At 58.5% G+C, this 382,490-nt stretch carries 377 protein-coding genes, 2 tRNA genes and 1 pseudogene; 185 read left to right on the top strand and 195 right to left on the bottom strand.

Annotated features, from left to right (window positions below; translation table 11 throughout):
• Positions 1-197: 197 nt before the first annotated feature.
• Positions 198-926, bottom strand: coding sequence for a hypothetical protein (locus LC334_RS06970; protein ID WP_085799556.1), 729 nt, complete (start codon positions 924-926; stop codon positions 198-200).
• Between the two features lie 113 nt (positions 927-1,039).
• On the opposite strand from LC334_RS06970, the gene LC334_RS06965 reads away from it, so the two are divergent.
• The 6 genes from LC334_RS06965 to LC334_RS06940 all read left to right on the top strand — a co-directional run bounded on the left by LC334_RS06965 (position 1,040) and on the right by LC334_RS06940 (position 6,439).
• The gene (locus LC334_RS06965; protein ID WP_223412903.1) at positions 1,040-2,392 is read left to right on the top strand and encodes a cytochrome P450; all 1,353 of its coding nucleotides are present in this window, start codon (positions 1,040-1,042) and stop codon (positions 2,390-2,392) included.
• 75 nt (positions 2,393-2,467) lie between these two features.
• Positions 2,468-2,809, top strand: a complete 342-nt coding sequence (locus tag LC334_RS06960; protein ID WP_085799512.1) for a tautomerase family protein — start codon at positions 2,468-2,470, stop codon at positions 2,807-2,809.
• 18 nt (positions 2,810-2,827) lie between these two features.
• Positions 2,828-3,142 carry a DUF1244 domain-containing protein gene (locus LC334_RS06955; RefSeq protein ID WP_085799511.1) on the top strand — a complete coding sequence of 105 codons (315 nt, stop codon included), beginning with the start codon at positions 2,828-2,830 and terminating at the stop codon, positions 3,140-3,142.
• A 243-nt stretch (positions 3,143-3,385) separates the two neighbouring features.
• Positions 3,386-4,858, top strand: coding sequence for a Na+/H+ antiporter NhaC (nhaC, locus tag LC334_RS06950; RefSeq protein WP_085799510.1), 1,473 nt, complete (start codon positions 3,386-3,388; stop codon positions 4,856-4,858).
• 79 nt (positions 4,859-4,937) lie between these two features.
• Positions 4,938-5,969 carry a GlxA family transcriptional regulator gene (locus LC334_RS06945; protein WP_085799509.1) on the top strand — a complete coding sequence of 344 codons (1,032 nt, stop codon included), beginning with the start codon at positions 4,938-4,940 and terminating at the stop codon, positions 5,967-5,969.
• Positions 5,970-5,977: 8 nt separating this feature from the next.
• Entirely contained in the window at positions 5,978-6,439 is a 462-nt protein-coding gene (locus LC334_RS06940) for a YHS domain-containing (seleno)protein (protein ID WP_085799508.1), read from the top strand.
• Between the two features lie 3 nt (positions 6,440-6,442).
• Here LC334_RS06940 and LC334_RS06935 read toward each other — a convergent pair whose 3' ends face one another.
• From LC334_RS06935 to LC334_RS06915, 5 genes and pseudogenes are all read right to left on the bottom strand, one after another.
• Positions 6,443-7,303 (bottom strand): D-amino-acid transaminase, encoded by an 861-nt coding sequence (locus LC334_RS06935; protein ID WP_085799507.1) that lies wholly within the window; start codon positions 7,301-7,303, stop codon positions 6,443-6,445.
• A gap of 45 nt (positions 7,304-7,348) precedes the next feature.
• On the bottom strand, positions 7,349-7,981 hold the full coding sequence (locus LC334_RS06930) for a cysteine hydrolase (RefSeq protein ID WP_085799506.1): 633 nt from the start codon (positions 7,979-7,981) through the stop codon (positions 7,349-7,351).
• A gap of 28 nt (positions 7,982-8,009) precedes the next feature.
• The gene (dgcA, locus tag LC334_RS06925; protein WP_085799505.1) at positions 8,010-8,975 is read right to left on the bottom strand and encodes an N-acetyl-D-Glu racemase DgcA; all 966 of its coding nucleotides are present in this window, start codon (positions 8,973-8,975) and stop codon (positions 8,010-8,012) included.
• A 69-nt stretch (positions 8,976-9,044) separates the two neighbouring features.
• A pseudogene (gene dgcN / locus LC334_RS06920) lies at positions 9,045-10,046 on the bottom strand (N-acetyltransferase DgcN).
• 128 nt (positions 10,047-10,174) lie between these two features.
• Positions 10,175-11,416 (bottom strand): MFS transporter, encoded by a 1,242-nt coding sequence (locus LC334_RS06915; RefSeq protein ID WP_085799503.1) that lies wholly within the window; start codon positions 11,414-11,416, stop codon positions 10,175-10,177.
• 179 nt (positions 11,417-11,595) lie between these two features.
• Between LC334_RS06915 and LC334_RS06910 the strand changes: the two genes are divergently transcribed.
• On the top strand, positions 11,596-12,552 hold the full coding sequence (locus tag LC334_RS06910) for an L-malyl-CoA/beta-methylmalyl-CoA lyase (RefSeq protein WP_085799555.1): 957 nt from the start codon (positions 11,596-11,598) through the stop codon (positions 12,550-12,552).
• 99 nt (positions 12,553-12,651) lie between these two features.
• Here the strand turns inward: LC334_RS06910 and LC334_RS06905 are convergent, their stop codons facing one another.
• The 5 genes from LC334_RS06905 to LC334_RS06885 all read right to left on the bottom strand — a co-directional run bounded on the left by LC334_RS06905 (position 12,652) and on the right by LC334_RS06885 (position 15,281).
• Positions 12,652-13,212 carry a F0F1 ATP synthase subunit B gene (locus LC334_RS06905; protein WP_085799502.1) on the bottom strand — a complete coding sequence of 187 codons (561 nt, stop codon included), beginning with the start codon at positions 13,210-13,212 and terminating at the stop codon, positions 12,652-12,654.
• Positions 13,213-13,216: 4 nt separating this feature from the next.
• Positions 13,217-13,762, bottom strand: coding sequence for a F0F1 ATP synthase subunit B' (locus LC334_RS06900; protein WP_085799501.1), 546 nt, complete (start codon positions 13,760-13,762; stop codon positions 13,217-13,219).
• A gap of 90 nt (positions 13,763-13,852) precedes the next feature.
• Complete coding sequence (locus LC334_RS06895) at positions 13,853-14,089, bottom strand: F0F1 ATP synthase subunit C (RefSeq protein WP_085799500.1); 237 nt, start codon at positions 14,087-14,089, stop codon at positions 13,853-13,855.
• A gap of 84 nt (positions 14,090-14,173) precedes the next feature.
• Positions 14,174-14,947, bottom strand: coding sequence for a F0F1 ATP synthase subunit A (locus tag LC334_RS06890; protein ID WP_085799499.1), 774 nt, complete (start codon positions 14,945-14,947; stop codon positions 14,174-14,176).
• The gene (locus tag LC334_RS06885; protein WP_085799498.1) at positions 14,937-15,281 is read right to left on the bottom strand and encodes an AtpZ/AtpI family protein; all 345 of its coding nucleotides are present in this window, start codon (positions 15,279-15,281) and stop codon (positions 14,937-14,939) included. Before LC334_RS06885 ends, LC334_RS06890 begins: the two co-directional genes overlap by 11 nt.
• Positions 15,282-15,331: 50 nt before the next feature.
• Between LC334_RS06885 and LC334_RS06880 the strand changes: the two genes are divergently transcribed.
• On the top strand, positions 15,332-15,481 hold the full coding sequence (locus tag LC334_RS06880) for a hypothetical protein (RefSeq protein WP_176237642.1): 150 nt from the start codon (positions 15,332-15,334) through the stop codon (positions 15,479-15,481).
• A 114-nt stretch (positions 15,482-15,595) separates the two neighbouring features.
• Positions 15,596-16,489 (top strand): DMT family transporter, encoded by an 894-nt coding sequence (locus LC334_RS06875; protein ID WP_085799497.1) that lies wholly within the window; start codon positions 15,596-15,598, stop codon positions 16,487-16,489.
• Between the two features lie 49 nt (positions 16,490-16,538).
• Here LC334_RS06875 and LC334_RS06870 read toward each other — a convergent pair whose 3' ends face one another.
• A complete protein-coding gene (locus LC334_RS06870) occupies positions 16,539-16,955 on the bottom strand; it encodes a universal stress protein (RefSeq protein ID WP_085799496.1) in 417 nt (138 codons plus the stop codon).
• A gap of 252 nt (positions 16,956-17,207) precedes the next feature.
• On the opposite strand from LC334_RS06870, the gene LC334_RS06865 reads away from it, so the two are divergent.
• Entirely contained in the window at positions 17,208-17,549 is a 342-nt protein-coding gene (locus LC334_RS06865; protein ID WP_085799495.1) for an ArsR/SmtB family transcription factor, read from the top strand.
• Between the two features lie 397 nt (positions 17,550-17,946).
• On the opposite strand, the gene LC334_RS06860 is transcribed toward LC334_RS06865, so the two are convergent.
• Both LC334_RS06860 and LC334_RS06855 read right to left on the bottom strand, forming a co-directional pair.
• Positions 17,947-18,849, bottom strand: coding sequence for a DMT family transporter (locus LC334_RS06860; protein ID WP_085799494.1), 903 nt, complete (start codon positions 18,847-18,849; stop codon positions 17,947-17,949).
• The gene (locus LC334_RS06855; protein WP_085799493.1) at positions 18,846-19,727 is read right to left on the bottom strand and encodes a LysR family transcriptional regulator; all 882 of its coding nucleotides are present in this window, start codon (positions 19,725-19,727) and stop codon (positions 18,846-18,848) included. The genes LC334_RS06860 and LC334_RS06855 overlap by 4 nt, the downstream gene beginning before the upstream one ends.
• A gap of 98 nt (positions 19,728-19,825) precedes the next feature.
• Here LC334_RS06855 and LC334_RS06850 point away from each other — a divergent pair, with 98 nt between their 5' ends.
• The 12 genes from LC334_RS06850 to trmD all read left to right on the top strand — a co-directional run bounded on the left by LC334_RS06850 (position 19,826) and on the right by trmD (position 26,989).
• Positions 19,826-20,362: a hypothetical protein gene (locus LC334_RS06850; protein WP_085799492.1), complete on the top strand. Its 537-nt coding sequence runs from the start codon at positions 19,826-19,828 to the stop codon at positions 20,360-20,362.
• A 282-nt stretch (positions 20,363-20,644) separates the two neighbouring features.
• Positions 20,645-22,138, top strand: coding sequence for a signal recognition particle protein (ffh, locus tag LC334_RS06845; protein ID WP_085799491.1), 1,494 nt, complete (start codon positions 20,645-20,647; stop codon positions 22,136-22,138).
• 3 nt (positions 22,139-22,141) lie between these two features.
• Positions 22,142-22,669, top strand: coding sequence for a GNAT family N-acetyltransferase (locus LC334_RS06840; protein ID WP_085799490.1), 528 nt, complete (start codon positions 22,142-22,144; stop codon positions 22,667-22,669).
• Entirely contained in the window at positions 22,666-23,196 is a 531-nt protein-coding gene (locus tag LC334_RS06835) for a GNAT family N-acetyltransferase (RefSeq protein ID WP_085799489.1), read from the top strand. Before LC334_RS06840 ends, LC334_RS06835 begins: the two co-directional genes overlap by 4 nt.
• A complete protein-coding gene (locus tag LC334_RS06830) occupies positions 23,193-23,714 on the top strand; it encodes a GNAT family N-acetyltransferase (RefSeq protein WP_085799488.1) in 522 nt (173 codons plus the stop codon). The genes LC334_RS06835 and LC334_RS06830 overlap by 4 nt, the downstream gene beginning before the upstream one ends.
• A gap of 93 nt (positions 23,715-23,807) precedes the next feature.
• Positions 23,808-24,104 carry a chorismate mutase gene (locus LC334_RS06825; protein ID WP_085799487.1) on the top strand — a complete coding sequence of 99 codons (297 nt, stop codon included), beginning with the start codon at positions 23,808-23,810 and terminating at the stop codon, positions 24,102-24,104.
• 45 nt (positions 24,105-24,149) lie between these two features.
• On the top strand, positions 24,150-24,575 hold the full coding sequence (gene rpsP / locus LC334_RS06820) for a 30S ribosomal protein S16 (RefSeq protein ID WP_085799486.1): 426 nt from the start codon (positions 24,150-24,152) through the stop codon (positions 24,573-24,575).
• A 17-nt stretch (positions 24,576-24,592) separates the two neighbouring features.
• A complete protein-coding gene (gene bluB, locus LC334_RS06815) occupies positions 24,593-25,222 on the top strand; it encodes a 5,6-dimethylbenzimidazole synthase (protein WP_085799485.1) in 630 nt (209 codons plus the stop codon).
• 3 nt (positions 25,223-25,225) lie between these two features.
• Positions 25,226-25,369, top strand: a complete 144-nt coding sequence (locus LC334_RS06810) for a hypothetical protein (RefSeq protein WP_176237641.1) — start codon at positions 25,226-25,228, stop codon at positions 25,367-25,369.
• Complete coding sequence (gene rimM / locus LC334_RS06805) at positions 25,366-25,881, top strand: ribosome maturation factor RimM (protein ID WP_085799484.1); 516 nt, start codon at positions 25,366-25,368, stop codon at positions 25,879-25,881. The genes LC334_RS06810 and rimM overlap by 4 nt, the downstream gene beginning before the upstream one ends.
• Positions 25,882-25,970: 89 nt before the next feature.
• On the top strand, positions 25,971-26,129 hold the full coding sequence (locus LC334_RS06800) for a DUF1328 family protein (protein ID WP_085799483.1): 159 nt from the start codon (positions 25,971-25,973) through the stop codon (positions 26,127-26,129).
• 53 nt (positions 26,130-26,182) lie between these two features.
• Complete coding sequence (gene trmD, locus LC334_RS06795) at positions 26,183-26,989, top strand: tRNA (guanosine(37)-N1)-methyltransferase TrmD (protein WP_085799482.1); 807 nt, start codon at positions 26,183-26,185, stop codon at positions 26,987-26,989.
• Positions 26,990-27,036: 47 nt separating this feature from the next.
• On the opposite strand, the gene LC334_RS06790 is transcribed toward trmD, so the two are convergent.
• Complete coding sequence (locus tag LC334_RS06790) at positions 27,037-29,436, bottom strand: GcvT family protein (RefSeq protein WP_085799481.1); 2,400 nt, start codon at positions 29,434-29,436, stop codon at positions 27,037-27,039.
• Complete coding sequence (locus tag LC334_RS06785) at positions 29,433-31,820, bottom strand: GcvT family protein (RefSeq protein ID WP_085799480.1); 2,388 nt, start codon at positions 31,818-31,820, stop codon at positions 29,433-29,435. The genes LC334_RS06790 and LC334_RS06785 overlap by 4 nt, the downstream gene beginning before the upstream one ends.
• A gap of 122 nt (positions 31,821-31,942) precedes the next feature.
• Between LC334_RS06785 and LC334_RS06780 the strand changes: the two genes are divergently transcribed.
• The 3 genes from LC334_RS06780 (at position 31,943) to LC334_RS06770 (ending at position 35,869) form a co-directional block, all read left to right on the top strand.
• A complete protein-coding gene (locus LC334_RS06780; protein ID WP_139836324.1) occupies positions 31,943-32,908 on the top strand; it encodes a LysR family transcriptional regulator in 966 nt (321 codons plus the stop codon).
• A 124-nt stretch (positions 32,909-33,032) separates the two neighbouring features.
• The gene (locus LC334_RS06775) at positions 33,033-34,553 is read left to right on the top strand and encodes a trimethylamine methyltransferase family protein (protein WP_085799478.1); all 1,521 of its coding nucleotides are present in this window, start codon (positions 33,033-33,035) and stop codon (positions 34,551-34,553) included.
• Positions 34,550-35,869: an aspartate aminotransferase family protein gene (locus tag LC334_RS06770; protein WP_085799477.1), complete on the top strand. Its 1,320-nt coding sequence runs from the start codon at positions 34,550-34,552 to the stop codon at positions 35,867-35,869. Before LC334_RS06775 ends, LC334_RS06770 begins: the two co-directional genes overlap by 4 nt.
• Here LC334_RS06770 and LC334_RS06765 read toward each other — a convergent pair.
• From LC334_RS06765 to LC334_RS06755, 3 genes are all read right to left on the bottom strand, one after another.
• Positions 35,850-36,500 (bottom strand): VPLPA-CTERM sorting domain-containing protein, encoded by a 651-nt coding sequence (locus LC334_RS06765; RefSeq protein ID WP_139836323.1) that lies wholly within the window; start codon positions 36,498-36,500, stop codon positions 35,850-35,852. The genes LC334_RS06770 and LC334_RS06765 overlap by 20 nt on opposite strands.
• 446 nt (positions 36,501-36,946) lie before the next feature.
• A tRNA-Ala gene (locus LC334_RS06760) sits at positions 36,947-37,022 on the bottom strand.
• Positions 37,023-37,107: 85 nt separating this feature from the next.
• On the bottom strand, positions 37,108-37,434 hold the full coding sequence (locus tag LC334_RS06755; RefSeq protein ID WP_085799475.1) for a TIGR02300 family protein: 327 nt from the start codon (positions 37,432-37,434) through the stop codon (positions 37,108-37,110).
• A 113-nt stretch (positions 37,435-37,547) separates the two neighbouring features.
• Here LC334_RS06755 and LC334_RS06750 point away from each other — a divergent pair, with 113 nt between their 5' ends.
• Both LC334_RS06750 and LC334_RS06745 read left to right on the top strand, forming a co-directional pair.
• A complete protein-coding gene (locus LC334_RS06750) occupies positions 37,548-38,240 on the top strand; it encodes a M48 family metallopeptidase (RefSeq protein ID WP_085799474.1) in 693 nt (230 codons plus the stop codon).
• A gap of 31 nt (positions 38,241-38,271) precedes the next feature.
• A complete protein-coding gene (locus tag LC334_RS06745) occupies positions 38,272-38,919 on the top strand; it encodes a GntR family transcriptional regulator (protein ID WP_085799473.1) in 648 nt (215 codons plus the stop codon).
• 4 nt (positions 38,920-38,923) lie between these two features.
• Here LC334_RS06745 and LC334_RS06740 read toward each other — a convergent pair whose 3' ends face one another.
• The 3 genes from LC334_RS06740 to LC334_RS06730 are packed head-to-tail and all read right to left on the bottom strand — an operon-like array spanning position 38,924 to position 41,177.
• Entirely contained in the window at positions 38,924-39,886 is a 963-nt protein-coding gene (locus LC334_RS06740) for an acetyl-CoA carboxylase carboxyltransferase subunit alpha (RefSeq protein ID WP_085799554.1), read from the bottom strand.
• A gap of 55 nt (positions 39,887-39,941) precedes the next feature.
• Complete coding sequence (locus tag LC334_RS06735) at positions 39,942-40,559, bottom strand: hypothetical protein (protein ID WP_306372155.1); 618 nt, start codon at positions 40,557-40,559, stop codon at positions 39,942-39,944.
• Between the two features lie 15 nt (positions 40,560-40,574).
• On the bottom strand, positions 40,575-41,177 hold the full coding sequence (locus LC334_RS06730; protein ID WP_085799471.1) for a LysE family translocator: 603 nt from the start codon (positions 41,175-41,177) through the stop codon (positions 40,575-40,577).
• Positions 41,178-41,259: 82 nt separating this feature from the next.
• Between LC334_RS06730 and LC334_RS06725 the strand changes: the two genes are divergently transcribed.
• The 3 genes from LC334_RS06725 to LC334_RS06715 all read left to right on the top strand — a co-directional run bounded on the left by LC334_RS06725 (position 41,260) and on the right by LC334_RS06715 (position 42,565).
• On the top strand, positions 41,260-41,703 hold the full coding sequence (locus tag LC334_RS06725; protein ID WP_085799553.1) for an Lrp/AsnC family transcriptional regulator: 444 nt from the start codon (positions 41,260-41,262) through the stop codon (positions 41,701-41,703).
• Positions 41,704-41,788: 85 nt separating this feature from the next.
• On the top strand, positions 41,789-42,265 hold the full coding sequence (gene smpB / locus LC334_RS06720) for an SsrA-binding protein SmpB (protein ID WP_085799470.1): 477 nt from the start codon (positions 41,789-41,791) through the stop codon (positions 42,263-42,265).
• Positions 42,266-42,292: 27 nt separating this feature from the next.
• Positions 42,293-42,565 carry a hypothetical protein gene (locus LC334_RS06715; protein ID WP_085799469.1) on the top strand — a complete coding sequence of 91 codons (273 nt, stop codon included), beginning with the start codon at positions 42,293-42,295 and terminating at the stop codon, positions 42,563-42,565.
• Positions 42,566-42,582: 17 nt separating this feature from the next.
• Here LC334_RS06715 and LC334_RS06710 read toward each other — a convergent pair whose 3' ends face one another.
• The 5 genes from LC334_RS06710 to ilvD all read right to left on the bottom strand — a co-directional run bounded on the left by LC334_RS06710 (position 42,583) and on the right by ilvD (position 47,112).
• Positions 42,583-43,149: a DUF1643 domain-containing protein gene (locus LC334_RS06710; protein ID WP_085799468.1), complete on the bottom strand. Its 567-nt coding sequence runs from the start codon at positions 43,147-43,149 to the stop codon at positions 42,583-42,585.
• Positions 43,146-44,051, bottom strand: a complete 906-nt coding sequence (gene truB / locus LC334_RS06705; protein WP_085799467.1) for a tRNA pseudouridine(55) synthase TruB — start codon at positions 44,049-44,051, stop codon at positions 43,146-43,148. Before truB ends, LC334_RS06710 begins: the two co-directional genes overlap by 4 nt.
• An 87-nt stretch (positions 44,052-44,138) precedes the next feature.
• Positions 44,139-44,876: a phosphodiester glycosidase family protein gene (locus LC334_RS06700; protein ID WP_085799466.1), complete on the bottom strand. Its 738-nt coding sequence runs from the start codon at positions 44,874-44,876 to the stop codon at positions 44,139-44,141.
• Complete coding sequence (gene rbfA, locus LC334_RS06695) at positions 44,876-45,271, bottom strand: 30S ribosome-binding factor RbfA (RefSeq protein WP_085799465.1); 396 nt, start codon at positions 45,269-45,271, stop codon at positions 44,876-44,878. Before rbfA ends, LC334_RS06700 begins: the two co-directional genes overlap by 1 nt.
• A 113-nt stretch (positions 45,272-45,384) precedes the next feature.
• Positions 45,385-47,112 carry a dihydroxy-acid dehydratase gene (gene ilvD, locus LC334_RS06690; RefSeq protein ID WP_085799464.1) on the bottom strand — a complete coding sequence of 576 codons (1,728 nt, stop codon included), beginning with the start codon at positions 47,110-47,112 and terminating at the stop codon, positions 45,385-45,387.
• A gap of 127 nt (positions 47,113-47,239) precedes the next feature.
• Here ilvD and LC334_RS06685 point away from each other — a divergent pair, with 127 nt between their 5' ends.
• The 3 genes from LC334_RS06685 to LC334_RS06675 all read left to right on the top strand — a co-directional run bounded on the left by LC334_RS06685 (position 47,240) and on the right by LC334_RS06675 (position 50,411).
• Entirely contained in the window at positions 47,240-48,127 is an 888-nt protein-coding gene (locus tag LC334_RS06685; RefSeq protein WP_085799463.1) for a CPBP family intramembrane glutamic endopeptidase, read from the top strand.
• A gap of 62 nt (positions 48,128-48,189) precedes the next feature.
• Positions 48,190-49,140 carry an acetyl-CoA carboxylase, carboxyltransferase subunit beta gene (gene accD, locus LC334_RS06680; protein ID WP_085799462.1) on the top strand — a complete coding sequence of 317 codons (951 nt, stop codon included), beginning with the start codon at positions 48,190-48,192 and terminating at the stop codon, positions 49,138-49,140.
• Complete coding sequence (locus LC334_RS06675; RefSeq protein ID WP_085799461.1) at positions 49,137-50,411, top strand: bifunctional folylpolyglutamate synthase/dihydrofolate synthase; 1,275 nt, start codon at positions 49,137-49,139, stop codon at positions 50,409-50,411. The genes accD and LC334_RS06675 overlap by 4 nt, the downstream gene beginning before the upstream one ends.
• 229 nt (positions 50,412-50,640) lie before the next feature.
• On the opposite strand, the gene LC334_RS06670 is transcribed toward LC334_RS06675, so the two are convergent.
• Genes LC334_RS06670 through nth form a run of 3 tightly spaced genes read right to left on the bottom strand, consistent with a single transcriptional unit; the run spans position 50,641 to position 52,762 of the window.
• Positions 50,641-51,105, bottom strand: a complete 465-nt coding sequence (locus LC334_RS06670; protein ID WP_085799460.1) for a GNAT family N-acetyltransferase — start codon at positions 51,103-51,105, stop codon at positions 50,641-50,643.
• Positions 51,106-51,134: 29 nt separating this feature from the next.
• Positions 51,135-52,121: an adenosine kinase gene (locus LC334_RS06665; RefSeq protein ID WP_085799459.1), complete on the bottom strand. Its 987-nt coding sequence runs from the start codon at positions 52,119-52,121 to the stop codon at positions 51,135-51,137.
• A complete protein-coding gene (gene nth, locus LC334_RS06660) occupies positions 52,118-52,762 on the bottom strand; it encodes an endonuclease III (protein WP_085799458.1) in 645 nt (214 codons plus the stop codon). Before nth ends, LC334_RS06665 begins: the two co-directional genes overlap by 4 nt.
• 99 nt (positions 52,763-52,861) lie before the next feature.
• Between nth and LC334_RS06655 the strand changes: the two genes are divergently transcribed.
• From LC334_RS06655 to LC334_RS06645, 3 genes are all read left to right on the top strand, one after another.
• Positions 52,862-53,698 (top strand): methylated-DNA--[protein]-cysteine S-methyltransferase, encoded by an 837-nt coding sequence (locus LC334_RS06655; protein WP_085799552.1) that lies wholly within the window; start codon positions 52,862-52,864, stop codon positions 53,696-53,698.
• Between the two features lie 281 nt (positions 53,699-53,979).
• Positions 53,980-54,267, top strand: coding sequence for a hypothetical protein (locus LC334_RS06650; protein WP_085799457.1), 288 nt, complete (start codon positions 53,980-53,982; stop codon positions 54,265-54,267).
• Positions 54,268-54,381: 114 nt separating this feature from the next.
• Entirely contained in the window at positions 54,382-55,056 is a 675-nt protein-coding gene (locus LC334_RS06645; protein WP_085799551.1) for an OmpA family protein, read from the top strand.
• Positions 55,057-55,251: 195 nt separating this feature from the next.
• Here the strand turns inward: LC334_RS06645 and LC334_RS06640 are convergent, their stop codons facing one another.
• Positions 55,252-55,548, bottom strand: a complete 297-nt coding sequence (locus tag LC334_RS06640; RefSeq protein ID WP_085799456.1) for an antibiotic biosynthesis monooxygenase family protein — start codon at positions 55,546-55,548, stop codon at positions 55,252-55,254.
• 146 nt (positions 55,549-55,694) lie between these two features.
• Between LC334_RS06640 and LC334_RS06635 the strand changes: the two genes are divergently transcribed.
• The 9 genes from LC334_RS06635 to LC334_RS06595 all read left to right on the top strand — a co-directional run bounded on the left by LC334_RS06635 (position 55,695) and on the right by LC334_RS06595 (position 67,404).
• Positions 55,695-56,342 carry a lysophospholipid acyltransferase family protein gene (locus LC334_RS06635; RefSeq protein WP_085799455.1) on the top strand — a complete coding sequence of 216 codons (648 nt, stop codon included), beginning with the start codon at positions 55,695-55,697 and terminating at the stop codon, positions 56,340-56,342.
• Positions 56,332-57,273, top strand: a complete 942-nt coding sequence (locus LC334_RS06630) for a phosphatidate cytidylyltransferase (protein ID WP_085799454.1) — start codon at positions 56,332-56,334, stop codon at positions 57,271-57,273. The genes LC334_RS06635 and LC334_RS06630 overlap by 11 nt, the downstream gene beginning before the upstream one ends.
• Before the next feature lie 245 nt (positions 57,274-57,518).
• Positions 57,519-58,202 carry an ArsR/SmtB family transcription factor gene (locus tag LC334_RS06625; RefSeq protein ID WP_085799453.1) on the top strand — a complete coding sequence of 228 codons (684 nt, stop codon included), beginning with the start codon at positions 57,519-57,521 and terminating at the stop codon, positions 58,200-58,202.
• A 78-nt stretch (positions 58,203-58,280) separates the two neighbouring features.
• Positions 58,281-59,741, top strand: coding sequence for a MocR-like pyridoxine biosynthesis transcription factor PdxR (gene pdxR, locus LC334_RS06620; protein WP_085799452.1), 1,461 nt, complete (start codon positions 58,281-58,283; stop codon positions 59,739-59,741).
• 251 nt (positions 59,742-59,992) lie between these two features.
• A complete protein-coding gene (gene xsc, locus LC334_RS06615; RefSeq protein ID WP_085799451.1) occupies positions 59,993-61,765 on the top strand; it encodes a sulfoacetaldehyde acetyltransferase in 1,773 nt (590 codons plus the stop codon).
• A 22-nt stretch (positions 61,766-61,787) separates the two neighbouring features.
• Positions 61,788-62,798, top strand: a complete 1,011-nt coding sequence (pta, locus tag LC334_RS06610) for a phosphate acetyltransferase (RefSeq protein ID WP_085799450.1) — start codon at positions 61,788-61,790, stop codon at positions 62,796-62,798.
• Positions 62,799-62,928: 130 nt separating this feature from the next.
• On the top strand, positions 62,929-65,760 hold the full coding sequence (locus LC334_RS06605; RefSeq protein ID WP_085799449.1) for a molybdopterin oxidoreductase family protein: 2,832 nt from the start codon (positions 62,929-62,931) through the stop codon (positions 65,758-65,760).
• A complete protein-coding gene (locus LC334_RS06600) occupies positions 65,757-66,530 on the top strand; it encodes a 4Fe-4S dicluster domain-containing protein (protein WP_085799448.1) in 774 nt (257 codons plus the stop codon). The genes LC334_RS06605 and LC334_RS06600 overlap by 4 nt, the downstream gene beginning before the upstream one ends.
• Before the next feature lies 1 nt (position 66,531).
• Complete coding sequence (locus tag LC334_RS06595; protein ID WP_085799447.1) at positions 66,532-67,404, top strand: dimethyl sulfoxide reductase anchor subunit family protein; 873 nt, start codon at positions 66,532-66,534, stop codon at positions 67,402-67,404.
• Positions 67,405-67,528: 124 nt separating this feature from the next.
• Here the strand turns inward: LC334_RS06595 and LC334_RS06590 are convergent, their stop codons facing one another.
• Together LC334_RS06590 and LC334_RS06585 are read right to left on the bottom strand one after the other, a co-directional pair.
• Positions 67,529-68,107, bottom strand: a complete 579-nt coding sequence (locus LC334_RS06590; RefSeq protein ID WP_085799446.1) for a hypothetical protein — start codon at positions 68,105-68,107, stop codon at positions 67,529-67,531.
• A 228-nt stretch (positions 68,108-68,335) separates the two neighbouring features.
• Complete coding sequence (locus tag LC334_RS06585) at positions 68,336-68,911, bottom strand: DUF1523 family protein (protein WP_085799445.1); 576 nt, start codon at positions 68,909-68,911, stop codon at positions 68,336-68,338.
• Positions 68,912-69,035: 124 nt separating this feature from the next.
• On the opposite strand from LC334_RS06585, the gene LC334_RS06580 reads away from it, so the two are divergent.
• The gene (locus LC334_RS06580) at positions 69,036-69,848 is read left to right on the top strand and encodes a cyclase family protein (protein ID WP_085799444.1); all 813 of its coding nucleotides are present in this window, start codon (positions 69,036-69,038) and stop codon (positions 69,846-69,848) included.
• A 130-nt stretch (positions 69,849-69,978) separates the two neighbouring features.
• Positions 69,979-70,977, top strand: coding sequence for a hypothetical protein (locus LC334_RS06575; protein ID WP_085799443.1), 999 nt, complete (start codon positions 69,979-69,981; stop codon positions 70,975-70,977).
• Between the two features lie 103 nt (positions 70,978-71,080).
• Here LC334_RS06575 and LC334_RS06570 read toward each other — a convergent pair whose 3' ends face one another.
• The 13 genes from LC334_RS06570 to LC334_RS06510 all read right to left on the bottom strand — a co-directional run bounded on the left by LC334_RS06570 (position 71,081) and on the right by LC334_RS06510 (position 86,114).
• Positions 71,081-71,800: a copper-binding protein gene (locus LC334_RS06570; RefSeq protein WP_085799442.1), complete on the bottom strand. Its 720-nt coding sequence runs from the start codon at positions 71,798-71,800 to the stop codon at positions 71,081-71,083.
• A 37-nt stretch (positions 71,801-71,837) separates the two neighbouring features.
• A complete protein-coding gene (locus LC334_RS06565; protein ID WP_139836322.1) occupies positions 71,838-73,178 on the bottom strand; it encodes a multicopper oxidase family protein in 1,341 nt (446 codons plus the stop codon).
• Positions 73,179-73,192: 14 nt separating this feature from the next.
• On the bottom strand, positions 73,193-74,545 hold the full coding sequence (locus LC334_RS06560) for a TolC family protein (RefSeq protein ID WP_223412902.1): 1,353 nt from the start codon (positions 74,543-74,545) through the stop codon (positions 73,193-73,195).
• A gap of 113 nt (positions 74,546-74,658) precedes the next feature.
• The gene (locus tag LC334_RS06555) at positions 74,659-74,886 is read right to left on the bottom strand and encodes a hypothetical protein (protein WP_085799440.1); all 228 of its coding nucleotides are present in this window, start codon (positions 74,884-74,886) and stop codon (positions 74,659-74,661) included.
• Positions 74,887-74,971: 85 nt separating this feature from the next.
• Positions 74,972-75,376: a hypothetical protein gene (locus LC334_RS06550; protein WP_223412901.1), complete on the bottom strand. Its 405-nt coding sequence runs from the start codon at positions 75,374-75,376 to the stop codon at positions 74,972-74,974.
• A 139-nt stretch (positions 75,377-75,515) separates the two neighbouring features.
• Positions 75,516-76,568: a sn-glycerol-3-phosphate ABC transporter ATP-binding protein UgpC gene (gene ugpC, locus LC334_RS06545; RefSeq protein ID WP_085799438.1), complete on the bottom strand. Its 1,053-nt coding sequence runs from the start codon at positions 76,566-76,568 to the stop codon at positions 75,516-75,518.
• A 2-nt stretch (positions 76,569-76,570) separates the two neighbouring features.
• The gene (gene ugpE, locus LC334_RS06540; RefSeq protein WP_085799549.1) at positions 76,571-77,407 is read right to left on the bottom strand and encodes a sn-glycerol-3-phosphate ABC transporter permease UgpE; all 837 of its coding nucleotides are present in this window, start codon (positions 77,405-77,407) and stop codon (positions 76,571-76,573) included.
• A gap of 20 nt (positions 77,408-77,427) precedes the next feature.
• Positions 77,428-78,309 carry a sn-glycerol-3-phosphate ABC transporter permease UgpA gene (ugpA, locus tag LC334_RS06535; RefSeq protein ID WP_085799437.1) on the bottom strand — a complete coding sequence of 294 codons (882 nt, stop codon included), beginning with the start codon at positions 78,307-78,309 and terminating at the stop codon, positions 77,428-77,430.
• A gap of 54 nt (positions 78,310-78,363) precedes the next feature.
• On the bottom strand, positions 78,364-79,677 hold the full coding sequence (ugpB, locus tag LC334_RS06530; RefSeq protein ID WP_085799436.1) for a sn-glycerol-3-phosphate ABC transporter substrate-binding protein UgpB: 1,314 nt from the start codon (positions 79,675-79,677) through the stop codon (positions 78,364-78,366).
• Positions 79,678-80,134: 457 nt separating this feature from the next.
• Positions 80,135-82,243, bottom strand: coding sequence for a putative bifunctional diguanylate cyclase/phosphodiesterase (locus LC334_RS06525; RefSeq protein WP_085799435.1), 2,109 nt, complete (start codon positions 82,241-82,243; stop codon positions 80,135-80,137).
• A 5-nt stretch (positions 82,244-82,248) separates the two neighbouring features.
• Positions 82,249-83,241 carry a cytochrome-c peroxidase gene (locus tag LC334_RS06520; protein WP_085799434.1) on the bottom strand — a complete coding sequence of 331 codons (993 nt, stop codon included), beginning with the start codon at positions 83,239-83,241 and terminating at the stop codon, positions 82,249-82,251.
• A 225-nt stretch (positions 83,242-83,466) separates the two neighbouring features.
• Positions 83,467-85,053 carry an ABC transporter transmembrane domain-containing protein gene (locus LC334_RS06515; protein ID WP_085799433.1) on the bottom strand — a complete coding sequence of 529 codons (1,587 nt, stop codon included), beginning with the start codon at positions 85,051-85,053 and terminating at the stop codon, positions 83,467-83,469.
• Positions 85,053-86,114 carry a P-loop NTPase family protein gene (locus tag LC334_RS06510; RefSeq protein ID WP_085799432.1) on the bottom strand — a complete coding sequence of 354 codons (1,062 nt, stop codon included), beginning with the start codon at positions 86,112-86,114 and terminating at the stop codon, positions 85,053-85,055. Before LC334_RS06510 ends, LC334_RS06515 begins: the two co-directional genes overlap by 1 nt.
• A gap of 319 nt (positions 86,115-86,433) precedes the next feature.
• Between LC334_RS06510 and LC334_RS06505 the strand changes: the two genes are divergently transcribed.
• Together LC334_RS06505 and LC334_RS06500 are read left to right on the top strand one after the other, a co-directional pair.
• Positions 86,434-87,981: a sensor histidine kinase gene (locus LC334_RS06505; protein WP_085799431.1), complete on the top strand. Its 1,548-nt coding sequence runs from the start codon at positions 86,434-86,436 to the stop codon at positions 87,979-87,981.
• Between the two features lie 9 nt (positions 87,982-87,990).
• Complete coding sequence (locus LC334_RS06500) at positions 87,991-88,662, top strand: response regulator transcription factor (RefSeq protein WP_085799430.1); 672 nt, start codon at positions 87,991-87,993, stop codon at positions 88,660-88,662.
• A 148-nt stretch (positions 88,663-88,810) separates the two neighbouring features.
• Here LC334_RS06500 and qhpR read toward each other — a convergent pair whose 3' ends face one another.
• Positions 88,811-89,719: an AraC-like transcriptional regulator QhpR gene (qhpR, locus tag LC334_RS23340; RefSeq protein WP_442475977.1), complete on the bottom strand. Its 909-nt coding sequence runs from the start codon at positions 89,717-89,719 to the stop codon at positions 88,811-88,813.
• Positions 89,720-90,054: 335 nt separating this feature from the next.
• On the opposite strand from qhpR, the gene LC334_RS06485 reads away from it, so the two are divergent.
• The 16 genes from LC334_RS06485 to LC334_RS06410 all read left to right on the top strand — a co-directional run bounded on the left by LC334_RS06485 (position 90,055) and on the right by LC334_RS06410 (position 104,453).
• A complete protein-coding gene (locus tag LC334_RS06485) occupies positions 90,055-91,188 on the top strand; it encodes an ABC transporter substrate-binding protein (RefSeq protein ID WP_085799428.1) in 1,134 nt (377 codons plus the stop codon).
• Between the two features lie 68 nt (positions 91,189-91,256).
• Positions 91,257-92,342 carry an ABC transporter ATP-binding protein gene (locus LC334_RS06480; RefSeq protein WP_085799427.1) on the top strand — a complete coding sequence of 362 codons (1,086 nt, stop codon included), beginning with the start codon at positions 91,257-91,259 and terminating at the stop codon, positions 92,340-92,342.
• Positions 92,342-93,196, top strand: coding sequence for an ABC transporter permease (locus LC334_RS06475; protein ID WP_085799426.1), 855 nt, complete (start codon positions 92,342-92,344; stop codon positions 93,194-93,196). Before LC334_RS06480 ends, LC334_RS06475 begins: the two co-directional genes overlap by 1 nt.
• Entirely contained in the window at positions 93,196-94,011 is an 816-nt protein-coding gene (locus tag LC334_RS06470; protein WP_085799425.1) for an ABC transporter permease, read from the top strand. Before LC334_RS06475 ends, LC334_RS06470 begins: the two co-directional genes overlap by 1 nt.
• Positions 94,012-94,028: 17 nt before the next feature.
• Positions 94,029-94,799, top strand: a complete 771-nt coding sequence (gene fabG / locus LC334_RS06465; protein ID WP_085799424.1) for a 3-oxoacyl-ACP reductase FabG — start codon at positions 94,029-94,031, stop codon at positions 94,797-94,799.
• Between the two features lie 20 nt (positions 94,800-94,819).
• Positions 94,820-95,824 carry a phosphotransferase enzyme family protein gene (locus LC334_RS06460; RefSeq protein ID WP_217809107.1) on the top strand — a complete coding sequence of 335 codons (1,005 nt, stop codon included), beginning with the start codon at positions 94,820-94,822 and terminating at the stop codon, positions 95,822-95,824.
• Positions 95,825-95,913: 89 nt separating this feature from the next.
• Positions 95,914-97,185, top strand: coding sequence for a class-III pyridoxal-phosphate-dependent aminotransferase (locus LC334_RS06455; protein ID WP_085799423.1), 1,272 nt, complete (start codon positions 95,914-95,916; stop codon positions 97,183-97,185).
• The gene (locus tag LC334_RS06450) at positions 97,185-98,762 is read left to right on the top strand and encodes an aldehyde dehydrogenase family protein (RefSeq protein ID WP_085799422.1); all 1,578 of its coding nucleotides are present in this window, start codon (positions 97,185-97,187) and stop codon (positions 98,760-98,762) included. The genes LC334_RS06455 and LC334_RS06450 overlap by 1 nt, the downstream gene beginning before the upstream one ends.
• Before the next feature lie 2 nt (positions 98,763-98,764).
• The gene (locus LC334_RS06445) at positions 98,765-99,376 is read left to right on the top strand and encodes a BMC domain-containing protein (RefSeq protein ID WP_085799421.1); all 612 of its coding nucleotides are present in this window, start codon (positions 98,765-98,767) and stop codon (positions 99,374-99,376) included.
• Complete coding sequence (locus LC334_RS06440; protein WP_139836320.1) at positions 99,376-99,816, top strand: hypothetical protein; 441 nt, start codon at positions 99,376-99,378, stop codon at positions 99,814-99,816. The genes LC334_RS06445 and LC334_RS06440 overlap by 1 nt, the downstream gene beginning before the upstream one ends.
• Complete coding sequence (locus tag LC334_RS06435; RefSeq protein WP_085799419.1) at positions 99,813-100,049, top strand: EutN/CcmL family microcompartment protein; 237 nt, start codon at positions 99,813-99,815, stop codon at positions 100,047-100,049. Before LC334_RS06440 ends, LC334_RS06435 begins: the two co-directional genes overlap by 4 nt.
• 48 nt (positions 100,050-100,097) lie before the next feature.
• The gene (locus LC334_RS06430; protein ID WP_085799418.1) at positions 100,098-100,382 is read left to right on the top strand and encodes a BMC domain-containing protein; all 285 of its coding nucleotides are present in this window, start codon (positions 100,098-100,100) and stop codon (positions 100,380-100,382) included.
• A gap of 24 nt (positions 100,383-100,406) precedes the next feature.
• Entirely contained in the window at positions 100,407-101,036 is a 630-nt protein-coding gene (locus LC334_RS06425) for a microcompartment protein (protein ID WP_085799417.1), read from the top strand.
• A complete protein-coding gene (locus tag LC334_RS06420; RefSeq protein ID WP_085799416.1) occupies positions 101,033-101,704 on the top strand; it encodes a cysteine hydrolase family protein in 672 nt (223 codons plus the stop codon). The genes LC334_RS06425 and LC334_RS06420 overlap by 4 nt, the downstream gene beginning before the upstream one ends.
• A 47-nt stretch (positions 101,705-101,751) precedes the next feature.
• Positions 101,752-104,040 carry a propanediol/glycerol family dehydratase large subunit gene (locus LC334_RS06415; RefSeq protein WP_085799415.1) on the top strand — a complete coding sequence of 763 codons (2,289 nt, stop codon included), beginning with the start codon at positions 101,752-101,754 and terminating at the stop codon, positions 104,038-104,040.
• Positions 104,037-104,453, top strand: coding sequence for a diol dehydratase small subunit (locus tag LC334_RS06410; protein ID WP_085799414.1), 417 nt, complete (start codon positions 104,037-104,039; stop codon positions 104,451-104,453). Before LC334_RS06415 ends, LC334_RS06410 begins: the two co-directional genes overlap by 4 nt.
• 116 nt (positions 104,454-104,569) lie before the next feature.
• Here LC334_RS06410 and LC334_RS06405 read toward each other — a convergent pair whose 3' ends face one another.
• A complete protein-coding gene (locus LC334_RS06405) occupies positions 104,570-105,688 on the bottom strand; it encodes a TIGR03032 family protein (RefSeq protein ID WP_085799413.1) in 1,119 nt (372 codons plus the stop codon).
• Positions 105,689-105,784: 96 nt separating this feature from the next.
• Here LC334_RS06405 and LC334_RS06400 point away from each other — a divergent pair, with 96 nt between their 5' ends.
• Positions 105,785-106,291 carry a toxin-activating lysine-acyltransferase gene (locus LC334_RS06400; RefSeq protein WP_085799412.1) on the top strand — a complete coding sequence of 169 codons (507 nt, stop codon included), beginning with the start codon at positions 105,785-105,787 and terminating at the stop codon, positions 106,289-106,291.
• 283 nt (positions 106,292-106,574) lie between these two features.
• The gene (locus tag LC334_RS06395; protein WP_223412900.1) at positions 106,575-107,537 is read left to right on the top strand and encodes a Hint domain-containing protein; all 963 of its coding nucleotides are present in this window, start codon (positions 106,575-106,577) and stop codon (positions 107,535-107,537) included.
• Between the two features lie 120 nt (positions 107,538-107,657).
• On the opposite strand, the gene LC334_RS06390 is transcribed toward LC334_RS06395, so the two are convergent.
• From LC334_RS06390 to LC334_RS06380, 3 genes are all read right to left on the bottom strand, one after another.
• Positions 107,658-108,065 (bottom strand): (R)-mandelonitrile lyase, encoded by a 408-nt coding sequence (locus LC334_RS06390; protein WP_085799410.1) that lies wholly within the window; start codon positions 108,063-108,065, stop codon positions 107,658-107,660.
• Between the two features lie 114 nt (positions 108,066-108,179).
• Positions 108,180-110,003: an ABC transporter ATP-binding protein gene (locus tag LC334_RS06385; protein WP_085799409.1), complete on the bottom strand. Its 1,824-nt coding sequence runs from the start codon at positions 110,001-110,003 to the stop codon at positions 108,180-108,182.
• Positions 110,004-110,396: 393 nt separating this feature from the next.
• Positions 110,397-111,185, bottom strand: a complete 789-nt coding sequence (locus tag LC334_RS06380) for an alpha/beta hydrolase (protein WP_085799408.1) — start codon at positions 111,183-111,185, stop codon at positions 110,397-110,399.
• A gap of 81 nt (positions 111,186-111,266) precedes the next feature.
• Here LC334_RS06380 and LC334_RS06375 point away from each other — a divergent pair, with 81 nt between their 5' ends.
• The 6 genes from LC334_RS06375 to LC334_RS06350 all read left to right on the top strand — a co-directional run bounded on the left by LC334_RS06375 (position 111,267) and on the right by LC334_RS06350 (position 118,579).
• A complete protein-coding gene (locus LC334_RS06375) occupies positions 111,267-112,739 on the top strand; it encodes an NAD-dependent succinate-semialdehyde dehydrogenase (RefSeq protein WP_085799547.1) in 1,473 nt (490 codons plus the stop codon).
• A gap of 352 nt (positions 112,740-113,091) precedes the next feature.
• A complete protein-coding gene (locus tag LC334_RS06370) occupies positions 113,092-113,751 on the top strand; it encodes an ABC transporter ATP-binding protein (protein ID WP_085799407.1) in 660 nt (219 codons plus the stop codon).
• Complete coding sequence (locus tag LC334_RS06365) at positions 113,729-115,336, top strand: capsule biosynthesis protein (RefSeq protein WP_085799406.1); 1,608 nt, start codon at positions 113,729-113,731, stop codon at positions 115,334-115,336. The genes LC334_RS06370 and LC334_RS06365 overlap by 23 nt, the downstream gene beginning before the upstream one ends.
• Before the next feature lie 47 nt (positions 115,337-115,383).
• Positions 115,384-116,217, top strand: a complete 834-nt coding sequence (gene kdsA / locus LC334_RS06360; RefSeq protein ID WP_085799405.1) for a 3-deoxy-8-phosphooctulonate synthase — start codon at positions 115,384-115,386, stop codon at positions 116,215-116,217.
• Positions 116,218-116,291: 74 nt separating this feature from the next.
• Positions 116,292-117,731 (top strand): phosphomannomutase/phosphoglucomutase, encoded by a 1,440-nt coding sequence (locus LC334_RS06355; RefSeq protein WP_263286374.1) that lies wholly within the window; start codon positions 116,292-116,294, stop codon positions 117,729-117,731.
• A gap of 254 nt (positions 117,732-117,985) precedes the next feature.
• Positions 117,986-118,579 (top strand): YceI family protein, encoded by a 594-nt coding sequence (locus LC334_RS06350; RefSeq protein ID WP_085799403.1) that lies wholly within the window; start codon positions 117,986-117,988, stop codon positions 118,577-118,579.
• Between the two features lie 22 nt (positions 118,580-118,601).
• On the opposite strand, the gene LC334_RS06345 is transcribed toward LC334_RS06350, so the two are convergent.
• The 7 genes from LC334_RS06345 to LC334_RS06315 form a co-directional block, all read right to left on the bottom strand.
• Positions 118,602-119,873 (bottom strand): MFS transporter, encoded by a 1,272-nt coding sequence (locus tag LC334_RS06345; protein WP_317850391.1) that lies wholly within the window; start codon positions 119,871-119,873, stop codon positions 118,602-118,604.
• 29 nt (positions 119,874-119,902) lie between these two features.
• Positions 119,903-121,915: a M3 family metallopeptidase gene (locus tag LC334_RS06340; RefSeq protein WP_085799402.1), complete on the bottom strand. Its 2,013-nt coding sequence runs from the start codon at positions 121,913-121,915 to the stop codon at positions 119,903-119,905.
• A complete protein-coding gene (locus tag LC334_RS06335; RefSeq protein ID WP_085799401.1) occupies positions 121,893-122,960 on the bottom strand; it encodes a HesA/MoeB/ThiF family protein in 1,068 nt (355 codons plus the stop codon). The genes LC334_RS06340 and LC334_RS06335 overlap by 23 nt, the downstream gene beginning before the upstream one ends.
• Positions 122,960-123,436 (bottom strand): dUTP diphosphatase, encoded by a 477-nt coding sequence (dut, locus tag LC334_RS06330; RefSeq protein WP_397545098.1) that lies wholly within the window; start codon positions 123,434-123,436, stop codon positions 122,960-122,962. The genes LC334_RS06335 and dut overlap by 1 nt, the downstream gene beginning before the upstream one ends.
• Before the next feature lie 24 nt (positions 123,437-123,460).
• Positions 123,461-124,654 (bottom strand): bifunctional phosphopantothenoylcysteine decarboxylase/phosphopantothenate--cysteine ligase CoaBC, encoded by a 1,194-nt coding sequence (gene coaBC, locus LC334_RS06325; RefSeq protein WP_085799400.1) that lies wholly within the window; start codon positions 124,652-124,654, stop codon positions 123,461-123,463.
• 83 nt (positions 124,655-124,737) lie between these two features.
• Positions 124,738-125,511, bottom strand: coding sequence for a ChaN family lipoprotein (locus LC334_RS06320; protein WP_085799399.1), 774 nt, complete (start codon positions 125,509-125,511; stop codon positions 124,738-124,740).
• Complete coding sequence (locus tag LC334_RS06315; RefSeq protein WP_085799398.1) at positions 125,508-126,386, bottom strand: RNA polymerase factor sigma-32; 879 nt, start codon at positions 126,384-126,386, stop codon at positions 125,508-125,510. Before LC334_RS06315 ends, LC334_RS06320 begins: the two co-directional genes overlap by 4 nt.
• A 106-nt stretch (positions 126,387-126,492) precedes the next feature.
• Here LC334_RS06315 and cobU point away from each other — a divergent pair, with 106 nt between their 5' ends.
• The 4 genes from cobU to LC334_RS06295 all read left to right on the top strand — a co-directional run bounded on the left by cobU (position 126,493) and on the right by LC334_RS06295 (position 130,239).
• Complete coding sequence (cobU, locus tag LC334_RS06310; RefSeq protein ID WP_085799397.1) at positions 126,493-127,014, top strand: bifunctional adenosylcobinamide kinase/adenosylcobinamide-phosphate guanylyltransferase; 522 nt, start codon at positions 126,493-126,495, stop codon at positions 127,012-127,014.
• Positions 127,011-127,583, top strand: coding sequence for a histidine phosphatase family protein (locus LC334_RS06305; RefSeq protein WP_085799396.1), 573 nt, complete (start codon positions 127,011-127,013; stop codon positions 127,581-127,583). The genes cobU and LC334_RS06305 overlap by 4 nt, the downstream gene beginning before the upstream one ends.
• 58 nt (positions 127,584-127,641) lie before the next feature.
• Complete coding sequence (locus tag LC334_RS06300; RefSeq protein WP_085799395.1) at positions 127,642-128,508, top strand: glutathione S-transferase; 867 nt, start codon at positions 127,642-127,644, stop codon at positions 128,506-128,508.
• A gap of 216 nt (positions 128,509-128,724) precedes the next feature.
• Complete coding sequence (locus tag LC334_RS06295) at positions 128,725-130,239, top strand: YifB family Mg chelatase-like AAA ATPase (RefSeq protein WP_085799394.1); 1,515 nt, start codon at positions 128,725-128,727, stop codon at positions 130,237-130,239.
• Here the strand turns inward: LC334_RS06295 and LC334_RS06290 are convergent.
• The 4 genes from LC334_RS06290 to rsmI form a co-directional block, all read right to left on the bottom strand.
• Positions 130,205-131,014 (bottom strand): alpha/beta hydrolase, encoded by an 810-nt coding sequence (locus tag LC334_RS06290; protein WP_223412899.1) that lies wholly within the window; start codon positions 131,012-131,014, stop codon positions 130,205-130,207. The genes LC334_RS06295 and LC334_RS06290 overlap by 35 nt on opposite strands.
• Positions 131,015-131,109: 95 nt before the next feature.
• Positions 131,110-132,045 (bottom strand): glutathione synthase, encoded by a 936-nt coding sequence (gene gshB / locus LC334_RS06285; protein WP_085799392.1) that lies wholly within the window; start codon positions 132,043-132,045, stop codon positions 131,110-131,112.
• Between the two features lie 56 nt (positions 132,046-132,101).
• Positions 132,102-132,512, bottom strand: coding sequence for a YraN family protein (locus tag LC334_RS06280; protein WP_085799391.1), 411 nt, complete (start codon positions 132,510-132,512; stop codon positions 132,102-132,104).
• On the bottom strand, positions 132,509-133,372 hold the full coding sequence (gene rsmI / locus LC334_RS06275) for a 16S rRNA (cytidine(1402)-2'-O)-methyltransferase (protein ID WP_085799390.1): 864 nt from the start codon (positions 133,370-133,372) through the stop codon (positions 132,509-132,511). The genes LC334_RS06280 and rsmI overlap by 4 nt, the downstream gene beginning before the upstream one ends.
• A gap of 87 nt (positions 133,373-133,459) precedes the next feature.
• On the opposite strand from rsmI, the gene LC334_RS06270 reads away from it, so the two are divergent.
• From LC334_RS06270 to speB, 3 genes are all read left to right on the top strand, one after another.
• Positions 133,460-134,635 carry a penicillin-binding protein activator gene (locus tag LC334_RS06270; RefSeq protein ID WP_085799389.1) on the top strand — a complete coding sequence of 392 codons (1,176 nt, stop codon included), beginning with the start codon at positions 133,460-133,462 and terminating at the stop codon, positions 134,633-134,635.
• 19 nt (positions 134,636-134,654) lie between these two features.
• Positions 134,655-137,423 (top strand): [protein-PII] uridylyltransferase, encoded by a 2,769-nt coding sequence (locus tag LC334_RS06265; protein ID WP_085799388.1) that lies wholly within the window; start codon positions 134,655-134,657, stop codon positions 137,421-137,423.
• A gap of 193 nt (positions 137,424-137,616) precedes the next feature.
• Entirely contained in the window at positions 137,617-138,582 is a 966-nt protein-coding gene (speB, locus tag LC334_RS06260) for an agmatinase (RefSeq protein ID WP_085799387.1), read from the top strand.
• A 98-nt stretch (positions 138,583-138,680) separates the two neighbouring features.
• On the opposite strand, the gene rplT is transcribed toward speB, so the two are convergent.
• The 3 genes from rplT to LC334_RS06245 all read right to left on the bottom strand — a co-directional run bounded on the left by rplT (position 138,681) and on the right by LC334_RS06245 (position 140,322).
• The gene (gene rplT / locus LC334_RS06255) at positions 138,681-139,046 is read right to left on the bottom strand and encodes a 50S ribosomal protein L20 (protein WP_085799386.1); all 366 of its coding nucleotides are present in this window, start codon (positions 139,044-139,046) and stop codon (positions 138,681-138,683) included.
• A gap of 14 nt (positions 139,047-139,060) precedes the next feature.
• On the bottom strand, positions 139,061-139,261 hold the full coding sequence (gene rpmI / locus LC334_RS06250; RefSeq protein ID WP_085799545.1) for a 50S ribosomal protein L35: 201 nt from the start codon (positions 139,259-139,261) through the stop codon (positions 139,061-139,063).
• A 128-nt stretch (positions 139,262-139,389) separates the two neighbouring features.
• Complete coding sequence (locus LC334_RS06245) at positions 139,390-140,322, bottom strand: LysR family transcriptional regulator (protein ID WP_085799385.1); 933 nt, start codon at positions 140,320-140,322, stop codon at positions 139,390-139,392.
• 100 nt (positions 140,323-140,422) lie between these two features.
• Between LC334_RS06245 and LC334_RS06240 the strand changes: the two genes are divergently transcribed.
• On the top strand, positions 140,423-140,842 hold the full coding sequence (locus tag LC334_RS06240) for a hypothetical protein (RefSeq protein WP_085799384.1): 420 nt from the start codon (positions 140,423-140,425) through the stop codon (positions 140,840-140,842).
• 150 nt (positions 140,843-140,992) lie between these two features.
• Here the strand turns inward: LC334_RS06240 and LC334_RS06235 are convergent, their stop codons facing one another.
• Positions 140,993-141,217, bottom strand: a complete 225-nt coding sequence (locus LC334_RS06235) for a hypothetical protein (protein ID WP_085799383.1) — start codon at positions 141,215-141,217, stop codon at positions 140,993-140,995.
• Between the two features lie 40 nt (positions 141,218-141,257).
• Positions 141,258-142,709 carry a pyruvate kinase gene (gene pyk, locus LC334_RS06230; protein WP_085799382.1) on the bottom strand — a complete coding sequence of 484 codons (1,452 nt, stop codon included), beginning with the start codon at positions 142,707-142,709 and terminating at the stop codon, positions 141,258-141,260.
• A 191-nt stretch (positions 142,710-142,900) separates the two neighbouring features.
• On the opposite strand from pyk, the gene LC334_RS06225 reads away from it, so the two are divergent.
• A complete protein-coding gene (locus LC334_RS06225; protein ID WP_085799544.1) occupies positions 142,901-143,641 on the top strand; it encodes an N-formylglutamate amidohydrolase in 741 nt (246 codons plus the stop codon).
• 23 nt (positions 143,642-143,664) lie between these two features.
• Here LC334_RS06225 and LC334_RS06220 read toward each other — a convergent pair whose 3' ends face one another.
• Positions 143,665-144,702 (bottom strand): LacI family DNA-binding transcriptional regulator, encoded by a 1,038-nt coding sequence (locus LC334_RS06220; protein WP_085799381.1) that lies wholly within the window; start codon positions 144,700-144,702, stop codon positions 143,665-143,667.
• Between the two features lie 256 nt (positions 144,703-144,958).
• Between LC334_RS06220 and hisD the strand changes: the two genes are divergently transcribed.
• Genes hisD through LC334_RS06190 form a run of 6 tightly spaced genes read left to right on the top strand, consistent with a single transcriptional unit; the run spans position 144,959 to position 150,181 of the window.
• Positions 144,959-146,266, top strand: a complete 1,308-nt coding sequence (hisD, locus tag LC334_RS06215; RefSeq protein WP_085799380.1) for a histidinol dehydrogenase — start codon at positions 144,959-144,961, stop codon at positions 146,264-146,266.
• Positions 146,259-147,017 (top strand): SDR family NAD(P)-dependent oxidoreductase, encoded by a 759-nt coding sequence (locus LC334_RS06210; RefSeq protein WP_085799379.1) that lies wholly within the window; start codon positions 146,259-146,261, stop codon positions 147,015-147,017. Before hisD ends, LC334_RS06210 begins: the two co-directional genes overlap by 8 nt.
• Complete coding sequence (locus tag LC334_RS06205) at positions 147,014-147,994, top strand: alcohol dehydrogenase catalytic domain-containing protein (RefSeq protein ID WP_085799378.1); 981 nt, start codon at positions 147,014-147,016, stop codon at positions 147,992-147,994. The genes LC334_RS06210 and LC334_RS06205 overlap by 4 nt, the downstream gene beginning before the upstream one ends.
• 23 nt (positions 147,995-148,017) lie before the next feature.
• Complete coding sequence (locus LC334_RS06200) at positions 148,018-148,524, top strand: decarboxylase (protein ID WP_085799377.1); 507 nt, start codon at positions 148,018-148,020, stop codon at positions 148,522-148,524.
• Entirely contained in the window at positions 148,521-149,075 is a 555-nt protein-coding gene (gene comE, locus LC334_RS06195; RefSeq protein ID WP_085799376.1) for a sulfopyruvate decarboxylase subunit beta, read from the top strand. The genes LC334_RS06200 and comE overlap by 4 nt, the downstream gene beginning before the upstream one ends.
• On the top strand, positions 149,075-150,181 hold the full coding sequence (locus tag LC334_RS06190) for an alpha-hydroxy acid oxidase (RefSeq protein ID WP_085799375.1): 1,107 nt from the start codon (positions 149,075-149,077) through the stop codon (positions 150,179-150,181). Before comE ends, LC334_RS06190 begins: the two co-directional genes overlap by 1 nt.
• Before the next feature lie 216 nt (positions 150,182-150,397).
• Here LC334_RS06190 and LC334_RS06185 read toward each other — a convergent pair whose 3' ends face one another.
• The gene (locus LC334_RS06185) at positions 150,398-150,535 is read right to left on the bottom strand and encodes a hypothetical protein (protein WP_176237639.1); all 138 of its coding nucleotides are present in this window, start codon (positions 150,533-150,535) and stop codon (positions 150,398-150,400) included.
• Between the two features lie 14 nt (positions 150,536-150,549).
• Between LC334_RS06185 and LC334_RS06180 the strand changes: the two genes are divergently transcribed.
• Positions 150,550-152,766: a calcium-binding protein gene (locus LC334_RS06180; RefSeq protein ID WP_085799374.1), complete on the top strand. Its 2,217-nt coding sequence runs from the start codon at positions 150,550-150,552 to the stop codon at positions 152,764-152,766.
• 48 nt (positions 152,767-152,814) lie between these two features.
• Here LC334_RS06180 and LC334_RS06175 read toward each other — a convergent pair whose 3' ends face one another.
• The gene (locus LC334_RS06175) at positions 152,815-153,888 is read right to left on the bottom strand and encodes a DUF2793 domain-containing protein (RefSeq protein ID WP_085799543.1); all 1,074 of its coding nucleotides are present in this window, start codon (positions 153,886-153,888) and stop codon (positions 152,815-152,817) included.
• A 239-nt stretch (positions 153,889-154,127) separates the two neighbouring features.
• On the opposite strand from LC334_RS06175, the gene rfbC reads away from it, so the two are divergent.
• The 10 genes from rfbC to LC334_RS06125 all read left to right on the top strand — a co-directional run bounded on the left by rfbC (position 154,128) and on the right by LC334_RS06125 (position 164,014).
• Positions 154,128-154,700 carry a dTDP-4-dehydrorhamnose 3,5-epimerase gene (gene rfbC / locus LC334_RS06170; RefSeq protein ID WP_085799542.1) on the top strand — a complete coding sequence of 191 codons (573 nt, stop codon included), beginning with the start codon at positions 154,128-154,130 and terminating at the stop codon, positions 154,698-154,700.
• Positions 154,697-155,737 (top strand): dTDP-glucose 4,6-dehydratase, encoded by a 1,041-nt coding sequence (rfbB, locus tag LC334_RS06165; protein ID WP_085799373.1) that lies wholly within the window; start codon positions 154,697-154,699, stop codon positions 155,735-155,737. The genes rfbC and rfbB overlap by 4 nt, the downstream gene beginning before the upstream one ends.
• Before the next feature lie 25 nt (positions 155,738-155,762).
• On the top strand, positions 155,763-156,620 hold the full coding sequence (gene rfbD / locus LC334_RS06160) for a dTDP-4-dehydrorhamnose reductase (RefSeq protein WP_085799372.1): 858 nt from the start codon (positions 155,763-155,765) through the stop codon (positions 156,618-156,620).
• Positions 156,617-157,483, top strand: coding sequence for a glucose-1-phosphate thymidylyltransferase RfbA (rfbA, locus tag LC334_RS06155; protein WP_085799371.1), 867 nt, complete (start codon positions 156,617-156,619; stop codon positions 157,481-157,483). The genes rfbD and rfbA overlap by 4 nt, the downstream gene beginning before the upstream one ends.
• 97 nt (positions 157,484-157,580) lie before the next feature.
• Positions 157,581-158,480: a fatty acid desaturase gene (locus LC334_RS06150; RefSeq protein ID WP_085799370.1), complete on the top strand. Its 900-nt coding sequence runs from the start codon at positions 157,581-157,583 to the stop codon at positions 158,478-158,480.
• 70 nt (positions 158,481-158,550) lie between these two features.
• On the top strand, positions 158,551-159,357 hold the full coding sequence (locus LC334_RS06145) for a methyltransferase domain-containing protein (RefSeq protein WP_085799369.1): 807 nt from the start codon (positions 158,551-158,553) through the stop codon (positions 159,355-159,357).
• A 61-nt stretch (positions 159,358-159,418) separates the two neighbouring features.
• Positions 159,419-160,492 (top strand): phenylalanine--tRNA ligase subunit alpha, encoded by a 1,074-nt coding sequence (gene pheS / locus LC334_RS06140; protein WP_085799368.1) that lies wholly within the window; start codon positions 159,419-159,421, stop codon positions 160,490-160,492.
• Positions 160,426-160,863 (top strand): SMI1/KNR4 family protein, encoded by a 438-nt coding sequence (locus tag LC334_RS06135; protein WP_370737938.1) that lies wholly within the window; start codon positions 160,426-160,428, stop codon positions 160,861-160,863. The genes pheS and LC334_RS06135 overlap by 67 nt, the downstream gene beginning before the upstream one ends.
• A gap of 297 nt (positions 160,864-161,160) precedes the next feature.
• A complete protein-coding gene (pheT, locus tag LC334_RS06130; RefSeq protein ID WP_085799366.1) occupies positions 161,161-163,560 on the top strand; it encodes a phenylalanine--tRNA ligase subunit beta in 2,400 nt (799 codons plus the stop codon).
• A gap of 4 nt (positions 163,561-163,564) precedes the next feature.
• Positions 163,565-164,014: a GNAT family N-acetyltransferase gene (locus LC334_RS06125; RefSeq protein WP_085799365.1), complete on the top strand. Its 450-nt coding sequence runs from the start codon at positions 163,565-163,567 to the stop codon at positions 164,012-164,014.
• Between the two features lie 33 nt (positions 164,015-164,047).
• On the opposite strand, the gene LC334_RS06120 is transcribed toward LC334_RS06125, so the two are convergent.
• Complete coding sequence (locus LC334_RS06120; RefSeq protein WP_139836319.1) at positions 164,048-164,968, bottom strand: hypothetical protein; 921 nt, start codon at positions 164,966-164,968, stop codon at positions 164,048-164,050.
• A gap of 166 nt (positions 164,969-165,134) precedes the next feature.
• Between LC334_RS06120 and LC334_RS06115 the strand changes: the two genes are divergently transcribed.
• The 3 genes from LC334_RS06115 to LC334_RS06105 all read left to right on the top strand — a co-directional run bounded on the left by LC334_RS06115 (position 165,135) and on the right by LC334_RS06105 (position 167,088).
• The gene (locus LC334_RS06115) at positions 165,135-165,584 is read left to right on the top strand and encodes a YtoQ family protein (RefSeq protein WP_085799363.1); all 450 of its coding nucleotides are present in this window, start codon (positions 165,135-165,137) and stop codon (positions 165,582-165,584) included.
• Between the two features lie 159 nt (positions 165,585-165,743).
• On the top strand, positions 165,744-166,169 hold the full coding sequence (mscL, locus tag LC334_RS06110) for a large conductance mechanosensitive channel protein MscL (protein WP_085799541.1): 426 nt from the start codon (positions 165,744-165,746) through the stop codon (positions 166,167-166,169).
• Between the two features lie 112 nt (positions 166,170-166,281).
• Positions 166,282-167,088 (top strand): mechanosensitive ion channel family protein, encoded by an 807-nt coding sequence (locus LC334_RS06105; RefSeq protein ID WP_085799362.1) that lies wholly within the window; start codon positions 166,282-166,284, stop codon positions 167,086-167,088.
• A gap of 16 nt (positions 167,089-167,104) precedes the next feature.
• On the opposite strand, the gene LC334_RS06100 is transcribed toward LC334_RS06105, so the two are convergent.
• The 8 genes from LC334_RS06100 to LC334_RS06065 form a co-directional block, all read right to left on the bottom strand.
• Positions 167,105-167,584, bottom strand: a complete 480-nt coding sequence (locus LC334_RS06100) for a transglycosylase SLT domain-containing protein (protein ID WP_085799361.1) — start codon at positions 167,582-167,584, stop codon at positions 167,105-167,107.
• A 95-nt stretch (positions 167,585-167,679) separates the two neighbouring features.
• Complete coding sequence (locus LC334_RS06095; protein ID WP_085799360.1) at positions 167,680-168,111, bottom strand: cupin domain-containing protein; 432 nt, start codon at positions 168,109-168,111, stop codon at positions 167,680-167,682.
• 51 nt (positions 168,112-168,162) lie between these two features.
• Positions 168,163-169,647 (bottom strand): mannose-1-phosphate guanylyltransferase/mannose-6-phosphate isomerase, encoded by a 1,485-nt coding sequence (locus tag LC334_RS06090; RefSeq protein WP_085799540.1) that lies wholly within the window; start codon positions 169,645-169,647, stop codon positions 168,163-168,165.
• 88 nt (positions 169,648-169,735) lie between these two features.
• Positions 169,736-171,013 carry an amidohydrolase family protein gene (locus tag LC334_RS06085; RefSeq protein WP_085799359.1) on the bottom strand — a complete coding sequence of 426 codons (1,278 nt, stop codon included), beginning with the start codon at positions 171,011-171,013 and terminating at the stop codon, positions 169,736-169,738.
• On the bottom strand, positions 171,013-171,957 hold the full coding sequence (locus LC334_RS06080) for an ABC transporter permease (protein WP_085799358.1): 945 nt from the start codon (positions 171,955-171,957) through the stop codon (positions 171,013-171,015). The genes LC334_RS06085 and LC334_RS06080 overlap by 1 nt, the downstream gene beginning before the upstream one ends.
• A gap of 4 nt (positions 171,958-171,961) precedes the next feature.
• A complete protein-coding gene (locus LC334_RS06075) occupies positions 171,962-173,011 on the bottom strand; it encodes an ABC transporter permease (RefSeq protein ID WP_085799357.1) in 1,050 nt (349 codons plus the stop codon).
• Positions 173,001-174,560 (bottom strand): ABC transporter ATP-binding protein, encoded by a 1,560-nt coding sequence (locus LC334_RS06070; protein WP_085799356.1) that lies wholly within the window; start codon positions 174,558-174,560, stop codon positions 173,001-173,003. The genes LC334_RS06075 and LC334_RS06070 overlap by 11 nt, the downstream gene beginning before the upstream one ends.
• Entirely contained in the window at positions 174,561-175,586 is a 1,026-nt protein-coding gene (locus LC334_RS06065; RefSeq protein WP_085799355.1) for a BMP family protein, read from the bottom strand. It abuts the gene before it with no gap.
• Positions 175,587-175,884: 298 nt separating this feature from the next.
• Between LC334_RS06065 and LC334_RS06060 the strand changes: the two genes are divergently transcribed.
• From LC334_RS06060 to LC334_RS06045, 4 genes are all read left to right on the top strand, one after another.
• Positions 175,885-176,196, top strand: a complete 312-nt coding sequence (locus tag LC334_RS06060; protein WP_223412898.1) for a DUF5665 domain-containing protein — start codon at positions 175,885-175,887, stop codon at positions 176,194-176,196.
• 165 nt (positions 176,197-176,361) lie between these two features.
• Positions 176,362-176,631, top strand: coding sequence for a 30S ribosomal protein S15 (rpsO, locus tag LC334_RS06055; protein ID WP_085799354.1), 270 nt, complete (start codon positions 176,362-176,364; stop codon positions 176,629-176,631).
• Between the two features lie 118 nt (positions 176,632-176,749).
• Complete coding sequence (locus tag LC334_RS06050) at positions 176,750-177,544, top strand: MBL fold metallo-hydrolase (protein WP_085799353.1); 795 nt, start codon at positions 176,750-176,752, stop codon at positions 177,542-177,544.
• Positions 177,531-178,265, top strand: a complete 735-nt coding sequence (locus LC334_RS06045) for an SDR family NAD(P)-dependent oxidoreductase (protein WP_223412897.1) — start codon at positions 177,531-177,533, stop codon at positions 178,263-178,265. Before LC334_RS06050 ends, LC334_RS06045 begins: the two co-directional genes overlap by 14 nt.
• Before the next feature lie 48 nt (positions 178,266-178,313).
• Here LC334_RS06045 and LC334_RS06040 read toward each other — a convergent pair whose 3' ends face one another.
• Positions 178,314-179,504 carry an aminomethyltransferase family protein gene (locus tag LC334_RS06040; RefSeq protein WP_085799352.1) on the bottom strand — a complete coding sequence of 397 codons (1,191 nt, stop codon included), beginning with the start codon at positions 179,502-179,504 and terminating at the stop codon, positions 178,314-178,316.
• Positions 179,501-180,655 carry an aromatic ring-hydroxylating oxygenase subunit alpha gene (locus LC334_RS06035; protein WP_085799538.1) on the bottom strand — a complete coding sequence of 385 codons (1,155 nt, stop codon included), beginning with the start codon at positions 180,653-180,655 and terminating at the stop codon, positions 179,501-179,503. The genes LC334_RS06040 and LC334_RS06035 overlap by 4 nt, the downstream gene beginning before the upstream one ends.
• A gap of 94 nt (positions 180,656-180,749) precedes the next feature.
• Between LC334_RS06035 and LC334_RS06030 the strand changes: the two genes are divergently transcribed.
• Positions 180,750-181,628 carry a LysR substrate-binding domain-containing protein gene (locus LC334_RS06030; RefSeq protein WP_085799351.1) on the top strand — a complete coding sequence of 293 codons (879 nt, stop codon included), beginning with the start codon at positions 180,750-180,752 and terminating at the stop codon, positions 181,626-181,628.
• Positions 181,629-181,650: 22 nt separating this feature from the next.
• Here the strand turns inward: LC334_RS06030 and LC334_RS06025 are convergent, their stop codons facing one another.
• The 4 genes from LC334_RS06025 to LC334_RS06010 are packed head-to-tail and all read right to left on the bottom strand — an operon-like array spanning position 181,651 to position 184,504.
• A complete protein-coding gene (locus tag LC334_RS06025; protein ID WP_085799350.1) occupies positions 181,651-182,289 on the bottom strand; it encodes a glutathione S-transferase family protein in 639 nt (212 codons plus the stop codon).
• Between the two features lie 35 nt (positions 182,290-182,324).
• Positions 182,325-182,789 carry a CoA-binding protein gene (locus LC334_RS06020; RefSeq protein WP_085799349.1) on the bottom strand — a complete coding sequence of 155 codons (465 nt, stop codon included), beginning with the start codon at positions 182,787-182,789 and terminating at the stop codon, positions 182,325-182,327.
• A 3-nt stretch (positions 182,790-182,792) separates the two neighbouring features.
• A complete protein-coding gene (locus tag LC334_RS06015) occupies positions 182,793-183,158 on the bottom strand; it encodes a 2Fe-2S iron-sulfur cluster-binding protein (protein WP_085799348.1) in 366 nt (121 codons plus the stop codon).
• The gene (locus LC334_RS06010; protein WP_085799347.1) at positions 183,155-184,504 is read right to left on the bottom strand and encodes a selenium-binding family protein; all 1,350 of its coding nucleotides are present in this window, start codon (positions 184,502-184,504) and stop codon (positions 183,155-183,157) included. The genes LC334_RS06015 and LC334_RS06010 overlap by 4 nt, the downstream gene beginning before the upstream one ends.
• A 107-nt stretch (positions 184,505-184,611) precedes the next feature.
• On the opposite strand from LC334_RS06010, the gene LC334_RS06005 reads away from it, so the two are divergent.
• Positions 184,612-185,352: an IclR family transcriptional regulator gene (locus tag LC334_RS06005; protein WP_263286365.1), complete on the top strand. Its 741-nt coding sequence runs from the start codon at positions 184,612-184,614 to the stop codon at positions 185,350-185,352.
• Here the strand turns inward: LC334_RS06005 and LC334_RS06000 are convergent.
• The 7 genes from LC334_RS06000 to LC334_RS05970 all read right to left on the bottom strand — a co-directional run bounded on the left by LC334_RS06000 (position 185,349) and on the right by LC334_RS05970 (position 195,198).
• Entirely contained in the window at positions 185,349-186,206 is an 858-nt protein-coding gene (locus LC334_RS06000; protein WP_085799345.1) for an HpcH/HpaI aldolase/citrate lyase family protein, read from the bottom strand. The genes LC334_RS06005 and LC334_RS06000 overlap by 4 nt on opposite strands.
• 19 nt (positions 186,207-186,225) lie before the next feature.
• Positions 186,226-187,410 (bottom strand): iron-containing alcohol dehydrogenase, encoded by a 1,185-nt coding sequence (locus LC334_RS05995; RefSeq protein WP_085799344.1) that lies wholly within the window; start codon positions 187,408-187,410, stop codon positions 186,226-186,228.
• A gap of 11 nt (positions 187,411-187,421) precedes the next feature.
• Positions 187,422-188,603 carry an aminomethyltransferase family protein gene (locus tag LC334_RS05990; protein ID WP_085799343.1) on the bottom strand — a complete coding sequence of 394 codons (1,182 nt, stop codon included), beginning with the start codon at positions 188,601-188,603 and terminating at the stop codon, positions 187,422-187,424.
• Positions 188,600-190,927, bottom strand: coding sequence for a molybdopterin guanine dinucleotide-containing S/N-oxide reductase (locus LC334_RS05985; protein ID WP_085799342.1), 2,328 nt, complete (start codon positions 190,925-190,927; stop codon positions 188,600-188,602). The genes LC334_RS05990 and LC334_RS05985 overlap by 4 nt, the downstream gene beginning before the upstream one ends.
• A complete protein-coding gene (locus LC334_RS05980; RefSeq protein ID WP_085799341.1) occupies positions 190,924-192,999 on the bottom strand; it encodes an ABC transporter permease in 2,076 nt (691 codons plus the stop codon). The genes LC334_RS05985 and LC334_RS05980 overlap by 4 nt, the downstream gene beginning before the upstream one ends.
• Before the next feature lie 3 nt (positions 193,000-193,002).
• Entirely contained in the window at positions 193,003-194,085 is a 1,083-nt protein-coding gene (locus tag LC334_RS05975; RefSeq protein WP_085799340.1) for a quaternary amine ABC transporter ATP-binding protein, read from the bottom strand.
• A gap of 162 nt (positions 194,086-194,247) precedes the next feature.
• Entirely contained in the window at positions 194,248-195,198 is a 951-nt protein-coding gene (locus LC334_RS05970; RefSeq protein WP_085799339.1) for an ABC transporter substrate-binding protein, read from the bottom strand.
• Between the two features lie 181 nt (positions 195,199-195,379).
• Between LC334_RS05970 and betI the strand changes: the two genes are divergently transcribed.
• A complete protein-coding gene (betI, locus tag LC334_RS05965) occupies positions 195,380-196,063 on the top strand; it encodes a transcriptional regulator BetI (protein ID WP_085799338.1) in 684 nt (227 codons plus the stop codon).
• Between the two features lies 1 nt (position 196,064).
• Here betI and LC334_RS05960 read toward each other — a convergent pair whose 3' ends face one another.
• A complete protein-coding gene (locus tag LC334_RS05960; protein ID WP_223412896.1) occupies positions 196,065-197,015 on the bottom strand; it encodes a DMT family transporter in 951 nt (316 codons plus the stop codon).
• A gap of 132 nt (positions 197,016-197,147) precedes the next feature.
• Between LC334_RS05960 and LC334_RS05955 the strand changes: the two genes are divergently transcribed.
• The 3 genes from LC334_RS05955 to LC334_RS05945 are packed head-to-tail and all read left to right on the top strand — an operon-like array spanning position 197,148 to position 200,388.
• On the top strand, positions 197,148-198,803 hold the full coding sequence (locus tag LC334_RS05955; RefSeq protein WP_085799337.1) for a choline dehydrogenase: 1,656 nt from the start codon (positions 197,148-197,150) through the stop codon (positions 198,801-198,803).
• Between the two features lie 30 nt (positions 198,804-198,833).
• A complete protein-coding gene (locus tag LC334_RS05950; protein ID WP_139836318.1) occupies positions 198,834-199,223 on the top strand; it encodes a VOC family protein in 390 nt (129 codons plus the stop codon).
• On the top strand, positions 199,180-200,388 hold the full coding sequence (locus LC334_RS05945) for an aminomethyltransferase family protein (protein ID WP_085799335.1): 1,209 nt from the start codon (positions 199,180-199,182) through the stop codon (positions 200,386-200,388). Before LC334_RS05950 ends, LC334_RS05945 begins: the two co-directional genes overlap by 44 nt.
• A 28-nt stretch (positions 200,389-200,416) precedes the next feature.
• Here the strand turns inward: LC334_RS05945 and LC334_RS05940 are convergent, their stop codons facing one another.
• Positions 200,417-201,409 (bottom strand): asparaginase, encoded by a 993-nt coding sequence (locus LC334_RS05940; protein WP_223412895.1) that lies wholly within the window; start codon positions 201,407-201,409, stop codon positions 200,417-200,419.
• Positions 201,410-201,727: 318 nt separating this feature from the next.
• Here LC334_RS05940 and pnp point away from each other — a divergent pair, with 318 nt between their 5' ends.
• A complete protein-coding gene (gene pnp, locus LC334_RS05935) occupies positions 201,728-203,869 on the top strand; it encodes a polyribonucleotide nucleotidyltransferase (protein WP_085799334.1) in 2,142 nt (713 codons plus the stop codon).
• A 284-nt stretch (positions 203,870-204,153) separates the two neighbouring features.
• Here pnp and LC334_RS05930 read toward each other — a convergent pair whose 3' ends face one another.
• A complete protein-coding gene (locus LC334_RS05930) occupies positions 204,154-204,612 on the bottom strand; it encodes an Lrp/AsnC family transcriptional regulator (protein ID WP_085799535.1) in 459 nt (152 codons plus the stop codon).
• Positions 204,613-204,753: 141 nt separating this feature from the next.
• On the opposite strand from LC334_RS05930, the gene ald reads away from it, so the two are divergent.
• Positions 204,754-205,872 carry an alanine dehydrogenase gene (ald, locus tag LC334_RS05925; RefSeq protein WP_085799534.1) on the top strand — a complete coding sequence of 373 codons (1,119 nt, stop codon included), beginning with the start codon at positions 204,754-204,756 and terminating at the stop codon, positions 205,870-205,872.
• Between the two features lie 4 nt (positions 205,873-205,876).
• Here ald and LC334_RS05920 read toward each other — a convergent pair whose 3' ends face one another.
• Both LC334_RS05920 and LC334_RS05915 read right to left on the bottom strand, forming a co-directional pair.
• Entirely contained in the window at positions 205,877-207,418 is a 1,542-nt protein-coding gene (locus tag LC334_RS05920; RefSeq protein ID WP_085799333.1) for a trimethylamine methyltransferase family protein, read from the bottom strand.
• Positions 207,415-208,065 (bottom strand): TetR/AcrR family transcriptional regulator, encoded by a 651-nt coding sequence (locus LC334_RS05915; protein WP_085799332.1) that lies wholly within the window; start codon positions 208,063-208,065, stop codon positions 207,415-207,417. The genes LC334_RS05920 and LC334_RS05915 overlap by 4 nt, the downstream gene beginning before the upstream one ends.
• 78 nt (positions 208,066-208,143) lie before the next feature.
• Here LC334_RS05915 and LC334_RS05910 point away from each other — a divergent pair, with 78 nt between their 5' ends.
• On the top strand, positions 208,144-208,497 hold the full coding sequence (locus LC334_RS05910) for an ethanolamine utilization protein EutQ (RefSeq protein ID WP_085799331.1): 354 nt from the start codon (positions 208,144-208,146) through the stop codon (positions 208,495-208,497).
• A gap of 3 nt (positions 208,498-208,500) precedes the next feature.
• A complete protein-coding gene (locus LC334_RS05905; RefSeq protein WP_085799330.1) occupies positions 208,501-209,817 on the top strand; it encodes an NAD(P)/FAD-dependent oxidoreductase in 1,317 nt (438 codons plus the stop codon).
• 61 nt (positions 209,818-209,878) lie between these two features.
• Here LC334_RS05905 and LC334_RS05900 read toward each other — a convergent pair whose 3' ends face one another.
• A complete protein-coding gene (locus LC334_RS05900; protein WP_176237637.1) occupies positions 209,879-211,063 on the bottom strand; it encodes a HupE/UreJ family protein in 1,185 nt (394 codons plus the stop codon).
• Between LC334_RS05900 and LC334_RS05895 the strand changes: the two genes are divergently transcribed.
• A complete protein-coding gene (locus LC334_RS05895; protein ID WP_085799533.1) occupies positions 211,062-211,868 on the top strand; it encodes a DUF4198 domain-containing protein in 807 nt (268 codons plus the stop codon). The two genes, LC334_RS05900 and LC334_RS05895, sit on opposite strands and share 2 nt — an antisense overlap.
• A 165-nt stretch (positions 211,869-212,033) precedes the next feature.
• Here LC334_RS05895 and LC334_RS05890 read toward each other — a convergent pair whose 3' ends face one another.
• The 5 genes from LC334_RS05890 to LC334_RS05870 form a co-directional block, all read right to left on the bottom strand.
• Positions 212,034-212,651: a TetR/AcrR family transcriptional regulator gene (locus LC334_RS05890; RefSeq protein ID WP_085799328.1), complete on the bottom strand. Its 618-nt coding sequence runs from the start codon at positions 212,649-212,651 to the stop codon at positions 212,034-212,036.
• A gap of 109 nt (positions 212,652-212,760) precedes the next feature.
• Entirely contained in the window at positions 212,761-212,919 is a 159-nt protein-coding gene (locus LC334_RS05885) for a hypothetical protein (RefSeq protein WP_176237636.1), read from the bottom strand.
• Between the two features lie 292 nt (positions 212,920-213,211).
• Complete coding sequence (locus LC334_RS05880; protein ID WP_085799327.1) at positions 213,212-214,612, bottom strand: TRAP transporter large permease; 1,401 nt, start codon at positions 214,610-214,612, stop codon at positions 213,212-213,214.
• Entirely contained in the window at positions 214,612-215,241 is a 630-nt protein-coding gene (locus tag LC334_RS05875) for a TRAP transporter small permease subunit (protein ID WP_085799326.1), read from the bottom strand. Before LC334_RS05875 ends, LC334_RS05880 begins: the two co-directional genes overlap by 1 nt.
• Positions 215,242-215,295: 54 nt before the next feature.
• Positions 215,296-216,312, bottom strand: a complete 1,017-nt coding sequence (locus LC334_RS05870; RefSeq protein WP_085799532.1) for a C4-dicarboxylate TRAP transporter substrate-binding protein — start codon at positions 216,310-216,312, stop codon at positions 215,296-215,298.
• Positions 216,313-216,455: 143 nt separating this feature from the next.
• Between LC334_RS05870 and mbfA the strand changes: the two genes are divergently transcribed.
• Entirely contained in the window at positions 216,456-217,433 is a 978-nt protein-coding gene (mbfA, locus tag LC334_RS05865) for an iron exporter MbfA (protein WP_085799531.1), read from the top strand.
• 14 nt (positions 217,434-217,447) lie between these two features.
• Here mbfA and LC334_RS05860 read toward each other — a convergent pair whose 3' ends face one another.
• The 8 genes from LC334_RS05860 to trpS all read right to left on the bottom strand — a co-directional run bounded on the left by LC334_RS05860 (position 217,448) and on the right by trpS (position 225,673).
• Positions 217,448-218,386 (bottom strand): ATP-grasp domain-containing protein, encoded by a 939-nt coding sequence (locus tag LC334_RS05860; RefSeq protein ID WP_085799325.1) that lies wholly within the window; start codon positions 218,384-218,386, stop codon positions 217,448-217,450.
• A gap of 66 nt (positions 218,387-218,452) precedes the next feature.
• The gene (locus tag LC334_RS05855) at positions 218,453-219,988 is read right to left on the bottom strand and encodes a zinc metalloprotease (protein WP_217809106.1); all 1,536 of its coding nucleotides are present in this window, start codon (positions 219,986-219,988) and stop codon (positions 218,453-218,455) included.
• A gap of 188 nt (positions 219,989-220,176) precedes the next feature.
• Positions 220,177-220,485 carry a hypothetical protein gene (locus LC334_RS05850; RefSeq protein ID WP_085799324.1) on the bottom strand — a complete coding sequence of 103 codons (309 nt, stop codon included), beginning with the start codon at positions 220,483-220,485 and terminating at the stop codon, positions 220,177-220,179.
• Positions 220,486-220,519: 34 nt separating this feature from the next.
• The gene (locus LC334_RS23180) at positions 220,520-222,007 is read right to left on the bottom strand and encodes a M28 family metallopeptidase (RefSeq protein WP_139836316.1); all 1,488 of its coding nucleotides are present in this window, start codon (positions 222,005-222,007) and stop codon (positions 220,520-220,522) included.
• A gap of 169 nt (positions 222,008-222,176) precedes the next feature.
• Positions 222,177-223,040 (bottom strand): branched-chain amino acid aminotransferase, encoded by an 864-nt coding sequence (locus tag LC334_RS05840; RefSeq protein WP_085799322.1) that lies wholly within the window; start codon positions 223,038-223,040, stop codon positions 222,177-222,179.
• A 53-nt stretch (positions 223,041-223,093) separates the two neighbouring features.
• The gene (locus LC334_RS05835; RefSeq protein WP_085799321.1) at positions 223,094-223,582 is read right to left on the bottom strand and encodes a VOC family protein; all 489 of its coding nucleotides are present in this window, start codon (positions 223,580-223,582) and stop codon (positions 223,094-223,096) included.
• A 97-nt stretch (positions 223,583-223,679) separates the two neighbouring features.
• Complete coding sequence (locus LC334_RS05830) at positions 223,680-224,585, bottom strand: dimethylarginine dimethylaminohydrolase family protein (protein WP_085799320.1); 906 nt, start codon at positions 224,583-224,585, stop codon at positions 223,680-223,682.
• 68 nt (positions 224,586-224,653) lie between these two features.
• Entirely contained in the window at positions 224,654-225,673 is a 1,020-nt protein-coding gene (gene trpS / locus LC334_RS05825; RefSeq protein ID WP_085799319.1) for a tryptophan--tRNA ligase, read from the bottom strand.
• A gap of 73 nt (positions 225,674-225,746) precedes the next feature.
• Between trpS and LC334_RS05820 the strand changes: the two genes are divergently transcribed.
• Positions 225,747-226,436: a rhomboid family intramembrane serine protease gene (locus tag LC334_RS05820; protein ID WP_085799318.1), complete on the top strand. Its 690-nt coding sequence runs from the start codon at positions 225,747-225,749 to the stop codon at positions 226,434-226,436.
• Positions 226,437-226,485: 49 nt separating this feature from the next.
• Here LC334_RS05820 and LC334_RS05815 read toward each other — a convergent pair whose 3' ends face one another.
• Positions 226,486-226,953, bottom strand: coding sequence for an Lrp/AsnC family transcriptional regulator (locus LC334_RS05815; protein ID WP_085799317.1), 468 nt, complete (start codon positions 226,951-226,953; stop codon positions 226,486-226,488).
• Between the two features lie 147 nt (positions 226,954-227,100).
• Between LC334_RS05815 and LC334_RS05810 the strand changes: the two genes are divergently transcribed.
• Positions 227,101-227,532, top strand: coding sequence for a universal stress protein (locus tag LC334_RS05810; RefSeq protein WP_085799529.1), 432 nt, complete (start codon positions 227,101-227,103; stop codon positions 227,530-227,532).
• 25 nt (positions 227,533-227,557) lie between these two features.
• Complete coding sequence (locus LC334_RS05805; RefSeq protein ID WP_085799316.1) at positions 227,558-229,102, top strand: alanine/glycine:cation symporter family protein; 1,545 nt, start codon at positions 227,558-227,560, stop codon at positions 229,100-229,102.
• Between the two features lie 76 nt (positions 229,103-229,178).
• On the opposite strand, the gene hppD is transcribed toward LC334_RS05805, so the two are convergent.
• Positions 229,179-230,273, bottom strand: a complete 1,095-nt coding sequence (hppD, locus tag LC334_RS05800) for a 4-hydroxyphenylpyruvate dioxygenase (protein WP_085799315.1) — start codon at positions 230,271-230,273, stop codon at positions 229,179-229,181.
• 139 nt (positions 230,274-230,412) lie between these two features.
• Here hppD and LC334_RS05795 point away from each other — a divergent pair, with 139 nt between their 5' ends.
• Complete coding sequence (locus LC334_RS05795; RefSeq protein ID WP_085799314.1) at positions 230,413-230,880, top strand: Lrp/AsnC family transcriptional regulator; 468 nt, start codon at positions 230,413-230,415, stop codon at positions 230,878-230,880.
• Between the two features lie 65 nt (positions 230,881-230,945).
• Here LC334_RS05795 and LC334_RS05790 read toward each other — a convergent pair whose 3' ends face one another.
• The 7 genes from LC334_RS05790 to LC334_RS05760 form a co-directional block, all read right to left on the bottom strand.
• On the bottom strand, positions 230,946-232,091 hold the full coding sequence (locus tag LC334_RS05790; RefSeq protein WP_085799313.1) for an iron-containing alcohol dehydrogenase: 1,146 nt from the start codon (positions 232,089-232,091) through the stop codon (positions 230,946-230,948).
• Complete coding sequence (locus LC334_RS05785) at positions 232,088-233,467, bottom strand: aldehyde dehydrogenase family protein (protein ID WP_085799528.1); 1,380 nt, start codon at positions 233,465-233,467, stop codon at positions 232,088-232,090. Before LC334_RS05785 ends, LC334_RS05790 begins: the two co-directional genes overlap by 4 nt.
• A 51-nt stretch (positions 233,468-233,518) precedes the next feature.
• Positions 233,519-234,874 carry a glutamine synthetase family protein gene (locus LC334_RS05780; RefSeq protein WP_085799527.1) on the bottom strand — a complete coding sequence of 452 codons (1,356 nt, stop codon included), beginning with the start codon at positions 234,872-234,874 and terminating at the stop codon, positions 233,519-233,521.
• Between the two features lie 80 nt (positions 234,875-234,954).
• On the bottom strand, positions 234,955-235,992 hold the full coding sequence (locus LC334_RS05775) for a TRAP transporter substrate-binding protein (RefSeq protein WP_085799312.1): 1,038 nt from the start codon (positions 235,990-235,992) through the stop codon (positions 234,955-234,957).
• Between the two features lie 64 nt (positions 235,993-236,056).
• A complete protein-coding gene (locus LC334_RS05770) occupies positions 236,057-237,382 on the bottom strand; it encodes a TRAP transporter large permease (RefSeq protein WP_085799311.1) in 1,326 nt (441 codons plus the stop codon).
• Positions 237,382-237,978 carry a TRAP transporter small permease subunit gene (locus LC334_RS05765; RefSeq protein ID WP_370737936.1) on the bottom strand — a complete coding sequence of 199 codons (597 nt, stop codon included), beginning with the start codon at positions 237,976-237,978 and terminating at the stop codon, positions 237,382-237,384. The genes LC334_RS05770 and LC334_RS05765 overlap by 1 nt, the downstream gene beginning before the upstream one ends.
• Positions 237,971-238,756, bottom strand: a complete 786-nt coding sequence (locus tag LC334_RS05760) for an N-formylglutamate amidohydrolase (protein ID WP_085799309.1) — start codon at positions 238,754-238,756, stop codon at positions 237,971-237,973. Before LC334_RS05760 ends, LC334_RS05765 begins: the two co-directional genes overlap by 8 nt.
• 141 nt (positions 238,757-238,897) lie before the next feature.
• Between LC334_RS05760 and LC334_RS05755 the strand changes: the two genes are divergently transcribed.
• Positions 238,898-239,770 carry a MurR/RpiR family transcriptional regulator gene (locus LC334_RS05755; protein ID WP_085799526.1) on the top strand — a complete coding sequence of 291 codons (873 nt, stop codon included), beginning with the start codon at positions 238,898-238,900 and terminating at the stop codon, positions 239,768-239,770.
• Between the two features lie 111 nt (positions 239,771-239,881).
• Here the strand turns inward: LC334_RS05755 and LC334_RS05750 are convergent, their stop codons facing one another.
• Entirely contained in the window at positions 239,882-240,868 is a 987-nt protein-coding gene (locus tag LC334_RS05750) for a zinc-ribbon domain-containing protein (protein ID WP_085799525.1), read from the bottom strand.
• Positions 240,869-241,030: 162 nt separating this feature from the next.
• Here LC334_RS05750 and LC334_RS05745 point away from each other — a divergent pair, with 162 nt between their 5' ends.
• The 6 genes from LC334_RS05745 to LC334_RS05720 all read left to right on the top strand — a co-directional run bounded on the left by LC334_RS05745 (position 241,031) and on the right by LC334_RS05720 (position 245,899).
• Positions 241,031-241,708: a cell division ATP-binding protein FtsE gene (locus tag LC334_RS05745; RefSeq protein ID WP_085799524.1), complete on the top strand. Its 678-nt coding sequence runs from the start codon at positions 241,031-241,033 to the stop codon at positions 241,706-241,708.
• Entirely contained in the window at positions 241,705-242,610 is a 906-nt protein-coding gene (locus LC334_RS05740) for a cell division protein FtsX (protein ID WP_085799308.1), read from the top strand. Before LC334_RS05745 ends, LC334_RS05740 begins: the two co-directional genes overlap by 4 nt.
• A complete protein-coding gene (locus LC334_RS05735) occupies positions 242,607-243,347 on the top strand; it encodes a lysophospholipid acyltransferase family protein (protein ID WP_085799307.1) in 741 nt (246 codons plus the stop codon). The genes LC334_RS05740 and LC334_RS05735 overlap by 4 nt, the downstream gene beginning before the upstream one ends.
• Positions 243,334-243,936: a pyridoxamine 5'-phosphate oxidase family protein gene (locus LC334_RS05730; protein WP_085799306.1), complete on the top strand. Its 603-nt coding sequence runs from the start codon at positions 243,334-243,336 to the stop codon at positions 243,934-243,936. Before LC334_RS05735 ends, LC334_RS05730 begins: the two co-directional genes overlap by 14 nt.
• 96 nt (positions 243,937-244,032) lie before the next feature.
• Complete coding sequence (locus LC334_RS05725; protein ID WP_085799305.1) at positions 244,033-244,674, top strand: N-acetylmuramoyl-L-alanine amidase; 642 nt, start codon at positions 244,033-244,035, stop codon at positions 244,672-244,674.
• Positions 244,675-244,861: 187 nt separating this feature from the next.
• On the top strand, positions 244,862-245,899 hold the full coding sequence (locus tag LC334_RS05720) for a sterol desaturase family protein (protein WP_085799304.1): 1,038 nt from the start codon (positions 244,862-244,864) through the stop codon (positions 245,897-245,899).
• Between the two features lie 33 nt (positions 245,900-245,932).
• Here LC334_RS05720 and lpdA read toward each other — a convergent pair whose 3' ends face one another.
• From lpdA to mdh, 10 genes are all read right to left on the bottom strand, one after another.
• The gene (lpdA, locus tag LC334_RS05715) at positions 245,933-247,327 is read right to left on the bottom strand and encodes a dihydrolipoyl dehydrogenase (protein WP_085799303.1); all 1,395 of its coding nucleotides are present in this window, start codon (positions 247,325-247,327) and stop codon (positions 245,933-245,935) included.
• Positions 247,328-247,452: 125 nt separating this feature from the next.
• Positions 247,453-247,842, bottom strand: coding sequence for an MAPEG family protein (locus tag LC334_RS05710; protein ID WP_085799302.1), 390 nt, complete (start codon positions 247,840-247,842; stop codon positions 247,453-247,455).
• Positions 247,839-248,363 (bottom strand): hypothetical protein, encoded by a 525-nt coding sequence (locus LC334_RS05705; RefSeq protein ID WP_223412893.1) that lies wholly within the window; start codon positions 248,361-248,363, stop codon positions 247,839-247,841. The genes LC334_RS05710 and LC334_RS05705 overlap by 4 nt, the downstream gene beginning before the upstream one ends.
• Before the next feature lie 83 nt (positions 248,364-248,446).
• A complete protein-coding gene (odhB, locus tag LC334_RS05700; protein ID WP_085799300.1) occupies positions 248,447-249,961 on the bottom strand; it encodes a 2-oxoglutarate dehydrogenase complex dihydrolipoyllysine-residue succinyltransferase in 1,515 nt (504 codons plus the stop codon).
• Positions 249,962-249,964: 3 nt separating this feature from the next.
• Positions 249,965-252,925 carry a 2-oxoglutarate dehydrogenase E1 component gene (locus tag LC334_RS05695; RefSeq protein ID WP_085799299.1) on the bottom strand — a complete coding sequence of 987 codons (2,961 nt, stop codon included), beginning with the start codon at positions 252,923-252,925 and terminating at the stop codon, positions 249,965-249,967.
• A gap of 114 nt (positions 252,926-253,039) precedes the next feature.
• The gene (sucD, locus tag LC334_RS05690) at positions 253,040-253,921 is read right to left on the bottom strand and encodes a succinate--CoA ligase subunit alpha (RefSeq protein WP_085799298.1); all 882 of its coding nucleotides are present in this window, start codon (positions 253,919-253,921) and stop codon (positions 253,040-253,042) included.
• A gap of 4 nt (positions 253,922-253,925) precedes the next feature.
• Positions 253,926-255,119 (bottom strand): ADP-forming succinate--CoA ligase subunit beta, encoded by a 1,194-nt coding sequence (gene sucC / locus LC334_RS05685; RefSeq protein WP_085799297.1) that lies wholly within the window; start codon positions 255,117-255,119, stop codon positions 253,926-253,928.
• A 194-nt stretch (positions 255,120-255,313) separates the two neighbouring features.
• A complete protein-coding gene (locus tag LC334_RS05680; protein WP_176237635.1) occupies positions 255,314-255,649 on the bottom strand; it encodes a thiamine-binding protein in 336 nt (111 codons plus the stop codon).
• A complete protein-coding gene (locus LC334_RS05675) occupies positions 255,639-255,956 on the bottom strand; it encodes a hypothetical protein (RefSeq protein ID WP_139836314.1) in 318 nt (105 codons plus the stop codon). The genes LC334_RS05680 and LC334_RS05675 overlap by 11 nt, the downstream gene beginning before the upstream one ends.
• Before the next feature lie 83 nt (positions 255,957-256,039).
• Positions 256,040-257,002: a malate dehydrogenase gene (gene mdh, locus LC334_RS05670; RefSeq protein WP_085799294.1), complete on the bottom strand. Its 963-nt coding sequence runs from the start codon at positions 257,000-257,002 to the stop codon at positions 256,040-256,042.
• Positions 257,003-257,162: 160 nt separating this feature from the next.
• On the opposite strand from mdh, the gene LC334_RS05665 reads away from it, so the two are divergent.
• Positions 257,163-257,918 carry a sulfite exporter TauE/SafE family protein gene (locus LC334_RS05665; RefSeq protein WP_085799293.1) on the top strand — a complete coding sequence of 252 codons (756 nt, stop codon included), beginning with the start codon at positions 257,163-257,165 and terminating at the stop codon, positions 257,916-257,918.
• Positions 257,919-257,956: 38 nt separating this feature from the next.
• On the opposite strand, the gene LC334_RS05660 is transcribed toward LC334_RS05665, so the two are convergent.
• Entirely contained in the window at positions 257,957-258,265 is a 309-nt protein-coding gene (locus tag LC334_RS05660) for a hypothetical protein (protein ID WP_085799292.1), read from the bottom strand.
• 207 nt (positions 258,266-258,472) lie between these two features.
• On the opposite strand from LC334_RS05660, the gene LC334_RS05655 reads away from it, so the two are divergent.
• Genes LC334_RS05655 through LC334_RS05640 form a run of 4 tightly spaced genes read left to right on the top strand, consistent with a single transcriptional unit; the run spans position 258,473 to position 261,130 of the window.
• Positions 258,473-259,333 (top strand): HpcH/HpaI aldolase/citrate lyase family protein, encoded by an 861-nt coding sequence (locus tag LC334_RS05655; protein ID WP_085799291.1) that lies wholly within the window; start codon positions 258,473-258,475, stop codon positions 259,331-259,333.
• Positions 259,334-259,338: 5 nt separating this feature from the next.
• Complete coding sequence (locus LC334_RS05650; RefSeq protein WP_085799290.1) at positions 259,339-259,896, top strand: NnrU family protein; 558 nt, start codon at positions 259,339-259,341, stop codon at positions 259,894-259,896.
• Positions 259,893-260,096 carry a DUF1737 domain-containing protein gene (locus LC334_RS05645; RefSeq protein ID WP_085799289.1) on the top strand — a complete coding sequence of 68 codons (204 nt, stop codon included), beginning with the start codon at positions 259,893-259,895 and terminating at the stop codon, positions 260,094-260,096. The genes LC334_RS05650 and LC334_RS05645 overlap by 4 nt, the downstream gene beginning before the upstream one ends.
• A gap of 2 nt (positions 260,097-260,098) precedes the next feature.
• The gene (locus LC334_RS05640) at positions 260,099-261,130 is read left to right on the top strand and encodes a MaoC family dehydratase (RefSeq protein ID WP_085799288.1); all 1,032 of its coding nucleotides are present in this window, start codon (positions 260,099-260,101) and stop codon (positions 261,128-261,130) included.
• Between the two features lie 114 nt (positions 261,131-261,244).
• Here the strand turns inward: LC334_RS05640 and LC334_RS05635 are convergent, their stop codons facing one another.
• The gene (locus LC334_RS05635) at positions 261,245-262,132 is read right to left on the bottom strand and encodes a LysR family transcriptional regulator (protein ID WP_085799287.1); all 888 of its coding nucleotides are present in this window, start codon (positions 262,130-262,132) and stop codon (positions 261,245-261,247) included.
• Between the two features lie 83 nt (positions 262,133-262,215).
• Here LC334_RS05635 and LC334_RS05630 point away from each other — a divergent pair, with 83 nt between their 5' ends.
• Positions 262,216-263,010: a phytanoyl-CoA dioxygenase family protein gene (locus LC334_RS05630; protein WP_085799286.1), complete on the top strand. Its 795-nt coding sequence runs from the start codon at positions 262,216-262,218 to the stop codon at positions 263,008-263,010.
• A 32-nt stretch (positions 263,011-263,042) separates the two neighbouring features.
• Here LC334_RS05630 and LC334_RS05625 read toward each other — a convergent pair whose 3' ends face one another.
• The 6 genes from LC334_RS05625 to sdhC form a co-directional block, all read right to left on the bottom strand.
• Positions 263,043-263,822 carry a succinate dehydrogenase iron-sulfur subunit gene (locus LC334_RS05625; RefSeq protein ID WP_085799285.1) on the bottom strand — a complete coding sequence of 260 codons (780 nt, stop codon included), beginning with the start codon at positions 263,820-263,822 and terminating at the stop codon, positions 263,043-263,045.
• A gap of 13 nt (positions 263,823-263,835) precedes the next feature.
• On the bottom strand, positions 263,836-264,141 hold the full coding sequence (locus LC334_RS05620; RefSeq protein WP_085799523.1) for a succinate dehydrogenase: 306 nt from the start codon (positions 264,139-264,141) through the stop codon (positions 263,836-263,838).
• Positions 264,142-264,207: 66 nt separating this feature from the next.
• Positions 264,208-264,540 carry a PQQ-binding-like beta-propeller repeat protein gene (locus tag LC334_RS05615; protein WP_085799284.1) on the bottom strand — a complete coding sequence of 111 codons (333 nt, stop codon included), beginning with the start codon at positions 264,538-264,540 and terminating at the stop codon, positions 264,208-264,210.
• Complete coding sequence (sdhA, locus tag LC334_RS05610) at positions 264,540-266,342, bottom strand: succinate dehydrogenase flavoprotein subunit (protein WP_085799283.1); 1,803 nt, start codon at positions 266,340-266,342, stop codon at positions 264,540-264,542. The genes LC334_RS05615 and sdhA overlap by 1 nt, the downstream gene beginning before the upstream one ends.
• A 15-nt stretch (positions 266,343-266,357) precedes the next feature.
• Positions 266,358-266,729 carry a succinate dehydrogenase, hydrophobic membrane anchor protein gene (gene sdhD, locus LC334_RS05605; protein WP_085799282.1) on the bottom strand — a complete coding sequence of 124 codons (372 nt, stop codon included), beginning with the start codon at positions 266,727-266,729 and terminating at the stop codon, positions 266,358-266,360.
• Positions 266,730-266,741: 12 nt separating this feature from the next.
• On the bottom strand, positions 266,742-267,125 hold the full coding sequence (gene sdhC, locus LC334_RS05600) for a succinate dehydrogenase, cytochrome b556 subunit (RefSeq protein ID WP_085799522.1): 384 nt from the start codon (positions 267,123-267,125) through the stop codon (positions 266,742-266,744).
• Positions 267,126-267,486: 361 nt separating this feature from the next.
• On the opposite strand from sdhC, the gene LC334_RS05595 reads away from it, so the two are divergent.
• Positions 267,487-268,668 (top strand): sialidase family protein, encoded by a 1,182-nt coding sequence (locus tag LC334_RS05595; RefSeq protein WP_085799281.1) that lies wholly within the window; start codon positions 267,487-267,489, stop codon positions 268,666-268,668.
• Between the two features lie 24 nt (positions 268,669-268,692).
• On the opposite strand, the gene LC334_RS05590 is transcribed toward LC334_RS05595, so the two are convergent.
• From LC334_RS05590 to LC334_RS05580, 3 genes are all read right to left on the bottom strand, one after another.
• Positions 268,693-269,079 (bottom strand): hypothetical protein, encoded by a 387-nt coding sequence (locus tag LC334_RS05590; protein ID WP_085799280.1) that lies wholly within the window; start codon positions 269,077-269,079, stop codon positions 268,693-268,695.
• 10 nt (positions 269,080-269,089) lie between these two features.
• Complete coding sequence (locus LC334_RS05585; protein WP_085799279.1) at positions 269,090-269,968, bottom strand: DMT family transporter; 879 nt, start codon at positions 269,966-269,968, stop codon at positions 269,090-269,092.
• A gap of 243 nt (positions 269,969-270,211) precedes the next feature.
• Entirely contained in the window at positions 270,212-270,682 is a 471-nt protein-coding gene (locus LC334_RS05580) for a MarR family winged helix-turn-helix transcriptional regulator (RefSeq protein WP_085799521.1), read from the bottom strand.
• Positions 270,683-270,908: 226 nt separating this feature from the next.
• Between LC334_RS05580 and hmgA the strand changes: the two genes are divergently transcribed.
• The 6 genes from hmgA (at position 270,909) to LC334_RS05550 (ending at position 277,881) form a co-directional block, all read left to right on the top strand.
• Entirely contained in the window at positions 270,909-272,261 is a 1,353-nt protein-coding gene (gene hmgA / locus LC334_RS05575; protein WP_085799278.1) for a homogentisate 1,2-dioxygenase, read from the top strand.
• 36 nt (positions 272,262-272,297) lie between these two features.
• The gene (gene maiA, locus LC334_RS05570) at positions 272,298-272,936 is read left to right on the top strand and encodes a maleylacetoacetate isomerase (RefSeq protein ID WP_085799277.1); all 639 of its coding nucleotides are present in this window, start codon (positions 272,298-272,300) and stop codon (positions 272,934-272,936) included.
• A gap of 33 nt (positions 272,937-272,969) precedes the next feature.
• Complete coding sequence (fahA, locus tag LC334_RS05565; protein ID WP_085799276.1) at positions 272,970-274,214, top strand: fumarylacetoacetase; 1,245 nt, start codon at positions 272,970-272,972, stop codon at positions 274,212-274,214.
• 100 nt (positions 274,215-274,314) lie between these two features.
• Positions 274,315-274,551, top strand: coding sequence for a hypothetical protein (locus LC334_RS05560; protein WP_139836313.1), 237 nt, complete (start codon positions 274,315-274,317; stop codon positions 274,549-274,551).
• A gap of 192 nt (positions 274,552-274,743) precedes the next feature.
• Entirely contained in the window at positions 274,744-276,171 is a 1,428-nt protein-coding gene (gene creD / locus LC334_RS05555) for a cell envelope integrity protein CreD (RefSeq protein ID WP_085799274.1), read from the top strand.
• A gap of 69 nt (positions 276,172-276,240) precedes the next feature.
• Entirely contained in the window at positions 276,241-277,881 is a 1,641-nt protein-coding gene (locus tag LC334_RS05550) for an FAD-binding dehydrogenase (protein WP_085799273.1), read from the top strand.
• 54 nt (positions 277,882-277,935) lie between these two features.
• Here LC334_RS05550 and LC334_RS05545 read toward each other — a convergent pair whose 3' ends face one another.
• Together LC334_RS05545 and LC334_RS05540 are read right to left on the bottom strand one after the other, a co-directional pair.
• A complete protein-coding gene (locus LC334_RS05545; RefSeq protein ID WP_085799272.1) occupies positions 277,936-278,565 on the bottom strand; it encodes a carboxymuconolactone decarboxylase family protein in 630 nt (209 codons plus the stop codon).
• A gap of 9 nt (positions 278,566-278,574) precedes the next feature.
• Positions 278,575-279,651 carry a hypothetical protein gene (locus LC334_RS05540; RefSeq protein ID WP_085799271.1) on the bottom strand — a complete coding sequence of 359 codons (1,077 nt, stop codon included), beginning with the start codon at positions 279,649-279,651 and terminating at the stop codon, positions 278,575-278,577.
• A 133-nt stretch (positions 279,652-279,784) separates the two neighbouring features.
• On the opposite strand from LC334_RS05540, the gene LC334_RS05535 reads away from it, so the two are divergent.
• The 6 genes from LC334_RS05535 to LC334_RS05510 all read left to right on the top strand — a co-directional run bounded on the left by LC334_RS05535 (position 279,785) and on the right by LC334_RS05510 (position 286,826).
• Positions 279,785-281,050 carry an FAD-dependent oxidoreductase gene (locus LC334_RS05535; RefSeq protein WP_085799270.1) on the top strand — a complete coding sequence of 422 codons (1,266 nt, stop codon included), beginning with the start codon at positions 279,785-279,787 and terminating at the stop codon, positions 281,048-281,050.
• Positions 281,051-281,063: 13 nt separating this feature from the next.
• Positions 281,064-281,336 (top strand): sarcosine oxidase subunit delta, encoded by a 273-nt coding sequence (locus LC334_RS05530; protein ID WP_085799269.1) that lies wholly within the window; start codon positions 281,064-281,066, stop codon positions 281,334-281,336.
• On the top strand, positions 281,333-284,212 hold the full coding sequence (locus LC334_RS05525) for a 2Fe-2S iron-sulfur cluster-binding protein (protein WP_085799268.1): 2,880 nt from the start codon (positions 281,333-281,335) through the stop codon (positions 284,210-284,212). Before LC334_RS05530 ends, LC334_RS05525 begins: the two co-directional genes overlap by 4 nt.
• A complete protein-coding gene (locus LC334_RS05520; RefSeq protein WP_085799267.1) occupies positions 284,205-284,756 on the top strand; it encodes a hypothetical protein in 552 nt (183 codons plus the stop codon). The genes LC334_RS05525 and LC334_RS05520 overlap by 8 nt, the downstream gene beginning before the upstream one ends.
• Position 284,757: 1 nt before the next feature.
• A complete protein-coding gene (locus LC334_RS05515) occupies positions 284,758-285,801 on the top strand; it encodes an aromatic ring-hydroxylating dioxygenase subunit alpha (RefSeq protein WP_085799266.1) in 1,044 nt (347 codons plus the stop codon).
• A gap of 62 nt (positions 285,802-285,863) precedes the next feature.
• Positions 285,864-286,826 carry an agmatinase gene (locus LC334_RS05510; RefSeq protein WP_085799265.1) on the top strand — a complete coding sequence of 321 codons (963 nt, stop codon included), beginning with the start codon at positions 285,864-285,866 and terminating at the stop codon, positions 286,824-286,826.
• 100 nt (positions 286,827-286,926) lie between these two features.
• Here the strand turns inward: LC334_RS05510 and LC334_RS05505 are convergent, their stop codons facing one another.
• The 10 genes from LC334_RS05505 to LC334_RS05460 form a co-directional block, all read right to left on the bottom strand.
• Positions 286,927-288,096: an aromatic ring-hydroxylating oxygenase subunit alpha gene (locus LC334_RS05505; protein WP_085799264.1), complete on the bottom strand. Its 1,170-nt coding sequence runs from the start codon at positions 288,094-288,096 to the stop codon at positions 286,927-286,929.
• 67 nt (positions 288,097-288,163) lie between these two features.
• Positions 288,164-289,180: a succinylglutamate desuccinylase/aspartoacylase family protein gene (locus LC334_RS05500; protein WP_085799263.1), complete on the bottom strand. Its 1,017-nt coding sequence runs from the start codon at positions 289,178-289,180 to the stop codon at positions 288,164-288,166.
• Positions 289,174-290,661, bottom strand: coding sequence for an aromatic amino acid lyase (locus tag LC334_RS05495; RefSeq protein ID WP_085799262.1), 1,488 nt, complete (start codon positions 290,659-290,661; stop codon positions 289,174-289,176). The genes LC334_RS05500 and LC334_RS05495 overlap by 7 nt, the downstream gene beginning before the upstream one ends.
• A complete protein-coding gene (locus LC334_RS05490; RefSeq protein WP_085799261.1) occupies positions 290,661-292,169 on the bottom strand; it encodes a trimethylamine methyltransferase family protein in 1,509 nt (502 codons plus the stop codon). Before LC334_RS05490 ends, LC334_RS05495 begins: the two co-directional genes overlap by 1 nt.
• A 110-nt stretch (positions 292,170-292,279) precedes the next feature.
• Positions 292,280-293,029, bottom strand: a complete 750-nt coding sequence (locus LC334_RS05485; RefSeq protein ID WP_176237633.1) for an aspartate/glutamate racemase family protein — start codon at positions 293,027-293,029, stop codon at positions 292,280-292,282.
• A gap of 16 nt (positions 293,030-293,045) precedes the next feature.
• Complete coding sequence (locus tag LC334_RS05480) at positions 293,046-295,454, bottom strand: FAD-dependent oxidoreductase (RefSeq protein ID WP_085799259.1); 2,409 nt, start codon at positions 295,452-295,454, stop codon at positions 293,046-293,048.
• Between the two features lie 49 nt (positions 295,455-295,503).
• On the bottom strand, positions 295,504-297,156 hold the full coding sequence (locus LC334_RS05475; protein WP_176237632.1) for an ABC transporter ATP-binding protein: 1,653 nt from the start codon (positions 297,154-297,156) through the stop codon (positions 295,504-295,506).
• A gap of 1 nt (position 297,157) precedes the next feature.
• Positions 297,158-298,021 (bottom strand): ABC transporter permease, encoded by an 864-nt coding sequence (locus LC334_RS05470; protein ID WP_085799257.1) that lies wholly within the window; start codon positions 298,019-298,021, stop codon positions 297,158-297,160.
• Complete coding sequence (locus tag LC334_RS05465) at positions 298,018-298,971, bottom strand: ABC transporter permease (RefSeq protein WP_085799256.1); 954 nt, start codon at positions 298,969-298,971, stop codon at positions 298,018-298,020. The genes LC334_RS05470 and LC334_RS05465 overlap by 4 nt, the downstream gene beginning before the upstream one ends.
• Before the next feature lie 115 nt (positions 298,972-299,086).
• A complete protein-coding gene (locus LC334_RS05460; RefSeq protein ID WP_176237631.1) occupies positions 299,087-299,749 on the bottom strand; it encodes a GntR family transcriptional regulator in 663 nt (220 codons plus the stop codon).
• Between the two features lie 220 nt (positions 299,750-299,969).
• Here LC334_RS05460 and LC334_RS05455 point away from each other — a divergent pair, with 220 nt between their 5' ends.
• The 3 genes from LC334_RS05455 (at position 299,970) to LC334_RS05445 (ending at position 303,708) form a co-directional block, all read left to right on the top strand.
• The gene (locus LC334_RS05455; protein ID WP_085799254.1) at positions 299,970-301,568 is read left to right on the top strand and encodes an ABC transporter substrate-binding protein; all 1,599 of its coding nucleotides are present in this window, start codon (positions 299,970-299,972) and stop codon (positions 301,566-301,568) included.
• Between the two features lie 69 nt (positions 301,569-301,637).
• Positions 301,638-303,050, top strand: coding sequence for a trimethylamine methyltransferase family protein (locus tag LC334_RS05450; protein WP_085799253.1), 1,413 nt, complete (start codon positions 301,638-301,640; stop codon positions 303,048-303,050).
• Between the two features lies 1 nt (position 303,051).
• Positions 303,052-303,708, top strand: coding sequence for a glutathione S-transferase family protein (locus LC334_RS05445; RefSeq protein ID WP_176237630.1), 657 nt, complete (start codon positions 303,052-303,054; stop codon positions 303,706-303,708).
• A gap of 114 nt (positions 303,709-303,822) precedes the next feature.
• On the opposite strand, the gene LC334_RS05440 is transcribed toward LC334_RS05445, so the two are convergent.
• Positions 303,823-305,103 (bottom strand): acetylornithine deacetylase/succinyl-diaminopimelate desuccinylase family protein, encoded by a 1,281-nt coding sequence (locus tag LC334_RS05440; protein ID WP_085799251.1) that lies wholly within the window; start codon positions 305,101-305,103, stop codon positions 303,823-303,825.
• 120 nt (positions 305,104-305,223) lie between these two features.
• Complete coding sequence (gene rpe, locus LC334_RS05435) at positions 305,224-305,910, bottom strand: ribulose-phosphate 3-epimerase (RefSeq protein WP_085799250.1); 687 nt, start codon at positions 305,908-305,910, stop codon at positions 305,224-305,226.
• A 123-nt stretch (positions 305,911-306,033) separates the two neighbouring features.
• On the opposite strand from rpe, the gene LC334_RS05430 reads away from it, so the two are divergent.
• The 4 genes from LC334_RS05430 to cueR all read left to right on the top strand — a co-directional run bounded on the left by LC334_RS05430 (position 306,034) and on the right by cueR (position 310,392).
• Complete coding sequence (locus LC334_RS05430; RefSeq protein ID WP_085799249.1) at positions 306,034-307,056, top strand: phosphotransferase family protein; 1,023 nt, start codon at positions 306,034-306,036, stop codon at positions 307,054-307,056.
• Complete coding sequence (locus tag LC334_RS05425; protein WP_085799248.1) at positions 307,053-307,469, top strand: PaaI family thioesterase; 417 nt, start codon at positions 307,053-307,055, stop codon at positions 307,467-307,469. The genes LC334_RS05430 and LC334_RS05425 overlap by 4 nt, the downstream gene beginning before the upstream one ends.
• A 71-nt stretch (positions 307,470-307,540) precedes the next feature.
• Entirely contained in the window at positions 307,541-309,994 is a 2,454-nt protein-coding gene (locus tag LC334_RS05420) for a heavy metal translocating P-type ATPase (protein ID WP_085799247.1), read from the top strand.
• Between the two features lie 11 nt (positions 309,995-310,005).
• Positions 310,006-310,392, top strand: a complete 387-nt coding sequence (gene cueR / locus LC334_RS05415; RefSeq protein WP_085799520.1) for a Cu(I)-responsive transcriptional regulator — start codon at positions 310,006-310,008, stop codon at positions 310,390-310,392.
• 3 nt (positions 310,393-310,395) lie between these two features.
• Here the strand turns inward: cueR and LC334_RS05410 are convergent, their stop codons facing one another.
• The gene (locus LC334_RS05410; protein ID WP_085799246.1) at positions 310,396-310,905 is read right to left on the bottom strand and encodes a DUF4334 domain-containing protein; all 510 of its coding nucleotides are present in this window, start codon (positions 310,903-310,905) and stop codon (positions 310,396-310,398) included.
• Positions 310,906-311,182: 277 nt separating this feature from the next.
• On the opposite strand from LC334_RS05410, the gene LC334_RS05405 reads away from it, so the two are divergent.
• Both LC334_RS05405 and LC334_RS05400 read left to right on the top strand, forming a co-directional pair.
• Entirely contained in the window at positions 311,183-312,808 is a 1,626-nt protein-coding gene (locus LC334_RS05405) for a GMC family oxidoreductase (RefSeq protein WP_085799245.1), read from the top strand.
• 14 nt (positions 312,809-312,822) lie between these two features.
• The gene (locus tag LC334_RS05400) at positions 312,823-313,923 is read left to right on the top strand and encodes a mandelate racemase/muconate lactonizing enzyme family protein (RefSeq protein WP_085799519.1); all 1,101 of its coding nucleotides are present in this window, start codon (positions 312,823-312,825) and stop codon (positions 313,921-313,923) included.
• A gap of 41 nt (positions 313,924-313,964) precedes the next feature.
• On the opposite strand, the gene LC334_RS05395 is transcribed toward LC334_RS05400, so the two are convergent.
• From LC334_RS05395 to LC334_RS05385, 3 genes are all read right to left on the bottom strand, one after another.
• Positions 313,965-315,035: an agmatine deiminase family protein gene (locus tag LC334_RS05395; RefSeq protein ID WP_085799244.1), complete on the bottom strand. Its 1,071-nt coding sequence runs from the start codon at positions 315,033-315,035 to the stop codon at positions 313,965-313,967.
• Positions 315,036-315,194: 159 nt separating this feature from the next.
• Positions 315,195-316,538 carry a lytic murein transglycosylase gene (locus tag LC334_RS05390; RefSeq protein WP_085799518.1) on the bottom strand — a complete coding sequence of 448 codons (1,344 nt, stop codon included), beginning with the start codon at positions 316,536-316,538 and terminating at the stop codon, positions 315,195-315,197.
• Between the two features lie 107 nt (positions 316,539-316,645).
• The gene (locus tag LC334_RS05385; protein WP_085799243.1) at positions 316,646-317,326 is read right to left on the bottom strand and encodes a helix-turn-helix transcriptional regulator; all 681 of its coding nucleotides are present in this window, start codon (positions 317,324-317,326) and stop codon (positions 316,646-316,648) included.
• 84 nt (positions 317,327-317,410) lie between these two features.
• Here LC334_RS05385 and LC334_RS05380 point away from each other — a divergent pair, with 84 nt between their 5' ends.
• Positions 317,411-317,818, top strand: a complete 408-nt coding sequence (locus tag LC334_RS05380) for a DUF1801 domain-containing protein (RefSeq protein ID WP_085799242.1) — start codon at positions 317,411-317,413, stop codon at positions 317,816-317,818.
• On the opposite strand, the gene rnr is transcribed toward LC334_RS05380, so the two are convergent.
• The 3 genes from rnr to dapE form a co-directional block, all read right to left on the bottom strand.
• Positions 317,802-320,054 (bottom strand): ribonuclease R, encoded by a 2,253-nt coding sequence (rnr, locus tag LC334_RS05375; protein ID WP_085799241.1) that lies wholly within the window; start codon positions 320,052-320,054, stop codon positions 317,802-317,804. The two genes, LC334_RS05380 and rnr, sit on opposite strands and share 17 nt — an antisense overlap.
• A gap of 144 nt (positions 320,055-320,198) precedes the next feature.
• Entirely contained in the window at positions 320,199-320,765 is a 567-nt protein-coding gene (locus LC334_RS05370) for a TIGR04282 family arsenosugar biosynthesis glycosyltransferase (RefSeq protein WP_085799240.1), read from the bottom strand.
• A 4-nt stretch (positions 320,766-320,769) separates the two neighbouring features.
• Positions 320,770-321,921 carry a succinyl-diaminopimelate desuccinylase gene (dapE, locus tag LC334_RS05365; protein ID WP_085799239.1) on the bottom strand — a complete coding sequence of 384 codons (1,152 nt, stop codon included), beginning with the start codon at positions 321,919-321,921 and terminating at the stop codon, positions 320,770-320,772.
• Positions 321,922-322,222: 301 nt separating this feature from the next.
• Here dapE and LC334_RS05360 point away from each other — a divergent pair, with 301 nt between their 5' ends.
• Positions 322,223-323,800, top strand: coding sequence for a Hint domain-containing protein (locus LC334_RS05360; RefSeq protein WP_085799238.1), 1,578 nt, complete (start codon positions 322,223-322,225; stop codon positions 323,798-323,800).
• Between the two features lies 1 nt (position 323,801).
• Positions 323,802-324,893, top strand: a complete 1,092-nt coding sequence (locus LC334_RS05355; protein ID WP_085799237.1) for a Hint domain-containing protein — start codon at positions 323,802-323,804, stop codon at positions 324,891-324,893.
• A gap of 325 nt (positions 324,894-325,218) precedes the next feature.
• On the opposite strand, the gene LC334_RS05350 is transcribed toward LC334_RS05355, so the two are convergent.
• Positions 325,219-325,545, bottom strand: a complete 327-nt coding sequence (locus tag LC334_RS05350) for a hypothetical protein (protein ID WP_085799236.1) — start codon at positions 325,543-325,545, stop codon at positions 325,219-325,221.
• A 1,496-nt stretch (positions 325,546-327,041) separates the two neighbouring features.
• On the opposite strand from LC334_RS05350, the gene LC334_RS05345 reads away from it, so the two are divergent.
• Positions 327,042-327,659, top strand: a complete 618-nt coding sequence (locus tag LC334_RS05345; protein ID WP_085799235.1) for a hypothetical protein — start codon at positions 327,042-327,044, stop codon at positions 327,657-327,659.
• Positions 327,660-327,779: 120 nt separating this feature from the next.
• Here LC334_RS05345 and LC334_RS05340 read toward each other — a convergent pair whose 3' ends face one another.
• The 3 genes from LC334_RS05340 to LC334_RS05330 all read right to left on the bottom strand — a co-directional run bounded on the left by LC334_RS05340 (position 327,780) and on the right by LC334_RS05330 (position 330,005).
• Entirely contained in the window at positions 327,780-328,112 is a 333-nt protein-coding gene (locus LC334_RS05340) for a hypothetical protein (RefSeq protein WP_085799234.1), read from the bottom strand.
• Positions 328,105-328,932 (bottom strand): 2,3,4,5-tetrahydropyridine-2,6-dicarboxylate N-succinyltransferase, encoded by an 828-nt coding sequence (gene dapD, locus LC334_RS05335; protein ID WP_085799233.1) that lies wholly within the window; start codon positions 328,930-328,932, stop codon positions 328,105-328,107. The genes LC334_RS05340 and dapD overlap by 8 nt, the downstream gene beginning before the upstream one ends.
• Before the next feature lie 152 nt (positions 328,933-329,084).
• A complete protein-coding gene (locus LC334_RS05330) occupies positions 329,085-330,005 on the bottom strand; it encodes a threonine/serine dehydratase (RefSeq protein ID WP_085799232.1) in 921 nt (306 codons plus the stop codon).
• Positions 330,006-330,084: 79 nt separating this feature from the next.
• On the opposite strand from LC334_RS05330, the gene LC334_RS05325 reads away from it, so the two are divergent.
• Positions 330,085-330,906, top strand: coding sequence for an LOG family protein (locus LC334_RS05325; RefSeq protein WP_085799517.1), 822 nt, complete (start codon positions 330,085-330,087; stop codon positions 330,904-330,906).
• Here the strand turns inward: LC334_RS05325 and LC334_RS05320 are convergent.
• The 5 genes from LC334_RS05320 to petA all read right to left on the bottom strand — a co-directional run bounded on the left by LC334_RS05320 (position 330,903) and on the right by petA (position 335,075).
• Positions 330,903-331,280 (bottom strand): hypothetical protein, encoded by a 378-nt coding sequence (locus tag LC334_RS05320; RefSeq protein WP_085799231.1) that lies wholly within the window; start codon positions 331,278-331,280, stop codon positions 330,903-330,905. The genes LC334_RS05325 and LC334_RS05320 overlap by 4 nt on opposite strands.
• A 9-nt stretch (positions 331,281-331,289) precedes the next feature.
• Entirely contained in the window at positions 331,290-332,063 is a 774-nt protein-coding gene (locus LC334_RS05315; RefSeq protein ID WP_085799230.1) for a DUF6478 family protein, read from the bottom strand.
• 302 nt (positions 332,064-332,365) lie between these two features.
• On the bottom strand, positions 332,366-333,163 hold the full coding sequence (locus LC334_RS05310; protein WP_085799229.1) for a cytochrome c1: 798 nt from the start codon (positions 333,161-333,163) through the stop codon (positions 332,366-332,368).
• A 16-nt stretch (positions 333,164-333,179) separates the two neighbouring features.
• Positions 333,180-334,502, bottom strand: a complete 1,323-nt coding sequence (petB, locus tag LC334_RS05305; protein ID WP_085799228.1) for a cytochrome b — start codon at positions 334,500-334,502, stop codon at positions 333,180-333,182.
• A gap of 12 nt (positions 334,503-334,514) precedes the next feature.
• The gene (gene petA, locus LC334_RS05300) at positions 334,515-335,075 is read right to left on the bottom strand and encodes a ubiquinol-cytochrome c reductase iron-sulfur subunit (RefSeq protein WP_085799227.1); all 561 of its coding nucleotides are present in this window, start codon (positions 335,073-335,075) and stop codon (positions 334,515-334,517) included.
• A 222-nt stretch (positions 335,076-335,297) separates the two neighbouring features.
• Between petA and LC334_RS05295 the strand changes: the two genes are divergently transcribed.
• Positions 335,298-335,984, top strand: a complete 687-nt coding sequence (locus LC334_RS05295; RefSeq protein ID WP_085799226.1) for an outer membrane protein — start codon at positions 335,298-335,300, stop codon at positions 335,982-335,984.
• Between the two features lie 215 nt (positions 335,985-336,199).
• Here the strand turns inward: LC334_RS05295 and LC334_RS05290 are convergent, their stop codons facing one another.
• The 5 genes from LC334_RS05290 to dapF form a co-directional block, all read right to left on the bottom strand.
• A complete protein-coding gene (locus tag LC334_RS05290) occupies positions 336,200-336,802 on the bottom strand; it encodes a glutathione S-transferase (RefSeq protein WP_085799225.1) in 603 nt (200 codons plus the stop codon).
• Positions 336,803-336,866: 64 nt separating this feature from the next.
• On the bottom strand, positions 336,867-337,493 hold the full coding sequence (locus LC334_RS05285) for an FMN-binding negative transcriptional regulator (RefSeq protein WP_085799224.1): 627 nt from the start codon (positions 337,491-337,493) through the stop codon (positions 336,867-336,869).
• Between the two features lie 48 nt (positions 337,494-337,541).
• Positions 337,542-338,195 (bottom strand): glutathione S-transferase, encoded by a 654-nt coding sequence (locus LC334_RS05280; protein WP_085799223.1) that lies wholly within the window; start codon positions 338,193-338,195, stop codon positions 337,542-337,544.
• Positions 338,196-338,198: 3 nt separating this feature from the next.
• Positions 338,199-339,455: a tRNA (N(6)-L-threonylcarbamoyladenosine(37)-C(2))-methylthiotransferase MtaB gene (mtaB, locus tag LC334_RS05275; RefSeq protein ID WP_085799222.1), complete on the bottom strand. Its 1,257-nt coding sequence runs from the start codon at positions 339,453-339,455 to the stop codon at positions 338,199-338,201.
• Positions 339,452-340,285, bottom strand: coding sequence for a diaminopimelate epimerase (gene dapF / locus LC334_RS05270; protein WP_085799221.1), 834 nt, complete (start codon positions 340,283-340,285; stop codon positions 339,452-339,454). Before dapF ends, mtaB begins: the two co-directional genes overlap by 4 nt.
• 108 nt (positions 340,286-340,393) lie before the next feature.
• On the opposite strand from dapF, the gene LC334_RS05265 reads away from it, so the two are divergent.
• The 3 genes from LC334_RS05265 (at position 340,394) to LC334_RS05255 (ending at position 342,898) form a co-directional block, all read left to right on the top strand.
• Positions 340,394-340,469 (top strand) — tRNA-Lys (locus LC334_RS05265).
• A gap of 720 nt (positions 340,470-341,189) precedes the next feature.
• A complete protein-coding gene (locus tag LC334_RS05260) occupies positions 341,190-341,432 on the top strand; it encodes a hypothetical protein (protein WP_139836309.1) in 243 nt (80 codons plus the stop codon).
• Positions 341,429-342,898 carry a flavin-containing monooxygenase gene (locus LC334_RS05255; protein ID WP_085799219.1) on the top strand — a complete coding sequence of 490 codons (1,470 nt, stop codon included), beginning with the start codon at positions 341,429-341,431 and terminating at the stop codon, positions 342,896-342,898. Before LC334_RS05260 ends, LC334_RS05255 begins: the two co-directional genes overlap by 4 nt.
• A gap of 117 nt (positions 342,899-343,015) precedes the next feature.
• Here the strand turns inward: LC334_RS05255 and LC334_RS05250 are convergent, their stop codons facing one another.
• Complete coding sequence (locus LC334_RS05250) at positions 343,016-343,837, bottom strand: class I SAM-dependent methyltransferase (RefSeq protein WP_085799218.1); 822 nt, start codon at positions 343,835-343,837, stop codon at positions 343,016-343,018.
• Positions 343,838-343,960: 123 nt separating this feature from the next.
• On the opposite strand from LC334_RS05250, the gene LC334_RS05245 reads away from it, so the two are divergent.
• Positions 343,961-345,007 carry an alpha/beta hydrolase family esterase gene (locus tag LC334_RS05245; protein WP_223412892.1) on the top strand — a complete coding sequence of 349 codons (1,047 nt, stop codon included), beginning with the start codon at positions 343,961-343,963 and terminating at the stop codon, positions 345,005-345,007.
• Between the two features lie 103 nt (positions 345,008-345,110).
• Here LC334_RS05245 and LC334_RS05240 read toward each other — a convergent pair whose 3' ends face one another.
• Positions 345,111-345,527, bottom strand: a complete 417-nt coding sequence (locus LC334_RS05240) for a hypothetical protein (RefSeq protein ID WP_139836308.1) — start codon at positions 345,525-345,527, stop codon at positions 345,111-345,113.
• Positions 345,528-345,697: 170 nt separating this feature from the next.
• Between LC334_RS05240 and LC334_RS05235 the strand changes: the two genes are divergently transcribed.
• Together LC334_RS05235 and LC334_RS05230 are read left to right on the top strand one after the other, a co-directional pair.
• Positions 345,698-347,329 (top strand): winged helix-turn-helix domain-containing tetratricopeptide repeat protein, encoded by a 1,632-nt coding sequence (locus LC334_RS05235; RefSeq protein WP_085799215.1) that lies wholly within the window; start codon positions 345,698-345,700, stop codon positions 347,327-347,329.
• Between the two features lie 488 nt (positions 347,330-347,817).
• Positions 347,818-348,690: a hypothetical protein gene (locus LC334_RS05230; RefSeq protein ID WP_085799214.1), complete on the top strand. Its 873-nt coding sequence runs from the start codon at positions 347,818-347,820 to the stop codon at positions 348,688-348,690.
• A gap of 130 nt (positions 348,691-348,820) precedes the next feature.
• On the opposite strand, the gene fnrL is transcribed toward LC334_RS05230, so the two are convergent.
• From fnrL to LC334_RS05195, 7 genes are all read right to left on the bottom strand, one after another.
• Positions 348,821-349,567: a transcriptional regulator FnrL gene (fnrL, locus tag LC334_RS05225; protein ID WP_223412904.1), complete on the bottom strand. Its 747-nt coding sequence runs from the start codon at positions 349,565-349,567 to the stop codon at positions 348,821-348,823.
• 765 nt (positions 349,568-350,332) lie between these two features.
• Positions 350,333-351,337 carry a phosphotransferase enzyme family protein gene (locus tag LC334_RS05220; protein WP_176237629.1) on the bottom strand — a complete coding sequence of 335 codons (1,005 nt, stop codon included), beginning with the start codon at positions 351,335-351,337 and terminating at the stop codon, positions 350,333-350,335.
• 41 nt (positions 351,338-351,378) lie between these two features.
• A complete protein-coding gene (locus LC334_RS05215) occupies positions 351,379-352,095 on the bottom strand; it encodes an ABC transporter ATP-binding protein (RefSeq protein ID WP_217809108.1) in 717 nt (238 codons plus the stop codon).
• Positions 352,079-352,867, bottom strand: coding sequence for an ABC transporter ATP-binding protein (locus LC334_RS05210; RefSeq protein ID WP_085799212.1), 789 nt, complete (start codon positions 352,865-352,867; stop codon positions 352,079-352,081). The genes LC334_RS05215 and LC334_RS05210 overlap by 17 nt, the downstream gene beginning before the upstream one ends.
• Entirely contained in the window at positions 352,864-353,826 is a 963-nt protein-coding gene (locus tag LC334_RS05205) for a branched-chain amino acid ABC transporter permease (RefSeq protein WP_085799211.1), read from the bottom strand. Before LC334_RS05205 ends, LC334_RS05210 begins: the two co-directional genes overlap by 4 nt.
• A 15-nt stretch (positions 353,827-353,841) precedes the next feature.
• Positions 353,842-354,825 carry a branched-chain amino acid ABC transporter permease gene (locus tag LC334_RS05200; protein ID WP_085799210.1) on the bottom strand — a complete coding sequence of 328 codons (984 nt, stop codon included), beginning with the start codon at positions 354,823-354,825 and terminating at the stop codon, positions 353,842-353,844.
• Positions 354,826-354,855: 30 nt separating this feature from the next.
• Positions 354,856-356,154 (bottom strand): ABC transporter substrate-binding protein, encoded by a 1,299-nt coding sequence (locus LC334_RS05195; protein WP_176237628.1) that lies wholly within the window; start codon positions 356,152-356,154, stop codon positions 354,856-354,858.
• Between the two features lie 262 nt (positions 356,155-356,416).
• On the opposite strand from LC334_RS05195, the gene LC334_RS05190 reads away from it, so the two are divergent.
• The 3 genes from LC334_RS05190 (at position 356,417) to fabG (LC334_RS05180) (ending at position 360,714) form a co-directional block, all read left to right on the top strand.
• On the top strand, positions 356,417-357,220 hold the full coding sequence (locus LC334_RS05190) for a DeoR/GlpR family DNA-binding transcription regulator (protein WP_085799208.1): 804 nt from the start codon (positions 356,417-356,419) through the stop codon (positions 357,218-357,220).
• A 226-nt stretch (positions 357,221-357,446) separates the two neighbouring features.
• Positions 357,447-359,891 carry a GcvT family protein gene (locus LC334_RS05185; protein ID WP_085799207.1) on the top strand — a complete coding sequence of 815 codons (2,445 nt, stop codon included), beginning with the start codon at positions 357,447-357,449 and terminating at the stop codon, positions 359,889-359,891.
• A gap of 43 nt (positions 359,892-359,934) precedes the next feature.
• The gene (fabG, locus tag LC334_RS05180; RefSeq protein ID WP_085799206.1) at positions 359,935-360,714 is read left to right on the top strand and encodes a 3-oxoacyl-ACP reductase FabG; all 780 of its coding nucleotides are present in this window, start codon (positions 359,935-359,937) and stop codon (positions 360,712-360,714) included.
• Between the two features lie 877 nt (positions 360,715-361,591).
• On the opposite strand, the gene LC334_RS05175 is transcribed toward fabG (LC334_RS05180), so the two are convergent.
• The 3 genes from LC334_RS05175 to LC334_RS05165 form a co-directional block, all read right to left on the bottom strand.
• Positions 361,592-363,004 carry an amidase gene (locus LC334_RS05175; RefSeq protein WP_085799204.1) on the bottom strand — a complete coding sequence of 471 codons (1,413 nt, stop codon included), beginning with the start codon at positions 363,002-363,004 and terminating at the stop codon, positions 361,592-361,594.
• Positions 363,005-363,088: 84 nt separating this feature from the next.
• Positions 363,089-363,907: a pyridoxal-phosphate dependent enzyme gene (locus LC334_RS05170; RefSeq protein WP_223412891.1), complete on the bottom strand. Its 819-nt coding sequence runs from the start codon at positions 363,905-363,907 to the stop codon at positions 363,089-363,091.
• 18 nt (positions 363,908-363,925) lie between these two features.
• The gene (locus LC334_RS05165) at positions 363,926-364,843 is read right to left on the bottom strand and encodes a LysR family transcriptional regulator (RefSeq protein WP_176237627.1); all 918 of its coding nucleotides are present in this window, start codon (positions 364,841-364,843) and stop codon (positions 363,926-363,928) included.
• Between the two features lie 125 nt (positions 364,844-364,968).
• Between LC334_RS05165 and LC334_RS05160 the strand changes: the two genes are divergently transcribed.
• From LC334_RS05160 to LC334_RS05145, 4 genes are all read left to right on the top strand, one after another.
• A complete protein-coding gene (locus tag LC334_RS05160; RefSeq protein WP_085799201.1) occupies positions 364,969-365,364 on the top strand; it encodes a MoaF-related domain-containing protein in 396 nt (131 codons plus the stop codon).
• Positions 365,365-365,428: 64 nt separating this feature from the next.
• On the top strand, positions 365,429-366,325 hold the full coding sequence (locus tag LC334_RS05155) for a VOC family protein (RefSeq protein ID WP_085799200.1): 897 nt from the start codon (positions 365,429-365,431) through the stop codon (positions 366,323-366,325).
• A 62-nt stretch (positions 366,326-366,387) separates the two neighbouring features.
• Positions 366,388-366,798, top strand: coding sequence for a DoxX family protein (locus LC334_RS05150; protein WP_085799199.1), 411 nt, complete (start codon positions 366,388-366,390; stop codon positions 366,796-366,798).
• Positions 366,799-366,869: 71 nt separating this feature from the next.
• Positions 366,870-368,270 carry an MATE family efflux transporter gene (locus tag LC334_RS05145; protein WP_085799514.1) on the top strand — a complete coding sequence of 467 codons (1,401 nt, stop codon included), beginning with the start codon at positions 366,870-366,872 and terminating at the stop codon, positions 368,268-368,270.
• Positions 368,271-368,283: 13 nt separating this feature from the next.
• Here LC334_RS05145 and LC334_RS05140 read toward each other — a convergent pair whose 3' ends face one another.
• On the bottom strand, positions 368,284-369,153 hold the full coding sequence (locus LC334_RS05140) for a LysR family transcriptional regulator (protein ID WP_223412890.1): 870 nt from the start codon (positions 369,151-369,153) through the stop codon (positions 368,284-368,286).
• 99 nt (positions 369,154-369,252) lie between these two features.
• Between LC334_RS05140 and LC334_RS05135 the strand changes: the two genes are divergently transcribed.
• The 3 genes from LC334_RS05135 (at position 369,253) to LC334_RS05125 (ending at position 371,517) form a co-directional block, all read left to right on the top strand.
• Positions 369,253-369,735 carry a luciferase domain-containing protein gene (locus LC334_RS05135; protein WP_085799197.1) on the top strand — a complete coding sequence of 161 codons (483 nt, stop codon included), beginning with the start codon at positions 369,253-369,255 and terminating at the stop codon, positions 369,733-369,735.
• A gap of 28 nt (positions 369,736-369,763) precedes the next feature.
• Positions 369,764-370,843 carry an ABC transporter substrate-binding protein gene (locus LC334_RS05130; protein WP_085799196.1) on the top strand — a complete coding sequence of 360 codons (1,080 nt, stop codon included), beginning with the start codon at positions 369,764-369,766 and terminating at the stop codon, positions 370,841-370,843.
• A 71-nt stretch (positions 370,844-370,914) separates the two neighbouring features.
• Positions 370,915-371,517, top strand: coding sequence for a short chain dehydrogenase (locus tag LC334_RS05125; protein ID WP_085799195.1), 603 nt, complete (start codon positions 370,915-370,917; stop codon positions 371,515-371,517).
• A 53-nt stretch (positions 371,518-371,570) separates the two neighbouring features.
• Here LC334_RS05125 and LC334_RS05120 read toward each other — a convergent pair whose 3' ends face one another.
• Positions 371,571-372,041: a hypothetical protein gene (locus tag LC334_RS05120; protein ID WP_085799194.1), complete on the bottom strand. Its 471-nt coding sequence runs from the start codon at positions 372,039-372,041 to the stop codon at positions 371,571-371,573.
• 707 nt (positions 372,042-372,748) lie between these two features.
• Between LC334_RS05120 and LC334_RS05115 the strand changes: the two genes are divergently transcribed.
• From LC334_RS05115 to LC334_RS05100, 4 genes are all read left to right on the top strand, one after another.
• Positions 372,749-373,231: a PepSY domain-containing protein gene (locus tag LC334_RS05115; RefSeq protein ID WP_085799193.1), complete on the top strand. Its 483-nt coding sequence runs from the start codon at positions 372,749-372,751 to the stop codon at positions 373,229-373,231.
• A 144-nt stretch (positions 373,232-373,375) separates the two neighbouring features.
• Positions 373,376-373,741, top strand: a complete 366-nt coding sequence (locus LC334_RS05110; RefSeq protein WP_085799192.1) for a glycine zipper family protein — start codon at positions 373,376-373,378, stop codon at positions 373,739-373,741.
• A 107-nt stretch (positions 373,742-373,848) separates the two neighbouring features.
• Entirely contained in the window at positions 373,849-374,526 is a 678-nt protein-coding gene (locus tag LC334_RS05105) for a response regulator transcription factor (protein WP_085799191.1), read from the top strand.
• A gap of 13 nt (positions 374,527-374,539) precedes the next feature.
• A complete protein-coding gene (locus LC334_RS05100; RefSeq protein WP_085799190.1) occupies positions 374,540-375,973 on the top strand; it encodes a sensor histidine kinase in 1,434 nt (477 codons plus the stop codon).
• Between the two features lie 235 nt (positions 375,974-376,208).
• Here the strand turns inward: LC334_RS05100 and LC334_RS05095 are convergent, their stop codons facing one another.
• The 4 genes from LC334_RS05095 to LC334_RS05080 all read right to left on the bottom strand — a co-directional run bounded on the left by LC334_RS05095 (position 376,209) and on the right by LC334_RS05080 (position 380,672).
• The gene (locus tag LC334_RS05095) at positions 376,209-377,459 is read right to left on the bottom strand and encodes an NAD(P)/FAD-dependent oxidoreductase (RefSeq protein ID WP_085799189.1); all 1,251 of its coding nucleotides are present in this window, start codon (positions 377,457-377,459) and stop codon (positions 376,209-376,211) included.
• Positions 377,460-377,609: 150 nt separating this feature from the next.
• Complete coding sequence (locus tag LC334_RS05090; protein ID WP_085799188.1) at positions 377,610-378,554, bottom strand: Bug family tripartite tricarboxylate transporter substrate binding protein; 945 nt, start codon at positions 378,552-378,554, stop codon at positions 377,610-377,612.
• A 114-nt stretch (positions 378,555-378,668) separates the two neighbouring features.
• Positions 378,669-380,192 (bottom strand): tripartite tricarboxylate transporter permease, encoded by a 1,524-nt coding sequence (locus LC334_RS05085; RefSeq protein WP_085799187.1) that lies wholly within the window; start codon positions 380,190-380,192, stop codon positions 378,669-378,671.
• A 15-nt stretch (positions 380,193-380,207) separates the two neighbouring features.
• On the bottom strand, positions 380,208-380,672 hold the full coding sequence (locus tag LC334_RS05080) for a tripartite tricarboxylate transporter TctB family protein (protein ID WP_085799186.1): 465 nt from the start codon (positions 380,670-380,672) through the stop codon (positions 380,208-380,210).
• 17 nt (positions 380,673-380,689) lie between these two features.
• Here LC334_RS05080 and LC334_RS05075 point away from each other — a divergent pair, with 17 nt between their 5' ends.
• The gene (locus LC334_RS05075) at positions 380,690-380,827 is read left to right on the top strand and encodes a hypothetical protein (protein WP_223412889.1); all 138 of its coding nucleotides are present in this window, start codon (positions 380,690-380,692) and stop codon (positions 380,825-380,827) included.
• Positions 380,828-380,941: 114 nt separating this feature from the next.
• Positions 380,942-381,892: a LysR family transcriptional regulator gene (locus LC334_RS05070; RefSeq protein WP_085799185.1), complete on the top strand. Its 951-nt coding sequence runs from the start codon at positions 380,942-380,944 to the stop codon at positions 381,890-381,892.
• The last annotated feature ends 598 nt before the right edge of the window (positions 381,893-382,490 follow it).

Raw genomic sequence — 382,490 nt, 5'->3', positions numbered from 1 at the left:
GTCTTACCGTGGTCAACGTGACCAATCGTACCGATGTTAACATGCGGTTTAGAACGATCAAACTTTTCCTTTGCCATATCTCAGGGCGCCTTGTCTGTTGGGGGGCCCTTCGGGCCCGATTGTCATCTTCGCGCGCCGTTTATTGTCTCGCGCACGGAAAATCAAGCGTTACATGCCAAAACCATGGTTCCCGCCGGCTATTCTAACGCGGCCGCGTCCGGCTCTTCAATCGCGGCTGCGGTATCGGCTGGCGCATCGCCGGCCTCGGCAGCCGCGCTCTCATCATTGTCCAACAGGTCGTCACTTTCCGGCGCCGCGGCACCTTCTGCTTGATCGCCGTCAATCCGGCTGCCCAGAATAGTTAGTTTTTCTTTCGCGGGACGGCCATCTGACTCAAACCAGCCAAATTCGTTGTTCTGCTTGACCAGCCAGCTTTCGATCTGCTTTGCAGCGTTGCGCGTCAGGTTGTGCATCTGCTTTTTCTTGGACTGGGTCAGACCCGAACCCAGGATCGTAGGACCTGAAAGGCTTTCGACCACGGTGATCAATTCAGGTTTTTCATTGAGCTTGCTCTGGGTTGAATCATCCCACGCAGTGACGTTCAGGATCAGCGCGGATTTCGGAGAGGCCACGATCGGAACACCTGGGATCGCCAGGACATATCCTTCGACGCTGATACCAAGGTGATAGAGGTTCTCTCCATCGTAGCGCCCGAACCGCTCATCGACAGCTGCCTTCATCTCGTCGATCCACTCTTCTTTGGTAGCTTCCCGGGACGCTGGACCTTTTGTCAGATTAGGCGCTACGACCACGTTGTGGCCCAGATCAAAATTACCCAGATAGGCAGGCGCTTCTTCCAGGTCATCTGGGTTGGTGCAGGCGCTCACTATCAGCGCAGCCAAAATCATCATCCAATAGCGAAACATCAGCATCCCCCGGTTTTTTTACATATCGGATAGCGCAGCACGCCTGTCAGCGCAATGATTTGCCCGTTTGCCCTGCCCCACCTATATCTGGCATAGCAATGGAAGGCACGCCGATGACAGCCGCGCATATCCCCGTTCACGTTCCCCTGGTGACCAAGCCTATGGGCATCTGGCAAAGCCTGCAGGCCGCCCGCCGCAACCTGCTGAGCATCATCCCGGCCATCGCCACCAAGCAGCCCATGGTTTCTGGCCGGACGGGCAAACGCTGGCATATGGTCATGGATCCCGGCGCGATCCGGCAGATGCTTCTGGAAAACCTGGATAACTACCCGAAATCCGTTGTGACCAAGAATCTGCTGCGCCCGGCCATCGGTGATAGCCTCTTTATCGCTGAGGGCGCGCATTGGCGATGGCAAAGACGCACCGCCGCGCCGGTGTTCTCGCATCGCAACGTGCAGAACCTTGCCCCGATCATGGCTGAGGCTGCCGAGCGGAGTTGCGACAGGATCGCGGCTGCTGGTCCGCGTGCCGTCGACATGGCCGAAGATATGGTACGCACCACCTTCGACGTGATCAGCGAGGTCACCTTCTCGGGCGATGGCACATTCGACGGGCAGGCGGTGCACCGGTCCATCGACGCCTATATCGCCGAGGCGGGCAAGATCTCGCTTTTTGACATTCTGGGTTTTCCCGACTGGGTGCCACGCCCGGGGCGGATGATGACCGGCAAGGCCACGGCGCAGATGAAACAGGTAGCTGACGAGGCGGTGGAGGCGCGCCGCGAGCGCGGTGCCAAAGGCGTGCCCGACCTGCTTGATCTGCTGCTGGCCGGGGAAGACCCTGAAACCAAGCGCCAGATGAACACGGCGGAATTGCGCGACAATCTGCTGACCTTCATCGTCGCCGGTCACGAGACAACCGCCCTGACCCTGGCCTGGTCGCTTTACCTGTGTGCCTTCGATCAGCAGGTTCAGGACCGCGCCCGCGTCGAGGCACAATCGGTTCTGAAGGACCGCAGCGCGACCGGCGAGGATGTCGCCAACCTGCCGTTCATCCGGATGATCGCAGATGAAGCATTACGGCTTTACCCACCTGCCGCGATGATCTCGCGCACGGCACAGGCCGACGATACGCTCTGCGGGCGCGACGTGCGGGCGGGCGATACGGTGATCATTCCGATCTATGCGCTGCATCGCAACGAGCTTTTGTGGGAGGATGCCAACGCCTTCCGGCCCGAACGCTTTGCCGACCGCAAATCCATCGAACGCTATGCCTATCTGCCCTTCGGCGACGGGCCGCGCATCTGCATCGGCGCAAGTTTCGCCCTTCAGGAAGCGGTTATCATTCTGGCGACCCTACTGTCGCGTTTCCGCTTCACCCCGGTCGAGGGGCGTGATCCCGATCCGGTGATGATCCTGACATTACGCCCCGAAGGTGGAGTCTGGCTGCAGGCAGACCCGGTCTGAGTGCTACATACGTCAATATCAGGTTGCACCGCATCCGTATTCGCGCCTTTATCCTCAAAACCATAGAGGTGCCTCGTGCCGCATATCGTTATCGAACATTCCAAAGGGCTGGAAAACAGCCACGACCTTCAGGCATTGTGCGATCGGTTGTGGGATGTCTTTGCAGCCCATGCGTCGATCAAGGGGCCGGAGACCGTGCGGGTGCGGACCATCGCCACCACCGCGTCACGCATCGGGGTAGAGCCGCAGACATTTGCCCATGCGACGCTTCTGCTTTTGCCGGGGCGCGATGAGGCCACGCGCGGGGATCTGGCAAAGATCACGCTGGCAGCGCTGGAAGAGGCGTTGCCGGATGTCGGTAGTCTGACCGTGCGCCTGTCGGACTTGAACCCGCCCTACCTCAAGCGCATGTTGTAGGTCAAAAGGAGAAACCCGATGGATGACCAGACCCGGATCGAACTCGAAGCCGCCGCTTTCCGGATGTTGCGCGAACATCTGATGGAAAAGCGCACCGATGTACAGAATATCGACATGATGAACCTGGCCGGGTTTTGCCGCAACTGCCTGAGCCGCTGGTATCAGGAGGCCGCCAACGCGCGCGGCATCGAGATGGACAAGACCGAGGCGCGCGAGATTTTCTACGGCATGACGATGGACGAGTGGAAAGCCAAGTATCAGACTGATGCCGACCCCGATAAACAGGCCGCTTTTGAAAAAAGTTTTGCGGAAAACGTCGGCCCGAAATCCTGACCGGGGGCACGATCACCGCGCCTGCCCGACCCACTTCGACTAGATGTCCAACCGGACCGATACACCGCCGGCAGCCGGTTAGTGCGTTATAGCGCTAAGATGACGCTGATCTACCGCGATCCAGGCAGGAATGTCGCGAATCTGGTGGATTGAGGCGCGCTGACGGCGCGCAGGGCGCCGTAAAAGCTGCGAAAAACGTCGTCGTTGCAACAACCCTAAAATGAAACAAACGAGGAGACGGCTATGACCGTTGACAATGGAGCTATATCCAAACCGGGGTTGGGGCTGGCGCTTGTGCCCATCGTTCTGACCCTGCTGGTGTTGGGCATTCAGCTATTCTACTTTGGTGATTTCACACCACATATTCCGCTGGTCTTCGGGATCGCCATCACCGGCATTGTGGGCCTCATATTGGGCCACAAATGGCCCAATATCGAAGAAGGCGTGTTTCACGTTATAAATATTTCGCTGCCATCGGTATCTATCCTGATCACGGTTGGCATGATCATCGGTGTCTGGATCGCCAGTGGAACGGTACCGACACTGATCTATTACGGCCTTAAAGTGCTCTCGCCCGAAATCTTTCTTGCCGCTGGCATGATCTTGTGTTCGATCGTCTCGGTCTCATTGGGAACAAGCTGGGGCACCACGGGTACGGTCGGCCTGGCGCTCATGGGCATCGGCGCGGGCTTTGGTATTCCGATGTACTGGACGGCGGGTGCTGTCGTGTCGGGTGCGTTTTTCGGCGACAAGATCTCGCCCCTATCAGACACGACCAATCTGGCACCAGCGGTGACCGGCACCAACCTTTTTGACCACATCCGCAACATGCTACCCACGACCGTACCGGCGATGCTGATCGCTTTGGGAATCTATTTCGTCGTAGGTTTCACCCTGATTGATACGTCGCAAACCTCGTTTGAGCGTATCGAAGTGATCACCACGGCGCTGAACGAGGCGTTCTGGATCTCACCAATCATGCTATTACCTGCGGCACTGGTCATCGTGTTGGCGATCATGAAACAGCCGCCGATCCCATCCCTGTTTGCAGGTGCCGTCGTCGGCGGCCTGATGGCGATCTTCTGCCAGGGCGCGGGCCTGCATGAAACCTTCACTTTTGCCAATAGTGGCTACTCTATCGACACCGGAGTTGCCGAAATCGACCCGCTGCTGAACCGCGGCGGCATTCAGTCGATGATGTGGACCATCTCACTGGTGTTGCTGGCGCTTGGTTTTGGTGGCGCCCTTGAGCGGGTTGGTTGTCTGGAAGCGATCATCGCGGTGATCATCAGCAAAGTAAAAACCTTCGCCGGTATCCAGACCTCAGCCATCCTGACGTCGGTTGCGACTAACACGGTTGCGGGTGACCCGTATCTGTCGATCGCGCTGCCGGGCAGGATGTATGTGCCGGTCTATCGCGGGATGGGCTATTCGCCACTGAACCTCAGCCGTGCCATCGAGGAAGGCGGAACACTGGTATCGCCGCTTATTCCCTGGAACGCTGGTGGTGCCTTCGTGATCACCGCACTTGGACTGGGCATTGCCGATGGTAATTTCGAGAACCTGCTCTACATCCCGCTGGCCTTTGCTTGCTGGTTATCGCCGGTGATCGGCATTTTCTACGCCATGACCGGCCTTTTCTCGCCCAAGGCGAGCGAAGATGAAATCCGGTCGTGGACGGACAGCGATGAGCCTGTTGCCAAACTGGTAAGCTGATCGCGTGGGCGCCAGGGTACCTCTCAGCCCTGGCGCTTGCTAACTTCATTATCTTCTCCAAAACCGCTAGGATCATCAGATGACCGAACGTAGTTTTGTTCCAAAAGGTGCGGCCAATTTCCGGGTGGATTATGACGGCCCGCCCAGGGATTTCTATTTCCTGCTGTTACCGAAACTGACGATGCTGGCCTTCAGTTCTGCGGTCGAGCCGCTACGCGTGGCCAACCAGGTCACCAACCGCGAACTCTATCGCTGGTTCGTGATGACCGAAGATGGCAATCCCGTGCGCTGCTCAAACGGCATCATGATCACGCCGGATACTGCACTCAAGAACCTGCCGAAATCGGCGACGGCCTTCGTCTGCTCGGGCATCGAACCGGTGGATAGTACCAGCCCGCGGATCACCGCATGGCTGAGCCGTCAGCGCGCCTTCGGCTGTCAGGCGGGCGGCATCTGCACAGGAGCATTCGCGCTGGCGCAGGCCGGATTGCTGGAAGACCGGGTATTCACCTTGCATTGGGAAAACCGGCCCGCTTTCGTCGAAAGCTTCATCGGGCTGGAGCCCACCGGCAATCTCTATGAGGACGACGGCGGCCTGATGACCTGTGGCGGCGGCAGCGCCGCGACGGACATGATGCTGGCGATGATCGAAAAGGACCATGGCAAGGATCTGGCGGTCGTGGTGGCCGATATGTGTATTCACTTCCGCTCGGACAGCCGCAAGTCCCTGCAAAAATCAGCCTATTCCGTCGCCCTCAGCAGCCGTAACCAGCATCTGATCACCGCGATGCAATTCATCAACGAAAACCTCGAAAACCCGGTCGAAATAGACGATGTCGCGGCTCAGGCCGATATCTCGCGGCGTCAACTGGAACGATTGTTCAAGAAATACGTGGGCGTAAGCCCGGCGCAGTTCTACATTGATCAACGGATTTCGCGGGCACATGCGCTGCTGAACGAAACCGCACTGTCGGTCAACGAGATCGCGGTGGCGACCGGTTTCAGCAGCAGTTCGCAATTGTCGTTGCGGTTCCGAAAGCGTTTTGGCAAGTCGCCGGGGGCGTTCCGCAAAAGCTGGGCTGAACAGACAGACCAGACCGAAGGGGGCTGACTAGCGCAATGATGATGCTTCGTCTGATCGCAATCATCCCGGCGCTGATCCTTGCGCTGGCATCCATTGCCCGGGCAGAACCGGCGCCCGATATCAACCTTGGCTATTTCAATAAGCTGGCAATGAATGGCTATGACGTCATGACCTATTGGAATGACGGCGATCCCAAAAAAGGTGATCCGGACATTCAGGCCGCGTACAAAGGCGCAACTTGGGTTTTCATCTCGGATGAGAACCGCGCAGCCTTTATGGCCGATCCTGCGCATTTCGCGCCGCAATATGGCGGCTATTGCGCCTACGCCGCTAGTCAGAATGCGGTCGCCGATGTTGACCCGTTCGCTTGGCGCATCTGGAACGACAAGCTATACCTCAACTACAGCCCAAAGGTCCGACGAGAATGGGCCAGTGACATTGATGACAACATCAGCAAGGCAGAGGGGTTTTGGCCCGCCTTGCTGGAAAACCAGTAAGGCTCAAATCGCAGTTTTCAGGCTTTCGTCCAGGTAGATTTCGCGCAGGCGTTTGGCGATCGGGCCGGGGGTGCCGTCGCCCATTTGCACGCCATCGATTTCCACTACCGGCATGACAAAGGCGCTGGCCGAGGTGGTAAATGCCTCATCCGCCTCTTTCGCCTCGTCGATGGTAAAGCTGCGCTCTTCCACAACCATCTGGGCCTCTTTGGCAAAGCGCAGCACGGCGGCCCGGGTAATACCGTGCAGGATGTCATTGGAAAGCTGGCGGGTGATGATCTTGCCGCCCTTGACGATATAGGCGTTGTTGGAGGTGCCCTCGGTCACCTTGCCATCCTCGACCATCCAGGCATCATCGCAGCCCGCCGCCTTGGCCATCATCTTGCCCATTGACGGGTAAAGCAGCTGCACCGTCTTGATGTCGCGGCGGCCCCAGCGGATATCCTCGATCGAGATGATCTTGTTGCCCTTCTTCGACGCCTCGGAATGGGCGAGGCCGGGCTTGTTCTGGGTAAAGAGAACGACGGTCGGCTTGGTATCGGCTGACGGAAAGGCGAAATCGCGGTCGCCATCGCTGCCCCGGGTCACCTGCAGATAGATCAGCCCCTCGTCGATCCCGTTGACGCGCACCAGCTCGCGGTGGATATCCAGCAGGTTGTCGAAATCAGCAGGCTTTTGCATGTCGAGCTCGTTCAGCGAGCGCTCCAGCCGTTTCAGGTGGCCGGCGAAATCAATCAGCTTGCCGCCCAGCACGCTGGTCACCTCGTAGACGCCATCGGCCATCAGGAAACCCCGATCGAAGATCGAAACGGTCGCCTCGGTCTCAGGCAGGTATTCTCCATTCACGTAAACGGTGCGGGTCATCGGTGTCGTCCTCTTGTTCAGCCCCGGCGGCCGGGGCGGGTCAAATCAGTTTTGCGCGGCATAGGCCGTCATGGCATCCAGGGTCTCGTCCAATCCACGCAGGGCGCCGGTCTGGAGATATTCCATCGCTTTCAATGCCGCTTTATGCGCGCCCGTCGAGGAGCCTGCAACGCAGTCTTCGATCACGCGGCAGAAATAATCGTGCTGGTGGCCATCAACGAAGGTGTAGTGCACGCAAACATCCGTCAGACCGCCGCAGAGCAGGAGCGTTTTGGCTTTGAGGCCTTTCAGCAGGATTTCCAGATCGGTGCCGAAGAAGGCCGAGTAGCGGCGTTTGGGGATGATGTAATCAGTCTTGAGGATGCCCATTTCCTCGACCGCCAGCGCAGTGTTCGGATGATCTTCGAGACAGTGGATATCCTCGGCGCCGTCCAGTTCACGACCGAAATCAATCAGATCTGGGCGGTGAACCTCCTGGATAAAAATGACGGGGATATCGCAGGCGCGGGCGCGGTCGATGGCATCGCGCGCCCGCAGCATCCGGTCGCGGTAGCCGGGCATGTTGTCGATGGCGCGCTCGGCGCTGTCGTCCCGGAATGTGCTGGCCTGGATGTCGATCACCACCAGCACGGGGCGGCCTTCGATCAGCGCTCGCGGTTGGTTCGTCCTGTTTGCCATCTCAAGCCTCAAGCCTTGGGTAAGAGCGTCAGCCCCAGAGTGCCGCCGTGGGCGGGTGCACGCCAGCCTTGTCGAACACAAGCGGGGTGTCGCGGTCTTCGGCCAGAAGCAGCGGGCCGTCAAGGTCGGTGACCATCGCGCCCTGGGCCACCAGCGTGGCGGGTGCCATGGCCAAGGACGAGCCGACCATGCAGCCGACCATCACCTTGTACCCATCGGCCAGTGCCGCGTCGCGCAGTTCCAGCGCCTCGGTCAGGCCGCCGGTCTTGTCGAGCTTGATGTTCACCACATCGTATTTGCCCTTGAGTTTGGGCAGGCTGGTCCGGTCATGGCAACTTTCGTCGGCACAGACCGGCACCGGGCGGTCCATACCAATGAGCGCGTCGTCATCCGCTGCCGGAAGGGGTTGTTCCACCAGATCGACACCAAGCCGCACCAGGTGCGGCGCCAGATCGGCGTAGACCTGCGCCGACCATCCTTCGTTGGCATCGACGATGATCCGGGCCTCCGGCGCCCCGGCGCGCACGGCTTCAAGCCGGGGCATGTCATCGGGCGTGCCCAGCTTGATCTTCAAAAGCGGACGAAACGCGTGTTTGGCCGCCTGTTCCTGCATTTTGGCAGGGGTCTCCAGCGACAACGTATAGGCGGTGATCTCGGGCGTTGGCGCTGGCAGGTCCGCCAGTTTCCACACCCGCTTGCCCGCACGTTTCGCCTCAAGATCCCATAGCGCGCAATCAACCGCGTTCCGCGCGGCCCCCGCTGGCAGCAGATCATAGAGCGCTGCGCGGGTAATGCCCTCCGGCAGGCCTTCGATCTGGGCGGTCACGCTGTCCAGTGTCTCATCATAGCGCGCGTAGGGCACGCATTCGCCCCAGCCCTCGTGATCGCCGTCGTTCAGGCGCACGGTCAGCACGTTGGCTTCGGTCCGCGAACCGCGCGAAATGGTGAAGACCTGCGCCAGCTTGAACGTGTCGCGCGTTACCGAGATATGCACCGGTCTGCCCCTTCTCGTCTTTCTAAAATAGTCAAGCGCGGTGACCGGTCCGGGCCACCGCGGTGCAGGTTACAGCGCCGCGAGCGCATCCACCAGCTTGCCCGATCCGAAACGGTAGGGGTCGGCGGCGGGCAGGCCCATGCGCCCCTCGACCTCGGCCAGATAGGCGCGGGCGTCGCCTTCGGACAGGTGCTGGGTGTTGACCGAGATCCCGACAACCTGACAGGTCGGGTTGGCGATCTGTGCAAGCGGCAGCGCAGTGTCGCGCAGCTTTTCCAGCGATTGCAGCTTGTAGCCCGGCAAGCCGCGCATGTGCTCGCGGGTGGGCTCATGGCAGAGGATCAACGCGTCCGGCTGACCGCCGTGAATTAGCGCCATGGTCACCCCGGAATACGAGACGTGAAAGAGGCTGCCTTGCCCCTCGATCATGTCCCAATGATCGGCGTCATTGTCAGGCGTCAGGTACTCGACCGAGCCGGCCATGAAATCGGCGATCACCGCATCCAGCGGCACGCCGTGGCCGGTGATCAGGATGCCGGTCTGGCCGGTGGCACGGAACGTGGCCTTCATGCCGCGGGCATGCATGTCACGCTCCATCGCCATCGCCGTATACATCTTGCCGACGGAACAATCGGTGCCCACTGCAAGGCAGCGTTTGCCGGTGCGTTTGACGCCATTAGCGATCGGGTAGCCGACGGTGGGCACGCGAACGTCGTGCAGGGTGCCGCCATGGGTCTGGGCGGCGGCGACCAGATCGCCCTAGTCGCGCAGCAGATTATGCAGGCCCGAGGCCAGATCATAACCCATTTCCAGCGCCTTGATCAGAACTTCTTTCCACGCAGCTGAAATCACCCCGCCACGGTTGGCGACGCCGATCACCAGTGTCTTGGCGCCGGCTTCCTTGGCCTCGGCCAAGCTTAACTCGGTCAGGCCCAAATCGGCGCCGCAACCGGGCAGGCGGATCTGGCCGATGGCATTTTCCGGGCGCCAGTCGCGGATGCCAATGGCCACCTTCGCGGCAAGCATGTCGGGCGCATCGCCCAGAAACAGAAGATACGGTGTCTCGATCATGGTAAGTCCCCCGGCGGAATCAATTTCGGCGTAGTTTCCGACAATTCCCGTGCGAGTTTCTGTTGAAATCACTCATTGATCAAGTTTTGACGGGAGTTAATTCGGCAAAATATACATTTCGCGCATGATTATTCCCTTTCAGCCTCATCTGACGCGGCAATCACCTCTGCCTGCAAAAGACCTGGCTGCGCGGCGCCCAGAATGCCGGTTGCCAGAACCTCGCCGGTCTCCTCTGGTGCTTCGCGGCTGACCCGGCGGGCAACAGCTATCACGATAACACCAACACTGATGACCGCGACCAGCAATTGGAGCCCCCGGCCATCACCCATTGCGGTGACGTTTGGGCCCAGTAACATCCCGAAGACCTGTCCGAACTGCAGCAGGAAAACCATTGTTCCGCTGGCGGCAATGACCTGGCTGGGTTTCAGTTGATCATTGGCGTGGGCGGCGAGGATCGAATAGACCGGCAATGTCATCGCCGCAATCACCGCAAAACCGATGATGATCCGCGACGGGGATGTATCGACTGCCATCCAGACGGCAGCCAGTATCGCCACAAAACAAAGTCCGATCACCACGTAGCGCCGGTCGATATTGTCCGAAATCCAACCGACCGGATATTGCACAACCCCGGCGGCGATCATCGCGACAACCAGCGCGCCTGACGCCTGTGCCTCGGTAAAGCCTTTCTGTAGCCCATAGAGCGGTAGCGCAATGAACCAGGCCGAGACCGCGATACTCATCAGGACAATCCCCATGACCGCCATCGGGGAGACACGATAGAGCTTGGTCACACTCATCCTGTCGGGGGCAGAAAAGTCAGGCGCACGAATGCCCGAAAGCAACAATGGAACGATCGCCAGAGAGATCAGGATCGAAACGATCCCGAACATCAGGTTGCCGCTAGGATCGGGAAAACCGACCATCGCCGTGCCCGCGGCTGGCCCGAGGGTCTGAATGATGAAATAGACCGATAACACCTGCGCTCGGATACGATTTTCTGATTTGGCGTTAAGCCAGCTTTCCGTAACCACATAGAGCCCGGGAAAACAGATACCGGCCATAAACCGCATGGCGCTCCAACTGATCGGATCACTGGTCAGCAAGTGAATGATTGCCGCAATGGAAACCAGCGAGGCCAGCGCCGAAAACACCCGGATATGACCGACCTTTTCGATCAGGTGCGGCACGGTAATCGTGCCGATCAGGGCGCCAAGCGGATAACAGGCCTGCATGATCGAAATGGTCAGCGGCGTGAACCCAAGCCCCGCGCCTCGGATCGACAGCAGCGTGACCAATAGCCCGTTGGCGATCATCAGCATCAGCATGCCCAGGAAAAGGGCCCAGTTTTCCATGATTGCGCGCTGCATGTGCTCTCCTGTCTTTAACGAAGCGTTACAGGTGCCGCATGAGCCATCGCCCTTGTTTGCGACAGAGGAGTCGCATCCAGGCGATGATGTCGCAGGAAATCGCCTTGCAGGCAGCCGCGCAATTTAATACCGGTTGCACGAAATCAAACGCAATTTGGTTACCGAAGGGACCGACCTCCATGAGCTTTCGCCTGCAACCTCCCGCCCCTGCCCGCCCGAACCGGTGTCAACTGTTCGGCCCAGGCTCGAACGCGAAACTGTTTGAGAAAATGGCGGGCTCAGCGGCGGATGTGATCAATATCGACCTGGAAGATTCGGTCGCCCCCACCGACAAGGATCTGGCACGGGCGCAGACGATCGAGGCAATCAACTCGGTCGATTGGGGCAACAAGTACCTCAGCGTACGGATCAACGGGCTGGATACCGGCTGGTGGTACAAGGATGTTGTCGATCTGCTGGAACAAGCAGGTGACCGGCTGGATCAGATCATGATCCCGAAAGCAGGATGCGCAGCCGATATCTATGCGGTTGATGCGCTTGTTACATCGTTGGAAACCGCGAAGGGTCGTCAAAAGAAGATCAGCTTTGAAGCGATCATCGAAACCTCGGCAGGCATCTGCCATGTCGAAGAGATCGCCGCCGCCAGTCCGCGCATGCAGGCGCTGAGCCTTGGCGCTGCGGATTTCGCCGCATCGATGGGCATGGCCACAACCGGTATCGGGGGCACACAGGCGAACTATTACATGCTACATGAGGGCAACAGCTATTGGCCCGATCCGTGGCACTGGGCAACGGCCAAGATCGTGGCAGCCTGCCGGACACACGGACTGTTGCCGGTCGACGGGCCGTTTGGTGATTTCGGCGATGATGACGGCTTCCGCGCACAGGCGCGCCGGGTCGCGACGCTGGGCATGGTCGGTAAATGGGCAATCCACCCCAAGCAGATCGCCCTCGCCAACGAGGTTTTCACCCCCTCCGACGAAGCTGTCCAGGAAGCGCGCGAAATCCTTGAGGCGATGGAAAACGCCAAGGCCAATGGCGAAGGCGCGACCGTCTACAAGGGTCGCCTCGTGGATATCGCCTCGATCAAGCAGGCAGAAGTGATCGTGAAACAAGCCGAGATGATCGCAGGCTGACCGGCAACGACCGATCACAACTAGTTGGCACTAAAACGAAATAACCCCGGGCATCTCAGCCCGGGGTTATTTCGTAGGATGTGAACCCCACGCGTGTGGTCAGTGCAGCTTGGCGTCCACGTCTTCGATGGCACTTTCGATCAGCTTGTTGGCATCGGCGGCAGTCATCTGCTTGGCGATGACATCCTTTGCGGCACCAATCGCGATCATGACCGCGCGATCCTTCACCTCTTTCATGGCGGAGGCCTGAGCCGAGGCGATCTGTTCGTCAGCGGCAGCCAGACGGCGCGCGATCGAGGTCTTCAGATCTTCCTTGGCCTGCTCCGCCGCAACCTTCGCCTCTTCGCGGGCGTGAGCAACAATACGGTCGGCCTGATCCTGCACCTCTTTGTGCTTACGCTCATATCCAGCAAGCAGTGTCTGGGCCTCTTCACGCAGGGCACGGGCCTCATCCAGTTCGGATTTGATACCCTCGGCGCGCTTGTCCAGCATACCACCCAGAAGCGACGGCACTTTAAGATAGACCAGTACGGCGACAAACAGCAGAAAGGACACCAGCACCACGAAATTGGTGTTGCTCAGTGACAGGAACGGACCCGAAGCCGCCAGCGCCGGGCTGGCAGTGGTCAGAGCAATAAGAGTTGCAATAGTTGTGCGCATATCCCTACCCCTTCATCCGTGCAGTGACCGCTGCGGTCACGCTTTTCGCGTCAGCTTTACCACCCATCATGGAAACGACTTCCTTGGCGGTGTCCTTGGCGACAACCTTGACGCTATCCAGCGCGGAGGCGCGGATCTCGGCAATGGCTTTTTCGCTTTCGGCGGATTTCGCAGCAATCTCGGCATCGGCCTTGGCGATCGCCTCGTCCAGCTCGCCCTGAATGTCGGCCTTGGCCTGGGCGACAATATTCTGTGCCTCGGCACGGGCATCGGCCAACGCCTTGTTATAGGCTTCTTCGGCCTCGACGGCCTTGGCCTTCAGGTCTTCGGCAGCCGCAAGATCGTTTGTAATCGACCCCTGACGCTCTGCCAGGATCGACGCAATGCGCGGCAGGGCAATGCGCGACAGGACAAAGAAGATCACGACCAGCGTGACCAGAAGCCAGAAGATCTGGTTGCCAAACCACTCGCCGCATAGCTGCGGCATGCCAATGGCGCCGCCGAACGAGTCGACGCATGCGCTGGCTGTATCGTGCGTTTCAGTTGCCATGTCGTCGTCCTTTCTTAGGGAAACTTACCGTTTACACCGGGGGACGGGTCAACCCCGCCGCCCCGGCCGTAAGGATCAGGTTCCGTAAGCTTAGACGGCGAACATCAGCAGAAGTGCAACGAGGAACGAGAAGATCCCCAGCGCTTCCGAGAACGCGATACCGATGAACATGGTTGCAGTCTGGCCACCGGCTGCCGAAGGGTTGCGCAGGGCGCCCGACAGGAAGTTACCAACAACGTGGCCCACACCAACAGCAGCACCGCCCATACCTGTACAGGCCAGACCAGCACCGATGTATGCACCCATTTGTACGACGTCACCTTCCATTTGATTTCTCCTTACGATGGAATTGAGTTGTTCTTGTTGTTCGGGTGGCGCGCAATCTTGCGCACCAGTCGTTTCATTTCGTCCCTAGTGGTGGGGATGCAGGGCATCCTTCAGATACACGCAGGTCAGGATCGTGAAGACATAGGCCTGAATGAAGGCCACCAGCACTTCGAGAGCATAGATCGCGGTGATTGCGATGATGCTGAGCGGCGTGACCAGAATGCCGATCCAGCCAATCAGGATCATCGGCGCGAAGGCCGCGAAAACCTTGATCACCGCGTGGCCGGCCATCATGTTACCAGCCAGACGGATGGAGTGGCTGACCGGACGCACGAAATAAGAGATCACCTCGATCAGTGCCAGGATGGGCCGCAAGGGGAGCGGCGCAGCGCTGATCCAGAAAAGGCTCAGGAACCCCATACCGTTCTTGACGAAACCCAGGATGGTCACGGCAAGGAATACCGCCATCGCCATAACCGCTGTCACGGCGATGTGGCTGGTGGTGGTGAAGGCGCCAGGCAAAAGGCCCAGGAAATTCGAGAAGACGATGAAGATAAACAGCGTCATGATATAGGGGAAATAGGGCAACGCTTCTTTGCTCGCGACGTCCTCAACCATCTTGCGGATGAAGCCATAGCACAGCTCGGCGATCGACTGGATGCGGCTTGGAACAACCGAGCGGCCCGAGGTCCCCAGCACCAGAAGTGCCACGATGCACAGAACGGTAATCGCCATCCAAAGCGTCACATTGGTAACGGTGAAAAGACCGACCGCGCCGTCACCAAACAGCGGCTTGACGATGAACTGATCCATCGGGTGGAAAACCAGCTCTGTGCCTTTTTCCGATTCAGTCGCCATCTTTTTCCCTCTCGTCAGCACCCTCGTCGGGTGTCGTCACTGTCTTCTGCTGGATTTCCTGTGCGCTGCGCATCATCGTCTTGATGCCCGCAGCGAGACCCAGCAATGTAAAAATCACGAGGAAGATCGGGAGCGTCCCGAACAGGCTGTCCAGCCCGTACCCCATGCCGAAGCCGATCAACAGACCGACCACAAGTTCGATCACCATGCGCCAGGCCAGATGGGCCTGGGAATAGTGCGTTTCCTGATGGGGCTTCGGCGCATCCTTCGCCTTCAGCGCGTCGATCCTGGCCTCAAGCTGCGCCAAACGCTCGCTTTGGTCCGGCTCTGTCACGCGGATTTACCCCCTGGAAACGGTTGCCCTTTGCTATGCGGGAGGATGCAATGAGTCAAGCAGGCGTGAGAAACGCGATTTATGCATTTAAATTACTGATAATAAACAATAATATTGGAACGTGCGCTTGCATGAAAATGGCCTCTGAGCGCGCCAGCGGTCGTTTTGGCCGCAAATACGATATTCAACCATTTGGTTGATCTTTCTTATCGCGAGACAGGGCGTTGCTGTCCGGTTCGTGCCCCCGATAATATTTTGTGGACAGGTGGCAGCCAATGCCGATAAGCCGATCCGATCAACGAACGGGCCAGAACATGACAAGGACACACGCGACGGCAATCATTCTGCTAGGGGCCACGTTCATGAGTTTCGTGGGCCTGTTAATGCGACTTATCGACGGTGCCGATGGCTTTCAGATCCTTGCCTATCGGTCGATCTCGCTCGCGGGGATGGTGGCGCTGGTAGCCTGTTTGCGCCGCAAGGTCTCTCCTCTGAAGTTTCTGACCAGTCTTGATCGCAACGATCTATTTATGGGGATGGCCCTGTCAGTCGCCTTCACGGCCTATGTGTTTGCGATGCTGAACACCTCGGTGGCCTCGGCGCTCTTCATTCTGTCGATCTCGCCGCTCTGCGCCGCGATCCTTGCCTGGGTCTGGATTAATGAGCGGCCAAGCAAGGTAACTTTGGCGGCCATGGCGCTGGCCGTACTGGGCGTCGGCGTCATGGTGCAGGGCGGCATCGATTTGGGGCGTACCACCGGCAACCTCTTCGCCTTCATCTCTGCGTTGAGCTTTGCCCTGATGCTGACACTGGCGCGACGCTCGCGCAAACCCGACGTGCTGGGCGGTACATTTCTGGGTGGTGCCTTTTGTCTGGTCATCGGCTTATGTTGCTCGCTGATCATCGGTGTGGGGCTTCAGGTCTCGGCCTACGACTTCTGGCTTTGTCTGTTCATGGGCGGCTTTACCATCGGGATCGGCATTGCCTTTGTCACCTGGGGCACGCCCTATGTGCCCGCAGCCGAGGTCAGCCTGCTGGTCTTGCTCGAAAGCGTGCTGGGGCCCGTCTGGGTCTGGCTTGTCGTGCACGAGGCAATGACCCCGCCCGAGATGATCGGTGGTGCAATCGTCCTTGTTTCGGTTGCCACACAGGCTGTGGTCGGACCGCATACCGGTCGGCCTATTGCGCCTCGAGTGAATCCTGGCTAGCCGGAAACACTCCACTGACGGGATTGGTTCCGTCTGACATTAAAAGGCTCTAATCACGTACCACAAAGACCGACACCTGCGCATGTGACGCAACCCGCCCTCCGTGGGAATTGACCAGATATTCTACCCAGCCCGGGTGATGTGATGCCATTACCACAAGATCTGCACCGGTATCGCCAATGGCCTTGATCAGCACTCTGTCCACCTCGACGGACGGATCAGGTACATCGTAAAAGCGGCTATCAACCTCAACACGTTCCGCCACCCCAACTTGAGCGGCATAGGCCGACAGAAGTCGCTCCATCTCGTCTACCGAATGCGACACCATCCCGTTGATGCCGCCGGCAACGCTGACAAGCGTCATCCGGGCGTCATGGCGGCGTGCAAGGTCGCCCGCAACCTTGATGGATTTCGCGCATTTTTCGCGGTCGGCCATATTATAAGGCACCATAATATGTGTGAACATGTCGTCGCCTCCTCAAATACAGATGTGGCGACAAAGGTAAGTTGAACGGTCGGATCCAACTTTGTTCTGTATCAAGAAGGGTCTGGTTTTCCCACTTATGTGACATTGTGTCGGACAAGGCTGGCACTGACGCATTGTGACAGAACAAGCGACGGATCAGACCGGCAACGGGCGCCCGAAGACCCAATCGGTGAAGTCGCCGGTCATTTCAGGAATTGACCTGAGCTTTACATTACACGTACCACGGGGGTCATGCCCAGTCCGCTCGACACCGTTTTCGCCGCCCTGGCCGATCCCACCCGCCGCGCGATCCTGTCGATGCTGCTGGAAGATGACATGGCTGTGACCGATGTCGCCGAACCGTTCGAGATGTCGCTCGCGGCAATCTCCAAACATCTCAACATCCTGAGCCGCGCCGGCCTGATAAGTCAGGAACGGCGCGGGCGGGTAAAATGGTGCAAGCTTGAACCCGACGCGATGAAGGATGCCAGCGTCTGGATGCAGGGCTTTGGTCAGTTTGAGCCGGTCAATCTGGAGGCGTTCGAGCGGTTTTTGGTGGTCGAACATCTTTCGGACAGCTCAGACGACACCTAGAAACAACAACCCCAGGGCCACAACAAGAACAGCGCTTTCGATACTGAGCATCCGATTCCCCCCTTGGAACAGCGCCTTGCTTCTACAGGCTGGGGGCGCGCATCCATAGCGGGAATAATTCTTGATATTTCCCCCAAGGCGCGCAAAGTCGAATGCAAACACGTCAAAGCCCGGCCGCTGCCGGGCTCTCATCTGATAAAGACTTCGCTCAGGATGATAGATCAGGCCAGTCCCGATCTGCTCCCGAAGGCTGCAAGGTGTCGTTCGTTACAGGACGAACTGAACGATCGCCAAAACGATTACGACCAGACCGACGAGGTAGATAATATTGCGCATAACATGTCCCACTTCTTGAGTTATTGTACGACTCAACGTCCTGAAACGTCATGAGGTTCCATTATTTTTTCACGGGGCGGGTAACATCATCATCTCGCAAAAGCAGCCAAAGCGCCAACATAGTCAGCGCAATACCGCCGAATATCAACAGCCCTGGCGCGCCGTGGCCCAACATGAATTGCCACAGGATCACCCAGCTTGGGGTCAGATAAGTATAGGCCATTACCTTGGCGCTCGGCAGTCTGAGCGACGCATATTGCAGCAAAACGAACGTCGCCGCCGTGGCAAAAACCGCGGTATAAACGATCGTGATCCAGACAATGCCAGGCAGCGCCACCCAGTCCGTGACCATGATATCGCGCCACCCCGCCAGCGTGATCAGCGCCGCCGCACCCACCATCGCCCCCAGCGAAAATACCACCGGCGGCTCACCCCGGTTCAGCTTGCGCACCAGCGGTGTGTAGAACGCGTGCGCCACGCATCCCACGAAATAGATCATCTCGCCCCGACCGACCTCGAAGCTCAGAAAGGCCTGCCAATCGGCACGAAAGATGACCCAGAGCGCGCCCGCACCACCTACGGCCAGCGCAAGTGCCATGCGCCGAGTGGTGATCTGACGCAATAGCCAGTAGCCAAACAGGCCCGACATGATCGGCGTAAGCGTGAACACCGCCGAGGCGGAAACCGGCGGCGCGGTTTTCAACCCCTCGAACATCAGCACGAAATAGATCCCCATCGACGCGCCCATCAGCAAATAGCGCCAAGGCGCGGCAAGCGCTGCGCGCGAGATGCCCGTCGTGCCCAGGGCCACCGCCCCGACCAGTACCGAGGCCAGGATGAAGCGCACCGCGTTCAGCGCCGTCGGCGCGATATGCGGCGCGGCCATCGACCCAAGCGCGAACGATCCGGCGATCAGTCCGGAAAAGCACAGCATCGCCAGGTGGCCGCGCGACCCCTCGGTCATGCGCTTTCCCAGCCTTTCGCACGCTCTTTGAGAAAAGACAGAAACGCCTGAACTTTGGTGGTCCGATGCAGATCCATATGGGTCACCAGCCAGAGCGGCGACAACCAGATATCCAACGGCGGATGAATTTCAACCAGCCCCCCCAATTCGGCTGCATGCAGCTGGGCCATGAAACCAATGCCGATGCCCTCTTGCACTGCCCGGCGCAGGGCATGCACGTCACCGCTGCGAAAGACAATACGATCTGCCGGTACATTCTCGCGCAGCCATTTGTTGAACGGCGCCCGTGATTTCTGATCATCCGAGCCGACAAAGCAGTGATTGGCATAATCCGCCGGCCCCGTTGGTGCACCGCGCCGCGAAATATAGTTTTCGCTGGCATAGAGCGCGATCTTTTGCTGGATGAAGGTCTGCACGACGTTATCTGGCTGATCCGGCACTGACCCGGCGCGCACTGCGACATGCGCCTCGCCATATTCCAACCGAAACAGACGGTCCCCTGTCAGATAACGGACAATCAGGTCAGGATATTCACGTTGAAATTCCGCGATCACCGGCACCAGCAGATAGCTCAGCCCACCCAACGAGGTGATCACCAATTCGCCCGATACCGCGTCCCCCTGCCCCTTGATCCGCCCGGCAAGCTGGCTGAACTGGTCATCCGTCGCCTGCGCCACGCGCAGCAGGTCCTCACCCGCCTCGGTTGGTGTATAGCCGCGTGCATGGCGCTGAAACAGGCGCACGCCCAATCGCTCTTCAAGCGCATCAATATGCCGTATGACCGTGGCATGGTGCACGCCCAGCATCTCGGCCGCCCCGCTGACGGTTCCGATCCTTGCAACATTATAGGCAGTTCTGATCTCGTCCCAGTTATCCATGTCTCATCTGTGCAACAGTTAACAATCGCCGCGAATATTTGCCTGTTCGTTCGCAAACGCAAGGTGAATTCCGCAAGCGCCGCGCATAACCTGCGGCCATGAAGATCAAACACAATACGCCCGAATTGCTGATCGTCGGTGAAACGCCCTGGTTCCTTGCCATCATGCTGCTGTTTTTCACGCTCACCTTCGTTGCGATCGGATTGTTGACGCTCACCCAGCACTGGGCCGGTTTGATCTTTGTGTTCGTTGGCGGCGGGATGGGCGTCGGCGCAATGGGCGTGTTCGTGGAGCGCCTGCAACTCATTCTCGATGCCCGGGCACAGACCCTGACCCTGCGCAGCAGAACGATGTTCCGCTACACTGAAAGGGTATTCCCGCTTGCAGACGTGATCCGCGCGGAAACCGAAACTGGCCGCAGCAACAGCCGCAATGGCGTCAACTCCGGTCAAACCCTGTCGCGCCCGGTCTTTGTCATCCGCAACAAATCGGGCACCGACGGCACAGTGACCAAGCCTGTGACAGCGGTCTTGTCGAGCGGCACGGGCGCAGCCACCGTTACCGGCGCAGTCAATGAATGGCTGAAGGCTTTACGCGACACCAACGATCTAGCAAGCGCAACCGACTTGACCTAATTGGGGCCATGCTTCGCTGTTCTTGCCAAACAGCTTTCATTTTTTCCAAGGCGCTTATGGCGCTGCACCAAAGGCCGCAAAGCCGAGCCTCTGCTTGACTTACGCATATGACAGGCCTAAACGGCGGACAACATTCCGGGAGTCTGTCAAAGCTTCCGGTCCCATGGGGGTTTCCCCGGGATCGACCTCCGTCAGCGCGTTGCGCCCACGGGGGCGTTAGTGATTTGAACCGTTGCGCCTAATCTGCGCGGCATTGGCGTAACCGGCAAAGGAGGCCGAGGCATGTTTGAAAATCTATCAGAACGCCTGTCCGGCGTCTTCGACCGGCTAACCAAACAGGGCGCGCTAAGCGAGGATGATGTCAAGACCGCGCTTCGCGAGGTTCGCGTGGCGCTGCTGGAAGCTGACGTTTCGCTGCCCGTCGCCCGGGATTTCGTCAAGAAGGTGCAGGAACAGGCCACCGGTCAGGCGGTGACCAAGTCGATCACGCCGGGCCAGCAGGTCGTCAAGATCGTACATGACGCGCTGGTCGATACGCTGACTGGCGAGGGCGAGCCGGGTGCGCTCAAGATCGACAACCCGCCTGCCCCCATTCTGATGGTCGGCCTGCAGGGCTCTGGTAAGACCACTACAACCGCCAAGCTGGCCAAGCGGCTCACGGAAAAAGACGGCAAGCGGGTGCTGATGGCGTCATTGGACGTCAACCGCCCGGCGGCAATGGAACAGTTGGAAATTCTTGGCCGCCAGATCGGCGTCGATACGCTACCCATCGTCAAGGGCGAAGATCCGGTTGCGATTGCCAAACGCGCCAAGACCCAGGCCAGCCTCGGCGGCTACGATGTCTACATGCTCGACACTGCGGGCCGTCTGCATATCGACGCGGAACTCATTCAACAGGCCGCACAGGTCCGCGACGTCGCCAACCCACGCGAGACCCTGCTGGTGGTCGATGGCCTGACCGGTCAGGACGCGGTCAATGTCGCGACCGAGTTTGATGACAAGATCGGCGTCTCGGGCGTGGTGCTGACCCGGATGGATGGCGACGGGCGCGGTGGTGCAGCGCTTTCAATGCGCGCGGTCACCGGCAAACCGATCAAATATGTCGGCCTCGGCGAGAAGATGGACGCGATCGAGACCTTCGAGCCCGACCGCATCGCGGGCCGCATCCTGGGCATGGGCGATATCGTCAGCCTGGTCGAAAAGGCGCAAGAAACCATCGAGGCCGAACAGGCCGAGAAGATGATGAAGCGCTTCCAGAAGGGCCGCTTCAACCTGAACGACATGAAGATGCAGTTGGAACAGATGCTTAAGATGGGCGGCATGGAAGGCGTGATGGGCATGATGCCCGGCATGGGCAAAATGGCCAAGCAGGTGCAGGATTCCGGGTTTGACGACAAGATCCTGAAACAGCAGATCGCGCTCATTCAGTCGATGACCAAAATGGAACGCGCCAATCCGCAGATCCTACAGGCCAGCCGCAAGAAACGCATTGCCAAAGGCGCCGGGATGGAAGTGTCTGAGCTGAATAAACTTCTGAAAATGCAACGCCAGATGGGCGACATGATGAAGAAGATGGGCAAAGGCGGCATGCTGAAACAGGCGATGAAAGGCATGTTCGGCAAGGGCGACCCCAACCCCGAGGACATGGCCGCCGGCATGGACCCCAAGGCGCTGGAACAAGCGGCGAAACAGATGGGCAAAGGCGGCGGCCTGCCCGGGCTGGGCGGTGGAATGGGCCTGCCCCCTGGTCTCAGCGGCTTTGGTAAAAAGAAATAACGCATGACGCTGACGCTAGATATCCCCCGGTTTGAAACCGAACGTTTGATCCTGCGCGCGCCCAGCGCCGCGGACACAGCACCTATGTTGGGGTTTCTTGCCTCCGACCGTGCCGAATTTTATGGCGGTCCGATGAATGCCAATGACGGCTGGCACAAGTTTTCCGCATATGTCGGGCAATGGGTGCTACGCGGCTACGGCATGTTCAGCATTGCCCTGAAAGAGACTGACCATTGCATCGGCATAGCCGGACCGTTCCACCCGGACCATTTTCACGAGCCGGAAATGTCCTGGCTACTGACAAGCGCCGAGTGCGAGGGCAAGGGATATGCCGCCGAGGCCTGCCTTGCGGTTCTGGATCACCTGTTCACTACCCATGGGTGGAGCAGCGTCGTCAGCTATATCGACCGTGCCAATACCGCATCCCGCAAGCTGGCCGAACGGCTGGGCGCCCGCCATGAGGCCGGGGCGGAGGACGTTGTTCCCAACTGCGACAGCTATCGCCATTTTCCTGCGGGGGGCGGCGCGTGACATTAACGCTTAACATCCCCCGGCTTGAAACCGACCGGCTGATCCTGCGCGGCCCCGAGGCGCGGGATTTCGAACCGATTGCTGCCTTCTACGCCGATGAAAGCCGCTCCTGGGGGTTTGGCGGACCGCTTGCGCGCGACGACGCCTGGCGCTGGCTGGCCACATCCATCGGTCACTGGGCGCTGCACGGCTATGGCTTTTTTACCATGGAACTGAAGGATACCGGCACCGCCTGCGGCATAACCGGGCTCTGGAATCCCGAAGGCTGGCCTGAGCCGGAGCTGGGCTGGATCCTGTTCGAAGGGTTCGAGGGTAAGGGCCTGGCCCGCGAAGGCGCTGAATGCGCGCGGCACTGGGCTTACAGCGATCTGGGCATGACCACGCTCACCTCAAACATCAAGCCCGGCAATGACCGCTCGATCGCGCTCGCGACCCGCATGGGCGCGCAATACGAACGTACCTATGACAACGTGCATCTGGGCGAAGACCTGCTCTATCGCCACCCGTCCCCCGAGGCGCTGAGATGAGCATTCCCCCCCACGCCCCCACAATCGACACAAGCGATCTGATCCTGCGCGGCTACCGCGAAGACGATTTCGAGGCCATGGCCTCGTTCGGCGCCTCAGAACGCGCCCGCTTCGTCGGTGGGCCACAAGACCAATGGAGCAGTTGGCGCGCCTTCCTGGCTGGGATCGGGCACTGGACTCTGCGCGGCTATGGCATGTGGATGGTCGAGCATCGTGAAACCGGCCAGGTCGCGGGCCGGGTCGGGATGATCTTTAATGACGGCTGGCACGAGCCCGAGCTCGGCTGGCACATCTATGATGGATTTGAAGGCAAGGGATATGCCTATCAGGCTTGCCTAGCGGCACGTTCCTATTCGGCCAGGCATTTCGGACTTGATGCGGTGATTTCCTATATTTCCCCGGAAAACATCCGTTCTGTCGCGCTGGCGGATCGGCTTGACGCAAGGTTCGAGTGTGAAGGCGAATTGTTGGGCAAACCCTGCCACATCTACCGCCACCCGCGCGAGGTAAACCCGTGATGATACGCAGCGAACTCATCCTCAACACAATGCACATCAGACGTGAAAACGGTAAGTACCCCACGCCGGATTCGTCTGCTCCGGAGGACCAATATGTCTGACCCAAGCACTCTGGCCGCAGAGCTTCTGAAAGAGCATCGCGACAGCATTGACCGTCTAGACGCGGTGCTGGTCTATACGCTGGCGGAACGGTTCAAACACACCAAGGCCGTCGGGCAACTCAAGGCCCAGCACACGCTACCCCCCTCAGACCCGCTGCGCGAAAGCCAGCAGATCGAGAGGCTTCAACGCATGGCGATTGAAGCCGATCTTGACCCGGAATTTGCCACGAAGTTCCTGAACTTCATCATTGGCGAAGTGATCCAACACCACAAGAAACACCAGGAATGACGGGCTGATTGCCCCTCAAATAGCTAGGAAATAGGAGAAAACATCATGGCTATGAAAATTCGTCTCGCCCGTGGCGGCTCGAAAAAACGTCCCTTCTACCGCATCGTTGCGACCGACTCGCGGATGCCCCGCGATGGTCGCTTCATCGAAAAGCTGGGCACATATAACCCGCTTTTGCCCAAGGACAGCGAAGAGCGCGTGAAAATGAACATCGAACGCGTTCAGTACTGGCTGGGTGAGGGCGCGCAGCCAACCGACCGGATCAGCCGCATGCTGGAAGCCGCCGGCGTTCTGGCGAAGAAAGAGCGCAATAACCCCAAGAAGGGTGAACCCGGCGCCAAGGCCAAGGAACGCGTAGAAGAAAAAGCCGCCAAAGCAGCAGCCGCTGCTGAAGCTGCCGCCGCCCCGGCCGAGGAAGAGGCCCCCGCCGAGGAAGCGCCTGCCGAAGAAGCGGCGGCGGCGGAAGAGTAAGACAGGCACAGACTGGAATGTCGCAGTTTTCCAAGGACTTCCAGAACGACCTGCAAAATCTGATGCGGTGGCGGCGTGATGTGCGCCGCTTCCGCAAGGATGTTGTGGACGAGGCTCTGCTGGTGCAGTGCCTCGACACATTCCTTTTGGCCCCGTCTGTGGGCCTTAGTGAACCCTGGCGCATCGTCCGGGTCGAAAGCGACAGCGTCCGCAGCGCTGCGCTTGAGAATTTCAAGACCGCTAATGCCGGCGCGCTGGCGGGCTATCACGGCGACAAGGCAAAGCTTTATAGCGGCCTGAAACTTACGGGGATGCAGGAAGCGCCAGTGCAACTGGCTATCTATTGCGCCGAAGATACCGATAAGGGCGCGGGCTTGGGGGCGGCGACCATGCCCGAGACCCGTCGCTATTCCGTTGTCGGCGCGATCACCCATTTCTGGCTTGCCGCCCGGGCACGGGGCCTTGGCGTGGGCTGGGTCTCGATTTTGGATCCCGATCAGTTGTCGCGCACTCTGAACACGCCGGAAAGCTGGCGGCTGGTCGCCTATCTCTGCGTGGGCTGGCCAGAAGAAGACAGCCGCACCCCCGAACTCGAAACTGCCGGGTGGGAAAGCCGTCGCGGCGCTCTGCCGGTGGAGGTCCGATAAAAGATGTTCCGCCCGATCCGCACCCTGATCATAATGGCAATGGTCTTTATCGCCGGCGTTTTCTATGAACGCCACCAACATGGCGAACGCTGCGTTGCCGCAGGCGGTGAGATGAAATCGGGGCTGTGCACGGGGGCCGCCGGATGACGACCGGGAAACGCATATGTGTGGGCGCGATCGCCGGGGCCTTCGGAGTTCGCGGCGAGGTACGGCTGAAAAGCTTCACCACCACGCCCGAGGATATTGAAAGTTACGGCCCGCTTTATTCCGAAGACGGCAAGCGAAGTTTCAGTATCAGCCTGATCGGCCAAGCCAAGAACGGCTTCACCGCCCGGTTGACCGGGGTTGATACCAAGGAACAGGCCGACGCCCTGCGCGGGATGCGTCTGTTTGTGGATCGCGACGTGCTGCCCGGCCTGCCGGATGACGAGTTCTACCACGCCGATCTGATCGGCCTCGAGGTCTACGACACCGGCGGAGCCCTTCTGGGCCGGGTCGAGAATGTGCTCAATCACGGCGCCTCGGACCTTCTAGAAATTACGCCAGCAGCTCCGGGCGACACAGTGTTGCTGCCTTTCACCGTTGCCGTCGTTCCCACCGTCGATTTGAGCGCAGGACGGCTGATCGCCGATCCGCCCGACGGGCTTTTTTCGGACTGATCACGCCCAGCTCCGGAACCAAACCCCCATCTCATCGTTTAATCCAGTAAGCGCTGCTCGCAAGGCGTGACCGTGACAAAGGACAAACCATGTTAGGCTGGATTCTCACCCTTCTCGCCATCGCCGCCATCGCCGCCATTTTGGGATTTGGCCAGCTCTCCGGTATCGCCCTCTCGGGTGCGAAAATTCTGATCGTCATTGCACTGGTTATCTTCCTGCTCATGGCGCTCGGGATCTTTGCACTCTAACCCAGAGGCACTTTTGAGTTTGCATGGCGGCGGCTTTCACTTAAGACCGCGCCATGTCCGATACCAATAAATCAGCCCCGCGCTCCTATGGGCGCAAGTCAATCTCAGCAGCCGTGCAGCCGCGAGAATTGATCACCAATACGCCACACCTGAAAGATGCCTGGGCGGTGCGGATTATCACGCTTTTTCCACAAGCCTTTCCCGGTGTTCTGGGCGAAAGCCTGACCGGCAAGGCGCTGAATGATGGCCTTTGGACATTGCACACAACCGATCTGCGCGCCTTTGGCGAGGGCAAGCACCGCAATGTCGATGACACGCCCGCAGGGGGCGGTGCGGGCATGGTCTTGCGTGCGGATGTGGTGGGCCGGGCGCTTGATCAGGCGCAGTCCGATGCGGCCGAAGGCACCCCCGTGATCTATCTCAGCCCGCGTGGGCGACCTTTTACGCAGGCCTTAGCACGGAACTGGGCCGCGCGGCCCGGTGTTACGCTGCTTTGCGGTCGGTTCGAGGGGGTCGATCAGCGCGTTCTCGATCACTACGACATAGAAGAAGTCAGCCTGGGTGATTTTGTCATGACCGGTGGTGAGATCGCTGCGCAGGCGATGATTGACGCAACCGTGCGCCTGCTGCCCGGGGTGTTGGGCAATGCCGACAGCGCGCAGGACGAGAGCCATTCCAACGGGCTGTTGGAGCATCCGCAATATACCCGCCCTGCGGACTGGATGGGGCGCACCATCCCCGAGGTGCTGACCTCGGGCGATCACGGTAAGGTCGCGCGCTGGCGGCAGGAGATGTCGGAAGAGTTGACCAAAGAGCGCCGACCGGACCTCTGGGCCAGATACGTGAACAAGAACGACTGACCAAGACGCTCGCGGGCCGATTTCTGGGGTTATCGTTGCTCAGCGGTCTATTGTTTCATCCGTTCATTCCCCGGATCAAACGGCGGCTTGTCCAGAATACGCGCCTGCAATCTCTCGCCCATCAAATCGATGCTCAGCCCCTCCCGGGCGAGCCTGTTGCGCAGATAGGCCAAAGCAAGGGTTTTGCCGGTGCGATGACCATGCGCCGCAGATGTCACGATCCCGACACAGGCATCGCCCTGATACACGCCGTGCGCGTAGTAGGGATCGACCTCTGCGGCATCAACCTCAAGCAAGACCATTTCCCATCGGTCATCCGCCTTCATCCGGCGGGCCAGCTCTGCCTTGCCGATAAAATCATGATCCATCTTGATCAGAGGTCCGGCACCGGTCTCGGCGGGGGTACGTTCGGTGGTGAAATCCGCGCCCCAGGCACGATAACCTTTTTCAAGGCGCATGGCGTTCATCGCATAGGCGCCGAAATATCCAAGGCCATGCGTCTTTCCGGCCCTTTCAAGCGCAAGGAAAAGCGCGCGCATCTGGTCCGGGGCGACATGCAGTTCCCAGCCGAGCTCTCCGATATAAGAAACCCGTAGCGCCCGCACCGGGATATCTGCCACGCTGATGTCTGACACCGATAACCATGTGCCCAAATCATCGCTGGTCAGGCTTTCAAGTAGCGCCCGTGAATTCGGACCCATCACCGCCAACACACCGATGTCGTCGGTCACACGGGTGATCGTGACGTCGAACCCGCCTGCACGGGCGCGCAAGAGATCCTCGTCACGTTCTTCTGCGGCAGCGGCAGAGGTCAGATAGAAATAATCCTCCGCCAGCGTCGTGACGGTGAATTCCGATTCGACGCCCCCTGCGGTGCTGAGCGCATGGGTCAGACCGATGCGCCCGGTCCGGGGCGCGCGATTGGTTCCGATGCTATCGACAAAGGCGCGGGCATCTGTCCCGGTCACGTCGAATTTGGAAAAGACCGACATATCCGCCAGCCCTACCGCCGTGGTGACGGTGTTGCATTCCCGGGCGACCGGTTCGAACCAGTTCGAGCGCCGAAAGCTCGGGATCGCGACGTCTCCGGGCTTATGAGAAAACCAATTCGGCCGCTCCCAGCCATAGGCGGCGCCCATAACGGCGCCGCGCTCGACCATCAGGTCGTGGATTGGCGAAAGGCGCTTGCCCCGCGCGGCGGGTCGTTCCTCGTGCGGGTAGTGCACGCCGAATTGCAGGCCAAAACATTCGATTGCCTTTTCAACGCGGTAATCCCGGTCGGCCCAGTTGCCGAACCGCCGGCTGTCAATTGCCAATGCGTCCATCGGCGGGGCGCCGTGAGTCATCCAATGGGCAAGGAACCAGCCTGAGCCGCCGCCTTCCATCACGCCCATGCTGGAGCCGGTCAAAAGCCAGGCATTGGGCAGCCCATGCGCCGGGCCAATCAGCGGGTTGGCATCGGGGGTAAAGGTGATGGGCCCGTTGACCACGGATTTGATACCGCCGGTTTCCAGTGCCGGTATCCGCGCCATCGCCATCATGATGATGTCCTCGACGCGGTCCAGCTCGGGCGGCATCAGGTCAGCGCCGAAATCAGGCGGGCAACCATCGACGGACCAAGCCTTCGCGTGTTTTTCGTATGGACCAAGGATCAGACCGTCCCGCTCCTGGCGGACGTACCAGCTTTCTTCCGGGTCGCGGATCATTGGCAGTTCCGGCAGGCCCTGTGTGATCCGATCCGCCACCGCGCCTATCGTATCGGTCACCAGATACTGATGCAGCACCGGCACTGACGGGATATTCAACCCCATCATATGACCAACTTCCCACCCCCATGTCCCGGCGGCATTGACAATATGTCGGGCGCGGATGATTGCCTTTTCGGTTTGCACCACCCAGGTGCCATCTTCGCGGCGCACCCCGTGCACGGGATTGTAACGCATGACCGTCGCGCCGTTCTGCCGGGCGACCTTGGCCATCGCATTGGTGGCGAGCGTCGGGTCAACATGTCCGTCATCCGGTTCAAAAATACCGCCCAGCAGGCCTTCGATTTGCGCCAGAGGGTGCAGGCGCTCGACATCACCCGGTGTCAGCATCTGCAAATCATACCCCGTAAACCGGCTAAGCCCGGCCACATGGGCAAATTCATCCATCCGGTCCGGGTTCGAAGTGATCCGCATCGCGCCCGAACGATGAAAGCCGCAATTGTCGCCGGTCTCGGCAGGCAGGATGTCACGATAGAGCCGCACCGACGTGGCGCGAAGCTCCTGAATGGTCGGATTATGCGCGAAATGGGTGCACAAGCCCGCCGCATGCCAGGTCGACCCGTGGGTCAAGTCATTCTTTTCGGTCAGAACCACATCGGACCATCCGGCCTTGGCCAGATGATACATCAGCGACACGCCCATCACGCCGCCGCCGATGATCAAAACATTTGCATCAGTCATGCCTTCATCCGCTTACCACTTGGGTCGAAAGGTGGGCGCACCAGCACCTGCGCCGGATAGAGCGCCCCCGCGATGTCGATTTCAAAGCTGCGCGCCGCTGTTTGGGTGATTTTTTCGCCCGGGCGAATGTCGATCAGACCAAAGGCAAGCGTCAGGCCGGTCCGCATCCCTTTTGCGCCGGATGTGGTCAAACCTACCACCTTGCCATCCTCCACAATCGGTTCGTCGTGCAACACAAGCGGGTTGTTCTTGAGCTCAAACAGACACAACCGCCGGGCAATGCCATCCTTACGCGCTTTTTCCAGACGCGCTTTGCCGAGAAAGTCCTTGCGCCAGTCTATGGTAAACCCCAGCCCTGCCTCCAGCGGTGTAATGTCGGATCCAAGATCGTGCCCCCAATGTTTGAAGCCCTTCTCGATCCGACATCCATCTACGGCAAAATGGCCCAAAGGCCGGGCACCCGCGGCATAAAGCGCATCGAAGACCGGGGCGGCATGTTCTTGCATGAGGTTCAGTTCCCAGCCCAGCTCGCCAACGAAACTGACCCGCGTGGCACGTGCCTTATGCTCCGCTATCAGCACATTGCGCGCAGTGGCAAAGTCGAAATTCACCCAATCTGCGTCACTTAGCCTTTGCAACAGAGCGCGCGATCCGGCGCCCATCACTCCGATTACAGCTTCGGCTTCGGTGACATCCCTGACTTCGACATCGCGGCCTTCGGCATGGCGGCGCAACCAGGCCATATCCTTTTGCCGGGTCGCCGCGCCTGATGTCATGCGGAAATGCCCGGCGCCCAGCCGGGTGATGGTGGTATCGGCCTCGATCCCGCCTGCGCTATTCAGAAGCGGTGTATAAACCGCCCGCCCGATGTCGACATCGACGTTACCGGTTGCCAGATATTGCATCAGCTTCAGAGCATCGGGTCCCAAGATGTCGAACTTGCCAAACGGTGTCAGATCAATCAGGGCGGTGCCGGTTTCCATTTGCGCGGCCTCGCGGCAGGCAATCGGATACCACGGCTGATCGCCCACGGAATAGGGCAGATTGCGTTCGCGCTGGTCGGCGGCGTACCACAAGGCACGTTCCCATCCTGCGGTCAGTCCGAACTCAGCACCAACCGCCTGCCACCGGTCATGCAGCATGGATGTGCGCAGCCCCCTACCCGCCCGTGGTTGCTTGAACGGCCAATGCAGGGCAAAGGCGTCAGATACGGCCTCTTGCATGCGAGCCTCGATATGGCCCGCCGCCGCCGTCAGCGGATCGACCCGGGCCACATCCACCTCCCACATGTCCATCGGTGGTTCGTTGCGCTCCATCCAGTCTGCCAACACCCGCCCGACCCCGGCGGAGGACATTATCCCGATCGAATTCATACCCGCCGCAACGTAAAGCCCGCCCAGTTCTGGCATACGCCCGATATAGGGCCGGGTGTCGTTGGTGAAACTTTCGGGGCCATTCATGAAATGTTGAATGCCGGTGTCGGCCAGCGCCGGGATCAGGCTCAGTGCACCTTCCATGAACGGCATGAACTGATCCCAATCCTCGGGCAGTTCCAGAAACGGTCGGTCCCCTTCAGGGCCAAGCGCGTTCCAGACCTTGGCACCGGGTTCGAACCCGCCGATAACCAGTTTTCCGGCGTCGCCCTTGACGTAAAACCCGCGGTCCAGATCACGCAATACCGGATAGGGGTTGGGCAGGTCAGGCATGGGTTCGGTCACGACATACATGTGTTCGACCGCCTGCAGGGGCAGCGCGGCACCGATCGCATCAGTCAGCGATTTCGACCAGGCCCCGGCACAGAGCGCCACCTGATCGGCGAAAAGCTCGGTACCGTCGGCAAGCGCCACACCGATCACGCGACGATCATCCACAAGCAGGCGGGACACCGGCGCATCTTCGCGGATATTCACTCCGTTAGTACGCGCCGCCCTGGCATAGGCCATGCACAGATCAACCGGATTGACATTGGCATCCTCGGCCACGGCCAACGCCCCCACCAGACCATCGGTGTTCAATCCGGGCAGGTTTATGTCTGCGGGGCGAATGACGTCCGGGGTCAGCCCGAATTGCCGCCCAAGTGCTGCGATGCGATGCAATTCATCCATCCGTTCCGGGGCGCGCGCCAGCCAGTATCCGCCGGTCTTCCGGTACCCAGTAGAAAGGCCCGTCTCTTCCTCCAACTTCGGAAACAGCTCGCCTGCATACATCGCCAAGCGAGTCATGTTGGGCGTCGCCCGAAGCGGGCCGACGATGCCGGCGGCATGCCAGCTGGTGCCGGATGTCAGTTGGTTACGTTCCAGAACAGTGATCTTGGCCCGTCCGGCCAGATGGTAGGCAAGACTCAGGCCGATAGCGCCACCGCCAATGATGATGACATCGTTCATAAACGTCCCAATGCTGCCAGGTGTCCCGGTAGGGCAACTGTTGACGTGACGATTGACTTTTGCAGGGCGCATCGCAAGAAATCATTCTCAAAATTAGAAAATCTAATGCACGGGATCAGAAAGTGAAAAGAAAGCAGACTGAGTCCGAAATTAACCTGTTTCGGGCGATCGAAGTCTTCATGACTGTGGGCGAAATGCACAATGTGACCGAGGCATCCGCAGCTCTCGGGATGACCCAATCCGCCGTTTCGCAGCAGATCAAGAAACTGGAATGGTCACTTGGCGCACCGCTGTTCGACAGGTCGACGCGGCCGATTGTGTTGACCCATGCGGGTCAGATCCTGCAGCGACGCGGTTACCGCATCCTGAATGAGATCGAAGATCTGCGCTCGGAATTGCGTCACATCCAGTCCACCTCGATGCCAATTTTGCGGATTGCGATGCTGGCGTCGATTGCCACTACGTTGACAACCGGCGTTTACGATATGGTCAGGAACGAGTTGGCAATTCCTGAACTTAACCTGTCCGCAGGTTTGGCGGGAGATCACGAGCTAGCGCTGAAATCCCGACAGGTCGATCTGGCGGTTACAGCAGATCCACAGTTCGATCTATCTGAATTTACATGTATTTCTGTTCTGGATGAGCCATTCTACCTTGTGGTTCCGGAAAGCTATGACGGTCGGGTTGATGATATTGATACGGTTGCAAGCCAGTTATCTCTGGTCCGGTTCAGCCCGGATGCTCTGGCGGGCCGGCGGACGGATCAGCATTTGCTCCGCTGCCGGGTGAACCTGCCTCGCACGATGGAAGCCGACAGGGCGTCGATGATTGTCGCATCGGTAACGACAGGAAAATGTTTTGCTATTCTGACGCCCAGCCTGCTAATAGATGCGATTGCGGAAGGGATGCGATTGCGGATCGAACCCCTGCCGATGCCCGGTTTCAGACGCTCGATCTCGGTCGTCGCGCGCGATACCGAACTTGGCGATATCCCGATCCGCGTGGCACAAACCTGTACACGATTGTTGCGCGAGAATTTCGACCTGAGATTCCCGTCATTGCAACACGAAGTCATATATCATTGCTAATCCTCGGAATTAGTAATTTTAATGATATTGATTAACCCTGTGCAAAACGCCTTTTCCTCGTCATTTATTGACTAAATTGAAGCTCTGGCGCGGTCTGAACGCCAGTTACCAGGGAATACAAAGGATGGGCCGACGCGCCGGACGCAAGGATCGCATGGCTGCCCGATCAGCCAGACAAAGCGTTTGCAGCCCCTACACGGCGCGGAAAATCGGCATGGTCAGCCTGATCGACGACGAGGCCATCGCCATCATTGAGCGCAACGCCGACCGGATACTGGATGAGATCGGGATGGAATTTCGGGGTGACCTGGAAACGCTGGACCTGTTCAAGATCCACGGCGCCCGCGTGGACGGTGAACGGGTGCGGTTTGATCCCGGCTGGTGCCGGGACAAGATCAAAACCGCGCCAAGCGTGTTTACCCAACACGCCCGCAATCCCGAACGCTCGATCCAGATCGGTGGCAATGCTCAGGTCTATGCCCCCAGTTTCGGCCCGCCATTCGTGCACGATATGGACGGCGGTCGCCGCTATGCGACGCTCGACGATTTCAGGAACATCACCAAGCTGCATCATCAACTGGGGCCGGTGAACCATTCTGGTGGCGTTGTGGTCGAGCCGGTCGATGTGCCGGTTCCCCTGCGCCACCTTCACATGGCGCACGCTCATCTGACGATGAATGACAAACCCTTCATGGGTGCGGTCACCGCCCCGGAGCGCGCCCGCGACACAATCGAAATGTGCCGACTCGTCATGGGCGCGGATTTCGTGGACCGGAATTGCGTGCTCTATTCCGTCGTCAACACCAACGCCCCGCTTGTTATGGATGAAACCATGCTGTGGGCGCTGAAGGAATACGCCAGGGCCGGGCAATGCACGGTTGTCTCACCTTTCGTGCTTGGCGGGGCGATGTCGCCGGTCTCGGTCGCGGCGACGCTGGCACAGGTGCTGGCCGAGGTCATGGCGAGCGTCGCGCTGATCCAGATAATCCGCCCAGGGGCACCGGCGGCTTTTGGCACGTTTTTCTCACCCATTTCACTCAAGACTGGTGCGCCGACATTTGGCACTCCGGAAGGCACACAGTTTCAGATGTGCGCCAAGACACTGGCCGACCGGCTGGGCCTGCCGTTCCATTCGGTGGGCGGGTTGACGGCATCCAAAGTGCCGGACGCTCAAGCTGGATACGAATCCCAGGCTCAATTGATGGGCGCGGCACTGGCGGGCGTAAATTTCATCATCCACGCCACCGGCTGCCTTGAGGGGCTTCTGACGACCGGCTACGAGAAGATCGTGATGGACGCTGATCGCTGTTCCGCCATGCAGCAGTTCGTCAAGGGCGTGGATTTTTCCGAGGCGGCACAGGCGATGGATGCGTTTTTCGAGGTGGAACCCGGCGGTCATTTCCTCGGCGCCACCCATACGCAAGAGAATTTCGAAAGCGCCTTCTGGATGGGCGAGATGTCTGACAATGGCACCTATGAACAATGGCACGCCGAAGGTGGTTTGTGGCAGCAGGAGCGTGCCTCGGCGCGGGTGAAGCAGTTGCTCGACGATTATCAACCGCCGGAAATAGATACCGGCATCCGCGAGGCGCTGGACGATTTCGTCGCCCGCCGCAGCCGGGAAATCGAGGGAGAAAACAGATGACATTACACACCGACTGGACGCTCAACGAAACCGCAGAGCGGCGTGACACCTACTATGCCGCGTCACAGCGCAAGTTTGTTCCGTTCAAAGACCCCATGGTCTTCAAAAAGGGTCAAATGCAGTATCTATGGGATGTCGAGGGGCGCAAATATACCGATCTTCTGGGGATGAATGTCTGTATTTCTGTCGGCCACAGCCACCCCAAAGTCGTCGCGGCCGCGATGGAGCAGGCCCAGGAACTGACCCATTGCACAACCATGTTCTATCATCCCGTTCCCGCCCATTTTGCGCAGGAGCTGGCCGCTACGATGCCCAATCCCGATGGTGACATCGAATGGGTGGTACATTTCACCAATTCGGGTGCCGAGGCAATCGATCTCGCCATGACCATGGCGCGCACCTATACCGGCAATCTGGATCTGTTGGCGTTGCGTACTGCCTACCACGGTCCCACGGCGGCAGCGCAATCGATCACCGGGATCAGCGGCTGGCGTCACCCTGGCATGCCCGGCAATGTCGCCTTTGTGGCAGAGCCCAATCAGTACCGGGGCATCTTTGGTGAACATGCCGGAGCTGCGCCTTATTTGGACGAGATCGAGCGTACCATTGATACTGCCACCTCAGGTAGGGTGGCCGGTATGTTTATCGAAAGCGTTCAGGGGTATGGCGGGATCGTGGAGATGCCCAAGGGCTACATGTCCGGCGCAGCCGAACGTGTGCGGGCCAAAGGTGGCCTCTTGATCGCCGATGAGGTGCAGGCCGGTTTTGGCCGGACCGGTGATCATATGTGGGGCTTTGAACGCGACGGCGTGATTCCCGACATCGTTGTTATGGCCAAGGGCATCGGTAACGGCTTCCCACTGGGCGCAGTGGTGACACGTAAACACATCGCCGCCCCCATGGCCGAAAAATTCATGTTCCACACTTACGGCGCCAACCCGACCTCTTGCGCGGCGGGGCGCGCAGTGCTGCAGGTGATCAAGGAAGATAATCTACAAGACAATGCCCGGCAGGTAGGCGCCGCCTTGCTCAAGCGCCTGCATGTGCTCAAAGAACGTCATGCTGCGATCGGTGACGTGCGCGGTCGCGGACTGATGCTGGCGATCGAAATGGTCAAGGACCGCAAGACCAAAGAACCCGATCCCGACACAACGGCAGCAGTATTCGAAGCCTGCCGCGAAAGCGGCCTGATCTTATCAAAGTCAGGCGCCTACCAGTCGTGTCTGCGCATGGTCCCGCCGATGTGTCTGTCACTTGACGACGTCGAACAGGTCTATGAGGGGCTTGATCAGGCCTTCAACAGCCTGTCGGCCTGAGGCGACGACGGACCGCTTTCAGCGACACCAGTAGCCCCAACCCTGCGAGCAAGGACCAGATAGCTGCGGGCAGAGGCACCGCCGCCACACTTGTAACGACGATATTATCAACATCTAAATGATAATCGATGAAGGGATCAAACGACGCTGGTATTGCCAACGTGTCGATAACCAGGCGATCAAGCGCGGCGAAGGCAGACCCGAACGTAAGCGTGCCCGGAAGCCCCGAGCCGCCCGACAACGCCGCCACGGCCACATTATTTCGGAAGCCCGTGAAAGACACGAAATGTACCCAAGACGGCAGAAGCGCCGTATCTTGATAAAGGGACAGGTCAAGCGAGTTCACAGAGAAAAGACCACCGCCAACCCGGCTCAACTGGACTCCCGAAGAAAATGGCCCGCAACAGATATCGAGGTGCAATCCGCCACTGCCGAAGCTACCGAAAGTGGCGAATGAACTGGTCGGAGTGATCTGATATCCGGATTCGATATGTATTTGCGGCGTTGGCGCAAATACCGAGTGCGGCATTGTGTCGAACGTAATGGTCGTGGCCGACGCACCTGTTGAGACTATCCCCGCCAAGAAAATGCCTGCGAGAGTTTTTTTCATATAATCTGCTAAACGTTTCATCAAAACCTCCGCAAAAATAAATTAACGGTTTGATACTATCGAAGCGGTAGTTTTCTTGTCCAGAACTCGGTCAAGCTTGAGCAATGTTGCGCTCAGCCGGGGCGTTTGGTATGCGGTGATCCGCTCGTAAGCCTCTGGTATTCAGCAAATTACGCGCCACAATACCTCAATTCGACGACCTGAAACGATCCCAATCGATAGCACGAGGGGCGTTGAATACCAGCACCCATGATAGCTGCCGTGCTACCGTCGGGACACGTGCGCCCAAGGACACCTTGACATCTGTAGCCTTAGAGGCGGGATGGAGTTGCTTTAGGATGGGCCAGCGGAAGTACCAAATGCCGTGTCTGGACAGGCTCAGATATGCAGGGTTTTGCAAGCAAAATGTCTCACTTGTTTGTCGCACTGGGCGCAAACAATCACTAAGGTATTGATTTCATGAGATTTGGTGGAGCCTAGGGGGATCGAACCCCTGACCTCTTGCATGCCATGCAAGCGCTCTCCCAGCTGAGCTAAGGCCCCGTACCATATGACCCATCGGGTCAGTTCGCCGCTAATTAGGCAAAGCGGCAGGCGGGATCAAGTGGAAAATCCCGCCCTACTCTTATCAACTGTCGTCGTCATCCGCGGCGACGTCGGCAATCTCGTCCAGCGAGACATCATCGTCGTCATCGTCTTCCAGCACGTCATCACCCAGATCGACATCGACATCGTCGTCATCGTCCAGCACGTCGTCGGTCGTATCAACGTCGGCTTCTTTCATCTTCTTGGTTTCGGCATCTTCGGCGTCAGCCGTGATCGAGCGGCTTTTGCCGGTCTCAAGCTCGAACACTTCGCCGGTATACGGGTTGATGATCGGATTCGCGTTCAGGTCGTAAAACCGCTTACCGGTTGTGGGGCACAGGCGCTTTACGCCCCATTCTTCTTTGGGCATGGGTAATCCCTTTCAAATCTCTGGTCTTGTCGACGGTCCGCGCCACCTGCCATAACGGCGGGCAGGTGTCAAAGGCTTTGAAGCCTTGCGCATTACGTAGTTCAGGAGCTTCTATGGGCCAACATCTTCTGCCCGGCAACCCCCCGGTCGAATTGACCCTGCGCCGGTCCCCTCGGGCGCGGCGGATTTCCCTGCGGGTTTCGGGGCTTGATGGGCAGGTAACGTTGACCTTGCCGCGCGGTGTGAGTGAAGGCGAAGCGTTGGATTTCGCCCATAGTAAGGGCGATTGGCTGCGGTCTCAGCTGCAGGATCGACCAGGCGCGGTAACGGTTTCCTGGGGGGCGGAGATACCGGTCGAGGGCCAGGTTTTGCGAATCGACATGGGCACAGGCCGACGCGTGCTGCCCGAGGGCGACGCTCTGCTGGTGCCGGGGCCCGAAGAAACCGTGGCACCCCGGTTACAGGCCTTTCTCAAGACCCTGGCACGCGATCGGCTGGCCGGAGCGTCGGATCGCTATGCCGCTGCGATCAGCAAAAGCTATAGCCGCATTACCCTGCGCGATACGCGCTCACGCTGGGGGTCATGCACCTCGGCGGGCGGGCTGATGTACTCCTGGCGTCTGATCATGGCACCGCCAGAGGTATTGGACTATGTCGCCGCCCATGAGGTCGCACATCTGCAGGAAATGAACCACTCGACCGCGTTCTGGACCCTGGTGGAACAGCTTTTACCCGACTACCGCGAGCCGCGTCTCTGGTTGCGACGCAACGGCGCCGATCTGCACCGCTATCGATTCGGCGATTGACCCTGCGTTCTTTTGTGATCACAAACAACACATGTTGCTTAACCCGCGCCCTGATCCCTCTCCGTCGGCCCATGACCGCGTGTACCGGGGCCTCAGGACACGGATCATGCATGGGGAGATTGCACCTGGCCAACCCCTGACCTTGCGCGGTGTCGGTGCGGAATTCGATGTCTCTATGACCCCTGCCCGCGAAGCGGTGCGGCGATTGACGGCTGAGGGCGCGCTAACGCTTTCAAGCTCGGGCCGTGTCTCAACCCCCGAGCTTAGCAACGACCGGATCGAGGAACTCGCTGCCCTGCGCGCCTTGATCGAGGTGGAACTGGCAAGCCGGGCCCTGCCACGGGCGCATATCGCCCTGATCGACCGGTTGCAGAGCATCAACGCGCATATTGCCGAGGATATCCAGCGCCATGATGCGGTTGGCTATATCCGCCGCAATCTCGAATTCCACCGCACGCTCTATCTGCGGGCGCAGGCGCCGGCGATGCTGGCCATGGCGGAAACCGTCTGGCTGCAACTGGGGCCGACCATGCGCGCGCTTTACGGCAAGCTGACGCAAAAGGATCCACCGCATTACCATCGCCTGATCATCAGCGCCCTAAAGGCCGGGGACGAGCCGGGGTTACGCCTGGCGGTCCGCTCTGACGTAACACAGGGTCTGAAAATGCTGGTGGGCTAGCGCCTCAGGCAGCGAGCCCCTTGTCGCCCATTGACAGGAATTTCCGCCGCCGGTCCTTGACCAACTCCTCCCGAGATTTCGCCTGAAGCTCGCTCAGCATGGCGCTAATCGCCTTTCCCACGGCCTGAATCGCCGCTTTCGGATCGCGATGTGCGCCGCCCGTCGGTTCGTTGATGATCCGATCAGCCACTCCCAGCTTGGTCAGGTCCTGAGCCGTCAGGCGCAGCGCTTCGGCGGCCTCTCGCATCTTTTCGGCGTCTTTCCACAGGATGCTTGCGCACCCCTCCGGCGAGATAACCGAATATATCGAATGTTCCAGCATCGCCACGCGGTTGGCACTGGCAAAGGCCACCGCCCCGCCCGACCCGCCTTCGCCGATCACGACCGACACAAGCGGCACACCGATCTGCAGGCATTTTTCGGTCGCGCGAGCAATCGCCTCGGACTGACCGCGCTCTTCGGCGCCCTTGCCGGGATAGGCGCCGGGTGTATCCACCAGCGTCACCACCGGCAGGTTGAACTTGTCCGCCAGCTCCATCAGGCGAATGGCCTTGCGGTATCCTTCTGGTCGGGCCATGCCAAAATTCCGCTCAATCCTGCTTTTGGTGTCGGCGCCCTTTTCATGGCCGATCACCACCACAGGCGTGTCATCCAGCCGCGCCAGGCCGCCCATGACGGCCAGATCATCGGCAAAGTTCCGGTCGCCCGAGAGGGGCGTGTATTCCTTGAACAATTGCTCGATATAGTCCCGGCAATGCGGTCGCTCGGGGTGGCGCGCAACCTGGCATTTCCGCCACGGCGTCAGATCCTTGTACAGATCGCGCAGGATGTCAGCAGCTTTTTTGTCAAGCGCCGACGCCTCGGATTCAACATCCATTTCCTCATTCGCACGCGCCAATGCACGCAGCTCTTCTGCCTTGCCTTCGATTTCGGCCAGCGGCTTTTCGAAGTCGAGGTAATTGGTCATCGCCGTCTCCACCTTGTCCGCAGCGATATATGGCCGCACAAGCCGGGATTTGCAATCATAACAGCGCCAACCCTGCGCGCAAAGCCAGCTCTGGTGAGGCAAGAACCGGACAAGGCTCGTCCGCCAACAACGGCGCCGCGCCCGCCATTGATGCCTGCGCCAGTACCGCACAACCCGGATCGGCAATGTCCCGCAACGCCTCTTGTACCGCTTTTGCGATCCCGGATGCGAATTGCCCGGTCTTAGCAGCCTCGAAAAGCGGCCAAAGCTCCGTCATGGGAAGCGGGTGCACCAATGAAGTATTGCCTGCGGCATCCAGCGCTGATTGCAGCAAGGTGAGGCTCGGACCCCGCGTGCTTTCAAGACAATAGGCCATCAGCACCGACCCTGTGGTTTGCGCGGCCACCTGCATCATCGGTTCGTCGATCCGGATTGCGCCGGCCGATTCGGCCACAGGGCCAATCGTCGTGCAGGTACAGATTGCCGGCTCGCCTGCTTCCGTTACGGCCTTCGAAATCTCGATCGCCAGATCAGGGCTGATTCCGTTCTGCGCGCTGGCCAGCCAGCCGGGCTGAACATGGTGGATCAGCCTGACATCTGGCGCAATCCGATCGCGCAGCGCATCAAACGTCGCACAATGGACCTGGGCCGTATGAAACAAGTTCAGATGCATCATCACGCTCCGGCGTCATCCTTGCGCTGGCCATAACACGGGGATCAGCGTGGCCACCAGCAATAGAGCCATCAACGCATTGAACACCCGCAACCGCGACGGATTTTTCAACAGGCGCCGCATCTGCTGACCCAGAACCGTCCAGCCCGTTGTGCTGAGGAACGAGACGCAAACATAGACCCCCGCGACCCACATGACAGCGGGCAGATCGCGGCTGCTGGCATAGAGCGTTATGGCCGAAAGTGCCATGCTCCAGGCCTTGGGGTTGACCCACTGGAACGCGGCGGATTGCAGGAATGTCAGAGGCTTACCAGTGACCTCGGCATTCGTAGGTGGGGCCGCATTGGCGATCTTCCACGCCAGATAGAGCAGGTATGCCACGCTGAAAATCTTGAGGAACGTATAGCTGAGCGGCCAGCGGTCGAACACCTGCATCACGCCGATCCCCACGAGGAAGATCATCGTCGGAAAGCCGATGCCGATGCCCAGCATATGCGGCAGGGTGCGGCGGAACCCAAAATTGGCGCCCGAGGCCATCAGCATCAGGTTGTTCGGGCCCGGCGTAATCACGGTCACGAGCGCAAAGGTGAAAAGGGCGGTGAGCAGTTCGTAAGTCATGCTGGCAACCTTATGCGGGCATAAGTGCATTTGAATTGCAAAATTTTGTGCTCAAGGGAAAAATATGCAACTAAATGCGATCATGGATCATATTGACGAAAATATATTGCGCGAACTGATACGCGACGGGCGGATCAGCAATCTTGATCTGGCGGAAAAGGTGGGACTGTCTGCTTCGGCCTGCCTGCGCCGGGTGGCGGCGCTGGAAAAGAAGGGGGTTATTCAAGGGTATCGCGCGGTGCTGAACCGTCCTGCCATGGGTGTGGGCTTCGTGGCGTTCGCCGCTGTTGGGCTCAATTCGCACACAAAGGCCAGCCAGGAAGCGTTCGAGCGGGCGATGGCTATCGCACCCGAGGTGGTGGAATGCCACAACATTACCGGCGCGGTCGAATATCTGCTGCGCATCGAGGTGGCCGACCTGCCCGCCTACAAATCCTTCCACACCGATGTGGTCGGCACGCTGCCGCAGGTCGCCTCGATCACCTCCTACGTGGTCATGGGCTCTCCGAAAGACTTGAGGGCCTGAAATGCCGGGCTTGGAACCAGCCCCATATCCGACTATGTAGGCGGGCCGCTGGACACGCATCCGGCAGCCCGATAGGACGACGATCATGGCCAAACCGAAGGACAACCCGAACTACAAGGTGATCGCCGAAAACCGGCGGGCGCGGTATGACTACGCGATCGAAGATGACATCGAATGCGGTATCATCCTTGAAGGATCCGAGGTGAAATCGCTGCGGTCGGGCGGCACCAACATCGCCGAAAGCTACGCCACGGTAGACGACGGTGAGCTGTGGCTGGTGAACAGCTACATCGCCCCCTACGATCAGGCCAAGACCTTCACCCATGAAGAAAAACGCCGCCGCAAATTGCTGGTATCGAAAAAGGAAATGTCGCGCCTGTGGAATGATACTCAGCGCAAGGGCATGACGCTGGTGCCATTGGTGCTCTATTTCAACCATCGCGGTCTGGCGAAGCTGAAGATCGGAATCGCCAAGGGCAAAAAGAACTACGACAAACGCGCGACGGATGCTAAGCGCGACTGGAGCCGCCAGAAGCAACGGCTGCTGCGCCACGGCGAATGATATGCGAGGGGAATTAAAGGGGCGTCAATGGAACTTCTGATCAGCCTGATCGCGGGTGCCGTGGGTGCGAATGTCGCCGCAAGCTTGCTGAAAAATACCAGCCTGGGCTTTATTCTGAATTCGATCACCGGAATTGTCGGCGGGGCGCTTGGCGGCAAATTGCTCGGCATGTTGGGGATGGCGGGGGCCAATGCAGCGACGGATTTCGCTGCCATCATCGGTCAGCTTGCCGCGGGCGGGATCGGCGGCGGGTTGCTGCTAACCGCCATAGGTTTGCTCAAACGCCTCATGATCAGGTAGATCCTCGGGTTGATCGGTCAGGCGATCGGCGGTATCGGAAAATCCCGAAGTTTCGTATCCTTGCGCAGATAAAGCGGGTGTTTGGCGGATCCATCCTGATTGACGCCCAGACAGGTCAGCGGCTTGTCCGATCCCTGCATCGCCGACAGTACATTTCTCACAACCGGATTGAACCGCTTGTGCAGCTTGCCATAGGCCATGACCAGCGTTTCGGCCTCTTCCGCCATTGCCAGCAATGCCACAAGGTTATCCGCGCTGCAGGCCATTTTGGGATCCGTCGGAATATCCTTGGGCGATGTCGCCCGCCAATCCAGCATGTTACCCTTGAGATATCGCGTATAGCCCCAGTCACGGGCAAACATCAGTTCGCGATGGCAGGTCGGGTCGGAAATGTCCGCCGCCGCAACCGACGGGTTCATGCCAATAAAGAGAATAGCGCGCGGCATGGCACCCTCGGGTGTCCAGTCACGGGTCAGGGCCTGCCGATAGCGGCCACATGGCGAAAATATAGCCCCACCAATCACTCCGTCGGGCAGCTTGAGCTTCACCTTCCCACCGGGATCATGCTCCCCTGCGCCGCTCATATGTTGAACACCCGGCTGGGGTGCAATTCCCCGGCCTTGTAACGGCCCACGGCCACAGCGCGACCTTCGATCGCGGCCCAGCATTCATCACCGTATTCCACATCGCTGGCGATCACCATGCCGGGGTTGCCGTTGCGCAACCTTGCCGCCACCTCGGGCGTGCAGGGCAGCATCTGCAAATCGGCCAGACCTTCCTCCAGCGGTCTCAGATACGCGTCCAACTCGGGGGTCTGTGCCAGCCGGTCAATCTCGTCGATGCTGATCCCGTCCTCGGCTTCGAAAGGCCCCGACCAAAGTCGCCGGAGCCAAGCCACATGGCCATAGCACCCTAACACCTCGCCCAGATCACGGGCGATGGCGCGCACATAGCCGCCCTTACCGCAGGTCATCTCAAGCGTCACGTGATCGGCATCCACACGGTCGGTCAGCAGAAGCTCCTCAACCCAGAGGGGTCGCGCAGCAATCTCGACCTCCTCGCCGTCACGCGCCAGTTTATAGGCGCGCTGCCCGTCGATCTTGACGGCAGAGAATTTCGGCGGAACCTGCATGATCTCACCGACAAACGCCCCCAACGCCGCCTTGATTGCCTCATCAGTCGGCCGCACATCGCTGGTTGCAATCACCTCACCTTCGGCATCGTCGGTATTGGTGGCCTGCCCCAACCGCACACAGAAGGAATAAGCCTTCAACGCATCGGTGATATAGGGCACGGTCTTGGTCGCCTCACCCAGCGCCACCGCCAAAACTCCAGTTGCTTCCGGGTCCAATGTACCTGCATGTCCGGCCTTTTTGGCCTGCAACGCCCAACGCACCTTGTTCACCACCGCGGTCGAGGTCATGCCCGCGGGCTTGTCGACCACCAGCCAGCCCGAAATGTCCCGGCCTTTGCGTTTGCGTGCCATGCGCCACCCTTTTCCCAGATAGAGCGGGGGCGGTACCCCATGCGGTTCAGCCTGTCAATTCAGGCATTGGTTTCCCGCGCCGTCCGATCAGTCGGCGGGGGCGACCACACCGACCATCGGCCCCATCGGAAGACCGGCATCGAACCGGTCGATACCCGGCGCATAAAGGCGCGAGATATTGCCGTCGAAGTAAAGCGCCTGCGGAAGTTCCAATGCATCGCGAAAGAGACTTCCGAACTGATGGAACGTCACCGGCGCGTCAGAGATAACGAAGACCGCCGTATCGCCATCGGCGCTCGTGCCGACACCGTTGCGGATGTAGCGGCTATCGCTATCCGGCAGGAAACGGGGATGCAACTCGCCGCCGATCACCAGCATCGGGCCGGACTGGCTGGCATAGGCGCAGTCGGGGCTTTCGCTGACAAAGCGGTTGGTTTCGAACACATCGGCGCGCGCCTCGCGAATGCAGAACACGCCGTTAGGCAACAGGCCGAAATTCCCCGGCCCGGCGCTTGTAATCACCGGGGCAAGCGCCTTACCGCCTTCGGCATAGTGCCCCACGGGACGGCGATCAGTATGATACATGCCCGCGTTCATCGAAAAGACCAGCTTGCGCCCATCGCCGCTGATCAACTTCTCGACACTGGTAAAGTTGCCAAGCGGCTTGCCTGTATCGGGATCGTTCAGAAAAAGCCGGAGGTCTTCTGCCGCCGCATCGACCTCGCAGACGGTATAGGCTTCGCCCTCATAGCTCAGGCTGCGGCATTCTACTGCCCAACCGGGCACGGCCCAGCTCAGCAGAAGAAGCAACCCGAGCCGGTGCATCACTCCTCCAGATCCCGGCGCACCTCTTCCTGTGAAAAGAGCCGCCGGGTTTCATCCATCTGGTCGAAGGTGTGATCCAGCCGGAACCGAAGATCGGGGGCGAACTTCAGCTCCAGCTTCTTGCCGATGATACGCCGTAGCTCGTGTTTATTGCGTGCGAGAAGGCCGACCACCTCGTCCTTCCCCTTACCGCCCAGCGGCAACACATAGGCCGTCGCAACCTTGAGGTCGGGCGATGTGCGCACCTCGCCCACGGTCACCGACAACCGGTTCAGATCAGGGTCGTGGATATCGCCACGCATCAACACCTCGGACAGTGTCCGGCGGATCAACTCACCCACCCGCAACTGCCGCTGCGACGGACCTGGGCCATCATGGAACTTGTTTTTTGCCATGGTGCTGCATCTAGGCCTTTGTGGCGGCTTTGCCAAGCGACGATCGGTCGAATGCCGCTGATTCAACGGTTTTGCCGCGCAATGCCTCAGGCATCACGCGGGCCGATGGTACTTCATAGGTCGGCGTAGACGTGACGCTCTTCCCCGCCCCCCGGATGGGTCACAGCGCCTTTATAGGTCTCGCCGACAAGCTGGGCATATTTCCACAGCGCGCCCGAAGCATAAATGGTCTGGCGCGGCCCCGCCCATGCGTCTTTGCGTTGGGCCAGTTCATCATCGCTCAGATCGACGCTGATGTCGCCGGTAAGGGCGTTGATGGTGATCATGTCGCCGTTTTGCAAAAGCGCGATCGGGCCGCCATGTGCGGATTCGGGGCCGACATGGCCGACACAGAAACCGCGCGTCGCCCCCGAGAAGCGGCCATCGGTGATCAGCGCCACCTTCTTGCCCATGCCCTGGCCGCTCAGCGCCGCCGTGGTCGCCAGCATCTCGCGCATGCCCGGACCACCGGCAGGTCCTTCGTTGCGGATGACGATCACTTCGCCCTCTTTGTAAGAGCGTTGCTGCACCGCCTCAAAGGCGTCTTCCTCGCATTCGAACACCCGCGCGGGGCCGGTGAAGACCTGCTGTTCCTCGCTCATACCCGCGACCTTCACGATTGCGCCAGCCGGGGCCAGATTACCCTTGAGGCCCACAACACCACCGGTTTTCGACAGTGGCTTGTCTACCGGGTAGATCACCCGGCCATCGGCCTCGCGCGTGATCTTGTCCAGTGCTTCGCCCATGGTGATGCCGTCAGCGGTCACGCAATCCTCGTGGATCAGGCCCGCCTTGCGCAACTCCTTCATCACCACCGGTACGCCGCCCACCTCGTAAAGATCCTTGGCCACGAACTGCCCACCGGGTTTGAGGTCGACGAAATAGGGCGTGTCCTTGAAAATCTCGCATACATCATCGAGGTAGAACTCGATCCCCGCCTCATGGGCAATCGCGGGCAGGTGCAGCCCGGCATTGGTCGACCCGCCGGTGCAGGCCACCACGCGGGCGGCGTTTTCGAGGCTCTTCCGCGTCACCACGTCCCGCGCGCGGATGCCTTTCTCAAGCAGGTTCATCACCGCCGAACCCGAGGCTTCGGCATATTGGTCGCGGCTTTCATAGGGCGCGGGGGCGCCCGAGGAATTCATCAGCGCAAGGCCGATCGCCTCGGACACACAAGCCATGGTGTTAGCGGTGAACTGGCCACCACAGGCCCCGGCGGAGGGGCAGGCGACTTTTTCGAGCTTCTCCAGCTCGCATTCGCTGAGGTTCCCGGCCTGGTTCTGGCCCACGGCTTCGAACACGTCCTGAACGGTTACATCGCGGCCATCCAGACGGCCCGGCAGGATCGACCCGCCATAGAGGAACACGGAGGGCACGTTGAGGCGCACCATCGCCATCATCATCCCCGGCAATGACTTGTCGCATCCCGCCAGACCGACCAGCGCGTCATAGCAATGGCCTCGCATCGTAAGCTCCACCGTATCGGCAATCGCCTCACGGCTTGCGAGCGAACTGCGCATCCCCTCATGCCCCATCGCGATTCCGTCGGTCACGGTGATGGTCGTGAACTCGCGCGGCGTGCCGCTTGCATGTTTCACGCCCATCTTGACCGATTGTGCCTGGCGATTGAGGGCGATGTTGCACGGCGCTGCCTCGTTCCAGCAGGTGGCGACGCCGACCAGAGGCTGGTGGATTTCTTCCTCGCTCATGCCCATGGCGTAGTAGTAGGAGCGGTGCGGCGCGCGCGCAGGTCCTTCGGTTACATGGCGGCTGGGCAGCTTGGCTTTGTCGAACTTGGTCATGGCGGGCCTCGTGAAAAATGATCAGCAACGGTCTAGGACAAGGGGAACCATTGGGCAAGCTGGTTCCGCTGAGCCGTGTGGGCTTAGCTGATTGCCGAGCCTCCCATGTGCACCTAGGGTGCCGCCCATGCGTTATGACCCGTATCAGCCTCTGATCGCCGCCGCCCGACCAACGGCCAGTCTCCGCATGCTTATCGCTGGCGTGATCCTGACAGTACTGATCAGCTGGGCGCTCAATTACCTGTTGTGGAGCATTGCTTTCGCTCTGTTACCAGCCAATCTGGGCAATGCCCTGGCAGCGGCGGTAGACGCGACGCAAACGCCGGGTGGCGTCATCCTCAACCTGTTCTTTTTTGCCCTACTAAGCGCGGCGCTGGCGATCACCCTGCGCATCCTGCATCAGCGCAATCTGATGTCACTCATGGGCTCGTTTGAGCAGACCGTGCATCAGTTTCGGCGCACCGGCCTGGCACTGATCGTGCTTTTCATCGCACTTACATTTATGCCCATGCCCACCGACACAACACCCGCTCCCCACCTTCCCTTGGGGATCTGGCTGGGCTTTCTGCCGCTCACCCTGCTGGGGCTCCTGATCCAGACGTCAGCCGAAGAGCTTGTATTTCGCGGGTATATTCAAAGCCTGCTGGCGGCACGCTTCCCACATCCGCTGATTTGGATCGGTGTGCCGTCGCTCCTCTTTGGCCTCTTGCACCATGATCCGGACCTGCCTGCACTGAATGCTGCCGTGGTGGTCCTATGGGCCACATTGTTCGGCATCGCAGCAGCCGACCTTACGGCACGTTCGGGCACGCTGGGACCGGCCATCGCGCTGCACATGGTCAACAATTTCAGCGCCATCGCCGTTGCAGCGCCCGAAGGTGCTTTTGATGGTCTCGCGCTTTATACATTCCCTTTTTCGTTAAGCTCGACTGACGCGCTGATTGTTTGGGCGCCCGTCGATCTGATGGTGCTTTTTTGCAGTTGGCTTGCCGTCCGTCTGGCCCTTCGTCGCTGATTGCAATTCCCCTCGTAGCCCCTTATTTCTGATCTGCAACGTAACAACCGGACCATCGCCTTATGAACTGGATCACCAACTACGTGCGCCCGCGGATCAATTCGATCTTTTCGCGCCGCGAGATGCCCGAAAACCTCTGGTCCAAATGCGACGAGTGCGGCACGATGCTGTTTCATCGCGAACTCAGCGAAAACCTGTTTGTCTGTTCGGGATGCGGCCACCACATGGCAATCAGTCCGCGCGACCGGTTCAAGGCGCTGTTCGACGGCGGCATCTTCACTGAGGTCAAGGTAAAGGCGCCCAAACCCGATCCGCTGCATTTCCGCGATCAGAAGAAATATCCCGACCGGATGAAAGCAGCGCAAAAATCCTCGGGCGAGGCCGAAGCGATGCTGGTCGCCACTGGTGAAATGGGCCGCACGCCCATCGTCGCAGCGGCGCAGGATTTCAGCTTCATGGCCGGATCCATGGGCATGTATGTGGGCAACGCGATCATCGCCGCCGCAGAAGAGGCCGTGCGCCTGAAACGCCCGCTGATCCTGTTTTCTGCGGCGGGCGGCGCGCGCATGCAGGAAGGCATCCTGAGCCTGATGCAGATGCCGCGCACCACCGTGGCCGTGCAGATGCTGAAAGAGGCCGGGCTGCCCTATATCGTCGTGCTGACCCATCCGACCACCGGTGGGGTCACGGCCAGCTATGCGATGCTGGGGGATGTTCATATTGCAGAACCGAACGCCCTGATTTGCTTTGCCGGGCCACGTGTCATCGAACAGACCATCCGCGAGAAACTGCCCGATGGCTTCCAGCGCGCCGAATATCTGCTGGATCACGGTATGCTGGACAGGGTCACGCCGCGCCCTCAGATGCGTGACGAGTTGATCACCATCACCCGGATGTTGCTTGGCCTGCCCCCGGCGGTCAAAGCTGACCTGCCCGCACCCGAGACCCCAGACGCCGTGAAAAACGCGGAAACGCCCGAGGCCAAAGCGGCCGAAAAGCCCAAGAAAAAATGATCGCGCCCACATCTGACATCATCCTTGACCGGATGATGGCGCTGCACCCCAAGATCATCGACCTGACGCTGGATCGGGTTTGGCGGCTGCTGGCGGCGCTGGACAACCCGCAGGACAGGCTGCCGCCGGTCATCCATCTGGCGGGCACAAACGGCAAGGGCTCGACCCAGGCGATGATCCGCGCCGGGCTGGAGGCGGCTGGCAAATGCGTGCACGCCTATACCTCGCCGCATCTGGCGCGCTTTCACGAACGCATCCGGCTGGCCGGGACGCTGATTTCCGAGCCTGACCTGACCGCGGTGCTGGATGAATGCTACGCCGCCAATGGCGACGCGGTGATCACCTATTTCGAGATCACCACCTGCGCCGCGATCCTCGCCATGAGCCGCATCCCGGCGGATTATACACTGCTTGAGGTCGGGCTGGGTGGCAGGCTGGACGCGACAAACGTGGTCAAGAACCCCGAATTGACCGTGATCACGCCCGTTTCCATCGACCACGAGCAGTATCTAGGCAACACGCTGGCAAAGATCGCCGGCGAAAAGGCCGGTATCCTGAAACGCCGTGTCCCCTGTGTCGTCGGCCCGCAACCCGAAGAGGCGATGGAGGTCATCGAGGCGACAGCGGATCGGCTTGGCGCGCCCTTGATCGCGCAAGGCCAGCATTGGCATGTTTTTCCCGAACGCGGACGGATGGTATTTCAGGACGAAACTGGATTGCTTGACCTGCCATTGCCCAATCTGCCCGGCGCGCATCAGCTCGACAATGCCGGAGCAGCACTTGCGGTCTTGCGCCATCTGAACATGGGCGAACGCGCCTGCGAAGCCGCCGTGACCAGCGCGCGTTGGCCTGCACGGATGCAGCGGCTGGAAACCGGCCCTCTAGTCGAGGCCGCACCACAGGCCGAACTTTGGCTCGATGGCGGTCACAACGCCGCTGCCGGTCAGGCGCTTGGGCTGCACCTGTCCACGCTGTCCGCACGTCCTACCCATCTGGTCTGCGGAATGCTCAACACCAAGGATATCTCCGGATATCTGACACCACTGGCGCGCCGCGCCGACAGTCTCACCGCAATCTCTATCCCGGGTGAGGCAAATACCCTTCCAGCCGAGGAGACCTCCAAGGCCGCGCAGGCAGTCGGAATGCGGGCCGGCACCGCTGATTCGGCGCTGGAAGCGGTTCAAGGGATCATTGCGCAGGTACCCCATGCCCGCATCCTGATCTGCGGCTCGCTATATCTGGCTGGTCATATTCTGCGCGAGCACGGCTGAACGCCAGATTCGGTTCCGAAATCCCAATAAAATCACGTTTCGAATCACTTTAGGTTGACCGCTGTGATTCGCGTCGCCTATACCTGTTGCAATCAGATAAAACGCACTGGCATTTCAGAACCAAGACGACTCACTGAAGACACCAGGCAGGACGGATTGAGGGGCCGGATCAACGGCCCCCTTTCTATTCTAATACCCGACTAATCCCCGCGGCGTTCCCAATCATGCGTTATTCGGTTTCCAGACGATACTTGAGAAACCCGGCACCTTCGTACTCCGAAACTCCGACAAATTCTGCGCCGAGCCTTTCCAACGCACCGAGTTTTCGGCGCGACGGCGGCAGCAGGAAAGTCACAAAGGGAATGCGTTTGTCGGCGATAGCGAAGTCAAGTGCCTTCCTCAAGATGCGCGGCCCAAGCCCGAATGAGCCAGGCTTCAGAACCAAGCCATAGTCCCACTCACCACCCTCTTTCTGGAAACCGTCCCAGCCGACATATCTGCCGTCGCTTAAGATTGCCCAATGACCCAACCCATCGACGCGCCAGCGTTCTTCCTTACCGGCCACGAACTGGGCGACAGCAGCCCTGTCCCATTCGAAGGTCAAAAGCGGCATATGCTTGGCAACGCGGGGGTTGGACATATGCGCGATGATCTCGTCCGGTGCAATTTCGGGCAGCCGGGTAAAACTGATCATGGGTTCCGAACGGGTACCCTGCGGGGGGATCAAAGCAGTCCTTCGGCGCGGAACATCTCTTTTACATCGCGTTCGGGGCGGGCGCCATAATGGCTGATCACCTCCGCCGCCGCAATACAGCCCATCCGGCCCGAGACATTGAGCGTCTGACCTGTAGCAAAGCCATAAAGGAACCCGGCGGCGAACTGATCGCCTGCGCCGGTTGCGTCGACCGGCACAATCTCTTGCACGGGAACCGACACGCTTTCACTACCCTGAACCGCCACCACGTCATGGCCAGACCGGGTACAGACGATCAATCCGCTTTCCGCCGCGGCCTGTTCCAAAGCGGCACCCAGATCCTCGGTCTGATAGAGCGATTTCCATTCGTGCTCATTGCCCAGCACATAGTCCAGCTCGCGCACCAGTTGCCGGAAACCGTCACGATGCCGGTCGACACAGAACGGGTCGCTGAGCGAGATGCCCGCCTTGCCACCCGCTGCCCGGCAAGCCCGCGCGGCCTCGGTGAAGGCAGCTTTGCCCTTGGGCTTGTCGTAAAGATAGCCTTCGAGGAACAAGAGCGCAGCCCCTCCGGCGACCTCGTCATCGACGTCGCTGGCGTCCAGTTCGGTCGAAATGCCCAGATAAGTGTTCATCGACCGCTCGCCATCTGGCGAGACAAAGATCATCGAGCGTGACGTGGGCAATTCGCCCCCTGGCACCGGTGCGTTGACGAAGTCCGTGCCCGCATCAGCCATGCCCTTGGCGTAGTAACGGCCCAGCTCGTCATCGCAGACCCGGCCGATAAAGGCGGTGCTCAGGCCCATCGCCCCCAGACCCGCAATGGTGTTTGCCACCGATCCGCCTGGCATCTGGGCTCGGTTTTCCATCGCGTCATAAAGATGCTCGGCGCGGTCCCCCTCGATCAGCTGCATGATGCCCTTTTCGATGCCATAGGTCGACAGGAAGCCATCATCGCTCTGGCTGATCACATCCACGACAGCATTACCGATACCTACGGCCTGGTACTTTTTCATAAGTTCTTATCCTCGAATTCACAAAGGTCACGGATGATACAGGTCCCGCACATGGGTTTGCGCGCCTTGCAATGATAGCGGCCGTGCAGGATCAGCCAGTGATGGGCATGGTGCTGGAAATCGGCGGGAATCTGGTCTTCGATGGCGCGTTCTACCGCAACCACATCCTTGCCTGGGCAGATGCCGGTACGGTTGCCGACACGGAAGATATGCGTATCGACCGCCTGAGTGGGCATGCCCCACCACATGTTCAGCACTACATTGGCAGTCTTGCGTCCGACACCGGGCAGCGACTGCAGCGCCGCGCGGGAATTGGGCACCTCGCCGCCATAATCATCGACCAGAATACGACTGAGCTTGATGACGTTCTTGGCTTTTTGACGAAACAAACCGATGGTCTTGATGTGCTCGGTCAAGCCCTCTTCGCCCAGTTCCAGCATCTTTTGCGGGGTATCAGCGATCTTGAACAGCGCGCGGGTGGCCTTGTTGACGCCCGCATCGGTGGCCTGCGCACTCAGCGCCACGGCCACGACAAGCGTGTAAACATTCACATGCTCCAACTCGCCCTTGGGTTCGGGGTCGGCGTCATGAAAGCGTGTAAAGATCTCGCGGATGGTATGATAGTCTAACTGCTTTGCCATCCGCTCCCTATGCCGACAAATCGGTCAATGCGCAATATTCGGGTCGCAGAGCGCGCGGGGTTGGCTTATTTTAGGATCAAGCAAGATGGACAAGAGAAAATGAATATTCAAGCCAGCGAACCCTATCACTACCATGTCATGCGCCGCGCGATCGAGCTGATCGATGCGGGCGGCACAGACCTGACGCTTGAACAGCTGGCGACCCGGATGGATATGAGCCCGGCGCATTTCCAGCGGCTCTTTTCCGCCTGGGTGGGCGTGTCGCCAAAACGCTATCAGCAATATCTGACGCTGGGCCATGCCAAGGCGCTGCTGGCCGATCAGTTCACCACTCTGGCGGCGGCGGACGAGGCCGGGCTATCGGGCACCGGGCGGCTGCATGATCTGTTTTTGCGGTGGGAAGCGATGAGCCCCGGCGAGTTCGCCCGGCGCGGCGCAGGTCTGAAGATCAGCTATGGCTGGTTTGACAGCCCCTTTGGCGACGTGTTGGCAATGGGCACCACCAAGGGCCTCTGCGGGCTGGGATTCACCGGCGAATGCGGACGTGATGCCGCGATGGAGGATCTGCGTTCGCGCTGGCCCGAGGCAAAATATGTCGAAAACCCCGAGGCAATCCGATCCTGGGTCGAGGCGAGCTTTTCCGGTGCCGGAGAGACCGCGCTGCACATGATCGGCGCGCCCTTTCAGATCAAGGTGTGGGAGGCGTTGCTGAACGTACCATCAGGCCATGTCACTACCTATTCCGAGATCGCACAGGCTATTGGCCACCCCCGCGCCGTACGCGCCGTGGGAACCGCCGTAGGACGTAACCCGGTTAGCTTCCTGATCCCCTGTCACCGCGCCCTGCGCAAATCCGGCGGATTGGGCGGCTATCACTGGGGCCTCCCGGTCAAACGCGCCATCCTGGCCTGGGAAAGTGCCCGCGCCGAAGCCTAGGATAGCCTCGTTCCAGACGAAAGCATCCCCGATACCTTTGGCATGATCGGTCGTTCACGCCAAAAAACCTAAGCCACGCATCGCAGGCTCCTACAGGTGGGGCCATTCACTGGGTTCGGAACAATGGCGCCCTGTGGGCTCGACTCCACGTTTGGTTCCTTTCCAGAACAACTGACCAAGGCCAGATCGTGAATATCCAAATCCAAGCTGCCCCAAACGCGCATTCCCGTTATTGGCGCAGGCCATGAACCGTGGTATTTTTCGGACAACCGGGGAAGGCCATGTCACAACATCGCAGCAACTGGATCAGGGCTCAGGATATGGTGCGCTTACGCGCCTGGCGCTATGGCTATGAGGCCTTCCGACTGGGCCTGCCGCTAGAGTATTCCGGTCGTCGCAGCAAAGCACTGGCGTATGAGTATGGACGCCTTACAGCGGCATTTCTCAAAAGCCAGGGGCGACCGCTTCTCCGAATCTCAACCACACGTCCGATCAGCGAGGTTTATGTCAAAGACCTGGCCAAGGCGTTGACCCAATGCGTGCGTGCACAGCGCAGCGTTCCGGAGTAAAAAATGCGAGATAAGCCATAATATTCCCCGTCGAATTCGCTTGGGCGGGCGATTGTTATTGCATAACATCACCACAGACCCGACCTAACGGGCATGAATAACGAGGCGAGAACCATGAAATACACAAAAAAACCACTCATGCTGTTAGCCGGCGCGTCCCTGTTGACGGCCACGGCCTGTACCGATCCCGGCTATGTCGGCAATGGTGGCAGCACACAGAACCCGAATAGAAACACGCAACAAGGCGCGCTGATCGGCGGCCTACTGGGTGCGGGCGTGGGCGCAATCGCCAGTGACAAAAAGGGCAAGGGTGCGATTATCGGTGGCCTCGCCGGTGCGGGCGTGGGCGCCGCGATTGGCTATTCTCTGGACAAGCAAGAGGCTGAATTGCGCCAGCAGCTGGAAAACGAGGATATCCGTATCACCAATACCGGCGACCGTCTGATCGTAACCATGCCGCAGGACCTCTTGTTTGACACAGACAGTGCGAGGCTCAATCGCGGCCTGCGCAGCGACCTGCGAAAAGTGGCCAGCAGCCTGCAGCAATATCCGCAATCAACAGTTCAGGTAATCGGTCATACCGACAATACCGGGACGGCGGCCTACAATCAGGATCTGTCAGTGCGCCGCGCCAATGCCGTGGCCGATGTGCTGACGAATAACGGCGTGCCCTTCAACCGCATCAACGCCTTTGGCCGGGGTGAAGATCAGCCCATCGCGTCGAACCTGACCGAGGAGGGCAAGGCGCAGAACCGCAGGGTTGAGATCGTGATATTGCCGACCGCCTGATCCTGGTCAGAACTTTTCGAAAACCCCGATCAGGCACAGAGCCCGGTCGGGGTTTTCGATTCCAGACAGACATCAGATTGCACGCATGTGACATTTCACCAGCCAGACGGCGATAAAAAATCGGGACCGGTTTTCAGCCAGGGCGTCACGCAAAAGCATCCGGCACCCGGACTTGTCCGCCGTGACCCCAAAGGATCAGGCATCGACCAGATCATAATGTTTGACGCTGCGCGCCCTCACGAGGATCGCCTCTTCCGGCAAGATATGCGGGTTGGCATAGTCCTCTCCGGCGAACGCCTTGAGCGCTGCAAGACTTTCCCAGACCATGACCATGCAGAAATCTGCAGGGGATTCTGATCGCGCCGTGCCGAAAGTTACGTCGTGCAACCCCTCGGTACGCTGCATCAATGGAATAGCGGTGTTGTGAAAAAAATTACTGAACTCACGTTCCTTACCCGGATGAGTGGTCACCTGAAATACGCGTATTATCATAATGTCCTCCTGTAATATGTCGCGACTATACCCCATTTTGCAAATACTCTCTCGACAGGCGCGCAGATAATCCGACTTGATTTCGCAATACCCGGCGGGTCAGACTGGGCTAAAAAGATATATTCGGGGACATACAGGGCATTTTTATGCGCCTATTGGCTTATCTGGTTGCGTATCTCATCATCGGGTTCGCGCGGTTCATCACCGCGGTGCGTGGCAACTGGCGGGACGAACCGCCGCGCGATGAGCAAACGATCTATTTCGCCAATCACACCAGCAACGGCGATTTCATCCTGATCTGGGCAGTGTTACCGCCGCGCCTGCGCTGGAAAACCCGGCCCGTCGCCGCTGCCGACTATTGGCTGACATCACCGGCCCGCTCCTATATCGGCCGGCAGGTGATCAACGCCGTGCTGATCGACCGTCGCCCCGAAGCGCGCGACCGCGACCCGGTGGATCAGATGGTCGAAGCGCTGGATGGCGGATCAAGCCTGATTATCTTTCCCGAGGGTCGCCGGAACGACACCGGTGAGACACTCCTGCCCTTCAAGACCGGCATCTACCACGTCGCGAAAAAGCGACCCGGCATACGGTTCGTTCCGGTATGGATCGACAACCTCAACCGCGCCCTGCCCCGCGGAGAAATCATCCCGATCCCTTATATCTGCACCTGTACTTTCGGGGCCGCGATACGGTTGACCGACGGCGAGAGCAAAGAGCAGTTCCTGACCCGCGCACAGGAGGCGGTGCTGGCACTGGCCCCGAACATTGGGGAGGCGGCAGATGAACCATGACAGCCTGATGGCGCTAATGATGGGTGTCGTTGTTGTACTGATCCTGGCCTCGACCATTGGCGGCATCCTGTCGGCGCAGTTGAAAGACGGCCCCAGCCGATCTGTTGTGGAAAACCTGAATGCGCGGATCTGGGCCTGGTGGGTGATGGTTATTTTGCTCGGGCTGGCGTTTCTCTGGGGGCGCACCGGCGTGACGCTTTTGTTTGCGGTCTGCTCGTTCAATGCACTCAGGGAATTCATCACCCTCACCAACGCGCGCCGAGCTGATCACTGGATGCTGGCAGCGGTGTTCTTTGTCGTCCTGCCGCTGCAATATTACCTCGTCTTTACCGACTGGTATGGGTTCTACACCGTGCTGGTGCCGGTCTATGTCTTCCTGCTGATGCCAGTGATTTCGGCCCTCCGGGGCGAGAGCAAAGACTTTCTCATCCGCGTAGCTGAGGTGCAATGGGCCGCCATGGTTACGATCTACTTCGTCAGCCACGTACCGGCGCTGCTAAGCCTGAACATTCCCGGGTTCGAAGGTCAGAACATCCAACTTGTCGCGTTCCTGATCATCGTCGTGCAGGCCAGCGACGTGCTGCAATATATCTGGAGCAAGCTTCTGGGAAAGCACAAGATGGCACCGCGACTGTCACCAGCGAAAACCATCGAGGGGTTTGTCGGCGGTGTGGCCAGCGCCACCGTTCTGGGGGCATGCCTGTGGTGGGTGACGCCCTTCACCTTCTTTCAGGCCGGGGTGATGTCGCTGGTGATCGCTCTGATGGGGTTCTTCGGCGGGCTGGTGCTGTCAGCGATCAAGCGCGACCGCGGGGTCAAGGACTGGGGCGACGTGATCACGGGACATGGCGGATTTATCGACCGGTTGGATTCGATCATTTTCGCCGCCCCGATTTTCTTCCACCTGACACGCTACTGGTGGCATGTTTGATCGACGAATGGCACAGAGCTTCACAATTGTTATCGCGGTCGGTTTCGTCGTGACAGGCGGCTGCGCTTAACCGCCAAGACCATCAAATGTCTGCCGTCACAACCAGCGCCGGGTCGGCAGATCAAGCTTTGGATCTCTGTTGTCGGCGCATATGCGACCGTGCGGCGGCGCAACCACAGCATGATCAGGCGATCGAAGCGGTAATCACGCTTTATTTTACCGAATACTTCGGCTAATATCGAACTATGAAAGAAGCGCCTGACATCTCGCGCATCGCCGCGCTGATCGGGGACCCAGCCCGTGCCAATATTCTTAACGCGCTGATGAGCGGCAAGGCACTGACCGCGACCGAGTTGGCCGGAGAGGCCGGGGTGACCCTGCAAACCACCTCTTCTCATCTGGCCAAGCTTGACGTCGGCGGGTTGATCCGGCCGCGCAAAGAAGGGCGACACAAATATTTTACCCTCGCGTCGGAAGAGGTCGCTCTGGTGCTCGAAGCGCTGACCGGCCTGGCCGCCGGGTCAGGGCATTTGCGCCACCGTCCCGGGCCGCGCGACCCGGAACTGCGCCACGCGCGGATCTGCTATAATCATCTGGCCGGGAACATGGGCATCCGCGCCTATGACAGCATGAGTGCACGGGGTTTTTTTGGGCATTCCAGCAGCGGCATGACATTGACCAGCAGTGGCCGCGCCTTCGTCACCGCGCTTGGCGTCGACCTTGATGCGCTGCCGCCCTCACGGGCACCGATGTGCCGCGACTGCCTTGACTGGTCGGAGCGGCGCCCGCATCTGGCGGGCCGGTTGGGCCGTGCCCTGCTGAGCCATATGCAGGAAGTTGGCTGGGCCACGCGACACGACGGCACGCGGATCATCCACTTCTCCCCTCGGGGAATGACGTCATTCAATGCGGCTTTTCCAATCGGATGATACAGTGGTCATAGTGATTCCGAAATCAATTTGTCAGGCCAGATTGCACCCTCGATAAGTCCAGTCTACACTTGAGCCATGGTGATATCGGTCGACACATTTTTCCTAGATGCCGAGGCGCAGGGCACCTTGCAGGCCCGCATTCAGCAAATGATCACCCAAGGCATTCTATCAGGACGCTTCCGCAAGGGTGAAAAACTGCCGTCTTCGCGGAAGCTGGCCGAACATCTGGGTGTCAGCCGCATTACCGTGACAATCGCCTATACCGAACTTCTGGCCAATGACTATCTGACTGCGCGCGACCGCTCTGGCTATTACGTGTCTGAAAACGCACCGGAGCCGCCGGAGTTTACCGCCCTGCACCCGTCGCAGGACAAGGTCGACTGGTCCCGCGCCCTGGGCCGTCGCTTTACCGGCGGGGCGACGCCGATCAAGCCGCAAGACTGGTCACGCTACCGCTATCCGTTCATCTACGGGCAGGCCGATCCGGCGCTGTTTGATCATGCCAATTGGCGTCAATGCGCCCTTCAGGCTCTGGGCCAGAAGGATTTTCTGGCGATGACAACCGATTACTATGATCAGGACGATCCGGAACTGATCGAATTCGTCGCCCGTCACACCCTGCCCCGCCGCGGCATTCTGGCCGAACCCTCTGAAATCCTGATTACTATGGGTGCGCAGAATGCGCTGTGGCTGACTGCCCAGGTATTGCTGTCTCAGCGCCGCACCGCAGTGATCGAAAACCCCTGCTACCACGCCCAACGCGACATCCTGACCCAATCGCGCTGCCATCTCGAGCCAGTGGGGGTCGATCGTGACGGCCTGCCGCCCGACGCCTTGCCTAAACATGCCGATGTGATCTTTACCACGCCCAGCCATCAATGCCCGACCAACGCGACCATGCCGCTCTCTCGCCGCAAAGAGTTGCTGAGAAAGGCGGCGGAAATGGAAGCCCTGATTGTCGAAGATGACTACGAGTTCGAGATGTCTTTTCTCAGATCGCCTCTGCCCGCGCTTAAGTCACTCGATACCGACGGCCGCGTGATTTATGTCGGCAGCTTTTCCAAATCGATTTTCCCCGGCCTCCGGCTTGGCTATCTTGTCGGCTCCAAAGCCTTCATTCGCGAGGCGCGCGCCCTGCGCGCCAGTGTGTTGCGGCACCCGCCGGGACATATTCAGCGCACGGCCGCCTACTTCCTGTCACTCGGGCATTATGACAGCTTGATCCGCAAGATGGGCCAGGCCTATGCCAAACGCCGCACCGTGATGGAAAGGGCCTGCGCAGAGCACGGGTTGGGCATTGTCGGTCAGGGTGTCTTTGGCGGATCATCTATCTGGATGCGTGCGCCTGACCATGTAGACACTACGGCGCTGGATGCGCGCCTGCGTGCCAACAAAGTACTGATCGAGCCCGGTATTCCGTTTTTTCACGGCGACTCGCCCCCGCGCAATTTCTACCGGCTTGCCTATTCCTCGATCTCTGCCGCGCGCATACCCGACGGTATTGGCATTCTGGCACGGGAATTGAAAAACGGCTGACCTTCGGCAGGCAATCCACCGGAACTCCTTAGAATTGCTTATTAATAATAAAAATAAGGCATTTCTCAAAAGTACCAAAAATCGAATTTTTTCTTATATTTTATATTTTCGAGATTTTTTGTCTCAATATATAATTTTTCTGGTAATAATAGAGTCACATAACTGGACCTAACACAGTATCGGCCGCGCGGTTAGTTTCGCGCCAGATTTTCCTGCAACCAGATAATTGCGCAATAAGCGAGGACCGCCCCATGAAAATGACAACCGAAGAAGCCTTCGTCAAAACCCTGCAAATGCACGGTATTGAACATGCTTTCGGCATCATTGGCTCGGCAATGATGCCGATTTCTGACATCTTCGGCGAAGCCGGAATCAACTTCTGGGACTGCGCCCACGAAGGATCCGGCGGCATGATGGCCGATGGCTACACCCGGGCAACCGGTAAGATGTCGATGATGATTGCCCAGAACGGCCCCGGCATCGCGAACTTCGTGACAGCCGTGAAGACTGCCTACTGGAACCACACACCCGTTCTGCTGGTCACCCCGCAGGCCGCCAACAAGACCATCGGTCAGGGCGGCTTCCAGGAGATCGAACAGATGAACATGTTCGCTGACTGTGTTGCTTACCAGGAAGAGGTCCGCGACCCATCGCGCATGGCCGAAGTTCTGAACCGCGTAATCATCAATGCGAAACGTGCCTCAGCGCCTGCGCAGATCAACATCCCGCGCGACTACTGGACCCAGGTGATCGACATCGACCTGCCCGAGATCGTTGAATTCGAACGCCCCAGCGGCGGCGAAGACGCACTGGCCCGCGCAGCGGAACTGCTGTCGAACGCCAAATTCCCGGTCATCCTGAACGGTGCCGGTGTGGTTCTGGGCAACGCCATCGGAGACTCGATGGCTCTGGCCGAGCGTCTGGACGCTCCGGTCTGCGTTGGCTACCAGCACAACGACGCCTTCCCCGGCTCGCACCCGCTCTTTGCCGGTCCTCTGGGCTATAACGGATCGAAAGCCGGGATGGAGCTGATCTCCAAGGCCGACGTCGTTCTGGCACTGGGTACCCGTCTGAACCCGTTTTCGACCCTGCCCGGCTACGGCATCGACTACTGGCCGACCGACGCCAAGATCATCCAGGTTGACATCAACCCCGATCGCATCGGCCTGACCAAGAAAGTCACCGTCGGCATCGTCGGCGACGCCAAGAAAGTTGCCAACTCGATCCTCGCCAAACTATCGGACACCGCCGGTGACGATGGCCGCGACGACCGCAAGGCGCTGATCGCCAAGACCAAATCGGCTTGGGCACAGGAGCTGACCTCGCTCGACCACGAGCAGGACGATCCCGGCACAACCTGGAACGAACGTGCCCGCGCCGCCAAGCCGGACTGGCTGAGCCCGCGCAAAGCATGGCGTGCCATCCAGGCCGCACTGCCGAAAGAGGCGATCATCAGCTCGGACATCGGCAACAACTGCGCCATCGGTAACGCCTATCCGTCGTTTGAAGCTGGCCGCAAATACCTGGCACCGGGCCTCTTTGGTCCCTGCGGCTACGGTCTGCCCGCCGTTGTCGGCGCCAAGATCGGCTGCCCCGATACGCCGGTTGTCGGTTTCTCGGGTGACGGTGCCTTCGGCATCGCGGTCACCGAGCTGACAGCAATCGGCCGCGGCGAATGGCCTGCGGTTACGCAGATCGTGTTCCGCAACTACCAGTGGGGTGCTGAAAAGCGGAACTCGACCCTTTGGTATGCTGACAACTTCGTCGGCACCGAGCTGGACGAGCAGGTCTCTTATGCCGGCATTGCACAGGCGTGCGGCCTGCAAGGCGTGGTTGCCCGCACCTCAGAGGAGCTGACCGCAGCCCTGGATCAGGCGATCAAAGATCAGAAAGCGGGTAAAACCACGCTGATCGAAGCCATGATCAACCAGGAACTGGGCGATCCGTTCCGTCGCGACGCGATGAAAGCGCCGGTCAAAGTGGCCGGTATCGACAAAGCGGACATGCGTCCTCAGCAGGTCTGAGGCAGGGATAAGGCCGGAACACATGACACAGACACCAATTGATCTGCTGCTCTCCGAGCTTCCGGCCACCCGTACGACCGTTGCCCTAAGCGAAGGCAGTGACCCCCGCGTTGTCGCGGGGGCGCTTGCCGCCCACCAAGCCGGGATTGCCGATGTGATCCTGGTGGGCGGCACCGATGCTGTCCGGGCCGAGCTTGCCAGTCAGGGCGCAAGCGACGGCAATGGGGTTGCCATTCACGATCCCGCTACGTCCGACCTGACCCAAGATTTCGCCGCCGCCTTCTTTGACCTTCGCAAACACAAGGGAGTTGACGAAGAGGCCGCGTGCAAAGCTGTTGAAATCCCGCTGATTTATGCCGCCATGCTGGTGCGTCTGGGCCACGCGGCTGGCACTGTCGGTGGCGCCGTTGCAACCACGTCGGATGTTGTGCGCACCGCTATTCAGGTGATCGGCAAGGCCCCGGATGCGGCGATGGTATCGAGCTTTTTCCTGATGATACCGCCCACAAACGCCACCGAACATGGTCGCGCCATGCTTTATTCAGATTGCGGGCTTGTGATTGACCCTAACAGTGATGAGTTGGCTGCAATCGCGTCGGCCTCGGCCAATTCCTGCAAGGCGCTGATGCGGCAAGAACCTAAGATCGCCATGCTGTCCTTCTCGACCAAAGGCAGTGCCCGCCATGTGAAAGTGACCAAGGTCACCGATGCACTGGCAAAGTTGCGCACCGATCGCCCGGACCTGTCCGCCGATGGGGAATTGCAATTCGACGCCGCCTTTGTCCCCTCGGTCGGGCAGAGCAAGGCACCGGGTTCCGAGGTGGCAGGCCACGCCAATGTCATGATCTTCCCAGATCTCGATGCTGGCAATATCGGCTATAAGATCACTCAGCGTCTGGGTGGTTATTCGGCTATCGGCCCAATCCTTCAGGGGCTGGCCAAACCTGCCAATGATCTGTCGCGCGGCTGTGTCGCCGATGATGTTACACAAATGATCGCGGTCACGATTTTGCAAGCGCTGGCAAACCCATGAATACGGGAAAGCCTCCGGGTTAATTTGATTTTCCCGGAACAAAAGTTGCGAAATTCGAAAGTTAATAGAAAACGGTCGCACCGACAAAACTTCTGCCCTAGGTTGGCGCCGCGAGAACAGGGACCATGCCATGACACATCACCAGCCCAAGATTGACACCTCTCCCAAGGTTTCGGACGAGGTGCGCAAGACGACCTGCTACATGTGCGCCTGTCGGTGCGGCATCAATGTGCATATGAAGGATGGAAAGGTCGCCTATATCGAGGGCAACCGGGACCACCCTGTCAACAAGGGCGTACTCTGTGCCAAGGGCAGCGCTGGCATCATGCAGGTCAACGCGCCCTCTCGCCTGCGCGCCCCGTTGAAACGTGTGGGTCCACGCGGCTCGGGCGAGTTCGAGGAGATCAGCTGGGACGAAGCCCTGCAGATCGCCGCCGACTGGCTCGAACCCATTCGCGAGGAAAACCCCGAGAAGCTGGCGTTCTTCACTGGCCGCGACCAAAGCCAGAGCTTCACCAGTTTCTGGGCGCAGAATTTCGGCACGCCGAACTATGCGGCGCATGGCGGCTTCTGCTCGGTCAACATGGCGGCGGCCGGCATCTACACGATGGGCGGCGCTTTCTGGGAATTCGGCCAGCCCGACTGGGATCATACCAAGCTTTTCATGCTCTTTGGCGTGGCCGAAGACCACGACAGCAACCCGATCAAGATCGGTATCGGCAAGATCAAGGCCCGCGGTGCGCGGGTGATCGGCGTCAACCCGATCCGGTCGGGCTATAACGCGGTGGCGGATGACTGGGTCGGCATCACCCCGGGCACCGACGGGCTTTTCATCCTGTCGCTCATTCATGAGCTGATGAAAGCGGGCAAGATCGACCTTGATTACCTTGCGCGCTATACCAATGCGCCGGTACTGGTGAACGGCGATGAGAAATCGCCCGACTACGGCCTTTTCCTGCGTGATGAAGATGGCAAACCGCTGGTCATCGATCGCAAGACCGGCAAGCTCACCGCCTTCGACAAGCCCGGCGTCCGCCCTGACCTGCACGCCACCCACCGTGCTGCCGGTGTCACCCATCGTCCGGTGATGCACCTGATGGCCGAGCGCTATCTGGACAAGCAATACGCTCCCGAAGCGGTGGCTGAGCGCTGCGGCATCAAAGCCGATAAGATCAGGACCATCGCCGCCGAGTTGGCCCGCGTCGCTTTTGATGAGGCGTTCGAGCTGGACCATGAGTGGACCGATTTTCGTGGTGAGAAACACACGAAAATGATGGGCCGCCCGGTCAGCTTCCACTCGATGCGGGGTGTCAGCGCCCACTCAAACGGGTTCCAGACCTGCCGCGCCCTGCATGTGCTGCAGATCATCCTCGGCACGGTCGAGGTGCCCGGCGGCTTCCGGTTCAAACCACCCTATCCGAAACCGGTCAGTGCCCACCCCAAACCTCATGCCAAGGTCACGCCTGGATCGCCATTAAACGGTCCGCATCTGGGCTTTGTTCAGGGTCCGGATGATCTTGTGCTCAAAGAGGACGGTTCTGCCGGACGCATCGACAAGGCCTTCACCTGGGAAAACCCGATGTCCAGCCACGGGCTGATGCATATGGTGATCTCGAACGCCCATGCCGGTGACCCGTACAAGATCGACACACTCTTCATGTATATGGCGAATATGTCGTGGAACTCCTCGATGAACACCAAGGGTGTCATGGAGATGCTGACCGACACGGACGAAAACGGCGATTACGTGATTCCACGCATCATCTATTCCGATGCCTATTCGTCCGAGATGGTCGCCTATTCCGACCTTATCCTGCCGGACACGACCTACCTGGAGCGGCACGACTGCATTTCGCTGCTGGACCGTCCAATCTGCGAGGCGGATGGCGCGGCGGATGCTATCCGCTGGCCGGTGATCGAGCCGGACCGTGATGTGCGTGGCTTCCAGACAGTGCTGGTGCAACTGGCCAACAAGATGAAACTGCCGGGCTTCACTAACGACGATGGCAGCGCCAAATACGAAGATTACGCCGACTACATGGTCAATCACGAACGCCGCCCGGGTATCGGTCCGCTGGCAGGCTGGCGAATGGGTGATAAGGGCCTGCAACACGGCCGCGGCGCCCCGAACGAGGGGCAGCTCAACAGCTACATCGCCAATGGTGGGTTCTTCGTCAAACACATCCCCGAGGCGGCGGCCTATTACAAACCCTGGAGCAAGGAATATCAGGACTGGGCGGTTGGAATGGGTATCTATGACAGCCCACAGCCGTATATCTTTGACCTCTATGTCGAGACGATGCGCAAATTCCAACTGGCTGCAGAAGGCCACGGCGATCGGCAGCCCCCCGATCATCTGCGCGAGCGGATCAAGGCCACGATGGACCCGCTGCCGATCTGGTACGCGCCCTTCGAGGACGACAATGTCGATACCGCCGAATTCCCGGTGCACGCGCTGACGCAGCGCCCGATGGCGATGTACCATAGCTGGGGAACCCAGAACGCCTGGCTGCGCCAGATCCACGGCCGCAACCCGCTTTACGTGCCCACCAAGATCTGGAAGGCCAACGGCTTTGCCGAGGGCGACTGGGCCAGTGTCACCTCGGCGCATGGCGAGATTATCGTGCCGGTGGCCCATATGGCGGCGCTAAACGAAAACACCATCTGGACATGGAACGCGATTGGCAAGCGCAAGGGCGCCTGGGCGCTTGGCGAAGATGCGTCCGAAGCGACCAAGGGCTTCCTGCTCAACCACCTGATCCACGAGTTGCAGCCGCCCAAGGGCGACGGGCTACGCTGGTCAAACTCCGACCCGATCACCGGTCAGGCGGCGTGGTTCGATCTGCGGGTCAAGGTTGCAAAGGCCAGTGCGCCGCCAGATGTCAGCCAACCCGCCTTCGATCCGATCAAATCCCCGGTGGCCAAGGGTCCATCAGAATTGACATGGAAGGTAGGCAAATGACGACCCTTCCCGAAAGCACCACCCGCAAACTGGGCCTAGTGATCGACCTTGATACCTGTGTGGGCTGCCATGCCTGTGTCGTTTCCTGCAAAGGCTGGAACACCGAAAACTATGGCGCGCCGCTATCCGACCAGAACGCCTATGACGGCGCAGGCTCGGGCACGTTCCTCAACCGCGTGCACAGCTACGAGGTGCAGCCGCTGGCCACCTCCGAGATGCCGCACCCGGCGGCGCAGCTCATCCATTTTCCCAAGTCGTGTCTGCATTGCGAAGACGCCCCCTGCGTCACTGTCTGCCCGACCGGCGCCAGCTACAAACGCGTCGAGGATGGCATCGTGCTGGTCAATGAAAGCGACTGCATCGGCTGCGGCCTCTGTGCCTGGGCCTGCCCCTATGGTGCGCGGGAACTTGACGCCGCCGAAGGCGTGATGAAGAAATGCACGCTTTGCGTTGACCGCATCTATAACGAAAACTTACCCGAGGTGGACCGCGCCCCCGCCTGTGTCCGTACCTGCCCCGCCGGTGCGCGTCATTTTGGCGATTTTGCCGACCCGGAAAGCAATGTCAGCAAGCTGACGGCGGAGCGCGGCGGCATGGACCTGATGCCCGAGCAGGAGACCAAACCCGTCAACAAATACCTGCCGCCCCGTCCCAAGGATCAGATGGATCACGCCGGTGACATCGACATTCTCGCCCCGTTCCTTGAACCCGTGATGGAAGAGCCCAAGGGCTTCCTTGGCTGGCTCGACAAAGCTTTGGAGAAAATCTGAGATGCATCCCGCCCCCTCTGTCATCGTTTTCACCACCCTCTCGGGTCTGGGATTTGGCCTGCTGTTCTTTCTGGGCCTGGGCCTTCCGGATGTATCGGGCTGGGTCGCCTTCGTGTTCTTCGCCATCGGTTTCGGCCTGGCCGTAGGCGGGCTTCTGGCCTCGACCTTTCATCTGGGCCATCCGGAACGTGCGATGAAAGCCTTCAGCCAATGGCGCTCAAGCTGGCTTAGCCGTGAAGGTGTGGCCGCCGTGGCAGCGCTTGCCACCATGGGCCTCTATGCCGCCGGGGTCATTTTCCTCGACACCAGGATTGCCGTTCTGGGCTGGATCGGCGCGTTGCTAAGCCTCGCCACGGTCTACGCCACCTCGATGATATATGCCCAACTCAAGACGGTGCCACGCTGGAAAACCGCGCTGACACCGGCGCTGCTGATGTCGATCTCGCTTGCCGGGGGCGCATTGCTAGCAGGGCAGATCGCTCTGGCACAGATTCTGTTACCGATCGCGGCAGTCATTCAGGTGATCTGGTGGGTCAGGGGCGATGGCGCCCTGCAAGGCAGTGGCACCGATATGGCGAGCGCGACCGGCCTTGGCCCTATCGGCGATGTCCGCGCGTTTGAGCCACCGCACACCGGCACCAACTACCTGCTGCGTGAACTGGTGTTTCAGGTTGGCCGCAAACACGCGCTCAAGGTGCGTGTCGTTGCAGTGCTGCTGGGTTTCATCCTGCCGCTACTGCTGATTTTCATCCCCTACGCGCACGTCTCGGTTCTGGTCGCCGTTATCCTGCATCTGATGGGTATTGCGGCTTCACGTTGGCTGTTCTTTGCCGAGGCCGAGCATGTGGTGGGACTTTATTACGGTAAGCGTTGAGGCATTCTTCCGATTCCAGCCCAAGAGGTAAACCGCCTTCAGCTAAGCGGACAAAACGGACTTTAAACTTGTATGCCTACCCTCAAGTACATAGCTTCCCGGGTCTGGACGACACGTCGAGATGTCATCCGCGCTTTCGTCGACGCTTAATCTCGTTGATAAGTCGATTCTTGGACTTTATGGGAACCAACTTATTTCGCTCCAGCATTTCGGCAAAGGGCTTCAAGTTTGGCTCGTCGATTAGATAAACTATCTGATGCAATGCCCATTCACACGACAGATTTAACAAATCCTCCAGATGTTCGGACCGGGGGTCTTCTTTGTAAGATGACATAAAAACAAAGGATTTTGCTTGTTTGTACAGCCAACTCTGAGAGTCGCTTCGCTCAACAATTTCCGTACATAGTCGAGCACTTACCTTGCTTTTGATGATCGCCTCACCCAGCACCGATTTGGACGTCGGAAACTCGCTTAGTAGGAGTTCTTCAATATCTTTCTCGTTGAGCGCCTGTTTTTCTTCAATGGCCTTCGAACAGTAGAGGCCATAAGCTTCGTCACGAAGGACAGACAATCTAGTTTCATCACTACAAGAGGAACTATCTAGCTCTCCTTGAATAAGTTTAGTCACGCGCTCAGACCGCTCTTCTGAAAGCGAAAAGATCTGCTTTAACTCATCTCTATCTAGTTCAAAAATCCAATCCATTTATGCACTCGCGATAGCTAAATTTCCTTACTCATAACCCAATTTCTTCATTCGATTACTCATTTTCCTTCATGTCCGCTCTGGGCTCAATGCAGACATTGGAAGTAATACCGCTTACCGTCCCCTTCATCGCTGAAACCATCTCCGCACGGCATCCAAACCGCAACTATGCGGAGGGCCAATCCGTTCGCCCTGCAATCGCTGCCCGGAGCAGTTGCAAGACGGCGCTCATCCCCAACCATCCGTCCATTCGTCGATCTTGGCTTCGATCCGGTTTTTGCGGAATCTGATCCATCTCACGCGAACGGCCCAGAACGAGGCAAAGAGGAATGTCAGCAACCCGATATTGAACCAGGGAATGATCCTCGCCTCTGGGTCGGCAACAGGCCGAATACCCACCGCGTTGGGAAAGATCGACAGAAACTCATTGCGCCAGCCATAGTGCTTGATCGCCACCCACTTTGGCGCCTCGGCTGTTGATTTCATATCCGCCGCTTCGGCCTGCAGATTGGAAGTGTCGAACTTGAAATAAGGCGGCCAGCCCCAGCCGGTATCTTCATTGCGATACACCATTACCCGGCCGTTGCGGCGCACCGACTGGATAAAGAACACATCGCGGTTCACCGCACCCGTGGCGTTCCCAACTTCCGCATGCGACCAGAAGATCGAATTTTCACCAAAATCGATCCGCTTTTCATAGGTGTCGGTCACCCGCGCGATATCATGCTGCGGCAACGTGTAGTGCAGAAACACGATCACCATGAGCGAAAGAAAAATCTTGAATACCCATTTCACATAGACCATTCCGGCCCCCTATCAGACATGCGCCCGCTCTGCACAACCGGGTGCGCGTAAATTTCGACTCGCCCATACGGTTACCCGTACTATCATCACACTGGTCTATAACCGGAAACCACGGGAGAAAACTATGTGCGATATATGCGTCATCAACGCGGTGAAGGAAAAAATGTTGTCCCGCCGCGCATTTTTCACGGCCAGCGCCGCCGCCGGTGCCGCTGCAGCGCTCGGCACCGTTTCAGCCCCGCCTGCCCTGGCGGCCGGACATGGCGCAGTCGAGGACCTGACTCATACCTATGACGCGGTGTTCCCGACTTACTTCGGCAGTCCGGGGATCGAGATGGAACAGAAGTTCAGCTTTGCCGAGAATGGCTTCAACCTGTTCACGATGAACCTCAATGAGCACACCGGCACCCATATCGACGCACCTCTGCACTTTTCTACCGATGGGGCGTCAGTTGATGAAATTCCGGTGACGTCGCTGGTAGCGCCGCTCTGCGTGATCGATATCGCGGCCCGCGCCGCTGATGACGCGGATACGCAACTAACCCCCGATGATCTCAAGGCCTGGATCAGCACCCATGGCGACATACCCGACAATGCCTGTGTCGCGCTCTACTCCGGGTGGGGCAGCAAAACCGGCGGCGACGGATTCCGCAACTCCGACGGCGAAAAGATGCATTTCCCGGGCTTCCATGTCGAGGCTGCCCAGATGCTGCTTGAAACCGGCGCCGGTTCCATTGCCAGCGATACGCTGTCGCTGGATCACGGGATCTCTGCCGATTTCGCCACCCATTATGCCTGGCTTCCCACTGGCCGGTTCGGCATCGAAAATATCGCCAATCTCGACAAAATGCCCGCCAGCGGCGCCACGATCATGATCGGCGCCCCGAAACATCGCGGCGGATCCGGCGGGCCGGCGCGCATTTTTGGGATGATCTGACACACACGCTCCGGGTCGGCGTTTCAGCCCTGGCCCGGGCCCCCCGCGCGACCGAAGTATTTTCTGGACAGATTGCGGCTCTGTCCGGCACAATTGTGCCATTCAACAAAATCACTTTCGGAGAAAACCTATGGCTCAGCGCATCATCATGATTCACGGTCGCAGCACCAAACCCGCGAAACAGCGCCTGGCGATGTTTCAGCGTCAGGCATTGTTGCAGGGGCTCGAGCGGGTCAACCCGGCCAAGGCCAAAAAAGTCGCGGATGGCGCGGTAGAAATCGACTTTGTCTATTATGGCGACATCAGCAACCGCATCCTGGCTGTTAAAAGTGACACACACGCCAAAAGACTGACCGAGACCGACCCGCATAGCGACAATGCCCCCTGCCTTCCAGACGTCGGATTTGCAGATGCAATCGACGCGCTCGGTGCGATCAGGCGTTTCGACAAACGCGCCTATCGCAAGATATTGAAGGAAAACGACGACCTGCGTTTCATGGATGATGCGGCGCGCGCGGTGTCCACCATCGCCGCGATCACTACGGCGACATTCCTCAATACCGTGGGGATCAAATTGGCAACCGCCGATATGGGGGCCTATCTCATGCGTCGTTCAGTCGGGTCCAAAGTTCGCGAAAGGCTTCAGACGCCGCTCAGGCGCGCGCTCAAACGCGGCGACGACATCTGCCTGATCTCGCATTCCATGGGCTGCATCGTGGCCTATGATGTGCTCTGGAAATTCTCGCGGATGAGTGAATATGCCGACGTGCGCGAGAACGGCAACCGGATCAGCCAGTGGCTCACCCTCGGTTGCCCGCTGGGTGAGGCCGGGGTCAAGGCCAATCTCTATGACGGGCATGAGCGGGCCCACGACGATGGCACAGACAAGCACCCCAAGAACATAGTGAAGCACTGGCACAACACAGCAGCAGTCGATGATTTCATCAGCCACGACACCACGATGAAAGACGACTATAAGGCAATGACCAAATTCGACTACGTCGACAGCATCACGGACAAGCGCATTTACAATTGCTACGCCATGGGCGGCAAAGCCAACCCGCATAAGTTCTATGGCTATCTGGCTCATCCCATCGTGGCAAACGATGTGGCGAGTTGGATCAAGTAGGCGCGGGGCCCAGCCATCTGTTGCGGCAGACGCGGATACGCCCGAGATTTGAGAAAGGCTTAAGACGGCAACGGCCAAGGCCCCACCGTCTTGGCCATGCGCGTTACTTCAGATCGGTTATGGTCAATTTGCCCTTCACACGATCCGCGACGAACTCGATTTTCTGCCCTTCGCTAAGAGCATCCAGCATTGCGTCATCGGCTACAGGGAACACCATCGTCATGGCGGGCATGTCGTGTTCAACTAGTTCCTCGTGAATGATCGTGACCTTCCCCGAGTCAGGCTTGATCTTTTTCACGACACCCTTGGTGTAAATGCGCTCGACCATTGTTTCGGCGACGTTGATTGGGCCGTGCATACCCGCTTCGTAATGCCCGGGAATGAGGCAGGCGAATTCGAACGCGCCGGCATTGGCGAATTTCCAGACCACTTCGCCGCTTTCACCGGGCTCAAGGCTGACCGAGTTGGGGTCGTCATGCTCCATTTCCATCTGGGCCATCATCTCTTTGTGCTTGGCATTTCCCTCCTGCGAGTCGATGACAAATTCGTGCTCCAACTCGCCTTTATTGGAGACGATAAAGCGGATGGTTTCACCCTGTTTGATGTCAAACTCCGAAGGCTCAAAGATCATGTCGCCATCATCGGTTTCGCGCATGATGACGTCGATTGTCCGATCCACGGCATCCGCCTTGCCAGGCATGCCAACGGCCATCATTTTGCCGTGCTCACCTTCGGAATGGTCATGGCTGTGATCATGCGATCCCGCAGCGAAGGCGGCAGAGGCGGCAAAACATGCGACAGCCGCTAAAGTAAGATGTTTCATTATGCGTTTCCTTTGTCTGTAGATGTGTCCAAGGTGCTCAGGACTTGCGTTTGGTCAGCCGGGTTTTGGGGCTGTCATTCGTTGAGAATTCCGGCAGCTCTCCTGCCCATTCATAGGCCTGCGTGCCGGGCGGGTTTTCGTACCAGCCGGGATCGGAATAGTCGTCTGCATCGATCCCCTCGCGCACCTTCACGACCGAGAACATGCCACCCATCTCAATCGGGCCATGCGGCCCCCAGCCGGTCATCATCGGCACGGTATTGTCGGGTAGTTCCATTTGCATCATGCCCATTTCGGCCATGCCGTTGCTGCCCATGGGCATGTATTCCGGCTGATGCCGACGGATCATCCGCGTCAATTGTGTCTTGTCGGCGCCAATGAAGTTGGGCACGTCGTGACCCATTGCATTCATCGTGTGGTGCGACTTGTGACAATGGATCGCCCAGTCGCCTAGGTGAACCGCGTCGAATTCGTAGGCGCGCATCGCGCCGACGGGGATGTCGATACTAACTTCCGGCCAGCGCGCCTCTTTCGGCACCCAGCCGCCATCGGTGCAGGTCACCTCGAAATCATAGCCATGCATGTGGATCGGGTGGTTGGTCATGGTCAGGTTCCCGACCCGCACGCGCACCCGGTCGCCGTAATTCACCACCAGCGGATCGATGTCGGGAAAAACGCGGCTGTTCCACGTCCAGATATTGAAATCCGTCATTGTCATGACGCGCGGGATATAGGTGCCCGGATCGATGTCGAACGCATTCAGCATGATCAGGAAGTCGCGATCCACCGGCATGAAGGTGGGGTCCTTTGGATGGACCACGAACATGCCCATCATCCCCATCGCCATCTGCACCATCTCATCCGCGTGCGGGTGATACATGAAGGTGCCGGATTTCACCAAGTCGAACTCGTAAACGAAGGTTTTTCCCGGCGGGATGCCCGGGTGGCTGAGGCCGCCGACACCATCCATCCCCGAGGGAAGGATCATGCCATGCCAATGCACCGTCGTGTGTTCCGGCAGCTTGTTGGTCACGAAAATGCGGACCCTGTCACCTTCAACCGCCTCGATCGTCGGGCCAGTTGACTGGCCGTTATAGCCCCAGAGGTAGGCGGTCATGCCGTCGGCCAGTTCACGCTCTACCGGTTCTGCGATCAGGTGGAACTCCTTGACATTGCCGTTCATGCGATAGGGCAAGGTCCAGCCGTTCAGGGTTACCACCGGGTTATAATCGCGCCCTGAGGTGGGCCGCAGCGGTGCCTGGGTTGTGGCGCTGTCCATCATCGCCGCCTCGGGTAATCCCATGTTCTGCGACTTTGCCATTGTACCGGTCGCCATCAGGCCAGCACCGGCGGTGAGTATTTGACGTCTGTTCATCATCTTGTTTCTCCTTCTCAGTGCTCTTCAGTGCTGCCGCCGGCGATGCTTGCGACAGCCGCGCCACCGCCTGCCCCGGCGCCACCGCCGTAGATCGCCGCAACCAGATTGGCGTCCGCCAGCCAGAAATCACGCCGCGCGTTTGCTTCCATGAGGTTGGAATTCAGTCGCGCCCGTGTGTCTGCGAGCAGTTCGAACGTGTTGGTGATCATGCCATTGTAGGAAAGCAGCGCCTCTTCCTCGATGGTCTGGCGCAGCGGCAGAACGGCATTTCTATAGTGCCGCGCGATCTGGTGTGTGCCGACATAGGAGGCATGCGCTGCCCGCGCTTCGGACCTGACATTCACGGCCCTTTCGGCCAGCTGATGCGCCGCCAGCAAATAGGCGGCCTCGGCCCGTTTCAGACGCGCCTTGCCGCTGTCAAAGATCGGAATGGCAAACTCCAGCTCGACCTGCGGCGTTGTTTCCCGTTCGATTCTGCCGTCTTCGTTTTCACGCTCGTGCTCAACACCGACGATCAGTTCCAGATCGGTGACATAGCGTGTCGCCTCGGTCATGCCGCGCGCCTTGGCCATGCTGTCCAGCTCCAAGCGCGCAAGCGTCAGATCAACGCGCGACTTCAACGCGTCCCGCTCGATATGCGGGCGGTCGTGCACATGCCCCGGCAGGCGTGGCAGATTGTTGGGGACGAAATAGTTCACGTCGCTACCCCAAAGGCCCATCTGCCGTGTAAGTGTCTCCTTCGCCAGGGTTGCTGCCAGCTTTGCCTGCGCCCGTTGCCCGGTCAACTCGGCATAAAACGCATGTTCGCGCGCCTGATCAGCTTTGTTGAGGAACCCGGTATCCCCCAGCCTTGCCGCCAGTTCCGAGGCCGCATCCGCTGTACTTTGCGCGTCACGGATCAATCCGGCAGTCTCAAAGGCAGCAACGGCGTCGACCCAGGCGCGCCTGGTTTCAACTGCAACGCGCAGGGTTTCTTCGACTGCGATCAGTTGCGCCTGCCTAAACTGGATATCCGCCTGCCGGCTCCGGTCTTTCTGCGTGAATGCGGCCAGCAGGTTGTTGGCGACGATCCCTTCGATGGACCGGAAGGCGCCTACACCACTCGCATTCAAACCCGCCACTTCAATCGCAACGATTGGATTTGGCTGCATGATGGATTGCCAGGCATCAGCTGATGAAACGCCCATCTGGGCATAGGCCGCCTGCAATCCCCGATTATTGATCAACGCCACCTGTACGGCAGTATCCGCGTTCAGGGTCTTGCCCTGGACCATGGCATGCACACGTTTGGCGTTTGCTTCAATCGCCGCCGCGTCCATCAGCAAGACAGCATCTTGTCCCAAAACGGAAAGTGCTGTGCCAGACACGGCGCCAAATGCGGCTTTCCGGTCTGAAAAACGCGCTGTTTGCTCAGGCGACGCGCACGCGGGCAACAACAATATGGCGGACAAGCTCAAACCTGTCTTTCCAAGAAATCCCATTAGCTGCCCTCCTGATTTGGAGATTGCCGATCATTTAGCTCCCGCCACGCGGCTGGTCCTTTCACCGGGCGTTCGACATAGCCCGACAGAAGTGCTGGTGTGGAGGCATGAGGCGGGTGAACTTCCACGTTTGCTGAAGCGGCCAGTGTTTCGCGTGGAAGTGGTTCGGTCACCGCCCCGCAGGCGGTCAGGGCCATGGATACGCCCAATACGATATAGAATTTCATGATGTTTCCCGATCAAAGAAAAAAGGACAGGCACACCACACGCGTTGTGCTGCCTGCTCACTCAAGTCCGGCCTCGCCGGACAGATCAGGTATTTGGAGGTCTGAGAAAGCTCTCCGCGAGCCCAAGCGGGGTAAGTGGTTGCTCGGTCACGGTCAAAACAGCCGATAGAAAAATCGGCGCTGCAAATGCACCATGCACTTCACAAACAACCGCCGAACAGGCGTGCATCATGCAGGTGTTATGATCATGTTCGGGCGCCGCATCATTCGATGCTTCAGCGTGATCTGCATGCCCGGAGTGATCGTGCGCCAAAGGCGTCTCATCAACGCTCGTGTGGATGCAGTTTTTTTGATGCAATACATCATTGGATGCCATCACAACACCGTTTGCGCCCACCGAAAAAATCAGCGCAAGCAGAAAGACCTGAAAGAAGTTGTTCAGACTTACCATCCCATTTAGGTAGCCGCACAATATCAATCCTGCAATCAATTTTTTGTATGGCGGATTTCGACGACAGGCTTTGTGAACACTTCAGAATAGCCGCCTGCTTTCGGCAAAGCCCGCCTCGGTGGCGCCCTCAACTGATCGCAGAAAGGCATCCGGCGAGCTTTCTGCTGCAGTGACTTCGCTATGTCCGTCGCAAGCCGGATTTTGGATCAAACACGTGGGATTGGCCTGCTTGCACCGCAAAGCGCATCTGTTCGCGTGCTTCCGGAAGAGAATGTACCCCGGGCAAGCTGATGGTGAAGCTGTCCGGATATCCCTGCAACCTGCCATGCAGCAGCGTATTCGCCCCCAAGGGCTCTGTCATCTGAACTGTAACCGCCAACGGACCCTTTTCATCCGGCATCAAATGTTCCGGCCTGACGCCAAATTTGATCGGACCATCCGGGCCTGCGGCATCTGCGACCACGGTTCCCTCAAGCATCACTTTCCCATCCTTCACCCGGGCATCGACGACGTTCATGGCTGGGCTGCCGATGAACTGCGCCGCGAAGAGGGTTCGAGGGGTCTCATAAACCTCCAGCGGTGTGCCAATCTGTTCTGCCACCCCGGCATTCATCACGATCATTCGGTCGGCCATGGTCATCGCCTCCACCTGATCGTGCGTGACATAAAGCGACGTGATCCCCAGCTTGGCCTGCAATTCCCTGATCTCCAACCGCATCTGAACGCGCAGCTTGGCGTCAAGGTTGCTGAGTGGTTCGTCAAACAGGAAAACGGCGGGTTCGCGCACGATGGCACGTCCCATGGCGACGCGCTGGCGCTGGCCACCCGACAGCTGCCGGGGCTTGCGGTCGAGGAGCGGCTCAAGTTGCAGCAGTCGCGCAGCTTCCTCTACCTTGGCGTTGATCCGGTCCTTGGGAAGCTTCGCGATCTTCAGCCCGTAGCCCATGTTCTGGCGCACCGACATATGCGGATAAAGCGCGTAATTCTGGAACACCATCGCGATATCGCGATCCATCGGCTCCTTGTCATTGGCGCGCACGCCACCGATCAGCACATCGCCTGCGGTGACCGTCTCCAACCCCGCAACCATGCGCAACAGGGTGGATTTGCCGCAGCCCGAGGGGCCGACAATGACGATGAATTCGCCATCTGCGATCTCCACGTCGATGCCGTGAATGACATCCGTGGGGCCAAAGCTTTTCTTTACGCCCTGAAGGGTGACTGTCGCCATATCTATTTCTCGCTGTCTACAAGGCCGCGGATGAATAACCGCTGCATTCCCACGACCACGATCACGGGCGGGATCATCGCGAGGATTGAGGTTGCCATGATTGTGGGCCAGTGGGCAAAATCATCGCCGCTTGGGAACATCTGCTTGATGCCCATCACGATGGTGTTCATTTCCGGATCGGTGGTGATCAGAAGCGGCCAGAGGTATTGGTTCCAGCCATAGATGAAGAGGATCACGAAAAGCGCCGCCACGTTCGTGCGGCTCATCGGCACCACGATATCCCAGAAAAACCGCATCGGTCGCGCGCCGTCCACACGGGCGGCTTCGGCCAGTTCATCGGGGATGGTCAGGAAAAACTGCCGGAAAAGGAATGTGGCCGTGGCCGACGCAATCAGCGGGAAGATCAGGCCCGAATAACTGTTGAGCATGCCAAACCCCGCGACCACTTCGAATGTCGGGACAATCCGCACCTCGACCGGCAGCATCAGCGTCAGAAAGATCATCCAGAAGAAGACATTGCGCCCGGGAAAGCGGAAGTAAACGATGGCAAAGGCCGACAGAAGCGAAATGGCGATCTTGCCCACAGCGATCCCCACCGCCATGACCAACGAGTTGAACAGCATCGTGGCCACCGGCACGTTTACCCCCGAGAAGAGGGCGTTCTTGTAGTTGATCCGGAACTGATCCCCCGGCCAGACCGGCATCGGTGGCTGGATGATGTCCACCTGCGTCACCGTCGACGCGACAAAGGCCAGCCAGATCGGAAAGAAGATCACCAGCACGCCTAGGATCATGAAAACATGGGTCAGCCACAGGCCCGCGCCGCGTTTCTCCACCATGCCATGTATGTCGCGCGCCATCAGTAATGCACCCGTTTTTCAATGAATTTGAACTGGATCACGGTCAGCAGCCCAACGACGATTAGCAGGATCACCGATTGCGCGGAGGAAGAACCCAGATCCTGCCCGACAAAGCCGTCCGAGAAGACCTTGTAGACCAGAATGGTCGTCGATTGCTGCGGTCCGCCGGCGGTGATCGTGTGGATCACGCCGAAGGTCTCAAAAAAGGCGTAGACCACGTTCACAACCAGCAAGAAGAACGTGGTGGGTGACAAGAGCGGCAGCACGATGGTGAAGAACCTGCGCCAGAAGCGCGCGCCGTCGATCGCCGCGGCCTCGATGACCGACCGGGGCACGGCCTGCAAGGCGGCAAAGAAGAACAGGAAGTTATAGCTGATCCGCCCCCAGGCGGAGGCGATGACGACGAGGCCCATCGCCTCGCCCCCGTTCAGGACATGGTTCCAGTCATACCCCAGGGTGCCCAGATACCATGAGATCACGCCAACCCGCGTGTTGAACATGAAAAGCCACAGCACCCCCGCGACTGCGGGCGCGACCGCGTAGGGCCAGATCAGCAGCGTGCGATAAACACCCGATCCCTTGATCAGACGGTCCGCGATGACGGCCAGGAACAGGGCCGGGATCATCGAACACAGGGTTACAAGGATCGAGAAGATTGCGGTGGTGGCAAAAGACGCGCGATAGAAGGGATCGCTCAGAAGGAACTCGAAATTGCCCAGCCCCACGAATTGCGACGAAAGCCCGAAAGGGTCTGGAATGAACAGCGACTGCCAGATCGCCTGACCCGCCGGATAGAAGAAGAACACGGCTGAAACGACGACCTGCGGCGCAATCAGCAAGAGCGGCAACATCCAGCCGCGAAAGGTGACGCGCTTTTCCATGTCATTGCCCCCGGTCAAAATACAGGCAGGCCGCGAAGGCCTGCCCGATCAGTTTTACTTGTTGGCGGATTCAAAGCGCCGCAGCAGTGCGTCGCCGCGCTCCTTGGCGCTGTCCATGGCCTCTTGTGCGGTCTTGTCGCCAGCCCAGATCGCCTCAAGCTCTTCGTCGATGATACCGCGGATCTGGTCGAAAGAGCCAAGCCGCAGACCCTTGGAATTGGCCGTGGGTTCCTTGGCCGTCATCTGGATCACCGCAATGTCGGTGCCTGGGTTTTCGTCATAGAAGCCTGCGGCTTCTGTCACCTTGCCGGCTTCGGCCGTGATTGGAAGATAGCCGGTGTTCTGGTGCCAGCTTGCCTGAACATTGGATGAGGACAAATACGCCAGGAACTCCCCCACACCCTTGTATTCTTCGGGCTCATGACCTTCGAGCACCCACAGCGACGCGCCGCCGATAATGGTATTCTGCGGGCTGTTGCCCACGCCTTCCCAGTAGGGCAACGGACGCACATCGAAATCGAACTGCGCTTCGGCCTTGATGCCTGCGTACCCCGCCGAGCTTTCGGTGAAGAGCGCGCATTCGCCAGACCGGAAGTTTGCACCGCCTTCGTTGCGGCGTCCGGTGTAGATAAACTTGCCATCTTTCGCCCACTCGCCCATCGCGGTCAGATGCGCCACCTGCGCCTCGCCATTCAGCATCAGCTCAGTATCAAGCCCGGCGAACCCGTTGTCTTTCGACGCAAAAGGCACGTCATGATAGGCCGAGAGATTCTCCAGATGAATCCAGCTTTGCCATGCCGTGACCAGCGGGCAATCCTCGCCACCTGCCTTCAGCGCATCCAGCGTTTCACCGACGTTCTGCCATGTAGACAGGTCCCTGTCCGGGTCGACACCTGCCGCTTCAAACGCATCGCGGTTCACCCAGAGAACCGGCGTGGAAGAGTTGAAGGGCAGCGACAGCATCTCGCCGTCGGTCGAGGTGTAATAACCTTTGACCGACCCGATATAGGCACTGGGGTCAAAGGTGGCGCCGCTTTCCGCCATGACCTCATAGACAGGCTTGGTCGCGCCCTTGGCGGACATCATCGTGGCAGTGCCGACCTCGAACACCATCAGGATGTGAGGCTGTTCGCCCGCCCGGAAGGCCGCGATGCCGGCATTCAGTGTCTCTGAATAGTTGCCCTTGTGGCTTTCGACGACCACGTAATCGCTCTGGCTGCTGTTGAATTCCTCAACCTGGGCTTTCACCAGCTCTCCTAGGCGACCCGTAAAGGCGTGCCAGAATTGCACCTCGGTTTCGGCGTTGGCCGCCAGCGGTGACAATGCGGTCCCCGCAGCCAAAAGCGTACCGATAAGTGATTTTTTCATAGTTCCTCCCATGCACGAAAGACTGTGCTTTCCAAATCTGCGAACAAAGCCGCTGCATTTTCTCAGGAATCCGACGATACAGCCGTCGCCAAGCTTTGCAAGCGATGCGGGTACGGAAGTCGCTCTAGGTGCGAATGTCTGCAAGGGCTATTCAGGTCTATTCGGAAAGCCCAGATCATCGCCAAAGCGTGCGGACTGCCCCACTGAGTGGTCCGGGTCGGTTGTCAGTGCATTGGCGGCCTCGGGCAATTGGAATGATATTTCCAAATTTGATGGCTAGTGTCCCAAGACGCTATGAGGCCAGACGGTGTAGGTCTCAGCAATACTGATGCGGCCTTAGCCCAAAAAAGCCTGTGTCTGTTGGATATTAAATCCTTCTTCGATCAGGAGCGTCGCAATGGTGTAAAGACATCAAGGGCAGCAGCTTTATGCGCTCCCACAAGCACGACAAACTCGCTCATACCGCTTTCGGACGTTTTTGCTGCGCACTTTGCTCTGTCACCCAGTCTACAACATCTTCTCTCGCCAATGGTTTGGCTGCGACATATCCTTGTATATGCGAGCAACCCAGTGCGAACAGTTTGGACCGTTCAGCATCGGTTTCAACGCCCTCCGCCAAACAACTGATCCTCAGGTTGCGACAAAGATCGATCAGTGTACGCAGGATCATTTCCTGTTCAGCGTCACTGTCGACGCCGGTAACGAAGACCCGATCTAGCTTGACGCCATCCACCCGAAACTTGCGAAGGTTCGAAATCGAGGCGTGCCCGGTTCCGAAATCATCCAGTTCGATGCGATACCCGTGACGCTTCAACTGAGCAATCGTGGCGTGAGCCGGATCTGCATCATCCCCGAACAACACGCTTTCCAGAACCTCGATTGCCAGATCTTTCGGCGACAGGCCTGCCTGAAAAAGAGCGTCATCCAGATATTCGGTCAAACCGCTGTCACGCAGCTGTTTGGCTGCGAAATTGACACTGACCCTTGGGACATCAATGCCCCTGTTGCGCCACTCGCGCAAAGCACTAATCGCTTCGCGAACCATGATGTCAGACAATCGATCCCCCAGCCCATTGTCAAACGCGAGGCTCAGGAATTGGCCGGGGCCCAGGAGGCCGCGGCTCGGATGCACCCAGCGGGCGAGCGCTTCAAAGCCGATGAGCCGGTTGCTTGCCGCGTCGACCTGTGGCTGAAAATACGCAATGATCTCGCCCCTTTCCAATCCCACACGCAATTCACGCAGGAGGGACATATCGGTCTCGAATTGCCGGCGAGTTTCTGCAGAATAGAAGGAATACCGCCCGCGCCCTGCGCCTTTGGCGATGTAGAGCGCCATATCCGCATTGGCCAATATACGTTCGATATTGGTTTCAGCTTCGTCAAGAAAGGCTATGCCGATACTGGCGCCAACATTGACAACATCATTCCAGATCTCGATCGGTTCGGAAATTGCATTGATCATGCGCTTAGCAATTCGAGCTGCGTCAGCTTCAGACTCGGTATCCATAAGAACGATAACGAACTCGTCGCCTCCGATCCGTGCAACCAGATCACTTCGACGCTTATTGTCTTCCATCGCTTTCGATGCGTGGCGCAGAATTTCATCGCCCGCGGCATGGCCGTACATGTCATTGACCTGTTTGAACCGATCTAAGTCAACATGGAAAACCGCGACTTTTCCAGCATGTTCGCCGTGCTCAGAAATCAATCTTTCAAGATGCGCCTCGAGCGCGCGACGGTTCGCCAGACCCGTCAGCTGGTCATGCATCGCCAGATGCTTTACCTGTTCGTTCGCTTGCGTCAACGCCTCCAGGGTTTCGCCGAACGCTTGCACGCCGCGCGCGATCTCACCGATTTCATCCTTGCTGAATTCACGCTCAATGCCCGGCTCGAAATTACCCTGCCTGATACGTTCCATCGACCTTGCAACACGCCCTAATGAACCAGTCAGCCCTCTACCAAACATCAGAAAGAAGAAGCCGAAAACCGCAAAGACGAGCAGCATTGAATAGAAAATGGTATCCACGCGCGATTTGTAGCGTTCGCTTTTCATGCCCGAGCGCAAGATGGCGTCGGATTTGGCCGTACGGTAGATTTCGCTCAGCGCATCGTCGGCCCTCTGCCGCAGGTGATCCAACCGGATCCGCGTTGGAATGGCCTGTTCATCAACCAGCCCAAGCGCAATTTCCGCTTCGTGTTTCCAAATTTCCGCATCGGCGGCGAACCTCTCGACCGAACGAGCAAGCTCGGGCGATTCGACGATATCTTGGATATGTGAAATTTCGTCCGTAAGCGCGCCGCGAAGCAATTGATAGCGCGCTCTCAGCGTTTGAGGCGACATAACATCGTTAAAACTTAGAATATCTCCGGAAAACGCCTCAAGAGACTTAAACGCCTCCTGCGCCCGCTCCACCGAAAATAGGAACTCATATGCTCTTTTCTCTTGAGATTGCAGGTCGTTATGAGTGCGAACGGCCTCATACGAAATCCAGGCAGTGGTTGCTGCGCCGATAACAATAAGAAGTGCAATCGGACCGAGAATGCGGTGTTTAACTGAGAGAAACATCAAACTTACTCCGCAGGCAGGGCTGGCGCGCTTACATGCGGGTCGTAGGCAGTCAGCGTATTCAGGAACGCCATGATGTCATCGATATCTCGTTCTGATATTTCAAGCGGCGTTATTGAATTATCTCTTGGGAAATTCTCCGCACCACCTTGGCGGTAGTGTACGAGCACATCACGTAATGTCGCGAGAGATCCATCATGCATATAGGGCGCGCGCAATGCTATGTTCCGCAATCCCGGCGTCTTGAACATTCCCTGGTCGTCGGAAACGATCGCTCCTCTTCCCGGATCATCACTGGGGATGCCAACCGCGTGAAAACTATGATCCGTTAGAGCCCATCCTGTGTGGCACAGCGCACAATGCGCCTCGCCGACAAAAAGCTCGAACCCGCGTTTTGCGTCTTCTGAAATAGCCGACTCGTCGCCCTGTACCCAATCATCAAACGGTGCCCAGCCTGAACGAAGCGTCCGTTGATAGGTCGAGAGCGCACCCAGCACCGTGTCACGAGTCAAGCCTTCATGGGGAAAGGCGATATTGAAAAGCCGCTGGTAGGTCGCAATCTCTGCAAGGCGATTCACCACTTCCTCAAGCGTTGCGTTCATTTCCTTTGGATGTGTGATGGGACCGACGGCCTGTTCTTCCAATGTCGAAGCGCGGCCATCCCAAAAGAGCGCGTCCGCTTCAGCCAGATTTTCGACCGTCGGCGCGTGGCGATCCAGTGGCTGGTTCAGAACGCCAATGGCGCGGGCAACAGGTGTTTCCCATCCAAACGAGGGGTTGTGGCAAGTGGCGCAGCTCATATTCTGCGCTCCTGACAGGCGCGGATCAAAAAACAACATCTTGCCCAGAGCAGCGGCTTGCGGGGAATAAGGCGCCGCCTCGGGGAAACTGATGCGAACCTGGCGTTCAAAATCTTTTCGCAAGTCACGCTGGGATGAAATTGCGGGCACCACCAGAAGGCCGGAAACCAACACTAAGCCAATGACAAATTTATACATTTACGGTGTCTCGTTTGTGTAGCTGCCTCAGCGTTCCACGTGTAGACTTCCTTAAACGCGCTAACTAAGCGTTTCCGACAGGACGTTGTTTGCCGACAAATCAATTCAAGTTCAAAGTGCGTGGTGGATCACAGGTAAATTTGGCGGATACCACATTCAAAACTAACTTTGGCACAGCTGGCAGATTACGATGCGCCGCCTGCTGAGCGCTAACCCACAGAACCTTCAGGAGTTCGTTGGGTTAATGGAATTGCCGGTACGTATGGCGTCATGAAGCCGCTGAAAATGGAACGGAACGTCTGCGGTTTCCTCGTGATCGACCACGATGATAGTGCTGTCGGTTTTTTCGGACAAAAATCGCAGCAGCCGGCCATGCTCGGGATCTGCCGCAAACCTGACGGTATCAATGACCACCAGATCGGGATTGGCCAGCGCGATGCGCACAAGGTCAATCCGCAGGCTGTCGGCAGTTGTAAGGTTGCGCGCGGCTTCGGCAACGCGCTCTTTCAACGACCTGCGGCCCTGCGGCAGCAGATGCGCAAGGCCAAAAACCTGCGCCATCTTCAGAATGGCCTCGCCTTTAGGGCGGGGTGAAATGCCCAATGTCATCGTCCGCCGGAGGCTGCCCTGCAACGCAATCGGACTGTCACCGATGAAATGGATACGCGGTAATTCCGAGGCGCCTGTGCCATAGCCAATCCGCATCTCCGACCGTTCATCCAACCCGGCAATCAGCATGGCCAGAGCGGACAGCCTCCTGGCATCACCGCCGCGTAATCGGCCAATCGACCCTGCGGCAATGGACAGGGCTACGTCTTCCCCATCCAATTTTCCCGTGGCCTCAACACCAACAGGTTGCAACGCCACGGCGGGGCTGCGCAGCCGACTATGCTGCGACAGAAGGTTCAGTGCCTTGCTTCTGGCAATGCGCCACCCGTTGAAATGATCCCAGGATACCGACACATCGCGCAGCGGCAGCGCCAAAACGCCCAGCATCGACAACAGCGCTGCAACCGTGCCCGGCGTTGTCTCCAACCGGGCGGCATGCCACAGCGCGACAGCACCGGTCACCGCCAGTCCGATTTGCGGGATTGCACTCAGCGCCCCTGCCCGCCAGGCCCGCGCGGTTGCGTCTGACCGAAGACGTTTTCCCTTCTCCTCCAATGCAGCAAGCTCTTGCTGGGTGCGCCCCATCAGATCCAACAGAGGGGCGATTGCAATCCGTTCCATCATTGCAATTGCAATGCTGGCCCGTCGGCTGCGCAATCTGCGATGAAGCAGCTCGAACCCAATGGCAGCACCGCCCATCAAGAGGATGCTCGCCCCCATCACGATGTAGCTGACCAAAGCGATGCGTGGCTCAAGCAGCCATAGGACGATCGCCGCGCCGGGCAGAACAATCGCCGCTGCAATCACCCGCGGCAGTCCCCAGCCATACCAGTTCCGCGCCGCCGTCAGATCGCCGACGAAGCGAAGCGACAATGACCCCAGCCTGCGGGCATCCAGTTCTCGCTTGCGCATCCCCGCCAGGTGTCGATAGAGCACGATGCGCAGGCTGCCGGCATAGCTTTGACCCAATCGTTCCGCACACGCCCGGCGAAGCACCTCGAGACCCGACATTCCAACACCCGAAACGATCAGCTTGAACAGGGTCCAGCTGGCTAGCGCCTCACCCACGTGCAACGCAGTAAAAGCTTCCCGCGTGGCAAAAACCCCGACCCCGAGAAAGATCGCCTGACCAATGCTCAGCAACGGCAGGGCGACCGCATCCGAAATGCGGTCCCCTGTCAGAAATTTTGGCAGCCCGCTCATCACGCAGCACTCAGCGCCAGTTGCCGCACATGGCGCGCGACCAGCTTCGACACGACCGCACGATCCCAAAGCTCTTCGCGCGACAGGATCGGCAAACCGGTGATTTGCGCCGCCTCGGCACTGGCCAGGGGGGAGCAACTGACCATCCCGGAAATTGCGAAGGGGCTAAGACCGTAGCGTTCAAGAACTGTCACCCCGCCAAAGGCACCAAGTGCGTCGGGCGCGGCGAACAGGATACCATCAAGCCGCTCGCGAATCCGGGATTGGTTGAGGATCGCCCGTGTCTCCCTCTGAAAGACACCATCGGCGATTTCGACAACCACCATATTGGCCCCATTTTCAGCTGCCGTCGCCACCAGCGTGTCAAAACCACGTTCGATCCGCTCCAGCGGCATCTTGTAGGTGGTTGCCATACCGGCATCGGTGAAATCGGTGACCGGAATGCCCGCATCCTCGAAGGCATTGAAATCACCAAAGGCGCCGGTGCCCGTGGCCTTGATCCCCGCGACGGTATGGCCCGCGCGCCGCAGCCCGTGCGCCAGGCTGGCCGCGGCGGTGGTTTTGCCCGAATTCATCGAGGCCCCGAATACACCAATAACCGTCACATCGTTATTGGGCGCCTTGGTCGGCAGCGCGTAATCCGCGACATTCATCGCCTTGCCCTGCGCATTGGTAAGCAGTCCCAAGGGCTGGACTGACGTTGGCCGGTTCATGCGCTGATGCGCGGCCACGACATGTCCAACGATACCGCCACCAGCGGCCAGCTGCATCGGACCGTCTTTCAGCTCAGCCTTGCAATGGAACTGATCGGGCGCGTAGCGGTCACCAAGGCACAGCACGACGAGGTCCCCGGGATAGCTGGCCGAGTTGCGACGATCAGAGAGTTGAATGTTCTTGTGCTGGCCGACCTCCAGAATTTTGCACAGCACCATGTCGCCCACGACGGCGGTTTTGTAGTCCTTATTCAGATATGTGGCATCCTCTTTGTTCGCGCGGCGTGTGGTAAAGGCCCATTTCGCGTTGGCAAGGATTTGAGTTGCGTGGATAGATTGAAAAGTCATGGTCAGGTCCTCTGATTGCTGGTTTTGATGACCTCAATCTGGACAATCCCGCTGACTGCGACTTGTATGACCCGTTAAAGCTATTCAACGCCTACATGAACGAATTCTGACAAAGGGATGAAGGTTTCCAACACAGGCATGGCCCGTTCATCTAACGTTCATCTTTCGGTCAGGACGTGGTCATGTCGCATGTATTATCAAGCATATAGGCGGCCCGGATAAACGTTATGTGCGGTACGTTTCACTGTCCCCAAACCTCTTGCCGTTGGCATAACACTCTGACATTCCAAACCACCACTCGCGGGAAGCACATCGATCCATGAAAATTGCCCATATCGTCAATATTTTTGCGTTCGTTGTGCTGCTGGTCGCTACGGCCAGCGTGTCGGTTGCCATCTGGGCCGCCAAACAAAGCGATTTCCACAACTATCGGATTTCGCTTGCGCACAAGTCCTATGAACAACACCTGCAGCTTACGGCGGACACTTACCTGTTGTTCAAACGGTTCGGCGACCTGCTTCTGGTAGGCGATTCCGATCGTGTGCAAGACGTAAATGAGATCACCGAGCGTCTGAACATGCACCTCTCCGGCATTCGCAGCACGATCGAAGATGAAATAAGGCTTGTTGGCGACGAAGAGCTGGAAGAGCTTGAGCTGCTGGATGAGGTCGAAGACGTTATCGAAGACCTGTCTTCGTTGTTTCAGCGTGCCCTCGCCCGGGAAGACATTGATGACATTCGGTCGAACTGGCGTGAGTTTTCGCTGGTTCTTAACGACAACATCAAGAACGATTTCCGCGAACTGATCTCTGTGGCGCTCGAGGAAGAAGAAGAAGAGGTGGCCGAAACCGAGGCCGAAGCACGCGCCCAGATGGAGCTGGTTCGTCGAATTGCCTTCATCTTGGCCGGCGTTTTTCTTCTGATCACGATAAGCACGCTTGTGATCTTTCGGCGCGAATTCACCCGCCCTTTCGAAGATCTGCTAAACGGTGTGCGCAAGTTTGCCGCCGGTGATTTTTCAACCAAAATCGAACTCAAAGGCCGAAGCGAGCTTTCGGAAATAGGCTTGGTTCTGGATGAAATGTCCGAGGTCGTCGCCGCGCGCACGAAAAACCTGACTATGCAGAACGAGGAACTTGAACAAGCCGTCAGGCAACGCACTGAAACGCTTGAAAAACTTCTGACCGAAGCGCGGAAGTCCGAAGAAACCCGCCGCCAACTGCTGGCGGATGTCAGCCATGAACTGCGAACACCGCTGACCGTGATTCAAGGCGAAAGCGATATCGCATTGCGTGGCGCCGACAAGACCATCGATGAGTATAAAGAGGCTCTGGGCCGAACCCGCATGGCCGCAAATCACACGGCAAATCTGGTTAGCGATCTATTGTTCATATCTCGCAAGGATTCCGGCTCGCTGCGCCTGTCGCTCGAACCCGTTGATCTATCCAGACTGATCTATGATGCCATTACACTATCCGGTCTTGATGTCAGGTTTACGCCGCCATCTGAAACCACCATGATCCGGGCCGATGGCCAAAGGCTCAAGCAGGCCATGCTGGCCTTGTTGGAAAACGCAAGACATCATGGCGGAAGCACGATCGAGGTGACTCTGGACACCTATCCCAACTCGGTGGAAATTGCCGTATCAGACGACGGGCCGGGCATCAGCGACGAGGAAAAGGAACTAGCCTTCGAACGGTTCTTCCGCGGCTCCAACGCGGCCAGCCGTTACACCGAAGGGCTGGGGCTTGGTTTGCCAATCGTTCGCTCAATTGCCGAAGCACATAACGGCTCGGCCTCTATCCATGACCGGACGACCGGGGGCACGACGATCATGCTAACCATTCCCAAAACGCCACAGAGCTAGAGGGTATTGATGAACATATTACTTGTCGAGGACGAGGAGCCTGTCGCAGATTTCATACGCCGTGGCCTCAAGGCCGAGGGATACAGCGTCGAGCATGCCAATGACGGCGAACTGGCATTGGAGTTCCTGCAGTCGCGCGACTTCGATGTCGTAGTACTTGACCTCATGCTGCCGGGAATTTCAGGCACGGAAGTTTGCCGCAAGATGCGCGCCCGTGCAAACCAGACGCCCGTGCTGATGCTGACCGCACTGGATTCCACCGATGAACGTGTGGCCGGATTGCGTATCGGCGCCGATGACTACCTGCCCAAACCCTTCGACTTCGAAGAACTCCTTGCGCGGCTGGAGGCGTTGCACAGGCGCAAAACTAACTATTTGGCAAAAGATGAAGACAAAATGATCACCCACAGGGGTCTGTCCTTTGATCCCTATGCACTGGAATTCTACGTCGACGGGGAGCCGGTTTCGCTTTCAAGCAAAGAGCGGGAGCTGGCGGTCTTGCTGCTCAAAAATGTTGGACGTGCGCTTAGCCGCGAACGCATCCTGAACGCGGTATGGGGAACGCAGGCGGATCCGATGACGAATATTGTTGATGTCTATATTGGCCGGCTTCGCAAGAAATTCGGCCAGCAGGGAGAAACCATTGTCACCCTGAGAGGGGCGGGATACCGGCTTGATTGAACTGGCATGCGCCTTTGCGCGGCGCATACCTGATCGAGCATCAAAAACACTCAGGATTATAGCCATTCGCAACCGCAAGAGACCTCTGCGTCGGAAAAGCGGGTAGGTCAACCTTTACAGAGTCGGAGATCAGATGGCGCCTTCGAGATCAGTTTGCAGAGACACGGCGGTATCTTTGAGGACTCATCCCTGTCCAGTTGCGGAAGGCGCGGGAAAATGCAGATAATTCAGAATAGCCAAGGTTAAACGCAATCTCGGTTAGCGGCATGCTGGGATCATCCATGTAATGAAGCGCCAACTCGTGCCGGGCCGCCCTGAGAATATCGTTGTATGACAAACCATGCTTGCGCAGTCGCTTCTGAAAAGACAAGCTTGGCATGCCCAGGATGGAAGCAATCTCACACAGGCTTGGGATGCTGCTGCCCAGCTGCATCTTGATTTCGTTTCGCACAACCGTGGCAAAATCCACCGGATCGTCCGACGTCTTGCACCGGCTTTCCATAAATGCCTTAACCATAGAGAACAGGTAGGGGTCATGCGCCGGCATCTTGGCGTCCAGATCACTGCGACGAAAGGCAATGGCATTCGTCCGGCGATTGAACACAACCGGTGCATTAAAAGCCGTTTCGTGTTCATGGGCGTTTTCAGGAGCGGCGTGTTCGAACCGCACTTCCAGCGGCGCCCAGTCGTCGCCGAGGGCGGCCCGGAACACATTGCAGAACATGCCAAGCGACAGTTCCGCATCCTGGCGCCGATTGCGGATACGCGGATCAAGTATGCGGTAGCTGAGCCACAGAATGCCGTCATCCTGAATCAGCCCAAAGCTGGTTTGTTCCTGATGCGCCGGGAAAAATGTCTCCATATTGCGCAGGCCGGCGGCCAGGGTAGGCGAACTGATGGCGGAATATCCCAGCATACCCAGTTGCTGCGGTTGAAAATGCCGGCCAAACTGCAAACCGATATTGTCATTATGTGTCTGAGCGGCCGCCGTTTCGAACATTTTGCAGTATTGCGACAGATTGATTTCGGAAACTGGGCTGTCGAGTTCTTCCTGCATAATTCCGGCATCACCGAAAATCCGATCCAGACATCCGCCATTAGCTTCGAAAATCTGTGCCGCGCCATCGGCAGCGGCTGACAGCACCTTTGCAGGGGCCGTGACTTCGGAACTGTCCGCGATCGTACTCATGTGAAAACCGATTCGTAACTTGGATATTGCAGCATACGCCAAGTTCAAACTTCTGCAAAATATGGGCCCTGAGCGACACACTCACCACCAAACACACCAGGCCTGCTGTTAAATTTCAGACCTCAGATGTCAAGTCAGCCGCATGGATAGCTGTCTACGCTACGTACACTAGCAAAAAAATTGGCCAACAACAGGGAAAGACTATGACACTTACCAGAAGACAATTCACGGGCCGAGCTGCAGCGGTAGCAGGCCTTGCTGTCGGTGGACCGTTGTCGCCCGCCTTTGCGGCCCGCAACGATCAAATGAACATTCTGTGCTGGGAAGGATACAACTCGGACGAGGTTCTGGGGCCGTTTCGCTCGGCGAACCCGGGAGCAACCGTTCGCGCAGAAAGCGGCACATCCGATCCGGACATGATCAACAAGCTGCGCGCGGGCGAAACATCGGTCTGGGATCTGATCAACGTGAACCAGCCTTGGGCACGCGACCAGCTGTATCCCGAAGGGCTGATCAAGCCGCTGAACAAAGACCGGTTCATGCCCTATTTCGACAAAATGCTGCCGGAGTTTGCCAAGCCTTATCCGCTGTCCTTTGCTGATGACGGCAACCTGATCGGCTTGCCGCAGCGCTATGGACCCTTCAGTTTTGTCGTGAACACAGATGTAATCAGCCGCGAGATGGCGGAAGATCAGGGATGGAACCTGTTTCTCGATCCTGCGATGAAAGACCGCTATGGCGTGTTGACCTACGACAACTGGAACGTCATCCATATGTGCCTGACCGCTGGCCTGAACCCGTTTGCCCCGGTCGAAGGCGCTGATGTGGACAAGTTCCGTGATACGGCCAACGCAATCTTCGGCGGCGCCAAGCTTCTGACCGACGATCTTGTGGCAATGAATACCGCGCTGATCAACGGTGAGATCGACGCTTACTTCACAGGCGGAACCTACACGGCCTCGCCCGCCAGATATGATGGCGCAACAAATATCCGGGGCATTACACCCAATTCCGGGCCGGTCGACGGTAAGGGCGGTGTTGTGTGGATCGAACTGACCTCGGCGGTCAACAACCCCGATCCCAGCAATCTGGCCGAGGATTTCCTCGAGTTCGTGCAATCGGCGGATATTTCCAAGGCCGTGGCCTTTACCGAGGGCACTTACAACCCGGTCTCGCAGATGGGCAACCCAGAAGTCATGTCGCTGTTCGACGAGGAAGAATTGGATGCGATCCAGATGGACAGCCTAGCGGATGAGATGGGCCGGTCACTGGATTATGAAGTCGTGACATCCTACGATACGCTGATCGAGATTTACACCGAAGCGCGCCGGTCTTGATCACCGAGACTCTCTGGGGCGTCATCGCCCCGGAGGCCTCCTGATTTTACCGTATCCAGGAATAAATAATGCAATCGCAACCCATCTTGCGTCTTCGAAACGTCGTGAAGAAATTCGGATCATTCACCGCATTGCACGGTGTGGATCTCGATATCGAAGAAGGCGAATTCTTTACCATCGTGGGTCCATCCGGCAGTGGCAAATCCACCATGATCCGCCTTCTTGTCGGGATGGACGAGGTGACGGATGGAGAAATCTGGTTGCGTGACAACCGGATTGATCAGACGCCGGCAAACCTGCGGCCCACCTGCATGGTGTTCCAATCGCTAGCGCTTTTCCCGCACATGAGCGTGGGTCAGAACATCGAATTCCCGTTGAAGCTGCGCAACAGCCCGCCTGCCGATCGCAAGAAGCGCGCGCTGGAACTGCTGGACCTGCTTCGCCTGCCGCACAGCTATTACGACAAGCGCATTTCGCAATGTTCGGGAGGCGAAAAACAACGTGTGGCGCTGGCCCGTGCGCTGGCGTTCGATCCCGAGATCCTGTTTTTCGACGAACCCCTCTCGGCGCTTGATTATCGTCTACGCAAGACGTTGGAAAAAGAGCTGAAATCATTGCATTCCCGTACCGGGAAAACCTTTGTCTACATCACCCATTCGCTGGAAGAGGCGATGGTCATGTCGGATCGGATCGCGATCATGAAAGAAGGGCAATTCGAGCAGATTTCCGTCGCCGATGAAATATATGGCCGTCCGGTCAGTCGCTTCGTGGCCGAGTTCATGGGCGAGGTGAACCTGTTTGAGATCGAAGGCACCACAACCGGCGGGCTGCACGGCAAGGGAATTGAGATCCACGTTAACGGCGATGCCCGCGATTTTGGCCTCGCGCTTGAGAACGGTACTACAGGCACCCTGATGGTGCGGCCCGAATATGTGCGTTTTCTGACCAGTTCAGCCACGGCGGATTTTGTCGTGCGTGGCATTCTGCGAGCCGACTACGCGTTGGGGTCACGTATCCAATACGAGGTGGAAACTTCGGCCGGACAGATCCTGACAATCGAGAAACTGCGTGAAGACCGCTTTGATGGCCCGGAGGGATCGGAAGTGATCCTCGGGTTCGACACCGAAAACGTGCATCTGATCAGGGGCGCATGATGGAAAGGATCGACCGCAAACTGGGGTTTCTTTCCGCGCTGCCACTGGGCATCATCCTCGTCCTTAGCTTCCTGGCGCCGATGGTGGTGGTCGCCCTGTTTTCGATCATGCCGCCGAAAGTGTTCGACCTGGCGCATATCCCCAATTTCGCGGCTTATTCAGTGTTTTTCGACCAAGGTTATTACAAGTCGCTTCTGTGGTCGCTCGGCATGGCCCTGGCCTCAACCGCCATTCTCTTCGTGATCTGCTGGCCGCTGGCCTATGGGATGGCAAAAGTTTTTGGCCGGTTCTCGCTGATCCTGACCATCGCCGTGGTCATGAGCCTCTTTGTGTCGGAGAACATCCGCTTGTTTGGATGGGTGTTGACGCTGATGAAAGGCGGGCTGTTCGAAGGGCATTTACGCGCCCTGACCGGCATTGGCTTTGACAGCCCGCTCTATAACACCGGGATCATCATCTTTGGACTGGTCTATGTCTACCTGCCGTTCATGTTGTTTCCGCTGGCTCAGGGCATCTCGATGGTGCCCGACGACGCCCGTCAGGCGGCGGCTGATCTGGGCGCCACGCGCTGGCAGATCCTGCGTCAGATCGACTTACCGCTGGCGGCACCGGGGATCATGGTCGGATCGCTTTTGTCTTTTGTGCTGGCAGCGGGCGCACTGGCCGAATCCAAGATCCTTGGCGGCCAGGCGGTGATCGTGATTGCCGACGATATCGAAACCGCCTTTACCTTCGGGCAGAACTGGCCGCTGGGGGCCGCGCTTTCGATGATCCTGATCGTGATCATCGGCGGGTTGGCAATCTTTGGCGTGAACCGGATCGACCTGGACGCGATCATGGGGAGGAAACGCTGATGAACCCTTCCCGCTCCACACGGATCGCGCTTTATATCTATGGCGTCGTGACGATTGCCTTTCTGTACCTGCCATTGGTGTCGGTCGGGTTTGCGTCGATTTCCAAGGCCCGATATCTCAGTTTTCCAATCAAGCGCTATTCGACCAAATGGTACGGTGATGCCCTGCAATCCGATACAGTACGCGATCTGTTATTCACGTCGCTCAAGGTTGCAGTAATTGTAACCATTATTTCGATGGTCGTGGCATTCTTTGGCGCGCTGGCTTTCGCCCGATATCACTGGCGGTATCGCACGCTGTTTCAAAAACTCATCCTGCTGCCCATCTTCTTTCCGCAGACGGTGCTGGGACTGGCACTGCTGATGTGGTTCAACTCGGTCGGGATCATCCCGACCTGGAAAACCGCCATTGTTGCGCATCTGGTCTGGATCGCCCCCATCGCGACGCTGATCGTGGCCATCCGTGCCTATAGCTTCGACCCGGCCCTGGAAGAGGCGGCACGCGATATGGGCGCCGGGACCTGGACGATCTTCCGCGAAATCACACTGCCGCTTCTGATGCCGGGGATCGTGTCGGCGGGGCTTTTCGCATTCCTGCTAAGCTGGGGCAACTTTCCCCTGTCACTCTTCACCACCGGGGCGGATTCGACCTTGCCGGAATGGCTCTACGCCAAGATGGTTTCGGGGTATTCACCACTGGTACCGACGCTCGGGGTCATGTCGGTTGTGGGATCTTTCCTACTCATCTTGCTGGCCTTCAGCATCGCGTGGCTTGTGCGCTCGGTACGGGAATCCCGCGCCGCAGAAAACGGATAACAAAATAAGGAGGTATCATGCTTACATCACTCAAGGGGAAAAGCGTCATCGTTACCGGTGGCTCCAAAGGTATCGGGCGAGGCATCGCAACCGTCTTTGCGCGGCAGGGCGCAAATGTCACCATCACTGCCCGCGGTGAAGAGGCGCTGAAATCCGCCGCGTCCGAGATCGAAGGCAATGTCAGCTATGAGATCTGCGATGTCTCGGACTGGGACAGCGTGCAGGCGATGGTGGGTAATGTTGCCGCAAAACAGGGTGGCATAGATGTGATGTGCGCCAATGCCGGCGCCTTTCCGCAAACCAAGATCGTCGATATGGACCCGACCGAATGGGATGGGGTCATGGCCACCAACCTGCGCTCGTCTTTCCTGTGTGTGAAGGCCGCGATCCCACATTTCGAAAAGGCGGGCAAGGGGCGGGTTGTGCTAACCTCGTCGATCACCGGACCGGTCACCGGCTTCCCGGGTTGGGCACATTACGGCGCCTCTAAATCGGGGCAGCTTGGGTTCCTGAAAACCGCCGCGATGGAGCTGTCACGCTACAACACAACGATCAACGCAGTCATGCCCGGCAACATTTATACCGAGGGTCTGCAGGATCTGGGACAGGAATATCTGGATACGATGGCAGCATCCATCCCGCTCAAACGGCTGGGCAATGTCGAAGATATCGGTAACGCGGCACTGTTCTTTGCCTCGGACGAAGCGGCCTACATCACCGGGCAGCAGATTGTCGTGGATGGCGGGCAGATCATTCCGGAATCGCTGGAAGCCATCGAAGAGATTTAATCAACCCGGAAGGGAAAACCATGTCAGGACATGATATGCCGCTTGAGGAGCTCCTCAAGCATCTGGAGAGGCTCGCCAACAAGTCGCTTAGCCTGTGGGACCTGCCCGAAGGGGCGCGGGCACGGCTGATCAACGTATCCGAAAATGCGACGTATCTGGTTGAGGCCGACAGCGGCTATAAAGCTGTTCTTCGTGTGCATCGCGAAAACTATCACAGCCGCCGTGCCATTGAATGCGAACTCGAATGGATCGCGGCCCTGGCCGAGGCAGATGCAGTTGTAACGCCGGGCCATTACCTGGGCCGTGATGGTCAGGCTATACAAAAGGGTCGCATCGAGGGGCTGCCCGACCCGCGTTACATGGTCCTGTTTCATTTTGTAGAAGGCGCTGAACCCGACGAAAGCGGCGATCTGGCTGGCCCTTTCGAAGAACTGGGAGAGATCGCTGCACGCACTCACATACATTCCGTTGGTTGGCAAAAACCGGATGACTTTGAACGCCTCACCTGGGATCTGAACGCGGTCTTCGGTGGCAACCCCACCTGGGGCAACTGGCGCGACGGGCCCAACGTGGACATGGCGGTCAGCAAGGTGTTGGAACAGGTCGAAAGCATGGTCATACGTCGCCTCGAAGCTTTTGGCCAAACCCCGGATCGCTACGGGTTGATCCATGCGGATATGCGTCTGGCGAACCTTTTGATCGACGAGAGCGGCACCCGTTTGATTGACTTCGACGACTGCGGTTTCGGCTGGTTCCTCTATGATTTCGCCGCCGGTATCAGCTTTATGGAGGATGATCCGCGCATCCCCGAGCTCAAATCCGCGTGGGTGCGCGGTTACCGTAAAATGCGCCCGCTCAGCGATGCCGAAGAGGCCGAAATTGACACGTTCGTCATGTTGCGGCGTCTGGCGCTTCTGGCCTGGATAGGGAGCCATATCGAGGCCCCGGAGCCACAGGCGCTTGCACCCGATTTTGCGCGCGTCACAGCAGAACTCGGCACTGCTTACCTTGAGGCTTTCACCTGACCGTCGGTTGTCAAAGAAACGCGATCTGCTGTCAAGCTGGTGCGTCGGGAATCGCCCTAACTGGAGGTATCTGCTGAAAGGACACGCCCATGTCTCAGGCCAAGACAGAATTCCTGGACCGTTCGAAAACCTTCTGGAATCCCGGCAAAACCCAGGACTGGATCGATATGGGCGTCGACCTCGTGATCGACCGGCGCGAGGGCTATTATCTCTTTGACATGGACGGTCGTCGGCTGATCGACCTGCATCTGAACGGCGGCACCTACAATCTGGGCCACCGTCACCCAGAACTGGTCGAGGTGCTCAAAGCCGGCACCGAGCGGTTCGACATGGGCAACCATCATTTTCCAGCTTTGGCGCGCACCGCTTTGGCCGAGGCGTTGCAAGCCTGCGCACCCGGACCACATTTCAAGTACACAGCTTACGGATCGGGCGGCGGTGAGGCGATTGACATTGCGATAAAAACCGCCCGTCACGCCGCCCAGAAGAAAAAAATCGTATCAATCGTTAAGGCCTATCATGGCCATACCGGCCTGGCGGTAAAAACTGGCGATGATCGGTTTTCCAAACTGTTCCTGTCACATGACACCGCAGGGGAATTCGTCCAGGTGCCGTTCAACGACCTGACCGCCATGGAAGACGCGCTCAAGGACCGCGATGTGGCCGCGGTGATCATGGAGACGATCCCCGCCACCTACGGTTTCCCAATGCCGCAGGAAGGATATCTGCCGTCGGTCAAATCGCTGTGCGAGAAATATGACGCGCTATACATCGCCGACGAAGTCCAGACCGGTTTGATGCGCACCGGTGAGATGTGGGGCTGCACCAAATACGGGGTCGAACCGGACATCATGGTCACCGGCAAAGGTATTTCGGGCGGGATGTACCCCATTGCCTGCGTCCTAATTTCCGAAAAATGCGGTGGCTGGCTGAAAGAGGACGGGTTTGGCCATATCTCGACCATGGGCGGCGCCGAACTGGGCTGTGTCGTAGCCATGAAGACGCTGGAGATCGTGCAGCGTCCCGAGGTGCGCACCATGGTGCGCTACATCTCGGATTATCTGCGCGCGGGCCTGAATGACATCATGGCGGCCTTCCCGGATTTCTTCATCGGTATCCGCCAGCATGGTGTGATCATGGGCCTCGAGTTCAACCACCCCCAAGGCGCCAAGCCGGTAATGAAACACCTTTACGAAAACGGTGTCTGGGCGATCTTCTCGACCCTCGATCCTCGCGTGCTGCAGTTCAAACCGGGGCTGCTCCTGACACAGGCCGATGCCGAGGAGGTGCTGCGCCGGGTGGCCATCGCGATCGAACTGGCCCGCGCCGAGGTCATGGGCGGCCGGCGGAGGATGGTGTGATGGAAGCATCCCTTTTTAATTCTCTGATCGATATTTCCGAAAGCCCCGCTGCGTCGCGCGGACAGGCGGATCTGATGCTGGAACGTGCCCGCTGGGCGGCCACCGTCTTTGACCGCTACGACCGCGACGCCACCATGCGCATCGTGGATGCCGTGGCGCAGGCGGCCCACGAACACGCAGCCGAATTTGCAAAAAAGGTCGTTGCGGAAAGCGGCTTTGGCGTGGCTGAACACAAGAAGATCAAGAACGAGTTGACCGCGAAGCCGCTGGTCGATTTCTACCGCGATCAGGACTACGTCAATCTGCGCATCGACGAGACGCGCAAGATTGTCGAAATCCCGCGACCGGCCGGGGTGGTCTTTGCGCTAACGCCTTCGACCAATCCGATTGCGACGATCAACTATAAGGTGCTGCTGTGCCTGATGACGCGCAATGCCATCGTAATGTCACCGCATCCGGCGGTGCGCGAAACAAGTATCGAAGCCGTTCGCATTCTGGCCCGCGCGGCCGAAGAAGCTGGCGCCCCGGCTGGCGTCATCCAGGTGCTTGAACAACCATCGATCCCGCTTGTCGATGCGTTCATGGGATCGGACAAGACCAATGTCATCCTGGCAACCGGCGGCACGCCGATGGTGCGGGCGGCGTATTCTTCCGGGAATCCGGCCATAGGTGTAGGGCCGGGAAACGCGCCCGTTTTCGTCGATGCCAGCGCCGATGTCACCAAGGCGGCGCAGCGCATCGTCGCCTCAAAAAGCTTCGACAATTCAGTGCTGTGCACCAATGAAAGCGTGCTGATCACGCTGCCCGAGGTCGAAAACCAGCTCAAGATGGCGCTGAAATCCTCTGGCGCGTACATCTGCTCGGATGAAGATACGGCGGCGCTGCGCCGGTTCCTGTTTCATCCCCGTGGCTTCAATGTCGAGGCGATAGGCCGGGATGCTACTTGGATTGCACAGGAATGCGGCATCCGTGTTCCTACAAACACCAAAATTCTGGTCGCGCCCATCACTCAGATCGGGGTGGAAGAGCCGATGTCGCGCGAAAAACTCTGCCCGGTGCTGGCGATGCATGTGGCGAAGACACGCTCGCAGGCCCTCTCCCAGTCTCGCGCCGTTTTGCGCCTGACCGGCGCCGGGCATTCGGCGGCAATCCACACCAAGGACGAGGCGTCGGCGATAGATTACGCCAGCACGGTCGAGGTCTACCGCGTGGTCGTCAACGCGCCTTGTTCGCAGGGTGCGGCCGGATTCGCCACCAATCTGGCGCCGACTTTTACAATCGGCACGGGCTTTTTCGGGCGCTCATCGATTGGCGAAAACGTCGGACCGCAGCATTTGGTGCACTGGACCCGGGTCGCCTATAATTCGGACACCGATGAAAGCTTCGGAAATTATCAGGAGATCGGGCGTGGCTTTCGTGGGGCGTTGCCCCCTGCTCCCGCCGATGGGGTGCCGGGATCGGCACCTGCAGCGCCACCTGCGCCACAGCCTTCGGCCATCTCTTCGATCGACAGTGCCACCAAAGACGAGCTTCGCCGCCTGATCGCCGCCGAGCTGCGCGACCTTTTGAGAAAGTAGACATGGCTGACCTGCGTTCCTTTATCTTTATCGACCAGCTGCAACCGCAGACCCTGGCCTATGTCGCCACCTGGATGCGGGGTAGCCTGCCGCGTGCCCGCATGGCGGCGCAAATCATCGAGATCGCGCCCGGGTTGGATATCGAAGCTTTGACCGATGTCGCCTTGAAAAGCGCGGATGTAAAAGCGGGATTGCTGGTTGTCGAGCGCCAGTTTGGCACATTGGAGTTCCACTCACGGTCCACTGCCGAAGTACACGCCGCCGCCGACGCAGTATTACACGCGCTTGGCGGACGGCGCGAGGATGCTGCCGCGCCGAAGATATTGGCGTCGAAGATTGTCACACGCGTCGACCATCAGCATGCGTTCCTGATGAACCGCAACAGGATGGGATCAATGATCCTGGGCGGTGAAAGCCTTTATCTGCTGGAATGCCAGTCGGCATCGTATGCGATGCTCGCCTGTAACGAGGCCGAGAAAGAGGCAAATATCAAGGTGATAGACTACCGGATGATCGGTCCCAACGGGCGACTCTATCTGGCCGGGGACGAGGCCGAGGTGCGCAATGCCCGAAACGCGGCCGAGGCGGCCCTCAGGCAAGCGGGGGCCGCATAGTGGAGGATTTGCGTTCTCTCATTCGCGACGTTCTTAGCGAGGAGTTGGCAAGGCTACAGCCTGAAGCCGTGCCAAGCACACCGCGCGTTACCGAAGAAGTGGTTGCGATCCGCTCGTCTGCCGATCTGAATGTCTTTGCGCAAAAACTGCTTGGCATGGCGCAGGATGGCAGGGTGAGGGCCGATATCATAGAGGGCCGGCATCGGTTCCGCCTGTCCCATGATGGGTCCACACCGATCGTGGCGCATCAGCCGATGGCCCCGTCGGCCAATGCGCCCGCCCCGGCGCAATTTGTCAGCGGTATGGTTTCGGAACGCGACATCGCAACGCTACCCGACGGCACGCGCAACGTCCGCGCTGGCAAGGCCGTCAAATTTACCCCTCTGGCGCGGGACGAAATGCGCCGCCGGGGGATCACAGTTGAAAGGACAACATCATGATCCGCGGGAAAGTCACGGGCCGGGTCTGGTCCAGCAAACATATCGAAACGCTACCAAATGGCGCGATGCTCGAAGTGGATATCGAAGGCAGCAAGATCGTCGCCTTCGACCCGCTGGGATGCGCCGAGGGCGAAGAGGTGCTGATCACCCAAGGGTCTGTCGCTGCCGCATTCTTTACCAAACACAAGGCTCCGATTGATGCGCTCATCATCGGATCCATAGACGAAACCTGAAGCGGGCCTCGTGCCCAACTGAATTTGACCTGAAAAAGGAGTATCATCATGGCTAGTCAGGCAATTGGAATGATCGAAACCCGCGGCTATGTCGCGGCACTGACCGCAGCGGATGCGATGGTGAAGGCCGCCAATGTCGAGATCGCGGCCCGCAACGAGGTAGGCGGCGGGCTGGTCTCGGTCGTCGTTAAAGGTGATGTGGGCGCGGTCAAGGCCGCGACTGAGGCCGGTGCGGAAGCCGCCAATCAGATCGCCGAGGTTGTGGCCGTGCATGTCATCCCACGCCCTCATGCCGATCTGGGCAAGCATTTCGATGCCGCCAAACTCAAGTAAACGCCAAACAAGAAGGCCGTACCGATGACCGAACTTCGGGTGTATTTGCCGATCAACGATCTGCAACCACAGTTTGCGGCCTACCTTGCCACGCCGCTGAGGGCGCGCGGCTACCCGCCTTACGAGGGGCAAAACAGCCTGATCATCGAGGTGGCCCCGGCCCTGTCAATCCACCGCATCGCCGATCTCGCACTAAAGGAATCTCCGGATATGGAGCCGGGGATTCTGTTTACCGAGCGACAATTCGGCCTGCTGGAACTGCATTCCGACGACCCGGATGAGTTGGACAAGGCGGGCAAGGCCATTCTCAAGGGGATTGGCGCCAGGCCTGCTGATCAACTTGCGCCAACGGTGCTGTTTCACGACATCATCGACGATCTGTCGGATCAGCATGCCATAATCCTCAACCGGTCGCGCGACGCCTCGATCCTTGTACCCGGGGTCAGTCTCTTGATCTATGAAATGGCCCCGGCGCTTTTTGCCTGCGTCGCCGCGAACGAGGCTGAACGCGCCGCCCCAGGGGCGGTGATCAACGACGTGCAGATGATGGGGGCATCGGGCCGTATCTTCATGTCCGGCACCCATTCGCAGATGGAACAGGCGCGTGATGCCATCACCAAAACGCTGGAGGCCGTGAAAGGACGCAAGGGATGAGTAACTGGAAAACCGCGTATCGCAGCTTTTACTACGAAAACGCCGAGGAACCCGATGACCTCTTGCTTCCGCCTGCGGAAACCGCTCTCTTGGTGATCGACATCCAGAACACCTATCTTGAAGTGCCCGACGACCCCGTAGAGGCCGCCCGCTGGCAGCCATTTTTTGACCGGATGAACACCCAGGTCATTCCCAATACGGTGACGTTGGCCGACTGGGCGCGCAAGGTTGGCATCGAAGTGATCTTTGCCCGTATCGCTTGTCAGAAAGACGACGGGCGCGACCGGTCTCTCAGCCAGAAAAAGCCGGGTTTCAACTATCTGCTGCTGCCCAAGGACCGCGAAGACAGCCAGATGGTGCCGGAACTGACCCCGCAGGGCGACGAGATTACGGTGCTCAAGACAACGGACAGCGCTCTGACCGGAACGAACCTGCGGCTGATCCTGCACAATATGGGCATCCGGAACGTTATCGTGGCCGGGATTTTCACCGACCAATGCGTCAGCTCTTCGGTGCGCTCTCTGGCGGATGAAAGTTTCAATGTCGTGGTGGTCGAGGATTGCTGTGCCGCGGCGATGGAGGACCTGCACCGCCGCGAGCTTGAGATCATCAACATGATCTACTGCCATGTCGTGCAAAGCGAGGATGTTTTCGCTACCTCGCCCTAGGATACCGCACCGGGCACATGGCGGGGATGGTCAAGGAGGATTGAACAATGGATCGACCGCCTTCACCCAACAGATGGCGCCGTTATTCCGATTGGGATGACCGACCGCTGCGGCTGGACAAATTTGCGCGCGAAGATGCTGCCAATGGGTTTGCGGCCTTCAAAAGCCCCGCTGATCCGGGCGCAGGCATCAAAATCTCCCGAGGCAGCATCGCCAGCATGGATGGCGTTCTGGCACATGAATTCGACATGATAGACAGCTTCATCGCCGATCATCACCTCGATCTAGACGTCGCCGAAGAAGCGATGGCAATGAGTTCGGACACGCTGGCGCGGATGCTGGTCGACATGAACGTGCCTCGCGCCGATCTTGTGCGGCTGGCACGCGGCCTGACGCCCGCCAAGCTGGCTGATGTGGTTTCGCGCCTCAATGCTCTGGAATTGGCCTTTGCGTACTCAAAGATGCGTCCACGCAAGACCCCCGGCAATCAGGCGCATGTGACCAATGCCAAGGATGATCCGTTGCAGCTGGCCGCCGACGCTGCGGTGGCGGTGGGCCTTGGCTTTGACGAGTTGGAGACCACCATGCGCGTGTCCCGCAATGCGTGGTCGAACGCGCTGGCTTGCGTGGTGGGGTCGGTCGTGGGCCGATGGGGCGCGCTGTTTCAGTGCTCCAGCGAAGAGGCCGAGGAACTGCGCATCGGCATGGCGGGCTTCACCTCCTACGCCGAGACGGTTTCGGTCTACGGGACCGAGAAAAGCTTCACCGATGGCGACGACACGCCGTGGTCCAAGGCGTTTCTTGTCGCGGCCTATGCTTCGCGCGGGATCAAGGCGCGCTGCACCTCGGGGGCGGGTGCCGAATTGCTGATGGGCTTTCACCAATCCCAATCCCTGCTCTACCTCGAAGCCCGCTGTTTATGCCTGCAACGCGGCATGGGGGTGCAGGGCACCCAGAACGGCGGCATCGACGGCGCGCCCCTGACCGCGACGATACCGGGCGGCATGCGCGAGATGATGGCCGAAAACCTGCTTGCGGTTTGGCTGGACCTGGAATGCGCCAGCGGCAACGATGCCCGCGCAACGGAATCCGAAATTCGGGTCGGGGCCAAGATCATGCCCTACCTGATCGCCGGGTCCGATTTCATCTGCTCTGGTTTCGGATCAATTCCCGCTTATGACAATTCCTTCAACGCGTCGCTTTTCAATGCTGAAGAGCTGGAGGACTATCTTGTTTTACAACGGGACTTCGAAGCGGATGGCGGGCTGACCCCACTGCCGGAAACAACCGCGATGGAGCTGCGCACGAAGGCAGTAGAAGCCCTGTCGGCCGTGCTGGAGGAGCTGAACCTTGCGCACCCCACGGCGGAGATGAAGGCCAGTGTCATCGCTGCCTCTGGGTCGCGCGAGACCACGACGTTTTCTGCCTCGGAGTGCGCTCGTATCAGCGAAGCGATTGAAACGCGCGATCTTACGGTGATCGACGTGATCAAGGCGCTGTCCAAACGCGGCTTCGGTGCCGAGGCGCAGAACCTTCTCAATCTGGTCAAGCTGCGCGTCTCAGGTGATTATCTGCAAACCTCAGCCATCGTGCGGGACGGCCGGGTGATCAGCGCTATCAACGATCCGAACGATTATGCGGGCCCCGGCACCGGATACCGCCTTTCCGAAGCGCGCCGGGACGAAATCATCAATATCCGCGACACATTGGGCCAACCCGAAGTACTGCGCGATCAGGCGCGGCATAAGAAGGCCGAAGCGAAACGCATTGTCTATCTTGACGCCGGTGCGGCGGAGCGGGGTGAGGATACCGCCGAAGTGGTTATCGGCGTCAGCCCTGCCTTCGGATTGCAGCTCTATCAGACAACCGGCGGGCGGAACCTGTCCGAAGTACTGAAATGCCTGATCAATGGTATCGAATGTACCGGGGGTACGGCGCGTGTCGTGCGGATGCATCACACTGCTGATACATCGTTTCTGGGTCTGTCGGCAGCCCAACTTTCCGGGTCGGGCATCGGCATCGGCCTTCAGGCCAAGGGCACGGCGATCATCCATTCCCGTGACCGGCTGCCGCATAACAATCTGGAACTATTTTCCAACGCGCCAATCACGACACTGGATCACTATCGCGCGTTAGGATGCAACGCTGCGCGTTACGCGCTGGACCAAGAGGTCGAGCCGATTTTGGTGCCGACGCAGGGCGAGGCTCTGGGCGCGCGCTATCACGCGCAGGTCGCGCTGATCCACGCGATCGAAACCGGCCTAGTCGACCCCGACCGCCCGCCCGAGAATTTAACTCCGAAATTTCTGGGCGATGGCGAAGAGGTGAAGCGATGAAAATTCACTCGCAGGCGGATTATCCCATCTCAGAAACCCATGAAGGCAGTATCGCCGGTCCCCGGGGGGTCATGCTGAACAAAATCACACTGGATGCGGTGTCCGCTGGCGAAATTGAAATCGAAGACCTGCGGATCTCGCGCGAGGCTCTGCTCGCACAGGCTGATATCGCCCGCGCTGCCGGGCGCAATACGCTGGCGCTGAATTTCGAACGCGGGGCCGAGCTGATTGATGTGCCCCAGGACATCATCATGCAGACTTATGAATTGCTACGCCCGGGACGTGCCAATACGCAATCGGAGCTTTTGGCGCAAGCCAAACTACTGCGCGATGAGTTTGGGGCGGCGAACATTGCGGACTTCATCGAAAGAGCGGCGGAAATCTATCGTCAGCGAGGGCTTTTGAACGAATAACCAGCGCCGGGGATAAGCCCGTGTGGTCTGAACGACGTCTTGGGCACGTTTCTCCGACCCGACCTTGGCTGCCGCCGGATGTCGGTTGACGGCACAGGCGTGCCCGGAACAGGTGCTCATATCCGGAGCCGCGACGGGCGGAACATCGCGTTCAATGCCTCACCATCCAGATCCACGACGCTTGGGCGACGCAATCCCGGCAGGGTGCAGACGTCGTAGATTTCAGAGGCGACACCATCGATTACGATTTTATGCTCGATTTCACATGTCTCAAGGTTAACGACCGAGATCGAGCACTCGGCGTCCAGGTTCATATCCTGAAGTCTCTGATTAAGGGGCGTTTTGTCGTTGCCTTCGAAGACACCGCTTTTGCGTGGTTTTGATGCGCCGATAAGCGCGTAGTTTTTCCAGAATGCCAGCCCGCGTGTGAAACCGGGAATAAAGCAGATCGGGGTATATTCGCCGCTGCTGCGGTCAATCTCGCCCAACTCGCCCATACCGCTATTGGCAACGTAAAGGCGCCCATTATGCAGTTGCGGCGAGTGCGGCATGTGCAGGTTGTCGCACAGAATATCGTTCGACTGCACATCGATCAGCAACCCGGTACATTCATCTTTTGGATTATCCCGCCACCCCAAAACGGTATCGGTATTGGCGAAACATGTGACGTATTTCGGCTCTCCGTGCTCCAGGGCCAGACAGTTCAGATGGCATCGATCACCATACGCAAACTCGCTGATAAAAGGCGGTTTCCAGAGCGGCTCGAAACTCCACTTTTCATGCAGTTTTGCAATGCAGTTGAATTGGCAGGCGGTGAAATAAACCCCGCTGTCGCTTACCCGGACATCGTGGAGGTTGATGTAGCCGGTGGTTGTTGCCCCGATAGGCGCAAAGATTGCATCATTGCCCTGGGATTGCTGCCCTTTGTCGAGGAAATTCTCGATCCGCCAGACCTGCTTGTACCCCGCCATCCACATCGTCCCGTTGTACAGGCTAAGACCCATGGAACGTTGAAAATTCGCGTCGGAAAACGTAAATTGCCCGGCCTCGTCTAGGCCGATCATGAACAGTTTTCCGATGTGATAGGTGTTGAACGCTAATGAAACTTTGTTCTGGGTCAACCATTTGCGAAAGCCGGGGCTCGGCTCCAGCCGAACTTGCCCGGTTTTGGTTGCAGGGGGGGTCGGGAATTCGAGGTCGACATCGGTGTCACCTGTGGCTTTTTCACTCGCCATTCTTGGCACCTCCAAAATTTCGCTCGCGCCCTGACAGGTTGATCATATAAGTCTAACCAAAGGCACATAACCCTATTAACGGTGGCATATCAATTCATGACAAAGCCTAAGACTGATCCTGATGATACAGGCGGCCTGATAAAAGTCTCGCCGCTATATCCGAACGACGACATTTTGCGTGTCTTTGGCGAGATTGCATTTTTATCATTTTACTCAGACCTTTACGGAGAGTGGTCCGCGCGCTCCATTGCCAAATCGTTTGAGCCGCCGGTCTATCTCAAGCAGTTCACGGTCTATCGGGCCAAAAACGTCCCGCGTGGCATAGTGACCTGGGCCATGCTCGACAAGAAAACCGAGAAGAAACATATCGCAGGCAAGGGGCTGGACGAGTTTGATGAATGGCGCTCGGGCAATCAGCTTTGGATCATGGATATCATGGCTCCCTGGGGACATGGTGGCGAAATAATTGAAAACATAAAGTCTACGATTCAGGAAGATAGCGTGAAAACGCTGCGCATTCACAAAGATCAGAAAAAGATTCTCGAATGGCACCGGGCGCCGAATACCACAAAGTGGAAAATCCGATCGCAGGCGATTGACTGAACGGCCGACAGTTAATGCCATCTGGAACCGGGCCGGTTCAACATCGCGGAACGCCACTTCATAGCGGGCCCTACAGGCGCTGAACGCTTGTGCCACTTCCATTTTCTTAACCTACTGTTGCCCAACTTTTCACCTATTTGCAGCGTATCCATGACGTCGGTGAACTGCGTTTACGTGCAACACATGAAGCAACACCACGAAATTAATCGCTTCCCCGAACTTTAGGGTCGCCGAAATTAGGAACGCGAAAATGGTAAGTTTGTCCGGTCCGACAACAGCCAACATGACAGAAGGCCTGAATGGTGCAGGCAATGTTTCTGTCGGCGGTACTGTTGCGAACAATGAACCCGGCATTTATTCTTGGCTGCCAGGTGGCTACACAATTCTGTCTGCCCCGTCATTCGGCACGCTTACCATTAACCACAACGCCGCCAATGGCGAGGGCGGGTATACGTGGACTTTTGTGTTCGATTCAGATGACCCGGCACTCGATGGTCTGGATCGAGGCCAGAGTATGGATGTGACATTCAACATCAGGGTCACTGATGTGTCGTATAACACCGCCAACGGTTTTGCGACCACAGTTAACGGAACAACGGTGGTTGATACGCACCAGGTCACCATTACGATTTTTGGCGAAAACGAAGTTTGTTTTGCCCGGGGTTCTCAAATCCTGACGGAACATGGGCCCTGTCGGGTTGAGCGCCTGAAGATAGGCGACAAACTGGTGACCCGCGACGGCGGGCTTAAACCCATCCGCTGGATCGCGTCATCAAAAGTGACCGACGCCAGACGGCGCGGGAATTCGCAGCTGGAACCGGTCGCAATCGCACCCGATTCCTTTGCTCCGGGAATCCCGTCGAGAACATTAAGGGTGTCGCCACAACACAGGGTGCTGCTGGAAGGTGCCTATGTAGATATGCTGATTGCTGAGCCGGCCGTTCTTGCGAGCGCCAAGAGCCTTATCAATGGCAAGAACATCTATCACTGCGGTGATGAAATCGAGGATCTTGAATACTGGCACATCGCCCTTGATCAGCACGAGGTCATCTATGCCGAAGGTTGCCCGGTTGAAACATTCCATCCCGGTGATATTGCTCTCGGCCTCGTCGATGACGCCCAAGGCGCCGAGCTGGAAGAGCTGTTCCCAGGCATCACGCAGAACCATGCTGAGCTGGCCTTTCCGGAAATTCGTGCCTTTGAGGGGCGGGTATTTTCGAGCATCATTCAGGATGCCGCACATTAGCGCAGCTGGCGTCGCGTCCGGTTGGGTCTGGAGTCGTTGGGTTCAGGTCACAAGACGCGTCAGAGTGTCGACCACTAGCTCCTGAAATCGGCGCCCCGTCGGCTTTTCATGCACAGTTGATCAGGTTGGATCAAGCGGAGCGTATTGCTCATCCGAGACTTGCTCTAGCCAGGTCACCGGAGACCCGTCGACGGCTTCCTGAATTGCCAGATGGGTCATGGCGACAGTTGGCGATGCGCCGTGCCAATGTTTCTCGCCCGGTTCAATCCACACGGTGTCACCGGGATGGATTTCCTGAATTGGACCGTCCCAGAACTGCACCAACCCGAGCCCCGAAAGAACGAACAGTGTCTGACCAGACGGATGCGTGTGCCATGCAGTACGCGCCGCCGGTTCGAAAGTCACCACGACAGACCTGACACGGGACGGTTCGGGCGCTTCGATCACCGGGTCCATACGCACCTTTCCGGTGAAATAATCAGCAGATGGTACGGTCGATGGCCTGGAGCCGTTTTTCTTGATGTCCATTAAAGTTCCTCCAACCGCTACGGCGCAAACCAGAATGCCCATCCTATGCGACAGAGTGAGCGGCCTGCAACCGTCCGCTTACTCTCTCGCCTTGACGCTATTACATCCGTAAAATCACCCCAGGAACCCACCTGACTGGCGCGCCCAGAGCGTGGCATAAACCCCGCCACCCGCCAACAGTTCATTATGCGAACCGTCTTCGACGATGCGTCCCTGATCCATGACGACGATCCTGTCCAGTTGCGCGATGGTCGACAAGCGATGCGCGATTGCGATCACGGTCTTGCCCTCCATCAAGCCGAACAGCGTGTCCTGAATGGCGGCTTCAACCTCGCTGTCCAGCGCCGAGGTTGCCTCGTCCAGCACCAGAATGGGCGCGTCTTTCAGGATGACGCGGGCGATGGATATGCGTTGGCGCTGCCCACCGGACAGTTTCACCCCGCGCTCCCCCACCTGGGCATTATAGCCACGGCGACCATCAACATCCTGCAGGTCAAGGATGAACTCATGTGCCTCGGCGCGTTTAGCTGCGGCAATCATGTTGGCATCTTTTGCGCCACTACGCCCATAAAGGATGTTGCCCCGGATCGATCGGTGCAGGAGCGAACTGTCCTGACTGACCATGCCAATGGATCTGCGCAGCGAGGTTTGCGTGACCTTGCCGATATCCTGACCGTCGATCAGGATCTGCCCGGTTTCAGGGTCGCGAAACCTGAGCAGCAGGTTCACCAGGCTTGACTTACCCGCACCGGAACGTCCGACAAGGCCGACTTTCTGACCCGGTTCAATCGTCAGATTGATCCCGTTCAACCCGCCATGACCTTTGCCGTAGTGATGCACGACATTGCGAATTTCGATGCGGGCAGCGTTGACCTCCAAACTAGGCGCATCTGGCACATCCACAACATCATGCGGCACGGACACCGATTGCAGACCCTCTCGGATCACGCCCACATGTTCGAACAGCTCGATGATGATCCAGCTGATCCACCCGCTCATGCCATTAAGGCGGATGGTCAGCGCGGTAGCCGCCGCCACCTCACCCACGCTGACCAACCCCCGTGACCACAACCAGATGGCCGGGCCCAGCATGAACAGAAACAGCGCGCCATTGATCAGATAAAGCGCAAACCCAAGCTCGGTCATCAACCGCAGGAACCGCTGAAACCGCAGACGTAGACGCCGCATCGCGGACAGAACATAGCGTTCTTCCGTGCCCTCATCGGCGAAGAGTTTGATGGTTTCGATATTGGCATATGCATCCACCACCCGCGCCGTCACCATCGACCGCGCATCGGACCATTTTTCCGACGCCACCCCGACCCGCTTGGCCATGATGGTGACGTAGATCGCGTAGATGACCACCCAGACCAGCAGGGGCACGGCAAGGATCGGATTGACGGCGGCCAGAATGACAGCGGCGCCGATCACATAGGTAAGCCCAAACCACACCCCTTCGAAGACAAGGTAGGTGCTGTCTTCTACGGCACCGCCAAGCTGCATCACGCGATTGCTGAGCCGACCGGCGAATTCGTTCTGAAAGAACCCAGAGGATTGACCCAGCAGATGCTTATGCGCGCGCCACCTGACCTGTTCCTGCAGGTTACCGGCCAGCATCTGATCCAGCAGTAAGTGATGCAGCAACGCCGCGCCGGGTCGCAAGACCATGATCAACGCCGCCACGCCAAGCAGTTCAAACCCGTAATCGGCCATCAGCGTCTGCGGGGTGTTGTCGGCTAAAAGATCAATGATCCGGCCAGAATAGAAGATCAGCGCGGTTTCAATCAGCGCAACAACCATCCCGGTGACAGCCAGAACAAACATCCATTTGTAGAAGGGCCGGTAGTGGGACTTGAGGTAGATCCAAAGCGAATCGGACGGCGTTTCAGAAGGAAACGGCGCAAACGGGTCGACGAGATTTTCGAAAAATTTGAACATAATGGAAGCCTGTGAAAGCAGGAAAACAAGGCACGTAGTCTATGTGCGGCGATGTGCTTGACGACCGCCCGGGATGGATCAGCCGCCTTAGCGGAAGTGGTTCCAAATCCCGTAATACATAGAGTACCCTCCATTTGTGTTCGCAGCCGTGATACAATAAAGGTTGGATTTTGTCAGCCGCTTTTTATCTCTCACCCGTGACCGTAGTAGCGATACGGACACATCTGGCACGGCCAGACGCCCGATCCTAAAGCGGCTCAGACACGTCGCCCTGATCTGTGCGGATAGCTGCACCAACAGGTCTTTTAAAAGCGTTGGGCACTGCCAAACGGCAAAATCATGGGAACATCTGTTACGACGCTGATGCTGGCCGGCAGGATGTGCCACTGCGCTCTAAGGCCAAAGGTGTTGGATCATCGGGCTATCAACGTCCTGAAGCGCGTCAATCACATCGAAATGGTGCCGACCTTCGTCGATCACATGCGCCGCATCCCAGGCTTCGGCCAACCACCGCGCCTGGTCGAGAAAAACCGGGCGTTCATCTGCCCCGACCCAAACGGTGACGGGAACATCGACGGGCGCCATCAGCACCGGGCTTTCGGCAGCAGCCGAGGCGTCGTCCAGCTGAAAATCAACATTCATCGCGGTGTTGATCAGGGGCCGCAGGTCCGAGACCGGCGAGATCGGCATGACATGCCTGATCCTGTCAAATACCGTCTTGGGCAAAACGCCTTCGACACACATCCGCGCCACCAGATGCCCGCCAGCCGAATGGCCCGCCAGCACGATGGGCCCCTCGACACGCACCGCAATGGTGATGATGGCACGGGCGATCTGAGTGGTGATATCCGCAATACGCACCTGTGGGCACAAATCATAAGACGGTATCGCCACGGCCCATCCCCGCGCCAATGGCCCGGCGGCAAAATGCGACCAGAAGGTGCGGTGAAACTTCATCCAGTAACCGCCGTGAACAAAGACACAAAGCCCCTCGGCTGCACCTTGTGGCGTGAAGAGGTCGTAACGCTGACGCTTTGACGGGCCATAGGACTGCTTCAGACTTGCGCGGCCTTCCGCCAGCATCCGGTCGCGAAATGCGCGGGCCTCGGTGCTCCACCGCTCAGGGTATGTGTCCGCCCCTAAAATATAAGGTGCATTTGCATATGCATCGTCCCAATCCACAGGCGGTTCTCCCTCACTTGCACTGGACAATCCTAGCGCAAGATGCTTTGCCTGCGCGAGATCAATTTCAGGGGAAATGACATGACCGATACGAATTTGAAATCGCTGCTCAAGGACCCGTCATTGCTGGCCGAGAAAGCCTATTCCAATGGCGAATGGATCGATGGAGAGGGAGGCACGTTTGACGTGACCAACCCGGCCCGAGGCGACGTGATTGCAAAAGTAGCCGACATGTCGCGCGCGCAGGTCAACCAGACCATCGCCGCGGCCGAAGCGGCACAAAAGGATTGGGCGGCATGGACCGGCAAGGAACGTGCCGCCGTGCTGCGCAAGTGGTTCGACCTGATGATGGAAAATGCCGATGATCTGGCCACCATCCTGACCGCCGAACAGGGCAAGCCGCTGGCCGAGGCCAAGGGTGAGGTCGGATATGGAGCGTCCTTCATCGAGTTTTTCGCTGAAGAGGCCAAGCGCATCTACGGCGAGACCATCCCCGGCCACCAGCGCGACAAGCGCATCACCGTGATCAAGCAACCCATAGGCGTGGCCGCTTCGATCACGCCGTGGAACTTTCCCAACGCGATGATCACCCGCAAAGCCGCCCCGGCATTGGCAGCAGGCTGCGCTTTCGTGGGCCGTCCGGCAGCGGAAACACCACTCTCGGCCACGGTCATGGGTGTATTGGCCGAACGCGCGGGCATTCCCAAGGGGGTCTTCAATATCGTGACCTCGTCGCGATCGTCCGATGTGGGCAAGGAATTCTGTGAAAACCCCGCCGTGCGCAAGCTGACATTCACCGGCTCCACCGAGGTGGGCCGCATCCTGCTGCGTCAAGCCGCCGATAGCGTGATGAAATGCTCGATGGAACTGGGCGGCAACGCACCGTTCATCGTGTTCGACGACGCAGATCTAGATGCTGCTGTGGAGGGTGCCATCATGTGCAAGTTCCGCAACAATGGCCAGACCTGCGTCTGCGCCAACCGGATCTATGTACAGGCCGGTGTCTATGACGCCTTCGCCGCTAAACTCAAGGATGCGGTCAGCAAGATGAAGATCGGCGACGGTATGGAAGACGGCACCGCCCTTGGTCCGCTGATCAACGCCGATGCCATCGACAAGGTTCAGGAACATGTGGCCGATGCGACCTCCAAAGGGGCCGAAGTGATCCTCGGCGGCGGTGAACCGATGGAAGGCACCGGATACTTCCTGCCACCGACGATCGTGACTGGCTGCACACAGGACATGCAGGTCGCCACAGATGAAACTTTTGGCCCCTTTGCACCGCTCTTCAAGTTCGAGAACGAAGACGATGTGATCGCCATGGCTAACGACACGATCTTCGGTCTGGCGAGCTATTTCTACGCCAAGGATCTGAGCCGGGTCTATAAAGTGGCCGAGGCGCTGGAATACGGCATCGTCGGCGTCAACACCGGCATCATCTCGACCGAGGTCGCCCCCTTCGGTGGCGTCAAGCAATCCGGCCTGGGCCGCGAAGGCAGCCACCATGGGATCGAGGATTATCTGGAAATGAAATACATCTGCATGTCAGTCTGATGACAGCAAGAATTTGTTTCAAGGCGCCGCAGAACATCGCGGCGCCTTTTTGGTTTCGCGTGTCTCCCTAGCCCCGGCAAGTTGTTCAGCACCTGGACGGCAGTTCCCCCGCGCACGGCCTATATGCCCATGCCCGCAGACATCGCTTATCTCAAAGTTTCAAAGAACAGCGCCGATGGCCCTTCAATGGGCCGCCTACACCGGTTTTTTTGCATCAGCGGACACAAAATTAACCAGTTTTGTTGTCATCATCGGGAAAACTCCGACATAATAGTCGAAATCTTGGCTAAGCAAACCTTAACAAAGCCCCGATAACAAGAGGGCAAGTCGAGAGCAGTACCGGAGCCGATAGATGCTCGAATTCGAGAATGTCAGCAAGTCCTTCTGGACGGGCACACAGCGCAAAGTGATCCTTGAAAAGGTCTCTTTTCGGGTCGACCTTGGCCGCTCGCTGGGTATTCTTGCACCTAATGGCACCGGTAAGACCACGCTGATCAACATGATGGCGGGGCTGGAAAAACCGGATGAAGGTGACATCAGGCGAGGCTGTCGCATCAGCTTTCCGCTGGGCTTCATGGGTGGTGTGATTAATAAAATCTCGGCGATGGAAAACAGCCGGTATATCGCGCGGCTTTACGGGCTTGATCCCGATTATATCGAAGCTTTCTGCCGTTGGATGTGTAATCTGGGGGAATATTTCGATCAGCCTCTTGGCACCTATTCATCGGGGATGAAAGCGCGGTTCACCTTTTCCCTGATGCTTGCACTGGATTTCGATATCTATCTGATCGACGAAGGCATGCCCAGTTCGACCGATGCCGAATTCAACCAGAAGGCCGGTGAAATTTTGCGAGAAAGACTGCGCACGACCACAGTGATCATCGTCTCGCATCAGCCAAAGACTCTGGAAAAATTCGCCCGCGAAGCCGCCGTGCTGATGGGTGGAAAACTACATATGTTCAATACCTTGGAAGAGGCAAAGGCGCTTTATGACTACGAAACCCAAGGCTAGAAAATTCCGAATCCGGCGCAACACGCCGCAAGTCGCGGCCGACGCTGCGCATCCAGAGGCAAGCGCGCCGGACACCAGCGGCGCAGAAGCAGACCCGCGCGTAAGTCAGAGCAAGTCAGCGAAGGAAACGCCCGCTTCATTGAACATCGACAATATTCGTAAGGAAGGGTTGACCGGTCGGCAACTGCGCATGGCGCGCAGGATGGCGCAGAAACACGGGCTTGCGCCGGTCTCGGATTTCGATGCAGTACGTCTGCTGCGCGCCAAGGGTATCGACCCGTTCCAGCGCATCAATATTCTTGAGGTCGTGACCAGAGCCGACGACCAAGCCCCCAGCGGTAATGCCGAGCCCCCCCGACCGAAGGTACAACTACCGCAAACCGTTCCGGCAGAAAAGCAGACCCTACCCTCGACAGAGTTAAGTCCGACCGAGCGCCGCGCCTCGGAAATTATGGATATCCAGCGTGACATCGGCAGACGCCGTCGGCGCAAGCTACTGCTCCTCCTGTCGCGACTGACCGCATTCGTGTTTCTGCCGACCCTGGTGGCGGGATATTATTACTACGCGGTGGCGACGCCGATGTATGCCACTAAGTCTGAATTTCTCATCCTGACCGCCGATGGCGGCGGTGGCGGTGGCGGTGGTGGCCTGGGCGGGCTTTTGCCGAGCCAGTTCGCCACCGGGCAGGATTCGATCGCGACGCAATCCTACCTGCAATCCAAGGACGCCATGCTGCGGCTGGATTCCGATCTGGGCTTTCGCGCACATTTCAGTCAACCGCATATAGACCCAATCCAGCGGCTGGACGCCGATGCCAGCAACGAGGCGGCCTACAAGCTGTTTAAGAAATACGTCAAGCTGGGCTACGACCCCACCGAGGGCGTCATCAGGATGGAGCTTTCAACCGCCGATCCCGAGGTCAGCGCGTTGTTCTCGCAACGCCTGATCGAATACGCCGAAGAGCGCGTTGACGAACTGAGCCGGGAAAAACGGCTGGACGCAGTAAAAACCGCAGAGGCAGGATTGGAAGACGCCAAGGCAGAACGCCGCGCCGCGCAGCAAAGGATGGTTCGCCTGCAGGAAGGCACTATCCTGGACCCCGAGGGCGAGATTGCGAGTATCCGGCAATTGGTTAGCACGGTCGAACTGCAGTTGCAGGAAAAGCAACTGGCGCTGGACATCCAGTTGAACAACGCCCGGCCGAACAAGGCCAAGGTCGATGCCCTGTCCAGCGAAATTGAGGTGCTCAGCGCTGAACTGAGCAAGCAAAAGGCGCGACTGAACCAGGCCACCGAAGGCGCAAGCTCGCTGGCCTCGCAAACCGCCGAGATTCAGATGGCGCAGGCCGATCTGGCCACCGCTGATCTGGTCCTGCAAGCCGCGCTGGAATCCAAACGGTTGAGCGAGATTGAGGCGAACAAGCAGGTGCGCTACCTGACCGTCAGCGTACGCCCCGTCGCCTCGCAGGATGCCTCTTATCCGCGCGCATTCGAGAACACGATCCTTGCCTTCCTGATCTTTGCCGGTATTTACCTGATGGTATCGCTGACCGCGTCGATCCTGAAAGAACAGATATCGTCGTAAACGGTCCAACACGCCGGAAACGGACTGGATTAAGGACGCCGCAGACAATGAAACAGGTAGATATCGCGAGCCTCCGCGTGAGCAATGACCAGCCGTTGACCATTATCGCCGGCCCCTGCCAACTGGAAAGCGTGGATCATGCGCAGATGATCGCCGGTACCATGCTTGAAGCGTGCAAGGCTGCGGGGGCGCAATTCATCTTCAAGGGCTCTTTTGACAAGGCCAATCGCACTTCGCTTTCGGGCAAGCGCGGGCTGGGCGTAGATGAGGGGCTGAAAGTAATGCAAACGGTAAAGGACGCACTTGGCGTACCAGTGCTGACCGATGTACATCTGCCGGATCAGTGCGCCCCGGTGGCCGAGGTCTGCGATGTCCTGCAAATCCCCGCCTTTCTCTGCCGCCAGACAGATCTATTGCTGGCTGCAGGCGACACCGGTGCGGCGATCAATGTCAAGAAAGGGCAATTTCTGGCCCCGTGGGAAATGCCCAATATCGTGACCAAGCTTGAAAGCACCGGCAACACCCGCCTGCTTCTGACCGAGCGCGGTACCTCCTTTGGCTACAACACCCTGGTGGCGGACATGCGCAGCCTGCCGCAAATGGCGCAAACGGGCTATCCGGTGGTCATGGACGCGACCCATTCAGTTCAGCAACCGGGTGGCAAAGGCGGCTCCAGCGGCGGACAGCGCGAATTTGCCCCGGTAATGGCCCGCGCGGCGGTTTCTCTTGGTGTGGCGGCGGTCTTCATCGAGACCCACGAAGATCCCGACAACGCGCCCTCTGACGGTCCTAATATGATCCATTTGGCCGCAATGCCCCATCTTGTTGCCACATTGATGCGTTTTGACGCCCTAGCAAAAGAAAACCCGATTTCGATCTGAAGAAAGAGTTTTAACCCGTGAATAAGCCTGAGCCAAAAGTCACCCCCAATACATGGGAATTCCTGCGCGACGCGATGATTACCCCCACCGGCTTCCGCGAATACGACGCACGCTGGAAATACCCTGATGAGATCAACCTGCCGGGCATCACTGCGCTTGGTTTGGGGCTGGGCACTCAGATGCAGAACCGGGGTATCGAGCCGGTGATCGCCGTCGGTAACGACTATCGCGATTATTCTCTTTCCATCAAGAATGCGCTGATCCTCGGGCTGATGCGCGCGGGCATCACCGTTAAGGATATCGGCCCGTGCCTCAGCCCCATGGCCTATTTCAGCCAGTTCCACCTGGATGTTCCTGCGGTGGCGATGGTGACGGCGAGCCACAACCCCAACGGCTGGACCGGCGTGAAAATGGGCTTTGAACGACCTCTGACCCACGGCCCTGACGAGATGGGTGAGTTGCGCGATATCGTCCTGCAAGGAAGGGGAAAACCGCGCCCTGGCGGCGCTTACGAATTTGTCGACGGTGTGCGCGAGGCTTACCTTGATGACCTCGTCGGCGAATTAAAAATGTCGCGGAAACTCAAAGTGGTCTGCGCCACCGGTAATGGCACCGCCTGCGCCTTTGCGCCGGAGTTGTTCGAACGTCTAGGGGTCGAGGTTGTGCCCTCGCACAACACGCTCGATTACACCTTCCCACATTACAATCCCAATCCCGAAGCCATGGAAATGCTGCATGACATGAGCGCCAGCGTGAAAGCCTCGGGCGCGGACTTCGCGCTTGGCTTTGACGGCGATGGCGACCGCTGCGGCGTGGTCGATGACGAGGGTGAAGAGATTTTCGCCGACAAGGTCGGCGTGATCATGGCGCGTGACCTTTCAAAGCTCTATCCCAACAGCACGTTTGTGGCGGATGTGAAATCGACCGGGCTTTTTGCGTCCGACCCCGAACTTCGGGCCAATGGCGTCAAGGCGGATTACTGGAAAACCGGCCACAGCCACATGAAGCGGCGCGTCAAGGAAATTGGTGCGCTGGCGGGGTTCGAAAAATCCGGACACTACTTCCTGGCCGAGCCTGTGGGTCGCGGATATGACTGTGGCATGCGGGTCGCGGTGGAAATCTGCAAACTGATGGACCGCAACCCCGACATGTCGATGTCGGACCTGCGCAAGGCATTGCCGGTCACCCATTCGACACCGACAATGTCACCCTGGTGCGCCGATACCGAAAAATATGACGTGCTCGAACGGTTGGTCGGCAAGCTTGTCGCCAAACACGAGGCTGGCGAGAAAATTGCAGGGCGTGCCATCAAGGAGGTGGTCACCGTTAACGGCGCGCGTGTCATTCTGGACAATGGCAGCTGGGGATTGGTGCGGGCCTCGTCCAACACGCCGAACCTGGTCGTGGTTTGCGAGAGCAGCGACAGCGACGCCGAAATGCGTGCAATCTTCGCTGATATCGACGCCGTGATCCGTACCGAACCATCGGTCGGGGAGTACGACCAGACGATTTAAGCGTAGCAAACGACCTGACCGACCCCCCGCGCACCCAGACATTGCATCTAGGTGTCGCGGTTGATTGTAGCGGCGCGACAGGCAACTGGCATGATACCGCGACGGACTTCACGATGTCGCGAGCGCCCCTAAACAAACCCGGCCTCCGTGGCGTAGACATGTAAGGGCACTTAGCCGTCTCGGGGCATTGCTCCACACATCCATAAGGCGTTGCGACACGTCACTAATAACCAACATTTGACGAGGGATCTAACATGATACATTCACTGAAGTCTGTCTCGACCGCTGCAATCACAGCATTCTGCCTCTCAACCGTACCCGCACTTGCCGTCACCTACAAAACCGACCAGGGCCACACAGAGGTGCGCTTTAGCTGGAGCCATGCCGGCGTTTCAGTTCAGACGGCGGAATTTACCGTGGCCAACGGCACGCTTGATCTGGACGCCGAGAACCCCGCTGGTGCGTCGCTGAATGTCACCGTGGATGCGAACAGCCTGGCAACCGGCTTTGGCCCGCTGGATGATCATGTGAAAAGCGCTGACTTTCTGGATGTTGCAACCTATCCCGACATCACCTTTGTCAGCACCGGTGTCGAGGTAACGGGCGAGAATACAGCCAATGTCACCGGCGACCTAACGATCCATGGCACCACCCAGCCGGTAACGCTGGAAACGACGCTGACCCATATCGGAGCACATCCGCTGGGTGGCGCAATTGACTATTACAAGGGCGATTGGGCAGCCTTTTCGGCAACAACGGTAATTGATCACCAGGCTTTTGGGGTTGGTGGTTTCTCGACCGGCCCGATTACCATCGACATCGTTACTGAAATGAAGGCAGCCGAGTAGCCAGTCTCCCCGCCCGGGCCGGTCAGGAATCGGTCCCGGGCGCCTGCTCTGCCCTCGCGTCGAGTGCGGCGGTTTCCGGAGTGGAAGCGCGGGCCATGGGCGAGGCTCGGAATGCCTGCTTGTCCGCGTGGGCCACACCGGCCCGGGTGCGCATCCGAAGAATCGCGAACAGGATCAGCAGGACATGCCCACATCCGGTGGTCCAGAAAAGGCTGGTATTTCCAAAATTCGTCATTGCGAACCCGGCCACTGTGGGCCCGCCAATGGCCCCCAAACCGTAGACCAGCAACAGCCCGCCGCTAACCTGGATGAAACTGCCCGGGGCGGCGTGGTCATTGGCATGGGCCACGATTAGCGGATACATGGAAAACACCGATGCGCCGAAAACCGCGACAATCGCTATATTGGCCCCAACCCCTCCCGGCATCAGGGCGATGAACAGAAGATCGGCCAGAAGGCCCAGACAGGCCACGCCGATCAGCACCATGCGTCGATCGTTCCGGTCCGACAGGTAGCCGACTGGTATCTGCGCCGCAGCGCCCGCCAAAATGGGCACGCTTGCGAAAAGCGCCACATCACTGAGGCTCAACCCCACCCGCGACGCGTAGACCGGAGCCAGCGCTCCAAACGACCCGTTTGACACCCCCACCATCAGCACCGCGAAAACCGCCACCGGCGAGTTTCGCCAGAGCGCACGCAAATCGAGCGACACGCTGACCAGTGCCGAGGGCGACGCCGTCGCGCTGAGCGCTGTGGGCAGAAGCGCAAGACAATAGGTCATGGCGGCGAGCACAAAGAACAGATATCCTGCCGGGTCGCCCATCGTCAGCACCATCTGCCCCGCGGTCGAGGCCGCCAGATTGACCATCGTGTAGATACCGAAAACCCGACCGCGCGATGGCGCATCGACGCGCTCGTTCAACCAGCTTTCGACAATCATCGCTGCCCCGGCAAAGCAAAATCCTGAGATGCCGCGCAAGGGAATCCAGACCCATGGGCTGAGGATAAGAAGCGACAGCAGAACCGAAATCGCCGCCAGTGCGCACATTACCCCGAAGGCTCTTATATGGCCGACCTTGACCACGAGTGCCGGGGTCCGCAGGCATCCGGCGACATACCCGACCGCCCAGCCCGTGCCCAACAGTCCGAGGGATGCGGCGGTGAACCCCTCGATTTCACCTCGTACCGGCAGGATTAGCGCGTTGACGCCACCCGCATAACAGCAAGAAGGCAGAGCCCAATAAGAGGGCCATGAGCGGAAGAAGGCTTCGTAGCATCCAGCCAGTCTAACCACGTAGGCTGGGACAGGCAAAGCCTCGTGTTTCAGGCGGCGAGGCCCCGCCCCTTCAGCAATGCCTCTATCCCGGGCAGACGGCCGCGAAAGGCAAGATAAAGCTCTTCCGCATCGCGTGATCCACCGGTTGAGAGGATATTGGCCTCAAGCGCGCGCGCCTTGTCCGCATCAAACGCCCCGCCTGCCTCCTCGAAGGCGGCAAAGGCGTCGGCGTCCATCACCTCGGACCACATGTAGCTGTAATAGCCCGAACTATAGCCATCACCGGAAAACACATGCGCGAACTGCGGCGTCGCATGGCGCATGGTGATGGCGTGCGGCATGCCAATATCAGCCAGCACCGCGGCCTGTTCTGCCATTGGATCCGCGGGGGCCGCCCCCTCGTGAAACGCCAGATCAACCAGTGCCGACGCCACATATTCGACCGTCTGGAAACCCATATCGAAGGTCGCCGCGCCCAGCACCTTATCCAGCATGTCTCTGGGCATCGCCGCACCGGTTTCGACATGAGTGGCAAATTCGGCCAGTACTTCGGGCACTTCCAGCCAGTGTTCATACAGCTGGCTCGGCAGTTCCACAAAATCGCGCGCCACATTAGTGCCGGAAATGCTTTCATAGGTCACGTTTGACAACATCTGGTGCAGCGCATGACCGAACTCGTGGAACAGCGTGCGCGCATCGTCATAACTCAGTAGCGCGGGATCACCTTTGGCGAAATTGCAGACATTGATCACCACGGGGCCCTGCACCTCGGGAAATTTTGCCTGGCCGCGCATGGCCGAACACCACGCGCCGGATCGTTTGGAGGCGCGGGCGAAGTAATCGCCGATGAAGACCGCCACATGGGCACCATCCCGCATCACTTCCCACGCCCGGCAATCAGGGTGGTAAAGCGGCACGTCGAGCGGTTTGAACTCTAACCCGAACAGGCGGGTCGCACAGGCAAAGGCGGCCTCGATCATCCGGTCGAGCTGCAGGTAAGGCTTCAGCGCCGCCTCATCCAGATCATGCTCGGCCTTGCGTCGCTTTTCTGCGTAGTAGCGCCAATCCCACGGCTCCAGATCGCCGTTGATGCCATCGGCCTGCATCATTTCGGTCAACACCTCGGCATCGGCCTCAGCTCGGGCCTTGGCGGGGGTCCAAACATCCAGCAACAGTTTCCGCACCGCCTCCGGTGTCTTGGCCATCTCCGTTTCCAGTTTGAAATCGGCAAAACTGTCGTAACCCAAAAGCTGTGCACGCTCCTTGCGCAACGCAAGCGTTTCAGCAGCGATACCGCGATTGTCGGTCTCGCCCTCGTTCGCCCCCCGCGCGGCCCACGCATTAAACGCAATCTCGCGCAGATCACGGCGTGGGGAAAACTGCAAAAACGGCACGATGAGCGACCGCGACAGCGTAATGACGGGGCCTTGCAGCCCCTTTTCCTGACCCGCCGCGCGCGCCGCGCTGACTACGAAATCCGGCAGTCCTTGCAGATCATCGTCGGTCAATTCCATATGCCACGCCGCCTCGTCCGCCAGCAGGTTCTGGGTGAAGGCCGTGCCCAGTTCAGCCAGCCGCGCCATTATCTCACGCATGCGTTTGTCCTGCTCGCCGGTAAGGGCCGCCCCCGCACGCACGAAACCCCGGCGTGTCAGATACAAAAGCCGATCCTGCTCCGGTGTCAGGCCCAGCGTATCGCGCGCCTGCCACAGCGCGTCGATCCGACCAAACAGCGCCTTGTTGCCATGAACCTCCGAGCTGTATGCCGCCAGCCTGGGGCTGAACGCGCGCTGTAATTCTTGTCGTTTGGGATTGCTGTCAGCGCCCGCCAGCGAAAAGAACACTGACAAAACCTTATCGAGCGCTTTTCCCGAAGTCTCCAGCGCTTCGATCACGTTAGCAAATGTGGGCGGCCCGGGATTATCCGCAATTGCCGTAATCTCGGCCCGCGCCTCGGCCAGAGCTACACCGAACGCCGGTTCGAAATCTGCATCAGTGACCTGATCGAAGGGCGCGATGTTGAACGGGGTTTGCCAGTCAGCCAGCAGTGGGTTTGTCATAATTGTCTCCTTGATCGCCACAGATCGGGCAATCGGCGCGGGGTTTGAGGGTGAATTTCCGGCTCTCGCCGTAAAGCGCATCATAGATCAGCATCTCACCGCGCAGGGGTGTACCGGAGTGGGTGATCAGCTTGATCGCTTCACTTGCCATCATCGACCCGACCACACCGGGCAGCGGACTCAACACACCGGCCTCTGAACAAGACGGGGCCAGACCGGGTGCCGGAGCCTCGGGGAAAACGCATTGATAGCAGGGTGCGCCGTTCGCCGGATCGAACACGCTTAGCTGCCCCTCCCATTGCGCGAGCGCCCCCGAAATCAGCGGCTTGCCGGTGCGGACGGCGGCGGCATTGGACAGATAGCGGGTGTCGAAATTATCGGTACCGTCAAGGATCAGATCATATTCGGCGAAAAGCTCATCGGCGATGTCAGCACTAAGCCGGCGATGATAAGGCCGCACGATAACCGAAGGGTTCTGCGCATGCATCGCGCGCAAGGCCGACTGCACCTTGGGCATGCCAATATCTGCATCACGGTGGATGACTTGCCGCTGCAGGTTGGAATTCTCGACCAGATCATCATCGATCACACCAATCGTGCCAACGCCAGCCGCCGCCAGGTAAAGCAATACGGGCGAACCCAGCCCCCCGGCACCAACGACCAACACACGCGCGTCACGCAGGGCCTTCTGCCCCGGCCCGCCAATCTCGCGCAGCACGATATGACGCGCATAGCGTTCAAGTTGAGTGTCGGTGAAACTGCCGGGCACCGGATTCTCAACCGAGGTTGTCTGTGCCTTGGCCCGCAGCCGCCTGAGCCCGGCACGATAGGCCAGCACCATCGCCACAGCCCCACCCAGCATCAGCCACAAGGCAGCACTTTCACCGGTGGCCATCCGCAGGGCATGCCCCTCGGACAACAACAGATGCAGAATCACAACGCCCAGCCATAGCATCCCGACCATCGTCCAGCGCATGGGTTTCGGTGTGCCCATTGCCGCCCCGCCCCCCCAAAGCGCGCCCGCCATGACCAGTACCAGCAACATTAGCCACGCCCCGTAGAGCCGAAACCGCCGGCTCCCCGAGTGGTCTCATCCAGTGTCTCAACCAGATCGAATTGCGCCTGCACCACCGGGGCCACGATCATCTGGGCAATCCGCATCCCGTGGGTCACATGAAACGGTGCATCGCCCGCATTCATCACGATCACACCCAGAGGCCCGCGATAATCACTGTCAATCGTACCGGGTGTGTTGGGCAGCGTGATCCCGTTCTTCAGCGCCAGCCCCGACCGCGGGCGCAACTGCACCTCGTAGCCAAAAGGAATGGCCAGCCTCAGCCCGGTGGGCACCAGCGCCCGCGCACCCGGTTCAATCACCACCCCGTCGCGCGTAGCCTCGCGAAAATTTGCGCGCAGATCAGCGCCCGCCGCGCCTGCTGTCTCATATCCGGGCAGGCCAAGGGACCGGTCTGCGCCGTCGTCCCAGATGAGCTGAACCGTGACCATCCCCTGCCCTTTCATTTTGCCAGAAATACCCAAAATGCCTCAGGCCAGCGCCTTGGCGATCCGGTCCGCCAGCCGGGCGGCGACCTGATCTTTGGCCATGCGTGGCCAGTCCTCGGCACCTTCGTTAGTGATCAAGGTAATGTCATTTTCGGCTCCGCCCATGATGCCAGTACCTGCACTCACATCATTGGCGACAATCCAGTCGCAGCCCTTGCGTTGACGTTTGGCGGCAGCATTTTCAACCACATCATCGGTCTCGGCGGCAAAGCCCACAACCAGCGCCGGACGACCCTCCTGCAATTGCGAGATCGTCGCCAGAATGTCCGGGTTCTCGGCAAAATCCAGCTTGGGAATACCGCCCTTGTCCTTCTTCATCTTGCTGGCGCTTTCCTTGGCAACCCGCCAATCGGCGACAGCGGCGGCAAACACCGCCGCATCCACCGGCACGGCGGATTGCACCGCGTCCAACATTTGCTGCGCGGTCTCGATCCGTACCACCTGCACGCCGTTGGGCGGTGGCACATCCGCCGGGCCAGTGACAAATACTACTTCTGCTCCCAGAGCGGAAAGCGCCCGGGCAATCGCCGTGCCCTGCGCCCCGGAAGAGCGGTTGGCAATGTAACGTACTGGGTCGATCGGTTCATGCGTCGGGCCAGAGGTAACCAGCACGCGCTTGCCTTTGAGCGGGCCATCGACCAATGCCGCCTCGATCGCCGCGACAATTTCCAGCGGTTCCGACATGCGACCGGGTCCGTATTCACCGCAAGCCATGTCGCCCTCATTCGGCCCCACAAACATGATCCCGTCGGCATCCAGCACAGCACGGTTGCGGCGGGTCGCGCGGTGTTCCCACATCCGTACATTCATCGCAGGCGCTACCAGTACCGGCGTGTCGGTGGCCAGCAAAAGCGTCGAGGCCAGATCATCCGCATGCCCCCCTGACATCTTCGCCATCAGGTCAGCGGTTGCAGGGGCCACTACGATCAGATCGGCGCTGCGGGAAAGCTCGATATGGCCCATCTCGGCCTCTTCGGTCAGATCGAAAAGATCACGGTAAACCTTATGACCCGCCAGCGCCGAGACCGACAAAGGTGTCACGAACTCCGCTCCCGCCGAGGTCAGAACCGGCGTCACCGAAGCGCCGCGTTCACGCAACCGGCGGATCAAATCCAGCGACTTGAACGCCGCAATCCCGCCGCCGATGATCAGAAGAATGCGTTTCGAGGCCAGCATGAGCGATCTTCCTTATAAGACTCGCGCGACAGTATTGCGGGACCTGATCGGAGACAAGAGCAGGCAGCGGCGCTGCTTGGAAGCTATTGAAAGGCCAGACAAGGGTCAGGCCGGTTCACAGATGCGGCGGACACCACCTCGTCAAACACGCCCGAAAGCGGCGCATCCGCTTCGGTTTGCCCCAGCGCATACACCTCCAGATCAGGCGCCGCATGCGTCAGTATCGCTGGCACACCCCACTCCTTGCGGGCGTGGCCGTTGCCGGTGATCACTGCAACCGGCCCACCGGTTTCCTGCATCGCGTTAACTACTGCACGTGCCAACACCGCATCCCGCAAACGCTGGATTTCAACCATCGGCGCCAGCATGTCGTCAGGCAAAGCATCACAATGGGCGACGGCTTGCAGCGCTTCGCGCGCTGCTTGCTGCGCTTCGTGCAGCGGATCGGTCAGACCAAACATTTTCGCCCGTTCGCCAAACACAGCCACAACGCCGGCACCCATCGCCTCATGCGCATCCTTGCGCGACACATGAGCCCCATAAATCCTGGCATCATGCGCCGCGTAAATTATCGGCCGATACATTGAAAAATCGGGCCAGCCCGAGGCATCCCAGCCGAGATACTCCGGCAAGCCGTTCGGCGAGCGGAATTCAGGGACGACGCCTCCGTAGACGCGATCGGGTGCGATCATCTCGAACACCAGCGCCTTAGGCTCAAACTCGGCCACACGCCGCGCCTGCACGCGGTGATGCTCGGGGTTGTCGTGAATTTCACCCAGGATCAGCACGTCCTGCGCCGCAACCGGCACGGCAGACAGGTACATCCATGCTGCAACAGCAAGAATAAGGCATTTCATACCAACAGGTTATGAACCTCGGACCCGTGGCGTTCAAGATGTTTACGCATCTTCACAAACGCAGCCGCCTCAAGCTGGCGTACGCGCTCTTTGCTCAGCTTCAATTCTTCGCCAAGACTTTCCAGCGTGCGGGGAACATCGCGCAGTTTGCGTTCATGCACAATGAAACGTTCGCGCTCGTTCAAAGCCGCCATCGCCTGGTTCAGCCAATTGCGCAGCGCTTCCCGGTCGTGGTCCTGCTCGACCAGTTCTTCGGCCTGCGGGCCTTCATCGATGATCGTATCAAGCCATTGCCGGCCCTCATCCTCGGTCGATTGGGTGGCGTTGAGCGAGAAATCAGACCCGGCCAAACGCCCCTGCATCATCTCGACATCGCGCAGCGGCACGCCAACCTCGTGGGCAATAAGCTCGCGCAGCTGGTAGCCATCCAGTTCTTCGCCCTTGGACATGGCCTCGCGCTCTAACCGGGCCTGAACCCGGCGCATGTTGAAAAATAATGATTTCTGGCTTGAGGTCGAGCCGGTGCGCACCATCGACCAGTTGCGCATGACATATTCCTGGATCGACGCCTTGATCCACCACACCGCATAGGTCGAAAACCGCACGCCACGATCCGGATCGAACTTATCCGCGGCTTTCATCAGGCCCAGACCAGCCTCCTGGATAAGATCGTTTACCGGTGCGCCGTAGCGGCGGAACTTCGATGCCATGGAAATTGCCAGCCGCATATATGCTGTGATCAACCGGTGCAGCGCTGCCTCATCCCGGTGATCTCGCCACGCATAAGCCAGCGCACGTTCGGTCTCGGCATCCAGCATCTCGGCCCGCATGGCCTTACGCGACATGTTGTGTTGCTCTGGTGCATCTAGTGGCATCTTGACCTCCTGAACTGGTAACGCGGTGCTTGCGCCCTTTTTCAGTCTCTCAGCTAATGATACGCAGCGCTAATCAAAGCGGATCAAATAAGGGTGCAATTCTGTCATGTTTCCGGAATTGACGTTGGTGCTTGGGGGCGCGGCCTCGGGGAAATCGGCCTTTGCAGAAGGGCTTGCCAAAGGCTCGGGCCGGGGATTGATTTACCTCGCCACAGCCGAGGTGCGCGACAACGAAATGCGCGCAAAGGTATATAAACATAGGCAAATGCGCGGTCAGGGCTGGAAAACCGTTGAGGCGCCACTGGACCTGGGTCCGGTGCTGAACCGGGCGCCGGGGGATCACGTCGTGCTGCTTGATTGTGCGACCATGTGGCTGAGCAATCACATGCTTGCCGAAAGCGATCTGACGCTGGCCGAGGCAGAGTTAATGACAGCGTTAAGCCTCGCTGCGGCACCCGTGATCGTTGTCTCGAACGAGGTGGGCCTTTCCGTAGTGCCGGAAAATGCTCTGGCCCGCGCGTTTCGCGACGCGCAGGGCAGATTGAATCAGAAACTCGCCACCAAGGCCGGCCTGGTCGTGAACGTGATCGCAGGGTTGCCGCAGGTTCTGAAAGGCACACTACCATGAGCCGGTTTTTCTGGGTCCGGCACGGGCCAACCCATGCCAACGCTATGGTTGGCTGGTCAGATATACCCGCCGATCTGAGCGATCAAGCTCGGATCGCGCGACTGATGGCACACCTGCCCGGCGATGCACTGGTGGTATCCTCAGATCTGGTGCGTGCAACAGCAACAGCCGATGCAATTACCGGGGCGCGCGAACGCTTGCCGCATGATGCAGATTTGCGCGAAATTCATTTCGGCGATTGGGAAATGCAGGCGTTCGACACCATTCCGGACCAGGAAAATCTGCGCTCTTTCTGGGACCAGCCCGGCGATGTCCGCCCTCCCAACGGCGAAAGCTGGCACGAGGTCTCGGCGCGTGTAGATCGCGCGGTGGCGCGGTTGCTGGCCAGATATCCCGGGCGCGACCTCATTGCAGTGGCTCATTTCGGCGCAATCCTGACACAGGTACAACAAGCGCTGCAAGTGGATGCCTATGAGGCGTTCAGTCACCGGATCGATAACCTTTCGGTCACCGACCTGCACTGGGATGGCATCCGCTGGCATGCGGGGGCAATTAATCACATTCCGTGATGACCATGCCCACAAGGTTTCGTTTTTCGACCGCGATAATCGCCGCTAATCTGCCCTCATGACTTATGATCTTATTCTTGGCGATTACGCCTATTCCAGCTGGTCGCTGCGTGCCTGGCTGCTTTTCGAACGTTTTGGCCTTAAACGCAGGCTCGAGATGGTGGATTTCAAAAAAGGCGGTGTGCCGGAACAGATGCCCGGCTGGGCGCCCGCCAAGACCGTTCCTGCGGTACGCACCCCCGAGGGCGCGATCCTGACGGATTCCATCGCCATTGCCGAAGAATTGGCAACACGGCATCCCGAGGCGGCACTCTGGCCCGCAGAGCCGTTGGCGCGCGCGACCGCTCGCAGCCTGACGGCTGAAATGCATTCCGGTTTCATGGCGTTGCGCACTGACTGCCCAATGAACCTCCGGCTGGCCTATAGCGGCGTTGACCCCTCAGCAGCGGTCGCCGCCGACCTGAGACGACTGGAACTGATCTGGGATCATGCGCGCACGACCTGCTCGCCGGACGGCCCCTGGCTTTGTGGCGACTATTCCATCGCTGACGCATTCTATGCGCCGGTCGCCGCACGGATCGCGGGATATGGGCTGAACGTGTCAGGCAGCGCCCGCGCCTATGTTGACGCCCATCTGACCGATCCGGCGTTTCGCCGCTGGCGGGCGATGGGGCTGGTGCGCGGCGAGGTGCTGAACCGCTACAACAAGCCTTTCGATACAACTGACTGGCCGGGGCCTGCCCCGCTGCCCTCGCGCGCCGCGGAAGGCACGCCGGAGAACGCGCAATGCCCCTATTCCGGTGACCCCTCAACCCATATGCTGGAACTGGATGGTCGGATCTTCGGCTTCTGCAACGGGTTTTGCCGTGACAAGACCGTGGCCGACCCAGCAGCCTGGCCCGCTTTCATGGCCTTGCGCAGCTAGCTGGTATTAAATTGCGTGCTACCGCGCCCATTTTGCGAAACCTCAGGCCAAGAGCCACGCATCGGCGCACCTTGTATCGATAGTACCCGGCCTTGCGGCATCGTTCCAAAAGATACTCAATCCGCATCAAGGTCACCCGTTAAGACTTCCTCAATCATTGCGCTCATATCGTTAACCTCGGTTCGTTAACCAAGATTGACACAAAAAGGCAGGGATATGGTCGCACGCGCCTACACAGTCGCTTTTGAAGGTGTTGAAGCGCGGCAGGTCGAAGTGCAATGTGCCGTCACCCCGGGCATGCCAGCATTCTCTGTCGTGGGCCTGCCCGACAAGGCGGTAAGCGAGGCGCGCGATCGGGTGCGCACCGCGCTCAGCTCAATGGCGATTGCCCTACCCTCCAAGCGGATCACCATCAACCTCAGCCCGGCTGATATGCCGAAGGAAGGCAGCCATTTTGATCTGCCGATTGCGCTTTCGCTTCTGGCAGCGCTGGAAATCATTCCAAAAGATGCGGTTGAAACCACGACTTCGTTGGGAGAGCTCTCTCTGGACGGATCGCTCGTCCCGGTGATCGGCGCCCTGCCTGCAGCGATGTCAGCCGCCGAGGAGGAGCACGTTCTGCTTTGCCCCAAGGCGTCTGGGCCTGAAGCCGCTTGGGTTGATGCGGTTCAGGTATTAGGGGCCTGCTCGCTAGCCGATGTGATCCGGCATTATACCGGCCAATCGCCCCTGCCACCGGCCGTGCCCGGGGAGGTGCAAAGCGGGACAGGCGGTCGCGATATGCGCGATGTGAAAGGTCAGGAACGAGCCAAGCGGGCATTGGTGATCGCTGCAGCCGGGCGACATCACCTTATGATGGTAGGCACGCCCGGCTCGGGCAAATCTATGCTGGCCGCACGGTTGCCGGGGATTCTGCCGCCTCTCACCGCCCGGGAAGCGCTGGAAACCTCAATGATCCATTCGCTGGCGGGATTGCTGGAGGAGGGCGGCATCAACCGCACGCGCCCGTTTCGGGAGCCGCATCATACCGCGTCGATGGCAGCAATCGTAGGCGGCGGGCGGCGAGCCAGCCCCGGCGAAATCAGCCTGGCGCATAATGGTGTGCTCTTCATGGATGAATTTCCGGAATTCCCGCGCATGGTTCTGGAAACGCTACGCCAGCCGATCGAAACCGGTGAAGTCATGGTCGCCCGCGCCAATGCCCATGTAAAATACCCCTGCCGGTTCATGCTGGTGGCCGCTGCTAACCCCTGCAAATGCGGGTACCTGAGCGACCCTGCGCGCGCCTGCACCCGCGCCCCGATCTGCGGCGAGGATTACATGGGGCGCATTTCCGGCCCGCTTATGGATCGATTCGACCTGCGTGTCGAAGTCCCACCAGTGGCCTTCACCGATCTTGACCTGCCCGCATCTGGCGATAGCTCAGCGACCTATGCCGCACAGGTGCAACAGGCGAGGGCGGAGCAACAGGCAAGATATGATCAGCGGGCTGACATGCGCCTGAATGCCGATGCCGAAGGCGAGGCCCTCGAAGAAATCGCAACGCCTGATGCGGACGGCCGGGCGCTACTGACCCGGGTCGCCGAACGCTTCGGCCTGTCAGCGCGCGGCTATCATCGGGTCTTGCGCGTAGCGCGCACCATTGCCGACCTTGACGGTTCGGCAGAGGTGCGCCACCCCCATGTCGCTGAAGCGGTCAGCTATCGCCTGACCGGGGTGAGAGAGCTCTGATCCACGCTGCCAATTCGCGCAGCGTTGTTTCTGCCTCCGGCAAGTAGCCTTTGAACAGGGGCCAGACATGCGGCAGGTTGTTTTCGATCTTGCAGGTCACGTCCACACCCTGGCTTTTTAGTTTGTCAGCCATGCGGCGCGTATCATCGAGCAGTATTTCCTGATCGCTGACCGTCATCCAGACAGGCCCCGCACCGGCAAAATCGGCGAAAAGCGGGGACGCACGAGGATGTTTCGGATCGGCCCCGTCGAGATAAAGCTGCGCCAGTTCCGGCGCACGCTCGACCGGCAGAACCGCGTCGACATCTGCGTTCGCCTGAAAGCTGTCACCCGAGAAACTGAGGTCGGTCAGAGGTGACATAACGAAAGTCCCCAGTGGTTGCGGCAGGCCGAGGCGCGTGATCTCGCCCAGCAGGGCAAGGGCAATTCCGCCACCCGCGCTGTCGCCGCCAAGAATAATCCCTCTCGGCGAATGCCGCACGAATTTATATGCAATCACCGCATCCAGCAGCGCCGTGGGAAAAGGGCTTTCCGGTGCTCGCCGATAGCTCACAATCGCGGCGGATAAGCCGGTATAATGCGACACCCAAGCCACCAATGCACGATGGGTATGCGCCGAACCGAACACATAACCGCCACCATGAAAATAGAGGATAAGGGGCCCCGTATCGGATTTTTCCACGCAAAGGGTGGGCACCGACCCCGCCGTGCCACCCACGCCTTTGATGGCGAACACGGCATCACGAGGTGGCCTGGAAAATGTCCTGGACTTCATCTCGAAACTGCGGCGAGCCCGTTTGAAATCGGCTCTCTTTAGCTGAGGTTTTTCAATCGTACGCAACCATAGGTTGAGTATATGTTGACGTGCACTCACGGGCGTTTGGCCTCGATCGCTTCCCAGATCTGTGCGGCAACGTTAATCCCATCGAAACGCTCAAGTTCCTGAATGCCGGTGGGTGAGGTCACGTTGATTTCAGTCAGGTAATCGCCGATCACGTCGATACCTACAAAGACCTGCCCCTTCTCACGCAACAGCGGCCCGATCGTGGCACAGATCTCGCGGTCGCGCTCGGTCAGGTCAATCTTTTCAGGACGCCCGCCTACGTGCATGTTCGAACGGGTTTCACCCTGGGCAGGCACCCGGTTGATCGCGCCCACCGCCTCACCATCTACCAGGATTACCCTTTTGTCGCCTTTCGACACATCCGGCAGGAATTTCTGCACGATCAATGGCTCACGACTGAAGCTGGTGAACATCTCGTGCAGAGAGGTCAGGTTGCGATCCTCTTTTTTCAACAGGAACACCCCCGCCCCGCCATTGCCATAAAGCGGCTTGAGGATCACATCTCCATGCTCCTCCTTGAACGCGCGTATGGTGTCCAGATCGCGGGCAATCGCCGTCGGCGGCATCAACTGCGGGAAATCGAGAATCAGCAACTTTTCTGGGAAGTTGCGCACCCAGAACGGATCATTCACCACCGTGGTTTCAGGCGTCAGGCGCTGCAGCAGATGAGTGGTGGTAATATAGAACATGTCAAACGGCGGGTCCTGACGCAGCCAAACCACGTCGAAATCAGCCAGATCAACCACCGTTTCGACACCGAGGCGAAAATGATCCCCTTGCATCCGCTGCACGCTCAGCGGCCAACCGCGAGCGGTCACGCGTCCCTGATCGTAGGCCAGCTTGTCGGGCGTATAATAGAATAATTCATGCCCGCGCGCCTGAGCCTCTTCGGCAAGACGAAAAGTGCTGTCTGCATTAATGTCGATCGGGCCGATCGGATCCATCTGAAAGGCGATTTTCATGACGCTGCCCCTTTTTTAGCTCCCTTTTCATGGGGCAAGGGCGCGCGAGGTGCAATTCAGAAATGACCGAAAGCGTTTTCAATCAGCTGAATATGGCCTGATCCGTCCATCGCCGCCAGATCGAACCGAACCTCGCTGAGTTGACCGTTCGGTGCATGTGCGAGGTATTCGGACGCGGCCCGATGAATGCGCTGCATCTGCCCCGTGCGCAGACTGCGAATTGCCGCGTCAATGCTGCGGGCCTTCTTGACCTCGGTGAAAACCAACAGATCGCCCTGAGCGAAAATAAAATCAACCTCACCGCCGGTGCCGCGCCAGCGTGTTTCGATCAGATCGTAGCCCATCCGTTCATATTCAGCAGCCACCCGAGCCTCGGCGCTGCGACCGGACAGGTCGGCGCGTTGTCCCGCATCGCGGCGCGCACGCGCCGCCGCTGATCTTGCGTTTATGTCCGTTTGCCCGGTCATCCATCTGCCTCAAGTTTCAGCGCCAACTGATACACCTGCCGCCGTTTCATCCCCAACGCGGCGGAAACCTGATCTGCCGCGTCGCGTACCGACAGTGTTTCCAGTGCCTGCAACAGCGCCGCTTCTATATCAGCTTCGCTAACCGCTGATGAATCAGCACGTCCGATCAGCACCACGATCTCTCCCTTCAGGGTGCGATCAGCGCAAATTGCCGCCAATTCGGACAATGTACCGCGAAGCACTTCCTCGAATTTCTTGGTCAGTTCGCGGGCAACGACCGCCTGACGCGCCGTTCCCAACACCTCGGCTGCGTCGCGCAGCATCGCAGCCACCCGCTTAGGCGATTCGTAAAAAACCAACGTGCCGGGGACCTGCGCCAGTGCGCCCAGCGCGGTTTTCCGCCGTGATGCGGTGTTCGGCAGGAAACCGGCGAAATGGAACTGATCCGTGGGCAACCCCGCCAGGGTCAGCGCCGTGATCACCGCAGACGGCCCCGGCGCAGAAATCAGCGGATACCCTTCCTCGACCACGGTGCGCGCCAGATCGAACCCGGGATCGGCCACCATTGGCGTTCCCGCCTCAGAGGCGTAAACCACCGATTTCCCGGCCGCGAGAGCGTCGATCAGTCTAGGGCGCACCTTGTCGCCATTATGATCATGATACGACAGCAAGGGCCGGTCGTTCAGGGCAACACCGTGAATATCCATCAATTTGCGCAGGCTTCTTGTGTCCTCGGCTGCCAACATGTCCGCCGAAGTCAGTATATCAAGCGCCCTCAGCGTGATGTCCCGCGCCGTGCCAATCGGCGTCGCGATCAGGTAGAGACCCGGCGACAGCTTGCTGTTGATCGGATTCACCACTGGACCCGCCCCGTATGACGTTTATGATTGCCCCGATAAATCCCGGTCGCGAAAAACGCAGGCCGCCCAAAGGGGAGTGAGTTACCCATGTTCGCCGTTTTATCCGCCGCCCGCAAGACATTCGCCCGGCTTTCCCTATTGATCTCGGTCCTTTGGATCGCCTCCTGCGACACGCTACCGGCGGTCAATACAGGTGGCGGCTCACTTTTTAGCGGCTCTGTGCCCGTCGCCCTTTTGGTGCCGCATGGCGCGGCAAGCGATCAGGAACAGAAGCTGGCGCGAGATCTGGAAAATGCCGCGCGGCTGGCGGTTTCGGACCTGCAAGGTGTCAAGATCGACCTGAGGGTCTACAGCACGGCGGGGAATGCCGCCCGCGCCCAGGCCGCTGCGCTTGAGGCCGTCAATGATGGTGCGCGTATCATCGTTGGCCCGCTGCACGCGGAATCGGCCAATGCCGTCGCGGTAGCTGTTGCGGACAAAGGCGTCAATGTACTGTCCTTTTCAAACAACGCCACAATTGCGGGCGGTAATCTTTTCATCCTTGGACAAACCTTTCAGACCACCGCCAATCGTCTTGCACGCTACGCAACACAGAATGGCAAGGACAAGGTACTGACGGTCTATTCGGACAATCTGGCCGGACAGCTGGGCAAACAGGCCATCCAGCAGGCGGTTCGGGCCAGTGGCGGCACGAATGCCGGCAGCGTAAGCTATGAATTCTCGCAGGACGGAGTGGTCAACGCAGTGCCACAAATCACTGCTGCCGCCGAAGCAAACGGGGCCAATTCCATCTTCCTCACCGCCAACACCGCAGGCGCATTGCCGCTTTTCTCGCAGATGCTGCCCGAAGCCGGGCTGTCGCCTGAGAACGTGCAATATATCGGCCTCAGCCGTTGGGACACGCCACGGCAAACGCTGTCGCTGCCGGGCGTTCAGGGGGGGTGGTTCGCCCTGCCCGATCCGTCCCGCGCAGCACAGTATAACAGCCGTTTCTCTACCAGTTTCGGCACGCCACCCCATGCCCTAAGCGGCCTTGCATATGATGGGATCGCCGCCATCGGCGCCCTGGCCCAATCGCGCGGACGCGACGCGCTAAGCCGCGGGGCGCTGACGCAGGCAGCAGGCTTTCAGGGCGTGACCGGTATCTTCCGCTTTCTGCCTGATGGCACCAATGATCGCGGCCTGGCCGTGGCCACGATCGTGAACAACCAGGTCTCGGTCGTGTCTCCGGCACCGCAGGGTTTCGGCGCGCCGGGCTTCTGAGCGGATTGCGCCCAAGGTGATGGAAACACCCTCACCCCTTCCGGATGATCTGATCTGCCCGGCGGAGGATATCTTTGCATCCGCTGTTATCCGGGCACAACTTGACGCAGCGGCCCGGGAAAGCCGTGGCAACCCTGCCTCACTGCGAAAAACTGCGATTGCTATACTGAACGAGGTCCAGGACAAAGGCCGCAGCGCTATCGCGGCCGCGCTGACCGCTCATCCATTTGGGGCCACCGCAGCAACACGTTCCTACAGTTGGCTGACCGATTGCATCATCCTGGCAGCGCTGGATTTGTCGACACGGCATTTGCACCCGTTGCCCACTCCCACAAGATCGGAACGTATCGCTGTGCTGGCTGTCGGCGGTTACGGGCGCGGCGAGATGGCACCGCAATCGGATGTCGATCTGCTGTTCCTGACGCCCTACAAGATTACGCCCTGGGCCGAGAGCGTGATTGAATCGATGCTCTATATTCTCTGGGATATGCGGCTGAAAGTCGGCCATGCTGCCCGTACCGTTCGCGATTGCCTGCGGCTGGGACAAGAAGATTTCACCATTCGTACCGCGCTTCTGGAAAACCGGTACCTTGCGGGCGACGCCGCGCTCTCGGACGAACTGAACCGGCGACTATGGAAAGACCTCTTCAAAGGCACCGCGCAGGAATTCATCGAAGCCAAACTGACCGAGCGCGACATTCGCCACGAAAAACAGGGCGGGCAACGCTACGTGGTCGAGCCCAATGTCAAGGAAGGTAAAGGCGGGCTGCGCGATCTCCATTCGCTTTTCTGGATCGCGAAATATCTGCACCGGGTGCAAGACATATCAGAGCTTGTTCGGTTAAAGGTCTTTACCGAAGAAGAATTCGACAAATTCGCCAGCGCGCAGAATTTCCTTTGGGCAGTGCGTTGCCACCTGCATCTGATTACCAGACGGCCCAACGACCAACTGACATTCGACCTGCAGGTCGAAGTGGCCGACCGCATGGGATATGTCGACATCGCCGGGCGCCGCGCGGTCGAGCATTTCATGCAGGATTACTTTCGCCACGCCACCGTGGTGGGTGATCTGACGCGGATTTTCGTCACCAAGCTCGAAGCGGCACATGTCAAATCCGCACCACTGCTTGAGCGCATCTTCCACCGCAAACGCAAGCTCAAGGACGGCTACACCGAAGTACATGGCCGCATCGCCATCGCCAGCGAGAGAAAGTTCCTCAGAGATCCGCTGAACCTTTTGCGGCTCTTCGAGGAAGGGCTGCGCACCGGCATGCTGATCCATCCGGATGCGATGCGGCTGGTCACCGCCAACCTGCACCTGATCGACGTCGAAATGCGTGAAGACCCGGTAGCGCAGAAACTCTTTCTCGATCTGTTGCTGAAACACGGCAACCCGGAGCGCGCGCTCAGACGCATGAACGAACTGGGTATGCTGTCGGCCTTCATCCCTGAATTTGAACCGATCGTGGCGATGATGCAGTTCAACATGTATCATCTCTACACGGTCGACGAACACACCATTCAATGCATCAGCCAGCTGGCCCAGATCGAGCGTGGCGAGCTGGTTGACGATCTGCCTGTATCCTCGACCATCTTCAAAGAAGGCATCAACCGCAAGGTTCTGTATGTGGCGCTGCTGCTGCACGATATCGGCAAGGGCCGGGACGAGGATCACTCGATCCTTGGGGCGAAAATCACCCGCAAGGTGGCCCCGCGCCTGGGGCTGAAATCTAAAGAAGTCGACACCGCCGAATGGCTTGTGCGCTATCACCTGCTGATGTCGGATATGGCGCAGAAACGCGACATTGCCGATCCGCGCACCGTGCGCGATTTCGCCAAAGCGGTTCAGACCCGTGAAAGGCTTGATCTGCTGCTGATGCTGACGGTCTGCGATATTCGCGGCGTGGGGCCGGGCCGATGGAACAACTGGAAAGCCTCGCTCTTGCGCGCGCTATACCGCCAGACCCGCCGGGCGATGGATGGCGGGCTTGAGGCACTCAACCGCGAACAGCGCGGCTCGGACGCCAAGCGCAACCTGCGCGAGGCGCTGAAAGGCTGGGATGCCAAGGACATCAAGACCGAGATCGCACGCCACTACCCGCCCTACTGGCAAGGGCTCCATGTCACCGCACATACGGTTTTTGCCCGGCTGTTGCGCGACCTCAAAGACGGCGAGATCGCCATCGACCTGCACCCGGACGAAGACCGCGATGCCACCCGCGTCTGTTTCGCGCTCGCTGATCATCCAGGCATCTTCTCGCGCCTGGCCGGTGCACTGGCACTGGTTGGTGCGAATGTCGTCGATGCGCGCACCTATACCTCAAAGGACGGCCACGCCACGCCGGCCTTCTGGATTCAAGATTCCGAAGGGCACCCGTACGAGGCCGCCCGTCTGCCGCGCCTGCGTCAGATGATCGGCAAGACACTGAAGGGCGAGGTCGTGGCCCGCGAAGCCATCAAGAACCGCGACAAGATCAAGAAACGCGAGCGCGCCTTCCGCGTGCCCACCCATATCACCTTCGACAATGACGGCTCCGAGATTTACACAATCATCGAAGTCGATACCCGCGACCGCCCCGGCCTGCTTTTCGATCTGACGCGCACGCTGGCCGACAACAACGTCTACATAAACTCGGCCGTGATCGCGACCTATGGCGAACAGGTGGTCGATACCTTCTATGTCAAGGATATGTTCGGCCTGAAATTTCATTCCAAATCAAAACAGGAAGCACTGGACAAGAAGCTGCGCAAGGCCATCGCCGAAGGCGCCGAACGGGCAATTGCATAGGGACGTTTGAAAAGGCGCGGGTGTTTTGCGCGTTTCCCGATACGACCGTGGATCGCGGCAACATCTGGTTTGCCATGAAGGACAAAATAACCGACCATGCCGACACTATTATCGCGCGCAGCCTGCATGCCGCACCGGATAGTAAAGTCGGAAAATGACACCTCTGCGGAAACCTGACTGTAAGGAAAAGAACATGTCGAAACACGGTTACGACTCGGGTCGCCTGAACCTGCCCTTTGTGGGTATCTGCACCTTTGGCAAATACCCCTATGTCGAAAACTGGGACACGATCGAGGCCGATGTCGCCGTGATGGGCGCACCTTTCGATTTTGGCTGCCAGTGGCGCTCGGGCGCGCGGATGGGGCCACGGGCAATCCGCGAGGCCTCTACCCTGTTTTCCTTCGGCCATGCCGGTGCCTATGATCATGAGGACGATGTCACTTATCTTGACCCGGCCAAGGTTACCATCGTTGATATTGGCGATGCCGATATCGTCCATACTGACACGATGACGAGCCACGCAAATATCGAATACGGCGTGCGTAAGATACTGGCCGCAGGGGCGCTACCGGTGGTTCTGGGCGGCGATCATTCGATCAACATCCCCTGCATCAACGCCTTTGATGATCAGGAACCCATCCACGTTGTCCAGATCGACGCACATCTCGATTTCGTCGATGAACGTCACGGCGTGCGCTATGGTCACGGCAATCCGATGCGGCGCGCGGCGGAAAAACCCTGTGTAACCGGCCTGAGCCAGATTGGCATCCGCAACGTGTCGTCCACCGCAAAGGATGGCTATGTCGACGCCCGCGCTATGGGCTCGGATATCCAGTCGGTCAGACAGGTGCGCAAGATGGGTGTCGAGGCGATGTTGAACCGCATTCCAGAAGGCGTGCGCTACTATGTGACCGTCGACATCGACGCGTTCGACCCATCTATCGCGCCGGGCACGGGCACACCGAGCCACGGTGGCTTCCTCTATTACGAGGTGCTTGAGCTGCTGGCGGGGCTGGCAAAACGCGGTCAGATCGTCGGCATTGATCTGGTGGAAGTGGCGCCGGATTATGACCAGACCGGCTCAACCTCGACCCTGGCGGCGCAATTGCTCATGAACATCATTGGGCGGGTCCTGCACGAAGCCGGGAACGCGAGTTAAGGTGCTGCCCCGCTTGTCCGTGTTGGACCTAGCTGAATAAGAAAACGCCGCCAGTCGGTTGACAGGCGGCGCTGTTTTCTGTCCCTCGGGCGACTGGCTTATGCTGCCAGCGCAGCCTTGGCTTGATCGACGATCGCGCCGAAAGCAGCAGGTTCGTGCACGGCCAGATCAGCCAGCACTTTGCGATCCACTTCCACGCCCGCCAATGTCAGGCCGTTGATGAAGCGCGAATAGGTCAGTGCTTCGTCATGGCTGCGCACAGCGGCGTTGATCCGCTGGATCCACAGGGCACGGAAGTTGCGCTTGCGGTTCTTGCGGTCGCGGGTGGCGTATTGGTTGGCCTTGTCGACGGCCTGTGCGGCCACCTTGAAGGTATTCTTGCGACGTCCGTAATAGCCTTTGGCGGCCTTGACGACTTTCTTGTGACGGGCGTGGGTAACGGTCCCACCTTTAACGCGTGACATCTGTCAGATCCTCCTTAGCGGCTATAGGGCATCATTGGCTTGATGATACCTTCATCAGCCTTTGACAGCGTGGTCGTGCCACGCGCGTTGCGGAGAAACTTGTTGGTGCGTTTGATCATGCCGTGGCGCTTACCGGCTTGGGCGGCCACAACGCGACCACTGGCCGTCACCTTGAACCGCTTCTTGCAGCTCGACTTGGTCTTCATCTTGGGCATTTCCGGCTCCTCTTTGGTCAGTCGGTCGAACGCGCGACTCGGCATGCCACTTGGCCGGACGCGCGCGTGAGAGGCGCCGTATACGCCGCATCCCTGATTTACGCAAGAAGGATTCGATCAACGCGACCTTAAACACCCTGCTTTTCATTGGCGATGAACCTGGATGCCGCCCGTATCAGGAAATTTCGCGCCCATTTATGCGAAGCCGATGTTTGTTTCCTCGGATGCCAGACCAACGACATGGTATGGGGCGCCAGATGCACTGGCGAAGATCTTATAGTGAACCGCGCGTCCAGGAACCTCGCCAGACTGCTGGGAAAAAAAGAGAGCAGGTCCGTGGACGCGACTACATCGGGTACGGCAGCATAATTCGCAACCGTCAGTTTGACATCACGAACCAGATTCGCCTTTTTAAATGATTGATCCAGCCGGTTCTGCCCTTGCACCAGAACCGGCGCAACCCGTATGTGCTGACACTTGGAAAGCGCCTCGACCGTCAGGTTGGCAGAAGCCGCCGGGTGATCTTTACGCATGATACAGACAAAGCTTTCTTCGAATATCTTGCGCATTTGCATGTTCGACGGCGCAAGAAAGTCCGGAAGAATTGCAAAATCTAACACATCTTCTTCCAGATCGCGCTCCAGATACTCATAGGCCAAAGGGCGGATCGTCAAATCTGCCAGCGGCGCTTCGACCAACAACGCGGCCATGACATTCGACAAGATCAGGGAGTGCGTGTGATCCGATGCCTGCAGGCGCAACGAGAGCGGATCGACCCTGGGGTCAAACGAGACCCTGTCCCGATCAATGCCGTCGAGCAGCCCTGAAATTTCTTTCACGATCTTCTGAATCTCGATTGCCCTGTCCGTAGGACAAAGTGATCGCCCGACTTTGACAAACAAGGGGTCGCCCAATGTTGCGCGCAACTTACGCAACGTGGCGCTCATGGCGGGCTGCGAGATGTTGAGTTTATCGGCTGCCTTGGTGACGCTGAGTTCTTGCATCAGGGTGGTGAAGGCGACCATGTTCCGGCGATCAAACATAAGTAACCTGTTATGCATATCATAATATTTGTCAAATTGATATTATGGGTATTTTGGCTGATGAAAAGGCGTCAGGCGCAATACTGCCAGACTGATTTGCAACTCAGGAGTATTCGAAATGCAGAAGAATAAATTGCGAAGCGGGTTGATAATCGCCGTTGCAATGGTTTTGTCCAGCCCGGTCGTGGCCGCCGACGCACCCCAAAAACTGCAAGGTGATCATGTGACGGGTTACCTTTCCGGCAATACCGTCTATGTCGATGTTGTTCCGGGCAAGCCATTCGGCGATGGCGGTGTGACGCCGTTTTTCTACGGTAAGGACGGTACCTTCGCCGCGGCACTTGTGCCGCATGCTCTTGCTGGAACATGGGAGGTCTCGGACAGCGCAAGCTATTGCATCAATATCCCCGATATCGGCAAAACCTTTTGCACCGACATATACAAGACCGAAGACGGCATCGAGCATCACTCCGTCGGTCTGGAAACGCTCATCGGGACAGTGCAGAAAATCATACCAGGGAACGACGCTGGCCTTTGATTTCAGCGATCTGAAAGGGCTGGACCAATTCTTATCTGCACAACCGTTTGAACTAACGATGATTAACCAGCCATGTACGGAAAAAATGATCCGGTGGCGTGAAGAACATTGAGTTTGTGGCGCCTCCACCGAGCGCGCTGCAAACCCTGATCAGGAAATAAACCGCGCCAGAACACGGACGAGTACATCCGGGAGGTCCATGATCGCATATCCTCCCGGTTTCTGACTGATTGCCCAAACGATCAGCGACCCCGAGGCGATAATCGTGAAGGCGGCCACCCGCGGTGCACGACCGTCAGCAAAGGCCGACAGGATTGAAGGCACTGAAAAAGTGCCCAGCAGAAGCCCAAGAATTAGGGCCAGATCCGGATCCATAATGCACTCTCCACACGAACTTGGTTACCCAGCGCGCGAATTATCCACGATCTGTCGAATAAATCAAACTTTCCTGACAGGGGGCGACACGAAGGATGTTGGTTGTGCCCGGCACGTTGAAGGGCACGCCCGCCGTAACCACGATCTGATCAAGCGCGCTGGCATAGCCTTGTGTACGGGCGGCCCGTGCGGCGTTGAGCACCGCCATCTTGAAACGATCCAGCCGTTCGGTCATGACGCAGTTCACCCCCCAGCTGAGACCAAGCCTGCGGGCAGTATCCATCTCACTGCTGAGTGCGAGAATTGGAACGCGGGGCCGTTCGCGGGCGGTCAGGAGCGCGGTCGTACCGGATTGGGTGAAACAACAGATCGCCTTGATATCTGTGGTTTCGGCAATTTCGCGGGCCGCCGCGACGATACCGTCGGCGACCGAGGTCCGCGAGGCCTTGCGCGAGGCTTCGATGATCTGGGTATAGGTTGGATCGTCCTCAACCTCGCGGGCAACGTTATCCATCGTCGTCACCGCCTCGATCGGATAGCTGCCCGCCGCCGATTCCGCCGAGAGCATGATCGCATCTGCGCCCTCGTAGATGGCGGTCGCCACATCACTGACTTCGGCGCGGGTGGGCATCGGGCTGTCGATCATCGATTCCAGCATCTGCGTCGCTACAATAACCGGTTTTGCTGCCGCCCGGCAGGTGCGCACCAGGCGTTTCTGAATCGGTGGCACGTTTTGAACTGGCAGTTCGACCCCCAGATCGCCGCGCGCAACCATGATCCCGTCGGACGCCGCCAGAATGCCGTTGAACCGCTCCACCGCCGAGGGCTTTTCGATCTTGGACAGAATCGCGGCGCGACCATTGCACAGCTCGCGCGCCTCGTTCACATCCTCGGGTCGCTGCACAAAGCTGAGCGCCAGCCAGTCCACACCAAGCTCGCAGACAAATTCAAGATCGGCCCGGTCTTTCTCGCTCAGCGCCGCCAGCGGCAGCATCACATCAGGGACATTCACACCCTTACGGTTCGAGATCGTGCCGCCCGCCACCACCACGCAATCAGCGAAATCCTTGCCGCACTCGGTCACTTTCAATCGGATCTTACCGTCATTGACCAAAAGGCTGGAGCCGGGCTCAAGGGCCGCAAAAATCTCAGGGTGCGGCAGGCAGACACGGGTTACGTCGCCCTCGGCCTCATCCAGATCCAGACGGAAGGCGGCACCATTCTGCAGCTCTTCTTCCTCATTAGCAAAGACACCAACCCGCAGCTTTGGCCCCTGCAGATCAGCCAGGATGGCAATCGGACTGTTCAGGTCCTTTTCCACTTGCCGGATGATCCGGTGCTTGTCGACGATGCCTTCATGCGCGCCATCGCTATGGCTCATGTTCAGGCGGAACACGTCAGCACCGGCCTCGTGCAGCGCGCGGATGGTGTCGTAATCCTCGGATGCGGGGCCAAGGGTGGCCACGATCTTGACGTTGCGATGGCGTCTCATGCGGGTGGTCCTGCTATTGTCATGGGCCCGAGCGTCGGGCCGTGCTGCCTGTCTGTCAACGGTTCTGTCGGGTATGCGGTGGTGATTATCGCATTTGGACGTTATCGCTAACAGTTCTTGCAATCCTTATTACCCAATTCACATTCCGGGGCAACTGCCCTAGAGGGATGGCGAAGGAAAGTAACAACTCGATGACATATCAACCCTACATGATCGAGGGGGCCGATCGCCCATCTCGCTGGCTGGTCACATGTGATCACGCGGCCAATACCGTGCCCGCTTTTGTCAGCGGCGGCGATCTGGGTCTGGCGCCAGAGGATATGAACCGCCACATCGCCTATGATGTGGGCGCGGCTGGGGTTGCACGGGCATTGGGGCACTGCCTGAATGCTCCGGTTATCCGTTCGAATTTCTCACGGCTGGTGATTGATCCCAATCGGGGAGAGGACGATCCGACGCTGTTGATGAAGCTTTATGATGGCACGATCATTCCCGGCAATCGACATGCCGACCAAGAGGAGCTGGAGCGGCGATTGAACCGGCTCTACCGGCCCTATCACACGGCGCTCACGCAACTCGCGGCGCAACGAACCGATACCATCATCTGCTCTGTGCACAGTTTTACCCGGCAATTCGTCGGGCGGCCACCGCGACCCTGGCATGTGGGCCTGCTATACGCGGTCGATGATCGGCTGGCGCGGCCCCTGTTAGCCCAGCTAAAGGACGAAGAAGACCTTTGCGTGGGCGACAATGAGCCCTATAGCGGCCATCTGGCAGGTGATGCCATCGCCCGGCACGCGATCGCCCATGAACGGCCCAACATCCTGCTGGAACTGCGCAATGATCTGATCGACACGCCCGCGACGCAAGAGGCTTGGGCACAGCGTCTGGCTCCGATGCTGGTTGCGTCTGCTGAAAAGGCCGGGGTGTGAGGCACCGCCTGTCTTAACCCCTATCATGCGGGCGGCGGACCGAGTGTTCCGCGCATCCGGATGTCGGTTGCAAGCTCGACGCTTGCGGTCTGCGACTGCCCACCCAGCATGTTGATCAGCAGCCGCGCTGCATCCCGTCCCATGTCGCGATGCGGGACATGAACCGTGGTCAGCGGTGGATGCGCGACGCTTGCAAGCTCGATATCGTCAAAACCGGTTATCGACACGTCCTGAGTCACGCGCAGCCCTATTTCATCCGCCATCTGCAAAGCACCCACGGCAAGCACGTCATTACCGCAGATCACGACTGTGGGTCTTGGGGACAAAGCCATCAATTGGCGGAAGACCCGTCTTCCGTTTTCGATGGAATATGGCGTTTCGATCAAGGCGAGTTCATCGGGCACGAGGCCATTCGCCGCCATGGCATCACGAATTCCGGCAACCCTGTCGCGGGCGCGATCATTGTCGGCTCGCTCCGCAGAGATAGCCCCGATCTCACTATGCCCCATGGCGATGGCGACCTGAGCGATCTTTGCCATAGCCGCGCGGTTGTCGAATCCGATTGAGGGTTTTGTAGCCTTTTCGTCATATGCCCACGCGATCAGAACCGGCACGCCGCGCTTGTCCAAAAAGTCATAGATGCGCGGATCACGATGATGCCCGATCAGCAGCAGGGCATCGGCACCACGCGCGACAAGGGTGCGGATCTGCTCTTCCTCAAGGTCAGGACGGTAAGACGAGCTGGCCACCAGAAGCGTCAACCCAGACTGCCGTAATTCCTCCTGAAACGCCTGAAGACCGCGGGCAAATATCGCGTTTTCCATCGTCGGGATAATGGCTCCGATCGTATTGGTGCGCCTGGCCGCCAGTGCGCGGGCGCTGAAATTCGGCGAATATCCCAGCTCGTTCACGGCTGCCATCACGCGCTTGCGTGTCTCCTCGACCACCCGGTCGGGCGTATTCAGGCAGCGCGACACCGTTGCAGTTGACACTCTTGCGTGCTTGGCAACGTCGGCAAGTGTCGGAATGTTCCCCTGTGTCCGGCTGGTTTTTCCGTGCATGTCCTGAACCTGATTTCGCTGCAACAAGAACCATCTATCTCTGAGGAGCTTATAGGCCTTCCTTCATATTGGTGTCGCACCAAAATGTAAGCGCTTGCATCACGCAATGCAAGCGCTTACATTTACGCCGAATCGTACGTAATCTCTCGTACCAGAAAGGGCAGTGATGCCGCTCTGATTGTTACGTTTATGATTGCCGGCATTCCGGCTCTGTCCAAGACGCTAAACCCAGAAGTTCATAAATAGGAGTGTCCCGATGGCACGAGAATATCTGAAAAAAGCACCACTCAACGCGCAATCGGACGCCTCGGATGTCGGCGAGACCGTGCGCACCATCCTGAACGATATCGAGGCGGGGGGCGATGCAAAAGCGCGGGAATATGCAGCCAAGTTCGACAAGTACGACGGCAATATCATCCTCACGAAAGAGGAGATTGCCGCCGCCGCCGGTCAGGTGCCCGATCAGATCAAGAAAGATATCCAGTTCGCTCATGACAATGTGCGACGCTTCGCTGAAGCACAAAAGGAGACGCTCCGGAACATCGAGATCGAAGTCGTGCCTGGCCTGGTCGCAGGGCAGAAAAGCATCCCGGTGAACGGCGCGGGCTGCTATGTGCCAGGCGGCCGCTACAGCCACATCGCCAGCGCGATCATGACCGTGACCACCGCCAAGGTGGCGGGGTGCAACCATATCGTGGCCTGCTCCCCTCCCCGCCCGGACGTGGGCGTTGCCCCCGCGATCATCTATGCCGCCGATCTCTGCGGTGCGGACACGATCCTCGCGATGGGCGGGGTGCAGGGGGTGGCGGCGATGACCTTCGGCCTCTTTGGTTTGCCCGAGGCGAATATTCTTGTCGGCCCCGGCAACCAGTTCGTGGCCGAAGCCAAGCGGCGGCTGTTCGGCCGTGTCGGCATCGACATGATCGCCGGACCAACCGACAGTCTGGTGCTGGCCGACAAGACCGCCGACCCGCTGGTCGTGGCCACCGATCTGGTGGGCCAGGCCGAACATGGCTACAACTCGCCGGTCTGGCTTGTGACCGATGACCGCGCGCTGGCCGAAAAGGTGATGGAACTGGTCCCGGGCCTGATCGACGACCTGCCGGAAGTGAACAAGGACAATGCCACCAGAGCCTGGCGCGACTATGCCGAGGTGATCCTCTGTGCCGATCGCGAAGAGATGGCGGCAACCTCGGACGACTACGCGCCCGAACACCTGACCGTGCAGGCCGAGGACCTGGATTGGTGGCTGGATCGCCTCAGCTGCTACGGCTCGCTGTTCCTGGGCGAGGAAACCACCGTGGCCTTCGGCGACAAGGCGTCAGGCACCAACCACGTTCTGCCGACCTCGGGTGCGGCCAGCTATACCGGTGGCCTCAGCGTGCATAAATACATGAAGATCGTGACCTGGCAGCGCGCCACCCGCGAGGGCGCCAAGCCGGTGGCCGAAGCTACCGCGCGGATCGCCCGGCTGGAAGGCATGGAGGGCCACGCCCGCACCGCCGACATCCGCCTGCACAAATATTTTCCCGACGAAACTTTCGATCTCGTCGGACATGGGTAACGCGACACTCTTCGATCTCACGGGCCGTGTGGCCTGTGTCACCGGTGCCTCCTCGGGGCTGGGCCAGCGTGCGGCGACGGTTCTGGCACGCGCCGGGGCGAAGGTCGTGGGCGTCGCCCGGCGCGCCGAGGCGCTCGAAGACTGGCGCAAGTCGGTCGGCGACGCTGCGGCCTGCGTCGCCTCCGACGTGGCCGACAGGGACCGGGTATCGGAGCTGGCGGACGGGGTCTCGGCCCCGTTCGGCCCGCCTGACATTCTGGTGCATGCGGCGGGGATCAACACGCGAGAGGCGGCGGATGACGTGACGGCTGAGGGCTGGGACAAGACGCTTGGCCTCAACCTCTCGGCACCGTTCTTCATCTCTCAGGCGCTGGTGCCCGCGATGAAAGAGAAAGGCTGGGGACGGATCGTCAACTTCGCCTCGCTCCAGACCACCCGCGCCTTTCCCGCCGGCATCGCCTACGGCGCCACCAAGGCGGGTATCGGGCAACTCACGCGTGCAATGGCCGAGGCATGGTCACCCCACGGCATCAACGCCAATGCCATCGGGCCGGGTTTTTTCCGCACAGAACTGACGGCCGCGGTGTTCAGCGATCCCGAGCGTGCCGCCCGCAACGCCGCGCAGACCTGTATTGGCCGCAACGGCGAGCCCGAAGATCTGGACGGACCGCTTCTGTTTCTCTGTTCGGACGCCTCGGCCTATGTCACCGGGCAGGTGCTGATGGTTGACGGAGGGTACACAGCGAAATGAAAGCGCTTGTCTATACCGGTCCGGAAACGCTTGACTATCGCGAGATGCCCGACCCCGCGCCACGCGAGGGCGAGCATCTGATCCGCGTCGATAGCGTTGGGATTTGCGGATCGGACATGCATGCCTACCTGGGTCATGACAACCGCCGCCCCGCGCCGCTGATCCTGGGTCACGAGGCTGCGGGGGTTATCACCGGCGGGCTGCGCGACGGCGAACGTGTCACCGTCAATCCGCTGGTCACCTGCGGTAAATGTCCGGCCTGCATCTCGGGGCGTGAAAACCTGTGCCCGACCCGCCAGATCATCTCGATGCCGCCACGCGAAGGCGCCTTTGCGCAATGGGTTTCGATGCCAGAGGAAAATCTGGTCACCGTGCCGGAAACCGTCCCTCTGGCCAAGGCCGCGCTGGCCGAACCATTGGCGGTCAGTTGGCACGCCGTACGTCTGGGGCTTGAGGCGCTGCGCCCGGTGGTTGACCGCAGCGCCATCGTCGTCGGCGGCGGGGCGATCGGTCTGGCGGCGGCATTGGCGCTCAGGGCGATGGGCGTAACCGACGTCACCATTATTGAACCCAATGAACAGCGTCGCGCATTCTTGATCGATCATTGCAACGAAAAAGCAGTGCAGGAAAGTGACGGTCAGTTTGCCATCGTGGTAGATGCCGTGGGCTATGCCGCCACCCGTGCCGCAGCCTCGGCCCTGGCGCAGCCCGGCGGCGTGATTCTGCATATCGGGTTGGGCGAAGACACCGGTGGCCTTGATGTACGGCGCATGACCTTACAGGAAATCACCTTCATCGGCACCTATACCTACACGGCCGAGGATTTCCGCCAGACCGCCACTGCGATCTTTGACGGCCGTCTTGGCCCGCTTGACTGGTTCGAAACCCGCAGCCTTTCCGATGGCGCGCAGGCGTTTGCCGATATTCGTTCGGGTACTGTTCCCAACCCGAAAATCATTCTGACGCCGCAAGGCTGACCTTCAAAAGGAGACTGCTGCCCATGTCCATACACAGTAGAATCGTTGACGATCTGGTGGCGAATGACGTCAGTTTCGTCACCACCGTGCCCTGCAAACAGCTTGCCGGGGTGATTGATGAGGTGGAGGCCCGCAAGGAAATTTTCCACATCCCTGCCAATAAAGAGGATGAAGGTATGGGGCTTTGCGCCGGCGCCTTCATGGGTGGCAAACGCCCCTGCATCATCATGCAGAACACCGCGATCGGTGTAACCATCAACACGCTGGCGACCCTGACACAATTCTACCGCATGCCGCTGCCGATGCTGATTTCCTATCGCGGCGAGCTGCGCGAGCCAGTGGCCTGCCAGGTCGAGATGGCGGTGCATACCAAGGCGCTTTTAGCGCAGCTTCACATCCCGACCTATCATTTCCACCGCGAAAAGGACTCTGACGAGCTCGACGCGATCCTGAAATACACCTTCATGTGCAACAAGCCGGTCGCGATCCTGACCGACGCATCCTTCTGGGGAGGCTACGGAGACCAATGATACGTTCCGAAATCCTGCGCGAGATCGCGCCCATCATCCGTGACCACCTTGTCGTCTGCAATATCGGCCTGCCCAGCCAGGAACTGCATATGATCGACGACCAGCCGAGTAATTTCTACATGCTGGGCACCATGGGGCTCAGCTCGTCCATCGGCTTAGGTCTGGCGCTCGCCCAGGACAAAACCGTGATTTCGATCGACGGTGACGGCTCGGTCCTGACCAATTTCGGCACATTGCCGACGATCGCCAACAACGTGGCGGACAATTACATCCTGCTGATCATCGACAACGGCAGCTATGGCTCGACCGGGGACCAGCCGACCTATGCGGGTAAGAAGACCTCGCTGACGGCGGTGGCGAAGGCCTGCGGCTGTGAGAATGTGATTGAATGTCAGGATGTCGACACGCCCAAGGTGCTGCAGGAGGCGATCGACAGCAGGAAGATGACAATCATCGTCTCGAAATGCGACAGCGGCAACATCAAGCTACCGGTCATCACCATGGACCCGGTCGTGATCCGCGACCGGTTCATGAAGGCCGTCAGCGCCTGATGAGCGCAAGCGCCATCCACAGCGCCGAAGATGCCCGCCGGCTGGCGCGCAGGCGGCTGCCGTGGATGGTGTTCGACTATATGGATGGCGCGGCGGGCGAAGAACATGGCGCGGCGCTGAACCGGCGGGCGCTGCAGGATATCAGGCTGCGCACCCGCGTGCTGGTCAATGTCAGCCAGCGCAGCCTGTCGCTGCCGGTGTTCGAGCACGACGCGCGCGTGCCCTTCGGCATCTCGCCCATGGGCATGTGCAATCTGGCCGCCCCCGGGGCCGACCTGATGCTGGCGCGGCTGGCGGCGGAATTTAAGGTGCCGCATGGCGTGTCAACGGTGGCCTCGACCGCGCTGGAAAAGATCATCGAGGTGGCGGACGGGCATGCGTGGTTCCAGCTTTATTTCAGCGGTGATGGCAGCACCGCGCTCGGGCTGGTGGACCGGGCTGAAGCCGCCGGATATCGTACACTGGTGCTGACGCTCGATGTGCCCGAGGTCGGCCGCCGCCCGCGCGAGCTGCGCCACGGCTTCAAGATGCCATTCAAAATCGGCCCGCGCCAGTTTGTCGATTTCGCCCTGCATCCGCGCTGGTCGCTGACCTCTCTGTTCAAAGGCAAGCCGCAGATGGCGAATTTCCCGGGTGGTGAGTTCGACCGCACCGAATCCCGCGCGCTGGCGGACTGGGACTATCTCGACCGGCTGCGCGAGCGTTGGCACGGCAAGCTGGTGGTCAAGGGCGTTCTGGATGCCGGGGATGCGCTGCGACTGAAACAGGCCGGGGTTGATGCGATTCAAGTATCCAGCCACGGCGGGCGGCAACTGGATGCCGCGATCCCGCCAGTTCTGGCACTCGAACTGATCCGGCAGGCGGTTGGTGACGACTTTCCCTTGTTCTATGACAGCGGCCTGCGCTCGGGCGAGGATGTGATCAAGGTGCTGGCTAGCGGTGCCGATTTCACCTTTCTGGGCCGCATCCTGCTTTATGCCATCGCCGCGGGCGGAGAGGCCGGGCTGCGAACACTTTGGGATGTTCTTATGGAAGAGGCCAGCCTGACGCTTGCCCAGATTGGTAAGACCGGACCGGATTTGCGCGGGCAAGACGTGCTTGGTTGAACTGCGTGAAGACGCCGGCAGCCCCAACCGGTCACGGCAATTTTCCGCCACAAAGCGGGGCAATCCGGCGGGTAAACGGACCGCAATTGTGGCAAGTTAACACTCACAGATCAGACTAAGTTAAGATTCTGACCGCACCGCGCAGCGGAAGGCAGGATTTAGGTTAAATTTTACCGATACTTCAATCCCTTAATACGCTGAAAAACAAAGGTTATTTCACATGTCTTCAGCCGGAAAAGTATCTTCTAAAAATAACTGAAAATCTGCCATTCGAGTCGTTAATTCGCCAGATTGTACCACCGGCTTTGCCGCGGTTTTGTCGCGATACGCCCGCATGATTTCGACCTCGGTCAAGTGGGAGCATCTCAATGGTACAGTATTCATCTTCATCGGTTCATGATGGCAGCCTCAGCGGTCCGGTCACTGGTATCGTTGATCTGGACATGGCACTGTTCGGCGGCGAGTGGAAGCTTTTCGCCACCAACGAGGCCGACGACAGCATCAGCGTCCTGAACATACTGGACGCCAACGGTGCCACGCCATCCGGGGCGGCCACCACCGTTCCAGCCGCGAATTTTTCAGCAACGAATCTGGATATTGTATCGGCCAATGGAGGCGAATATGCCATATTCACGGGTGACGGTGCCGGCTTCCACACAAACTATGAAATAACATCCACCGGTCAGATCGGGCCGAGCTATTTGCTTTTGCCGCTATCGGGACATGTGGGCGAACTGGAAACGATTTCAACCGCGTCGGTGGGAGGCCAAACCCTGGTTGCGACATCGCAAGCAGGACAATCGGGATTTACCATTCAAAGAGCTCCGTTTGATCTGGAGCTGTTCCTGATCCAGAATGTCGCCGTGCCAGGTGGCGATATCGCCGATGTTGAATTGATCTCGTTCGGCGCGACGGGTCTTGCGATTGCGATCGATAGGGCCGACAACAAGATACTTTCTTACACTGTCGCCGGGAACGGTACGCTGACGGCGGCGGATACGCTGGGCGTTGCTGACGGGTTGAGCATGATCGAGCCGGACATCCTGCGTATTGTTGACGTGGCGGGCAAGAACTTCGGGGTTGTCGCCGCTGGTAGCAGTTCGTCGATCAGCGTATTTGAGATCGCCGATGACGGTCAATTGACTGCCCGGGACCATGTGATTGACGGTCAGGGTACCCGCTTTGCCTCGATTTCAGAGCTTGCGGTGGTCGAGGCAAATGGCCGCACATTCATTCTGGCCGCTGGCGCCGATGATGGCATGACCCTGCTGGAGTTACTGCCCGATGGGCGCATGATCCACCATGCCACCATAGACTCTGCCGATGCATCTACCTTGCAGAACATCTCGGCGGTGACCGGTGAAGCGCATGACGGCACCTTGCATGTCTTTGTCGCCAGTGAGACCGAGGCGGGCCTGACCGAACTCACATTCGACCTGGGCACCACCGGCGTGGTTCAGGACGCTGGGTCAGGCGCCGACACGATCAACGGCGGGGCGGGAGATGACGTGCTTTTTGGCGGTCACGGAGACGACGATGACGTTCTTTTCGGCCATGACGGAGACGACATTCTGGTGGCAGGACACGGCGTCGACAGCCTGACTGGCGGACTGGGCGCGGATGTCTTCGTGTTCGGCAATAGTCCTGACGGCGGCCAGGTCGAAGATTTCAACGTCGCCCATGACATGCTGGACCTGTCAGGCTGGTCATTGCTGCAGGATGCGTCCCAGCTGAACTATACGAGCTATCAGAACCGGGTCGATGTCAGCTTTCAGGGATACAACATTACCGTTTTTTCCCATAATGGCCGCGACCTGGACCCCGACGACGTTGCTGATCGCATCATCATCAATCCTGGCCATTCGATCATCTCGGAAACGCCCGCAAGTGCAAATCTGAATGACACACACCACGGCACGGCCGGAGATGACGTACTCTTTGGCAATGCCGACCAAGATGTGTTTTATGCAAGCACGGGCGCAGATATATATGTCGGTGGTGGTGACTTTGATATGGTGACGTTTGAAAACGCGACCAACCGTATCAAGTTCGACTTCGAGGGCCCCAGAAAACAGAACCGCGGCGAGATCAGGGATGACAAGCTCTATTCAATCGAAGGCGTGGAAGGGACGGATTTCCAGGACGTGCTGAAAGGCAACCTGCGCGACAACTGGTTCGATGGCGGCGATGGTGGGGACATTTTAGCTGGGCGAAAAGGTCACGATCAGCTGCAAGGCGGCGCGGGCGATGACATACTCAACGGCGGCGATGGCCGAGATACGCTGATCGGCGGGTCCGGCGATGATGTCTTGTACGGTGGCAGGGGCGTGGATGCGTTTCATTTCGCGTCAGGTCGCGACAAGATCAAGGATTTTACCATCCTAAAAGATACACTCCATATTGACGGCGCTTTGCTGGCCGATCCGACAATGACCGCCAGCGAAGTGCTCGATACCTACGGTCGGGATCTCGGGCGTAAGGTTTTGCTTGATTTCGGATTGGATGGTAACGGCGACAGCCAGATGATCATTCTGCAGGGTGTGCGGAATCTGGACGTGCTGACGGACAGCCTGTTCGTCTTCTGAGCAAGGGGCCGTTGCCGCATCTCACCAAGCGACACGTGCAACACCCGCCTAGCCAATCTTATACCCCCAGAAGCTGATCTCGTCGGCCTGAAAATAGCCCGAAAACGCGCTGAACATGCCCTGCAATTCCACGGTGTCGCCAGCGTTTAACCGAGCCACCGCCAGTGTATTAATGAAGGTGGCGCCGTCTTCGTGACCACCGGTATTTCGGCCAAAGCTGCCGGGCAGTGCCGTCGTCCCATTTCTGACAATCCGCGCATTCAACCGGGCGCCGTTGCTTGCGTCCTGCTTGAACAGCAAATGCCCACCGAACTGGTAAAGCCCGTCAACCGGCGCGGTGAAAAGATTGGTGCCCGCATCAAATCTGCCCTGATCATTGTAGTCGAGCGCGTTCACGCCAATTTTTACCCAAGAATCCGCTGCACCGAAATTGTCGAAATTGGTCGTCCCGGAAAAACGTGGCAGGTTGGGCTGATCAGTTATGCCGGTGGTATTGTCAATCACCAGACCATCCAGAAAATTGGTGCCATCGGCGCTTACTGACATCCGCAGCTTATCCGTGCCCAAAAGACCAAGAACCGCCCGGGTCGCAAAATCCGTCTGCAGAATAAAACCTGCATCATTGGCAGCGCTTTCCTTGTTCAGCGTTTGGGTCAGATTACCTGTACCGCTGTCTGTAGCGTACCGGGCCGTCCACAGCGCATTGTTCAGTTTAGCGGTGAACGGCGCGCTGGCAGTGTCATCACCGATGCCAAGCCCGGTCAGGTTTTCCAGCAGGCTACCGCCCACCACCTGCCAGCCAGTGCCGTCAAACGCTTTCAGCAGGCCCGCGTCGATCACGAAGATGCGCCAGCCCGGGCGCGGGGCATAGAACAACCATGCGCCTTGCTCGTGGCTGGCGATCATGCCGTCCTGTCCGGCCCACTCATTCTGTCCACCGACCGGTACCAGATACCGCTCGCCCTCGCTGCTGACGGCGGGCGGCGTATCCGACGTATCCGACAGAACCGCCAGTTGTGTCACCGTATCCAGAATGCGCAGCGCCTCGTTATGGGTCACATGTTTCTGGGCCTGCGACGGCGCAATAATCGGCAGGTTGAGATTGGGCAGGTTGTTCGACATGAAAGGATCCCTGTGGCTGAAGGCTCGCCCGAACCCTGTCGCGCAATGCTTTCCGATCTCTGTGAGGGTCGCGCCGCCCGTTAGCGGTTTGTTCAGATACGCACGGGCCACAACGTCCTGACCATCGGTACATTGGCCTAGAAAATGTCGAATTCCGGGGCTGGTCTCGCAGGGGGCGTGACTCCCGGTGCTGCTCTTGTTAAATGGCCCCGGATGATTGACGATTGGCGGAGCTTACCTTGGACGTTCAGCACACAAATCTTGAGGGTGTCAAAGTTCTGACGCCGCGCCGTTTCGGCGACGAGCGCGGGTTCTTCTCGGAAAGCTGGAGCCAGCGCGTCATGGCCGCCGAGGAGCTCGATTATGACTGGGTGCAGGACAACCATTCGCTTTCGGCCCGTAAGGGGACCGTTCGTGGCCTGCATTTCCAGGCGCCGCCGCATGCGCAGGACAAGCTGGTGCGCTGCGGCCGGGGTGCGCTTTACGATGTGGTGGTGGATATCCGCAAGGGCTCGCCCACTTATGGCCAGAGTTTCGGTACGGTGCTGAGCTTTGCCAACGGCAAGCAGCTTCTGGTGCCCAAGGGCTTCCTGCACGGGTTTTCGACTTTGGAGCCGGATACCGAGATCATCTATAAATGCTCGGATTACTATGCCCCGGAATGCGACGGCGCGGTGCGCTTCGATTCGCCTGATCTGGGCATTGACTGGCAGTTGGACGGGGCCGAGGCGCTTCTGAGCGAAAAGGATGCCGCCGCACCGCTCTTTGCCGATTTCGACAGCCCGTTCACCTATGAAGGAGCCGCCCCATGAAACTGATCGTGACCGGCGGGGCCGGGTTCATCGGCTCGGCAGTGGTGCGGCAGGCGGTGCGCGACGGGCACACGGTCGTCAATCTTGACGCGCTGACCTATGCGGCCTGTCTGGAAAATATCGCCCCGGTGTCGAACAGCCCGAATTACAGCTTCGAGCATGTCGATATCCGCAACCGGACCGACCTGGACCGCGTGTTCGACACCCACCAGCCCGACGCGGTGATGCATCTGGCCGCCGAAAGCCACGTGGATCGCTCGATCGACGGCCCAGGCGACTTCATCGAGACCAATATCACCGGCACCTACAACATGCTGGAAGCCGCCCGCACCTACTGGACCGGCAAGGGCAAGCCCGACAGTTTCCGCTTCCACCATATCTCGACAGATGAGGTGTTCGGCACTCTGGGCGACGAGGGCCAGTTCACCGAGGATACGCCCTACGCCCCCAACTCACCCTACTCGGCGTCGAAAGCCGCCAGCGACCATCTGGTGCGCGCCTGGGCCGAAACCTACGGGCTGCCTATCGTGATGACCAATTGCTCGAACAATTACGGGCCCTATCACTTCCCCGAAAAGCTGATCCCGGTGGTCATCTTGAACGCGCTTCAGGGCAAGCCGATCCCGGTCTATGGCAAAGGCGAAAACGTCCGTGACTGGCTTTATGTCGAGGATCACGCCGACGCGCTGCTGACCGTGCTGCAAAAGGGCGAGCTGGGCCGCAGCTACAATATCGGCGGCGAGAATGAGGCGAAGAACATAGATCTGGTCAGGATGATCTGTGCCATCCTTGATCAAAAACGACCCGGCGCGAAACCCTATGCCGATCAGATCAGCTATGTCACCGACCGCCCCGGCCACGATCTGCGCTATGCCATTGACCCCACACGCATCGCCACCGAACTGGGCTGGCGCCCCTCTGTCACGCTGGAGCAGGGGCTCGAAAAGACCGTGCAGTGGTATCTGGACAACGAAGACTGGTGGCGGGCGCTGCAATCGCGTGACGGCGTTGGGCAACGTCTGGGCAAGGCCGGTTAACGCCTGCGGTGCGAAAGGTATCGGAATGACAATTCTCGTCTTCGGCAAGAATGGGCAGGTGGCAACCGAATTGGCATGCCTGCCGGGTGCGACCTGTCTGGGCCGCGATCAGGCCGACCTGACCGACCCCGCCGCCTGCGCGGCGAAGATCACCGAGCTTACGCCCGCCGCAGTGATCAACGCCGCCGCCTACACCGCCGTGGACAAGGCCGAATCCGAAGAGGATCTAGCCAGCGTGATCAACGGTGACGCTCCCGGCGCGATGGCGCGGGCCTGTGCCGATCTGGATATCCCGCTGGTACATATCTCGACCGACTACGTTTTCGAAGGCGGCGGCACCGCGCCCTGGCACCCTGGTGACGCGACCGGCCCGCTGGGGGCCTATGGCAGCACCAAGCTGCAAGGTGAAGACGGCGTAAGGGCCGCCGGTGGCCCGCATGCCATCCTGCGCACAAGCTGGGTGGTCTCGGCCCATGGCGCGAATTTCGTCAAGACCATGCTGCGCCTCGGGGCCGACCGTGACCGCCTGACCGTGGTCGCCGACCAGATCGGCGGGCCAACCCCCGCACGCGACATCGCCAAAGCCTGCCACCGGATCGCGCAAAGCCTGATCGCCGATCCGTCCAGATCCGGCACCTACCATTTCTCGGGTGCGCCCGATGTCAGCTGGGCCGATTTCGCCCGCGAGATTTTCGCACAGGCCGGGATCACCTGCGATGTTGCGGATATTCCCACATCGGACTATCCAACCCCCGCGACACGACCGCTGAATTCACGCATGGACTGCTCAACGCTTGAGGCGAGTTTCGGCATCGCCCGGCCCGACTGGCGCAAGGGTCTGGCTGACATCCTGAGCGATCTCGACAAAGGAACCCCCTCATGACAAACCGCAAAGGCATCATTCTGGCGGGCGGCTCGGGCACGCGGCTCTATCCGATCACCAAGGGCCTGTCGAAACAGCTTCTGCCGATCTATGACAAGCCAATGATCTATTACCCGCTCAGCGTGCTGATGCTGGCGGGCATTCGCGAGATTGCGATCATCACCACCCCGCAGGATCAGCACCAGTTCCAGCGCATGCTCGGCGATGGCAGCCAGTGGGGCCTCACATTCACCTACATCGCGCAGCCCTCGCCGGACGGGCTGGCGCAAGCGTTCATTCTGGCCGAAGAATTTCTGGCCGGTGCACCCTCGACCCTGGTGCTGGGCGATAACATCTTCTTTGGCCACGGCCTGCCCGAACTTCTGGAGGAGGCGGACCAGAAGGAAACCGGTGGCACCGTTTTCGGGTATCAGGTGGCCGATCCCGAACGCTACGGCGTGGTCGATTTCGACACCGACGGCACCGTGCGCGAAATCGTGGAAAAACCCGAAGTGCCACCCTCGAACCACGCCGTCACCGGGCTTTACTTTGTCGATGGCACCGCGCCCGAAAAGGCCAGACAGGTCAAACCCTCCCCGCGGGGCGAGCTGGAAATCACCTCCCTGCTGGAAATCTACCTGAAAGAGGGCTCGCTCGACGTGCAGCGCATGGGCCGAGGCTATGCTTGGCTTGATACCGGCACCCATGGCAGCCTGCTCGACGCCGGCAACTTCGTCCGAACCATCGAGAAACGGCAAGGCCAGCAGATCGGTTGCCTGGAAGAGATCGCCTATGACATGGGCTTCATCAGCCACGAAGCACTGTTGAAACAGGCCGAGCAATACATGAAGAACGATTATGGCAAGTACCTGAAAAAGCTATAATTTCTGAGCGCCTGAGCGCCGGCAGGGTGCGGCGCTGGCCTAAGGTGCCTGTTCCGTCGTAGCATGGGCCTGCCATCCGCAGACAGGGACTGCGCCCATGGATCACAAAGCCTTCATCGCCAGCCTGCCCGCCGACACGCTGGCCGACCTGAACCGGCGCGACGACGCACCCGGCCTGCGCCATCTGGCGGGCCATGCGGCGCTGATTACGGGCTTCGGGCTCTGGATCGCCCTGGGCCTGCCGCTCTGGCAGGTTGCGCTCGTGGGACAGGGGATTGCCATCTGCTTCCTCTTCACGCTGGAACACGAGGCCACCCACAAGACCCCCTTCGCCGATGAGCGGCTCAGCGAATGGGTCGGGCGCATTTGCGGCGTGCTGATCGCGCTACCATTCGAGTGGTTCCGCTATTTTCACCTGGCGCACCATCGCCACACCAACGTGCCCGGCAAAGACCCGGAACTCATGGCCGGGGCCAAACCCGACACCATCGGCACCTATATTGTGCATGTCACCGGCATCCCGTTCTGGGTCGATATGCTCGACCGGATCATCGGTAGCGCCTTTGGCCGCGACCCCGGCGATTTCGTGCCTGAGCGCGCCCACCGCAGGGTGATGGTGGAGGCCCGCTGGATGCTGTTGATTTACGGCCTGACTGTCGCCAGCCTTTTCGTCACGCCGCTGCTTTTCTGGGTCTGGCTGTTGCCCTGCCTGCTGGGCCAGCCCTTCCTGCGCCTTTACCTGCTGGCCGAACATGGCCGCTGCGCCTTTGTCGCCAACATGTTCGAAAACACACGAACGACCTACACCAACCGCATCATCCACTTTCTGGCGTGGAACATGCCCTACCATGTCGAACATCACACGCTGCCGCAGGTACCTTTTCACAGGCTGCCTGATCTGCACGTCCATATGCAGGGGCGGCACAAGGTGACATCCGACGGCTATCTGCGCTTCACCGGTGAATACCTCAACACTCTGAAACAGCCCTTGCCCTGAGGCAGTTTGGATTCTCCGCTGGGACGTATATCCTGAGGTCTCGAAACAGATAGTCTCAGGGACCACGCCGATGTCAGACCCCTATGCTAATCTCGGAAACGCCGCCGAGGACATTCAAATCGCCATCGCCGACGCAATGGATGCGCGCAGCATCGATCCGGCGCAGGTGGCGATGCGCCATGCCTATATGTCCGAAATCACCGTACCAGGGGGCGCCTTTGCCGTCGAAATGGGCAGCGGCACCGGCCATATCACCCGCGATCTGATCACCGTTGCCAGAGCCAGCCGCGCGCTTGGCATCGAACCTGCCGCACTGATGGTCGAGCGGGCGCGGACACATCACGCCAATCAGCCGGGGCTCAGTTTCGAGGTCGGCGACGCCAAGGCGACGGGGCTTGATAGCGGCTCGGTCGATCTGGTCTTGATGCACACGCTCCTGTGCCACGTGCCCGGGCCCGAAGATGTCATGACTGAAGCATTTCGCATCCTGAAACCCGGCGGCACTCTCGCCATCTTCGACGGGGATTACGATACCGCCACCGTCGCCATCGGGGATTTCGATCCGCTGGAGCCGGTGGTGAAATACATGATCGACGCGAATGTCCATAACCTCTGGCTGCCTCGGCAACTGGTGCCGCTGGCTGCGGCTGCTGGCTTTGCCACCGGTGAAGTCCGGGCGCATGGCTATATCGCCAGCGGCGAGGCCGCGTATTTCATGTCGGTGATCGACCGCGCGCTGACCAAGATGCAGGCCGAACGGCTTTTGACCACGGCAGGCGCGGAAGGTCTGAGGGCCGAAGCGCAGGCGCGCATCGCCGAAAACCGGTTTTTTGGCTTCATGTCCTATACCAGCATGTTGGCCACCAAACCCGCATAGTCTTGCAAGCTTGGCTCATGCACGGTAACCCGCCTGCAAACCCGATTGCAGGACAAACCCGATGGACGATCTACGCGACAAATACCTGACTGCCATTGCCGCCGCCGCCGATGAGGCCGCGCTTGAGGACCTGCGTGTGCAAGCCGTCGGCAAGAAAGGCGAAGTCAGCCTGCAAATGCGCGAGCTGGGCAAGATGACAGCCGAAGAGCGACAGGTGGCCGGCCCGAAGCTCAATGCCCTCAAGGATGAGATCAATTCGGCCCTTGCCGCCAAGAAACAGGCGCTCGGTGATGCGGCGCTGGACGAGCGGCTGAAGACCGAATGGCTGGACGTGACCCTGCCCGGCCACCGCCGCCGTCCCGGTACCATCCATCCGATTTCGCAGGTAACCGAGGAAGTGGCCGCGATCTTCGCCGATATGGGCTTTTCCGTCGCCGAAGGGCCACAGGTGGAAAGCGACTGGTATAATTTCGACGCGCTGAACATCCCCGGCCACCACCCGGCCCGGGCCGAGATGGACACGTTCTATATGCATCGCGCCGAAGGTGACGAGCGCCCGCCGCATGTGCTGCGCACCCATACCAGCCCGGTGCAGATCCGCTCGATGCAGGACCACGGCGCGCCCATCCGGATCATTGCCCCCGGTCGTGTTTACCGCGCCGACTATGACCAGACCCACACCCCGATGTTCCACCAGGTCGAGGGGCTGGCTATCGACAAGGACATCTCGATGGCGAACCTGAAATGGTGCCTTGAGGAATTCGTGAAGGCGTTCTTTGAGGTGGACGATGTGGAGCTGCGCTTCCGCGCCTCGCATTTCCCCTTCACCGAACCCTCGGCCGAGGTCGACATCCGCTGCTCGTGGGAGGGCGGCACGCTGAAGATCGGCGAAGGCGACGACTGGCTGGAAATCCTCGGCTCCGGCATGGTTCACCCGCATGTGCTGCGCTCGGGCAATATCGATCCCGATCAGTGGCAGGGCTTCGCCTTCGGCGTCGGCATCGACCGCATCGCCATGCTGAAATACGGCATCCCCGACCTGCGCGCTTTTTTTGACAGCGATCTGCGCTGGCTGCGGCATTACGGATTTGCCAACTTGGATGTGCCGACGCTGCATGGTGGGTTGTCGCGATAGTTTCCCCTACCACGCTCGAAATCGAAAAACTTACTGCTTATTGGCGTGTACAGATCCCCGATGAGCTCAGATGCTACTGGTTGGAGGCAAAATCTTTTGAAGGTTTTTGCGGCGACAAGCGCCAAGGCGAATATGTCCAGTTCTATAGCGCACGCGATGCCTTGACTGAATTTGGGCTAGCAACCAAAGAGTTTATGCCTTCAGGGTTCTTGCCTTTGGGTAGCAACGGTTCGGGAGAGCTCATCGTATACTCAGAGAATATTGGGTATGGTCTTCTTGGCGCAATTCATGGGGGCGCAGCAGATTTTGTTCTGGTAGCCGATACTCTCGCTGGCTTCTGGCAAAAGTCGGTAGAAGGTAATTGGCTCTAAGCACAGCAAATTGTTTGTAGGTGTAGGTTGCATGAAACCGCCCTAAGGACTGATCAGCAAACCGCGCGATTGCCAGACCGCGGGGTGGCGATGCGACGATTGTTAGGGGCACTTTATACCAGCCAGATACATGTGACCTCTGAGCGTTGCGCGACTCCTCCAAATCGCCAGCCCTTGCGGGCGGTCTGGCGATCGCGCGGCGGCCTTCGGCCTTGATTCCGCGCGGGTGGGCTTCCCCCTCTGGCGCATATCCGCTAAAGCGCTCGTGACCCAAGATTTACCTGCGGATGACGGCATATGAAATTCACGCTCTCCTGGCTCAAAGACCATCTCGACACCGATACTTCGGTGGCGGAAATCGCTGAGGCCCTGACCGATCTGGGGCTTGAGGTCGAAGGGATCGAAAACCCCGCCGAGCGGCTTGCCGATTTCACCATTGGCAAGGTCATCCATGCCGAACAACACCCCGATGCCGACCGGCTGCGCGTCTGCAAGGTCCTGACCGACGAGGGCGAGTTGCAGGTCATCTGTGGTGCTCCGAATGCCCGCACCGGCATCACCGCCGTCATCGCCAAGCCCGGCACCTATGTGCCCGGTATCGACACCACCATCGGTGTCGGCAAGATCCGGGGCATCGAGAGCCACGGCATGATGTGTTCGGAACGCGAGATGGAACTCAGCGACGAACATGATGGCATCATCGAGCTGCCATCAGGCGAGATCGGCGAGCGCTTTGTTGACTGGCTGGCGGCGAATGATCCCGGCAGGGTCGATCCGGTGATCGAAATCGCAATCACCCCCAACCGCCCGGATGCGTTGGGTGTGCGCGGTATTGCACTTGATCTGGCGGCGCGTGGTCTGGGGACGATGAAGCCCGCCCAAACCGCGCATATCGAAGGACAGTTCCCCTGCCCGATCAGCGTGACCATCGACGATGACACGCGCGACAATGGCTGCGAGGTCTTCGCCGGCCGCCTGATCCGTGGTGTCAGCAACGGCTCCAGCCCCGAATGGCTGCAAAAGCGCCTGAAAGCCATCGGCTTGCGCCCGATTTCAAGGCTCGTGGATATCACCAATTTCTTCACCTATGACCGCAACCGTCCGCTGCATGTGTTCGATGCGGACAAGGTAAAGGGTAACCTGCGCGTGCGCCGCGCCTCGGGGGGTGAAACCCTCGTGGGTCTGGATGAGAAAGAGTATACCTTCGGCCCTGGCCAGGTAGTGATTTCCGACGCTGAGGGCATTGAATCCATCGGTGGCATTATGGGCGGCCTGGCCACCGGTTGTACCGGCGAGACCACCAATGTCTTCCTTGAAGCCGCCGTTTGGGACCACATCCAGATCGCCACGACCGGTCGTGCGCTCAAGATCAATTCGGACGCGCGATACCGCAACGAACGCGGCATTGACCCGGCCTTCAACATGGAAGCCGTCGACCTGGCGACGCAGATGATCATTGATCTCTGCGGTGGTGAGCCGTCGAACCTTGTTGTCGCGGGCGAAGTGCCCGATGTCAGCCGCGCCTACACACTCGATCCTGCGCGCGTGCGATCGCTTGTCGGTATGGACATCCCCGAATCTGAACAGCGCCAGACCCTGACCGCGCTTGGCTTCCGGATGGAGGGAAACCAGGCGCATGTACCCAGCTGGCGCCCAGATGTCATGGGCGAGGCCGACCTGGTGGAAGAGGTCGCGCGCGTGGCCTCGCTGACCAAGCTGGTGGGCAAGCCGTTGCCGCGCCTTCAGACCGGTGTGCCCAAGCCGATCCTGTCCGCCTCGCAAAAGCGCGAACAGATCGCCCGGCGAACTAGCGCCGCGCTTGGTTACAATGAATGCGTGACCTACAGTTTCATCGATCAGGCCAGTGCCGCGCTGTTTGGTGGGGGCAATGAGGCAACGATGCTGGCCAACCCGATCAGCTCCGAGATGAGCCATATGCGTCCCGATCTGCTGCCGGGCCTGTTGCAGGCAGCGGCGCGCAATCAGGCGCGCGGGCAGATGAACCTGGCATTGTTCGAGGTTGGCCCGGCATTTCACGGCGGTGAGCCGGGTGAGCAGCATACCCAGGTCGCGGGCCTGCTTGTGGGCCGCACCGGCCCCAAGGACGTGCATGGGCAGCAGCGCGCGATTGACGTCTATGACACCAAGGCAGATGCCGAGGCCGTGCTATCGGCGCTTGGCGCACCTTCGAAGGTGCAGATCCTGCGCGGTGGTGACAGTTGGTGGCATCCGGGCCGCCATGGCCGTATCTGTCTGGGGCCGAAAAAAACCCTCGGTGTCTTTGGCGAGATACACCCGCGCGTGCTGCAGGCGCTGGATGTCAAAGGACCTGCCGTTGCCTTCACGATCTGGCCCGGCGAAATCCCGCAACCACGCAACCAGACCGCCAATCGCGGCGCGCTGGAACTGCGCGACCTGCAGGCGGTTGAACGTGATTTCGCCTTTGTCGTGGATGCCGATATTGAAGCCCTGACGCTGGTCAATGCCGCCGCCGGGGCTGATAAATCCCTCATCGAAGACGTTCGCGTATTCGATGAGTTCATCGGAGGTGCTCTGGGCGAAGGCAAGAAATCCCTTGCCGTCACCGTTCGGCTGCAACCAACTGAAGCCACATTAAAAGATGCTGATATCGAAGCGATTTCTGCCAAAATCGTAGAGAAGGTGATCAAGGCAACCGGTGGCGTTCTGAGGGGATAGCGGCTTGGGCTACACTCTTCGCCGCGCCGTAACCGCCGATGCCGGCGCGTTGGCGAGTTGCATCAAGGCGGCCTATTCGGGGTATGTCGCGGCTGGCATTGACCTGCCGCCTGTATCCGAAGGCGTCAAAGACGATATCGACAACAATATTGTCTGGGTCGCCGTGGACGGCGATAAGGTGCTTGGCTGTGCCATCGTGTCTGTCACTGGCGAGGTGGCGCATCTGATGAATGTGGCCGTCGCGCCGGATCAGTCAGGTCGTGGCATAGGCAAGGCGCTGATTGTGGCGATCATCTTTTCGGCGCGTGATGCCGGACACGCCATCATCGAATTGACCACCCATCAGGATATGCCACATAACGTGGCGCTCTATCAGCACCTGGGTTGGGAGGTCACCGGACAGGACGGCAACAAGATACTTATGGCCCGTCAGATCGACGCTACCCAGACTTGATCGCGCCGCCGCCGGCAAAAAAGCCGCTGTCCGTCACGCGCTTCCCAAAACAATACCAGGATACCCGCGACAGATCGCTTGCCAATCCAAGGTATATCGAAACGTTAGATGCGCAGCTTCCTCTTCTGACCACAGGCTAAAAGAAGGATTTCTGGCGGAAATTGGATATTTTCTGACGGCCGCCCGAACGACCGGTCGCGTAATTTCCGGGCCGCTCTCCGGCCCCACCTGATCCAAGATATGTTTTATCGCGTTCCCAGAAAGCGTCCCGAACAGTCGGTCTGACGGGGTCACCTCAAAGCCTGGCGCAAGTTCTGAAAATATCAACGGTTCAAGCGCCTCGAAATCCTCGTATCGCCAGATTTTCAGTGCCGCGGACGGAAACGCAGCGCGCAACTCGGTCAATACATCAACCCAGCTACGATGCATCAGCAACAGTGATGCGTGCAATTGCTCCGGGTCAAAAATGTTACCCCGTCGCACAGCGGTCGTGACATTTGACGAAAAGAAACTGCCGTAGTCGCGCAAAGAGAGCAGAAACGTCACATTGGGATGATCCAGCGGTTTCGGCAGGTTTGCCAGTTTGCTCGTCAAATTCGGGTAGAGCGACCTCCGATTGAGGTTGTTGCGCGGTGACCCGATTAGGCCCTCTTCGGACACCACGATCCGGCGCGTGTCCGGATCTGCCGCCATTTCGCCCAGCAACGTGGTCAGATTCCGTTTCTTGCTACCCGCCCCGTCGCCGGATTCAGCGGCAGCGCCCTGTGTCTTCTTACCCTGCAACATGCCGGTGCCGCGCAAATCACTGGGCAGCACCATCAGGATGCCCTGCGATTTCAGGGGTTCCCGTTGCGCATTCAGGGCTGACTGGATGTAGGTCGTGGCAGTTTTATGGGCACCCATGTGGATGACCAGCTTGTTCCGCTGCAGAAAGTCCCTCAATTCTTCGTCCAATGAACTGCCCTGTAATCGGCGGCATCGCCTTCTCCGCCTCTTTCCTTGGATATCATCGGTGCACCCCGCGTCAATCGCAAGCCGGGGAACCTGCAACGGCGGGGCTTGCCCCCGTCCGCCGATGCCTTACAAACTCGCAGATCAGTGTACCTGAGGAGGACCGGACATGACCCTGAAAATCTATCTCTCCGGCGAGATACACACGGATTGGCGCGAACAGATCATCGAAGGCGCCGTTGGATTGGATGTCAGCTTTTCAAGCCCGGTGACGGATCACGGCGCCAGTGATGATTGCGGCGTCGCCATTCTGGGCGCGGAACCTGACAAGTACTGGCATGACCACAAAGGCGCGATGATCAATGCAATCCGCACCCGCAAAGGTATCAGCGATGCGGATGTCGTCGTGGTACGTTTCGGCGAGCAGTACAAGCAATGGAACGCGGCCTTTGATGCGGGCTATGCGGCTGCACTTGGCAAATCGCTCATTATCCTGCAGCGCCCGGAACATGACCACCCGCTGAAGGAGGTTGATGCCGCCGCACTGGCCGTCGCGCGTGAGCCGTCCCAGGTAGTTGATATCTTGCGCTATGTGCTGGATAGCACCTTGCCGGAGTGACCTGAAAACCGGGTCAGCTGGGTGCGAATTGGCAAAATCTCGCTCCGAGGGAAAATGAGACATTTTTTCCCATTAAAAGAGTCTGCATGTTTTTTGCATTTCATGTTACTCAATTCGCGGCGGGCGTGAACAGGCCGCATGAAAAATGGTGAGGGACAAATGATTCAAGAATTCAAGGACTTCATTGCCAAGGGCAATGTTATGGACATGGCGGTGGGTATCATCATCGGCGCGGCATTCACGGCGATTGTCGGCTCGCTTGTGGCCGACCTGATTAATCCGATCATCAGCCTTTTCATGGGCGGGATCGATTTCTCGGGCATGCATGTGATCCTGGGCGAAGGCGAATTTAGCTCGATGGCCGCCGCCGAAGAGGCGGGCGCTGCCGTCTTTGCTTATGGCCGCTTCATCATGGCGATCATCAACTTCCTGATCATCGCCTGGGTGGTTTTCCTGTTGGTCAAGGCGGTGAACAAGGCGAAGGATGCCGCCGCTCCCGAGGAAGAGGAAGCACCCGCCGAAGACCCCGGCCCGTCCGAGTTGGATATCCTGATGGAAATCCGCGACTCGCTGGCAAAAAAGTAAGAACCACGTCGTAATTGCGCAACAAAAGGGGCCTGCCATTGGGCGGGCCCTTTATTTTCGGGCTTCGATCGATAGGTGGTGCACTGAAGCGCGAAAAGAATAGGGAAACGGGATGGAACAGATAGTCGAACAAGTCCTTAGTTATGGGCCAATCTTGGTTGATGCCGCCAAAGCCCTTGTGGTGCTGGTCATCGGCTGGGCGGTGGCGGGCATGGTTGCCCGATTGGTCAGCCGCAAAGTGAATGCCAACGAAAATATCGACAACACTATCGGGAATTTTGCCGCCAATCTGGTGAAATGGGTCATCCGCCTGATGGTGGTGATGGCAGTTCTGGGCATTTTCGGGATTGAGGCGACCAGCCTTGTCGCGGTCATGGGTGCTGCCACGCTTGCCATCGGCATGGCGTTGCAAGGCACGCTTTCCGATCTGGCCGCCGGCCTGATGCTGGTAATCTTTCGGCCATATTCGCAGGGGCAATATGTGGATATCGGCGGCACTTCGGGCACGGTGCAGCAAATTGCGCTGTTTTTTACCGAATTGGTGACGCCCGACAACGTGCAGGTCATCGTGCCCAACGGCAAAGCCTGGGGCGAGATCATCACCAACTATTCCCACCACGATACCCGCCGTCTGGATCTGACCTTTGGTATCGACTACGCCGACGACGCCGAAAGCGCGAAAAAGCTGATCGCAGATATCGCCGTACAGGAGCCACGCATACACAAAGACCCGGAGCCATGGGTACGTGTCACCAATCTGGGCGACAGCAGCGTTGATATCACCGCGCGGCTTTGGTGCGACAATGCCGAATACTGGGACCTGAAATTCACTCTGACCCAGCAGATCAAGGAAGCGATGGATACCAAGGGCATTTCGATCCCCTACCCACACAGTGTCATCGTGCAACGCAACGGATAAAAAAACCGACCCGGGATCATCGGCAATGTTTGGCGATCTCCCGGTTCAGCAGCCCGGTTTCCACCAGTTGGCAACGGTTACGGGCCTCGTAGTAATAACCACGTGCATACCACATCACCGCCCGATCCATGTTGCCGTCTGACACCAGCCAGGCCCCGCGCAAATATTTCACCGCCCATTTCAGGTTGGTTTCGGCATCCAGCAAGTCATTCGGCCTGCCGCGGAACCCCATGATGCCGGCGGTTTCAGGCAGGATCTGCATCATCCCGTAGTATGGGCCGTTGCGGGCTTTGGGTCGATAGTCGCTCTCGCGCTGGATCACTTTATGCACCAGCGGGCGCGGCACCTCGTAATGATCGGCATAGGTATTGATCTGTTGGCGCAGCGCCGGAGTTTCATTCGGATAAAGCGGTGGCTCGACGGGGCCGGGATCGCTCAGACTGGAACAGGCGGCGACAAATGCCAAAAACGTTACCAGCCAAATGCGTTTGACCATATCCCGATCCCTCTTCTGTCCACCTAAGTCGTCATGAAGCGCAAGACCTTGGCTGCTCGCAAGAAGCGAAAAACCGAGCGGCAACTTTCCGCCCGTCAACCACTGCAGCTCTCTTTCAGCGTCACCCAGATCAGCTCCACCGGCGCATCGCCGGAGTTCACGGATTCGTGGTCTTCCGCGATATCTACCGGCCCATAGAACCCCACCGATCCTGCAGGCGAGAAGCCGGATGTCACCCGGCTGCCATAACGCACCGTCCAATGCGCATCGGTCAGCATGATATAAAGTTGATCGGGCGAGTGCGCATGTACACCCTCCCATTGCCCCGGCGGAAAACTGAAACGCTGAACAACCATTTTGTCATTCTCCAGCACCAACCGCCCGGGAATGTTGGGATAGCTCTGGCCGCAATCCTGCGCAGATTGGGCCATCGCATTCTGGACAAAGGGGCCCGCGCCCCAGGCACCCACACAAATACCAGCAACAAATCCCGCCAGGATCAGCAGTTTTGCGATCGCGCTTTTCATTGTAGCACTCCCTCAGAGGCTTCCCGCCAGCATACAGCAAAAGCCGCGAGTTTACCCTTTGGCGCCCTGGCCCCGGTCGTAGACATCTTCGAGGCGCACGATGTCATCTTCGCCCAGGTAGCTGCCGGTCTGTACTTCGATCAAAACCATCGGCACCTTACCCGGGTTCTCCATCCGGTGCACGGCGCCCAGCGGGATGTAGACGCTCTCGTTTTCCGACAGCAGCTTTACGTCGTCATTGATCGTGACCTTGGCGGTGCCCGCCACCACGATCCAGTGCTCGGCCCGGTGGTGATGGCTTTGCAGGCTCAGGATACCGCCGGGTTTGACAACGATGCGCTTGACCTGAAACCGATCCCCCAGAGCCAGCGTTTCGAACATGCCCCAGGGGCGCTGATCCCACGGAAACTCGGTCGCTTGTTTGGCGTCTTTCTGTTTCAGTTGATCAACAACCTTCTTCACATCCTGCGCGCGGGATTTATCCGCTACCAGCACCGCGTCGCGGGTTGAAACAACCATTACGTCCTTCAGGCCAAGCCCGACAAGCTCCACCCCGTCATCCTCAGCCCTCAGCAGGCTGTTCGCGCAATCCACCGCCGTGGCAGACCCGTGCACGGCATTGCCGTCACCATCTGATCCCATTTCGCGACTGACCGAATCCCAGTCACCCAAATCGGACCAACCACCGTTGAACGGAACAACCACGAGATTATCGGCCTTTTCCATGACCGCGTAGTCGATCGAGATATCCTCGACAGCCTTCCACGCCTCGGGGTCGATGCGAAAGAAATCCAGGTCCGGCTGGGTTTTCTCGACCGCCGTGCGGACCTGATCCACCAGCTGCGGCGCATGAGTGTGAAACGCATCCAGAATGCCCTTGACCGAAAACAGGAAAATCCCGCCATTCCACAGGTAGTTGCCGCTGTCCAACATCGCCTGTGCGGTCTCGCGGTCGGGCTTTTCCACGAACCGCGCCAGCGGAATCGGGCCTTTTGCCTCGGAGGGGTCGGCGGTCAATTCCAGATAGCCATAGGCGGTCTCGGGCCGGTTCGGGGCGATGCCGAAGGTGACCAGATTGCCGTCGATCGCAGCGTCCTTGCCCATCTGCACCGCAGCGGCGAATTCGGCGGAACTTGGGATGATATGATCCGACGGCGCCACCAGCATCAGTCCGTCCGGATCGCGTGCCTCCAGCCACAGCGCTGCGGCCAGAACCGCCGGCGCGGTATTGCGCCCTTCGGGTTCGATCAGGACGGTGCCATTCTCGATCCCTTCCGCGCGCAATTGTTCAGTCGCGATAAAGCGGAAATCCGAGCCCGTGATCACCACAGGTTCGGCATAATCCGGGCCGGACAAACGACAGGCCGAGGCCTGAAACAGGCTTTGATCGCCCACCAGTTTGGTAAACTGCTTGGGATAGCTTTTGCGTGACAGCGGCCACAGGCGCGTACCGGACCCACCGGCAAGCAATACAGGGGTAATCTGGGTCAAAAATGAACTCTCCCGGCCAGGATCACAAAGAATTTGCGCACGCATAACACGAAATTTCGCAACGCACAGCATATGAACCCGCTGATATGGTTAATATATGGCGAATTTTCGAAATCACGGTGCAGCGGATGGGTCAGCTATGGGCGCTGTGCCGTCTTCGCACCGTGTCGTCGCGCCCGGGCAGGTTCAGTGATGCATCGCTACGCGGGGTGGAACTTATCAGCTTGCCCTTGGCCACCACATGCAGCCGTGTGGCGCGCAGCCGCACCGCTTCGATCGGGTTGCCCGCATCCAGCACCACAAGCGACGCCTGCGCGCCCACTTTCAGGCCATAATCGCCTAACCCCATGATCGCGGCGCTGTCTGTCGTCACCATGTCAAAGCATTTGCGCATCTCATCCGGCGATGACATCTGCGCCACGTGCAGCCCCATGAAAGCCACGTCCAGCATGTCGCCGGTGCCCAGCGAATACCACGGATCCAGCACGCAATCCTGGCCAAAGCCGACGCGGATGCCCATCGCCAGCATTTCCCTGACCCGGGTCAGGCCGCGCCGCTTGGGGAAAGTGTCGTGACGGCCCTGCAACATGATGTTGATCAGCGGATTGGGGATCGCCGCCACCTCGGCCTCGGCCATCAGCGGCAGCAGTTTTGAGACATAGTAACTATCCATCGAATGCATCGAGGTAAGGTGCGAGCCGGCCACACGGCCCTGCAGCCCAAGCCGTTGCGTCTCATAGGCCAGTGCCTCAATGTGGCGGCTCATCGGATCGTCGGTTTCATCGCAATGCATGTCGACCATCAGCCCGCGCTCGGCGGCGATTTCGCATAGTTCACGCACCGACGCCGCGCCATCCGCCATCGTGCGTTCAAAATGCGGGATGCCCCCCACCACATCGACGCCCATATCCAGCGCCCGGATGGTGTTTTCCCGCGCCGTCGGGTCACGGTAGAACCCGTCCTGCGGGAAGGCGACCAGTTGCAGGTCGATATAATCCTTCACCTTTTCGCGCACGTCCAGCAGCGCTTCGACCCCCAACAGCCGGTCATCGCAGGTGTCCACATGGCTGCGGATGTGCAAGAGCCCCATACTGGCGGCCCAGTCACAATAGGTCAGAGCGCGTTCTACAACCTCATCCTGCGTCATGACCCCTTTCAGCTCGCCCCACAGGCCGATCCCCTCGAGCAATGTGCCAGAGGCGTTGATCCGTGGAATGCCATAGGATTGCGTCGCATCCAGGTGGAAATGCGGATCGACAAAGGGCGGGCTGACCAGATCGCCACTGGCATCAATCACCCGCCCGGCTTCAGCCTCGATCTTTCCGACCTCGGCAATCCGGTCGCCGGTGATCCCGATATCCGCCACGGTCCCATCAGGCAGCGTGCCGCCTTTGACAATCAGATCGAACATCAGCGCTCTCCTTTGTTGAATGGCACCATCAGCGCGGCGGGCACCTCGGCCCGGCGCGACATGACAATCAGCGCCAGGATGCTGAGGAAATAGGGCATCATCAGAAACACCTGATAGGGGATATCGGCCCCCAGCGGCGACTGCTGTATGCGGATTTGCAGCGCGTCAAAGGCGGCGAAAAGAATGGCCCCAAGCAGGGCCTTGCCCGGCTTCCACGCGCCAAACACCACCAACGCGATGCAGATCCAGCCACGCCCGTTGACCATTTCGAAGAAGAAGGAATCAAACGCCGACATGGTCAGGAACGCGCCCCCCACAGCCATCAAACCGCTGCCTATGATCACCGCGCCCATGCGGATACCGGTGACCGACAGACCCTGAGCGGCAACGGCGGCAGGGTTTTCCCCGGCAGCCCGCAAGGCTAGCCCTAAAGGCGTACGGTAGAGCACGACCCAGACCACCCCCACCAGGGTGAAAGCCAGATAGGTCAGCGGTGTCTGTGAAAAGAGCGCCGGACCGATCAGCGGAATATCAGACAGCAAGGGAATTTCGAACGGCTGAAAGGCATCGATCTTGGGCGGCGATGTCACCTCGGGCAGGGCAAGGCGATAGGCGTAATAGGTCATCGACGTGGCCAGCAGCGTCACCCCCAGCCCGACCACGTGCTGCGACAGGCCAAAGGGTACGGTCAAAAGCGAATGGATGAGGCCGAACATCATCCCCACCGCCATCGCCACACAGACGCCGCCCCACAGGCCGAGGCCTGAATAGGCGCCCATCCAGCCGGCAAAGGCGCCCGCCACCATGATCCCCTCGATACCGAGGTTCAGAACGCCTGCGCGTTCGCAGATCAGCTCGCCCAGGGTGGCAAAGATCAGCGGGCTGGCGATGCGGATCGCGGCGGTCCAGAAACTGGCGGACAGCAGGATGTCTATCAGGTCCATATCCCTACTCCCTCACGATCCGGAACCGCGTCAGCATGATCGCCAGCACCATCAGCAGCAGCGCAGTCGCCAGCATGATATCGGCCAGGTAAGTCGGCACGCCCACCGCGCGGCTCATGCTGTCCGCACCCACGAAAATGCCCGCGACGAAAAGCGCCGCTGCCACCACCGCCAGCGGATTGAGCAGCGCCAGCATCGCCACGATGATGCCGGTGTAGCCAAAGCCGGGGCTCAGATCCAAGGTCAGGTTGCCCTTCAGCCCCGATGCCTCGGAAAAGCCGGCCAGCGCCGCCAGCCCGCCGGACAGCAGCGCCGTCTTGATCAGCACTGCGTTGACCGGAATGCCCGCGAACTGCGCCGCCTCACGGTTCAGGCCCACGGCGCGCATCTCGTATCCCAGCGTCGTGCGCCGTTCGATCACCCAGACGACACAGGCCGCGATCAGGGCCAGCCCGAACCCCCAATGCAGCCGCAGACCGTCAAAGATCCTCGGCAGCCGCGCCTCGGGGATCAATCGCGCGGATTTGGGCCAGCCCATGCCCATCGGGTCCTTCAGCGGCCCCTCCAGCAGCATCGAGATGAATAGGAGGAAGATGAAGTTGAACAAAAGCGTTGTCACCACTTCATCGACGCCAAACCGCACCTTCAAGAGCGCCGGTATCAGGAGCACGACGGCGCCCGCCAGCATGGCAAGCACCGCCAGCGTCGGCAACAGCATCCAAGAGGGCAACCCAAGCGCGCCAGTGCCCAGCACCACCGTGACCAACGCCCCTGCATAAAGCTGCGCCTCGGCACCGATGTTCCACAGCTTGGCGCGGAAGGCGACGGCGACGGCCAATCCGGTAAAGATCAGGGGCGTCGCGCGGTTCAGCGTCTCCAGCAGGGCAAATTTCGACCCTGCCGCGCCCTTGATGATCTCGCCCAGCACCAGAAACGGATTGGCCCCCGCCACCATCGCCAGCAGCGATGCAATTACCACCGTCGTGGCAATCGCGGCAGTGGGTAAAAGTGTCGATCGTGCGACTGTTGGATTGGCGATCGGTTCAAGACGCATGCGCTTGCTCCGCGTCGAACCCGTGGCCCGCCATCCAGACGCCCAGTTCGGCTGGGGTCATCGTGCCACGCGGAAATTCAGGCGACAGTCGCCCTTCGGAAATCACGTGGATCACGTCCGACAGGGCCATGATCTCATCCAGATCTTCCGAGATCAGCAGCACCGCGGCCCCCTTGTCCCGCGCATCCAGCAGGCGCGAATGCACATAGTTGACCGCGCCGATATCCAACCCCCTGACCGGCTGATTGGCGAGGATGATCTGCGGCCCGGATTCCAGCACGCGCCCCAGGATCAGCTTTTGCATGTTCCCGCCCGACAGCAGCCGGATGCGCGTGCCCGGCCCGGGGCAGCGCACGTCATAAGTGTCGATCACCTCACGGGTGAACGCCTCGGCGCGGCCCCAGTTCATCCAGCCCCGGCGGCTGAAGGGTGCGTCGCGATAGGTTTCCAATATGGCGTTCTCGGTCAGATCAAATTCGGCGATCGTGCCCGTCTTGTGCCGGTCCTCGGGTATGCGGCCAACACCGCTATGGACCGCCTCGCGCGGTGTCCAGTTAGGATGGGGAGTATCCTTCAGCGTCAGCGTGCCGGTGTCCGGCTGAATGAGCCCACCGATCAGATCGGCCAGCGCCGCCTGACCGTTGCCAGATACCCCCGCCAGCCCGGTGATCTGCCCCGCGCGCAGATCCAGCGTCAGGTCTTTCAGCCCCGGCGCATTGCCCTGATCCGGCGTGCTGACACGCGCCAGACTCATCAACGCTGGGCCAGGCGTTGCCGGGGCAACCTTGGGCGCCGTCACCTCGCTGCCGACCATCAGCGCCGCCAACTGATGTTTGTCTACATCCCTGGTACGTTCCTGAGCCACAAGCTTGCCATGACGCAAGATCAATACCCGGTCCGAGATTGCCATGACCTCGTGCAGTTTGTGAGAAATGAAAATGATCGATAGGCCCAGATCAACCGCCTCACGCAGAGTCTGGAACAGATCGTCAGTTTCCTGCGGGGTCAGAACCGCCGTCGGCTCGTCCAGAATAAGAATACGGGCATCGCGATAGAGCGCCTTGAGGATTTCGACCCGTTGCCGTTCGCCCACCGTCAACGTTCCGACAATGGCGTCAGGATCGACCTGCAGGTGGAATTCGTCAGCGAGCCGGATTATTTTTGCGCGTGTCTTGACCTTGTCGAGGCTGGTTTTCCACAACGAATGGGTGCCCAGCGTCACATTTTCCAGCACGGTCATGTGATCAGCAAGCGTGAAATGCTGGTGCACCATACCCACGCCCGCATCCAGCGCTGCGCGCGGATTGCCCGGTGGCATGGTCTGGGCAAACACCTCGACCGAGCCGCTATCTGCGGTGTACTGGCCGAAGAGGATGTTCATCAGCGTAGTTTTGCCGGCACCGTTTTCACCCAGAAGGGCGATCACCTCACCCCGGCGCAGCGACAGGCTGACCGCGTCATTCGCGATCAGCTTGCCGAAACTCTTGGTGATTTGGTTCAGGCGCAGGACGATGGGTCGATCATCCCGTGCATCGTCCTGCTTTGCCATCTACGAGGATTTCGGTTCTTCGTCGTTAATCTCGACACTGAAAGCACCGGATTTGATCTCCTCGGTCCGCGTGTTGACCAGGTCAAGCGCTTCCTGCGGCACCTTACCTTCGAAAGTGCCGAGCGGCGCCAGCGATGATCCGCCTTCCTTCATGAAGGAATAGGTACCGTAATCGGCAGCGGCGAAACTACCCGCCTGCACTTGCGCGATTGCGGCATCCAGCGTCGGCTCGAAATGCCAGATCGCCGAGGCGACAACGGTCTCGGGATAATCGCCTTGCGTGTCGATCACGTTGCCGATCGCCAGAATACCCTTTTCCTGCGCCGCGTCCGAGACACCAAAGCGTTCGGCATAAAGCACGTCCGCCCCGTTTTCGATCATCGCAAAAGCGGTTTCCTTGGCCTTGGGCGGATCGAACCACGAGCCGATGAAGCTGACCTGGAACTTGATATCCGGGTTCATCTCATGCGCCCCCGCCATGAAGGCATGCATTAACCGGTTCACTTCCGGAATGGGGAAGCCGCCGACCATGCCGATATTGGCAGAATTGGTCATTGCCCCCGCGATAATGCCCGACAGGTAGGATGCATCCTGAATGTAGTTGTCAAAGACCGCGAAATTCGGCAGACCTGCGTCTTCCTTGAAGCTAGAGCCCATCAGGAAGGCGATATCGGGATATTCCGCCGCCACCTCGCGGGCTTCCTGTTCAGCGCCGAAGACCTCGCCAATGATTAGCTTGTGGCCCTGCTCAGCATATTCACGCATCACGCGGGTGTAGTCGGTATTGCTGACATTTTCGGAATACGTGTAGCTGATATCGCCGCGATCCTGCGCCGTGACGGCGGCCTTATGGATGCGACTAACCCATTGCTGTTCGACCGGCACGGTATAGATACCCGCAGTCTTGATCGGGTCCGCCGCCAGCAGCTTCACCGGCGCTGCGGCGACCAGCGTGGCCCCCGCCGTCGTGCCCAAGAACGCGCGTCGCGACAGGGCGCTTCGCAGAGCCAGATTAGTCCGTTTCATATGTTTTCCTCCCGGTTTGTTTTAATGTTTTACCAATTGGTAAAATTTTTACTGCGAAAATGCAAAGAAAATCGTGTCAGCCCTGTCGTGTTATAGGCCGCGCAGTCTGGCCTGCATATGACAGAAATTCCTTGATGCGGCCCTATCGTCGCATATCACCCTTAGGATCACGACACCTTAATCCCGACCCGGAAGATATTATGTGCAGGCACGGTTGCGGCGCATCTTGGTTGAAGGCATCTTCTGATTGCACACTAAACAAACCCGCCCCGCAAAAGTGAGTGTCAGGAACCGCCAGATGAAACTAAAAGAAAACAGCCAAGGCAGCGAAATGCTGACCCATAATCAGGCAGCGATGCTGGCCAAGCTCACAACCGAACTGCACGTGATGAACCGGCATCGCTTCATCCGCATGCATAACTCGCTTTGGCGCTTACTGACGTTCAACTTCATGCGCGGATTAGCCTTCGGTCTGGGCTCGGTCATGGGGGCGACAGTATTGTTGTCGATACTGGGCTACTGGCTGGCCCAATTCGAATGGCTGCCGCTTGTCGGCGACTGGCTGGGCGAACTCCGGCGCGAGATCGACCCTAGCCGACCTGATGAATAGCCATATGATGCTGTCGTTCCCTCGGCACGATTTTCGCTTTTCTTTCGCGGCAATATCTCCTATACGCCCTGATCTCTCGGGAGAATCCCGAAAGATATCTCCATAGGACCCTGCTGGACGACATCCCGGCCTGCGCCCTGAACCCTTGAATATAAGGAGACCCCGATGTCGATTACAGTCGAAGAAAAAGCCCGCGTAATGAAAGATTTCGCAACCAAGGAAGGCGACACCGGCTCGCCCGAAGTACAGGTTGCCATTCTGACCTCGCGGATCAACACGCTGACCGAGCATTTCAAAACCCACAAGAAAGACAACCACGGTCGTCGCGGGTTGCTGAAAATGGTGGCACAGCGTCGTAAGCTTCTGGACTATCTGAAAGGCAAGGAAGAGGCGCGTTACCGTGACCTGATCCAACGCCTCGGCATCCGCCGCTAATCCAGTCCTAGCGTCGAATTCAAACCGCGTCCCGCACACGAACCGGGGCGCGGTTTTCTTTTGCGCACCCCGCAGATAGTCTGGCAGAGTCAGCGCTATCGCGGGGAAAGGAGTGGCCATGCCCAAACACGTCGCTCAGGACTGGTACGAATGTCGGGCCTTGCGGGACGGCGTTTCCCGGATCCACGAGATTCACATAGCCGATTGGTTACGCTGCAATATCTGGCATGTCCGCGGGCGCGACCGCGATCTGATCATCGACACCGGCATGGGGCTGCGGCCGCTGACCCGTGAAATTGCCTTGCTGTCCGAACGACCTATCACCGCAATCATGACCCATTCGCATTTCGATCATGCCGGCGGGATGCACGAATTCAGCGATCGGTGCGGGCACCGGTCCGAGGCCGCGATCATCGCCGACCCGACCGCCGCAAACACTGTGGCCGACGCTGGCTATGTCCGCGCCGAAACCTTTTCGGCCCTGCCCTACGAAGGGTTTACACATGAACATTATCGCGTGCGCCCCGCCCCTCTGACACGGCTTCTTGATGAAGGCGATGTGATCGATCTTGGCGACCGTGTCTTCAAGGTCTTTCACCTGCCGGGCCATTCACCCGGTTCCATCGCGCTTTATGAAAAAGCGACAGAAATCCTATTCAGCGGTGACGTGGTCTATGATGGTGCCCTGATCGACGACCTCTATCACTCCGACCCCGACTTGTTACATGAATCGCACACGCGCCTGAAAGAACTGCCGGTCGCAACCATTCACGGCGGGCATTTCCCGTCATTCGGGCGTGACCGGATGATCGACCTTATCGACGAATACAACGCGGGCGGCCTCAGGATTGGCGATGCCAGCGCATGGATCGAAGGCGAAATGGGGAACGATACATCTGATGCCAAGCCCTGACCAAAAGACCGCGATCGTGACTGGCGGCCTTGCCGGGATCGGTCTCGCGATTGCGCAAGCGCTGGCACAGAACGGATTTCGCGTCGCCCTCGGCGCGCGGCGCGCGGATGATCCGGCGCTTCAGGCCCGGATACGTGATCAGATCGGCGCGGACGCGATCATTCACAGGCTTGATGTTTGCCGCGAAAGCTCGGTCGAAGATTTCTGTCAGATGGTTCGTGCGGAAACCGGCAGCATTGATGTGCTTGTCAACGCGGCCGGGATATCGGTTCACCAAACGGTCAGCGGGCATGATCTGCGGGACTGGCAGGATGTAATCAACACAAACCTGACCGGGCCGTTCCTGATGACGCGGGCCTGTCTGCCCGGCATGATTGCTGCAGGCTGGGGACGGATCGTCAACATCGCCTCGACCGCCGCGCGCACGGCCGTGGCTGACTACCCGGCCTATTGCGCATCGAAATCCGGGTTGTTGGGGCTGACACGGGCCGTCGCCCTCGAAGGCGCGCCGCATGGCGTCACCTGCGTGGCGGTCAGCCCGACCTGGGTGGAAACCGACATGCTGCGCCAGAGCGCTGAAATCATGGCAAAATCCGCAGAGCGCTCGACCGAGGACGAGATTGCAGCATTGGCGAAGGCGAACCCGCAGAACCGGCTGGTCCAACCGGGTGAAATCGCGGCCTTGGTGGCGTTTTGTGCTCTGACGCCGCGCCCGCGCTAACGATGGAGGATATCTCCGTCAACGCAGGCGCGCATTGGTAAGGTTGGCTCAGCCAGATCTTTCGGGAATATCCACAAGTTTTCCGCGCGGGATCGCGCAGGCCCGGTCATAAAACGGCATCTCGCAGAGGGTCGCGTCATGCATCTGCCCGTCGGTGCCTTCGACTCGTATCTGCGTACCGGCTGCGGCCTCATCGCTGTCCATCAACGCCATGCCAATGCCACGCCCCAGATAGGGTGAGATCGCGCCGCAGGTGATGCGCCCGGCGACGTCCTTCTGCCATTCCACGCGGCCATTCACCATCGGCTGACCATCCTGACAGATGATTCCATGCAGGCGTTTAGTTATCGAAGCGGCTTCGAGCGCAGCCTTGCCGATGAAATCGCCCTTGTCCGCCGCAACAAACCGCCCGAGGCCCACGTCATAGGGTGTCGTAGTCCCATCAAAATCCGATCCGGCGTTCAGGATACCAGCCTCGATCCGGCGGATATTCATCGAATCCAACCCGAAAATCTGTAATCCGTGCGGCGCGCCCGCTTTGCTCAGATGCGCCCAGAGCGCGTCGGCATCGTGATGCGGTTCGGTATAGAATTCCCAACCCAGCTCGTTGGTATAACCGGTTCGTGTGATCCACACGGTTTGCCCGCCGAAATCGACCTGCGCGCCGCCGAAATAGGTGAAGGGGTCGGGCATGCCTCCCGTTGCCGCATCGGCCAGGATCGCCATTGAATTCGGCCCCTGTACTTGACTCACGTAGACCTGTGGATCGCTGATCGTCACGTCCATGCCCTTGGCGTGCGCCCGCGCCCAGTTGACGAAATCCCCATCGGCCTGCGCATACCAGAACCGGTCCTGTGCCAGCCGCAAGAACACGCCGTCGACAATCAGCCCGCCATTATCAAAGCAGGCAATGCCATAGCCGCAGCGACCAGGTTTGACCTTCCTGACGTCGTTCACGAAGAGATAATCCAGCAGTTTTTCTGCATCCGGACCGCGAAATTCCAAAGGCCATTCGCCGGTATGCAAAAGCGCCGCCCTGGTTCTGAGCAGCCAGTACCCCTCCTCCGTGGGCAGGGCATCCAACTCGCAGGCCATAAGACGACGGTTGTAGACACAATAATGCGGACCCAATGGGCGTTCGTGCTCAAAGTAAGGATGCCGATCAATGCCAAAATCCCAACCGGCACCGGGCATCGTGGTCACCAGATCGCGGGTCTTACCGTCACTGGAGCACTTCATGGCGCATAGTCCGGATCAAGCTTGGCGCCAAGCGCCTCTGCCACAAGATTCTGAAAATGATGAACCGCATGTTCGCTGAGTTCCGTCAATCCTTCGTCCACCACGAACCGGCCCTGATTGTACCCGCTTGATTTCAGGCCCTTCTGCACGCTTTCGCACAGGCCGATATCCTCGGGCTGCAACACGTCGATCTGGTAGGTGATCGCATCGCGCAACTGGTCGGTCACGACCCCGTCCTTCACGAACCAGTCCTGAAACTCGACACAACGCTCTGGTGCGGTCGGATTCATTTGTAGCACCGACAGGTTCGCCTCGCCGGGATAGGCCCAGATGGTGAAGTTGGGCCAGACGAACCACCCGGCATAGCCGAAATCCACCTCCCCCGGCTGGAAGGAGTACGCCCGGCTGTTCAGCGTCTTGGGGTTACCTGCGCACTGGCTGGAATAAAGCCCACAGGTAATCGTGCGATAGCTATCCATATCGACCAGATCGACAAAATCCTTATGCGCCGGCGCACAGTGATAGCATTCAAGGAAATTGTCGACGAGGACCTTCCAGTTGGCTTCGACCTCGTAACTGTCGCGCTGCGCGAATTGCAGGTCGTCCACCGATGGCACGAAATGGCGGATTTCCTTTTCCAACTCCCCCATCTGGTCAGCAAACGGCGCGGCCTGCGCATCGAGGTTGACCAAAACCAGACCGCAAAAGACCTCGACCTTCACAGGTTTGAGCGAAAATTCCTCTTTCCGAAAGCCCTGCACATTTTCCGTGTTGCGCGCCGCCTTCAACGTGCCGTCAAAATCAAACGCCCAGGCGTGATAGGGGCAAGTGATAATGTTTTTCCTGCCGGTTCCACTGACCAGTTCATGCCCCCGATGCGGGCAGACATTATAAAACGCATTCAACTCGCCGGTGCGGCTGCGCGCGACAAAGACATTCTGGTCGTGAATTTTCACGGTCAGAAACTGGCCGGACTCGGCAACCTGGCTGACATGTCCGGCATAGTACCAGGTCTTGAAGAAGATCGCCGACTTCTCGGCCTCCCAGATTGCATGGTCATGATAAAATCGCGCGGGAAGGGTATACGAGTTCTGCGGATCAGCTCGAAACGGCGCATCGCCCGGCATCAGATTCAGGATCGGTAATGTCATCAATGCCTCCTTTGGATTCGTTATTGACATTAGATCAGATTGATCACCAAGCTTTCAAACGCGCAATTCTATGGATTTTGATTTAGCTTAGCTAATGTCACTACACAATCTACCCCCGCTTGACCTGCTAGAACCCTTCGAGGCCGCGGCCCGCCACGGCAGCTTTACCCGCGCCGCCGATGAGCTTGCGGTGACCCAGTCGGCAATCAGCCAGCGGGTACGCAAGCTTGAAGACCTGATTGGTCTCAAGCTGTTCGAGCGGCATCACCGCGCGATTGAACTGACCCCGGAAGGACGCGAACTGCTGAACGGCGTCACCGTTGCGCTCAGGCACCTGACATCGGCTACGCAGGGCTTGCGCCAGCAAGGGGGGCGGCCACGGATCAAGCTTGGCGTCGATACCTCCATCGCACAGTTGTGGTTGCTACCGCGATTGAAACGCATTCTGTCGCAAGAGCCGTCGTTTGATGTGGACCTGACCGTCAGCGACATCGAAAACGACGCCCTAAACACCGATGTGGCCATCCTGCATGGCGACGGAAACTGGCCCGGCTACACGGCAAAGCTCTTGTTCGCGGATGAAATATTCCCCGTCTGTGCGCCTGATTATCTGAACCGGCACCCGATCACCTGCGCGCAGGACCTGCTGACCGCCGATCTGATCGACCTCGACTATATTCACTGGAACTGGATCAACTGGAGCATCTGGTTCGCCGAAGCTCGGTTGGCGTCGCCACACGCCCGCATCCTGCTCCGCACAAATTCCTATTCCGCGCAGCTTGATGCGGCCCGTGCAGGTCTGGGTGTCGCTCTCGGTTGGAGTCATCTACTGGAAGAGGATTTGCAAAATGGTGCGCTGATCCGGCCCATTCCCGACAGCGTCGGCACAAAATTCGGATATTACGTCTTGTGCCGCGACGGAGCGGACAGCATCGCCCGAGACATTTCGCAACATTTGCTGCGATCGGCTTGAACAAGGCTGCGGGCACATGATTTCAGTATTCAGGGTTTTCGATCCACGGCTGATAGACCCGTTGAACACTTGGCCGCTGCACCACCAGATCGGCAATGCGCCTGACGTTGGGAAATTCGTCAATCGCCGGATGTCCCTTTGCCTGTCGCAGCCACGTCGTCAGCATGAAAAGATAGATGTCAGCCGCGCTGAAGCTTTGCCCCAGCACCCATTCATTGTCGCCAATCTGATCGTCGATGATGGTCCAGGTCTCCCTGAGACGCCGAGCGCCCCGCCGCACCGCGCTTGATTCCTCCGCCGGGGAGTCGGCAAACCGGTCCGGGTAGTAGGTGAGTTGATAGGCGTTCTGGATGGAGTTGGAGAAGTACACAAGCGTCTGCAGATAAAGCGCGCGGGCCGGATCATCCACTGCAGGCGCAAGCTGCGCCTCGGGGTGGCGGTCACAGAGAAATATCGTGATCGCGGCAGCCTCATACATCGCGCCGCCATCCCATGTCAGCACCGGCACCCAACCATTGGGGTTGATCGCAAGCTGTTCCAGCGGACGCGGCTTGCCGCTCTCGACCGAGGTTTCGAGCAGTTCATAGGGCGCGCCGATCTCTTCCAGCAGAACCCGCATGCCCATGGATGCGCTCTTGAGTGCGTAAAACAGTTTGTACATGCTGCTTACCCTCCGGGGTGTTGTTGCCCGCGCCCCTAGATCTGCAGATCCAGTCTTGGTTTCCAGAAGGGGCGGAAAAGTTCGATCTTGGGGCAGCGGTTCATGACGACTTTCAGCCCGGCCTCTTCGGCGAGGCGGGCGGCCTTGTTGTCATAGACGCCGATCTGACCCCAGAGCACCTTGGCGCCGATGTCGATGGCCTGTTCGGCAAAGCCGTAGAGTTCCTCCTTGGGGCGGAAGACCTCGACCATGTCGACAGGGCGGTCGATCTCGGCCAGGGAATGATAGACCTTGATGCCGCGGATCTCGGTGACCTTGGGATTGGGGTTGACGGGGATCATGTCATAGCCGGTCTCATGCAGGACCCGGAGCACACCATAGCTGAACTTGGTCTTGTCGGCGCTGGCGCCGACCATAGCGATGGTTTTGGCCGATTTCAGGATCTCGGCCAGATAAGCCGGGTCGTAGTCATAAAGATCGTCAAGAGCGGTGGCGGGCATGGATCAGACATCCTTTGGTGTGGCTATATCGGCTTTGAGCTCGTGGGGCTTCAAAGGGTCGAGGAAAGGGTTGCGGTAGAGCGCCCCGTGGCTTTCCACCCCGATTTCCAGCGTGATATCCGAGATGGGCCGGGCGACGCAGAGGATCACATACCCGTCATTGATCTGCCGGTTGTTGAGCGCCACCTGGCGGCGCTGATCCACCTCGCCCGCGATCAGCTTCGCCGCGCAGGTGATGCAGCCGCCGTATTTGCAGCCATAGGGCAGATCGACACCCTGTTCTCGCAGACTATCCAACAGTGGCCGCCGGGTACTAACCTCGTAGACAGCATCGTCCCGGTTGGCGATTGTAACTGTGTGGGTGCTCATAACCAGATATCGCTTGTGCAGTCGCCACCCGGGTAGCGGGCCTCGTGACAGCGGGAGGGGCCGTTTGGTTCCTTGCCGAAGTCGACAATGAAGTCCGGATTGAGGGCCATGCCGCCGTTTTCCGGATCGCAGTCGATCATCACCATGACGCCGCCGCGCTGGCGGATTTCCGGGTAGAACTGGTTGTCCCAGGTGCTGAACAGGCTGGTGGTGACATAGAGCCTGTGCCCATCAAGGCTGAGCTGGAACATCTGCGGCCCTCCGGCCATCGTCACGCCGTTGACCACCGGCGCCTTACCCAGAAGCCCGCCCATCCAGACCTGACCGGTCAGCACCGGGTTATGCGGATCGCTGATATCGTATTGCCGCATGTCACCATGCAGCCAGTTATTGAGGTAGAGGTATTTGTCATCCATCGACACCAGAATGGCCGACATCACCCCCGGCACCGGGATCGGCCAATCGGGGTGCGGCTCGTTCTCGACGTCGATGATCTTTTCCCATTGCCACTTGCCCGCATCATCCTTCCACCAGTGGATGACGTTCGAACTCAGTGCCGCGCCGCAGAACCCATGCGTGCTGTCGGGATCATGGTGGAACTTCACCTCCAGCGGGATCAGCCCATCCTCGCCCAGATACATGCTTTCAATCGGTTCGCGCTTCTCGAAATCCCAGAAATGCAGCTCGCGACCGTATTTCAGGTGGCCGACCTCCTCCAGATCGAACCCGGGCATGAAGGTGTTGGGCGCAGCCCATTCGCTGCTGACCATCACGTTGTGGCGCGGCTGATACCAGAAATCGTAGCCGAACTTGATATCGCCCATTGAGTTCTCCCAGCGGCCGACGATCTCGAACTCTTTGTTGAGATGTAGATAGCCCCCCGGTGCCTCGCCTTTGGCGTCCCCCAGGAAAGAGATGATGATCTCTGACCCCAGACAATGCACGGTGTGGGGACCACTGAGGTCGGCCTTGGCCTTGATCTCGGCCCCGTCGATCACCTTGTGCAGCCGTGGTGCGTGCGGATCAGTGGCGGTGTCGACAATATGCAGGTTGTTCGACCGCACCCCCGGCAGGATCAGGTATTTGCGGGACATCGATCCGTCATCATGGCAGGACGAACAGGCGTTCCAGCCCATATGGTGCAGCTCGTCACCGATCCCCGGCATTTCCAGCCGGTGAATGACCTGGCTGTATGTCGGGCTGTCGGGGTCCACATCCACCGTCGCCAGGTAATCCGGCTTCTGAATGCCCGTCCCGGTGTAGATCGCAATCGTATAGAGCAGCTTCTCACGAGGCGCCTCAATCGCCGCCGCCGGAGACGCATAACCCGGTCCACAACATTCCATCCCTGCTCCCCTCGCATGATTCGCTGTTATTGACTTCCCTCTATGAGTTTTATTACATGAGACAAATGTCTGTAAAGTGAGATTGCAAAATGCATCTTGACCGCCTGATGACAGTTTTGGAAGCCGTCGCTATTTCCGGACGCGCGGTCGCCGCGCCGGAAGTGCAGCTTGCGACCGGCCTTCCGCGCCCCACCTGTTATCGGCTGCTGCAAAGCATGGCAGAGAACCGGCTGCTGGATGAGCCAGAACCGGGTCGGTATCTGGTGGGTGAACGTATGATGCGGCTGGCGCTTCTGGGGACGCCGGATGTCGATGTCTGCCAGGCCGCCGCGCCATCACTGCGTGACGCGGCGGATCACTATGGCGAGGCAATGTTCCTGTCACGCTACCGTAACAAGGGGGTCGAAATTATCCATGTCGAAGTCCCTGGTGATGCCAAGCGATCCTTCGTTCACCCCGGTCTGGGCTATCGCCCAATGCATGCCTGTTCTTGCTCCAAAGTAATCGCCGCCTTCACTGAAGACGGCTTTCGCGAGGAAATCCTTGCCGGGCCGATGCGCAGCTACACGCCCAATACCAAACAAGACCCCGAGATCCTGCGAGCCGAATTCGCGGCCATTCGGCAGGCCGGTTTTGCCGAATGCGTAGAAGAGATCGAACTGGGTGTTTCCTCGGTGGCCGCGCCAATCCGGATTGGCAATATCGGCGCGACGTTCAGCATCGGCGCCACCGGTCCGGTGCGGCGTTTCACCGACAAACGGCGCGCCGAGATTGGCAAAGACCTGTGTGCTCTGGCCGCAAAAGTGGCGCTGGCGTTGCAGATACATGGGGCCGCGCAGGCCGGTTAGCTTGCCATCCTGTCGGCAATCGCAACGATACGGTACATATCGCGCAGGACGGGTTTTTCGATCAGCTTGCCATCGATCACCACAAGGCCGGTATCGGCGGCTTCGAATTCGGCAATGATCCGGCGGGCACGAGCGATCTGGGTATCCGAGGGTGTGAACACTTCGTTCAGCGCCGCGATCTGTTTCGGATGGACCGAGCCCTTGCCGGCAAAACCCAGATCACGCACCTTTTCCGCCTCGATGCGCATGCCTTCAGGATCGTCGAGGTCGAGGAACGGCACATCGATCACGTCGAGGCCCGCCGCCGCCGAGGCATGAACAACGCGGGACCGCGCATATATCATGGACTCGAACGTGTTCTGGCACCGCAGTTCCGCTGCCATGTCCACGCCACCAAAAAACATCGCGTCGATCCGGTCAGAACACCTAGCAATCTCGAAGGCCGCCTCCAGCCCCTCGTTTGTCTCAATGATTACATGCAGGCGCGTGGCATGCCCGGCCTCGCTCAGAAGCTGATCCAGCATCACCACCTCATCCGGTGTGCGCACTTTCGGCATCATCAGCGCCGGCGGCGGCGTATCGGTGGCAAGCACCGCATTCACATCCTCGATCCCGAACCGCTCACGCATCGAATTGATCCGCACGATCCGCTCCACCCCATCATCTGCTTGTGGCTCTGCAAACAGCGCCAGAGCCTTTTGCCGGGCCTCCGCCTTGTCCTTCGGCGCAATCCCGTCCTCCAACTCGACGCAGACGATATCCGCACCACTGGCCAGCGCCTTGGGAAACATCTCAGGCCGCAATCCCGGTGTGAAGATGAAACTGCGCCGGGGGCGAGGGGTGCGGGGGGTCATTAGCTCTCTTCCAATCAGGTTAGCGCGCTTTGGCGATGGCGGTTTCTACAAGTGTGCGCATCTCCTCAGGGCTGGCAGTTCGGGGGTTCGTGCCCGCGGCACTATCCAGCATCGCCTTTTCAGCAATACGTCCAGCACAATCCGCGGGAACGCCGATTTCGTTCAGCGCATGCGGGATCCCGATGTCATCAAGTATCCGTTCGATCTCGGCAATAAAGCCCTCGACCGAGGCATCGCCAAGCCCCATTGCATCGGCCATCCGCGGCACCTTGTCTTCCATGCCCGGCAGGTTGTAGCGCAACACGACAGGCAGGATGATCGCATTGGTCAGTCCGTGCTGGGTGTTATACTCAGCCCCCACCATGTGAGAGATCGCATGAACCAGCCCCAGCCCCTGCAGAAACGCGACCCCAGCCAGGCACGACCCCACCAGCATGCCGCCGCGCGCCGCGACATTTTCCGGCTCCCGCATGACGACAGGCAGCCAGCGCGAGATCAGGGCAAGCCCCTCCAGCGCCATGCCATCGCAGAGCGGGTTGAACCCCGGCACGCAGTAGGCCTCGATCGCGTGGGTCATCGCATCGGCGCCGGTCCACGCGGTCAGGTTGGCGGGCAAGCCCACGGTCAGTTCCGGATCAAGCAGCGCCAGCGCGGGCCGCAGATCGGGGTGGTCGGCACAGAACTTCATACCCGCTTCCACATCGGTGACCATGGCGGTGGCTTCGGTTTCAGCCCCGGTGCCTGCGGTGGTGGGTATGGTGATCAGGGTTGGAAAAGCCTGATCCGGGCCGATTGTGGGAACCGGTTTCTGGTAATCGAAATCCCGGATACTGACTTCGTTATTCGCCGTCAGGCAGACGGCCTTGCCGCCATCCATCGCGCTGCCGCCGCCGATAGCAATGATCGCATCATGCCCGCCATCGCGAAACGCATCCCGCCCGGCGCCGATCTCGTCATCGCGCGGGTTCGGAGAGATGTCGCAGAAGAGGCCGGACCGAAGTCCGGCATCGGTCAGAAATGCCTGCAACCGGCCAACAAAAGGCAGATCGCGGCTGCCATGATCGGTCACAATCAGCGGATTGCGCAGCCCCATCTCGGCGCAGCGCGTGCCGATTTCGGACAAACGACCCGGGCCATAGGCGATCGGCACCGGGAAAATCCAGTCTTGCGGCGCCAGAAGGTCGGCTTCTGTGTTGGTATGCATGGCTGTTCCTCTCAGACCGCCGGACGCTCGGGGATGGTACGATCCACGCCGCGCACGATGTTCTTCTCGCGGTCAAAGAACGGCACTTCGACGATCTGGCCCGCGTGCACGGTGCCGTCCGGAAGCCGCATCGACAATGTTCGGCCCACCCAGTCACCAGGGGATCGAAAGTGGACATAGCCCACCCCCAGCCCCAGCGTCGGCGACGGAATGCCCGCCGTGATCCGGCCCACCACCATATCGCCGTCGATCACATCGCTACCCGCCGCCGGGGTTTCGGTCTCGCAGGTCAGGCCAAACAGACAAGATCGCGTGTCCTTGCCCACCAGTGCCTCACGCCCAATGAAATCGCCCTTGCCCATGTCGATGAACGGCGCCAGGCCCGCCTCGAACGGGGTCATATCCGGCGTCATGTCCGTCAGGTTGCCCAAAATGCCGCCCTCGATCCGCCGGATGGTCAGCGCCCGGGTCGAGGAAAACTCCATACCATGCGGTGTGCCGCAGGCCATCAGAAGATCCCAGAGCGCTAAGTGATCAGTGTTCGGCCCGTCACAGTAAATCTCGTATCCCAACTCGTTGGTAAATCCGGTGCGCGACACATAAAGTTGCTGCCCGCCGAGGTCGTAATAGCCCGACCGGAAGTATTTCAGCGTCTCGTCGATGGCCCCGCCCGAGGCCGCATTCATGATCGCCATCGAGGCCGGTCCCTGGATCTGCAACACGCGGCTTTCAGGGTCCGAGATGGTCACGTCAAACCCGCCGGAATGGGCCAAAAGCCAGGTCTCGAACGGGCCATCGGCCTGCACGTACCAGAACCGGTTTTCGCCCAGCCGGAACATCACCCCATCCATGAAAACCCCGCCCTGAGGCGTGCAGGCGATGGCGTAATAGCCGCGGCCTTGCGTCATGGTGGCGACCTTGCGGGCAAAGATCTTTTCAAGAAACGGCACCACGTCCGGGCCTGATATCTCGACCGGCTTTTCCGGCACGTCGAAGATCAGCGCCTTCTGGCGAAGGCACCAGTATTTATCGAGGTAATCCTCGCCGATGAAAATCGGGAAATAGCGCCCGGCATAGACGCCGCGGATCATTTCCGGGCAGTCGGTGCGGGCGATAAACGGCGATTCCTCGAACCGGCGGGCACTGATCGAGACGTTGTTTGACAGGTCGGAGGCTTCCTGCAGGTTGCTCATGTCTGAACCTCTGGGTCGTTTGGTGTTGGTCTGATAATCACTGGCGGCTCATGGGCGGTGACCAGCGGCGGGGCCCCGGTGAAACGCTCGATCTCGATCAGGCAGGAATGCGCGCTTGGCCCCTGACCCAGTTTCGAGGTGCCCTTGTCGCGGGTCAGCACATTGGGGTTGCCGTGTTTGCACATCCCCGCCGCATCCGGATCGTACCAGGCACCGGTGCTCATCTGCACCACGCCGGGGCGCAGCTGCGCGTCAATCACCACGCCCCCCAGACAGGCCCCGCGATCATTGAACAACCGCACGATGTCGCCATCCTTCAGCCCGCGCGCGGCGGCATCATCGGGGTGGAGATGCACAGGCTCGCGCCCGGCCACTTTCTTGGCGCGGCTCACGCCGCCATGGTCGAACTGCGAATGCAGCTTGTCCTTCGGCTGGTTCGAGATCAGGTGCAGCGGATAGCGATCCGCATTGCCCAGCCATTCATAAGGTGCGCGCCAAACCGGATGGCCGGGGCAATCGTCATAGCCGAAATCGGCAACGGTTTTCGAAAATATCTCGATCCGGCCACTCGGGGTGCTCAGCGGATGCGCCCGCGGGTCGGCGCGGAAATCGCTCAGCATGATCACCGGATCGGGCGGATCGTCGAGCTTGAACCAGCCTTTTTCAAGCAATCTGTCGTAATCGGGAATGTCGATCCCTTTAGCCTTGGCCTGTGCCTGCGTCTGATCGTAAATCCGGCGCTGCCAGTCCGCCGCGCTGCGCCCTTCGCTGAACGCTTCTTCCACGCCCATCTCGCGGGCGATACCGGCAAAAATCTCGAAATCGTCGCGGGCCTGACCGTAAGGCTCGGTCAGTTGCGACATCGCCACCACGTAAGGGTCGCGCGGGGTCATCGCGATATCCTGCCGCTCCAGCGGCGTGGTGCAGGGCAGCACGATATCGGCGCGCTTGGCAAGGCTGTTCCAGCACCATTCATTGACGATGATGGTCTCGGGCTTTTGCCAGGCCCGCATCATCAGGTTCAGGTCCTGATGATGGTGAAACGGGTTGCCGCCCGCCCACCAGACCAGCCTTGTATCGGGGTATTCATAACGCCCCCCGTCGAAATCGAACGGCTCGCCCGGGCGCATCAGCAAATCGGTGATCCGGGCGACGGGGATGAAGTCATCGACCGCCTTCCTGCCTTGCGGCAAGGACGCTCCGGGCAGGATAGTGAATTTGCCACCGATGAAATTCATCGCGCTGTAGCCGAAACCGAACCCGCCGCCGGGCAGCCCGATCTGCCCCAGCATCGCGGCCAAGGCGATCGCCGCCCAGAACGGTTGTTCGCCGTGATCCTGCCGGGTCAGCGACCAGCTTACGGAAATCATCGTGCGTTCGGCCGCCATGCGCCGGGCCAGCGCACGGATGGTGTCGGCAGGGGTCTCGCAAATCTCCGCCGCCCAGTCCGCGGTTTTCGGAACCCCATCACTGTCGCCCATCAGATAGGGCAGGAACTGGTCGAACCCCACGGTATAACGATCGAGAAAGCCCGGGTCGCTCAACCCCTCAACCTGCAGCGTATGGGCCAGCGCCAGCATCAGCGCCACATCGGTATTGGGCCGCAGCGCCAGCCAGTCACCGCCGACCTCGTCCAGCAGGTCGGATTTCAGCGGGCTGATATTGACGAAATGAATGTCGGCCTTGCCCGCCGCAAGCAGCCCGTCGCGTTGAATATGACACCCTGTTCCACCCTGGCTGATCTGCCCGTTTTTCAACGGCACACCGCCGAAACTCACGAACAACTTCGTGTTGTCGCGGATCACTTCGTAGCTGGTGCAGGTATCCAGATAGGCGCGGAAACTGCCCAGGATATGGGGTACCATCGCCTCAGCCGCAGCAAAGGAGTAGGTAAATTTCGATCCGGTGAAACCGCCGATGCAATTCAGGAACCGTTTGAGCTGGCTTTGCGCGTGGTGAAACCGCCCGGCACTCGCCCAGCCATAAGAACCGCCGAAGATCGCGCGGTTACCGTGGGTCTTGCGCACGCGGGTAAGTTCCGCCGCCACCAGCCTGTTGGCCTCGTCCCAGCTGACCTCGACAAAGGCATCGCTGCCGCGCAGATCGGGGCGCGTGCCGGGCCCGCCCTCAAACCAGCTTTGGCGTATCATTGGCGCATCGACACGGGTGGGCCCGTGCTGCACCTCCAGAATGCCCGGCCCGATCAGCGACGGATCGCGATCATGCTCGAACGGCAGCAATTCCTGCACCCGGCCATTGCTGACCCGGGCGCGATAGGTGCCCCAGTGCGAGCTTGTCAGCGGCAGGTCTTCATGCTTCGTCATTCGACACCCAGCCCCAGTTCTTCCTGGCGCCTGCGACTCCAGGCGTGGGTCATGCGATCGGTTATGATGGCGATGATGGCCATGCCGATCCCGGCGATGATACCCACGCCGAAATCCCCATCGCTGAGGCCGATATAGACAATCTGCTCCAGCCCATTGGTGCCCACAAGCGCCGCGATCACCAGCATCGCGATACCGTACATGATGGTCTGGTTCAGCCCCAGCATCATCACCGGCAGGGCCAGCGGAATCTTGACCTGCCACAGCATTTGCCGGTTCGTGGCGCCGATCATCGTCGCGGCCTCGATCACGTTTTCCGGCAGGCTGCGCAGCCCGTGTTCTGCATAGCGGATCGCCGGTACGATTGCATAGGCGATGATCGCCAGCAGGGCAGTGAATTCCCCGATCTTGAAGATCATTACGAAGGGGATCAGCAGCACGAAAAGCGGCATGGTCTGAAGCGTGTCGTTGAAAGGCCGGATGATCGTCGACACGGTGTCGTTATGCGCGGCCCAGATGCCGATGGCCGTCCCCAGCGTGAACGAGATGAGCACTGCGATCCCGCACAGGTAGACCGACAGCATCGCCTCTGGCCAGATGCCAGTGACGACGATGAACCCGAGGCCCAATGCCGTCCCCAGCCCCAGGGCCCGCCCGCCGATCTTCCACGCTGCGATGGCGCAGATCAGGAGAAGCGCGGGCCAGGGCATACCCGTCAGGCCAAAATAGATCACGATTGCGAAGAGAAGGATGGCAATGCCGGTCTTGGCCCTGCCGCGAGAAGCCGCCCAGACCGCCAGCGCAAACATGACGGCTGCATAGGCGATCTTGATTGGCAGGGTCAGCTCAAACCCCCAGGTGAACGGGCTGACCGCGCCCTGCAATCCGATCTTGGTCGGCAGCATCACGAAGAAGAAGGCCAGTTTCTTGATCGTCTCGATCTGATCCCTGAAGTTCACGACCAGATAGGTCAGCCCCTCATTCATCGCCCTGGCAGGGCTGATTTCCCAGTTGCGGGGCCATTCATTGAGGATGCCGATGATCTGGGCCAACACGAAAAACAGCACGGCCCCCAACAGTGCGACGACCCAATAGCGGTGCCGTTGGGCAAAGCTCTTGTCGTCGGGATCATAGTCGCCGGACCGGGCGGCAAGCCCCGCAGTCACACGGTCGATCACCATCGCCATCAGCGCGATCACGATGCCCGCCAGCAGGCTTTCGCCAAACTGTGCCTTGCGGATGGTCGACAGCACCTCCCATCCGATATCTGCGGTGCCGCCGATGATCGAGGCAATGATCACCATGCTGAGCGAGGCCATTGTCGCCTGATTGACGCCTAACAACAGCTGCCTGAGCGACGACGGCACACGCACCTGCCAGAAAAGCTGTGCCGGTGTGGCCCCCGACATCAGCCCGCTTTCGATCACCTCGGGCGATACCCCCCGCAGACCTACGATGGTGTTCCGAACCATCGGCGGAAAGGAATAAAGCACGCTGGCGATCAGTCCCACCACGGTTCCGAAGCCAAAAAGCATCAGAATGGGCAACAGATAGGCAAAGGACGGCACGGTTTGCAGCACATCCAGCATCGGCATGATCGCGCGTTCGGCACGGTTCGAAAAGAAGCCCCAAACGCCAAAAATGAACCCCACCAAGATGGCCAGCGGGACCGAGATGGCGACCAGCGACAGCGTGTTCATGCTCTCGCTCCAGTAACCGATAACGAGCATGTAAAGCAGTGCCAGAAGCGTAAATGCCGCCAATTTCCACCCGGAGGCCGCCCAGGCGACGGTGCAGAACAGGAAAGCCGTCACTGACCATGGCAGCGCATTGAGCACGAACCGAACCGCCTTGATTGGCCATTCCAGCAGCCAGGAGATTCCAAGGAAAAACCAGCCCAGATAGGTGACAACCCAGTCCATGATCGCGTTCAGCCAATCAGAGATGGGCAGGATCAGATCCTTGGGATATTTGGCCATCCAGGTCAATTCGCCCTGAAGCGCGAGACATATGAGCGTCACGCAGATCACGCCCAGCCAGTGCAGATCATTGCGGGTCAAGTTGAAGCGCATGACCTATCCTTCCTGCACGGAGGAGTCGGTGGCACAGCCCGCTGCGAGGGCCGCAGCCAGACCGCGTGCAGTTGCCACGCCAAGGGTCGTGCCGTCGCTCGCCTCGACGACGACGCCGCCATCGTTCCCGGCCAGTCTGGGCAGCAGGGTTTCCACCAGCGTCCCCTCGGAGACCCGGCCCTGATCGGCGCTCTGGCTGACCCCGTCCTCCAGAATATCCTCGGCGCGTAGAATACGCTCCCACGGCACATCCTGGGTGAACTCGCGCACATAGTCGTCGGCGGGGTTCAGGATCAGGTCAATCGGGCGGCCGATCTGCACCACGGCCCCGTCGCGCATGATCGCCATACGATCGGCAATGCGCAGCGCCTCCTGAAAGTCATGGGTGATGAAGACGATGGATTTGTGCAGTTTCGACTGGATGCGCAGAAACTCGTCCTGCATCTGCTTGCGGATCAGCGGATCAAGCGCCGAAAACGGCTCATCCAGAAACCAGACATCAGGCTCAACCGCAAGGGAGCGCGCGATGCCCACACGCTGCTGCTGTCCGCCTGACAATTCCTTGGGGAAGTTGTTTTCACGACCTTCAAGCCCCACGAGTTCGATCACCCGCTCGGCCTGGGCGTACCGCTCGGCCTCGTCGATGCCCTGCAGCTTGAGCGGGAAGGCAATGTTATCGATCACGTTGAGATGCGGCATCAGGCCAAAGCTTTGAAACACCATGCCCATCTTGTGGCGGCGGATGTCGATCAGTTCCTCGTTCGACTTCTTCAGCAGGTCCTCACCATCCAGAAGCACTTCACCGGCAGTCGGCTCGACCAGTCGCGACAGGCACCGCACGATGGTGGACTTACCCGACCCGGAAAGACCCATGATCACGAAGATCTCACCGACATGAACATCGAAACTGACATCGGCATTGGCGACGATATGGTCGGCCTTGCGAATGGTATCGGCATGCTGACCCGCGTCTGCTACGTGCCCCTGGGTGCCTTCGAAAAACTGCCCCGGCTGCGCGCCGTAGATCTTCCAGACATTCCGGCACGACAGCTTAATCTCGTTATGATCACCTCTTTGGGTTTTCATGCGATACTCCGATAGAAGGGGCCCGGTTTTGCAATCCACAGGTCCGGCCATACCTCCTGAAACCGTCGCCGGTTTGGTCAGCTCTGGCAAATGAAATCTGGCTAGTGATCGGGGCGGCCAGTCAATAAACCCGCCCCGATCCAAAGCAATGCACCACCAGGGTTATTGCATCGCCTCGTCGATCCAGCGCTGCCACTTGGCCTCGTTATTCGCCAGCCACTCGGCAACGACCTCGTCCAGATCACGACCCTGATTGTCCACCGCCAGGATTGCGGCGTTCTGTTCCTCATTGGTCTGAGAATAGAGCGACAGCATCTTGTAGGCGGCGGGCCATTTCTCCTCGAAACCACCCCAGACAACCTTTTCGACGCTGGCCTGCTGGAAACCACAGGCCGTATCGCGTTCCTGCGCTTCCTCGACACATTCGCCCTCAACCGGATTCCATTCCACCCAGTTGAGATCGAGATCGGCAAAGATCCAGTGCGGTTGCCAGATCATCATCAGGATCGGATCACCTGCGGCATAGGCCGATTGCAGTTCAGCCATCATTGCGCCCTCACTGCCCCCCGCAACCGCGTTATACGGCAATTCGATCCCGGCCACGATATCGCGCGAACGGGTGCCCCAGTCCGCCGGATAGGTGATCAGGCGGCCATTCGGGAATGTCTCTGCCGTGGCAAAGGCCTGGGCGCAGTCATAAAGCGCCTGATAGCCGGGCAGTCCCGGACATTTTTCTTCCATGTAGGGCGGATAGATCCAACCTTCGCGCGGCTCCAGACCCAGATCGCCCAGCACGACGATATCCCCGGACTCGACGGCCTTGGGGTAAAGATCACCGATATTGTTGGTCCACACCTCGGCCTGAAAATGCAGATTGCCCTGCGCCAGCCCGGCATGTTGCGGCAGCGCGCCCGCGCTGACATATTCGATGTTATAGCCCATCTTCTTGAGCAACTCGCCCGCAATTTTTGTCGATACATGCTGCCCGGTCCAGTCATTCAATATGACTTTGATGGCATCATCGCTTTCCGGAACGTCAGCCGCAATGGCCGCACCTCCGGACACAAGTAACGCGACGGCGGCGCCCCGCGCGGCGTTCAAAATCTTTTCCATGTTTCCTCCCGTTTTTCAGATGCGATGCGCGATTCTCTTGTCGACGCGCGATCATCTCTGGTCTTATTGTTCGAAAAACTTACCATTAGAAAGTTTTTTGTGTCAACGGTTGAATATTTCTGTCTTTCCGTCCACAATTTACACGAGAAAGCAGCACCCGTTTCAGCGAGGCCCCTATCCAATGCGATCCACTTCCATCCGCTCGATCAGACGTGCTGAACTGTCCCGGGCAGCGTTCGAGGCCGTTGTCAGATACGGGCTGCGCGGGACGACGCTGGACAAGGTTGGTGAAATCGCCGGGGTGTCGAAAGGCGTTGTTCTACATCACTTCAAGGATAAAAGCGCGCTGCTAGAAGCCGTGTTTCGCAGGTCGAATTCTTTGCTAAGCGAATCCGCAGTCGAACTCTACCGATATGCCGAAACCCCTTATGAGCGGTTCTGGGCCATCATTGTCGCCAATTTCTGCGATACGATCTTCAACCGCCGGGTCTGCCAGGCCTGGGTCTCGCTGATCTCGGAGGTACCGCATAACGACCAGTGCCAGCGCATCCAGTACGCGTGCAACGAGCGCATCCGGACCAACCTGGAACATGAACTCAAGCATTTCCTGTCACCGGATGACACCAAGCGCACCGCCCGTCATCTGGGCATGCTGATTGACGGGGTATGGGTGCGGGCTGGCCTGATGCCTGATCGCCTGACCAGCGCCGAGGCTATTTCCGAGATGGAATATGCGGTCGCAAAGCTGCTTCCCTATGACGAGATCAGCGCCACCAAACACAAAGAAGCGCGCAAGAAGATCGAAACCATCGCCGACATCGCGCTTGGCTCCAAGGCATTCAAGGAAAAGTCACTTCAGGTATAGCTCATCGCCGCGCGCGTAGCGATGCGATCGGCTCCAGCAGGCTTGCGCCTGCGATCAGAACCACGCCGACGGCTTCGCGCATCCCAAACGGCTCTCCCGCCAGTAGCGCGGCCGATATGGCACCGACCACGATTTCGGTCATGAAGAGCAGCCCCACGACACCGGGATTCAGAAATTTCGGCCCCCACAGCGATGCATAGGTACCGGGGATGACCAGCAGCAGCATGAAAATGAGCAGCACCGGCAAGGCCGGACGCACCTGATCGAAAGACGGAATATGTCCCGGCGCCAATAGCAGTGCGACGCCCGCCGACAGGATCAGACCCCAAAGGAAAAACCCGACGGTCAGATCAATGGACGCAAACGCTCCTTCATAAATTCGGATACGTACCATCGTAATCGCCCAGAAGAACCCGGCCGCCAGCCCCAGCCAGTCACCAGCATTCTGCGGCACCGGAAAACTCACGCCCAATCCGAACATGGTCAGCATGCCAATCAGCGCCATGCCCATCGCCGCGATACGAATTGGCGTGATCCGCTCCTTCAGCACGGCGCGCGCCAGAAGGATGCTCCAGATCGGCATCAGATAGAACAGAACCAGCGCGCGGACGACGTCAGTCAGGACGATGGATGCGGAATAGAATGTCAGTGCGGCACCACTTGCCAGAACGGTGATCTGGAATGCCAGGCCACCACGATGGATATTGCGCCAGCGCAGCAACAGGATCGGCAGCATCAAAACGGCAGGAACCAGGAAGTAGACGCTGGTGATCCACAGGCTGTGTAATCCGGCCTCCTCCAGACCGCGCAGCGGGATCCAGAACAACCCCCAGACCGCCCCGGCATACAGGCAGGAGAGCCTTGCCCGTGTTTCAATCGAAAAACCCATCAAGGCCCGGCGCCCTTTCTTCGTGACCGGGGCGGGTCCGACAAAAAGAACACCACCCTGCACCATTACTGACTTTTGGTAAGTTTATTGTCAATTAGTAAGATTATGGATACGATAGTCCAGAAGCACCTGGCCCGACAGCCATCAAACTGCGCGTTTTCGCCTGGGCCAACCCTGAACTAAAAGAGTGCCGGAATGGACTTTGACTATATCATCGTGGGCGCGGGATCGGCGGGATGTGTTTTGGCCAACCGCCTGACGAGTGACGGGGAAAACAGCGTTCTGCTGCTTGAAGCAGGCCCGGAGAACACGGCGCTTTCCCTGAAAATGCCTGCCGCGGTGCTATCAAACCTCAACAGCACAAAACACAACTGGGCCTTTCAGGGCGAGCCCGAACCCGAGCTGAACGGACGGCAAATTCAGCATGATCGCGGCAAGACCCTTGGCGGATCGTCCTCGATCAACGGCATGGTGTTCATCCGCGGCCACGCGCTGGATTACGAAGGCTGGCGGCAAGCCGGGTGCGCGGGCTGGGGCTATGCTGACGTGTTGCCCTATTTCAAACGGATGGAAACCTATGGCGGCGGCGGCGATGACTTTCGGGGCGACAGCGGCCCGCTGCATGTGCATCGCGCGGCACCGCAAGACCCGCTGACACTGGCCTTCCTCAAAGCCGGGGAAGAGGCCGGTTATCCCGTGTCGGAAGACATCAGCGGGTATTGTCAGGAGGGTTTCGGCGTCTCGGACCGCACCGTTTTCAAGGGCGAACGCTGGAGCACCGCGCGCGCCTATCTCGATCCGGCCCGCACCCGGCCCAACCTGACGATCATGACCCGGACGCGTGTGCAGCACCTGGTCTTCGATGGGGGACGCGCAGCCGGAGTGACCTACCGCGAACCCGGCGGCAAAACCATTACTGCCCACGCCGGAAAAGAGGTGATCCTGAGCGCGGGCGCGGTTGGCTCTCCACACCTTCTGATGCTGTCGGGGGTCGGTTCCGCAGCCCATCTCCAAGCGTTGGGCATAAACGTGGTGCACGACCTGCCCGGGGTCGGCCAGAACCTGAACGATCATCCGGATTTCGTGCTTAAATACAACTGCCTGAAGCCGGTATCATTCTGGCCGAAAACCAGGCCGCTGGCAAAGCTCGCCGCAGGGCTTCAGTGGATGCTGACCCGGCGCGGCATCGTCGCCTCCAACCTGTTCGAGGCGGTCGGGTGTATCCGCTCTGGCCCGGGGGTGGAATACCCTGACCTGCAGATTATCATCTCGCCCATCGCGGTTGACGACACGACGTGGGAGCCGCTGAAACAACACGCGTTCCAGATCCATGTCGGCCTGATGCGCGCCCATAGCCGGGGCAAGATCGAACTGCGCTCGGCTGATCCTGCCGACCCGCCGCGCATTCTGGTGAATTACCTGAAGGACAGCCGCGATCGCGCACTGATGCGCAAGGGCATACGGCTGGTGCGCGACATCGTCGAACAGCCTGCATTTGCCGATCTTAAGGGTGACGAGATTTTCCCCGGCGATGCGGCGCAATCAGATGCCGATCTCGACCATCTCCTGAACACCCATACCACCACCCAGTGGCACCTGTCCTGCACCGCCCGGATGGGCGAGGCGACCGACAAAAGTGCGGTGGTCGATGCCAGCGGCCGCGTGCACGGGCTGTCCGGGCTGCGGGTGGTCGACGCGTCAATCATGCCTTTCGTTACCAATGGAAACACCAATGCCCCCACGATCATGCTGGCCGAAAAGCTAAGCGATGACATTCTGGGCCGCGCCCCCCTGCCCCGGATCGAAGCGGATGTCTGGCACAATCCAAACTACGAAACGTGCCAGCGCTGAGATACGCGCGGTGAACCGAGGAGAATTGACATGATTGGGTATGTAATGCTGGGCACCAATGATCTGCATCGGGCGGCGAAATTCTGCGATACCATCCTCGCGCCGCTTGGTCTGGTACAGGTCGCGCGGACCGAGACCTACGCGGCCTACGCACCAGAGACCGCAAAAGATGCAATAGAATTCTACGTCACCACGCCCTACGATCAATGCAAGGCCACGCCCGGCAACGGCACGATGATCGCGTTTCAAGCGCCCACCATGCAGGCGCTTGAACAATTTCATGAGGCCGGCCTGAAAAGCGGCGGCAGTGACGAAGGCGCCCCCGGCCCACGCGAAGAAGACAGCACTATATGCTACGCCTATATCCGCGACGCCGATGGTAACAAGATCTGCGCTTTCTGCGACGGACCTGACGGCTAGCGACATCATGACCGACCTGCCCGCCCTCGACCCATCCCGAATTTTCCCCACATATGTGGGCAGCAACGAATTGTCGCCCTTTCATCCGTGCTATGCCAACGAACAGACGATATTGCGTCTTGCAGCGGGTCGTTTCTTTGCACATCACAATGGCGATGATCCGGTCGCGGGCTACTGGGCGTTGCGCAAGCATGCGGCCCTCTACGACGTGCCCGAACGCCCTGTCGACATTTCCGGCCCGGATGCCGTGCCGTTTCTTGAACGCCTTCTGGCGCGCCGTATTGAAGACATGAACCCAGATCGGGGGCGCTACGTGCTTGCCTGCACCCATCAGGGCGGCATCTTCATGGACGGCATCGTGTTCCGGCTGGCGGAAGACCGGTTCTGGTTCGTGCACCCTGATGGTGATCTCGACACTTGGTTATTGGCCCACAACGCCGGTTTCGATGTCGCCGTCCGCGACCCGCAATCCCGCGTGTTGCAGCTGCAGGGCCCAAACTCCTACCGGATCATGCGCGACGCCTCGTCGGGGGCCATCACCAAAGATCTGAAGTATTTCCACGCCGGTTTTTTCGATCTCGGCGGTCAGCGGGTCTATGTCTCGCGCACCGGTTGGTCCGGCGAACTGGGGTACGAAATCTATACGCAGGGCGATCAAACGGATTGTCCCCGCCTGTGGGATCACCTGATGGCGACGGGGGCACCGCACGGCATGGTCTTCAGCGCCATGCAATCCATGAACACCCGCCGGATCGAGGCCGGTATTCTGGACAGCGGCAGCGATTTCGACAGCACCATGACCCCATTCGAGGCAGGGTTGGAGCGGTTCATAGATCTCGGTAAGGAAGATTTCATCGGGCGCGATGCTTTGTTGGCAGCCAGAGGTGGCACACGACTTTATGGTCTGCGCTGCGATGCGGCCATCCCCACCGGGGGCGATCTGGTTCTGGATGGCAACGCCTGCGTCGGCACAGTCACAACCGGCGCTCACTCCCCCTATCTGGCCTGCGGAATAGGCTATGTCCGGTTTGACAGCCCGGGCGACTGGGCCGGGAAAACCATGACGCTGCAATCATCGCGACTTGGAGAGATTGCCTGCAAGATCACTGCATTGCCCTTTTATGACCACGAGAAACGCCTGCCACGGGAACTACCACTCGATTAGGTTTGCTAACTCCTGAAAGATTTCGAACCTAGGCTTCTGCGGAATTGCTCTCGCCACAAAGCGGTTCAGACAGAAACTTTCGAAGCTCAGCCACGTTGCCGCCCCGGGTCAGGGCAAGAACCATCTTCACATAGGCGGCCTCGACAGTCATGTCGTGCCCGTCGACGGCAAGGTGCCGGGTCAGGATCGCACCAGCAGCATAGGTGCCAAGGGCGATGCCACCTTCCGGGCATTGGCTGACGGCAATCACAGGTATCTCGCGCTCAACCGCGATGCGCAATGCCTCTTCGGTGCGTGGATTGTTCGGGATCGTGCCCGACCCGAAACAACGCAATACGATCCCATCGCAAGTCTTGGCCGCGTGCAGCAAGACGTTGCCGGCCCCGCCGGGCACCACCGGTAAAACGGCCACATCGGGGCTGCCAAAGTCATGGCGCGTCACGCCGGCGGTCCCGGCGCGCCGTGGCGGCCCATCCGCCGCTTCGGCGGCAAAGGCATCGAAGAAATGCGAATGGGTTTTACGGATGCGCGCGCCATGAAGAAGCCGCCCGGCAAACTGCACCCAGACGCCTGGTTGGGCCGAGCATGCGGCATTAAATGCGTCCGCGAGATTGCGCTGACCATCATTCTCGGGTTCGCTCAGCGGCAGCATTGATCCGGTCAGAACCACCGGCTTTTCCAACCCCTCTAGCGCCATCGTCAGTGCCGCTGCGGAAAAAGCCAGCGTGTCGGTGCCGTGGGTTACGACAAACCCGTCATATTCGTCATGTTTGCGATGAATGACCCCGGAAATCCGGTTCCAGTCCTCAGGGGTGGCATTGGCACTGTCGATCAGTGGCGCAAGTTCTTGAATGTGGATGTCCGGCATACCGCCACCAAGGTCAAGCTGGCGTGTCACTTCAGCCTCGACCACGCCAGGCGCCGGTGTGAAACCGTCGTCCGAACGCACCATGCCGATGGTGCCACCGGTATGGATCATTAATAAGCGTGTGGCGGTCATCCGGTCCTCGTGCGGGGTCATGGTCACCTCAGCGATAGCATGGCTTCGTGCGCCACGCACGACCTGAACGCGGACCGCTTCGGGCCGGCTATGAAAAACGTACAGAAGATGCGTACGGGCGGTACGTCCCGTACGTTTTCCAAATCATCCCGGAATCCGTTGCCCGTCTGATCGTGGCTTCCAAAAGGGCTTAAACTCATGTATGGCCCCGACCATCTGAGACGTGACGCCTTCCTGACCCCGGGCGCATGAAAATGATTGGGGTCGGCGGCAATGGGGCCGCCAATGAAACGGGAGACCCGGGATGGGCCTGGGAGTGCTCCCAACTAGGATGTACAAATGTTTGATATAACAACGAAATCAATGCAGTGGGGCGAAGAAACGCTGACACTGGAAACGGGCAAGGTTGCCCGTCAGGCAGATGGATCGGTCATCGCCACGCTGGGCGAAACCAGCGTCATGGCCAACGTGACCTTTGCCAAGGCACCGAAACCGGGAATGGATTTCTTTCCCCTGACGGTTCACTACCAGGAAAAATACTATGCCGCGGGCAAGGTTCCCGGCGGTTTCTTCAAGCGCGAAGCGCGCCCGACCGAAAAAGAAACCCTGACCGCCCGTCTGATCGACCGGCCCATTCGCCCGCTCTTCGTGCCCGGCTTCAAGAACGAAGTTCTTGTTATGTGTACGGTACTTAGCCACGATCTGGTCAACGACCCTGACATGGTTGCGATGATCGCCGCCTCAGCCGCGCTGACCATTTCCGGCGCGCCGTTCCGTGGCCCGATTGCTGGGTGCCGCGTTGGTCTGGAAGATGGCGAATACGTGCTGAACCCGACCGTCGACGACATGCACGAGCTGCGCAACAACCCCGATCAGCGCCTTGATCTGGTGGTTGCGGGCACCAAAGACGCGGTGATGATGGTCGAATCCGAAGCCTACGAACTGACCGAGGAAGAGATGCTGGGCGCCGTGACCTTCGCGCATGAGCAGATCCAGCCGGTGATCGACCTGATCATTGATCTGGCCGAAGACGCCGCGAAAGAGCCGTTTGACTTCCAGCCCCCGGATTATTCCGATCTTTATGAAGCGGTTAAGGCTGCTGGCGAGACACAAATGCGTGCGGCATTTGCCATCACCGACAAGCAGGAACGCACCACTGCCGTTTCCGCAGCCCGCGACGCGATCAAGGAAGCACTGAGCGAAGAGCAGTTGGAAGACGCCAACCTTGGCTCTGCCATGAAAAAACTCGAAGCCAGCATCCTGCGCGGCGATGTCGTCAAGACCGGCAAGCGGATTGATGGCCGTGCCCTCGACACCGTGCGCCCAATCGTGTCCGAGACCGGCATTTTGCCTCGTACACACGGCTCCGCCCTGTTCACCCGTGGCGAAACCCAGGGTCTGGTGGTGACCACGCTGGGCACCGGCGATGATGAGCAATTCATCGACGCTCTGCACGGCAACTTCAAATCCAACTTCCTGCTGCATTACAACTTCCCGCCCTACTCGGTTGGCGAAGCCGGTCGCGTGGGCCCTCCCGGTCGTCGCGAAATCGGTCACGGCAAACTGGCGTGGCGCGCGTTGCAGGCGGTTCTGCCCGCGGCAACCGACTTCCCCTATACCGTGCGGGTTGTCAGCGAGATCACTGAATCCAACGGCTCGTCTTCGATGGCGTCGGTCTGTGGTGGCTCTTTGTCGATGATGGATGCGGGTGTACCGCTGAAAGCGCCGGTTGCCGGTGTGGCGATGGGTCTGATCCTTGAGGAAGACGGCGAATATGCCGTTCTGACCGATATTCTGGGCGACGAGGATCACCTCGGCGATATGGACTTCAAGGTGGCCGGTACCGAAAAGGGTATCACCTCGCTGCAGATGGACATCAAGGTTGCGGGCATCACACCCGAGATCATGAAGACCGCATTGGCGCAGGCCAAGGAAGGCCGTCTGCACATCCTGGGTGAGATGGCGAATGCGTTGACCGAAGCAGGCGAATTCTCGGTCCACGCACCGCGTATCGAGACCATGCAGATCCCCACCGACAAGATCCGCGAAGTTATCGGATCGGGCGGTAAGGTGATCCGCGAGATCGTCGAAGTGTCGGGTGCCAAGGTCGACATCAACGATGAGGGCACGATCAAGATCGCATCGCCAAACGGCGATTCGATCCAGAAAGCCTATGACATGATCCACGCCATCGTGGCCGAGCCCGAAGAAGGGCAGGTCTATACCGGCACCGTGGTCAAGATCGTCGATTTCGGCGCTTTCGTGAACTTCTTCGGCAAGCGCGACGGGCTGGTCCATGTCAGCCAGATCGAGAACCGCCGCCTGAACCATCCGTCGGATGTGCTGAAGGAAGGTCAGGAAGTGAAGGTCAAGCTGCTGGGCTTTGACGATCGCGGTAAGGTCCGCCTGTCGATGAAAGTTGTCGATCAGGAGACCGGCGAAGAGGTCAAGGCCGAGAAGAAAGAAAAAGACGACGCCTGATCGCGGGTAGTCTGAAGATTGAAGGCCTCGGCGGAAACGCCGGGGCCTTTACCGTTTGAACGTGTCGAATTCGCCGACTGACCAGCCAAAAGGTAAGGTTTTCCTTACGGGGCGGATCGACGGTTTTTTCCCCATGAAAAACACCTGCCGTCATAGCATATTCGGGGGGTAACAAGTGGGGGCCAACGGGCCATTGGGGGTTAACAGTTTCTGGTGCACGCCACTACTCACGGGACGGATAGTGCATCGGCGGCCTCGGTGGAAACACCGGGGCCTTTCGCGGTTCAGACAGGCAGCGCGGTGGTCTTAAAAACCGTGCGCAGAGCAAAGCTGGATTGCATCTTGGCAACCCCGGGCAGGCGGGTCAGGTACTGACGATGGATGCGGGCAAAATCCTCGGTATCTTCGGCAACGACCTTGAGGATGTAATCCGCCGCACCTGCAGTCAGGTGGCATTCCAAAACGTCAGGAATGCGCTGCACAGCCTTTTCAAAAGCCTCCAATACCTCATCCGCCTGAGTCGACAGGGTTATCTCGACAAAGATAGTCGCTGGCACGCCCATTTTGCGCGCATCCAGCAGGGCCACATACTCGTTAATATACCCTTCGGCCTCTAACCGTTGCACACGCCGGTGGCAGGCGCTGGCTGACAGGTTCACCTTCTCGGCCAGATCGGAATTGAAAATACGCCCTTTGCGTTGTAACTCGCTCAACAGGCGACGATCAGTCAAATCAAGGGTCATTTGCGCAAGGTCTTCCATATAATTCCGGAATAGTTCGAATATTATTCACATTAATCGGCGTCTGACGAGGGGAATTTCAAGCCTATTGCGTGCGGAATGTTCCAATATGATCAAAACTCAGGGATAAATCAGGAGACTGCCATGAAGATCGGGTGCCCAACCGAAATCAAGCCACAGGAATTTCGCGTCGGCATGACGCCCAACGCGGCTCAAGAAGCTGTCGGCCACGGTCATAGCGTGATCATTCAGGCTGGTGCTGGCAAAGGGGCCGGGTTCGAGGACGAAGATTACGTGGCCGCCGGGGCCGCGATCATTGACACTGCTGAAGAGATTTTCGCCACCGCCGACATGATCGTGAAGGTCAAGGAACCACAGGCGGTTGAGCGCAAAATGCTGCGCGAAGGTCAACTTCTGTTCACCTATCTGCACCTGGCACCCGATCCGGAACAGACCAAGGATCTGCTGGCAAGCGGCTGTACAGCGATTGCCTATGAAACCGTGACAGATGATCGGGGCGGCTTGCCCCTGCTGGCCCCGATGTCCGAGGTTGCCGGTCGTCTGGCGCCGCAGGTCGGTGCTTGGACACTGCAAAAAGCCAATGGCGGGCGCGGCGTGCTGATGGGTGGTGTGCCGGGTGTCGGGCCTGCTCATGTCGTCGTGATTGGCGGTGGTGTTGTCGGCACCCATGCGGCCAAGATCGCCGCTGGCATGGGCGCGAAGGTGACCGTGCTTGACCGGTCATTACCACGGCTTCGCTATCTTGATGATGTTTTTGGCGGCACCTTCGGAACCGGTTATTCTTCTGCTGGTCTGCTGGCCGAGCATCTGACCCAGGCGGACATGGTGATCGGGGCGGTTCTGATCCCCGGGGCCGAGGCGCCCAAGCTGGTGCGCCGCGAGCAATTTTCTAGCATGAAGCCGGGTTCGGTTCTGGTTGACGTCGCGATTGACCAGGGTGGTTGCTTTGAAACATCAAAAGCCACAACCCACGCCGATCCGATCTATGAGGTGGATGGCATCATGCATTACTGCGTCGCCAACATGCCCGGTGCCGTGGCACGGACATCGACCATCGCACTTGGCAACGCCACCATGCCGTTCATGCTGTCATTGGCGAACAAAGGTTGGAAACAGGCCTGTTCCGACGACAAGCACCTGCTGAACGGCCTCAATATTCACGCGGGCCAGCTGACCTATTACGCGGTCGGCAAGGCGCTTGGCATTGATGTGATTTCGCCTGAGAAGGTGATCAAAAGCTGACCGCTTAACGCGAGATATCTGCTCCGCCTTCGGCGGTACGTCGGGCGATGAAATCGTCCATCTCTTCCAGCCGCGCGAGGTCAAACTCGGGCGGCTGATACGCCTCAAGCGTCTGATGCCAGATCTGATTGGCGCGGGTGGTGGCATCGACCGATCCACGCTCGCTCCAGTTCTCGAAATTGCTCCAATCGGACAAGAGCGGCGAATAAAACGCCGTCTCGAACCGGTCCAGCGTATGCTGCGTACCAAAGAAGTGACCGCCGTGGCCGACATCGGTGATCGCCTCCAGTGCCAGCGTTTCATCGGTCACCTCAAGCGGTTTGAAAATCTCGGCAAACATCTGCAGCACTTCGATATCGATGATGAATTTCTCGGCCGAGACGGTGAGCCCGCCCTCCAGCCACCCGGCACCGTGCAAAAGAAGGTTGGTACCCCCCATCAACGCACCCCAAAGCGACATCTGCGTCTCGTACGCCGCCTGCGCATCCGGCGCATTCGACGCCGTGGGCCCCGATGATCTGAGCGGCAGGTTGTAGCGGCGCGCCAACTGCCCCGACGCAAAGGCGGCTTTGACATATTCCGGGGTGCCGAACGCAGGCGCGCCGGTTTTCATGTCTACGTTACTGGTGAAGCTACCGTAACAAACCGGCGCACCGGAGCGGACAATCTGCGACAGGCAAAGCCCTGCAAGCGCTTCGGCATTTTGCATGACAAGCGCCCCCACGATGGTGACAGGTGCCATCGCACCGGCAAGGGTAAACGGGGTCAGGATCATCATCTGGCCCGCCCGCGCGCTGTCGATGATGCCGCGGCACATCAACCCATCAAGCTGCAGGGGCGAGTTCGAATTGGCCACCGAATAGCAGGTCGGGGTATTCCGGAACTCATCATCGGTCAGCCCGTTGGCGATGCGCAGAATTTCATAACAATCCGCAATCGCCTGCTTGCCTCGGAAATAGACGAATGGGATTTTTTCGGTCAGCGTCATGACCGAACGGGTTGTTTGCAGGTGTCGCAGGTTCATCGGCAGTTCCTGCGCCTCGACCACCGGACCAAAAAGGTGGATCACGTCGAAGCTTTGCGCCACTTTGCAATAGTTTTCAAAATTAGCGAGCGTGCCGGGACGGCGGCCCCCCTGCAGGTCAGAGCAGTTGGGAGAGCCTGCCGAGGTTGTCACCCCGACATTGCGCCCGCCGATGATCACATTACGATCCTTGGCGCGGCTGTGCAGCGTCACTGTGTCAGGGGCTTTGCGGATCAGTTCCATGATCAAGTCGGGGTCGAAATGGATAACGTCATCCTCGCCAAGCTTCATGCCCGCGTTGACATAGTATTCCCGCGCAGGGGCGCTGAGCACCTTGATTCCGGTCTCTGACAGCACCTTGAGCGAGGCCCGATGGATTGCTTCGATTTCATCCGCGCTGAACTGTTCGATCGGCGGGTAGGGATTTACCCATTGCCGCCATGCGGTATCGAATTGCCGGATGGCCTCGCTTTGACGTTTGGCGACCCGCCCGCTCCTGCCGCCAGAGCGCCGGGCGGTCAAGCGCCTTGCCCTTCGGGCAACAGCGTCCTGAGATATTTTTCAGCGGTCGACGGGTCAATTTCACGACCGGTGAACCCCATGAAATAGGCTGACAGGTAACTGAGACGCTGCTCGGGCGCTTCCTGATCCTGCATGTTAAGCGCATAGTAGCTGAGCTGCGTGAAATAGATGATACGGGCGCGGATGAATGCCTCGGTCGGCTCATAATCGTGGCGCTGAAAGAATCCAGAAATGGCTGCGACGCGGGCGTCATCTTCCGCTTGCAGTACAGGGCGCAGATCATCGGCATAGCGTGCCCAATCGCGGATCGCCTGATCCAATTGAGGATCGAAGCGAGAATGGTCCGTCCAGACAGAAAAGAGCGCCAAAATACCGTCATCCAGCGTCTGCTTGTCGGCAACCGCCTCGATCATCACCCCGGTATTGCGGGCGCGCCATTCGCCCAGTAGCGCTGCAAGCAATTCCTCACGGCCGTCGAAGTGCCAGTAAAAACTGCCACGGGTGACGCCCAGCTTGCGCGCCAACACGGTGATCTGCACCGCCTCGATCCCGTCCTGCACCAGAAGCGCAAGCGCCGCTTCGACCCAATCATCGCCAGTCAGACGCGGCTGGCGGTCCGTCGTACAGGTGTTGGCTTGAATCGGCATCAGTTGATTTCCATACAGGGTTGCATGGATCAATACAGGTATGTATGGTTTGCGTCAACATCGTTGGGAGAGAAGTCGATGAGCCGCAAAGCCCATGCACACGTCGTGTCGCTGTCGGCGGCGGAATTCACGCCGCGATTTGCCTATGGCCATATGGCGGAGGTGTCAGTCGTAACCGGCACAGGCGGCGAGGGCACACGTCTTGGCAGCGGGTTCGTGCGCATGAGCGACGCGGAGATTCCATGGACGATCCAATATGACGAGGTGATCCTGGTGTTGGAGGGACAATTAACCGTTCGCACCCACAACGGCGATCTGGTGGCCGGACCGATGGAGTGTATCTGGCTGCCCGACGGCACGGAGCTGACCTATATCGCCGAAGAGGCACTCGTATTCTACGCGATTGAGCCCGCGAACTGGGCGGAAGAGTAGAACATGAATATCAACCGCCTGCCCAAAGACGACAAGACCAACGGATGGAGCGCGATCCTTCCGAAGCGTTCACCAAAGCCCGCCTTGCAAGGTGATGTCAGCGCCGACTGGATCGTGCTTGGCGCGGGCTATGCGGGGCTGGCGGCGGCGCGGCGACTGGCCGAGAACTGCCCGGATCAACACATCGCCCTGATCGAAGCTGGACAGGCGGGTGAAAATGCCTCAGGCCGCAATTCGGGCTTTGGTATCGACCTGCCGCATAATGTCGGCTCATCGCTGGATGAGCTTGAAGGTTCGCATCGCTTCATGCGGCTGGCGCGGATGGCGATTGAACATGTGGAAGAGACAGTAACGTCCCATGACATCGCCTGCGACTGGGCCCGTCATGGCAAATATCACACCGCTGTATCGCCACGTGGAACCAAAGATGTACTGGAACCTTTCGTCAAAGAGCTCGAGGCGCTGAAAGAACCCTATAGCTGGATCGAAGGAGATGAATTGCGCGCCAAACTAGGCTCGGATCATTTCACCGCCGCGGTTTACACCCCCGGCTGTGTGTTGATGAACCCGGCGGCACTGACCCGTGGGCTGGCCGATAACCTGCCTGCGAATGTCACACTATATGAAAACTCGCCGGTCATCGAAGCGCGGTTCGAAAATGGGGTGCAGTTCACCACCCCCGGCGGCACGGTCCGGGCGCCGAAATTGATCATGGCCGCAAACGGGTTTTCTGAACAGTTCGGGTTCTTTCCGCGCCGGTTTCTGCATCTGGTCGCCCATGCCAGCCTGTCGCGGCGCCTGACCGAGGCCGAACAGCGCGCCTTTGGCGTCCAGGCACCCTGGGGGCTGACACCGGTGAACGCCTTTGCTGGCATCACCATGCGCTACACCAATGACCACCGTATCTTGATCCGCCAGGGGCTGAGCTACTGCCCAAATCAACGGGTGACTGCTTCCGAACAGGCGATGGTCAAGCGCCGGCACAAGCGCCTGTTTGATCAGCGATTTCCGATGCTGCCTGACGTCGGGATGGAGCATACATGGAGTGGCATCGTCTGCCTGTCGCGCAACGGGGCACCGGGGTTTGGTCAGCTTGCGCCGAATATCTGGTCGGCAGTGTGTCAGAACGCGGTGGGCGTAACCAAAGGGACCTTCGGCGGCATTCTGGCCGCAGATATGGCAACAGGTCGCGACAATCCCCTGATCGCGGACATGCAAAGTCTGGGTGCGCCCGAGTTGCTGCCCCGCCGCCCGTTTCTGGATTTGGGCGTGCGGACACGCTTTCAATGGGAGCTTTGGACCAACCGGCACGAGGCTTGAGCAGGGATGTGCTGACCCATCCTTCAGGGCGGCCGCTGACACAGTCTTGCCTCTGGCCACCTTAGGCGATAACGCCCACGCGTTCAAAGAACCAGTATCCCGCGATCAGGGCAATCAGAACCGACGCCGGCACCACGATGCGGGCATGGTACCAACTCCGCGCACCGAACCAGTAGCCAACCGCCAGATAACACAACAGCACAACCGCCACCTGCCCCAGCTCAACGCCGATGTTGAACCCGATAAGGCTGGCGGCAAACTGCCCGCTTTCAACCGACAACTCGCGCAGCACACCGGCAAAACCCAACCCATGCAGCAGGCCGAAACCAAAAACAATCGCCGTGCGCCATCGGTGCAGGTTCTGGGTAAAAATATTCTCGACCGCTACAAAAACGATAGACAGTGCGATCAGCGGTTCGACAATCGACCCCGGAATGGTGACCCACCCCAACAACCCAAGCGCTAGGGTCACGGAATGGGCCAGCGTGAAGGTCGTGACCTGCACCAGCAACGGCTTCAGACGGGCGCTCAGCAAGAACAAGCCGATGATGAAAAGCACATGATCCAGACCTTTGGGCAGAATGTGATCAAAGCCCAGCTTGATATAGCGCTGCAGCGTTTCGCCGGTCGGTGCGGGTTTGCCGTTTGCCGACAGCTCAACCACTTCAGCCGCGCCCGGAGCCAGAAGGTTGGCATAGAACGGCGACGCTTCGCCGCTACGGGCAACACGCAGCACCAGCGGGCCAAATTCTGCATCATAGCGCCACTCAAGCACCGCTGCTTCTTGAGGGAGTTGCGCCGCGTATTCAAATGTCGTGCGACGGACCAGATTGGTATCGCCGACCGGCGGGATATACGCGCTGGATCGCTCCAACACCAGCGGTACACCGTCCGCCGCTACGCTCAACCCGGCCAGATATCGCGGTTCAAATTCTTCGAAGTCCCGCAACAATACTTCAGGGGGCAGCTGGCGAAGCGTTTCATAGACCGCAGCCTGCGGTGCCGTTTCGGTGTTGTCGTGTTCAGGGCCGATACCGGCAATAAGCGCTTCAAGATTAACCGACAGCGACAGGTTGGCCGTGCCATCGCCACGCAGTTCGATATTGGCGATGGCCGGATTAAGTTCGTGCGCGCGCGCAGCATTCGCGACAAGCAATATCATCGTCATCGCCACAGCTACCAAGAGACGCGCCATGTCGATCGACACTTGCTCATAGGCCCTGTATCGGGTGTTACTGGCAGACATGTTCAATCGTTCCCTTTTACTTGCCCTGTGGGTGTGCTGCCCTATCGCTGCCACCGCCCATGAATTCTGGCTCGACCCCATAGAGCATATCCTGCCCTCGGGCAAAACGGTTGAAGCGCATCTCAAGGTCGGACAGAATTATTCGGGCAGCACCTTCCCATTCCTGCCCAGTCGTTTTGAGAGCTTTACCGTCACCGGCCCGACGGGCACGCATGACATCGATGGCACCATCGGCGACCTCCCTGCAGCCCAGTTGTCCGGCTTGCCCGAGGGGCTGCACATTCTGGCCTATGCCTCCACCACCGACCGGCTGAAATTCGATGATTGGGAACTGTTCAACACCTATGTCGCCTATGAAGGCAATGATTGGGCGGTTGCGGCGCATATTGCGGCCGGATTGCCCAGGACCGGCTTTATCGAAGGGTATCGCCGCTATGCCAAATCGCTGGTCCAGGTCGGTGCGGTGCGCGCCGGTGACGCAGACCAAGAGCTTGGTCTGGCGATCGAGCTGATCGCCCTTGCCTCGCCCTATGCCCTGCCGCCGGGGCAAGACACCTTGCCGGTTCAACTTTTTTGGCAGGGTGCGCCGCTGGCACAACAACGCATCAATGTGTTTCATCTGGCCGGAGAGACCACGCTCACGCCCATCGTGACCGATGAGAACGGACAGGCGATGGTACCGATAGGCCACGCGGGGCGGTATTTGCTGAACGCTGTTCATATGGAGCTGAATGATGCCGACACCGATCTTGCCTGGAACAGCCATTGGGCGTCTCTCACTTTCGAGATTGGCACACCTGACTAACTGTTCTTTTTCGGTCGTTGCATAGATCTGTAATCGACGGAAAGTGGTTTGGCAGCGTCATGCTTATGTCCTCTTCTATGTCAGACAAGAACAGGCACGTGTGTTTCAGGCGGTAAGTTTCATCGCCCACGCACAAATCGTAAGTATTTTGTTAGGTTACGATTTTCACGCCTTGTAGCGTGCCAGGAACATTTCGACGGCGCCAGAGACCACACGTTCGATATTTTCTTCTGTCAAATCACACCCCACGCCACACAGGCACCGCACGAAAAGATCGCTCTTGCACAGCTCGCCAAACTGGTTGGCGGCCAAATCCATATCGTCGATCTTCAATATGCCGCGTTCGACATAAGGCGCGAGCACCTGTGACATACGTTCGCGCACCAACGCGGGGCCGGAATTGTAGAACCGCTGCCCAAGCTCGGGGAACCGATAGGATTCAGACACGCAGATCCGAAACACCTGCTGGCCGAAATCTGACAGGAAAAACCGCACGATCCGGCTGGCGGCCTCGTGCAGCACGATCTCGATGGGTGCCTCAACACCAATAACCTCCAGCGCCTCTTCCGCCTGGCGGTTACACTCTATCCGCGCAACTTCTGAGAACAAAAGGCGTTTGTCGGGGAAATAGCTATACAGGGTAGCCTTCGATACACCCGCAGCACGGGCGATATCATCCACGCTGGCCCCTTCGAAACCGTCGCGCATGAAGATGCTGCGCGCTCCTTCTAAAACCTGATCGAATTTACGGCCTTTTTTGATTTCCGCGGCCATTGCCGTCATGCACATTCTCCAGCTGAGCTTTGCCAGTCTAGTCAGGTCAGGGTGCTTGCCGCAAGCAAATCTGCGTGGTGCGCGGGCAGGTCACCCTGCCCGCCCGGTCGTGAGAGGTCTATTTGTCGATTCCAGTTCTGTCCTGAGTCACCGGTTCAGGGTTTGGTTCAGGGAAATCCAGGGTGGGTGTCAGGCTCCCCATGTCGAAGCTCTGCGCCATCACGGGCGAGGCAGTCAACGAAAGGGCAACTACGAAAGCGATAAGGGGGTTTTTCATCTCATTTCCTTTCTGAACTAATCAGTTCACATTATGATAAATAAACCGTGTAGTTCAGCTTGCAAGGGTAAAATGAACTAAATAGTTCACTTTTTTGACGTAACGTTACAAAAACCGATCTGAGCTTGTTCTGACTGGCTTTTCCCACGCCTCCCTCCGTCCGCGACAAACGCGACGTTAGGTTATTTAAGCGGATCGATGACACCGGTCGCCAACTCGAGGAAGCAGCGTGAAGCGCGAATGACGAGGGGAAAAGCGTGCGCGTCAGCGCACTCAATTTGGCAACCGCCAGTTACCCTGCCAGCGATGGCAGCCAGAGAACGATACCCGGAAACGCCACTAGCAGGGCGATCGTGATCGCATCAGCAACAAAGAACGGCGTGACACCGCGAAAGACATCCTGCACCGTCAGATCATCACGCACCCCCGCCACAACAAAACAGTTCAGCCCTATTGGCGGCGTGATCAGACAGAATTCGGCCATTTTCACTACCAGTATACCAAACCAGATCGCGCACATCGTCCCGTTCATGCCAAAGGCACTGTCAGCGGCACTCACAGACTCGCCACCATTCAGTGCCATGACGGCGGGGTAGACGACCGGCAGAGTCAAAAGCAGCATGCCGATCGCATCCATGAACATGCCGAGCACTGCATAGGCCAGCAAGATGCAGACCAAGATCAGCAGTGGCGCCATCTCAAGCGAGGTGATCCAGTCGGCAAACGCCCCGGGCAGGTCAGCGAAACCGAGGAACCGCACATAGATCAGCACCCCCCAGATGATAGTAAAGATCATCACCGTCAGCTTGGCAGTCTCAATCAGCGCTTCCTTGAGCTGCGCCCATCTAAGCCCTCGTGCCAATGCCATCAAGAAGACGATGAACGCGCCCACCGCGCCTCCTTCGGTCGGCGTGCCCCAGGCATCGCCAAACGGGTTGTAGACAAAGAAGATGATGATCACCACGACCGCGACGATAGGCAACGCAGGCAATAACGCCACGAAGCGTTCGCGCCAAGTGAAGCCCCCCACCGGCGGGCCGACATTCTTGAACACAAGCGCGATACAGATGATCAGCAGCGCATAGATCACCGCCGAAAACGCACCCGGAATGAACCCCGCCAGCAGAAGCTTGCCCACGTCCTGCTCAACGATAATGGCGTAGATCACCAGAATGGCCGAGGGCGGAATGAGCGAGGCCAAGGTGCCCCCGGCTGCCACGACTCCTGCGGCGAATTGCTTGTTATAGCCGATCTTCAGCATCTCGGGGATTGCGATGCGCGCAAAGACCGCCGCCGTCGCCACCGACGCACCCGACACCGCCGCAAAGCCCGCCGTTGCAAACACAGTCGATACCGCCAGCCCCCCGGGCACCCAGGCAATCCAGCGTTTCGCCGCCTCGAAGAGTGCAGTTGTCAATCGCGCATAGTAAGCCAGGTACCCAATCAGGATGAAAGTCGGAATGAGGCTCAACGCATGGGCTGACACTTTCGAATGCGGCACCTGCCCCGCCACCTTGACGCTGATCTCGAGCGCCTTGCCAAACCGTGCAGGATCGTAATCGAAACCGTTCCACCTGAGCCAGACAAGTCCCAGAAACCCGGCCAGCCCGGCCGCAAACGCCACCCTCATGCCCAGAACGACCATACCCAGCATGCCTGCGGTCACCCAAAGGCCGATCTCGATTGAGCCCATCAATCCGCGCCTTCCAGCTGATGCGCTTCGGCTTCGGCCTGTTCGGCCACCGACCGGTGCAGCGGCACCACCACGGGCCGTTCCAGCCCCAGCACCAGTGCCCGCCCGTAGGCCCAGACCTGCAGCACCAGCCTCAGGCACAGCACTCCGAACGCCACCGGCACGAGTAATTTCATCGGCCAGATCGGCAGGCCAATATCGATCGAGCTATCGCGTGACCATAGCGGCCGGGACATATCAAAGCTGCGATCGAAATGCGCCCAGCTACCCCAGACCAAAGCCACCATCAGCACCAGCATCAAGAGCACCGTAATCAGTTCGACCGCCCAAAGCACCCGGCCCTTCAGCACACCGATCAGAATGTCCATCCGGATATGACCGCCATCGCGTTGCACATAGGCCACGCCCATGATCGCAATCAGCGGCATCAGCGCCTCGATCCAGTCAACATATCCCGCGAGAGGTTTTTCGAAGAACTCCCGTCCGCCAACCGAATAGGCCGCCAGGAACATCAGAGAAAACGCAGCAACACCACTGAGCAACGCAAAGAACCGCTCAAGCTTCAACAGCCCACGGTCAAACCGGCTGAGCAGGCTGTCATCCTGCAAAACAGTTGATGTCCCCGACATGTTCCCCTTGCCCCGTCAGCAGGGCCGCACCTGAATGCGCAGCCCCGCCAAAGATCAGTTTGCCGCCCGTTTGTCCTTTAGCGTCTGTTCAATCAGATCGACCAGTTCCTGACCGGGCAGGCCCTGACCCTCCATATCGGCAATCCATGCGGCACGGATCGGATCAGCAGCCTTGGCGCGGAAGGCGTTCAGCTCATCTTCGCTGATCTCCACCTTGGTCACGCCTTTTTCGGCCAACACATCATCCCATTTCTTCAGCAATTCGCCATAGTTGGCCAGATAGTGATCAATCGCCTCGGGGATCGAACTGTCCAGCGCCTCGCGTTCTGCATCCGACAGGGAGTCGTAGGCAGCGATATTCACCACCACCGGGCAGTTCACCGTGCCGGGGTTCAGGTTTGCTGTCCACCAGCTTGCCTGGTTGATCGTACCAAAGCTCAGATGAGCGTGCTGGGCAAATGCGACCGTGTCCACGGTGCCCGATTCCATCGCCTGATAGGCCTCGGTCGCGGTCACTGATGTGGGCACCGCACCGACCGCCTCGAACGCCTTACCAAGGCCGCCGGTGGCACGCACCCGCATGCCTTCGAAATCGGCCAGCTTCTCGCGCGGATCGCCGGTGCCGACGATATTGTATTGCGGCATGGGCGAGGTCATCAGCAGCTTGGCATTCCATTGCGCCAACTCGTCCTGCACTGCCGGATGACCGTAAACCGCATGGCTGACGGCAACCTCTTCATCCAAGTTGGCCACACCGAGGAACGGAAGTTCCAGCGCGGTGATGGTGCGGTTCTTATCCGGGTGATATCCCGCGCAGAATTGCGCCATTTCGAATGCACCGATGGAGATCCCGTCAAGGTTCTCTTTGTTCTTCGACAGACCGCCATAGCTGATGTTCAGGGTAAATTCTCCCCCGGTCTTTTCGCTCACCAGTTCGGCCAGCTTTTCGACATGTTCGGTAAAGGCCCGGCGTTTACCCCAGAGCGAGACGTTCCACTCCGTCGCCAAGGCCTCGGACGCGAAGGCGAGCGTTAATGTCGCGGCGGTTACGCCACCCAGAAACTTATGCATTTTCATTCCTCCCTAGAATCATATGCTTAGTTCATGCGGGGAGTTTAGCGATTCATTCCCGCTTGGCTACTGGCTCGCTTGATGCCCCTTGATCCCGGACACAGAGCCACTAATTTAGAATGATTCTAATACAGGAGTTCATCATGATCCCCGGAGTCACTTCCCGCCGCCGCTTCTCTGATCTGAGCGAACAGGAAATCCTTGCTCTGGCGATTTCGTCCGAGGAAGATGACGCCCGCATCTACCGCAGTTACGGCGAGATGCTGCGCGTCGATTTTCCCGACAGCGCAAAGGTCTTTGACGGCATGGCGGTTGAGGAAGATGGCCACAGGCAGCAACTCATCGACCTGCACCGAAGCCGTTTTGGCGAAGTGATTCCGCTGATCCGCCGCGAACATGTGGCCGGTTTCTATGCCCGTCGTCCGGTCTGGCTGGTGGAAAACCTTGGGCTTGAGCGCATCCGCGATGAAGCCGCTGCGATGGAGCGTGATGCCGAACGTTTCTACCTCAAGGCTGCCGCCCGCACGTCGGACGCCGCCACCCGCAAACTGCTGGGCGATCTGGCCGCGGCCGAGGCCGGGCACGAAGTCCGCGCCGGAGAACTGGAGGCCGAGCATCTCGATGATGAAACGCTGGCCACCGAGGATAAGACCGCCAAGCGGCAATTCCTGCTGACCTGGGTGCAGCCCGGGCTTGCGGGGTTGATGGACGGCTCGGTCTCTACCCTCGCCCCAATCTTCGCCACCGCCTTTGCCACGCAGGACACCTGGACCACTTTCCTTGTCGGTCTGGCGGCATCGGTCGGCGCTGGCATCTCGATGGGCTTTACCGAAGCGGCCAGCGACGACGGCGAACTTTCGGGCCGGGGCAGCCCGGTGAAACGGGGATTTGCCAGTGGTATCATGACCACCGTCGGCGGGTTGGGTCACGCCCTGCCCTATCTGATCCCCGATTTCTGGACTGCGACCATTATTGCCATCATCGTGGTCTTTATCGAGCTTTGGGCCATCGCCTGGATTCAGAACCGTTTTATGGAAACACCGTTCTTTCGGGCTGCCTTTCAGGTGGTTCTGGGCGGCGCGCTGGTTTTTGCGGCGGGGGTCTTGATCGGATCGGGCTGATCTGACGCAAGCCCCTAACCTTTCGCATGCCGATCCAGCACGGCAGCGATGGCTTGCGGAATGGGCTGGCCGGTACGTTCCGAGGCAAAGAGGTATTCGCCAGCCGGGTTAACCTCGAAAAACACATGCTCGCCGTCAGGCGTCAGGCGGAAATCGACGGCGCCGTATTTCAGACCGAAATGATCCATCAGCTTCATCAGCCGGTCTGCCACATCATCGGGCAAGTCATACGGCTGCACATCCGCCGTGCCTACACCGGGGCGGTAATCGACCTCGTATTGCGGGTCGGATTTGAACGAGGTGGCGAATATCTGATCGTCCACCACGGTCACCCGGATATCCAGCGCCAGCGGGATGTATTCCTGCAGGATCACCGGGGCAAAGCGCACGCTGTTGATCAATGCCAGTTCCGCCGGGCCGACCTTGATGGTTTCGCGCGGGGCCTGCGCAATGTTACGAAACGCTTTCCGAACAACCCCTTTGGCCGAATGGCGTTCGATGAAACCGCGCGCCTCGTCCGGGCCGTTGGTCACCAGTGTTTCGGGGATGCGCAGACCCAGCCGGTGTGCGACACGGTGCTGAACCACCTTCCGCAAAGCCATCTCATCCGCCGTGGGATGGTTCATCCAGTAACATGGCATCGCGTACCAGAATCCTTGTACCGCCTCGGTCGTTTCGGAATGGGCGAAAAGCCGCGCGGTTTCATCTGTCACCACAGGGTCGATAGCGAACGGCCTGATGCGGCGATGCCAGACGGCCCCCACGGTGTCGAGGTCAATCCGCCTCCCCGAACCCGTATCAATCAGCAACCTATCGGCGTCGGCACCGGCATAGGCATGTACCCGCGTGTGAACCGGTATCGACGCCAGATCGAGCACTTCATAGTTGGATTTCAGATGCTGGGTGACACGCGACACGTGCTCATTGTCGTGAAAGGAAATGATTAAAATCAAGTGGGAAATCCCTGAATGAATGCGGGGGTCGGCACACCAGACGCCGACCCTGTTGGCAGGTAGCGCCTAGCTTCCACCAAGCTGCTGATAAGCCGCCCATATCTGCTGCCACGCCGCGAGGCCCTGCGCATCCAGCATACCGCGCTGGTTCAACTCTGCATATTGCTGCAGAATCTGTGCGTAATGGGCGAGATACTGGGCCCGGGCATCCTGTTGTGGTGCAGACTGGACCTGCGAAACCCCGGTTCCCAGAACAAAGGGCACGTTGAGCTGTGCCGGCTGCATGGGGGGCATTGGTTGGGGCGTTGGCCCGCCCGGCGGACTGAACGGGGGTTCGAGGAAGGATTTTGGCGGATCGAGCACTGCTTTTCCCGGCACATCTCCCATAAAGTCCTTGGGTCCGGGATCAAAGCGCGGTGGCTTTCCGGGCGGATCGAAGGGGCCTTCCTTGATGATGTCCTTGATGGGCTCCTTGCCTGGATCCTTGCCGAAGTCCTTGCCCGGGTCCTTGACGATATCCTTGGGAAAATCCTTTTGCCCATCTTTTGGAATGTCCTTGGGTGGATCTTTCGGAAAGTCTTTTAGCCCGTCCTTGGGGATGTCTTTTGGAGGGTCTTTCGGAAGCTCCTTGATAAGATCCTTTGGGTTGTCCTTGGGCGGAACCTTCGGGCCGATGTCGACGCACGAGATGGTCTTGCCAATGGCGCTGCGCGGCCCGTCAAGACATGCCTGCATCCGTGCGATCTGACCTTCGGTGAACATGACCATTGTATCGTCATCGACGTAATCCATGTAGTTCATGAACATGTCGCCATTCGGTCCGTTCGAACAGGTAACGGATGGGAATGTCGGCTTGCCGGTATTCGGCCCCGCCTGATTAGGCGTATCGGCGACAAAATCCGTGCCCGAACAGCCGCCGCCATCATCGCCCCAGATATGACGCAGGTTCAGCCAGTGGCCAACCTCATGCGTGGTGGTCCGTCCCTTATCGAAAGGCGGTGACGCGGTGCCGGTGGTGCCAAAACCGGTATGGGTGCAGACCACCCCATCGGTAGCCGCCGCACCGCCCGGAAACTGCGCATATCCCAACAGGCCACCCGAAAGCTGGCAAACCCAGATATTGAGGTAGTCGTCGCGTGGCCAGGCATCATGCCCGCCCTGCGCAGTGAATTTGACCTCATCGCCCGACCCAAACGAGCTTTTGTTGGTCTCGGTCCGGGTCACACCATCGGTGGGGTTGCCATCGGGGTCGGTCGAGGCCAGCACAAACTCGATCCGAGCGTCACCGGCCAGCGGGGCGAACGGCGCCGGAACGTTCGAGACATCATTGTTTTTCTTGCGAAAATCTCGGTTCAGCACCTCGATCTGGCTATCAATCTGCGCCTGGCTGATATTTTGCACGGCCGTCTTCCAGACCACATGCACAACCACGGGGATCTGCGTGCAACCCGGGCGCAACATCGTGCCGGACATGGCGGTGCGAAACGCATGTTCTTCGATACGGGTCAGACGGCGGGCATATTCGGGATCGGTGTCCAGCATCCGCCGGTGCACCTCCATGGTGCCGCAACCGCGTTGTTTTGGGATTTTGTCGTTAGCCATTTGGTTTCCTCCCTTTTTTGTCAAATAAATGTCCGCGAATAAAAATGCGGGGTTTCAAAAAAACATCTGTATCTGCTGCGCCGGAACCGAACTTGTCAGGGCGCAAAGCTCAGCGACTGTACGAAGACAGGTTCCTGAGCAACGTCAGCCGGTAATCCGGCCCGTAGTCTCGCCAATGCCCGAGCCCATCAGCGTCGGCGCAGGACCAGCCGGGTATCCTGCACATCCACGATGTCATAATCGCCCTCCCAGCCGGGCACGCGGATATGAAGTGTTGTGCCATCGCGAAACCATCCGCCGGTTCCGGCACTTTCCGATTTGTCGGTCGGGCCCGGGGCCTCGGCTCCGGCCTCGCCCTGATACTTCAGATGCAATTGCCGACGCCCGCCGCGGGATGGTGGTATATCAGGGCCTTGGCGTAGGAACACGACCGTGTCATCCCCGCCCTCTTCAGCGATTTCCACCCATTCACCGGTCACATCCAGATGGCCAGTCATCGGTTCGTCCCATCCTGCTCGTATCGCGACATGATCAGCATACCGGCGCACCTTGCGGGTGGGTACCGGCCTGCTGCACGAGCGCGTCATGCGCAGCGCGCGCGGCCTGCCAATTGCCATAATCTGCAGGGGTCAGCAGCCCGTCGCGCCCCAATCGCGCATATTGTGCAAAAAGCGCCTGATAGTGAAATGTCAGATCGCGCACCGCTTGGGTGCCGCCCGCTTGATCCACAGCCGGGCCAGCGCCACAGCCGCAATCAACCGCAGGCTTCGTGACTCCGGCCTCCACCGCAATAAACCCGGCATTCATCTGCAGTATTTGCGTAGCGAAATCCGCATCAATGTTGTCTAGCGTATCCTCGCCGGTATGGATCGCGGCGTTGGCGCTGTCCGCCCCTTCAATGGTCAGCACAGCCGGGATGCCCGCGTCGATAAACGGGACGTGATCGCTGGCAAAGGGGTTGAGAGAGGTTTGAACCGTGAGTGATGTAAATTGCGTGGCGGCGGTGGCCAATCCATCGATCAGCGATTGACTGAGCTCGGCCCCTTCCAGCAACACGGCAGGCGGCGTGGCATTGACTGACCCGATCATGTCCATGTTCAGCACTGCCCGCGTGCGGGCTCGTTCAGCAGGAGGGAGCGAGGTCACAAACTGTGTGCTGCCATGCAGGCCCTGTTCTTCACCGCCGAATAGAATGAATGTCAGATCATGGGTAAACTCGTACCCTGCACAGCCCGCCGCGAGGGTCAGCAGCCCGGCCGACCCGCTGGCATTGTCGTCAGCCCCCGGCGCGTCGGCCGCTGGCCCGCCCGGATGGTTCACCGAATCGAGATGTGCCACGATGACCACGTTTTCGCGGTCGATCCCGCCTTTGCCCTGACGTCTGGCCACCACATTGGCCGAGCGCTTACCACCGGGCAACGAGACATCTTCAAGACTGGAAGCATAACCCATGCCTGCCAATACGCCGTTGCACCATCCCGCTGCCTCGAGATAATGCGCGCTGGTCGACAGCCGGGTCGGGTAGGACACCAGATGCGCGACGTAGGATTCGAATACTGATTTCCGAACCCCCGACACCAGATCAGCCTGTGGCGTACCGCTCGGCGTTTCTGTGCGCTTAGGCACGCGCTGTTCAAAAACAACCCGATTTTCCTCAAGCGGTAAGATGTTGAAACACACATCCTCGCGCTCGTTCAGCTTTTTCGCCTCTGACGGCGAGATTGAGACAACCAGATAACGGCCCTTGTCAAAAAGTACTTCGGTATCCGGATATTCCTGTTGAAAGGTACGACCTTTCTGAACCACCAGATGCAGATCACTTTTGCGCACGCTGCCCACGCCCTGGCCGGTGCCACGACTTTCGGCTGAAAAACGCGCATCGACCTCCGCCCAGCGGTTGTTCGCGGCATAGGCCAGCACATCGGTGCCGAATCGAACCCACCAGCCGCCTGCCTTTTCAATGCTTTTCTTCGTCTCGCCGAATTTACTGTTTTCAATATAGTAGGTAGAATATTTCACGAGAAAAACCTCACAAATATCCAAGAATTATACCACGAACACCGTGGCCTCTCAACTTAAGCGCGATTTCTCTGGTCATTTCCCGGACGAGCTTTCCCGCACGGACCAGGGTTTCCGGCAACAGAATGCGCCGTGTCAGACCCCCGAGTTGGGGCGCTCTACCGGCAGATCATGCTGTCGCGGCCCAGTCCCAATACATCTCGCGGACGCGGCGCGTGATCGGGCCGGTCTGGAAATTGGTCTCATCAAATGCGGCAACCGGCGTGACCTTCATCATATTGCCGGACAGGAAAACCTCGTCAGCGTCGTGAAAGTCCTCGAACGACATAACACATTCATGCACCTTTATCCCATCGGCGCGTAAATTGGCGATGTGACGCGCCCGCGTGATCCCCGCCAGAAACGTACCGTTCGGAACCGGGGTGAAAACTTCGCCATCTTTGACCGCAAAGGCGTTAGAGGTCGCCGCCTCGGCCACATTTCCTAGGGCATCAGCGACCAGTGCATTGGAAAATCCCTTGCCGCGCGCCTCGGCCAGCATGCGGGCGTTGTTGGGATAAAGGCACGCCGCCTTGGCATTCACTACTGCATCCTCCAGTACCGGGCGGCGAAACCGCGTGCGCGTCAGCGTTGCTGTGTCTTCCGGCGCGGCCATCGGGATTTCCTCGAGGCAGATGGCAAAACCTGTATCGCCACCTTCTTTCGGCACAATCGCCGACATACCGCAATCAAGCGCCCAGTACATCGGCCTGATATAGACGGCAGTATCTTGCGAATAAGCTCTCAGCCCTTCCTTGACGATCTCAACCATATCCTCGGCCATCACCGTGGGCGAGACCATCAGCGCTTCGGCCGAGGCATTTACCCGGGCGCAATGCTTATCAAGATCGGGGGTCAGACCGTGGGCCATCCGCGCACCGTCGAACACATTACTGCCCAGCCACATTCCGTGATCAGCGGCCTTCATCACCGCCATATCACCGTCATGCCAAGTACCATTGAAATAGGTGCGGATATTGCTGCCAGTCGCCATTTTCCCTCCCGGTTTTCGGCAAACCTAGGTCGCCCCGGTATCAAGGTCCAGCCTCAGCGCGGCGCTTCTGACAAGAGTTGATCGATATCGAGTGGCTGGTTGACCATGGCAAGAAACCCGTCTTCGCTGCGTGGCCAATCCGCCTCGGGCTTGTCACAATAAAGCTCCACCCCGTTGCCATCCGGGTCCGAGATATATACCGCCTCGCTGACACCGTGATCCGCTGCCCCTTCGATCGGTATGCCCACGGCCTTGACGCGCGCAACCGCATCGGCAAGCTGGGCACGATCTGGGTAAAGAATGGCCGTGTGATAAAGCCCGGTATGTCCCTTCGGCGCCGGGCTGCCACCCAGACTCTCCCAGGTGTTCAACCCCAGATGATGGTGATAGCCACCCGCCGCCAGAAACGCGGCCTGTGCGCCATAACGCTGCCGAAGTTCAAACCCCAGCACACCACTGTAAAAATCAATCGCCCGGTCAAGATCAGCCACTTTCAGATGCACATGGCCAATACGGGTCGCAGGGTGGATAGGCTGGGCCATCGGGATATCCTTTCGTTGAATGATCAAAACATAACTTCTTCTCAACCCCGTTCAATTGACAGATTTTGTCCAACTGCTGTGCAGAGACAAACAGGTTCTAGTCAGGTTCTCGATGAAGCTCGTGGCACGAACAATGCACTCCGCCGCCGCCAAGTGCGAACATGTCATAGTCAATCGCCGTCACCTCGAAACCGCGCTCGGCAAGTTGTCGGTTAACGTTGATATTATGGCTCATCGACAGCACGCGTTTATTGCCAAGCGAGACGATGTTTCCACCCAGTTTGACGCAATCCGCATAAGCCACTGGTACAATGTCGATCTCGTGGGTCTGTCTGATGTAATCCAGCGCATAGGGTTGCAGCGCATCCTCACACACCAGTGCCAGGCTTTTTTCCAGCATGACCACAACCGCATCCATATGCACGAATTGCGGTGGGATCGGTGTGACCAGCACTTCCCAATCCTTGTCGCGCAGCCAACCGGCCACCTGTTCGGCCCCTTCCTTGGTGGACCGATCCCCCGACCAGCCAAGCAGCGCCACGCCGGGTTTCAGAATGACAAAATCACCACCTTCGAAATGTCCTGCGGTCACCCACTTCCAAATCGGAATGTCGGCCTCGTGATAGAACCGGCTGGCGACCGCGTAATCGCGCCGGCGCGGCGGGGTCTGGATCGAGGTGATAACCGCACCCCACGGTGTCATGAAACTGCTGTCTCGGGTGAATACCGACGAGGGCAGCCCCTCATCCGCCTCGACATAATGCACATTGACGCCATTGGCCTCGTAAACCTCGACCATCCTGCGATGCTGGCTTGCGGCCTTCTGTGCATCGAAACGATATCCCATCTCTTCCATGTTGGCGAAAGTCACAGCCGAGATTGAATTCAGCGGCACCCAGCTGAAATGATCGGGCCGACCCAGCAGAACATCCGTCAAAACACCAGTCTGCGCCTTTACACCCCATTTCACGCGCCCCGCGCTTTGTGTTGTATCTAAGGTCATGGTCCCCTCCGGCTATAATCCCTTTGCAAGATCAGAGCCCAAGCGGTCGCAAAAATCAATCTAGCAGATCAGGCGCCTACCATGCCGACGATTTCATAGGTTTTGCGCAGGATCGGCGCAGCGATCGCTCGTGCACGACCCGCACCTTCGGCTAGAACCCGGTCGATCTCTGCCTGATCCTGCATCAGCCGGGACATCTCGGTCGAGATTGGCGACATCTGCGCCACCGCCAGATCGGCCAGCATTGGCTTGAATTCGGAAAACGCCTTACCGCCCACGTCGCGCATTACCTGCTCGACGCTTTGGTCAGATAGCGCTGCGTAGATATTGATCAGGTTGCGCGCCTCGGGACGCTCCGCCAACCCCACCACCTCCGAGGGCAGCGGCTCGGGATCGGTCTTGGCCTTGCGGATCTTCTTGGCGATCGTGTCGGCATTGTCGGTCAGGTTGATCCGGCTCATGTCCGACGGGTCCGACTTGGACATTTTTTTCGATCCGTCCCGCAGGCTCATCACCCTTGTCGCCGCGCCCTCGATCACCGGCTCGGTAATGGGGAAGAAATCGACTCCATAGTCATGGTTAAACTTTGTCGCGATGTCGCGGGTCAACTCCAGATGCTGCTTCTGATCCTCGCCTACCGGCACATGGGTGGCGTGATAGATCAGAATATCTGCCGCCATCAGCGCCGGGTAACCGAACAGACCCAATGAGGCGTTTTCGGCGTTCTTGCCCGCCTTGTCCTTGAACTGCGTCATGCGCTTCATCCAGCCCATGCGCGCCACACAATTGAAAATCCAAGCCAGTTGCGCGTGTTCGGCCACCTGGCTCTGATTGAACAGGATCGACTTTTCCGGATCGACACCGGACGCGATGAAGCCCGCGCACAGCTCGCGCGTCGCATGGCGCAGCTTCTCGGGGTCCTGCCAGACGGTGATCGCATGCAGATCGACCATGCAATAGATCGTTTCGACGCCGGCATCCTGCGCCTGCGCAAAACGCTTGAGCGCGCCGAGGTAATTGCCAAGGGTCAACCCGCCCGACGGCTGGATGCCTGAAAATACGCGTGGCGTGAATGGCGCCTCGGTCATGTCTCAACTCCGACTGGATTTATTCGTCCGCCTCGCTTACTCATCGGCCAAAGCCCCGTCAAGGAGAGCAGGCATGAGCAGCCCTGAAACCACCAGCCCGGTCAACCCGTTGCCCCCAGTGATCGTGGCACTGTTTCTGTCGATGATGGCGATCGAGGTGATCTTTCAACTGGGCGCGCGCGGACTGGCGGGGGGGCCGGGTGCAATCGGGTGGCGCAATTCGGCCATCCAGACCTATGGCTTCAACGCTGACCTCATGGCCTGGATGGTGCAAAACGGGCGCTATCCGCAAGAGCATCTGATGCGCCTTGTCAGCTATATATTTGTGCATGGCACATTCACCCACGCGCTTTTTGCCGGGGCGATGGTGTTGGCACTTGGCAAATTCGTGGGCGAGGTGTTCAGCCAGTGGGCGACGCTGACATTGTTTATCGCCTCCGCCATTGGTGGGGCCGCCGCCTATGGTTTAACCGCCGGGTCCGGGCAGCCTTGGCTGGTCGGAGCCTTTCCCGGTGTTTACGGGCTGATCGGCGGCTTTACCTACCTGATGTGGCTCAAGCTGGGGCAGATGGGCGAGCGGCAGGCGCGGGCCTTTTCACTGATTGGTGTGCTTTTGGCCCTGCAACTTGTTTTCGGCCTTCTCTTCGGGGGTAACAGCCAATGGCTAGCGGATGTGGGCGGCTTCATCTTTGGCTTTGTCCTGTCGTTCTTTCTAAGCCCCGGCGGCTGGGCCAAAATCCGCGCCAAGATTCGCCGATTGTAAGACCTGTTTGCAAAGGCCACCGCCTGCCGCAGCAAAGCGCAGTCAAATCTCAATCTTTCAATAATTCGAGGTTAAACCCCCTGAATTCCTTGAGCGTCGAGAGGCTGAGCAATGTCTTGACCTGCGAGATTGACGGGATTTGCGACAGCCGATTGCGATAGAAATCCTCGTAATCCGCAGGGTTGCTGACCGCCACCCGCATCAGATAATCAAACTCGCCTGAGATCAGATGGCATTCCAGCACATCAGGCATCGCCTTGATCTTTTCTTCGAACAGAGTCTGATCCTCTTTATAATGCGATGTCAGCTTGACCTCGATGAAAACCTGTAATTCCAACCCGATCGCCTTTCGGTCCACCACAGCCGAATAATTGGAAATCGTGCCGTTCGCCTCCATGATTTTGACGCGGCGGTGACACGCAGACAGCGATAATCCAACCCTTTCGGACAGGCGAACCATCGGAATCTGCCCATCCTCCTGAAGTATGGAAAGTATATGGCGGTCCAGTCGATCCATTGGAAAATTTCCTGACTTATGCTTGAATATGTGCATTATTTCCAAAATTTTCTCAAATGACAACGGGCTTCAATGTTTATTGCGCCGCAACCTGTGGTATTGTCGAGCCATGCCAAACATGGCGTGATGACAAAACGGGAGGATTTAATGTCCGCAAAAATCGTCGTCGGCTACGACGGCAGTGAAGCGTCCAATCGGGCGCTAGAATTCGCTGTCGAACGAGCCAGAGAAGAAGGGGGCAGCATCGTGGTCGCCCATGTGCTTGAATGGTCAGCCTACTCATTCCTGACCCCAAGTGAGCTTGAAGAACGTCATAAACGACGCAACGAAGAGCTTGCCCGCGCCAAAGAAGCGCTGATGGACCCGGTGGTTGCCAAGCTCGCCGATAGCGGCGTGACGGTCGAGACCGCCATCAAATACGGCCACATTGCAAATACGCTCAGCGACATTTGCAAAGATGGTGCAAGCCAGATCGTGATCGGCCGTGACGGCGATAACAATCTGGGCGCACGCATCTTCGGGTCGGTAGCGGGTTCGCTTGCGCAGACGGCGCCCGTTCCTTGCACGATCGTGCCATAATCAAAAAGAACTCAGGGATAGTCACATGTTTCGAAATCTAACCTACGCGGCAAGCGCTGCAGCCGGGCTGGCATTGACCAGCGCACCGGCGATGGCCCAGACGCTCGATGAAAAGGTGAATGAAATGTTCGCCAATTCGACCGGCTGGTTCGTCAATTTCATCTTCAGCCCGTTTCCGGGCACTACCTTCCCCTGGATCGTGATGTGGCTGGTTGTCGCCGCGACCGTGTTCACAGTCTATTTCGGCTTTATCCAGTTCCGCGCCTTCGCGCATTCGATCTCGCTGGTCAAAGGCGATTATTCCGATCCGAACGATGCCGGTGAGGTCAGCCACTTCCAGGCCCTTGCCACCGCGCTTTCAGGCACGGTTGGTCTGGGTAACATCGCCGGCGTGGCGGTGGCCGTAGGTATCGGCGGCCCCGGCGCGACGTTCTGGATGATCCTCGCGGGCCTGATGGGCATGGCCTCGAAATTCACCGAATGTACGCTGGGCGTCAAATACCGCAACGAATACGAGGATGGCACCGTTTCAGGTGGCCCGATGTACTACCTGACCAAGGGTTTTGCCGAACGCGGCGTGCCCGGTGGCAAGATACTGGCGGTGATGTTCTCGATCTTCTGTATCCTCGGCGCCTTCGGCGGCGGCAACATGTTCCAGGCCAACCAGGCGCATGCACAGATCTCGGGCGTTGTTGGCGACTACCCTGGCTGGATTACCGGGATCGTCTTTGCCGGTGTTGTCTTTGCAGTTATCGTCGGCGGCCTGAAATCCATCGCCAAAGTGACCGAAAAAGTCGTTCCGTTCATGGGTGTGATGTATGTCCTCGCGGCACTCGTCATCCTGCTGATGAACGCCGATAAGATTGGCTGGGCCTTCGGTCAGATCTTTAACGGTGCCTTCACTGGCGCAGGCGTTGCAGGCGGTATGGTCGGGGCCCTGATCCAGGGCTTCAAACGCGCCGCCTTCTCGAACGAAGCGGGCGTTGGCTCGGCTGCGATCGCCCACTCGGCGGTTCGGACCAAAGAGCCGATCACCGAAGGCTTCGTGTCGCTGTTGGAACCATTCATCGACACTGTCGTAATCTGTACCATGACGGCGCTGGTGATCATCATCACCGGTCAGCTGTTGCAGGATCCGAATACCGGCCTTTATATGCTGGACGAGGGTGGTGCGACCATCCAAACTATTGACGGTAACAAGGGTGTGGCGCTGACTTCGGCGGCCTTCTCCTCAGCCTTCGGATGGTTCAAATACGTCCTCGCGATCGCAGTGATCCTGTTCGCCTTCTCGACCATGATCAGCTGGTCCTACTACGGCCTCAAGGCCTGGACCTATCTGTTCGGGGAAGGGCACACCAAGGAACTGGTGTTCAAGGTCATCTTCTGCATCTTCGTGGTTATCGGTGCCGCTGCCAATCTTGGTCCAGTCATCGACTTCTCGGATGCGGCGATCTTTGCCATGGCGGTTGTGAACATCTTCGGCCTCTACTTCCTGATGCCGATCGTCAAAGCCGAGCTGGAAAGCTACCTCAGCCGCCTCAAGTCGGGTGAGATCAAAAAATACGTCTGATAACAGAATCCAGACAATCGAAAGGGCCGGTGTAGCAAGCTCCGGCCCTTTTTCTTTTGCGGTAAAGATACCGCAATCAGATATCGTCAAGCACACCGCGCGCGATCTGATCCGCTTCAATGCTTTCGAAAAGGGCTTTGAAGTTCCCTTCACCAAATCCGTCATCACCCTTGCGCTGGATGAACTCAAAGAAGATCGGGCCGATCACCGTTTTTGAAAAAATCTGTAGCAGGATCCGGGTTTCTCCACCGTCCACGACACCTTCACCGTCAATCAGGATGCCGTGTTTCATCATCCGGTCCAGCGGCTCTTCATGGCCGGTAACGCGCGTTTTGCTCAGATCGTAATAGGTGTCCGGCGGCGATGGCATGAACTTTAGCCCGCGCGCGGCAATCGCATCCGTAGCGTCATAGATGTTGTGCGCACCCACCGCGATATGCTGAATACCCTCACCCTTATAGCGTTTCAGATATTCGACAATCTGACCTTTCTCCCCCCGGTCCTCGTTGATCGGAATACGGATGCGGCCACAGGGCGAAGTCAGGGCGCGGCTCAGCAGCCCGGTATGCTTGCCCTCGATATCAAAGAACCGAATTTCTTTGAAATTGAACAGGTCGCCATAAAACCTGAACCAGGTATCCATGTTACCTTTGTGAACATTGTGCGTGAGGTGGTCGAGATAATGGAAACCAACGCCGAACGGACGCGCATCTGCGATCCAATTGAATTCCTCATTATACGGATTGGCTTCGTAATACTGATCGATGAAGTAGAGGAGCGATCCGCCGATCCCTTCGATTGCGGGCACATTCATTGTCTTGTCGGCGCCGGTATAGGGGGTGGCGCCGTGGGCGACCGCATGATCAAAGGCATGCTGCGCATCTGCAACCCGCCAAGCCATTGAGGGCGCACAGGGACCATGCTCTTCAACAAAAGCGCGGGCGTGACTGCCCGGCTCGTTGTTCAGCACATAGGTGATGTCACCTTGTTGCCAAAGCTGGATATCCTTGGACTTATGCGTTGCCGTGTGCGTGTAGCCCATTTTCCGGAACAGCACACGCAGCGCATTCGGGTCGGGATGCGCGAACTCCACGAACTCAAATCCATCCGTGCCAGCGGGGTTATCCGCTGAAATGCTCGATTTCGGCGCTTCGTGCGGGAAGGGGCCCATATTCCTGCTCCTTGCAAATAAGAAATTCAAGAAGAATAGTACCGCATATTTCACGATAAAAGTGCGCGTAATTATGGAAATTATAGCATTACATCAAGATATAATTGCATACTATTAATATAATGCGCCATTATTACGCATGGCCAAATTAGATTCCACTGACAGACGCCTTCTCGAGATTCTCCAGGCCAACGCGCAGAACACGGCGCAGGAGCTTTCAGATATTCTTCATCTGTCGCCTTCGCAGATCGGCCGTCGACGCCAGCGGCTGGAGGCTGAAGGATATATCACCGGCACTACCTGCACGGTAAGCGCCGAGAAGTTGGGATTGTCGGTGCAGGCCTTTGTGCAAATACAGACCGCTGCACAAACGGCGGAAACCCATTCGGCAATCAATCGTCTAATCGGTTCGCAAAAGGAAATCACCGCCGCCTGGACGATGACCGGAGATGCCGACTATCTGCTGCGTGTCTATTGCGCAGATTTGCCGGCCCTCAATCATCTGATCCAGAAAGTGCTGCTGCCGCACCCTTCGGTCGGTCGCGTACTGAGTCAGATTGTGATGCAACAACTAAAAGACGACAGCGGATTACCTGTTGCCGGTTGACATAAGGTCTCCCATCGCACACGCCTCAGGAAATTTGGCGTGTGCAGCATCAGCCGATACATACCCTAGATCACAGCCCGGAACAGCCCTGCCAGGTTGTCACGCGTCAGTTCAACCGGGTTGCCGCCACAGCTTGGGTCTTCTAATGCCATCGCACTCAGTTCGTCTATGCGGTCATCGCCTACACCCAAGTCCCGCAGCTTGCGGGGAATGCCAAGGCTATCGTTGAATTCCTGCACGAAGGCACGGAACCCACCGAACCCTCCTGAAATACCCAGATAGGACGCGGCCAGATTGAAGCGATCCTCGATTTCGGGGGCGTTCATCTCCAGCACCGCGGGCATACAGACCGCGTTCGTGGTACCGTGATGCGTGTTATAGACTGCGCCGATCGGGTGGCTCAACGCGTGGATGGCCCCCAAACCCTTCTGAAAAGCCGTGGCCCCCATCGCTGCCGCGCTCATCATGTTTGCGCGGGCTTCGATATCCGTACCATCGGCATAGGCGCGGGGCAGGTTGTCGATCACTAGCCGCATGCCTTCCAGTGCAATCCCCTGGCTCATTGGGTGGTAATGCGGGCTGGAAAATGCCTCGACACAATGGGCGAAGGCATCAAGCCCGGTGCCAGCGGTGATGAATTTCGGCATGCCCACGGTCAGTTCCGGATCACAGATCACGACCGCGGGCAGGACCTTGGGGTGAAAGATGATCTTTTTCACATGGGTCTGGGAATTGGTGATGACCGACGCGCGCCCCACCTCGGAACCGGTGCCCGCTGTGGTTGGCACGGCAACAATCGGCGCAATCGCGTCAGCGTCGGCGCGCGTCCACCAATCGCCGATATCCTCGAAATCCCAGACGGGCCGGGTCTGGCCCGCCATGAAGGCCACCATCTTGCCCAGATCAAGCCCCGAACCGCCGCCAAAGGCAACCACACCGTCATGACCCCCGGCCTTGTAGGCAGCGACACCCGCATCAAGGTTCTTTTCATTCGGGTTCGGATCGACATCGCTGAACATGCCCCGGCCCAGCCCGGCGGCCTCCATGATGTCCAGCGTCGACAGGGTGACCGGCAGATCGGCCAAGCCCTTGTCGGTTACCAGCAGCGGTTTCTTGATGCCGGCCGCCGCGCAGGCATCGGGCAGTTCCTTGATCCGGCCAGCGCCGAATTTCATTGCGGTCGGGTAAGACCAGTTTCCTGTCAGGCTCATGATGTCACCTTCTTCAGATGGTAGGATTTGGGTCGTGTCAGATTGTGATAGCCGATGACCGACAGGCCGCCGCCGCGCCCGGTATCCTTGCAGCCGGTCCAGCACAGGCCCGGATCAAGGTAATCCGCGCGATTCATGAAAACGGTCCCGGTCTCGATCCGGTCGCCAACGCGCGCGGCCCGATCCAGATCGCGGGTCCAGAGACTCGCGGTCAGACCAAATTGGCTGTCATTCATCAATGCGACCGCTTCGTCATCACTCTTCACGGGCATGATACCCACCACCGGGCCAAAGCTTTCGTCACGCATCACCCGCATATCGTGGGTCACGTTCGTAAGTATCTGCGGCGTCAGGTAAGCGGCACCGTCATCCGCGGGCATTTTATCGATATGAGCTGTGGCGCCATCGGCCAAAGCCTCGTCGATCTGCGCCCGCGCCTCTTGGGCAAAGCGCACATTCGCCATCGGACCGATCGAGGTCTCCTTGTCCAGAGGGTCGCCCAGCTTATAACCGTTCACGATTCGCACCGCCTTTTCGACAAAGGCATCAAACAAGCTCTCATGCACATAGATGCGCTCAATCCCGCAGCAGCACTGGCCCGAGTTGAACATCGCCCCGTCAATCAGCGTGTCCACTGCCGCATCAAGATCCGCATCCTCCATCACATAGCCGGGATCCTTGCCGCCCAGTTCGGTCCCGACGCCGGTAAATGTGCCCGCCGCGGCGCGCTCCATCGCCTTACCCCCGCCTACCGAGCCGGTGAAATTCACAAAATCAAAGGCTCGCCGCGCGATCATCTCGGATGTAGTGTCATGATCCAGAAAAACGTTCTGGAAGACATTTTCAGGGATGCCAGCGGAGTGAAACGCCACCGCCATGCGTTCACCCACCAAAAGTGTCTGGGTGGCGTGTTTCAGCACCACCGTGTTCCCGGCGATCAGCGCTGGCGCCACCGTATTGATCGCGGTCATATAGGGGTAGTTCCAGGGGGCGACGACGAAGACAACGCCTTGGGGAATGCGTTTGATATATCGTCTAAATGTCTCATCCTCACCCACCTGGATATCGGCCAGCGCCTCGGCGGCAATCTGACCCATATGGGTTGCGCGTTCATTGAACCCGCCAAATTCTCCGCCGTAACGGACAGGACGACCCATCATATGGGCCAGTTCCGGCACGATCACGTCATTCATCGCGCCCACGGCGGCGACACCGGCCATGACCAGGTCGATCCGCTCCTGCAGCGGTCGTGCCGCCCAGCCCGCCTGCGCCGCACGGGCTGCCTTGGTCGCAGCCATCGCCGCATCGCGCGACAGCACCTCGCGCTCGGCAAACACCGATCCATCAATCGGCGAGATACACCTAAGTGTCGTCATTTTTTCCTCATCTGTTTCAGGCATTCCTGCCCTTCTTCTTGGCCGAAATACTCAGGCCCGCTCAAACCCGCGTGCGATCTCATAATCCGTCACAACGCGGTCGAAATCCTCGATCTCCACCTCCGCAGCGCGCGCATAGTGGTCCACCACATCGTCGCCCATCGCCGCCCGCAACATGGCAGACCCCTTCAGCGTGACCATCGCGTCACGAAGGGTCTGCGGGATCATACCGCTGTCACCCTCATATGCGTCGCCGGAAAATGGCGGATCAAGCGGCAACTCCTCCTCGACCCCGGCAATACCCGCGGCAAGCTGTGCCGCCATCGCCAGGTAGGGATTCAGATCCGACCCGCCGACGCGGCATTCGACCCGGACAGCCTTGGTGCCGTCACCACAGAGCCGGAAACCGGCCGTACGATTATCCACCGACCAGATTGTACGGGTCGGCGCAAACGATCCTTTCTGGAACCGTTTATAGCTGTTGATATACGGCGCCAGAAAATAGGTGAAATCCGGAGCGTATTTCAAAAGACCCGCCATATAATTCTTCATCAGGTTGGACATGCCCAGCTTGTCATCCGTGTCGTAGAATACAGGCTTTCCATCTTTCCACAGCGATTGGTGCACATGGCTGGACGATCCAACCTTGTCGTGGTGCCATTTCGGCAGGAAGGTCGCCGCATGGCCCTGCTGAAATGCGATCTCCTTGACCGCATTTTTCGCGATTGTGTGGTAATCCGCCGTATCAAGTGCTGCGGCATATTTGATGTTCAGCTCTTCCTGCCCGGTTTCGGCCTCGCCTTTGGAGTTTTCCACCGGGATACCCGCGTTCCACAGATGATTGCGGATGGGCCGCATCACATGTTCTTCCTTGGTGGTCTGCAGGATCGCGTAATCCTCATTGTAGCCGGAGATCGGTTCCAGATCGCGGAACTTCTCCTTGCGGATCTCGTCAAAGCTTTTCTCAAAGAGGAAAAACTCCAACTCGGTCGCCATCATCGCGTCATAGCCCATCGCCTCGAGGCGCCTGAGCTGTTTTTTGAGTACCGCGCGGGGGGAATGGGGAACGTCTTCATGGGTATGATGATCAAGCACATCACACAGCACCATCACCGTACCGTCCAACCACGGCACCGGGCGCAGGGTTGTCAGGTCGGGCTTCATCACATAATCACCATAGCCCGACTGCCAGGAGGTCGCGGCATAACCATCGGGAGTCGCCATCTCCAGATCGGTGGCCAGCAGATAGTTACAGCAATGCGTCTCTTCCCAGGCGCCGGCGATGAAATGCCCGGCATGGAAACGCTTGCCCATCAGCCGTCCCTGCATGTCCACAAGGCAGACCAGCACCGTATCGACATCACCAGCGGTGACTTGTGCTTTCAACTCTTCGAAACTCAGGCTCATTTCACCGGGTCCGTTCTCTTGCATGTCAAATGTCACCCGGCCCCGGGCAGTGCAGGGACCGGAATTGAATTTGGGTCAAATCAACCGTTTGTGTAGGGCGGTCCTGCCTGGTTGATGACCGAGTTGTACTCCTGGAAGATGCTGATGATCTTCTGCTGGATTTCGCCCTCTTCGGCGACCTCTTTCCAGAAGTCCTTCGCGGCATTTTCTACCTCGGCCCATTCATCCGCGGGCACGGTACGAAGCTCCAGCTTGTCGCCCTTGGCGCGCAGGGCCGCCTCGCCGCCCCAGTACCACTGGTTGCGGTAGGTATGACCGGCTTCGGTTGCTGCCATCACCAGTTGCTTGAGGTGATCCGGCAGATCAGCCCAACGCTGCTGGTTGACAAACCACGACCCGATCCAGGCGCCCGAGATGTTGTTGGTCAGGAAGTAATCAGTCACGTCTGCCCAGCCGACGGTGTAATCCTCGGTAATGCCTGACCAGGCCATGCCATCGAGCTCACCGGTCTGCACCGCCACCTCTGCATCCTCGTACGGGATATTCATCGGCACCACGCCGAATTTGGCCATGAAACGGCCCGCAGTCGGGAAGGAATAGAGCCTGAGTCCGTCCAGATCGGCAACCGATTTGATTTCCTTCTTGGTGTTGAAGTTACACGGGTCCTGACCGGCGGCAGAAATCCACTGGACGCCGACCTTTTCATATTCCGACCGCCAGATATCGGCGAGGCCATACTGGTTAAAGAGCACCGGCACGTCGAGGATGTGCTTGGTGGCAAAGGGGAAATACCCGCCGAACTGGCGAAGCGGCGTGGGTGACGCCATCGAGTCGTCGTCTGAGTGCACCGCGTCGATGGTGCCGCGCTGCAGCGCCTGGAAAAGCTCACCAGTGGGGACGATCTGATCGGCATAGAAAAGTTCGATCTCCATTTCGCCATTGGCGGCGTTGTTTACATAGTCGACCATCGGTTTGGTCACATGCTCGCCCAGGGCGGACCCGGCATAGGTCTGGAAACGCCATTTGATCGGCGTCTGCGCCTTTACGATTGCAGGTGTGGCAAATGTTGCTGCTGCACCGATACCGGCGCTGGTTAAAAACTTTCTTCTAGTTGTCATCACTCTCTCTCCTGTTTTGTGCTCGACAATTGATGCTCCGTTCCCGGAGTTCTCTGATAATTTTCTATTTCCCATAGACATAATCCGGCAGCCAAAGGGCGACTTGCGGGAAGATCATCACCACAGCCAGCGCGAAAGTCATTACCAGCACGAACGGAATGATTGACCGGTAGATATCGTGGATCGTGATCTCGGGTGGGGCCATGGCCCGCATCAGGAAAAGGTTATAGCCAAAAGGTGGCGTCATATAGGCGATCTGGCAGGTGATCGTATAAAGCACGCCGTACCAGATCAGATCAAAGCCAAGCGCGCCCACAAGCGGCACATAGAGCGGTGCCACGATAACCAGCATCGCGGTATCATCCAGAAACGTGCCCATGACGATAAAACTGAGCTGCATCAGGATCAGGATCATGATCGGCGAGAGGCCCATCTTTTCGGTAAAGAGGCTTTCGATCGCCTTGACCGCGCCCAGCCCATCGAAGACCGCGCCAAAGGCCAGAGCCGCCAGAATGATCCACATGAACATGCAGGAAATACCAAGCGTGTTGCGCACGCTGGTCTCGAACACCTTGCGGGTCATGCGGCCTTTCAGCACGGCGGCGACAAAGGCGGCCATCGCCCCAATGGCCGAGCTTTCGACCAGCGACGTCCAGCCTTTGACAAAAGGCACCATCATCGAAAAGAAAATCACCAGCGGTAACAGGCCCGCGCCCAGCAAACGTATCTTCTCGGGCCATCCGACATCGCGCTCTTCTTTCGGCAAAACCGGACCGAGCGAAGGCGTGATCTTGCAGCGAATGGCGATGTAGATGATGAACATCGCCGCCATCATCAGGCCAGGCAAGACACCCGCCAGCCAAAGCTGACCAACCGGCTGGCGCGCGATCATCGCGTAGAGCACCAGAACAACGGATGGCGGCACAAGAATCCCGAGGGATGATCCAGCCTGTATCACCCCAGTGACCATGCGTTTATCATAGCCGCGTTTGAGCAACTCGGGCAGCGCAATCGTGGCCCCGATGGCCATGCCCGCCACGCTCAGCCCGTTCATTGCCGAAATCAGGACCATCAGCCCGATCGTACCAATCGCTAGGCCGCCAGATAGTCCGCCCATCCAGACGTGGAACATCTTGTAGAGGTCGTCGGCAATCCGGCTTTCGCTGAGGATGTAGCCCATGAAAATGAACATCGGCAGGGTCAGCAGCGGATACCATTTCATCAGCTTGATCGCGGCCGCAAAGCCCAGATCATAACCACCCCGATCCCCCCAGAGCAGTAGCGCGGCAACCACGGCGACAAACCCGATGGCACCGAATACACGCTGACCGGTCAGCAGCATCAGCATCATGCTCGAGAACATCAGCAGAGCAATCATCTCGTATGACATCAGATTTCATGCCCCCGGATGCGCAGCACATCCTTGCAAAGTTCAGAGATGGCCTGCAGCAGCATCAGGAAGATCCCGATCACCATGATCAGCTTGATTGGCCACAGATAGGGCCGCCAGACCGAGGGGCTGCGTTCCATATGACCCATTTCGGCCAGTGCCGCGTCAGGCCCACCGGTAAAGAAGGCGCCGATGAGCGAGGCGAAGAAACTGAACGGCTCGCCCGAGAAATCGCCCAGCGAATAGGCGGTCGAGCTGATCCCGCCCCAAAGCAGGATGATCAGATAAAAGATCAGGAAGAACACGGTCAGCGCATCGAAGCTGGCACGGCGATGATCGCTCCACGCGCCGTAGAACAGATCCATCCGCACGTTCGAGCCCAGTTGGATCGAGTATGGCCCACCCAGCATATAATAGGCGACCATGCAGAACTGCGCCATTTCCAGCGTCCAGAGCGCGGGTACGAAGAAGGTTTTCGACACCGACGACCAGAGCAGCACGCCGATCATCGCAAAGACGCCATACATGATCACCCGACCGATAAGCCGGTTCATACGGTCGATCCATCGAATGTATCCCAGCGCAACCTTAGACACGTCCGGCCCCTTCCAGAGTCAGCGTCTCAAGCGCGGGGGTGATCAGAGTCATGAGCTCATTGGCCATTGCCTGCTCATCCTCGGCCGTCCGTAGCAGATCATTGCGCACCTCAAGCATGACATTGGCAAACCCATGCACCTGGCCGTGGATTTTTAGCGAATGAGTAACTCCATCAGCGGGGCCATAAGGCTCATTGCGCTCGATCCGGCGGTGCGGCAGCAGATGCGCCTGCGCCAGCATCGCATTGGCCAGACGGCTATCGTCGTCATGCAGGATGCCGATTTCAACCGCACGAGGTCGACCGAAATACACCGGCGTAAAACTATGCATCGTGATCAACACGGTGGGCCTGCCTGCCGCCTGTCGGGCAGCGACCACATCATCTACCGCGTCACAAAAAGGGCGATAGACGGTTGCGATCCTCTCCTCCCGACTGGCCTGTGACAGGCTTTGGTTGCCCGGGATGTCGAATTTCTCGGATTTTACCGGCATTGCATTGGATGCCTCGGGTGGTCGGTTACAATCATAGACCAAACGAGAGACACAAGACGCCACAACCGTCGCGTCCAAAGCCGCGGATATCAGCAACGACAAGGAACGCGCGCCGGGGTCCCACGCGGCATGGCTGCTCCGCACCTCCGCGTCCAGACCCAAACCGTCATATCGCGCAGGAATGTGGTTAGACGCATGCTCACACAGGATCAACGCCACGCCCGCGCCTTGCGGGTTCAGCACCTCGACCGCCTGCGGCGGATCGGTGGCAGCGTCGCCGAACATCCTGATCTCCCCCTGATTTGGAAATATCTTTTCGCAACACCGATAATGTGTCAATATATTTTCAGAGATTTTTCGCGCTTGAAGAAATATTTACAGACAAGCGCGATTCACGACCCGTAGGCCAGCACTGGGGGAATGCCCTTGACCAACCCGACCGCAACCGTACGAGAGCTTATTCGAGAACACTATGCGACGCTCACTCAGTCCGAGCGTAAGTTCGCGAATTCATTGCTGGAAAACTACCCGGCGGCAGGTCTGGCCTCGATCACCATCGTCGCGGAAAACGCCGGGGTTTCGACGCCCACGGTGGCCCGGATGGTGCAAAAGCTTGGGTTCAAAGGCTATCCGCATTTCCATAAGTCGCTGCTGAAGGAACTACAGGCCAAGGTTTCGGGCCCGACCCAGCGGCGCGACAACTGGGTCAGCGACGCGCCCGAGTCGCATTTGCTGAACAGATTTTCGCAGGCGGTGACGCAAAACCTCAGCCAGACATTTTCCAATGTCGACACCGAAAGCTTTGATCGCGCGACCCGGCAACTGGCCAATACTGACGGGCGGCTCTACGTGGTGGGAGGGCGTATTACACGGGCGCTGGCCGATTATGCCTTCACCCATTTTCAGGCGATCCGGCAACGGGTCACCCATATGACATCATCCTCGGCGACCTGGCCGCATTACGTGCTGGATATGGTCGAGGGCGATACCTTGGTGATCTTCGATGTCCGCCGCTACGAGACCAATTTGCAGAACCTGGCCAAACTGGCGGCCGAGCGCGGGGTGGTCATCGTCCTGATCACGGATCAATGGGCGTCTCCGGTGGCGTCGGAAGCCGATTACATCTTCAATTGCTGGGTCGAAATTCCCTCGGCATGGGATTCAAACATCTCGACAATGATGTTGCTTGAAGCGTTGATTGCAGCCACTCAAGAAGAAAAATGGCCCGAGACGCGGGACCGATACGAACGGCTGGACCAGCTTTTCGATCACACCCGGCTGTTTCGGAAATTCAGTTAAGGTCAGCGTGAGCCGACCGGTACAGCCTTTCTCGCCGGACATTGCGGCAGCTCCAAAGCTACGCTTCCAGAGCTTCAGCGGTTTGATGCGCCGCTACTTTAGCGCTTGTTGCTATGATGTTGAGGTCACGCCGAGCATGTCGTTCAGCCACAATCGACCGGCGTTCACAGCATCGACATAGCCCGAAAGCACACCCGCAAGTGCCGGCACTTTTTCCGAAATCGCCGGAGCTAGCACATAGACCAACACCAAGATCACAGTCAGAAGTATTACCCGCAGGAAGCCGCGATTGAATCCTTTACGGGCAGCTACAGCCTCGGTCACCGCCGCATCACCCGAGGCATAATCCGTTTCGACACGCGCACTCTCGGAATCGAGTGACGAGTTGATCTCATCAATATCCGGCAGCAGATTGCGGCGCGAGATCAGACCGGGATCAGGTTCCGGTTCGTCGTCATCGGGCAAACCACGCAGACGCGCCATGCGCTCACGTGATTCCTGCGATCGCTGGTCTTCTTCTGACGGGCCGTCAAGGCCCAGATCCGGTTGGGTTTCCAGATCGCCGCTGGTTTCGACGGATCGCGCTTCCTGCTCGCGCGCAGCCTCTTCGCGCAACACATCGACAATCGAGGGATCAAGCCCGCGTCTCGGCGGGCCCTCTTCAGCTTCAGGCTCATCACCGACTTCGGGCTCATCATCGGCGGCATCCCGGGGCACTTCTTGTGGATCGTCTTTTTCGCCTTCCTCCGGATCAGGCTCAGGCTCGCCGGCTTCATCGGATTGCGGTTCAGGGCCGGGATCAGTGTCAGCCTCGTCTTCAGAATCCGAGGCACTGTCCTGATCTGTATCATCGCCCTGATCAGAGGCGCTATCTTGCGATTCTTCCTCTGCGTCGTCGGTTTCCGGCTCTTCTTCAGGGCTGTCCCATCCCGGATGCGATGCGTCAGCGTCCTCTTCGTCCTCCGCCGGTTGATGATCGGGGTGATGTTGAAACCAGGTATCGCCGCAATTCGAACATTGAACGTCACGACCCGTTTCGGGGATTACCTCATCCGGGACCTCGTACTGCGCCCCACAATTTGGACAAGTCAGCCTCATATTGCCCCCTATGTCTGCCGCCGCTCTTCGGCCAAACTTATTGGCGGCTACCATATGCCGGAAAATCATGCCCGAAAAGGACAAAGAATTTCAATTTTGTAATGATTGCACAACTGTGTCCTCTGAGGCATTTAGGGCTAAGACGAGCACAAGGGGGCGGTGGTGATCGAGCTGGAAAATGTAGCCTACGGCTATGGCGGGGGTGAATTGCTGAGCGACGTATCGCTCAATCTTCATGCGGGATCGTTTCACTTTTTGATCGGCCCGTCTGGCGCGGGCAAGACCACGTTGCTGAAACTCTGTTATGGTGCGCTGCTGCCCACCTCCGGAACCGTAACCCTGTTTGACCGCAACGTCCGGGATCTGGAGCGTGACGACATCGCCATGACCCGCAGACGTGTGGGGGTAGTACATCAGGACTGCCAGTTTCTCGACCACCTGTCAGTATCGGACAATATCTCGCTGCCGCTGATGGTTTCGGGGCGTGACCTGCAGGCAGAAGCCGCGAACCTGAAAGAGCTGACCAGCTGGGTTGGCCTGACCGAGCGCGCAGGGGCTCTACCGCCCGAACTTTCAGGCGGCGAGCGCCAGCGCGCCGCCCTGGCCCGCGCGATCATCATGTCGCCCGATGTGATCCTGGCGGATGAGCCCACCGGCAATGTCGACTGGGAGATGTCACAACGCCTGTTGAGACTGCTGCTGGAACTTAACCGCATGGGCAAGACGATCATGATCGCCACCCATGATCTGGCGCTGGTTCGGGCCGCCAAGTCACAGGTGCAAAGCCGGGTGCTGCGCATCTCGGGCGGTCGCCTGCAATCGGCGGGGGCTGATCTATGAGTGCGAGCATCCGTAAGGTCATCGAATTGCTGGCGGGTGATGCCCAGGCCGACAAGGCCGTGCCCCCGACCGGCTACACCGCCACGCTCACGCTGTTCAGCGCCGGCGCGATGGCATTTCTGGCGGTCTTCGCGCTGGCATTATCGCTCGCAACCGGGCGGCTGGCGGATCGCTGGGGGGATGAGCTGGCCCGCAGCTCGACCTTGCGTATCTCGGCCCCGTCCGACCAGATGACCGCCCAGACCGAGGCGGCGCTGAACGTGCTGGCGACCACCAAGGGCGTCGCCAGCGCGCGTGCCCTGGACGATGATGAACAACGCGCCCTGCTGGAGCCGTGGTTCGGCCCCGACCTGCCGATTGAGGCACTGCCAATTCCGCAATTGATCGAAGTCATTGAGGATGACGAGGGGTTTGACCCCGCTGGCTTGCGGCTGCGTCTTGCCGCCGAAGTACCGGGGGCGGTTCTGGACGATCACACGCGATGGCGGCGGCCGCTGATCCGGGCGGCCGAACGGCTGCGGCTGCTGGGCTGGGTCTCGCTGGGTCTGATCATGGCGACAACCGCTGCGATGATCACGCTGGCAGCGAATTCGGCGCTGGCAGCGAACACGCAGGTAATCTCTGTCCTGCGCCTTGTCGGTGCACGCGACGTCTATATCGCCCGTGCCTTTGTGCGCCGCTTCACCCTGCGCGCCCTTGGTGGTGCCACGGTTGGCGTCATTCTGGGATCAGCCGCCATTCTTCTCTTGCCCTCTGCCGATACCGGCGGCGGTTTTCTGACCGGCCTCGGCTTTCGCGGCCTGCACTGGCTCTGGCCGCTGGTCATCCCGCCGCTGGCTGCTATCGTGGCCTTTATTGCCACCCGCGCGGCGGCCCGCAGAACCCTGAAGGACATGACATGAGCTATGCCCTGCAATGGACGCGCTCGCTGATTTTCACCATCTCGGCCTATGTCATGATGGGTGTACTTGGTATTCTCTATTTTCCCTGGGCAATCTTTAGCCGCCGGGGTGCTTTGGCGGGCTGCCATGCCTGGTGCCGATGGATACGCTGGAGCGCTCGCTGGATGGTGGGTCTGCGCACCGAGGTGCGCGGCACGCCGCCAACAGACGAGGTCGTGGTTGCAGCCAAACATCAATCCTTCCTTGATATCATTCTGATTTTCGGCGCCATTCCCTCGGGCAAGTTCATCATGAAACGCATTTTGATGTATGCCCCGGTCATAGGCCAATATGGGCTTCGCATCGGCTGTGTACCGGTCAATCGCGGCCAGCGCGGCAAGGCAATCAAGAAAATGGTCGCGGATGTCGCGAAAGGGCGCCAGCACCCCGGCCAGTTGATCATCTATCCACAAGGCACCCGCATCGCGCCCGGTGTCAAAGCCCCCTATAAGGTCGGCACCGGCGTGCTTTATGAACAGTTGCAGCAGGATTGCGTGCCGGTGGCCGCCAATGTCGGCGTCTTCTGGCCCAAGCGCGGCATTTACCGCAAACCCGGTCTTGCAGTGGTCGAATTCCTGCCGCGGATCAAGGCAGGGCTCGACAAGGCAACATTCATGGCAAAGCTCGAAGATGAGATTGAAACGGCCTCGAACAGGTTGATGAAAGAAGCGGGATTTGAACCGGATGGAATGGGTTGAAGACATCACCGCGCTTGAAGCGCTCTATGGCGAGCCCCCCGCAGCGGCACTGCGCAAGGTGGCGCACCGGCTGACACCGCTTTACCGCAAGTGGATTATGACCTCACGCTTCTGCGTGCTTAGCACTGTTGGCCCGAACGGCACCGATGGCAGCCCGCGCGGCGATGACAGCCCGGTGGTCACAGAACTGGATGAACGCACCCTGGCGATGCCCGACTGGCGCGGCAATAACCGACTAGATACGCTTAGAAATATCGTTGAGGACGGCCGCATATCACTGATGTTCATGGTGCCGGGGTCAAACACGATCGTCCGCGTGAATGGGACCGCCAGATTGGCAACCGACAAGACCCTGCGCAGCCGTTTCGAACGTAAGTCTCGCCTGCCTGCAACCGTCATCGTGATTGCCATAGTCGAGATCTACACTCAATGCGCCCGCGCACCGCTGCGCGCCGGATTGTGGGGCCGTGATGACAGCGCGGGCCTGCCGACACCGGGCGCAATCCTTGCGGAAATGACCGAGGGTGAAGAAGGCGGCGCTGACTATGACAGCGCCTGGAGCGCCCGTGCCGCCAAAACGATGTGGTAGGTAGACAGCCTCGTTTTCCTACTGGTCTGCGGTCAATTTCGAAACGCCATTAAGTCGTGCTATTGTGTTTGCCTCAATTTAGAGGAGAAATTTGTAATGCCAAATGTTAAGTATTTGTTTTTCCATACTGCCGCCGCTGACATTCGAAACGTCGACGCCAGGCGAATCGATAGATGGCATCGTGACAAGGGCTGGTCGGGAATTGGGTATCATTACGTGATCATTGATGATCGCCACGACACCCTACCCGATGGCGCCGTTGAAAAAGGCCGGGCGGAAAACAGAAATGGCGCGCAGGTATTGGGCGCAAACAGTATTTCATTGGGCATATGTTGCGTTGGTCACGGCAACGTCACAGACTTCACGCAAGCTCAAAAAGTGTCTTTAGTGAATCTGCTCGTGAAGCTTGCCGACAAATATAATGTTCCGACAGAAAATATCCTGGGTCATCGTGAAGTGAACACTCTGGTAGATAGCGACATATTGGACGAAAGCGCCAGAACGTCAAAATCATGTCCAGGCAACAAGGTCGACACCAACGAGATCAGAGGGTTGGTCGAGGTGGCCCGGTCAGGGGGAACGATCGCCAGTGCCACCGGTTTGGGGGCACAAAGCCCCGATGTTGTCGTCGAAGCCTTACGCATCATCGCCGCCAACGAGGAAATGCTAGGAAATGCAAGAGAGGAATGGCGAAACTTCTTCTTCAACGGCGAAATTCAGGCCCTGATGGAGTCGTAGAAGCCGGTAACCTCATGTTGCGATGGCGGTTTCTTTAGCTGGCGCGCCCGTATCGACATCCCGACGGGCGTCGCCACAATTCAGCAACAGCCGTAAATGCCATCATAATTTCATAGAAAATTCACAGAAATAAGCTGAACTCGGTTGAGTTTACGCGGGCCAAAATAACAAAAAGAGGCAGGCAGGAATGGATCACTTAACGGGTCTGATCGGTCTATATATCGATTACGTCATCTATTTTTTCGGCTTCCTCTGGGATCCCGGAGAACGGTTGTTTCTGATCTACCTCGGGGCGGCCGTCGGCTTTGCTTTTCTGATCTACAAATGGAATAGGCACCATGTCAGCGGCCCTGAAACAGCCCGCGACAGCAAAAGTTTTCTAAGCTTTCTGCTGCCCAGCCATGTGTGGTCGCACCCCTCGGCCTGGCTGGATGTGCGTTATTTCATCTTTCATCACCTGATTGGCCACTTCGTGCTGTTTGGCGTGCTGGCCGGATGCTCTGCCTGGACCTATGCTCTTGTGACCGGCGGCGCCAACCTTGCCGAAATGGCGCGCATCGGCGACGCACAAAGCGGCCCAGCGGATTATCTGATTGCCCTGGGTTACATGTTCGCCTTTTTCGTCATCGGCGATCTGATCGCCTATACAACCCATTACCTGCAACACAAGATCCCGGTGCTGTGGGAATTTCACAAGGTCCATCACAGTGCCGAAGTGATGCACCCGATATCAAACTTTCGCGAGCACCCGATTGACAACCTGTTCTACAAGGTCGCGCTCGGGGCCGGATACGGTGCCTTTATTGGCCTGGCGTCAAATGTTCTGAACTATGTACCCAGCATGCCTGCGGTGTTCGGCGTGCCGCTCCTGATGTTCCTTTTCAACCTGATGGGTTACAATCTGCGCCATTCGCATATCTGGCTGCGCTGGCCGGGCATGTGGTCAAAGGTCTTCCCTTCGCCCGCCCATCACCATGTGCATCACAGCTGCCACCCTGATCATTTCGATAAGAATTTCGCCTTCATGTTCCCCGTCTGGGACGTGATCTTTGGGACCTACATCATGCCCGTGGACAACAAGGATGTGAAATTCGGCGTCGCCGGTATGAAATCGGGCGAGATGGACACCTGCACCAAACTCTACCTGGTGCCGTTCAAAAAGGCGTTTCGGCGCCTGAAACCGAAACCGCACAAGCAAGACAAGGTGATACCGCCCGCAGAATAGGGCCGATCACCAACAGGATTTACGTATGGACCTTCAGGCGTGTATAGCCCCATCGCCACAGGCCAGCGCGGCTTCACGTACCGCCTCGGAATAGGTCGGGTGGGCGTGGCAGGTCAGCGCCAGATCCTGGGCCGAGGCGCCGAATTCCATCGCCACGCAAACCTCGTGTATCAGGTCGCCCGCCGCCGGGCCGATGATATGGCAGCCCAGAATGCGATCAGTTTCGGCATCCGCGATAAGTTTCACGAAACCATCCCCCGCAAACACTGCCTTGGCGCGGCCGTTGCCCATGAAGGAAAACTTGCCGACCTTGTACTTATGATCCTGTTCTTTCAGGCTTTCTTCGGTTGCGCCCACCGTCGCCACCTCGGGGTGGGTATAGATCACACCGGGGATGACATTGTAGTTCACGTGGCCATGATTGCCAGCAATCACCTCGGCGACGGCCATGCCCTCGTCCTCGGCCTTGTGCGCCAGCATCGGGCCCGCGATGGCGTCGCCGATCGCATAGATGCCGTCCACATTGGTTTTCCAGTGGTCGTCGGTCTTGATCTGACCGCCCTTGGTCATCTCGATGCCTAGTGCCTCCAGCCCCAGCCCGTCGGTATAGGGTCTGCGGCCCGTCGCGACCAATACCACGTCGGCGTCGATGCTTTCTTCCTTATCATTCTTGCGGATCTTGTAATGCACCTTGGCCTTGGTTTTGAGCGTTTCGACCTTGTTCACCGCCGCACCCATGACGAATTTGAGCCCTTGTTTCTTCAGGGTTCGCTGGAAGGTTTTCTGTACTTCGGCATCCATGCCGGGCGTTATCGCGTCGAGGAATTCGACCACGGTGACCTCAGCCCCAAGCCGGGCATAGACCGATCCCATCTCAAGCCCGATCACACCGGCCCCGATCACCACCATCTTCTTCGGCACCTTGCCCAGTTCCAGCGCGCCGGTTGATGTCACCACGATCTTCTCGTCGATCGTCACATCCGCGCCGGGCACGTTCGACGCCTCTGAGCCTGACGCGATGATGATGTTCTTGGCCTCGTGGACCTCATCGCCCACCTTGACCTTACCGGCCTCGGGGATCTCTCCCCACCCTTTCAACCAGTCTACCTTGTTCTTTTTAAAAAGAAATTCGATACCCTTGGTGTTCTGGCCGATGACATCATCCTTGTAGGCCAGCATCTGCGGCCAATCGACCGAGGGTGACTTGCCCTTGAGCCCCATCTTGGCAAAATTATGCTCGGCCTCGTGCAACATGTGCGACGCATGCAGCAATGCTTTGGATGGAATACAACCCACGTTCAGGCAGGTACCGCCCAGTGTTTCGCGCCCCTCGACACAGGCGGTTTTCAGGCCCAGCTGCGCGCAACGGATCGCACAGACGTAGCCGCCCGGGCCCGAACCGATGATGATAACGTCATAATTTGCCATGATCACTTTCCCTGATTTTCGACGTCTGTATCACGTCGGTATTGCGCCGCTATCGCGTCAATAAAATATCCGCGCGGCGTTTGCCCAAGTGGACCCGGAATTTACCGGAAGGTCAACCAATGCGCTCAAATCAGCGCCGCCAGCAGCATGGACGTTGTGGCGAGCAGCCCCACCAGCCAAATCACCGAGCGCCACGGCACCCAGCCAAAGACATAGGCAGGAATGTAGAGCACGCGGGCAATCAGATAGGTGACGGCGCAGAAGCCGGTGAACCCGGTGGACTGTGCCGTGACCGTGATCACCAGACAGGCAATGCCAAACAGCATCAGCCCCTCAAAATGATTGTTCATCGCCCGATGAAGGCGCCCCGACGTGCCGGTCAGCTCAACCGGTTCATCGCGCGGCTTCAACGCCGTCTTTCGCCCCACCTGCCTCTGCGCCGCGACCGAATAGAGGCAAAGCTGCACGACCTGCAACAGAGCGGCGAGGGTGAGGGCGGTAAGTTCGGGGGTCATGGGGATAAGCCTTGCAGTGCTTCAAATGCGCGACCAACAAGGTCTGATACAATCTCGCCTGCTGCTTTGTCACCAATCGACCCGATTACGCGCTTCAGCTTCGCCCCTAGTGTTCCCTCTGTTTCCGAGAGTGATAGGTTAAGCAATGCAAGTGATTTCGAAGAAAGAATGTAGTCATATTTGAAATTACTAATCGGATCTGAAACCAAATATCCTTCGACTTTCATCCAAGCAAGCATCTGCCTTGTGTAGTATTGCTGCAGCTCAGGTTTTTTTGCCAAGTCGCTTAGAGAATAGACTTTGGAGGCTCGGGAGTGCCTTAATGAAAGTTCCCCGTTTCCCGCCAAACGCTCAAACTCCGGCCAGATGTCATCAGGCGTTAGATGGACTGCAGCGGGAAAAGACGCCTGCAGCCGCTGTAGGGTAATTCCAAAGAAAATTTTAGCCGAGTCGATATTTGACATTGCGCTGGCCGCATCTTTTAGCGCAACGCTTGTCTCCTCCCCTTCAATCACTTTCAAACCTCGAGTTTGTAATCCGAGTTGTACCCACCGAGTGGTCGGACGCAACCCGCTTTTCGGTGCCGAGCCACCGAGAGGCTATTTTACAAATCCATCAGCAACCGCCGCGGATCTTCGAGCGCGTCTTTGACCCGCACAAGAAAGGTCACCGCGCCTTTGCCGTCGACGATGCGGTGGTCGTAGCTCAGCGCCAAGTACATCATTGGGCGGGCGACGATTTCGCCGTTCACCACCATCGGGCGCTGCTGGATCTTGTGCATGCCCAGGATACCCGATTGCGGCGGATTGAGGATCGGTGAGGACATCAGCGAGCCGTAGACGCCGCCGTTGGAGATGGTGAAGGTGCCGCCCTGCATCTCGGCCATCGAAAGCTTGCCGTCGCGGGCGCGGGCGCCTTTCTCGGCGATGGCTTTTTCGATCGCGGCAAAGCCCATCTGGTCGGCGTCGCGGATGACCGGCACCACAAGACCCGTGGGCGTTCCGGCAGCGATGCCCATATGGACGAAGTTCTTGTAGACGATATCGGTGCCATCAATCTCGGCATTGACCTCAGGCACCTCTTTCAACGCATGGCAACACGCCTTGGTGAAGAAGGACATGAAGCCCAACTTGACGCCGTGTTTCTTCAGGAACTCCTCCTTGTATTCATTCCTCAGCGCCATCACCGCGGTCATGTCGACCTCGTTATAGGTGGTCAGCATGGCGGCCGTGTTCTGGCTGTCCTTGAGGCGGCGGGCGATGGTCTGCCGCAGGCGTGTCATCTTCACCCTCTCCTCGCGCGATGCGTCATCGGCGGACACCGGGGCACGCGGGGCGGGCGCAGTCGGCGCAGCCGCTGGGGCCGACGCGGGAGCCGCACTCGCCGCCGCTGCGGCCTTGGCCACATCCTCTTTCATCACCCGGCCATCGCGACCCGAACCCTCGACCTGATCTGATGACAACCCGGTTTCGGCCATCGCTTTCTTGGCAGACGGCGCGTCTTCGACATCCTTGCCACCACCGGACGCGGAGGGCGCCGCAGCTGGAGCATCAGCCGCCGGAGCCGCTGCCGCGCCACTGCCACCCGAAATCACCGCCAGTTTGCCATCAGCCTGAACCGTATCGCCTTCTTTGGCCAGAATTTCGCCCAGTGTGCCCGCAGCGGGCGCCGGCACTTCGACCGACACCTTGTCGGTTTCCAACTCACACAGCATTTCATCCTGCGCGACGCTGTCGCCCACTTTCTTAAACCAAGTCGAAACTGTTGCCTCGGTCACCGACTCGCCCAGCGTGGGCACCATCACGTCCACGCTTTCGCCGCCGCCGCCACTTGCCGGGGCTGGATCGGCCGCCTCGGCCTTCGGCGCGGGAGCGGCACCTTCGCCCTCGGTGATCGTTGCCAGCAGCGCATCAACGCCCACGGTATCGCCCTCTTTCGCGACAATCTCGCCCATGACGCCCGCGGCGGTTGCTGGCACTTCGACAGTCACCTTATCGGTTTCCAGCTCGCACAACATTTCATCGACAGCGACCGCATCACCGGGCTTCTTGAACCAGGTGGCAACGGTGGCTTCGGTCACGGATTCTCCCAGCGTTGGGACGCGCACTTCGGTTGTCATGATTTATTTCCCTTCGATGGTCAGCGCGGCATCCACCAGCGCTTCTTGTTGTGCTTTGTGCTGGCTGGCAAGCCCGGTCGCGGGCGAAGCCGAAGCCGGACGCCCGGCATAGATAGGCCGTGTGTGCTTGGCCTTGATCCGGGTCTGGACCCACTCGATATTGGGCTCGATGAAGGACCACGCCCCCTGGTTCTTGGGCTCTTCCTGGCACCAGACCACATCGGCGTTTTTGAACCGCTTCATCTCGGTCACCATCGAGATGGCCGGGAAGGGATAGAACTGCTCGACCCGCATCAGATAGATGTCGTCGATGCCGCGCTTGTCGCGCTCTTCCAGCAGATCGAAATAGACCTTACCGGAACACAGCACCACGCGTTTGATCTTGCTGTCCGCCACCAGTTTGGTGTCGGAGTTTCCGTGCTGCGCATCATCCCACAGCACCCGGTGGAAACTGGAGCCGGTGGTGAATTCATCCGTCTTGCTGACTGCCAGCTTGTGCCTGAGCAGTGATTTCGGCGTCATCAGGATAAGCGGTTTGCGATAGGTCCGGTGCAATTGGCGCCGCAGAATATGGAAATAGTTGGCGGGCGTGGTGCAGTTGGCAACGATCCAGTTATCGCCCCCGCACATCTGCAGGAACCGCTCAAGCCGGGCCGAGCTGTGCTCGGGCCCCTGCCCTTCGAACCCATGCGGCAGCAGGCAAACGAGGCCCGACATGCGCAGCCATTTGCTTTCGCCCGAGCTGATGAACTGATCAAACATGATCTGCGCGCCGTTGGCGAAATCACCGAACTGCGCCTCCCACATCACCAGCGCATTGGGTTCCGCCAGCGTGTAGCCATATTCAAAACCCAGCACCGCGTATTCGCTGAGCATCGAATCTATGACATCATACTGCGCCTGACCCGCGCGGATGTTGTTGAGCGGATAGTAGCGTTCTTCCGTTTCCTGATTGATCAGCCCGGAATGACGCTGGCTGAAAGTACCCCGGGTACAGTCCTGCCCGGCAAGACGCACCGGGAACCCCTCAAGCATCAGCGAGCCAAAAGCCAGCGCTTCGGCCGTGGCCCAATCGAACCCTTCGCCGGTCTTGAACATCTTGGCCTTGGTTTCCAGCAGTCGGCCAACCGTCTTGTGCAGAGGGAAGCCTTCCGGCGCGGTTGAAAGCGCCTTGCCGATCTCTTTGAAGGTTTTTGGTTTGATCGAGGTAGCACCGCGCTGGTAATCCTCGTCCTTGCGATCAAGATGCGACCACTTGCCATCCAGCCAGTCGGCCTTGTTGGGTTTGTAATTCGTGCCCGCTTCGAATTCGTCGGCCAGATAGGCCTGAAACGCGGTCTTCATATCCTCGACTTCGCCTTCAGGGATCAGCCCGTCCTTGACCAGACGGTCTGTATAAAGGCTCAGCGTTGTCTTCTGCTTTTTGATCTTCTTGTACATGATCGGGTTGGTGAACATGGGCTCATCGCCCTCGTTATGGCCAAACCGGCGGTAGCATATGATGTCCAGCACCACGTCCTTGTGGAATTTCTGGCGGAACTCGGTCGCGACGCGGGCAGCATGCACCACCGCTTCGGGATCGTCGCCATTGACGTGGAACACAGGTGCTTCGACCATCAGGGCCACATCCGTGGGATAAGGGCTCGAACGGCTGAAATGCGGCGCGGTGGTAAAGCCGATCTGATTGTTCACCACGATGTGCATCGTACCGCCGGTCTTGTGCCCCTTAAGACCCGACAGACCGAATCCTTCAGCCACGACACCCTGTCCGGCAAAGGCCGCATCACCATGCAGCAGGATGCCCATAACCTTGGTGCGGTCTTCATCGTTAAGCTGATCCTGCTTGGCGCGCACCTTGCCCAGAACCACGGGATTGACGGCTTCCAGGTGGCTTGGGTTGGCGGTCAGCGAGAGATGCACAGAGTTTCCGTCAAATTCCCGATCGGAACTGGCGCCAAGGTGGTATTTCACATCGCCCGAGCCATCGACATCCTCAGGCTTGAAACTACCACCCTGGAATTCGTTGAAAATGGCCCGGTAGGGTTTGCCCATCACATTGGCCAGAATCGACAGCCGTCCACGGTGGGGCATGCCGATGATAATGTCCTGTACACCCAGAGAGCCGCCACGCTTGATGATCTGTTCCATCGCCGGGATCAGGCTTTCGCCGCCATCCAGCCCGAACCGCTTGGTGCCCATGTATTTGACATGCAGGTATTTCTCAAAACCCTCAGCCTCGACCAGCTTGTTCAGAATGGCCTTACGGCCTTCGCGGGTGAACTGGATTTCCTTGCCGAAGCCTTCGATGCGTTCCTTCAGCCAATTGGCCTGCTCGGGATCCGAGATGTGCATGTACTGCAAGGCAAAGGTGCCGCAATAGGTGCGTTTGACGATTTCGAGGATTTCACGGATCGATGCGATTTCAAGGCCCAGCACGTTGTCGATAAAGATTGGCCGGTCCATATCGGCCTCGGTAAAGCCATAGGATTTCGGGTCCAACTCGGGCCGGTAGGGCTGGTTCCACAGTTTCAGCGGATCCAGATCAGCATTGAGGTGGCCCCGGATACGGTATGAACGGATCAGCATCAGCGCCCGCACTGAATCGAGCACCGCCCGCTGAATCGCATCCTCGGTGACTTCCACGCCTTTTTCGGCAGCTTTGGCGGCGATCTTCTTGCCCGCGCTCTTGGCCTCGGGGGCCGCAGGGTATTCCCCTGTCAGCGCGGCGGTCAGGTCGTCATTGGGTTCAGGCGGCCAGTCACCGCGCGCCCAGCTTGGCCCCGCCGCCTCGCGTTTGATGCTGACATCATCATCCCCCATAGCCCGGAAGAACGCCTGCCAGGCCTCGTCCACGGCATTCGGATCATTGGCATATCGGGCATAAAGCTGCTCCAGATACTCCGCATTATGCCCCTGCATGAAGCTGGAGGCATGAAACTGGTCGTTGGGGGATTGTTCAGTCATGATGTCACCTTGGGAAAAAGCGAAATCCGCCCATCAGGGCGGTAGGGCGGGCTTCAACCCGCCAGACCGAAGGGCGGAACAAGCCCCGCCATTCGGTATTTGCGATAGGAGGCACTAGCCGATCGCCTCAAGCACCGCCTCGCCCAGACCGGCTGGGCTGTCGGACACGACGATCCCGGCGGCGCGCATGGCTTCGATCTTGTCCTCGGCGCCGCCCTTGCCGCCGGCAACGATGGCGCCTGCATGGCCCATGCGGCGGCCCGGAGGGGCAGTACGGCCCGCAATGAACCCTGCGGTGGGTTTCCAGCGGCCCTTCTTCTTTTCGTCGATGAGAAACTGCGCAGCTTCTTCCTCGGCCGAGCCGCCGATCTCACCAATCATGATAATGCTATGCGTCTCGTCATCGGCCAGAAACCATTCCAGCACGTCAATATGCTCGGTGCCTTTGATCGGGTCGCCGCCGATGCCCACGGCAGTGGACTGGCCCAGCCCCAGATCCGAGGTCTGCTTGACCGCCTCGTAGGTCAGCGTGCCCGAGCGGCTGAGAACTCCGCACGAACCGCGCTTGTGGATATGGCCCGGCATGATGCCGATCTTGCAGGCATCGGGCGTGATCACGCCGGGGCAGTTCGGCCCGACAAGGCGGCTGCTGGACCCTTCGAGCGCACGCTTGACCCGCATCATGTCCAGCACCGGAATACCTTCGGTGATGCAGATGATCACCTCCATCTTGGCGTCGATCGCCTCAAGGATACTATCCGCAGCAAAGGGCGGTGGGACGTAAATTACCGATGCATTGGCGCCAGTGCCATTTTTCGCCTCGTGTACCGAGTTGAAAACCGGCAGGTCCAGATGGGTCTGCCCGCCTTTGCCCGGCGTCACGCCGCCAACCATGTTGGTGCCATAGGCAATCGCCTGTTCGGTGTGAAACGTACCTTGAGAGCCGGTCAGGCCCTGGCAGATAACTTTGGTGTTTTCGTCGATGAGTACGGCCATGTTCTTATCCCTTCACCGCTTTGACGATCTTTTCAGCACCGTCTTTAAGATCGTCGGCGGCGATCACGTCCACGTCCGAATTGTTGATAATCTCCTTGCCCTTCTCCACGTTGGTGCCTTCAAGCCGCACCACCAGCGGCACCTGCAGGCCCACCTCTTTCACTGCGGCCACCACGCCCTCGGCGATCACATCGCAACGCATGATGCCGCCGAAGATATTGACCAGAATGCCTTTGACGTTCGGGTCCGAGGTGATGATCTTGAACGCCTCGGTCACTTTCTCCTTGGTGGCGCCGCCGCCCACATCCAGGAAATTGGCTGGCTCGGAACCATAGAGCTTGATGATGTCCATCGTCGCCATCGCCAGCCCGGCACCGTTGACCATGCAGCCGATCTCGCCATCCAGCGCGATGTAGTTCAGGTCGTATTTCGACGCTTCCAGCTCTTTCGGGTCTTCCTCGGTAACGTCGCGCAGCTCGGCGATATCGGCGTGGCGGTAGACCGCGTTGCTGTCGAATCCCATCTTGGCATCAAGGCACTTGAGGTCGCCCTTGTCGGTGGTGATCAGCGGGTTGATTTCGAGCATCTCCATGTCCTTTTCCAGGAACATCTTGTAGAGCGTGCCCATCAGCTTGACGCATTGCTTGACCTGCGGCCCCTTGAGGCCCAGCTGGAACGCGATGCGGCGGCCGTGGAATGGCTGATAGCCGGTGGCCGGGTCGATACTGAAGCTCAGAATCTTTTCCGGGGTCGCATGGGCCACCTCCTCGATGTCCATCCCGCCTTCGGTCGAACAGACAAAGCTGACGCGGCTGGTCTGACGATCGACCAGCAACGCCAGATACATCTCGTTCTCGATGCCCGAGCCGTCTTCGATATAGATGCGGTTGACCTGCTTGCCCGCCTCGCCGGTCTGCTTGGTGACCAGTGTGCGGCCCAGCATGCGCTTGGCCTCATCCGCAGCTTCTTCAACCGATTTGGCAAGGCGCACGCCGCCCTGATCGCCAGCGCCGGCCTCCTTGAACTTGCCCTTGCCGCGTCCGCCTGCATGGATCTGCGCCTTGACCACCCAAAGGGGCCCGTCCATTTCGCCGGCGGCTGTCTTGGCTTCTTCTGCGCGGAGAACGACACGACCGTCCGAGACAGGGGCGCCGTAAGAGCGAAGCAGAGCCTTCGCCTGATACTCATGGATGTTCATGAAAAAATCCCGTTTAGCTGCGAATATGCCCGATATACCCACAACCCCAACAAGGGGTTAAACCGTTTTCTATCAATTGACCGTGATTTGGTGGCATTTTTTCGATTTTGTGATCACAGCTATAAATCGTGTGATCACAAAAGGCAGGATATTGATATCACCCTGCAAAATAAAAGAATCGTTTTGGGGAAGTGTCAGGGGTCGACGAACATATGGTTCGCTTTGGTCACGCCGCGGTCATAAGTGCAAAAGGTATCGGTGGCCTCCGGCGTCCGATTGTGGATCTTGATGTTGGTGATGACCTCAACCGCGCCCGCATCCAGGCACCGCTGTTGCGCCTTTTTCACAATTTCCAACAGACGGTCCAGATCGCCGCGCATCGTGGTTTCCATCGCCGCCACCTGATAGGGAACACCAGCCTCTTTCACCACCTCAATCGCCTGATCGACCACTTCGAAATTATTGCCGTCCCGCACCCGGGGAATAACCTGAAAGGCGACGTAGACTTCGTTTTCGGTTTTACAGATCATCTTCATCCTCTCCTTTGGTCAGAAGATACCCTGCAAACCCCGTGAATATCGCCGCAATGAGAAGTGGCAGCGTGAAGATGAACGTTGCGATGGCAATATCCAGCACCGCCGGTGCCCCACCACCGAAACCAAAGCCGGCAAAAGCCGCGGCAAACAGTCCCAGCCAGCCGACAAAGAGCAAGGCTGCCACGGCAAAACACGCCAGCATCGCCTTTCTGCGCATCCGCTCATTGTCGGATTTGAGCATTAAAAGGCCAAGGGCGCCAGGGATGCACAGAAGCAGTGAAAGCAGCAGCAGAACGATCATCGAAAAATGCCCATTTGTAGCCTCCACATGAAAAATGCGCGCCCGAAAGCGCGCATCCAAGACCTGGTCTGGAAAACCAGATCCTACGCCAGCGTGCTATCTATACCCTTGCAGGCCTCAACCAGGCCTTTGACCGCATTGACCGAGCTGTCGAACATCGCCTGTTCGTCCTTGTTCAGTTTGATATCAATCACCTTTTCGATGCCTCCGGCGCCGATCACCGTGGGCACACCCACATAAAAACCGTTCAAACCGTACGCGCCGTCCACATGAGCCGCACAGGGCAACACACGTTTCTGGTCTTTCAGATAGGCCTCAGCCATTTCAATGGCAGATGTCGCGGGGGCGTAGAAGGCTGACCCGGTTTTCAGCAGGCCGACGATCTCGGCGCCGCCATCGCGGGTGCGCTGAACGATCGCGTCCATCTTCTCCTGCGTGGTCCAGCCCATCTTGACCAGATCCGGCAACGGGATACCCGCCACGGTCGAATAGCGCGTCAGTGGCACCATAGTGTCACCATGTCCACCCAGAACAAAGGCCGTGACATCGCGCATCGATACGCCGAACTCCTCGCTCAGGAAATGCCGGAACCTGGCGCTATCCAGCACGCCCGCCATGCCACATACCTTTTCATGCGGCAGACCGGAAAATTCCCGCAGCGCCCACACCATCGCATCCAGCGGGTTGGTGATACAAATGACAAAAGCGTTCGGGGCGTGATCGCGAATACCCTCGCCAACGGATTTCATCACCTTGAGGTTAATGCCCAGCAGGTCATCGCGGCTCATGCCCGGTTTGCGCGGTACACCGGCAGTAACGATGCAAACATCCGCACCGGCGATATCCTCGTAAGATTGCGTCCCAGACAGCGCCGCATCAAAGCCCTCGGCTGGGCCAGATTCTGCGATGTCGAGAGCTTTACCCTGGGGAATGCCTTCTGCGATGTCGAAAAGCACGACGTCGCCCAGTTCCTTCAGCGCGGCGAGATGGGCAAGCGTCCCACCAATCTGTCCTGCGCCGATCAGCGCGATCTTCGGTCTGGCCATTGGATTTATCTCCGGTCGGTTGAAATTTCGGATATGGGCCTAGTCCCATTCCGCCCGGGGCGCAAGAGTGCCGCGCTGCGGCATAACAGGACAGAAAGCCTGTTGCGCAGCTCAAAACATCGGTAAACCTGTGGCACATAAGGATTTTACGAAAGCAGATATGGTGGAACACGATATCGGCACTATCGCCCTCGGCGCACTAGCAGCAATCTTTGCCGGCATTTCCAAGGGTGGTTTCGGCTCGGGTGCTGCCTTTGCCAGCGTGTCAATGCTAGCGCTGGTGCTGCCGCCAGGTCAGGCGCTTGGCATCATGTTACCGCTTTTGATGCTGATCGATGCAGTCACGCTGCGTCCCTACTGGCGTCGCTGGTCGTGGCCGGATACCCGCACCCTGCTCTTGAGCGGCATTCTTGGTACGGCATTGGGCGCCGCGCTCTACACCGTAGCGGATGCAGATCTGTTCCGCTTACTGATCGGGGGGATATCGCTGGGATTTGTCGGCTGGCAATTCGGCACCCGCGCCGGACTGATCAGGGCGGCAGACCGCCCGCTGCCCGATTGGGCGGGTGTGCTTGCAGGCATTGCCGCGGGCTTCACCAGCTTCTTCAGCCATGCGGGCGGGCCGGTAGCAGCGGTTTTTCTGTTATCACAGCGGCTGGACAAAACCACCTTTCAGGCCACAACCGTACTGCTATTCGCGGCACTCAATGTGGTGAAGGTGGTACCTTATGCGTATCTGGACATCTTCACCGCCCATACGCTGATGTTCGATCTGTTTCTCGCGCCCTTCGCCATTCTAGGAGCTTGGCTGGGCGTCAAGGCCCATTGGCTCGTCTGCGAGCGTATGTTTTTCGCCATCACCTACGTGGCGCTCAGCCTGACCGGGGTCAAGTTGATCTGGGACGCGCTTAGCTGAGGCGAAGATGCGCTGGCGATGCGCACCTGTCATTCGCCTCAGGCGTCGTTGCCGTCCGCAGGCAGCACTTCGGCCAACTCTTCAAAGGCCTGACCGCTGGCGACCAGACACGTCACACCATTGGCCGACGTCACGGTGATGGTCCAAGAGCCTGATTTGTCCGAGGCGAACACCTCGACCACGGCATTATTGGCACCAAGGCCCATCGATTGACGCGTCTCGCCGTATTTCTTGGCCAGGCGGTCAACAACCATGTCACGAGGCGCGCAATGTTGCCCGGATTGGGCAAGCGCAGGAGCGGCAATCAGAACGGCCAACGCCGAAAAGATAATTGTCTTCGTTTTCATTTTTTACACCCTTTCTGTGTGGGTCCCTGCCGTTGCATGAACAAAGCATGCACAAAACTATGTCAAAACAGGGTTAATACGGGGGCCGTTCCTCAAATTTTCTGGCATATTCTGCGCTGCGGCAAAAAAATCCTTGAAGTTTTTAGCTGAAAAATGGCATCTCTGCGCAAGATTGTTGCGGAAACTATGCCGATAAGGACCTGACTAATGGACACCAGCACTCATCCCTACCGGTCGGTCCTTTATATTCCCGGCTCGAAAGAACGCGCGCTCGATAAAGCCCGCACCCTGCCCTGCGATGCGATTATTTTCGATCTAGAAGATGCCGTCGCCCCCGATGCAAAAGCCGACGCCCGGCAAATGCTGGCCCAGGCACTCCGCAATGGTGGCTATGGCAAACGCGCAAAAATCGTGCGAATCAACGCGCTGACCACCAAATGGGGGCTCGAAGATGTGCAGGAGCTGCGCGATGCCGGTGCCGACGCGATTCTGCTGCCCAAGGTCAATACCCGGTCGGATGTAGACAACCTTGCGGATCTGCTGGACCCGTCAATGCCGATCTGGACGATGATGGAAACCCCGGTCAGTGTTTTCAACGCCCGCGATATTGCCAGCCACGGACGGGTACAGGGTCTGGTCACCGGCACGAATGACCTGACCAAAGATCTGGGCAGCCGCACCCGCGCCGACCGCCTGCCGCTGATGACTGCCTTGCAGATGATCGTCATGGCCGCCCGCGCCGCGCGGATCGTCGCCATTGACGGAGTCTATAACCGATTTCGCGATGGTGACGGGCTGAAAGCCGAATGCGAACAGGGACGCGATCTGGGGTTTGACGGCAAAACGCTCATCCACCCAGCGCAGATAGACGTGACCAACACAGCCTTCGCTCCCACATCCTCGGAAATAGATCTGGCCGAGCGTCAGATTGCCGCCTATCAGGAAAGTCAGGCCTCGGGTCTGGGTATTGCCGTGGTGGACGGGCAGATTGTCGAAAACCTGCACGTGGTCGTCGCCCAACGCATTCTGGCCAAATCGAGGGCAATCGCCGAAATGGCAGCGGAGTAGACAGCATGATCCTTCTCATCCTAGGCCTGATCCTCTGGATCGGCGCACATAGTTTCAAACGCCTCGCCCCCGGGGCCCGCGCCCGGATGGGCACCAAGGGCCGCGGCCCGATAGCCCTGACCATTCTGGCCAGCGTCGCACTGATGGTGCTGGGCTACCGCGCGGCAGAATTCACTTCCATCTACACGCCCATCCCCGGCATCGGCCACCTCAACAACCTGCTGATGCTGATCGCCGTGTTTTTCTTCGGCATCGGCAGCGCCAAGGGCGTGCTGGCCGACAAGATCCGCCATCCGATGCTGACCGGCATGGTAATCTTTGCCTGTGCCCATCTGCTGGTGAATGGCGATCTGGCGTCAATCCTGCTTTTCGGCGGGCTGGGCCTCTGGGCCGTGATCCAGATGCTGCTGATCAACAGCGGCGATGGCGCGTGGGAACGCCCGGCCCCCGGCACCCTCAAAGGCGACATCAAGAACGCCATCATCACGCTGGTGATCTATGCTGTCGTCACCGGCATCCATGTCTGGCTCGGCCATAATCCGTTCATGGGAACCTATGCATGAAACTCTACCGTTTCCTCAGCGCCGATGACACATCGGCCTTCTGTCACAAAGTAACGGATGCCCTGAACAACAGCTGGGAACTTTACGGCGATCCCACCTACGCCTACGACCACGCCAACGGCGTCATGCGCTGCGGTCAGGCGGTGGTGAAAGAGGCCGACGGCACCTACACGCCCGATACGAAGCTGGGAGAGCAATGATTATGGCCAAGACCAACCCAGGCCGGTTCTTCGAGGACTACACCGTCGGCGAAACGATCTATCATGCGGTCCCGCGCACAGTCTCGGGCGGCGAACGGGCGCTTTATCATGCGCTATATCCGGCGCGCCACGCGCTCTATTCCTCGGACGAATTCGCGCGATCCTGCGGCCTGCCCGCCAGCCCGCTTGATGACATCGCGGCGTTCCATGTGGTCTTTGGCAAGACCGTGCCGGACATATCGCTCAACGCGCTGGCCAATCTGGGCTATGCCGAAGGCCGCTGGCTGAAGCCGGTCTATCCGGGCGACACGATCCACTCCACGTCAGAGGTGATCGGGGTCAAACAGAATTCCAACGGTAAATCCGGCGTGGTTTGGGTCCGCACCCGCGGCCGCAATCAGCGCGATGAGGTGGTGCTGGATTACATCCGCTGGGCGATGGTGCGCAAACGAGATATGAATGCCGCCGCACCCGAGACCGTCATTCCGACGCTGAAACCTGCGCTTGGCGCGTCCGATCTGGTGGTTCCCGAAGGCCTCGACTTCACCAATTACGATTTCACCCTCGCAGGCGAACCGCATCGCTGGGGTGACTACGCGATTGGCGAAAAGATCGACCATGTCGATGGCGTCACTGTCGAAGAGGCCGAACACATGATGGCCACCCGCCTCTGGCAGAACACCGCCAAGGTGCATTTCGACGTGGGTTCGCGCCCTGACGAGCAGAGGCTGATCTATGGCGGACACGTGATTTCAATGGCCCGCACGCTTTCCTTCAACGGGCTGGCCAATGCCCAGGTCGTTGCGGGGCTGAACGGCGGCACCCACGCCAACCCCTGCTATGCGGGCGATACGATCAAGGCCTGGTCCGAGGTGCTGGACAAGGCCGAAACCACCGCGCCGGGCGTGGGCGCCCTGCGCCTGCGGCTGGTGGCCACCAAAGGCGGCGAGCCGTTCACACTCAAGGGTGAAGACGGCAAATATCTCCCGCATGTGATGCTGGACCTGGATTACTGGGCGCTGATCCCAAGGTGAAGCCCGGCGCGGAACAGCCATGTGACCGTTTCCGTAAAGAAAAGCTTACCGAATAACGAAGACCTTGAGCCAAAAGTGCCCGATACGGCGCTTGGTGCGACTTGATGTGGCCCATCATTCCGGACTGTGAGTTTCAGTCAGATGATCTAGGATTTCGACAAACTGATGATCCATTTCGCGCAAACGAGACCACACGAGGACGATTTCTGCAGCAGCCTGGGATGTCGAGATGGGAATGGTTGTAACCGGCTTTCCATCATAGCTTATGTCGCCGGGTGGGCACGAGTAGCTGATGCCAACGTCCGCAGCGTGTGCGGCAAGCGAACGCATCATTTCAAGTGACCTCACGCGTTGTTTGATCTTTGGCTGCAATCGCATCTCATCAAACAAGTTACGGATAAACCCCTCGGACAAATCCTCGTCAAACAGAATTATTGGATGATCCTCTAGTTCTTCAAACGACAATGAGACATTGGTCGCCAAGGGATGATCCGACGCCAAAAACGCAACCGGGGAAACCTCTCGGATAGACCGGCGCTCAAATTGCCCGTCAAACCCGACATCATAGGACATCGCGACATCGGCCCGACCTTCTGCAAGGTCAGTGGCCAGATCGGAAAAGCGCCCTTCCTTCACCTGCACTTCCAGCGCTGGGAACTGCGCTTCCAACCGTTCCAACGCGGGCGCGAGATACCACGGCGCGATATCTTCAAAACAAGCCAGCACAAACGGCGCCTGCGTATCCTGTTTTCGTTCAAGCCTGGTGGCGTGTCCGAGCAGGCCCCGAGCTTCTGCAACAATCTGATGACCGAAGGGGGTAATCTCGATCGCCGCGCCCTTGCCTCTGACAAAAACGAGCGCCCCCAGCCGCTGTTCCACCCGGGTGATCGCGACGGATAAAGACGGTTGAGAGACATGCAGGTGGGCCGCTGCATCGGTTAGACTGCCGGCATCGGCCACGGCAACGATGTATTCGTATTGGCGAAGCGTAATATATAGCATGTAACTAATAATATAATGAATAGATATTATTTGAAGCTAATTTGAGTCCACCGTAACTTGCCTCCGGTTACGAGGAGAAAACGATGCACGCACTTATCACCCAAGAGCATGTCGATACATTTCAATGCGATGGCGTCGTGCTGATCAGGGGTCTGTTCAAAGACCATGTCCACACCATCCGCGCGGGGATTGAGCGCAACATGAGCGATCCCGGGCCCTATGCTGCGGAAAACCTCAAAAAGGGCGAAGGCGGTCGTTTCTTCGATGACTATTGCAACTGGACCCGCATTCCCGAATTCGAAGAGGTCATCCACACCTCCCCCGCCGCCGAAATTGCGGCCGATCTGATGAAATCGAACCGCGTGCAGGTTTTCCACGATCACGTTCTGGTCAAGGAACCCGGCACGTCCAAACCGACGCCCTGGCATCAGGACGGTCCATACTATTTTGTCGACGGTGTCCAGAATGTCAGCTTCTGGTCGCCGGTGGATGCAGTCAAGGGCGCAAGCCTGCGCTGTGTCGCGGGCAGCCATGCCTGGGAAAAGCCCGTTCTGCCCACCCGCTGGTTGGCCGAAACAAGCTTCTTTCCAAACGAAGACGACTACATGCCGGTGCCTGACCCGGATGCGGAAGGCATGGATATCAAGGAATGGGAAATGGAACCCGGCGATGCGGTCGCGTTCAATTACGGCACGTTGCACGGCGCGCGCGGAAACACGACAGAAACCCGCCGACGTGCCTTTTCGTTACGTCTAGTTGGGGATGACGCCCGTTACATTGAACGCCCCGGGCCGACCTCACCACCTTTTCCGGGTCACGGTATGCAGCCCGGCGACTTGCTACGCGAAGATTGGTTCCCGGTGATCTTCCAGCGGTGATGTGCCCACGATCTTCTCGTGGGAAAGTGATGCTAAACCGCGCGTTCGACCATCATTTTCTTGATCTCTGCGATTGCCTTGGCCGGATTCAGACCCTTGGGGCAGGTCTTGGTGCAGTTCATGATCGTATGGCAGCGATAAAGCTTGAACGGGTCTTCCAGATCGTCGAGCCGCTCACCCGTCGCCTCGTCGCGTGAGTCAATGATCCAGCGATAGGCGTGCAACAGTGCTGCGGGCCCAAGATATTTGTCGCCGTTCCACCAATAGCTGGGACAGGAGGTCGAGCAGGATGCGCACATCACGCATTCATAGAGGCCATCAAGCTTCTCACGGTCCTCGATTGACTGTTTCCACTCTTTCGCGGGACGGTTTGTCTTGGTTTCAAGCCAGGGCATGATCGACGCATGTTGCGCATAGAAATGCGTCAGATCCGGGATCAGATCCTTCACCACGGGCATATGTGGCAGCGGGTAGATCTTCACGTCGCCCTGAATCTCATCCATGCCATAGATGCAGGCCAGCGTGTTGATGCCGTCGATATTCATCGCGCAGGATCCGCAGATGCCCTCGCGGCAGGAGCGGCGGAAGGTCAGCGTCGGGTCGATCTCGTTCTTAATCTTGATCAGCGCATCCAGAATCATCGGGCCGCAGCTGTCCATATCGACGAAATACGTGTCGACGCTGGGGTTTTTGCCGTCATCCGGGTTCCAGCGATAAATCTGGAACTTGCGGACATTGCTTGCACCTTCGGGTTTGGGCCAGGTCTTGCCCGTCGTCATGCGCGAGTTTTTGGGGAGTGTCAGTTGGACCATATTCTCAACTCCTTCATATGCCCAGCAGAGTGATGCTGTTTTCGGCAATACAGTTCACGGCCTCCGGGCGCTGAGCGATCTCAAGCACTTGATTAACCGTGGATTGATCAACGCCGGTGACGGTGGCACTGGCGATGCTGATGATCTCACCAGCAGATGCCGCGTCAATGATGCAATCGGTAATCGGCGCAGAATTCACGCCGGGAAATCTGTCCGAAACGATGCCATTCACAACGGTCTTCGCCCGATCCCGCGCAACCGCATCGGCGGCATCATTCGCAGCGGTACAGCTGGTCAGCAGCAGGGTTACTACCAACATTTTCGTAGCGATGTGCGCTTTGGCGTAATTCATGCGAACAATAACCTTACGCCCGGTAGCAATTGGTCATGACAGCATTTTCCTAACACAGTTCATAAAGGCTACTTCCTGTTCTCCTGAAAGACGTTGCCCTCTCTTGAACCGCAGGCTGGTTGTCTTCCCGTCGCGCGTGGAGAGCGATGCGAATTTACCTCCGGGGCACTTCTGAGTGACATCGAGCGCCACAAGAATAGGCGCCTCTACGATGTATCCGGAACCTTCTTTAATGATGACATCCGATGCCTCAACAGGCGCCGTTTGCGGCTTGGGCGCCGCTACCGGAGTTGATGGCTCCTGGGTGGTTGTCTGGCAGCCGGTAAGTAGCCCTGCAAAGGCCGCAATGGTCAAAAGTCTGTGCATTAGAAGGTTCTTTCCTTGGGGGCGATTTTCTTGAGGCTGATACCGCCTTCTTTTTCGGTGGTCAGCGGGTCTTCGATGATCGGGCGGTATTCCAGCTTGACCTTCTTGCCATCGACCCGCGCGATGGTGTGGACACGCCATTTCTCATCGTCGCGCTTGGCGAAATCCTCATGTGCGTGCGCGCCGCGGCTTTCGTGGCGCGCCTCGGCCCCGGCGATGGTGGCCAGGGCGTTGGGCATGAGGTTCGTGAGTTCCAGCGTCTCCATCAGGTCGGAGTTCCAGACGAGCGAGCGGTCAGTGACCTTGATATCACCCAGCTTGGCGGCGATGGCATCCATCTTCTCGACACCTTCCTTGAGCGTCTTCGAGGTGCGGAAGACGGCGGCGTCCTCCTGCATGGTGCGCTGCATCTCAAGCCGCAGATCGGCAGTGGGGGTGGCACCATCAGCGTTGCGAAGCCCGTCGAACCGGTCGAAAGCCTTGTCGACCTCCGCCGTGTTCGTCGCAGGCACGGCGCTGTCGGCATCGACAACCTTGCCCGCACGGATCGCGGCGGCACGGCCAAAGACCACCAGGTCAATCAGCGAGTTCGAGCCAAGGCGGTTCGCCCCGTGGACCGACGCACAGCCCGCCTCGCCCACGGCCATCAGGCCGGGTACCACCGCGTGCGGGTCTTTCTTGGTCGGGTTCACCACCTCGCCCCAGTAATTGGTCGGGATGCCGCCCATGTTGTAATGCACCGTGGGCAGCACCGGGATCGGTTCCTTGGTTACATCCACCCCGGCGAAAATCTTGGCACTTTCCGAGATGCCCGGCAGGCGCAGGTTCAGCGCCTCGGGCGGCAGGTGCGACAGGTTCAGGTGAATGTGATCGCCCCCGTCGCCGACGCCCCGGCCTTCGCGGATTTCCATCGTCATCGAGCGCGAGACATAATCGCGCGGCGCAAGGTCTTTATATTGCGGCGCATAACGCTCCATGAAGCGCTCGCCCTCGGAATTGGTCAAATACCCGCCCTCTCCGCGCGCGCCCTCGGTGATCAGACAGCCCGAGCCGTAGATGCCCGTCGGGTGGAATTGCACAAATTCCATGTCCTGCAAGGGCAGCCCCGCGCGGGCAACCATGCCGCCACCATCGCCGGTGCAGGTATGGGCCGAAGTGGCGCTGAAATAGGCGCGGCCATAGCCGCCCGTGGCGAGCACGACCATCTTGGCGTTGAACACATGCATGGTGCCGTCGTCGAGCTTCCAGCAGACCACACCGGTGCAGGCACCGTCGGTCATGATCAGGTCGATGGCGAAATATTCGATATAGAACTCGGCGTTGTTCTTGAGGCTCTGACCATAAAGCGTGTGCAGGATGGCGTGGCCGGTGCGGTCGGCGGCGGCGCAGGTGCGCTGCACCGCGGGGCCTTCACCAAATTCGGTGGTGTGGCCGCCAAAGGGGCGCTGGTAGATCTTGCCCTCTTCGGTGCGGCTGAACGGCACGCCGTAATGTTCCAGCTCATATACCGCCTTGGGCGCTTCGCGCGCGAGGTATTCCATCGCGTCGGTATCGCCCAGCCAGTCGCTACCCTTGACCGTATCATACATGTGCCATTGCCAGTGATCGGGGCCCATGTTCGAAAGCGAGGCGGCAATGCCGCCCTGCGCGGCCACAGTGTGCGAGCGGGTCGGGAAGACCTTGGTCACGCAGGCGGTGCGCAGCCCCTGTTCGGCCATGCCCAATGTGGCGCGCAGACCGGCACCCCCGGCACCGACAACCACCACGTCATAATCATGTGTCTCGTATTCGTAAGCAGCCATGAAGGGGAACTCCGCTTAGAGGGCGATTTTGGCGATGGCGAAAAGACCGGTCGCCATGGCGCCATAGGAAAGGCAGGCCAGAAGGATGATGCAGACCTTTTGCGTGGTGCCGTGCACGTAATCTTCCAACATCACCTGCGCGCCGTCACGGAAATGCTTGAAGCCGACGATGATCGTCAGCGCCGCCACGATAGCCGGGAACGGCCGCGAAAAGGTCGCCAGAACCTCTTCGTGCGAGCTGCCAAGCGCCGGGCCCATGATGAAGATGAAGAGTGGTATCAGGATCAAGAGCGCCACGCTGGACATCTTCATTGCCCAGAAATGATGCACCCCGGATTTCGCCGAACCCATGCCCACAGCGCGTTTGCGGTCAGTCAGAAAACTCATGGCTCAGCCCCCTCAGACGACGATGACGGTAAAGATTGTCAGGCAGGCCGAGACGATGATCACGAGCCAGCCAAGCATCTCGGCCCTGTCGATATCCAGCATCATGGCGTTATCCCAGATCAGGTGCCGGACCCCCGCGCACAGGTGATACCAGAGCGCCCAGACCGACAGAAGCATGACCAAATCGCCAAACCAGCTGGTGATCACCGCGTCGGCAGTCGCGAAATATTCCGGCGAAGTGGCCGCGGCCAGAAACCACCAGACGATCAGCAGCGCGGCCACCAGCAGCGCATTGCCGGTGATCCGGGTCAGGATCGAAGTCATGGAGGTTAGCTGTGGCCGGTAGATTGTCAGATGTGGCGAAAGCGGGCGATTGCCCCGGTTCACGTCAGCCAATGTATCGCTCCCATTTTTGTCGCGGGCCTGGGGGCACACCCCCAACAAGATGCTATACTAACGAGACTGTGGCGCTTGCCCAGCCCTATTTCCCCGGCAAAACCGGCAAAATGTCGCGAATTTCAAGCTTTGTGATCACGTAAATTAGGCTGTGATCACAAACGCGCATCCATTGCTCGAAAAGATATCAAACATAACGGCCCAGAGCGATTTGAAAGTTGCCAAGCTGATTAAAGGCGGGTTTTGGAGCTGGGGTTGACCCTGCAAAGCCTTCACAACAGGCAATGATCAGCGACGTTTGGCGCTGCTAGGCTCACCTGCCAACGCGTGCTATCCTGAGCGCAACGGGAGGCTTGAGCGCATGACTGCAGCAACCACAATCCTTATCGGCACCACAAAGGGCGCGTTTCTGCTAAGTTCGGGCAACATGCGCGCCGGCTGGGAGATGAAAGGGCCGCTCTGCGAGGGTTGGCCAATCAACCATGTCGTTGGCGATCCTGAGACCGGCATGCTTTGGGCGGCCGGAGGTGGCGATTGGCAGGGGGCCGGTGTCTGGCGGTCTGTGGATGGTGGCGATACATGGACGCTTGCGAAATTCTCCAAGGGAGCCCTGGACGCCTGGGCCGCCGAAGATCCCGAACTTGCCGGTTTTTTCGGCTGGGAACCCGTGGATACACCGTTTGACGGGCAACTCACCTCGCTCTGGTCCCTGCACTACGCCCATGGCACGCTCTATGCTGGCGCCAAACCGGCTGCCCTCTTCGCCAGCCACGATCACGGCGGGACGTGGCAGAAAGTCGAAGGACTGTCCAATCACCCGTCGCGCGACAGCTGGAATCCCGGTGCAGCCGGACTGGTGCTGCACACGATCGTCAGCACGCCTGACAACCCGAAAAAGCTCTGGCTTGGCATTTCAGCCGCCGGTGTTTTCGCCACCGAGGATGGTGGCGTGACATGGGATCGGCGCAACCGCCTGTCCAACACCGATGCATGTGGCACCCATCATCACCCCGCCGCACCCCGCGACGGAGAAACCGGCCATTGCGTGCACAACATGGTCCGCGCGGCAGCGCCCGAGACTACGGGCGACCTGCTCTATCAGCAGAACCACCACGGCACATGGCGCAGCCCTGATGGAGGGCGCAGTTGGGAGGATATAACCGAAGGCCTGCCGTCAACCTTCGGCTTTCCCATCGCTTTGCATCCACGTGATCCGCAGACGCTCTGGGTATTGCCACTGAATTCTGACAGCGGCGGGCGCTATCCGCCGAATGGCTCTGCCGCCGTCTGGAAATCCACTGATGGCGGCGAAAGTTGGACCGCAATGCAGGAAGGACTGCCCGTGGAAAACTGCTTTTTCACCGTGCTCCGTCAGGCGATGGCGACAGATATGGCCACACCGGCAGGCGTCTATTTCGGCACGAATACAGGTTCGATCTTTGCCAGTGCGGACGAAGGTACAAGCTGGACCGAGATCGCCCGGCACCTGCCGACGATCCTCTCAATTGAGGCGCTGGAACATCGTGACAAGGCCGCCGCTTAGTTCGGCATCGTTGCGGGCACGACCTTAATCGCGGTTGATAAGACGGGGCAGATAGGTGCCGATCAGCATCACGAACAAAGCCACCGTCGCGTGATAGCCCAGATACCAGATCCTGCCAGCCACCGGCTCGTAATCGGCAGAATTAATGAAATACCGCGCCGCGTACAAGGTCACGCCAAGCGCAACCAGCAAGCCAAGGATGCACAAGCGCCGCAGCAGCTTGGCCAAACCCGGCGCGCGCCCGCCCAGCCAGCACAGACCGACCGTCAGCGCCACGCCAAGCCCAGCGCCGATCATCGTCGCTTGCACATGCCAGAAGGGATGCGACAAATCATTTGCCTTGATCACACCCGTCAGGTGCAGGATCAGCACCAGCCCAAGCGCTACCGCCAATGCAATTATCCGGATCATTCTGGCCCTCCTACCCTTTATCCGTCAGGATAATGGCAACACCGGCAATCACAATAGCGCCGCCAATCATGACGGTCATGGTCATGGATTCACCCAGAAAAACCACGCCGCCCAGCACGGCGAAAAGCGGCAAGAGCAGCAGGAACGGCGCCACTTGGCTGACCGGGTTTCGACGGATAAGCGTATACCACAGCCCATACCCCAACGCCGTCATTACCAGGCCGAGGTAAAGTACCGTTGCCCATACTACCCAACCCGCGCTCTGGATGGCCTGCCAGTGGTCACTTTCCACCGCCAGCGAGACGGCAAAAAGCTGCGGCGCTGCCATCACCGCGATCCAGGCGGTTACGGTCAGCCCGTCGATATCCTTTAGTTTCCGGATCATCGCCTGACCGATGGCCCAGACAAACGCGCCCGATATAACCAGCAGGACCGACCCCAGCGCCGCCGATATCTGCGGCTCTCCGGCAATCTGGTACACCCCGAAAAACGCCACCGCGATCCCTGCCCATTTGCGAAGCCCGGGTTTTTCTCGCAGGAAAACCGCGCCCACCAGAACCAGAAACGGCACCTCAAGTTGCACGACCAGCGCCGCCACTCCGGCATCCAACCCCTTGAGCCCTGTAAATGTCAGGCTGTATTGCAGGGCCGCCGATATCAGCGCGATGCCGAAAAGCGCCAACAACTGCCCTCGTGGCACCCGCACGAACCACACCAGCACCAATGCCGTTACGGTAAAGCGGAATCCCATCAACAGGATCGGCGGGAAATGCGCAATCGCCGCCTTGGAAAACACAATCCCTAGGCCCCAGGTCAGCGCGACGCCGATGCCCATCACAATATCGACCAGCGTCAGGCGTCCGGGGGGATGTTCGATATCGGTCGACATGTGCGCACCGGATCACGGCACTCATATCCCGTCTGTTCTGTCCCCGACCTCACGTCTGTCGCGAATGTACGCCTTTGCGCGCAAGTGCCCCCAGGGTTCGACACTCGCCATGTCGGTGATCTGCCACGCAGCACAGCATCTCATTTGCTATCCTTGAACCGTGCAAACCCATCGCCCTGCAAGGACTCGGAACCGCCGGGTTTGCAAACCTGCCCCGAGGCGCGCACGAGGCCAAACAGTTGTTTACGCGGGCTTGTCTGCTACCGAGTGCAGCTTTTCCATCAATCTTTTGAGCTCGCTAACCTCTGCGTCCGTCAAAACTGACAGTAATTCCACCTCTGCTTCAAGCATTCGGGGCACGAGGTCATGATAGACCGCCTTACCGGCCTTGGACAGCGTCAGGACTTTGCTTCGGGCATCGGAACGATTGGCCCGCACCAGTATCCAGCCGCGCTTGCTCAGGTTTGTGACTGCGCGGCTGACGGAAACCTTGTCGATACTGGATAACTCGACGATCTCGGCAGGGGTCGACGGGTTCCCCGATCCCAAAATCGCCAGAGTTCGCCATTCATTCGGCTTCATGTCATAGCGCGCCTCATAGACGCGCGAGACGGCCTGGATCACATGTTTATAGAAAACTCGGGTTTGGTAGGGAAAAAATGATTTAAGATCAAATCCTTGAGGTGGTATTTTCTGAGTTTTGCCTTCGACCATCAGACAGCCCCGTGCCTCGCTTAAGATTTTCTCCCAGTAACCTTTACCCGGTTGCATTTATAGTTTCAAATGAAATTACTTATTGACATAGTTTCATTGGAAACTAATTATGGGGCTAAATTGACCGACACCAGAAAACCCTGAAAAGCGGGGACAGTATTATCTGGCCCGCAAGGCTGATCGGGGTCACGCCAGGTACACTTCGTTTGCTGAATTGAGGAAACCAATGACCATCGACAGCACCATGATTGTCGCACCCTCACCCTCCGAAGCCCATCCCGGATACATGCCCGGCTTCGGCAATGACTTCGAAACCGAGGCGTTGCCGGGCGCGCTACCGCAGGGTATGAACAGCCCGCAACGCTGTAACTATGGCCTCTATGGCGAACAACTCTCGGGTACGGCCTTTACTGCTCCGTCGCATCAAAACGAACGAACATGGTGCTACCGCATCCGACCCTCGGTCAAACACACGGGCCGGTTCAAACGGGTCGATCTGCCCTATTGGAATTCCGCACCGCATGTCATCGGCGATGTCACATCTCTGGGCCAGTACCGATGGATCCCTGTCCCGCATTCGGATGTACCGCTGACCTGGCTGACCGGCATGCGCACCATGACCACGGCGGGCGATGTGAACACGCAGATCGGTATGGCAAGTCATATCTACCTGGTGACCCGGTCGATGGAAGAAAGCTATTTCTACTCCGCTGACAGCGAGCTGCTGGTGGTCCCTCAGGAGGGTCGGCTGCGCTTTGCAACCGAGCTTGGGATCATTGATCTGGCGCCGCAAGAGATTGCCGTCATCCCGCGGGGGCTGGTTTACCGGGTCGAACTGCCTGACGGGCCGGCACGGGGCTTTGTCTGCGAAAACTACGGGCAGAAGTTCGAGCTGCCAAGCCGTGGACCGATCGGTGCAAACTGCATGGCCAACCGGCGGGATTTCAAATCACCCGTTGCCGCCTTCGAAGACCGCGAGACACCATCGACGGTGACGATAAAGTGGTGCGGCCAGTTCCATGAAACGCAGATCGGTCATTCGCCGCTTGACGTCGTGGCCTGGCATGGCAATTACGCGCCGGTGAAATACGATCTCAGAACTTATTGTCCGGTCGGTGCAATCCTGTTCGATCACCCTGATCCGTCGATCTTTACTGTACTAACGGCCCCGTCAGGCCAGGCCGGAACCGCCAATATCGACTTTGTTCTGTTCCGCGAGCGCTGGATGGTGGCGGAGGATACATTCCGCCCGCCCTGGTACCACAAGAACGTGATGTCCGAGCTTATGGGGAACATCTATGGCGAATATGATGCCAAGCCACAGGGCTTTGCCCCCGGCGGCATGAGCCTACACAATATGATGCTGCCGCACGGTCCGGACCGGGAGGCACTCGATAAAGCCTCGAACGCCGATCTGACGCCCGAGAAGCTTGATAACACGATGTCCTTCATGTTCGAGACACGCTTTCCGCAACACCTGACCGCTTTTGCGGCCAACGAGGCGCCGCTGCAGGACGACTATATTGATTGCTGGGCCAGCCTGGAAAAGAAGTTCGACGGCACCCCCGGCAAGAAATGATCCTTCAGTGATGATGTTCCCGGCAAGAGGTGGCGCATGGGTCTGAAACTCTATTCCTACTGGCGCTCTACCACATCCCTGCGTGTGCGTGCGGTGTTGAACCTGAAAGGGTTCGACTACGAGATAGTGCCCGTTAACCTGCTGACCGGTGCCCAGTCGGGCCCGGCCTTCAGCGCGATCAACCCGTCGCAATCTGTACCGGTTCTGGTGCTGGAGGATGGTACGGCCCTGACCCAAAGTCTTGCGATCATTGACTATCTTGATGTGTTGCGTCCGAACCCGCCGCTTTTGCATTCCGATCCTCTTCACCGGGCACAGGAACGTGCCGCGGCTTATGCCATTGCGATGGACATTCATCCGGTGAACAACCTGAAAGTTCTGAACTATCTTCGCGGACCAATGGACCAACCAGAGAGTGAGGTGATCAGATATGTACATCAATGGATGCATCATGGGCTGGAAGCATTTCAACGGAAGATACGCCCCGGAACAGCCTTCACCTTCGGCGAAAGGATCGGGCTCGCGGATATCTGTCTTGTCAGCCAGTTGGTGAATGCCCGCCGTTGGGCGTTCGACCTTACCCCCTTCGACCGGCTGTGCGACATTGATGCCCGCGCCGTATCTAACCCCTCAATCGCGGCAGCAATGCCGGAAAACCTACCCGATGCAGCCTGATCAGGGGCTGCGGCCTATATCCCGGAGCTTCAAATGCCGCTCATGAAAAGCTGGGTCGCCAGCGCAAATTCTCCGACAACGGATTTTCCGCTGAACAACCTGCCATATGGTGTGTTTTCCGTCGCTGGCGGTCCACGTCACCTCGGCGTCGCGATCGGTGATATGGTGCTGGATGTCACCGCGCTGACATCGTCGCACCTGCCGTTCATGGCGCAGGCGCTGTCCGATCCGCGGGGCTGGAACGGCGTGATGGAGGCCGGGCCCGAACTCTGGGCGCGGTTCCGCAAGGTGATCACCTCTTTGTTAAGCGAAACCTATGAAGATGTTGGCGCCCTGCGCGACCAGCTGCATCCGATTTGTGATGTAGATCTGCACCTACCATTCAAGGTATCGGAATATACGGATTTCTATGCCGGCAAACATCACGCCGTAAACGTCGGCACCATGTTTCGCGGTCCGGAAAATGCACTGCCGCCCAGCTGGCTGCATATCCCCATCGGTTATAACGGGCGGGCGTCATCGGTGGTGCTGTCGGGCACCGATATCACACGACCCTGGGGCCAGTTGAAAGGCGCCGACGATACCATGCCACGCTTCGCTCCCTCTGAACGGTTCGATATCGAGCTTGAACTGGGCGCTATTGTCGGCACACCGTCACAGGGCCCGATCAGCGTCGATCAGGCCGATGCCAACATCTTTGGTTACGTGCTGCTGAATGATTGGTCAGCGCGCGACATTCAGGCTTGGGAATATCAACCGCTTGGCCCGTTCCAGTCCAAGGCCACCGCTACGACGATCAGCCCCTGGATCGTGACGAAAGCGGCGCTTGAACCATTCCGCTGTGCCACGCCCAATCGGGAGGTCGAGCTTTTGCCGCACCTTCGGGACACGTCACCCATGCTTTATGACATTGACCTGACCGTTGCCCTGGCGCCCTCGGGCGGTGAGGTGCAAACCATTGCCCGGACAAATTATAACGAGATGTATTATTCCGCGGCGCAGCAACTGGTACATCACACGACCAGCGGGTGCCCGATGCGTGTTGGCGATCTTTTGGGCTCTGGCACGATCTCGGGCGCCGAAAAAGACGCTCGGGGATCTTTGCTGGAGCTAAGCTGGGGCGGGAACGAGCCGATCACATTGGATGATGGGCAAGTCAGAAGTTTTCTGCACGATGGTGACCGGGTCGTTCTGCGGGGCGTCGCGAGGGGAAGCGGTTTCCGGGTCGGCTTTGGCGAATGCTCTGGGACTTTGGTTCCGGCAGCCGACCCAATGTAGGCAGCGGTGACCCTTGCCAAATACCGTTGATGAACCCGCGAATGGCGGTGTCGGGATAGGGTTTGGGCGTGCCATCAAGTGCAGACATCGGGCAGAGGGATTGATCACGAACTTTGAGGGCAATTGCATCATGGTGACCGGTGCCGAGACCAGGGCGAGCGATAGCACGCGCATCGCCGCAAACCACTACGGAACGCCTGACGAGATCGTAAGCGTCGCTGCTTTCCTGCCGGGTCGGAAAGTGGCCTGTTTCAGCGGTGTTACCACACCAATCGACGGCGCTTTCATGAGCTCAGGCGTGATCAAGAGAAACATGAACCCTAAGTTGCCGTGCTGAGGATTAACAGCTGTTCATCGCTCTCGCTGCAGCATCGGCAGGTCTTGGCCAGGGCCGGCATCTTTGAACCCAAAAAACATCGCAAAAACAAACCTGGCTGATATCTGCTGAAAATCTGCGCAAGCCGCCCCTGTCGCCTGCACAACCCACTTCCTATTTAGAGAGGGCATTCAACAGACAGGAAATGTATCCATGTTACGATCTCCCGGTTGGCGGTTTTTTATCGTCGGTCTCCTCATCCTCCTCATGTTCATCCCAATCCTCTTTGTCAGCGAAATCATCAATGACCGCGCCAATTACAACCGCTCGACCCGCGACAGTGTTGGTCAGGAATGGGGTGGCAGGCAGCTGATCAGCGGCCCGGTGCTGGTTGTACCGGTGCAGGAAACCGTCACCGTGCGCGAAAAACGCCAGGTGCTGGACCCCGAGACCGGAATCCAGAAGCTCGATGCCGATGACAAACCGGTCTTTCGTCATGTCGATGTGCAGAAAACCGTCAACCGCGATCCGGTTTACCTCTACCCGAACCAGTTCACGACGCAGATCGACACCACAACACAAGAACGTCATCGCGGCATCTTTACCGTCCCGGTCTATACCGCCAGCGCCGCGATGAGCTTCGATTTCCCCACCGATGCGGTTGCCGATGCCCTCAGGGGCAAAGAGGTTGCGATTTGGGGAAAATCCGAGATCGAATTGCACGTCACCTCCAACCGCGCCCTGCGGGGTGCAGCCGAGCTGACCACCAACGGACAACAACTGCAGATGGAACCGCTTGCCCCCAACGACAACCGCGTCGGCGGGCTGCGCGCACCAACGGGCGATCCACGCAATCACGATACCTACACGATGAAACTCGGTTTCAACGGTGCGCAGACCCTCTCGATCGCACCGGTAGGCCGCACCAGCGAGATTTCTTTCGCGAGCGACTGGGCACATCCCTCGTTCAACGGGGCGTTCCTGCCCAATGATTACGAGGCGTCCGAGGACGGGTTTACCGCCAACTGGCTGATCCCGCATCTGGCACGACCCCTGCCGCAGGTCTCTCGCGAAACCCAGGAATACACGGCCCGGCACGAGGCCAGCTTTGGCGTTGACTTCTATCAGCCCAATGATTTCTACCAGAAATCCTACCGCGCGGCGCGCTACGGGCTGATGTTCATCGGACTGACCTTCCTGACTATCTTCTTGATCGAAGGCCAGTCCAAACGTCCGACGCACCCGGTGCAATACCTGCTGGTGGGCCTCGCGCAATCAACCTTCTTCCTGCTGATGCTGGCGCTGGCCGAGCAGCTTGGCTTCGGCGCCGCCTATCTGGTGGCGGGCGGTGCCACAGTGGCGCTGGTTACCGCTTATGGGGCAATGGCGCTGGCGCTTGGCAAACGCACCATCGTGCTCGGGTTGTTGCTGACGCTGCTTTATGCCGTGCTTTACCTGATCCTGCGCAGCGCCGATTATGCGCTTCTGGCCGGGTCGATCCTCGCCTTTGGTGCCATCGCGGGTACGATGTACGCCACCAGAAACGAAAACTGGTACGGCGAGAAACGCGAGAAATCCGGTGGTGGCTGGTTCCGCCGCACGGCACCAGCGGCGCCCGAGGCCCCTCCGACCCAATCCTGACCCAACGTTTCTTCCCCCCGACCCCGGCCGTTTGTTAGGCTGGGGTCAACGGCGTTTAGGGGACGGGAAATGGACAAGGCCGATATCATCATCGTCGGCGGCGGGCTGGCCGGGCTTGTCGCCGCGCATGAGGCCACCAAACGCGGGCGGCACGTGATCCTGCTGGATCAAGAAGGGCCGCAATCGCTGGGCGGACAGGCTTTCTGGTCGCTGGGCGGCCTCTTCATGGTCGACACCCCCGAGCAACGCCGCCTGCGCATCCGCGACAGCCTTGATCTGGCGCAGCGGGACTGGCTGGGCAGCGCGCAGTTCGATCGTCCCGAGGACGCGTTTCCCAAACAATGGGCCAAGGCTTATCTCGACTTCGCAGCCGGTCCCATGCGGCCCTACCTGCACCAATTAGGCATGCGCTGGTTCCCGGTCGTGGGCTGGGCCGAACGTGGCGGCGAAGCGGCAGGTGGCCACGGCAATTCCGTACCACGCTTTCACATCACCTGGGGTACCGGCGAAGGTATCGTCGCGCCCTTCGTCCGGCGCGCGACTGAAGCGGTAGAGACCGGCCTGCTGCACTTGGCCTTCCGTCACGAAGTCATCGCGTTGGATACGACAGATGGCCGTGCGACCGGCGTCTCGGGCCACATCCTGGCCGATGACCCCGCACCCCGCGGCGTCTCCACCAACCGCGAGAAGAAAGCCGACTTTGCGTATACCGCCGACAGTGTGATCGCGACCTCCGGCGGCATCGGCGGCGATCACGCCAAGGTCCGCGCCCTCTGGCCGGTGGATCGTCTGGGAAAACCGCCCAAAACCATGATCTCGGGCGTTCCCGATTACGTGGATGGCCGGATGCAGGCCGCCGTCGTCCGTGCCGGTGCCCATGCGATCAACGAAAACCGCATGTGGCACTATTGCGAGGGTATCCGGAACTGGAACCCGATCTGGCCCAATCACGGTATTCGTATCCTGCCGGGCCCCTCCTCAATCTGGCTTGATGCCAACGGCGACAGGATGGAGGCCCCCTGCCTGCCCGGCTTCGATACGCTCTCGACCCTCAAGCGTATCCTGTCCACCGGCCACGATCACAGCTGGTTCATCCTGACGCAGAAGATCATTGAAAAGGAATTCGCACTGTCGGGCAGCGAACAGAACCCTGATCTGACCTCAGGTAAATGGCTCAAAGTACTGCGCGAGAGGCTGGGCAAGGGGGCCACAGGCGCGGTTGAAGCGTTCAAGGAAAGGGGCGAGGATTTCGTCGTTTCCGATGATCTGCAGACACTGGTCGACGGGATGAACCGCCTGACGCCCGAAACACCGCTCAACCTCGATCATATCCGAGACCAGATAGCCATGCGCGATGCAGCGCTCGCCGACCCGGCAGCGGATGCCCAGATCACCGCCATCCACCATGCGCGCACCTATCTGGGTGACAAGCTGATCCGTACCGCCAAACCTCATGCCATTCTCGATCCTGCAAACGGCCCTCTCATCGCAGTGCGGCTCAACATTTTGACACGCAAGTCACTTGGCGGGCTGCACACGGACCTCGAAGCCCGTGTATTGCGACCCGATGGTACAGTCTTTGACGGTCTTTACGCCGCGGGTGAAGTTGCCGGTTTCGGCGGCGGTGGCTATCACGGCTATAATGCGCTCGAAGGCACATTTCTCGGCGGTTGTATCTTCTCCGGGATCAAAGCGGGCCAGAACGCCTGAGCGTGATCTCCGTAGTGGCTGCCCCAAGGCTCTTGCCGGCGGCACCGGTGTTTATCAGCAACCACCAGACGATCCTGCTCGCGTAGGTTTTGTCGGCTCTTTTGAGATGCCGACGGTCTTTCCAAGGCGGATGCCAAGACCATTTATCATGCGGGACCAATACGCAAACGATGCGACAAGCTGCACCAAATAGGAGATGCCCTTGTCGCAAAACCCCACTGATCGCAACGCCTCTATATCCGCCTCGCCGATCAGCGACGGCTCCAACGACAATTTGCGCGTATAGCGAAGGGCGGCAATCAGGACCTGATCTTGCAAGGACGTTTCCCACGTATCGTCCCGCAATGCCGCAAGTAGCTCGTCGGCTCGCACCTGGTTTCCAAGGTACATGGCAAAATTGGCTCCGTGATTGCGGGCGGCATAACCGCATCCGCACAGGATCGCTACATAGGTCGAGACCAGCTCGGCCAGCCACGGCTCCAGCGGATTATCCTTGTTGTGCAGCAGGGCGCGGTAGTGATCGTCCGCGGGTTTGATGGCCTGCGGCGTCTGCGACATCGCCAGATAGAGGTTTTCGACCTCGCCATCGCCATCCATTACCGCATCATAGGCGGCGGCCAGATCGCCGCTGGCCTGATCCTGCGGTATTGTGTCAACCCAGGCGACGGCCATATTCTCAGCCATTATCCCCCCTCAAATTCCGATACTGTGCCGCACCGAGGAGTTCAGCAACGCGCGCTGCGGCGCGTCCATCATCGCCTGAATCTCTGGCCTGTCCAGAAAGACGAACCTGCCCTTGTCCCATACGGTCTGATCATCAAACGAGATGGTCATGTCCATCAGGTGAAGCGCTGCATCGCCCGGATCGAGCCCGGCCACATGCATATGCGTATAGCGGGGTGATCCGTAGGCCACCGTGCCCCAGCGTTCGAGATCGGTATAGGGATCATCTCTGAAATAGGTGTTCGGATTGATGCCCGTGTGCCAGGAATTGATGCGATAGGGATCGCCGCCTGTCAGTGCCGCGGCGCGTTCCAACTGCGCCTTCAGCCGGGCTACCAGATCGGGCGGCCCGTCAAAGCCCACCATGCGGGAATTTTCAACCTCTACAAGAACGGGATGGTCGATCACCAGGGTACTGTCCTCATAGGCGCGGGTAGAAGAGGAAGTGACAAAATGCCGGATCACCAGGGTTCCGTTCATGTTGTGACAGATGACCGGCGGAAAGATCATTACTGGAAAAAGCTCCAGCGCGAAATCAGCCACGGCCCCTTCACGATCCGAGGCAATATCACTGGTCAAATCCGTGCCGCACGCCCCCGTCAAGCGGTAGGTTTGCGCCTTCAGGATCAACGCCAGCAGCGCATCATGCACCTGCTTCATCACGCCGAAATCGGCTGACGCAAAGGGCGCAGCCAAATAGTCCAGATCGAGCGTATAGGTCATCACGACCTTGGCACTGTCGCCCGGCAGACTGAACCGGACCTGATCCCCCAATCGCGAGAAAAAGATCGTTCGATCGGCGCGGAGCATCGCGTCGTGGACCACGGAAGGAAACTGCGACGCATCTGCGACCGGCGCGGCCATGACCACTTCAGGCACCATGTCATGACGTCTTGCAATGCTGGCGACAGCATCACAGATCGCTGGGTTGAAATAGGGGTTATCTCCCTTTTCGCCCACAAGCAGGACACGATCCCCGGGCTGCGCTCTGGCGCAGTTCAGCAACAGATTTCGGACACCTGGTTCGATTTCATCCAGTGCTGCCATTGTGGTTCTTTCCCCTCGCAAATCTTGCCGGTCATCCCAGCTATGACTCGACTGTGATCACAGATCAATGCAAATTCTCATCCTTGCCAAGATAGCCCTCACCCGCTAACTGTGATCACAGATGGTAAAGTGAATGGATCCGAAATTGGGCTATTCCGGTTTTTCTCTGCTCAAGCACGCCGTCACCGGCAACAGGCGCTGGCCCGATTTTCTGGCCGAGCCCGAGATGCGCGCTTCCTATGACATTGTCATCATCGGTGGCGGCGGGCACGGTCTGGCAACGGCACATTATCTGGCCGCCAATCATGGCGTCACCAATGTGGCCGTGGTCGAGGGGGGTTGGATCGGCGGTGGCAATACCGCCCGCAACACCACGATCGTGCGGTCGGATTATCTACTGAACGCCAGCTTTCAGCTGAAACATTTTGCCCTGAAACTCTGGTCGGATCTGACGCAGGACCTGAATTTCAACGTGATGTACGAACCTCGCGGCTATGTCGATCTGGCGCATTCCGATGGCGAACTGGAGCATTTCACCCTGCGCGCCAATGCCATGCGGATGCGTGGGGCGGAGGCCTCGATCCTGACAGGTCAAGAAGTGCAGCACCGGGTTCCCGAGCTTGACCTGTCCGGCAGGAAACGGTTTCCCGTCGCGGGCGCGCTGGTGCAGGAAGCGGGCGGCGTTGTCCGCCACGATGCCGTGGCCTGGGGATTTGCCCGCAGCGCGGCGGCGTCGGGCATCCATGTCTTTCAGAACTGCCCGGCCACAGGCATCGACGTGAAATCGGGACGGATCGTCGCCGTGAACACGCCAAAGGGCCGGATCGCCTGCAAACAGGCGCTGATCTCGGTCGCCGGGTCCAGCAGCGCGGTGGCGCAGATGGCGGGGATCGACCTACCGCTAAGCACGATCAACGTGCAGGCACTGGTGACCGAACCGGTCAAGCCCGCGCTGGATGCGGTGGTCAATTACAACGCCGGTCTCAGCTATGTCAGCCAGACCTCGAAGGGCGAGTTCGTGCTGGGCGGCGCGACGGACGGCTACGCCTCCTACGCGCGGCGCGGCAGCTTTGAGCGGATCGAGGACGTGCTGGCCCGCGCGGTGCAGATGTTTCCGTTCCTGTCGCGCCTGCGCCTGATGCGGCATTGGTCCGGCTCGGCGGACATCCCGATGGACGGCAATGCCATGTTGGGGCGCACGCAGGTCGATGGCCTGATGATCAATGCGGGCTGGGGCTATGCCGGGTTCAAGGCGACGCCCGCCGTGGGTTGGTGCATGGCGGAATTGCTGGCCACCGGCAAGATCCCCGATCTGGTCGCGCCTTTCACGCTGGAGCGGTTCGCGCAGGGCGCGGAACACGATGATGCGGGCATCGGCCCCTATCCGTGGCTGCAATGACGGGGGTGGCGCGATGATCCTGATCCCTTGCCCCCATTGCGGCCCTCGCGATGAAGCTGAATTCACCTATGGCGGCCCGCGGCGCCACTTTTCGGCGCTGAACGGCCAGACCACCCCGGATGACTGGCAGGCGGCGCTCTATCATCCCGCGAACCCGCGCGGCCCGCTGGCCGAACTTTGGTATCACGCCAGCGGCTGCGAGCGCTGGATCGAGGTGACGCGCCACACGGCGACCCACGACATCAGCCAGAGCGGCCCGCCATCCCGCCCGGAAGAGGGCACATGACCCGCCTTCCCCAAGGCGGTCTGATCGACCGCGCAACCCGGTTGCGCTTCACCTTCGATGGTCAGCCCATGACCGGCCATCCCGGCGATACGCTGGCATCGGCGCTGCTGGCAAACGGCCAGCAGCTGGTGGCGCGTTCGCTCAAATATCACCGCCCGCGCGGCATCCTGTCTGCCGGGCTGGAAGAACCCTGCGCGCTGGTCACCCTCACGGATCAGACCGGCAGCACACCCAATCTGAAAGCCACCGAAATCATGCTGCGGGACGGGCTGGCGATCACCAGCCAGAACAACTGGCCCCGCCTGTCGCGCGATGCCGGCGCGGTCTTGCAACTGGGCGGAAACATCCTTGCTGCCGGGTTTTACTACAAGACCTTCAAATGGCCCCGCCACGGCTGGAGCAAGCGCTATTCAGGTCTCATTCGCCGCCTTGCCGGGCATGGCAAGATCGACCCTGAGGCCCCGCAAGCGCAGTACGACAAACGCAACCGGCATTGCGATATTCTGGTCATCGGCAGCGGTGCCGCGGGGCTGACAGCCGCGCTGACCGCCGCCCATGCCGGTGCCACGACGATCCTGATCGAGCAGGATCACCTGCCCGGCGGCAGCCTTCTTTTCAGCGGCAGCAAGCTTGACGCAGAGCGCGCGCCCGACTGGGCGGCAGATGCGGTCGGGGCCCTGGCCGAGCTGTCGAATGTCACCGTCATGCCGCGCACACTTGCCTTCGGGCAATATGATCACGGGCAGATACTGGCGGTCGAGACAATGCCGCCCGGCAGCAACAGCCACGCCATCCTGTGGAAGATCCGCGCGCGGCGCATCTTGCTGGCCGCAGGTGCCACCGAGCGCCCGATTGTTTTTCCCGGCAATGATCGCCCCAGCGTCATGCTGGCCGGGGCCGTTCGCAGCTATATCCGGCGTTTCGCCGTGGCGCCGGGCAGGCGCGCAGCCGTCGCGGTGGTCGATCCCGACGAGCGCGAGGATACGCTTGCCGCGCTGCGCGAGGCGGGCATCGGCGTCGCTGCGGTGCTCCCACGCGGCGCGACGATCACCGGTACATCCGGGCGGCTGCGTCTCAGGTCATTGCGCTGGCGCGACGAAAACGGCAGGCGGCACCGCGCCACCTGCGACCTGCTTTGTGTCTCGGGCGGCTGGTCGCCCAATGCGCATCTCTTTGCGCAGATGGGCGGGGGCCTGAGTTACGACGAAACGACGCGCAACCTGCTGCCGCCCGATGCGGCGGGCCCGTTGCGTCCCATCGGCGGTACGCGGGGTATTCTGGACACATATGACTGCATTGCCGATGGCAAGGCCGCGGCGCATCAGGCGCTGGCCGAACTCGAAATGCACAAGCATCTGAACCTGCCGCGTCCCGCGCCGAAGCCCGCTCCGGAACAGAGGTTTCACAGCGGTCGCGGCAAGGCGTTTGTCGATCTTCAGAATGACGTAACCCGCGCGGATATCGCCTTGGCGCAGCGCGAGGGATACCGGGATATCGAACTGGTCAAGCGCTACACCACCCTTGGCATGGGAACCGATCAGGGCAAGACAAGCTGGACCAACGGTGTGCTTGAAATCGCGGCACTAGCGGGCCGCGACCCAGCTGAAATCGGCCATACCACCTATCGCCCGCCCTATTCGCCGGTCACCATTGGCGCACTGGTCGGGGTCGAGACGGGAGGCGACATGATCCCGACCCGGCGCACGCCGTTTCACCGCGGGTTCGAGCGTATGGGATGCGTGTTCCTGACCTCCGGGGGCTGGCTCTATGCGCGCTATTTCCCGCGCGAAGACGAGGCGATGCAGGCCGCGATCAACCGGGAGTGCAACGCCGTAAGGACCGGCGTCGGCTGCGTGGATATGTCGACGCTGGGTAAGGTCGAGGTGCGGGGCAGCGATGCGCTGGAATTCCTCTCGCGCCTTTACTGCAACAACATCGGGACCATCACACCGGGCCGCGTGCGCTATGCGCTGATGCTGCGCGAGGATGGGTACGTCTTTGACGATGGCACAATCGCTCAGCTTGGCGACGATCATTTTCTCGTCACGGCGACCACGGCGAATGCCGCCTCGGTCTGGCGGCACATGACGAAATCAGCGCAGGTCGATTGGCCCGATCTCGACGTGACATTGACTGACGTTAGCGATCACTGGGCCTCGCTTGCCATCGCCGGGCCGCATGCCCGCGATCTGCTCTTGGCGCTTGATCCCGATTTTGACGGGTCGCGCGCGGCTTTCCCCTTCGCGCGTGTGCGCGAGGGACATCTGGGGGGGAACCTGCCGGTGCGGGTCTTCTCGGTCAGTTTTTCCGGCGAGGTGAGTTTCGAGATCAACACCCCCGCCGGTTTCGCCGATAATCTCCTGACCCGCGTGAGGGCGCAGGGCGCCGCATGGGGCATCACGCCTTACGGGCTGGAAACACTGGATGTGCTTCGGATCGAGAAAGGCCATCTGTCGGTCGGCACCGAGATTGATGGCCGCAGAACCGCGCGCGATCTGGGGCTGGGCGCAATGGTGTCTGACCGCAAGGATTTTATCGGTCGCGCCCTGCTGCAGCGTCCGGCCCTGCAAGCTTCGGGCCGCGAGGAACTGGTGGGCCTGACACCCGAGGGCGGCACGAGCCCCATCCCGCACGGCGCCGTGATGAGTGAAGAGCCTTTGGACGACGACGGCAGGGCGACAGGCTGCGGGCATCTGACCGCGGCCGTTCACAGTCCGACATTGGGCCATCCGATTGCGCTGGGGTTTCTGGCGGATGGACGGGCGCGGATGGGCGACACGCTCTGGGCGCATTCGCCGGTCGCGGGGCAATCAGTCCGGGTCCGTGTGGGGCCGGTCTGCGCCTATGATCCGCAAGGGGAACGTCTGCATGGCTGAAGCTCTCACTCCGGATCACGCCACCGATGCCCAGGGTTTCCTGCCCGGCCCGCTGGGCCTGCGGCTGGATGAAGAATTCCTGCCGGTTGTCGCTCTACATGCGCGGCCCGACATGCTGGACAGCACGGTGCCCTTCGGGCAGGTGAAATCGCTGCCGGATACGATCCTGCTGCGGCTCTGGCCGGACCGGATCTGGGCCTGCGGTGCGCCGCCTGAGGGTGCGCTTCGCCTCGCCGATATCTCGCACGGATATGTTCACCTGCGGCTGCGCGGGGTCGAGGCGCTGCACTTCCTCGACCTCTACACGCGCGCGGATCTCTTTGCCGCGCCGGTGCGCGCCGCCAGAACCCTCCGCACACGTCTCAACCACTATGACCTCCTGCTATGGTGGGCGAATACGCGCGACGTTCATCTGCTGGTGGCGCGGTCGCTGGCTCAATCGTTCTGCGATCATCTGGGCGCGCTTGCGCAGCGCCACGATCCCGCTGATCCTTCCCTAACCCCGCGCCCGGTGGCCCCGGACGCCCCTGAAAGAAGAGGCTGATATGTATCTCCGCAACACATGGTATGTCGCTGCATGGGACAGCGAAATCACCCGCGAACCGCGTCAGATCAAGGTTCTGGGCGAAAAGATCGTCACCTTCCGAACCGAGGCCGGTGATCCGGTCGCGCTGATGGATGCCTGCCCGCATCGCAAGCTGCCCCTGTCCAAGGGCCGGATCAAGGGCGACAATATCGAATGCGGCTATCACGGGCTGACCTTCGACTGCGCCGGTAGCTGCGTGCGCGTGCCCGGTCAGGATCGGATCCCGCCCTCGGCCAACGTGCATTCCTACCCGGTGATCAGCCGCTATGGCCTCGTCTGGATCTGGATGGGCGATCCGGCACTGGCCGACCCCGACACCATCTTCGAGGTCGAACATTTCGACGATCCCGACTGGGGTATGAACCGCGGCGACGCGATGCCGTTTCCCTGCAACTACCTCCTGATCACCGACAACCTGCTCGACCCCAGCCACGTCGCCTGGGTGCATCAAAGCTCCTTCGGCAGCGCCGCCTGCGAAGAGGAACCGCTGACCGTCACCGGCACCGAAAGCGGCGTGATCGTCTCGCGCTGGATGTACGACACCGAGGTTGCGCCCTTCTACCAGAAGCTGGTGCCGTTTGAGGGCAATTGCGACCGCGAACAGCATTACGAGGTGCGCTATCCCTCGCTCGCCTATATCAAGGCGATCTTCACCCCCGCGGGCACCGGCGGCGATGCATCAAACCTGCCCGAGGGGCAGTATTTCCAGATGGACAGCTACAATTTCATGACGCCCGTCGATGAAAAGACAACCCGCTACTACTGGTTCCAGATGCGCAATGTGCGTCCCGGCGACGACGAGATTGCCAAATATATGAGCGATTCAGTGCTGATAGCCTTCAACGAAGATCGCGATATCCTGATCGAAGTGCAAAAAGGAATGGACGAAAAAATCACCCGCAACATCGACATCGCCATCGACGCGGGTCCACTATTGTATCGCAGGCGACTGCAAAAACTCATCGACGCCGAAGCAAAACAAGAGGATCCCGAAAATGCTTAAACAAAGATTGGCCCTCATTTGTTGAGGCTGACCAACCAGTTTCTTCCGGGAAGAGAGGCCTGATGCCTAACATTACAGAGAAGCCCAAGCAAAACCTCCACAGTTTTCTTGAATGTAATGTGGAGCTGGACCTGACCAGTCTGGATGCAGATGTCGCGATTTTGGGGATCCCTCATGCTGACCCCTATTCGATGGAACAGATCAATAATGATCAGGCAAATGCCCCGACTGCCGTCAGACAGGCAAGTATCCTTGCCAGCGATGGCCCCTCGCAATGGGATTTCGACCTCGGAGGCACGATCTTCGATAACAAACCGGTTCGGATGGTCGACTGCGGCGATGTGATCGGCAATCCAAGAGATATCGCAGGCAATTCGATACGTGCGGAGGACGCGGTGAGGTTGATCCGGCGCTCAGGGGCGCTGCCGATAATCATCGGTGGGGACCACGGTGTGCCTGTCCCGGTCTTGCGCGCTTACAGCGACGAAGGGCCGATTTATGTTGTCCAGATTGATGCGCATCTTGACTGGCTTGATCAGTTAAACGGTGTCACCGAAGGGTTTTCCAGCCCGATGCGCCGAGCTTCCGAAATGCCGCATGTTTCCGGCATGCATCAAATTGGGTTGCGCAATCAGGGCAGCGCTACGGCAGCCGAGGTTGAGGCAGCCATTGCCTATGGTTCTAATCTGGTGACTGCGGAATACCTGCATGACGAAGGCATCGAGAAGGTGCTTTCGCAAATTCCGGATGGTAGAAATTACTATATCACCTTTGACGCCGACGGTCTGGACCCGTCGATCATGCCCGCTGTTGCCGGACCTGCGCCCGGGGGCGTGACCTATCTGCAAGCCTGTAAACTTATACGAGGGCTGGTCGCGAAGGGAAACGTGGTCGGCATGGATATTGTCGAACTCACCCCAAGCCGGGATCTGAATGAAATCTCTTCCATTACGGCATCGCGTTTAATCATCAACTTGGTCGGCTGGGCCACCCGTAGCGGATATTTCGACAAGAAGGACAAATGAAATATTGCCGCTCACCGAAAAGCGTGACGACCGATTGCCGCTTACCAAATTGAAAGCAGACGAGTATCGCGTGCCAGTTGAATAGGCTCCGGACCGAATGTTACTCGACCAATTCGCGATCGGCCCCGACCATGCGCCCCATGTAGTTCAGGAAATCCCAGATGGTACCCTCAAGATCGTCCGGCGCCAGAGGACCGCTGTGGTAGTAACGGGTGTTCTGCGCTTTCTGCAGGGTTTCCAGCTTTTCCTTATCCTCCACGTTGAACGATTTGCAAAGGTCGATATAGGCGACAACTTCAGGGTCCTGCGGATCGGATTTCAGCCCGCAAATCCCCCAGCGGATTGCAACCTTGTCTGCACCGGCGGGCCGCAGACATAAGTAGAGTGTGTAGTTCGCGGCAACCGCCACCACGAAACTGGGGAAGACGTTGAACAGGACCGAATTGCGCTGCTCATCTTCGGTCAGGTCTTCGTGGAAGGGCCCCCGAGGGGGATATTCAGGATCATAGTAGGACCGATAGGCGGTCCAACGGTCCTCACCGGGCACCTTGCGGCACAGTTGCGTGGGGGTCATCGGCTGCAACGTCTTCGGATGGGTGGAAAAGAGGTGATATCCCTCCATGAAGTTCTCGGTCAGGTTCTTCCAATTGGTGTTCCAGACGGCCTCATCGGTGAAAAGCAGGTTGCGTAATTCGTGGTGATAATTGTGCAGAATGCCCTGTAATCCGTCGAGTTGGTCGGCCAGCGGGTCGGCCATACCATCGAGATTGACGAAAATGAAATTGTTCCAAATCTCGGTGTTCAGCTGCGGCAGGCTGCATTTCTTCTGATCGAACGCCTTGGCCTTTTTCATCAGCGGCGCGGTTTTCAGGCGTCCGTCCGTGTCGTATGTCCAGGCATGATACTGGCAGACAAAGCTGCGGCGATTGCCGTTTGGCGCGGTTTCGACAAGATTTCCGCGGTGCCGGCAGACATTGGACAGGACATAAATTTCGCCATCCTGACCACGCGAGACAAGCAGCTGTTCCCCGACCAGTTCCGTCGTAAAAAAATCGCCCGGCTCAGGGACTTCACCAACATGACCCAGGCAGATCCACTCACGTCGGAATATCTGCTCTTTCTCGAGCTCAAGGAAGTCATCCGACGTGTAAAAGCCCGGCGGCATGGTGCGCGCTTCGTCGCGGCTCACGGATTTCAACTCGGTCAGTTCCCGACGTAGCGCATCGACATTGCTGGCATAGGTGGTGGACATGTAGAAACCTCGAGGCATTCTATCTGTGATCACAGTTTTGATACACCGTTGCGCCTATTTGTCCAAGAAGAAAAATGCGCTGTACTTACAAATCCAATACTTTGCCGGTGGGTATCTCGGGCGCGATCAGGCATAGGTGATCGCCAGGTGTGACAAGGGGATTGCGCCGGCACACGGCGATGATGCCGGAACGGTCGGAATAGAGCTCATTCAGAACAGAGCCAAAGTTGTGCAGATCGTAGATGGTGGCCAGATGCGTGCCCTTGGTAACCGCATCTCCAAGACGCACATGTATCTGGGCCAGCCCATGATGTCGCGCCGTCGCATGCACGCTGCGATCGCCGATATCAATGAAACGTGTTGCCGGTGCACCCTTTTCACCCTCGATCAGACCGAGATATGCCAGCACCCGCAATGTCGCCTGCAAACCGATCTCGAAAGAGTGTTTGGAAAACCGCCCTAGACCACCCAGCTCGCATGCCAGAAACCGGGTCTGCTGCTGATGCGCAGCCGTGTCGAAATCCCCGCCTGCCCCGTCGATCGGGCAGATCATGGCAAACGGCGCGCCGAATACCTTTGCCAGTTCCAGATTGGCCCGGTTCAGCGCCGCATCGGGTCCGATGCACAGAAATCCGCAATCGACATACTGGGTGGCCGACCCGCCCGAGTGGAAATCAAGAATGACATCAGCCCGAGGAATCAGATGTGCATCGACAAATCCGGCAATCGCCTGAGTGGGGCCCGCGTCGGCCGAGCCCGGAAAGCTGCGGTTCATATTGCCCTGATCCAACGGGGAAACACGTGCCCGATCCAGTACTGCGGGTGTATTCAACGCGGGCAGCAGGATCAGGCGACCCGTCAGATTTTCAGGTTCCAACATCTGCATCAGCCGATGCAGGATGACCTGGCCCTCGTATTCGTCGCCGTGATTACCCGCCGCCAGCAGCACCGTCGGGCCTGGCGCGCCGCAGATCACCCCCACCGGCACGCAGACCGCACTGAAGGCATGCCGATTGTCCGAATGTTCCAGCTCGATTGCGCCGCTTCGCTTGCCGGGGCTGTCGAAATCGAACGCGGATCGTACAGCGCCAAAAGTCAGCATGGATCACCTGTCTCTGTCACCAATGTTTTAACGGCATCAAGAACCGGGCAGAAATCGAAGATATATTGCCCTTCGCGCCCCATGGGCAACAACGGGCCCACCTGATCGTAGACGTTCCGCACGCCGGCACCAAGGCTTTCCCTTGGAAGGCCGCGCAGTTTGATGGCCCAGAGGGCGATCACGATCTCGCTGGCCACGATCAACCAGCCGATGTCCAAAACCTCTTCCGTCCGCTGAACCGACAATGGCGCCATGCCCGAGACGTCGATTACGCCATCAACAATCGCGTATGGGCATTCAAGAAGGACGGGCGCGGAAAGGCTGCGCAGCTCGGCCATCCGCGCCGCGGTCAGATGGGGGATGACCATGTTCTGAACGCCACTTTCCGCCCGTTCCGGATCGGCAAAGGCAGCTGGCAAACCCGACAGGGCAGGGTTCTGCACTCTCGTCGCGCGCTCAAAACTGGTCGAGGCCGCCATGGCCAATGACTGCCTCAGCATGTCCATCGTGCAGGTCAGCGGTGTGCTGTCCATGTTAATGCCAGTCACGATCTCGCCCAGTTCAAAGGAAACAACAGGGTTGTCACAGACACAATTCAGATCACCCTGAAATGCCCGACTCGCCGCGTCATGTGCCATATTTACGGCCCCGTGGACCCGCATCGCAAAGCGAAAGCTGAGCGGGTCGTGCAATTCCCGCCAATTCTCCGGCGCCCAAAGCTGTGATCCTGCAAGGGCCCTCCGGATCGCCTCGAACGAGCGTTCCTGATGCTCGTTGCTGCAACACGCGGCCATTTCCGGACGCAGATAGGACAGGTTTCCCCGATGCGCCTCAAGCGATACGGCGGTGGCCAGATCATGGGCCCGAAGAAGATGTGCTGCTTGGTTTAAAACAATCGCGCCGTGGGCGATGGCAAAGCTGTTATTGTTGATCAGTGACACCGCTTCCTTGGCCGCAAGCCGGAACGAACCCACCCCTTGATGATCCTGCGGCGACTCCAGAAAAGCCCGGGCCAGTTGCGCCAGTGGCCCAAGATCGGACCCGCCGACAGAGATATTGCGCCTGATTTCCGGCATCTGCCCGGTTCGGAAGAACCCCAGCATGTGGTGCACCAATTCCGGCCGAATGCCCAGTCTTCCGGTCGCGGCATTGTTCAGCAAGACGACAAGGGCGGCCCGGACAACCTCTTCTTCAAAGGACGGGCCCGGCAAATTGGTCGATTCCGAGACGATTACCGCAGCGTTGAACGCCTCGATTTCCTCGGCCTGCAATCGCCGGTCCTTTTGGGAGCCGACGCCGGTGTTGATACCATAGAAGGCTTTGCCACCCTGCATCGCCGCATCAACAATATCACGGCCTTTCCTTACCCGATCCCATGCGCTCTTTGTCAGATCGAGGTCACCGTCGTTCAACGCGATCTTTGCAAGCGCGTCGAGTGTCAGGTTTTCGCCATCGAGCAGGAGCATGCCCGCGCCATTCATCACCCACAGATCTCCTCTTTTCGCCGGGCGACATAGGCCCCGAGCTCTTCTTCGATAGCCGGATCAATTGGTGGCTTTTCGTAGTCACGCAGCAATTGCTTCCAGATTATGTTTGCGCGTTGGGTTGCGGTCCTGGCACCATCCTCCTGCCAGGTTTCAAAATTGCGCCAGTCCGACAGAATCGGGCTGTAGAACGCCGTCTCATACCGGGCGAGCGTGTGTGCCGTGCCAAAGAAATGGCCACCCGGACCGGCCTCGGCCATAGCGTCCAGCCCAAGCGCATCCTCACTCAGGTCGATAGGGTCAAGAAACGCTGCCTGCATCTGCAAAAGCTCGGCATCAAGGATCAGTTTTTCGAACGAACAGGTCAGCCCACCTTCAAGCCATCCGCCCGCATGCATCATCACATTGATATGGCCCTGAACGCAGGCATTGATCGACATGTCGGATTCGTAGGTGGCCTGTGCATCCACGCAGGCCGCCGCCGTGGTGTTGGACGATCTGATCGGAATACCGTAACGCCGTGCCATCTGGCCCGAGATAATGACCGACTGCGCATATTCGGGCGTGCCAAAGGCCGGTGAGCCGGTTTTCATGTCCACATTCGACGTGAAATGCCCGTAAAACACCGGCGCCCCGCGGCTTGCCGCCTGGCCCAATACGATACCGGCCAATGCCTCGGCGTTCTGCTGCACGAGCGAGCCGCCAACGGTGGCCGGGCTCATCGCGCCTGCAAGGGTAAAGGGGGTGATATGCACGGGCTGCCCGGCGCGGGCGAACTCGATCACCGCCTCGGCCTGCCCGTCATCGAAAAGCAGTGGAGAGTTGGTATTAACCCCGCCAAGGATGCCGGGACGCATACGCAAGCCGTCCTCATCAGTCCCAAGCGCGATCTTGGCCATTTCGATGCAATCGCGCGCGCGCTCGGCGGTGTTCATCCAGCACGGTTGCCAACCCTTGTCGCACAAGGTCGTCTGCGCCAGCATCATGTCCAGATGCCGGGTCTCGGGCGGCAGTTCCAGCGGTTCGCACCCGGCCCCGCCCTCGTGGTGGAAAATGTTGAGCGAGGCCGATAGCTTGACGAAATTCCGCATATCCTCAAGCGTGCCCGCCCGGCGGCCGCGGTCGAGGTCCGAGACGAAGGAGGGCCCGCAAACGGTGGCGAAGGTCAGGGAATTGCCGCCGACCGTCACGGATTTTTCCGGATTTCGGGCATGGATCGTGAATTCCGATGGCAGCCCGATCAACATCTCTTCGACTATGGCCGGGTCAAACCGGACACGATCGCCATCCACATCCGCACCAGCCCGTGCCAGAAGTTGGCGCGCCACTGCGCTATCGACCTTGAGACCGATGTCGCGCAGCACCCGCAGGCTGGCCTGATGAATGGTTTCGATCTGATCGGCCGAGATCAGCTCGGTCGGGCGGAGCGGGTTTCGCACTTCGCCAAAGGGTCTTTGGGCAAGACCGGTGTCACGGGGTTTGCGGGGGGTGCGGCGACGGGACATTTATTTTCTCCTGAATTGACATGGGATCGGACGGCATGTCCGTCACCCCGCCTGCCCAGGTCTCTTCACCGATCACCGCAAAAACGCTGTGCATTGGATTCCCTCCCAACTCAGATATAGCCCGTGTAACGCTTCGGCACGACGGATCGGTGCATCCACTCCACACAGGCTATGAAATCAAATACCGGCAGACCGGTCGCGTGCCGCACATCTTCGGCAAAAGGCGGCAGGCTGGTGCATTCCAACAGAACGGCCCCGACATTGGGGTCTCGCTCGCGCGCCTCGGTTATGGCATCCAGGACATCTTTTTGCAGCTCCTCCCGGTCAAAACTGATGGCTGTGCCTCCCATGCACATGGCGTTAAAGACCTTTGAATCGTCCAGCCCGGCCAGCGTGGTCCTGTGGCCCAGATCCGCACCGACGGCGGTAAAGAACTCGTTCGACAACAGCTTGGCGGCTGCAGTAACAACCAATACACTCTGGTCCGGGCGGATCATCTGCTGAATGACCGGGATCATCATCAGCGGCGATGTCATCACCGGGATGCTGACATGCTGCGCCAGAACCGGCTGGATCAGCGAGAAAAAGCCACAACACATCGCGATCGCGCGCACGCCGTCACGCTCCATCCGAACGGCCGCATCGATGCATAGCTGAACCTCGGGCGTATAGCTGCCATCTGCCCCGGTTAGCGGCGGGTACGGATTATCCTCAAGCCCCTCGATCTGGCGCAGAAGGACTGGAAACGGATAGCTGGTCGCGTTGCCCACGTCGCCGGGCGGCATGGGAAATCGCTTGTTGTCGAACATCAGGATGCCGACGCTGTAGCCCTGATAAGAATGTCCACCGGTAACGATCATGATGCCTCCTATTTCCTCAGCTTCGCATCCGGGCGCCATCGGGGTCATATAACGGCGCAGGGCAGAGTTGCGCCGGGCGCAACTGCCCCAGGATTTCCACCGCATAATCGCCCCCCTCACGATAGACATCGGGCGGCACATACCCAAGCGCGATATGCTTGCCGACCTCTGGCCCCCAGCCACCGGAGGAAACATATCCCACCGGTTCGCCGTCCAGAAACACCGCTTCATCGCCCCAGATTGCGCAGTCTCCCGCCTCCACGGTGAAGGTCGCCGGGCGTTCCTGCGCCGCGCCATAGGCCATAACGGCATCGCGTCCGACGAAATCCCCCTTGTCAGTTTTCACATGGTGCATCATCCCGCATTCATGGGCGAGATAGTCAGGGCTAAGTTCCGTGCCCCAGGCCGGAAAGCTCTTTTCCAGCCGCAGCATCATCAGGCTGCGTAGACCGGCCAGCGCCAGATCGAAGCTTTCGCCCTCACGGCGCAGCGCGTCATAAAGGGCAAGCTGACGGTCACGCGGCATATACATCTCATACCCGGTCTCACCAGTATACGAGACCCGGAAGGTCGTGACACCCGTGACCCCGGCGACACTCATGTCGGCCACGTCGAGAAACCGGAAATGCGCGCTGTCCATCTCGTGATCGGCAAGCTTGCTGATCAGGGCCTGCGCGTTTGGCCCGGCAATATGCAGACCAGCCAGCGCGTCGGACACGTTCCGCAGGCTGACCCCGTCGGTGGGCAGGTATTTCGCGAAATGCCGCATGAAAGCCAGTTGCATCGCGTAGGAGCCTATGACCAGAAACCGGTTTCCGAGGTTCGAAATCGTGAAGTCGCCCAGCATCCGGCCCTTGTCGGACAGCATCGCGCTCAGGCACATGCGGCCCGGTTTCGGCATCCGGTTGGTCATGATCCGGTTCAGCCAGTCTTCTGCCCTGGTGCCGGTCACTTCGAACTTGGCCATGTCAGAGAAATCAAAAAGCCCCACCGCGTTACGCACACGCTTACCCTCATCCGCCACCGGCTGCCACCAGTTCGGCTGGCGATAGGTCAGGCTGTCGCAAGCCTTGGTTTCCACGGGTGCGAACCACGTGGCATGTTCGCCGCCAAACCCGGTGCCAAACACCGCCCCGGCCTCGGCCTGCCGGTCATAAACCGGATTCTTGCACTGTGGGCGGGCCGCATCAAAACTCTGATAGGGAAAGATCTTCTCGGACCGGTGTTCATAGAAATACCGGGTCATTTCCTCGGTGTATTTCTTGTCCGCCCAATCGCCGAACCGCGCCACATCCCAGTTGAAGATGTCAATTTCAGGCTCGCCCCCGATGATCCATTCCGAGATCACCCGACCGATCCCCGCGCCCTGATTGAACCCCGCCATCACCCCATTAGCGCAGAAATAGTTGCGCAAGGCCGGGTGCGGACCGATCAGCGGACTCAGATCAGGCGAAAAGATCATCGGGCCATTGATCACCCGCTTCACGCCCGCTTCGGCAAGGCAGGGCATGATCTCGACCGATTTCTCGAAATTCCATTCCATGCAGGACAGATCGTCGGGCAAGAGCTCATGGCCGAAATCGGCGGGTGTACCGTCCTTGGCCCAATGCCGCATCTTGTCCTCATAGGCCCCAAGCAACAGCCCCACGCCTTCCTGCCGCGCATAGCAACCGGTCTCATTGTCGTTGATCTGCGGCAGTTCAAAGCCGAGGTTTTCGATCAGCGGGATCGATTCGGTCACCAGATAATGGTGCTCGACCGGCATCAGCGGCAGTTCCACCCCGGCCATTCGGCCAACTTCGCGGCCCCAAAGGCCCGCCGCGTTGACGACGAATTCCGCATGGATGGTGCCGCTGCCGGTCACCACGTCCCAGCTTCCGTCTGCCCGCTGCCGCGTTGCCGTCACCGGGGTGTGGCGGTGGATCGTCGCTCCCATCTGACGGGCGGCAGCGGCAAAAGCCTGCGTCGCCGAGGCCGGATCGACATGACCGCCCTCATCCTCCCAGAAAGCCCCGATCATGTGCTCGGTGTCCAGAATGGGGGCTTTTTCCTTAGCCTCATCAAGCGAGATGAAATGCCCCTCGATGCCCAGCCGTCGGCAGGCGCTCTGCATCATCGCGTTGCTATCAATCTCTTCCTGCGTCCTGCAAATGTTGATTCCACCGGTGAAATGGAACCCGCAGGGCTGGCCGCTTTCTTCCTCAAGCGTGCGGTAGATCTGAAACGTGTAGCGGTGCATTTCCGCGGCTGAATTGGGCCGGACCACGGTAAAAAGCCCGCCCGCCGCATGCCAGCTTGAGCCCGATGTCAGTTCCTGTCGTTCCAGCAATATCACATCGGTCCAGCCGTTTTTGGCCAGATGATAGAGGATTGAGCAGCCAACCACGCCGCCCCCGATTACAACAACACGGGCTGTCGCATTCATGCAGAGATACCTTCGGTTTTCGTTTCACTTCGGGCGCATGGCCCGTCTTCTAATCTCCCAAAGCCGCCACCAGCTTGCGCCGTTCGACGACTGCCTCATCCAGCCAGTCGGTGCGCATTTCCGGTACCGAGTTCAGCAGCAATTGCGTATATTCATGGCAGGGGGGCGTCAGCACCTGATCCACGGTGCCCTGCGCCACGATCCGGCCCAACCGCATCACCGCGATGCGCTCGGAAATCTTCGAGACCGTCGCAATGTCGTGGGTGATGAACATGTAGCTGAGGTTCAACTCGTCCTGCAGATCCTCCAACAGATCGAGTATTTGTTGCGCGACGATTGTATCGAGCGCCGAGGTGATCTCGTCACAGATGATCAGCCGGGGTTCTGCTGCCAGCGCCCGGGCCAGATTGACCCGCTGGCGCTGACCGCCTGACAGCTCGGGAGGGAAACGCCAGGCGAAATCTGTCGGCAGGTCGACCCGTTCAAGCAGCCGCGCGACCTCTCTGTCCGCCTCGCGGCGCGACAACCCGCGATAGAACAGCATCGGCCGGCTCAGGATCTTGTTGAGGCGCTGCCGCGGGTTCAGCGCCACATCGGCCATCTGAAAGGCGAACTGTATCTGGCGAAGGTCCTCTTTCGAACGCTGCCCGACGCTCTGCGCAAGTTGGTGGCCGTCCAGATAGATCCCACCCTTTTTGGCACCCATCAGGCCCGAAATCAGCCGCCCAAGCGTGGTCTTGCCCGACCCGCTTTCGCCAATCACGCCGACGGTTTCACCGGCATGGATCGTCAGGTCGATATCCTGCAGGGCGATGATGTCCTGATCCGGTCCATAGCCTGCTGTCGCATTCCTGACCTGTAGCAGAGGCGGGTCCTCATTGGTCACAACCGGGGGCGCGTGAATTTCATCGGGCATCAGATGCGCCGCCGCCATCAGCGCCTTGGTATAATCATGTTGCGGATCGCTGATGATCTGCTCGGTAGCGCCATATTCAACCATCTGGCCGTCTTTCAGCACCAGAATATGATCCGCCACCTGTGCCACCAGCGACAGATCGTGGGTCACGTAGATGGCGGCGGTCTTGTGGTCCTTAATCAGTTTCTTGAAGGAATAGAGAACTTCGATCTGGGTGGTCACGTCCAGCGCGGTGGTGGGCTCATCCAGGATCAGAAGGCGCGGATCGCTGATCATCGCCATCGCCGCCATCAATCGCTGCAATTGCCCGCCCGAGACCTGATGCGGATAGCGTTTGCCGATATTCTCCGGGTCCGGCAATTCCAGATCCGCATAAAGCTGTGCTGCCTTGGCCAGAGCGTCCTCGCGGCTCATCGCGCCGGTGATGATCGGGATCTCGGTGACCTGCGCGTCGATCGTCATCGCCCCGTTGAACGAGGCGGCGGCGGATTGCGCCACATAGGTGATGTCCTTGCCGCGCAACTCCTGCAGCGCTGTCAGCGATTGGTCCAGTACATTGGTGCCGCCCAGTTCTACCGAACCGCCGGTGATATGGCAGCCGGGCCTTGTATAACCCATGCAGCCCAGTGAAATCGTGGTCTTTCCCGATCCGCTTTCGCCGATCAAGGCGATCACCTCGCCCGGCTGCACATCGAACGAGATATCGTCCACGATCTTGAACTCATGACCTTTCTTGTCGCGGACCGACACGTCGAGGTTACGGACTTTCAGAAGCGGTTCAGCCATATCAGATCTCATCCGGCAGTTTGGCGCTGGAGCGTTGCAGCAACCAGTCGACGAAGACGTTCATGGAAATGGCAATGAAGGCGATGCCAAAGGCCGGATAAAGCGTGGTGTATTCGCCGTATAGGATCGCCTGCATGTTCTCCTTGACCATGACGCCGAGGTCGGATTGCGGCGGCTGCACCCCCAGTCCCAGAAAGCTGAGCGCTGAGATAAACAGGATCGCGTAGGTGAAACGAATGCCGAATTCGGCCGCCAGCGGGGTCAGGGCATTGGGCAGCACCTCATGCCAGACGATCCATCCCTTGCCCTCGCCGCGCACAATCGCAGCCTCGACATAATCCATCACCATGATGTTGACCGCCAGCGCCCGGGCCACGCGAAACACCCGCGTCAGGTCGATAAAGGCGATGGTGAAAACCAGCACCACGAAAGACGATCCCAGCGAGTTGATCACAATGAGCGCCAGCATCAGCGCCGGAAAGCTGAGCATCGCGTCGTTGATGCGGCTCATCCACATGTCAACCCGACCGCCAAAGGCCGCCGCCAGAAACCCGAGACCCACGCCGGCAAAGAACGACAGGAAAGTGATGACCAGTGCCAGAAAGAGCGTGATCCGAACGCCGTAGATGAGGCGCGAAAGCACATCCCGGCCCAGATAATCGCTGCCCAGCCACATGATCGCACTGGGTGGCTCAAAACTCTCATTGGTCAGAATCTGGCCTTCGCCATAGGGCGCGATCCACGGTGCGAAGGCCCCGACAAGGAAGACAAAAATCAGGAACAGAAGCGCCAGTGTGACGCCCGGTGTCAGATCCGAGGCAGCCTCGCGCAACTCGCCCTGCCATGTGCGCACCTGTGCGGTCATTTCTTGTACCTCACACGCGGGTTGGCCATGATCGACAGAATGTCGGCGGTCATGTTCAGGATGATGTAGACCGAGCAGAAGATCATTGCACAGGTCTGCACGATCGGGACATCCCGGTTGGTCACCGCCTCCACCATGTAGCGGCCCAGGCCGGGGAAATTGAACAGGGTTTCGATCACCACGACACCGCTGATCAGATAGGCAAGGTTCAGGGCAATCACATTGATGATCGGGCCGAAGGCATTGGGCAGCGCGTGGCGCAACAGCAGGCGCCGGCGCGGCACCCCTTTCAGGATCGCCATTTCTATCGCCGGGCTGGACAGGACATTCAGCACCGCCGAGCGCGTCATCCGCACCATATGGGCGAGGATCGTGAAGGTCAGCCCGAGAACCGGCAGAATCAGGATGCGGATCCAGTCCACAAGTTCATAGCTGGGCCGGATCGACGCGATGGCAGGAAGCCATTTCAGCTTGACCGCAAAGATCGTGACCAGCACCACCGCAACCAGAAAGTCGGGAAAAGAAATCAGCGCAAGCGAGGTCGAGGTAATGATCCGGTCAACAAGGCCACCAGGTTTTACCGCCGCCGCAAGACCCAGAACAATTGACAGCGGCACGGCAATCACCGTGGTGCACAGGGCAAGAATGATCGTGTTGCTGGCCCGCCTTCCAATCTCGGTTCCGATATCAGCGCCATTTGCCAGAGAGGTGCCAAAGTCACCGGTCACGAAGTTCCCAAGCCAGACGAAGTAGCGAACATGAAGCGGCTGATCGAGCCCCAGCCTCTCCTTGATCTGGGCGACAAGTTCCGGCGTGGCCCCCTGCCCCAAAATCGCATGTGCCACGTCGCCGGGCAGGATTTCCGTTCCGATGAAAACAAGAACCGACACAAACAGGAGCGTCCCGACGCCAAAAATCAGCCGCTTACCGAGAATCTCCAGTATGCTCATCCCAAATCCCCCTCGCGCACAGCCGTCATGGCCGGAGAATTGAGATAACTGTGATCACAGATTGAAAATATTGCAAGCGTTACTTTGTCATACGCCCGACGTAATCCGGGCTTGCTCAGCCAAGCTCGCGAAAAACCTCGACGCCCCAACGGGCGTCTTCCTCCATCAAACGGCGCGTTCCCGCCTTATCTCGCTGCTTCAGCGCTGCAATGATATTGTCGTGCTCACCCATCCATTTATCGGGCCTGACCAGATTGGTTATGCCAAAAGCCAGCCACGGACCGGTGCGCACGTAAAGCGCGTCGATCATGGATTGCAGCGCGCTGTTGCCGGTTAGTGAATAAACATGCCGGTGAAACTGATAATTCGCGAAAAGGAAGTCTGAAGCGTGGCGTTTTTCCCAGGCCGATTCCAGATCTACGTTGTGTTTGGCCAATATCTTGATATCCGCATCTGTGACCCGTTCCGCTGCAATCTCAGCAGCAGCCCCTTCAAGCACGGCGCGGACGAAAAACAAATCCGCTGCCTGTTCCGAGGTCAGATCGGGGACCCGGTAGGCTTTCTTGGCGGCGCCGATCAGCGCGTCCTCAGAGGCAAGCTGCCTCAGTGCTTCGCGAACCGGCATTGCCGACACCTGATATTCCTCGGCCAATGTGCGGATTGACAGGTTTTCCGCGGGCCTCAGATCACCCACGATGAGTTTCCGCTGCAAGTCCGCGTAGATACGCGTGCTGAGATTTCCAGGCACGGCGATATCTGATGCAAGGACTTGATTCATCGAACGGCTCTTCTCCATCATCTCTTTCGCTTTCTAGCCCGGTATGACCAAAAATACCAGATTTTGCACAGCCGCGAACGGCAACGGGGTGGTTTCAAAGAAGCTTGCTTTTATCTATATTCTGTGATCACAGTTTGCAATAACTCTAAAACAGGGGCGTCAAAGCTCCGAGACAGGGCGGTGACATTCGATCACCCCTTCCAACAGCGGAGACACGTGCATGTCTGACAAAAAGTTCAACGACTATCTCTTCCAGCAATATGTGGCCAACAAGATCTCGCGGCGCAGGTTCATGGGCACGCTTGCGGCGGCCGGTGCCTCTGCCACGGTCATCAGCGGCCTGACGGCGCAGCGCGCCCAGGCGGCGACACCCAAGACCGGCGGCCGCCTTGTGGTCGGTGTCGAGGCGGCACAGGCGCAGGACAGTCTGGACCCGACAAAGTACTTCAGCACCTCGAACATCCAGATGGGCTATGCGGTGCACGACAATCTGGTCAACCGTGACGCGGACCTGCAACCGATGCCGTGGCTTGCGACATCTTGGGAAGCCAACGACGACGCCTCTGCCTGGGTGTTCAATCTGCGCGAAGGCGTGACATTCCACGACGGATCAGATTTCGGCGCCGAGGATGTGATCTATTCGATGCAGCGCCACTACCGTGAGGGTTCCGAGGCGCCGTCGAAATCCTTCATGAGCCAGATCGCCAGCATCGACAAGCTGGGCGATCATCAGGTGCGGTTCAACCTCACCGCGCCAAATGCCGATTTCCCGATGATCCTTTCGGACACCCGCGTGCAGGTCACCAAGCGCGACCTCGAGGATTTCACCGGCACCCCGCCCGGCACCGGCCCGTTCAAGGTGGTCGAGTTTACCCCCGGCAGCAACTACCGCTTTGCCCGCAACGAAAACTACTGGGGCGACGATGGCCCCTATGCCGACGAGCTGGAATTCGTCGGCATCGCCGACAACACCCAGCGGATCAACGCGCTGATTGCTGGCGATATCAACGTCCTCCTGCAGCTTGACCAGAAAGCCACACGGCTGATCGACAACAGCGGCGCGGCCTATGTGATCGACGCGCCGTCGGGTGCCTTCCTGAACCTGGCGATGATGCTGGACCGCGAGCCGACCAATGATCCCGATTTCCGCCTTGCGGTGAAATACGCCATCGACCGCGAAGGGATACGCGACAACATCCTCAAGGGGCTCGGCTCGGTTGGCAACGATCATCCGATCGCGCCGATTGATCCCTACTATAACGGCGATATCCCGCAGCGCGAATACGACCCTGAAAAGGTACGGTTCCACATCAACAAGGCCGGGCTGGAAAACACCCCGATCGACATTTACGGCTCGGACGTAGCCGGTACCGGTTCGCTTGCCGCGGCACAGCACCTTCAGCAAAGCGCTGCCGCGGGCGGCCTGAATTTCAACGTCATCAACCCGCCGGCTGATAGTTTCTGGTCGGCGGTCTGGATCCAGAAACCGATCATCACCTCGGGCTGGGATCCGCGCCCGGTGCCCGATCTGATCTTCTCGATCGCGTTCTCCAACACCTCCGCCTGGAACGAAACGCTCTGGAACAACGAGACGTTCGAGAAACTGCTTGTCGAGGCGCGGTCGGTCACGGATTTTGCCAAACGCAAGGAGATGTACGGCGAAATGCAGCGCATGCTGCACGAGGATGGCGGCCACGCGACGCTGGGCTTCCGCAACTTCGTCGATGCCGCCCGCAACGAGGTGCAGGGCATCACGCCGCATGGTTCGGGCCCGCTGGGCTTTTACCAGATGCAGCGCACGGCCTGGCTGGACGAATAATAGACAGCGCGACAATCGGTCAGGCCAGCGGCAAATCGCTGGCCTGTATCCCGTCAGTACGAGGGTGTCATGGCGATCCGTGCAAAGAGCAGGCGGCGCAGGGCCGCGCGCCCCGCCGCCGCAAAGCCGCCCCGGCGGATGCGATTGCAGACGATTGATGCGCAGGGCGCCGAGGACATTTTCGGCGGCGTCCTGGAAATTCTCTACCGCGTCGGGATGCAGGTCGAGGATGACGAGGCGCGATCACTCCTGACTTCAGCGGGCTGCCGCGATCATGACGGACGGATTTTCTACCCCCCCGACCTGGTAAGGCGGGCGATTGAAGCCATCCCGCCGAGCATCACGTTCTTCACCCAGAGTGGCGCGCGGGCCTTCGCGACCGACGATGATACCGCCCGTTTCGGCAGCGCCGTCAACTGCGTTCAGGTGCTGGACCCGCGCAGCGGTGAATACCGCCCATGCCTTTTGTCTGATATCTCGGATCACGGTCGGTTGCAGGACCGGCTGCCCAATATAGATTTCGCCGCCGCACTTGGCTATCCCAGCGATGTAGATGCCCAGACCGAGGCGCTGGCCAGCGCCCGTGCGCTGCTGGACACCACCGGCAAACCCATCTTCTTTACCGGCCATGATGAACATGGCGTGCGCGCGATCTGGGATGACATGGCGGTACGCGTTGGCGGCATGGGCAATCTGGCCGACAGGCCCATCGGGCTGGACCTGATTGGGCCGATTTCCCCGCTCAAGCTGGGCACCGAGACCTGTCAGCGGCTTTTGATGGCGGCGCGGCTGCATCTGCCGGTGGTCTGCTATCCGGCGATCTTTCCGGGTATGGCCTGCCCGCTGACGCTGGCCGGGGCCATCACCCAGGCCACGGCAGAATCGCTGGCGGGCATCGTCATCAGTCAACTGGCCGCGCCCGGCGCGCCGGTGATGTCGGGGGCATCGGTCATGCCGATGGACATGCGCCGCGCCGACATGGCGATCGGATCGCCCGAATATACCCTGGCCGGGCTTGGCGCCGCGGATGTGTTTGACCATCTCGGCATCCCGTGCTGGGCCGGCTCTGGCTGCACGGACGCGCATGATATCGGCCCGCAGGCCCTGGCCGAGGCCAGCGCGAACCTGCACGCCACCACCATCGGTGCTACCGCGCTGACCCATAATCTGGGACTGCTGTCCAGCGGCCGCACCGGATCGACAGAGATGCTGGTGGCCTGCGATGAACTGGCGGCGATGGCTCGCAAGTTCGGTGCCGGGATCGAGGTGACCCGCGACACCATAGCCACCAGCGTTGTCGCCCGCGCGGCCAGCGATAACAGCTTTCTGACCGATCCCCACACGCTGGCTCGCTATGAGACCGAAATGTGGATCCCCGGCCTGTTCCGGCGCGAAGGTATCGAGAACTGGCAAGAAGCCGGTCAGCCAGACCTGCGCGCGCAACTCAAGGAGAAAACCCTGTCATTGCTGGAAGGAACCTGAATTGGCCCAATACACGCTCTATTGCGCCCCCAACACCTATGCCATGTGCGCCCACGCGGTGCTGGAAGAGGTCGGTGCTGATTATACGATTCACTGGGTCGAACTTTTCACCGACACGCCCGACCCCGCCTTTCTCGCTGCCAGCCCACATTGCCGCACGCCGGCACTTCTTGGGCCGGACGGCACGGTATTCGAGACCGGAGCGGTTGCGTTATACATTGCCGAACGGCATCCCGGTGCCGGGTTGGTCATCCCACCCGATGCCCCCCGGCGCGGCACGTTCCTGCAGTGGATCCATTATCTGGCGTCCACCCTCCAACCGGATGTGATCATCCAGTACCACCCGGAGTTTTATCATTCCGGGCCAGAACTTCAGGATGCGCTGAAAGACGCATCGATGCAGCGGCTTTCCCGGGTTTTTGCGACACTTGAAGCGGCCCTGTCGGAAGGTCCGTTTTTCTTTGGCGCCAACCCGACCGTGCCTGATTTCATCCTGGGCACGCAAACGTTGTGGGATGTGATCTTTCCTGGTGGCGACATTTCCCGATATCCCAACATCACACGACACCGCGAGGCTCTATGCCAACGATCGTCGGTAGTGAATATGCTGGCGCAACATCACGCCGAGACCGCACTTCGAAGCGGCTCAAATGCCTGAAATCACACTTTAAAGTGCGGATGCCTCTCAAACGCGCCCGTCAATCTTCACGTGGTGTCACGGCCCATATCGCAAATCGCAGCGTGGTCGCGTCATCTCCTGTAAGGGCGACGATCAGTTACTCAGCAAATCCTTCAATGCCAGTGCCATCACCTGAGCCGATTGCACCATATCCTCGATGCCTACATATTCATCCGGCTTATGGGCCAGATCAAGGATACCCGGCCCGTAAGCGATGCAGTTCTTCAGCCGTCCTATCCGGTCGATATGTTTCTGGTCATAGGTGCCAGGGCTGACCACATAATCGGGTTCCCGCCCGAACGTCGCTTCAATCGCCTTGGCAACCGAGGCCACCACCGGGGCATCACGCTCGGTCATCGTCGGCAAGACCCGGTGCAGTTCGCGAATGTCATAATCAAACGTCTCACGCCCCTCGCGCACCCGTTCCAGCACAGCGCGTATCTCGGCCTCGACCTCGGCGATATCTTCTTCGATCAGAAACCGCCGGTCGATCACCATCCGGCAGCGGTCGGGCACGCAAGGGGAGGGCAGACCGGTATAGTCGCCCGCCTGTTCCGCCTCGCCGCCATGAATGGAATTGATGTTGAGCGTCGATTGCTTTGCCCCGTCCGGCACCACCGGCATGCTCGTTCGTTTCTGCGCCAGCGCCGGAAACAGACTCTCCTCCATCTCGGCCACCACGGCCCCCATGTGCCGCACTGCGCAATCTCCAAGAAAGGGCATCGAACCGTGGGCGATCTCTCCCTTCGTCTCGATTTCGGCCCACCAGACCCCGCGATGGCCCAGGCAGATGCGGTCCTTGTTGAGCGGCTCGGGGATGATCACATGCTGCACCCGCTCTGGACTGAAATACCCTTTCTCGGCCAGATAGGCGACACCGCCGAACCCGCCCGATTCTTCGTCCGCCGTGCCGCTGATCTCAATCGCGCCCGCATAATCCGGGCAGATGGCAATAAACGCCTCGGCGGCGACGATACTCGCCGCCAGACCGCCCTTCATGTCACATGCACCTCGGCCATAGATGCGGCCGTCCTTCACCTCGCCGCCGAACGGGTCCGTGGTCCAGCCGTGACCAACCTCGACCACGTCGATATGGGAGTTGAAGTGCACGCAGTCGCCCGCCGTCGCGCCCTCGCGCCGTGCCACGATGTTCCAGCGCGGATGCTTGTCACTGTCACCAATCGCCCCCTTGGCGCGAATAAGTTCAGTGTGAAACCCGGACCGCAGCAGGCGGCGGTCGAGATAGTCACAAATCTCGCGGTAGTTGTCGCCGGGCGGGTTGAGCGTCGGAACGCGGATCAGGTCCTGCGTCAGCGCCACCAGATCATCGCGCCGCGCCGCCACTTCCACCTTCAGTTTTTCCGTCAGCTCCATCGCCAACCTCCTCGGGTCCGACTATGGGTCGGCGACACAAATCCGACAAGGCCCGCACCGAAACAACTGAGTTCGAGTTACGTACGGAACCGGCGTACAACCAGTGCGTCCCGTACGTTCTCAGGCCGTTGCGGCAGCCGCCCGGATGGCGCGGATATTCTCGCCGTAGGGCGCGGGATTATCGACCGAACCGCCTTTGAACACGGCTGATCCGGCCACCAGCACGTCCGCGCCAGCCGCGGTCATCAGCGGTGCAGTTTCGGGCGTGATGCCGCCATCAATCTCGATATGGATGGGGCGATCTCCGATCATGGCGCGCAGTTTGCGGACCTTTTCGACCTGGCTGTGAATGAATTTTTGCCCGCCAAAACCGGGGTTTACGGTCATCACGCAGATCAGATCGACCATATCCAGCAGGTAATCCAGATCCTCGATCCCTGTACCGGGATTAAGCGCCAGACCGGCCTTGCACCCGGCACCACGGATCGCCTGCAACGTCCGGTGCACATGCGGCCCGGCCTCCAGATGAGCGGTCAGGATATCAGCCCCCGCTTCGGCAAAGGCGTCAATATATTGGTCTACCGGTGAGATCATCAGATGCACATCCATCACCGTCTTGATATGCGGCCTGATCGCGGCGCAAAGCGGTGGGCCAAAGGTGAGGTTTGGCACGAAATGCCCGTCCATCACATCGACATGGATCCAATCGGCCCCTTCGGCCTCAACACACTGAATTTCCTGACTAAAATTCGCGAAATCGGCAGACAGGATCGACGGGGCGATCTTGATCTTGCGGTCGAATTCCATAGGCATGTCTCCCCCGGCGTGGCAACCTGCCCTGCTAATGATCACTGACGCGCCACAGGTCAAGGTCTTTATCCGTCGAACCCTTTGTGCCAGTTTCCAACGGGTGAATCATCGGTAGGGTCCATGAACGCAAACGACATCGAGGCCGTTTCAACTTGGCTTTCATCCCGCATGCCGGGGTTCCAGCCCATCGAAAAGATAAAGAAGTTCTCCGGCGGGCAGTCGAATCCGACCTACCGGATAACCTGCGGCGACACCACCTATGTGTTGCGCCGCAAGCCGCCCGGGATGTTGCTGAAGTCGGCCCACGCGGTCGATCGTGAGTTCCGTGTGCAACGTGCCCTTGCCGGATCGGGTGTCCCTGTCGCGCGGGTGCATGTGCTCTGCGAAGACGACAGCGTGATCGGATCGGCCTTTTATATCATGGACGAGGTGCCGGGCCGCGCATTCGACGACCCCCGGCTGCCAAACCTCTCGGCCACGCAGCGCGCTGATATCATGGATGAAATGAGCCGTGTGCTAGCCGCGATACATGCCGTGGACCTTAACGAAACTGGCCTCAGCAACTATGGCCCGCCCGGCAATTACCTGCAACGCCAGCTGGACCGCTGGGCCAAGCAGTACCGCGCAACGCAGACCGAAGACCTGCCCGACATGACCACCCTGATTAACTGGCTGAGAGCGCATATGCCCGCAGATGACAACCAGCGTACGCTGGTGCATGGCGACTACAGGCTCGATAATCTGCTTTTCGATCCGAACAGTAGCAAATGCGTCGCCGTGCTGGATTGGGAATTGTCGACCATCGGCCACCCGTTCGCCGATTTGGCAAGCGTCATCATGCAGTGGCAAATGCCGCCGGGGCGCGAGGGCCGGGGGTTGGCGGGGGTAGACCGCGCGGCGCTTGGCCTGTGGTCCGATCAGCGCTTCGTCGACAGCTATTGCCGACGCAGGGGTCTGAAACACATCGAGAATTTCAACTTCTACCTCGCCTTTTGCTATTTCCGTATGGGGGCGATACTGCAGGGCGTGAAGAAGCGCGCTCTGGACGGGAACGCTGCAGACCCCGAACGCGGGCTGAAGCTGGGCGCGCATGTACCCGAATTTGTCCGTCAGGGCCTCAAAGCAGCGAAAGGCACGGTATGAGCAGTTCCGATCTTGATCCCAGATTGCTTGAAGACAGCTCCCCCATGCAACAGCATCTGGGTTTTGAGATGACCGCGTGGCAGCCGGATTTCGCCCGGGTCGAAATACCTTTGAGCGACGTTTTGATGAACCGTCAGGGCCTGCCGCATGGCGGCGTACACGCCACATTGCTTGATAGCGCGATGGGCTTTGCGGGTTGTTATACTGGCGATCCGGAGAAGCGGCAGATGGCGCTGACCCTGTCCCTGACCGTCAACTATCTGGCACAGGCCACCGGCACTCGCCTGGTTGCCGAAGGCTGGCGCACCGGCGGCGGGCGCAAGACCTATTTCGCCGAAGGCAACGTCACGGACGACACTGGCAACGTCATCGCCACGGCGACAGGTGTTTTCCGCTATCGCGGCATGGCGTGACAAGCCCCTTGACCTTCCAGTGACTGGAGCCCTTATCTGTAGCCGGAGACTCAACCGGCCCGGAAACCCCAATGACCGCATCACGAACAGTGCGACTGGAAATCGATGGCATGTCCTGCGCCGGGTGCGTGGGGCGGGTAGAGCATGCGCTGGCGGGTGTGCCGGGCGTCAACGATGTCTCGGTCAATTTTGCGTCCCAAACAGCGCAGATGCGATTGGATGGCGTAGATGCGCGGGACCTGGCCGATATCCTTAAGGCCGCCAATTACCCGGCTCGTGAGACGAAGGTAACACTTTCAATTCAGGGTTTAAGCTGTGCGTCCTGTGTTGGACGGGCCGAGGCCGCGCTAGAGGCCGCGCCAGGGGTCACTTCCGTCGCGGTCAACCTGGCCTCAGAACAGGCGCAAATCCGCTACCTGGCCGGAATGACCGATGCCGCCACCCTCGCCCGAGCCCTGACCGAGGCGGGTTATCCCGCACGCCCAAAAGAAGAGCAGCGCGATGATCAGGCCACCCGGCGCGCTCAGGAAACTGCTCAGGCTCGGAAAGCTTTCCTGATAGCTGCCGCGCTGACCCTGCCGGTCTTTATACTGGAGATGGGAAGCCACCTTATCCCGGGGGTCAGTGACAGAATTGACAACAGTATCGGGCGTCAGAACGCTTGGCTGCTGCAATTTATCCTGACCACGCTGGTGCTGTTTTTTCCCGGGCGGGAGTTCTTTACGCGCGGCGTTCCCGCAATGCTTCGTGCCGCGCCCGAGATGAACAGCCTCGTGGCTCTTGGCACAAGTGCCGCCTGGGCATTTTCATGCGTCGCTTTGTTTGCCCCCTCACTTCTGCCCGAAGGCGCAATAGCGGTTTATTTCGAAGCCGCTGCGGTGATCGTCACGCTGATCCTGCTGGGCCGCTGGCTGGAGGCACGGGCAAAGGGCCAGACCGGCGCCGCGATCCAGGTATTGATCGGGTTGCAGCCCCCCGCCGCACGGGTTGAGCGCGCTGGCGAAATCGCCGACCTGCCAATAGACGAGGTGATGGCAGGCGACATCCTGCATGTCCGCCCGGGCGAGCGCATTGCCGTTGATGGCAATGTGCTGACCGGGCGTTCCTATGTCGATGAAAGCATGATCTCGGGCGAACCGGTGCCAGCGGCGAAAGGCCCCGGCGATAGTGTCGTGGGCGGAACCATCAACGGCGAAGGTGCGCTGACTTTTGAGGCCACCGAGGTCGGCCACGACACGGTATTGGCGCGGATCATCGCGATGGTTGAGCAGGCCCAGGGGGCCAAGCTGCCGATCCAGGCGCTGGCCGACAGAGTGGTGCGGATATTCGTCCCGGTGGTGATTGTGCTGGCGCTACTGACCGTGGTGGTCTGGAGCATCTTCGGCCCCGCCCCGGTGCTGAGCTATGCGCTGGTTGCTGGCGTTTCAGTGCTGATCATCGCCTGCCCCTGCGCCATGGGGCTGGCGACGCCAACGTCGATCATGGTCGCCACTGGTCGCGCGGCAGAACTGGGTGTGCTTTTCCGCAAGGGCGATGCGCTGCAACAGCTGGACGAGGCGCGCGTGATCGCCTTCGACAAGACTGGCACGCTGACCGAGGGGCGGCCCGAGCTGGTGGGGATGGAGCTGGCAGAGCGTTTCGAACGGGATGTAGTCCTACGCCTGGTAGCGGCAGCCGAAGCAAAGTCGGAACATCCCATCGCGCGGGCCATCACTGCAGCAGTCGCCGAAGATGAATTGCCCGAGGTTTCGGATTTCTCGGCCGTGAGCGGCTATGGTTTGCAAGCGCAGGTCGATGGCCACGCTGTCTTGGTCGGCGCCGAGCGCCTGATGACACGCGAAGATATCGCGACCGACAATTTGGCACCGTTCGTTGCAACGCTGACGACAAATGCCCAAACACCGGTCTTTGCGGCGATTGACGGCAAGCTAGCAGCGGTCCTTGCCGTGGCGGACAAGGCCAAACCGTCAAGCAAGGCGGTGATCGAACGGCTTCATGCCGAAGGGCTGAAACTCGCCATGATCACCGGCGATACGCCAGCTACGGCGCAAGCCATCGCCGACGAGTTGGGGATTGATCGCGTCGTGGCCGGGGTGCTGCCCGGCGGCAAGGCCGAGGCGGTCCGCACCCTGCGCTCCGACTTTGGCACGGTGGCGTTCGTGGGAGACGGGATCAATGATGCACCTGCGCTGGCCGAGGCCGATATCGGGCTCGCCGTGGGCACCGGTACCGATGTGGCGATCGAATCCGCGGATATCGTGCTGATGTCGGGCACGCTCTTCGGTGTCGTGAACGCCCTGCACCTGTCGCGTCGCACGATGCGCAACATCCGGCAGAACCTGTTTTGGGCTTTTGCTTATAACGCAGCGCTCATCCCGGTGGCTGCAGGCGTGTTATATCCGCTGACGGGTATGCTGTTATCGCCAATGCTGGCTGCCGGTGCGATGGCGCTGTCCTCGGTCTTTGTGGTCAGTAACGCGCTGCGTCTGCGCAGTATCCGGCCCGCGCTGGCAGCCTCAGAGTGAAAGGAAGCACAATGAATATCGGGGAAGTGGCCAAACGCATCGACATGCCGGTCAAGACCATTCGTTATTACGAAGATATCGGCCTGATCCGCCCACTGCGTGACACCAATGCCTACCGCGTCTTTCGCGAGACCGACATGCACAAGCTGGCCTTTCTGGGCCGCGCCCGTGCGCTCGGCTTTTCAATCGAGGATTGCCGCACCCTGATGGCGCTTTACGAAGATGAAAGCCGCGAAAGTGCCGACGTGAAACAGCTGGCGCAGGAGCATTTGCGGCAGATCGAGGACAAGATCGCACAGCTTCAGTCAATGCAGGCCACCCTGAAGGACCTCGTACACGCCTGCGCCGGGGATGACCGCCCAGATTGCCCCATCCTGCGCGACCTCGCTTCGCATTAAGAACTAACAGCGCTCCAGCAGGAAAAAGAACGGGAAATCGTCTCCGCGCAAATCCATAAGCCCCATCAGCCGCCGATCATCCACGCGCCGGAAATGGTCGATAATCGCCTTCTGATCATAGATCATCGCTGCCGAACTAACGCCCCGATAGGTAACCATACGCAACCGGGCCCGGGGCGCTCTGGTGCTGACGAGCGGGCAAAGCATATAGAAGATCTGGCGCATGAACGGCCATTTCGCCAGGTTCAAAAATTGCATGACGCCCAGAGACATCAAGTCGGGGTTCAGACTGACCGGACCGATGACAGAACGGTTGATCAGCGGATGCACCTCATCCGCCGAGATGAACCGTTTGCCTTCCCAGCCCGAGATCCCAAGCAACGCGTCAAGCGGATGGCCGGTCGATATACCCCTGCCGGACCATTCGCCCAAGATCTCCGGCACTTCAACCGGCGGCAATGACGCGAACAGCGCCTCGGCCTCTTTGTTTGGCATCTGATCGGGTATATCCATCAACGCAAAGTTAGCGCATTTCAGATTTAGGTGGAAAGGCTTCATTTACTTCTGATCTTCAGCGGGCATTAGCGCCCGACATGCTGATCCGCGCCAGCGATGCGTTCGAACGGCAGCGCTATGTCAGGCGCGCCCGGTGCGTTTCCGCGCCCGCCCGGAATACATCCGAAAATGCAACAGTCGCGCATAGACACCACAAAGACGCATTGGTGATTGCAAGTCGTAGGCCGGCATAGGCAAATCTGTTCGAAACAAGCACAGGGCGGTATTGAGCAATATGTCGGGTGAAAATCAGCAATACGATTATATCATCGTCGGAGCTGGGTCTGCCGGTGCGGTGCTGGCCAACCGGTTAAGCGTGGATGCCCGCAACTCGGTCCTGCTGATCGAAGCCGGTGGCAATGACCTGAACCCCTGGATCCGAATGCCGATCGGCTATGGCAAAGCCTATTATGACAAGCGTATCAATTGGAAGTTCAAGACCCGCCCCGTGCCCGGGCTTGGCGGTCGCGAAAGCTATTGGCCGCGCGGCAAGGTGATTGGTGGATCATCCTCGATCAACGCGATGGTTTATGTGCGGGGACACCGCCAGGATTATGACGATTGGGCCGCAGACGCGCCTGGTTGGGGCTGGGATGATGTCGAACCCGTGTTCCGACGGATGGAAGATTGGTCGCGCGGGGCCGATGCCCATCGCGGGGTTGGCGGACCGCTGCCGGTACAGGATATCACCGATGTGGTTCATCCGCTCTGTCAGAATTATCTTGAGGCGGCAGCTGAGGCTGGCATCCCGTTCAACCCGGACTACAATGGTGCCAGTATGGACGGCGTGGGGGTTTACCAGATCACAACAAGGAACGGTCTGCGCGCCTCGACCGCCGCCTGCTATCTGCGCCCCGCGTTGACGCGGAAAAACCTGCGGGTGGCCATGCATGCGCATGTGACCCGGCTGACACTTGAGGGTCATCGCGTAACCGGGTTGCGTTATCACCAGAAGGGACGCGATCATATCGCATTGGCGGGGCGCGAGGTAATCCTGGCAGCAGGTGCAATCAGCAGCCCGATGATCCTGCAACGCTCTGGCATAGGTGCGGGCGAGATGCTGCGCGAGAAAGGCATCGACGTGGTGTTTGACTCGCCTCACGTAGGGCAGCACCTGCAGGACCACCTTGGGTTAGACAATCTTTATCGCGCTAGGGTGCCGACGCTTAATCAGGTGTTGCGCCCGTGGCTCGGGCGGCTGCGCGTCGGTCTTGAATATCTGATGAAACGAACCGGGCCGCTGAGCCTGAGTGTTAATCAGGGTGGTGGCTTTGTACGGCTGCGTGATGGCGACGGACGGCCCGATCAGCAGCTTTACTTCTCACCGCTCAGCTATACCCGCGCACCTGCCGGAAAGCGCCCGTTGATGACGCCCGATCCGTTCCCAGGGTTCCTTTTGGGGTTCAACCAGTGTCGCCCGTCGAGTCGTGGGCATCTACAGATCTCCTCGGCTGATCCGTTTGCAGAGCCGGAAATTCACCCCAACTACCTTTCCACTACCGACGACAGGCAGGCGATGATCGACGGCATGAGATTGGTGCGACGGATCGCCGAGGCGCCGGCGCTGGCATCTGTGATCGAGGCCGAACTGGCACCCGGACCTGACGTCACAAGCGATGAGGGCATCGCAGACTATGCCCGTGAAAATGCCTGGACAGTGTTTCACCCCTGCGGCACCTGCCGGATGGGGAGTGATCTGACGCAGACCGTTGTCGACCCGCGCCTGCGGGTGCACGGGCCTGGTGGATTGCGGGTTGCGGATGCGTCGATCTTTCCGATCATCACCTCGGGCAATACCAACGCACCATCGATCATGGTTGGGGAAAAGGCCGCAGACATGATACTCGAAGACAATATATGAAAGGACACGCCGACATGACACCGATCCGTATCGAGACCTTCACCAATGAATTCGTCGGCTTTGTGCGGGTCACCGATCAGGACGGTCATCAGGGATGGGGGCAGATTTCGACCTATCATTCGGATATCACCTGCCAAATCCTGCACCGGCAGGTCGCGCCTTGGGTGCTGGGGCAGGATACATCTGATCTGGATGACCTTCTGGACCTGGTCGCCGAGCGCGAGCACAAATTCCCCGGCTCTTACCTGCGCCGTGCGATGGCCGGGTTCGATACCGCGCTCTGGGATCTGCGTGGCAAACGCGCTGGCAAGCCGGTGGCAGAACTGCTGGGCGGCTCAGCGGGCACGATCCGTGCCTATGCCAGTTCGATGAAGCGCGATATCACACCGGAGGACGAGGCCGCGCGGATGCAGCAACTGGCTGGTGACAAGGGTTTCACCGCCTTCAAGGTCCGCGCCGGTGCCGAAGTGGGGCGTGGTCAAGACGAATGGCCGGGCCGCACCGAAGAGATCATCCCGACAATGCGCAAGGCCCTGCCAGAGGCCGATCTGCTGATCGACGCCAATTCCTGTTACGCACCCGAACGCGCCATCGAGGTGGGCCATATGTTGCAGGACCACGGCTTTGGCCATTACGAGGAACCCTGCCCCTATTGGGAGTTGGAGCAGACCAAGCAGGTGAGTGACGCGCTGGACATTGACGTGACCGGCGGCGAGCAGGATTGCGACCTGCCCACCTGGCGACGGATGATCGACATGCGAGCCGTCGATATCGTGCAGCCCGATATCCTCTATCTTGGTGGTATCGCCCGTACCTTGCGGGTCTGCAGGATGGCCGAAGCGGCGGGTCTGCCGGTCACCCCTCATTGCGCCAACCTGTCACTGGTCACACTTTTCACGATGCACCTGCTGCGCGCGACCCCGAACGCAGGCAAATATCTCGAATTTTCTATCGAGGGTGCAGATTATTACCCGTGGCAGGAGGGGCTTTTTGTCGAAGACCCATACGGTATCGAAGATGGCCAGGCCCGAGTCACTGATCGCCCCGGGTGGGGCGTTGAAATCAACCCCGAATGGCTGGCGCGGTCGCACTACCAGTGCTCAGAGCAGCGCTGAATACCTGGACCGCGGTGCGAAGCACTATTTCGATACGCGCCTCATGTGGCAGGCATTTGTTGCGTGGCACAGTGAATGCCACCGCCCATCTCACCCAGCGGGTCCACGTTTAGCATGACAATCTCACGCCCAGGGTAGTGGCGCGCCAAGGCATCTCTCGCGATCTGATCGCTTTCCCGATCTCCGAACTCAGCCGCAATGACAGCGCCGTTGCAGACATAGTAATTGGCGTAGGACGCCACGAAGTCGATGCTGTTTATCCGGCGGTAGTGAGGCTCTGGAATGACCTCCACGTCCAGCCCTTCGGCGATCAGCCCGTCATGGGTGTCTAGCGCCGCCACATGAAACGGATCATTCATATCCGGATGATCCGGCAGGTTGACAAGCACGCGCCCCGGCCCGGTGAAACGCGCGAGACTATCGATATGGTAATCCGTAATATCCTCGCCCCAAACGCCATCGGACCAGATCATGCGTTCTGCACCGTAAGCCAGCAGCAGTCGGCGCTCGACCTCCGTCCGCGACAGTGCAGGATTACGGTTATCGTTCACCCAACTGCTTTCATGCGCCATCAACAGACCGTGGCCATCCTGCTCGACGCCACCCGCCTCGCCGCGCAGTCCGGTTGGAATCAAAGATAGGCCCAGCCGTTCTGCCACGCGCCCAGCGATTTGGGCGTCTCGCCCATTGACCTGTTTTTCACCCCAGCCATTGAACTGAATGTGACTGACGGCAATGCCACCCGCATCATTGACCACAAAAATCGGGCCAGCATCGCGGCACCAAAGATCGTCAGTCGGGATATCCCATAGCTCCACCGCGGCTGACAATTTCGCCTGCGCGCTGCGATGTTCTTCCTGCGCCGCCAGCAGTGTCACCGGTTCAAACTCGACAATTGCGTTAGCAATGTCAGCAATTTTTTTCTGGGCGATCTCACGAAACACTGGATCAGGATAAACCCGTCGATTGACCGGCCATTGCATAAAGGTCCGTTGATGACGGGCTTCCTCGGATGGGACGAAATAACCTGATCCGGCTGCCGCGGGCGGGCTGCCTAGCATGCTCATCATCCCAACAGCCCCGCCCCGCAAAACCACGTCGCGCCTTCTCATAATCCGCTTCCCAAGTATCAAGTTAGTGGCTGGGATTTAATCTACTGTACGCGTCGAAACTATCAAAGCGGGCCGTTGTCCTGCCGCCGAAGCGCGACAAACTTCGCTAAAACTCGCCCACGGCAACACAGTATTCGGCTCAGACATCCCGATAAGACCCTACCGCGTTTTGAGAAGCTTGAGCAGTTTCTTTGAGGGGTGCCCATCCGGTTTCACGCCGACCGATTGTTGGAAATGCCGGATCGCCTTACCGCTGTTTGGGCCGATAATGCCGTCGATCTTCTCCAGTGGATAACCCTTCCGCTTGAGTAGGCGCTGCACCTCCATCCGCTGCTCGAATGTCAGTGGATCATAGCCGCGTGGCCAACTGGCCTGAATCTCAGGGCCGCCCTTGATCCGGTCTGACAGGTGGCCGACGCCGATCGCATAGGCGTCGGCGTTGTTATAACGCTTGATCACGTCGAAGTTGGCAAAGATCATGAAGGACGCCCCATTGGGCCCCGCCGGTTGCAGAATCCGGGCCACGCCATAATCGCGCACCGGCTTGCCGTCTATACCCACAATGCCGCGTCCGGCCCAATCTGAGGGCATCCGCTTGGCCCCGCCGGGGTTCGAACCCTTCGGCACCCGCACCTCGACGCCCCAGGGCATGCCCTTACGCCAGCCAAAACGCTTGAGATAGGCGGCCGTTGACGCCAATGCATCGGTCGGATCGTCCGACCAAATGTCACGTTTTCCGTCGCCGGTGAAATCGACCGCATAGGCCAGATACGACGTCGGAATGAACTGCGTATGACCCATCGCCCCGGCCCAGGAGCCGGTCATGTTCCTTGGCGCCACATCGCCCGATTGAATGATCTTGAGCGCGGCAATCAGCTGCTTTTCAAAAAACGCGCCGCGCCGACCGTCAAAGGCCAGCGTCGCCAAGGCGCCAATCAGCGGGGTGTCGCCCTTGCGGGTGCCGTAATAGCTTTCAAGCCCCCAGACCGCGGTCACCACCTCTTTCTCAACACCATATGTCTGCTCGATCCGTGTCAGGGCACGTTTATGCTTGCGCAGCGCCTTCTGCCCGCCCTCGACTCGCGGAGGCGAGGTAGCGCTATCCAGATAATCCCAGATCTGGCGTTTGAACTCGGCCTGGTTCCGGTCTTTCTTGATCACGTCCGGATTGTATTGCGCGTCGCGAAAGGCCCGGTCAAAGGTACGACCGCTGATCCCTGCATTCGCCGCCCGGCCACGAAAGCCCTTGATCCAGCGGTCAAAAGCCGGGTTCGAGGTGGCAACCTTAACGACGTCCATCGCATCGTCCCCCCTCAGAACCGCCGGGCGCGCGACAGGGCGCAAGCTGCGGACAGGTTCGTCAATGCTGACGACGACGGCATCGGTCGTCATGGTGCCGGGCCGCACCTGCGGGCGCAGCGATGTCTCGACCGGCGCAGCGGCCAGTGCTGAAATTCCGATGGATGTGCCTGTAACTGCGGCCACCAGTACATTGATACGCATTGCCCGGCCTCTTTTTTTGTTTTCTTTAGTCAAACATAGTGCGAACAGCGCCAAACCAAAAGCATTCAAAAGGATGGGCTGCGGGGTTCTGCCGAAATGCCGGGCCTTCACGCATGCATTTGCGCCAGGCACTCACGTAACATTGGCACCCTGCGCGGGCGGAACGAGGTTTCAGTCACCTCAAGCTCGCGCATCCGGTCCAGCCGGAACGCCCGGAAATCGCTGCGCAGATGGCAAAAAGCCAGCAGGCAGTGCGAGGCCTGCATGTAGACAATCGCCAACGGATCGACACTGCGTGAGGTCTGCCGTGCCTCGACATCGGAATAGTCGAACCGGATTGTTCGTTCATCCCATGTGGCCTGCCTGAGCACAGTGACATCGACACCCGGCTCGGGCAGAGACGTATAGCGCCGCGCGGTCAGAACCGCATGTTCCAGCCGATGCGCCTGACTGGCGGGTAGGCGTGCGCGCAATTTTGACAGCGCCGATGCCGCCGCCTTTGCCAGCGCCGGATCGCCGACTACCCCCACCTCCCGCAACCCCAGCACAAGGGCTTCCAACTCGTCATCGGCAAAGCTAAGCGGTGGCAGGGCAGCATCTTCGATCAGGGTGTAACCAAACCCCGCAGCGCCGTCGATCACCGCACCGAGGCCCCGCAGCGCATCGATATCGCGATATATCGTTCGTTGCGTGACGCCAAGCGTCTGAGCCAGGACCGAAGCAGTGGCGGGCGGCGCGGTATTGCGTAAGGCCTGCATCAGTTGGAAAAGGCGGTGCGTGCGTGTCATGCTGGACAGTATCTTCGCATATACTGACAGTTTTTGTCATCTGGAAACGTTAATAGTTAGCCATTGCTGTCCGTGAGGTCTCGTATGCCCATCCCCCCTCTGTCCGGTGACGTGAGCCGTGTCATCAGCCACTACGATCCGGCCACAAGAAAGTGCGTTCTGTGCTTGCGTGATCTGATCTTCGGGGTGGCATCAGAGCTGCCCCGGATCGGAACATTGCAAGAGGCGTTGCGGTGGGGGCAGCCGGCTTATCTTACGTCGAAACGCGCCGGATCACCCCTTCGGACGGGGCCACATCGCGATGCCAGTTTTGCACTCTTCGCCCATTGTCAAAGTACGATCATTGCCAGCTACGCGCAGACATTTCCCGGCTGGGACAGGATCGACGGAAACCGCGCGGTGCTGTTCGATGACGTCAGCGAGATCGAACCTGACCGCCTGGCACTCCTGATCCGTCATGCGCTGACCTATCACCTCAGCGACTCCGCTTGACCTTGCGTTTTGCTTTGTCGGACTTTCGTCTCGCCTTGGACAGCTGACGTTTGGCGGGTCTGCCGCGCCGGCCCGCGCCCGATTTCGGCATCGCCTTACCATCTAGGCTGATCAGGTCCAGCGCCAGCCCGCCGGTCACCGGGGCCGCCTCAGCCAGACGCACGGTGACGCGCTGACCCAACCCGATCTGGGCGCCGGTATCCGAGCCGGTCAGCGTGGCGGCGTCACGATCGAAATTGAAAAATTCCCGCCCCAGTGAACGCACCGGGATCAACCCGTCAGCGCCGGTTTCGTCCAACCGCACAAAGGCGCCAAACTTGGCCACGCCGCTGATCCGGCCGGTGAATTCATCGCCGACACGCTCGGACAGAAATGCGGCCAGGTAGCGGTCATTGGTGTCGCGTTCCGCCATCATCGAGCGGCGTTCAGTATCGCTGATATGCGCCGCCGTGCCCTCCAGCCGGTCCATGTCGTCCTTACTGAGGCCGTCATCGCCCCAGCCATGCGCCGAGATCAGCGCCCGGTGCACAATCAGGTCAGCATAGCGGCGAATGGGCGAGGTGAAATGCGCGTAGGCCTGCAACGCCAGTCCGAAATGGCCGAAATTCGCGGGCGCATAATAGGCTTGCGTCATCGCCCTGAGCGTCGACATGTTGATCTGCTCGGCATGGTCTGTGTCTCGGGCTGCATGCAAGAGAGAATTCAGATGCGCAGTCTTCAGCACCTGACCCTTAGCCAGCACCAACCCGGCGGCCTCGGCCACCTCGCGCAGGCTATCGAGCTTTTCGGGCGGCGGTTCTTCGTGGACCCGGAAAAGCAGAGGGGATTTCTTCGCGATCAGGGTTTCGGCGGCGGCCACATTGGCCAGCACCATGAATTCCTCGATGAGCTTATGCGCTTCCAGCCGGTCGGTGAAATTAACGCTTTCCACCACACCCTCGTCGCTCAGCACCACTTTACGCTCAGGCAGGTCCAGATCGAGCGGCTGGCGGTTTTTCCGCGCCTGTTTCAACGCCTCATGGGCAGCGTAAAGCGGGCGGATCACCCCATCCATCAGCGGCGCGCATTTATCATTGGGTGCGCCGTCCATCGCCGCCTGCACCTCGCGGTAATTCAGCGATGCCGGTGAGCGCATCAGCCCGCGCAGAAACCGATGTCCGATCTTCTCGCCGTGAGCGTTGATCTGCATGCGCACGGCGATACAGGCGCGCGGAACCCCTTCGTGCAGCGAACAGAGATCCCCCGACAGCCTATCCGGCAACATCGGCACGACGCGGTCGGGAAAATAGCTGGAATTTCCGCGTTTGCGCGCTTCTTGGTCCAGTGCAGAGCCCGAGGTAACGTAGTGCGCCACATCGGCAATCGCGACCCAGATCACATGGCCGCCCTGGTTTTTCGGATCGTCATCTGCATGTGCCCAACAGGCATCGTCATGATCGCGCGCATCTACTGGATCGATGGTGATCAATGGCATGTCCCGCAGATCGTCGCGGCCTTTCAGCCCCGCCGGTTTCATACCATCAGCCTCGGCAATCACCTCGTCGGGAAAATCATCCGGGATACCGTGTTGATGAATGGCGATCAGCGAGACCGCCCGAGGTGCCGACGGATCACCCAACCGCTGCACCACCCTCGCGCGAGGCAGGCCCATGCGTCCCTTTGGACCGGCCTGTTCCGCCTCGACCAGCTCGCCATCCTTGGCGCCACCCGCAGCGTCGCCCAGCACTTCCCATTCCTTACCATCGCCTTTGTCGATGGGCACGATCCGCCCGCCTTCGGTGCGCTTGCGGAACACTCCAAGAACTTTCAGTGGGTTGGTTCCGATCCGGCGGATCAGGCGTGCCTCATAGCCATGCGCCTCACCCACGACAGCGGAAAGGCGACCCAAGATCCGATCACCTTCACCAAGCGCCGGATCGCTAGCTCGCGCGACGACAAGAACCTGTGGCGGGGTGCCCTCTCCCTGCCATTCCATCGGCCGCGCCATGAGATCGCCATCGGGTGTCTGCCCCGACACCTGCAATACCGCTACCGGCGGCAGCTTATCCGGGTCGCGATAGGTCTTTTTGCGCTTCTGCAGATGGCCTTCATCAGCCAGTTCCTTGAGCATCCGTTTCAGATCAATCCGTGCGGCGCCCTTGATTCCAAAGGCGCGGGCGATATCACGTTTCGACGTTTGGGTCGGGTTGTCGGAAATCCATTGCAGGATTTCATCCTTGGAGGGCATCTGGCTCATGGCCGACGCCTACCACGATTGATTAAGGCGTACCACAAAGGAAAGCGCGGCTCGGGGTCTGGGGTGAAACCCCAGGGGCTGCGTGCCCTGAACGCAAATCTCAACTGCGTGAGCGTTCGCGAACTCCACTTGGGAGCAGACCGTTCAGAGGTCCGCCGCAGTGTCCACATCGCGCAATTTATCCACCAGCGCCACACGCGCATCACCGAGACTTGCAATACTGTCTTCCAACGCACGCTCAGACGACCAGCGCACATCACGAAATAGCGTGGCCGGCACTTGAACCCGCTTTAACCCCACCAGCCAGTAACCTCCATCCGGCGCCGGACCGAACACCGCTTCGTGCTGCCCAAGAGATCGGAATGCGCGCGCAATATGGATCTTTCGGATGCCTGGAATATCGCCGCCGACTATACAAACCGGGCCGGGTGGTAACCTGCGCATCAACCGCCCCATGCGCGCCCCAAGATCGCCAGGCCCCTGGGGTACCCGCAGTAGATGCGCGGGCCAGACCCGCGATACCATCCCCGCCCGATCCGGCGCCACTGCCAGCACCAGCTGCCAGCGCGGGTCTTCCACTTCGCGCAAAAGCCGCCTGACCTGATGACGGAACCACCAGGCAGCGTCCACCATACCGATATCGCCACCCAGACGCGTCTTGACCCGCCCCGGGCACGGCTCTTTCAGCATGACAACCAGCGTGGGACACATGGCCTCAGCCGAAATAATCGTGTAGGATGCGGGAATAGATCGCCTTCAACTGCACGATCTGGTCCACGGCGACGCGTTCATCCACCTGGTGCATGGTCTGTCCGACAAGCCCGAATTCCACAACAGGACAATGATCCTTAACAAACCGCGCATCCGACGTGCCACCGGTTGTCGACAAGACTGGTCTCACCCCAGTCTCCGCCTCGACCGCCGCTGCCACCAGATCAGAAAGCGCGCCCGGCGGCGTCAGAAAGCTCTCACCGGAAACCTTCACATCCATTGCCCCTGTTAAATCGAACGCAGCTTCAACCTCATCCAACTCACGCTGCATCCACGCAATGAGCGATGCGCCGTCATGGGCATCGTTAAAGCGCACATTCACGGTTGCACGGCATTCGGCCGGAATCACGTTGGTTGTCGGGTTGCCGGTATCGATGGTCACGACCGCGAGGGTCGACGGATCAAAATGATCGGTACCACTGTCCAGCTCGTGCGACGACAGGCGATCCATCAGCCGCGCCATCGCTGGCAGCGGATTGCGGGCCCGATGCGGATAGGCGGAATGGCCCTGCACGCCGGTCAGCGTAAACCAGGCCGACAGCGACCCACGGCGGCCGATCTTGATCATCTCGCCCATCTTGTCGGGGCAGGTTGGCTCCCCCACCAGGCAGACATTCATCGCCTCACCATTGTCCGCCATCCAGTCGAGAAGCGCAGTGGTACCGTGCTCCGCATCGCCCTCTTCGTCCCCGGTAATGGTAAGGATAATCGCGCCTTGGGGCGGGTTATCACGAACCAGGTCAATCGCCGCCGCCACGAAGGCCGCCACCCCCGATTTCATATCAGTCGACCCGCGTCCCCAAAGCAGACCATCTTTGATTTCCGCCCCAAAGGGTGGCATGGTCCAGGCGGTCTCATCCCCCAACGGCACCACATCGGTGTGACCGTTGAAGCCAAAGGTCTTCGCGGCACCCTTGTCACCCCAGCGGGCAAACAGATTTGCCACGCCGGCCCGGTCTACACGGGTGCATTCAAATCCGGCAGCCCCGAGCCGCTCTTGCAGCAAGGCCAGTGCACCGCCCTCCTCGGGTGTCACTGACGGACAGCGAACCAGATCGGCGGTCAGTTCTACAGGATCAACGGAATCGTGGGGCATGTCATCTCATGGCTGGCAATCAAACTCTGGCGGAGGTAGCGCGCTTTGCGACAAAGCGCAAATGCCACAAAAAAGCCGCAACTTGAAGGATTGCTGAATCCGGAAGAGAAAAATCTTAACAGGTGTTAATATTTTTGCTAACCAATCCTTAATAAATGACCCGAGGCAGGGCAAAAATCAGCAGGGCCGCAAAGGCCCGTATATCGAGCAGGCAAGCAAATTGCCTAAATAACATAAGGCGGGGAAAACCTCGCCACGCTGGCGTTTTGCGCTGCCTCCAACAGATGGGTTGGGGCAGGAAATGGTTGCAGGTACAGAGCTGCCGATCAACAGGAACGCCACGGCGGTCCAGATGGCGCAAGAGATGTTCGGCAACGGCGTTACCGTTGTCAGCGCCTCTTATACCGGTGACCGGGACTCCTCGGGCATCTACACCAATGGTGACGCGATCGCGCCCGGCGTCACGCCAGGCGATACCGGCGTATTGTTTTCCACCGGCGATTTGCGCGGTTTTACCAATAGTGCTTCGCAATCGAACCTGAACACCAACACGACCACCAACTCAAGCGGACCTAACAACGATCCCACTTTCAACGCCGCCGCTGGCGCAAACACCTTTGACGCATCCTATATCGACGTCGACTTCATCCCCACCGGCGATACGATGTCGATGCAGTTCGTCTTCGCTTCTGAGGAATACCCTGAGTTCACCAACGGGCAGTTTCAGGATTTCGTTGGCGTCTGGATCAACGGCACACAGGTCGATCTGGCAGTCGGTGACGGCGATATCGATCCGGCTAACCTGAATTCGGGAAGTAACGGCAACCTTTTTATCGACAACACCGCCGACCAGTTCAACACCGAGATGGACGGCTTTACCGTCACCATGACGTTGAACATTCCGGTCAATACCGGCGTCGTGAATTCTATCCGCATCGGAATCGCGGATGTCGCCGATAACCGCTACGATTCCACCCTCCTGATCGCAGGGAACAGCATCCAGACCAGCCTCGTGGCGAACGATGACAACTCGAACCTGTTTCCCACCGGAACCAAGACGATCGATGTGCTGGCAAATGATTCAAACAATACCGGCGGCACGCTCACCATCACCCAGATAAACGGTCAGAATGTCGTCGCGGGCAGCACAGTGACTTTGGCCAGCGGCCAGCAGATAACGTTGAACGCAAATGGCACCATCACCATGGTCGGCGATGGCGATATCGAGGATTTCGCCTTTACCTACGAGGTTTCCAGCACCAGCGGCGACACCGATGTGGGATTTGTCACCGTTTCGTCGATCCCGTGTTTCGTCGCCGGCACCTTGATCCGCACACAGGATGGAGAAAAGGCGGTGGATGACCTGTCGCCAGGCGACATGGTGATGACCAAGGATGAGGGCGCGCAGCCCCTGCGCTGGATCGGTCAGCGGTGCGTTGCAGCCAAAGGCGATTATGCCCCCATTCGCATCGCCGCCAACACTTTCGGGCCTCACCGGGAGTTGTTGCTTTCACCGCTGCACCGCGTCCTGATCCGCGACAGCCTGGCCGAGCTTCTGTTTGGCGAAACCGAAGTGCTGGTCGCCGCCCGCGATCTGGTCAACGATCGCTCCGTCCGCCGGGTCGAAGGCGGGATGGTGGATTACGTGCATATCCTCTTTGACCGGCATCAGGTGGTGTTCTCGGAAGGGCTGGAAACTGAAAGCTTTCTGCCCGGCCCCCAGACCGCCAAGAGCTTTGAAGCCGAAATCGTGCAGGAAATCTGCGCCTTGTTCCCCGAAATCGATCCGGAAACCGGCGCGGGCTACAGCCCCGCCGCGCGCCGCACGTTGAAACGCTACGAGGCACAGCTGCTCATGACCGGCACAAAGGTAGCCTGAGGTGGGGTGGATTGGCATCGCGGATCTGGGTGGTGGTCGTTTCGACCCGGAAGGCTTGGGAAAACAGGCCGGGAAGACCCGCAATACGCTTGATCCAGATGCTCTGATGCCGCAGGGCACGCTGATGCTCGAAACCCGCCTATCGTGCTGTGCGACACCGCAGACCCTGCTTGCCTTCCGGGGCAACCCACCTTTGGCCGGCAGTTTTTCCCTGCAAATGCTGCCAGGTGGCGGCATCATCCTGATCGAAACCCACGGTGATGACCTGCGTCACACCACGCTGCCACATGATCCCGATGGCCGCACCGACGTGCTGCGCCTGACCTATTGCTGGGATGTGCCGGGTGGGTGGGCCAGCCTGACGCTCGAACGCCCCGGAACGGATCTCGTTCAGTCGGTAGCACTCGCCCCACCGCGCCCGTTCCCGGTGCGCGACATCCAGTCAATGATCATGGATCCGCGCCGACGCGAGATGCATGCCGAAGTCGATTTCATAGCTGTTTCGAGAAAAACGGAACCGGTCGGCCCGATGCCCGGCCTCAGCGGCAGCGTACCGGTGGCAACACCAAAAGGAAACATCTTTGCCGACCGCTTGCGCCGCGGGAGCATCGTGCAGACAGCAGACGGCGCACAGGTCCCCGTACTGCAAACCGTACGCCGGACGGTGCCCGCGCGCGGTAGCTTCCGCCCGGTGCTGATCCGCGCACCCTATTTCAACCTGCGTCAGGATATTGTCCTGGCGCCGCAGCAGCGGCTTGTCATAGGCGGCTCGGAAGTCGAGTACATGTTCGGCAAGGAAGCCGTGCTTGTCCCGGCCCGACATCTGGTCAACGGCATCTCGACACGCTTTGCCGACGGTCCCGATCTGATCACATATCACCATATCGTGTTACCCGGCCACGAGGTGATCCTGGCTGCCGGGTGCCCGGTTGAAAGCCTCTATCTGGGCCGATTGCGCCGCAAGCCCGAGCAACTGGCCCTAAGTATCCTCGCCGGAGCCGACCGGTCGCTTCTACCCGAACATCCCAAACCGGTCTGGCCGGTGTTGAAGCCGTTTGAAGCGGTCACTTTGGCGATGCATCGCGCGGCGTAAAAACCGGCATCAGCGAATGTTCCAGATGCGGACAGACCCGCCTTTTGCGCATGCCACTTTTGCTGACGCAGAAACCATCCTCAGAGAAAGGAGGAAAATCAAGAAACTGACAATCCATAAACGACGCTTGCAGCACCAGAAAGCTGCGGCCTAATATGAAACCAATGATGAACCAGAGCCCCGGTTAGCAAAGACGCTCAGTTTTCCAGAACGTTTGAAGACGGACCTACTGCGCTCCTGCAGCAATTTTCGTGCTGCGCGCGCAGAGAGAAGACCTAAGGTACAGGATGGGCTCAGAGAAAACGTTCGCCATAGGTCTTTCTGCTCAGAACTTCCGACAGTCAGTGAACCCTTCACCCTCTAGAAACTCTCCGAAATCGAGGAACTGCGCGTCTTTCATCTGAACGACGAAGTTTAGCGATGCGGCTGTCACGCTGTCGCGGTCGTATTCATCTTGGCATCTGTATTGCGTTGACCAGTCGCTCCAACGAATATCAAAAACGGTCAAACTGTCGCTGTCACGGTAGAAGTACCCGCGCACATCGTTTTTTGCGACCATGTATCGACCGTTGATGACAATCATGTCCGCCGCCACGCTTGAGGCAAATATTGAAAAAATAAGCGATAGGCCCGCTAACTTCATTAATGCCATTCCTTCTCGCGGCAAGTGAGTTCGTAGGAGGCAGTAAAGGCAACCGCCCCTTGCTCGATGACAATTTTTAGCGCATCACAATCATTCAGCCAAAGGATTTTGTCGTGCCGGCATTGGGCTCAGAGCAGATGTTGGTACAGGCGAAACAGGAAACTACCCTTCGTTGTTTTTCCGGAGCAGCCAAATAAACGAGCCGATTGACAACCCCAATAACCACTTCCATTCAAAGTCCGATATTGGCGGAAATATTAAGGCTGTAACGACGAAATATAACAGCAGCCAAGATACTACGTAAATCGCTCTTTTCCACTTAGCAGACACGCGACAACTCTACCTTGCTCTAAATTGAAAAACGTTCAGGTGGGTATCCTCAAACCGCTTTTTTCGCGTATTGCCCAACTGGTAAATCCAATCTGTCCTGTCTGCTGTGGCCTCGCAAGCATTATCCGGCATGTCTATGAGGCATTACCACAATTGCTGCCCAATCAGGACTGTCAGCGTTGGTGTAGTCGATGGCCCGGGGTGTCGATTACACCAAAAGCACCTGTCGCAGGCGAGGAAGCGGCGCTATATTGTCCGCTGCATATGTTCTTACCCAATATATCGAATGGCAATACATCTCGCTTCATAGCTCCAAAATCTTCTGCCAAAACCTTTGGATCGAAAAGACAAAGAGCCACGCGTTCTCAGGCCGTCGATACTTCCCCGCAAACCGTTTGATTGAGAATATCGCACAAGGCCATTCAGACGAAGTTTGTCACTGCCAGATCAAAGAATTACACATTCGGCGGTGAAAACCCCGAGTTGGTGAAAGTTCTTTTCGACAGGCAAAGCAACCTCAACGCACCAAGGGTGGAGCGCATTATGTCACGGTATCTAACACAAACGGTTGGGGCGACAGTGCAGGGAGCAAAATAGCAGAGTGATGGTTATTGTGATGATAAAGTCGACTCATCTAGAATACCAAACTCAATCACCTCCACCGATTGCTCTTGATTCATACGCGCCCAAGGGATCGTTCTGTCCGGCGCATCCTCCGACCACCGTCATCATAGCCAGAAATACAAATGAAATTCTGATAAAGCGCATCTTTGTTCTCCAAGAATATGTATTACTAGAGAACGCAATACATGCGAAATTGGATATCTTTTGGGCACAATTTTGATTTGTCAGCTTTGCGCAACTTTTCAGATCCTCGCTGCGATTAACCTATGACTGCTTTGTTACAATTGCTGCCCGAGATGTTCCTCAAAGGTTGGAAGCAGGCTGGTTATGGTGAATATGGTCGCAATCACTTTTTGAGATGTGTGCGCTAGCCGAGCTGCGCTTAATCCAATGATGCTTTGAACGAGCTTGCAAGTGCGACACAGGCTACAATTTTGAAACTTCATTCGGCGCCTGAGGCTTGTGGTAGATGTTTCTGCTGGGGGTGATGGGCGTATCTGACGAAACCCAAGTTAAGAATTGAGAAATAGGAAGTTCGAGTGGTGACGTTAATGAACCAGCTTACTCCGCCCGAAGGCGTGACGACATACTTAACCAGCGATGGGCTACGGTTTTGGATGGACTACGCAAAAAATGGTGCGCCATATTTCGCACCGACAATTCGCACAGCTGACCCTAAGATTAGCATCGTATTTATCCCAGGAAATAGAGACACCGAAGAAGCGTATCTTCTGCGCTATCAAGGAACTGACGTCACATTTTCCAGACCGCCAGCATCTACGCATTCACATAGCGACGAACTAGATCAGCTTCGCAACAGAAATCCTGGTTACGATTTTGTTTTCAGTTGGATCGGCCGCGAAGTGGATTGGGTTGAACTTGCCGATGATGACAGCGGAAGTCGTATTCATAAAATTCAATCGACGCAAAAGTTCAACAGCCCTGAAGAACAATACGCTCTAATTGATATTTTCTGCGAGCTGATGTCTTGGACAAAACATGGTGCAAAGTTAATGGCGTTAGGTGGATTTCCGAAAAACGGGTTCGAGTTCAAAAAATGGGTCGTGGGACTTGATGTGTTACTCAAAACAACGTCTGGCCAAAGGGGCGTTTTTGAAATGAGTGATATTTGCTCAGTAGGCCGGGCTAATGATTGCTCGCATTTCTAACATTCATGCGTCGCGCAGCGTCGGTCAACTACGGGCTCAAAGCAGCCATTTTCAAATCGACTGAAAGATTTTTTCGTTTTTGGGTATCATAATCAACCCAACGCGGAATGACGTTACATACTAATCGAAAAACGGGGTGACCTGCGCGACAATCACGGCGTTTTCGTCCAGCGCGCGTTGCATCAACTCGCGCTCCTCATCGCTAATCTCGTGGCCCTCGGTCAGCCGTTCCTCCAACGTGCCGTACCCCGACACATCCAGCGGCGCGGTATCGGCCTGTTTCAGGATCGCCACGGTCTCGCGCACGGCCTCTGCCTCATCCACACCACTGGCATAAATAACCAGTGCGGCACCTGTTGCCTTTGCGGCCAACCCATCCCCATCTTTACGCCCGATCTCGACCAGCAGGGTGTAAACCTGCTGGCGAGACTTCTTTTTGGGTTTATCAGTCACGCAACAGCTCGTTGATACCGGTTTTCGAACGAGTCCTCTCGTCCACCCGCTTGACGATCACCGCACAATAAAGGCTGATGTTGTTCTTTGTCGGCATCGAACCCGCAACCACCACCGAATAGGGCGGCACCTCGCCATAGAAAACCTCGCCGGTCTCCCGATCCACGATCTTGGTTGACTGGCCGATGAACACACCCATGCCCAGAACCGATCCTTCGCGGACGATGCAGCCCTCGACGACCTCGGACCGGGCGCCGATAAAGCAATTGTCCTCAATGATTGTCGGCCCAGCCTGCATTGGCTCCAGCACACCGCCGATGCCCACACCGCCGCTCAGATGCACATTCTTGCCGATCTGCGCGCAGCTGCCAACGGTGGCCCAGCCATCGACCATCGACCCCTCGTCGACATAGGCGCCGATATTCACAAAACTCGGCATCAGCACCACGCCGGGCGCAATATAGGCCGAGCGGCGAACGATCGATCCTGGCACCGAGCGGAACCCGGCAGCGCGCCACTGATCTTCGCTCCAGCCATCGAATTTCGACGGCACCTTATCCCACCAGCCGGCATTGTCGGGCCCGCCTTCGATAATGGCCATGTCGCGCAGCCGGAAGGAGAGCAGCACCGCCTTCTTGGCCCACTGGTTGACATGCCAGTCGCCATTCTCACGACGCTCCGCCACACGCAATGTGCCGCTGTCCAGCGCATTGAGCGTATCCTCGATCGCCTCGCGGGTCTGACCGGTCGTCGCGGGGGTGATCGTGTCACGCGTGTCCCACGCGGCTTCGATGGCTTGTTCAAGCTGGGCATTCGACATGGGGGCCTCCGTTGGGTCAACTTTCAAATCTCGCAATCGCCTATATGACGCTGACGCGCGATGCGCAATGCGACGTGGCAGATAGCAATCGCGCCAGCAAAGACGCGTGAAGGCGCAGGGGTGGGCGGTTGGGACGCGCCTGAACGCGTTTTTCACCCCAGCGGGTCAGGTGCGACATTGCCGCCGCAAAGTAATACCGCAACCCGCTCACCGGGCGCCGGACGATAGGCGCCTGATATCAGCGCCGCCAGCGCCGTGGCCCCGGCCGGCTCCACCAGCTGCCGCAATGCCTGCCAAAGCCAACGCTGCGACTCTGTAATTGCACCATCACTGACCAGAACCGATTGCACATCCTGATCCAGCGCCAGATCAAAACAAATCTCACCGATACGCCGCGCGCCCAGGGCATTGGCGGCCACGCCCGATACCTCCACATCGACCGGCCGTCCCGCTGCCAGGGCCGCATGCAACGCGCAAGAGGTTTCGGGCTCGACCGCCACGATCCGGCGCCGCCCCGCCAGCCAGGCCATCGCGCCCGCGATCAACCCGCCCCCGCCGACGGCGATCAGGACGGTATCGGCGTCTAAACCCTGATCCTCCCATTCAACCATGCAGGTCCCTTGCCCGGCTACGGTCGCAGGCGCATCATAGGCATGGACTTGCATCGCGCCGCTACTCACTTCCACCGCGCGCGCCTGCGCCAAAGCATTGGCATATTCCCCCGGCACCACCGTCAGCTCCGCACCTGACCTTTCGATCAGCGCAATCTTGGCGGGTCCGGCCATTTTTGGCACAAAAATCCGTGCCCTATGCCCCAGCTTTTGCGCAGCATAGGCCACCGCCGCCCCGTGATTACCGCCCGAGGCGGCCACCAGCCCGGCTTCGGGTACCGCGCCCGAAAGCAAAGTATTGAACGCACCCCTCGCCTTGAAACTGCCCGTGTGCTGCACTTGCTCAAGCTTGAACGTCACGGGCACGTCCACTCCCGGCACAGATGCCGTCACCACGGGCGTGGATCGCACGTGCGTGCGGATCCGTTCCGCCGCGATTTCAATCGATGAAATCCAATCCATTTCGCGCCCCTGTCACTGGTCAAGTCCGATCCAGTCCTATACGCCTTGTTAACCAGACCCAAGCAAGGATATGCCGGAGATGAAAGACGACCGCCGTAGCCAGTTTCGCGATGCCCATTCCGACCGTTCCTCGGCCGAACAGGTGCCTGACACGCCGCAGACCCGCGCCCCGGCCTATCGTCTTGCCTTCAACGATCTGGATTTCATGTGCCGGGACGAATTGCGGCCCGTCCGGCTGCAACTGGAACTGCTCAAGCCCGAGATGATCCTGAACGAACGCGGCATTCAAAGCACGGTTGTGCTGTTTGGTGGTGCCCGCATTCCGGAGCCCTCGAAAAAATCCGAGGCGCGCACCGAAACACTGGCAAGCCTGTCGCATTACTATGACGAGGCGCGCGAATTTGCCCGGCTGATGACCGAAAAATCCATGTCCACCTATGGCCGCGAATATGTGGTGGCAACCGGCGGCGGCCCTGGCGTGATGGAGGCCGGAAACCGCGGCGCCGTGGACGCGGGCGGCAATTCCATCGGCCTCAACATCGTGCTGCCGCATGAGCAGGCCCCGAATGAATACGTGACGCCGGGGCTCTGCTTCAATTTCCACTATTTCGCGATCCGCAAAATGCATTTCCTGATGCGGGCCAAGGCGATCTGCGTCTTTCCCGGTGGCTTCGGCACTTTGGACGAAACATTCGAGGCGCTCACGCTGATCCAGACCGACCGGATGAACCGCGTGCCATTCCTGCTCTTCGGTGAAAAATTCTGGCGCTCAATCATCAACTGGGAAGCACTGTCGGATGCAGGCACCATCTCACCCGAGGATTTGGACCTGTTCCGCTTTGTCGAAACCGCCCAGGAGGCGATAGAGATCATCGACAACTGGGAAGAAGAAAAAGACTAAGTCGTTTCCAGACAATGCCGCCGGAATGCGCGTTTGAGCAGGTCAAGTTCTTCTCGCAGAAGCGCCATCTCGGCCCGGATATCATAGCTGAGCGCGTCGCCTGACATCAGCGCGAAACTATCTAGCGTGTCGCCGCTGCGTTTGTCGCATATCAGAAAGGTCTGCACGCCGTCGGCAATCATCTCAACGGGAATCGGCACCCGTACCACCCACAGCTTTTCCTCGGGCTTCTCGGACACCTGCACGCCCGGAACCTGTTTTTGTAGATGCGTCACCTCTATCTCGGGTTGGTAGTTCCCCTCGCCCTCGTAGATCAGAACGCCTTCCCATACGCCTTCGAACAGCCGGGTCTTGGTCAGTGTCAACTCGTTCATCTTGCTCCCTCAGAATTCCGCCCGCGGCCGCCGCCCGAAGGTCAGGTCGCGAAGGATCACCTGACTCATCTGCGGGTTTTCAAAGATCAGATCGATCCAGGCGCGCTCGATACGTTTTTCGTTAAGCTCGCTATAGGCCAGATCAAACTCGACCATCACGTCTTCTTCATGCAGCGGCAGTTCGCGTACTAGCTGCTCGGTATTTGGTCCGTGCTTGATGTTGAGCCGGGCAAAGATTTCCAGCGGCTTCTCCATCTCGACAATCGTGTCCATGCGGATCAGGTGGCGGCGGGTCAGCCGATCCACTGCCTCGAAAGGCAAGTCCAGCACCAGCGACAGGAAAGAGCCGTCGAAACTGAAGACGTCCATGCGCAGCCCGTAGGGCGCCAGATCGGCCTCGCGACTGTTGCGCAACTGGCGCAGTGTCAGCTCGGAATGTGCACAATCGTGAAACAATGTCACTTCATCGCCGAGCTTGGACTTGCTTTCGACCGACGACAGGCCAGGCGTGGCCAACGGCTCGCGCCAGAGCGACGGCCGCCAGGACCAATCGGTACCATGAGGTTTGGGAAACGCGTTTGACCCGATCATCGGCAGGGCCAACCGGTTATCCGCAATCGAAACAACCTCATTCAACGAATACATCAGCTTACGGGCACGGAACCTCTCGGCCCGCAGTAGCGAATGACGCATTTTCGGTGCATCGCGTGCGGTTCTGCTCCAGCGGCGCAGCTCGCGCTGGTGGCGCGCCCAATCCAGAAATGCACTGCGTAACTTGATCATTGCGGATCCATCTTGCCGTGGTTCCGGCCCTGTTTGCCTCAGATGCCCTTGTCATAGCATTAACCAGGATTTGGAAACAATCCATCCTATTCAAGGATATAATCGCAATGAAAGCTCCGCGCCCCCAACCTCGTGGAATTCGCGCCCTTTCAACTATGCAAGAACACCGGCCGGAAACCGTCCGATATCTTAGTATCGCAATCTAGATAGGTGACCGGACAAAAAAAATCGGCGCGGCTACCTCAGGCAACCGCGCCGACTTGTCTTGAGTCTCAAATCTGTCGCCAACCGGCGACAGTGGCTTAGCCTGCCTTGTGGCACTTGCCTTTGACCGGCGCCCAGATGCGTTTGTTGGTCAGATACAGAAGCACCGACAACAACGTCAGGAAAATCACACCTGTCAGGCCCGCATGTTTCCGTGCCATCAGCTTAGGCTCGGCCGTCCACATCAGGAAGGCTGCCAGGTCTTCGGCTTCGTGATGAAGCTCGTTGCTGTGACCATCGGCAAACTCAACATCCTCGCCGGCAAGCGGTGGCGCCATCGAAATCCAGCCACCCGGGAAAGCGGTGTTTTCGTATAGCGTAACGCCGGCTTCCTCTTTCTCTTCGCCGGTATATCCGGTCAGAAGCGAGACGATGTATTCCGGGCCACCCATGCCTTTAACCAGCTGGTTGATGCCGGTGCCCTCGGGCCCGTGGAAACCGGCGCGGGCTTTCGCCATCAGGCTTAGGTCCGGCGCGTTTTCCAGGTTCGACATCGGGAAGTGATCGGTTGGCCGTGCCGGGCGGGTATCGTCCAGTTCGGGGTCGAACACCTCGAAATTCTGCTCGGCATAGGCACGCATCTGATCTTCGGGCAGATGCGGACCGCCTTCGTCGGACAGCGTGCGCAGTGGTACATAACGCAGCCCGTGACAGGCCGAACAGACCTCGGTGTAGATTTGCAGACCGCGTTGCAGCTGGTTCTGGTCGAACTTGCCGAACGGCCCCTCGAACGAGAAGTCGACGTCATGCACATGACCCTCGGCGCCGGCGGCCATTGCGCCCCCGGTCGAAAGGGTCAGGGCGGTTACAGCGGCGATGCTGAGTTTTTTCATCATTGTCCCCGATCCTCTCTTATTCAGCCGGTGTTTCGGCTTTGCCGTAATGCGCTTCGAAATCCGCTTCGATGGTTTCCGGCGCGGCAGTTGGTTTTTCGATCACGCCCAGCAGCGGCAGAATCACCAGGAAGTAGGCAAACCAGTAGGCCGAGGCGATCAGCGAATAGGTTGCATACGGCTCTTCCGCCGGACGGGCGCCCAGCCACATCAGCACGATGAAGTCGATGACCAGCAGGGCGAACCACCACTTAAACATCGGACGATACCGGCCCGACCGTACGCTGGAGGTATCCAGCCACGGCACCAGCGCCATCACCGCGATCGCACCGAACATCGCCAGCACACCGAAGAACTTGGCGTCGACGATGCCACCGGTGATCCAGCTTGCCAGTTGCACAACCCAGACTTCGCCGGTAAAGGCGCGCAGGATCGCGTAGAAGGGCAGGAAGTACCATTCCGGCACGATATGCGCGGGCGTAGCCAGCGCGTTGGCTTCGATATAGTTGTCCGGGTGGCCCAGATAGTTGGGCATGAAGCCCACGATGGCGAAGAACACCACCATGATCACGGCCAGCGCAAACAGATCCTTGATCACGAAATAGGGCCAGAACGGCAATGTGTCTTTCTCGGCCTCGGCCTTGGAGCCACGGCGCACATCAACACCTGTGGGGTTGTTGTTGCCAGTGGAATGGAAGGCCCAGATATGCACCGCGACCAGCGCTGCGATCACGAAAGGCAGCAGGTAGTGGAGCGAGAAGAAGCGGTTCAGCGTCGCGTTGTCCACCGCCGGGCCACCCAGCAGCCAGGTCTGGATCGGCTCACCGATGAACGGGATCGCACCAAAGAGGCCGGTAATCACCGTCGCGCCCCAGAAGGACATCTGACCCCAAGGCAGCACGTAGCCCATGAAGGCCGTGCCCATCATCATCAGGTAGATCAGCATGCCGATGATCCACGTAATCTCGCGCGGGGCCTTGTAGGAGCCGTAGTACAGCCCGCGGAAGATGTGGATATAGACGGCAAAGAAGAACAGCGACGCGCCGTTCATGTGCAGATAGCGGATGAAGTGCCCGCCATTCACGTTGCGCATGATGTGTTCGATCGAGGCAAAGGCCAGTTCGACATGCGGCGTGTAATGCATGACCAGAATGATGCCGGTAACGATTTGCAGCACCAGGCAGAAGGTCAGGACGATACCCCAGATCCACATCCAGTTCAGGTTCTTGGGCGTGGGGATCATCAATGTGTCATACATCAGGCTGACAATAGGAAGGCGGCTATGCAGCCATTTCTCAGCGCCAGTCTTGGGTTCGTAGTGATCGTGCGGAATTCCGGACATATGCGCGCTTCCTTATCCCAGTTTGATCGTCGTTTCATCGACGAATTCTGCTACCGGCACCGGCAGGTTTTCAGGTGCCGGTCCTTTGCGGATGCGGCCAGAGGTATCGTAATGCGACCCGTGGCAGGGGCAGAACCACCCGCCGAAATCACCGGCATCGCCCAGCGGAACACAACCCAGGTGGGTGCACACACCCATCTGAACCAGCCATTCACCGGATTCGTCCATCGACCGGTTCTCATCCGTAGCCGGCGACCCATCGTCGATATTTTCGTTACGGGCATCGCCATCGGGCAGTTCAGCCAGATCCACGGCGCGTGCCTCGTCAATCTCGGCCTGGGTGCGGCGGCGGATGAATACCGGCTTGCCCAGCCATTTCACCGTCAGCTGGGTGCCCGGTGCCACATCCGCGACATCAACCCGGATCGAACTCAACGCCTGAACGTCGGCGGACGGGTTCATCTGGTCAACCAGCGGCCAGACGGCTGCGGCGGTGGCGACAGCGCCGGTGCCTGCGGTAGCGTAATAAAGGAAATCCCTGCGGGTGCCTTCGTGATCTTCTGCGTGGGACACGAGGTATACTCCATTCTGGTGCCGAATGCGGCTCATGCAATCTCGGGTCGCGGGAATCCTGCAACCTTTCCATCGCGATGTTTAACTGTGCTTTTCGGGCCAGTCCAGAGCACAATGCCGCGGAATTGACCAGGGTGCGCTTCTGTCGCGCTTGAGAGGGCCGTATTACGGGTGTAAGCAGAGGCAAATCCTACCGACACAAACCCGAAGGGGCCTTTCGACATGAAGAACATCCTGAAATGTGCCGCCGTCGCTCTTGCGATGACCACGATGCCCGCCGCTGCAGAAGTGGAACTCAGCCTCTATCTCGGCGTGCAAAGCGTTCAGGGAAGCACCGGCTCGGGCACATTTCCTGGCGGCGTTCCGGTCAGCCGCAGTTTCGATTGGGAAGGCAGACCACTGGAAAACCCCTATTATTACGGCGGGCGTGCGATGTGGTGGACCCAATCAAATATCGGCTTCGGCATTGAGGGCACGCATACCAAAGCCTATGCCTCGACCGCTGATCTTGCCGCTATCGGTGCCAGCAGTTTCGAGCTTTCCGATGGTCATAACATCATCACAGCGAACATCATGAAGCGTTGGCCCGGTGCGTTCAAACTGGAAAAGTTCACGCCCTATGTGGGCGCTGGCGCCGGTATTGCGATCCCGCATGTGGATGTCACCGTGAACGGCGCATCGAATCGAACCTTTGGTTACGAGACGACCGGCCCCGCCCTTCGGGGTATCGCGGGCATTAAATACGACCTGAACGATCATTGGGCGCTTTTTACCGAATATCAGTTCACCTGGTCGGATAATGACATCACCATTGATGCCGATCCTTTGGTACCCGGCCAGCTTCCCGGCTCGATCAGCACCGACATTCTGACTCATGCCGTGAATATCGGGGTCAGTTATAGTTTTTGAACCAGGGCCGGTCCGTTTCGAATTGGATCGATCACGTTAATCCTGACCAGACGCTGCGGCTCGCGTTTTCCACCTGTGGGGAATCAGCGCCGCAGTCCGCCACGCATCGGTCTTCGAGCTGGGCGCCATTGGTCCGAGCTCAATGGACGCCACTACCCGCCGCACGGGCCGCCAGTACTTAATGTGTGAATGTTCGCTCAAGGCCAAAACGGGCCTCACTCGGGCGCGGTGGCTTTCATGCTGTCGCGCTCGGCAAAAACTGCCAGCCAGTCGTCCAGGGCGTCATTTCCCTTGCGCCAGTTGCGATCACCGTGACGGAAATCCAGATAGGCCAGCGCGCATCCGGTAGCAATATGACTCATATCCAGCGGACCTGACAGGTGGCTCATCCAGCGGTCGTTTATGACCGACACCGCCCCCATGACCTTTTTCCACTGGGCGTCCAACCAGTCAACGGATTGATATTCGGGCGGGCGCAGGCGCTTTTCGTAAGTCATCAACACCGCTGCATCCATGATACCATCCGCCGTTGCTTCCAATGTCAGCGTGTCCCACAGCCGGTTGGCCGGATAAAGACCTGCGCTCGCGTGGTCATCGAGAAAGCGACAGATTACCCGGCTGTCATAAAGCGCCGGACCATCTTCGCGAATCAACGTCGGCAGCTTGCCCACCGGATTGGCCGCCAGCAGGGTTTGGTTCGTGTCGTAAGGCGTGGTCATGGCCACGACAGTCTCAACCGCGTCAGTCAGATCAGTTTCAAGGATCAGAACACGCACCTTGCGTGCAAAAGGCGAGGCGTCCGCAGATAGCAGTTTCATCGCAAAAACTCCTGTTTGGATATGACAAAGGTAGGTCCATCACACCCAGTTGACCAGCGCTAGGTCAGCCGCCGGGTGTAATCCCACGCATCAACGCCGACAGCACCCGCACATCGCTGCCAAACCCGTAGGCATCCATATGATCCGCCGCACGCAGCCGCACATCATCAGGCTTGTTCTGGCTTAATTTCCATGTGCCATCAATCCGATCCACCCGCATCCGACACGGCACAATCTGGCGCATCATCTTCTCAAGCACATCGGCCGTCATTTTGACGGTGGTCCAGGGCGGCTTGGGCTGCAAGCGGCTTTCATAGACGGCGGATTGTCGGTCGAGCAGATCGTGCAATTCGTCCGCCGGGCGCTGCTCGACCTCGCCCACCATATGCACCGCCATGTAGTTCCATGTCGGCACCTGATCGTCGACGCCATACCAGTCCGGCGAGACATAGGAATGTGCCCCCTGCACTGCCAGCCGTGCCTTGAGCGGTGTTTTCAACGCCCTCGCAATCGGATTTGACCGCACCAGATGAAATTCAGCCACTGTACCATCCCCGGACAACAGAAACGGAATGTGGCTTATCACCGGCGCGTCAGAGGTGGTGACGGCTAACATGCCAAATCCCAACTCGCGGGCAAAGGTGATGTGCTGGCTGGTCGTCTCTTTGCGGAATACGGGGTTAGGGTGCATCTTGCGCGGCCTTCAAGGTGGATTATGCGCATCCTGAGGATTGCATTGCTAATTGCAAGGGAGAGAAAGCTCGTCAGGGAACAGAACTCTCTGGTCCGGCGCGCGCCACTGCGGATATTTTGTCATGATCGCAGTAAATCGGTTTGACGCTTTGAAAGCATCTAGCCAGCGGATCACATGCCGCCAACGCTGTCGATTGAACCAAACCAGATCGACATGAGCATACTGTCGAACGAAGGGCAGCACCGCCATGTCAGCCAGTGACGGCAAGGCTCCGAACAGCCAAGCCCGATCAGCCAGAAGCACGTCCAGTTCGCAAATGAACTCTGCGGCGATTTCCCGTTCTGCCTCGGCGTCCACATCTTTGTGTCGCGAGACGTATTTGTACCGATCCAGCGCGTGTTTGAACCAGCCGTCGTTTGCTTCTATCAGGCCGAATCCCTGTTCCGGCATGTTCAACCAATGCTCCGGGTCGTTTGTCTTCAGCGCCCAGATCATGATGTCAAAGCTTTCATCAATGACCTGAGATCCGGTGTTCAGACAGGGTACCGTCGCACTCGGTGAGGATTGCAGAAATTGAACCGGCTTGTCGCGCAACACCACTTCGCGCAATTCGACATGAACGCCCGCCGAGACGATCGCCAGACGTGCCCGCATCGCATAGGGGCATCGCCGGAATGACCATAAAACCGGCAAAGCCATGATCTAGGCCACCAGCCGTTGCCCGTTATGGCCGCGAATCCGCGCGGTCACGATCTGGCCTTCAGCACAGTCCGAGCTGAAATCAACTTCGGTGAACTGTTCGGTCCGTCCCATCCGGGGGCTTTCCATCAGGATCCGGTGCTCTTGCCCAACCTGCCGCTGCAGATGCCGTTCAACCTGACGCTCACCCGTCGCCCGCAACCGCGCGGCACGTTCCTTGATCGCCCGACCATTTACGGCGGGCATTCGGGCCGCCGGCGTGCCAGGGCGAGGCGAATAGGGAAAGACATGCAGCCAGGTCAGATCGCATTCCTCGACCAACCGCAGGGAATTTTCAAAATGTGCTTCGGTCTCGGTTGGAAATCCGGCAATGATATCGGCCCCGAATGTCATCTCGGGCCGCAGTCGCCGCGCTTCCTCGGCAAACCTGATCGCATCATCGCGCAAATGCCGCCGCTTCATGCGCTTCAGAATAAGATCGTCGCCATGCTGAAGGCTCAGATGCAGATGCGGCATCAGCCGGGGCTCGCAGGCGATCGCCTGCATCAGATTGTCATCTACCTCAATGGAATCTATCGAGGAAATCCGCAGGCGCAGCAGATCCGGCACCAGTTTCAGAATCCGCATCACCAGGTCGCCCAGGTGCGGCGTGGCCGGCAGATCGGCGCCCCAACTGGTCAGATCGACCCCTGTCAGCACGACCTCGTTATAGCCCCGATCCACCAACCGCTTGATCTGATCGACGACTACGCCCGCTGGCACCGACCGTGAATTTCCACGCCCGTAAGGAATAATGCAGAACGTGCAGCGATGGTCACAGCCATTCTGCACCTGGACATAGGCGCGCGAGCGTGTGCCGAACCCGTCTATCAAGTGGCCTGCGGTCTCGGTGACGGACATGATGTCATCCACCTGCACCGCTTCACTGTCGCCGATAAAATCAGCGGCAAGCCCTTTCCAGGTCTCCGGCTGCATCTTCTCGGTATTGCCGATCACCGCATCAACCTCGGCCATCGCCGCGAATGTGTCGGGCTCGGTCTGCGCGGCGCAACCTGTCACGATCAGCCGCGCTTTGGGGTGTTCACGCCTTAGCTTGCGGATTTCCTGCCGTGCCTTGCGTACTGCCTCGGCGGTCACGGCGCAGGTATTGACGACAACCGCATCGCCCAGCCCAGCCGCCGATGACAACTCTTTCATCGCCTCGGTCTCGTAGGCGTTTAGGCGGCAACCGAGCGTCGCGAAAATCGGCGGTTTACTCATTCGACCGCTCGCAGGAACTCGGCTGTCAGCACACCGTCAAATACATGCATCGTTGGTCCGGTCATCCATACGCCGTCATCGCGCCAGTCGATATCGAGGGTACCACCGTCCAGATCAATCCGCACCTTGCGCGAGCTCAGCCCGCGCCGCGCCGCCGCTACCGCTGTCGCACAGGAGGAAGATCCCGATGCCAGCGTGATACCGACACCACGCTCCCAGACCCGCATGCGGATATGGTCGGGCCCGATCACACTTGCAACCTGGACATTCGTCCGCTCCGGGAAAAGCTCATGGGTTTCGTAACGGGGCCCGAACTGCGCCAAATCAACGACCTCGGCATCCTCGACAAAAAACGTACAATGCGGATTGCCCATGCCGGTCGCCGACGGGCGGCCCTCGATCGGTAATTCGAGCGTATCCATTTCATGCGCCAGAGGGATTTCAGCCCAGCCCAGCTGCGGCAAGCCCATATTAACAGAGGTCCGCCCCTCACCAGCGTCTCGCGCAACAAGATCTCCGCGCGCTGTAGTCAGTTGCAGCTCGTCCCGATTGCTTTCATTCAACAGATAGCGTGCGATACAGCGCGTCGCATTACCACAGGCCCCGGATATGCTCCCATCTGAATTGTAAAAGGTCAGATGAGCATCCGCGTGGCCGTTCGAAATCACCGCAAGCTGATCAAAACCCACCCCAAGACGACGATCACCGATCGCAATCGCCATGGCGGGCGTGATATCAATCATATGCTCACGCGCGTCCACCACGACAAAGTCGTTTCCCAGCCCATGCATCTTCATGAAGGGCAATGCGGTATCGCGCGGTGTGCTCATGCTGGCGCATATAAACCCGCAGAACTGATGAATCCAGCACCGCAATTGATTTACATGGATTTTCGGGCTTGACCCTCGCGTCGCGTCTTTCTAGATAGGCCGCCTAGTGGGCCGTTAGCTCAGTTGGTAGAGCAACTGACTTTTAATCAGTGGGTCACAGGTTCGAATCCTGTACGGCTCACCACTGAAATCAAAGACTTAGCAGCGAAATGATCCTCTCAATCCGCTACGCAGATGTGGTTTGGGGGACATATGGGGGACAAAGTACCCATTTTTTGACGTAGTTTCGCTGTGTTCCATCATTTATTTCAACGTACTCAAATTACGTGACCAAATGACATTGGCGGATCAGGAGTTGGTGCAGATACTTAATGGCGACTCAAGAACTCCAAAATTTCACCCGCCGTCACCCTGCCGATGCCGAACATTCTCTCCCCGACGTATCTCTAACCGTACTCTTGGAGCACGCGTTGAAGTTCAGCTACAGTGTGAACATCGTTTGAGTTAATGCACGTCTGGCCCTTGTGGAAAAGGTTGTGTTGATGATTTCTAAGTCTGTAATCAGTGCCGTTCCATTGTGATTGAGCAACGTAGCCCTTAGGGGATCATATCGCATACTCAGGCTGAGTTGAACCTGACGTCAGCTAAGCGCAGATAGTGAACTTTGCAAAGTCGCGTGGACGGGGCATTCCCTCCGCTTTAGGTGTGATCTGGCGCTGCAATGCAGCTTCCGCAAACCTGCCGTTCGTGCAATACGCAGCATTTGAGAGGCGTAGAGGTCGGCCCTGCGGACAAACTGAGCTTTCGCAGCTAATGATCCAATGACCGCAGTCCGAGAGAGATCTCCGGTCCGCTCATTTTGAAAAACGACTTTTTCTTTTATGCTAAAAGGGGGGACATCAAAATGAGCACATATCTTTTGATCGGTACTGCTATAGGTGCCGTCCTGGGTTTTCTGCACATGTTAAGCATTTTTCGGGCGCGGCTGGGTCGCCCCGGGTTGGCCCCGATTAAGACAGTTTGGCAAGGCATCTGGACGTGGTTTCTCTGGACACTGTTCGGGGCCTATGTCCTGACTTTCTGGATACTGGGGGCAGTGTTTCTTGGTGCTTCAAAACTCCTGAACAGACGGCAGGCGGCGCCATGATCCACGGCAAGATCAAGAACGCGGTTGTCATCGGCGCAGGCATTTCCGGGCTCGCCACGGCGAAAAATCTGACCCGAAAGGGCATAAGCTGTAGGGTATATGACCGGAATTCCAAACTGGGGGGCGTCTGGGCCGACGGGTATCACGGGTTCGGTGTGCAAATTCCAAAAGACCTCTACGAATTTCCGGATTTTCCGTTGCCTGACGAGGTGCCGCATTACACGCCCGGCCCCGAATTTCAGAAATATATGGAGGAGTATTGCGATCATTTCGGCATTCGCGATTGCCTGCAACTGGGCACGCGCGTCACGGCGCTGCGGCGGTCGGGTGACGGCTGGACGCTGGAGGTGGAAGATGAAAGCGGTTCCAACATCGTGCAGACCGATCTGGTGGTTATCGCCACCGGGCTCTATTCAGAGACTCCGCAGATGCCGGAAATTGAAGGACAGGATCAGTTTCAGGGGGACATCCTTCACAACAGTCAGGTCAAGGATATCGAGATGCTGCGCGGGCGGCGTGTGGCCGTCGTCGGGTATGGCAAAAGCGCTGGTGATATCGCCGGGGCCGCGATCGGCGTGGCGGACAAGGTGTATCTGGTGTTTCGCAGCACCCATTGGCCCGTTCCCAGAAAGCTTCTGGGGCTGCTCCCGTTCAAGTGGGGCATGCTGACACGGCTGGTCGCGGCGATGATCCCGCCCTACGTCCGGTCAACGCCTGTCACGCGCGCGCTTCATACGGTTGGTTATCCCTTGCCCTGGCTCTTCTGGCGGGTGGTAGAGATGTTGCTGCGCATCCAGCAAAAGCTGGGAACCAGGATCGCCAACGGCGACACTCTGATCCCCGTGCACCCGATCGACTATGACGCCTACTCGGAAGTGACGATGGTACCACGACCCGGGTTCATCGAAAGCATCAGCGCCGGGGAAATATCGGCGCATCGCAGCGGCTTGCGACGCTTCACCGAAAACGAGTTGATCCTGGAGGACGGTGACACACTGTCAGTGGATTGCGTCGTCTTCGGGACGGGCTGGAAAACTGGTTTCGGGTTTCTGCCCAAGGATCTGCGCATCGCCTTAGGCGAAGAACCGGATGGCATTTACCTCTATCGGCATATTCTGCACCCCGACGCACCCAACCTTGCCTTTGTTGGCCGTGCGTCGTCGTTCATGAGCGTTACGACCTTTTCACTACAGGCGCGCTGGCTGTCCGAAGTCGTCGCCCGAAATGTGACCTTGCCAAGTAAGGGAGACATGCTTGCTGCGATTGCCTCACTTAGGCACTGGAAGCAATCCTGGATGCCCGACGGCGCGGCACGATCAGCCACGTTGCTCTTGCACATGACCCATTACCACGATGAACTGCTGCTCGATATGGGGGCAGACCCACTACGAAAAACAGGCATTTTAGCTCCCCTCAAAGAATTGTTTGTCCCCTATCAGGCCAGTGATTTCCGGGATGTTATCTGACGAGACATGAAGGCCGGCAGTCCGAGCACTACTGCTGTTAATTTATCCTACAGCACCGGACAGTTTGGGCTCTAAAGCGGGCATTGTTGTTCAAGCGGACGAAACTGCCGTTGTCCGTTAGGCTTCACAGATAAAAGAATAAGTCAGCATGCGGCGCTCATTGAGTCCTTTGAGCTGGTTCTTTGCCATTTTCGCAGCGTCGGTTCCAAACAAGAGCTGTGTCGTCACTGGAAGCGGGCTTGTCGATGGCGATTTTGTGGTCCTCTCCTTGAGCCAGTGGTAACTCTCCGAGGTTGAGTCCGATTCACTCAGGATTCTGAAACCAGCACTCATAATATGCGCGGACATTTCCTCCGGCGTCGCAAGATGGCTGATTGATGGATTAGCGGCCCACGGTGTCGGATAAAGGACTTCGCCACCTTCGCCTTGCAGAATATCGTAGATACCAAATCGTGCGCCGGATTTGAGAACGCGGCGCGCCTCCGAGTACATAGCAGCCTTGTCCGGAATATTCATGGCGACATGGACTGTAACGGCCCCGTCGAAGTGATCGTCAGGGAAAGGCATGTCTGTGGCATCCCCTTGGAGAAAGGACGTTCTATCGCCCAAATTGACCCATGCGGAAATAGCGATGGCCGCATCGCAAAACTCTTGCGTCAAATCCACCCCGGTTACGTGAACACCCACCTCTTCGGCCATGGTCCTGGACACGCCGCCCAATCCGCTCCCGATGTCCAGTACCTTCGAAGTCTGGTTCAAATTCAATTGTTTCAGTAACTGCAGTGTCGCCTCTCTTCCGCGGAAATGGAACTCGTCGATGGGTTCAAAATCAGAAGCACGAAAACTGTTCGGCTCCAATCCTGCGTCACGTATCCCTATTGCAATCTTTGCGGCAAGGCTGCCCCCACCCCTATAATGTGCGGACACAGGTTCGTTCATTTCACGTTCCCCAACCAAATTTTGCGCTATTGGGCCCCTGGGTGAGGCCGAGCACACCTCAAAGTAAAGTGTAACACACTTCGCCGCGCACGGCGAAATCAACCCATGTGCCAGTGGTGCAAAATGGGCTCGAAGCTGTCATGGGCTGCTAATAGTTTCAACGACCGCTATACGGGACAAAGCGGACTTTCTGAACATTGGGGCAGCAAAGAATTGAGTGCGCTGCTTTATGCTCGCATGGCTAATTCAAATTTTCACTTAGTGCATCATTTCTCTGCTAGTCTCTTAATAGCGCCAAAGGAACTGGGAAGAATGACTGCTCGAAGCTGTCAGAATAGTTTGCGTCAGTGCTTGTTGCTGATGGCTTTGTTTTTCTTGGCCGGTCAAACGCTTGCACAGGACTGCGGCAGTAAGAATGTACCTTGCTTGGTCGAAGCAGGGGAATATCACATTGCCATTCCCGCCGAGTGGGAAAATGGACCAACAGTGGTGCACTTGCACGGATACGGCAGCAGCGGTGCCAAGGTCCTCGGCAATGCAGGATTTGTAAATCAGTTGGCCTCAAGGGGTTATGCTCTGATCGCACCTACGGCGTTGCCGTGGCATGATGGAAAGCCGAACGACTGGTCCGTGCGCGACGGTTGGCAGATATACCCGCGGCGGGATCTGATTTTCCTGCAAGAAGTGATTTCGGATGCCGTGAATCGATTTGGAGTTTCTCCGGATCAGATTTTACTGACGGGCTTTTCTCGGGGTGGATCGATGGTTTGGGATGTTGCCTGTCATTCGCCGAACCTGGCCTTGGCATATGCGCCGGCTGCCGGAGGTTTCTGGATGCCAATGCCTGAGAAATGCAGCGCGCCAGTGAATTTATTGCACACGCATGGATTTACCGATCCAATGGTTCCGCTGGAAGGTCGATCATGGCACAATGATGAAGTTCAATTCACAATAAGTCAGGCTGATATTTGGGAAGGTCTTCAACTTTGGCGTAACGCAAATACCTGCCCAAGTAATGCTACTGAACATGAAATTTCCGATGGGATTTGGCGAAAAGAATGGAAATGTGAATACGGAAGCCTTGAGCTGATTTTGCACAAGGGGGGTCACGGATTACCCAAAGGTTGGGCGACAATGGTACTGGACTGGTTCGAGCAACTTGGTCACTGAAAAATCACCTAAATTGGTGCTAGCTCTATCCGAAAGGTAGCAATGTGCACAGAGCTGCCATTGATACTGTGCAAGCCAATGGCAGCAGCTGATCGACCGATCCTTAGAGGCCCGTGGAAGGTTCGAAGTCGAGAAGTTCAAAAGTCATCTTTCCGCCAGCATTGAACTTCTGAACAACATTGCCATGGCGTACTGCAGTCAGGCAGCGATACCGACCCTTGTCTGCGGCCATCGAAACGCAGACTTGGTCAGTGTCGGTAATGGCATATGCTCCTGTACCTTTCCAGCCGCCATTGGTAAGTTCACCACTGATAACGTTGTTGGGGTCATAGAAGAAGCGAAACATCTTTTCGCCCGACTTTGCCGTCACCACATGGCCAATTAGCAGCTCCGCAATCTGGTCTGATCCGAGCCTTTCACCGCCGTTTTTCAGGGCTGCGTCGAGGTCTGTCTCAGCCATCGCCATGCCCCCAGCCAATGCAATAGTAAAGCACACGACCACTTTTTTTAATTTCGGCATCTCAGTCTCCTTTTTCTTCCATAGTGTGTTTGTTGCCGGGCATAACCCTGTGCCATCCGTAGATTGAACCGACCCAAGAAGCTTGATTGGAACATGATTTTTTCTGACATTTAGATGACAACAGCGATCAACCGTTGAGCGCTCAACACCGTTAAAGGTAAGTATTTTTCATGTACAAATTTGCGGACTTCGAACTTGACGCTGTGCGAGGGCTTTCGCGCAACGGTGTTTCGGTGGAGCTTGAACCACAGGCGCTCCAACTGCTGGGGTTTCTTATTGAACGCCGCTCGGGCGTCGTAAGCAAGCAGGACCTCATTGATGAAATATGGGGGGGAAAGGCCATCACCGATGCGGCTCTAAACACGCGCATCCATTCTGTTCGAAAGGCTTTGGGCGACACGGCGTCGACCTCGAAATTTATTAAGACCTATCCAAAGCGCGGGTTCCAGTTCGTCGCGACGGTGTCCACAGACGAGACAGAAGAAGCGCTCACAAAACCTAAACGACGGTTGTGGAGTTTTGTTGTAGCTTCAGTGGTATTGCTGGGTGCGGTCTGGTTTTCTTTCTCCAGTGAGGAGCCATTGCCTCTAGATACAGAAAGACCGTCAATTGCGGTGGTCCGGTTCGATGACCTAAGCGGAGACCCTTCAGCACAGTACTTCGTTGACGGTTTGACGGATGAACTTATCGGGCATCTTTCGCGTAATCGAGAACTATTTGTTGTCTCAAGTGCGACGATGTTTTCCTACGCACGTGAATCGGACACGGCTCTCGAAATCGCCCGCGACCTAGGGGTAAGCTATGTTGTTCGAGGCAGCGTTCGACGCGACGAAGAACGTGTGCGCGTTAGCGGAGAACTCGTGGATGTCGATGCCAATGAGACAATCTGGGCCGAGGCTTTCGAACATCAATTGGACGACATCTTCTTCGTGCAAGGAGAAATCAGCCAAGCTATCGCGGGCAGACTTTTACCTGAAATCTATCAGTCAGACAGTTTGCAAGGGCGTGATAAACCAACAGATGACCTTGGGGCCTGGGACCTCTACTTGCGTGGACGTGTTCGACAGGCCGTATTTTCCAAGGACGCGCAAAGCGATGCCTTGAGTTTTGCAGAAGAAGCGCTTGTCCGCGATCCGGAGTTTGCGGCCGCGCATAGTCTTAAGGCTAGGGCACTCGGCACCATATTCTTCTTTCAGTGGAGCGATGCGCCACAAGACACACTGGTTGCCGCCACGGAGGCTGCCAAGCGGGCAATTGAGTTGGACGATCAGGACGCGCAGGCACACGCAGCCTTGGGTTACATCTATCGATTCACCGGCGAGGCCGAACCCGCGATTGCCAACCTTGAGCGTGCGGTTGCAATAAACCCGAATGATGCGCGCATTCGTCTGGAGTTAGCGCACACCTACGATTGGTTTCGTTTGCAGAGCAAAGCCCTGCCTCACATTGAGATGGCGCTAAAACTTAGCCCCCGCGATCCGATGCTCCAGAACATGTATTTCTACAAGGGGCACATCCTTTTTCATCTTGGTCAGCATGAGGGCGCGCTCGAAGCGGCGCGCCAATTGGGCGCCGTTGCTACAAGCAATACTTGGCGGGTCTTTCATCACCTGCTGCGTGCGGCCAGTCTCATCAAACTTGGAAGGGCAGACGAGGCCCAAAAAGCTGTGGATGCTGCATTGCAGATCAACCCGAAGCTTTCTATCACGGCTATGCAAAGACAGTTTGCGGGATCGAAAAACCACCCCGAAAACCGGCGGGTATGGCTTACCAGTCTTCGCGATGCGGGACTGCCTGAGTAAGCCGATCACCGAAGCAGACGTTTGCTACGAACGCAGCATCGAACACTCTGGCTCAGAGCCGCCTTGCGGCGGCGCGGCACACGGTTCACCGAACGAGACACACATCAGCGTTCCGGCAGATGGCTGGAGGCAGCCCTAAGCGGACGTGGGTTTCATTAATCTTCGACGGGAAACGTGAATTTGCTGCAAGTGCTCGGGCTGCAACCCGGCATAGCGAAAGCAGTCATTCATAGGCCGGAATTCCTCACCGTTCATGCTGCGGTCTCCACCAATGGCCGCAACGCGCAGAAAGCGGACTTTGCAAAGTTGGACGAACGGTCCATAGCGTGCTTCCAAACGAAAGACGACGACGGCCTCAGTTGGGTTGCTCGCCGTACAGAGACAAGTAGCAGACCATAGACATTGAGGTTACTCCAGCTGCCTTTCGAATTAGGGTAGGATATGATCAAAAAATATTCCTGTCACTTAGGCTTAGGAGGTAACGATCGTTGGATAACTCAGGGAACAGTTGGCGCAAGATCATCGGAGATCTTCCAGTGTTGAAAGCCGGAGAAGTGCTGACGTTCGGGGCTCTATTTTTCGCGCTATATGTTGGAGGAACAGGCGCTTTCCTCTTGGGGGTTGTTTTCGGCTTACCGTCGTCTGTCGTAACGCTCATCAATCACGCAACGATAGTACATCTTTCTGGTCAACTGACCTTTATAGCGTTGATAATTTTTGCCTTGTTCAAGGTCTCACGTCTGTTTGTCATTGGATCGGTAGTCTTTTTTAATTTTTTGATCTGCAAGTTTTACTTTGGCCTGAGAAAGTCGCGAGGTTTGCGGGACCCTGTCGTGGCTCGGCTCCAACGTCGCAGGAACAAAGCAGTCGTCGAAGGTCGATCCTACGGTGCATTTGTTTTTGGCGTGCGCATCATAATGGTCTTGGTGTTCAGCATTTCTACGTTTCTCCCAATTGAAACCGGATCCTTCATAACGTACCCATCCAGAATTGCGCTATACTATACGATTTTGTTTGGCGGCATCATGGCTATCTTGGGATTGTTGTCCGCCTACCGCGTCGCTGACAAAAGGACACATAGGGAGTTCTTCAACTCACCTGAGGGTTGGAAACTTGCTTTCGTAGCAACACTCTTTCTATGCATGGTATTTGGCATGGCACGAACATTTACAATGATGCAGGGCCCGACAGTGCGCTACGCTTTGGGAGCTGAGGTTTGTCAGCTCGCACCAATGATGCCGGTATATGGTGGGAATTTGTACTTCGACCGTGAGTCCTACAACTTCGTTGTTATCTCTTCCGACAAGATAGCCGTTTATGTTCCGCACCAAGCCTCAAAAAAAGCGCCCGCTTGCATCTGATTGCTGGGAGAGGGTCTGCTTTGGGCTGACATCGGTCAACCGACCAATATCGTCGGATGTCGGCACAGCCCAAACTTCACAATGCTGCATCTTGTTTGAATGTCCGCATTGTTTCAGTACTGTTCAACTGTCAGACAATCATTCCGCCATCGTCGTCATCGCCCGCTTCAATCAGCAGTCGGTCAAGGTCAGGTACGATCACGTGGCGTTTGCCTTGCAACTGAATCACCCCATCCCGTTTCAGCACCGATATCTGGCGGCTGACTGTCTCTAGTGTTAAGCTGAGATAGTTTGCCATCGCCTCACGTGTTAGCGGCAGATCAAATTCCAGTCGACCCTCGCGCGCATTCGACGACGATGACGCATCACGCCTGGCGAATATCGACAAGAGCGATGCGATCTTTTCACGAGCGTTTTTGCGACCCAACACTAGCATCCATTCGCGTGCCGCATCCAGCTCGTCTAGTGTCATTTCCAACAAGCGCTGCGCGATGTGAGGCGTTGAATGCACCAAATCTTCAAACTGCTTTTTGCGAAAACAGCACATCACAAGATCGCTGACCGCAATGACGTTAAAAACCGCCCCATCACGCCCTGGCCTCCCCACAAAATCACTGGGTTGCAAAAGGCCCACCATCTGGGACCGGCCATCCTCCATGGTCTGGGTCAACGTGGCGATGCCCGACACGACTGAGCCCACGAAACTTGTCTCGTCACCAGCCCAAATGACCGTTTGTCCAGCCTCAAAACTACGACAGTATTTCATCTTTTCCAGCACCGCCAATTCATCCTCTTCGCAGCGGGCGCACACCGCTCGATGTCGGATCGGGCAATCACCGCAGTTGCGGAGGGAGGGTTTCAACAGTTCCTTCAGAATGGCGGATCACCATTGACGATTTGATCTGAGATAATATTCGCGCTTAAGAACTAACCTAGTTCATCTCGCATGACTTGCAAAGAACAGCTTGGAAAACCAAGCGGCAGGTCGTTGTGTACTCGTGGTTCGAATAGCCGGCATCGATGACCGTTGCAGTGAATTGGAGCTTTGCCCGCGATCCTGCCAATCGCGACGCAAACCAGGGTCTCCTTTGGGCTGAATGCGATCAAACGACCAAAACTGTCAGATGACTGGTTTGAGCCCAAAGGAGACCAAGAGATTTTTCGCTGCACGCGCTCCCAGCACGAAAATTGCCGCGCCTGCATCATTCTCAGACCCACTGCGCGGTGTGAATACCAGCCATTAAGCATGCCGTTGCGAGACTTCTACAAACTTGCAGGTTGCGGACAAACTGACTTCTTAAAGAAGCTGTTCTTAAGCCAGAAGCACGCCGAGGTAGATCGCGTACTATTTGCGCGTGGGGCCGTGGATGTCTTTTACGACCTTTTCGCTGTGGCTCTTACGTGTTCGAGGTTTCTGTCTCATCTCCGCTCCCTGGTGGCAAGGATGTACCAGAAACCCTGTCCTAGCAAATCACCCTAAACTGCCCCATTGGCGCTGACGTCCGATTTGATGGAATAGGAAAGAGCGCGATCCCGTGGCGTCCAACGGCTTGGTTCGCGACATTCGGCGCGTGTTGGATCAGTTCGGGTGCTTCGCGTCTGGTCGGGCCAAAGTGACCCAGGAGACGACGACACGTTTCGACTATCCGAAGCGTGCCAGATAGGCTTCCGCTTCCTTACGGGTTTCCATGGTGAATTGCGGGCCGATTTCACGCGCGAATTCCAGGTGATCGACCTGATAGCCAAGCCATGCCAAAAGCGCGAAACGCCGCAACATGAAAAGCGTAGGCAACTGATCGACCATGGCTTGATCGAGGTTCGAGACTGCGCGATATCCCGCGATCCATTCGTGGATCAGGGTGTCGCGGTCGGGGTGGTCTTCAATGAAACTGAGAGCGGCAGGTAACTCGCTAAGATACCACCCAAAGCCGCAATCATCGAAATCGATTATGGCAATCTGATCGCCATCCACGAGGATGTTGGCCAGGCGCAGATCGGCATGTATCATGCCAAAGCTCTCTCGGTCTTTGGGAAGCCGTTCGCATTGGCGGCGCAGGATCGATGCCGCGCGTTCGAGAATGACTGCTGTCTCCCCTTCGATGCCGACGCCGTTTTGCCAGTGCCCCCATCCCAGCTTGTCGTCGAGTATCATGTCCTCGGTCCAGGTCAACCGTTTGAACCCGGCCGGTGGGGTCCAGGATTTCGCGTGGTTGTGAAGCCGCGCCGTGATCGAACCGAGCCTCCGGAATTCGGCCGGCAGGTTTTCTTCGGAGGGCTCGGCGCCGGAGATAAAGCTGTAGAGAGACACAAACCGCGGGGTTGGGCTATCAGGCACATTCAGTGTGTGGACACGCCGACCGTCACGGTCGGCGATCACTTCGGGAACGATCACATCCGTGTCCTCGCGGATTGCCGTCAGCCAGTCAAGCTCGCAGTTGATCAGCTCGCCCGTGTGATAGGCAAGTCGCCCGGAATTGACGCGGGCCACATATTTGGTCTCTCGCGCCGGGTCATCGACGAAAAAGACAATGTTCTCGGACCGGCTGAGGGGGGTCACGCGGACATCGTCGGTGAAATCATAAAGCTCGACAACGCGTGTCACTTCGGCAGCAATACTGGCATCGAGATCTGTTGCGGATGTATTCATTGTCATTCCCTCGGTCGTCTGCGAGATGTGATAAACGGGGTCTAAGCAATCCCCAGATAAGCCTTCTTGATGTCCGGGTTGTGGAGCAGTTCCTGCCCCGTCCCGGTCACCGATATTTCACCCTTTTCAATCACATAGGCCCTGTCGGCAACGCTGAGCGCCATGCGGGCATTTTGCTCGACCAGCACGATGGTCTTGCCCTGGCTGTTCAGTTCCCGCACGATCTTGACGATCTGGCGGCACATCAGCGGGGCGAGGCCGAGCGTGGGCTCGTCCATCAGAACGACGGAAGGGTCCGACATCAAGGCCCGCCCGATCGCCAGCATCTGCTGTTCGCCGCCACTGAGCGTGCCGCTCATCTGGATCTGGCGCTCCTCAAGCCGCGGGAAGCGCTCGAAAACGCTTGCCAGATCGCGAGCGATTCCATCCTTGTCGCTGCGCTGAAACGCGCCGACGAGCAGGTTTTCCTTCACGCTCATTTCAGCGAAAACCCTTCGGCCTTCGGGAACATGGGCAATCCCGGCGCGGGTCACGTCCACCGCCGACGCTCCGTCGATGCGCCGGCCGTCGAGCGTGATGGTTCCGGCGTCTGCGCGCACCAGACCGGACACGGCGCGCAGCGTTGTCGACTTTCCGGCCCCATTGGCGCCGACCAGGGCAACGACCTCGCCCTCGTTCACATTGAGCGACAAGCCGTGCAACACCTCGACCTTGTCATAGCTGACTTTGAGGTTCTTGATCTCAAGCATGATCGCCATCCTCATCCAGCAGATCCTCTACGCCAAGATAGGCGTCGATGACCTCGTTGTTGCCGGCAATCTCTTCGGGGGTGCCGTTGGCGAGCAGCAAGCCGAAATTTATCGCCGTGATCCGGTCGCAGATTTCCATGACCAGTTTCATGTCATGCTCGACAAGGACCACCGAAATCCCCTGATCATCTCGGATCTTGCGGATCAGCTCATCGAGCACGACCGCCTCCTGCGCGTTCATGCCCGCCGCCGGCTCGTCGAGCATCAGCAGGCGCGGGCCGGTCGCCAGCGCGATGGCGATTCCCAGGCTCCGCTGATGCCCGAGCGCCAGAGTTTCCGCCTGCGCATCCCGGTATTCACTCAGACCGACAAATTCGAGAATGCCGTCGGCCTGCTCAATTTCGGCGGCCGGGAAAGTCGGGCCGAAGTTGAAGATCGCCCCGAGCAGCGAAACCCGACAACCCGTGTGCATCGAGATCAGCATGTTTTCCAGCACGCTGAAGCCGTGATAAACGGCGCTGCGCTGGAAGGTGCGCGCCAGGCCGGCTTCAGTGATCTTGTGCGGCGCCCAGGTGGTGATCTCCGTGCCGTCGAAAAAGACCTGCCCACTGGTTGGCCTCATCGCACCGGCGATCAGCGAAAACAGGGTCGTCTTGCCAGCACCATTGGGACCGATAACCCCGTGGATCTCGCCGGTCCGAACCGTGAGATCCAGCGCATTGACCGCGGTCAGGCCACCAAACCGCTTGGTCAGGCTCTTGACGTCAAGGATCGGTGTCATTGCTTCGCTCCCCCCCGAGACGTTACTTTGTCGAAGAGTTTTCGAAGCAGCCCGTCCAGCCCGTTCGGCAGGAAGATCAGGAACAGGATCAGGATGCCACCGAAGAACAGCGGGCGCCAGGCCAGGAATTCGCGGGTCCATTCAAAGAAGAATGTCATCACGATCAAGCCGGCGATAGGCCCCCAGAACGATCCGGTGCCGCCGACCACAACCCAGATGACCAGATAGATCATCGTGGTCAGATCGAAGCCCTTGGGGTCGACCGAGCCCAACCGATGGACCAGCAGCGCGCCTGCCACGCCCGCAAAGGCCGAGCCGCACATGAAGGCCAGTTTGCGGTAGTAGGAGACGTTGATGCCGCCGCTTCTGGCCAGATCGGCATCCGTGCTGAGCGAGCGCCAGACGATCCCGATCCTGGATCTGTCGATTTGGAACATCAGCATCAGGCAGATGACGGCCACGGCCAGCGACAGGTAGTAGTAGATCACTGGATCGAACAGGCTGTAGCCGAAGACCTTGCCGATCGGGATGTTGATCAGGCCCCGCACGCCGCCAAACAGGGTATCGAACTTGAGCCAGCTCAGACGCACCAGTTCGGCAATTGCGAAAGAGGCGATGAAATACCCGAAGCCAACGGTTCTTGAGAGCGGCAGGCTCATGACATAGGCAACAAAAGCCGCGATCAGCCCCGCCGCTGGGATCGTCAGATAGATGCTGAATCCGGCGTCTTTGGCGAGCAGGGCCGCCGAATACCCGCCAACCCCCATCATGACGATATGTGCCAGGCCCCAATCGCCGGTCGTCACCGTCATGCGGTAGCTGCAAACCAAAATAACATTGACCAGGAAGATGTTTAGAAGCTCCACCGAGTAGAGGCCGAGACCTTGGGGCAGAAGGATCATGCCGCCAATGACGGCCAGGCTGAGCAGAGCGAATTGCAGTGTCTTCGAGGTGTTCATCGCGGTCTCCTGCCCCTAGACCGGGTTTTGGCCAAACAAGCCCTGCGGACGAATGACGAGAATGACAGCCATGAAGGCGACGCCGAGCATCGTTGCGGTGATGCCATCCCAGATGGTCGTTCCAAAGGTGTGAACGAACCCGATGATGAAGGCCGCGGCAACCGCACCTTCGACGCTGGCCATGCCGCCGATGATGACGACGATGAACGCGATCAGCACAACTCCGTGACCCATATAGGGCGTCACCGAATAGATCGGTGACATGAGCGCCCCGGCCAGCCCGGCGCTGGCGCCGGACAATCCCATGGTCAGAAGCGACATCTTCCGGATATCGATCCCCTGAAGTGCGGCGGCATCGGGGTCGATGGAACAGGCCCGCATGCCGCGCCCCCATTTGGTCCGGTAAAGGAAGACCCAGAGCGCCGCCAGGGTCGCGAACGCGATGGGGATGATGGTGAGGCGCTGCGTCGAGATCAGCGCGCCGAATATCTCGGTCGCACCTACGATCGGCATCGGCACCTGCTTGGCAAGCCCGACCCCCCAGATCTGCCCGGCCAGGACCTGAAGGATAAACGCCAGACCGGCGGTGGCCATGAAACCGGCGAGCGTGTTCGATTTGGTCGGGCGGAAAATGAGCCGTTCGGTCAGCATGCCCAGAACGGCGACAACTGGGACCGCGACGGCGACGGCGGCGTAGAAGGGCCAGCCCGCCAGCGCGTAGAGCGCGTACACAACGTAGGCCCCGACCATGTAGAACTCGCCATGCGCAAAGTTGGCCATGCGCATGACGCCGAAGGCAAGAGACAGACCAATGGCAACCAGCGCGTAGATCGATCCGAGGACCAGCGAGTTTGCGAGTGTTTGGACAAAGGTCGCCAGTTCCATATAGTCGCTCTCCGAGTGTTCAGGGCATACCGGTCGTGGAGTGGAATGGGTCAGGCGGAACCGCCCGCCCGAGACGTCCCGGCCCGACCGGATGACGAGCCTGAGCGCGTGCATCCGGTCGGGCCGGGTGTCTCACGAGATCGGCTACTGGCGCTGATCCCACATCTGCCCGCGATCCCGCACCTCTGCAATAATCTCGTCCTTCAGAAGCTCGAACCAGACATCCCAGTCGGTCACGGACACGACACGTTTACAATTGCATTCCGGATCAAAAGCCGTGGTCGGCACCGGGGGCGAGATCATGTTCTTGCCGCCCCAAAGGTCTTCGCCGGTGATCCGTGCCGGGCCCTGGATGGTCTGCACGTGATCGAAGCTGCGAATTGCCTCGAGCACCTTGTCGGCATCAAGTGTGCCCGCCTTTTCGACACCCTTCAGATAGACCTCGAGCATTGGCGCATAAAGCCAGTCGATCCCGTTCATCGGCCGGCCCAGGTTGTCCGACCCGTTCTCGCCGTAGCGCGCATCCCACTCGCGAAAAAAGTCATGCTGCGCTGAGGGCACGCCGAACCACGGATCATCGAACAGCTGGTAGCTGTCGATCGCACGCACTTGCGCCAGCCATTCGGCCGGAACCCGCTGCAGGATCGGGTCATGCTCGATGTAGTTCGCCGCGACAACGCCGGTAAAGCCTTGCAGGTAAAGCTGCTCCATCAGCAGCGGGATGAAGTCAGGCCATGACAGCCCGAGGCTGACAATATCCGGATTGGTCGCCAGGACAGCGGTTATCACCGGTGCGAAGTCGGTGGTTTCCGCCGAATAGAACGAGTCGTAGACCATTTCGAACCCAACGGCCTTCGCGGCGCCAACTTCCCATGCTTGTCCGGTATAGGCGCCCGGGTCTTCCTGGGCGATGATGGCGTAGCGGGTCTTGTCGGGATAAGCCGTCCGCATATAGGCCGGCCTGATCATCTCACCGCGGCTGTTCACATCGGAACCGGCAAGCACATAAGGCCGGTTGGGGTTGATGTCACTCACGATCAGCGGGGAATAGAAAACCTTGGCTTGTGTCAGGAACGGCGCCTGAGCGTCGGCCGTTGTGCCGCCGATGCCAAAGATCTGCTTGCAGTCGTGCTGGAGAACGAGCTCCTTCGCGCCCTGCAATGCCTTCGAGGGCGTGTATTCGTTGTCAAACTGGCGCAGTTCGACCTTGTAGGTCTTGCCGTCCGCCTCGATGCCACCCGCAGCGTTCACCTGGTCGATGATCAGGTTGAGCCCGGTCAGTCCAGGCAAGGCCCAGCCGGCAGAGGGTCCGGACAACGGCCCGTTCATGCCGACGCAGAATGTTTCTTCAGCCTGCGCCATGCCCGCAAATGCCGACAGCATCAGGCCCAGCGCGATTCCGGTTCGCCGTGCAGCGCGACCGGGGATCCGTCCTTCGATCATTGGATTACCTCCTTGCGTGTGATTGAACCCAGGTTTCCTGGTTATTTGCCCTTTACCCCGACACATCGACCGACGGATGAGTCCTCGGCAGCTTATGGGCATCATGTTGTACTTGCAACATTTATATTATTATATGCCAATATACGTGTTGTATGATACATCATGTCAGATGTTTGGCGCCGGCAAAAATCGGTGGTATGCCTGCAGTTGTCATGTGTGGCGCATACCCGTTCCGGGGCCGTAGCAATCTGCGAGAGGTGATATGAAAGCGAGCAAGGTTGAGCGACAGAAACGGCTCATTGCCATGATTTCCATGGATCCGGGCCTGTTGATTCGTGATCTAGCAAAGGAGATGCAGGTTTCGCGCGAGACCGTGCGTCGGGATCTGGACGAGCTTTCCAAGGCGGGGCGCCTGCATCGGCGCTACGGCGGCGCGACGTTTGCGCCGATCGGGCTTGAAATGAATTTCAGCAATCGCAGCGAATTTCTGGTATCCGAAAGGCGATCAATTGCCCAGCTTGCGGTGAAGCAGATTCAGGACAACGAAGTGATCATGCTGGGCTCCGGGGCGACATGCCTGCATTTTGCCCATGAGATTCTTGCTCAGCAAAGAAAAGTCACGGTCATCACAAACAGCATTTCCGCGGCGACCGTTCTGGGTAAGGGCGAAAACGCCCGAACGCTTGTTGCGCCTGGCGAATATGATGACGCCGAAGGATTCCTGTGGGGCCACGAGACAACTGATTTTGTCAGCAAGTTCCATGCGGATGTCCTTGTTTTCAGCGTCGACGGTCTGTCTTCGGCCGGCGCGATGGAGATCGATTCCCGGACCGGTTGGATCCTGCGCCGCATGATGTCGGTCGCACGACGCAAGGTGTTGCTTGTCGATCACAGCAAACATCACCAGAAGAGCCTGGAACTGGTCTGCCCGCTCACCAGCATCGACATGCTGGTGACAGACCTGCCTCCGGATGAAGCGTTGGCGCAGCACCTGGACAATGCCGGTGTGATCGTCAAGTGCGTCGAAAAGCAGGGCGGAAACGACGCCGAATTGCCCGGCGCCTAGTGCCTGCATCCATAGTGCTTTTTGCGCCGCCGACTCGGATCCGATCCGGCAACGGCCTCTTATAATTATTACAAACCTCCGATCCGGGTCGGCAACAAGTCACACTGCATGTTACATGTGACAACAAATATGTTGTAGATGCCTCATTTCTATGTGACGATAGCCATAAACTCGCCGGCTGAAGACTGGGCGCGGCAGGAGAAACAGGATTTCAAGGGAGGCCGGGATGCCCCAAAGTTTGCCTTCTCACGCCCGCATCGTTGTCATCGGAGGTGGTATCGTGGGCTGTTCCACCGCGTATCATCTGGCCGCTGCGGGCTGCAAGGATGTGGTGGTGCTGGAGCAGTATCAGCTGACAGCGGGTTCAACATGGCACGCGGCGGGGGCCGTGGGGCAGCTTCGTTCAGACGCCAACGTCACCCGGTTGCTGTCCGAATCGGTGAAACTCTACGATGAATTGGAGGACCTGACCGGGCAGCCTAGCGGCTGGGTGCGCAACGGCTCGTTACGCCTTGCCCTGACGCCTGAACGCCGGACGGAATACGAGATCGCCCAGTCGGTCGCACATTCGTTCGGGGTCGAGTTCAACATGATTTCGCCCGCCGAAGCCGCCGAAATGGTGCCGCAGATGAAGGTAAGCGACGTGCTGTGCGCCGCATTCGTTCCCAACGATGGCGTCGCCAATCCGTCCGACATCACCCAAGCCCTGGCAAAGGGAGCCCGCAATCACGGCGTGGAGATCATCGAAGGCATCCGGGTGACGGGATGCACTACAAAAAACGGAACGGCGAACGGGGTGGAAACCGATCAGGGGACGATCTCGTGCGAGATCGTCGTCAATTGCGGTGGTATCTGGGCGCGCGAGCTGGGGCGGATGGCCGGGGTCAATGTGCCGCTGCAACCGTCACACCACCAGTATTTCGTCACCGAGACCATCGATGGGCTGGCGCGCTACATCCCCTCGGTCAGAGACCCGGACAAGCAAACCTACTTCAAGGAAGAGGTCGGTGGTCTTGCCGTCGGCGGGTATGAATTCAACCCGATCCCGTTCCATCCCGATCCGATTCCGAGCAACCACGAGTTCAGGCTGATGGAACCGAATTACGACCACTTCACGCCCTTGCTCGAAGGCGCCTGCGAGCGCTTCCCGGCGCTGGAGGAAGTCGGCGTGCGGCAGTGGTTCAACGGGGTCGAGGCCTTTACCGAAGACGGTATGTTCATCATGGGCGAGGCGCCGGAACTCAGGAACTATTTCGTCGGTGCCGGGTTCAACGCCTTCGGCATCGCCGCTGGCGGCGGCGCGGGCAAGGCCCTGGCGCACTGGGTCCTGAACGGCGAGCCGCCATTTGACCTCTGGGGCGCAGATATCCGCCGTTTTGCGCCACACCACCACTCGGGGCGGCAGGTGCTGGCCCGGTCCCTGGACGGCCAGGCCAAGCATTACAAGCTGCATTATCCGCATGAAGAATCGACAGTGTGCCGTGGGCTTCGCCGCAGTCCGGTTTATGATCGGCTCAGGCAGGCCGGGGCATGCTTTGGCGGGAAATACGGCTGGGAACGCCCGAACTGGTTTGCCGCCGACGGTTCCGAGCCGAAGGACGAGTACCGGTTTGGGCGGCAGAACTGGTTCCCCCATGTCGCCGAAGAGCACAAGGCTTGCCGCGAGCGGGTCGCCGTGTTCGACCAGTCCTCTTTTGCGAAATTCAAACTCTTCGGGTCTGACGCCGTCAACGTGTTGCAAAACATCTGCGCGGCGAACATGGCGCAAGAGGTCGGGAAGATCATTTACACGCCAATTCTCAACGCGCGGGGCGGCATCGAAAGCGATCTGACGATCACACGTACCGCCGAGGACGAGTACTTCGTCGTCACCGGCACAGGATCGGCGCTGCGCGATGCATCCTACATCAGAAGCCACATCGCGCCGGAACAGGACGCCCGCCTGATGGAAGTGACCTCGGGCTACGCCTGCCTGTCGGCCATGGGACCGCAAGCGCGCGCGCTTCTGTCCGAGATCGCGGAAAACGACCTGTCCGATGCGGCCTTCCCGCTGGGAACCGCGCGCGACATCATCGTTGCCGGCGCGCCGGTGACGGCCCTCCGCGTCGCCTTTGTCGGGGAGCTAGGTTGGGAAATCTACATTCCGTCCGAATTCGCCGTTACGGTCTATGATGCGATCAAGGAGGCCGGTCGCTCGCACGGGACCGCGGATGCCGGATACCGTGCGATCGACAGCCTTCGCCTTGAAAAGGCGCGGCGCTTGTGGGGGCATGAGATCGGCCCCGACTACACGCCGCTGGAAGCCGGGCTCGGCTTTGCTGTCGACATGACCAAACCGGATTTTATCGGCCGCGAGGCGCTGATGGCCCAGCAAGCGAGGGGCGTCAGGCGGCGGCTCTGCACCTTCACCGTAAATGACCCCGAACTTGTGCTATACGGCAAGGAAACCATTTTTCGGAACGGCGAACAGGCCGGATGGCTGTCGTCTGCCGGCTTCGGCCACAGCATCGGCCTACCGCTGGGCCTGGGTTACGTCTCATGCGAAACGTCCATTGCGCCGGGCTGGATCGCTGATGGCACTTACGAGTTGGAAGTGTTGGGCAAGCGGGTGCCGGCCGTGGCGTATCTGAAACCTGTTTACGATCCGGAAAACAAGAAGCTTTCGGCCTAGATCACCGGAAGTGCTCCATAAGAAAAGTGAAAGGGAGACCAGAATGTTCACACCTATGACCGACCGTTCCGTCATCGTTACCGGCGCCAGCAAAGGCATTGGAAACGGCATTGCCCGCGTGTTCGGAGAAGCCGGCGCACAGGTTCTGGTGGTCAGCCGGAACCAGACCGAGGCCGAAGCTGCCGCCCAGGAGATCGTGGCCGCCGGCGGCAAGGCCTCCGGGTTCGCTGCCGATATCTCCACGCTCGAAGGCGCCACCGCCATGGCGGAAGCCGCCGCTGAGCGCCACGGCGGCATCGACGTGCTCTGCGCCAATGCCGGGTCATATCCCCAGACAAAGCTCGAGGAGATGGATGTCGAGGAATGGGACAGCGTCATGGCGACGAACCTGCGCGGCAACTTCGTCTGCGTAAAGGCCTGCACGCCCTATCTCAAGAAAAGCGATTATGGCCGCATCGTGCTGACCTCGTCCATCACGGGGCCTAACACGGGCTATCCCGGCTGGACCCATTACGGCGCCTCGAAATCCGGCCAATTGGGATTCATGCGCTCTGCCTGCATGGAACTGGCGAAATACGGGATCACGGTGAATGCCGTCCTACCCGGAAACACCCTGACCGACAGCCTGCGCGCCTTGGGCGAAGACTACCTGGCAGGCATGGCCAAGACGGTCCCGGTCGGACGCCTGGGCGAGGTTGAGGACATGGGACATGCGGCTCTGTTCCTGGCGTCCAAGGAAGCGGGGTACATCAACGGTCACGCGCTGATTGTTGATGGCGGGCAAATCGTCCCGGAATCCCAGGAAGCCCTGGACGAGGCGTGACCTCCCGACCCGCCGGGCCGGGGTTGCGAAGGGATCCCTTGACGACATTCTGATTGGGACGGGCGGAGCGGTGCGTGAGGCGGGTGGGAAATCTGCAGGAATCGCGACCGTCCGTGCGTCTTACTTCGTCAGCTTCAACATGGGCGAAGCTCCATCGAACGGATCCTATCCGGAAGGAAGCGCAAAGTGGTCCGAGAACCGAGCCTCTTGGACCGAAGTGTGAAGCGTCTATGCGTAGCCGGGGGATTCTCGTTTCTCGAATTGGCTTTCACTGACCGCCGCAGTGAAAACCGCCGCGCTGCAAAATTCCAGACTCTGCGGGAGCGAAGTTTTTCTGCATCAGCAATAGCCGCAACAGCATCAGGCTGGTTTGTCCTGTGTGGATGGCGTCTGCTTTGCAAGAGTAAAATGCGTTGATTGCGCGGGCAGCGAGAGGGAGGTTTGAAATTTGCCAGAATTGACACCGCTGAAGGTCCGGTCTGGGGAAACTTGCTGCACCACCAAAATTTGTCTGCCGCACCTGCAAACAGATGCTGCGTCAGCAAACACCTGGAAGGGCAACGGCAGCAATGTCCGCACTGATGTCATCCAGTCTCAATTTGCCCGACTGTTTGTGTCAGATGACCGGTTTGAGCCCTAAGCAGAAGTGTCGGTTTCTCGCTGCGCGCGCTCGCAGCACAAACAATGCCGCAAATGCGAAAGTTCGGGTGCCGTAGTGCAGCGGCCAGTTCGGCCATTCATTCAAGACACGAAGATTACTGGAAACGCAGTGCAACGATTGAATGTGGCGCTGCGTTTCGTGAACCGTCGCAACGAGTCTTGAGCCTTCAGCGGCGCGCGCTACCTCCAACTGAGACTCTTGATAGAAAGCTGCGGTTTACGCACGCTCCTTTGGGAGGATGGGGCGGAGATCTAAAGCAAGGGCTTCTTCCAGCAATAGTGCGTTTTCGAGTAGGCCAACCTCGTTACGGACGCCTGATATGATCTGCAGGCCAACTGGTAGACCAGTACTCGTAAAGCCGCAGGGCAAAGACAGTGACGGTAGCGAAACAAGCGTGATTGCATAAGCGATAGCGAGCCAGTCGATATAGGTTTCGAAGGTCACGCCGTTGCAGCTTTTGACATAAAGTTGCTCCACCGGAAAGGGTGGCACAATTGCGGCTGGGGTGAGCAGCAGATCATAGGTTTCGAAAAAGCTGAGTACGCGTTGCCGGATTGTAGCGCGGGACCGGGTAGCGCGCAAAACCTCATCGATGGACAGGTTAATGCCTTTTTCAATATTTTCGACCAAATCTGGCTTAAGGCTACCTGAGTGCGATTTCAGCACGTCACCATAGGACGTCGCAAAATCAAAGGCGCGCAATGTCTGATAGGTTTCGTGGACGCCGGACAGATCAGGTGCCGCCTCCTCGACGATCACGCCCATCTCTTCAAATTTCAACGCGGCATGGCGGCAGAGGTCGGCGACCTCGGGATCGACTGGAGTGATGCCCATGTCTGGACTGAAGGCGACTTTGATGGGTTTTGTGCGGCGGCGGGTGCGTTCCAGAAAGGGCGTGTAAGGACTGGTCCACGACAACGGATCTTGCGCGTCTTCACCGGCCATCGCATCCAGAAAGAGCGCTATATCCTCGACATTGCGCGCCATCGGGCCGTTTACCGAAAGCGTTTGATATGGGCTGGGTGACGGACCGCGTGCAATCAATCCCAATGAGGGGCGCAGGCCCACAACATTGCAAAAACTGGCAGGGCTGCGCAGCGATCCCGCATTGTCAGACCCTTGTGCAAGCCAAGCAGTGCCGGAGGCCAGCGCAGCAGCGGCCCCACCAGAAGACCCCCCTGCCGATTTGGACAGGTCATAGGGATTGCGCGTCGCGCCAAACACGTCGTTGAACGTATTGCCACCAGCACCGAATTCCGGCGTGTTCGACTTAGCATAGATAATGCCACCTTCGCGCTCTAACCGGTCAACCATCACGTCGCTATAATCCGATATGTTATCGGCATAGATTGGGCAACCGAAGGTGGTTCTCATGCCTTTGACGTGTGTCAGATCCTTAATTGGCAGCGGCAGGCCACAGAGCAGGCCACGTGCATCAACAGGCTTCTTCAAAAGTGCATCTGTCTTGCGCCTCGCGGCCCCAAAATCAAGCGTGGGCAAGGCGTTGACTGATCCCTCAACCAGTTCGACACGTTGTTCCAAAGCATCCAGTAGATCATGAGGCGAAATTTCTTGACGCCGTAAGTCACCAACAATTTCGGTTGCCCGTTTTTCGATCAACTCATTCATCTTTTAGCCTTTTCTAAAACAAGGTTCGGTAGGAATAGTAACCTAACGAATGGCGGCGTTTGATCACTCGTCAGGCCAAACCGATCAAATATCCTCAGTCATGATTTGCTGAAAGATATTGGGATCGGTAATACCTTCTGACCCGATCAGAACCGCAACTGAATCACCATCCAGCCTCAGGTGTTCGCGAAGACCGTCTTGCAGTGCCGCGCAGATCAACCCGCACAGCCCTGCCACGCCACTTTCTCCGGCCTCAACCATCGTTTGTCCGTTTTTTGGCTGCGCAAGCATTCGAACAGTGGGGGCGACATTGGTTTCCGGTATAGTCAAAAAATCCGTTGCCACACTGTCCAGAACACGCCAGGCAATTTCCGAAGGCTCGCCGCAAGACAAACCGTCCATCAAGGTTTCGGCCTCAATATTAACCGACGTTGCTGTGCCCGCTTTGGCGCTGGCAAAAAGACAGGGCGCAAGTTCCGGCTCAACAACGATTACACGCGGCGCATTTTCGCCCCATTCCTGCTGAAAAACAGCGGCGACGGCGGCAGCCAAGCCGCCAACACCGCCCTGTAACAAAACATGCGTCGGAGCTTTGGGCAGATCGCGCACGACCTCTCGCGCCATCACGCCGTAACCGGCCATCACATCAAGCGGTGCTTTCATATAGCCGGGCCAGGACGTGTCGGACACAATCAACCAGCCGTGCGCATCAGCGTCGACACGGGTTTGCGCCACGGTTGCATCATAATCGCCATCCACGCGGATAACCTGCTGGGTGAAGCAGCCGGTACATCCCATTAATGACCAATGCTGCACATCGCTCGTACAGCAGCTTCCAATTGCGTCAATTTTCGACAATGAGCCCATTTTTCCAATTGCTGCACCGTGATCAAAGCGATCCAATCACCAAATGCAGGTATTCTATTCCCTGAGCGTTTCCTTAAACGCCTCAGCCAGAAATTCACGGCAAACCCGCACCCGCTTTGTGATATCCCTGCCGACGCGGGACAACAACCAAAGATGCCCGTTGGGAGGGGCCCAGTCGGGCAGCAACCGAACCAGATCACCTCGATCAACAAACCTTTGTGCCACCTGAACCGGTAGCGCGCCATAGGCATCCCCGACGGCGAGAAACTGAGCCAAAGTCGCATAGTCGCTGACAACAAGCGCATCGCGATTGACCGGAACTTTGTCGGCGCCTTTGGTATCGTGCAGCAGTTCCAATGTCCCAGCTGCTTCATCATGCATGGGCAGGATATACCGAAACCTGCAAAGGTCATCGGGCGACTTAATTGCATTGAAGACTGCTTTGGGAGCCGCATAGAGCCCCATCCGGACAACGCCCACATGTGTCGCCCAATAGTCCATGTTTGGAAGTGTGTCTGTTCGCGTAATTCTGATTGCGATATCGACCTTGTCGGTCGTCAGATCAACAATGGTATCCGCGGATGACAAGCTGGTGCTGATATCCGGATATTTCCGCAAGAGCTGGTGAAGCATCTCTGGCAGGACGGTCATGGAAAAATCGATTGGTGCGGATATACGTACCACTCCCGCCGCGTCCATCGCGCTCTCGGTGATTGCGAACATGCCATCGTCAATCTTCATCACCGCGTCACGGATAAAGGGATAGAACGCCGCGCCCTCGGCGGTGATCCGCGACGATCGCGCAGCACGGTCAAAGAGCTTTACCCCCAAATTATCCTCAAGCCGCGTAATGCGCCTGCTCACACTGCTTTTGGTTTCATGCAGCCGTCGTGCAGCGTTTGCAAGTGAACCAGCCTCCACAACCGAGCAAAAGGTTTTTAAATCGATTACGCGCGCATTGATAGTTTCCAAAACTGCAACCTCAGGTGTCAAATTTGTCGGCTGTTAGCATCAATTCTGCAACGATATAACCCTTTCAGCCAACAAGGCAATTCAACTCACTTCGAAAACCGCAACCTGAATTAAAGGCGCGACACATGAAAAACCTGATCAAAACAACCGTATCCACAGCCGCACTGGCACTGTTTGCAACCACATCCTTCGCCGATGGGATGAGTGAAGGCGGTGGCGCACGCTATGTCTGGACTGAAGGCGCTTTTGCTGGCGAATACCGCCTGACCCTGTTGGCCGACGGTCAGATCAAATGGGAAGGTCTCGAAGGAGCAGAAAAGGGCAAGTCCGCGACTGAAAACGGTTTCTATTCAACCGACATCGCCGAGGGTGTCTACCTTCTGTCGTGGCTGGAAAGAGCAGGTTACACCGTCAACGTGATCTTAAACACCGAAGCCAAAACCATCAACGGCATCGTTTCCAACGAAGAAGAGCACTATCCGCTCAAAGGCGAGCTGCTAGAATTCTCCACTGGCAACTGATCCGGTCCGGCCCACGGTACTGAGGGTGGGCCGCATCCTCCCAGTTTCAAGAAGGAATACCGCTATGTCACAAGTCCACCTGAAGCCGGCTGACGGCAAATACGCAGAGTTTCGCGCCGGACCTCCCAGCGAGATGCCCGCCCATGTCGCATCGTCCGAATTGATAGTTCGTGACTTGCAAGAGATGGCAGCCTGGTATGAAGATGTCATTGGACTGGAATATCTAAACGGAGATGTCGGTCAGATCAAAATGGGTATCGCTGGCGAACCCCTATTAACGCTAACACAAGACGTAGAGGCCGAACTTGCACCAAAGTCTGCGCCGGGTCTGTTTCACAACGCTTTTGTTGTGCCAAGCCGTGCCGCCCTCGCACGCTGGTTCGCCCATGTGGTTGACAGCAAAATCACATTGTCAGGCGCGTCGAACCACCTTGTCAGTGAAGCCATCTACCTGGACGACCCCGAAGGCAATGGCATCGAGGTCTATCGCGATACGCCACGGTCCGAGTGGACGTTTGATGACAACGACTTTGTTCAGATGGCATCTCTGCCGATGGATCTGGACCGGCTGTACGCCGAAGGCAAGGGCCAGCCCTGGTCGGGTATGGAGGCGGGTACGTCACTGGGCCATATCCACCTGAAAGTATCGTCCTACAGCGACATCAACGCTTTTGCACAGGACCTGCTGGGGTTTGACCTGATGCTGGGCTACACCAGCGCGTGGTTTTACGCGACAGGTGGCTACCACCACCATATCAGCGCGAACGAATGGCACAGCAAGGGTCATCCTGCGCGCGATGACAGCATGACCGGGCTCAAAAGCTACACGCTTCAATTCAACGACCGGTCGCTGCTGGATCAGGTGGCCGCACGGCTGCCCGACAGCGGTTACACATATTCGATCGGCGATGATGAGATCGTCGTTCGCGATCCCTCCGGCATCGACGTCCGGCTAGTCTGAATATCTGGGGCAGCGGAAACGGCGCCCCTTTCATCTCAATCTCAATCAGAAGGTCGCTAGAAATGACTGATACATCTTCTCTTGCAGCGCTCATGCTGCGGCTGGGCACGGGTACGCTTTTCATTGCGCATGGGCTGCTCAAACTTGTTGTCTTCACCCCTGCGGGCACCGCCGGGTACTTCGAATCAATCGGTTTGCCCGGGATGCTGGCATATCTGACCATTGTCGCAGAACTTGGTGGCGGTGTTGCCCTGATCGCAGGTGTTTACACGCGACTGGTATCGCTCGCCCTCATCCCCGTATTGCTTGGTGCAGCCTATTTTGGGCATGGCAGCAACGGCTGGGGATTTTCCAACGAAGGCGGCGGATGGGAGTTTCCGGTGTTTTGGGCTGTTGTGATGCTGGCTTTGGCTATTCTCGGAAATGGCGTCTATTCCGTGCATTCGTTCTTTGCCAAAGCAAAGCCCGCCTGACTTTACGCGCCATGTGACCTACGGGGTCACATGGCGTAAATTTAGTTCGACGACAGAAAGAAGAGATGGACATGGCTCACATTGCAGATGCGAAATTCACCCAAGGCAACCTGATGCGCCATGTGTCGACGATGTCGCTGACCTCCAGTATCGGGCTCATGGCAATCTTTGCCGTGGACCTGATCGACATCCTCTTCATCTCTCTGCTGGGTATTGATGAGCTTGCCGCATCCGCAGGTTACGCCAGCACGCTGATGTTCTTTGCCAGCGCCATTAATATCGGTCTGTCGATTGCGGCTGCAGCACTTGTCTCGCGCGCGATCGGGGCACATGAGGAAGACGAGGCCAGAAGGTATGCCACAAGTGTTGCTGTCTTCACGTTCGCGGTCGGCCTTGCTGTTCCCGTCATCATGCTTGCGAATGCGAACTACCTGCTGGGTCTGGTCGGCGCAGAAGGAGAGGTCGCGGCGAAAGCAAAATCCTACCTGATGATCATCCTGCCCACGACGATGTTCTCGGGCATGGCAATGGTCACTGTCGCGGTATTGCGGGCCTATGGCGATGCCCGACGCGCGATGTATCCGTCGCTTTTTGGGGGCGGTGTGAACGCAGTTCTCGATCCTCTCTTCATCTTCACCTTGGGTCTGGGGCTGGAGGGCGCGGCCTGGGCGACAGTAGCCGCCCGGATCGCCACGATGGGCTTTGCGCTTTACCCGGCGATCAAAAAATATGACGCCTTTGCCATGTGTAGCCTCAAATCGGTCTGGCGCGACTTGCCCAAGGTCACTGGGATTGCGATACCCGCCGTTCTGACCAATGTCGCGACACCCCTGGGAAGCGCTATCGTGACGCGGGAAATGGCCAAATACGGTACCGAGGCCGTGGCCGGCATGGCCGTCATTGGCCGTCTGGTGCCCGTTGTTTTTTCCGTAGTTCTGGCGTTGTCGGGCGCGATCGGCCCGATCATTGGGCAAAACTTTGGGGCGGCCCGCTTGGACCGGGTTCGCGAAAGCTACATTGACGGCATGAAGTTTTTGACGATCTACGTTCTGTTCGCAGCCCTGCTTCTCTATCTGGTTCGCGTCCCCTTGGCGGATATGTTCGATGCGCAGGGTGATGCGCGGGTGCTGCTGTTCTGGTTTTGCGGGCCGCTGGCGCTTGCCAACTTCTTTAACGGTGCAATCTACGTATCCAACGCGTCCTTCAACAACCTGGGCCACCCGGCCTATTCAAGTTGGATCAATTGGGGACGCCACACGCTGGGCACCTGGCCGTTCGTAATCGTATTCGCTGGCTGGATGGGTGCGCCAGGCGTCTTGGTCGGCCAGGCCGTTGGTGGCATCCTCTTTGCGGCAGTCGCTGTGTGGCTGAGCTTCCGGGCAATCGAACATCCCGGCGAGAACCCGTTCATGCCGTTTTTCTGCCCCCTGCAGTATCGCCTGCATGTGGTGAGCGGGCGCTGTATTCGTTGAGTTCAGCAGAAATTTAGTGGAACCGAAACCCGCCATCCCGAATGTTCTCGGTTGCAAACTCAAAGAAGGCGTGGACCCGGGCACTTCGGCGGATGTCAGGATGTGCAAGCATCCAGAGATCTGAATTGAACTTCTCCTCCGGATCGCGAACACGAACTAGGTCCGGGCAAGCCTCACCCAAATAGCAAGGCAAAGCACCAAACCCGAGGCCGCCGCGAACCAGCTCAAAAACACCCATCAGAGAGTTAGACATTGTAACGGGTGTGCCTTCTGGTTTGTGCTTTATAGTAATCTGACTCATTGGTGATTGATTGAGGCTGTCATTCAATCTGATCCATCGGTGCGCTATTGAGGGTAAGTTCTGTACGGTTTCGAAATATTCTTTCTGGGCATAGGCTGCATAGGCGAGCTTCGACAGATTGCGCCCGATCCAATGTTCCGGCGGCGCGTTTGTCGGGCGCAAAGCAATATCAGCGTCACGCTGCATCAGGTCCAGGGGTCGTGTGTCGGACAAAAGCCGCAGTTCAATGTCAGGGTGCTTCTGCTGAAATCCGGAAAACACGGGGGTCAGGCAGTGCAGCAGTGAATCCGTTGTCGTCACCGTCAAAACACCAGCCAGTCGAAGATCCTGTCCCCCCAACTCCCGTTGAATGCTGTTCATGCCATCCCGCAGCTCTAGCCCGTTTCGAAAGAAATGCTCACCCGCGGCGGTCATGACGTAGCCGTGGCTTAAACGTTCGAATAGGGTGACCCCCAATCGGGTTTCCACCCCTTCGATCCTGCGAAACACGGTCGAATGGTTTACCCCCAATTGGCGCGCGGCGCCGGACAGGCTGCCGGCTTCGCATACGGCGAGCACGAAGGGGATGTCGCTCCAGTCCAATTTCTGTGTATTCATGCAAGCTCTCCTTGCAGAAACTGTGAATTACCTTGCGCAATACATCAAGCTATCTGTTGTTCACCCGAATAAAGGAGACACGAAATGCTTACCCCCCTGAACCTGTCGCAGCGTGTTGGCCCCAAACCAGAAACAACCCACGGCCTGCCCCATGCCCAGATCACCCAGCATGGCCCTGATGAAATCGTCGACCAAATGCGCGACTGGGCGTTTTCGCTACCCGGTGTGAACGAGGCGCACAGCCTTGTGTCCGTGCCCGGTGCCCGCGCCATGGTCATGCATGATGAGGCTGCCTGCAATCACGAGGCCTTCATGATCGGTCGCGAGATCGCCCATATCCACCCCAAACCAGACAATGGCAGCATGCACGTGCAGCTTCCGCGCGAAGATGCGTTTGAGGTGGTCGAGAAAGGGTGGGGTGAACATCACACTCTGGTTGATCTGGGCCGTCGCCCCGTTGGCCTGGTCATGGTGTATTCGCCCCGCGACAAAGCCGAGCTGATCATCATCAAATCCATCCTCGGCCGATCCTACGAATACGCAACCAGCAAAGAAGCTGCGGCGTAACCACCTAATCCATTGAAAGGATATTATAATGAAACACGCACTCTTTGGTGCTGTCGCAGGCATGCTTTTTGCAACCTCAGCACTCGCAACCGAAATTGAAACTAAGTCACTTGACCAGCTTTATGCCGATGCGGTCGCTGAAGGTGGAGAGCTTGTCATTCGGGCAGGCGGAGATAAGGACGATCAGGCTGACTACTATCTGGATATGTTCAAGGAACGCTTTCCAGAGATCAAACTCACCCACAGTGTTGACCTGAGTTTTTATCACGCATCCCGTTATGATAATGCGCGGAAAGATGACAGCAAAGCTGATGTTCCGGATATCATTCAGCTGCAAACGCTGCACGACTTTGACTACTATGCAGAGCGCGGATTGCTGGAGCGCTACAAGCCTAAGAACTGGGAAAAGGTCTATCCGGACTACAAAGACCCGCATGGCTATTGGACCGGTCTGTTCGGCGTGGCCTTCACCAACGTCTACAACAACAGTGTCATTGCTGACGCGGACGCGCCGCGCGATGCGATGGATTACCTCGATCCAGCCCTGAAGGGCAAACTGATCCTGGTTTATCCGCACACGGATGATGCCGTCCTATACCAATTCTGGAACCTGAAGGAAAAATACGGCTGGGAGTATCTTGAGAAACTCGTCGCGACAGACCCGACCTGGGTGCGTGGCACATCAATGCCTTATGTCGCCATCGACAATGGTTGGTATGGCGCGAGCTTTACAACCTCCTGGGCGTTTGTGCCTTGGGACGGCAGTGATACACGCCTTGTGCTGCCCGAAGAGGACTTCTTTCTGACATGGTTCCAGGTCGCGGCCATTCCGACAGATGCCAAGAACAAGGCCGCAGCCAAGCTCTATCTGAACTGGATGCTTTCTGATGAATTCCAGGGCAAGTGGCTTCAGTTCCCTGCGCGCATGGATATTGAAGCACCAGGTGGATACAAATCCCATCTGCACTACAATACGTCCCCCGCAGATTTCCACCGCTTCATGCTGAAACGCGATCTGGTCGAGCGTTTTCGCCTGCAAATCGAGCAACTCGTTGGCCCAGCCACTGGCCCCGCACCGCTCGACCTGGACTACACCGTTAAACCTTAAACCTATCTCGCGCGTTGCCCTCGAAAACGAAAGGGCAACGCGCAAACCCCTTCAAACAACGGAGAAACACCATGAAGATCCTTATCGTAGGCGCAACAGGCCTGATCGGCGGCGCAGTAGCAGATGCACTTTCTGCCAACCATGACATCATCAATGCGGGCTACAGTGATGGCGATGTGAAAGTCGACCTCGGTTCCAAAGCCTCCATTGAGGCGATGTTCAAGTCCATCGACACCGTCGACGCGGTGGTCAGCACTGCAGGTCTGGCCGGATTCGCGCCCTTCAACGATCTGGATGATGCCGCTTACGACCTTGCGCTTGGCAACAAAGTGATGGGGCAGATCAACCTTGTTCGTGTTGGCCAGAACCACATCAGCGACGGCGGCTCGTTCACGCTGACAGCGGGCATTTTGTCCCGAGAGCCGATGCCTGGCTCCGTCGTAATCAGCCTGGCAAATGGCGCGTTGGAGTCATTTGCAAAAGCCACGGCGCTAGAACTTGATCGTGGATTGCGCGTCAACACGGTTAGCCCGGTCTTTGTCAAAGAGACCATGGAAAAGATGGGTATGGACCCGAGTTCCGGTCTGTCCGCATCAGACACCGCCAAGGCCTATGTTGCTGCCATAGAGGGCTGCATGAATGGCGAAACGCTGGATGCGCCCGACTACGCGTAAAAGTGTTGGTGAATCGGGTTGAACCTATTGGTCATGGGCTCAACCCATATGCCTCAGATTCCAGTTGGATCAAGTTGAAGTAATCCACTGGAACACGTCATAGCCTCAGGAAACAACCGCCCGACATAGCTAAGCAAAAGACTGAAAATTGGTGATTCAGCAAAAGTATAAAGTGTTGCCGCGAGCATGACAAAAATCGTGGTGTAGCCTAGAATGCGACGCGCGATCACGTTCTCGATCTCAGTGATCATCGCGAAGACTGGCAACCCAAGAGTAGTGACGGCGATGTAGAAGCAAAAGAGAAACCCCAAGATAAAGGGGAGGTTTGCAAGGACTTGATTGGATGGGCATGCCGCTAGCGTCATTCCGGTGATCAGGCAAAGCACGATGAAAAAGCCTGCAAGTCGGAATACATACTCAACACCGATCTTGGCCAAAAGCAAAGGGCGCGGCGAAATCTCGGCCAAATCGCGTTTCGGATCAAACGATCGCGCCAGCGCGGTTAGAAAATCCTTCACATTCATCCAACATGCGTAGAAATTTACGCTTCATCAATCAAGCATCAATCGCGAGTTGGCTCTTTTGAGCAAGACAAAACAATTTAGAAAAATACCAGACGATTTCAGGCAACAGGCACTCTTAAACTGTCTGACCGCTTTTGAAAGTCAAATATTTTGCGCAATTGCCGCAGGTTCGCATGTCGGACCACTTCCGGCCCTTACACCGGCCCTTATCCAGAAAGTGCGTCGGATGGCAAACACCAACCGAAGACTTCAGAGAAGAGATGATGAAACTGAGATAGCGGAAATCGTCGCAACGAGTCTTGAGACTTCACGCTATTTTGTCCCGGCAGGTCTGTTCTCCTATCAAGATTCGCTTTGCTTTGATCAGCGAATACATATCGACAGATCGCCCTCATTTTAATGTTTCGCGGGTGATGTTTTAACATAACCTAGGCACAGTTCTGCGATCAAAATTAGACCGATCAAACCACACACTTATTGGCACGAAAAGCTAGTATTGCCGGATCATAACATTTTAAATTCATTACGAAATTTAGCAATCAAACTAGGATTTCAGGCTTCGTTGTGACGGGCCGGTTGCTCCAGTTGTTTATGCGCCTTCGGAAAAGCTTACAAAATTGTAAGGAGCCCGCAGAGACGTTGTAAGGCTGGCAGTCCAAGTTCCTCTCATCGGTCAATAGACCATTCAACAAAGAAGAGGATATGAGATGCTCATCAATCGAGTTACACACACCGCCTTTATCGTCTCGGTTATTTTTGTTGGCCTGGCGGTCACCGCCGCCAGCGCCGCCTCCGATGAAGACAAAGTCGACACGGAGTTTTCCTATCAGGAAATGTTGGATGTCCCTGTCAAGTTTGGGCAAGCCATGACCATTGCGCGTGAAAATGCGGAAGGCCAGATCGTCGAAATCACGCTGGATGAATTCAATGATACGCAAGTCTATTTGGCGTCGCTGGCAAATGCCACCAGCCTGTCGGAACTGATGATCAACGCGCAAGACGGGACGATCATGGGAACCAACGTTCAGACTGCTGCCACGCCGGACCTCATGGAAGAGCTTATTGAGCGCGAAATCGAGGATGCCGTCGAATTCGCAGACGTCATGGGTGACATGATGGAGTTCGGGATGTTCGGCCTGATGAGCGATTTTGACGAAATGACCTGCGGCCCAGACACGTATGAAAACTGACAAATATCAGAGGGCCGACGCCTCAGATGCATGCGACGGTCCGCCTACCAATCTGCAATCGGTCCAAACCGGTCACCTTCAGTCTGCCTCCAGGCAACGGGACGGTTAGACGGGTTTAGCCCGGAGAACTCAAAGGAAAAGAACATGAAACGTATGGTTACAGGATGTCTTGTGCTGATCATGCTGTCCGCTTGCAGCAACTCCTACAATGATCCGCTGCTGGTCGATGGCACAAGAAATGCAGGCTTTGATTACGACATCGTCCAATGCCGTAATTTGGCAGAAGGCCACACCAAGGACGCGTTGAAAAGGCCTGCGATAACCGGGGCAATTCTGGGTGGCGCAATCAACGCCATCGGCAGTGGCGATGACTGGGCCGAAGATGCGCTGATCGGTGTCGCTGCAGGCGGTGGGGTTGGTGCGCTTGAAGGGCTTGACGAACGCGACAAGACGCGTCGTTCGATCTTGCTGCGCTGTATGCAAGGCCGTGGTCATCGTGTAATCGGCTAATTGACCGGGTCAGTACAAAACAGCCCAGTACGGTCATGATCGGTTGATGATTGAGTTTTGAAAGCTGTTCAACCGATCATGACGTGCCAATTTGGTTAGGAGGCGACATGCGCATTTTGTTCTTGGAAGACGACCAGGAGATCGGCGAATGGACTGTGAGTGGTCTGAGTGCCGCCGGGCATGTCGTCGACTGGTTGCAAAACGGGCGCGATGCACTGTTGGCGGCGACAACACGTGACTACGATGTTCTTGTGTTCGATCGGATGACGCCGGATTTGGACGGGCTGTCCGCTCTGAAAACCCTGCGTGGGGCAAGGATCACGACGCCGCTTATTCTGCTGACCGCGCTTGGTACAGTTGACGACAGGGTCGAAGGGTTGGAGGCCGGCGCCGATGACTACTTGAGCAAACCTTTTGCCATCACAGAATTGCTGGCCCGCATCACAGCCCTCAGTCGACGCGGCAAGGCTGAAAGCACCCAAGCCGTGACCAGGCTGGCCCATCAGGGGCTGGAGCTGGATCTTTTGGCACAAAAGTGCAGCTATAACGGCGACGCCATTCTATTAAATCCGAAAGAGTTCCGGCTGCTGGAAGTCCTGATGCGCTCAAAAGGTCGCGTTCAGACAAGAGCCATGCTGCTTGAGCGGGTGTGGGATATCAGTTTCGAACCATCCACAAGTGTGGTCGAAACCCATATGAGTCGCTTGCGCAACAAGATCGAAAAGCCGTTCGGCGTGGATTTTATCAAAACGGTTCGTGGTTCAGGGTACGTATTCGGTGATTAAGAAGCTTTTCAGAATGAGCGCTCTGCGGCAGGCGATGGTATTGTCACTGTCATTTCTTGTGCTTCTGAGTATCGGCGGTGCCCTGTTCGAAGATTTTCTGACCAAAGAACTGCAAACGGAAATCGATACGGAGCTAAAGCAGGAGTTTGCCGGACTTTCCCGTGAATTGACCACATTGGGCCAGGTTCCCGATGATTTTGCCAGCGGTGGCCTGCCATTGAACGATGAGACAGCCTACGGTTTCCTGAGAAGTGATGGAACGGTTATGGGACCCGTCAAAATTGAGGTTTTTGCTGCAGACGGCCTGCGAACACTCCAGGATGAAGAGATATTCCCCGAAGATGTCCAACAATCCATTATGGAAGCGCTGGAAAAAGCGTTTGATACCGAGAGCGATGATGAAAGCGACGTGGTGGAATTGCCGTTTGACGGCGAATTCGACACTCTCTGGCGGGCGTATGTTGGCCCGGCGCTGGATGGGCAGCTTGTGGTTTTTTCACCCACTGTCGGCGGCCTGGTGGCTGAGCTGTCGACCGTTATCCTGATTGCGCTGGTCTTGATTTCTATCCCCACAATGGCTGTCGGTGTCGTGTTTGGGCTGCGGGCACAGCGGCGGCTGGACAGGATTGGTCAAGGCTATGAACGCATCGCTGATGGCGATCTGACCGTCAGATTGGCGCCCAAGGTCGTCAAGGACGATCTGGATCTGCTGACCCAGCGGATCGACGGCGCAACAGAGCGCCTGCAGACGACCTTGCGGCAGATGTCTGAGTTTTCTGCGAATATAGCCCATGACCTACGCACACCATTAACGAGGCTACGCATTCATCTGGATCAAGCCAACGAAGCGAATGACCTTGCCGCTCACCTGAACTCATCCATCTCACAGACGGACAACATTATTGCGATTTTCGATGCAATTCAACGGATTGCGCGTTTGAAGACGGGTGAACGCCGCGCAAAATTCAAAGCTCTAGACCTTGGTAACGTTGCCAGCCAAGTCCATGACATTTACGAGGCCGTTGCCGAAGATGAAGGGCGCACTCTGATCTGCAATGTTAGCAACCCTGTAATCGTCGACGGAGACATTAACTTGTTGATCCAGTTGCTTTCCAACCTAATCGAGAATGCGATACGACACACTGAAGTCGGGGCCACAATCACGCTCTCCGTCAGGGGAAGATGGCTAAGTGTTTCGGATGATGGTCCTGGCATTCCAGAAGAGGAATGTGAAAAGGTGCTCGAACCGCTCTATCGTCTGGATCATAGCCGTAACACACCTGGCGCAGGCCTTGGGCTTTCTCTGGTCAAGGTCATTGCGGATTTGCATGAGGCAAATATGACATTGTCCAAAGCAGACACAAACCAGCAAAAGGGATTGTTGGTAAAAATTGAGTTCAGGAATCCTAGTAGCACATTGGCTTCGCCAGGCGCAGTGTCAGATTGAATTATCTCTCTTTCTTGTTAGGCTTGGTTGGTGCGACCGGAGAAGTCGCGTAGAAAGTAAACTCCTATCTCAGCATCATCCTGCCCGCGACAATGTTCTCGGGCATAGCAATGGTTGCCGTCGCCGTGTTTCCGCAGAGCCGAAACCGAGCCCATCAATGTTGCGGTGCGAGCTAATATCTGGCTTTCGGAGTTCTTCACGGTAAGGTTCTGACGAAAAGAGCAACGATCTCAATTTAGAAACGTTGGCTTCCAAACACGGAAATGTCTTGGTTCAGCGGAGGGCCGGTTACCAGACTGGCAACAATCTGGCCTGTCTTGGGAGCCATCATGAGTCCATAGTGGCTGTGCCCAAACGCTGCGAATAACCCCCTTTGGCCGGGAACCTCTTCGATCACAGGTAGACTGTCAGGAAAGGAAGGCCTTACTCCCATCCATTCAGAGGCATCGCTGCTGCCGAGATCGGGGATCATAGATCTGGCACAATGGCGCAAGGTCGAGAAGTGGCGAGGATTCGGCGGTGAGTCCGGTTTGGCGAAATCCGCGATCCCGGCAATCCGCAACCCCGGAGTCATTCCATTGGCCACCACATGGTTTTCTGCATCCATGATGGAATTGTTAAGGTGTACGCCAGTGCTCGCATAGCTCAAATGGTATCCACGCTCAGCCGCCAGCGGAACCCTAAAGCCTAAGGGACGCAGTAACTCAGCCGACCATGCTCCGGCTGAAATAACGACTTTTGGGGCCGAATAGGTGTCCTGATCGGTTCTTATCGTCCACGCTCCGTCCGCCTGCCGTTCAAGCTTTCGAGCCGACGCGCGTACAATCCTACCGCCTGCCTTTTGGAATTTCTCAGAAAGAACCGTCCCGATCCGTCCTGGATCAAGTGCACGGGCCTGACCATGAATCAGAATTGCAGCTTTGAATTCGGGGGAGAGGGCCGGTTCCAACCGGCGTAATTCGGCGCCATCTATGCGTTCAACCTGCGCGCCTTTTGCCAAACGCAGTTGGTTACCAAAGCTATTGATTGACGCTTCATCAAGCCTGCGAAAGGCATGGACATACATGCTGTCTTGAATCAGATCTTCGTGTCCGGTTCCGCTTAAGTGCTGTTGATAAAGCTCAATACTTTCATTGCAGAGAATATACATTGCATCTGAAACGTGGGCTGCGCTCTTCGCATTGCATAACCTCAAAAACCGAAAAAACCACGGCAAATACCCTGGTGCGTGGCGTATCGAAATTCCTGCAGCACCATACTTTCCAAATACCATGCGCGGTAGTTTTTTCCAAAGCCCGGGAACTGCCTGAGGGACGATGGACCAAGGAGAAATTGTTCCGGCATTGCCAAAAGAAGCACCTTGCCCCGGGTCGTCGCGTTCGATGAGTGTGACACTGACACCGTTATCTAGGAGCGAAAGTGCGGAACAGATGCCAATAATGCCGCCGCCGACAATAACGACTTCAGATACCGTGGTTCCGGGCATTTATTTAACTCTCGATTGATTGAATTATCTAAAGAAAGCACGCGCGACCAAAAGGAATGGAATCACCCAAAATCGCTAGGTGCCAAAGTGTCCTCAAGAAGCTTTGGGGAGGTTGAATGCTCCCTGAGGACAAAGATTGCTGGGTAACGGTTACTTTTTCTTTGCAGCGGCTTCTTTCATGACATCGCTGGTCTCGCGCATGCTGGCAATCCATTCTGCGCCTTCACGGTAGTCGACAAGGGCCCCCATGTTTGCATAAGCTTCCAGAACAGCCGGATCTTTCATGACCTCTGCGGTTGCAGCAACCAACGTATCGACCACTTCATCCGGAACACCGGCAGGAGCGAAAACACCGGACCAACCTTCAAAGCTACCCTTGATGCCGTAATCCGCAAAAGTTGGCACACCAGGGTAGTCATCCATCGTCTGGTTTATGACCAATACCTTGGCGGCACCCGCTTTGACATGCGGGCCGAAAGCGGGTGGAAAGGATACAGCGGAGTCTATGTGACCTCCAACGACCGAAACCATTGATTCAGCCGTGGTGTTACCATGCACGAACTTAACTTCGTAACCGGCCTGATCGGCAATGATCGTTGCCAGAGTTGTGCCCGAAGACGCTGCCCCCCAGGAGCCTTGAGTGACACGGTCCGCTTTGGCAGCCGCAACGAATTCGTCAAATGTGTTGTAAGGGCTGTCATTTTTTACAACGACGGCCAGTGGTACAGCGGTCATTTTGACGATCGGCGTGAAGCTGTCAAAACTGTAAGGCGTTTCGCTAAAGTTCGGCGTCACAAGCATATTGCCCAAGCCTGCATTTATCAGCGTGTAACCATCATTCTTGGCCGCAGCTACAAAGGCAGTGCCAACAACACCGCCACCACCGGCTTTGTTGATGACAACCACTGGAACTCCGAGCCGCTTTTCCATCGCATCGGCCCACACGCGGGTCGTTAGATCAGAGTCGCCACCAGCGCCGTAGGGCACGATAATGGTGATCGGCTTTTCGGGATATTCTGCAAGCGCAGCACCTGCCGAAACGGTGACAGCAAGCCAAGCTGCCATGCCCGTCAGCATTTTTTTCATGTTTTTCATTGTTTAGTCCTCTCTGTTGGTCGTGGATTAAGGAGTGTTGAATTTTCGTTTCGTATGCCCAAGTCCGCTTGGGAAGAGTCATTTACAGCCCCGTGTTTCGGAAATCACTTGCCATTACTTGGCTCCATCGCCGATCAACGCTGCGAGCTTTGCCGCCTCTTTCTTTTTCATCTTGATGGTTGAGTAGACAAAAAAGGCTGCCAGGGCCGTGAATACCCAAGAAAAGGGTGAGGCAAAAAACAGGTGGTAATCCGTTCCAACAATCGCGATGGATTGATCAAGGTTCTGCTCCAAAAACGGGGTCAGAATAAAACCGATGATGAACACTGCCGGATTAAGCCCGACAAGCCGCATCCCATAACCGAAGATCGTGAATAAGATCAGCATGAGCACATCATTCATGTTCTGATTGGCCGTGAAGGCGCCAACAAACGCAAAGACAGTGACACAGGGGAAGATAAAGTAACGCTTGAGCGATGCCACCTTGATCCAGAGCCTGAAGCCTGACCGCGCGATGAAGAGCAAGAAAAAGTCGGTCAGCAGAAAGCCTGCGAAGATGGCATAGATCACTTCCGCATTATCAAAGAAGATCATCGGGCCCGGCGTCAGGCCATGGATCAGGAAAGCCCCCATCAGCAAGGCCGCCACGTCATCGCCGGGGATGCTCAGCGTCAACATCGGGATCATGCTGGAACCGCAGACGGCGTTATTGGCAGATTCTGCTGAGGCAATGCCTTCAAGCGAGCCCTTACCGAATTTCTCGGGGGTCTTCGAAACCCGTTTGGCTTCGCCATAAGATATGAAGGCTGCTGTGCTGGATCCGAGGCCGGGCAAAGCGCCGATGAACGTGCCGATGCCGCTGGCTTTGATAATTGTCGGCAGCAGTGACCGATATTCTCTCCAACTGATGCGATTATCTGCAGGGTTAGGCGACTTTTTGAGCGCCATTTCGTGATGCGGCGTTAGTCGCTTCCGAATTGTACTAATCACTTCGGGCATCACCAACACGCCGATCAGCATCGGGGTGAAGGTAAAACCGCTCATCAACTCCAGCGATCCAAAGGTGAAACGCGAGGCCCCGGTAATCGTTGAAAGGCCAACCATGGCAAAGATCATTCCAAGGCAACACGACAGCAACCCACGGGAAATTGATTTGCCGGCCAGCGATCCGACAACGGTAAAGGCGAAAAGCAACAAAAAGACCTTTTCAATCGGCCCGGCTTGTAACGAGATGATCGAAATTGGGGCCGCGACGAAGATGAGAACAAGCGTGGCCAACATTTCGCCGGTTACAGAAGAATAAAGCGATAGATCAAGCGCCTTACCCGCCTTGCCGCTCTTGGCAAGTGGATTGCCATCCATGGCAGTTAGAAACGAGGCTGCAGCTCCGGGCGTATTGATGAGAATGGCAGAGATCGAGCCACCGTAAATGCTGGATTTATAAACTGCCAGCAGCATCGTAATTCCGATTATCGGGTCCACATAGAAGGTCAGCGGCAGAATAATCGCAATCGCCATGATCCCTGAAATTCCGGGTATGGCCCCGAAAACAAGACCCACAACAACACCGACGATGATGCCGAGAATGGGTCCGACCGCAAAGATCGAAGCGAAACCGTTAAGAATATTGTCAAACATCAATTCGCTCCAATGTTAAAGGGACCATGTGGGAAGGAAGACTCGAAGAAATTCGCGACACAGGTAGAAAACGGCGAAAGGCGTGATGAGCGACATGGATATGATGGGAACCCAATTGCGCCCCCCAAGTAGTATCGCGATGACCATCATCGCGATGGGCGTCGCAACGAGAAAACCAACGTACGGTACGGCGAACCAATAAAGTACGAAGTTGCCTACATAGATCCAGACGCCGTCAAAACCTTCGGTGTTGATACGATCCTCGCTGGTCAGTGCCTCGCCTCTGGACAGCTGCAAGATGGATTGGATGCCGATCGTTGCAGAGATCACAATGATACACAGCGCAACCAATCTTGGCAGGAACATTGATCCTAGGTCTGTCTGGACACCGCCTTGAGACAAGTTGTCGTTGGTGAGAATAATCACCGACGCAATCACAAATATGGATGTCATTGCGATGTCGATTTTTCTTCTGTCCATGATTTACCTATCCTTCTATGCGCAAACATTGGCGCGCGACGCCTCAAACCCATCACTCTTTGGATGCGCACTACTATTGGTCGCTCGACAAGACCGAGCAGTTTGACTGGGTGGCGCTTTATGGTCTCTGGTTTGCGGTTCGGCCCAAGAATTAATGACTGTGGCTCGAGCCGGGCCAAAGCTCATTGCACGAAACTAACGCCAGATTATGCATTGAAGCAAATTATTAATTTATATTATAATGAAGATATCATCTATGGATTAAAACAATGAACCTGAAACAAATGATTGCGTTCAAAGAGCTGATGTTGACGGGTTCCGTGTCCAAGGCAGCGATGAACCTACACCGGACTCAGCCAACAGTCAGCCACCTGATAAAAACCTTTGAAGACGAGTTGGAAATGAAACTGTTCGTTCGCGAGGGAAAACGGCTCACGCCAGTCCCGGAAACGAACTACCTCTTGGAAGAATGTGAAACCGTTCTGCGGCGAATCGACGTCATCAGCGAAAACCTCAAGAGAATGAAGGCCATGGATCGCGGAGAAATGCGCGTCGTGTCCATGCCAGGCCCCTCGGCCTTTCTGATGCCTGCATTGATATCAGAGCATGTTGCGGGCAAAGAAGATATAAAGGCGACCGTTATGTCACGCAGCTCTGAAGCGGTTCGTCACCTTGTGAGCTCACAGCAGTTTGACTTGGGGTTGGCTGACCATGACCCGGAAAACCCGTTTGAAGGGACGTTGCTCAAGGCCGAAATATTCACTTTCGATTGCGTTTGCGCCCTTCCTGCAGGAGACCCGCTTACAAAAAAGAAAAGCATCTCACTAGATGATTTATCAGGAAAGCCGATGGCATCCTTGTTTACTGAACATGTGATCCACAAAAGAACAGAGCAGGCCTTCGCGTCCATGTCGGCGGATTTCAATCTGCGATTTGAAACTAATTTTTTCATTCAGTTGTTGACATTCGTTCAGCGTAAACTTGCTTATGCAATTATTGACCCTCTGACGGTCGAGGCCTATCGCCTGTATTCAGGTGGTGCCGAGCACATAGTGTTTCGACCGCTTGAGCAAATCATTGAGTTTGGTGTCGAGAAGCTCTTACCCGGCTATCGACCCGCATCGATACTCGCCAGTTCCTTCGAAGATCGTTTGACGCGTGAACTTCTCAGATTGGGTGCAAAGCAGATCCGTCGCGTGGGCTTGTCTGACGAAGTTTGAACACTTCCAAACGCAGCGTGTTTTCGATTACCCTGCTTTTTGGGCTACGGCACCTGAATTAATCTGGTTCCATGAATGGTACACCCATCTTTCTTCAGTTGCCGCTCGTTCAAATTTTGCGCAGCCGAAACTGGGCATTCGAGTTTAATATCTTAGTGCCTACGAAGACGAAGACATTTCGATAGCAGCCGGTCATTCTTTCTCCCGCGTACCCGAGTAACCTGCAATGATCTTAGTCTATTTAGCTGAGCAACCATTGAGGCAAGTACAGCGGAAAATCACTTTGTTCCGCGTCTCGATTGTCAAAGCCGGCCGTAGGGAAAGGGCGGTTTGGATTTAGCCGATTTTTTGCACCCATGAATGACCGCAATCGGGAAACCTACTGCGTCGCCGCAAATGCCTCGCCGCAAGTGCGATGGTTTTCTGCGTCAGCAATAGCGGCGTCAGCAAAAGGCAGGATTGTCCGCTTTGCGGTCATATGGCTCTAAAATGACCGACTCTTTACCACAGATGACCGCTCCGAGCCCTTATTGACCAATGCTGCAACGATCATGAGTGTCTCGTTTGATAGATGAAAAACCTTTCACGAAGGCAACCC

The organism is Roseovarius aestuarii (assembly GCF_019966515.1).
GTDB classification, from domain to species: Bacteria; Pseudomonadota; Alphaproteobacteria; order Rhodobacterales; family Rhodobacteraceae; genus Roseovarius; species Roseovarius aestuarii.
This window is presented reverse-complemented; position numbering and strand designations above follow the sequence as displayed.

Excerpts from the sequence above, each read along its gene's own strand:
- LC334_RS06730 (WP_085799471.1), bottom strand. The coding sequence starts at position 41,177 with ATGACTTACGAACTGCTCACCGCCCTTTTCACCTTTGCGCTCGTGACC.
- LC334_RS05310 (WP_085799229.1), bottom strand. The coding sequence starts at position 333,163 with ATGATGAAAAAACTCAGCATCGCCGCTGTAACCGCCCTGACCCTTTCG.
- LC334_RS06065 (WP_085799355.1), bottom strand. The coding sequence starts at position 175,586 with ATGAAACGGACTAATCTGGCTCTGCGAAGCGCCCTGTCGCGACGCGCG.
- LC334_RS05645 (WP_085799289.1), top strand. The coding sequence starts at position 259,893 with ATGAAACTCTACCGTTTCCTCAGCGCCGATGACACATCGGCCTTCTGT.
- LC334_RS06525 (WP_085799435.1), bottom strand. The coding sequence starts at position 82,243 with ATGTTTCTCTCAGTTAAACACCGCATTCTCGGTCCGATTGCACTTCTT.
- LC334_RS06290 (WP_223412899.1), bottom strand. The coding sequence starts at position 131,014 with ATGAAGTCCAGGACATTTTCCAGGCCACCTCGTGATGCCGTGTTCGCC.
- LC334_RS06600 (WP_085799448.1), top strand. The coding sequence starts at position 65,757 with ATGACGACCCTTCCCGAAAGCACCACCCGCAAACTGGGCCTAGTGATC.
- LC334_RS05930 (WP_085799535.1), bottom strand. The coding sequence starts at position 204,612 with ATGACCCTTGATTTGACTGATCGTCGCCTGTTGAGCGAGTTACAACGC.
- LC334_RS05795 (WP_085799314.1), top strand. The coding sequence starts at position 230,413 with ATGGCCAAATTAGATTCCACTGACAGACGCCTTCTCGAGATTCTCCAG.
- LC334_RS06840 (WP_085799490.1), top strand. The coding sequence starts at position 22,142 with ATGACGCTGACGCTAGATATCCCCCGGTTTGAAACCGAACGTTTGATC.
- rpe (WP_085799250.1), bottom strand. The coding sequence starts at position 305,910 with ATGGAATTCGACCGCAAGATCAAGATCGCCCCGTCGATCCTGTCTGCC.
- LC334_RS06870 (WP_085799496.1), bottom strand. The coding sequence starts at position 16,955 with ATGTTCACACATATTATGGTGCCTTATAATATGGCCGACCGCGAAAAA.
- LC334_RS06645 (WP_085799551.1), top strand. The coding sequence starts at position 54,382 with ATGAAATACACAAAAAAACCACTCATGCTGTTAGCCGGCGCGTCCCTG.
- rfbA (WP_085799371.1), top strand. The coding sequence starts at position 156,617 with ATGACAAACCGCAAAGGCATCATTCTGGCGGGCGGCTCGGGCACGCGG.
- pyk (WP_085799382.1), bottom strand. The coding sequence starts at position 142,709 with ATGAGACGCCATCGCAACGTCAAGATCGTGGCCACCCTTGGCCCCGCA.
- LC334_RS05730 (WP_085799306.1), top strand. The coding sequence starts at position 243,334 with ATGGAATGGGTTGAAGACATCACCGCGCTTGAAGCGCTCTATGGCGAG.
- sdhD (WP_085799282.1), bottom strand. The coding sequence starts at position 266,729 with ATGAGTTTTCTGACTGACCGCAAACGCGCTGTGGGCATGGGTTCGGCG.
- LC334_RS06050 (WP_085799353.1), top strand. The coding sequence starts at position 176,750 with ATGCCCAAACACGTCGCTCAGGACTGGTACGAATGTCGGGCCTTGCGG.
- LC334_RS06655 (WP_085799552.1), top strand. The coding sequence starts at position 52,862 with ATGAATATTCAAGCCAGCGAACCCTATCACTACCATGTCATGCGCCGC.
- mdh (WP_085799294.1), bottom strand. The coding sequence starts at position 257,002 with ATGGCCAGACCGAAGATCGCGCTGATCGGCGCAGGACAGATTGGTGGG.
- LC334_RS05985 (WP_085799342.1), bottom strand. The coding sequence starts at position 190,927 with ATGACGAAGCATGAAGACCTGCCGCTGACAAGCTCGCACTGGGGCACC.
- petB (WP_085799228.1), bottom strand. The coding sequence starts at position 334,502 with ATGTCCGGAATTCCGCACGATCACTACGAACCCAAGACTGGCGCTGAG.
- LC334_RS06210 (WP_085799379.1), top strand. The coding sequence starts at position 146,259 with ATGGGTAACGCGACACTCTTCGATCTCACGGGCCGTGTGGCCTGTGTC.
- LC334_RS06755 (WP_085799475.1), bottom strand. The coding sequence starts at position 37,434 with ATGCCCAAAGAAGAATGGGGCGTAAAGCGCCTGTGCCCCACAACCGGT.
- LC334_RS05150 (WP_085799199.1), top strand. The coding sequence starts at position 366,388 with ATGACTGATACATCTTCTCTTGCAGCGCTCATGCTGCGGCTGGGCACG.
- LC334_RS05810 (WP_085799529.1), top strand. The coding sequence starts at position 227,101 with ATGTCCGCAAAAATCGTCGTCGGCTACGACGGCAGTGAAGCGTCCAAT.
- LC334_RS06725 (WP_085799553.1), top strand. The coding sequence starts at position 41,260 with ATGGATCATATTGACGAAAATATATTGCGCGAACTGATACGCGACGGG.
- LC334_RS05395 (WP_085799244.1), bottom strand. The coding sequence starts at position 315,035 with ATGAGAAGGCGCGACGTGGTTTTGCGGGGCGGGGCTGTTGGGATGATG.
- LC334_RS06810 (WP_176237641.1), top strand. The coding sequence starts at position 25,226 with ATGTTCCGCCCGATCCGCACCCTGATCATAATGGCAATGGTCTTTATC.
- mtaB (WP_085799222.1), bottom strand. The coding sequence starts at position 339,455 with ATGAGTAAACCGCCGATTTTCGCGACGCTCGGTTGCCGCCTAAACGCC.
- LC334_RS05595 (WP_085799281.1), top strand. The coding sequence starts at position 267,487 with ATGACTGCAGCAACCACAATCCTTATCGGCACCACAAAGGGCGCGTTT.
- LC334_RS05455 (WP_085799254.1), top strand. The coding sequence starts at position 299,970 with ATGTCTGACAAAAAGTTCAACGACTATCTCTTCCAGCAATATGTGGCC.
- LC334_RS06335 (WP_085799401.1), bottom strand. The coding sequence starts at position 122,960 with ATGTTGCTGGTACTGGTCATGGCGGGCGCGCTTTGGGGGGGCGGGGCG.
- LC334_RS06090 (WP_085799540.1), bottom strand. The coding sequence starts at position 169,647 with ATGCGTGCGCAAATTCTTTGTGATCCTGGCCGGGAGAGTTCATTTTTG.
- LC334_RS06305 (WP_085799396.1), top strand. The coding sequence starts at position 127,011 with ATGAGCCGGTTTTTCTGGGTCCGGCACGGGCCAACCCATGCCAACGCT.
- LC334_RS06145 (WP_085799369.1), top strand. The coding sequence starts at position 158,551 with ATGTCAGACCCCTATGCTAATCTCGGAAACGCCGCCGAGGACATTCAA.
- LC334_RS06715 (WP_085799469.1), top strand. The coding sequence starts at position 42,293 with ATGGAACTTCTGATCAGCCTGATCGCGGGTGCCGTGGGTGCGAATGTC.
- LC334_RS06400 (WP_085799412.1), top strand. The coding sequence starts at position 105,785 with ATGACAAAGCCTAAGACTGATCCTGATGATACAGGCGGCCTGATAAAA.
- LC334_RS05875 (WP_085799326.1), bottom strand. The coding sequence starts at position 215,241 with ATGTCGGGGACATCAACTGTTTTGCAGGATGACAGCCTGCTCAGCCGG.
- LC334_RS06450 (WP_085799422.1), top strand. The coding sequence starts at position 97,185 with ATGGAAGCATCCCTTTTTAATTCTCTGATCGATATTTCCGAAAGCCCC.
- LC334_RS05240 (WP_139836308.1), bottom strand. The coding sequence starts at position 345,527 with ATGCCGAAATTAAAAAAAGTGGTCGTGTGCTTTACTATTGCATTGGCT.
- LC334_RS06240 (WP_085799384.1), top strand. The coding sequence starts at position 140,423 with ATGCAGAAGAATAAATTGCGAAGCGGGTTGATAATCGCCGTTGCAATG.
- LC334_RS05840 (WP_085799322.1), bottom strand. The coding sequence starts at position 223,040 with ATGGCGACTGGCAGCAATATCCGCACCTATTTCAATGGTACTTGGCAT.
- smpB (WP_085799470.1), top strand. The coding sequence starts at position 41,789 with ATGGCCAAACCGAAGGACAACCCGAACTACAAGGTGATCGCCGAAAAC.
- LC334_RS06590 (WP_085799446.1), bottom strand. The coding sequence starts at position 68,107 with ATGGATTGGATTTTTGAACTAGATAGAGATGAGTTAAAGCAGATCTTT.
- LC334_RS06585 (WP_085799445.1), bottom strand. The coding sequence starts at position 68,911 with ATGGTCTATGTGAAATGGGTATTCAAGATTTTTCTTTCGCTCATGGTG.
- LC334_RS05655 (WP_085799291.1), top strand. The coding sequence starts at position 258,473 with ATGGACACCAGCACTCATCCCTACCGGTCGGTCCTTTATATTCCCGGC.
- LC334_RS06030 (WP_085799351.1), top strand. The coding sequence starts at position 180,750 with ATGTCACTACACAATCTACCCCCGCTTGACCTGCTAGAACCCTTCGAG.
- LC334_RS06860 (WP_085799494.1), bottom strand. The coding sequence starts at position 18,849 with ATGACCGAGGGGTCGCGCGGCCACCTGGCGATGCTGTGCTTTTCCGGA.
- LC334_RS06895 (WP_085799500.1), bottom strand. The coding sequence starts at position 14,089 with ATGGAAGGTGACGTCGTACAAATGGGTGCATACATCGGTGCTGGTCTG.
- LC334_RS05205 (WP_085799211.1), bottom strand. The coding sequence starts at position 353,826 with ATGAACACCTCGAAGACACTGCAATTCGCTCTGCTCAGCCTGGCCGTC.
- pnp (WP_085799334.1), top strand. The coding sequence starts at position 201,728 with ATGTTTGATATAACAACGAAATCAATGCAGTGGGGCGAAGAAACGCTG.
- LC334_RS06000 (WP_085799345.1), bottom strand. The coding sequence starts at position 186,206 with ATGACCCCCCGCACCCCTCGCCCCCGGCGCAGTTTCATCTTCACACCG.
- LC334_RS06915 (WP_085799503.1), bottom strand. The coding sequence starts at position 11,416 with ATGCAGCGCGCAATCATGGAAAACTGGGCCCTTTTCCTGGGCATGCTG.
- LC334_RS06295 (WP_085799394.1), top strand. The coding sequence starts at position 128,725 with ATGGTCGCACGCGCCTACACAGTCGCTTTTGAAGGTGTTGAAGCGCGG.
- LC334_RS06510 (WP_085799432.1), bottom strand. The coding sequence starts at position 86,114 with ATGACTTTTCAATCTATCCACGCAACTCAAATCCTTGCCAACGCGAAA.
- LC334_RS05235 (WP_085799215.1), top strand. The coding sequence starts at position 345,698 with ATGTACAAATTTGCGGACTTCGAACTTGACGCTGTGCGAGGGCTTTCG.
- LC334_RS05990 (WP_085799343.1), bottom strand. The coding sequence starts at position 188,603 with ATGAGCAACCTGCAGGAAGCCTCCGACCTGTCAAACAACGTCTCGATC.
- LC334_RS06035 (WP_085799538.1), bottom strand. The coding sequence starts at position 180,655 with ATGACATTACCGATCCTGAATCTGATGCCGGGCGATGCGCCGTTTCGA.
- LC334_RS05175 (WP_085799204.1), bottom strand. The coding sequence starts at position 363,004 with ATGAATGAGTTGATCGAAAAACGGGCAACCGAAATTGTTGGTGACTTA.
- LC334_RS06945 (WP_085799509.1), top strand. The coding sequence starts at position 4,938 with ATGACCGAACGTAGTTTTGTTCCAAAAGGTGCGGCCAATTTCCGGGTG.
- LC334_RS05480 (WP_085799259.1), bottom strand. The coding sequence starts at position 295,454 with ATGAATGCGACAGCCCGTGTTGTTGTAATCGGGGGCGGCGTGGTTGGC.
- LC334_RS06220 (WP_085799381.1), bottom strand. The coding sequence starts at position 144,702 with ATGCACGGAAAAACCAGCCGGACACAGGGGAACATTCCGACACTTGCC.
- LC334_RS06100 (WP_085799361.1), bottom strand. The coding sequence starts at position 167,584 with ATGGTCAAACGCATTTGGCTGGTAACGTTTTTGGCATTTGTCGCCGCC.
- LC334_RS05880 (WP_085799327.1), bottom strand. The coding sequence starts at position 214,612 with ATGGGCTCAATCGAGATCGGCCTTTGGGTGACCGCAGGCATGCTGGGT.
- LC334_RS05500 (WP_085799263.1), bottom strand. The coding sequence starts at position 289,180 with ATGCTGACTTTTGGCGCTGTACGATCCGCGTTCGATTTCGACAGCCCC.
- LC334_RS06520 (WP_085799434.1), bottom strand. The coding sequence starts at position 83,241 with ATGTATAAATTTGTCATTGGCTTAGTGTTGGTTTCCGGCCTTCTGGTG.
- LC334_RS06575 (WP_085799443.1), top strand. The coding sequence starts at position 69,979 with ATGGCTCAGCGCATCATCATGATTCACGGTCGCAGCACCAAACCCGCG.
- LC334_RS05450 (WP_085799253.1), top strand. The coding sequence starts at position 301,638 with ATGGCGATCCGTGCAAAGAGCAGGCGGCGCAGGGCCGCGCGCCCCGCC.
- LC334_RS06665 (WP_085799459.1), bottom strand. The coding sequence starts at position 52,121 with ATGAAAAAGTACCAGGCCGTAGGTATCGGTAATGCTGTCGTGGATGTG.
- LC334_RS05790 (WP_085799313.1), bottom strand. The coding sequence starts at position 232,091 with ATGAGCCTGACAGGAAACTGGTCTTACCCGACCGCAATGAAATTCGGC.
- LC334_RS06830 (WP_085799488.1), top strand. The coding sequence starts at position 23,193 with ATGAGCATTCCCCCCCACGCCCCCACAATCGACACAAGCGATCTGATC.
- LC334_RS05145 (WP_085799514.1), top strand. The coding sequence starts at position 366,870 with ATGGCTCACATTGCAGATGCGAAATTCACCCAAGGCAACCTGATGCGC.
- LC334_RS06435 (WP_085799419.1), top strand. The coding sequence starts at position 99,813 with ATGATCCGCGGGAAAGTCACGGGCCGGGTCTGGTCCAGCAAACATATC.
- LC334_RS06570 (WP_085799442.1), bottom strand. The coding sequence starts at position 71,800 with ATGAAACATCTTACTTTAGCGGCTGTCGCATGTTTTGCCGCCTCTGCC.
- LC334_RS05120 (WP_085799194.1), bottom strand. The coding sequence starts at position 372,041 with ATGAATGTGAAGGATTTTCTAACCGCGCTGGCGCGATCGTTTGATCCG.
- ugpA (WP_085799437.1), bottom strand. The coding sequence starts at position 78,309 with ATGGAAAAGCGCGTCACCTTTCGCGGCTGGATGTTGCCGCTCTTGCTG.
- LC334_RS05710 (WP_085799302.1), bottom strand. The coding sequence starts at position 247,842 with ATGACCCCCGAACTTACCGCCCTCACCCTCGCCGCTCTGTTGCAGGTC.
- LC334_RS06375 (WP_085799547.1), top strand. The coding sequence starts at position 111,267 with ATGACCGATACGAATTTGAAATCGCTGCTCAAGGACCCGTCATTGCTG.
- LC334_RS05540 (WP_085799271.1), bottom strand. The coding sequence starts at position 279,651 with ATGGCAGCACTGGATGAAATCGAACCAGGTGTCCGAAATCTGTTGCTG.
- LC334_RS05530 (WP_085799269.1), top strand. The coding sequence starts at position 281,064 with ATGATCCTGATCCCTTGCCCCCATTGCGGCCCTCGCGATGAAGCTGAA.
- hisD (WP_085799380.1), top strand. The coding sequence starts at position 144,959 with ATGGCACGAGAATATCTGAAAAAAGCACCACTCAACGCGCAATCGGAC.
- LC334_RS05385 (WP_085799243.1), bottom strand. The coding sequence starts at position 317,326 with ATGACACGCACGCACCGCCTTTTCCAACTGATGCAGGCCTTACGCAAT.
- nth (WP_085799458.1), bottom strand. The coding sequence starts at position 52,762 with ATGGCAAAGCAGTTAGACTATCATACCATCCGCGAGATCTTTACACGC.
- mbfA (WP_085799531.1), top strand. The coding sequence starts at position 216,456 with ATGATCCCCGGAGTCACTTCCCGCCGCCGCTTCTCTGATCTGAGCGAA.
- betI (WP_085799338.1), top strand. The coding sequence starts at position 195,380 with ATGCGATCCACTTCCATCCGCTCGATCAGACGTGCTGAACTGTCCCGG.
- rpsP (WP_085799486.1), top strand. The coding sequence starts at position 24,150 with ATGGCTATGAAAATTCGTCTCGCCCGTGGCGGCTCGAAAAAACGTCCC.
- LC334_RS06500 (WP_085799430.1), top strand. The coding sequence starts at position 87,991 with ATGAACATATTACTTGTCGAGGACGAGGAGCCTGTCGCAGATTTCATA.
- LC334_RS06630 (WP_085799454.1), top strand. The coding sequence starts at position 56,332 with ATGAACCATGACAGCCTGATGGCGCTAATGATGGGTGTCGTTGTTGTA.
- LC334_RS06740 (WP_085799554.1), bottom strand. The coding sequence starts at position 39,886 with ATGACCAATTACCTCGACTTCGAAAAGCCGCTGGCCGAAATCGAAGGC.
- LC334_RS06790 (WP_085799481.1), bottom strand. The coding sequence starts at position 29,436 with ATGACTGATGCAAATGTTTTGATCATCGGCGGCGGCGTGATGGGCGTG.
- pheS (WP_085799368.1), top strand. The coding sequence starts at position 159,419 with ATGGACGATCTACGCGACAAATACCTGACTGCCATTGCCGCCGCCGCC.
- LC334_RS06635 (WP_085799455.1), top strand. The coding sequence starts at position 55,695 with ATGCGCCTATTGGCTTATCTGGTTGCGTATCTCATCATCGGGTTCGCG.
- LC334_RS05105 (WP_085799191.1), top strand. The coding sequence starts at position 373,849 with ATGCGCATTTTGTTCTTGGAAGACGACCAGGAGATCGGCGAATGGACT.
- LC334_RS05870 (WP_085799532.1), bottom strand. The coding sequence starts at position 216,312 with ATGCATAAGTTTCTGGGTGGCGTAACCGCCGCGACATTAACGCTCGCC.
- LC334_RS05255 (WP_085799219.1), top strand. The coding sequence starts at position 341,429 with ATGATCCACGGCAAGATCAAGAACGCGGTTGTCATCGGCGCAGGCATT.
- LC334_RS06265 (WP_085799388.1), top strand. The coding sequence starts at position 134,655 with ATGGAAACACCCTCACCCCTTCCGGATGATCTGATCTGCCCGGCGGAG.
- LC334_RS05490 (WP_085799261.1), bottom strand. The coding sequence starts at position 292,169 with ATGTCCCGTCGCCGCACCCCCCGCAAACCCCGTGACACCGGTCTTGCC.
- LC334_RS05090 (WP_085799188.1), bottom strand. The coding sequence starts at position 378,554 with ATGAAAAACATGAAAAAAATGCTGACGGGCATGGCAGCTTGGCTTGCT.
- LC334_RS05085 (WP_085799187.1), bottom strand. The coding sequence starts at position 380,192 with ATGTTTGACAATATTCTTAACGGTTTCGCTTCGATCTTTGCGGTCGGA.
- LC334_RS05405 (WP_085799245.1), top strand. The coding sequence starts at position 311,183 with ATGTCGGGTGAAAATCAGCAATACGATTATATCATCGTCGGAGCTGGG.
- LC334_RS06205 (WP_085799378.1), top strand. The coding sequence starts at position 147,014 with ATGAAAGCGCTTGTCTATACCGGTCCGGAAACGCTTGACTATCGCGAG.
- LC334_RS05095 (WP_085799189.1), bottom strand. The coding sequence starts at position 377,459 with ATGCCCGGAACCACGGTATCTGAAGTCGTTATTGTCGGCGGCGGCATT.
- LC334_RS06825 (WP_085799487.1), top strand. The coding sequence starts at position 23,808 with ATGTCTGACCCAAGCACTCTGGCCGCAGAGCTTCTGAAAGAGCATCGC.
- LC334_RS06315 (WP_085799398.1), bottom strand. The coding sequence starts at position 126,386 with ATGCCACTAGATGCACCAGAGCAACACAACATGTCGCGTAAGGCCATG.
- rfbD (WP_085799372.1), top strand. The coding sequence starts at position 155,763 with ATGACAATTCTCGTCTTCGGCAAGAATGGGCAGGTGGCAACCGAATTG.
- LC334_RS06580 (WP_085799444.1), top strand. The coding sequence starts at position 69,036 with ATGTGCGATATATGCGTCATCAACGCGGTGAAGGAAAAAATGTTGTCC.
- LC334_RS06515 (WP_085799433.1), bottom strand. The coding sequence starts at position 85,053 with ATGAGCGGGCTGCCAAAATTTCTGACAGGGGACCGCATTTCGGATGCG.
- LC334_RS05910 (WP_085799331.1), top strand. The coding sequence starts at position 208,144 with ATGAGCCGCAAAGCCCATGCACACGTCGTGTCGCTGTCGGCGGCGGAA.
- LC334_RS06365 (WP_085799406.1), top strand. The coding sequence starts at position 113,729 with ATGACTACGAAACCCAAGGCTAGAAAATTCCGAATCCGGCGCAACACG.
- ugpC (WP_085799438.1), bottom strand. The coding sequence starts at position 76,568 with ATGGCGACAGTCACCCTTCAGGGCGTAAAGAAAAGCTTTGGCCCCACG.
- LC334_RS05545 (WP_085799272.1), bottom strand. The coding sequence starts at position 278,565 with ATGGCTGAGAATATGGCCGTCGCCTGGGTTGACACAATACCGCAGGAT.
- LC334_RS06485 (WP_085799428.1), top strand. The coding sequence starts at position 90,055 with ATGACACTTACCAGAAGACAATTCACGGGCCGAGCTGCAGCGGTAGCA.
- LC334_RS05430 (WP_085799249.1), top strand. The coding sequence starts at position 306,034 with ATGAACGCAAACGACATCGAGGCCGTTTCAACTTGGCTTTCATCCCGC.
- LC334_RS05410 (WP_085799246.1), bottom strand. The coding sequence starts at position 310,905 with ATGGATATACCCGATCAGATGCCAAACAAAGAGGCCGAGGCGCTGTTC.
- LC334_RS05220 (WP_176237629.1), bottom strand. The coding sequence starts at position 351,337 with ATGAATACATCCGCAACAGATCTCGATGCCAGTATTGCTGCCGAAGTG.
- LC334_RS05955 (WP_085799337.1), top strand. The coding sequence starts at position 197,148 with ATGGACTTTGACTATATCATCGTGGGCGCGGGATCGGCGGGATGTGTT.
- rpmI (WP_085799545.1), bottom strand. The coding sequence starts at position 139,261 with ATGCCCAAGATGAAGACCAAGTCGAGCTGCAAGAAGCGGTTCAAGGTG.
- LC334_RS06880 (WP_176237642.1), top strand. The coding sequence starts at position 15,332 with ATGAGTCAAGCAGGCGTGAGAAACGCGATTTATGCATTTAAATTACTG.
- LC334_RS06095 (WP_085799360.1), bottom strand. The coding sequence starts at position 168,111 with ATGAAAAGCGCGATCGCAAAACTGCTGATCCTGGCGGGATTTGTTGCT.
- LC334_RS05185 (WP_085799207.1), top strand. The coding sequence starts at position 357,447 with ATGCCCCAAAGTTTGCCTTCTCACGCCCGCATCGTTGTCATCGGAGGT.
- LC334_RS06385 (WP_085799409.1), bottom strand. The coding sequence starts at position 110,003 with ATGTTCAAATTTTTCGAAAATCTCGTCGACCCGTTTGCGCCGTTTCCT.
- LC334_RS06200 (WP_085799377.1), top strand. The coding sequence starts at position 148,018 with ATGTCCATACACAGTAGAATCGTTGACGATCTGGTGGCGAATGACGTC.
- LC334_RS06900 (WP_085799501.1), bottom strand. The coding sequence starts at position 13,762 with ATGGCAACTGAAACGCACGATACAGCCAGCGCATGCGTCGACTCGTTC.
- LC334_RS06040 (WP_085799352.1), bottom strand. The coding sequence starts at position 179,504 with ATGAAGTGCTCCAGTGACGGTAAGACCCGCGATCTGGTGACCACGATG.
- LC334_RS06910 (WP_085799555.1), top strand. The coding sequence starts at position 11,596 with ATGAGCTTTCGCCTGCAACCTCCCGCCCCTGCCCGCCCGAACCGGTGT.
- LC334_RS05660 (WP_085799292.1), bottom strand. The coding sequence starts at position 258,265 with ATGAAAACGAAGACAATTATCTTTTCGGCGTTGGCCGTTCTGATTGCC.
- sdhA (WP_085799283.1), bottom strand. The coding sequence starts at position 266,342 with ATGGCTGCTTACGAATACGAGACACATGATTATGACGTGGTGGTTGTC.
- LC334_RS06785 (WP_085799480.1), bottom strand. The coding sequence starts at position 31,820 with ATGAACGATGTCATCATCATTGGCGGTGGCGCTATCGGCCTGAGTCTT.
- LC334_RS05075 (WP_223412889.1), top strand. The coding sequence starts at position 380,690 with ATGCGCAAACATTGGCGCGCGACGCCTCAAACCCATCACTCTTTGGAT.
- LC334_RS05195 (WP_176237628.1), bottom strand. The coding sequence starts at position 356,154 with ATGATCGAAGGACGGATCCCCGGTCGCGCTGCACGGCGAACCGGAATC.
- LC334_RS06865 (WP_085799495.1), top strand. The coding sequence starts at position 17,208 with ATGCCCAGTCCGCTCGACACCGTTTTCGCCGCCCTGGCCGATCCCACC.
- LC334_RS06355 (WP_263286374.1), top strand. The coding sequence starts at position 116,292 with ATGATTACCCCCACCGGCTTCCGCGAATACGACGCACGCTGGAAATAC.
- LC334_RS05440 (WP_085799251.1), bottom strand. The coding sequence starts at position 305,103 with ATGGAGCTGACGGAAAAACTGAAGGTGGAAGTGGCGGCGCGGCGCGAT.
- LC334_RS05515 (WP_085799266.1), top strand. The coding sequence starts at position 284,758 with ATGTATCTCCGCAACACATGGTATGTCGCTGCATGGGACAGCGAAATC.
- LC334_RS06020 (WP_085799349.1), bottom strand. The coding sequence starts at position 182,789 with ATGCCCGCCACCGCTCTTGACGATCTTTATGACTACGACCCGGCTTAT.
- LC334_RS05775 (WP_085799312.1), bottom strand. The coding sequence starts at position 235,992 with ATGACAACTAGAAGAAAGTTTTTAACCAGCGCCGGTATCGGTGCAGCA.
- LC334_RS05760 (WP_085799309.1), bottom strand. The coding sequence starts at position 238,756 with ATGTTCGGCGACGCTGCCACCGATCCGCCGCAGGCGGTCGAGGTGCTG.
- LC334_RS06300 (WP_085799395.1), top strand. The coding sequence starts at position 127,642 with ATGACTTATGATCTTATTCTTGGCGATTACGCCTATTCCAGCTGGTCG.
- LC334_RS05420 (WP_085799247.1), top strand. The coding sequence starts at position 307,541 with ATGACCGCATCACGAACAGTGCGACTGGAAATCGATGGCATGTCCTGC.
- LC334_RS06850 (WP_085799492.1), top strand. The coding sequence starts at position 19,826 with ATGAAGATCAAACACAATACGCCCGAATTGCTGATCGTCGGTGAAACG.
- LC334_RS05345 (WP_085799235.1), top strand. The coding sequence starts at position 327,042 with ATGAACCAGCTTACTCCGCCCGAAGGCGTGACGACATACTTAACCAGC.
- LC334_RS05695 (WP_085799299.1), bottom strand. The coding sequence starts at position 252,925 with ATGACTGAACAATCCCCCAACGACCAGTTTCATGCCTCCAGCTTCATG.
- LC334_RS05315 (WP_085799230.1), bottom strand. The coding sequence starts at position 332,063 with ATGATCAAGTTACGCAGTGCATTTCTGGATTGGGCGCGCCACCAGCGC.
- dapF (WP_085799221.1), bottom strand. The coding sequence starts at position 340,285 with ATGAGCACACCGCGCGATACCGCATTGCCCTTCATGAAGATGCATGGG.
- LC334_RS05210 (WP_085799212.1), bottom strand. The coding sequence starts at position 352,867 with ATGACACCGATCCTTGACGTCAAGAGCCTGACCAAGCGGTTTGGTGGC.
- LC334_RS05290 (WP_085799225.1), bottom strand. The coding sequence starts at position 336,802 with ATGAAACTGCTATCTGCGGACGCCTCGCCTTTTGCACGCAAGGTGCGT.
- dapE (WP_085799239.1), bottom strand. The coding sequence starts at position 321,921 with ATGCCCCACGATTCCGTTGATCCTGTAGAACTGACCGCCGATCTGGTT.
- LC334_RS06180 (WP_085799374.1), top strand. The coding sequence starts at position 150,550 with ATGGTACAGTATTCATCTTCATCGGTTCATGATGGCAGCCTCAGCGGT.
- LC334_RS05245 (WP_223412892.1), top strand. The coding sequence starts at position 343,961 with ATGGGCTCGAAGCTGTCATGGGCTGCTAATAGTTTCAACGACCGCTAT.
- LC334_RS06855 (WP_085799493.1), bottom strand. The coding sequence starts at position 19,727 with ATGGATAACTGGGACGAGATCAGAACTGCCTATAATGTTGCAAGGATC.
- pdxR (WP_085799452.1), top strand. The coding sequence starts at position 58,281 with ATGGTGATATCGGTCGACACATTTTTCCTAGATGCCGAGGCGCAGGGC.
- LC334_RS05465 (WP_085799256.1), bottom strand. The coding sequence starts at position 298,971 with ATGAGCATACTGGAGATTCTCGGTAAGCGGCTGATTTTTGGCGTCGGG.
- LC334_RS05995 (WP_085799344.1), bottom strand. The coding sequence starts at position 187,410 with ATGCATACCAACACAGAAGCCGACCTTCTGGCGCCGCAAGACTGGATT.
- LC334_RS06605 (WP_085799449.1), top strand. The coding sequence starts at position 62,929 with ATGACACATCACCAGCCCAAGATTGACACCTCTCCCAAGGTTTCGGAC.
- dut (WP_397545098.1), bottom strand. The coding sequence starts at position 123,436 with ATGAAAGGGCAGGGGATGGTCACGGTTCAGCTCATCTGGGACGACGGC.
- LC334_RS05115 (WP_085799193.1), top strand. The coding sequence starts at position 372,749 with ATGCTCATCAATCGAGTTACACACACCGCCTTTATCGTCTCGGTTATT.
- LC334_RS06970 (WP_085799556.1), bottom strand. The coding sequence starts at position 926 with ATGTTTCGCTATTGGATGATGATTTTGGCTGCGCTGATAGTGAGCGCC.
- kdsA (WP_085799405.1), top strand. The coding sequence starts at position 115,384 with ATGAAACAGGTAGATATCGCGAGCCTCCGCGTGAGCAATGACCAGCCG.
- LC334_RS06650 (WP_085799457.1), top strand. The coding sequence starts at position 53,980 with ATGTCACAACATCGCAGCAACTGGATCAGGGCTCAGGATATGGTGCGC.
- LC334_RS05900 (WP_176237637.1), bottom strand. The coding sequence starts at position 211,063 with ATGTCTGCCAGTAACACCCGATACAGGGCCTATGAGCAAGTGTCGATC.
- LC334_RS05620 (WP_085799523.1), bottom strand. The coding sequence starts at position 264,141 with ATGTTGGTAGTAACCCTGCTGCTGACCAGCTGTACCGCTGCGAATGAT.
- LC334_RS05250 (WP_085799218.1), bottom strand. The coding sequence starts at position 343,837 with ATGAACGAACCTGTGTCCGCACATTATAGGGGTGGGGGCAGCCTTGCC.
- LC334_RS05350 (WP_085799236.1), bottom strand. The coding sequence starts at position 325,545 with ATGGCATTAATGAAGTTAGCGGGCCTATCGCTTATTTTTTCAATATTT.
- LC334_RS05885 (WP_176237636.1), bottom strand. The coding sequence starts at position 212,919 with ATGAAAAACCCCCTTATCGCTTTCGTAGTTGCCCTTTCGTTGACTGCC.
- LC334_RS06735 (WP_306372155.1), bottom strand. The coding sequence starts at position 40,559 with ATGCATCTGAACTTGTTTCATACGGCCCAGGTCCATTGTGCGACGTTT.
- LC334_RS05070 (WP_085799185.1), top strand. The coding sequence starts at position 380,942 with ATGAACCTGAAACAAATGATTGCGTTCAAAGAGCTGATGTTGACGGGT.
- LC334_RS05190 (WP_085799208.1), top strand. The coding sequence starts at position 356,417 with ATGAAAGCGAGCAAGGTTGAGCGACAGAAACGGCTCATTGCCATGATT.
- LC334_RS06075 (WP_085799357.1), bottom strand. The coding sequence starts at position 173,011 with ATGCGTCTTGAACCGATCGCCAATCCAACAGTCGCACGATCGACACTT.
- LC334_RS06930 (WP_085799506.1), bottom strand. The coding sequence starts at position 7,981 with ATGGCAAACAGGACGAACCAACCGCGAGCGCTGATCGAAGGCCGCCCC.
- LC334_RS06225 (WP_085799544.1), top strand. The coding sequence starts at position 142,901 with ATGACATATCAACCCTACATGATCGAGGGGGCCGATCGCCCATCTCGC.
- LC334_RS05750 (WP_085799525.1), bottom strand. The coding sequence starts at position 240,868 with ATGAGGCTGACTTGTCCAAATTGTGGGGCGCAGTACGAGGTCCCGGAT.
- LC334_RS05360 (WP_085799238.1), top strand. The coding sequence starts at position 322,223 with ATGGTTGCAGGTACAGAGCTGCCGATCAACAGGAACGCCACGGCGGTC.
- LC334_RS06060 (WP_223412898.1), top strand. The coding sequence starts at position 175,885 with ATGAAACTAAAAGAAAACAGCCAAGGCAGCGAAATGCTGACCCATAAT.
- LC334_RS06935 (WP_085799507.1), bottom strand. The coding sequence starts at position 7,303 with ATGACCCGCACCGTTTACGTGAATGGAGAATACCTGCCTGAGACCGAG.
- LC334_RS06045 (WP_223412897.1), top strand. The coding sequence starts at position 177,531 with ATGCCAAGCCCTGACCAAAAGACCGCGATCGTGACTGGCGGCCTTGCC.
- LC334_RS05630 (WP_085799286.1), top strand. The coding sequence starts at position 262,216 with ATGCACGCACTTATCACCCAAGAGCATGTCGATACATTTCAATGCGAT.
- LC334_RS06420 (WP_085799416.1), top strand. The coding sequence starts at position 101,033 with ATGAGTAACTGGAAAACCGCGTATCGCAGCTTTTACTACGAAAACGCC.
- LC334_RS06470 (WP_085799425.1), top strand. The coding sequence starts at position 93,196 with ATGAACCCTTCCCGCTCCACACGGATCGCGCTTTATATCTATGGCGTC.
- LC334_RS05495 (WP_085799262.1), bottom strand. The coding sequence starts at position 290,661 with ATGAATGGCGCGGGCATGCTCCTGCTCGATGGCGAAAACCTGACACTC.
- LC334_RS06005 (WP_263286365.1), top strand. The coding sequence starts at position 184,612 with ATGACAGTTTTGGAAGCCGTCGCTATTTCCGGACGCGCGGTCGCCGCG.
- LC334_RS06150 (WP_085799370.1), top strand. The coding sequence starts at position 157,581 with ATGGATCACAAAGCCTTCATCGCCAGCCTGCCCGCCGACACGCTGGCC.
- ald (WP_085799534.1), top strand. The coding sequence starts at position 204,754 with ATGAAGATCGGGTGCCCAACCGAAATCAAGCCACAGGAATTTCGCGTC.
- LC334_RS06080 (WP_085799358.1), bottom strand. The coding sequence starts at position 171,957 with ATGGACCTGATAGACATCCTGCTGTCCGCCAGTTTCTGGACCGCCGCG.
- LC334_RS05940 (WP_223412895.1), bottom strand. The coding sequence starts at position 201,409 with ATGACCCCGCACGAGGACCGGATGACCGCCACACGCTTATTAATGATC.
- fabG (WP_085799206.1), top strand. The coding sequence starts at position 359,935 with ATGTTCACACCTATGACCGACCGTTCCGTCATCGTTACCGGCGCCAGC.
- LC334_RS05135 (WP_085799197.1), top strand. The coding sequence starts at position 369,253 with ATGCTTACCCCCCTGAACCTGTCGCAGCGTGTTGGCCCCAAACCAGAA.
- LC334_RS06505 (WP_085799431.1), top strand. The coding sequence starts at position 86,434 with ATGAAAATTGCCCATATCGTCAATATTTTTGCGTTCGTTGTGCTGCTG.
- bluB (WP_085799485.1), top strand. The coding sequence starts at position 24,593 with ATGTCGCAGTTTTCCAAGGACTTCCAGAACGACCTGCAAAATCTGATG.
- LC334_RS06475 (WP_085799426.1), top strand. The coding sequence starts at position 92,342 with ATGGAAAGGATCGACCGCAAACTGGGGTTTCTTTCCGCGCTGCCACTG.
- LC334_RS06710 (WP_085799468.1), bottom strand. The coding sequence starts at position 43,149 with ATGAGCGGCGCAGGGGAGCATGATCCCGGTGGGAAGGTGAAGCTCAAG.
- LC334_RS06890 (WP_085799499.1), bottom strand. The coding sequence starts at position 14,947 with ATGGCGACTGAATCGGAAAAAGGCACAGAGCTGGTTTTCCACCCGATG.
- LC334_RS05510 (WP_085799265.1), top strand. The coding sequence starts at position 285,864 with ATGCCTAACATTACAGAGAAGCCCAAGCAAAACCTCCACAGTTTTCTT.
- LC334_RS06015 (WP_085799348.1), bottom strand. The coding sequence starts at position 183,158 with ATGAGCACCCACACAGTTACAATCGCCAACCGGGACGATGCTGTCTAC.
- LC334_RS05280 (WP_085799223.1), bottom strand. The coding sequence starts at position 338,195 with ATGGCTTTGCCGGTTTTATGGTCATTCCGGCGATGCCCCTATGCGATG.
- LC334_RS06800 (WP_085799483.1), top strand. The coding sequence starts at position 25,971 with ATGTTAGGCTGGATTCTCACCCTTCTCGCCATCGCCGCCATCGCCGCC.
- cueR (WP_085799520.1), top strand. The coding sequence starts at position 310,006 with ATGAATATCGGGGAAGTGGCCAAACGCATCGACATGCCGGTCAAGACC.
- LC334_RS06555 (WP_085799440.1), bottom strand. The coding sequence starts at position 74,886 with ATGAAATTCTATATCGTATTGGGCGTATCCATGGCCCTGACCGCCTGC.
- LC334_RS05780 (WP_085799527.1), bottom strand. The coding sequence starts at position 234,874 with ATGAGCCTGAGTTTCGAAGAGTTGAAAGCACAAGTCACCGCTGGTGAT.
- LC334_RS05890 (WP_085799328.1), bottom strand. The coding sequence starts at position 212,651 with ATGACGGCAATGGCCGCGGAAATCAAAAAAGGCCGTAAATTCGATCAG.
- nhaC (WP_085799510.1), top strand. The coding sequence starts at position 3,386 with ATGACCGTTGACAATGGAGCTATATCCAAACCGGGGTTGGGGCTGGCG.
- LC334_RS06625 (WP_085799453.1), top strand. The coding sequence starts at position 57,519 with ATGAAAGAAGCGCCTGACATCTCGCGCATCGCCGCGCTGATCGGGGAC.
- LC334_RS06280 (WP_085799391.1), bottom strand. The coding sequence starts at position 132,512 with ATGACCGGGCAAACGGACATAAACGCAAGATCAGCGGCGGCGCGTGCG.
- LC334_RS06430 (WP_085799418.1), top strand. The coding sequence starts at position 100,098 with ATGGCTAGTCAGGCAATTGGAATGATCGAAACCCGCGGCTATGTCGCG.
- LC334_RS05100 (WP_085799190.1), top strand. The coding sequence starts at position 374,540 with ATGAGCGCTCTGCGGCAGGCGATGGTATTGTCACTGTCATTTCTTGTG.
- LC334_RS05370 (WP_085799240.1), bottom strand. The coding sequence starts at position 320,765 with ATGTGTCCCACGCTGGTTGTCATGCTGAAAGAGCCGTGCCCGGGGCGG.
- LC334_RS06955 (WP_085799511.1), top strand. The coding sequence starts at position 2,828 with ATGGATGACCAGACCCGGATCGAACTCGAAGCCGCCGCTTTCCGGATG.
- rimM (WP_085799484.1), top strand. The coding sequence starts at position 25,366 with ATGACGACCGGGAAACGCATATGTGTGGGCGCGATCGCCGGGGCCTTC.
- rfbB (WP_085799373.1), top strand. The coding sequence starts at position 154,697 with ATGAAACTGATCGTGACCGGCGGGGCCGGGTTCATCGGCTCGGCAGTG.
- LC334_RS06685 (WP_085799463.1), top strand. The coding sequence starts at position 47,240 with ATGCGTTATGACCCGTATCAGCCTCTGATCGCCGCCGCCCGACCAACG.
- speB (WP_085799387.1), top strand. The coding sequence starts at position 137,617 with ATGTCGAAACACGGTTACGACTCGGGTCGCCTGAACCTGCCCTTTGTG.
- LC334_RS05475 (WP_176237632.1), bottom strand. The coding sequence starts at position 297,156 with ATGGCTGAACCGCTTCTGAAAGTCCGTAACCTCGACGTGTCGGTCCGC.
- LC334_RS06775 (WP_085799478.1), top strand. The coding sequence starts at position 33,033 with ATGGGCCGACGCGCCGGACGCAAGGATCGCATGGCTGCCCGATCAGCC.
- LC334_RS06765 (WP_139836323.1), bottom strand. The coding sequence starts at position 36,500 with ATGAAACGTTTAGCAGATTATATGAAAAAAACTCTCGCAGGCATTTTC.
- LC334_RS05585 (WP_085799279.1), bottom strand. The coding sequence starts at position 269,968 with ATGTCGACCGATATCGAACATCCCCCCGGACGCCTGACGCTGGTCGAT.
- LC334_RS05485 (WP_176237633.1), bottom strand. The coding sequence starts at position 293,029 with ATGATCGTTACCGGTGGACATTCTTATCAGGGCTACAGCGTCGGCATC.
- LC334_RS05680 (WP_176237635.1), bottom strand. The coding sequence starts at position 255,649 with ATGATCTGTAAAACCGAAAACGAAGTCTACGTCGCCTTTCAGGTTATT.
- LC334_RS06370 (WP_085799407.1), top strand. The coding sequence starts at position 113,092 with ATGCTCGAATTCGAGAATGTCAGCAAGTCCTTCTGGACGGGCACACAG.
- LC334_RS05505 (WP_085799264.1), bottom strand. The coding sequence starts at position 288,096 with ATGCCTCGAGGTTTCTACATGTCCACCACCTATGCCAGCAATGTCGAT.
- trmD (WP_085799482.1), top strand. The coding sequence starts at position 26,183 with ATGTCCGATACCAATAAATCAGCCCCGCGCTCCTATGGGCGCAAGTCA.
- LC334_RS05945 (WP_085799335.1), top strand. The coding sequence starts at position 199,180 with ATGGTAACAAGATCTGCGCTTTCTGCGACGGACCTGACGGCTAGCGAC.
- mscL (WP_085799541.1), top strand. The coding sequence starts at position 165,744 with ATGATTCAAGAATTCAAGGACTTCATTGCCAAGGGCAATGTTATGGAC.
- LC334_RS05855 (WP_217809106.1), bottom strand. The coding sequence starts at position 219,988 with ATGGCTAACGACAAAATCCCAAAACAACGCGGTTGCGGCACCATGGAG.
- LC334_RS05125 (WP_085799195.1), top strand. The coding sequence starts at position 370,915 with ATGAAGATCCTTATCGTAGGCGCAACAGGCCTGATCGGCGGCGCAGTA.
- LC334_RS06460 (WP_217809107.1), top strand. The coding sequence starts at position 94,820 with ATGTCAGGACATGATATGCCGCTTGAGGAGCTCCTCAAGCATCTGGAG.
- LC334_RS05580 (WP_085799521.1), bottom strand. The coding sequence starts at position 270,682 with ATGGTCGAAGGCAAAACTCAGAAAATACCACCTCAAGGATTTGATCTT.
- LC334_RS06595 (WP_085799447.1), top strand. The coding sequence starts at position 66,532 with ATGCATCCCGCCCCCTCTGTCATCGTTTTCACCACCCTCTCGGGTCTG.
- LC334_RS06640 (WP_085799456.1), bottom strand. The coding sequence starts at position 55,548 with ATGATAATACGCGTATTTCAGGTGACCACTCATCCGGGTAAGGAACGT.
- LC334_RS05110 (WP_085799192.1), top strand. The coding sequence starts at position 373,376 with ATGAAACGTATGGTTACAGGATGTCTTGTGCTGATCATGCTGTCCGCT.
- hmgA (WP_085799278.1), top strand. The coding sequence starts at position 270,909 with ATGACCATCGACAGCACCATGATTGTCGCACCCTCACCCTCCGAAGCC.
- trpS (WP_085799319.1), bottom strand. The coding sequence starts at position 225,673 with ATGACCGAGGCGCCATTCACGCCACGCGTATTTTCAGGCATCCAGCCG.
- LC334_RS05080 (WP_085799186.1), bottom strand. The coding sequence starts at position 380,672 with ATGGACAGAAGAAAAATCGACATCGCAATGACATCCATATTTGTGATT.
- LC334_RS06025 (WP_085799350.1), bottom strand. The coding sequence starts at position 182,289 with ATGTACAAACTGTTTTACGCACTCAAGAGCGCATCCATGGGCATGCGG.
- LC334_RS06235 (WP_085799383.1), bottom strand. The coding sequence starts at position 141,217 with ATGGATCCGGATCTGGCCCTAATTCTTGGGCTTCTGCTGGGCACTTTT.
- LC334_RS06190 (WP_085799375.1), top strand. The coding sequence starts at position 149,075 with ATGAGCGCAAGCGCCATCCACAGCGCCGAAGATGCCCGCCGGCTGGCG.
- LC334_RS06750 (WP_085799474.1), top strand. The coding sequence starts at position 37,548 with ATGGGCCAACATCTTCTGCCCGGCAACCCCCCGGTCGAATTGACCCTG.
- LC334_RS06905 (WP_085799502.1), bottom strand. The coding sequence starts at position 13,212 with ATGCGCACAACTATTGCAACTCTTATTGCTCTGACCACTGCCAGCCCG.
- pta (WP_085799450.1), top strand. The coding sequence starts at position 61,788 with ATGACACAGACACCAATTGATCTGCTGCTCTCCGAGCTTCCGGCCACC.
- rnr (WP_085799241.1), bottom strand. The coding sequence starts at position 320,054 with ATGAGCCAGATGCCCTCCAAGGATGAAATCCTGCAATGGATTTCCGAC.
- LC334_RS05160 (WP_085799201.1), top strand. The coding sequence starts at position 364,969 with ATGAAAAACCTGATCAAAACAACCGTATCCACAGCCGCACTGGCACTG.
- LC334_RS06770 (WP_085799477.1), top strand. The coding sequence starts at position 34,550 with ATGACATTACACACCGACTGGACGCTCAACGAAACCGCAGAGCGGCGT.
- comE (WP_085799376.1), top strand. The coding sequence starts at position 148,521 with ATGATACGTTCCGAAATCCTGCGCGAGATCGCGCCCATCATCCGTGAC.
- LC334_RS05835 (WP_085799321.1), bottom strand. The coding sequence starts at position 223,582 with ATGGCCCAGCCTATCCACCCTGCGACCCGTATTGGCCATGTGCATCTG.
- accD (WP_085799462.1), top strand. The coding sequence starts at position 48,190 with ATGAACTGGATCACCAACTACGTGCGCCCGCGGATCAATTCGATCTTT.
- LC334_RS05525 (WP_085799268.1), top strand. The coding sequence starts at position 281,333 with ATGACCCGCCTTCCCCAAGGCGGTCTGATCGACCGCGCAACCCGGTTG.
- LC334_RS05785 (WP_085799528.1), bottom strand. The coding sequence starts at position 233,467 with ATGACGACACTTAGGTGTATCTCGCCGATTGATGGATCGGTGTTTGCC.
- LC334_RS06070 (WP_085799356.1), bottom strand. The coding sequence starts at position 174,560 with ATGGCAAAGCAGGACGATGCACGGGATGATCGACCCATCGTCCTGCGC.
- LC334_RS06245 (WP_085799385.1), bottom strand. The coding sequence starts at position 140,322 with ATGCATAACAGGTTACTTATGTTTGATCGCCGGAACATGGTCGCCTTC.
- LC334_RS05215 (WP_217809108.1), bottom strand. The coding sequence starts at position 352,095 with ATGGCGATCATGCTTGAGATCAAGAACCTCAAAGTCAGCTATGACAAG.
- ugpE (WP_085799549.1), bottom strand. The coding sequence starts at position 77,407 with ATGGTGGAGAAACGCGGCGCGGGCCTGTGGCTGACCCATGTTTTCATG.
- pheT (WP_085799366.1), top strand. The coding sequence starts at position 161,161 with ATGAAATTCACGCTCTCCTGGCTCAAAGACCATCTCGACACCGATACT.
- LC334_RS06085 (WP_085799359.1), bottom strand. The coding sequence starts at position 171,013 with ATGTTCGATCTGATTGTCAAAGGCGGCACGCTGCCTGATGGGACCGTG.
- rbfA (WP_085799465.1), bottom strand. The coding sequence starts at position 45,271 with ATGGCAAAAAACAAGTTCCATGATGGCCCAGGTCCGTCGCAGCGGCAG.
- xsc (WP_085799451.1), top strand. The coding sequence starts at position 59,993 with ATGAAAATGACAACCGAAGAAGCCTTCGTCAAAACCCTGCAAATGCAC.
- LC334_RS06445 (WP_085799421.1), top strand. The coding sequence starts at position 98,765 with ATGGCTGACCTGCGTTCCTTTATCTTTATCGACCAGCTGCAACCGCAG.
- LC334_RS05535 (WP_085799270.1), top strand. The coding sequence starts at position 279,785 with ATGGATCCGAAATTGGGCTATTCCGGTTTTTCTCTGCTCAAGCACGCC.
- hppD (WP_085799315.1), bottom strand. The coding sequence starts at position 230,273 with ATGGGCCCCTTCCCGCACGAAGCGCCGAAATCGAGCATTTCAGCGGAT.
- sucD (WP_085799298.1), bottom strand. The coding sequence starts at position 253,921 with ATGGCCGTACTCATCGACGAAAACACCAAAGTTATCTGCCAGGGCCTG.
- LC334_RS05830 (WP_085799320.1), bottom strand. The coding sequence starts at position 224,585 with ATGACCTTAGATACAACACAAAGCGCGGGGCGCGTGAAATGGGGTGTA.
- rplT (WP_085799386.1), bottom strand. The coding sequence starts at position 139,046 with ATGTCACGCGTTAAAGGTGGGACCGTTACCCACGCCCGTCACAAGAAA.
- LC334_RS05285 (WP_085799224.1), bottom strand. The coding sequence starts at position 337,493 with ATGCACCCTAACCCCGTATTCCGCAAAGAGACGACCAGCCAGCACATC.
- LC334_RS05325 (WP_085799517.1), top strand. The coding sequence starts at position 330,085 with ATGAAAGACGACCGCCGTAGCCAGTTTCGCGATGCCCATTCCGACCGT.
- LC334_RS05980 (WP_085799341.1), bottom strand. The coding sequence starts at position 192,999 with ATGCGCTTCAACTTGACCCGCAATGATCTGCACTGGCTGGGCGTGATC.
- LC334_RS05725 (WP_085799305.1), top strand. The coding sequence starts at position 244,033 with ATGCCAAATGTTAAGTATTTGTTTTTCCATACTGCCGCCGCTGACATT.
- odhB (WP_085799300.1), bottom strand. The coding sequence starts at position 249,961 with ATGACAACCGAAGTGCGCGTCCCAACGCTGGGAGAATCCGTGACCGAA.
- LC334_RS06675 (WP_085799461.1), top strand. The coding sequence starts at position 49,137 with ATGATCGCGCCCACATCTGACATCATCCTTGACCGGATGATGGCGCTG.
- LC334_RS05820 (WP_085799318.1), top strand. The coding sequence starts at position 225,747 with ATGAGCAGCCCTGAAACCACCAGCCCGGTCAACCCGTTGCCCCCAGTG.
- LC334_RS05130 (WP_085799196.1), top strand. The coding sequence starts at position 369,764 with ATGAAACACGCACTCTTTGGTGCTGTCGCAGGCATGCTTTTTGCAACC.
- LC334_RS06875 (WP_085799497.1), top strand. The coding sequence starts at position 15,596 with ATGACAAGGACACACGCGACGGCAATCATTCTGCTAGGGGCCACGTTC.
- LC334_RS06390 (WP_085799410.1), bottom strand. The coding sequence starts at position 108,065 with ATGGACATCAAGAAAAACGGCTCCAGGCCATCGACCGTACCATCTGCT.
- ffh (WP_085799491.1), top strand. The coding sequence starts at position 20,645 with ATGTTTGAAAATCTATCAGAACGCCTGTCCGGCGTCTTCGACCGGCTA.
- cobU (WP_085799397.1), top strand. The coding sequence starts at position 126,493 with ATGTTTCCGGAATTGACGTTGGTGCTTGGGGGCGCGGCCTCGGGGAAA.
- LC334_RS05550 (WP_085799273.1), top strand. The coding sequence starts at position 276,241 with ATGGACAAGGCCGATATCATCATCGTCGGCGGCGGGCTGGCCGGGCTT.
- LC334_RS05400 (WP_085799519.1), top strand. The coding sequence starts at position 312,823 with ATGACACCGATCCGTATCGAGACCTTCACCAATGAATTCGTCGGCTTT.
- LC334_RS06395 (WP_223412900.1), top strand. The coding sequence starts at position 106,575 with ATGACAGAAGGCCTGAATGGTGCAGGCAATGTTTCTGTCGGCGGTACT.
- fahA (WP_085799276.1), top strand. The coding sequence starts at position 272,970 with ATGCCGCTCATGAAAAGCTGGGTCGCCAGCGCAAATTCTCCGACAACG.
- LC334_RS05915 (WP_085799332.1), bottom strand. The coding sequence starts at position 208,065 with ATGCCGATTCAAGCCAACACCTGTACGACGGACCGCCAGCCGCGTCTG.
- LC334_RS05625 (WP_085799285.1), bottom strand. The coding sequence starts at position 263,822 with ATGGTCCAACTGACACTCCCCAAAAACTCGCGCATGACGACGGGCAAG.
- LC334_RS05950 (WP_139836318.1), top strand. The coding sequence starts at position 198,834 with ATGATTGGGTATGTAATGCTGGGCACCAATGATCTGCATCGGGCGGCG.
- LC334_RS05460 (WP_176237631.1), bottom strand. The coding sequence starts at position 299,749 with ATGAATCAAGTCCTTGCATCAGATATCGCCGTGCCTGGAAATCTCAGC.
- LC334_RS05850 (WP_085799324.1), bottom strand. The coding sequence starts at position 220,485 with ATGACTGGCCATCTGGATGTGACCGGTGAATGGGTGGAAATCGCTGAA.
- LC334_RS06320 (WP_085799399.1), bottom strand. The coding sequence starts at position 125,511 with ATGAAATGCCTTATTCTTGCTGTTGCAGCATGGATGTACCTGTCTGCC.
- LC334_RS05635 (WP_085799287.1), bottom strand. The coding sequence starts at position 262,132 with ATGCTATATATTACGCTTCGCCAATACGAATACATCGTTGCCGTGGCC.
- lpdA (WP_085799303.1), bottom strand. The coding sequence starts at position 247,327 with ATGGCAAATTATGACGTTATCATCATCGGTTCGGGCCCGGGCGGCTAC.
- LC334_RS06480 (WP_085799427.1), top strand. The coding sequence starts at position 91,257 with ATGCAATCGCAACCCATCTTGCGTCTTCGAAACGTCGTGAAGAAATTC.
- LC334_RS05665 (WP_085799293.1), top strand. The coding sequence starts at position 257,163 with ATGGTGGAACACGATATCGGCACTATCGCCCTCGGCGCACTAGCAGCA.
- LC334_RS05155 (WP_085799200.1), top strand. The coding sequence starts at position 365,429 with ATGTCACAAGTCCACCTGAAGCCGGCTGACGGCAAATACGCAGAGTTT.
- maiA (WP_085799277.1), top strand. The coding sequence starts at position 272,298 with ATGGGTCTGAAACTCTATTCCTACTGGCGCTCTACCACATCCCTGCGT.
- LC334_RS05805 (WP_085799316.1), top strand. The coding sequence starts at position 227,558 with ATGTTTCGAAATCTAACCTACGCGGCAAGCGCTGCAGCCGGGCTGGCA.
- LC334_RS05675 (WP_139836314.1), bottom strand. The coding sequence starts at position 255,956 with ATGATCGTTCTGCTGCTGCTTTCACTGCTTCTGTGCATCCCTGGCGCC.
- LC334_RS06350 (WP_085799403.1), top strand. The coding sequence starts at position 117,986 with ATGATACATTCACTGAAGTCTGTCTCGACCGCTGCAATCACAGCATTC.
- LC334_RS05740 (WP_085799308.1), top strand. The coding sequence starts at position 241,705 with ATGAGTGCGAGCATCCGTAAGGTCATCGAATTGCTGGCGGGTGATGCC.
- sucC (WP_085799297.1), bottom strand. The coding sequence starts at position 255,119 with ATGAACATCCATGAGTATCAGGCGAAGGCTCTGCTTCGCTCTTACGGC.
- LC334_RS06745 (WP_085799473.1), top strand. The coding sequence starts at position 38,272 with ATGTTGCTTAACCCGCGCCCTGATCCCTCTCCGTCGGCCCATGACCGC.
- LC334_RS05815 (WP_085799317.1), bottom strand. The coding sequence starts at position 226,953 with ATGGATCGACTGGACCGCCATATACTTTCCATACTTCAGGAGGATGGG.
- LC334_RS05975 (WP_085799340.1), bottom strand. The coding sequence starts at position 194,085 with ATGAAAACCCAAAGAGGTGATCATAACGAGATTAAGCTGTCGTGCCGG.
- LC334_RS05895 (WP_085799533.1), top strand. The coding sequence starts at position 211,062 with ATGTTCAATCGTTCCCTTTTACTTGCCCTGTGGGTGTGCTGCCCTATC.
- LC334_RS05320 (WP_085799231.1), bottom strand. The coding sequence starts at position 331,280 with ATGAACGAGTTGACACTGACCAAGACCCGGCTGTTCGAAGGCGTATGG.
- LC334_RS06425 (WP_085799417.1), top strand. The coding sequence starts at position 100,407 with ATGACCGAACTTCGGGTGTATTTGCCGATCAACGATCTGCAACCACAG.
- LC334_RS06415 (WP_085799415.1), top strand. The coding sequence starts at position 101,752 with ATGGATCGACCGCCTTCACCCAACAGATGGCGCCGTTATTCCGATTGG.
- coaBC (WP_085799400.1), bottom strand. The coding sequence starts at position 124,654 with ATGCTGGCCTCGAAACGCATTCTTCTGATCATCGGCGGCGGGATTGCG.
- LC334_RS06965 (WP_223412903.1), top strand. The coding sequence starts at position 1,040 with ATGACAGCCGCGCATATCCCCGTTCACGTTCCCCTGGTGACCAAGCCT.
- truB (WP_085799467.1), bottom strand. The coding sequence starts at position 44,051 with ATGGCACGCAAACGCAAAGGCCGGGACATTTCGGGCTGGCTGGTGGTC.
- LC334_RS05905 (WP_085799330.1), top strand. The coding sequence starts at position 208,501 with ATGAATATCAACCGCCTGCCCAAAGACGACAAGACCAACGGATGGAGC.
- fabG (WP_085799424.1), top strand. The coding sequence starts at position 94,029 with ATGCTTACATCACTCAAGGGGAAAAGCGTCATCGTTACCGGTGGCTCC.
- LC334_RS05640 (WP_085799288.1), top strand. The coding sequence starts at position 260,099 with ATGGCCAAGACCAACCCAGGCCGGTTCTTCGAGGACTACACCGTCGGC.
- LC334_RS06175 (WP_085799543.1), bottom strand. The coding sequence starts at position 153,888 with ATGTCGAACAACCTGCCCAATCTCAACCTGCCGATTATTGCGCCGTCG.
- qhpR (WP_442475977.1), bottom strand. The coding sequence starts at position 89,719 with ATGCAGGAAGAACTCGACAGCCCAGTTTCCGAAATCAATCTGTCGCAA.
- LC334_RS06410 (WP_085799414.1), top strand. The coding sequence starts at position 104,037 with ATGAAAATTCACTCGCAGGCGGATTATCCCATCTCAGAAACCCATGAA.
- LC334_RS05590 (WP_085799280.1), bottom strand. The coding sequence starts at position 269,079 with ATGATCCGGATAATTGCATTGGCGGTAGCGCTTGGGCTGGTGCTGATC.
- LC334_RS06940 (WP_085799508.1), top strand. The coding sequence starts at position 5,978 with ATGATGATGCTTCGTCTGATCGCAATCATCCCGGCGCTGATCCTTGCG.
- LC334_RS06115 (WP_085799363.1), top strand. The coding sequence starts at position 165,135 with ATGACCCTGAAAATCTATCTCTCCGGCGAGATACACACGGATTGGCGC.
- dapD (WP_085799233.1), bottom strand. The coding sequence starts at position 328,932 with ATGTCGAATGCCCAGCTTGAACAAGCCATCGAAGCCGCGTGGGACACG.
- LC334_RS05735 (WP_085799307.1), top strand. The coding sequence starts at position 242,607 with ATGAGCTATGCCCTGCAATGGACGCGCTCGCTGATTTTCACCATCTCG.
- creD (WP_085799274.1), top strand. The coding sequence starts at position 274,744 with ATGTTACGATCTCCCGGTTGGCGGTTTTTTATCGTCGGTCTCCTCATC.
- LC334_RS05615 (WP_085799284.1), bottom strand. The coding sequence starts at position 264,540 with ATGCACAGACTTTTGACCATTGCGGCCTTTGCAGGGCTACTTACCGGC.
- LC334_RS06340 (WP_085799402.1), bottom strand. The coding sequence starts at position 121,915 with ATGACAAACCCACTGCTGGCTGACTGGCAAACCCCGTTCAACATCGCG.
- LC334_RS05260 (WP_139836309.1), top strand. The coding sequence starts at position 341,190 with ATGAGCACATATCTTTTGATCGGTACTGCTATAGGTGCCGTCCTGGGT.
- LC334_RS06010 (WP_085799347.1), bottom strand. The coding sequence starts at position 184,504 with ATGGAATGTTGTGGACCGGGTTATGCGTCTCCGGCGGCGGCGATTGAG.
- LC334_RS05650 (WP_085799290.1), top strand. The coding sequence starts at position 259,339 with ATGATCCTTCTCATCCTAGGCCTGATCCTCTGGATCGGCGCACATAGT.
- LC334_RS06670 (WP_085799460.1), bottom strand. The coding sequence starts at position 51,105 with ATGATCAGTTTTACCCGGCTGCCCGAAATTGCACCGGACGAGATCATC.
- LC334_RS05720 (WP_085799304.1), top strand. The coding sequence starts at position 244,862 with ATGGATCACTTAACGGGTCTGATCGGTCTATATATCGATTACGTCATC.
- gshB (WP_085799392.1), bottom strand. The coding sequence starts at position 132,045 with ATGAAAATCGCCTTTCAGATGGATCCGATCGGCCCGATCGACATTAAT.
- LC334_RS05200 (WP_085799210.1), bottom strand. The coding sequence starts at position 354,825 with ATGCACGCGCTCAGGCTCGTCATCCGGTCGGGCCGGGACGTCTCGGGC.
- LC334_RS06405 (WP_085799413.1), bottom strand. The coding sequence starts at position 105,688 with ATGGCGAGTGAAAAAGCCACAGGTGACACCGATGTCGACCTCGAATTC.
- LC334_RS05520 (WP_085799267.1), top strand. The coding sequence starts at position 284,205 with ATGGCTGAAGCTCTCACTCCGGATCACGCCACCGATGCCCAGGGTTTC.
- LC334_RS06700 (WP_085799466.1), bottom strand. The coding sequence starts at position 44,876 with ATGCACCGGCTCGGGTTGCTTCTTCTGCTGAGCTGGGCCGTGCCCGGT.
- LC334_RS05425 (WP_085799248.1), top strand. The coding sequence starts at position 307,053 with ATGAGCAGTTCCGATCTTGATCCCAGATTGCTTGAAGACAGCTCCCCC.
- ugpB (WP_085799436.1), bottom strand. The coding sequence starts at position 79,677 with ATGAAAAAATCACTTATCGGTACGCTTTTGGCTGCGGGGACCGCATTG.
- ilvD (WP_085799464.1), bottom strand. The coding sequence starts at position 47,112 with ATGACCAAGTTCGACAAAGCCAAGCTGCCCAGCCGCCATGTAACCGAA.
- LC334_RS05970 (WP_085799339.1), bottom strand. The coding sequence starts at position 195,198 with ATGGAAAAGATTTTGAACGCCGCGCGGGGCGCCGCCGTCGCGTTACTT.
- LC334_RS05390 (WP_085799518.1), bottom strand. The coding sequence starts at position 316,538 with ATGCGTATCAATGTACTGGTGGCCGCAGTTACAGGCACATCCATCGGA.
- rpsO (WP_085799354.1), top strand. The coding sequence starts at position 176,362 with ATGTCGATTACAGTCGAAGAAAAAGCCCGCGTAATGAAAGATTTCGCA.
- LC334_RS05380 (WP_085799242.1), top strand. The coding sequence starts at position 317,411 with ATGCCCATCCCCCCTCTGTCCGGTGACGTGAGCCGTGTCATCAGCCAC.
- LC334_RS05770 (WP_085799311.1), bottom strand. The coding sequence starts at position 237,382 with ATGTCATACGAGATGATTGCTCTGCTGATGTTCTCGAGCATGATGCTG.
- LC334_RS05295 (WP_085799226.1), top strand. The coding sequence starts at position 335,298 with ATGAAGAACATCCTGAAATGTGCCGCCGTCGCTCTTGCGATGACCACG.
- LC334_RS05470 (WP_085799257.1), bottom strand. The coding sequence starts at position 298,021 with ATGACCGCACAGGTGCGCACATGGCAGGGCGAGTTGCGCGAGGCTGCC.
- LC334_RS06270 (WP_085799389.1), top strand. The coding sequence starts at position 133,460 with ATGTTCGCCGTTTTATCCGCCGCCCGCAAGACATTCGCCCGGCTTTCC.
- LC334_RS06455 (WP_085799423.1), top strand. The coding sequence starts at position 95,914 with ATGTCTCAGGCCAAGACAGAATTCCTGGACCGTTCGAAAACCTTCTGG.
- LC334_RS05330 (WP_085799232.1), bottom strand. The coding sequence starts at position 330,005 with ATGGATTGGATTTCATCGATTGAAATCGCGGCGGAACGGATCCGCACG.
- LC334_RS06105 (WP_085799362.1), top strand. The coding sequence starts at position 166,282 with ATGGAACAGATAGTCGAACAAGTCCTTAGTTATGGGCCAATCTTGGTT.
- LC334_RS06565 (WP_139836322.1), bottom strand. The coding sequence starts at position 73,178 with ATGATGAACAGACGTCAAATACTCACCGCCGGTGCTGGCCTGATGGCG.